Here is a 458,622-nt window from a genome sequence, read left to right on the forward strand (position 1 = left end):
GAGCTGCCGCCCAACGACTGGGAGTCCGTCTTCGGCGGCCCCGCCTGGACCCGCACCGAGCGCGGCGACTGGTACCTCCACCTCTTCGCGCCCGAACAGCCCGACCTGGACTGGGACCGCCCCGAGGTGCGCGCCGAGTTCGACGCGATCCTGCAGTTCTGGCTGGACCGCGGCGTCGACGGCTTCCGCATCGATGTCGCGCACGGCATGGTCAAGGCGCCGGGACTGCCCGATGTCGGCCGCCGGCAGCAGGCCCGCCTCATCGGCACCGACGTGCTGCCCTTCTTCGACCAGGACGGCGTGCACGACATCCACCGCCACTGGCGCCGGCTGCTCGACTCCTACGAAGGCGAGCGCATCGGCGTCGCCGAGGCCTGGGCCCCCGACGCCCGCCGCCTCGCCCGCTACGTACGCCCCGACGAGCTGCACCAGGCGTTCAACTTCCACTTTCTGCAAGCGGATTGGGACGCCGCCGCGCTCCGCACGGTCATCGACGAGTCGCTGGCCGCCACCTCCCTGGTCGGCGCGCCCACCACCTGGGTGCTCTCCAACCACGACGTGGTCCGGCACACCACCCGGCTCGGCAGCCTCGCGCGCGCCCGCGCCGCCACCCTCCTCATGCTCGCCCTCCCCGGCTCCGCCTACCTCTACCAAGGGGAGGAGCTGGGGCTGCCGGAGGTCACCGAGCTGCCCGACGCGGTCCGCCAGGACCCCGCGTTCTTCCGCGGCGACGGCCAGGACGGCTTCCGCGACGGCTGCCGGGTGCCGCTGCCCTGGTCCGGTACGCAGGCGCCGTACGGCTTCGGGCCCGGCGGGAGCTGGCTGCCGCAGCCGGCGGGCTGGGCCGAGCTGACCGTCGAAGCACAGACCGGCACCCCCGGCTCCACCCTGGAGCTGTACCGCTCCGCGCTCGCCTGGCGCCGCGCGCTGCCCGGCCTCGGCGACGGGCGGATGAGCTGGCTGGACGCGCCGGAGGGGGTACTGGCGCTGCGCCGGCACGGCTTCGTGTGCGTACTGAACACCCGCACCCGGCCGGTCGAGGTGTCGGGCGCGGGCCGGGTGCTGCTCGCGAGCGCGCCGCTGCGCACCGAGGACGGCCGGGTGTGCCTGCCCGGGGAATCCTGCGCGTGGTGGGCAAGCCGGATCCCGACCGGTAAGGTCGGCTTCCATGACCGCGCGCCTGGCTGACATCGCAGTACAGGCGGGTGTCAGCGAAGCCACCGTCAGCCGGGTGCTCAACGGCAAGCCCGGCGTCTCCGCCACCACCCGCCAGTCCGTACTCGCCGCACTGGACGTCCTGGGCTATGAGCGCCCGGTACGCCTGCGGCAGCGCAGCGCCGGGCTGGTCGGGCTCATCACGCCCGAGCTGGAGAACCCGATCTTCCCGGCGTTCGCGCAGGTCATCGGCCAGGCGCTGACCCGCCAGGGGTACACCCCGGTGCTCGCCACGCAGACGCCCGGCGGCTCGACCGAGGACGAGCTGACCGAGATGCTGGTGGACCGCGGCGTGGCCGGCATCATCTTCGTCTCCGGGCTGCACGCCGACACCACCGCGGACATGGGCCGGTACGAGGCGCTGCGCGGGCAGGGCGTGCCGTTCGTCCTGATCAACGGTTACTCGGACAAGGTGCAGGCGCCCTTCATCTCGCCGGACGACGGCGTGGCGATCTCCCTCGCGGTCACCCATCTCGCGGCCCTCGGCCACGAACGCATCGGCCTCGCGCTCGGCCCGCGCCGCTTCGTACCGGTACAGCGGAAGATCGAGGGCTTTCTGCGCGCCATGCGCGAGCAGCTCGGGATGTCGGAGGACGAGGCCGGGGAGCTGGTGCAGCACTCCCTCTACACGCTCGAAGGCGGGCAGGCCGCGGCCGGTGCGCTGCTGGAGCGCGGCTGCACGGCGGTGATCTGCGCGAGCGACATGATGGCGCTCGGCGCGATCCGGGCGGCCCGGCAGCGCGGCCTGGAGGTGCCCGACGACGTGTCGGTGGTGGGGTACGACGACTCCCCGCTGATCGCGTTCACCGATCCCCCGCTGACCACCATCCGGCAGCCGGTGCAGGCCATGGGCCAGGCGGCGGTGCGCGCGCTGCTGGAGGAGGTCGGCGCCGAGCTGCCGGAGAGCCCGTCCGAGAGCTCGCGGGCCCCGCTGCGCAGCGAGTTCGTCTTCCATCCGGAGCTCGTGGTGCGCGGTTCGACGGCCTCGGCGCGGCGCACGGACCCGGACAGGAGTGCGGGTGTACCGTCCCCCTCTGGGGCGAGAAAGGCTGTCCAGGACCCGACTCCAGGATGATCGGGTCTACCCCGATTTCTGGCAGACTGTCGGGCTATGGGTGATGCCAACGCGAGGATTCTGGATGGCCGGGCGAGCGCACCAACACCCCCACCGCAGCGTTCCGGCCCGCCTCGCGGACGGGCGTCCGCCGCCCGGGTGCGCGGCGCGACGAGACCTCGCCTGTGGTTCGAGATCCTGCTGATCGCGGTCAGCTACTGGACGTACTCCCTGATCCGCAACGCCGTGCCGGAGCAGAAGGCGCAGGCGCTGAGAAACGCCGACTGGGTCTGGCGGGCCGAGCACAGCATCGGCATCGCCGTCGAACACACCGTCAATCACGCGATGAACGCCGTGACCTGGCTGATCGTCGCGATGAACTACTACTACGCCACGCTGCACTTCATCGTCACCGTCGGCGTCCTGGTCTGGCTCTACCGCCGGCACCCCGGCCGCTACGCCGCCTCCCGGCTGGTCCTCTTCCTGACCACCGCGGTCGCCCTGCTGGGCTACTACTTCTTCCCCCTCGCGCCGCCCCGCCTGATGCCGGGCGGCCTTTTCATCGACACGGTCATGGTGCACGACACCTGGGGCTCGATGGCCTCGGGCAACCTGGCGAGCATGTCGAACCAGTACGCGGCGATGCCCTCGATGCACATCGGCTGGTCGCTGTGGTGCGGTCTCACCCTCGCGCTGCTGGCGCGGCACACGTGGGTACGCGTACTGGGCGTCCTGTATCCGGTGCTGACCCTGCTGGTCATCGTCTCCACCGCCAACCACTTCTGGCTGGACGCGGTGGGCGGCGTACTCTGCCTGGCGCTGGCCTTCGCGGTGGCGCGCCTCTGGTACGGCACCTCCCTCTCGCGCCTCCCCCGCCTGCCCCGACCGGGCCCGGCCCGTCCATCGAAACCGAGCCCGTCCGGGGCATGAGAGCAGCCAAATCAAGCCCGTCCGGCGATTGAGGACAGCCCGGCGGCAGCCGGGCTCAGCGCCTCAGCCCACACCGCGGTGCACAACGACACCACCGGTCATGGTGAGAGCGACGGGCGCCTGCCCCACCTCGTCGGCCGGGGCCTCGACCGGATCCACCCCGAGCGCGGTCAGGTCGGCCCGAAAACCGGGCGCAACGCGCCCCCCGTACGACGACTCGCCAACGGCGAGCGCCGCATGCGACGTCATGCCCTCCAGCGCCATCTCCCCCGTCAGCGCCTGCTCGACGGTGACCGGCGCGGTCTCCGGTGACCCCGCCGGGCGGCGCAGCCGGGCGGTCGCGAGCACGCCGCGCGGGTCGTAGTGCGCGATCGGCCAGTCCGAGCCGAGGACCAGTACGGCACCCGCGTCGCGTATGTCGCGGCAGCGCCACGCCCGCCCGGCCCGCTCCTCGCCGACCCGCTTGGACCACTCGTCGGTGTGGTCGGCGCGGGTGTAGGCGGTGTGGGTGGGCTGCATCGAGGCGGCCACCCCGAGCGCGGCGAACCGCGGCAGCTGCTCGCTCGGCACGGTCTCGATGTGCTCGATGCGATGCATCCCGCGCTGCGCGGAATCGCCCAGCGCCTCGACGGTGTCCAGGACGTGCCGGACGGCCGCGTCCCCGATGGCGTGCGTGGCGGTGCGTACCCCGGCCCGCGCGAGGTGGTGCACGGCGCGGGTGTACGCGGCGGGATCCGGCCAGAACGCCTCGGTGCCCTGACCGTGGCAGTCGGCGTGCTCCAGCCACGCCGTGCCGCCCTCGACCGTGCCGTCCATGAAGAACTTCACGCCACCCACCTGCCAGTGCCGCCCGGCCCGCTGCTGCAGCTCGATCAGGTGGTCCAGGCCCGCCGTGTCGGCGCCCGGCATGCACCAGGGCGCGATCCGCAGCCGTACCGGCAGTTCGCCGTCGGCCTCGATGCCGGTCAGTACGTCCAGTACGTCCTGGCCCTCCAGGTCCATGACGTGCGCGCCGGTCAGGCCGGTCGCGGCCATCTCGCCCAGCAGGGTGAGCAGCCGGGCGCGCCGCTCGGCGGCGCCGGGGCGGGGCACCACCGCCAGCATGAGGTCCATCGCGGCGTGCTCGACGAGGTGCCCGGTGGGCCGTCCGTCGGCGTCGCACACGATCTCGGCCCGCTGGTCGAAGGCGCGCGGCCCGTCGATCCCGGCGGCGGCCAGCGCGGGGCCGGTGGCCAGCGCGGAGTGCCCGTCGTAGAGCCGGATGAAGGCGGGCACGCCGCCGAGGGCCGGTTCGATCAGCTCGCGGTGGACGGGCCGGCCGCCGAAGGTGTTGTGGTCCAGGCCGTACCCCATGACCCATGCGCCGCGGTCGGCCGCGCGCGCCGCGCCGGCGAGCGCCTCCCGCAGCGCGTCCAGGTCCCGGCAGCCGGAGAGGTCCAGCCCGGTGGCCATCTCGCCGCCCCAGATCGGGTGGCTGTGGCCGTCGACCAGCCCGGGGGTGAGGGTGGCCCCGGCCAGGTCGATCACCTCGGTGTCCGGGCCGCGCCAGTCCCGTACCTCGTGCTCCTCGCCGACGGCGGCGATCCGGCCGTCCTTGACGGCGACGGCGCTCGCCCAGGGCCGGGCGGGGTCGAGGGTGCGGACGCGGGCGCCGGTCAGGACGGTGTCGGCGGCGGTACTGCGGGGCTGGGACACGGCTTCGGATCTCCTTGCTGAGCAGGTGGTGCGAGGGGGGTGGCAGTGCGCGTGGTCAGTCGGCGGGCTCGGCGGCGAACTCCGCGTACACCGCGGGGCGGCCGCGCCGGAAGCGCACGGCGATCAGCACGCCGACGGCGAAGGCGGCGGGGACGGTGAGGACCAGGACGGTGTTGGTCGCGAGAGGCGCCGCGGTCATCAGCCCGATCTTGGCGATGACCAGCCAGAGCGCGCCCGCCGTCAGCACGGTCGCGGCGATCGGCGCGACGAGCGTGCGCCAGCGGCCCTCCTGGTGCCGGATGCGGCGGAAGAAGAACGGGATGGCGACCGCGGTGATCCCCTGGAGGGTCAACAGGCCGATCATTCCTGGGGTGTTCATCCACAGCAGCAGCTGCTGGTACGGGTCGGCATCCGCCAGCGCGAAGCCCGCGACGATCAGCAGCGCGAGGATGCTCTGCAGGATCCCGGCGACGTACGGGGAGCGGTGCTTGGGGTGCACCTTGCCGAGCGCCTTGGGCAGCACGCCCTCCTGCGCGAGCGACAGCCCGTAACGGTTGATCGCGTTGTGGAAGGCCAGCTGCGAGGCGAGGATGCTGGTGACGATGAAGATGTGCATCAGGTCGGCGGCCCAGCCCCCGACGTACTGCGTGGTGGCGGTGAAGAAGAGCCCGGCCGGGTCGGTGGCGACCGCCTTCAGGACCTGCGTACTGCCGAACGCCTGGATCACGATCCAGACGCTGAAGGCGTAGAAGAGGCCGAGGAAGCCGACGGCGATGTAGGTGGCGCGCGGGATGGTGCGGCCCGGGTCGCGGGCCTCGCGGCGGTAGATGGCGGTGGACTCGAAGCCGGTGAAGGCGGCGAAGGCGAAGGCCAGGACCGCGCCGGTGCCGGGGACGAGGACGTTGCCGGGGGTGAAGGAGTCCAGTGCCAGGCCTTCCGCGCCGCCGTCCAGCAGCACTCCGCCGGCCAGCAGTACGAGGATGCCGGTCTCGGCGACCAGCAGGACGCCGAGGACCTTGGCGCCGAAGTCGATGGAGCGGTAGCCCAGGTACCAGATGACGAAGACGCCGCCGAGCGCGATCACCGGCCAGGGGACGTGGATGCCCCACAGGGCCTTGAGCGCGTCCTGGGTGCCGGTGGCGAGCAGTCCGTACACGCCGATCTGCATGCCGTTGTACGCGAGCAGGGCCAGCGTGGCGGCGCCGAAGCCGGCCGGGCGGCCCAGGCCCCGGGTGATGAACGCGTAGAAGCCGCCGCCGTGCTTCACGTGCCGGGTCATGGCGGTGAAGCCGACCGCGAAGAGGGCGAGGGTGGCGCCGGCGAGGAGGTAGCCGACGGGGGCGCCGATGCCGCCGACGCCGATGGCGAGCGGTGCGACGCCCGCCATGACGGTGAGCGGCGCCGCGGCGGAGACCACGAAGAAGGCGATGTCGGCGACGCCGAGGGTGCCCTTGCGCAGGGCGGGGGCGGGGGCGCCCTCGCCGGGTGGTGGTGCGGTGTGCTGTGGCGACCCGTTGCGGGCCCCGGACTCTACGGCCATGCGCTCTTGCCCTTCTGCTGCGGAAGAGGGGGTGGGGCGGCCTGAGACGTACACGGGTGGAACGGCAGCATGACCGCGGCGAAAACCTAAAGCCTTTCGGTTTTCGGCAATGTAGTCGCCGCCGTACGATTCGGGAAGACCTCACGGGCAGGAGAAACACACATGGGGCGGCCGCGGAAGGCCCTGCTGGACCGGGAGCGCATCGGCGCGACGGCACTCGAACTCGTCGACGAGAAAGGCGACTTCAGCGTGCCGGAGGTGGCCCGCAGGCTCGGCGTGCAGACCGCCTCGGTGTATCACCATGTGGACGGCCGGGCCGGCGTGATCGAGCTGTTGCGGGAGCGGGTCACCGAGGCGATAGACCCGGGCACGCTGAGCGACATGCCCTGGGACACCGCCCTGGAGCGCTGGGCGCGCTCCTACCGGGCGGCGTTCGCCGCGCACCCCCGGACCATCCCGATGCTCATGACCGCACCGGTGCGCGCGCCGCGGGTGCTCGCGCAGTACGAGCAGGTGGCCGGGCTGCTGCTGGAGGCGGGCTTCGCCCCGTCCCTCGTACTGCCGGTCATCACCGGCATCGACAACATCGTCCTGGGCTCGGCGCTGGACATGTCGGCACCGGACACGATGTGGGACGTCGAAGCGGGCACCGCCGTGCCCCACCTGGCAGCGGCCCAGGCCGCCATCGGCCCGGCCCGCGCCGACCGCGCCTTCGACCTGACCTTGGCCGGATTCCTGGACTACTGTAGAAACCTGCTGAAACACAGCCCGTCCGGCGTTTGAGGACCGGGGGTCCGGGGGCAGAGCCCCCGCGCAACCGGCCCGCAGCCGGCCAACCGGGCCCCCTAACGGGCTCACCCTCCGTAGAACAGCTCCTCGACGACCCCCCGCGCCCGCCGCGTGATCCGCCGGTAGTCGTCCAGCATCTCCCCCACGTGCCCCTCCTCGTACCCGAGGTAGCGCCCGACCGCCGCCAGCTCCCGCGCGTCGCCCGGGAAGGTATCTCCCGGGCGACCCCGCACCAGCATCACCGCATTGCGCACCCGCGTGGCCAGCACCCACGCCTCGTCCAGCGTCCGCGCGTCCTCCGCGCCGATCAGCCCGGCGTCCCGCGCCGCGGCCAGCGCCGCGCGGGTCCGGGTCGTGCGCAGCGCCGGCTCTGCGTGGCCGTGCCGCATCTGGAGCAGCTGTACGGTCCACTCCACGTCGCTGAGGCCGCCGCGCCCCAGCTTCGTGTGCATCGTCGGGTCGGCGCCGCGCGGCAGCCGCTCGGACTCCATCCGCGCCTTGAGCCGCCGGATCTCGCGTACCGCGTTGTCGCCCAGCCCCTCGTGCGGATACCGCAGCGGGTCCACCAGCTCGATGAACCGCCGCCCGACCTCCTCGTCGCCCGCGACCGGCTCGGCACGCAGCAGCGCCTGCGCCTCCCAGGTCAGCGACCAGCGGCGGTAGTACGCGGCGTAGGAGGCGAGCGAGCGCACCAGCGGGCCGGTCTTCCCCTCGGGGCGCAGATCCGCGTCGATCATCAGCGGCGGGTCGGAGGACGGCAGCTGGAGCAGCCGGCGCATCTCGTTGGCCACCGCGAACGCGGCCTTCGCGGCCTCCTGCTCGTCGGCGCCCTCGCGCGGCTCGTGCACGAACAGCACGTCCGCGTCCGAGCCGTAGTTCAGCTCGTGGCCGCCGAAGCGGCCCATGCCGATCACCGTGAAGCGGGTCGGCAGGGTGTCGCCCCACTGCTCGCGCACCGCGGCCCGCAGCGCGCCCGCGACCGTCGCCGCGTTCAGGTCGGACAGCGCCGAGCCGACCGCGTCCACGGCCTGCCCGTGGTCCTCCGCCGCGGGGCTGGCCTCCGTGCCGTACGCGCCGATCAGGTCGGCGGCCGCGGTGCGGAACAGCTCGCGGCGGCGCACCCCGCGGGCCGCCGCCACCGCCTGCTCCGCGCCCTCCGCGCGGCCGACCGCGGCCAGCACCTCCTGCTCCAGCGCGGCCCGCGCACGCGGCTTCAGCCCGTCGGGCGCGCCGAGCAGCGCGACCGCCTCGGGGGCGCGCAGCAGCAGGTCGGGGGCGAGCCGGCCGGCCGACAGCACCCGGGCGAGGTTCTCGGCGGCCGCGCCCTCGTCGCGCAGCAGCCTGAGGTACCAGGGCGTCTTGCCGAGCGCGTCGGAGACCTTGCGGAAGCCCAGCAGTCCGGCGTCCGGGTCGGCGGAGTCCGCGAACCAGCCCAGCAGCACCGGCAGCAGGGTCCGCTGGATGGCGGCCTTGCGGGAGACGCCGGAGGCCAGCGCCTCCAGGTGGCGCAGCGCGCCGACCGGGTCCTCGTACCCCAGTGCCTCCAGCCGCTGCCCGGCGGCCTTGGCGGAGAGCCGGATCTCGCCCGGTTCCAGGACGGCGACGGCGTCCAGCAGCGGCCGGTAGAACAGCTTCTCGTGGATCCGGCGCACCTCGCGCGCGTGCCACTTCCACTCCTTGCGGAGGGTGTCGACCGGCTCGGTGCGCATGCCGAGCGAGCGGGCGAGCCGGCGCAGGTCCTGCTCGTCCTCGGGCATCAGATGCGTACGGCGCAGCTTGTACAGCTGGATGCGGTGCTCAAGGCTGCGCAGGAAGCGGTACGCGGCGTCCAGCGCGGTGGCGTCCTGGCGGCCGACGTACCCGCCGGCGGCGAGCGCTTTGAGCGCGTCCAGCGTGGTAGCGCTGCGCAGCGTGGCGTCGCTGCGGCCGTGCACCAACTGCAGGAGCTGGACGGCGAATTCGACGTCCCGCAGCCCGCCGGGCCCGAGCTTGAGCTCCCGGTCGACCTGCCCTGCCGGAATATTGGCGACGACCCGGCGGCGCATCTGGCGGACATCGACGATGAAGTTCTCGCGCTCGGCGGCCTGCCAGACCAGCGGGGTGACGGCGTCGACGTACTCCTGCCCGAGCGCGGGATCGCCCGCCACCGTCCTGGCCTTCAGCAGCGCCTGGAACTCCCAGGTCTTGGCCCAGCGCTGGTAGTACGCGAGGTGGCTGCTCAGCGTCCGTACGAGGGGGCCGTTGCGGCCCTCGGGGCGGAGGTTGGCGTCGACGGGCCAGATCGTGCCCTCGGGGGTGACCTCGGAGCAGACGCGCATCATGCGCGCGGCGAGCCGGGTCGCGGCCTGCAGCGCCCCGGCCTCCTCGACGCCGTCCTTGGGCTCGGCGACGAAGATGACGTCCACGTCGGAGACGTAGTTCAGCTCGTGGCCGCCGCACTTGCCCATACCGATGACGGCGAGCCGGCTGACGGCCGCGTCCCCGGGCTGCTCCTCGGAGGCGATCTCCAGCGCGGCGCGCAGCGTGGCGGTGGCCAGGTCCGCCAGCTCCGCTGCGGTCTGCGCCACGTCGATCGTGCCGCACACGTCCCGCGCCGCGATGCCCAGCAGCGCACGCCGGTACGCGGCCCGCAGCGCGTCCTCGCGGGACAGCTTCGCGCCCCGCTCGCCCCAGATGCCCTCGGCGAGCGCCTGCTCGAACTCGGGGGTGGTGGGGTGCAGGTCGACCGACTCGTAGGTGGCCAGCGACTCCCAGTCCTTGGGATGCCGTACGAGGTGGTCGCCGAGCGCCTCCGAGGCACCCAGCACGCCCAGCAGCCGGTCCCGCAGCGGCTTGGCGGTGACCAGCGTGGACAGCAGCCGCTGCCGGTCCTCCTCCGCCGGCTGCGCCTCGGCCAGCCGGACCAGGCCCACGAGCGCCTGATCGGGATCGGCGGTGCCCCCGAGCGCTTCGAGGAGCACCGAGTCGGACCGTACGGAGGAGAGTGCGGGGGCGTCCAGCAGCTTCCCGGACGCGTGCGGATCGGTGAAACCGTGCCGCAGCATCCGGGTGAACGTGCTGCTCCGCCGTCCCTGCGGAGCGGGAAGTGCCATCGGGCGGGGGCCTCTCGGAGAACCTGCCGGATCGTTTTTCGGAGTTGTCGAGTGGGCGGTGCCGCTAGAGCACGGGGAGCATCTTGCGCAGCTCGAAGGCGGTGACCTCGGAGCGGTACTCCTCCCACTCCTGCTTCTTGTTGCGCAGGAAGAAGTCGAAGACGTGCTCGCCGAGCGTCTCCGCGAGCAGTTCGCTGCGCTCCATGAGGGAGATGGCCTCGCCGAGGTTCTGCGGGAGCGGCTCGATGCCCATCGCGCGCCGCTCGGCATCCGACAGGGCCCACACGTCGTCGTCGGCGCCCGCGGGGAGCTCGTACCCCTCCTCGATGCCCTTGAGCCCGGCGGCCAGCAGGACCGCGTACGTCAGATACGGGTTGGCGCCGGAGTCGATGGAGCGCACCTCGACCCGCGTGGAGCCCATCTTGCCGGGCTTGTACATGGGGACCCGGATCAGCGCGGAGCGGTTGTTGTGACCCCAGCAGATGTACGAGGGGGCCTCGCCGCCGGCGCCCGCCGGGCGGTTGGCGCCGCCCCAGATCCGCTTGTAGGAATTCACCCACTGGTTGGTGATCGCGGAGGTCTCCGCGGCGTGCCGCAGCAGGCCCGCGATGAAGGACCGGCCGACCTTGGAGAGCTGGTACTCGGCGCCCGACTCGTGGAAGGCGTTGCGGTCGCCCTCGAAGAGCGAGAGGTGGGTGTGCATGCCGGAGCCGGGGAACTCCGAGAACGGCTTCGGCATGAAGGTCGCCTGCACGCCCTGCTCCAGCGCGACCTGCTTCATGACCAGCCGGAAGGTCATGATGTTGTCGGCCGTGGACAGCGCGTCGGCGTACCGGAGGTCGATCTCCTGCTGGCCCGGTGCGCCCTCGTGGTGGCTGAACTCCACCGAGATGCCCATCGACTCCAGCATCGTGATCGCCTGGCGCCGGAAGTCCATGCCCACGTTCTGCGGGGTGTGGTCGAAGTAGCCGGAGGAGTCGGCGGGGGTGGGCCGGCCGCCGTCCACCGGCTTGTCCTTCAGCAGGAAGAACTCGATCTCGGGGTGGGTGTAGAAGGTGAACCCGAGGTCGGAGGTCTTGGCCAGAATGCGCTTGAGGACATAGCGCGGGTCGGCGTAGGACGGGGAGCCGTCCGGCATCAGGATGTCGCAGAACATCCGGGCCGTGCCGGGGGCCTCGGCGCGCCACGGCAGGATCTGGAAGGTGCCGGGGTCGGGCTTGGCGATCATGTCGGACTCGTAGACCCGCGCGAAGCCCTCGATGGCCGAACCGTCGAAGCCGATGCCCTCGTCGAAGGCCTGCTCCAGCTCGGCGGGGGCCACCGCGACCGACTTCAGGAAACCGAGCACATCGGTGAACCACAGCCGTACGAAGCGGATGTCGCGCTCCTCCAGCGTGCGGAGCACGAACTCCTGCTGCTTGTCCATGTTCACCAATCCTTGCAGGTCGAACGGCCTGTCCACGCCCATCGCCCGGGACGGGGCGCGGCACGCCAGTATCGCGTGCGGGGGTTACCGTCACATTACGTTGTCACGGCCCCTTCGGGCAGGCCCGGGGGCCGTACGGGGTTTCGCGTTCCCCGGCGGTTCCGGCCAAACCCTTGACGCGCCCCTGACAGTGGCACCGGGGCGGTGGGACGCTGCCTCTGCACATCGCTGTACATCCACTCCGCTCCGGGCCGCTGGCCGGCGGTCCGTACGTCGTGGCCCGCGCACCCGCGGGGCCACTGCATCAAGGGGTACGCGTGAGAGACACCGTCCAGGGCTCCGGCACCGTCCGGCGCCACCGCTTCCACCCGTCCGGCTCCGCGATATCCGGGTTATCCGGCCGGACGTCCGCCCGCATGACCGCCGCGGCGCTGCTCGCCGCCGGCACCCTCTGCGCCACGGCGCTGCAGGCCCCCGCGGCCGCGGCCGCCGAGCCGCCCGGGGCCCCTGCCGTACAGGACCCGAAGAAGGCGGCCGCCTTCTGGACGCCGCAGCGCATGCGCGCGGCAAAGCCGCTCGACCTGCTGTCCGTCGCCCGCAAGAAACTCACCGCCGCGGCCGCCCGCGCGGCGTCGGCGCCGGCCCCGCACGCCGTGCCGCGCGGCAAGGAAACAACCGTCCTGCCGTCCCTGCCCTCACCCGGCGTGAAGGCCTTCCCCCAGGGCGGCGGCCCATGGACCGGCGGCGGCAAGGTCACCAAGACCACCGGCCGGGTCTTCTTCACCTACCAGAATCGCATGGCGTCCTGCTCCGGTGACGCGGTGACCAGCCAGAACGGCAGTACGGTCCTCACCGCGGGGCACTGCGTGAAGATGGACGGCAAGTGGCACACCAACTGGGTCTTCGTGCCCGGCTACCACGACGGCAAGGCCCCGGACGGCAAGTGGGGCGCGAGCAAGACCCTCGCCACCCCGCAGTGGACCAAGAGCGAGGACCTCAATTACGACGTCGGCGCGGCCGTCGTCCCCCCGCTGAACGGCAAGCGCCTGACCGACGCGGTCGGCGGCCAGGGCGTCGCCTTCAACACCGGCTACCACCAGAAGATGTACGCCTTCGGCTATCCGGCGGCGTCCCCGTACGACGGCAGCAAGCTCATCTACTGCAGCGGCGTCACCTTCAAGGACGCGCTGCTCTCCAAGGACCACGGGATGCCCTGCAACATGACCGGCGGCTCCAGCGGCGGGCCCTGGTTCACCAAGTTCGACGAGGCCACCGGCACCGGGCTGCAGGCCTCGGTGAACAGCTTCGGCTACACCTTCCTGCCCAACACGATGTTCGGCCCGTACTTCGGCCAGGACGCGAAGAACCTGTACAACAAGGCGCAGAGCAGCTGAGCCCTCCGCGGCGAGTTGCGGTGGCGGGCCCTGGGGCCCGGGCCTGGGGCCCGGGCCTGGGGCCCGGGCCTGGGTCCGCCTCCCGCAACACCCCCGAAATCCGACGCCGCCCACATAACGTCAGTACGACGATTACACTCGCTCGCGTGCCTCAACTTCGCCTGGCTCTGCATCAGACCGATTTCTGTGTGGGCGACACCGCCCGGAACGCCGAGACGATCGTGCGCCGCACCCGGGAGGCGGCCGGGCAGGGCGCGCACCTGGCGGCGTTCCCCGAGATGGCGCTGACCGGCTACCCCGTCGAGGACCTCGCGCTGCGCCCGTCCTTCGTGGAGGCGAGTCGCGCCGCGCTCCGTACGCTCGCCGCCCGGCTGGCCGACGAGGGCCTCGGCGAGACCGCCGTCGTCGTGGGTTACCTGGACCGCTGCGAACGGGCCCAGCCGCGATACGGGCGCCCCGCCGGCGCCCCGCAGAACGCCGCCGCCGTACTCCACCGCGGCAGGGTGGCGCTCACCTTCGCCAAACACCATCTCCCCAACTACGGCGTCTTCGACGAGTACCGCTACTTCGTACCCGGCGACACGCTCCCCGTCGTACGGGTGCACGGCGTCGACATCGCCCTCGCCATCTGCGAGGACCTGTGGCAGGACGGCGGCCGGGTACCCGCCACCCGTACGGCCGGCGCCGGGCTGCTGCTGTCCGTCAACGCCTCCCCGTACGAGCGGGACAAGGACGACACCCGGCTGGAGCTGGTCCGCAAGCGCGCCCAGGAGGCCGGCTGCACGACGGCGTATCTGGCGATGACCGGCGGCCAGGACGACCTGGTCTTCGACGGCGACTCGATCGTGGTGGACGCGGCCGGCGAGGTACTCACCCGCGCCCCGCAGTTCACCGAGCAGTGCCTCCTCCTCGACCTGGACCTACCGGCCGCCGCGCCGGAGCCGCCGTCCGGCGTGGTCGACGACGGCCTCCGCATCGACCACGTCCCCCTCTCCGACGCCCCCCTCCCGGCCTACGCCCCACTGTCGCTGCCCGCGGTCGCCCCCCGCCTGGACGCCTCCGAGGAAATCTACGGCGCCCTGGTAATGGGCCTACGGGCCTACATCACCAAGAACAACTTCACCAGCGTCGTGATCGGCCTCTCCGGCGGCATCGACTCGGCCCTGGTCGCCGCCCTCGCCGTAGACGCGCTGGGCCCTGCGAACGTGCACGGCGTCTCCATGCCCTCCCGCTACTCCTCCGAGCACTCCAAGGACGACGCCGCCGAACTGGCCCGCCGTACCGGCCTGCACTACCGCACGGTCCCCATCGGCCCGATGTTCGACGCGTACATGGGAGCCCTCCCCCTCACCGGCCTGGCGGAGGAAAACCTCCAGTCCCGCATCCGCGGCACCACCCTGATGGCGATCTCCAACCAGGAGGGCCACCTGGTCCTCGCCCCCGGCAACAAGTCCGAACTGGCCTGCGGCTACTCAACCCTCTACGGCGACTCCGTAGGCGCCTACGGCCCGATCAAGGACGTCTACAAAACAGTCGTCTTCCAACTCGCCAACTGGCGCAACCAGTCAGCGACAGCCCGCGGCGAAACCCCACCCATCCCCGAGAACTCCATCACCAAGCCCCCCAGCGCGGAGCTCCGCCCCGGCCAGGTCGACACCGACTCCCTCCCCGACTACCCCACCCTCGACGCGATCCTCGATCTCTACGTCGACCGCGACCTCGGCCACGCCGAAATCCTCGCCCGCGGCTACGACCCCGACCTGGTAACCCGCGTCCTCCGCCTGGTCGACACCGCCGAATACAAACGCCGCCAATACCCCCCAGGCACCAAGATCTCCGCCAAGGGCTTCGGCAAGGACCGCCGCCTCCCAACCACGAACCGGTGGCGGGAGGGGGACTGAGCGGGCGGTGCGGGCGGCCTCGTTGTCAGTGCCGCCCACTACCGTGTTGAGAAGGGGACCTTTTTGCTCCCCCATGGGGGAGCAGGGGGGCGAAACGGTACGGCTGAGTCGGCTGATACAGCTCAGCCGACTCAGCCGACGTACGACTCGTACGGCTCAGCCCGCGTGCGTCCGTTCCTGAGCCGTCGCACCCGCCTCGCTGCTTGCGATGATGCGGGAGTGGCCGGGGGTGCGGTCCAGGAGGCCGGCCGTTACGGCGATCGCCAGGCCGACTACTGCCAGGACCGCGCCGACCAGGGTCGGGGAGGTCCAGCCCCAGTTCGCGGCGATTGCTACGCCGCCGAGCCAGGCGCCGCCCGCGTTGGCGAGGTTGAACGCGGAGTGGTTCGAGGCCGAGGCGAGCGTCGGGGCGTGTTCGGCCTTGCGCATGACCAGCATCTGGAGCGGGGTGGTCGTCATGAAGCCGACCGCGCCGAGGACTACGACCGTGGCCAGGGCCGCCCACTTCACGTGGACCGTGAAGTCGAAGACGAGGAGGGTGACGGCGAGGGCCCCGAGCGAGCCGTACAGGGTGGGGCGCAGTGCTCGGTCGGTCAGCGGGCCCGCGGCGAGCGCGCCGAGGGTCATGCCGATGCCGAAGAGGGCGAGTACCAGCGGGACGGTCGACTCGGTGAAGCCGGTGACCTCGGTCATCATCGACGCGAGGTAGCTGTAGACGGCGAAGACGCCCGCGAAACCGAAGACCGCCGTGAGCAGGCCGAGCAGTACCTGACGGTTGCCCAGCGCCCGGATCTCCTGCTTGACGCCGTTCTGCGCGTCGCGCGGCATGTGCGGGACGAGCTTGGCCAGCGAGGCCATGGCGAGCAGGCCGATGGCGGCGACGACCAGGAAGGTCGCGCGCCAGCCGAGGTGCTGGCCGAGCAGGGTCGCGGCGGGCACGCCGACGATGTTGGCGACGGTCAGGCCGAGGAACATCGTGGCGACCGCGCGGGCCTGCCGGCCTTCCTTGACCAGCCGGGCGGCGACGACCGCGCCGACGCCGAAGAACGCGCCGTGCGGCAGGCCGGCCAGCAGTCGGCCCGCGATGAGCAGGCCGAAGTTCGGGGCGAGCGCGGACGCGAGGTTGCCGGCCGTGAAGACCGCCATCATCAGCAGCAGCATCCGCTTGCGGGGGATGCGCGAGCCGAGCGCGGTCAGCAGCGGGGCGCCGATGACGACGCCGAGAGCGTAGGCGGAGACGAGGTAGCCGGCGGTGGGCACGCTGGTGCCCAGGTCGTTCGCGACGTTGGGCAGCAGGCCCATCATCACGAACTCAGTGGTGCCGATACCGAAGGCCGAGATCGCGAGCGCGAGCAGAGCCAAGGGCATGAAGTGACCTTTCAGGATCAAAGGGGCGCGCGCCCGTAGCGGCGCGCGGAGACAGGACAGCCTTAAGTTCTCTACGGGAACAAAGTCTCTCAGGTAATTCATTCCGCCGCGCGAACTGCGCGTTACGGACAGAAGTCGTCGCCCCGTTGAGGGGAAAATGACGGAAACGGCGGTGGCCCGGGTCACAGAAAATGACCCGGGCCACCGCCGTGTACAGCTGCCGTACGCCCTGGAGCGTGGCGTACGCGCTAGAGCTTGAAGGTCCTAGATCTTGAAGGACGCCGCCAGCGGGAGATGATCGCTGCCGGTCGACGGCAGGCTCCACGCCGAGGTCGGGTCCACGCCCTTGACCATGATCTGGTCGATCCGGGCCATCGGGAACGCGGCCGGCCAGCTGAAGCCGAACCCGTCACCGGCCGCGCCCTGCGCCGACCGCATCTGCGCGGTGACCGGCGCCAGCGACCGGTCGTTCATCGTGCCGTTCAGATCGCCGAGCAGTACGACCCTGGACAGCGGCTCGTCCGCGATGGCCTCGCCCAGCGCCTCGGCGCTGTTGTCCCGCTGGTTCGCGGTGAACCCGGCCTTGACCTTCACCCGTACCGAGGGCAGATGCGCCGCGTAGACCGCGACCCGCTGCCCGTCGGGGGCGGTCACCGTGGCGCGCAGCGCCCGCGTCCAGCCCATCTTGATGTCCACCGGGCGGGCGTCGGAGAGGGGGTACTTGCTCCACACGCCGACCGTGCCCTCGACCGCGCGGTACGGGTACTTCGCGGCGAGCGCCTCGCGGTACTCGGGCAGCGCCTGGGCGGTCAGCTCCTCCAGCGCGACCACGTCCGCACCCGAGTCGGCGACCTTCTTCGCGGTGCCGGCCGGGTCGGGGTTCTCGGCGTTGACGTTGTGCGTGGCGACGGTGAGGTCGCCGCGGTCACCGGACTTGTCCGTGAGCTGCCCGCCGAAGAGGTTGGCCCAGACGACCGCCGGCAGCACCAGCGCGGCCAGCGCGATCGCGGACCTGCGCAGCAGCGCGGCGATGAGCAGCAGCGGGATGCCGATGATGCCCAGCCATGGCAGGAACGTTTCCAGCAGGCTGCCGAGGTTGCCGATGGAGTTCGGTACGTCGGCGTGCAGGACCATCAGCAGGCCCAGCGCCACGGCCAGTACGGCGAGCACGAGGCCGCGCCGCCACATGCCCTCGCGCCGCCACCGCCCGGTCAGGCGGCCCGTCCGGCGGCCGGTCCCGCCGGGGCCCGCGCCCCGCCCCGCCTCCGACATGTACGCCTGCGTCATCCCGATGCCCTCACTGCCGTACTTTGCGCCCCGCCTGGCCCCCGACCCTAGGGCCTTGACCATAGGCGATGCTCAGCCTGTGCTGTCCCCTCAGGGGACGAAGCGCGGTTGGCCAGGGTTCCGCCGGTGCCCACGCCGACAGTTGCTGTGACAGAACGGGCATGAATCGCTCATCGAGCGGTCGGATTCGGGCGGCGGGAAGATCATTCTGCCCGTCGCCGCGGGCGGCCCGCAACGTCGGGTGTACGCGGCCGGACGCCGTCCAGGACCGTGTCCACGATCTGCTCGGCGAGCCCCTCGGGGAGCTCCTTCCACTCGTGCAGCAGCGCCCGGGAGAGCATCGGCGCCACGAAGAGGTCGGCGAGGACGTCGATGTCGCAGTCCCCGCGTATCTCGCCGCTCTCGATGCCGCGCCGCAGGACGGCCAGCAGCGCGTCGCGGCGCGCCTGGACGACCGTGTCGTGGTACTCGCGCCAGAGCTCGGGCTGCGCCTTGACCTGGGTGATCACCGTCCGCAGCAGGGCGGAGTTGCGCTTGGCCAGGCCGCGCCGGCGCAGGAACTCCAGCAGCAGTACGAGGTCGTCGCGGACCGACTCCCCGGGCAGCTCGGGGGTCTCCTCCTCCAGGGAGCGCATCACGTCGAGCATCAGGCCGGCCTTGCCGGACCAGCGCCGGTACACCGTGGCCTTGCCGACGCCCGCCTCTCTGGCTATGCGCTCCATCGACAGATCGGCCAGCGGGACATCGCGCTCCAGGAGGTCCAGCACGCTCTCGATGATCGTGGACTCCAGCGCTTCGTTGCGCGGCCGCCCGGGCCTTCGAGGAGCAGCGGCACAGGGGACCTCGGGCGCGACGGACGGCTTCACTTCGGTCCGCTCGGGCACTGCGGACGGCTGTACTGCGGTCCGCTCCGCCTCATCGGCCCCTGCCCCGCCCCGTTTCGCGCTCGTCACGCCTGGTCCGCCTCTCGTTCCGTACGCCGTGGGGCACCGTTACGGTTTCCCCGCGGGAGCAGTCTCTCGCGGCGTCTCCCGGCCCTGATCGGCAGCCCGGTCGGCCGCCTTCCCGGGCAGGAAGAACCCGACGACCAGTGCGCCGACGACCGCGACCGCGGCGGAGCCGAGCGCGGTGACATGCATGGCGTGCACGAACGCGTCATTGGCCGCGGCGGCCAGCTGCCGCCCGGCCGGCCCCAGCTTCTCCGCGACGCCGAGCGTGGCCTCGATGGACTCGCCCGCCGCGTGCCGCGCGCCCGCCGGCAGCCCCGGTACGGAGTTCAGCGTGCCCTGGATGCCGTCGCGGTAGCTCGCGGACAGCAGGGAGCCCAGTACGGCGACCCCGAGCGTGCCGCCGACCTGCCGGAACGTGTTGTTCAGCGCCGAGCCGGAGCCGGCCTTCTCGCGCGGCAGGGACTGCATGATCGAGACCGTGACCGGCGGCATGATGTGCGCCATGCCCGTGCCCTGGAGGAAGAAGAGCACCTCCAGCACGAAGATCGGGGTGTCGGTGTCCATGAGCAGGAAGCCGGACATCGTGCCGGCGACCAGCAGCATGCCGACTGTACAGACGGCCTTCGCGCCGAAGCGGTCGACGACGAGCCGGGCCCGCGGCGCGAAGATCATCTGGGCGGCGGCCAGCGGCAGGATCAGCAGGCCCGCCTGGAGCGGGGTGTAGCCGCGCACGCTCTGGATGTAGAACACCATGAAGAACGTGACGCCCATCAGCGCAAAGAAGACCAGCGCGATCGCCGCCACGGCCGCCGAGAAGGCGGGCTTGCGGAAGTAGCTGATGTCGATCGACGGGTGATCGATGCGCTTCTCGTACAGCACGAATCCGACCAGTACGAGCAGCCCGCCGAGAACCGTGCCGAGCACCTGCGGGTCGGTGAAGTCGGCGAGCTGGCCGCCCTTGATGATGCCGTACACCAGGAGCACGAGGCCGACGACGGACAGCAGCACGCCCACCGGGTCCAGCCTGCCGGGCCGGGGATCCTTGCTGTCCGGGACCAGGAGCACCATCGCGGCCAGCGCGATCAGCACGATCGGAACGTTGACCAGGAAGACCGAACCCCACCAGAAGTGGTCCAGCAGCAGCCCGCCCGCGATCGGGCCGATGGCGATGGCCAGACCGACGCCACCGGCCCAGATACCGATGGCCTTCGGCTGCTCGTCGCGCTCGAAGACGTTCATGAGGATGGCGAGCGTGGCCGGCATGACCAGCGCGCCGCCCAGACCCATCACGGCGCGGAAGGCGATCAGCTGGCCGGGCGAGCCGGAGACCGCGGCCAGTACGGACCCGAGACCGAAGATCACCAGACCGGTCAGCAGGATCTTCTTCCGGCCCAGCCGGTCCCCGAGGAGCCCCGCGGTGAACAGCAGGCCCGCGAAGACCAGCGTGTACGAGTTGATCGCCCACTCCAGCTGGCTCTGACTGGCGCCGAGGCCGGTGGGGGCCGGGGTGGCGATCGTCTTCATCGCCACGTTCAGGATGCTGTTGTCCAGGACGACGATCAGCAGGCTGAGCATCAGCACACCGAGGATCGCCCACCGGCGGCGGTGGATGTGCTCGGGGACCTGCCGGGCGGCGGCCCGTGCCGCGGCTATGTCGCCGGCGCCGGGCGAGGAATCGGAAGAACGTGCCATACGGACCAGCGTACGCCCTTTTCGATACGGAACCGTTCCGTATTTTAGTTGCAGGGGCCAGCCATCCCTGCCCGCTGCTCTTCCGCCGCCGCGCGCGGGCGTGTCAGCATGGGTGGTGAGTCCGGGGACGCCGTCAGGGCGCCTCGAGATGACCTGAACAGGAGCCGTCGTGATGACGCAGATTTCGCCTGCCCAGACGCAGGACCCGAAGGCCGGCACCGCACCCGAGAAGTCACCGGCCGACAAGTCCGCAGCCGACAAGTCGCTGTACGGCGGCAAGCGGTCCCGCCGCGTCACCGTCCGCGACATCGCCGCCGCCAAGGCCCGCAGCGACAAGTGGCCCATGCTCACCGCGTACGACGCGATGACCGCCTCCGTATTCGACGACGCGGGCATCCCTGTACTGCTCGTCGGCGACTCGATGGGCAACTGCCACCTCGGGTACGACTCGACCGTCCCGGTCACGATGGACGAGATGACGCTGCTGTCCGCCGCCGTCGTACGCGGCACGGAGCGCGCCCTCGTCGTCGCCGACCTGCCCTTCGGCTCGTACCAGGAAGGTCCCGTCCAGGCTCTCCGGAACGCCACTCGGCTGGTCAAGGAGGCCGGCGTGGGCGCGGTGAAGCTGGAGGGCGGCGAGCGCTCGGCGGAGCAGATCAAGCTGCTGGTCGACGCCGGTATCCCGGTCATGGCCCACATCGGGCTGACCCCGCAGTCCGTCAACGCCTTCGGCGGCTACCCCGTCCAGGGGCGCGGCGAGGAGGCGGCCCAGCAGCTGCTGCGGGACGCCAAGGCGGTGCAGGACGCGGGCGCGTTCTCGGTGGTCCTGGAGGCGGTACCGGCCGGGCTGGCCGCCGAGGTCACCCGCTCGCTGCACATCCCCACCATCGGTATCGGCGCGGGCCTGGAGTGCGACGCGCAGGTCCTGGTCTGGACGGACATGGCCGGGATGACGAAGGGCCGGGTGCCGCGCTTCGTGAAGCAGTACGCGCAGCTGCGCGAGGCGCTGGGCGGCGCGGCGAAGGCGTTCGCCGAGGACGTGGTGGGCGGCACGTTCCCGGCTGAGGAGCACACCTTCCACTGAGGATTTCCGATTCCCGCGGGGCGCTGCCGGTGATCCGGCAGCGCCCCGCGCATGTCTTCCGGCGGTCCGCGTTGCGCGCGAGTCGGCGGTCCGCGTCGGCGGCCGACCGGCGGTCCTCGTCGGTGGCCTGTCGGCGTTCTGTCGGTGGCCCATCGGCGTCCGACCTGCGCTGTAGGCGCTCTGTCGGGGCATTGTCAGTGGTGCCTGTCACTGTGGACCCATGACGCAGAACACACACTCCGCCGACGGCCGCGCGGCCGTCCAAGTCCGTGGCCTGGTCAAGCACTTCGGCGATGTCAAGGCCGTCGACGGAGTGGACCTGGACGTGCGGGAAGGCACGGTCATGGGCGTGCTCGGGCCGAACGGCGCGGGCAAGACCACGCTCGTGCGCTGTCTGTCCACGCTCCTCGTCCCCGACGCCGGCACGGCGATCGTGGCCGGGTACGACGTCGTGCGCCAGCCGCGCGCCCTGCGCCGCACGATAGGCCTGACGGGGCAGTACGCCTCCGTCGACGAGAAGCTCTCCGGCCGGGAGAATCTGTACATGATCGGGCGGCTGCTCGATCTCTCCCGCAAGGACGCCCGGGCGCGCGCGGACGAGCTGCTGGAGCGGTTCTCGCTCACCGAAGCCGCCAAGCGCCCCGCGGGCAAGTACTCCGGCGGCATGCGCCGCCGCCTCGACCTCGCGGCGTCGATGATCGGCAAGCCCGCCGTGCTGTATCTGGACGAGCCGACCACCGGCCTCGACCCGCGCACGCGGAACGAAGTCTGGGACGAGGTCAACCACATGGTCCGCGACGGCGCGACGGTGCTGCTGACCACGCAGTACATGGAAGAGGCCGAGCGGCTGGCCGACGAGCTGACCGTCGTCGACCGCGGCCGGGTGATCGCCGAGGGCCGGGTGGAAGAGCTGAAGGCCAAGGTCGGCGGGCGCACGCTGCAGATCCGCCCGGCGGTCCGCGCGGAGCTGGACCGGATGGTCGGCGCGATCGCGCAGGCGGGTCTGGACGGCATAGCAGGCGCCACGGCGGACCCCGAGGAGGGCGTGGTGAACGTCCCGATCATCAGCGACGAGCAGCTGACCGCGGTGGTCAACGTCCTCGGCGAGCGCGGCTTCGCGCTCGCCGGCATCAACACCCATCTGCCCAGCCTGGACGAGGTCTTCCTGGCCATCACCGGCCAGAAGACGTCCGAGGCCGACGCGGCCGCCGAGCCGGCGTCCGCCCAGTACGAGGAGGTCGCGGCATGAGCGCCGCAACGATCACGGTGCCGGCCGCGAAGCCCGGGGCCGCCGAGGGCCGGATCGGCCTGCGGGCCAATGTCCGCCACATCGGCGCACTGGTCCGGCGGAATGCCCTGCAGATCAAGCAGGACCCGGAGTCGATGTTCGACGCCCTGCTGATGCCCATCGTCTTCATCCTGCTGTTCGTGTACGTCTTCGGCGGCGCCATCGCCGGCAAGGGCAATCAGCAGCAGTACGTCCAGTACTTGGTCCCCGGCATGATGGCGATGATGGGCATGAACATCGCCATGGCGGTCGGCACGGGCGTCAACGAGGACTTCCGCAAGGGCGTGATGGACCGGTTCCGCACGATGCCCATCGCGCGCTCCTCGGTCCTGATAGCCAAGATCGTCGTGGAGGTCGGCCGGATGCTGGTCGCCACCGCGATCCTGCTCGGCATGGGCTTCCTGCTCGGCCTGGAGATCAAGGGCTCGCCGCTGGAGTTCATCGGTGCCATCGCGCTGTCGACCGTCTTCGGCGCCGCCGTGATGTGGATCTTCATCCTGCTGGGGCTGGCCCTGAAGACGCCGCAGGCGGTGCAGGGCATGGCGTTCCTGGTGCTGATGCCGCTGCAGTTCGGCTCGTCGATCTTCGCGCCGACCGCGTCGATGCCGGGCTGGCTGGAGGGGTTCACCAAGGTCAACCCACTGTCGAACCTCGCCGACGCGGCCCGCAACCTCCTCGCAGGCGAGGGCCCGATAGCCCATCCGGCCCTGATCACGCTGGCCTGGGCGATAGCCATCACAGCCGTCGCGATGCCGCTGGCGGTCAGAAAGTTCCGGTCGAAGACCTGAGCCCGTGCGGGGCTTGGGGGAGCTGGGAGGTCATTTGAGCCCCGCGGCGCTTTGGAGAGCAGGGAGGTCAGATGAGGTCGAGGGCCTCGTCGAGGGGGAGGGCGGCGCCCTCGGCGTGGGCGGACGCGTAGTCCGCCGCGCCGAGGACGGCGCGTACGGCCGCTTCGGCCGCCTCGCGGGAGAGGCGGAGGATGCGTGACGCATGCTGCCGGGGCGCGCGCAGCGCGTCGAAGGCACCGAGCAGCCGGGCGCCGTCCGCCGCGCCGTCCGGGCCGCCGGTCAGGGCCAGTACGCGGGCGGCGACGGGCAGTTGGGACAGCGGCAGGTCGGGGGTGACGGCATGGGTGAGCGGGGAGCGCATCTTCGCGACGGCGCCGCGCACGGTCGCCAGTACGCCGTCGTACCGCCCCTCGTCCACGTCCAGCGCGGCCAGCGCTCCCTCGACCATGCCGAGGAACATCTCCGGTGCCGAGCGTTCGAGGAACTCCTCCCGTACGAGCAGGAGGTGGTGCCGGGACTCCTCGGTCCGGCCGGCCGTTGCCAGCCAAGTGGCCAGCTGGATGCGGGCGTAGGGCACGGCGTCGCGGCTGTGCCGGCCTTCTTCCAGCACCTCGTGCAGCAGCCGCTCGCCCTGCTCGACGTCGCCCGACTCGATCAGTGCGCCGCCCAGCCGGGTCTTGAGCAGCGGGAGCTGGCCGTGGGCGCCGAGGTCCGCGGCGTACCGCATGGCGGCGCGGTAGTCGTCGGCGGCGGGGCCGTACTCGCCGTGCCCCTCGCGGGACTCGCCGCGGCCGGCCAGCGCCTCGGCGACTCCCCAGGCGTCGCCGATCCGGCGGAAGATCTCCAGCGACTCGCCGGCGTCGCGGGTCGCCTGGGGCAGGCCGCCGGGCCGGTCGTTCTGGATCTTCGCCCGCAGCTGGAGGATGAACGCCAGCTCCCAGTCGTAGCCGTATTCGCGACAGCCGCGCACGGTGTCGTCGACCAGCTCGACCAGGTCCGCGAAGCGGCCGGTCAGCATGACGGCGTAGAACCACATCACGCCCGGCACCCGGCAGGTCTGCGGCAGCCCGCCGCGGTAGGCGCTGATGATGCCCCGCAGCTCCTCCTGCTGCTCGAAACGCTGCAGCGCCTCCATGTCGCTGTCCACGCTGGCCAGCGCGACCAGCCGGACCTGTCGGCGGGCTTCGAGGAGCTGCTCGGGCGGCATCGGGGGCGGCGCGTCGATCGGGCGGTCGGACAGCGGCGGGGCCGGGGTGACCGGCGGCAGGAAGGGGCTCGGGCCGAGCGCGGCGGCCGCGGTCGACCAGGTACGGGCGTCGCCGCGGTGGTCGCGCAGCGTCCAGAACCACTGCAGGGACAGTACGAGACAGAGCGCCTCGTGCTCGTCGCGCGCGGCGACGGCGCGGCGCAGGGCGGTGCGGAGGTTGTCGTGCTCCCGCTCCAGCCGGTCCAGCCAGTGGCGCTGCTCGGGGCCGCGGAGCAGGGGGTCGGCGGCGCGGGCGAGCTCGCGGTACGCGACGAGGTGGCGGCGCTCGACAACGGCCCGCTCCCCCGCCTCGTCCAACCGCTCCCCGGCGTACTCCCCCACGGTCTCCAGCAGCCGATACCGCATCTCGCCCCCGGCCGACGGCACGGCCACAACAAGCGACTTGTCGACAAGCGACCCGAGCAGCGGGGCGATGTCGTTGGGGGCGACGGGGGTGGGGGTGGTGGGGGTGGTGGGGTTGGAGGCGACCGGGCCGGAGGCGGCGGCTCCCGAGGTGGCGGGGCCGGAGGCGACCGGGCCGGAGGCGGACAGGCCGGGTTCGGCGAGGCCGGGGGCGGCAGGTCCGGCGGTCCCAACGGTCCCGACCGTGGTCCCGGCTCCGCCCTCGGGGGCATAGGTGTCCTCCGGGGCGTCCGCGCAGACGGATTCTGCTGCGGCGAGGTCCGTGCCGCCGGAGAAGACGGAGAGGCGGCGGAGGACCGCGCGTTCGGGCGCGTCGAGCAGGTCCCAGGACCAGTCGACGACCGCACGGAGGGTCTGCTGGCGCGGCAGTACCGTACGGCTGCCGCTGGTCAGCAGCCGGAAGCGGTCGTCCAGGCGGTCCGCGAGCTGGCGCGGCGCGAGCGACCGCAGCCGGGCGGCGGCCAGTTCGACGGCCAGCGGCAGGCCGTCCAGGCGGCGGCAGATCTCGGCGCACGCCTCCGGGTCGTCCTCGATGCGGAAGCCGGGCCGGGCCGCGGCGCCCCGGTCGGCGAGCAGCCGCAGCGCGACGGGGTCGGGCAGCGGCTCCACCGGGCGGACCAGCTCGCCCGGTACGGCGAGCGGCTCCCGGCTGGTGGCCAGCACGCTCACGCCCGGGCACTCGGCGAGCAGCCGTTCCGCGAGCCGGGCCGCCGCGTCGACGACGTGCTCGCAGTTGTCCAGTACGAGCAGCATCCGGCGGCCCGCGCAGTGCTCGGCGAGCTGCGCGAGCGGGTCGAAGGCGAGCGGGTCGGCGGCGGCGCGCAGCCCCTCGGCGGCGCTGCCGCGGACCACGGTCTCACGGGCGCCGAGCGCGGTGAGCACGGCTTCCGGCACGGTGCCGGGGTCGGCGACGGGGGCCAGCTCCGCGAACCACACGCCGTCCGGCCAGGCCCCGGGCGCGCCGGCCGCGGCGGCCTCCGCGCCCTCCTGCGACAGCCGCGTCTTCCCGGCGCCACCGGGCCCGAGCAGCGTCACCAGGCGGTGCCCCGCCAAATCCGCACGGAGCGCGCCCAGCTCCGCCTCCCGCCCGACGAACGAGGTCAACCGCGCCCGCAGATTCCCTGCAGGGCGCGGGGCCGGGGCGGATGTCGGAGCCGGGGCGGACGTCGGAGCCGGGCCGGGCGCCGAAGACGAAGCGGACGCCGCAGCCGGACTGGGCGTCGGGCCGGATGCCGAAGCCGGACCGGACGCCGGGCCAGATGCGGCCGCCGGGCCAGGCGCGGCAACCGGACCGGACGCCGAAGCCGGACTGGACGCCGGTCCAGCCGCGCTCCCCGCCCCCAAAAGCTCCGCGTGCAACGCGCGCAGCGGTGGGGACGGGTCCGTGCCCAGGCGGTCGGCGAGGTCGGCGCTCAGGGACGCGTACGCGGCCAGTGCCTCGGCTGTGCGGTTCGTGGCGTGCAGGGCGCGCAGGCGCAGGAGGTGGAGCGGCTCGTCGAGGGGGTGGCTGCGGCACAGCGCGGTGAGGGCCGGCAGCGCCTCGTCGGCGCGGCCGAGGGCCAGATCGGCGGCCAGGCGGGTGCGCCGCGCGTCCAGGTGCAGCCGTTCGATCCCGGCCGCCTCCGCGAGCGCGTCGGGGAGGTCGGCGAGGGCGGGCCCGCGCCACAACGCGAGCGCGTCGTCCAGCAGCGCGGCGGCCTTCGCCGGGTCGCCGTCCGCCAGCGCCCGTTCGCCCTCGCCCGCCAGCCGCTCGAAGCGGTGCAGGTCGACGTCGTCGGGGTCGGCGGCCAGGTAGTAACCGCCGGTCACGGAGACGACCGCGGCATGGCCGAGGGCCCGCCGCAGCCGCCCGACGAGCGCCTGCAGCGCGGCTCCCGCGTCCCGCGGCTCCGAGTCCGGCCCCCAGACCTCCGCGATCAGCGTGTCCGGCGTACGGGGGCGCCCCGGCGTGCGCGCCAAGGCGGCGAGGAGTGCGCGCAGGCGGGCGCCGCCGAGGGCGACGGCGGTCCCGTCGTCCCGGCATGCCTGGGTCGTCCCGAGGATTCCGTAACGCACCGGCCCATTGTCGTCCACGCCGCGTACGCCTCGCCCGTCCCCCACCACTGCCCGCACCCCGTCGCCCCCCCGCTCCCTCACGTCGCTGTCTCTCCCGAACGGCCCGGCCCCCGCCGAACCCCGTATCTCCCGAACGGCCCGGCCCCGCCGGACCCGTCCCCGCCGAACCGGGCCCCCGCGAAGTCGAGCCCCCGCGGAGTCGAGCTCCCCGCCGAACCCGGCCCCCACCGATTCCAGCCTCGCCGAACCCGATCCCCACCGATTCCAGCCCCGCCGAACCCCGATCCCCGCCGAGTCCTGCCCCCGACGGCCACCCGCCGGGCCACCCGTCAGCCACCCGGCTCCCGCTACGGATCCGCCACCGTGGCCGCCACGGATTCACCACCAAGGATCCAGACTGCCTGGAACCACCGGCATACCGCTCCTCGTTTTCCGTTGTACGATCCGCCGCCCGCCCACCACACGACCGGCCCCGCCCGCGCACGACCCGCCCGCTCACCACACCACCGGCCCCGCCGCGCACGACCGTCCGCCCACCACACGACCGGCCCCCGCCGCGAACGACCCGCCCGTACGACTCACCCCACCCCTCAGGAGCACCGCACGATGACCACCGCAGTACGGCGCGCGGACCGGCGCGTCAGTCCCGTCTTTCTCGCGCTCGTCGCCGCCATGGCGGCGTCGGGCTGGTACGTGTGGACGGACAAGCTCGCCGCGAACACGGGCCTCGCCGTGTTCCTGTTCGTGGTCTCGGGGTGGATCGTCTCGCTCTGCCTGCACGAGTACGCACACGCCCGTACGGCACTGCACAGCGGCGACATCTCGATCGGCGCGAAGGGCTATCTGACGCTCAACCCGCTGAAGTACACCCACGCGCTGCTCAGCATCGTGCTGCCGGTAATCTTCGTGATCATGGGCGGGATCGGGCTGCCGGGCGGCGCGGTGTTCATCGAGCGCGGCCGGATCAGGGGCCGCTGGCGGCACAGCCTGATCTCGGCGGCGGGCCCGCTGACGAACATCCTGTTCGCCGCGGTGGTCACCGCGCCGTTCTGGCTGGGCGCGATGGACGGCGTGCCGCAGCCGTTCCGGTACGCGCTCGCGTTCCTGGCATTGCTGCAGGTCACGGCCGCGATCCTGAACTTCGTACCGGTGCCGGGGCTGGACGGGTACGGCGTGCTGGAGCCGTGGCTGCCGTACAAGCTGCGGCGGCAGGTGGAGCCGTTCGCGCCGTTCGGGCTGCTCGCGGTCTTCGCGCTGCTGTGGGCGCCGGGTGTGAACCAGGCGTTCTTCGAGGCGGTGGACGCCATCCTGCGGGTGCTGGGCGTCTCCCAGATCGACACCTACCTCGGGCAGGAGTTCTTCCGCTTCTGGCAGGGCGAGCCGCAGACGTTCTAGCGGGGCGCGCCCTCCGGGGCCTGCGCCGCCGCTTGCGCGGCCTCCCGCTCCAGCTTGGCGCGGCGGAGGTAGAACCACGCCATGTTGCTGGAGACGCCGGCCACCAGGACCCACGCGATGCCGATCAGGTTGCCCGCCGCGAAGGAGACGACGGCCGCGACGACCGCCAGTACGCAGATGACGAGGGCGAAGACGGCGAGGCGCCGGGCCGGGCCGGACGAGGGCAGGGCGGGCATGGGGCGGGGCTCCTGTCGGGGTACTGCGTACGCGGTCCCCTCCAGTGTCCCCCATGCCCGGCCCCACCCGACCCCGGCCCGCCGCTCCCGCGGGCCGGGCCACCAGCCGACCCTGGCCCGTCGCTCACACGTCCGTGACCCGCAACCCCGCATGTGCCTTGTATCGCCGATTGGTGGAGATCAGGTTGGCGACCAGGGACTCGACCTGGTGGGCGTTGCGCAGTCGGCCGGCGAAGACGCCGCGCATGCCGGAGATGCGGCCGGCCAGCGCCTGGACCACGTCCGTGTCGGCCCGCTTCTCGCCCAGCACCATCACGTCCGTGTCGATCTTCTCGACGGCCGGGTCCTGGAGGAGCACCGCCGAGAGGTGGTGGAAGGCGGCCGTGACGCGCGACTCCGGGAGCAGCGCGGCGGCCTGCTCGGCCGCGCTGCCCTCCTCGGGCTTGAGCGCGTACGCGCCCTTCTTGTCGAAGCCGAGCGGGTTGACGCAGTCGATGACGAGCTTGCCGGCCAGCTCCGTACGGAGCGACTCCAGCGTCTTGGCGTGCCCCTCCCAGGGGACCGCCACGATCACCACGTCGGAGCGGCGCGCGCACTCCGCGTTGTCCGCGCCCTCCACACCGTGCCCGAGCTCGTCCGCCGCGGCCTGCGCCCGCTCGGCCGCGCGCGAGCCGATGATCACCTTCTGGCCCGCCCGGGCGAACCGGTAGGCGAGCCCGCGCCCCTGGTCACCCGTGCCGCCGAGCACGCCGATGACCAGTTCGGACACATCAGGGAGGTCCCAAGGATCCCTCTTGAGCGCCTTCTTGGCCTCGGTCGCGACATTCACCGGAGTCGTGGAGTTCACGGGCTGCGCATCGTCAGGAGTAGTCATGCCAGCGATACTGGCACGCCGCGCCCCTGCCGGGCAGTCAGCCGCAACGTGCCAGTGATCACGATGAAACCCCCTCCCCGCCGGTCACGCCTTCACGCTCCCCTCCGTCAGCCCCGTCCGCCAGTACCGCTGCAGCACCGTCATCAGGATCATCAGCGGCAGGACGGAGAGGAACGCGCCGCCGACGGTGTACTGGTACAGCTCCGGCTGCCGGTCGGCGTAGCCGGTCCAGGACGTCAGGCCCAGCTGGATCGGGTACAGGTCGGAGTCGGAGAGCATCACCAGCGGCAGGAAATAGTTGTTCCAGATGTGCACGAACTGGAAGAGGAAGACGGTGACCAGCGCGGGGATCATCAGCCGCAGCCCGAGCCCGGAGAAGATCCGCCACTCCCCCGCGCCGTCGATCCGGGCCGCCTCCAGCAGCGAGTCGGGCACGGCGGCGGCCGCGTAGATCCGGCACAGGTAGACGCCGAAGGGGCTGACCACGCTGGGGATCAGCACGGACCAGTAGGTGTTGGACATCCCGAAGCCGCTGAAGAGGAAGTAGAGCGGGAGGGCCAGGGCGGTGCCGGGGATCAGGACGCCGGCCAGGATGACGTTGAAGATTCCTTCTCGGCCCGGGAAGGGGAACTTCGCGAGCGCGTAGCCGGCCGCCGCGGACAGCAGCGTCGCGGCGAGCGCGCCGACGCCCGCGTACAGCGTGGAGTTGGCGAACCAGCGGGCGTAGATGCCGTTGTCGTAGGTGAGGACGTCGGTCAGGTACTGGACCGGGCGCGGGTTCGCGAACCAGAAGCCGAAGCTGCCGAAGAGGTCGCCGCTGCTCTTCGTGGCGGAGACCACGAGCCAGTACACCGGTACGAGGAAGTAGACGGCGGCGAGGGTCAGCAGGGTGCAGGTGATGATGCGGTAGCGGAGCGCGGCGGGTGTCATCGGCCGGCGGGTCATCGGCCGTCCTCCTTTCCGCGCTGTCCGACCAGCCGCAGGAAGCCGAACGACAGGACGCAGGCGACCAGCGCCAGCAGGACCGCCTCGGCGGCCGCGAGGTGCTGGTTGTTGCCGACGAACGCCTCGCTGTAGGCGTGCAGGTTGGGCGTGTAACCGGAGTCGATGGAGGAGGCCAGCGGCCGCAGCACCATCGGCTCGGCGAACAGCTGGAGCGTGCCGATGATGGAGAAGACGCAGGTCAGGACGAGGGCTGGACGGATGAGCGGGATCTTGATGTGGAGGGCTACCTGGCGGGCGTTGGCGCCGTCGATGCGCGCCGCCTCGTACAGCTCCTGCGGTACCGCCTTGAGCTGGGAGATCAGGACGAGCATGTTGTAGCCGGTGAACTGCCAGGTGACGATGTTGGCGATGGACCACAGGACCGTGCCGCGGGAGAGGAAGTCCACGTCCCAGCCGACCTCCTGGGCCATCTTCACCAGCGGGCTGATCCCGGGGACGTAGAGGAAGCCCCAGAGGATCGAGGCGATGACGCCGGGGACGCCGTATGGGAGGAAGAACGCGCTGCGGAAGAAGGTGACCCAGCGGGCGCTCGCGCTTTCGAGGAGCAGCGCCAGGACGGTCGCCAGGATGATCATGAGTGGGATCTGTACGGCGCCGAAGAGCAGCACCCGGCCGAAGCCGGAGAGGAAACGGTCGTCCGCGAGCGCCTGCGCGTAGTTGGCCAGCCCGGCGAAGACCTCGCGCTCCGCGCCGCCGAGGCCGAGCGGACCGGTGCGCTCGGTCTTGTGCAGGCTCTGCCAGATCGCGTACACGATGGGCGCGATGAAGGTGAGGAGGAAGAGCGCGAGGAAGGGGAGCAGGAAGCCCGCCGCGGCGCGGGCGTTACGGGCTTCCGTACGGGTCGGCCGTCTCACCCGCCGCTCTCCACCTTCAGGCCCTTGCCCTTGAGGTCGCTCACGGTCTGCGCCTGGACCTTCTTCAGTACCGAGCGGAAGGAGTCGCCGCTGCTCAGCGCCTCGGTGAAGGCGTCGCCCAGGCGCTGGTAGAGGGTGTCGACGCCGGGTCCCCACTGCCAGCTGGTGTCCACGTGGTCACCGGCCTCCCGGAAGACCTGGCTGTACGCCTGCCCGCCGAAGAACTCCTTGTGGACGTCCAGGTCGCTGGTCTCGTAGCCGGTCTTCGCGCTGGGGAAGCCGTAACCGCCCTCGATGAGCAGCTTGATCGCTTCGGGGTCGGTGTTGAGCCAGACGGCGAAGTCGAGGGCGTCCTTGGGGTAGCCGGCGCCCGCGAAGACGGCGGTGGTGGAGCCGCCCCAGTTGGCCTGCGCGTTCGCGCCCTTGGTCCACTGCGGCAGCGGTACGGCGCGCCACTTGCCCTTGGTGTCCGGCGCGTTGCCGACCAGCAGTGCGTCGCCCCAGCTGGCGCCGAGCCAGGCGGGGATGGCGCCGGTCTGGATGTCCTTGTACCAGGCGTTCTGCCGGTCCGGGATGGTCTTGACGAGCTTCTGCTTGACCAGTGCCTCCCAGTAGTCGGCGACCTTGCGGGTGGGTTCGTCGTCGACGGCGACGGTCCAGTTGTCGCCCTCGGCGGTGTACCACTTGGCGCCCGCCTGCCAGGCGTAGCCCGCGAAGCGGTTGCCGTTGGTGGGCGCGAAGGTCTCGATCCAGGCGCCCTTCTTGCGGATCTTCTTGGCCGCGGCCTCGTACTCGTCCCAGGTGGCGGGCGGCTCGATGTCCCACTTGTCGAAGAGGTCCCGGCGGATGAACAGGCCCATCGGGCCGGACGCCTGCGGGATGGCGTAGACGCCCTTGCCGAAGACGGACTGCTGCCACTGCCAGCCCACGAACTTGCTCTTGTACCGTTCGCCGCCGACGGTGGTCAGGTCCAGCAGCCCGTTGTCCAGCAGGAAGCTGGGCACGACGGGGAACTCGATCTGGGCGAGGTCGGGCGGATTGCCCGCCTTGATCGCGGCGTGCATCTTGGCGTACTGGGCGCCGTTGACCGCCGAGACCTTCTCGACCTTGACCTGGACCTCGGGATTCTTGCTGTTCCACAGGTCGACGGGCTTGTCGATGCCGGGCACCCAGGACCAGAAGGTGAGGGTGATCTTCTGGCCCTTCTTGCGCTCCTTGGGCGCGGCCTTCTTGTCCTCGCCGCCGTCGCCGCAGCCGGCGAGCGCGAAGCCGGCGGCCACTGCCGCGGCCCCGCCCAGTACGGATCTGCGGCGCGCGCCGCCCGGAAAACTCGTGTCGTACGTCCTCATGCCAGCTCCTCCACGGGGATGCGGCGGAAGGTGATCGTCGAGTAGGCGCTGAAGTCGCCGGTTTCGTAGAGCAGTCCGACGGTGTCGGGGTCGATCCGTACGAGGTCGGAGTAGGCGGCCGGGAGGCCGTTGACGGTGTGCGTGTCGTGCCAGGTCAGGCCGTGGTCGCGGCTGGCGCGTACGGTCATCAGGGCGCGGGACTCACGGTCGGCGGGGGCGGAGAAGAGCAGTACGTCCGGGGTGCCGAGGTGGAGCACGCTGCCCTGGACGACGGGCGCGGCGAGACCGACCTGGGCTCTGAAAGGTTTCTCCAGACGCTCCCCGCCGTCGGCGGAGTAGGCGTCGACGCGGGTGCCGGGCGCGCCGGAGTCGTTGCGGGCGTTGAAGTAGAGGCGGCCGCCGGGGAGTTCGGCGGCGGTGGTCTCGTTGGTGTTGATGTAGCCGTTGGGGTTGGAGTCGGTGTAGCCGATGCGCCAGGTCGCGCCGGAGTCGTCGCTGAGGAGGCTGTGCCCGCCGTCGTAACGGCCCTCGCTCCCGGTGTCGCCGGGGACGGTGGGGGCGATCGAGTGGTTGGCGGGGACGACGAGCCGGCCGGCGTACGGTCCGTCGCGGAGCTGGAGGGCGTGGCCGGGGGTGGTGGCGTACCACCGCCAGTTCGCCCGTTTGGTCTGCGCGGTGATCTCGCGCGGGGTACTCCAGGTGCCGCCGTCGTCGTCGCTGTGCTGGATCCAGACGCGGCGGCCGTCGGCGGTGGAGACCTCGCCGCGCCGGATGGCGCTTTCGGTGGCGCTGCCCGCGTTGCGTACGTGGACGACCACCGTGCGGCCGGAGTGCGGGCCGGTGTGCAGGACGACGGGGGCCGGGTTGCCGGCCGTGCCGGTGCCGTTGCGGTCGACGACGGTCAGCGGGCCCCAGGTACGGCCGCCGTCGGTGGAGCGCCGCAGTACGAGGTCGATGTCGCCGGTGTCGGACGCCGAGGCGACGCGGCCCTCGGCGAAGGCGAGCAAGGTGCCGGTCCGCGTCACGACCGCGGCCGGGATGCGGTAACTGGCGTAACCGCCGGTCCCGGCGCGGAAGGGTTGAGAGGTCTCGTACGCCACGGGCAGCCCCTAACGACCAGACGTAGGACGTCCCTTGTCCTGCGGTGACCATAGGGAGCGCCCAACGGGGCGTCAAGGCACCCGACATGACCCGTGTCGCCCGCCTCGCGCGTATGCCACAGGCGGCGGAACTGCGGGTGAACTGCGGCTGTACGCAAGGGGTACGGGCGCGGCGGACCTTCGGGAGCCGAGCGGGTCCCGGCCCGTTACACCGCGTCCTTCAGCCGCTCCCGGATGCCGTCGAAGTGCCGGTGCATCGCCTCGACCGCGCGGTCGCCGTCGCCCGCCTCCAGCGCGGTGACGATCTCCGCGTGCTGACGCCAGGTCACCTCCGGTTCCTGGCTGCTGTCGTCCAGGTCCTTGCGGACCCGGCGCAGCGCATCCCAGAAGGCGTCCAGCACCTCGCTGAGCAGGTGGTTGCCGAGCGAGCGGTACAGCGCGAGGTGGAAGGCGCGGTCGGTGCCGCTCTCCACCCGGCCGGCCGCCGCCTCCTTCTCCATCCGGTCGACCAGGCCGCGCAGTACGGTCAGGTCCTCCGGCGGCAGGCTGCGCGCGACCGCCCCGACGAGCCCGGCCTCCAGCGCCTCGCGGACCTCCATCAGCTCGTACAGGCTGGCCTCGCCCTGGTGGTGGCGGACCGCGGCCCGGAACGCGACGCCCTCCACGAAGGGGTCCAGGGTCAGCGTCCCGACGTACGTACCGAAGCCGTGCCGGATCTCGACGATGCGCATGGCCTGCAGCGCCTTGAGCGCCTCGCGGACGGAGTTCCGGCTGACGTCGAGCAGCTCGACCAGCTCGGCCTCGGTGGGCAGCGGGTCGCCGGGCACCAGCTTCCGCCGCAGGATGAGCTGCTTGATCTGCGCCTGGACGTCCTCGGACATCGTGCCGCGCGCCATGTGTCTGCCTCTCCGTCTCGCCGGGGTGGATCCGGATGACCGGGCCGGCGACCTCTTGACCGACCGCTCCGGGCCGGGTCTATTGTGACCCAGACATAGGACATCCCATGTCCTACATCCAACCTCCCCAGCCCCTGCATCCACCTCTGGCCGCTCTGGAGCCCGTCATGGCACTGCCCACCCCGCTGACCGGCGTCGTACCGCCGGTCTGCACTCCCCTCGACCCGCGCGGCGAGGTCGACACCGGCTCGCTCGGGCGGCTGGTGGAACACCTGGTCACCGGCGGGGTGCACGGCCTCTTCGCGCTCGGCTCCACCAGCGAGGTCGCCTACCTCACCGACGCGCAGCGGGCCACAGCGCTGGAGGCCGTGATCAAGGCGGCGGACGGCCGGGTGCCGGTGCTGGCGGGCGTCATCGACACCACCACCGCCCGGGTGCTCGACCACGCCCGCACCGCGCAGAAGCTGGGCGCCGACGCGCTCGTGGCCACCGCGCCCTTCTACACCCGTACGCACCCGAAGGAGATCGCCGGGCACTTCCGCGCGCTCCGGGCCGCCGTGGACCTGCCGCTCTTCGCGTACGACATCCCGGTCTCCGTGCACAGCAAGCTCTCCGGCGCGCTGGTGCGGGAGCTCGCCGAGGACGGCACGCTGGCCGGGCTCAAGGACAGCAGCGGCGACGAGGCCGGGCTGCGCCGCCTGATCGTCGAGTTGGGCGGCAGGGACGGCCGCCGCACCGGCCCCGCGCCCGATTTCGCGGTCCTCACCGGCTCCGAGCTGACCGTGGACGCCGCGCTGCTCGCCGGAGCGGACGGCGTGGTCCCGGGCATCGGCAATGTCGACCCGGCCGCCTATGTCCGCCTGTACGACGCCTGCCGCGCGGGCGACTGGGCGGGCGCCGCGGCCGAGCAGGAGCGGCTGGTCGCGCTCTTCGGCATGGTCGACGTGGGCCCGGAGGCGGAGATGGGCCGCAGCTCCTCGGCGCTGGGCTCCTTCAAGGCCGCGCTGCACCTGCTCGGCGTCATCGCCCACCCGGCCACCGCGGCGCCGCAGCTGCCGCTGGGCCCGGAGTCCGTGACCGCGGTCGCCCGGCATCTGACCGCCGCGGGCCTGGAGCCGGTCCGTTGACCGGCGCCGCGCGCCCGGCGCGCAAGGCCGCCCTCCCCTGGTACCGGGAGGTGAGCCCGAGACAGTGGAAGTCGTTCTTCGCCGCCTGGATCGGCTATGTCCTGGACGGCTTCGACTTCGTACTGATCACCCTGGTGCTGACCGAGATCAGCGCCGAGTTCGAGCTGAGCACGGTGCAGGCCGCGAGCCTGGTCTCCGGCGCGTTCATCACCCGCTGGCTCGGCGGCGCGGTCCTCGGCGCGCTCGGCGACCGCTTCGGCCGCAAGGCGTCGATGGTGGCGAGCATCCTGCTCTACTCCCTCGGCACCTTCGCCTGCGGCTTCGCCTGGGACTTCACCAGCCTCTTCGCGGCCCGGCTGCTGATCGGCATGGGCATGGCCGGCGAGTACAGCGCCAGCGCCACGTACGTACTGGAGAGCTGGCCGGCCCGGGTCCGCGGCCGGGCCAGCGGCTTCCTGATCTCCGGCTTCTCGATGGGCTCGGTGCTGGCCGCCGAGTGCTACAAGTGGGTCGTGCCCGCGCTCGGCTGGCGCTGGATGTTCTACATCGGCCTGCTGCCGATCGTGGTCGCGCTGTGGGTGCGGCGGGCGCTGCCGGAGGCCGAGGAGTGGTCCGCGACGGTCGCCGAGCGGGAGACCAGGCCGAACCCCTTCCGGCCGCTGTTCGGCACACCACTCCGCGCGAGCGTCAACACCGTACTGACCGTCGTGGCCACCCTGTCCCTCTTCGGCGTCTTCACGCCGGTCGGCGCGGGCGCCGTCCCGCTGCTCTCCGTCCTCTCCGGCGTCACCCTGGCCGCGCTCGCCGTCCAGCTCGGCGGCCGCCGCGGCTGGCTGCTGTACCTCGCGCTGATCGTGACGGTCTTCGTCGCCTTCCTGTACACCTGGCCGATCCAGGCGCTGCTGCCGACGTATCTGAAGACCGAGCTGCACTACTCCCCGGGGCAGGTCACCAACGTGCTGTTCTTCGCCGGCTTCGGCACCATGGCCGGCTGCTGGCTGGCGGGGTTCGTCGGCGACTGGATCGGCGCGCAGAAGGCGTACGCGTTCACCCTGCTCGCCTCGCTGGTCTTCGTCTTCCCGGTCTTCGCCGCGCGCGACAACCTGCTGGTCCTCGGCGTCCTGCTGTTCGTCCTCCAGGCCCTCAGCTTCGGCATCTCCGGGCTGCTGCCGCGCTACATCGGCGGCCACTTCCCCACCGAGAGCCGGGCCGCGAGCCTGGGCTTCACGTACAACGTGGGGGCGCTGGGCGGCGCGGTGGCGCCGGTACTGGGCGCGAGCCTGGCCGAGGGCCGGTCGCTGGGCAGCTCGCTGGCGCTGCTGACCTTCGCCGGTACGGTCCTGGTCGTGCTGCTGGTCGGCTTCGACGTGCCGGCCCGGCTGAACCGGCTGCTCGACCCGGACGCGCCCCGCGACCACCTGGCCGCCGAGGAGTCGGCCGTGGCGGGCGCGGGGCCGGAGGCGCGCGTGCAGCAGGAGGCGTAGGCCCCGCGGGCGCGCGTCGAACTCTGTCACTCGTACGGGTGGCCGCGTTCGACGTGCGCCCCCGTCGGCCGCCGGCGGCGGCAAGGTGCGGGCCATGGATGCCGTACGCGTCGCGCTGCTGCGCGAAGTCCTCGCCGGTACCGAATGGATCCAGGCCACCCGCCGCTTCGCCGGATCGCTGCGCGCGTCTGTCGCGCCGCACGGCGGCGGGCTGCTGCTGGTCGGCAGCGCGGAGTACGAGCCCTGGCACCTGGCGGCGCACCTCGACGACGAGGCCGCGTGGTCGGGGCTGCCGGAGCTCTCCCCGACGCTGGTGCGGCACCGCGTCCCGCTGGGCGTCCCGGCACACCTCTCGGTGGGCCTCGGGCGGCTGGAGACGGCACGGCGGGGCGAGACGCTGCTGGTCGTGGCGCCGGACGCGCCGGGGGCAGGGCTGCTGGAGCGGGTGCACGACGCCCGGCGGAACGGCGCGACGGTGCTGGCGCTGGACGCGGGCGACCGGGATCTGGGGGCGCTGGCGCACGATGCGCTGACGGTGCCGGGGCCGGCGGAGATCACGGCCGAGCCGGCCGCCTCCGATCTGGACCTGGACACCGTGCAGCACCTGGTCAGCGCGGCCGCGGGCGAGAACAGCCTGCCCGCGCCGCGCCGCCACCGGCGCTTCCGCGACCGGCTGTCCCGGCTGGCCGACCAGCTGACGGCGCCCCCGCCGCCCCGCTGGTGACGCCGGCCGGGCTCCCGGCACCGGCCCGTAGAATTGCTCGAATGCACGAAGAACTGCGCGGGGCCCTGGCCGGGGTCCTCGACGGGCTGCCGCCCAAGCAGGCCGCGGCCGCCGTCGAGCGGCTGATCGCCAATTACCGCGGGCGCACGCCGACGGACGCTCCGGTGCTCAGGGACCGCGCCGACGTCGCCGCGTACGCCGCGTACAGGATGCCCGCGACGTTCGAAGCCGTACGGTCCGCGCTGGCCGCGGCCGGCGAGCGGCTGCCGGACTGGGCGCCCGCCTCGCACCTCGACATCGGCGGCGGCACGGGCGCGGCCGCCTGGGCGGCGGCCGACGTCTGGCCGAAGCTGCACACGACCGTGCTGGACTGGGCCGAGCCGGCCCTCGCGCTCGGCCGCGAGCTGGCCGCCGGGACGCTCCCCGACATCCGCTGGCAGCGCCAGGTGATCGGCGAGGGGCTTTCCGTCCCCGAGGACACCGACCTGGTCACCGTCTCGTACGTGCTCGGCGAGCTCACCGGCGCCGACCGGGAGGCCGTCGTCACGGCGGCGGCCCGGTCGCGGACGGCCGTACTGATCGAGCCGGGTACCCCGGACGGGTACGCACGCATCCGTGCGGCCCGCGACCAGCTGGTGGCGGCGGGGCTGCGGGTGATCGCGCCCTGCCCGCACAGCGCGGAGTGCCCGATCGTCCCGGGCGAGGACTGGTGCCATTTCGCGGCGCGGGTGAACCGCTCCTCGCTGCACCGCCAGGTGAAGGGCGGCTCGCTGCCGTACGAGGACGAGAAGTACGCATATGTCGCGGCGACCCGCGTCGAGGCCCGCCCGGCCCCGGCCCGCATCGTGCGCAAGCCGCTGCTGCGCAAGGGCCAGGTGCTGCTGGACGTGTGCACGGCGGAGGACGGCCTGCAGCGCCGTACGGTCACCAAGCGGCAGGGGGCCGTCTACCGGGCCGCGCGGGACGCCTCCTGGGGCGGCACGGTGCCGGGCGAGGAGTAGCCGGTGGCGCGGGGCGCTCGCCGGGCCGCGTCCGCGCCCCTTCTGAGCGCCCGATGCGCCCCCCGTACAACGCGTCCCGTACACCCCGAATCTCCGCTCCGGTCACCCAAGGAGGAGGATGGTGGCAGCATTGATCCCAGACCACCGCTCGAAGTGAGGGGATAGATGGAACGCAAGAGCAGGTTCTCCCAGTGGCTGCGCCGGCCGAGGAGCGGTTCGGACGGCGTCGATACGGACACGGGATCATCCGCGGCCCAGGGCGGCCGCGAGGACCTGCTGCTGGCAGCGGCCGACGCGGGTTTCCCGCTGGCCCCGGCGGCGCATCCCTCCGGCTACGGCTGTTCCTGTGAGCGCATCGGCTGTCCGACGCCCGGCCGCCATCCGGTCTCGTTCGGCTGGCAGACCGTCGCCACGACCGACCGCGAGAAGGTCACGCAGTGGCTGCGCAAACATCCGCAGGCCAATTTCGTCACCGCCACCGGCATCGCCCACGACGTGCTGGACGTGCCCCCCGAAGCGGGCCGCAGCGCGCTGGCGCGGCTGGAGTCCGAGGGCGTGGAGGTCGGCCCGGTCGTACTGAGCGGCGCCGGGCCCCGGGAGGGCCGCATGCTGTTCTTCACGGCCACCCGCGGCACCCCGGACGACGAGGACGAGTGGTGGCCCTGCGAGCTGGACTGCCACCCCGAGACCATGGACGAGCACCCGGGCCTGCGCTGGCACTGCCGCGGGAGCTATGTCCTGCTGCCGCCGTCCCGGCTGCCCGGCGAGCAGCCCCCGGTGCGCTGGCTGCGTGGCCCGGAGCGCCCGCTGCCGGACCCGCTCTCCCTCCTGGAGGCGCTGACCGACGCCTGCGCCGCGTACGCCCGCGAGGACCACGAGCACGAGTCGGCGGCCTGGCCGATCGGCCGCTGAGCTGGCTGATCCGGCAGGCTCGGCCTAGCCGGCCTTCGCCTCGGTCGTCCGGCCCTGCCGGTCGAGGAAGACCACGCTGCCGCCGTCGTCCTTGGCCGGCACCTTCACGACCTGCTCGGACACGGTCGTGAAGGTCATCTTGTTGGTCTTCTTCAGCGGGCCCTTGCGCACCGCCTGCAGGGCCGGCTTGAGCGAGAAGGTGTGGCCGGCGGGCAGCGTGCGGTGCTGGAAGTGGTACGTCGCGAAGAAGGCCAGCGCGCCGCCGTCCTTGGTGCGCAGCGCCATCGCCGGGGCCTTGTACGGCTCGTCCACGGTCTCGGTGTGCTGGCCCGGCCGGTTGGCCGCGGCCGTCCGCTGCTCGCGCCAGCCGTCGGTGTCCGGGCCCGGCGCGAAGTCGCCCTCGCCGGTCTTGAGGTACTTGGCGTACGTCTTCGCCAGCTGCCCCGGGTCGACCGTCAGCCCTGACCCCTTGGCCGGCACCGGCTCGGCGTAGCCGTCCGCGTCGGTGGCGAACTCCGGCACCTCCTCCTTGTCCAGCAGCAGGAGGTAGGCGGCCTTCCACTTCTCGCTGGGCCCGTTGCGGGTGAAGGCGACGAGCCAGTGGCCGTTGTTGCGGTTGCTGACCGTGTCGGCGACGAAGAACTTCGGCCAGCCCGCCTGCTTGGGTATCGCGAACCGCGCGTCCTTCAGTTCCAGCGGGTCCCAGTCCGGGTTGCCGTTCGGGCTGACCTGGCGGCCGCCCTTGGTGATGGCCTCGTCGATGTCGTGCAGCGCGCCGGTCTCGTACGTGGCGTTCACCGCCGGGTCCAAGGTCGTGTTGGCCTTGTTGTACCCGGCGACGAACTGCTTCAGGGCCTTGGCGGCCTCAGCCTTGGAGGTTGCCGGGATCTTCTCCCGTTCGCCGTGCACCGTCATGCACCCGCTCAGGGTCAGCAGTGCCGCGCTCGCGGTCATCATCGCGACGGGCACCCGGAACGGTGACCTGCGTGTCATGGGGCTCGGGCTCCTTCTGGGCGACCGGGGCGGACTCTGCGGCCGCCGGGGTGGCTCGATTCTGCGCCACCCTACCGGGGGCGAAGAAGAAGAGGAGCGTGGGGATCAGGTAGAGGCACCAGACCACCACCTGGACAACTGTGGGATCGGGCTGGAAGTTGAAGACACCCTTCAGCAGCGTGCCGTACCAGCTGTCCGCCGGGACCTGCTCGCTGATGTCGAACGCCTTACTGGCCAGGCCCGGCAGGAAACGGGCCTCCTGCAGGTCGTGAACGCCGTACGCGAGGACCCCGGCGGCGACCACGACGAGCATCCCGCCGGTCCAGGTGAAGAACTTCGCGAGGTTGATCTTCAGCGCACCGCGGTAGAACAGCCAGCCCAGCAGCACGGCGGTGAGCAGGCCGAGCAGCACGCCGATGAGCGGCCGGGGCGTACCGTCCGAACTCGCCTGTACGGCAGCCCAGACGAACAGCGCGGTCTCCAGGCCCTCGCGGCCCACCGCGAGGAAGGCGGTGAGGACGAGCGCGGTGGTGCCCATCGCGAGCGCCGCGTCCAGCTTGCCGTGCAGCTCGGCCTTCAAGTGCCGCGCGGTGCGCCGCATCCAGAAGACCATCCAGGTCACCAGGCCCACGGCGATGATCGACAGGGTGCCGCCGAGCGCCTCCTGCGCCTCGAACGTCAGGGTCTGCGAGCCGAATTGGAGGACGCAGCCGAAGCCGAGCGCGAGCAGCACGGCGACGGAGATGCCGAGCCAGATGGGCTTGAGCGCGTCCCGGCGGCCGGTCTTGACCAGGTAGGCGATGAGGATGCAGACGACGAGACTGGCTTCGAGCCCTTCGCGCAGGCCGATCAGATAGTTACCGAACAAGTCGGTTCCCTCTCATTTCCGAGCATTTCCGGCGGAAGTCAGGCGAACAGCGCCCGGCCCCACCAGTCGTCCTCGTCCCGGACGCCCGGCGGGACGGCGAACACGGCCGAACCCACGTGCTGGATGTATTCGTTGAGCGCGTCGTTGCGCGCCAGGTTCTTCTGCAGCGGCACGAAGCCGTCCCGGATGTCCCGCTGGTACGCGAGGAAGAACAGCCCCGCGTCCAGCCGGCCCAGGCCGTCCGTGCCGTCGGTGAAGGAGTAGCCGCGGCGGAGGATGCGGATGCCGCCGTTGGTGTCGGGGTGCGCGAGCCGCACGTGGGCGGTGGGCAGCATCGACTTCAGGTGCGGCGCGTCGAACTCCTTCTTGCGGCCGACCGCGGCGCCCTCGCCCTTGCTGCGCCCGAAGACGTCCTCCTGCTCCTTGAGCGAGGTGCGGTCCCAGGTCTCGATGTGCATCCGGATGCGGCGCGCGACGAGGTACGAGCCGCCGGCCATCCAGCCCCCGGCCCCCTTCTCGTCCCGCTCCCCCACCCATACGTGCTTGTCGAGCGCCGCGGCGTCGCTGCCGGCGATGTTCCGGGTGCCGTCCTTGAAGCCGAACATGTTGCGCGGGGTGTGCGCGTCCGGCGTCGTGGAGGAGGTCTTCCCGAAGCCCAGCTGCGACCAGCGCACGGCGACCTTGCCGAAGCCGATGCGGGCGAGGTTGCGAATCGCGTGCACGGCGACCTGCGGGTCGTCGGCGCACGCCTGGACGCACAGGTCGCCGCCGCTGCGCGCGGCATCGAGGTTGTCGCCGGGGAACTTCGGCAGGTCGATCAGCGCGTCCGGCCGCCGGTCCCGGATTCCGAACCGGTCCTTGCCCTTCTTCTCGAAGAGGGTGGGACCGACGCCGAAGGTCAGTGTGAGCCGGGAGGGCTTGAGGTCCAGCGCCTCGCCGGTGTCGTCCGGCGGCGCCTCGGCGATCCCGCCGACCGCCCCCTCGCCGACCGGCCGCCCCGCCGTCATCTTCGCGGCGGCGGCCGTCCACTCCTTCAGCAGGCCGATCAGCTCTTCGCGGTCCTCCGTCGTGACGTCGAACGCGGCGAAGTGCAGGCGGTCCTGGACCGCGGTGGCGATGCCGGCCTGGTGCGCGCCGTGGAAGGGGACGGCGGCACCGGAGTCGGCGGCCGGCGCGGCCTCGCCGCCGGAGTTCATCGCGACGGCCGTGCCGCCGGCCGCGACGGCGCCGAGCGCGAGCCCGGCACCGCCCCAGCCGATCAGCGCGCGGCGGGAGGGAGCGTTGCCTTCGGTTTCGTCGACTGCCATGGGGCCCTCCTACTCGGCGACGGCGGCGGCGAGCTTCGACAGCGGCTCGGCCAGCGCGCTGACGCCGTCCGACAGGGTCTTGCGGTCGCTCTTGGAAACGGTGTCGTACGCGACGAAGCCGTCCCCCTCGCGGTACTCGTCCAGCTGCTTCCCGATCGCCGCGAACTGCTTGTCCAGCTCCTCGACCAGCGCCGGGTCGTTCTTCTTCGCGACCGGCTTCAGCAGCTCGTACGCCTTCTCCGCGCCCTCGACGTTGGCCTGGAAGTCGACCAGGTCGGTGTGGCTGTAGCGCTCCTCCTCACCGGTGACCTTGCCGGTGTAGACCTCGTCCAGCAGCTCCTTGGCGCCGTTGGCCATGCTGGTGGGGGTGATCTCGGCCTTGCCGACCCGCTGCTGCCAGTCCTTGAGGTCCTTGATCAGCTGATCGGCCAGCTTCTTGTCGTCCCCGGAGATCTTCTTCTTCTCCCACAGGGACTGCTCCAGCTTGTGCCAGCCGGTCCACTTCTGGCCGTCCTCCAGGCCGTCCTCGCGCACGTCGACCTTGGGGTCGATGTCACCGAAGGACTCCGCGACCGGCTCGGTGCGCTCCCAGCCGATGCGCGAGGGCGCGTACGCCTTCTTCGCGGCCGCCAGATCGCCGTCCTTGACCGCGTCGGCGAACTTCTGGGCGGCGGGCAGGGTTTCGTCGGCCTGCTGCTGCACGTACTTGCGGTACTCGGCCACCGCCGCGTCCAGCTTCGGGTTCCGCTGCACGGCGGCGCCCTTGCCGGTCGCGGTGACCTTCTGCCGGATGCCGTCGCCCTTCATGCCGGGCTTGCAGGCGATCTCGTACGAACCGGCCTTCACCTCGGCGGTGATGGCGGCCTTGGTGCCCGGGCCGATGTTCTCCCGCTCGGTGACGATGCGGTCGCCGGGCGCGTAGACGTACACCTCGGTGACCTTGCTGCCCTTGTTCTCGACCGCGAGCTGCACGTGCCCGGCCGGGAACTCCTTCTTCGACACCTCGCACGCGTCGTCGGACGCGGTCACCTGCACGGCGCCCGATTTCCCGGCGTCACCCGCCAACTCGCTCTTGGCCGTGCAGGCGGTTGCGGTCAGTGCGGCGGCCACGGTGATCGCGGCGGCGGTGGCGGAGCGGAGGGCTCGCATACGGGGCTCCAGGCTTCTTCGGACAACGGCAAACTAAGGCGGGCCTAACTTATCCGAGGCTTACCTGATTCCCTTCCGCCCGAACAGTGATCCCTCTCTCACCAGCTACGAACCCATAACGGACCGCCAAATACCCGGCAATGACACGGCAATGCACCGGCCAAGGTAAGACCCCACAACCCTGTTGATCTGTCACCGGTGTTCAATGCCGTCATGACGGAACTTCACGTACTGCGGGTGTTCTGCGGCCCGGCGGGCGACGGCGGAAACCCTCTCGGTGTCGTACTGGACGGGTCCGCGTTCTCCGGGCGTGACGAACGGCAGGCGCTCGCCCGCGAACTGGGCTTCAGCGAGACGGTGTTCGTCGACGACGCGGGGCGCGGCGCGGTCGACATCTACACACCCACAGCGCGCCTGGCGTTCGCCGGGCACCCGCTGGTCGGCACGGCCTGGCTGCTGCGACACCTCGGGGCGCCGGTGGACGTGCTGCGGCCGCCGGCCGGGGACGTGGCGGTGCGGTACGACGAGGAGCTCACGTGGGTACGCGGGCGCGCCGAGTGGGCGACGGGCCGCACGCCGCATCAGTACGCCTCGGTCGCCGAGGTGGACGCGCTGCCCGCGCCGCCACCGGGCGAGGGCTGGCTGTACGCGTGGGCCTGGGCGGACGAGGCGGCGGGACGAGTGCGGACCCGCGGCTTTCCGCGGCGCGGCGACAACATCGTCGAGGACGAGGCGACGGGGGCCGCGGCCCTGCAGCTCACGCACACCCTCGGCCGGGCGCTGGACGTACGGCAGGGGCGCGGCTCACAGATCCTCACCCGGCCACGGGACGGGGGCGCGATCGATGTCGGGGGTCGTGTCGTACTCAGTGACGTGCGGCGACTGAGTTAGGCGCTCAGCGGGCTCGCGCCGTCTCCGCCGAACTCCGCGCTCAGCTCCTCGAAGACGTCGGTGTTCAGCGCGTACGCGCGCTTGCACTCCTCGACCATGCGCTGCTTCTCCAGGTCGTCGACCGGCAGCGCGTCCAGCAGCGCGCGGTACTCGCGCTTGAAGGCGGCGGGATTGCCGATGTCCTCGAAGACGTAGAACCGGACGCCGTCGCCCTTGCGCGCGAAGCCCCAGGCCTTCTCGGCCGTGTCGCGGACTATCTGGCCGCCGGAGAGGTCGCCGAGATAGCGGGTGTAGTGATGCGCGACGTACCCGGCGGGCCAGTCGCGGGCGCAGTCGGCGATCCGCGCCACGTACGCCTCCGTGGCGGGCAGCGGCCGGATCGCGGCGCGCCATCCCCGCCCGCCCAGATGCGCGAGGTCGCGCTCCAGCTCGGGCGTGCGGACCAGCTCGGGGCGGAGGAAGGGGCCGGCGATCGGGTCGGCGGTGAGGGTGTCCGCGGCTCCCTCCAGGGCGCGGTACACGAACCACAGCTGCTCGGTGTAGCGGCGGTAGGCGGCGACGCCGAGGCGGCCGCCGAGCATGTCCTCCATGAAGGAGGAGCCCCGCACCTCCGAGTGCGCTTCGCGGGACGCCGTGCGGATCAGTGCGGAGAACGGCGTACGGGCGGAAGTGTGCGCGTCCAAGGCGGGCCTCCAGGGACCGAGCGGTAGCGGCCGGGAACCGATTGTGGCAACTTAGGCTTACCTAAGTCAACCAGTTCCCGACAGCCTGTCGGCAAAAGCCTACCCGCGCACGCGCTCGGGAACCGCTCAGGGAAGCGTCAGGATCTCCGCACCGGTCTCCGTGACGACGAGGGTGTGCTCGAACTGCGCGGTGCGCTTGCGGTCCTTCGTCACCACCGTCCAGCCGTCCTCCCACATGTCGTACTCGTACGTCCCCAGCGTCAGCATCGGCTCGATCGTGAAGGTCATACCGGGCTTGATCTCGGTCGTGTGGTGCGGGCTGTCGTAGTGCGGCACGATCAGGCCGGAGTGGAAGGACGTGTTCACGCCGTGCCCGGTGAAGTCGCGGACGACGCCGTAACCGAAGCGCTTGGCGTAGGACTCGATGACCCGGCCGATGATGTTGATCTGCCGGCCCGGCTTCACGGCCTTGATGGCGCGGTTCAGCGACTCACGGGTCCGCTCGACCAGGAGCTTGGACTCCTCGTCGACGTTGCCGCAGAGGTAGGTGGCGTTGTTGTCGCCGTGCACGCCGTGGATGAACGCGGTGACATCGAGGTTCACGATGTCGCCGTCCTGCAGGACGGTGGAGTCCGGGATCCCGTGGCAGATGACCTCGTTGAGCGAGGAGCACAGCGACTTGGGGAAGCCGCGGTAGCCGAGCGTGGAGGGGTAGGCACCGTGGTCGCACATGTACTCGTGCGCGACGCGGTCCAGCTCATCGGTGGTGACGCCCGGCTCGATGAGCTTGGCCGCCTCCTCCATCGCCTGGGCCGCGATCCGGCCCGCGATGCGCATCCGCTCGATGGTGTCGGCGTCCTGCACCTCGGGGCCCGTATACGGGGTCGGCGCGTCCTTGCCGACGTATTCGGGGCGCGGGATGGAGGCGGGGACGGGGCGCTGCGGGGAGATGGTCCCCGGGACAAGGAGAGACTGGCCAGACATGCCAGCGAGTGTATCCGCGAGCCATCGGGCAGGATGGCGTCAGGCAAGGCGCCCACAGGCGGAGGAGGCCGGGATGGCACTGTTCAAGCGGGGCACGGCAGGAAAGCCCGGCGAGTGGTACTACTGCCTCAAGCACGCCAAGGTCGAGGAGGGCCCGGAGTGCCGGGCCGCCGACCGGATGGGGCCGTACGGGAGCCGTGAAGAGGCGTCGCACGCGATGGAGACCGCGCGTGACCGCAACGCGGAGTGGGAGAACGACGCCCGCTGGACCGACAAGGGGAGCAGCAGCTCCTAGGGCGCGAACCTCCGCCCCGGACCCAGGTCCTCAAGCGCCGGACAGGCCTGATCTTGCCGCCCGCGCCAGATACGTCGCCAGCCGCGCCCGCGGCACCGGCTCGCCGCCCCGGCGCGGGTGCACGGCATTCGTGAGCAGCACGAAGAACGTATCCGTACGGGGGTCGAGCACCAGGCTCGTCCCCGTGAAGCCGGTGTGCCCGGCGGCGCCGTTTGCGGCCAGTTCGCCCATGAAGCCGGGCTGCGCGACGCGGAAGCCCAGGCCGGGCGGGGTGAGCATCAGCGCGACGGTCTCCGGGCGCAGCACCGGCCCGCCCCCGGTGAGCAGCGCCCGGCACAGCACCGCGAGGTCCTGCGCCGTGGCGAAGAGCCCGGCCTGCCCGGCGACTCCGCCCAGCGCGTAGGCGTTCTCGTCGTGCACCTCGCCGCGGACCACGCCGCCCGCGCAGGACCGCCGCCGGGCCTTGAGCAGTACCTCGGCCTCGGTGGCGGCGACCCCGGCCGGGGCCAGCGGCCCGTACGAGGTGCTGATCATGCCGAGCGGGCCGGTGATGCCGTCCCGGACGAGGACGTCGAGCGGCTCGCCCTCGATCTCCTCCAGCAGCAGCTGGAGCGCGATGAAACCGAGGTCGGAGTAGCGGAACGGGCCCGGCACGACGGCCGCGGCCGCCGCCCACAGCGGCCCGAGCAGGCCGCTCCCCGCACCGGCTGCGAGGCCGTCGTACAGCGGCAGCTCGGCGGCCAGCCCCGAGGTGTGCGTGAGCAGATGGCGAATCGTTACGGCGGGCGCGAAGTCCGGCAGGTGGCGGGCCACCGGGTCATCCAGCCCGAGCGTCCCGCGCTCCACCCGCTGCAGCACCGCGATGGCCGTGAACAGCTTCGACAGCGACGCCAGGTCGAAGACCGTACCGGCGCGCACCGGCTCCCAGCGCTCCCGGGCCAGCGGTATCCCCCGCCCGCGGGCCACGTCGTACGACCCGTACCGCAGCGCCCACCCCGCGGCCTCCTCGACCGCGACGACCGGCCCGCGCCCCGCCACCGCCACGACGCCCGCGCAGCAGGCAGCGGGCCCCTCGGGCAGCGCGCGGAGCTCCGCGACGAGCCGCCGGGTCCAGGTGGGATCGAGCCCCGCCTGGGCGGGGGTGCCGTGGCGCAGTGGTGCGGGTGCGTTCAGAGCCGGTTCCCTTCGCCGGTACCGCCGTCCTCCGTGGACTCCTCCCTACGCTGCCACGGACGGCACAGTCCCAGGAAGCACGCGAGCGCCAGAAGTGCACAGGAACCCTGTACGACGGCCATCGGCACGGCCGTCCGCTCGCCCGCGATACCGACCAGCGGCGAGGCCACGGCGCCCATCAGGAACGTGGAGGTGCCGAGCAGCGCCGAGGCGGAGCCCGCCGCGTGCGAGGTGCGCAGCAGCGCCTGGGTGTTCGTGGTCGGCATGACCAGGCCCATCGAGGCCATCAGGACGAACAGCCCGGCGGCCATCGGCACGAGCCCGACGTGCCCGAAGACGCCGGTGGACATCAGCAGCAGCGCGGCGGCCGCGAGCGTGATCAGGCCCAGCCCGACCGCCAGTACCTTGTCCAGCGAGACCCGTCCGACCAGCACCTTTCCATTGAGCTGGCCGAGCAGGACCAGCCCGACGGAGTTCACGCCGAAGAGCAGGCTGTAGGTCTGCGCCGAGGCCCCGTAGATCTCCTGGATCACGAACGGCGAGGCGCTGATGTACGCGAAGAGCGCGGCGAAGGCGAAGGCGGAAACCAGCAGATAGCCGGAGAAGACCCGGTCGCCGACCAGTCCGCGCATGGTGCGCAGCGCGGCGCCGAGGCCGCCCGCATGCCGCCGCTCCGGCGGCAGGGTCTCCTGCAGCTTCCGCCAGACCACAAGGGTGAGCAGCACGCCGATGACCGTGAGCACGACGAAGACGCCGCGCCAGTCGGTGATCCGGAGGATCTGCCCGCCGATCAGCGGGGCGACGACCGGCGCGACGCCGGATATCAGCATCAGGGTGGAGAAGAAGCGGGCCATCGCCACGCCGTCGTACATGTCGCGGACCACGGCCCGCGCGATGACGATGCCGGCGGCTCCGGCCAGACCCTGGACGAGCCGGGCGCCGATCAGAAACTCGACGTTGGTGGCGACCGCGCACAGGGCGGTGGCCAGTACGTAGATGACCATTCCGATGAGCAGCGGGCGGCGGCGCCCCCACTTGTCGCTCATCGGCCCGACGACCATCTGGCCGAGGGCCATGCCGGCGAGGCAGGTGGTGAGGGTCAGCTGGACGGTGGCGGCGGGGCTGTTCAGGGACCGGGTGACCGCCGGCAGGGCCGGGAGGTACATGTCCATGGAGAGCGGCGGGACCGCGGTCAGGCCGCCCAGGATGAGGGTGACGAGGAGGCTCGTGCGGCGCGTGGCGGCGGGGACGGAGCCGCTGGTCACGGCGGGTATTCGGGGAGTGGGGCGGCTCTGATGGCTCTCGGCCGTGGCGGGGCCGGGGTCCGACATGAGTGTCTCCATGGTTTGTAGATGTACGCACCATGGTGTCATGTCCTGGCGGACCCCGGCCGGTTTTTGTCCCCCCGGACGGCTGGATCAGACGGGCTTCAGACCCGGGTCGCCCGCCTCGGACACGAAGGAGGCGACGGTGGAGATCGGCGCGCCCTGCGTGGTCACCGCGGACACGTTCCGGTAGTCGGCGCGCGCCTTCTCCTGGTCCAGCTCGACCGTCACGTAGCCGCGGCGGCCGTTGTAGAACTTCATGTGGGGGTTGGCCGCCATGTAGGCGTCCCAGTTCGGCGGCTTGTCCGCACCGTCCTTGCCGCTGGCGATCGAGCTCGTCACAAACTCCACGCCCTGCGTCCGCGAGTCCTGATCACCAAAGTCCTTCTTGATGTCGAAGGCATAGTGCACATGCACATCACCGGTCAGAACCACGAGGTTCTCCACACCGGCCGCCTCGGCCCCGGCCAGCACCCGCTCCCTCGAAGCGCTGTAACCGTCCCAGGAGTCCATGCTCACCTTGTAGTCCGCGGCGGTCGTGCTGCGCCGCTCGGAGAAGGTGACCTGCTGCGGTACGACGTTCCACAGCGCGTTGGAGCCGCGCCAGCCGTCGATCAGCCAGCGCTCCTGGGTCGCGCCGGTCAGCGTCCGGCTCGTGTCCCGCGACTCCGGGCCCGGCACGTCCCAGCCGTCGCCGTACGCCTGGTCGGAGCGGTACTGGCGGGTGTCGAGGATGTCGAACTGGGCGAGCGTGCCGTACTGCACCCGGCGGTAGAGCTGCATGTCGGAGCCGCTGGGCTGCTGCGGGCGGCGCAGCGGCTGGTTCTCCCAGTACGCGCGGTAGCCGGCGGCGCGGCGGGCCAGGAACTCGGCCGGCGGCAGATTGTTCTCGCTGATCTCGGAGGCGTAGTTGTTCTCCACCTCGTGGTCGTCCCAGGTGACGACGAAGGGGTGCGCCGCGTGGGCGGCCTGCAGGTCCGGGTCGGACTTGTACAGCGCGTACCGCAGCCGGTAGTCCTCCAGCGTGACCGTCTCCTTGTTGAAGAGCGCGGGCAGCGTGCGGTCGGTGTAGTTGCGGGCGCCGCCGACGGCGTTCACCGGGTACTCGTACAGGTAGTCCCCGAGGTGGAAAACGACGTCCAGGTCCTCTTCCGCCAAGTGCCGGTGGGCGGTGAAGTAACCGTCGTGGTACGCCTGGCAGGACACGGCCGCCAGCCGCAGGCTCTGGAGGCTCGCGCCACGGGCCGGGGCGGTGCGGGTCCGGCCGACCGGGCTGATCCAGTCACCGGCACGGAACCGGTAATAATACACCCGGTCCGGCCCGAGCCCGGTCGCCTCGATGTGTATCGAATGATTGAACTCCGGATGCGCCTCGGCCTTGCCCTGCCCGGCAATGCGGGCGAACTTCTCGTCGTGCGCGACCTCCCAGCGCACGGAGACCCGCGCGTCGGGCATACCGTTGCCCGGCTCGTACGGGCGGGGCGCCAGCCGGGTCCACAGCACGACCGAGCCCGGGAGCGGATCACCGGACGCGACGCCCAGCGTGAACGGATTCTCGGAGAGCTGCTTCGCATCCACCTCGGCAGCGTAGGCCGCCCCGGTGCCCGGCAGATTGGTCGCGAAGGCGAGCGTCGCGGCGGCCCCGGCGACGGTGAGGAAGCGGCGACGCCCGAGGTGCTCGGCGGCGGCCCGCAACTGCTGATCGTGCTGGGAATGCTGAGTCATCTGCCCCTGCCCTGGCTGAAGTGGTCCCAGAGTTCTGGTCGTCGCTTGTGATTGCAGAGGGCAGGGGCGGCGGCACGCTGTCAGATGTACGACGCAACGATGACGGCGGGATGAGGACTGGGCCCGGAACGGGCACAGGGGGCAAACCCACACGGGGTGGCCTCGGGCAGGGCCCGGCATGTGACGTGAGGAACCTCGGCGAGGCGCGGGATGTGACGGATGTGTCTCGGCGGGGCGCGGTGCGTGACGTGACCTACCTCCGGCGGAGCGCTTCGTGTGACGTGACTTACGCTGCCGCCATGACTGACACGAACAATCCGAAGGTGGCCGTAGTAACCGGCGCGGGCTCGGGCATCGGCCGCGCGGTCGCCCTGGAACTGGCCGCCGCGGGGTGGTCGGTGACGCTGGCTGGGCGGCGCGCGGGGGCGTTGGAGGAGACGGCGGGGCTGGCGGGACGGGGCGGGGAGGCCCTGGAGGGGACGGCCGCGCGGACGGGTGACGGCACGCGGGCCGGTGGCGGCACCGAGCTTCTCGCCGTCCCCACCGACGTCACCGACCCCGGTCAGGTGGCTGCGCTCTTCTCCGCGGCCCGCGACCACTTCGGCCGCGTCGACCTGCTCTTCAACAACGCGGGTACGTTCGGCGCTGCAGGGCCGCTGGAGGACCTCGCTTACGACGACTGGCGCACGGTCGTCGACGTCAACCTCAACGGCGCCTTCCTCTGCGCCCAAGCAGCCTTCCGCACAATGAAGGACCAGCCACCGCAGGGCGGCCGCATCATCAACAACGGCTCGATCTCCGCACACGTGCCGCGCCCGCACTCCATCGCGTACACCGCGACCAAGCACGCCATGACCGGCCTCACCAAGTCCCTCTCCCTGGACGGCCGTCCGTACAACATCGCCTGCGGCCAGCTCGACATCGGCAACGCGGCAACGGAGATGACCAACCGCATGCAGACCGGCATCCTCCAGGCCAACGGCGAACTCGCGGTGGAGCCGGTAATGGACGCAGCAGACGTAGCCCGCACGGTCCTCCACATGGCCGCCCTCCCCCTGGAGGCAAACATCCAGTTCGCCACGGTGATGGCTACGGGGATGCCTTATATCGGGAGGGGGTGACGGGGATTCGGGGTGGGTCCCATGCCGGGGTCTCACACCCCCGTCACACCTCCCCCACACCCCACCCCGACAACCTCCACCAGCCCTTTCGCGCACCGTCCCACATCCCCACCACCCTCGATACGATCCCGCGCATGCCTCCCCACAACGACCTGGATGACCAGGGCATCGCACTCCTCATGGAGTCCGCCACGCCGCGGGAGCGCCGCGCGGTACTGCGCCGCCGGCGCCACCGCCCGTCGAGCCCCCGCGACGCCCGCCTCACCCAGCTCGTCGTCTCCCTGCTCTTCCTGGCCGGCGGCATCGGCGCCCTCCTCGAACACCTCGACGCGCACACCTCGACCAGCACGGTCGCCGCGTACCTGGCCCTGATAGCCCTCTGCGCCGTCTCCGCCGAACTGAGCCGCCGAGGCCGCACCCGCATCAGCTTCTGGCTCCTCTGCACCGGCATGATCGCCCTCGGCCTCACCACCCCCTTCCTCCTCTGAGCCCTCCCCCACCCCACACTTTTCGTGCAGTTCTAGAGGCGGCTTTGTGCAGGAGATCGGGCGGGGCTGTGGGGCGACCGTGCACCGAGGCCGTCCACGGCCGTACGACACCCGCGCCCGCCGACCCCCGTCCTCCCGTACGGTCAGCCGACGGGTCCCCACCGGCGCGTACGCGGCCGCTCTCCCTTTCTCGCGTCCTTCGGCTGCGAAGTGGGGCGACCGTGCTCCGTACAGCGCACGGGCATGACGGCACCGTCGGCACGCAGCGACACCATGCCCTCGCCATAAATGTCGCCCACGTACCAGACCTGGGCTCGCCCGGCCGGTGGCCGGCGAAGAGCGAGCTGCGTGCGCAGGGCCTCGTTACCGGTGACCAACACGAGAGCACGCCCACGGTGCCGAATCTCGACATCCATCTTTCGCCAGGGCGTAGCTTTGCTGCGCAATTTCCGATACAGGGCGAAGCGGCTCCGAAAACGCAGAAACGCCACCACAATGGCGCCCAGCAAAAAGGCAAGCGACTTACCGGAAAGGACCCCATTGGTCCCGTGAGTGATGAGCCCGCCGAGGTACCAGAAGAAGGGAATCAACGCGAGAACCGGAACGACTGCGGCTCGTAGCAACATCAGCCACATCGAACGCCGCGTCGCCGGAAAGGACCAGGCCGGCCCGAGCGGCGGCGCGGGAGCCGGCACCACCGGGGTACGAGTCATGGCCGGGAGCGCGAGTTCCGGCAGGCGAACTCCCGCCTTGACGGCCCGAATAAGTGCTTCGGGCGACGCATCGGAAAAATGCTCGGAGCGGGAGCCGCCTGCCGGGAGCTCCACCATGCGGCGCGGCCCGCGCTTGCCCGGCACCGCGAGGACGGCCCGAAAACGCGGATCCCCGACGACCCACATCGTGCCAATCTCCGCCTTGGCCGCGGGACCGGCCTGCGGCGACATTCGCTCCGCCCACCAGCGGGTGCGCCGGTTCACGTCCAGATGGACCGTGACCGAAGACTTCGGATTCTCCGGATCCGGAACCGCGAGCCAGGGCCGCTCACCATGGGCGGAATAGCGCTGACCGAACGAGTACGGAAGACCGCCCTCATATACCTGCCAAGGATAGGCACGCAGGATGCGCCGCAGCCGCAACATCCGTTTCACCAGGCCCACTTGGAGGTATACGCCGTAACCCAAGGCGACAAGGGACCCCAATACCAGGAAGGGAGTCAACCACACCCAGATGACGTGAACAGCGACGAAAACCGCGCCAGCATACGCCAGCCCGAGCGGAATTCCGAGCAGGCGTACCAGGAGCGCCACCGTCCAGACACGCCGGGTGCCCATGTGCCGCCAGGCGACGTCACCACTGGCGTCGGATCGCCAAGCGTTGGATTGCCGGAGCACGGCACGATCGGTGGGGTGTTTCATCTGTCTCTCTACTGTTATGGGGTAGCACCGCCCCGATCAATCGTGTCGATACCCGCGAACTTCACGAGTCTCGCGGGCATTGTCATGCGTCGGCTACTCGCGGCCCTGCCGGGACATCCGCATACAGCCCCACGTGCCAAAGCCCACAAACAGCGCCGCCAGAACGGCGATCATGCCGACAGAGGACCCCGGCTCCCAAGACTCATCTTCCGGGCCGACCACCCCTTCAGGGTCGTACCGAACCCGCAAGGTGTCACCTCGCTCAACTCCGTCCTCGCATCCGTGAGTCTCCTCGAGCTCCGGCTCTATCGCCTGCCCGTTCGTCTTCTGCAAGGTGCACTGAGCGGTCTTGGTGGAATTCTCATTCTCTACTGCCACGACCTTCGCGCTGACCCAACGACCGCGCTCCTCCAACGCTGAATCCCCGCCCGCTCCTTGTGACACAAATGCCAGCACGATGCCGGTGACAAGTGGAATAAGGAGTTGCCACGCCAACGTCCGCTGCATGATGGGGACTCGACGAATACAAAAGACCGGTACCAGAAACGAGGCGAGCGGCATGAGGGCCCAGCCCACCGGAGGAACCACAGCCCTGATCCACGGATCCAGCGGGACCGCAGGTGCCAACCACGTGAGCCCGATAATCCCGGCCAACCACACGAGGTAGAACAACAGCCATCGCAGAAAGGCTGATCGTCCTTCCTGAGCTTTCCTCTCAGCAGCCCCCCTCACTCCGACGGCGAACTCGCCCTCTTGCCGAGCCATTTACTAACCCCACTCCCAGATTGCCGCGGTCCTGCTGGACACGCCTGGACAGATCGATTCTTAAGAGTCGACGCGCCACCCGTAGTTGACCGAGACGGCGAGAGCTTCACCGCAGCTCGGCGCGAAGCAGCAGATGGCCGGAAGCCCCTGCCGAGATTGTCGGTACTGAAATCCACGATCTGGGGCCTCTGGACAGCGGCGGGCTGACTGCGTTGCACCAATGTGTCCAGGACCTGCCACAAGGACCACCGTTGTGAAGCTCCCAGTGCAACTCGGTGCAGCGGAATGGTGATGCTGCGCTCCGACGGGAAGCGGTCATGACAGCTTCCAGGAGTTCGGCATTCCGCGCCGACAGCGACCTTGGGCGCCTCGCGTGCCATGTGCTCTCCCTGGCAAACCGGGCGGGCCAGTCCCTACCTGACCGATGTGTGACACAGGGAAAGCGTCGATCACCTTTGAGCGGCCTCCTGGATCGCGTTCATTCCCGCGCCCGAGGTCTCGTGCTCATCCTCATCCACGAACTCGATCTCCGGCTCCTCGAAACACACCGTCTGGAGGATCGTCGTCATGACGTCGCAGAACTCGGCCCAGTAGTCCGTGGATGCGGTGTGGAGGGTGAACACCGCGGTGAAGGGGCCCGTGGGGAACGGGATATGGACTTGAATCTGCCCGGTGAGCAGCTTTGTCGCCTCGCCGGTCGCCGTGATTTCCGGATTGAGTTGGTACTCGGTCAGCGTGACGCAGGAAACTGCGGGACCGCACGGCAGATCGAGCGGACGGGCGTCGTTGTACTGGTCGCCGGAGAGGGCCTCGAGGATCCTCCCAGCGGCCTTGCCCGGATCGTTCGGGTGCCGCTCCGTCGGGACGACGGCCAGGGTGAAGGCGCATTGGACGACGCCGAGGGAGGGTTCGTGCCCGCCCTCAGTCGTTGCGCCCTCCAGCGCACCGTCCTCCTCCGCAATGGAAAAGAGGCCCATCCCGGCGTACGAAGCTCCGGTCCCTGCCATGGTCTCGGCTATCGCGGCGTAATACTCCGCGGCGGGTTCCCAGATGCTCTCGTCGCCGCCTGAGTAGAGCCCGCGGACGAACTCCTGGGCCCGTTCGGCACGTCCCTCGGCAGTGCCGGCGAGGGGCAGCGCGTAGAAGCCGTCGGGAGTGACGAACCAGATGGGTGGGGGCTCCAGCGCGTTGGCCGGGCCAGGCGCAGGTGGGTCGGCGGGGGCGGCGGGGACTGTCATGGGGACGCAACCATCCTTGGCGGATCAAAGGCGGGGTGCCGCGCGTGGGTGAGGGTCAGCTGGTGAAGTCTTCGGGGTGGTACCCCGTCAGCTCCAATTCCGTGCCGTCGGCGGCCACGATCGTGTACTCGTCCGTGATGCCGAAGAACGAGTCGGTCCTGTTCGCCGCTACCACAGCAATCCGGTAACACCCACATGTGTGTCGAGTGATGATCGGAGGTCCGGCGTCCGGCGAGTTCGCCACCGCGAAAGCCCGAGCCGTCTGCTGATGCGTCGGCGGAAGCGATTCCGGCGGAATCAGTTCGAGGGGGCCGATGAGGTATTCGGTGAGCTGAGAACGCGAGCGGACTTGAAGGCGGCACCAGGAGCCGTCCGTGAAGACCACCTTGATGTCCCAGCCATCCTTGAAGTTCCTGCGCTCGACCGTCGCGATCGCGGAGCGCGGAATCTCCCAGAGCACCTCGTCCTCAATGGCCTTTGTGTCCTTGTGGACGGGCAGTCCCACGATCACGAAGCGGCGGTCGGTGACGATGGCGTGCGTGGTGTACTTCTTCTCATCCACGCGGCCGGGGTCCAGTTGCCAGGGCAGGGTACGGGCGACAGTGCCGGGGGCCGCCCACATCACGGGGAAGTCCTCGGTCTCGTCAGGCCGGTCGTGGCTGATGTCCGAGCCGGCATCCGGGCCGATATCCCGCCCGCTACCAGGGCTTCCTCCCTGTGAAGTGAGGACCCCGGCCACGGCCACTCCCAGCCCCATGAGCATGCCCTTGACAGTGCTGCGGCCGGCTGCGTTCGCGCGGGTGTGGGCCGTATAGCTCGGACCCGCGGGCCAGCCCTGCAGTTCGCTCTGGATGTCGCGGCGTTCGGTGTCGCGGAACCAGCGCATGCCCTTGACGGCCGACGCGGCCCCCGTGGCGAACCAGACGGGCTTTCGGGCGAGAAGGATCTCACCCGGTTCGGGCTGCCAGATACTCATGTGTGTATGCGTCTTCCTACGTGGGGACTCTGAGCCTGAATCCATTGCTTCTAGTGGGACGCTCAGTGAGCGGCTGCCGACTGCTGGAACTGATCACCCGGGAAAAGGGCATCGCCCACGTGCTGGGGGATGCTCAAGATCTTGGGGGCGATCTTGAATCCGGCGTCGATGGCAATTCCCGCACCCGTGGGGTTGATGTTCACCCCCGGGATCATGTTGAACCCCTTGGACCCTAGGAGCTGACCTTCGAGATATCCGGCGTTGGCGACACCACCCATGCGGGACATCAGACCACTGCCCTTGTTCACGACCTCGAACATATCGCTGGAGTGGCCTCCGATCTTTATCAGACCTGCCTTGCCGAGGCCGCCCGTGAGACCTTGCGAAGCCTTTCCAAAGGCGAACAGCTGCTTTGCGCCGCCCTCGATCCGCGTCGCTGTGAACCCCGGACCGAGCTTGGAGGCAACGGCTCCCGCCTTGGCGGCACCGGCCACCTTCATACCCTTACCGAACAACCCGATCCCCGGCAGGAGCCCCACCGCGTCCAGCCCGATCGACATCCAGCTCACATCCGCACCACCGGCCTTGGCCAGCCCGTGTGCCGCCAGTGCAGCCGCGCCCGTGATGAGGGCGGCGGTGCCGAAAATCGCCGCGAGGGGCGGGAAGGGGAGCGTGATGATCGCCAGCATTCCCAGGACACCGGTCAGGTCGCTCAGCAGGTCGCCGATCAGCTTGAGGTCGTCGGCGTGCTCCTCCACGAAGCCGGCCACGTCGTCGAACAGGCTGTCCTCGACCGCGTCGTCGAGCGCATCCCTGATTTGTCCGGCGATTCTGAAGCCTTCGCCGGAATAGTGGGCCACGGCATCGTTCATCCGAGTCCTGGCGTCCCTTAGCGCATCCTCGTCCTTCTCGTCCGCCATGGCCTGGGCTCGAGCTTTACTCGTCTCGCTTTGGGCATATTCCAGCTCATTTGCCCATTGACGGAGCAGGCCGCCCACCTTGTCGTATCTGCCCTCGGCCTTGGCAAGCTTTCCCGCAAGGTCATCCGCGCCTTCTTTGAGCTTCTCGGCGTACTGCCCCTTGAGGTTTTCCCCCTTCCCGACTTCACGGAGTTTCCGCGATTGCTCTCTGATGGTCTCCCCGATACCCTCAAGCCGGCGGGCCTCAGCCCTGATTTCGTCGGGGTCACCTGGAGTCGGATCCTGCGGAGCGAGCGGAGACCAATCCACCGGACGCTTAGCCATGAGAGCCTCCATCCTTTTCTCCGTCGGCTTCCTTGAATGACTTGATGGCGGTTTTTACCCGCTTCTCCACGTCCCCCATCTGCTTCATGAGATCTTTGCGGTACTCGTCCCAGCTGTCCGCGAATTCTTCCATCGCGGATTTGATCGAATGATCTCCGTACGCTTCCGCCATCGAATCCTGGTTGGACGCACAGGAATCGAATTCCCTTTGGAGGGTGCCGAAGTTCTTCTTGATTGCTTGCAGCTCGTCGTAGTCGACTATCAGGTCGCTCAATTCGCCCGACCTCCCCGTTGATTGTTCATGTTTGAGACCTCCTGCCGGCCCGTACCCCCGCGGGCCGGCAGGCGTAATGCCTAATCGAGAGCCTTATTCCGCAGCGCCGTCGGGCGCACGGCTTCGCCGGGCCCGCAATCAGCGAAGCCCGGCGAGCCCTGCGCCAGGTCCCGAAAGCCAGCAGGTCGTCGCGCGCCGACACCCACCAGCCCCCACAGCCGCCCAGCGGATTGCTATGCCGCGATGTACTCGCGATCCCGGCGGGCCATTCGGCCGCTGCCCCAGGTGCCGAGCGCCACGAATACCGCTGCCAGGGCGGCGATCGGGGCTCCGTAGGAGGTCGGCTTCCAGGAGTCGTTTACCGGGTTGACCGCGCCCTCAGGGTCGTAGCGGACGCGCACGGTGTCGCCTCGCTTGATCCCGGTGTCGCAGCCGTCGCCTTCCTTGAGGTCCAGCGGGATTTCCTGGCCGTTCGGCTGCTGCAGGGTGCACCGATCGGTCTTCCCCTGCTCTACCGCCACGACCTTGGCCTCGGTCACCCGGCCGCGCTCCTGCAGCGCCGCGTCCTGCCCCGCGAAAAGCGACAGAACTCCCAGCCCCGCGGCCGCAAAAACCATCGGAAGGAGCTGCCACGCCCCTTTCCGCTCTTTTCGGGGGGCACGTCGAAGCCAGAAGAACGGCGTCAGCACGGAGGCGAGCGGCAGGAGGAGCACTCCCAGCACAAAGCCCACGCCCCGGAGCAACGGGCTCAGCGGGACCGTCGCCCCCAACCACGGGAGCCCGGCAATCCCGGCCCCGCACACGAGGTAGAACAACAGCCAGCGCAGAAAGGCTGATCGGTCTTCATGTGCTTGCTTCTCAGCGGCACCCCGCACGCCGACGGCGGACTCGCCTTCTTCCTGAGCCATTTACTGATCCCACTCCTGGATTGCCGCAGTCCTGTTGGACTCGTGCCCCTTGCCGTCAGGCATTGCCGTCAGTCAACGACAATGTCGCTCGGGTTGACCACCTTCAGGTGGCGAGCGAATTCGTCGAACGCTTCGATATTCGCCGACACCCAGCCGAGGTCGTCGCTGATGGTGCGCATCGACAGGTCGATGCCGTACGAATCGACGCGCCATCCGTAGTTGACCGACATGCAGAGAGCTTCGCCGCCCTTCGGCACGAAGTGGCGGATGGACCGCAGCCCCTTGCCGAGGTTGTCGGTGGTGAAATCCACGATCTGCGGGTCCTGCGCGGCGCCGGGCTCGTTGCGTTGCACCAACGTGTCCAGGACCTGCTCCACCGGCCCTTCCGACGGAACCGCGTAGAAGAAGAACGGCACGAGGTCCCTGCGGAGATCCGGAGCGTACGCGAACAGGTGCTGCATGGGGATCCGCTGCGGAAACTGCTCGGAGAAGCCCTCGAGCACGCGCGCAAGCTCCTTCACCTGCGCCTTGTTACCAGTGCCCTCTTCCGCGACGAGGGCACAGTGCAACTCGGCGCTCTTTTTCGCCCACTTCCGCCGCTGCCGGTCGGCTCCCCTCCCCTCGAGGATGGGGACGGCGATCCACCCGTCCGCCGGGTCTTCGGTGAAGTCGAGTGCGTACGGAATGCTCATGCTGCGCTCCAGCGGAAGGTGGTCATGACGGCGTCGAAGAGTTCGGTAAGGATCTCGAGAAACTCCTGCGGAGTACCTTCGGGCGTGAGGGTGGTGAACGAGACGATGAGCCATTCGTCCACCTCCCCGGGAGCCGGCACCGGTACCACGTAATTGACTTGCCGGCTCGGTACCGAGTCTTCGTTCTTCGGGTTCGCGGGGACGGAACGCTGGCAACGAACGCCGGGCACGTCGTCCAGCGTGATGTCCTCCGACGGCCCGAAGTCCTTGGTCAGGTGACTCATGATCGCGCTCGGCGACGACTGCGCGGCGAGACCTGGGGAGACCTTGGAGACGAGGAAGGAGGCGGGCGCGACGAATCCGTGGATCGGTTCCACGGGGAGGTAAATGTCGACGCCATTGCGGCGCCTGGCGTCGGCGACGGCCCGGTTGAGCCGATTGTGCAGCTCGAGCCGGGCCTGCGTCACCTTGTCCTTGGGGGTCGCCGGGTCCAGGTAGGTGACAGCGTGATTCACGATCCCCTTGATCGCGTCCTGGGTCTCGGACTTCGATCTCAGAGGGATGCGGTCCCATCCCGGCGGCATCAGGATCGTGTAGCCGCCAACCGCCATTTTAGGGGTTTCCACGGTGCTCATTCCTCGCGTTCAAAGGGAGCCGGTTACCAGGCCGACGAGGCAGGTACCTTCCAGGTATTGCCCTTGAAATCGTTGTAGGCGTCCCAGCTGTCCTTCTTCCAGCCGCCCGTTGCGTCGCCGAGGGCATTCAGCGTGTCGTTGTCGCCGAGCGCCTTGTCGCCGATGTCCGCTGCGAAACCGGTCCACTGCATGCCGACCGCGCCGGCGTATGCCGCGTGTCCACCGGCGACGGTCGCTCCGGACACGGCGTCCGGGTGCGCGGCGGCGTTCGACTTGATCCCCTGGAGGATGCCGATCGCTTCGTCGTCACCCTGGTTCAGGACCTTGCCCAGCTTGCCGATATCGGCGGTGTCGCCCGCGACCTTTCCGGCGTCCCTGGAGATCAGCTTCCGCAGGGTGTTCATCTCCGACCTGATGGCCGCCTTCGAGGCGTCGTCCGTGGCGTTGGCGAGTGCGCGGGAGAGCTGATTGCGCATTCCCTTGGTGACCGCAAGGCCTTCCTTGAGACGCGCGGTGCGACTCGTGGTGGCGGCGGCACGCGCGCTCGTACCCGCTGCCTTCAGCCCCTTAACCGCAAGCCCACCCGCGGCGAAAGTGACCAGGCCGATGCAGTCGAATGCCACGTCCATCCAGCTGGCCTTTCCGGCGGCCACCAGCATCATTCGGCCGGCGACCACCGCAAGGCCGATGGCGAGGCCGGCGATGACCAGGAGGTTCACGCCGGGGATGAACATCGCCACAATGGCCAGTGCCGTTCCGATCCAGCCGAGGATGTCGAGGAACAGCTTGAATCCCTCGGCATGTTCCGCCACCCAGCCGACGGCGTCGTCCCAGAGGCTGTCCTCGATGTCGTCATCGAGCGCGTCCTCGATTTCGCCGGCGATTTTGTTGCCGAGGCGCAGGTAATGGCTGACCGCATCAGCCATGCGGCCCTTGGCGTCGTCGACCTTGTCCTCGTCCTTTTCGTCGACCTTGGCCTGGCTGAGCGCCTTGCGGGTCTCCTCCTGCGCGTATTCCAGTTCCTTGGCCCACTCGCGCAGCAGGCCGCTCACCTTGGTGTACCGGCCTTCGACCTTGCTGAGCTTGTCAGCGAGGTCGCCGGCGCCCTCCTTGAGCTTGTCGGCGTACTTGCCCTTGAGGTTCTGGTTCTGTCCGGCCTGGCGGAGCAGTCGCGCCTGGTCCTTGATGGTGGCAGCGATGTTCTCGAGGCGGCGTGCTTCCTCGCGAATGTCGTAGGGGTCGCCCGGCGTCGGGTCGCCCTCGGAGATGGGAGTCCAGTCGACTGGTCTGTTGCCCATGTGTCTCTAGCCCCCTACTCGCTGTCGATCTTCTCGAAGCCCCGGATGACCTTTTTTACGTGGTCCTCCGTGCCCTTCATCTGCTCCATGAGCTCTTTGCGGTGGTCGTCCCAGTTGTCGGAGAACTCCTCCATGGCGCTGATGATCCTGGTGTGGCCATAGGCGTCCGACATCGCACCCTGGTTCGCTCCGCAGTTGTTGAACTCTTTGCTGAGCTTGCTGAAGTGGCTCTTCATTGTGTTGAGCTCGTCGTAATCGACTATCAGGTCGCTGCCGCTCAATTCGACCGATCTCCCCGTTGTTTGATTCTGTTTGAGACGTTTGATCCTGTATGAGACCGCCTGTCGGCCCGCGCATCCGCGGACCGACAGGCGTAACGCTATTCGAAAGCCTTAGCCCACCGGCACCGTCACCGTAAATGCCTCCCCGTTCCCCAGATGCAGCAGCCCCTTGCCCGGGGTCACCGGGCCGCCTACCGCGCTGCGGCTCAGGCGGACGCCGATGAGTTCGCCGCTGGAGGTGTCCTGGGGGGAGAGGAGCAGGCCGCGCTTGGACTTCTTGAGGTCGACCTGCCAGCCGCTGAAGCCCGAGCAGACGTCGTCCTCGTCGCCGGCGATGACGATGCCGATGCCGCGGTCGGCGCCGGTCGAGATCAGGCGCTTGAACTCGTCCTCGGCGTCGCAGTCCTCGAGGAGTTCGCCGTCGTCGATCAGGACGACGATCGGGTGCTCCGGGGATGCCGTTGCCATGGCCTCCTGCAGTTCGTCCTCTTCGATGTCGCTGCCGGTGAAGACCGCCACGACGCCCTGAAGGCCCTTCAGTTCGCGCAGGGGGGAGGTCCGCGGGGCGCAGACGACGAGGCGGGCGCCGCGGCCCACGAAAGTACGCGCCAGGTTCATCAGTACCGTCGAGCGGCCCGACTTCGCCGGACCCGCGATCACGAAGGCCGGGATGCCCTGTGCCAGGTCCGGGCCGAAGGCCATCAGGTCGTCGCCGCCGACGCCCACGAGGCCCCACAGCCGGGAGGCGGACGCCGCCGGGTCGATGTGCTGCCACGCCTGATCGAAGCTGATGCGGCTGGGCAGCGAGTCCACGCGGAAGGGCCGCAGGGACCGCGGTACGGCCGCGTCGCGGCGGGTCGCACCCTCGCCGATGGCGGCGAGCGCCGCGTTCTGGCCCTGACCGGTGGCGTCCTCGGCCAGCAGCGCGAACTGGATCTCCGTACCCGCCTCGTTGCGGAACGCGCGGCCCGGCGGGATCTCCTCCGGCACCTTGCGGCTGTTGAGGCCCAGCATCGAGAAGTCGGTACGGTCGGCGAGGCGCAGGCCGAGCTTGTCTTCGGTGAGCGAGGAGATCCGGCCCGTGAGGAGCGTCCGGTCGCCCGTGATCACCAAGTGGATGCCGACGCTGGCACCCTCGCGCATCAGGGTCAGCAGCTCATCGGTCAGCTCGCCGTGTTCCAGCTCGCCCAGGGAGGTCGTCCAGCCCTCCCAGCGGTCGAGGAGCAGCACGATGTGCGGCAGCCGCCGGTCCTCCGGCGTCCCGGCGCGCTGCTCGCCGATGTCCGCGAAGCCGTACTCCGCGAGCAGCTCCTGCCGCCGGCTCGCCTCCGCCGACAGCCGGCGGACCAGGCGGATGGCCCGCTCGGTCTGGTTGCGGCCCACCACGGCGCCGCAGTGCGGCAGCTTGGTCAGCGCGTTCAGCGCACCGTTGCCGCAGTCGATGCCGTACAGGTGGACGTCGGCGCAGGAGAGGCTGCGGGCCAGGGAGCCCGCGATCGTACGCAGCGCCTGGGAGCGGCCGCTGCGCGGCGCGCCCGCGATGAGCAGGTGGCCGAAGGTCGCGAAGTCGACCGCGACCGCGCGGCGGGACTGGCTCGACGGCAGGTCCTCGATGCCGTACGGAGCCGGGGGCAGCGCGCCCATCCCCTGGGCCGGCGGCAGGTCCTCCGGCAGCAGAGTCTCTGCGAGGGCCGGCAGCCACGGGCTGTGCTGCTGCGGGATCTGCAGGTGCGCGTTGGCCTCGCGGACGGCGTCGACCAGCACCTTCAGGTCGGTGATCTCCTCTTCCTCGCTCTTGGCGGCGGCGGGCTTCGCCAGCGCCGCGCGGCCCAGGTCGGCCCAGTCCAGCTCCCCGGTCCACGGCGCGATGGCCATCGGGTCCACGGTGCCGGGGCGGCGGCCGCCGACGCGGCCGGACTGGAAGGGGATGAGGGAGGCGGCGCCGGTGCGCACGTAGGCGCGGCCCGGGTTGTTCTTGGAGATGTTGCCGGCCTCGGGCGAGTCGATGACGTCCGTCGACTCGCCGCCGTCGGTGACGCGCAGGGCGATACGGAGGTTGGTGTTGGCCCGGATCTCCGGCGAGACCACGCCGGACGGCCGCTGGGTCGCCAGCATCAGGTGAATGCCGAGGGAGCGGCCACGCTGGGCGATGTTGACCAGGCCGGTGACGAAGTCCGGCATGTCGCGGACCATGGACGCGAACTCGTCGATGACGATCAGCAGTCGGGGCAGCGGCGTCATCCCCGGATTACGGCGCACCAGGTCCTGGTAGTCCTCGATGTCCTTCGCCCCGACCTGGGCCAGGATGTGCTCGCGGCGGTGCAGTTCGGCGCTGAGCGACTCCAGGGCGCGCTCGACGAGGTGGGCGTCGAGGTCGGTGACCATGCCGACGGTGTGCGGCAGGTGGACACAGTCCTTGAACGCGCTGCCGCCCTTGTAGTCGACGAGCACGAAGGTCATGTTCTCCGGCGTGTTCGCCACCGCCAGCGCGGCGACGATCGTCTGCAGCAGCTCGGACTTACCGGAGCCCGTCGTACCCGCGATGAGGCCGTGCGGGCCGTCCTTGCGGATGTCGATGCCGAACGGTCCGTCGTAGGACTCACCGACCATCGCCAGCGTGGACTGGCCGCCGCTCTGCCAGCGGGCGACCACGGCGCCGGCCGACGGCGGCTCCATCCCGATGACGTCGAGGAGCCGGCTGGAGTCCGGCAGCGCGCTGTCCGTCGCCTCGCCGCTGATGTCGCGCAGCGGGGCGAGCGCCCGGGCCACCCGGGAGCACCAGGCCGGCGAGACGAAGTCGGGCCGTACGCCCAGGACCTTGGCCTGGCCCTCCTGCTGCACGCGCAGCCGCAGCACATTGGGGTCGAAGTGCTCCACGGCCGCGGGCGCCGCCGGGGCGGGGGCGCCGCTCTGGTTGTCGAGGGAGAGCATCACGGCGGCGGTGTTGGTCAGCGCCGGGTTGGCGGGCGCGGCCTTCTTCTTCCGCTTGCCCTTGCGGCGCTTGCCGCCTTCGGCCGCCGCCTTCTTGCGCTGCTCCTCCTCGTGGGCCCGCTGCAGTACCTGGAGCGCGTCGCTCGCGCCGCCGCCGGCCTGCTTCTCGTGCCGGGCGTGCCGGGCGTTGCGCGGCTCCGCGATCACGATGCCCTTGCACTCGCCCGGCAGGAAGCGCTCCTCGGCGTCCAGGCAGATCGCGTACATCGATACGGCCGGGCCTTCCTGCAGCAGCCGTACGACGCCGGGCATCGAGCGCAGCCGGCGCGAGCCGTCCCAGACGACGACGATGTCGGGGTCGGCGAAGCCCGCCTGCTTGTTCTCCCTGACGGCCTTCTGCCTGGCCTCGAGGATCTGGGTGAGTTCGCCGATGCGGGCGGCGACGGTCTCGGCGTCGTTGCCGATGAGGAGGTTGGCGTCCTGCGCCGTCGGACGGGCGTGCGGCAGCCAGCGGAGCCAGTCCCAGCCGGCCTGCGCGTGCGCCTCGGTGAGTACGTAGAACTGCACGTCCAGCGGGCTGTGCAGGGCGGCCGCCTGCGTCACGGACCACCGGGCCAGGCTGCGCGCGGTGTCGTCGGGACCCGCGTAGCCGATCACGCCGAGCTTGCCCAGGTGCAGGGTGACGGGGGTGTCGGCGATGTCCCAGGTGACCTGGCGGCGGTGGTCGTCCTGCTCGGGGTCGTCGAGGACGACGGCGGAGGGCAGCCGGCCGGTGCCGACCCGCAGCAGCAGGTGGTCGGCGTCGCTGCGGCGGCGCTCCCACAGCCGGGTGCGGGGGCCGGTGGCGTGGGACCAGATGGTGCCGGGGTCGGGGTGGTCGAGGTTGCGGTCGCCGCGCTCCAGGACCAGCGCCTCCTGCGCGTCGCGCTCGATGCGGGCCTTGTGCTCCTCGTACTCCTCCACCTCCTTGGCGTGCGACTTGCGGCCGTGCTTCTTGTCCCAGAAGTAGTTGGCGATCATGATGATCGGGCTGAAGACCGCCATGATCAGGTACGTCGCGCGCCCCATCACCATCGCCATGGTGACGGCCATGACGAGCGGGGACAGCGCCATCAGCCAGGGCAGCGGCCGGGCCTGGTGCTCCTTGGGGGGCGCCGGCAGGCGGAACTTGGTGGTGCGCTCCGGGGGACGCAGCCGCGGCGGGCGGTTGTAGTCGTGCGCGGAGCCGTCGTCGGACCACTTCAGGGCCGCGTCCGGCGGCGTGTAAGCGGCCACGTCGAGCAGGGTGTTGCCGATGGCGAGCTGGGAGCCGACGTGCAGCTGCTGCCCGTCGTACGGCTTGCCGTCGATGCGCAGCTCGCCGGACTTGGACTCCTCGCCTGCGGGCTGTCCGACCAGCTGCTGGCCCGGCGCCTCGCCGCCCTGTCCGGTACCGTGCACGGTCAGGCGGAGGTCGTCGACGGCGACCACGTAGAGCGTCAGCGCACGCTGCGGCAACTCCGGGTCGTTGACGAATACTTGACAGTTCGGGCCGGAGCCTATGTCGTACCGGCCGATGCCCAGCCGGTACACGGCGCCCGCGTCGGGTCCGCCGGCCACTCTGAGCTCGATGACACCGGGTTGCTCGCCGGGCAGGGTGCCGGAGGGGTCGTCCAGGCTCACCACCGCGCCGTCGCGCAGCGGGGAGGTGGTGACGGTGTGGGCGGGGTCCACGTGCTGGGCGTCGACGTAGAGCACCGGACCGGGCTGCCCCGCGAACGAGCCGACGCCGCCGCGCATCCGGGCCGCCAACTCCCGGGCAACGGCGTCGATACGGGTCTCGGGGTCGGCATCGAGGACGAGGTCTTTGCTGGCGTTCGCATAGGGGTCGACGACAGTCAGCTTCAAACGCACTTAGCTCCTCCTCGAAATGCCTTCTAGGAGAGAGACAATATCGTCCCGCAAGCTCCGTCGCGCACCCGCGGCATACCTCAAGAATGTCCCGATTTTAGGGGAGTTAATGGACGCCTCGACTGCCCTTATGTGCGCCTGTGAGAGCGAGCGGCTAAGGTGCCCAACGGCGCGCACCTGCTAACCGGTTCGCGCCACGCGTATGCCGGGAGGGGGACCTCGCGGTCGTCAAACGGAGGGAATGGGGAGCGTCATGGCTAAAGACCTTGATGTCACATATGAGGACATGCGGGCCGCCGCGAAGAAGATGAACCGCGAGAAGGAGCGCATCGAAGAGAAGCTCCAGGACCTGAAGTCCTACATCGACGGCCTGCTCGAGAACGGCTTCGTCACCCGGTCCGCGTCGAAGAAGTTCGGCCAGGACTTCGAGGAGTTCAAGCAGGGCATGTCGAAGACCAACGAGGGTCTCGACGGCCTGGCGCAGTACCTGGAGAAGGCTGCGGACTCCTTCGAGAACCTCGACCAGCAGCTCGGCAAGTAAGTCGCGACTGCCACGGCAGAGCCTGCTTGCGCACAGCGCCCGGGGGTGAGGGCGGTTCGGTCAGTATTGGCCGACACCGCCCTCACCCCCTTTTCGCTTCCTGCGGCATGGTGAGAAGAACTCAATGGGCGCCCGGACCACCACCCCGACACCCCACCCAAAACTCCCCCCATTCCTCTCCAATTCCTTTACATCCAGAAGACCATGAGGCGCCACAGCGCGCCGCGAGTCATAGGCCGCGGGGCTGCGGATCATGGATTGAAGAGGAAAGGCGGACGAGTCGGCCTCTACGCCGGGTTCTGTCTCCCGGGGCCCTTGCGGGCCGCGGGGAGGCGGCCATCCATCTAGGACTGCCGTTGCCGGCAGCCTCCAGCGGTCTACCCGCGGACTCGGGCGGGCAGCCCTCGATCATCCGCGCAGGGCCGTCAGCCGACGGCCCCTCTTGACCTTGCTCCAGGTGGGGTTTACCTAGCCCTCCGAGTCACCTCGGAGGCTGGTGGTCTCTTACACCACCGTTTCACCCTTACCGACGCCTTGCGGCACCGGCGGTCTGCTTTCTGTGGCACTGTCCCGCGGGTCACCCCGGGTGGGCGTTACCCACCACCCTGCCCTGTGGAGCCCGGACGTTCCTCGGGAGGACCCTGCTGGATCCCCACGCGACCGCCCGGCCGGCTCGTCCGCCGTACCGACCATGGTACCCGTAGGCCGCGGCGGCTCGTCCTCGCGCAGGCGGGCACGCGTATCACGCCGGTACGAAGTGGACCGAGGCGCGGCCCGGGTGGGCGGCGGTGAGGCGGACGCGGAGAGGGGCGCCGAGAGTCAGGGGTGGGGCCTCGGGGGTGGTTTCTACGCGGCCGATGACGGCCGGATCGCAGAGGTGGATGGTGCCCTGGTGGGGGCGCTCGTCGTGGACGTCGATGACGTAGCCGTCGAAGAGGTCGCCGATTCGGTTGTGCAGGACGGCTGCCTCGACCAGGTCCACGCACTCCCGCTCGACCCGGTTGGCGCGCCGTCCGCCCTCCGCCATCTCCTCCGGCAGCGCGGGCAGCGCCGCGCGCACCCACTCCGGTACCGGCTTCCCCGCCGCCGCTGCCAGGCACAGCTCGCCGACGTAACGGTCCGCCAGGCGCCGCAGCGGCGCGGTGGCGTGCGCGTAGGGCGCGGCGACCGCGGAGTGCAGGGCGTGCGCGGAGTCGGGCGGGGTGCCGTCGAAGACCGTGTAGCCCGCGCCGCGCAGCAGGGCGGTGCACTCCTGGAGGAACGCGGCGTGCGTGCTGCGGTGCGGGTCGAGGCCGCGGATCAGCTCCGCGTACGAGGTGTGGTGCGGCCAGTCGACGCCCAGCGCGCGGGCGGTACGCCGCAGCCGGCCGACCGCGCCGTCCGGTGCGGCGGGCAGCGTGCGCAGGATGCCGGTGCCGGAGTGGAGCATCAGGTCGGCCGCGGCCATGCCGGTGAGCAGCGAGAGCTGTGCGTTCCAGCCGTCGGCGGGCAGCGGGGCGCGGTAGGCGAGGCGGTACTGGCCGTCGCGCAGCACGATCTCCTGTTCGGGGACGTTCAGCGAGATGCCGCCGCGGGCCCGCTCGCGCTCCTCGCGCAGCTGGCCGATGTCGCGGAGGAGGGAGAGCGGCTCCTCGGCGGTGCCGCTCTCGATGGCGCGCTGCACGCCTTCGTAGTCGAGCCGGGCGCGGGAGCGGACGACGGCCCGGCGGACGTCGGTGGCGGCCAGCGCTCCGTACTCGTCGAGGTCCAGCCGCCAGAGGACGGCGGGCCGGTCCTGGTCCGGGAGGAGGCTGGCGGCGCCCTCGCTGAGGACGGGCGGGTGCAGGGGGACGCGTCCGTCGGGGAAGTACAGGGTCTGTACGCGGCGGTGCGCCTCCTTGTCCAGCGCGCTCCCCGGGGTGACGAACGCGGCCACGTCGGCGATGGCGTAGTACACCCGGAAGCCGCCGGGCGCGCGGCGCGCGAGGTACATCGCCTGGTCCAGGTCGGTCGAGCCGGGCGGGTCGATCGTGAAGAGCGGCAGGTCGGTGGCGTCCTCGGCCGGCATACGGGGGCCGCGCGCCACACGCGCCGCCTCCTCCCGCGCCTCGGCCGGGAAGTCGACCGGGATGTCCAGCCGCGTCCGCAGCTCCTGCAGCGCACCGCACAGCAGGGCCTCGTCCTTGTCGGTCACTCGCATCGGGCGACGGGGCATGGTTCGAGGTTAGGACGGCGCGGCGGGGCGGGCCCGGTGGAGCGGGCGACGTGGCGGCCGTCCGCAGGAAGCCGGTCAGTCCATGTACGCGGCCTCAGCCCTTGTACGCGGCCTCCAGGCGGCGGATGTCGATCTTCTTCATGTCCATCAGGGCCCGGATGACCCGCTGCGCGCCCTCCGCGTCGGGCCCGCCCAGCAGCTCGGGGAGCGCCCGCGGCACGATCTGCCAGGACAGGCCGTACTTGTCCTTGAGCCAGCCGCACTGGCCCTCCTCGCCGCCCTCGGTCAGCCGGGCCCAGAGCTCGTCGACCTCTTCCTGCGTCGCGCAGTCGACCGAGAGCGAGACCGCTTCGGAGAAGGTGAACGCCGGTCCGCCGTTGAGCGCGAGCAGTTCCTGGCCCGCGATCTCGAAGCGGATGACCATGACCGAGCCCTCGGGGCCCGGGCCGCTCGCTCCGTACCGCTGCAGGTCCAGGATGCTGCCGCCCCCGAAGACGGCATCGAAGACGGAGAGGTAGTGGTTCACGGCCTCCTCGGCCTGGTTGTCGAACCACAGACACGTCGTGATCTTCTGCATGGTGCGCTCTCCCGGTCTCAGGAACGGCGTCGTGGGCCGACGCTACTCCCGGCGGGGCGGCCGGGCACGGACGCGCGGCGGATAGGGTTCACCAGGGCCGCACCCGTACCGCTACCACCATTGAGGAGACCGCCGTGCTCGTTCTGCTGCCGCCGTCCGAAGGGAAGGCCGCAGGCCAGGCCGGGGACCCGCTGGACGTGGCCGCGCTGTCGCTGCCGGGCCTCACCGCCGCGCGCGAGACCGTACTGACGGAGCTCGTCGAGCTGTGCACGGCCGATGCGGGCAAGGCGCAGGAGGTACTGGGACTGAGCGAGGGCCTGAAGGGCGAGATCGCGAAGAACGCCGCGCTGCGGACGGCCGGTGCGCGCCCGGCCGGGGAGATCTACACCGGCGTCCTGTACGACGCGCTGGACCTCGCGACGCTGGACCCGAAGGCGCGTGCGCTCGCCGAGCGGTCGCTGCTCGTCTTCTCCGGGCTGTGGGGCGCGGTGGGCATCGCCGACCGGATCCCTTCGTACCGCTGCTCCATGGGTGTGAAGCTGCCGGCCCTGGGCGCGCTCGGCGCCTACTGGCGCGCGCCGATGGCCGAGGCGCTGCCGGAGGCGGCCGGGGACGGGCTCGTACTGGACCTGCGGTCGGCGGCGTACGCGACGGCGTGGAAGCCGAAGGACGAGGTCGCCGAGCGGACGGCGACGGTGCGGGTGCTGCAGTCGAAGATCGTGAACGGGGTCGAGAAGCGGTCCGTGGTCAGCCACTTCAACAAGGCGACGAAGGGGCGGATGGTCCGCGATCTGCTCACGGCGGGGCTTGAGCCGGCGGGTCCCGCGGAGCTCGTGGACGCGCTCGGCGAGCTGGGGTACGCGGTCGAGGCGCAGGCCCCGGCCAAGAGCGGCAAGCCGTGGGCGCTGGACGTGATCGTCACCGAGCTCTGACCGGTCTTCCGAGAGACCGGTGAAGAGACCGGTCCTCTCGAAAACCGAATACAGATATTCGAGATATTGCAGCATGCGCAACGCTCGTTGCGAAGAATGCGGCCGAGGCGCACTATGAACGCGTGACTAGTGCTGCCTCTGCTTCCGCTGCCGCTTCCCCTGAAGGCTCCGTCCTCGGGCTCGCCCCCGTGATCCCCGTCGTCGTCCTGGAGGACGCCGCCGACGCCGTACCGCTCGCCCGCGCGCTCGTCGCGGGCGGCCTGCCCGCGATCGAGGTGACGCTGCGCACCCCGGCGGCGCTGGACTCGATCCGGGCGATCGCCGCCGAGGTCCCGGACGCGGTGGTCGGCGCGGGCACGGTGATCACGCCCGCGCAGGTCCACGAGACGGTCGCCGCGGGCGCCCGCTTCCTGGTGAGCCCGGGGTGGTCGGCGCCGCTGCTGAGCGCGATGAAGGACTCCGGCGTACCGTTCCTGCCCGGCGTCTCGACGACGTCGGAGGTCGTGACGCTGCTGGGCGAGGGCGTCACGGAGATGAAGTTCTTCCCCGCGGAGGCGGCCGGCGGCACGGCCTATCTGAAGTCCCTCGCCTCGCCCCTCCCCCAGGCGCGGTTCTGCCCGACGGGCGGCATCACGGAGGAGAAGGCACCGTCGTACTTGGCGCTGCCGAACGTGGCCTGCGTGGGCGGCACGTGGATGCTCCCGGCGGACGCGGTGCGCGCCAAGGACTGGGCACGCGTCGAGCGGCTGGCGCGGGGCGCGGCGGCGCTGCGCCCGTAAGGGGCGCGGGGAACTGCGCGACCGGCCACGGCGGTGGCGCGGCCGGGTGACGGGCCCCCCGCGGGGGCCCGTGTCGATGGCCGGGCGCGCCACCGTTGCGCCTGCGGCGGGCGTCCTCAAACGCCGGACGGGCTTGATTCAGCGCAGGTGCGACGTGTCGTTCAGCAGCCGCACCGACGCGTTCCCGTCCGCGTAGTACGCGATCGCCGACAGGGACGCCGCCGAGAGTTCCATGCGGAACAGGGACTCCGGCGGTGCGCCGAGGGCCAGGCGGACCAGGGTCTTGACCGGGGTCACGTGCGTGACGAGCAGGACCGTTTTCCCGGCGTACCGTGCCTGCAGCCGGTCCCGGGTCTGCGCGACCCGTCGCGCCACCGCCGCGAACGACTCGCCACCGCCGGTCGGTTCGGCCTTGGCGGAGCCGAGCCAGGCGTTCAGGTCGTCGGGGTAGCGCTCGCGCACCTCGGAGAAGGTCAGGCCCTCCCACGCACCGAAGTCCGTCTCACGCAGGCCGTCCTCGATGCGGACGTCCAGGCCGAGCCGGTCCGCGATCGCCCCGGCGGTCTCCCGGCAGCGGCGCAGCGGGGAGCTGACGATCGCCTGGACCGTGCCCCGTACGGCGAGCGCCGCGGCGGCCTCACGGGCCTGCAGCCGCCCCGCTTCGGAGAGTTCGGGGTCCGAGCCGCCACTGCCGGAGAACCGCTTCTCCGGGGTCAGCGCGGTCTCGCCGTGCCGCAGCAGTACGAAGGTGGTCGGCGCGCCGAGGTCGGCGGGCGCGGCCCAGCCGGACGGCGGCGTGGCGGTAGCGGTACCGGCGGTAGTGGCAGCGGCGGCGGACAGCTCCGCGTCCGTCACCGCGGTGTCCGAGGCCGTCGCACCCGAAGGGCCCCGCACCCCCGCCGCCAGCGCCGCGCGGGACGCGCCCGGCTCCCACTGGCGGCCCGCCGCACCCGCGTCCATCGCTTCGTTGGCGAGCCGGTCGGCGTGCTTGTTCTCCTTGCGCGGGATCCACTCGTACGTGACCCGGTCCGGCGGGAAGACCGCCTTGGCGGTGGCCGCGAGCGGCTGCATGTCCGGGTGCTTGATCTTCCAGCGCCCGGACATCTGCTCGACGACGAGCTTGGAGTCCATCCGGACTCTGATCTCCGCCTCCGGGTCGAGCGCGTGGGCGGCCCGCAGCCCGGCCACCAGACCCCGGTACTCGGCGACGTTGTTCGTGGCCGTACCGAGGAACTCGGCGGCCTCGGCCAGCGTCTCGCCGGTCTCGGAGTCGATGACGACGGCGCCGTAACCGGCGGGCCCGGGATTGCCCCGCGACCCGCCGTCCGCCTCGACGATGAACGTCCGCGGCATCGGGCTTACAGGCCCGAGTCCGGCGTACGGACCAGGATGCGGCTGCAGTTCTCGCAGCGCACGACCTGGTCGGGCGCGGCGGCCCGCACGTCGTTCAGCTCGGTGATGTCCAGCTCCAGGCGGCAGCCCTCGCAGCGGCGCTGGAAGAGTCGGGCCGCACCGACGCCGCCCTGCTTCTCGCGCAGCCGGTCGTACAGCTTGAGCAGGTCGGCCGGGATGTCGGCGGCGGTCAGCTCGCGCTCCTTGGTGACCGTCGCGGCCTCGTCGTCGATCTCGGCGAAGGCGGCGTCCCGGCGGCTCACCGCGTCGGCGACCTTGGCCTGGATGGCCTCCACCCGCTCGGTCAGCTCGGTGACGCGCTCCTGCGCGGCCTCGCGGCGCTCCATGACCTCCAGGACGATCTCCTCCAGGTCGCCCTGGCGCTTGGCGAGCGAGGCGATCTCGCGCTGGAGGTTCTCCAGGTCCTTGGGTGAGGTGATCGCGCCGGAGTCCAGCCGCTGCTGGTCGCGGGCGGCGCGCTGGCGCACCTGGTCCACGTCCTGCTCGGCCTTGGTCTGCTCGCGGGCGGTGTCGCTCTCCTCGGTCTGCGCGGCGACCAGCAGGTCGCGCTGCTGGGTGAGGTCGCCCTCCAGGGTCTGGAGCTCGGCCAGCTCGGGGAGGTTGTTGCGCTTGTGCGCCAGCTGGGTGAGCCGGAGGTCCAGGGACTGGACGTTCAGAAGGCGGATCTGGTCTGCGGGCGCGGCGTTCAGTTGGGGGCTCCAGGTGATGAGTCGGGGGTCGGGGAGGACGCCGCGTGGGCGGTCCAGGGGTCGGTGACCGTACGGGAGACGTGCGTGCGCAGGCCCCAGCCGTGCCGGTCGGAGATCTCGTCGAGCTGCGCGGCCGCCTGCTCGCACCACGGCCACTCGGTGGCCCAGTGCGCGGCGTCCAGCAGCCCGAGCGGGCTCTTCTGGGTGGCCTCGGAGGCCGGGTGGTGGCGCAGGTCGGCGGTGAGGAAGGCGTCCACGCCCGCCGCGCGCACCTCGTCGAAGAGGCTGTCGCCGGAGCCGCCGGACACCGCGACCGTACGGACGAGACGGTCCGGGTCGCCGGCGGCGCGGATGCCCTGCGCGGTGGCCGGCAGCCGCTCGGCGGCGTACTGAGCGAACTCGGCGAGGGTCATCGGGTGGGTCAGCTCGCACACCCGGCCGAGGCCGCGGCGGCCCGCCGGGTCGCTCGCGTCCGGCACCAGGGGGCGCAGCACGCGGAGGTCAAGGGCGCCGGCGAGGGCGTCGGAGACGCCGGGATCGGCGGTGTCGGCATTGGTGTGCGCGACGTGCAGGGCGATGTCGTTCTTGATCAGCGTGTGGACGACCTTGCCCTTGAAGGTGGACGCCGCGACCGTCGTCGTCCCGCGCAGATAGAGCGGGTGGTGGGTGACGAGCAGATCGGCGCCGATCTTCACGGCTTCGTCGACGATCTCCTGTACCGGGTCGACGGCGAAGAGCACGCGCTGCACGGGCGCTTCGGGGTCGCCGCAGACGGTACCGACGGCGTCCCACGCCTCCGCCCGCTCGGCGGGCCACAGGGCGTCGAGGGCAGAGAGGACTTCAGACAGTGCGGGCACGGGTGGAAGGTTACCTCCCAGCCCCGGTGGAACGCCCGGCCCCGGTACCGGGCGACCCGGCTGGCACATCCGTCGCACCGCTCGCAGGCGAATCGGACAACGGCCACTCATACGCGTGAAGTGACCCATCACTCGTTGATCGACACGAAGTGCGAAAACTAGCTTCGGTCGTGACTGGAGGTGACCATTCCATGACTGCCTGTGCAATTGAGGGTGTCAGGACCGACGGGAACACCGAGGACGTACTCACCGGAGGGCCCCACCGCCCCGCCGCGCTGACGCTCGCCGCCGACGGGTCGTACGCCGCGCGGCTCACCCAGGGGCCGGGCGGCGGCTGGTACCCGGAGCGCTGGACGCTGGACGGCTGCGAGCCGTACGCCGTACCGCTCCCCGGCCGCCTCCCCGAGCAGCCGGACAGCGCACTGCTGCCGCTCACCGACGGCCGGGTACTGATCCTGCGCCGCGCGGAAGGCCACTGCACGGTCGCCCTCCTGTATCCCACGGGCCCGGGCACCGGCGAACTGCCGCTGGGCGCCGTGGAGACCGAGGAGCTGACGCTGCTGCCGCCCGCCCCCTGCGGCACGACGGCCCACGCCCTCGCCCCCGTGGGCGGCGACGGCGCACACCGGGCCACCGCGGTCTGGCTGCTGCACGGCGGTAGCGACGGTCCGCGGCGGATCGCCCTGGTGCCGGGCCGCTGCACCGGCGGCGCCTGGCTCGACAAGGAGGGCCGACTGCTGGCCCTGGACCGCGAGCTGGACGGCCGCACCAAGACCGTCGTGGTCGACCTCGGCCGGGGCGGCGAGGTCAGCCCGCTGCTGCAGATCACCGAGCACAGCAACGACCGGCTGCTGCTGGCCGACCCCGACAGCGGGCTGATCCTGCTGCGGTCGGACGCTCCCGGGTACGACCGGATGGGCTGGGGCGTACTGGGCAGCACGCTGCCGGTGCGCTTCCCCGAAGCGCTGCGCTCGGCGGACGCCGCGCTGACCCCCTTCGCCGTGCAGCCGGGACAGGCGCTGGCCCCGGAGAGCTGCGCGGTGGCCTTCCGGGTGGACGCGGCGGCCGGCACCTGGCTCGCCACCTGGCGGCCCGCGGCGAAGCGACTGCACCGGCAGTCCGCGCCTCCGGGCTGGCTCCCCGGTACGGGCCGCTGGACACCGGACGGCGAGCTGCGGCTGCCGTACGTGACGCCGGCCACCCCGTGCGGCGTGGCGCGAGTGACCGTCCCCAAGGACGCCGCGCCCCCCTCGCCCGCCCTCCCCGCACCGGTACCGGCGCCAGTCCCCGCATCGCACTTGCAACGCCTCACGCGCCTCCCCTGGAACACCGCGTCCGCTTTGCCGCCGACTTCCGGAATCCGCACGACCCCCTCCGGGTATCCGAACGACTGCACAGAATCCGCACATCCGAACCCGGTCGCGCGGGAACCGTTCGAGAGCCCGGCGCATCCCCAACCGTGCAGGCCAGTACCGCTGCAGCAGGCGCCACTGGCGGCCCGGGAGGCCCGGTAGAGCGACAAAGTACGCCCCGTTAGAATTCTTGTGGGGGCTACGCAGCCGGTTGACCCGGCCACCGACGGTGATGTCTGGGGGTACCCCCGGCGCAGCTGGGGGAGGTCCCGATGCGTATACCTGTAAGCGATCTGACGGAGTGACACTTTCCATGTCCGAAGCCCGAACCGACACGACCGAGGCGCGCCCGCAAGGGTCCTCCGCCCAGGCCGCCACGGCCGCAGGCTCCGGCAAGCACCGTGGCCCGGCAGCGAGCGAGGACGCGGCCACGTCCAGCGCCGGGCGGCACCGCCGGCCCAAGAACTCCCGGGAAGCCTGAGCACAACCGGCCATCCCGAGTCGGCCGTGGCCGCCACGAGAGACCTCTCTCGTGGCGGCCACGGCCGTCGTGTGTCCGGAGTATTCGAAGCGTCCGGAGTGGCTCAGCCCTTCTTGAGGCCCAGCACCTCCGTCGCCGCGAAGTTCTCCACCGGGGCGCGGTCCGCGAAGTACGGAGTCAGGATCGCGTCCAGCTCCTCGTACGTGAAGACCTCCTTGGCGGTGTCGAACTGTGCGGCGACCCGTGGCCTTTCGAGGAGCGCGGCCATGCCGCCGTGCACGACGAAGACCTGCCCGTTGATACGGTCCGCCGCGGGCCCGGCGAGGTAGCCGACCAGCGGCGAGACATGCTCGGGCGCCAGCGGGTCCAGGCCCCCGACCGGCTCACCGAAGCCCGCGAAGACGTCCTCGGTCATCCGGGTGCGGGCCCGCGGGCAGATCGCGTTGGCGGTCACGCCGTACTTGGCCAGCGCCGCCGCCGTGGAGGTCGTCAGGCCAACGATGCCGCCCTTGGCCGCCGCGTAGTTGGGCTGGCCCGCGGAACCGGCGAGGAACGCCTCGGACGAGGTGTTCACGATCCTGCCGTACACCGGGGCGCCGGCCGCCTTGGACCGCTCGCGCCAGTACGCGGCGGCGAAGCGGGTCGTGTTGAAGTGCCCCTTGAGGTGGACGCGGAGCACCGAGTCCCACTCGTCCTCGGTCATCGAGAAGACCATCCGGTCCCGCAGGATGCCCGCGTTGTTGACCAGGATGTCCAGCGCTCCGTACGTGTCCACGGCCAGCTCCACCAGGCCGCGCGCCGTCTCGAAGTCGGCGACGTCCCCGAGGTGCGCCGTGGCCTGCCCGCCGGCCGCCCGGATCTCGGCGACGACCTGCTCGGCCGGGGCCGCGGACGCCTCGCCCGAGCCGTCCCTGCCCGGCTGCCCGTAGTCGTTGACGATCACGTTCGCGCCGAGGCGGGCCAGTTCGAGCGCCTCGGCCCGGCCCAGGCCGCGGCCCGCCCCGGTGACCACGGCCGTCCTCCCGTGCAGTGTCATCCGTACGCCTCCTGATGCGTCGTGGCTTCAGAGCTCGATACAGGTACGCAGCGAGGTGCCGGTCCGCATCTGGTCCAGTGCGTCGTTGATGCCCGCGAGCGGCACGCGGTGGGTGATGAGGTTCTCCAGGTCGATGCGGCCGGCCCGCCACAGGGCGATGGCGCGCTCGTACGAACGGACCACGTCCCCGCCCCCGTACAGCGACGGCAGGATCTTCTTCTCGTCGAAGAACAGCTCGAACATGTTGACCTGGAAGAAGTCGTCCATCGCGCCCGCGCCGACGATGCACAGGGTGCCGCCGCGCCGGGTCGTCTCGTACGCGGTGCGGGCGGTGGCGGACTTCCCGACGACCTCGAAGACGTAGTCGAAGCCCTCGCCCCCGGTGATCCGCTGCTTGGCGTCGGCCAGTTCGTCGGGGGCCACCGCCTCCGTCGCCCCGAAGCGCAGCGCGGCCTCGCGCCGCGACGCCACGGGGTCCACGGCGACGATCTGCGCGGCGCCGCTCGCCCGCGCGCCCTGGATCGTGGAGATGCCCACGCCGCCGCATCCGATGACCGCGACCGACGAACCGGCCTCGACCTTCGCGGTGTTCAGGGCCGCGCCGAGCCCGGTGGTCACGCCGCATCCGATGAGCGCGGCGATGTCGTACGGCACGTCGTCCGGGATCGGCACCGCGCAGTGGGCGGCGACCACGACCTCCTCGGCGAAGGTGCCGGTGCCGGCGAAGCCGAAGACGTCCCCGTCCGGGCGCTTGAAGTTGGGGGTGCCGGCGTTCATGAACCCGGCCAGGCAGAGGTGGGTCTGGCCGCGCTTGCAGGACGGGCAGCCGCCGCATGCGGGCAGCCAGCACATCAGTACCCGGTCGCCCGGGCTCAGCCCCGTGACGCCGTCCCCGACGTCGAGGATCTCGCCCGCGCCCTCGTGCCCGGGGACGAACGGCGCGGGCTGCGGCAGCACGCCGTTCATCGCGGAGAGGTCGGAGTGGCACAGTCCGGCGGCCCTGAGCCGTATCCGCACCGTTCCCGGCCCGAACCCCACGGCCTCCACGTCGTCGAGGACGTCGAGCTTGTCCTGCCCTGTCTCGTGCTGTACGGCTGCGCGCATCTGCGGCTCCTCTCGTACGTACGACGACTAGTTGTGCTCGACCACCGTGTCCGCCAGGACCGGCGCGTCCTTCCGGTCGGCGGCCGTGACCACGACCTGGATGCGGTCCTGCGCGATCTCCCACATCCGGATCCGCAGTGCCTCGCCGGGGAACACCACCCCCGCGAACCGCGCCGCGTACGACCGGACGCGCGTCACGTCGCCGCCCAGCAGCGTGTCGACGACCGCCTTGAGCGTCACGCCGTACGAGCAGAGCCCGTGCAGGATCGGCTTGTCGAAGCCCGCGAGCTTGGCGAACTCGGGGTCGGCGTGCAGTGGGTTCCAGTCCCCCGAGAGCCGGTACAGCAGCGCCTGGTCGGCCCGGATCAGGCGGGTCACCGTGCGGTCCGGCGCGCGCTCCGGCACGTCCAGGCGGCCGGCCGGGCCGCGGTCGCCGCCCCAGCCGCCCTCGCCGCGTACAAAGATCTGCGTGTCGCTGGTCCACAGCGGCCCGTCCTCGTCCGCGGTCTCCGAACGCAGCACGATGACCGCGGCCTTGCCCTTGTCGTACACGGCGGGGACGGTCGCGGTCTGCCGGGCGGTGCCCCGCAGCGGGATCGGCCGGTGCAGGGTGATCTTCTGGGCGCCGTGCAGGACGGCCGCGAGGTCCACGTCGATGCCGGGGGCCGAGAGCCCGCCGACGACGGCCATGCCCGCGCCCGCGACGGTGGCGAAGCTGGGCAGCACGTGCAGCCGGCTCTCCAGGGTGTAGTGCAGCTCGTCGGGGTCGGTGGCGGCACCGGGCCGTTCCTCGGTGGCCGCGCCCGCGCCGACACCGAGGTGGTAGAGCTGGATGTCCTTGTGGTCCCAGGCGATGTCGGAGATGCGCGGCTCGGCGGCGATGGCCTTGGCGGCGTCGATGGGCATAGGGGCGGGGCTCCTTCGCCGTGCGGTGCGGGGACGGCGGGTCGGGACTCGGCAAGACCCCGGCCGTCCGTCCGCACCGTCGGCCGGCCGGGGTCGTCAGCGATCGGCGACGCGGCGGTGTGCGGCACGACCGGCACGGCCGTCGCCGCGCACTAGAACGCGTTCTACCGATGGGGCATGTATAGCCCATCCCGTGCCGACCCGGAAGACCCCTGACGGCCCGTCAGCTCCATAAGACCCGGACGCCACCGGCGGGCTCAAGTACGCAAGTACGACGCGCCGTTGACATCCAGTACCGTGCCCGAGCTCCACTGCGCCTCCGGGGAGGCCAGCCAGCGGACCGCCGCCGCGACCTCGGCCGGCTCGGCCACCCGGCCGAACGGGCTCTGCGCGCGGATCGCGGCGCCCTGCTCCCCGGCCAGCCGGTGGCCGACCCGTTCGGTGTCGATGAAGCCGGGCGCCACGGACGCCACCGCGATGCCGTACGGCGCGAGCGCGACCGCGAGGGACTGGCCGAGCGCGTGCACCGCGGCCTTCGTCGCGCCGTACGCGGGGTGGTCCGGCTCGCCGCGGAAGGCGCCGCGCGAGCCGACGTTGACGATCCGCCCGCCGCCGCCCTGCGCGATCATGCGCTGGGCCGCGCCGTGGCTGAGGTGCGCGGTGCCGAGCAGGTTGACCGCGACGTGCTGCTGCCAGGCGGCGGTCCAGTCGGCGTAGGCGGTGGTGGCGGGCGGATGCGGGGTGTTGACCGCGGCGTTGTTGACCAGTACGTCGATGCCGCCGAGCGCCGCATCGGCGTCGGCGATCAGACCGGCGGCGCCGTCCGGGTCGGCGATGTCCGCGTGGAGCAGTACGTGGCCGTCGCCGGGCAGCGTGGCGAGGGTGTCCTCGGCGTCCGCCCGGCGCGTGCCGTAGTGCACGGCGACCCGGTCGCCGTTCTCCGCGAACGCGTGCGCCAGGGCCCGGCCCAGGCCGCGCGAGGCGCCGCTGACCAGGACGCGGCGGCCGCGCGCGGGAAACGGCGGGGGGACGGGGGCGGGAGCGGTGTCAGCCATGCCCGCATCCTGTCAGCCACGCCCGCGCGCTCCCCCGGCGGTTCACGCGGCGTGCGCCGCCTCCTTCTCCCGCCCCGGCAGGGAGAACAGCATCAGTACGACGCCGGACAGCAGGACCGCGGCGGCGACCCGGAAGGCGAGCGCGTAGCCGTCGGCGAGCGCCACCGGGCCGCTGCCCACGACCCCGGCCGCGACGGTGGAGAGGACCGACAGGCCGAGCGCGCCGCCCATCTGCCGCGCGGTGTTGATCAGGCCGGAGACCAGCCCGGCGTCGCCCGCCGCCGCGCCCGACGTGCAGATCGCGGCGATCGGGGTGGCCGACAGGCCCGCGCCGAGCGCCATCATGACGCCCGGGCCGAGGATCGTGCCGAGGTACGTGCCGTGCGCGTCCATCGTGGACTGCCAGGCCATGCCGACGGCCGCGAGCAGCACACCCGCCACGGCCACGGTCTTCGCGCCGAGCCGGGGCAGCGCCATCAGCCGGGGCGCGGCCTTGGAGCCGATCACGATCGAGAAGGAGTGCGGGAGGAAGGACAGGCCCGCCTGGAGCGCGGTGTAGCCGAGGACGTTCTGCGTGTAGAGCGAGAGGAAGTACCACATGGAGAACATCCCGGCGCCGACCACCACCATCGCCGTGGTCGTCGCCCACACCGACCGCGGCCGGAAGACGCCCAGCGGCATCAGCGGCGCCGCGGAGCGGGCCTCGACCGCCACGAACGCGCCCAGCACGAGGAGCCCGGCGAGCAACGGCAGCAGGGCCCCGGCCGCCGTCCAGCCGCGCTCGCCGGTCTCCACGATGCCGTACGCGACGAGCGCGAGCCCGCCGGTGACCAGCAGCGCACCGGGTATGTCCAGCCGCCGGCGGCCGTCCTGCCGGCTCTCGCTCAGACAGAGCGCGGCGCCGACCAGTACGAGCGCGCCGATCGGCACATTGATCAGCAGCACCCAGCGCCAGGACAGGAACTGCGTGAGCAGCCCGCCGACCAGGCCGCCCGCGGCGCCGCCGCCCGCGCCCACCGCGGTCCAGGTGGCGACGGCCCGGGTGCGGGCCGGGCCCTGCGGGAAGGAGGTGGTGAGGATGGTGAGGGTGGCCGGGGCGAGCACGGCGGCGCCGACGCCCTGGACCGTGCGCGCCGCGATCAGCTGCCAGGGCTCCTGGGCGAGCCCGCCGCCCAGGCTGGCGGCGGTGAACAGCCCGAGCCCGACGAGGAAGACCCGCTTGCGTCCGAAGAGGTCGGCGGCGCGCCCGCCGAACATCAGGAATCCGGCGAAGGTGATCACGTACGCATTGACCACCCACTGCAGTCCCAGCTCGCTCAGGCCGAGCGACGCCCGCATCGAGGGCATGGCGACGTTCACCACGGAGACGTCGAGCACCACGAGGAACTGCCCCGCGCAGACCGCGAGCATCACCGCCCAGGCGGGCGGGGCCTTGCGGGCGGTCGTTCCGGACGGCTGCTGCTCGGTGGACGTGGGCGGGGGCATGAGAGCCATCGTGTCATCCGACCGGTGCCTCGGGCATCGGTTTAACGGCCCGGCGGGCCCGGGCCGGAAGACCTAAGACCACCCGGCCACAGGTCCCCGGTCCTGCTCACCGACGCGCTCTCAGATGAGGGGGCGCGGCTCGGGGTCCCTGGGCAGGCCGAGGAGCCGCTCCGCGACGACGTTGAGCTGCACCTGGGTGGTGCCGCCCGCGATGGTCAGGCAGCGGGACATCAGGAAGCCGTGCAGCGCCCGCTCCCCCGCGCCCTCGCGCAGCGCGCCAGCCGGGCCGAGGAGTTCGAGCGCCAGCTCGGCGACGGCCTGCTGGTGGCGGGTCTGGACGAGCTTGCGGACACTGGCGCCCGCGCCCGGCTCCAGCCCGGACACCTGCTGGAGGGTGGTGCGCAGCCCGATGCAGCCGAGCGCGTGCGCCTCGGCGGCCAGCGCGCCCACCCGGTCGCGGAGTGCGTCGTCCGTATCGGCCGCGCCCGCCCGTCCGATCAGCGCTTCGAGGCCCGTATCGAAGGTCATCTGGTCGGCCATGTGGACGCGTTCGTTGCCGAGCGTGTGCCGGGCGACCCGCCAGCCGTCCCCGACCGCCCCCACGACCGCGTCGGCGGGCAGCAGCACGTCGTCGAAGTACACCTCGTTGAAGAGCGCGTCGCCGGTGATCTCCCGCAGCGGCCGGACCTCGATGCCGGGCGTCGCCATGTCGACGAGGAAGTAGGTGAGCCCCTTGTGCTTGGGCGCGTCCGGGTCGGTACGGGCCAGCAGGATGCCGTACCGCGCCCACTGCGCCGCCGACGTCCACACCTTCTGCCCGTTGACCCGCCAGCCGCCGTCCTCGGTCCGCTCGGCGCGGGTCCGCAGCGACGCCAGGTCGGATCCGGCCTCCGGCTCGGAGAACAGCTGGCACCACAGCTGCTCGCCCCGGAGCGTGGGCAGCAGGTGGCGGTCCTGCTGCTCCGGCGTGCCGTAGGTGATCAGCGACGGCACCACCCAGGTCGCGATGGCGAGGTCGCTCACTTTCACCCCGGCCGCCCGCAGCTCTTCCTGCACGGCGAGCTGCTGCAGCGGCCCGGCGCCGAGGCCGTACGGCTCGGGGAGGTGCGGCGCGGCGTACCCGGTGGGCGCCAGCTCGCGGCGGGCGGCCGCCGGATCGAGCCCCGCGGCCTTCGCGATCGCCTCGCGGGCCGCGGTGCGGTAGCCGTCCGCCGCGGCCGGCAGCCGCAGGCGCAGTTCGCGCCGGGCACCCGCCGCCGCGTACCGGGCCGCGCGCTGCCGGTGCCCGGCCGGGCCGCCCAGCAGCTGCCGGGCCACGGTCGCCCGGCGCAGGTACAGGTGCGCGTCGTGCTCCCAGGTGAAGCCGATGCCGCCCAGTACCTGGATGCATTCCTTGGCAGAGGTGAACGCGGCCTCCAGGGCGGTCGCGGTGGCCAGCGCGGACACCAGGCCGCGCACCTCCGGCGCCTCGTCCATGGACCGGGCCGCGTCCCAGGTGAGCGCCCGCGCCTGTTCGAGCCGGACGAGCATCTCGGCGCACAGGTGCTTGACCGCCTGGAACTGCCCGATGGGCCGCCCGAACTGCTCGCGCACGGCGGCGTACTCGGCCGCGGTGCGCAGCGCCCAGGCCGCGGTACCGCACGCCTCGGCGGCGAACAGCGTCCCGGCCAGGTCCCGTACGAGCGCCGCGTCGACGGCGACCAGGCGGTCGGCGGGGACGCGTACGCCGTCGGCGGTGATCTCGGCGGCGAGGCGCGTCGGGTCGGCGCCGGGCGGCACCCGGACGGTGAGCCCGGCCGCCCCGGTGTCGACGGCCAGCCAGACCGTACCGCTGGCGGTCCCGGCGGCCAGCAGCAGCAGATCGGCGTCCCCGCCGCCGAGCACGGGCGGGGCCGTGCCGTCCAGGACGTACCCCTCGGCGCCCTCGACCGCCGTCATCGCGCCCGCGTCCAGCGCGACGGCGGCGATGCGCTCGCCCGCGACCACGGCCCGTACCAGGTCCGGCCGCCCGCCGCGGTGCAGCAGTTCGGCGGCCAGGGCGCTGGGGAGGTACGGGCCCGGCAGCCCGGCCCGGCCCGTCTCCTCCAGCACGACGGCCAGGTCCAGCAGCTCGCCGCCGCCCCCGCCGCTCGCCTCGGGCAGCTGCGGCCCGAGGAGGCCCAGGGCGGTCAGCCCGTCCCAGTGGGCGGGCCGCCCGCCGGAACCGTCCCCCTCGTCGACCTCGTCGGCCTCGTCGACGAGCTTGCGTCGCGCCTCCGTGGGCACGGCGCGCGTCGCCCAGCCCCGTACCGCGTCCGCCAACTCCCGCTGTTCCCGCGTGATCCCGATCCCCATGCGGGGCAGGCTAGAACACGTTTCAATCTGACGGAAGGTCAGATGCGTCAGATACGGAGTTACGGAAGGTCAGAAGTGGTGCCCGGCGCCACGGACCACGCCGGGCGGGGCGTACCCTCCAGTAACCCCGACCCTCAGGAGGCACCCACCATGGCCGCGACCGCCACCCCCCGCCCCCGGCCGGAGATCCTCGCCGCCTTCGAGGCCGCCAAGGGATTCATGCCCGCGGACGAGGGGCTCGCGCTGTACGCGGCGGCCGTCGAGGCGGGCGCGCTCGGGCTGCCGCTGATCGAGATCGGGACGTACTGCGGGCGCTCCACGCTGCTACTGGCCGACGCGGCGCGGGCCGCCGGGGTCACGGCCGTCACCGTGGACCACCACCGCGGCAGCGAGGAGCAGCAGCCGGGCTGGGAGTATCACGACACCGAGGTCGTCGACCCCGAGGTCGGGCGGATGGACACGCTGCCCGCCTTCCGCCGCACGCTGCACGCGGCCGGGCTGGAGGAGCACGTCCTCACGCTCGTCGGCCGCTCCCCGCAGGCCGCGGCCCTGTGGCGGGCCCCCGCCGGCCTGGTCTTCATCGACGGCGGGCACACCGACGAGCACGCCACGGCGGACTACGAGGGCTGGGCCCCGCACGTCGCGCCGGGCGGCCTGCTGGTGATCCACGACGTCTTCCCCGACCCGGTGGACGAGTGGACGGGCCAGGCCCCGTACCGCATCTACCTGCGCGCCCTGGCGTCCGGCGCGTTCACGGAGGTCTCGGACCACGGGTCGCTGCGCGTCCTGCGGCGCACGGGCGAGGGGATCTGAGCGTCGCCCCGGAGACGCCTGGGAGTCGCCCGGGAGACGCGCCCCCGCGGGAACACCGGCTTCCGGCCACCGGACGTTACGATCGCGCTGTGTCGAACGGCAGTACTCCCCCCGCCTCCCGCCGCCCCGCCCGTACGCCGCTGGTCGTGACAGCCGTACTGGCAGCCCTCTGCTGCGCCGGCTGCGGCGCGGTCGGAGACGCGGCGTCCCCGGCCAGGCCCGGCCCGGAGCGGCCCGCGGCAGGCGGCTCGCACACGCCCGCCGGTCAGCAGACCGGCCGGGGCGAGGACGACGGTAAGCAGAGCGACGGGAAGCAGGACGACGGGACCCGGAGCCACGGGGACAAGGGCGACCGGGACAAGGGGGACGGAGGCCGCCGGGGTGGCCCGCTCCAGGGCAAGGTCGTGGTGATCGACCCCGGCCACAATCCGGGCAATGGCGACCACACGGCGGAGATCGCGCGCCAGGTCGACGTCGGCAACGCCCGCAAGGAATGCGACACCACCGGCACCTCCACCAACGCCGGGTACGCCGAGGCGGCCTTCACGCTCGACGTGGCGCGCCGCGCCCGCGCGCTGCTCCAGAAGGAAGGCGTGAAGGTCGTCTTCACCCAGGACGGCGACCGCCCGTACGGCCCGTGCGTGGACGAGCGCGCCGAGATCGGCAACGCCGCGCACGCGGACGCCGCGCTCTCCATCCACGCGGACGGCGCCGGGGCCGGCAACCGCGGCTTCCATGTGATCCGCCCCGGCGTGGTGCACAGCGGCGGCGCGGACACCCGGAAGATCACCGGTCCGTCGCGGGACCTCGCCGACCACGTCGTGGGCCGCTTCGTCGCGGCGACCGGCAGCGCGCCGGCCAACTACATCGGCTCCGGCAAGGGCCTGGACACCCGTACCGACCTGGGCGGACTCAACCTCTCCCGGGTGCCGAAGGTCTTCCTGGAGTGCGGCAACATGCGCGACGCACAGGACGCCGCGCACCTCACCGACCCCGCCTGGCGCCAGAAGGCGGCCGTCGGCATCGCCGAGGGCATCACGGGCTTCCTGCGGCGCTGACAGCGCGCAGCCGGCGACGGGACGACCCGGCGGATGGGCCGGTAGGTTCCCCCTTACGATGGGGCCACCCCCGCGCCTCGCACCGTGCGCAATCGGCGACTGCACGACCCATGACGAAACACGGCAAAGGACTTCTTACGTGAACATCCGATCCCTCACACGAGGCGACGGCGTGGTGATCGGAGCAGCGGTGTTGCTGTTCATCGCCTCGTTCCTCGATTACTCCGGCGGCTTGGAGAGCTTCAACGCCTGGGACATGCTTCCGGTCGTCATGAGCATCTATCTGGCCGGTGTCATCGGTGCGGCGCTGATCGTCGTCCACCGGATGATGCCGCAGCCTCGCAAGATCGCCGGCCTCGAGCTGGGACAGTTCGGTGTCGCGATCACCATCTTCGCCGCGTGGACCGCGTTCTGGACGATCATCGGCGTCGGCAGCGCGGGCCCCGGCGTCATCATCGGCTTCATCGCCACGCTGATCCTCGCGGGCGCGGCCGTCGCCTCGCCGCTCGTCCCGGCGCTGAAGGGCCAGCTCATCACCGCCCCCACCACGACGCCGGGCGCGTACCCCACGGGCGCCAACGCCGGTTACGGCTACCCGGGCGCGCAGCAGCAGGTGCCGGGTCAGGGCTATGGCTACCCGGGCGCACAGCAGCAGGGCGGCCAGCCCTCGTACGGCGGCCAGCCGCAGCCCGTGCAGGGCGGTCACACCGGCCAGGCCGGGCAGCCGCAGGCGGCCGACCAGCAGACCGCCGCGCCGGCCGACGCGTTCGCGCCGTTCTGGTTCGCGGTTCCGGTCGCCCGTCCGCTGTACGGCGAGGACGGCGGCCAGACGCCGATCGCCGAACTGGCGCCCGGCACCTGGTACCTCGCGGTGGAGCAGCGCGGTCAGGCGCTGATCGCGCAGACCCAGGACGGCCGCCGCGGCGTCCTGCAGGACACCACCGGCATCCAGCGCGGCTGACACCACCCGCGCTCCCGGCCCCTCGCCCTCTTGGGCGGGGGGCCGTTGCCTTCCCGCGCCGCGCCCCGTACAGTCACCGCCGCACCGAACTGACGGTACGTCAGGTGTAGGTCAGGAGGCATCGGCATGCGGCTCGGACTGGCGCTCGGCTACTGGGGCCGCGGCCCCGACCCCCGCCACCTCGAACTCGCCCGCGAGGCGGAGGCGTTGGGGTACGACTCGGTGTGGACGGCGGAGTCCTGGGGCTCGGACGCGTTCACCGCGCTCGCCTGGATCGCCGCGCACACCTCGCGGATCGGGCTGGGCACGGGCATCGCGCAGATGGCGGCCCGCACGCCCACCGCCACCGCGATGCACGCGCTCACCCTGGACCACCTCAGCGGCGGCCGGATGATGCTGGGGCTGGGCCTGTCCGGCCCGCAAGTCGTGGAGGGCTGGTACGGCAGGCCGTTCCCCAAGAGCCCGCTGACCGCGACCCGCGAGTACGTCGACATCGTCCGCCAAGTGCTGCGCCGCGAAGGGCCGGTGACACTGGACGGCCGCTTCCACGCCCACCCGTACCGCGGCCCGGACGGCACCGGCCTCGGCCGCCCGCTCAAGCCGATCACCCATCCCCTCCGCGCCGACCTGCCCGTGTTCCTCGCGGCGGAGGGCCCGAAGAACATCGCCCAGACCGCCCGCATCGCCGACGGCTGGCTGCCGCTGTACTGGTCGCCGACGCGTACCTCTGTCTACCGGGCGGCGCTGGCCGACGCCCCGGAAGGCTTCCGCGTCGCGCCCATGGTCCGCGCGGCGGTCTGCGACGACGTCGCGGCGGGGCTGCTGCCGGTGAAGGCGATGCTCGGCTTCTACATCGGCGGCATGGGGCACGCGACCAGGAACTTCCACGCGGATCTGATGGCGCGGATGGGATACGAGGAGGCGGCGCGCCGCATCCAGCGCCTCTTCCTGGAGGGGCGCAGGGACGAGGCCGTACGCGCCGTCCCCGACGCCTTCGCCGACGAGATCTCCCTCGTCGGCCCGCGCGAACGCATCGCCGAACGCCTGAAGTTGTGGCGCGCGGGCCCGATCACCGACCTCCTGGTGACGGCCCCCGACCCGCACACCCTGCGCGCACTCGCCGAGCTCAACTCCTAGGGAGCTGCTGGCTGTCAGCCGAAGCTGACCAGCTCCAGCCACTCGTCCATCAGCGCGCGGTCGCCGATGACCGCCACGTCCCCGTCCTCGACGGACAGTCGCCGGTAGAACACCAGCAGCAGGTCCCGCATCGGTCCGCGCAGCGCCACCGCGGCCTTCTCGTGTCCCCGGCGCCAGGTGATGGCCTCGCCCGTGAGGTCGATCAGCCACTCGCCGCCGCCCTGGTCCAGGTCGGTGTCGGTGGCGTGCAGATGGATCGTCCGGCCCGGCCCGAGAAGCCGCGCCAGCTCCGGCCGCCGCTCCATCGTCTGCGGCAGGCTCCCGATCTCCAGCCACTCCTCCAGGGTGTCGGCGGCGACCTCCGGAGCGAGTGCATAGGGCACGTTGGCCGCGATCGCGGCGTCCGCGCGGTGGATCACGGTCTCGTGCACGGCCCGCCGCGCCCAGAAGTCCGTGCTCTGCTCGTCCGCCCAGGTCCACACCGCGGTATCCGGTCCGGCCGCCCGCAGCTCGGCGGCCACCAGCGCCGCGCTCTCGCCCAGCCAGGCGTCCAGCGCCGCCGGGTCGCCGTCCCCGGGCCCGGCCGCGTCCGGGATCGCGTCCTCGGCCACGGGCTCCTGGGCCCGGCTCCGGACGTTCGCCGCCATCCAGCGCAGCGCGCCACCCACATGCCGGGCCAGGTCCCCGATGCTCCAATCCGGGCAGGTGGGGACCGTCGCCTTCAGGTCCGCGCCCCGCAGCGCCGCACGGAACAGCCCGGCCTGCACCACGATCTCGTCGCAGTACCTCTCATACCCAAGACGCGTCATACCCGCACACTAGTGCGCATCCCGCACCCCGGCCCTCGAATCGCGGGAGCGGATCAGTCGCAGCAGTCCGGGTCCAGGCCCCTCGGAAGCGCCTCGCCACCGAAGACGGCCGTGGTGGCCTCGTCGCCGCCGAGCGCGGCCACCGCCAGCAGCAGCGAGCCCGCCGTCCACGACGTCAGCTCGCGCGGCCAGATCGCGTCGTCGTCGAAGACATAGCCGGTCCAGTACATGCCGTCCTCTGCGCGCAGGTGCCGGATCGAGCGGAGGATGTCCACCGCGCGGTCGGACTCGCCCATCGCCCAGAGCGCCAGCGCCAGTTCGGCGCTCTCGCCGCCGGTGACCCAGGGGTTCGGCAGTACACAGCGGACACCGAGGCCGGGCACGACGAAGTCGTCCCACTGCGCCTCGATGCGCTCCTTGGCGGCCTGGCCGCGCACCGCGCCGCCGAGCACCGGGTAGTACCAGTCCATCGAATACCGGGACTTGTCCAGGAAGCGTTCGGGGTGGTGCCGGATGGCGTGGCCCAGCCGGCCGACCGCCAGCTCCCAGTCCGGCTGCGGCGCGCCGCACTGGTCGGCGACGGCCAGGGCGCAGCGCAGCGCCTGGTAGACGGAGGAGGAGCCGGTGAGCAGCGCGTCGTTGACGGGCGTGCCGTCGTCCTCGCGCTTCCAGCCGATCTCGCCGCCGGGCTGCTGGAGTTCCAGTACGAACTCCACGGCGGCGTACACCGCGGGCCACATCCGGTCGAGGAAGGTGTCGTCGCCGGTGGAGAGGTAGTGGTGCCAGACGCCGACGGCCAGGTACGCGCAGAAGTTGGTCTCGCGGCCGCGGTCGGTGGGCCGGTCCGCGTCCCCGTCGGCGTACGCGGCGTACCAGGAGCCGTCGGACAGCTGGTGGTCGGCGAGCCACTGGTACGCGGCCTCGGCGCGCGCGTGCTCGCCGGCCGCGTCCAGCGCCATCGCGGCCTCGGTGTGGTCCCAGGGGTCGAGGTGGTGGCCCCGGAACCACGGGATGGCGCCGTCCGCGCGCTGGGTCGCGAGGATGCCGGCGACGGTGCGGGCGGCCTGCTCCGCGGTGAGTACTCCGGGCAGGACGAGTCGTTCGGTGCGCCCGGGGCTCGTCACAGGGCGGCTCGCGCGGGCTCGTCGTGCGCCTCAGTGGCGAGGGACTTGGGCTCGTGCGGCTTGGTGGCGTACGCGACGAAGCTCTTGCCGATGAGCGGGTTGAGCGCGTTCTCCGCGACTCTCGTGGCCAGCGGCTTCTTCATGATGTCCCAGACCAGGAGCTTGTGGTACGCCTTGACCGGCAGCGCCTTGTCGTTGTCCACGCCGAACGCGCACTTGAGCCACCAGTACGGGGAGTGCAGCGCGTGCGCGTGGTGGGTGCCGTAGGGGCGCAGGCCCGCCTCGCGCATCTTGCCGAGCAGTTCGTCGGCCTTGTAGATGCGGATGTGGCCGCCCTCGACCTCGTGGTATGCGTCGCTCAGCGCCCAGCAGACCTTCTCCGGGCCGTAGCGCGGCACGGTCACCGCGATCCGGCCGCCGGGCTTGAGGACCCGGACCATTTCGGCGAGCACGCCCTTGTCGTCGGGGATGTGCTCCATGACCTCGGAGATGATCACGACGTCGAAGGAGCCGTCGGGGAAGGGGAGGTTGAGCGCGTCGCCCTCCATGGCGGTGGCGGTGGCGCCGGCCGGGGCCTCACCGGCCTCCTCCATGGCGGCGAACCACTTGGCGACCTCGCGGATCTCCTCGGCGTTCTGGTCGAGGGCCACGACGTGCGCGCCGCGCCGGTAGCACTCGAAGGCGTGCCGGCCCGCGCCGCACCCCAGATCGAGTACGCGGTCACCCGGTGCGAGCGGGAATCGGGAAAAGTCGACGGTCAGCACGGCCTCTCAGCTTTCGTCCTGGGGTGTCCCCGGCCGCGGAGGCCGGCCGGGAGCGGTGTTCGTCAGGTCAGGGTGCGGCCGCGGGGGCGGCCGCCGGCGTGGTGGGGGCCGCGGCGGGCCGGTGCGCGGCGCGGGCCGCGATGGCCTCGCGGTAGCGCTCGGCGGTGCCGATGGCCGCCTGCCGCCAGGTGAAGCGGGCGAGGACCCGGGCGCGGCCCGCCGCGCCGAGCCGGCGGCGCAGCCCCGCGTCGCCGAGCAGCCGGTTCAGGCCCGCGGCGAGCGCGCCCGCGTCGCCGGGCGGCACCGCGAGACAGGTCTCGCCGTCGGGCCCGGCGACCTCGGGGATGGCGCCGCCGGTGGTGGCGAGCAGCGGCGTACCGGTGGCCATGGCCTCGGCGGCGGGCAGCGAGAAGCCTTCGTAGAGGGACGGCACGCAGGCCACTTGGGCGCCGCGGACCAGGTCGACCAGCTCGGCGTCGCTGATGCCCTTGACGAACTCGATGGCGTTGCCGAGCCCGTACTTCTCGATGGCGGCGGCCACCGGCCCGTCGTCGGCGCGCTTGCCGACCACGACGAGGTGCGCCTCCGGGTTCTCCGTACGGACCTTGGCGAGCGCCTCGACGAGGTGGATCAGGCCCTTGAGCGGCACGTCCGCGCTGGAGGTCGTGACGATGCGGCCGGGGATCTCGGGGACCGCGGGATCCGGCGAGAAGAGGTCGGTGTCGGCGCCGATGTGCACGACGTGGATGCGGTCCTGACGGACGCCCAGGTGGTCGGTGATCTCCTGGGCCGAGGAGCCGGAGACGGTGAGCACGGACGGCAGTCGGCGGGCGACCCGCTTCTGCATGCGGGTGAAGCCGTACCAGCGGCGGACCGAGGCGCGCCGCTTCCAGCCCTCGGCGGCGGCCAGGTCCAGCTGCCGGTCGACGGTGATGGGGTGGTGGATCGTGGTGACCAGCGGCGCGCCGAGGTCGCCGAGCAGGCCGTAGCCGAGCGTCTGGTTGTCGTGGACGACGTCGAAGTCGCCGCGTCTGGCGGCCAGATGGCGGCGCGCCCGCAGGGAGAAGGTGAGCGGCTCGGGGAAGCCGCCGGTCCACATCGCGCCGACCTCAAGGGCGTCGATCCAGTCGCGGTACTCGCCGCGCTTGGGCGTACGGAACGGGTCCGGCTGTCGGTACAGGTCCAGGCTGGGCAGCTCGGTCAGCGGGACGCCGCCGTCGAGTACGGGGTAGGGCTGGGCGCCGATGACCTCCACGGAGTGGCCGAGCCCGGCCAGTTCGCGCGAGAGGTGGCGTACGTAGACGCCCTGGCCGCCGCAGAACGGATTCCCTTTGTACGTGAGCAGGGCGATCCGCAGGGGGCGGTCGCCGGTGACCTCGGCGGAGCGAGCGGCGGCTGCCCGGACGGCCTCAGCGGACACTCTCGGCCCCTCTCTCACTGGACTTTCGCCGGAGCGTAACCGCTGGCGCTAATCTAGAACAAGTTACAGAACCGATCGGTTACCGACGAGTTCACCAGGCTTGAATCTACCGGTCGGGGCACTGGCGAAAAGAGCCGCACCAGGTGATTCGCGCCACGACCCACCCCCTGCCATGCTGAGCCGATCAGCAGATCGACAGCCCCCGCAGCACGGACGGACCGCCACGGAATGGGACACATGACTTCCGAACACCGGCCGGCGCTTCCCGCCACCCCTCCCTTGACCGAGCGCCAGGAAGCGCGCCGCCGCCGCATCCTGCACGCCAGCGCGCAGCTGGCCGGGCGCGGCGGCTTCGACGCCGTGCAGATGCGCGAGGTCGCGGAGCTGTCGAACGTCGCCCTGGGCACGCTGTACCGCTACTTCCCCTCCAAGATCCATCTGCTGGTGGCGACCATGCAGGACCAGCTGCAGCACATGCACGCGACGCTGCGCAAAAGGCCGCCGACGGAGAGCGATCCCGGGGCGCGGGTGGCCCAGACGCTGATGCGGGCGTTCCGCGCGATGCAGCGCGAACCGCACCTGGCGGATGCGATGGTGCGCGCGCTCACCTTCGCCGACCGGTCGGTGAGCCCCGAGGTGGACACCGTCTCCCGGCTGACGACGGCGATCATCCTGGACGCCATGGGGCTGGAATCCGCCGCCACTCCGGAGCAGCTCTCGGCCGTACGGGTCATCGAGCACACCTGGCACTCGGCGCTCATCACGTGGCTCTCGGGACGGGCCTCAATTGCGCAAGTGAAGATCGACATCGAGACCGTCTGCCGGCTCATCGAGCTGACCGGCCCGCAGCGCCCGGAATAGCCCGCTTTCCCCTCGCAATCCCCTTTCGCGGCCCCGGTGCGGCCCCGGTTTGATGCCGGTTTGGCGCCGTCACAGAGTGCATACATGCATCTCGCCGTGCATCCGTGCGCCCCCTTGCCCCCTCTTGGCCTGATCTGCGGCCCCACGGCGCGCCCTTTACAGGTATGAATTCGGGGTGGTTGCCAAATAAGGCCGGTACACGGGGGTCTGGAGGGGGACTGCAGTGATCCGGGTGCTGCTGGTGCACGACGTCTGCCTGTTTCGATGGGCGTTGGCCGAGGTGCTCAGCAGGGAAAACGACATAGAGGTGGCGGTGTCCACGCCGGAAGGCGCGGCGGGCCGGGTGCGCGCGCTGCAGCCGGACGTCTGTGTGGTGGATGTGGACTCCGCGATGCCGATCGGAGCGAATGCGTTGCGAAAGCTATCGGACAGCGGTGCCGCGCCAATGGCACATGCCGACGGTAGTTCCGCGAGAGAGGAAGCGGGATGGAGTGACGGTGCGTATCGGAGCACCGACGAGTACCGGAGTGCCGACGGGTACCGGAGCGGCTGGGCGCCGAGAGCGGCGGCCGGGGGGCACGGTGCCGTGGTGAGCGGTGTCGGCGCCGCCGCGAGAGGTGCCCACGCGGGTGGTACGCAGATGGGCGGTACGCAGACGAGGACGGAGGCGCACAGCAGTGCCGCGCACACCGTCCCGGTCCGCGCCACGCCCGCGCGCGGCCCCATCGCGCACATCCCGCAGCAGGTCAACAGATGCCGGGAGCACCCGGTGAGCGGCGCGGCGGAGGCCGCGCACTGCGGTGGGGAGCCCGGGGCCGGCGGGCCCAACGGGGCCTGCGGCGGCCGGGAGGGCGCGGCCGGGCCCGCCAAGGGGCCTGCCCTGCTGGTCCTCGGCTCGGCCCACCGGCCGGGCCCGCTGCGCAGAGCCTTCGAGGCCGACGCGCTCGGGTTCGTCGACAAGGAGGGCTCGCCCGGGCAGCTGGCCGTCGGCATACGGCAGGTCGCCGCGGGCCGGCGCTTCGTCGACGGCTCGCTGGGCTTCGGCTTCCTGCAGGCCGCCGAAATGCCGCTCACCCAGCGGGAACTGAGCGTCCTCACGCTCGCCGCCGAGGGCGCCTCGGTCGCCGAGATCGCCGGCACGCTGCACCTGTCCAACGGAACGGTGCGCAACTACATGTCGGCGATCACCCGCAAGACCGGCGCCCGCAACAGGGTCGACGCCATCCGCATCTCCCAGGGCGAGGGCTGGCTGTGACCCGGACCCGCGCACCGGGAGGGCGTCCCGGGCGCGGTCCGGGCCGCGCCCCGCTCACGGGGCGAGGGCCGGCTCCGCTTCGGCGTCCGCCCACTCCCCCACGAGGTCGCGGTAGAGCGCGGAGCGCCGCAGCAGGTCGCGATGGCGTCCGCACAGGGCGTACGTACCGTCCATCACCAGGACGCGGTCCGCACGGAGCGCCGAACTGATGCGGTGCGCGACGACGATCAGCGAGCCGCCCGGCCGGGCCGCGAAGGCCCGCTCCGCGCGGGCTTCCGCCGTCGCGTCCAGATGGCAGCCGGCCTCGTCGAGGAGGGCGAGCGGCGCGGGCGCGAGATGGGCGCGGGCGAGGGCGATCAGCTGGCGCTCGCCGGCGGAGAGCGTGCCGGGCGTGACCCGTGCGCCGAAGCCGCCCAGCCGCTGCACCAGGCCCGCGGCGCCCACGGCCACGGCCGAGGCACGCAGGGCCGTGTCCGGCACCTCCTCGGGGCGCGGGCAGAGGTACAGCATGTTCTCCCGGAGCGTCCCGGAGAACACATAGGCCTGCTGCGGTACGAGAACGCGCCTGGACCCCGCGCCGTTCCCGCCCAGCCGGATCTCTCCCCGATCGGGGACCAGTACCCCCGCGAGCAGCGCCACGAGCGTCGACTTGCCGATGCCGCTCGGCCCGACGACGGCCAGGTGCCCGCCGACCGGCAGGGTCAGCTCCAGCCCCTGCACCACGGGCGTCGCATGCTCGCCGTACGCGAAGGACACTCCCCGCGCCTCCAGGGCCAGCCCGCTGCCGGCGGGCGGCGTCGCCCACGCGGGCAGCGGTACGGGCGCCTCGACCGGCGCGTTGTCGGCGTTGCCCCCGGCGTACCCGCCCGCGCCCCGCGCCGACCGGCCGCCCGGCGCACGCCCCGGCACCGGGATCCCGCCGGGAAGCGTCAGCCGCTTCGGGGGCAGCGCGTGCCGCGGCCGCTTGGCGTGCCGCGCCCCACCGCCACGACTCGCGGGCACGGACGCCGACGCGGACGCCGGTGCCGACGCGGACGCCGGTGCCGATGCGGCAGAGGTGGCCGAGGCGGCCGGAGTGCCCGCAGGCAGCGCCGGCAGTTCGGGCACGGCGGGCAGCGCAGGCAGCGCGGGCCTGCCGGAAGCACTCTCGGGGCCGGGGAGCGCCGGCCTTCCGGTCGCTCCGGCCGCTCCCGACGCTCCGTCGCGGCGGGGCAGCGCCGGCCTCCCCGGCACTCCGGCCGGACCGGGGAGGGCGGGCCCGGCGGACACGGTGGGCTCGGGCGCCGTCCCGGCGCCTGCCGCTTCCGTGTCCGCCGGGCTCGTCGCATCCGTCGCGGAGACCGCGGTGTCCGCGGCGCTCCCGACGCCCCGCCCGGCCCCCGTCAGCCGGCGCAGGACGACGCCCAGCCGGGTGCCGGACGTGCCCAGGCCGTGCATCAGGGCCTGCAGCGCGGGCAGCATCGACTGCGTGAGGTAGGCCAGCGCGCCGACCAGCGCGCCCGGCGTCACCCCGTTCCCCAGCAGCCACGGCGCGGTGACCAGCAGCAGGACCACCGGCAGCCGTCCGCCCACGCCGAGCGCCACGTCCCGGCACACGCCCCAGCGCGCGAGCGTGCGCGACGCACGCCATTCGGCGTCGAAGCGCTCCCCCACCTCGCGCGCCACCCGCTCCTCGGCGCCGCCGGCCGTCACATCACGCAGACCGCCGACCGCCACGCTCACACCGCGCGCGATGGCCTCGTCGGCCGCCAGGTACGTCTCCTGACTGCGCGCCACCGGACGCAGCGTCACCGCGAAGAGGGCGAGGCCCAGTACGAGCGGCGGCAGGACGACGAGCAGCAGTACGGGAGCGAGCGCGCAGAGGCCGACCAGCGCACCGGCGGCGGTGAAGACGAAGCCCCGCACCACCATCACCAGCCCGCCGAAGGTGTCGCGGGCCATCTCCACCTGGTGCGCGGCGCGGGAGACCGCGCTGTCGTCGGCCTCCCGCAGCGCGCGGGTGACGACCCGCCGGAGCAGCTCGTCGCGGAGCGGCTCCACCAGGTCGGCGACGGAGCGGTAGACCCGGCCCGTGCCGTACGCGCCGGCCGCGACGGCCAGCGCGGCCGCGGCCAGCCAGCCCAGGCCCACGGCGACCCGGTCCGCGAGGAACCCGTCGTCGATCGCCCGAGCCAGCGCGAAGCCGAGCAGGAACGTCTGGGCGGCCTCGGCCACGGACCAGGCGGCCAGCCGCGCCACGACGACGCGCCGCCGGTCCAGGAACCGCCGGGCCCCGTCCCGCAGCCGCTCCTCGGGAGCGACGGCCGGGCGGCCGTCCAGCAGCGCGGTCCCCGTGCCCGCCCCGTACTCCGCGCGCGTCGGCGCCCCGTTCACTCTGCCCTCGCTCCCGCTCATGCCGTTTCCGCTCCCGCTTCCGTTCCCGTTCTCGTTCCCGCCGGTCACCGTCGTCCGTTCCGCTGCCCCGGCGGGCCGCTCCCCCTGAGCGGCCCGCGTCCCCTCCGGCCTCACTCGGCACCCCGCCGTACCCCGGCGGTCCCCTCGGAGGGGGCCCCGGCCGTCGGCCCGCCCTCCGCACGGGCCGACGGCTCACCCCGTACCAGCAGGTCGGCCAGCGCGCGCCGACGGCGCTGCGTCATGGGCATCCCCTGCGGCACCGGTATCCCCTCCGGCACGCCCCCGCGCTCCCCCGGCGCGAACCCGTCCTGCGCGGCGCCGTCGGTCTGCTCCGCGCTCCGGCCGTACGCCCAGCTGGGGACGCCCCCGGCGGCGGAGGGCGACGCCGGCCGCGGCGCCGCCACAGGCGTCAGCCCCTCCGGCCGCCCCGCGGGACGTTCCCCCTCGGCCCGCGCCCGCTCCGGCCGCGTCCCCTCCTGGCGCGTCCCCTCCTGGCGCGCCCCCTCCTGGCGCGCCCCCTCCGGCCGCGTCCCCTCCTGGCGCGGCCCGTGGCCGATCGCCCGCCGCGGCCGCGCGGCCCCCGCTCCGGCCGGCGGTTCCCCGGCCGCCGACGCCCCCGCCGACGCCCCCGTCGGCAGCTCACCCGCCACGGCCCGCTTCCGTACCGGCAGTTCCCCCGCCGCCGGCTTCCCCAGCGGCCGCCGCCGGACCTTCAGCCGGGCCGTCGGAACGTCCTGCACCCCCTGGCGCCGCGCCCGGTCCGCCGCCCGGTCCTCCGTGTCCGGCGCCTCCTGGTCGTCCGTGGCGAAGTCGTCCGGACCGAAGTCCTCCGGGCCGGAGTCGTCCGGGCCGAAGAGGGCCCGGTAGCGCGGGTCCTCCCAGAGCGTGTCGTGCGGCGCCAGCGCCCGGATGAAGCCCGCGTCGAGCCAGGCGACCAGATCGGCGCGGGCCGCGGTGGCGGCCCGGTGCGCGATGATCAGACGGGTGCCGGCGCGCACATCGCGCAGCAGCGCGCGGCCGACGCGGAGTTCGGTGACCGTATCGAGGCTGGACGTCGCGTCGTCGAGGATCAGCAGCCGCTCGGCGTGCGCGAACGCGCGGGCCAGGCCCAGGCGTTGCACCTCCCCGCCGGACAGCGGCACATCGGCGCAGGGCGTGGCGTACCCCTCGGGCAGCCGCCGGATGAAGGAGGCCGCGCCCGCCGCGTGGGCCGCCGCCTCCACGTCGCCAGGGCCCGGCTCGTACACCCCGTACGCCACGGTGTCGTGGACCGTGTCGCCCAGCAGCGCGGGCCGTTCGAAGGCGTACCCGATCGAGCGACGCAGCGCGTAGTGACTGAGGCGGCGCAGCGGCTCGCCGTCCAGCAGGACTTCGCCCGCGTCCGGTTCGATCAGCCGCCCGGCGACCGCGGCGAGCATGGACTTGCCGGTCCCGGAGCGGCCGACGACGGCCAACGTGCAGCCGCCGGGCACGCTGAGGCTGAGATCGTCCAGGACGGTGTGCCCGGCCTTCCGTACGGTGATGCCGCGGAGTTCGAGCGCCCCCGCGCACGTCCCGGCGCCCGCCTCCGCACGCGCGCCCGTCTCCTCCGGTACCGCCTCCTGGTCGCCGTACTCGATGGCGGGCAGGTCCTGGAGTTCGGTGAGGCGGCGGGCCGCGGCGCGGCTGTGCACCAGGCCGTTGAGGTGGCCGACGAGCATGCCGACGCCGGCCGCGAGCACGGCGTACCGGGAGGCGGCGAGCAGGTCGCCGACGCTGAGGGCGCCGTTGAGCAGCCGCAGCCCGCCGACGGCGAGCACCGCGATCTGCAGGAGCGGGATCAGCGCGGCGGCCTGTGCGGTGGACCGGCCCTGCACCCGCCACATGCGGTGGCCCTGGCGGGAGAGGGCGGGCAGCGGCGCGAGGATGCGGGCGGCCTCGCGCTCGTGGCTGCCGGCGGCGGCAATGGTGCGGGCGCCGCCGATCGCCTCCAGCAGCCGGCCCGCGATGTCGCCCTGTATCCGCTGGTACTGCGCCACGCAGTCCCCGGTGTCGCGGACGAAGGCGCGCATGAGCAGCGCCAGCAGCGGCAGTCCGATGACGAAGGCGGCCGCGGTCCACAGATCGAGCAGGGCCAGCGCCACCAGCGCGCCGACCGGGGTGAGCGCCGTCGCGGCGGTGGCGGCGAGCGCGGTGGGCGCGGTGCCGGCCGTGCCCGCGTTGCCGACGATGCGCGACACCAGGTCGCCGGGCTCGTGCCGTTCGGTCGCCGTGGGCCCTGTGGCCAGTACGCCGCGCAGCGCCCGGCGGCGCAGCCAGGCGGTGGCGCGGGCGTCCGTCGTGCCGGTGAGCAGCCCGTCCAGCGCGCCGATGAGGACGAGCAGGGCGGTGAGCCCGGCGACGGCGAACAGCCAGGGCCACGGCGCGGGGCCGCCGTCGAGCAGCAGGTCGAGGGTGTGGCCGAGGGTGGCCGGGAGGGCGAGACCGACCGCGGCGCCGCCGGTCGTGAGCAGCAGGACTGCCGAGGCCCGGGGGGCGCTGTGGCGCAGCGCGCCGAGCAGCAGCCGGTCGGCGGGTTTGGCGGTCACGGTTCTTCCTCCCGGACGAACTGGAAAGCTGTGAGCTGTACCTGACAGGCGGAAAGGCGAAGTGGTGGGGATGGTGTGCGTGCGGCTCCCCCAGGAGCCGCACGCACACCGGTTCGTCCCGGCGTCGGCCACCGGAGCAGGCCGGGCGGTGCGGGCGGCGTGCCGTGCCGGACCGGATCGGACCTCACGATCCGGGCCGGGCACGGACACCTCCCGTACCGCGGTCGGCCTGTATCACCTCCCGGTCCGCGGACGACGCGTACTGGGACGAACCTGATCAGGGGGGCGCTAGCAGAGGAGGAGGCTGACGGTGCTTGGCTCACACCCCGCCAACAGGCTGAGGTTGCTCTCCTGGCCCCCGCCGCCCTCACGCTCCGGGCCCGCCATCATCTGCAGATCGAGCAGTGCCACGAGGCACATCCTTCCGTTGACCGGTTTCACGTCGGTCGGTTTCAGATCCGCAGCCCGTTCGGCTCCGGCAGCGGCGGCAGGAACGGCAGTTGTACGGGTTCCTCGTGCAGCGCCGAGCCCAGCGCGAGCAGGCAGCCGGCCGTGCCCGTGGACAGGTCCATGGAGAGCCGCATCATCTGATCGCCGGGGAACGCCAGTTCCCCGCGGTACGGCATGGCGTACCAGCTCAGATCGGCGATCTGCGCGGCGAGCGCGGCCTCGACGTCGGGGTCGGGCGTCGTCGTGCGGGCCAGGTGCAGCACCATGCCCGCGCGCCCCCGGAAGAGGCCGGGCTGTGCGTAGAAGCGGGCCTGGGTGGCCGGCAGGATCGCGGCGCGCGCCTCCTCGAACTCCGCGTCGGCGCGGTGCGTCAGGTAGTCGTCGAGCACCATCGCGATGCCCGCCGAGCCCCCGCCGAGGTACGGCATCGTGCGCCAGCCCTCGTCGACCAGCAGCGTGCCGCGTTCGTTGCGTACGCACCGGGCGAGGTCGCTGCGCAGCGCCTGCGCGGCGAGATCGAGCAGCCCGGGGTCGCCGGTGCCTTCGTACAGCCGCAGGAAGAGCAGCGCGGGGCCGCTCGCGCCGCGCAGCAGCCCGGCCCGGTTCGCGCAGCTCTCCAGCCGGTCGGCGGCGTGTCCCGCCGCCTCCAGCGCCCGGTCGCGCAGCTCGCGTTCGCCGCGCTGTCGCGCCAGGTGGTCCAGGGTGAGGCCGATGCCGGCCAGCCCGCCGTACAGGTCGGGCGCGAGCCGGTACCACTTCTCGGCGAGCACCCGCTCGATCAGCTCGTCGGCCCGTTCGCGGTGGCCGAGCCGGTCCAGTACGTAGGCGACGCCGGCGAGTCCGTCGTAGCACCCGAGGGGGGTGCCGAGGGGAGGCGGAGCGGTCTGCCGCAGTAACCACTCCTCGCCCTCCTCGAACCCCTCGGCACCCGTCTCGTGGAGCGCGTACAGGACTCCGGCCGCCCCGTGGGCGATGCCGAGTCCGCCGCCGTCGGCGAACTGGGCGATGTCGCCGGGGAACAGGCGGTCCGTGCGCTCGGGCGTGGCCGAGGCGAGGATGCCCCGGACCATGGACTCGCGGCTGCGCGGCCAGTCGGCCGGGTCGCAGACGTACGGTTCGCGGGTGTCGACCGCGACGAGGTGGCGGGCCTGTGCGGGGCGCCGGATGCGCGGCCTGGCGGGCCGGTGCGCGCAGATCGTCCGCACGGCCTCCTCCAGGAACCCGGCCGGTACGCCCGGGAATTCGCGGACGACGATCTCGGCCAGGTCCGCCGCCTTGTCCCGCTCGATGGCCAGCAGCGTGGTCATCGGCAGGAAGAGCGCGAGGCGCAGGCAGGCCAGCGCGTACCGGTCGACGTCGTAGCCGGTGCGGTCGCGCGGGGCGACGAAGCCGGGGTGCGCGAGGGACGGGCGGCTGCCGTCGCCGGCGTCGGTGGCGGCCTCGAAGTCCAGCAGGGTGACGCTCATTTCGTCGGGCGCGACCATGACGTTGAACATGTGCAGGTCGTTGTGGACCAGCCCGCGGCGGTGCACCGCGGCGACGGCCTGTTCGACGGCGTTGTACATGCCCAGGGCCCACTCGGTGTACGAGGTGAGCGCCGCCGGGTCGGGGTCGGGGGTGAGCAGCGGGTGGCGCTCGGCGAAGAAGGAGTTCAGCGGCTTGCCGGGAATGTGCTCCAGGACGAGGAAGCGGTGGTCGCCGGCGGTGAAGAAGTCGCGCACCTCGGGGGCCACGCCGAGGCCCGACAGCCGCTCCAGCGCGGCGCGTTCGCGCTCCAGCCGGGTGACCGCGTCGGCGCGGTCGGCGGCGAGGCCGGCGTACGGCCTCGCCTCCTTGAGGACCACCCGCTCCCCGGTGCTCCGGTCCCGGCCGACGTAGACGCCGCCCCCGTTGGAGAAGTGCAGCGCCGACTCGATGGCGTACGGCAGGTCGGCGACGGTCGTGGCGTTGCGGGCCGCGAGCTGCGGGACCAGGAAGCCGGGCAGCGGCACCCACTCCGGCGTGCGGAAGGCGGGCTCGCGCCGGTCGGGCACCAGCCGCCCGTCGGCGTTCTCGATGGCGGGCACGAGCGCCCCGGTGCCGTCGACGCAGTACCGCCGGGCGAAGCCGCCGTACCGCACGTACAGCGGCCCGTCGTTCCACCGCAGGTCGCTCAGGATGTACGGGCCCGGCTCGCCGTCCAGCAGCGAGCCCAGCTCCTCCAGAATGCGGTGGCATTCCGCTTCGTCCAGCGGGTAAATGGTGGCGAATTTGCCGCTGGCGGCCCGGTCCGCGTACTTGGAATTCCGCAGGTGCAGCGGGCGCGGACCCGGCACGAATTTGAACGGAATGGCCCGGGCCACGCAGTAGTCCCAGACCTTGGACGCTATCTTCTCCGCATTGTCCGGGCAGGCCGACACATGTATCTTCCACCCCTGCTTCGGCCTGCCCGGACGCGGGTTCCCCTCGCTGTCCACGGGATTTACGTGGAGCCAGTCCCCGGAGAGGAAACAACGCCACCCTTCGGGGACTGCGCGCTGCGCCGCTTCGTACACCGCACTGTCGTCAGCCGCGGCACTCTCCCCGACGGACAAACGGTCCGGGGTTTCATAGAAATACCTGTCAGCCAGGCAGTACACCTCGTACCGCTTGTCCATCGTCTCCCCCCTCGGCGGCGTGGAATAGAGATTTCCACGCAAGGGGAGGGACGGACAGTCACAGACGTCATGAGGTCACCGTGAGGAACGCACAAGTAACTCTAAGTACGAACCAGCAGGTCGCACGGGTGTTCGCCTGACGTCACTCCTCCGGCGGGAAGACTGCTTCCCCGGAGTTGGCCTCCGTAATCACGATCGCCTCGACCGGACAGCCCTCGGCGGCCGCCAACACCGCTTCCTGGGCGTCCACTTCGTCCGTCACGGGGTGGGACTGGCGCGCGGTGTCCAGCCGAAACCCGCCCGGCGCCGCGCTCGCGCACAGCCCCGAGCCGATGCAGACCCCGCGGTCCACCTCCACCTGCCAGCGGTCACCCATGCGCTCACGCCCCCGCCGGCAGGTGGATCATCTTGTGCTCCAGGTACTCGCCGTACCCCTCGGGCCCGAACTCCCGCCCGATGCCGCTGTTCTTGTAGCCGCCGAACGGCCCGAGCATGTCCAGGCTGAAGGTGTTCACGGAGTACGTGCCGGTGCGCACCCGGCGCGCCACCTCGATGCCGCGCTCGGTGTCGGCGGTCCACACGGAGCCCGACAGCCCGTAGTCGGAGTCGTTCGCGATCCGTACGGCCTCGGCCTCGTCCTCGTACGGCAGCAGGCAGATCACCGGGCCGAAGATCTCCTCGCGGGCGATCCGCATACCGGGGGTGACCTCGCCGAAGAGGGTCGGCTCGACGTACCAGCCGGTGTCCAGGCCCGCCGGACGGCCGCCGCCGGCCAGCACCTTGGCGCCCTCCTGCTGCCCTGACGCGATGTACTCCAGCGACCGGCGCCGCTGCCGCTCGGCGACCAGCGGGCCGACCTCGGTGGCGGCGTCCATCGGGTCGCCGACCTTCAGGGCGGAGGCCGCGGCGGCGAACCGTTCGGCGATCTCGTCGTAGTGCGAGCGCGGTGCGAGGATGCGCGTCTGCGCCACGCACGCCTGCCCGTTGAGCATCCACGCGAAAGGCGTGATCCCCGCGACCGCCGCGTCCAGGTCGGCGTCCGGCAGAATCACCGCGGCCGACTTGCCGCCCAACTCCAGTGTCACACGGGTGAGATGGCGCGCCGCCACCTCCATGACGCGCTTGCCGGCCGCGACCGACCCGGTGAAGGACACCTTGTCCACGCCCGGGTGCCCGACCAGATACTCACTGACTTCGCGATCCGCCGGGAGAATGGACAACACCCCCTCCGGCAGCCCCGCCTCCGTGGCAATCTCCGCCAGCAGATAGGCATCCAGCGGCGTCTCCGGCGACACCTTCAGCACCGCCGAGCACCCGGCCAGCAGCGCGGGGGCGAGCTTGGCGGCGGCGGTGAACTGCGGGACGTTCCACGGCACCACGGCCGCGACCACCCCGACCGGCTCGCGACGGATCAGCAGCGGCCCGAGGACGCCCTGCCGCCGCTCCTCGTAGACGAAGTCACGGGCGACGGTGATCGCCGCGTCCCACGCCATCATCGCGGCCAGCGACTGCACCATGACGCCCGCGGTGTACGGGGTGCCGTTCTGCGCGCTGATGAGCCGCGCGAACTCCTCGCTCCGCACGGCGAACGCGTCCTTGATCCGCGTGATGACCGCGATCCGCTCTTCGAGCGGGGTGTCGGCCCACACCCCGGAGTCGAAGGACGTGCGCGCCGCCGTGACGGCGCGGTCCACGTCGGCCCGCGAGGCGTGCGGCACCCGGCCGATGACCTGCTCGGTGTGCGGGGAGACGACCTCGATGGTGTCCCGGCCGGCCGGATCGACCAGCCCACCGCCTATGTAGAGCTGTCCGTGCTCGATCAGATCGGCCATCGACTCCGCCTCCCAGGGCATCACTACGTGACGTACATCTGACGCTGCATCAGAACTGATACCAGTTCTAGTTATGCTGGACAATGCACGCGACGGCGTGCGGTTGGTTCGAGAGGGGCATGGCATGCCGCACGTGATCGACCACCGGGGCGGGGTGTGGAGCATCGCCGTTCCCATACCGGACAACCCGCTGGGGCACACGCTCGTGCACGTACTGGAGACGGACCGCGGGCCGGTGCTGATCGACACCGGCTGGGGCGATCCGGACTCCTGGGACGCGCTCGCCGCCGGGCTCACCGCGTGCGGCACCGACGTCACCGAGCTCCACGGCGTCCTGGTCACCCATCACCACCCCGACCACCACGGCCTGTCGGCCCGGGTCCGGGAGGCGTCCGGCGCGTGGATCGCGATGCACGCCGCGGATACGGAGGTCGTGCGCCGCACCCGTGAGGCCGAGCCGGGCACCTGGTTGACGTACCTCATCGGGAAACTGGGCGCGGCGGGTGCGCCCGAGGAGCACCTCGCGCCGCTGTACGCGGCCCGTGCCGAGGGGCGCACGCGCGGGCTCCCCGACGAGCGCCCCGCGCTCCCGGACCGCGAGATCGTCCCCGGCGAGCTGCTGGATCTAGCGGGTCGGCGGCTGCGCGCGATCTGGACGCCGGGCCACACACCGGGCCACGTCTGCCTGCACTTGGAGGAGGCGCACCCGGCGGCGCACCCCGGCAACGGGCGCCTCTTCTCCGGCGACCATCTGCTGCCGGGCATCAGCCCGCACGTGGGGCTGTACGAGGACCCGGACGACGCGACGGTCACCGATCCCCTCGGCGACTACCTCGACTCCCTGGAGCGGATCGCGCGGCTGGGCGTGGCGGAGGTACTACCTGCCCACCAGCACGCCTTCACCAGCGCCGCCGAGCGGGCGGCGGAGCTCGTCGCGCACCACGAGGAACGGCTCGGCGGGCTGCGCGCCCTGCTCGCCGCCCCGCTCACGCCCTGGCAGCTCGCCGAGACCATGACGTGGAACCGCCCGTGGGCGGAGATCCCGTACGGCTCGCGCACCATCGCCGTCTCCGAGGCCGAGGCGCATCTGCGGCGCCTGGTGAAGACGGGGCTGGCGGAACCGGTGCCGGGCTCGGACCCGGTGGCGTACGTGGCGGTGTGACGCAGGCGCCGGAGGCCGGGAGCTACCCGCCGGTTAAAGTATTGCGGACACGTTCATTCGTGCCCGACCGGGGGAAGCCGGTGGAAAACCGGCGCTGACCCGCAGTCCTGCGCCCCCGGCGCGGCACCGTCGAGGTATCGCGCACCCCGCGAACCGACCGAGAGGCACCGACCCCATGGCCATCACGGCCCGCTCCCTCGCCGCCCCGGCGCGCCGCTGCGCCGCGGCCCTGGCCGCCGCCGTGCTGTGCGCGGCCGCTGCCCCCGCCGCGTTCGCCGCCGACCCCGCGCCCGCCGCGTCCCCGAAGCTCCCGAAGGGCCTGTACGGCAGCACGGACCCGAAGTACGACGGCGTCTGGCGGCAGTCGCTGGCGCTGCTGGCGCAGGACACCACGGGCGTGCGCCCGGCGGACTCGGCGGTGGACTGGCTCGCCGGACAGCAGTGCGCCGACGGCGCGTTCACCGCGTACCGCGCCGACCCGAAGCGGCCCTGCGACGCGAAGACGCTGCGGGACACCAACCAGACGGCCGCCGCCGTGCAGGCGCTGGCCGCGGTCGGCGGGCACGCGGACGCGGTGCGCAAGGGCGTGTCCTGGCTGAAGTCCGCGCAGAACGACGACGGCGGCTGGGGCTCCGCGTCCGGCGCCCCCAGCGACGCCAACTCCACCTCCGTGGTGATCGGCGCGCTGGCCGCCACGGGCACGAAGCCGGAGTCGGTGACCGCCAAGAAGGGCGGCAAGACGCCGTACGAGGGGCTGCTCGCCTTCCGGCTCGGCTGCGACGTGGAGAAGAAGGACCGCGGCGCGTTCGCCTTCCAGGCCAAGGACGGGAAGCTCGCCGCCAATGAGGACGCGACGGCCGCCGCCGTACTGGGCGCGCTCGGCAAGGGCTTCGTCGTCGAGCAGGGCGCGGGCGCCGCGAAGTCCGCGTCCTGCGAGGCCGCCGCGAAGGACGCGCACGCTGCCGCCGGTGGTGCCGCGGACCAGCTCGGCTCGGTACTGGACGCGCACGACCACCATCTGATGTCCGCGATGCCCGGTGCCGAGTCGCAGCCGGACGTCGGCAACACCGCCGACGCCGTCGTCGCGCTGGCCGCCGCGGGGCGTGCCGACGCGGCGAAGCAGTCGCTGGGCTGGCTGCGCGAGCACTCGGCGGCCTGGGCGAAGCAGAGTGGCCCGGCCGCGTACGCACAGCTGATCCTCGCCACGCACGCCACCGGCGGCGACCCGCGCGACTTCGGCGGCACGGACCTGGTGACGAAGCTGAACGCGACCGGCCCGAAGCCCGCGTCCGCCGCCTCGGACCAGCAGGCCGAGAAGGACCAGAAGGAGGACGAGGGCGGCGGCTCCGTGTGGTGGGTCGTGCTCGTCGGCCTGGCGGCGGGCGCCGGCATCGGCTTCCTGCTGAGCGGCCGCAGGAAGCAGAACCAGCTGTGAGCAGCGCTGTTCGTCTCGCGCGCGGCCTCGGCGCGCTGGCCCTGGCCGGTACGGTCACGGGGCTGGCCGCCGCGCCCGCGCACGCCGAGGAGTACCGCTACTGGTCCTTCTGGACGGCAGACGCGGCGGACCACGGGGGCGGCGGCTGGACGTACGCCACCGAGGGGCCCGCGACGGCGCGCCCCGCCGACGGCGGCGCGGCCGGCTTCCGCTTCACCGTCAGCGCCGATTCCGCGCGCGCCGCGAAGCCGCGCGCGGCCGCCGACTTCGACGCGGTCTGCGGCGGTACGAAGGCGGCGGACGGCCGCAAGCGGGTCGCCGTCGTCCTCGACTTCGGCACGGCGGCCGACGCTCCGAAGGGCGAGACGCCGCCGACGGCCCGTACGGAGTGCGCGCGGGTGCCCGAGGACGCGAGTGCGGGCGACGCCCTGGCCGCGGTCGCGGCGCCGCTGCGGTACGACTCCAGTGCGCTGCTGTGCGCGATATCGGGCTATCCGAAGACGGGGTGCGCGGAGCAGGCGGGCGGGTCCTCGAAGCCGTCCGACGGTGCCACTGAGTCCGCGGCGCCTGATGGCGGCGCGTCCGACTCCGGTGCCGGTGGGCCTTCCGCCGGACTGATCGGCGGTCTCGCCGCGGTCGCCGTGCTCGGCGCCGCCGCGGTGTGGCAGGCTCGGCGCCGGCGCGGATGACCGGGGGCCGGGGAACCGTGACGGACGATGTGACGGGCGCGCGGCCGGGGCGTCGCGTCCCAGTCCGGTTGCGCGCCCCAGCCCGGCTCCGCGCGCCATCCCGGCTCCGCGCGCCCCTCGGCACGCGGGGGCGCGCGCTGCACGCCGGCGCGTGGTGGCTGTGGGCGCTGGGCCTGGCAACGGCCGCGTCCCGCACCACCAACCCGCTCCTCCTCGGCCTGCTCATCGGCGTCGCCGGATACGTGGTCGCGGCCCGTCGCTCGGACGCCCCCTGGGCCCGGTCCTACGGTGCGTTCGTCAAGCTCGGCCTGGTCGTGCTCGCCATCCGGCTGGTCTTCGCCTTCGTACTCGGCTCGCCCGTCCCCGGTACGCACGTCCTGGTCACGCTCCCCGAAGTACCGCTGCCCGACTGGGCGCGCGGCGTGCGGATCGGCGGCCGGGTCACCGCCGAGGGCATGCTCTTCGCGCTGTACGACGGGCTGAAGCTGGCCACGCTGCTGATCTGCGTGGGCGCCGCCAACGCGCTCGCCAACCCGGCCCGGCTGCTGAAGTCCCTGCCCGGCGCGCTCTACGAGGCGGGCGTGGCCGTCGTCGTGGCGATGACGTTCGCCCCGAACCTGGTCGCGGACGTCCAGCGGCTGCGCGCCGCACGCCGACTGCGCGGCCGCCCCGACCGCGGCGTCAAGGCACTGCTCCAGGTCGGACTGCCGGTACTGGAGGGCGCGTTGGAGCGTTCGGTGGCGCTCGCGGCGGCGATGGACGCCCGCGGGTACGGACGTACCGCGCAAGTCCCGCGCGCCGTCCGCCACACCACCACGGCCCTCACGCTCGGCGGCCTCCTCGGCATCTGCGCCGGTACGTACGGACTGCTCGCGGCCCAGGGCGCCGGGTACGGGCTGCCGGTGCTGGCCGCCGGGCTCGCCGCCGCCCTCGCCGGGCTGTGGCTGGGCGGCCGCCGCTCGGTCCGCACCCGCTACCGGCCCGACCGCTGGGGCCCGCGCGCCTGGCTGGTCGCGGGCTCCGGCGTGGCGGTGGCCGCGCTGATGATCCGCGCGGGCTCGTACGCACCCGCGGCCCTGCACCCGCCCGCCGTTCCACTGACGGCGCCGGAACTCCCGCTCTGGCCCGCGCTGTCGGTGCTGGTGGGGCTGGTACCGGCGTTCGTCGCTCCGGTACCGCCTGTGGAGCGGCGTACGCAGAACGCGAAGCAGCACCCGCAGAACCCGAAGGAGAGGACGACGTGATCCGGTTCGAGCAGGTGTCGGTCACCTACGGGGACGCCGCCGCGCCCGCCGTCCAAGGGATCGACCTGACCGTCCCCGAGGGCGAACTCTGCCTGCTGGTCGGCCCGTCCGGCGTCGGCAAGTCGACCGTACTGAACGCCGTCTCCGGCCTCGTACCGCACTTCACCGGCGGCACCCTGCACGGCCGGGTCACCGTCGACGGCCGCGACACCCGCACCCACCGGCCGCGCGAACTGGCCGACGTGGTCGGCACGGTGGGCCAGGATCCGCTCGCCCACTTCGTCACCGACACCGTCGAGGACGAGCTGGCGTACGGCATGGAGTCGCTCGGGCTCGCCCCCGACGTGATGCGCCGCCGCGTCGAGGAGACCCTCGACCTGCTCGGCCTCGCAGGGCTGCGCGACCGGCCCATCGCCACCCTCTCCGGCGGCCAGCAGCAGCGCGTCGCCATCGGCTCCGTCCTCACCACGCACCCCAAGGTGCTCGTCCTGGACGAGCCGACCTCGGCGCTGGACCCGGCCGCGGCGGAGGAGGTACTGGCCGTACTGCAGCGCCTCGTCCACGACCTCGGTACGACGGTCCTGCTCGCCGAGCACCGGCTGGAACGCGTCGTCCAGTACGCGGACCAGGTCATCCTGCTGCCCGCGCCCGGCGCCGCGCCCGTCATCGGCGAACCCGCCGAGATCATGGCGGTCTCCCCGGTCCACCCGCCGGTCGTCGCCCTCGGCCGGGCGGCGGGCTGGTCGCCACTGCCGCTGACCGTACGGGACGCCCGCCGCAGGGCCGGTGGGCTGCGGGAGCGGTTGGCGGGGCGGAGCCCGGCGGCTTCGGCGTCTCCGGCGGGCGCGGCGGGCGCGGCGGGGGTGGCCGGCGCGCAGCCCCAGCCGCCCGTGCCGCCCGCACCGTCCGCGCCGTCCGACGCCCCGGTCGCCGAAGCCAACGCCCTCTCGGTACGCCGCGGCCGCATCGACGCGCTGCACCGCGTCGACCTGTCCGTGAGCCCCGGCGAGACCGTCGCCCTGATGGGCCGCAACGGCGCGGGCAAGTCCACGCTCCTCAACACCCTGGTCGGCATGCACGAGCCGGCCGCCGGCTCGGTACGGGTGGGCGGCGCCGTGCCGCACCGCACCGGGCCGCGCGACCTGCTGCGCCGCGTCGGCCTCGTACCGCAGGAGCCGCGCGACCTGCTGTACGCGGACACCGTCGGCGCCGAGTGCGCGGCGGCGGACGCCGACGCGGGCGCCGCGCCGGGCAGTTGCCGGGCGCTGGTCACCCGGCTGCTGCCGGACGTTCCGGACGGCACCCACCCGCGCGACCTCTCCGAGGGCCAGCGCCTCGCCCTCGCGCTCGCCGTGGTACTCACCGCACGGCCGCCGCTGCTCCTCCTCGACGAGCCGACCCGTGGCCTGGACTACGCGGCCAAGGCCCGCCTGGTGGAGGTCCTGCGCGGCCTCGCCGCCGAGGGCCACGCGATCGTCCTCGCCACCCACGACGTCGAACTGGCCGCCGAACTCGCCCACCGCGTCGTCATCCTCGCCGACGGCGAAATCGTCGCGGACGGCCCGACCGCCGAGGTCGTGACCGCCTCCCCGGCCTTCGCCCCGCAGGTCGCCAAGGTCCTCGCGCCGCTCCCCTGGCTCACCGTCCCCCAGGTCACCCGCGCGCTGGCCGAACTGGAGCACACGGCATGAGTCCGCGGACGGGCAGGAGGGTGCGGGCGGTGCGGCTCGGGCCGCGGTCGGTGGCCGCGCTCGTACTGGTCTCGGCGCTCGGCGTGATGGCCTTCGGCTGGCCGCTGCTGGCGGACTCCGCGTCCGGCCTCGCGCACTCCAAGGACGCCCCCTGGCTCTTCGCCGCGCTGCTCCCCCTCCTCCTCGCCGTGGTCGTGGCGACCATCGCCGATGTCGGCCTGGACGCCAAGGCGATCGCGATGCTCGGCGTACTCGCCGCGGCCGGCGCCGCGCTGCGCCCCCTCGGCGCGGGCACGGCCGGTATCGAGCCGATGTTCTTCCTGATGGTCCTGTCGGGCCGGGTCCTGGGCCCCGGCTTCGGCTTTGTGCTCGGCGCGGTCTCGATGTTCGCCTCCGCCCTCCTCACCGGCGGTGTCGGCCCCTGGATGCCGTTCCAGATGCTCTCGATGGGCTGGGTGTCGATGGGCGCGGGGCTGCTCCCGGGGCCCGACCGGCTCCGCGGTCGCCGCGAGATGCTGCTGCTCGCGGTCTACGGCACGCTCGCCTCCCTCCTCTACGGCCTGGTCATGAACCTCCAGGGCTGGCCGTACATCGCGGGCCTCGCCTCCGGGGTCTCCTTCGTCCCCGGCGACCCGCTCCCCGACAACCTCGCCCGCTTCGTCGCGTACTGCCTGGCCACCTCCCTCGGCTGGGACCTCCCCCGCGCCCTGATCACGATCGTCCTCACCCTCACCGTCGGCCCCACCGTCCTGAAGGCCCTCCGCCGCGCCACCCGCCGCGCGGCCTTCGACGCCCCGGTGGCATTCACGGCGGCGGACGACGGCCGGGGCGGGCGTTCCTTGTGAAGCCACGCACAAGGACCTTGGTCACTTACGAGGCCCGGTAGCAGGAGCCGGCGCGGGCCCCGCCCCGGTTTCCGGCCCGGGTCCCGCGGCCGGGTACGAAGCGGCTACGTACCCCGTACACGCCGGTGGCTCTTGCACGCACCCCGAGCCACCTCCCACGGTGAAGTGGTCGCCGGGTCCGCAAACCTCACCGCGCCCGGCGACTCAGCTCGCCCCGCGACCCGTCTCGCCCCCGCGACTCAGCTCGCCCCCGTGACTCGTCGCGCCATCGGCGACTCCCCCTGTTCCCGTCGGAAGGTCCCTCCCCCGTGCTGTCCCCCGTGTCCTCGGCCGCCGGCCGCGTCGCCGGCCGTACCGCTCCCCGTTTCGTCACCCGCCGCCGGGCCGCAGGCGCCGCCGCCGTCGGTGCCGTGGCTCTTGGCACCGCCGCGGCCGCCTTCTCCGCGACCCCGGCGCACGCCGCCGAGCGGGCCGGTGCGAGCCAGGCCCAGGCCGCGGCGCACCAGCAGATCCCGGACGCGCGGCAGTTCCAGTGCTTCAGCAACATCGTGGAGCGCGAGAGCGGCTGGAACCCGCAGGCCACCAACGCCTCCTCCGGCGCGTACGGCCTGGTCCAGGCGCTGCCCGGCTCGAAGATGGCCTCGGCCGGCGCGGACTGGAAGACCAACCCCGCCACCCAGGTCAAGTGGGGCCTGAACTACATGAACGAGCGCTACGGCAGCCCCTGCGGCGCCTGGTCCTTCTGGCAGTCCCACAACTGGTACTGAGCAACTGGTACTGGGAACTGGTATTGGGCACGAGCGGCTCCCCTGACGCCGCTCCCCCTCCCCTTTCCCCCTCGCCCGACGGCGTGCCCGGGTCCTAGAGCCCGGTCGCGCCGTCGATGCGTTCGCGGAGCAGGTCCGCGTGGCCGTTGTGCCGGGCGTACTCGGCTATGACGTGGACCAGGATGCGGCGGAGGGACACCGGCTGACCGCTCGCCGCATGGGTGCCGGTGACGTCCAGCGACGGCGCGGCGGCGACGAGCTTGCGGGAGTGCGCGCACTCGGCGCGCCAGAACGCGAGCTCTTCCTCGACGTCCCCCTCCAGCATCTCGAAGTCCTGGTCGGGGTGGTCGTCCGAGTAGTACGGGAAGTCGTCCCGCTCACCGGCGAACTGCACGCGGAACCACCAGTGCTCGACACCGGCGAGGTGGCGGATGAGGCCGTGCAGGCTCAGGCCGGACGGCGGGACGCTCTTGTCGGAGAGGCGCTCGGGCGGCACCCCGGCGCACTTCAGCTCGAAGGTTCTGCGGTGCCAGTCCAGGAACGAGGTGAGGATCTCGCGCTCGTCGCCGACCAGCGGCGGGGCGGGGCGCTCGTCCGGCCCCGCCCAGACCGGCGGCAGGTTCTCCGGAGGGATCTTCGGGCGGTCCGCCGAGCCCGCCGGTTCTGTCGATTCTGTCGTCATGGCAGGAGTGTGACACGCACCACTGACAACGGCCGTCGACCAGCGCTGCGGCCGGTCCGTCACAGCCGCTGGATGATCGTCCCCGTCGCCAGCGCCCCGCCCGCGCACATCGTGATCAGAGCGAATTCCTTGTCGGCGCGCTCCAGTTCGTGCAGCGCCGTGGTGATGAGGCGGGCCCCGGTCGCGCCCACCGGATGGCCGAGGGCGATGGCTCCGCCGTTGACGTTCACCTTCTCCAGGTCCTGCTCGAAGACCTGCGCCCAGGACAGGACGACGGACGCGAACGCCTCGTTGATCTCGACGAGGTCGATGTCCTTGAGGGACATGCCGGCCTTGCCCAGCACGGCCCGGGTCGCGTCGACCGGACCGTCCAGGTGGAAGTGCGGGTCGGCGCCGACCAGCGCCTGGGCGACGATGCGCGCCCGCGGCTTCAGCTTGAGCGCCCGCGCCATCCGCTTGGACGCCCACATCACGGCGGCGGCCCCGTCGCTGATCTGCGAGGAGTTGCCCGCCGTGTGGACGGCGGTCGGCATGACCGCCTTGAGCGAGCCGAGCGCCTCCATGCTCGTATCGCGCAGCCCTTCGTCGTGGTCGACCAGCCGCCACATGCCCTGCCCGGCCGCCTGCTCCTCCTCCGTGGTGGGCACCTGGACCGCGTACGTCTCGCGTTTGAAGCGCTCCTCGGCCCAGGCCTGGGCGGCCCGTTCCTGGGAGATCAGCCCGAGCGCGTCGACGTTTTCCCGGGTCAGGCCGCGCTTACGGGCGATGCGTTCGGCCGCCTCGAACTGATTGGGCAGGTCGACGTTCCACTCATCAGGGAAGGGCTTGCCGGGGCCGTGCTTGGAGCCGCTGCCGAGCGGTACGCGGGACATCGCCTCGACGCCGCAGCCGATGCCCACGTCGATGACGCCGGCCGCGATCATGTTGGCGACCATGTGGTTGGCCTGCTGGGAGGAGCCGCACTGGCAGTCCACGGTGGTCGCGGCGGTCTCGTACGGCAGGCCCACGGCCAGCCAGCCGTTCCGGGCCGGGTTCATGGACTGCTCGCCGGCGTGGGTGACCGTCCCGCCGACGATCTGCTCGACGCAGTCCGGCTGTATCGCCGTCCTCGCCAGGAGTTCGCGGTATGTCTCGCCCAGCAGGTAGGCGGGGTGGAGATTGGCGAGCGCGCCCCCGCGCTTGCCGATCGGCGTGCGGACGGCTTCGACGATGACGGGTTCAGCGGCCATGACTCGTCCTCTCCTGGCTGTCCGGGCGGCCCGGCACCCGGGCAGAACTAGTACGCGTTCTAGTTCCGCGCCCAGTCTCACGAGCCTCACGCGCCCGCGCAAGGGTGCCGCGTCACCCGTACTCGCAAGCATTTCCCGCGTGAGCCTTGCCACTTGTAGAACTCGTTACTACCTTCGCGGCAGATTCTGATGGCTCGTCAGGAGGAAATTCAGGACGAGTTCGTCGGAACGAGCAGGCAAGCCGGACACAACCGGACCTGGAGTCGCCGATGCCTTGTCCCGCGCTGCCCGACGGGTTCGACTTCACCGATCCCGACGTCTACCAGGAACGCGTACCCCTCCCCGAATTCGCCCGGCTGCGGCGGACCGCGCCCGTGTGGTGGAACGCCCAGCCGCACAACATCGCGGGCTTCGAGGACGACGGCTACTGGGTGGTGACCCGGCACGCGGACGTCAAGGAGGTCTCCACCCGGCCGGACGTCTTCTCGGCGAACCGCAACACCTCGATCATCCGCTTCAACGAGTCGATGACCCGGGACCAGATCGACGTCCAGAAGCTGATCATGCTGAACATGGACCCGCCCGAGCACACCCGGGTCCGCCAGATCGTCCAGCGCGGCTTCACGCCCCGGTCCATCCGCGCTCTGGAGGACGCGCTGCGCGAGCGCGCCACCCGGATCGTCGCGGAGGCGAAGAAGAACGGCCGCGGCGACTTCGTCACCGACATCGCCTGTGAGCTGCCACTTCAGGCCATCGCCGAGCTGATCGGCATCCCCCAGGAGGACCGTTCCCGCATCTTCGACTGGTCGAACAAGATGATCGCGTACGACGATCCCGAGCTGGCGATCACCGAAGAGGTCGGCACCAACGCGGCGATGGAGCTCATCTCGTACGCCATGAACCTCGCGGCGGCGCGCAAGGAGTGCCCGGCGCAGGACATCGTCAGCCGGCTGGTGGCCGCGGAGGACGAGGGCAATCTCGGCAGCGACGAGTTCGGCTTCTTCGTGCTGCTGCTGGCCGTGGCCGGCAACGAGACCACCCGTAACGCGATCACCCATGGCATGCACGCGTTCCTCACCCACCCCGAGCAGTGGGAGCTGTACAAGAGGGAGCGCCCGGCCACCGCCGCAGAGGAGATCGTGCGCTGGGCGACCCCGGTGGTCTCCTTCCAGCGCACCGCCACCTGCGACACCGAGCTGGGCGGCGCGCACATCAAGGAGGGCCAGCGGGTCGGCATCTTCTACGCGTCGGCCAACAACGACCCCGAGGTGTTCGACCGGCCCGAGATCTTCGACATCACCCGTGACCCCAATCCGCACCTGGGCTTCGGGGGCGGCGGCCCGCACTTCTGCCTCGGCAAGTCCCTCGCGGTACTGGAGATCGACCTGATCTTCCGGGCCATCGCCGACACCCTGCCGGACATCGCGCTGACCGGCGACCCGCGGCGGTTGCGCTCGGCATGGCTGAACGGCGTCAAGGAGCTGCGGGTCAGTTACGGGTAACTCCCGTTTCCTGTAAGGGTGGTGGGCGTCGGACTCCGGCGCCCACCACCCTTCCCTTTTGGCGGAAAACCGTCTGCCGCGCAACCTTGCCAACGCCTACTGGCGCACTTACATTCAACTCAACTCGCCAGTAACACCGGCGGTAACACCAGGCTCGCGGCTCGACCCGCCGCGCTCTCCTCCCCACGCGCCTCGCTCTTCTCTCGCTCCCCCCACTCATCGATCCCGCACGCATCGAAGGGGATATATGCTATGAAAGACGCACACGGCAGACCGGTCACGGGACGTGTCAGCGCGCGGAAGTTCGCCGTGCTCGCCGTCCCGGCCTTCGCGGGCACGGCGGCCCTGGCCATCGCCCTGGCCAACGGGGCGCTGGCGGCGTCCTTCGCCGTATCGGGCCAGCAGTTCAAGGTCTCGGCGAGCAGCCTCGACGGGGACGGCTTCGCGCAGTACGGGGGCGTGGACACGAACGCCCGCGGCGAGTTGCTGCCGGTCGCGGTGACCGCCATCAAGAAGGCGGAACTGAACAACCTCTGCCAGTCGGTGGTCACCAAGCTGCCCGTACTGGGCAACATCTCGCTCAACCTGACCGCGGGCAAGGGCGGCAAGCCCGTCGAGGCCGAGAACCTCTATGTGGACGCCACCCAGCTCTCCGGAAACGCCTCGTTCAACAACATCGAGATCGGCCGGGACGCCTCCACGCTGGACAAGGGGCCGGCCGACGCGCAGGGCATGCAGGACGCGTTCGCGCAGCAGGCCGATGACGTGCACATCACCGATCTGAAGCAGACCGCGTGGGCGACCAACGCGGGCACCTTCAAGCTCTCCGGCCTGAGCATGAAGATCAGCAAGGGCAAGAAGGAATGCTTCTGACCCGGCGCCCGGCACGCCCGCGGTCCGCCTGGTGGCGCTGGCGCAAGGGCCGCCCCTTCTGGGGCGGGCTGGCCACGATCCTGGCGGGCGCCGAGATCTGCGTGCTCCCGCTCGCCCCGCTGAAGATCATGCTGCAGCAGGGCATCGCCGGCATCCCGTCCGTACTGCTGGGGCTGGTACTGATCGTGCTCGGCCTGGCCGCCTGGATCGCGCCGCAGTACCGCGGGCTGGCAGGCGTACTGACCGTCCTGCTGGCGGCCGCCGCGCTGGTCATGTCCAACCTCGGCGGCTTCCTGATCGGCACCCTGCTCGGCATCCTCGGCGGCGCGCTGATGTTCGCGTGGCAACCCCTGCCCGCCGCAGAGGACCCTGCTCCGGCCCCGTCGGCCCCCCTCGACCCACCCCCCGCACCTCCGCACCGGTAACCGCACGTTCCCCCGCAACAACGGCAACCGTGAAGGAGTTCCCCCATGAGACACCACCTCAGACCCGGCACGCCCCGCCGCGCCTCGGCCCGTACCCTGCTCGCCGCCGGCACCGGCATCGCGGCCACGGGCGCACTGTGCCTGGCCGTCACCGCCCCCGCCACCGCGGCGGCACCCGCCGCCGAGGTCGCGGCCGGGTCCACCACCGTCACCCCCGCCGGCCACGCCTTCGCCGCGAAGCTCAGCGGCAAGGCCACCTTCAAGGCCGGTTCCGTGACCGTGACCTGTACGGTCTCCAACGCCACCGGCAAGGTCCCGGACGCGCCCGCGAACCACAACGACGCGGGCGCGGTGGCCAGTACGATCACCGCTCCGACGTACAGCTCCTGCACGACGAGCATGGCGGGCGTCAGCGCCACCGTCACCACCAGCGGCAGCTGGGGCGTGGCCATGCAGAACGGCGCGCCCAGCACGGCCGCCATGAACATCCCGCAGGGCGGCGTCGTCGTGAAGACCAGCGGCCTCGCCAGCTGTACGGTCACCGCGGCGCCCAGTGGGCCCGCCACCGTCAACGGCACGTGGGCCAATGGCGCGCCGTCCACGCTCACCTTCTCGGGCGCCACGGTCCCGGTGACCGTCACCGGCGGTTTCGGCTGCCCGACCAGCGCGACCACCTCGACGTTCGGTGCCACCTATACGGTGTCGGACACGACCGACCCGGCCGCACAGATCACCGTCACCAGCTGACGCCCGTCACCGGCTGACCGACCGGCCCGGCTCCGCCCGAGTGGCGCGACACCGCCGCCGGGCGGATGCTGGACGGGCGACGATCCGACGGCGCGGCACTCCCCGGAGTACCGCGCCGTCCACGCGCGCCGGGCCACAGGACCACGTGCGCCAGGCCACAGAACGGGCCCCAGTTCCGCCGGATCGCAGCGACAAGGATCACAGGCATACTTTCGCGATGTCCGGTTTGGCACCGACGTCGCCCCTGCAATGCAGCGGTTTTCGTCGATTTCCTTATGCAACCGTGCACACTCCGTGACGATCCGTTCTGCCCCTATGGTCGTTGTTCGCCCGTCGGAGGCCCGGCGGGCGAATGTTTTGCAGTCGTCCCAGAGAGCGCAGGCGAGCGAACACGTGCCGACGCACACTTCCGTCGCACCCGGCCCGGATACCCGCACGAAAAGTCGGTCCAGCACTTCGGTGCACGGGGCCACGGTCGTCGACCCGGCCATGGCGAAACGGGCCGTTTCGGCGGCCGCGCTCGGTAACGCGATGGAGTGGTTCGACTTCGGCGTCTACAGCTACATCGCGGTCACCCTCGGGCAGGTGTTCTTCCCTTCCGGGAACCCGACCGCGCAGTTGCTGTCGACGTTCGGAGCGTTCGCGGCGGCCTTCCTCGTGCGGCCCATCGGCGGCATGATCTTCGGTCCGCTCGGCGACCGTATCGGACGCCAGAAGGTCCTCGCGATCACCATGATCATGATGGCGATCGGCACCTTCGCGATCGGCCTGATCCCCTCGTACGCCGCCATCGGCGTCTGGGCCCCGGTACTGCTGCTGATCGCCCGCCTGGTGCAGGGCTTCTCCACCGGCGGTGAGTACGGCGGCGCCTCGACCTTCATCGCCGAGTACTCGCCCGACAAGAAGCGCGGCTTCTTCGGCAGCTGGCTCGAGTTCGGCACGCTGGCCGGCTACATCGGCGGCGCCGGCCTGGTCACCCTGATGACCGCGCTGCTCAGCCACGACGACCTGCTCTCCTGGGGCTGGCGGATCCCGTTCCTGATCGCGGGCCCGATGGGCATCATCGGCCTGTACCTGCGGATGCGCCTGGAGGAGACCCCGGCCTTCGCGGAGATGGAGAAGGAGGCGGCGGAGCAGGAGAAGGAGCGCCGCGCCGCCGAGAAGAAGACCGGCCTGCGCGAGATGATCTTCGGTCAGTGGCGCGCGATGCTGCTCTGCGTCGGCCTGGTCCTGGTCTTCAACGTCACGGACTACATGCTGCTGTCGTACATGCCCAGCTACCTGACCTCGGAGCTGAAGTACGACGAGACGCACGGTCTGCTGGTCGTGCTGGCCGTGATGGCGCTGATGATGTGCGTCCAGCCGTTCGCCGGCCGGGCCTGCGACCGCTTCGGCCGCCGCCCCGTGATCGCGACGGGCTGCATCGGCTTCTTCGTCCTCTCCATCCCGGCGCTGCTGCTGATCCGCCAGGGCTCGCTGGCCGCGATCGGCCTGGGCATGGCCGCGCTCGGCCTGCTGCTGGTCTGCTTCACCTCGTCGATGCCGTCCACGCTGCCCGCGCTCTTCCCGACGAAGGTCCGCTACGGCTCCCTCTCGATCGCCTTCAACGTCTCCGTCTCGATCTTCGGCGGCACGACCCCGCTGATCGTGACGGCCCTGATCAGCGCGACCGGCGACAAGATGATGCCCGCGTACTACATGATGGCCGCCGGCGTCATCGGCGGAATCGCGGTTTGGAAGATGACCGAAAGCGCCGGCCGCCCCCTCCCGGGCTCCAAGCCCGCGGTAGCCAGCGAGGCCGAGGCCCGCGAACTGAGCAAGGCGGCCTGACCCGCGGCTTCCCGCGCCGACTGCACGAGAGAGCCCCCTGCCCCCGCGGCAGGGGGCTCTCTCGTGCGCGCGGGCCGATGCGGCAGGATGACCGCATGAGTATCGTGAAGATCAATGTGCTGACCGTTCCCGAGGAGCAGCGGGAGGTGCTGGAGAAGCGCTTCGCCTCGCGTGCCGGTGCCGTGGAGTCCTCGGACGGCTTCGAGTGGTTCGAGCTGCTGCGGCCGGTGGAGGGCACCGACCAGTACCTGGTGTACACCCGCTGGCGCGACGAGGAGTCCTTCCAGGCGTGGATGGAGGGGCCGATGAAGGCCGCGCACCAGGGCGGCGGCGAGGGTGCCGAGCGTCCGAAGCCGGCCGCTTCCGGCTCGACCGTGTGGTCCTTCGAGGTCGTCCAGCAGGCCGCGCCGAAGCAGGGCTGAGCCACGTGACGGGGGAATGCGCGACATGACGGGGGAATGCGCGACCGGTCGCCGGGTGTGGACGGTCGGAGAGACGCTGGTCGCCTCGCCCGAGGCGGCCGGCGTGCTGCGGGACTACCTCGCCGAGGTGGCCTCCCGCTGGTACGGCCGCCCGGCCACCGACGAGGAGCTGGACCGGGCCGTCGCCGAGGATCCGGTCGACGACCTGATGCCGCCCCTCGGGGTGTTCCTGCTGGCGCGGTACGGCGACGCGCCGGGCGGCTGCGCGGGCGTACGGCTGCTGGCTCCGGGCACGGCCGAGCTCAAGCGCATGTACGTCCGGCCCGAGCTGCGCGGCAGCGGGGGCAGCGGGGCGCTGCTGGCCGCCGTGGAGGCCGCCGCGCGCGGCATGGGCGCCCGGCGCGTCCGGCTCGACACCCGGCTCGACCTGGTAGAGGCGATCGGCTTCTACCGGCGGTCGGGGTTCGTGGAGATACCGGCGTACAACGAGGGTCCGTACGCGCAGATCTGGTTCGAGAAACGGCTGGACTGAGGGCCTGTGTCCCAGCCCTGGTCGGACGGACACAGGCGCTGAGCCGCGGGCTCTGGGGGCGGGCCGGGGTCAGGGCGCCGGGTAGGCCCCCGTATGGCGGTGTACGGGCCTGGCGTCGCCGTTGCGTGGGCGTTCGGCGTGCGAGCCGCCCATTTCGGCGGTCAGTTGGCGGACGAGTTCGGTCAGGTCGGTGGGGCGGTCCTTGGTCCACCAGTCGCCCAGGAGGTCGGCCAGGGCCTCCTGGCGGGCGGCCGCGAGGCGGTGGGCGGCCCGCCGGCCGGCCTCGGTGAGGACCATCGGCATCCCCTCTCGCTCCGCGAGGCCGCGCTCCTCCAGCTGCCGGGTGGCCTCGGAGATCACACCGAGCGGTACGGCGCTGCGCTCGGCGAGCACCGCGGGCTCGACCGAGCCGTAGCGGTTCATCCGCAGCACCATCCAGCTCGCCGCCGGTTTCAGATCGAGACCGGCGCGCGCGGTGATCGACTCGTACAGCTTCTTGCGGCCCTCCAGGGAGCCGAGTTTGCTGAGCGCGCGGGCGCACTCGTCGTGCGAGGAGCGTTCGACGGGGTTGGAGGAGAGGACTTCCGTGGTGTCCGGGGCGGTGACCGAGCCCCGTAGCGGCTCTTCCTTGAGCAGCCAGGCCAGCGCGAAGGCGAGCAGGACGACGGGCACCGCGTACAGGAAGACGTTGGTGATCGACGTCGAGTAGGCGTCCAGCACGCCGGTCGCCTCGCCGGGCGGCAGCTTCGCCACCGCGCGCGGGTCCTCGGCGAGCGTGCCCGGGTCCACGCCGGGCGGCAGCCGGCGGCCGGCGAGCGCGTCGGCGATCCGCGGGCCCAGCATGTTGGCGAAGATCGTGCCGAAGATCGAGACGCCGAAGGACGCGCCGATCGAGCGGAAGAAGGTCGCCCCCGAGGTGGCCACGCCCAGGTCGGCGTACGGGACGGCGTTCTGCACGATGAGCACGAGGACCTGCATGACCAGGCCGAGACCGAGGCCGAAGACGAAGAAGTACCCGCTCATCTCCGCGACGCTGCTGCCGCGGTCGAGGTTGTGCAGGAGGAGCAGGCCCACGGCGGTGACCGCGGTGCCGGCGATCGGGAAGACCTTGTAGCGCCCGGTACGGCTGACCAGCTGGCCCGAGAGCGTGGAGGAGAGCAGCATGCCGACCACCATCGGCAGCATGTGCACGCCGGACATGGTCGGTGAGACACCGTGCACGACCTGGAGGAACGTCGGCAGGTACGTCATCGCGCCGAACATCGCGAAGCCGATGACGAAGCCGATGGCGGAGGTGACCGCGAAGGCGCGGAGCCGGAAGAGGCGCAGCGGCAGGACCGGCTCCGCGGCCCGCCGTTCGACCAGTACGAAGGCACCGAGGAGCAGCACGCCGAGCACGCCGAGGCCGATGATCTGCCAGGAGCCCCACGGGTAGCTGACCCCGCCGAGCGAGGTCATCAGTACGAAGCAGGCGGCGACCGCGGCGATCAGGGCGGTGCCTGGGTAGTCGATGCGGTGCGGGGTGCGGCTGGACGGGATGTGCAGCACGGCGGCGATGACGATCAGCGCGACCGCGCCGATGGGCAGGTTGATGTAGAAGACCCAGCGCCAGCTGAGGTGGTCGACGAAGAGCCCGCCGAGCAGCGGCCCGAGGACGCTCGTCCCGCCGAAGACCGCGCCGAACAGGCCCTGGTACTTGCCGCGCTCGCGGGGCGGCACGATGTCGCCGACGATCGCCATCGACAGCACCATGAGACCGCCGCCGCCCAGGCCCTGGATCGCGCGGAAGGCGATGAGCTCCGGCATGTTCTGCGCGATGCCGCACAGCACGGAGCCGATCAGGAAGATGCAGATCGCGGCCTGGAAGAGTTTTTTGCGGCCGTACTGGTCGCCGAGCTTGCCCCACAGCGGGGTGGCCGCCGTGGAGGCCAGGAGGTAGGCGGTGACCACCCAGGAGAGGTGGTCCAGGCCGCCGAGCTCGCTGACGATCGTGGGCAGCGCAGTGGCGACGATGGTCTGGTCGAGCGCCGCGATCAGCATGCCGAGCAGCAGCGCGCCGATCGCCACCAGGACGGTCCGCTGCGGCCGGTCCTCGGCGGGGGCGGCGGGAGCGCTGGTGTCCTGCGCCATGGACGTCTCCTTAGGTCGGAACCGCGGCGGGGAGCGCGTTCGGGCCCCGGGCAGCGGCCGAGGAGCGGAGCCGCACTCCCCGTCCGATCATTTTGCCCCGCTATGGCCGGTCGGGCGACGTGTCGGTCTCCGGTTGTTCACGTCCGGGGGCCCTGTGCAGGAGGCGGCGGCGACTGGATAATCGCAGCCGACGACGAGGGAGGGGACCCGCACGTGGAGGCCAGGAACTGCCCGACCTGCTTAGCCCCCGCTCGTACCGACGGCCGACCGGGCTGCCGGTGCGAGCAGGCGGCAGCGCCGGATTTTGACCCCTTGCACATCCGCCCGTACATCTCGCTGCCGGACGCGCCCGACCCGGACGATCCGCCGGACCCGCCCCGCAAACCCCGTGCATTCACGGTGCGGGCCCACTGTCCGCCGGCGTTCCCGCCGCCTTCGTACGTCCGGGTGGAGCGGCCGCCGTACGCGCCGCCGCCGTACACCCCGCCACCGGCCCCCGAGCCGTACGCCGCGCGGACCGACGAGCCGGTCCCGGAGCCGTACGCCGGGGAAGCCCCCGCGCCGTACTCCGTCGAGTTACCCGGCCGCCGGGCCGGGCTCCCGCTCGCGGGGCCGGTCGCCTTCATGGACTCGCCGCCGGAGGCCGCTCCCACGGCCGCGACACCCACGCCCGCGTCCCGGCGGCGCGGCCGCCCCGCGCTGCTGGCCGGGCTCATGGTCACCGCGGCGGCCGGTTCGGTCTGTGCCGCGCTCTTCGGCGGTGAGCTGCGGCCCGCGGACGGTACCGGTCAGGCGCTGCCCGACCTCGGCGGGCGTTCCAGCGCCGACCTGCCCACCGAGGAGGCCGGGGAAGCGGGGGAAGCGGGGGAAGCCGCGCAGGTCGGGGAGGCCGCGCAGCCCCGGCCCACCGCCTCCGCGCCGGCCTCCCGCTCGGCGGCCCGGCTGCCCGGCCCGCGGGCCGTGGGTACGGGACTGCTGGCCGAGGGCACGAGCGGCCCGGAGGTCGTGGAGCTGCAGCGGCGGCTCGCACAGCTGGACCTGTACGGCGGCGCGGCGGACGGCCGGTACGACGCCGGGGTGACCGCCTCGGTGGCCCGTTACCAGCGGTTGTACGGCGAGACGGCCGACCCGTACGGCGTCTACGGGCCCGCCACCCGCGAATCCCTGGAGTTCCTCACCCAGCCCTGACCGGGCCTTTCGCAAGCCCCTTTTCCACTCCGTACCACTACGCCCCCTTGGTCCTGTGACCAGGGGGGCTTGGCGTGTGGCGCCCGCTCTTTGTATCGTGGATGAACAAAGTGGTTCCGCCCGTTTCCCCTGACCGGCGGGCGGAGCCGCTCTGTTCCGCACCACTCAGCCCGCCAGCCGAGGAGCCCGCCGATGACGGCATCCCGCACGCTCACCGCCCGCGCGCTGCTGCTGGACATGGACAGCACCATCGTCAACTCCGAGGCCGTCGTCGAGCGCTGCTGGCGCCGCTGGGCCGCCGAGCAGGGCATGGACGCCGAGGAAGTGCTGAAGGTCGTGCACGGCCGCCAGGGCTGGGCCACCATGGCCGCGCTCCTCCCCGACCGCCCCATGGAGCTGAACCACGAGGACAACCGGCGGATGCTGGCGCAGGAGACCGCGGACACCGACGGCGTCGTACCGGTACCGGGCGCGCCCGCGTTCATGGCCGCGCTCGACGGCGTGCCGCACGCCCTGGTCACCTCCGCTGACGTCCCGCTGGCCACGGCCCGGATGAACGCCGCCGGACTGGCGATGCCGGCCGTACGGATCACCGCCGAGTCGGTGAGCGCCAGCAAGCCGGACCCGGAGGGCTTCCTCAAGGGCGCCGCCGAGCTGGGCTTCGCTCCCGAGGACTGCCTCGTCTTCGAGGACTCCGAGGCCGGCATCCGGGCCGGCCAGGCCGCCGGGATGCGCGTCGTGGGCGTGGGCGAGCGGGCCGCGGCCTTCGCGCCGACGGTGCAGGTGGAGGACCTGACGCAGGTACGCGTCGAGGTGCTCCCCGAGGGCGGCGTACGGCTGCACTTCACCGCCTGAGCACGGCAAGTACTGACGAGGGGCGCCACCCGCACGGGTGGCGCCCCTCAGCGCTGTCACGGACGCCTCAGCCCACGATCGCCTCGTACAGGCTGAAGCCCGCGAGCACGATCATCACGCAGGCCGCGATCTTCGTGATGAGCTTCAGGGGGACGAACCGCATCAGCGTGCGCCCGCCCAGAATGCCGAGCGCGGCCACCGCCCACAGGGCGAGCACGGCGCCGATGCCGACGGAGACGGGGTCGCCGTAACGGGCCGCGAGGTTCGCCGTCATGATCTGCGTCAGGTCGCCGAACTCCGCGACCAGGATCATCATGAAGCCCGCCCCGGAGACCTTCCAGAAGCTCTGGTCGGCGGGCTTCTTGATCTCTTCCTCGTCGTCGTCCTTCTTGAAGAGCAGCACGGCGGCGCCCGCCAGGAAGAGCACGCCGACGATCGCCTGGACCAGCCGGTGCGGCAGCAGCGTGAGCACGCTGCCCGCGGCGATGGCGAGCGCGACATGCACCAGGAACGCCGCCGCGACGCCGACGAACACGTACGACGCGCGGTAGCGGGTGCCGAGCATCAGCCCGGCCAGTGCGGTCTTGTCGGGCAGCTCGGCAAGGAAGACGACGCCGAAGACGACGGCTGCGACGGTAATGCTGAACACGGGGTGGAATACCTCGTTCGATAGGGCCGCGCCGAAAGGGGCCCGGGAAAGGGGTCGCTTCGGCACGGCAGCGTCGGACACTGCGGCCGAAGGTCTCGCTGACGTACGGACAGGATCTGTCCCTACGCTCCGGGCGCCGGCGCGCCACGAGGGCGCGCAGTATGTCGACGGTCCGGCGGAGAGCTACTCCCCTTCTGCTGGGCTCAAGGGTACGCGGTGCAGTCGGCCGCACGCGACCAGCTCCAGTACCACCGATACCGCGACCGCCTGCACGGCCAGCAGCGCCACCAGGACGAACAGCTGCACCGCACCGGCCTGAACGGGTGAAGCGCCGCCCAGCAGCATGCCGACGAACGCGCCCGGCAGTGTGACCAGTCCCACCGTCCGGGTCTGGTCCAGCCCCGGCAGCAGCGCCTCGGAGGCGACCGGCCGGGCCACCTCCAGCCGCGCCTCCCGGTCCAGCAGCCCGAGGGCCAGCCCCGCCTCGACCTCCCCGCGCCGGGTCTCCAGCTCGTCCAGCGCGCGCCGCCCGCTCAGTACCGTCGCGGTGAGCGCACCGCCCATGAGGATGCCGGTCACGGGGATGAGGGTGATCCCGCGCGGCGGCACCAGGCCGGTCAGCAGCAGCGCGGCGACCACCGGCAGCACCCCGGCGGCGATCGGCGCGGCCGCCCACCACCAGGTGCGATTGCGGGTGATGCGGCGGCCCGCCGTCCGCACCGCCACCGCGAACATCAGCAGCAGGAAGCAGACCAGCAGCGGGACCGCGCGCACCACCCAGCCGATGAGGAAGGAGACGGCGGCGAGCTGGGCGGCGGCGCGCAGGCCCGCGACGGCGATGCCCCGGGCGTGATCCAGCCGGCACAGCGCGGCGACCGTCACGGCGGCGACGAGCAGCAGCGCGAGCACGACCGCGAGAGTGGTGTTGACCGGCAGCAGCACACGATCACCTTAAGGAGTCGGGGTCGGCCTACGGGGCCAACGGACGTACGTTCGGCGCGTGCTGGCGGCGCGTCACCTCTTGATCTGACGTGAGCATGTCGTCACTCTGTTACCTGGAGACCGCACGGCGGAAACCCCCACTCGCCATCGTGTGGCCCGACCGATCGCACCATCGACCGATCGACCGATCGCTCGCGACTTCCCTTCCCCCCACAGCAACGGGAGTTCCGATGTCCAAGGTCATGTCCAGGGTCTACGCGCGTCGTGCGTCCCTCGCAGCCGGCTCGGCCGCCGCGCTCGTCGCCACGCTGCTGCTCGGCGGCCAGTCCGCGCAGGCCGCGCCGCCCACGCCGCCCGATGCCGCCACCGCCCGTACGTATCTCGCCGAGATCAAGGAAGCGGCCGAGGGCCCGCAGGACGGCTACAGCCGCGACAAGTTCCCGCACTGGAGCGACCAGGGCGACAGCTGCAACACCCGCGAGGTCGTCCTCAAGCGCGACGGCAAGGACGTCGAGACCGACGGGAGCTGCGCCGCGACCAGCGGTTCCTGGACCTCCCCGTACGACGGCGCGACCTGGACGCAGTCCTCCGATGTCGACATCGACCACATGGTGCCGCTCTCCGAGGCGTGGAAGTCCGGCGCCGCCGACTGGACCACCGACCGCCGCGAGCAGCTCGCCAACGACCTCACGCACGCCCAGCTCCTCGCGGTCACCGACAACGTGAACCAGGAGAAGGGCGACCAGGACCCCGCCGAGTGGCTGCCGCCGACGGCCTCGTACCACTGCGAGTACGCGCGCATGTGGGTATGGGTCAAGCACGAGTACGGCATGACCGCCGACTCCGCCGAGAAGGGCGCGCTGAAGAAGATCCTCGACGGCTGCTGACCGGCATCCGCCGACCGGCTGCCGATGGGCAGCCCCACCTACCGGGCGGCTCCGCCTTCCATCCCCATGCCCCGCGGAGCCGCCCGACCTCCCGCCGGCCGCCCGGCCACCGCCGCACCGCGCGGAGTACTCCTATCCTCGGACCGAGGCGCGGGCAGCCGCCCGTACGAGGGCGGGCGCACGGGCCCGCGCGAGGGAGGACCGCGATGACCGGACTGCGGCTCGGACCGCTGCTGCGCTATGTGGACGAGGACAGCGCGACGGTGTGGGTGGAGACCGAGGCGCCCTGCGAGGTGACCGTGGCATGCGGCAGCGGCGTCACCGGCGCCGACCGCACCTGGCAGGTCGCCGGGCACCACTACGCGCTGGTCCCCGTCGAGGGCCTGGCGCCCGGCGCGGAGACGCCGTACCGGGTCCTGCTGGACGGGGAGCAGGTCTGGCCGCTGCCGGACAGTCCGTACCCGCCCTCCGTCATCCGCACCCTGCCGCCCGAGGGGCACGGCCCGCTCTCGGTGGCGTTCGGCTCCTGCCGCTGGGCCGCGCCGCCCTCGGGGAGCAGGAGCCACCTGGCGGCGGTGCCGGGCGTGCCGGGCGAGCACCACGACCCGGCGGGCCCGGACGCGCTGGACACCCTCGCCGCCACGCTGGCCGCCGATCCGGCCCGGCCCCGCCCCGACGTGCTGCTGCTCCTCGGCGACCAGGTCTACGCCGACCAGACCTCCGAGGCGACCGCGGCCCTGCTGGCCCGCCGCCGCGACACCTCACGGCCGCCGTGGACGCAGGTCGCGGACTACGAGGAGTACACCCACCTCTATGAGGAGTCCTGGCTGGACCCGGAGGTGCGCTGGCTGCTCTCCACGGTCCCCAGCTGCATGATCTTCGACGACCACGATGTGATCGACGACTGGAACACCTCGGCCGCCTGGCTGACCCGGATGCGCGCGACCCCGTGGTGGCACGACCGCATCCTCGGCGGCCTGATGTCGTACTGGGTCCACCAGCACCTGGGGAACCTCTCCCCCGCCGACCTGGCGCGCGACGAGCTGTACGCCCGGGTGCGCGCGACGGCGGACGGCACGGACCTCGTACGGGACTTCGCCGTGGCGGCGGACGCCGATCCGACGTGCGCGCGCTGGAGCTACCGGCGCGACTTCGGCCGGGTACGCCTGGTCATGATCGACACGCGCGCCACCCGCGTCCTGGAGGAAGGCAGCCGGGCGATGCTCGACGCGGCGGAGGCGAAGTGGCTGCGGCAGGAGGTGCTGGACGGTCCCGGCGGCTACGACCACCTGCTGATCGGGAGTTCACTGCCGTGGCTGCTGCCCCATCTGGTGCACGACGCGGAGGTCTGGAACGCGGCGCTGTGCCGCGGCGTGCGCGGCCCGGGGTGGGCCCGCCGCGGTGAAGCGCTGCGCCAGCGGGCCGATCTGGAGCACTGGGCCGCCTTCCCGGAGTCCTTCGCGGCGCTGGCCGACCTGATCTCGGAGGCCGCCGACGGGCCGGGCGCGCCCGCGACCGTGTGCGTCCTGTCCGGCGACGTGCACCACGCGTACGTGGCCGAGCCGCACTGGCCCGAGGGCGCGGAGCCGGCGGGCCGCGTCCTGCAGCTGACCTGCTCGCCGGTGCACAACAGCATCCCGGCGGCCCTGCGCGCCGGCTTCCGCTTCGGCTGGAGCCGGGTGGGCCGGTGGCTGGGGCGCGCGCTGTCCCGGCACGTGCGGGCCGGCCGGCCACCGGTGTCCTGGCGCCGCACCGGCGGCCCGTGGTTCGGCAACCAGCTGATGACCCTCACCCTGACCGGCCGCGAGGCCCGGCTGAGCCTGGACCAGGCGCGCGAGGTGAGGGACGGGCGCGCGGGGAGCGGACGGCGGTCGGCGCGCCTGGAGCGCGTACTGGAGCGTTCATTGACGTGATCGCGCGTGCGGCAATCGGGGCGTGCGCTTCCTCTTGACGAGTCCATTGGTCTGGACCATGGTGACGGCACGGCAAAGGTTCAGACCAATCTCAAGCGAACGCTTGAACTTGCAAGTACCAATAAGGCACGCCTAACCTTCAGCTCTCTCGGTTACGTCCCCAACCGCAGGAGTCCTGTCATGCCCACGCCCCTCCCCCCGTTCACGGAACGCGCCCGCCCCCACGTGACGGCCCTCTTCCGCATCGTCATCAGCCTGCTCTTCGCCTGCCACGGCGCCTCCTCGCTCTTCGGCGTCCTCGGCGGCGCAATGGGTCAGGGCGGCACCGTCCCGGCCGGCACCTGGCCCGGCTGGTACGCCGCGGTCATCCAGCTCGTCGGCGGCCTCCTGGTGCTGCTCGGCCTCGGCACCCGCATCGCCGCCCTGATCAGCTCCGGCTCCATGGCGTACGCGTACTTCGCCGTCCACCAGGGCGAGGCGCTATGGCCGATCCAGAACGGCGGCGAGCCCTCCGCGCTGTTCTGCTGGGCCTTCCTCCTGCTGGCCTTCACCGGCCCCGGCGCCTGGGCGCTGGACCGGGTCTTCTTCGGCTCCGGCGACCGGGACGGGAGCGCCGCTCCGGCCGCGCCCCGGCGGGAGCCCAGCGCCGTCTGAGCCGCCGCTCTCCGCTCAGCCCTTGAGGGCCGCCCGTCCCGGCGGCCCTCAAGGTCGTTTCCGCCGCTACTTCACCGCGTGCTTGAACGGCACCGAGAGGCAGCCCAGCCGGTCGCCCGCCATGCCGGCATGGCCCTGCCCGGTGTGCGTCTTGTGGTCGTGGATCACCACGGACCGGGCCTCGCCCTGGCGGAACCACCACCAGTGCTTCGACGACACCGAGGCGTCACCGTCGGAGTCCGTGGTGAAGTCCAGCCACACCTCGTTCTCCGGGTTGGCGTACTTGGGGTCGGTGGACGGCTGCCGCGGGTCCTTCCGGTTCTGGTAGTGCGGCCCGGAGGAGTCCGGCTGCACACCGCACGGCTTGGTGTGGACGTGCGAGCCGTAGGTGCGGTGCGGCTGGAGCCCCTTCACCTTCAGCCGGATGGTCATGCCCTGATCGTTCTTCCACTGCGCGACCACGATCCGCGCCTTGGCGGGCACCTTCTTCGTGTCGTACGTGACCGCGTCGGACGGGTCGAACCGCGACACCGGAGTGAACCGGCCTTCCTTGCCCACCGCCAGGTCCCCGCCCCCGGGCGTGCCGCCGGGCGCGGGGGCCGCCACCGCCGGCGCCGCCAGCAGCAGCGCCGCCACCGCACCCGTCACCATTCCTGCCGCCATCCCACTTCCTCCTCGTCGCTCCCCGTACCGGAGGCGCGCGGGCGCGCGCCGGATCCACGGTGTAGCCCAGCAGGCGATCTCACCGGCAGGAAACGCGTGATTCGGACAACACCTGCCGCCCCGGGCTCCGATCTCCGGACATCCCAGGCGTACGCTGTACAGCTGTACGAGCGACAAGCCGCCCCTGCCGCTGCCATGCGACGTCGCGGCCGGGGACGACTTGGAGTGACGAGGTGCTGGACAGTCTGGGGGCATTGGCCGATCCCCCCTGGATTTATCTGATCGTCGGGCTGTGCGTACTGCTCGACGTCTTCGTGCCCTTCCTGCCGAGCGGCGTGCTGCTGATCGCCGCCGCGACGGCCGCCGGCACCCGGTCGGCCGCCGTCGGCGTCTCGCCGGTGCACGGCGACTCCGGCCTGCCGGACCTGCTCGCGCTCGCCCTGTGCGCCGCGACCGCTTCGGTACTGGGCGACCTGGCCGCCTATCGGGTGGCCTGGCGCGGCGGCGACCGCTTCGACCGCGCCATCGCCCGCTCGCGCCGCCTGACCGCCGCGCAGGAACGTCTCGGCACCGCGCTCACCCGAGGCGGCGGGACCATCGTGGTACTGGCCCGCTTCGCGCCCGCCGGGCGCTCCGTGGTCAGCCTCGGCGCGGGCGTCGCGCACCGTACGGTCCGCGAGTTCCTGCCCTGGTCGATGGTGGCCGGGGTGGCCTGGGCGGCGTACAGCGTGGCCCTGGGCTACTTCGGGGGCCATCTGCTGGGCGCCACGTGGTTCAGCACCGCGGTCTCGTTCCTCGCCCTCGTCGCCGCCGGCTCCGCCGCGGTGTACGTGATGCGCCGCCCGGAGCGCGAGCCCGCGCACTCGGGCTGACGGCCGCCGCTTCGTACGCCTTCGTACGCCTAGTCGCTCTCCTCCCCCGCCTCCTCCGGCACCACCGCGATCGGGCACAGCGCGTGCAGCAGTACGGCGTGCGCGACCGAGCCCAGGCGGCGGCCGATCCGCAGCCTCCGGCGGTGCCGCCCGACCACCACCAGATCGCTCTGCTCGGACGCCTCGACCAGCTGCCCGGCCGCGTCCGCGGGGCGCAGCGCGGCCTCCACCGCGACCTCCGGATACCGCTCCCGGTACCCGGCGAGCGCCTCCGTCACCTGCCTGACCAGCGCTTGCTCGTACTCCCGCTGCGTCGTGTCGTACGCGACCACATAGTCGAAGGCGGTCGGCACGACCATCGGCCACATGTACGCGGCGATCACCTGGAGGGCCGCTCCGCGCCGGGCCGCCTCCTGGAAGGCGAAGCCGATCGCGGCACTGTCCCGCGCCTCCTCCGCCGTCGGGTCGATGCCCAGGGTGACGCGGCCGTGTGCCGGTCCCGGCCGGTGGCCGACGCCGGGCCGGGCGGCGCCGCCGTCCGCCGCCGCCGTCCGCGCGCCGCCCCGGTCCGGGCGCGGCACGACCACGACGGGGCAGGCGGCGTGCGCGGCGCAGGCCATGCCGTTGGAGCCCAGCAGCAGGCTGGCGAAGCCGCCCCGGCCGCGCGAGCCGAGCACCAGCAGCTGCGCCTCGTCGCCGAGCGCGGGGAGGATGGTGTCGGTGAGGCCGTTGAGGCTCTGGAACTCGACCTCCTGCAGCCCGGCCTCTCCGGCGAATCGCTGCCGCAGCTCTTCCAGTACGGGATCGCCGGTGCCCGCCTCGGCGTCGGCGGCGCGCTCCGCGGTGAGGTAGGGCCAGACGTGCACGACCTGCAGTGGCGCGGAGCGGAGCCGGGCCGCCTCCGCCGCCCAGTGCACCGCGCGCTCGCTGTCCGGGGACCCGTCCGCCCCGACGATGACCGGCCTGCTGTCCATGTCTGCCTCCCTGCGTTCCGCCGGCGGGCCGTGGCCGCTCCACTGCGATCGTTACACTCCCGGAGAGGATGCGGCAGTACGGATTACCGGCGATACAGCCCTGCATTCCACTCATTCCGTACAGTCGTCGGCACGATCAGCAGAAGGCCGGGTGTCCCGGAGCCGGTAAAGTCGAACGTCCTCGCACCGCCCCGCTCCTGGGGCGTGCCCCTCACTCCGGGACGCGCCCTCAGCCGGCCGTGCCGCCTGATCCGGGACGTCATGAACGCACCCCAGCTGAACGCCGCCGCCGCTGACCCCTCGTACCCCGTCCTCACCTGGGAGGAGTCCGGAGTACGCCGCTCCGCCCGCTGGCGTTCGGAGAACGGCGCGGCGCCGCCGCGGCGGGTCGAGATCGCCGACGACCGGACGAAGGCCGACGCGGCGTACAAGCTGGTCTGCGAGGGCACCGCACTGCTCTGGCGCGGCGACTTCCACAACGCCCGCCAGCTGCTGGCCGCGCTGGCCCGGCGGATCGACCGCCGCCCCCGCAAGCCGGCCCCCGCCGACGACCCGGCCCGCGCCTTCCACCTGCACCGCGCCGCGCAGAGCCAGCGCGCCCGCATCCTCGGCATGCTGCTGGTCCCGCTCGACGCCCAGTACGGCGTCCCGCTGCACCGCGCCCCCGACGTCCGCGCGGCCTGCGAGCTGGCGTACGGCCCCGCGCCGGAGGACGGCGGTGCACCGGACGGTACGGATTCGGTCGTCTCCCTGCGCGAGCTCCTCGGGCTCGTCGGCGCGTACGAATGGCACCGCAAGGGCGTCGAGATCCCCGCCCTCGGCGGCGAGCGCGTCCACCCGGACTACGGCGTCTTCTCGCCCCAGCGCGGCGAGTACGTCGACCTGGTCGCCCGGGCGCCGCTGCCCGGAGAGCCGCCTGCGCTGGCGTTCGACATCGGCACGGGCACCGGCGTACTCGCAGCCGTACTGGCCCGGCGCGGCATCCCGCGCGTCATCGGCACCGACCAGGACCCGCGCGCGCTGGCGTGCGCGCGGCGGAACGCCGAGCGGCTGGGCGTCGCCGACCGCGTGGAGATCGTCGAGGCCGACCTCTTCCCCGCCGGGCGCGCCCCGCTGATCGTCTGCAATCCGCCCTGGGTACCGGCCAAGCCGACCTCCTCCGTGGAGTACGCCGTCTACGACCCCAACAGCCGGATGCTGCGCGGCTTCCTCGCCGGGCTCCCGGCACACCTGACACCGGGCGGCGAGGGCTGGCTGATCCTCTCCGACCTCGCCGAACACCTCGGCCTGCGCACCCGCGCCGACCTGCTCGCCCTCTTCGAAGCAGCCGGCCTGACGGTCCTCGACCGGCTGGACATCGCTCCCCGGCACCCGCGCGCCCGCGACACCACGGACCCGCTCCACGCGGCTCGCGCGGCGGAAGTCACGTCCCTGTGGCGACTGGGCGTGGCGGCGCAGCCGTAAAAGTGACCGACTCCGCCCGATTCCCCCTCCCTTCCACCATCCATGGCAAAAGTGTGATCATGGCACCATGAGCAGCGATATGAGCGTGCCCGCAGGCATCGAGCCGGGCGTCGAGTCGGGCACCGCCCCCGTGGCGGGCGGTGAGCTGTACTACGAGGCGGCGGGGGCCGGGCCTGCGGTGGTGCTGCTGCACGAGGGCATGCTCGATCTGAGCATGTGGGACGAGCAGTTCGGGTGGCTGGCGCGGTCCGGGTACCGGGTGATCCGGTACGACGCGCGGGGGCACGGCCGCTCCTCCGGTGTCGACGGGGACTACGCGCACCACGAGGATCTCCGGGCGCTGCTCGACCGTCTCGGCATCGCCCGCGCGACGTTGGTCGGGCATTCGCACGGCGCGCGCGTCGCGCTGGACAGCGCGCTGGCGTACCCGGACACCGTCGCCGCTCTCGTACTGGCCGCGCCCGGCATCAGCGGCCGCGCGTTCGCCGACCCGTTCCTGCTGCACCACATCAGGGAGCAGGTGACGGCGGTGAGCGCACCGGGCGGCGTGAAGCTCTTCATCGAGCACTTCCTGCGGATGTGGGTGGACGGCCCGCACCGCGAACCGGCGTCGGTCGACCCCGGCTTGCGCGAGCGGATACGCGCGACGGCCGATGCCACCGTGCGGGCGCACGCCGAGGGGATGGGGCGCGGCATGGCCCTGGAGGTCGGCGCGGCGGACCGGTTGGCGGAGATCAGGGTGCCGACCCTCGTCATGGACGGCGACCTCGACAGCACCGACATTTCGGCCAACGCCCATGCGGTCGCCCTCGCGGTACCGGGTGCCCGACGCGCCCGTATCCCGGCCGCCGGCCACATGGTGAACCTCGAGAACGCCGCACAGTTCGACCGCGAACTGGCCGAATTCCTACGGGGCGCCGCGTACTGACCGCGTACTGGGCGCGCATTGACCGCGTACTAGTGGGGCGCGTCGTCGTCCGCCTGCTCGATCAGCTCGAAGGGCTCGCGCAGGGCGGCCAGTTTGAGCAGGCGGAGCACGATGGGCCGGAGATTCATCAGCGCCAGCCGGCCGCCCCGGGCCGTCACCTGGTCCCGCAGCCGGCAGAGCAGGTCCAGTCCGCTGCAGTCCATGAACGTGACGTGCCGCAGGTCGACCACCATGGCCTTCTCGCCGGGCCTGGCGCTCCGCCCGCCGGCCTCGCGGCAGGCCGCGAACACGCCGGGCACCCCGTCGAACCGTACTTCGGGAAGAAATCCGGGAAGGGAAACCGGAAGGCCGCTCGACAACGGAATCATTTCCGCGGGCGCTCCGGGCCGGACTTCGGGATGCACGTCCGGATGGTCGGGATGGCCTTCGGTCCGGACTTCCGACTGAACTTCCGAACAGGCCTCCGGAAGAGTCTTCACGCGCGGCAGTATCCGCGGAATCACCCTCGGCTGCCTCGGCATCGTCCGGGCCCGCGGAGCGGGAAATATCGCCGGCCGCCGCAGCGCGTACAGCGCGTGGAGTGCCAGCAGGACGTCGGCTTCGATGCGCAGTGCCATGGCCAGGTCGAGTTCGCCATGAAGTGCGAGAACGACCATGTCGCCACCACGGCGGACGGTCACCTGCACATCGGCGTCGCTTCCCCCCACGTCACCCCCAGTTGTGCTTCAGGCCGTATCACGAACACGGCGATGGGCCGGTACGCACCAGGGTCTGGGATGCACAGGCACCGTAACCGCGCCCTGCAACGCAGAATCGATCAGGCATGACAGAACGCCACTGACGGGTGAATTTTATCCATATCGCTTGACGGCAGGCCAGGCTCAGAAGGTGGCCGAATGGCGCCGTAAAACACCGCGAGAGGAGCAGAGCTCTGCATTTATGCAGGAAATCTCCGGCCATCGGAAAGCATAAAGCAGAACGGTGAACGGTCAACCCTCGGCGGCCATATCCGTGGTGACGGCCCCGGGCCTGCCGCAGCCCCCGGACGCGCGCGGCACGACCGGCAGCGGAACGACGTCCGCCGGACCCGCCGACTCCGGTCCGCTCGGCGCGAGTTCCGCGACCACCGGGAACGGCCGGCGGAAGGACACCGTGAGCGAGCCGTCCGTACGGTGGTGCACGCACAGCCGCCCCGCGTCCCCGGCGCCCGGCAGTTGCCCGCTCCCCTCGTCCCCGGCGTCCTCGTCGACCCGTACCGCGCACTGTCCGCCGTCGATCTCGATCGTGAGGCGGTACGCGTCCGCGCTCCCGTGGGTCAGCACGTACGCCGTGGCCCGGGCCAGGTCCGAGACCAGGGACGCGCTGCCCTCCCCCGGCACGCCGAGCGCGTCCAGCACCGCGCAAGCCAGCACGGTGGCCTCCTTGTCGCTACCGGGCCGTCGTCGTGCGCTGAGCGCCCAGCGGAACGCGGGGGCTCGGCCGGCGGCCGGGGACATACGGGAGGCGGCCGTACTCTGCTCCATGGCCGGACCCTGCTCTCCTTCGGAAGTGGACTCGGGGCCTGCTGCCGGGGAATCCCACCGGCACTCCGCCACTGAAAGGGCGCGCTGAACAGGCGCGACCGGGGTCCGGGGCCACTCCGCTTCACCATAGAACTCACGATCGACGCGGAACCCGCCAATTCCGGCCACTTCGCCCCTCGGCAACCTCACGCGGGCACTGCTTCCGCCGCCCGTCACACACCCCCCTTCCGCACCGTTTCCGGCGCGGTAAGTCACCACGCCTGCATAACCGACAGAAAGGACACCGGTGTCAGAGCTTGTGTCCGTTCGGGCCGGCCGGCGGGAAGGCGGCATCGGTGGCCTCCCGCAGGACCCGGTAGCAGCTGCAGGCCGTGGCTTCCAGGCGCTCGCGGTCGAGGATGGTGATGACGCCGCGGCTATAGCCGATGCAGCCCTCCTCGGCCAGCGCGCCGGCGACCTCGCTCACGGAGGACCTGCGTACCGCGAGCATCTGGGCGAGGAATTTCTGGGTGAGCTTGAACTCGTTGCTGTGCACCCGGTCGGCGGTCATCAGCAGCCAGCGGGCGCACCGTTGCCGGATGCGGTGGCTGCGGTTGCAGGCCGCGTTCCGCGCGATCTGGGTGAACATGGCCTGGGCGTACCGCTGCATCACCTGCTGGAACACGCCGTCCATGACGGCGATCTCGTGGCGGAACCGGTCGGCGTCCATCCGCAGCCCCCACCCGGCGACCTGGACCGAAGCCCGCTCGGTCGGGGTGCTGACACCGAGGAACACCGGGAGCCCGACCAGGCCTTCGTCGCCGACGGTGGCGACCTCCACGCTCGTCCCGTCCAGATCGGCGACGAGCGAGCACACGCAGCGCAGCGGGAACCACAGGGAGTCGATCCGTTCGCCGGGCTTGTACAGCTCTTTCGCGATGTCCATCTCGACCAGTTCGAGCCCGCCGCGGATGCGTTCTCGTTCCGGCTCGGGCAGGGCGGCGAGGACTCGGTTGCCGCGGAGATCGTCGCGACCGGCCGGGCTGCCTGCCATGAGGCTCGCCTTTCATCCAGTGGTCAGGTGGCGACCGCCGGCGGAATCACCGCCGCCCAGGGCGGCAGCGAGACCCGCATCAGGCCCGCGGCACCCGGCACCATGACCAGGCTGACCAGCGCGTGCGCCAGTACTGGAAGGGGAAGTACGAAGTCTACGCAGCCGGTGGCGATGGCCGCGCTGGGCATGCCGAAGGCTTCCGCCGTTCCGGCGTCCTGGGCGAGCACCCGGCCCCCGGCGCCCCGGATGTGCCGCACCCCCAGCGCCCCGTCCTCCATCCGCCCCGTCAGCACCGCGGCCAGCACCCGCGGCCCGAACGCGGCGGCGGCCGCGGTGAAGGTCGGGTCCGCCGTCCGGTGCCCGTCGGCGGCGGACAGCGACACGCCGCCCGAGGGTGTGAAGGTGGCCATGCGCCCCGCCGGCACCACATGCACGACGCCGGGCGAGAGCCGGTCCGTGTCGCTCAGCAGCCGCACCGGTAGTGCCGACCGGTAGGCCAGCACCTTGACCAGGGAGTCCTCCGACCGCACCGGCCGGTGCTGCACCAGCACCACCGCGGCGGGGAAGGTCTCGGGCAGCGACGCGAGGACCTTGCGATAGGCGCTCACGCCACCCAGCGACGCGGCCAGACAGACCACGTCGAAGGCGGCGACGCTCCTCTGCGCAGTACCGAACACAGCATCAGCGTAATGCCCGCTACCGAACACAAGCACGCGAACGCCGCCTGTTCGCACGCCGATCATGGAAGCCCCGGAACGCCGAAGACCCCCCGTCAAGATCGACGAGGGGTCTTCGCGCTGGTGGGCACAACAGGATTTGAACCTGTGACATCTGCTTTGTAAGAGCAGCGCTCTACCGCTGAGCTATGCGCCCGGATGAACCGACAGACTACCTTGCCTGCGGGGATGGTTCGCAAACCGGTGGGGCTCTCGGTCCGGATGCTGAACCTACCGGCCGGTGTGTTCGTCCGTACTGGGTGGGAGAATGGCTTCGGGCCTGGGGCGACGCGAGCGGGAGAGGGTTGTGACGGCGACACACACGCGGCCGTACGAGCAGCGAGCACGTCGTCGGTGCCCGCGCCGGCCGCGACGGCAGTCGGTGGGGGGATGATGGCGTTCGCCGGTGGCGGTACGAGACGGTGGTTCGGGCGCGGGGAGAGTCAGCGGGCGGAGGCGCAGGCGGCGAAGGACGCCGCGGCGGCCGCGTTCTACGAGCTGGACACCGCGCAGCGGGACCTGCGGATCTCGATCGAGACGATCACGGCGGTGGACGATTCGCCGGGCGCGCGGCGGGCCGCCGAGGGGTACGCGCAGCTGGGGCGGCGGATCGACGAGGTCAGTCACACCTACATCGCGGCCGTGGACGCCCATGATCTGGACCGGGACGATCTCGACGGTGCCACGGCCTCCCGGGCGCGCGCCGATCTGGCCCGGGCGAAGGACGAGCTGACGGCGGTCGGCAAGGAGCTGGAGCGGTTCGCGCAGAGCCTCGGGCCGCTGCTGCAGACCGCGGAGACGCAGCTCGCGCGGCTGGCGCCGGCGGTGGAGCGGGCCCGGCAGGCGCTGCTGGCGGCGACCCGGGCGCTGGACGCGGTGCGCGCGGACGGCCTGAAGGCCGATGATCTCGCGGCCCGGCTGGCGGCGCTCTCACCCGAGCTGACCAAGCTGAACCAAGGGGCCGGGCAGCACGGCGTACAGGAGACGATCCAGCGCGCCGATGACGTGCTGCGCCGGGCCGAGGCCATCCGTACGGAGGCGGAGCGGCTGCCGGAGAAGGCCGCCGACATCGGCAAACGGCTGGTGTCGCTGCGGACCCGGGCGCAGGCGATCACGACGCGCGCGGGGAACGTCGATCCGGTACTGAGCGAGCTGCGGCGGCGGTACAGCGCGGCGTGCTGGCAGGACCTGCAGCAGGTGCCGCAGCAGGCGGCGGACGCCGTACGGCAGGCGGAGGACAGGCTGCGGGAGGCGCAGCGCGCGCGGGACGAGCAGCGGTGGGCGGACGCGACGGCTCTGCTCGCCACCGTACGGGCGCTGCTGAACACGACGGACGAGGCGGTGTCGGCGGCCGGGGACCGGCTGCGGCGGCTGGACGAGGTGTCCTTCGACCGGAAGCGGGAGGTCGAGCGGACGCGGTTCGCGATCCGGGACGCGCAGCGGCTGGCGATGGCCGGCCGCAGCACGCCCGATCCGCGGCACGCACGTCCGCTGGACGAGGCGGTGGCCCGGCTGGAGCGCGCCGAGGCCGGGCTGGAAGGCAGCCGACACCCGGACTGGTGGCACTTCCTGACCGAGACGGACGCGGTACGGGAGACGGCGGCGCGGGTGGTCCAGGCGATCCGCGAGGAGCGGGGCGGCGGGAGCTAGGACACACCCACGCCCTGGGCCGTTCCCTTCACTGGGGTTCCGGGGCGGTGCTGCACGGGGCCGAGGGGCTGGGCGGCGGTGTGTGGGCCTTGGCGACCGCGACCCTGAGCTGATGGTGCACCGCGTCGGACAGCGTGCTGCCCTGGGTGGTGCCCACCAGGTCCCCGGCCAGGCGGTGCAGCTTGGTGTTGGTGTTCTGCGAGGCCGCCACCAGGACGTCCCAGGCCGCCTCGGGGCTCAGCCCGAAGGAGGCCATGAGGATGCCGCGGGCCAGGTCGATGGTCGGCCGGGTCTGCATCGCCCGCCGCAGCTGCGCGACCAGAGTGCGCAGCTCCTGCTCGGTGTCCTCGGGCGGGCTCACCTGGTGGGCTTCGGGCCCCTCACCGGGAAGGGGCTGCCCACTGTGCCCAGGCTCCGGCATGGCCTCTCCCTCTCCCTCGTGTGTCTGCTGTCCGTCTGCGGTCCCAGGCTGCCTTCCCCGCTCATACACGTCAACTAATACATGAAATGCAGTGCGTGTTTTTGAATACACGCATGTTTGGTCGCTACGGTTGGGGGATGGATGGAGTGCCCGAGCCACACGCCGGATGGACGTTTGTCACCAACCATGCGCGGGTGCTGGCAGCCATCGCCGACAACCGCAGCGCCCGCATCCGTGACATCGCCGCCCACTGCCGACTGACCGAACGAGCCGTACAGAAGATCATTGCCGACCTGGAGCAGGACGGTTACCTCTCCCACACCCGGGAGGGACGCTCCAACACCTACCGGATCGATCCCAGCAAAGTACTGCGGCACCCGGCCGAATCCGGGCTGACCGTGGCCGCACTGCTCTCCCTGCTCGTCCAGGACGAAGCCCACCGCTCCCCGTCCCCCGACGAGGGCAGCCGGCGCCGCGCACCGGCCTGATCCGCACCGCCTGCTTGCTGTCGTGGGATGGCGTCCGGCCGCGCCGGGGCGGAAGCTGGAGGGAGGTACGGCGGTACGGCCCCTGGCGGTCACTCTGTGCAAAGGAGGCCGGACATGACTGCTGGCCACGCCCTTCACGGGTCCTCCCACACCCCGCGGCGGCACGCTCCCCGGCGGCACACCAAGCTCGACGAGCACCTCCCCGTCGACCACCGGCTCAGTACGGTCTACCGGGTCGGCGCCGGGCTGATGGGACTGGTGCTCCTCGCCTTCGGCATCCTCGGCCTGATCGACCGGATCGGCTTCTTCGACACCGGCGGCGACACGGTCGCGGGCCTGAACACCAACGGCGCGCTCAGCGTGCTGTCCATCCTCATCGGCCTGCTGCTCTTCGTGGGGATGGTGATCGGCGGAAACTTCGCCTCCACCCTCAACACCGTGCTCGGCCTCGCCTTCCTGCTGAGCGGCTTCGTCAACCTGGCGATCCTGGAGACCGGCTTCAACTACCTCGCCTTCCGCCTCCAGAACGTCCTGTTCAGCTTTGTGGTCGGGCTGATGCTGCTGGTCTTCGGCATGTACGGCCGGGTCAGCGGCGGCCTGCCGCACAACAACCCGTACTGGCTCGCCCGGCACCCGGAGGCGATGCGCCGTACCTCCCGGCTCAACCCGCAGCAGGCCGCGCTGCTGCGCAAGGCGTCGCACGACGACGCGCTGCACCGTGGCGGAGCGCGGCGCGGAAAGGGAGCATGACGGGGTCGTAGCGGGCCGGCCGGAGGAGGACATCGTTGGGTGCGGGGCGGATTGCGCGGGTCGAGACGTTTCTGGCGCCACCCCGGTGGCTCTTCGTGCGCGTCGAGACCGAGGACGGCGTCGTCGGGTGGGGCGAGCCGGTGGTCGAGGGGCGCGCGGAGCCGGTGCGCGCGGCGGTCGGCGTGCTCGCCGAGTACCTGGTCGGGCGGGAGGCCTCCCGCATCGAGGACCACTGGCAGGTGCTGACCAAGGGCGGCTTCTACCGGGGCGGCCCGGTGCTGTCCTCGGCCGTCGCCGGGCTGGACCAGGCACTGTGGGACATCAAGGGGAAGACGTACGGCGTGCCCGTTTACGAGCTGCTGGGCGGCGCGGTACGGGAGCGGGTACGGGCGTACGCGTGGGTCGGCGGGGACGAGCCGGCCGAGGTGCGGGACGCGGTATCGGCGCAGGTGGCGGCCGGTTTCACGGCCGTGAAGATGAACGGCTGCGGGCGGCTGACGCCGGTCGCGACCCGGGCCGAGGTACGGGAGTGCCTGCGGCGGGCCGAGGCCGCGCGCGAGGTGCTGGGGGACGAGCGGGACTTCGGGCTGGACTTCCACGGCCGGGTCTCGCCCGCGAACGCGCGCCGGCTGCTGCCGCTGCTCGCCGAGTACGCGCCGATGTTCGTGGAGGAGCCGGTGCTCGCCGAGTACGCCAATGAGGGGACGCTCGCCGGGCTGGTGAACGCGGCCGGGTCCGGCATCCCGATCGCGCTCGGCGAGCGGCTGTACGCGCGGCGGGAGTTCCTGGAGCCGCTGCGGGCCGGGGTGGCGATCGTGCAGCCGGACGTGTCGCACGCGGGCGGGATCTCGGAGCTGCGGCGGATCGCGGCGCTGGCGGAGACGTACGGGGCGCAGCTCGCGCCGCACTGCCCGCTGGGCCCGGTCGCGCTGGCGGCCAGCCTGCAGCTCGCGTTCACCACCCCGAACTTCCTCATCCAGGAGCAGAGCATCGGCATCCACTACCACCGGGCGGCGGACGGGCGGCGCGGCACCGAGCTGCTGGACTACGTCGTCGACCCGGAGCCGTTCCGCTTCGAGGACGGCTGCCTGCTGCGTACGGAGCGGCCGGGGCTGGGCGTGGACGTCGACGAGGCGGCCGTCCGGGCCGCGGACCGCAGCGGGCACGCCTGGCGGAACCCTGTGTGGCGGTACGCGGACGGGTCGTTCGCGGAGTGGTGAGACAGGCTGTCGGGCCAGGTCAGGGGCCCGCGTCCGTCGGCGAGGCACCGGGTGATCCAGAATGGGCGGCAGTACCGCCCACGCCGCACCCACCGGGAGAACCATGGACTTCAGCGCAGCGCTCCGGGCCGGACGGCTCGTCGCCATCATCCGCGGCAAGGACCCCGAGGCCTCCTTCCGTACGGTCATGACGCTCGCCGAGGAGGGCGTGCGGCTCGTCGAGGTCTCGCTCAGCGGTACGGACGCGCTCGGCGTCATCCGGCGGGCCCGGCAGGAGCTGGGGCCGGACGCGTGGCTGGGCGCGGGCACGGTCACCACCGCTGAGGACGTCGAGCGGGCCGTCGAGGCCGGCGCGAACCTGGCGGTCACGCCGGGCCTGGGCGCCGGCGTGGACGAGTGCGTGCGCCGCGGGCTGCCGGTGGCGGCCGGGGTGCTGACGCCGACCGAGGTGATCGCGGCCGAGGCGGCGGGCGCGACGGCGCTGAAGCTCTTCCCCGCATCGTTCGGCGGCCCGGCGTACCTCAAGGCGCTGCGGGCGCCCTTCCCGGAGCTGCCGTTCGTGCCGGTGGGCGGCGTGGACGCGGCGGCGGCCCGCGCGTACCTGGCCGCGGGCGCGGTGGCGGTGGGCGTCGGCTCGCCGCTCATCGGGGACGCGGCGGACGGCGGCGACCTGGACGGTCTGCGCCGCCGCGCCGCCGACTTCCTGGAGGTCTGCGCCGAGGGCGCGGAGGGGCTGGCGTGAGCGGTACGGACGCGGCCGGGCCGCAGGTGCTGACCCTCGGCGAGACCATGGTCGCGCTGCGCGGCAGCGGGCCGCTGAAGCTGGGCGGCACGATGCAGGTGTCCGTCGCGGGCGCCGAGAGCAACGTGGCCATCGGGCTGGCCCGGCTCGGGCACCGGGTGCGCTGGGCGGGCGCGGTCGGCGACGACGAGGCGGGGCAGCTCGTGCTGCGGACGCTGCGGGCCGAGGGCGTGGACGTTTCGGGCGCGTCGACGGACGACAGCGGTGCGCCGACCGGGCTGCTCATGTTCGAGCCGCGGCTGCCCGAGGTGACGCGGGTGCACTACTACCGGGCGGGCTCGGCCGGTTCGCGGCTGCGCGCGGACGCCGTGGAGCGGGCGTTCGCAGCCGCGCCGCCGCGCGTACTGCACCTCACCGGCATCACCCCCGCGCTGGGCCCCGAGGCGCGTGGTGCGGCTGAACGGGCCCTGCGGCTGGCCCGCGCGCACGGCAGCACGGTCTGCCTCGACGTGAACTTCCGGTCCCGGCTGTGGAGCGCGGAGGCGGCGGCCGAGGTGCTGAGCGCCTGGGTGCCGTCCGTGGACGTACTGATCGCCTCGGAGGACGAGCTGCCGCTGTGCCTGCCGGACAGCGCGGCGTCTCTGGAGGCGCAGGCCGCGCTGCTTCTGAAGGCCGGCGTCGGAGAGGTGGTGGTCAAGCTCGGCGCCGCAGGAGCCACGGCATACACCGCCGACGGGCCGCTGCACGCGCCCGCGAAGGCCGTACGGGCGGTGGACGCGGTCGGCGCGGGCGACGCCTTCGTGGCCGGGTACCTCTCGGCCCTGCTGGACGGCGAGCCGGTGGCCGGGCGGCTGGAGCGCGCGGTCACCACGGGCGCGTTCGCGGTCGCCTCGCCCGGTGACTGGGAGGGCGCCCCGACCCGCGCCGAGCTGGGCATGCTGGGCGCGGCGCCGGGCACGGTCGTGCGCTGAGCGCCTGTGCGCGGGCGGGCCGCCGCCCGGCCGCGCGTCGTATTCTTTGGGCCATGCCCCGATACGAGTACCGCTGCCGCTCCTGCGAGACGACCTTCGAGGTCAGCCGCCCGATGGCCGAGTCCGCCGCGCCCGCGCCCTGCCCCGAGGGCCACGCCGACACGGTGAAGCTGCTGTCGGCCGTCGCGGTCGGCGGTACGGCGGCGGCGCCCGCCCCGAGCGGGGGCGGGGGCGGCGGCTGCTGCGGGGGCGGCTGCTGCGGCTGACCCGCCGGCGGCTCCCCACGTCCGCTTTACGGCTGAGCGCCCACGTCCGCCGTCTCCGCCAGGAACGCCCGTACGATCTCCTCCCCCGCCGCCGCGCCACGCTCCTCCAGCGCCGTGACGTGCGGGGCCGTCCACCCCGCGTCCGCCAGTTCGCCGTGGCCCGGGCGCCAGCCGCGGTCCGCCGCGAGCAGCAGGTCCGCGTCGAGGAGCGAGTCGCCGGCCGCGAGGATCCGGTCGGCGCCCGCACGGCGGGCGGCCTCGCGGACCGCCGCGCTCTTCGTGAGCGGCTTCGGCACGGCGTAGACCTTGCGGCCCTGGAGGGAGACGGTCCAGCCGCGCCCCTCCGCCCAGCCCGCGAGGTCCTTCACCCAGGTCTCCGGCAGCTGTGCCCGGTCGACGACCAGGTACGCGAAGAGGTCCTCGGCGGTACGTTCCTTCAGCAGCCAGGACGGGTCCGCGGTGCGCAGGAGGTGCGCCCGTACCTCGTCGAGCGGGGCGCACTCGGCGGCCAGCCGGGCGGCCACCGTCCGCTGCCAGTCCCGGTCGGACTCCCCGTTGACCAGCAGATGGCCGCCGTTCGCGCAGACCGCGAACTCCGGGACGGGGCCCGGGAGATGGATACGGGCGTACTGCTCGCGGGTGCGGGTGGTGGCCGGGACGAAGCGGGCGCCGCGCGCTGTCGCCAGGGTGGCGAGCAGCGCGGCCGCGGTCTCGGTCAGGTACGACAGCGGCTTGTGGTCGTACACCTCGACGCAGAGCAGGCGCGGCGCCTGCGCGTCGGGCATCGTCAGGCCGAGCGCGGCGGCGGAGTAGATGAGCGTGCGGTCGAGATCGCTGGCGATCAGCGTGGGCATCGGCGATCCGGTCACTTGGCCGCCACCGCCCTGCCGTCGGCGCCGGTCGCCCCGCGGGTGTAGCGCGGGTGGATCAGCCCGACGCAGCTGTACGGCAGGCCGTCGGTCTCCTCCACCGGCACCCCGCGCTGCTCCGCCAGCAGCCGGATGTGTTCGAGGTCCGCGCCCGCGCCCTTGCGCGCGAGGATCTTCCAGGGCACGCGGCGCAGCAGGACGCGAGTGGTCTCGCCGACGCCCGGCTTCACGAGGTTCACGTCGTGGATGCCGTACTCCTCGCTGATCCGCTCCACCGCTGCCCAGCCCTCCCAGGTGGGCGCGCGGTCGGCGGCGAGCAGCGCGGCGGCGTCGGCGCGCGCTTCCGCCGCGACCTCGTCGAAGCGGGCCGCGACGGTGTCGAGGAAGTGCCGCGAGACATCCGTGTCCGCCAGCTCGCGGTAGAACTTCGCGCCGTGGAAGTCGTCCGGGCCCACCAGGTCGGCGCGGAGCACCGTACGGGATATCAGGCCGGACACCGTGGAGTTCAGGCAGGCGGAGGGGATGAGGAAGTCGTCGCGGGTGCCGTAGGTGTCCACGCAGCCGCCGGGGTCGGCGAGCACCGCGATGCGCGGGTCGAAGGCCGCGCCGGGGAAGTCCCGGAGCGCCTGCGCCAGTTCGCGGGTGATCGCGCCCTTGCCGGTCCAGCCGTCGACGAAGACCACGTCGGCCGGGTCGTGGTGCGCTGCGAGCCAGCGCAGTGCGGTGGCGTCGATGCCGCGGCCGCGGACGATCGATACGGCGTAGTGCGGCAGGTCCAGGCCGTGTGCGTGCTGTGCCCAACGGCGCATCAGGATGCCGACGGGGGTGCCGGCGCGGGCGAGGGAGACCAGCACCGGGCGGGGTGACCGCTCGGCGAGGACCGTTTCGGTGACGGCGCCGACGGCCCGCGCGATGCGCGCCGCCGAGCTCTCCAGCGCGGCCCGGAAGAGCGCCTGGTACTCCTCGCTGGGCTGGTACTCCACCGGCAGCGATTCGGCGTAGTGCGCGCCGCCGCGCTGGATCGCCTCCTCGCGCTCCTCGGTGGGGGCTTCGAGGGTGACGTCGGAGAGGTCCTGCAGCAGCCAGCCGACGTCCTCGGGGGCGTAGGAGCCGAAGGCGGGGCCGCGCAGCGGTCCGGCGCCCGGTCTGTACGCGGGGACGACGCCGAGCAGAACCTGGTCCGTGTGCGCGGCGAGGGACGTCAACAGGCCGCCCGGCGCGTGCAGTTCGGGGGTGTCGCCGGCCGAGTCGACCAGCGCGACGACCGCGTCGAAGCGGCGGCCGGGGTCCGTGCCGGGCGCGACGTTGTACGCGTACCGCTCCCCCGGGCCGTCCGCCGGGCGGTCGTGCGCCGGGAAGGCGAGCTTCGTACGGATCGCGTAGCCGGGATCGTCCACGGCGAGCACCGGGGAGCGCGTCGTGGTGGAGAACCGGACCTCCGCGGGCAGCGCCTCGTCGAGCGCGCAGGCCAGCCGCAGCGGCGCGTACATCAGCTCTTCGGTGCCGAGGACGAGGACGCGGGCGTCCTTACGGAGCCCGCGCTCGCCCAGTGCGGACGCGATGCGGGCCGCCATGGCCGGCAACGCGGCCTCCAGCCGGGCGCGGTGCTCCGGGGTGAAGCCGTGCCGGCCGCCGTCCGGCAGCCCCGCGGGCCAGCCGAGGTCGACCCGCACGGTCTCCGCGCCCGGGGCGTGCCGGGGCGCGGGCACCGTCTCGTACGCCGTCTCATGCTGGGCCACCAGCTCCTGGCCCCGCTCCAGTACGCCGTCCGGGAGCCCGACCGTGCCCGCGGCGAGCGCGACGAGGTCCACCCGCGCGCCCAGCTCGGCCGCGAACTTCTCCAGCCGGGCCCGGTCCGCCGGTGACCGCATGTCGACCAGCGCGACGATCACATAGCGCTCGCGCGGGTAGCGCGCGTGCAGGGCGGCGATGGTGTTGAGGACCGTACGGCCGGTGGAGAACTCGTCGTCGACGAGGACCAGCGGCCCCGCACCGGCCAGCAGGTCCCGGTCCTCGGGCAGCAGCAGGTGCGAGGTGGCGTGGCTGTGCTCCTCCTCGAAGCCGCCCGCCTGCTCGACGCCGGCCACCGGGCGCCGGGTGGAGTGCACATACGGGGCGAGCCCCACGCCGTCTGCCACGCTGTGCCCGAGCCCGGTCGCGGTCTCGGCGTATCCGAGGACCACGGCCCGCGCGGCGGCCGCGTCGCCGAGCAGCTCCCGCACCCGCCGGCCGAGGCCGTGCCCCGCGTCGTACACCACCGCGGGGCGCTGCGGGACATGCTTGCCCAGCACGTTCGACACCAGCAGATGGGCCCGCTTGGGGTTGCGCCGCAGCGCGAGCCCCAGCAGGCCGGGCAGCTCGGCCGCGCCGTTCAGTTCGACTCCGAGCCGCTCCGCGACCCACTCTCCGGTCCACACCACGCCGTTGATCCCTTTCTCACGCATGCGGCACGCTCGCCGCCAGCAGTTCCACGAAGCTGACGCCCTCGCGCGCGACGCCGAAGACCTCGGCGCGCAGCAGCGTGCGCTCCGCCCAGGCGCGGTGCGGCTTCACCTCGTTCATCTTGTTCGTGTACGCGGAGCGCAGCACGCCGCCGCCGTCGCGCTCGGGGCGCAGGATGTCGGCCGCGTCGCTGAACTCCTCGTGGCTGACGACCGACAGGGCGTGCACCGGGGGGACGTGCGAGGGGTGGATGCAGGTCTTGCCCTGCAGGCCGTTCGCCCGGTCCAGCTCGATCTCGCGCAGCAGGCCGTCCATGGCGTGCTCGATGAGGGAGGTGCGCAGCTCCTCGGCGCGGCCCCGGAAGGGGCTCTGCCGCAGCTGCGGCTTGAACATCCGCTCGTGCAGCCGGAAGTACTCCCAGACCGGCCCCGTGACGGTGAAGCCGCTGCCGTCGGCGCGGCCCAGGACGTTGACCACATCGGCGATCACGGATGCGACGATCCGTACGTCGTACGCGGTCATGTCCGGCGCGCGGCGCAGCCCGTACGCGGAGCAGAAGTCCGTGACGCCGAGGCGCAGCGCGAGGACGCGGTCGCGGTAGGCGTCGACGGTGCGGGCGATGCCCTGCAGGGTCTCCGTGCGGCTCTCCAGGTGGAGCAGCTCGGGCGACTCCAGCACCGGCATCGCGAACAGCCGCCGCCCGCAGGCCGCTTCGGCAGTGGTGAGGGCCTCCAGGAACGGCACGCCGCGCAGCGCCGTGAACTTCGGCAGCACGAATCCGGAGAGCAGCCGGACGGCCGGGCCGAGCCGCCGGGTCAGGTCCGGTATCTGGTCGGGGGTGCGGACGCGGACGAAGAGAAGAGGAAGCGGACTTTCCGGGTCCTTGGCGGTCATTTCGGCCAGCTCGCTGAACTGCCGTACGAGATTCTCCTCGCCGGCCGCCACATCGCCGTCACCGATGGAGTCCTCCAGGCACAGCACCATCGACACGACGCCGCGCGCGGCCTGCTTGAGCACGTCGGCGGCCAGCTGTGGCCTGGTCGCGGGGCTGTAGAGGGTGGCGCCGAGCGCGACGGCGAGCAGCCGCTGCGGGGAGTCGGCACTGAACTCCGCGGGCTCCTGGTGGAACAGCGTCGCACGGAGGCCGGGCGGCAGGTGTCCGAAATGACGCATACAACTCCCCGAGTGCGGGCGGGATTCGGCCACCCCTGCGGTGATTTCCCCGGCTTCCGGTGTCTGGATCCGGTCGGTAATCGTACGTGTGGACCCCTAGGGAAAGTTCCCGCGCAGGTGAAATTCACGTGTCGCGCGCCCGGCCGGAGGGGGCCACGCACGCGGTCGGAGACCGGCCGTGCGCGCCCCCGCGTTGTCCGGCACCCCGCTCAGCAGGCAGGATGACGTCATGACGCACGCCATGCAGAAGGGGTCGAACGTACCCCTGGACGCCACTGCCGTACGCGCCGTCCTCCGCTGGACGCCGGGCACGGGAGTGCCCGACGTGGACGCCTCCGCACTGCTGCTGGGCGCCGACGGACGGGTGCGCTCGGACGCGGACTTCGTGTTCTACAACCAGCCGCGGCACCCCAGCGGAGCGGTGCGTCATCTCCCCAAGAAGCGGCTGTCCGACGCGCTGACCGACACCGTCGAGGCGGATCTCGCGGCGCTGGACCCGTCGGTGGACCGGGTCGTGGTGGCCGCTTCGGCGGACGACGGCCCCTTCGGGCAGGTGCCGGATCTACGAGTGGTGCTGTACGACGCGACCGGGAGCGACGGGGAACCACTGGCGGTGTTCGAGGTGGAGCCGGAGACCGGCGACGAGACCGCACTGATCTGCGGAGAGCTGTACCGGCGGGCGGACGCCTGGAAGTTCCGCGCGCTGGGCCAGGGGTACGACAGCGGCCTGGTGGGGCTGGCGACGGAGTTCGGGATCTCGGTGGACGACGGCGAGGACGCGGCGGACGACGCCGCGCAGCCGTTGGGCGCCGCACAGGGGGCCGACGGGGCGACGGTGGCGCACGGCGCCGTGCCGGGCCCCGACGCGGCGACCCAGGCGGTGCCCGGGCCGCCGCCGGCCGGCTCCGAGGACGTCACGCGTGCCGTGCCGGACCCGGTGCCGTTCCCCGAACCGGCCGCCGGGGTCACCGAGCCCGTCGCCGCGGCGTTCGCGCCGCCGACGCAGCCCACCGGCGCTCCGGCGCCCGGCCCGGGCGGCTACGGCTACCCGGAGAACGTGCCCCCGCTGCCGCCCATGCCGCCCGGCCCGCCCGCGTACGGATATCCGGGACCGCCGCCCGAGCAGTCCCCCGGGCCCGCCTACGGCTACCCGGGCCCGCAGCCGGGCCCCGGCCAACCGCAGCCCGCGTACGGCTATCCGCAGCCGCAGACCGCGGCCACCGGCTACGGCTACCCGCCGCCCGCGCCCGACGGAGCGCCCACCGGGCCGGTGCCGCCGGACAACGGGCCGCTGGTACTGCCGCCGCAGGGGCCCCAGTTCCAGCGCCGCTGAGCATCCAGGAGGGCCGGGCTCTTGCAGCCACGCCCGGCCCTCACACCTGGCTCTTGTAGCCGCGCCCCCACTGCAGGCCCCAGCCGTACAGCCGGTCCAGCTCGGCCTGGAAGCCGTAGACGTACTTCACCTCGCGGCGCACGGTCAGCTCGCCCTTGACGTTCTCCAGCATGAAGACCGCGCACGAACGGGCCTGTGGCGCCCGCTCGTCGAGCCCGATCTCCACGCGCGGCCCGCTGCTCGGGTAGAGCGTGATGATGGCGTGCGTGCGGTCGAAGGCGGGCGTGCCGTCGTAGATGTAGACGAAGATCAGCAGGCGCTTGAACTCGTCCTGGTGGTCGAGGTTGATGTAGAGCGTCTCGCCCGACCCCGAGCCGAACCGGTCGTCGCCGCTGAGCTGGACGTACGGCGGGCTGTTGATCTCACCGAGGAAGTTCCCCAGCGGCTGCACGACGCCCTTCGTGCCGTCCTTGAGCTCGTACATGCACGCCAGGTCGAGGTCGATCTTCACGACCGCCGGCCCCTGCGCCTGCACCACTTCGGGCTTGAAGATCCGGCCCGGGTGCCGCCACAGGCTCTGCCGCTTGTTCGCGTACTCCGCGAAGTCCGTGGTGCGCATCTGCCAGGAGAGGTTGACCCGGAGGTTACCGCTGGCCGCGCCCTGTTTGGTCAGCGAGACCACGGGATCGCGTTTGGTCAGTTTGACGACGTACGACGCCCCGCCGTTGTCGAACTGCGGCGCTCCGCCGCGACGCCAGTTCCCCAAGAACGACACTTCGCCCCACCCCATAGATCAGCACTCAGATACAGCCGCGGGGCGGCCGGAGGCATTCTGCCTCGTGGCCGCCCCGCAGAGAGCGTTCCTCAATCAGCCCGGGGTCACACCCCCGAGCTGACCTCGGGTTTCGAGGAAGATCCCGCGCTCGGCCTTCCTTCGGCCTTGTTCTTGCGCAACGAGGACCAGAAGGAGAGTGCGATGAGGAGGACGCCGATCCCGCCGGTGATGACCTCGTTGATCTCGTACTTGATGGTGACGAGGAGGAGCACCGCCAGCGCGCCGATGGCGTAGTGCGCGCCGTGCTCCAGGTAGACGTACTCGTCCAGGGTGCCCCTGTTGACGAGGAAGACGGTCAGCGACCGGATGTACATCGCGCCGATGCCCAGACCCAGCGCCATCTCGAAGATGTCGTTGGTGATGGCGAAGGCGCCGATGACGCCGTCGAAGGAGAAGGACGCGTCGATGACCTCAAGGTAGAGGAACATGAAGAACGCGGCCTTGCCGGCCAGGCCGACGGCCGAACCGTTTCCGTTCTTCTTGGCGGGCGCGCTCTCCTCGCCCTCCGCCGCCTCGTCTTCGGCGTCCTCCAGCTTGTCCTCGAAGTAGCCGGAGATGCCGCCGACGAGGAGGTACGTGAGCAGGCCCGCGACACCGGAGAGCAGCACCGTGGCGCTCTTGTCACCGGCGCCGTGCGCCGCGTTGGTGGCCACGGTCATGGCGGTGACCAGCAGCACGACCAGCGCGATGATGATCGAGAGGGTCTCCAGCTTGCCGAGCTTGGCCAGCGGCTTCTCCAGCCAGGTCAGCCACTTGTGCTCCCGCTCCTCGAAGATGAAGTCGAGGAAGATCATGAGCAGGAACATGCCGCCGAAGGACGCGATGGCCGGGTGAGCGGCCGTGACGAGATGCTCGTACTGCGCCTTGTCGTTGATGGCGAGGTTGACGGCCTCGATCGGGCCCAGCTTGGCCGTGACGGCCACGATGACGACCGGGAAGACCAGCCGCATGCCGAACACGGCGATCAGGATGCCGATGGTCAGGAAGATCTTCTGCCAGAAGGCATTCATCTTCCGCAGGATGCCCGCATTGATGACGGCGTTGTCGAACGAGAGCGAGATCTCCAGGATCGAGAGGATCCCGACAATCGCGAGCCCCCGCCACCCCCAGAGGACGCCGGCCAAGGCCAAGCCCGCCACCGTGACGGCGAATGACCAGCCAAAGGTTTTCAGGAGCACTTCCTACCCAATCCCTTGTTGTTGGGGTCCCCCGCGCACGGGCGGACGGCGCTTTACGAAACGTTGACCCCGAAGTCTAGAGCGATGCCGCGCAGGCCCGACGCGTACCCCTGCCCGACTGCCCTGAACTTCCACTCCCCGCCGTATCGGTAAACCTCACCGAAGATCATTGCGGTCTCCGTGGAGGCGTCCTCGCTGAGGTCGTAGCGCGCCAGCTCGGTGCCGTCGGCCTGGTTCACCACCCGGATGAAGGCGTTGCTGACCTGCCCGAAGCTCTGGCCGCGCGCATCGGCGTCGTGGATGGAGACCGGGAAGACGATCTTTTCCACTTGGGCCGGGACCTTGGAGAGATCCACGAGCAGCGACTCGTCGTCGCCCTCGCCCTCACCGGTGAGGTTGTCCCCGGTGTGCTCGACGGAGCCCTCCGGGCTCTTGAGGTTGTTGTAGAAGATGAAGTACTCGTCCCCGAGCACCCGGCCGCTCGTGCACAGCAGGGCGCTGGCGTCCAGGTCGAACGGCGCGCCGGTCGTGGACCGCGCGTCCCAGCCGAGGCCGACCATGATCTGCGTGAGATTGGGAGCGGCCTTCGAGAGGGAGACGTTGCCCCCCTTGGCGAGTGTGACGCTCATGTTCTTCGCTTCCTCCCCGGTGTCGGTGCTCTGCTCTCAAGCGCGCCCGGCGCCGCACTCCCCAGGGGGCGTACGGCGCCGGGCAGGTGCGTCCTCGGTCAGACGTTCACGCCGAAGTCCTGCGCGATGCCGCGCAGGCCGGAGGCGTAACCCTGGCCGATGGCCCGGAACTTCCACTCCGCGCCGTTGCGGTACAGCTCGCCGAAGACCATGGCGGTCTCCGTCGAGGCGTCCTCGCTCAGGTCGTAGCGCGCCAGCTCCGTGCCGTCGGCCTGGTTCACCACGCGGATGAAGGCGTTGCGCACCTGGCCGAAGCTCTGCTGCCGGGTCTCGGCGTCGTAGATCGACACCGGGAACACGATCTTGGCGACGTCGGCCGGCACACCGGCCAGATTCACCTTGATCTGCTCGTCGTCGCCCTCGCCCTCACCGGTGATGTTGTCCCCGGTGTGCTCGACCGACCCGTCCGGGCTCTTCAGGTTGTTGAAGAACACGAAGTTCCCGTCATTCCCGACCTTGCCCTGGTCGTTGGCCAGCAGCGCGCTGGCGTCGAGGTCGAAGTCGGTACCGGTGGTGGTACGCGCGTCCCAGCCCAGACCGACGATGACCGCGGTCAGATTGGGGGCTTCCTTCGTCAGCGAGACGTTGCCGCCCTTGCTGAGGCTGACTCCCACGAGTCCTCCCATAGTTCGAGGGGTACGCATTCGCCCCCGTCGTGCATGGCATCAGAACAACGAATTGATCCTAGTGACCGGTTCCCGCCGATGACGTGTTGTCGACTCGGAGGGGTGTCGAATCAGCAGCTGCCGGTGCGGAGCGGGCCGCCTCAGAGGGCGCCGAGCGCCTTGGCGTACTCGTTCAGGTCACGCGCGTCGGGCAGGCCGTTGACGACCGTCCAGCGGACCACGCCCTCCTTGTCGATGATGAAGGTGCCGCGCACGGCGCAGCCCTTCTCCTCGTCGAAGACGCCGTAGGCGCGGGACACCTCGCCGTGCGGCCAGAAGTCCGACAGCAGCGGGTACTCCAGGCCCTCCTGCTCGGCGAAGACGCGCAGCGAGAACGGGGAGTCATTCGAAACGGCGAGCAGCTGCACGTCGTCGTTGACGAACGTGGGCAGCTCGTCGCGCAGGGCGCACAGCTCGCCGGTGCACACGCCGGTGAAGGCAAAGGGGTAGAAGAGCAGCACGACGTTCTTCTCGCCGCGGAAGTCGGAGAGCTTGACGGTCTCCCCGTGCTGGTTCTTCAGCTCGAACTCCGGAGCCTTCGCGCCGACCTCGATCGCCATGGGTCTGTTTCCCTTCGCAGATGCTGGACAGATACCCGCCAACCCTACGGGCGGCCCGCCGGCCGGTACGCATCGAGCCCCCGCGGGCCAGTGGCCCGCGGGGGCTCGAAGGGTTTGTCCGGACCGCCTCTCAGGGCGGGCCGCGTCGGGGACGGAGGCTCAGCGCTTGCCGGCCTTCGCGGCCTTCGGCGTGGCCAGGCGGCTGCCCGACCAGTCCTTGCCCGCATTGACGCTCTTGCTCGCGGTCAGGCCCGCGGTGGAAGCGGCGTCGCTGATCTCACTCGGCTCGACATAGCCGTCGCGGCCGGTCTTCGGAGTCAGCAGCAGGATCGGGGCGCCTTCCTCGATGTACGCGATCGCGTCCACCAGTGCATCGGTCAGGTCCCCGTCGTCCTCGCGGAACCAGAGCACCACGGCGTCGGCCACGTCGTCGTAGTCCTCGTCGACGAGCTCGCCATCGTCACCGATGGCCTTCTCGATGTGCTCGCGGAGCTCCATGTCGACGTCATCGTCGTAGCCGATCTCCTGGACCACCTGCCCGGGCCGGAAACCCAGCCTCTCGGCCAGGCTTGTCCGCTCCTCCGCGTGGTCCGCGGTCGCGCTCACGGATTGCCTCCTGTCATGTCTTGTGGATATGCCTTACACCTCGCGCGTGCGCGGGGCATTGGGCGTAGTCCACACGGGCGGGGCGAATCGCGCAAGTACCCGGCCCTCCAGACCGCCAAAACGGTGACGGATACGGCCGTCTCGCCGCAACTACGACCCCTTCTACCCCGCGCCGCGGTGATTCACGCCACAGCGTCGGGCTGGTCTTGTGGGGTACACGCGCGCGACCGGCCCCGGCGAGGGGCACGGACAGCCCGCATGCGGGTGTTCGATAACCGTACGGCCGGCCGCCGGGGGCGCGCGACATGGGCGTATGGTTGCGATTTGGTCTCCCCGGGGGCGCGCCTACCGGCGGCCGTCCACCAGGGACGGTTACCAGCAGGTAGAGATGACGTATCCGCGTGCCTCGGTACACGATGGAAGACGGCGCGACACCAGCAGAGACAGAAATCTGACCTCGTACTCGGCATTGCATGGACCTCACATGCGTGCAAAGTACGACACGACCAGAACAGTGAAGGAACAGCGTGGCTTCCGGATCCGATCGCAACCCGATCATCATTGGCGGCCTTCCCAGCCAGGTCCCGGACTTCGATCCTGAAGAGACCCAGGAATGGCTCGACTCGCTCGACGCAGCCGTCGATGAGCGAGGCCGGGAACGTGCCCGCTACCTCATGCTCCGCCTCATCGAGCGGGCCCGCGAGAAGCGCGTGGCCGTGCCGGAGATGCGCAGCACGGACTACGTCAACACCATCGCCACCAAGGACGAGCCGTTCTTCCCCGGCAACGAGGAGATCGAGCGCAAGGTCCTGAACGCGACCCGGTGGAACGCGGCCGTCATGGTCTCCCGGGCCCAGCGCCCCGGTATCGGTGTCGGCGGCCACATCGCCACCTTCGCCTCCTCCGCCTCCCTGTACGACGTGGGCTTCAACCACTTCTTCCGGGGCAAGGACGACGGCAAGGGCGGCGACCAGATCTTCTTCCAGGGCCACGCCTCCCCCGGCGTGTACGCCCGCGCGTACCTCCTGGACCGGCTCTCCTCCGACCAGCTGGACGCCTTCCGCCAGGAGAAGTCCAAGGCCCCCAACGGCCTCTCCAGCTACCCGCACCCGCGGCTGATGCCGGACTTCTGGGAGTTCCCGACCGTCTCGATGGGCCTCGGCCCGCTCGGCGCGATCTACCAGGCCCGGATGAACCGCTACATGGAGGCGCGCGGCATCGCCGACACCTCCGACAGCCACGTGTGGGCGTTCCTCGGCGACGGCGAGATGGACGAGCCGGAGTCGCTCGGCCAGCTGTCCATCGCCGCGCGCGAGGGCCTGGACAACCTCACCTTCGTCGTCAACTGCAACCTGCAGCGCCTGGACGGCCCGGTCCGCGGCAACGGCAAGATCATGCAGGAGCTGGAGTCGCAGTTCCGCGGCGCCGGCTGGAACGTGATCAAGCTGGTCTGGGACCGCTCCTGGGACCCGCTGCTCGCGCAGGACCGGGACGGCGTGCTGGTCAACAAGCTGAACACCACGCCGGACGGCCAGTTCCAGACGTACGCCACCGAGACCGGTGCGTACATCCGCGAGCACTTCTTCGGCAGCGACCACCGGCTGCGCAAGATGGTCGAGAACATGACCGACGACCAGATCCTGCACCTGGGCCGCGGCGGTCACGACCACAAGAAGATCTTCGCGGCCTACGCGGCGGCCAAGGCGCACAAGGGCCAGCCGACCGTGATCCTCGCGCAGACCGTCAAGGGCTGGACGCTCGGCCCGAACTTCGAGGGCCGCAACGCGACCCACCAGATGAAGAAGCTGACGGTCGACGACCTGAAGATGTTCCGCGACCGGCTGCGCCTGCCGATCCCGGACAAGGACCTGGAGGACGGCGTCCCGCCGTACTACCACCCCGGCCGGGACTCCGAAGAGATCCAGTACATGCACGACCGCCGCAAGGAGAACGGCGGGTACGTCCCGACCCGTGTCGTGCGCGCGAAGCCGCTGCAGCTGCCGGGCGACAAGGCCTACGCGACCGCCAAGAAGGGCTCGGGGCAGCAGAAGATCGCCACGACCATGGCGTTCGTCCGCGTCCTGAAGGACCTGATGCGGGACAAGGAGATCGGCAAGCGCTTCGTGCCGATCGCGCCGGACGAGTACCGCACCTTCGGCATGGACGCGTTCTTCCCGACCTCCAAGATCTACAACCCGCTGGGCCAGATCTACGAGTCGGTCGACCGCGAGCTGCTGCTGGCGTACAAGGAGTCGCCGACCGGCCAGATGCTGCACGACGGCATCACCGAGGCCGGCTGCACGGCGTCGCTGATCGCGGCGGGCTCGGCCTACGCCACGCACGGCGAGCCGCTGATCCCGGTGTACGTCTTCTACTCGATGTTCGGTTTCCAGCGGACCGGCGACCAGTTCTGGCAGATGGCCGACCAGCTGGCGCGCGGTTTCGTCCTGGGTGCGACCGCGGGCCGTACGACCCTGACCGGTGAGGGTCTGCAGCACGCCGACGGCCACTCCCAGCTGCTGGCCTCGACCAACCCGGCGTGTGTCGCCTACGACCCGGCCTTCGGGTACGAGATCGCGCACATCGTCAAGGACGGTCTGCGCCGCATGTACGGCGAGAACAGCGAGGACATCTTCTACTACCTCACGGTCTACAACGAGCCGATCGTGCACCCGGCCGAGCCGGAGGACGTGGACGTCGAGGGCATCCTCGCCGGTATCCACAAGGTCGCGAACGGCTCCGCTGGCTCCATCCCGGCGCAGATCATGGCGTCCGGCGTGGCCGTGCCGTGGGCGCTCGAGGCCCAGCAGATCCTCGCCGAGGAGTGGAACGTCAAGGCGGACGTCTGGTCGGCGACCTCCTGGAACGAGCTGCGCCGCGAAGCCGTCGAGGCGGAGGAGCACAACCTCCTGCATCCCGAGGAGGAGCAGCGCGTTCCGTACGTGACGCGGAAGCTCTCCGGCGCCGAGGGTCCGTTCGTGGCCGTCTCCGACTGGATGCGTTCGGTTCCCGACCAGATCGCCCGCTGGGTCCCGGGGACGTACCAGTCCCTCGGCGCGGACGGCTTCGGCTTCGCCGACACCCGTGGCGCGGCGCGCCGCTTCTTCCACATCGACGCGCAGTCGATCGTCCTGGGCGTGCTCACCGAGCTCGCCAAGGAGGGCAAGATCGACCGCTCGGCCCTGAAGCAGGCCATCGACCGCTACCAGCTGCTGGACGTCACGGCAGCGGAGGCCGGCGAGGCCGGCGGCGACGCGTAACCGCTCCGCGGTGGTGATTCCGGGATGAAGGGCCCGGGCAGCATGGCTGCCCGGGCCCTTCGCCCTTCCGGGCGGCGCGTTTCACCGCTCCGCGATCCGGAACGCCCGCACCGCGTACGGCGCGTCCGGCACGTACGTCCCGCCGCCCGGATACGTATCGAACTCGCCGGTCTCGGCGCACTCGGCACTCTGGAACGTGGTCACGGGCCGCCCCGTGCGGTTCGCGAAGGACCGCGCGGGGCGACCGTCCGGCAGCGGCACACAGCTCTCGATATCGGTATCGGAGAGCTCATGGGTGTTGCGCGGGCCTTCATAACCGGCCTTCGGCCAGAGACAGAGCTGCCCGGCGGCACACCCGCCAGAGGCCGCGTCCGCGGCAAAGGTCGTGCTGAGCAGTGCGGCGGTGCCGAGGGTGGCGGCAAGGATGTACGTACGCATGGGCGCCACGCTGACGCCCCCGGCGGTACGTGGATAAGACAATCGGCCCCCGTCCACCCCGACGGGGTAAACGAGAGCCGAAAGGTTGCCGCGGCCAAGGCACGACCTAGATGTGCCCGACCCCCGCGCCGGCCTCCGCATTCGCCCCACGCTTGGTGAGGACCGCAACCGCCGCCGCCACGATGGCGACACCACAGGCAACCGTGAACGCGAGCCCCATCCCAGAGATGAAGGTCTCGTGGGCGACCGCCGTGATCTTCTCCGCGAAGGGAGCCGGCGTGCCCTTCGGCACCGGCGCCATACCGACGGCAACCGCATCCGCGGCCTTGTCCAGCTGCGCCGCCGGAATGGGCGGCAAGTGCGCACCATTCCAGTTCCCGGGCAGCTCATTGCTCACCCGAGAGGCCATCACCGCACCCAGTACGGCCGTACCAAGGCTCCCGCCGACCTGCATCGCGGCCTGCTGCAGCCCACCGGCGACGCCGGACAGCTCCATCGGCGCGTTGCCGACGATGACCTCCGTCGCGCCGACCATGACCGGCGCCAGGCCGAGGCCCAGGAGGGCGAACCAGAGGGACATCGCGCCGGTACCGGTGCCGGTGTCCAGCGTGGACATCCCGTACATCGCGACGGCGGTGAGGACCATGCCGCCGACCAACGGCACCCGCGGCCCGAACTTGGTGATCATCGCGCCCGCGAGCGGCGAGCCGACGATCATCATGCCGGTGAGCGGGAGCAGGTGCAGACCGCTGTCCACCGGGCTCATCCCGTGCACGTTCTGCAAGTAGAAGGTGACGAAGAACAGGCCGCCCATGAAGGCGAAGGCCATCAGCACCATCAGGACCGTGCCCGCGGTGAGCGGTACGGAGCGGAACATGCGCAGCGGGATGAGCGGCTCGCGGACCTTGCTCTCCAGCACCGCGAAGAGCGCGAAGAGCACGATCGAGCCGATCAGGAAGCCCCAGGTCTTCCCGTCGCCCCAGCCCCACTCGCCGGCCTTGATGAGCGCCCAGATGAGGCAGAACATCGCGCCGGACAGCAGCACGATGCCGGGGATGTCGAACGAGCGCGGCGCGTTCTTCGCGCGGTGGTCCTTGAGGATCACCAGGCCCAGTGCGAGGGCGAGGACGCCGACGGGCACGTTGATGAAGAAGACGGACTGCCAGTTGACGTGCTCGACGAGCAGGCCGCCGACGATCGGGCCGCCCGCGGTGGACGCGCCGATGACCATGCCCCAGATGCCGATGGCCATGTTGAGCTTCTCGGCCGGGAAGGTCGCGCGCAGCAGGCCGAGCGCGGCCGGCATCAGCAGCGCGCCGAAGAGGCCCTGCAGAACGCGGAAGACGATGACCAGCGACACCTCGCTGGAGAGGCCGATCGCCCCGGAGGCGAGGGCGAAGCCGACCACGCCGATGAGGAAGGTCTGCCGGTGGCCGAAGCGGTCACCGAGCTTGCCGGCCGTGATCAGCGCGACGGCGAGCGCGAGGAGGTATCCGTTGGTGATCCATTGGACGTCGGCGAGCGTGGCACCGAGGTCCTGCTGGATGGCGGGGTTGGCGATGGCGACGATGGTGCCGTCGAGGGCCACCATCATCACGCCGATCGCGACGGAGAAAAGGGTCAGCCAGGGATGGCCACGCAGCCCCCTGCGCGGCTCCGGGGTCGGTATGTCCGGTATCGCCTCGGCTACCGGGGTCTGTGAGCTCATACGGCGACAATAATGTCAGCCACTGACAGTTGACAAAGAGATTCGTTCGTCAGTAACTGTCAGTTAGCTCACAGGTATCGTGAGCAGCAGTGATCCACCAAGGAGGGCGGCGCATGAGGGCCGAGATGACGCCGCGTGAGGGGCTGCGGTGCGGACTGCGCGAGCGGAAGAAGCGGCGTACGCACGACGCGCTGATCCGCGCGGCGCTGGAACTGTGCACTCAGCAGGGGTACGACCGCACCACGATCGACGAGATCGCCGAGGCGGTCGACGTCTCCCAGCGGACGTTCTTCCGGTACTTCACCACCAAGGAAGACGTGGTCTTCGCCGTCCAGGAGATAGTGGAGGCGCGCTTCCTGGAGGCGCTGCGGGCCCGCCCGGCCGCCGAGGCCCCGCTGGAGGCGCTGCGTAACGCCGTCCTGCTGGCCTGGGACGACCTCGGCCAGGTGATCGAGTCGATCATCCCGGTCGAGCTGCACATGCGGACGTACCAGATGATCGAGTCGACGCCCGCGTTGGTCGCCGCGCATCTGCGGCGCAGCTCCGAACTGGAGGAGCTGATCGCCACGGTGATCGCCCGGCGCGAGGGCCTGGACGTGGAGACCGATCCGCGGCCGCGGATCGTGGTGGCGGCGTTCAGCGGCGTGATGCGGCTGGCCGGGCGGTTGTGGGGCGAGGCCGGGGAGTGCAGCGTGGAGTCCATCCGCGCGACCACCGAGCAGCATCTGGACGGCATCGTTCCGGCGATCGCCGGTGAGTGGCGGAAAACCGCCCCTTAGCGCGAGCACCTGAGCATGCCACCGCACGCGTGAGCAGGACAAATGGGCGTGAAGTGTCCGGTCTGACCCTAATGACCCACACTGAAACGTGAGTTGTCTCACCCAATCCACGGCCGCTGCATACCGTCTCCTAGGCTGTCCCGCGGTGACTTCTTTCTCCGAGCTCGGCGCTCCTCCCGGTTTTCTGCAGTCCTCCGCCTGGCGTGCGGCACTCGCCCTGGCGGTGGTGTTCGTAATGCTCGCAGTGACCGGCTGGACGGGCATCAGAGGTACGAAGGGCGACACCAACCCCCTGGCCAGCTCCCGGGCCGCCTGGGCGGGCGGCACCTTCCACGGCCACCGGCTGCCCGACCCGGCCGCGGGACCGCACCGCATCGCCAAGTTCTTCGCCAAGCTGCGCAAGGCCGACCGGCTGCGGCTGGCCGACCGCTATCCGCTCGCCGTCGGCAACATGGCCGGCGCCCCCGCCACGCTGCGCTACCAGGCCAACCGCAAGGCCATGGACCAGGCACGCGACGTGGCCGCGCGGCGCTCGCACGACGCGCGGCTGACGCCGGAGGGGCGCCAGGAGGCCGGCCGGCTGATGCACCGCCTGGACTCGATGATGCGGCCCGGGCGGCAGATCCTCTCCTTCGACCCGGCCGCCGGCGGCCGCGCCGCCGAGGTCTTCGGTGATCTCACGCACGCCCGCCGGGTGTCGGTCGTGGTGCCCGGCGTGGACACCAATCTCGTGAACTTCGAGCGCACCAAGCAGGCCGTCCGGGCCCCGGTGGGCATGGCGTCCTCGCTGTACGACGCGGAGCGCGCGGTGCGTCCCGACGCCCGTACGGCCGTGATCGCCTGGGCCGACTACACCGCGCCCGCCGGCGTCGGCGTGGACGCGGCGGCCGGTCAGATGGCGCAGGCGGGCGCGCAGCGCCTGGAGTCGATGATCGGCGCGCTGCCGACGAGCGCCGATGTCTCGCTGTTCTGCCACAGCTACGGCTCCGTGGTGTGCGGCGTGGCCGCCCGCGAGCTGCCCTCCCGGGTCGGCGACATCGTGGTGGCGGGCAGCCCCGGCATGCGCGCCCAGAACGCCGCCGCGCTGCACACCACCGCCCGGGTGTGGGCGATGCGGGACTCCGGCGACTGGATCCAGGACATCCCGAACCTGGAGTTCGGCGGGCTGGGGCACGGTGCCGACCCGGTGGACCCGGCGTTCGGCTCCCGGGTGCTGTCCGCGGCGGGCGCGGACGGGCACGCGGGGTACTTCGCCCGCGGGACGCAGAGCCTGACCAACTTCGCGCTCGTCGGGGTCGGCGCGGTCGCGGGCGTCAGCTGCGCCACCGACGACGGGGACTGCGCGGCCGACCTGGCGTGAGGGCCGGCCCGGCGCCGTACGGGGCCGGCGGCCGCCCGTAGCCGCCAACGGGGCCGGGGAACGGCGTGACGCGCGTAGCACAGTGCTGTACGGAAGGGGGACGGGCGGGCTGCCCGCCGCTTACGATGAACCGCATGGGTGATGTGCTGGCCGGTTTTCATGCCGTCTGGGAGTTCGACACGGACTCCGTGCTCATCCGCTTCGAACGGGGGATCCGCAAGCCCAAGCTCTTCCAGGCGCTCGGCGAGCGCCGCATCCCCTACGAAGCGCTGAGCTCGGTGCGGCTCTCGCGGGGCAGGCGCGGGACGGTGGTCCTGCATGCCCGGCCCCGGCCGGGCGCCGATCCGCTGATGGACGCCGCCGACGGACAGCTCAAGGACGACGCCGACCCGTACCGCCTGGTGCTCCCCGCCGACCGGGCCGACAGTGCCGAGTACTACCACGAGCAGCTGACCGGCTTCCTCGGCCCGGACGCGGCGAGCCCCGCGGAGCAGCACCTCGTGGCGGCCCCGGAGCCGCCGCTGACTTTCAAGGCGTACGACGGCAAGGCGTCCTTCGACGGCAGCTCGGTGGCGTTCCGCTGGTTCTGGACCGGCGCCTCGTCCGCGAAGTGGAAGTCCGGCGACCAGAGCTTCGCGATCGACGGGCTGTCCGGCGTGGTGTGGCGCTCCCCGGAGAACGGCAGCTCCGCGACCACCCCGTCCGGCACGTGGCACAACGGCTATCTGCGGCTGCTGGCGCACGGCGCCGAGGAGGAGAGCCGGGACGGCGCCGAACAGGACCCGGCCTCGGTGATCTTCGGCCTCGGCTACGGCCCGGTCCACGAGTCGCTGCCGTTCGCCGCGGCCGTCCTGCAGGCCGTACGGTCCGCGGGCCCGGCCCCCGCGCCCGCGCCGCAGTGCCGTCCCCTGGAGCCGCACCGCGGCCCCGCCGACATCGCCGACCGCATACGCCAGCTCGGCGAGCTGCACGATGCAGGACTGCTGACGGACGCCGAGTTCAGCGCGAAGAAGGCCGAACTGCTGGCGGAGCTGTAGGGGTTCGTACGGTGCGGCGCCGGGTCCCGTACCGCAGCGGGCCGATCCCTCGTACGGCGAACGCGCGAGTCCTGCTGCCGCGGAGTGCCGGGCTCGCGTACGGCCGCGCCTCATACCCCGGTATGACCCCGGACCGACGACTCCGGTATGACGCCCCGGCGGACCCGGTCCGCATACGCTGATCCGGCGATGTCCACGTCCTCCTCCCCTTCCCCCGAGCCCCTCTTCGGCGCCGGCCGGCCGCGCCGGCTGCGATGGCTGCCGCACGTCGTCGCCTTCGGGTTCACCGTCTCGCTGCTGCCCAGCACCATCGTGGTGCTGAGCAACGACTACGGCATGAACGGCGGGCTGGCCGGTGCGCTCGGCGTCGCCCAGACCGCCCCGCTGCTGCTGGCGGTGGCCCGCCCGCTGCAGGCGTGGTGGGTGATCTTCACGGCCGACCTGGCCGCCGCGCTGGTCCTGGCGGTCGTCCCCGCCGCCCAGGGCACCAGCTGGCCCTGGCCGCCGCCCACCATCGTGGGGTACCTCGCCCTGGCGCTCGCCCTCGGACTGCGCGAGCGTCGCCGCGTGCTGCTCGCCGTGTGGCTCGCCACCGGCGGGGCCGGCATCCTCTTCAGCCTCCTCCGGCCCGCCCGCGCCGACACCAGCTGGCTGCTGCTCTTCGTACTCACCGGCGTGGTGCTGCTGCTGGCGGGCGCGCTGCGGGAGCGGGGCGACGCACGGCGGCAGTTGGCGGCGCAGGAAACGATCAGCGAGGCGGAACGCGCCCGGCGCACGCTGCTGGAGGAGCGCACCCGTATCGCGCGCGAGCTGCACGACGTGGTCGCGCACCACATGTCGGTGATCACGGTGCAGGCGGACAGCGCGCCGTACCGCCTCCAGGGGCTCCCGCCGGAAGCCGCCGAGGAGTTCGGGACGATCGCCGCGACGGCGCGCGAGTCGCTGGGCGAGATGCGCCGGCTGCTGGGCGTGCTGCGCAGCGAGGAGAGCGAGCAGCACGGCGGCCCCGAGAAGGCGCCGCAGCCGGGCCTGGATCAGCTGGAGCGGCTGGTGGAGGGAACCGTACGCGCCGGTGTGCCGGTGGAATTGTCGCTCTCCCGGGCGCTCGGCGAACTCCCGCCCGCCGTCGGCCTGTCGGGGTACCGGATCGTGCAGGAGGCGCTGTCGAACGTCGTACGGCACGCGCCCGGCGCGCGCACCCGGGTCTCGGTCGCGCCGGACCGCACCGGCCTGACGGTCCTGGTCGTCAACGGCCCGCCGCCGCGCGCCGCCGAGCCGCTGGAGACGACCGGGACCGGCCACGGGCTGATCGGGATGCGCGAGCGCGTACGCCTGTTGAACGGCACCCTGGACACCGGCCCGCTGCCGGACGGGGGTTACCGTGTCGCCGCCCGGCTCCCGCTCACGGAGCCCCCGACGGGGAAGGACCCGACACGCGCATGACCACCCGCGTGATCATCGTTGACGACCAGGCCATGGTGCGGGCGGGCTTCGCCGCGCTGCTCGCCGCGCAGAGCGACATCGACGTCGTCGGCGACGCGGCGGACGGGGCGCAGGGCGTCGAACTGAGCCGCCGCACCCACCCCGACGTGGTGCTGATGGACGTCCGGATGCCGGAGATGGACGGCCTGGAGGCGGCCCGGCAGCTGCTCTCCCCGCCCCCGGGCGTCACGCACCGCCCGAAGGTGCTGATGCTCACCACCTTCGACGTCGACGACTACGTATACGAAGCGCTGCGCGCCGGCGCGTCCGGCTTCCTGCTGAAGGACGCGCCACCGGCCGACCTGATCTCCGCGGTACGGGTCGTGGCGGCGGGCGAGGCGCTGCTCGCCCCCTCGGTGACCCGCCGCCTGATCGCCGACTTCGCGCGGCAGCGCCCCGCGTCCCGTAAGGACCGCGCCGCGCTGCGCCTGAACGGCCTCACCGCGCGCGAGACCGAGGTACTGGAGCTGATCGCACGCGGCCTGTCCAACCAGGAGATCGCGGCCGAACTGGTGCTGGCCGAGCAGACGGTGAAGACCCACATCGGACGGGTGCTGGCCAAACTGGCCCTGCGCGACCGCGCCCAGGCCGTGATCTTCGCGTACGAGTCGGGCTTGGTGACACCGGGCGCGCCTTAAGGGGGGGCTGCGCCCTTAAGGGGCGCGGGGAACTGCGCGCCCAGCCACAACGGCGCCGCACCCGGCCACCGACCACGTCCCCCACCCCCTACCCCGGTATCACCGACCAGTTGCCCCCGTGGTGTGACGCCGCACCACCCACCCCCTTCCTAGGTTTCCCTCCGCCAGATCACCTGGAGAGGGAGACCATCGATGCCGCCGCGCACACCGCTGCGTACCGCCGAGCCACGTACCACCGACGCCGCCGACACCACCGACGCCGCCGTCGAGTCGCGCAACGGCGCGCGGACCGGTCTCGCTCCGGCCCGGACCCGGCGTCGCCGCCGCCGCGGCCTGGCCGCCCTCGCCGCCGTCATCGCCCTGGCCACCGCCACCGGCGGCTGGGCAGCCGGTGCCGAGCAGCCCGCCGTCACCGGCCCCGCCCCCGGCGCCGCCGCCTGGCGCGCCGACCACACGCTCGGCCGGCCGCTGCCCGACCCCGCGACCGCCTCGCCCGCCGCGGTGGCCCGCTTCTTCGCCGGTCTGCCCGAGGCAGACCGGCAACGGCTCGCCGACCGGCACCCGATGACCGTGGGCACCTTGGACGGCGCGCCCATACAGCTGCGCTACCGCGCGAACGCCCGCGCCCTGCGGGCCGAACGCGCCCGCCAGTACGCCCGCGCGGACGACCCCTCCCGTACTGCGGAGGAGCGCAGCCGGGCCCGCGCGCGGGCCGCCCGCTGCACCGAACTCCTCGCGCCCGGACGGCAGATCCTCTTCTTCGACCCGCGCGGCCGCGGCCAGGTCGCCGAGGTGTACGGAGACCTCGGCGCGGCCCGGCGCACGGCGGTGGTCGTGCCCGGCTCGGACATCGACCTCGGGTCGTTCGACCGTGAGCGGGACCGGTACGGCACGCCGACCGCCATGGCAGCCTCGCTACGCGCCCGGATGTCCGCCGAGGAGCCGGCGACGCCCACCGCGGTGATCGCCTGGGCCGGTTACACCACGCCGGTCGGGCTCGGCCCGGACGCCGCGACGGGGCGGCTCGCGGAGGCCGGCGCGCCGCGGCTGGCCCGGCTGCTGACGGGACTCGCCGCGACCGGCGCCCCGGCGCCCGCCCTGCTCTGCCACAGCTACGGCTCCGTCGTCTGCGGCCTGGCGTCGCCGCGCGCCGGACGGAGCGCGGTCGGCGACGTGGTCCTCTTCGGCTCGCCGGGGGCTCGTACGGAGCGCGCGGCCGACCTGCACGCCGGCGGGCGGGTGTGGGCGGCCCGGGACGCCTCGGACTGGATCGGCAACATCCCGAACGTCGAGGTGCTGGGCCTGGGCCACGGCACCGACCCGACCGACCCCGCGTTCGGCGCGCGCCGCGTCGCCGCCGACCGCGCCGAGGGCCACACCGGCTACCTCGTGCCCGGCACCGACTCCCTGGACGGCTTCGCCGACATCGTGCTCGGCCGCCCCTCCCGCGTGCGCTGACCGCGCCCTCACCCAAGGACACCGCCATGACCCTCGCGCTACCGAACCCCGGTGCCGAACCGGCCACCGGTGCCGCCGACGGCGGACTCCGGACCGGACGGACCGACCTGACCGACCGGACCGAACGAACCGAGCAACAGGGCCCGCTCCGCAGGGCCGTGGCCGCCATCGAGGCCCGCACCCCCGCGCATCGCGACCGCGGGATCGACGGGCTGCGGGCGCTCGCGCTGCTCGCCGTGCCGACCGGGCACTGGCTGGCCGGCGGCTTCACGCGGGACGCCGACGGCGCGCTGCACAACGCCAGCGCGCTGTCCGCGCTCGGCTACCTCGCGCCGGTGAGCTGGGTGCTCCAACTGCTGGGGATCTTCTTCCTGGTAGGTGGATACTCGTCCGTCCTCTCCTACCGGCGCGCGAGCGGGCGCGGGGAGTCCACCGCGCGCTGGCTGGGCGGCCGACTGACCCGCCTGGGCCGCCCGGCGCTCGCCGTGACGGCCATATGGGCGCTGCTGATCGGGGTGCTGTCCGCCGCCGGGGTGCCCGAGGCGACGCTGCGGACGGGGGCGACGCTGGTCGTGCAGCCGTTGTGGTTCGTGGGCGTGTACGCCGGGGTCACGGCGCTCACGCCGTACTGCGTACGCGCCGCGCGTCGGCTCGGGCCGTGGGCCGCCGCTCCGCTGTTCGCGGCCGTCGCGGTGGTCGACTTCCTGCGGTACGGCCCGTACGCCACCGCCGTACCGTCCTGGCTCGCCCTGCTCAACCTGCTCCCCGGCTGGCTCTTCGCGTACCAACTCGGCGTCTGCTGGGGCGAGGGAGACGCCCCGACGCGGTACGGGCAGCGGGCGGGGCTCGGCCGACGCGCCGCATGGACGCTGCTGACCGGCGGCGCGGCCGTATTCGCCGCCCTCCTCCTGCTCTTCCACTACCCCGCAAGCATGGTCGGTGTCCCCGGCACCGCCCGGACGAACTCCCACCCGCCGTCGCTGCTGGTCCCGGCGCTGGCTGCGGCGCAGTGCGGAGCCGCCGTCCTGCTGCGCGACCGGATCGCCGCACTGCTGCGCCGGCCGGCGCTGTGGGCGCCGGTCGTGGTCGTCAACCTCTGCGCGATGACCATCTTCTGCTGGCACCAGACCGCGATGCTGGCAGTGGCCGTCCCGTCCTCGTACTTCGGCCCAGTCCCCGGCCTGACCACAGCCCCCGACTCAACGACCTGGCTCCTGACCCGCCTGACCTGGCTGCCGGTCTTCGCTCTGCTGCTGGTGGGCATCGGGCTGCTCACCCGGCGCTTCGAAGCGCCGTGGGGCGCGGGGCGCGCGCTTCGCGGCGGCGCCGCGGTCCTCTCCACCGGCTTCACCCTCTTCGCCCTGGGTATGGGATGAGTGGGGCCCTCCCCCACCGCACAAGTAGGCCCCCACCCCCGCCCCCAAACCCCAGCCCCCGTCCCTCAATCCCCGTCCCTCAGCCCCCGCTCCCCAGCCCCCGCTCCTCACCCCTTCCCCCTCACTCCCGCCCCGCCGAAGTGAACGCCATGTCGGCGTAGCGGTCGCCCGCTACTCGGGACGCGATGGGGTCCAGGCGGGAGAGTTCTTCGGGGGTGAGGCGGAGGAAGGTCGCGGCGGTGTTCTCCGTGACGCGGGCGGCGCGGCGGGTGCCCGGGATCGGGACCACGGCGAGGCCGCGGACTTCGGCCTGCTGCTGCACCCATGCCAGCGCGACCTGACCCGGCGTCACTCCACGTGCCTCGGCGATCTCCCGTACGGGTACGAGCAGTTCGGCGTTGGCGGCCGCGTTGTCACCGGTGAAGCGCGGCTGCGTGCGGCGGAAGTCGTCCTCGGTCAGTTCCTTGTCGGCGCTGACGAACGAGCCGGTCAGGAAGCCGCGGCCGAGCGGCGAGTACGGCACGAAGCCGACGCCCAGCTCGGCGGCGGCCGGCACCACGCCCGCTTCGACGTCCCGGCTGAACAGCGACCACTCCGACTGCACGGCCGCGATCGGGTGCACGGCGTGCGCGGCGCGCAGTTCCTCGCCCGTGACCTCGCTCAGGCCCAGGTGCTTGACCTTGCCCTCGGTGATCAGCTCGGCCATCGCGCCGACCGTCTCCTCGATGGGGACATTCACGTCGCGGCGGTGCATGTAGTAGAGGTCGATGGTCTCGACGCCGAGACGGGCGAGGCTCGCCTCGATGGCCTGGCGGATGTACGGGCGGTCGTTGCGGATGCCGCGCTTGTACGGGTCGGACGGGTCCATGATGATCGAGAACTTGGTGGCCAGCACGACCTCGTCGCGGTGGGCCCGGATGAAGGGGGCGATGAGTTTCTCGTTCTCACCGGCGCCGTAGGCGTCGGCGGTGTCGTACAGCGTGACGCCCAGTTCGAGCGCGCGCTCCAGCGTCCCGCGCGTCTGGGCGGCGTCGGAGCCGGGGCCGTACGCCCAGCTCATGCCCATGCAGCCGAGGCCCTGGACGCCGACGCGCGGTCCCCCGTTGCCCAGCTCGACGGATGCGATCTGCTCAGCCATGTTCCAGCTCCCTCTCCGACGCCAGGCGGGCGTCGGCGTACAGGTCGATCTTGTAGTCGAGGACGTCCAGCGTGTCGCGCAGTTCGGCGATCCGCTGCCGGACGTCCTCGCGGTGTGCCGTGAGGAGCCGTTCCCGGGCGGCGAACGTCGCGGGGCCTTCGCGGACCATTTCGGCGTACCGGACCATGTCGGCGACCGGCATTCCGGTCAGCCGCAGCTTGCCCACCAGGTCCAGCCAGTCCAGGTCGCGGTTGGTGAAGCGGCGCTGCCCGGTGTGGGTGCGGTCGACGTGCGGCATCAGGCCGATGCGTTCGTACCAGCGCAGGGTGTGGGCGCTGAGTCCGGTGAGGCCGACGACCTCGCTGATCGTGTACCGGTCCTGGCCGTCCGGCCGCCGCGGTCCGGACCGCAGGCCGGCGCAGTTGCGCGGCTTCGTCGGCGCCGTGACCGGAGCGCTCTCGATGACCGTCATGCCGTCTCTCCCGTTCGCCGTACCGCTCGCCGTGCCGTTCGCTGTTCCGCTCGCCGCTTTGCTCGCCGTTTCGCTCACGACGCTGACAACGCTAGAGAGCTGGAGTGCACTCCAAGCAAGCGAAGACTTGGCGGAATCTTGAGGAAGTTACGCTGGGCGCCATGGAGAGCCTGCGGATGATCGAGAACTGGCCGGTGCCCACTGCTGCGGCGGTCGTCGTACGAGCCGACGGCACGGTGGCCGGTGCGCACGGGCCGCAGGAGCACCGCTTCGCATTGGCCTCCGTGACCAAGCTGCTGGCCGCGTACGCGGCGCTGCTCGCGGTGGAGGAGGGCGCGGTGGAGCTGGACGAGCCGGCGGGCCCGGACGGCGCCACGGTACGGCATCTGCTCGCGCACACGTCGGGGCTGGCGTTCGACGAGGACCGGGTGATGGCCGCGCCCGGTACGCGGCGGATCTACTCCAACGCCGGTTTCGAGGCGCTGGGCGAGCACCTCACGAAGGCCACGGACATCCCCTTCCCGCAGTACTTGAAGGAGGCCGTGCTCGATCCGCTGGGCATGACGGCCACCGAGCTGCCGGCCGACGGCTCACCGGCGAAGGACGGCGTGTCGACCGCCGCCGACCTGGCCCGGTTCGGCGCCGAGCTGCTGGCGCCGCGGCTGCTGGCGCGCGCGACGCTGGACGCGGCGACCTCGGTGGTCTTCCCCGGGCTGTCGGGTGTGCTGCCGGGGTACGGCAACCAGAAGCCGAACGACTGGGGGCTGGGCTTCGAGATCCGGGACGGGAAGGCGCCGCACTGGACGGGTGCCGGATCGTCGCCGCGTACGTTCGGGCACTTCGGGCAGGCCGGAACGTTCCTGTGGGTGGACCCGGACGCGGGCGCCGCCTGCGCCGCGCTCGCGGACCGCGCGTTCGGGCCGTGGGCGATCGAGGCGTGGCCGCCCTTCACGGACGCGGTACTGGCGGATCTGCGGGCGGCCTGAGACCGGGCCGCGAACCGGGCGTCAGCCCGTACATGGGCGTAAGCCGTGCACACCCCGGCATAAGCCGCACACAGGGCATCAGCCGTACGTGGGTTCCTCGCGCATCTCCCACATCAGGAGCTCCGCCGGGGACTCGGCGGTCAGCTCCAGCTCCTTGGCGTCGGTGACGCGCGCCGCGTCGCCCGCCTCCAGCAGCGCCGGGCCGCCGTCGGTGAGCGCGTCGCCGAGGCGTACCGCGCCGCGTACGACGTGCACGTAGATCCGCGCGCCGTCCGGTACGGCCGTACGGTCGCCCGCCGCGAGCCGCCGTACGTGCAGCATCGCATCGGCGCGCGGCACGGCGTACGGGGTGCCGTCGGCGATGCCGCGCACCACTTCGTAGTCGGGCTCGCCGCCGAAGGCGGTGGGGGCCAGCCACATCTGCACGAAGCACAGCGGCCCGTCGGAGTCGTTGCGTTCGACGTGCCGTACCCCGGCGGCGGAGCTGAGCCGCTGCACGTCGCCGGCCCGTACGAGCGTCTCGTGCCCTGCGGTGTCGCGGTGGGTCAGTTCGCCCTCGACGACCCAGGTGACGATCTCGGTGTTGCTGTGCGGGTGTTCGTCGAAGCCGGCGCCCGGGGCCAGCCGCTCCTCGTTGCAGGCGATCATCGCGCCGAAGCGGATGTTGTCGGGGTCGTAGTGGTGGCCGAAGGAGAAGGCGTGCCGCGTGTCGATGCCGGCTTCCGCGTCCCCGCCCCGGTACCGCTCCTCGCCTCTGCGTACCTCGATCACCCGTGTCCACCTCTCCTGATCCAAGCCGGCCGGCCCCGGCAGAGGCCTCGGCTGGGGGCCCGAGGGTCACCCCCCGGATCAACACAGCATTCAGCCACCGTAGCCCCACCGCGCCACCACCCCGCCCCGATGAGGCAGGCTTGTCCCCGTGTCTGAACCCGCATCGCACGACGCCCACCCGCACTCCGCGACCCTGCGCCGCCTGGAGAAGTCCTCCGGCAAGCTCGCGGCCCATGCCATCGCCCGCATGGACGAGACACTGCCGTGGTACCGGGCGATGCCGCCGGAGAACCGGTCCTGGATCGGCCTGGTGGCGCAGGCGGGCATCGCGGCCTTCACCGAGTGGTTCCGGCATCCGGAGACCCCGCAGGCGATCTCCACGGATGTTTTCGGTACGGCGCCGCGCGAGCTGACGCGGGCGATCACGCTGCGGCAGACCGTGGAGATGGTCCGCACCACGATCGAGGTCATGGAGACGGCGATCGACGATGTCGCCGCTCCGGGTGACGAATCGGTGCTGCGCGAGGCGCTGCTGGTGTACGCGCGGGAGATCGCCTTCGCGACCGCACAGGTCTACGCGCAGGCCGCGGAGGCCCGGGGCGCCTGGGACGCGCGGCTGGAGTCGCTGGTCGTCAACGCCGTGCTGTCCGGTGAGGCGGACGAGGGCGCGGTGTCCCGGGCCGCGGCGCTGGGCTGGAACTCCCCGGAGCATGTCGCGGTGGTGCTCGGTACGGCGCCGGACGGCGACAGCGAGCTGACGGTCGAGGCGATCCGGCGGGCCGCGCGGCACGCGAAGCTGCAGGTGCTGACGGGTGTGCTCGGGACCCGGCTGGTGGTGATCGCGGGCGGTTCGGACGAGCCGCTGAAGGCGGCGAAGGCGCTGATCGGGCCGTTCGCGGCGGGTCCCGTGGTCGCGGGTCCGGTGGTCTCGGACCTGCTGGCGGCGACGCGGTCGGCGCAGGCAGCGGCGGCGGGCCTGAAGGCGTGCGCGGCGTGGCCGGACGCGCCGCGGCCGGTACTGGCGGACGATCTGCTGCCGGAGCGCGCGATGGCCGGAGACCCCGCAGCGCGCGATCAGCTGGTGGAGGAGATCTACAGACCACTGGAGGAAGCAGGCAGTGCCCTCCTCGAAACGCTGAGCGTCTATCTGGAGCAGGCGAGCAGCCTGGAGGGGGCGGCGCGGATGCTCTTCGTGCACCCCAACACCGTGCGCTACCGGCTCCGACGTGTGACCGACGTCACCGGGTGGTCGCCGTCCGATGTCCGCTCGGCGTTCACCTTGCGTATCGCCCTCATCCTGGGGCGCCTGGCCGACGGTGAGGCGCAACCCTAAGCTTTTGTTGGACACCCACAATTACCCCGATGGTTCTTCGTCCCTGTCCCCACGGGCGGGCGGGACCTCCCACAAGAGAGAGTGTGAGAGTGCTCGTACTCGTCGCTCCCGGCCAAGGCGCTCAGACGCCCGGCTTCCTGACTCCCTGGCTCGACCTTCCCGGTGTCGAGGACCGGCTGCGTGCCTGGTCCGACGCCATCGACCTCGACCTGGTGCACTACGGCACGAAGGCGGACGCGGACGAAATCCGTGACACCGCCGTCGCCCAGCCGCTGCTGGTCGCCTCCGCCCTGGTCTCCGCGCGGCAGCTCTTCGCCACGCCGGAGGACTTCGCGTCGCTCGTCGGCGCCGCGGCCGGGCACAGCGTCGGTGAGCTGGCCGCCGCCGCGCTGACCGGTGTGCTGCCGGACGAGGCCGCCATGGGTCTCGTACGCAAGCGTGGTCTGGCCATGGCCGAGGCCGCGGCCGTCACCGAGACCGGCATGTCGGCCCTGCTGGGCGGCGAGCCGGAGACGGTCCTGCCGCACCTGGAGAAGCTGGGCCTGACCCCGGCGAACGTGAACGGCGCGGGCCAGATCGTGGCCGCCGGCACCGCCGAGCAGCTGGCGGCGCTCGCCGAGGACAAGCCGGAGGGCACCCGCCGGGTCGTCCCGCTGAAGGTGGCCGGCGCGTTCCACACGGTGCACATGGCCCCGGCGGTCGCCACGCTGGAGTCCGCGGTGGCCGAGCTGTCCCCCGCCGCTCCGCACACCCGGTACGTCTCGAACAAGGACGGCCAGGTCGTCACCGGCGGCCAGGAGGTCGTGCAGCGGCTGGTGGGCCAGGTGGCCAACCCGGTCCGCTGGGACCTGTGCATGGAGACCTTCAAGGAACTGGGCGTCACCGCGATGATCGAGGCGGCCCCCGGCGGGACCCTGGTGGGCCTCGCCAAGCGCGCGCTGCCCGGTGTGAAGACCCTCGCGCTGAAGACGCCGGAGGACCTCGACGCGGCCCGCGAGCTGATCGCCGAGCACGCTTCTCCCGCTGCCGAGAACTCGGCCGGATAAGGAGACCGACAAGCATGACCTCGAAGATCAAGCCTGCGCAGGGCGCCCCGTACGCGCGGATCATGGGCGTGGGCGGCTACCGCCCCGTCAATGTCGTGCCGAACGAGGAGATCCTCAAGTACATCGACTCGTCCGACGAGTGGATCCGGTCGCGCTCGGGCATCGCCACGCGTCACTGGGCCGGTCCCGAGGAGACCGTCGCGGCGATGTCGGTGGAGGCGGCGGGCAAGGCGATCGCCGATGCCGGTCTCACGCCGGAGCAGATCGGCGGCGTGATCGTCTCCACGGTCTCGCACTTCAAGCAGACCCCGGCGGTCGCGACGGAGATCGCGCACCGGATAGGGGCGGGCAAGCCGGCCGCGTTCGACATCTCGGCGGGCTGCGCGGGCTTCGGTTACGGCCTGACCCTGGCCAAGGGCATGATCACCGACGGCTCGGCCGAGTACGTGCTGGTCATCGGCGTGGAGCGGCTCTCGGACCTGACCGACCTGGAGGACCGCGCGACGGCCTTCCTCTTCGGTGACGGCGCGGGCGCCGTGGTCGTGGGCCCGTCGCAGGAGCCGGCCATCGGCCCGACGGTCTGGGGCTCGGAGGGCGACAAGTCCGAGACCATCAAGCAGACCCTGAGCTGGGACGTCTACCGCCGCACCCCGGTGCCCGGCGGCAACGGCCCCGCCGACCAGCTTGCCTTGGACGAGATCCGCTACCCGGCGATCACCCAGGAGGGCCAGGCGGTCTTCCGCTGGGCGGTCTTCGAGATGGCCAAGGTCGCCCAGGAAGCCCTGGACGTGGCCGGCGTCAAGCCCGAGGATCTGGACGTCTTCATCCCGCATCAGGCCAACATGCGGATCATCGACTCGATGGTGAAGACGCTCAAGCTCCCCGAGTCCGTCACGGTCGCCCGTGACGTGGAGACCACCGGCAACACCTCGGCCGCCTCGATTCCGCTCGCGATGGAGCGGCTGCTGGCGACCGGTCAGGCCAAGAGCGGCGACACCGCACTCGTCATCGGGTTCGGGGCGGGTCTCGTGTACGCCGCCACGGTCGTTACTCTCCCCTAGGCAAGATCTACGCAGCGCCGACGTCTCCGGACGATCCAGCGGCTGTACGGAACTTCACCGCAACGCACAGTTTCACTCGAAAAACACCGAAGGAGCGCCAACATGGCCGCCACTCAGGAAGAGATCGTCGAAGGTCTCGCCGAGATCGTGAACGAGATCGCCGGGATCCCCACCGAGGACGTCAAGCTGGACAAGTCCTTCACCGATGACCTGGACGTCGACTCGCTGTCCATGGTCGAGGTCGTCGTCGCCGCCGAGGAGCGCTTCGACGTCAAGATCCCCGACGACGACGTCAAGAACCTCAAGACGGTCGGCGACGCCACCAAGTACATCCTCGAGCACCAGGCCTGATCCAGGCCGGCATGTCGCCACCCCGCGGTGGCGCCGTCGATTCTCGACCCCTCTACCTGTGGAGACAAGAATTTCCGTGAACGCGACCAATCGCACCGTGGTCGTCACCGGTATCGGCGCAACCACACCGCTGGGTGGCGACTCCGCTTCGACCTGGGAAGGTCTGATGGCGGGCCGCTCCGGCGTGCGACCCCTGGAAGACGAGCGCTTTGCCGACCTGCCCGTCCGGATGGCCGCCACCGCAGCCGTCGAGCCGGACCAGGTCCTGCCGCGCCCCGTCGCCCGCAAGCTCGACCGCTCGGCGCAGTTCGCGCTGATCGCCGCGCGTGAGGCGTGGGCCGACGCCGGTTACACCGGCCCGGCCGGCGAGGACACCGCCGAGGACGGCTCGGCGCTGATCGACCCGGACCGTCTGGGCACCGTGATCGCCTCCGGCATCGGCGGCGTGACCACCCTGCTCGACCAGTACGACGTGCTGAAGGAGAAGGGCGTACGCCGCGTCTCCCCGCACACCGTGCCCATGCTCATGCCCAACGGCCCGTCCGCCAACGTCGGCCTGGAGGTCGGCGCGCAGGCGGGCGTGCACACCCCCGTGAGCGCCTGCGCCTCCGGCGCCGAGGCCATCGGGTACGCCGTCGAGATGATCCGCACCGGCCGTGCCGATGTGGTCGTCGCGGGCGGCACCGAGGCGGCGATCCACCCGCTTCCCATCGTCGCCTTCGCGAACATGATGGCGATGTCGAAGAACAACGACGAGCCGCAGAAGGCGTCCCGTCCGTACGACACCGCCCGGGACGGCTTCGTCCTCGGTGAGGGTGCGGGCGTAGTGATCCTGGAGTCGGCGGAGCACGCGGCCAAGCGCGGCGCCAAGGTGTACTGCGAGGTGCTGGGCCAGGGCCTGTCCGCGGACAGCCACCACATCGCGCAGCCCGAGCCGACCGGCCGGGGCATCGCGGCGGCCGTGCAGAACCTGCTGGACGCCACCGACCTCAAGCCGGCCGAGCTGGCGCACCTCAACGCGCACGCCACGTCCACCCCGCAGGGTGACATCGCCGAGATCAAGGCGCTGCGCCGGGTGCTGGGCGACGACGTGGACCACATCGCGATCTCCGGTACCAAGTCGATGACCGGCCACCTGCTGGGCGGCGCGGGCGGCGTCGAGACCGTCGCGACGGTCCTCGCGCTCCACCACCGCCAGGCCCCGCCGACCATCAACGTCGAGAACCTCGACGACGAGGTCGACGCGGACATCGTCCGTAACGAGCCCCGCCGGCTGCCGGAGGGCACGATCGCCGCGATCAACAACTCGTTCGGCTTCGGCGGCCACAACGTGGTTCTGGCGTTCCGTACGGTCTGACGCCGGCCGTCGTACGTGGTGAGGGCCCGCCCGGCTGAACCGGGCGGGCCCTCGTCTTGCCCGTCGAACGCCGCAACCATTAATTGAGAAACCCAGGCGGCGAGCAATTGGGTCCGCGAGAGCGGCGGCGGTTCAGCCGCAAAAAGAGGCGAAGTACGCGGCGGCGCCGTCCTTGTCGCCGTGGCCCGCCGCCTCCGCCCTGCGGAAGCGTTCGGCGGCGGCCGCCGCCAGGTCCATCCGTACGCCGGCGCCCTCCGCGGCCGTCGCGATCAGGGCCGCGTCCTTGCGGCCCGCGGAGACCGTGAAGCTCGCCGGGTAGTCGCCGGAGAGGATCAGCTCGGACTTCATCCGGAGGTACGGCACGTCGAGGGGGCCGCCGGCCACCGCGTCCAGGAAGTCGCGCGGGTCCACACCCAGGCCCTCGGCGAGCGCCAGCGCCTCGCCCGCGCCGTTGATGATGGTCAGTACCCAGCTGTTGGCGACGAGCTTGAGGCGGCTGCCGGCGCCGCTCGCGCCGTCCTCACCGGCCCACAGCGTGCGCTGCCCGACGATTCCGAAGACCTCCTCGGCGGCCTTCCGTACGTCCTGCGGTCCGGCCGCGAGGACGGTCAGGGCCCCGTTCTCGGCGGGCTGCTTGGTACCGAGGACCGGGGCGTCGACGAAGGTCAGACCATGTGCGGTCGCGAACTGGGCGAGCGGCGCCAGCGCCTGGGGGCCGACCGTGCTCATCTGCAGCCACAGCTGCCCGGGGCGCAGCGCGGGCTCGGCCTGCCGTACGGCGTCCAGTGCGGCGGGCCCGTCGTGCACCATCGTGAGCAGGATGTCCGCGCCGTCCACCGCGGCGGCGGCGGTGTCGGCCACTCGCGCGCCGTCGGCGGCCAGCGGTTCGGCCTTGGCGCGGGTGCGGTTCCATACGCGGACGTCGAGGCCGGCGCGCGCGAGGTTGCGGGCCATGGCGGCCCCCATGATTCCGGTGCCCAGTACGGCCACTGAGGTCTTGTCAGCCATGAACGGCACGCTACGTCTTCGAGCGAGCTCGAAGACAAACGCGCCGCGCCCTCACACGACCTGGTGCAGCCACCGCACCGGCGCGCCCTCGCCCGCGTACCGGAAGGGCTCCAACTCGTCGTCCCAGGGCTTTCCGAGGAGCCGGGCGACCTCGGCGGCCAGGTCGGTCTCGCCGCGCGCGGAGCGGGCCACCGCGGCCCGCAGCCGGTCCTCGGGGATCAGGATGTCGCCGTGGATGCCCGTGACGGCGTGGAAGATGCCCAGGTCGGGCGTGGAGCTGTAGCGCTCGCCCTCGGCGGCCGCGCACGGCTCGGCGGTCACCTCGAAGCGCAGGAGGTGCCAGCCGCGCAGCGCGGAGGCGAGTTTGGAGGCGGTGCCGGACTCGCCCTGCCAGGAGAACTCCGCGCGCCACGTGCCGGGCGAGGCGGGCTGGCGGATCCAGTCGAGATTGACGCGCACGCCGAGGACGCCCGCGACGGCCCATTCGACGTGCGGGCACAGCGCGCGCGGAGCGGAGTGGACGTACAGAACTCCACGTGTCGTCACCGGGACCTCCAGTACGGTTCGAGGTTCGCCTTCCCCAGCGGCCTCGTGCCCGTTCCGGTCGCGGCCGGGACAGCTGCTGACATTCTGCCCCAATGATCACTTCGGCACCAGCACGCGAGGTTACCTACAGTAAACACCATGGGGCTCAATTCGCCACAAAAGGGACAGGAAATGACGTGTTGTAATTTGTTCGTACGGGAGTGCGCTACTCCTCCAGGTCGCCGCCCGACGGCCACGGGGCAAAGCTATCGCGCTGTGACCGCCGAGGAGTGACGTACCGTCGCTCACGGAAGAGATATCACTCGCACGTCGGAGGGGGACAGAGGATGGCAAAGATCAACTGGGCCACCGGACGCCCCCGCCGGCGACCGGTCACCGTGCCCGCGATGCTCGCCGCCGCCCTGCTCCTCGCCGTCCCGGCCTGCGGTTCCGGCGACGCCGGCGACAACTCCCCGGCCTCGCGCGGCCGCACGGAATCCGCCCGTCCGCACCCGGCGCCCCCACCGGTTTGGGACACCCGTCCGGATTCGGTGGCCGCGCTGGGTGACTCGATAACGGCCGGCTTCGACGCCTGCGGACTGCTGGCCGACTGCTCCGCCGCCTCCTGGGCCACGGGCACGGATCCGGCCGTCCGCAGCCTGGCCGAACGCCTCCTGACGGACCCGTCCGGGCACGCCTGGAACTACGCCCGCACCGGAGCGCTCATGGCCGATCTGCCTCGCCAGATCGACCGAGCGATTCCGCACAAACCCCAACTTGTCACGATCCTGATCGGCGCCAACGACGCCTGCCGGAACAACGCCTCCGCCATGACACCGACGGCTGAATTCCGCGCCGGTTTCCGGACGTCCCTGAAGAAGCTGCGCCGCGCGCTGCCCCGTACGCAGGTCTACGTCGCCGCGGTGCCCGACCTGATGCGACTGTGGTCGCAGGGCCGCCGGAATCCGGTGGGCAAGCAGGTGTGGAAGCTCGGGATCTGCCAGTCGATGCTGCACGGCGCGGACGACGTCTCGCGCGCCGCCAGTGACCGCAGGGAGGGCGTGCGGGACCGGGTGGTGGCCTACAACACGGCGCTGCGCGAGGTGTGCGAGCAGGACCGCCGTTGCCGCTTCGACCAGGCGGTTTTCGACTACCGCTTCACCGGCCGGGAGTTGAGCGAGTGGGACTGGTTCCACCCGAGCAAGCGCGGCCAGCGGGAACTGGCCGGGATGGCCTACCGCACCGTCACCCGCCCCGAAGGCCGCGGCTGACCGCGCACCGTCTTCGGGACGCGCGGGCATAGGCTCGCCGCCATGAGCGCGACCCACGTCGCCGAAGAGCCCTTCGGCACCTTGAAAAACGGCAGTATCGTCCACCGCTGGACACTCGAAGCAGGCGCAGTCCGGGTACGGATCCTGACGTACGGCGGCATCGTGCAGAGCATCGAGACACCCGACCGGCACGGCGCCCGCGGCGAGATCGCGCTCGGCCTCCCGGACGCGGCCGGGTACGAGGCGCACGGCGAGTCGTACTTCGGGGCGCTGGTCGGCCGGTACGCGGGCCGTATCGGGGGCGCCGCGTTCACCCTTGAGGGCCGGCGGTACGCGCTGCCCGCCAATGACGGCCCGAACTGCCTGCACGGTGGCGTCGCGAACTTCTCCACGGCCCTGTGGGACGCCGCGCCGTGCCCAGGAGGGGTGGAGCTGCGGCGCACCAGTAGGGACGGCGAGGAGGGCTTCCCCGGGGCGCTGGACGTCCGCGTCCGGTACACCCTCTCCCCGGCCGGCGAGCTGGCCTGCGACTACCTCGCCACCACGGACGCGCCGACCGTCCTCAACCTCACCAACCACACGTACTTCGACCTCAGCGGCGACGGCAGCGGCAGCGCGGAGACCCACCGGCTGCGGATGGCCGCCGACCACTACCTCCCGGTCGACGTGACCGGCATCCCGGCCGGTGCCCCGGCCCCCGTCGCCGGCACCCGCTTCGACTTCCGGGCGCGCCGCACCGTAGGGCGCGGGTACGACCACACCTTCGTGATCGGCGACGGCTCCGGGACGCTCGGCGGCCCCGAGGACCGGGCCCCGGAGCCGCGCCCGGTGGCCGAGCTGAGCGACCCCGCCTCGGGCCGCGTCCTGCGCCTGTCGACCACCGAACCGGGCGTACAGCTCTACACGGCCGAGCACTTGGACGGCTCGCTTACGGGCAGCACGGGCCGCCCCCTCCTGGCGGGCGGCGGAATCGCCCTGGAGACCCAGCACTTCCCCGACTCCCCGAACCGGCCGGACTTCCCCTCTACGGTGCTGCGGCCGGGGCGGGTGTTCCGGTCGCGGACGGTGTGGGGATTCGGGGTGGAGTAGGCGGCGCCTACGGGGGCGGCCACCCGCTTCGGGGGCGCCACCCGCTTCGGGTGCGGCCGGCCGTGCCCGGAGGGCCGGCGGTTGCCCTCTACCGACACCTGCGCCCCTCCCGCTTTACTCGCCCCATGAGACGCATACGTACCAGGCTCATCGCCCTGGGGACCGCGCTGACGGCCGCGCTTCCCCTCGCCCTGACCGCACCGGCGGCCGCCCAGGAGGGGACCGACGCCCCGTCACCCGTCGCGGTCGAGGAGGGACGCCTTGGGCTCGCCGCGCCGCGGGAGATCCTGCGGCGCAGCGGTTTCGACGAGGTAGGGCCCGAATTCGCCCGGGGGCTTGCCGCGACGCGCTCGGAGGGGTCGGCGAAACGGTACGTCGTACGGGCCGGGCGGGCGCTGTGGGACCGCGCCGTGGACCGTGTCCAGGGGCGCGGCCCCATGGGCGGCGAGCTCAGCCGGGACGACGACCGGCCGCTGTACTGGGCGCGGCTGGAGATGACCCGGGCGCTGCGGGAATGGCAGCCGTCCTTCGAGTTGTCGGCCGAGCGGCGCGCGGTGCTGTACGGGGCGCTGGAACGCGCGTCCCGGGGCGAGGACTCGATCGAGCTGCCTCCGGGGCGGGGCGTCACGCGCGTCCTGGTGACGGGCTTCGACCCGTTCCAACTGGACGCCGATCCCCGGCGCAGCAACCCGTCGGGCGCGTCGGCGCTCGCGCTGGACGGGACGACGCTGCGTACCTCTTCGGGGCGGGCCGTACGGATCGAGACGGCGGTCTTCCCGGTCCGCTGGTCGGACTTCGCCGCGGGAACCGTGGAACGCACCCTGCTGCCGCACTTCCGCCCGGGACCGCGCCAGGTCGACCTCTTCACCACCGTCAGCCAGGGCCGCCCCGGCCGCTTCGATGTGGAGCGCACCAACGGGGCCTGGCGCGGCGGCTACCCGGACAATGCGCGGGAGTCGCGTACGGAGACGGTGCCGATCCCGGACGACGTGCCGACGGTCCGGCCGCAGCCCCAGTGGACGCGCACGACGCTGCCGTACGAGGCGCTCGCCGGCGGCGCGACCGGACCGTACCCGGTGCATGACAACACCGAGGTCACCGAGATCCCGGCTGGCGGCACCGAGCCGGTGAAGCGCCCGGACGGCCCGACCCCGGGCTCCACGGCCCGCGCGGGCGGTGGCGGCGACTACCTCTCCAATGAGATCGCCTACCGGGCGACGCTGCTGCGGGACGCGGTGGCCCCGTCGCTGCCGGGCGGCCATCTGCACACCCCGGTACTGGAATTCGGCTCCGGCAACACCGACCCGAAGACCGGCACGGTCACCGACCCGGCCTTCGTCCGCAACCGGCTGGCCATCGTCGGCCAGCTGCGAGAGCTGGTGCGGACGGCGGTGACGGCCGGTTGTCAGTGGCCGGGTGCATGATGGGCAAATGATCCTCGCAGCAGCGCAGTTCATCCCCGTCCCGCTGGACGCGGCCGCCAACGCGGCGCGGATGGCCGGGCTGGTCACCGAGGCCGCGGAGCGCGGCGCCGGGCTCGTCGTCTTCGCCGAACTGGCCCTGACGGGGTACGAGCTGGACGCGATAGCCGCAGCGCCGGAGCGGTATGCGTATGCACCGGACGCCCCGGTCCTCGCGCCCGTCGTCGCGGCCTGCCGGGCGACGGGCACGGCCGCGGTGGTCAACTGCCCGGCCCCGGCGCCGGACGGCGGCCTGGCCCTCACGTCGTACGTCTACGGCCCGGACGGCGCGCTGCTGACCCGCTACGACAAGCGGCATCTGCACGGCCAGGAGAAGGCGGTCTTCACACCCGGCCGCACGGACGGCAGGTGCACGCTCGGCGGCCTCCGCATCGCGCTGGCCACGTGCTACGACACCGCGCGCCCGGAGGTGTGGGAGCGGGCCGCGGCGGACGGCTGCGGGGTGCTGCTGGCGAGCGCGTTCCACGACTCGGCGGAGCGGACGGAGGGGTACGCCGCAGCCGCCCGGGAGCACGGCCTGCATGTGGTGCTGGCCAACTGTCTCGGCCCGGGCAGCCCGGGCATCGGCTGTGGGCTGAGCGGCGCGTGGTCGCCGGAGGCCGGCCGGATCGCCGACGCGGGAGCCGAGGCCGGGCTCGTGCTCGCCGACCTCCGGGAGCGGATCACGCTGATGTCGAACCCGGCGGTGGCTGCCGTGCCGGTCATGGAGTGCGGGGAGCCGCTGCTCGACGTGCGAACGGCGGCGCCGGAGCTGCGGATCTCCGGGACACGGCAGGACGCGCCGGGCGCCTTCGCGCAGCTGCGTACGGGCGTGGTGGAGCGGCTGCTGCGCGCCCAGAAGGCACTGCCCGACGGCCTACGGCTGCAGCTGGTGGAGGGGTACCGCCCGCCGGCCCTGCAGCGCCGGTACTTCGAGGAGTACGCCGCCGAGCTGCGGACCGCGCATCCGGAGTGGCCGCCCGCGCGCATACGGGACGCCGCCAGCCGGTATGTCTCGCCGCCGGAGATCGCCCCGCACAGCGCGGGCGGCGCGGTGGACGTACAACTCGTCACGGCCGACGGCGCGGAGGTCGACATGGGCTCGCCGGTCAACGCGAGCCCCGAGGAGAGCGCCGGCGCCTGCTACACGCACGCGCCGGGGCTCACCGCCGAGGCCCGCGCCCACCGCCGCGTCCTGAGCGCGGCCCTGGAGGGAGCCGGCCTGGTCAACTACCCCACGGAGTGGTGGCACTGGTCGTACGGCGACCGGTACTGGGCCCTGATGACCGGCGCGGAGCACTGCCGGTACGGCCCGAAGGAGGTCAGCCCTCCGGCAGCTCCTCCTCCGTCGGATACGACGGCTGCGCACCAGCCTTGGTGACGGCGGCGGCACCAACCCGCACCGCATACCGCGCGGCCACCGCCAACGACTCCCCCCGCGCCAGCCGAACCGCAAGCGCGCCGGTGAAGGCGTCGCCCGCCCCCGTGGTGTCCACGGCCTTCACCTTCACGCCCGGTACGGCCGCTTCCCCGTCCGCGTCCAGGACGTACGCGCCGTCGCCGCCGAGCGTGACGACGACCGAGCGGGCGCCCAGGTCGCGCAGCGCGCGGGCCCAGTCCGCCGGGCCTCCGTCCGCCGCGCCGGAGAGCCGCCGTGCCTCGTGCTCGTTGACGACCAGCGGGTCGGCGGCAGCGAGCAGTTCGGAGGCGAGGCTCTCGGGCGCCGGGGAGGGGTTGAGGACGACGCGGGTGCCGGCCTCGCGCGCCGTGGCGGCCGCGGCCGCCACGGACTCCATCGGGATCTCCAGCTGGAGGGAGAGCACGGCGGCGCCCGCGATCACCGCGTGCGCCGCGGCGACGTCCTTCGGGGTGAGCGCCGCGTTGGCGCCGGGCGAGACGACGATGCTGTTGTCACCGTCCGTGCCGACGATGATCATCGCGGTGCCGGTGCGGGCCTCCGGATCGGCGATGACATGCCGTACATCGGTACCGGCCGCGCGCTGGGCGTTCAGCAGCAGCTCGCCGTACGCGTCCCCGCCGATCCGCGCCAGCAGCGCCACCCGGCCGCCGAGCCGGGCGGCGGCGGCCGCCTGGTTGGCGCCCTTGCCGCCCGCCGACTCGACCAGGTCCGTACCGAGCACGGTCTCGCCCGCGTCCGGCCGCCGGTCCACCCGGACCGTCAGGTCGGCATTGGCCGAGCCCACCACCAGCACGTCGTAGTCGTAGCCGTGGCCGGTGTCTTCGCTGTGGTCGTCGTTGTGTGCGTGCACGTCCGCCGTTTCCATTCTTCGTTCACTGCCGGGCGGCGGTGTGCCACCGCCCGGGTCCTGCTGCCGCACCGCGGTCATCCCTCGTACCGCACCGCGGTCATCCGTCGTACCGCACCGCGGTCATCCGTCGTACCGCGCCGCGTTCTTCTCCGTCACCAGTACCACCGGCACCTTCACCTGCTTCGGCAGCGGCTGGTGCCGGGCGGCCTTCAGGGCCCAGTCCACGGCCTGCTTGCCGAGCAGCTTCGGCTGCTGCGCGACGGTCGCCGTCAGCGTGCCATTGCGTACCGCCTTGATCCCGTCCGGCGTGCCGTCGAAGGCCACGACCTTCACGGCCCTGCCCGACTTCGCGCCCAGCGCCTTCGACGCGCCGAGCGCCATCTCGTCGTTGGCGGCGAAGACGCCGGCGATGTCGCGGTGCGCCTGGAGCATATTGGACATCACGTCCATGCCCTTGGTGCGGTCGAAGTCGGCGGGCTGCCGCGCGACGACCTGGATACCGGGGTACTTCTTGATGCCCTCCTCGAAGCCCTGGCCGCGCTCACGCGCCGCCGAGGTGCCCGGCTGGCCTTCGAGGAACGCCACCTTGCCCTTGCCGCCGAGCGATTCGGCGAGCGTCTTCGCGGCGAGCCGGCCGCCCGCGACATTGTCGGAGGCGATGGTCGAGCCGACCTTCCCGCCGTTGACCCCGCGGTCCAGGGAGATGACGGGGACATCGGCGCGGTTGGCGACGCCGACGGCCGGTACCGCGGCATCGGAGTCGACCGGGTTGATGATCGCGGCCTTGACGTTCTGGCTGGTGAACGTCTCCAGCTGATTGATCTGCTGAGTGGGGTCGTTCTGCGCATCGGTGATGTTGATCTTCAGTCCGCGGGCTTCCGCCTCGGCCTGCGCGCCTTCCTTGATGCCCACGAAGAACGGGTTGTTCATGGTGGACAGGGCGAGGCCGAGGTCGGTGTTCCCGCCGCGGTCGCAGCCACTGAGGGCGACGGCGGCCAGTACCGAAGCCGCCACCGTGAGGGCACTCGTACGCATCCGCCGCGCCCTCACCGCGCGCTCCGCCGCCGCAGCGTGTCCAGCAGGACCGCGAGGGCGATGACCAGACCGGTGGCGACCTGCTGCCAGAACGCCGAGACGCTCAGCAGGTTCAGGCCGTTGCGCAGCACCGCGAGGATCAGCGCGCCGATGAGCGTGCCGGACGCCTTGCCGGAGCCGCCGGAGAGGCTGGCGCCGCCGATGACCACGGCCGCGATGGCGTCCAGTTCGTAACCGGTGGCGGCCTGCGGCTGCGCGGAGGTGAGCCGGGCCGCAAGGACGATGCCCGCGACGGCGGCGAACAGCCCGGACAGCGCGTAGATGACGAGCTTGCGCTGCTTGACGTTGATACCGGAGAGCCGGGCGGCCTCTTCGTTGCCGCCGATGGCGAACATCGCGCGCCCGGTGTACGTACGGGCCAATATCAGCGCCGCGATCAGCCCCATCACGATCATGACGAGCACGGGCACCGGCAGCCAGCCGCCGAGCGTGTCGCCGAGCTTGCTGATCGAGGCGGGGAACGCGATCGGCGAGCCGCCGGAGATCACCAGCGCGAGGCCGCGGCCGACGGACAGCATCGCGAGCGTGGCGATGAAGGCGGGCAGCTTGCCGTACGCGACGAGCGCGCCGGACAGCAGGCCCGCCGCGGCGCCGACCACGAGGCCGAGCAGTACGGCGACGATCACCGGCAGCCCCTCGGTGGTGGCCGCCCAGGCCACCACCGTCGCCGAGAGGGCCGCGACCGAGCCGACGGACAGGTCGATGCCGGCCGAGACGATCACGAAGGTGACGCCGAAGGCCAGGATCGCGGTGACCGACGCCTGGACACCGACGTTGAGGAGGTTCTGCCCGTTCAGGAAGTCCTTGGACAGCACCGCCATCACCACGACCAGCGCGATCAGGCCGCCCAGCGGCCCGTTGCGCAGCACCGCGCGGGAGAACCACGGCCCGAAGCCGTCCCGGTCCGGTGCCTCACCCACCGCCTCGGCGGCGGCTCCCGTCTTCACCTCAGCGGACATCGGAGCCCTCCATCGCGCTCTCGTCATTGTTCGTCGTGTGGGCCGTGGGGTCGGTGGCCGGCTGGAGTGCCAGTTCCATCACCGCGTCCTGGGTGGCCTCGGCCGCCGGCAGCTCGCCGGCCAGCCGGCCCTGGGACATCACCAGCACCCGGTCGCTCATGCCGAGCACCTCGGGCAGATCGCTGGAGATCATCAGGACGGCCCGGCCGGACGCCGTCAGTTCGTTGATCAGCTGGTAGATCTCGACCTTCGCGCCGACATCGATGCCGCGCGTCGGCTCGTCGAGAATCAGCAGCCGAGTGTCGGTCAGCAGCCACTTGCCGATGACGATCTTCTGCTGGTTGCCGCCGGAGAGGGTGCGGGCGCTCTGCCCGAGCCCGCTCATCCGTACCTTCAACTGCCCCGCCACCCGGGCCGCTTCGCGCCGCTGCGCACCGCGGTCCACCAGGCCGCCGCGGGTGTCGCGGTCCAGCCGGGCAAGGGTGAGGTTGTCCTGCAGGGTCGCGTCCAGGACCAGGCCCTGGCCCTTGCGGTCCTCGGGTACGAGGCCGAGCCCGGCACGCATGGCGGCGCGGACGTCGCCGCGGGCCAGCTCCTTGCCGTCGATCTCGACCGTGCCCGCGTCGTACGCGTCCACGCCGAAGATCGCCCGGGCGACCTCGGTACGGCCCGCGCCCACCAGCCCCGCGAGGCCGACGACCTCCCCGGCCCGCACCTCGAAGCCGACGTCCTGGAACACCGGCAGGCCCTTGGGCCCGTTACGGGTCAGCCCGCGCACCCGCAGCAGGGGCGCGCCCGGCTCCTCGGGGCGCTGCCGCGGGTACTGCTCGGCGATGTCCCGGCCGACCATGAGACGGATCAGCTCGTCCTCGTCGGTGGACGCGGGCACCTCGTCGACGGACCGGCCGTCGCGCAGCACGGTGACCCGGTCGCCGAGCGCGCCGATCTCCTCCAGGTGGTGGGTGATGAAGATGATGCCGACGCCGGACTCGCGCAGCTCGCGGACGAGCCCGAAGAGCGTTTCCACCTCCTCGGAGGTGAGAACGGCGGTCGGCTCATCCATGATCAGAACACGCGCTTTCAGGCTCAGCGCCTTGGCGATTTCGACCATCTGTAGGCGGGCGATGCCCAGTTCGGCGACAGGAGTGTTCGGGGAGACATCCAGCCGTACGCGCTTGAGCAGCTCGGCGGCGCGCGCCCGCATGGCCTTCTTGTCGACCAGGCCGAGCGCGGTGCGCGGCTGCCGGCCGAGGAAGATGTTCTCGGCGACGGTGAGGCCGGGGACGAGGTTGAACTCCTGGTAGATGGTGGCGATGCCGAGCCGTTCGGCGTCCTGGGCGGACCGGATGTGCACCTCGTGGAGGCCGTCGTGCGAGCCGTCCTGCCCGCCGTCGGCCAGGAGGCGGCCTTCGTCGGGGCGGTGCGCGCCGGAGAGCATCTTGATCAGGGTGCTCTTGCCCGCGCCGTTCTCGCCGAGGAGTACGTGCACCTCGCCGGCGCGCAGGCTCATGTCCACGCCGTCCAGGGCGCGCACACCGGGGAACGACTTCGTCACCCCCTCCACGCGCAGCAGTTCGCGGCCGCCCGGCAGGTCGCCCGGCACGTCGTCGTTGACGCCGGTCATGCGCTGCCCCTCTCGTTGTGGGTGTCGTCCTCGGTGTGGGTGTGGGTGTGGGTGTGGGCGTGGGTGTCTTCGGTGTTGCTGTCGTGGGTGGTGCGGGGGTCGTCGGTGGCGCGCGGGGCGTCCGCCGGTTCGGGCGCGCGGGGTGCGTGCGCCGGTGCCGACTCGTGGGGTGCGTGCGCCGGTGCCGGCTCGTGGGGCGCGCGGGCCGGTACCGGCTCGTGGGACGCCTGCTCCGGTGCCGGTTCGCCGCAGGAGCGGCGCGGTACGAGGCGGGCCGGGAGCAGTACGGACTCCGCCGGCCTGCCCTCGATCCGCTCCAGCAGCGTGTGCACGGCGGCCCGGCCCAGCTCGCGGGTGGGCTGCGCGATGGCGGTCAGCGGCGGGTCGGTGTGCCGGAACCACGGCACGTCGTCGTAGACCACCAGCGCCACGTCGTCCGGTACGCGCAGGCCGCGCGCCCGGATTTCGTCCATCGCGCCGAGCGCCATCAGGTTGTCCGTGGCGAGCACCGCGTCCGGCGGCTCGGGGAGGTCCAGGAAGCCGCGCATGACCCGGCGGCCGCCGGTGGGCTGGAGGTCGGGCGTGGAGCCGACCCGCTCGTCGGGCAGCTCGATGCCGTACGGGCGCAGCGCCTCCCGGAAGAACCGCAGCCGGTCCGCGCCGGTACGGGTGCCGGCCGGCGCGACGATGATCGCGGGGCGGCGGCGGCCGAGCGCGGCGAAGTGCGCGGCGAGGTCGGCCAGCGCCGCCCGGCCGTCGGCCCGTACGCAGGGCACGTCGAGCCCGTCGACGGCGCGGTCCAGCAGGACCAGCGGGGTGCCGGCCGCGGCGATCTCGCGCAGTACGGGCGAACCGGTGCCGGCCGAGCTGACCAGCAGGCCGTCGATCCGCCGGTCGATCAGCGTGCGGATGTGGTCGTCCTGCTGCTGCGGGCTCTCGCCGGCGTTGCCGATGACCAGGCTGTAGCCGAGGCTGCGGGCCTCGTCCTCGACGGCGTCGGCGAGTTCGGTGAAGAACGGGTTGGTGAGGTCGCCGATGAGCAGCCCGAGCGCCCCGGTACGGGCGGTGCGCAGGGCGCGGGCGACGTTGTTGGGCCGGTAGCCGAGCTCGTCCACGGCCGCGAGCACGCGGTCGCGGGTGGCCGCGACGGGCGAGTGCCCGTTGAGCACGCGGGAAACGGTGGCCACGGAGACGCCGGCCCGCTCGGCCACGTCCTTGATGTTCGCCATGGCGCCCTCGCCCTCACGCTGTCGTCCGGTGGTCGCGGGTAATGCGTGTAATCGATTACTCGCGCTGCAGTGGGGCTACGTAATCGATTACACGGGCGCGGCGTCAAGGTGTCGTAAGTGTCGGCTGCGTCACATGCGGCTGGGGTGAGGCGGGACCGAGGGCCGGGACGATGGCCGCCGTGGGCGGTGGACGCGGCTGACGGTGCAGGTGAGAGGCGGGAGCGGGACCGCCGCAGACGGCGAAGGGCCGCACCCCCACCGGGGTGCGGCCCTTCTTACGGCGCGCGGCGCTTCTTGCCGCGTGCGCCGCGCGTCACGGGTCAGGCGACGGTCAGCGTGACCTCGATGTTGCCGCGGGTGGCGTTCGAGTACGGGCAGACCTGGTGCGCCTTCTCGACCAGCGCCTTCGCGGTGTCCGCGTCGACGTTCGGGATCGAGGCCGCTATCTCGACCTTGAGGCCGAAGCCGCCGGCCGGGGTCTTGCCTATGCCGACCTTGGCGGTCACCTGCGAGCCGGAGACGTCCGCCTTCTCCTGGCGGGCCACGACGCTCAGCGCGCCCTGGAAGCAGGCGCTGTACCCGGCGGCGAAGAGCTGCTCGGGGTTGGTGCCGGCGCCGCTGCCGCCCTGCTCCTTGGGCGGGTTGACGACGACATCGAGCTTGCCGTCGTCGGAGGCGACACGGCCGTCACGGCCGTTCTCCGCCGTGGCGACAGCGGTGTAGACGACGTCGACGGGCTGGATGGACATACGGATTCCTCCTGTACGTACGCCGCGACTCGCGCCCACGATCGCGACGGCTTGCCCCGAGCCTAACGGGCGGCCACAAGGGGGCCACGAGCAAGGGGGCTTGACGAATTTCTCGGCTGCCGGTAGGGCGACGGCGCTCTCCCGCGGCTGCGGCGCGCCGCCGTGACGCGTCAGGCGGGCAGGCTGACGACCATCTTGCCGGTGTTCTCACCGCGGAGCAGGCCCAGGAACGCCTCGACGCCGTTCTCGATGCCCTCCACGAACGTCTCGCGGTACTTGAGCTCGCCCGACCGCACCCAGGCCGAGACCTCCTCGACGAACTGCGGCTGCAGGTCGTAGTGATCGCCGACGAGCAGGCCCTCCATGCGGAAGCGCTTGGCGATGATCTGGGCCAGATTGCGCGGGGCCGGGGTCGGCTCGGTCGCGTTGTACTGGGAGATCATGCCGCAGACGGCGATGCGGCCGTGCAGATTCAGCGTCGCGATGGCCGCCTCCAGGTGGTCCCCGCCGACATTGTCGAAGTAGACGTCGATGCCGTCGGGCGCGGCCTCCTTGAGCTGGTCCTTCACCGGGCCGTTCTTGTAGTTGAACGCCGCGTCGAAGCCGTACTCCTCCAGGAGGACCTTGACCTTCTCGTCCGAACCGGCCGAGCCGATCACCCGGGACGCGCCCTTGAGCTTGGCGATCTGGCCGACCTGGCCGCCGACCGCGCCCGCCGCGCCGGAGACGAAGACGGCGTCTCCCTCCTTGAAGTCGGCGACCCGCAGCAGACCGGCGTAGGCGGTCAGGCCCGGCATGCCGAGCACGCCGAGGTAGGTGCTCAGCGGGGCGGTTTCGGCGTCCACCTTCACCGCGGACTTGGCGTTGACCGTCGCGTACTCGCGCCAGCCGAGGAAGTGCAGGACGTGGTCGCCCGCCTCGAAGCCCTCGGCGTTGGAGGCGATGACCTCGCCGACCGCGCCGCCCTGCATGGGCTTGTCCAGCTCGAACGGCTCGACGTAGGACTTCGCCGTGCTCATGCGGCCGCGCATGTACGGGTCGACGGAGAAGTGGATGTTGCGGACCAGGACCTGGCCCTCGCCGGGCTCGGCGACCGGCGCCTCGCGCAGGGCGAAGTCGGCCGGGGTCGGCCAGCCCTGCGGGCGGGCGACGAGGTGCCATTCGCGGCCGGTCGTGGGGAGTGCAGACATGCCCGGAGCCTCCTGATGCGGCAGATGTTTCATGTACTGAAACAACCATGCTCCTCAATATTTCAGGTTGTCAAGCAACGCGGTATCCTCTTCTGTATGACGCCTCGCACCGACCCGTTGACCCTCGAGGTCGTGGAACTGATCGGCACCGTCGTCGCCCGTTACCACGAGGAGTACGAGCACGCGGCCGCCGAGCACGCACTCACGGGTGCCCAGGCCCGGGTGCTGGGCCTCCTCGCGAGCGAGCCGCTGCCCATGCGCCGCATCGCGCAGCGCCTGAAGTGCGAGCCGTCGAACGTCACGGGGATCGTGGACCGCCTGGAGTCCCGCGGCCTGGTCGAGCGCCGCCCCGACCCGGCCGACCGCCGCGTGAAGCTCGCCGCGCCGACCGAAGAGGGCCGGAGCACGGCGGAGGAGCTGCGGGCCGCGCTCGGCTTCGCGCGCGAGCCGCTGGGCGGGCTGACGTTCGCCGAGCGGACGGTGCTCAAGGAGCTGCTGCGGCGGATGCTGGGGATGGACGCCGACGACGGCACGGAGGACCCGGCCGGTGCCGCTGACACCGACCCCGGAGGCCGCTGATACCGGCCCCGTAGAGGGCGCCGCGCCTCTACGGTGAGGCCATGAGTACCGAAAACAGCCGCCCCGCCGTCGATTTCTACTTCGACCCGCTCTGCCCCTTCGCCTGGATCTCCTCCCGCTGGATCCTCGAAGTGGAGCGCCACCGCGACCTGGACCTGCGCTTCCGGGTCATGAGCCTGTCCGTCCTGAACGAAGACCGCGAGGACCTCCCCGAGCAGTACAAAGAGCTGCTCGAACGGGGCTGGGGCCCGGTCCGCGTCTGCATCGCCGCGGCCCAGCAGCGCGGCGAGGAGATACTGCGCGACCTTTACACCGCGCTCGGCACGCGCATCCACAACGAGGGCCGCGGCGAGGAGATAGACGCCGTGATCGCGGAGGCGCTGGCCGAGGTGGGGCTCCCCGCCGAGCTGGCCGAGGCGGCCCGCAGCACGGCGTACGACAAGGCGCTGCGCGCGAGCCACCACGAAGGCATGGACCCGGTCGGCTACGAGGTCGGCACGCCCACGATCCACATCGACGGCGTGGCCTTCTTCGGCCCCGTACTGTCCGCGATCCCGCGCGGCGAGGAGGCGGTACGGGTCTTCGACGGCGCCCGCCTGCTCGCCGGTTACGACAAGTTCTTCGAGCTGAAGCGCACCCGTACCGGGGAGCTGGACTTCAGCTGACCGTACGGCGCGAGGCCGGCCCCGTAGGCGCGACGGCCGGCCCCGTAGGCGCGGCGCCCCGCACCGGGCGGTGGCGCCCGCCTACCCGCCGGTCCGTTCGAAGGTGACCAGCGGAACGTTCGGCTGCTCCGGGGTGGCGTCCAGCGCCGCGACGGCGCCCAGGCCCGCGCCGACGGCCAGCGCGGCGGCGGCCAGGCAGGTCAGGGCGGCGGCGAGCAGTCGTGGCATGGCGCGGCGAACCCTTCGTCGTGGTACCTCGCCGCCAGGTGCGGCGCCCAGAGTCTCGGCGGGCGCTGACGGGGTGTCAAGGCGCGTCTACTGCGCTCGGCCCAGGGCCGAGTACGGCCGCCGGTGCGGTTTCGGCCCGCTTCCGTGCCCGTTCGGCCCACCTCCGGGCACCGGCGCCCGGCCCGGCGGGCCCGCCGCTACGGTGTGCCGCTCGGAGCCCGACACGGGCTCCCAGGGAGTGCCCCGTGCCCGCGCCACAGGAGTGCCCGTATGCGGAAGACTGCCTCACCCCTGTCCCTGGCCCTGCTCGGCAGCGGCGTGTTCCTGCTGGTCCTGGCGGCAATGCTGACCTGGTACGTCGAACCGCGGGCGAAGCGGACCCCCGTGGACGTCGACGTCACCACGGTGCTCACCGGCACCGGGCGCTACTTCGAGACCGAGGACCTGGAGACCAGAAAGGGCCGTCTCACGATCACCCGGCACGTGCTCGGTGACGTGGTGGACAGCGAGCGCACCGGGCGGGCCGTCTGGGACGTGTCCACGACCATCGATACGCCGCGGACGCTGCGCCTGAAGGACCCGCGCAAGGCGCTCCTGTGGACCACCGGACGCTGGGTGACCGACCGGCGGACGAACGCGCCGGTGCACTGCTGTGCCGAGTCCCCGACGCGCTACGAGGGCGAGGCGTACCTGAAGTTCCCCTTCGATGTGCAGCGGCGCACCTACCGGTGGTGGGACGACACGCTCCGGGAGGCGGTGCCGCTCCGGTACACCGGAACGCGGCGGGTGGCGGGGTACCGGGGCTATGTCTTCACCGGCTCGGTGCCGGCGGCCAGGACCGGTACCCGCCAGGTGCCGGGCAGGTTCGTGGACCGGCCGCGGCAGCCGCAGATCCAGGCCGAGGAGTGGTACGCCAACGCCGGGATCCAGCTGGTCGTCGACCCGTTGAGCGGCCGGATCATCGACGCGGTGACCTCGCCGCGCAGGACGCTGCGGCCGCCCGGCGGGCAGCGGGACGTGGTCACGCTGCTGGACGGCCACCGGCTGCGCTACACGCCCGCCACCCGCCGGGCCCAGGCGGCCCTGGCGGAAGCGGACGCCACGAAGCGGGAGCTGGCCGGTGAGACGGTTCCTCTGTGGGCGGCACGAGCGGGCGGCGTACTGGCCCTGGCGGGCGCGGTACTGGTCGCCATCGGGCGACGGCCGCGGCCGGAGGCCGCCCCTCGTGCCGGCGAACCCGAAGGCACGGAGCCGGAGTTCGTCGCTCCGGCGTCCGGCCCCGATGAGGGACGCGGCGCACACTGACCGCGCTCGGGCCACCGGCGCTTTCCGGTCGGCTCGTTCCGCGCGGCTCAGTACGCGGTGCGTCCCCCACCCTGGGTACCGCACCCCGAGACGAGTGGGAGCGCAGATGCCCCAGCACGTGCCACCGCTGCCGCACGCCCCGGCTCTGGAGCCCGTACGCCCCTGGCACGAGCCGCTGCGCCCGCACGCCCGCAGAACGCCTCAGACAGCGCCACAGCCCTTTCCACGCCGCATCGTCTTCCTCGCCCGCCGGGACCTCGGCAACCCCGCGGCGGGCGGCTCCGAACTGCTCGTCGACCGCCTCGCCGACGGGCTCACCGCCCTGGGCCACCAGGTCACCCTGCTGTGCGGCGGACCGGCCGCGCATCGCAGCTACCGGGTGGTCTCGGCGGGCGGCGACGCGAGCCACTTCCTGCGTGCCCGCGGCCGGTTCGCCCGCCGAATCGGCGGCTGCGACCTGCTGGTGGAGGTCTGCAACGGAATGCCGTACCTGGCGCCCCTGTGGCACAGCGGCCCAACCCTCTGTCTGGTCAACCACGTCCACACCGACCTGTGGGGGCTGCGCTGCCCGGCCCCCGCCGCCTTCCTGGGCCGCCGCCTGGAGCGTTGGGCGCTGGCCGGCACCCACCGCGGCAACCTGATGGTCGCGGTGTCCGGGTCGACCGCCGAGGCGCTGCACGGTCTCGGTGTGCCGCGGGACCGCGTCCGGCTGGTCCACAACGGCGTCGAGCAGCCGGATCCGCTGCTCCCGAAGTCCCCCGAACCGCTGTTCCTGGCCATGGGCAGACTCGTCGAGTACAAGCGGATCGGCCTGCTCCTGCGGCTGTGGGAGCGGGTACGGCCGGTCACCGGCGGCCGCCTGGTCATCGTCGGGGACGGGCCCGAGCGGCGCCGCCTGGAGGCCCTGGCGGGCCCCGACGTCCGCTTCACGGGCCGCGTCAGCGAGCGGGAGAAGCACGAGCTGCTCTGCCGCTCCTGGCTGCTGCTGCACCCCTCACTGGTCGAGGGGTGGGGCCTGGTGGTCATGGAGGCCGCGGCCCGGCGCACTCCGGCCGTCGGCTTCGACATACCGGGCCTGCGCGACTCCGTACAGGACGGGGTGACGGGGCTGCTCGCACAGGGGGAGAGCGCGTTCGCCGCCCACTGGTGCGCGCTCGCCTTCAGCCCGGAGCGCCGCCACGCGCTGGGCCGCGCGGCCGAGTTGCGCGCCGCGCGCTTCCGGTGGAGCGCCACGGTCAGCAGCTTCCGCGCGGTGGCCGCGGAGGCCGCGTACACGGCACGGGGGCGGTGAAGCGGCGGTGCGCGATCCTTCGCTGCGCAGGTCCCTCGCCCTCCTCCGCGCCTTCCGGCACGAGCAGACCGACCCCGAGGGCTGTTACGGGCTGCTCGCCCGGGACGCGGCCGACCAGCTCGAACGGTACGTTCCGCTGGCCGGGGCCGTGGTGGCCGATGTGGGCGGTGGCGCGGGGCACTTCACCGAGGAGTTCCGCCGCCGCGGCGCGCTCGCGGTGCTCCTCGAACCGGACCCGGCCGAACTGTATGCGCGCGGCGCCCCGCCAGAAGGCGCGGTGCGCGCCGACGGCTACCTGCTGCCGCTCGCGGACGGCGCCGTGGACATCTGCTTCTCCTCCAACGTCCTCGAACACGTCGCCGACCCGCGTACGTTCCTCAGCGAGATGGTGCGGGTGACACGCGCCAATGGGCTGATCTACGTCGCCTTCACCAACTGGCTGTCCCCCTGGGGCGGCCACGAGACGGCGCCCTGGCACTACCTGGGCGCGCGCCGGGCCCGCGACCGCTACCGGCGGCGCACCGGGCGCAGCCCCAAGCACGTCCTCGGCGAGAACCTCTTCGCTCTCCATGTCGGGCCCACGCTGCGCCAGGTACGGGCCCGTCGGGACATCGAGGTGCTCGCCGCGCGGTCCCGATATGCGCCGTTCCTGGCCGGCGCCGTCGCCCGCCTGCCCGGCGTGCGCGAGGTCGCCACCTGGAACCTCCTTCTCATACTCCGGCGGTTGCCATGACCCAGACGCATCCCACCTCGCGCTCTCCGGGCTCCCCCGACCCGGGGAGCACCCCGACGACCGCGCCCGAGGGGCCACCACCGGAGCGGCCACGGCGGCGGAGCTGGCTGCTCGCCTTCTGGGCGGCCGCCTTCGTCGCCTTCCTGGCACCGTCGCCGGGCCGGATGACCTTCGAGACCAAGCTCGGCGTGGCGCTGGCCCCGTGGCGGTTCCTCGTCGACCTCGGGGACCTGTGGCACGACCGGGCCGGGTTCGGCGGCCTCGCCGACCAGTACATCGGCTACGCCTTCCCGATGCTCCCGTACTACGCGCTGGCCGACCTGGCGCATCTGCCGGTCTGGATAGCCGAACGGCTGTGGCTGTCCCTGGTGGTGACCACCGCCTTCTGGGGCGCGCTGCGGCTGGCCGAGCGCCTGAAGGTGGGCAGCCCGCCGTCCCGGTTGCTGGGCGCCGCCACGTATGCGCTGTGGCCCGCCTTCACCATCGTCATCGGCTCCACGTCCGCGGCCGCGCTGCCGGGCGCGGTCCTCCCGTGGATCCTGCTGCCGCTGGCGGACCCGCGCCGCACCGCGCGGCTGTCCGCGGCCCGTTCGGCGCTGCTGATCCCCTTCATGGGCGGCGTCAACGCCGCCTGCACGCTCGCCGCGCTGATGCCCGCGCTGCTGTACGTGCTCACCCGTACCGGCGCCCGGAGGTGGCGGCTCCTGGCCTGGTGGCTGCCGGGCGTGGTGCTGGCCACCGCATGGTGGTCGATACCGCTGCTCCTCCTGGGCCTGCACGGCGAGAACTTCATGCCGTACATCGAGCAGGCCGACACCACCACCGCCACCATGTCGGCCACCGAACTGCTGCGCGGCGCCGGCAACTGGGTCGCGTACCTGAACTTCGGCGAGCCCTGGCTGCCCGCCGGCTGGACGCTGGTCGCCGGGGCCTTCACGGTGCTCGGCACCGCGCTCGCCGCCGCGCTGGGCCTGGCCGGACTAGCCCGCCGGGACCTGCCCGAGCGGCGCTGGCTGCTGCTGACCGTGCTGGCCGTCGTGGCGGTCGCGCTGGCCGGGTACGGGGGCGCGCTGGGCGGCCCGCTGCACGAGCAGGTGCGCGGCTGGCTGGACGGGCCGCTGCAGCCGTTCCGCAACGTCTACAAGTTCGCGCCGGGCCTCGCCCTCGCGCTGGCGTACGGGCTGGCGCACCTCACGGGCGCGGCATACGGGCCGCGCGAGCGCCGTCCGGTACGCGGCGGCCGGTGGTACGTACCCCTGATCGTCGCGTTCCTGCTGCTCCCGGCCCTCGCCCTGCCCTACCTGAACGGCACGGTCCTGCAGTCCGGCGCCTTCACGCGGCTGCCCGCCCACTGGCAGCGCACCGCCGACTGGCTGAAGGAGCACAGCCCCGACGACCGCGCGCTGGTCGTCCCCGCCACCGCGCACGGCCTGTACACCTGGGGCTCCCCCATCGACCAGCCGCTGGACGTGCTCGCCGAATCCCGCTGGGCGCAGCGCGACTTCGTCCCCTTCGGCACGAAGGGCTCACGGCGCGCTCTGGACGCCGTGGAGCAGGCACTGATGACCGGGACCCAAGTGCCCGGCCTCCGCGACTTCCTGGCCCGCTCAGGGCTCTACAACGTCGTGGTACGCAACGACCTGGACCCCGACCAGATCGGTTACGTCCCCCCGCAGACCGTCCGGCGCACCCTCGTGGCGTCCGGCTACCGCAAGGTCGCCTCCTTCGGGCCACTGACCACCAGTGGCCGGATCGCGGACGACACCCCGGTCCAGGTGCAGGGGCTGTACCCGAGGCAGCGCGCGGTGGAGATCTACGAGCCGGTGGACACCCCGCGGCCCGGGCCCGTCACCGTGAAGGCCGCGGCCGATACCGCGCAGCTCAGCGGCGGCCCCGAAGGGCTGCTGCAGTTCGCCGCCGACCCCGGGCTGCGCGACCGGCCGGCCGTACTGACCGGCGACGCGCACCCCGGTGTCGACACCCCGGCGCTCCAGCTCACCGGGGACGGCCTGCGCCGCGCCGATACCCGCTTCGGCCTGGTCAACACCAACACGTCCTACACGTACACCCGTCGCGAGCGGAACGGCCCGGACAGCGTGCAGGACCCCGGCCGCCCGCCGCGCCAGATCCTGCCCACCCATGGCATCGAGCACCAGACCACCGCCGTGCTGCGCGGCGCCCGCGCGGTCACCACGTCCTCCAGCGGCAGCTGGCTCTTCCACCTCCCCCAGTACGACCCGGTGCACGCCTTCGACGGCGACCCGGACACCGCCTGGGCGGAGGGCAGCGCGGGCGACCCGGTGGGCCAGTGGCTGCGGATCGCCTTCAGCCGCCCCGTGGACGTCCCCGCGACGCTCTCGCTGACTCCGCTGCCGGGAGACGGGCTGCGCGCCGCTCCGACGGCCGTACGCGTCACCACGGACCGCGGCAGCGCGGTCAGCCAGTTGCGCACCGACGGGCGGCGGCAGTCGGTCAAGGCACCGGCGGGGCGGGCGAAGTGGCTGAAGGTCACCCTCGTGGGGGCGGAACAGCCGCGCCCCGGGGTCTCCGGCGCGGGCATCTCCGAGGTGACCATTCCCGGCGTCCGGGTCACCCGGTTCCTCCGGCTCCCGGCGGATTCCACGTACCCCGACGCGCCCGCCACCACGTACGCGCTGCACCGGGGCAGCGACCCCGGCGGGCTCTCCCCGGGCTCGGCCGAGACCGGGCTGCACCGCCAGTTCCGTACCGGGGCCGACGGCTCGTACCGGATCTCCGCCGAGGCGCTGGCGGTCCCCGGCCGCGCCCTGGACGCACTGCTCACGAAGGCCGCGCCCGAACAGCGCCGCCGGATCACCGCCACCGCCGACTCCACCAGCAGTACGGGGCAGTCGCTCAGCCCGCGCAACCTCGTGGACGGCGATCTGACCACCGCCTGGATCGCCGGGGACGCACCCACGGTCCATCTCCGCTGGCCCGGCAAGAAGAAAATCGACACCATCGTGCTGGCCGCCGCCGGCGGCATCTCGGCGCGCCCCGAAAAGATCCGGATCAACTCGCCCTACGGGGCGGCCACCGCCGGGGTCGACGAGAACGGCGCGGCCCACTTCGACCCGATCACCACCGACCGCCTCGACATCACCGTCTCCCGGGTCGCGCCGCTGACCCTGCACAACCCCGTCGCCGGACAACCGCTCCAACTGCCCGTCGGACTCAGCGAGATCTACATACCGGCGCTCAAGAAGTACCGCACCCCGCCGCCCCCACGGGACGCGCGCTTCTCGCTGCCGTGTGGCCGGGGCCCGGACCTCACCATTGACGGCGTCCCGTACGCCACCAAGTCCAGCGGCCTGGTCCGCGACCTGGTGCAGCGCCGCCCCGTCAAGGTCGAGCTGTGCCGTGCGGAGGGCGGCCGGGTCGCGCTGTCCGCCGGGCGGCACCGCGTCGAGGCCGACGACCGCGGGCCGCTCGCGCTGACCGACGCGACGCTCCGCCGCGGCACCGCGACGCCGACGGCCGTTGCGCCGCGCCGGGTCATCGCGGGCGCGGACTGGTCGGGCGACAGCCGGGACGCCTACGTCGGCCCCGGGCGCGCCGTCTACCTCCAGACGTACGAGAACGCCAACGACGGCTGGCGCGCCACCCTGGACGGCCGCCCGCTCACCCCGCTGCGAGTGGACGGCTGGCAGCAGGCGTTCCTGATCCCGGCCGGCGGGGGCGGCACGGTCCACCTGTACTACGCGCCGGCCGCGCAGTACCGAATGGGGCTGATCCTCGGGGGCGTTGGCGTGCTCCTGGTGGCGGCGTGCGCGCTGATACGGCAGCGCAAGGAGGCAGGCGAGGTACCGGTACCGGTGGCACCGCCCGCGCCCTCCTGGGTGCTCGGCGTCATCATCCTCACCGCCGTACTGGCACTCGCCACCGGACCGTACGCCGCGGCCGTACCGGTGCTCGCACTGCTCGCCCGCATTCGCCCGGGCCTCCTCGCGCCGCTCGCCTTCCTCTCGATGGCGGCAGCCGGCATCCTCGCGTCCTTCGGGGCGGGCTCCCCTGCCGCGCTCGGCCGCGGCCCGTTCAGCGCCCCGGCCCAGGCCCTCGCCCTGCTCGCCCTGGCGGCGGCGCTCGTAACGGTGCCACCGGGACGGCTGTGGCCGGCGTCGTGGCGACTCCGACGGAAGCGGAGGGCGCCGGCACCGGAGCCGGAGGAAGCTGCGGCTGAGGAGGGAGCCGCTGAGGAGGGCGCGGCTGAGGCGGGCCCGCCCGCCCAGGAGCCCGCCCCCACCCGGCCGCTCCCGGCCGACGGCGGCGCCCCGCCCGGCTCCGAGGACGACACGGCGGTCCTGCCCCCCGTACCCGCGGAGGAACGGCCTCCGGAGACGAAGACACCGCCTCCCGAGAAGCGGGCGCCCTCTCCGAAGGAGGAGACGCCCCCACCCGAGGAGCAGCCGCCGCCCCGCCAGGAGGAGACGCGGCCTCCGCTGCCGCGCCGGAAGAAGCGCGACAGCGAGCCGCGCAACAACGAGCCGCGCGAGGAGAAGGACGGGGAGGAGCCCGGCCCATGACCCCCAGGACCCTCATGACCTCCAACACGCCTCTGCACCAGCCCAGGGCGCCGCACACCGCCGTGCCACCACCCCACCCGGCCCCCTTCTCCCTCGTGGACGAGATCGCCCGGCACTGCGCCCAGGAGGCCGAGCCGGAGACCGTACACGTGGAGGTGCACCTGCCGGGAGTCGTGGACCACCCGCGGCTGCGCGCCGCCTTCGGGCGGGCGCTGGCGCGGCACCCGAGGGCGCTGCTGCGGCAGGCCCCCATGCGCTGGTGGCACCGGCGCTACCTATGGGAGCCGGCCGGCACACCGGACCTCGCACCGGTGTCCTTCGCCGGACCGGACCCGGGGGCGCTGCGCCGCGCCCGGGACCGGGCACTTGCCGAGTGCCCGCCCCCGGACGCCGGGCCGCCCGTACGCCTGGAGGTGATCGAACAGGCCACCGGAACGGGCACCGGCAGCGTGCTGCTCCTCACCGCCCACCACACCGCACTGGATGCCCCGTCCTGCCTGCGCCTGCTGGCCACCACCGCCGAGCTGTACGGCGGCGCGGCCAACTCCCCCGCACCGCCTCCCGTACGCGCCCCGAAACCGGCCACCCGGCGCACCCGAAGGAACAGCGCGGCACCCGTAAGCACCGCGCTGCGCCGACCGGCCCGCATCGCCGCCGCCCGCGACAACACCGCCCCCGGCAACGGCGACGGCAACGGCATGCTCCTGACCGAACTCCCCGTACCGGCCCGGCCGCCCCGCGCCCCCGGGGCGGCCAGGCCCGCGCACACGGTCAACGACCAACTCCTCGTGGCCGCCTTCCTGATGGCGACCCGCTGGAACCGCCTGCACCGCACTCGCGCCGCTCCCGTGGTGCTCACCATGCCGGTCGACGACCGGCCGCGCGGTACCGAGATGCCGCTCGGCAACGGGACCCGGCTGGTCCCGGTGCGCTTCGGACCGGCAGACCTCCGGGACGCGGCGCAGACCGCCGCCTCCGGGACGCCGGACCCGGCGGCGGTCACCCGGCTGCTGCGCCGCACCGCGGCCCGCACGCACGCCCTCAAGGCCGCACCGGGCCGCCCCCTGGGCCTCGCGGGCGCCGTCCTGACCACGCCGGTGCTGCCGGTCGGCGTACGGGCCGCCGTCACCCGCCGCGCGCGAGCCGCCGCCGCGCCCTGGACGTCCACCGCCCTGCTCTCCAACATCGGCCGGGTGCCGTACCCGTTCGACTTCGGCGAGGCGGGCCGGGCCACCGGGGTGTGGTTCTCCGCGCCGGCCCGTATGCCGCGCGGGCTGTCGCTCGCCACCGTCTCGACCGACGGCCGGATCCAGCTCACCCTGCGCTGGTCCCGGGCGCTGCTGGACGACGCGGCGGGCGCCACCCTGTGCGCGCTCTTCGAGGAGTCGTTGGCGGCGACCTCCTGGAGCGGCGCATGACCACGACAGGCGCACGGCACGGCCACGGGGGCCTGCGGTCCTTCTACGAGAACCCGTCGGTGCCCGTCGCCTCCGGGGCCGAACGGGCGCGGCGGCAGGCGCTGATGCTCGCGCGAGCGCTCGGCCCGGCCGATGACGGGCGGGCCCCGGCCACCGTCCTCGATGTCGGCTGCGGTGACGGTTCGGCGGCGGCCACCGCCGCGCCGTACCTGTCCGGTCACCGTCTCGTGGGCGTCGACTGGTCACAGGACGCGCTGCGCCGCGCGGCGATGCGCCTCCCGTATGCCGTGCGTGGCGAACTCACCGGAGCTGGGCTGCCCTTCGGGGACGGCGTGGCCGACGCGGTGCTCTTCAGCGAGGTCGTCGAGCATCTCGTGGACCCGGACACGGCCCTCGACGAGCTGCGCCGCGTCCTGCGTCCGGGCGGCCATCTGCTGCTCTCCACGCCCAATCTCGCCGCCTGGTACAACCGCGGCCTGCTGCTGGCCGGCGTGCAGCCGATGTTCTCGGAGGTGAGCCTGCGCGGCATTCACGGCCGCCCGGGCAGCCAGGTCGTCGGCCATCTGCGGCTGTACACCGCCCGTGCGCTGCGCGGTTTCCTGACGGCTGCCGGGTTCGAGGTCGTACGGATGGCGGGGGCGCCGTACCACGATGTGCCGCGCCCGCTGCGGCCGTTGGACCGGGCGCTCTGCCGGTTTCCGTCGCTGGCGTCCATCCTGCTGGTGCACGCCCGTCGGGCGGGGCGGTAGCCGCCATGGACCGGAGGACGACGGCCGCCCCTGTTCCGCGACCGCACTCGTACGAGGAGCTGATACATGAAGCCGGACGACCCGCTGCTGCGCTTACTCGCCTGTCCGCTCGACAAGGGGCCGCTGGCCCTGATCGCCGAGGAGGGCGTGCTCTACAACCCCCGGCTGCGCCGCCGCTATCCGATCCTGGACGGCGTGCCGCAGCTGCTGCCCACTTCGGGGGAGCAGGTCTCCCCCGAAGAGCACGAGCGGCTGCTGTCCCGTATGCAGGCGGCGGGCGGGGCACACGGTGCGGCGGACGCCCCCGAAGGCGGGGCCCGGCCGTGACGCTCGCCGCGCGGCTCACCCCGCACCTGCCCCCGCGGCTGGTCTCCGCCGCCGCGACGCTGCTCTACCCGCGCTTCGAGCCCGAGCTGCGCCGGCTCGCCGACTTCTGCCGGCCCGGCGGCACCGCCGTGGACGTGGGCGGCTGGTACGGGCCCTGGGCGCGCCATCTGGCACGCCGCGCCGACCGGGTCGTCACCCTGGAGCCGGTGCCGCATCTGGCGCGGCTCCTGGCGGCCGCGACGCCCGACAACGTCGAGGTGGTGCGGGCCGCGGCCGGCGACCGCTCGGGGACCGCGACGCTGTGGCTGCCCTCCGGGGGACGCGGCGACCGCGGCGTCTCCTCACTGGTGCGCCGCCGGCTGCACCACAGTGCCCTGGAGGTGCGCTGCCTGGCCCTGGACGATCTGGAGCTGTCCGATGTGACGCTCATCAAGGTCGACGTGGACGGCGCCGAGCCGGCAGTGCTGCGTGGCGCCGAACGCACCGTCGAGCAGTACCGGCCCGCCCTGTTCGTCGAACTGGAGACCCGTATCCAGCCGCTCGGCCCGGTCCTGGAGTGGATCGCGGCGCGCGACTACAGAGGCTGGGTGCTGCCCGGCGACCGCTGGCTCCCCTTGGCCGCCTTCGACCTCCCGGGGCATCAGGCCCGCACGTCCTATGTGGCCGAGCACGGGCTGCTGCGCCGCACACTGGTGCCGCACCGCCGCTACGTCAACTCCGTGCTCTTCCTGCCACGCGGCCGCGGCCCCGGTGATCCCGCGTACCGTACGAACCCGGCCGCCACCCGCCCCGTACTGCGCGACGATATGCGGCATGAGCCCTACGGATGAGCCCGGAACCCCACGCGCACCGCGGAGCCGGCTGCAGGGGCCCGCAGAAGGGCCGCAGGGGCCGCTCGGCGTGCCGGGCCGGCTCGGCTTCCAGCTGGTCCTGCTGCGCCGGATGGCGGACCACCAGCCGGGCCTGGTGGAGGACGCGCTGCGCACTCTGGGCGTGACCCGCCCGGAGATGCGCGAGGCCAACCGGCGGTGGCAGGCGATGAGCCGCTCACCCCGGTCGCGCGGCGCCCTGCAGCGGTACCGCTCGGTCCTGGGCCCTCCGGAGACCGACACCGCCCGCCGGGTGGGCGACCTGACGTGCCGGGCGCTGACCTGGCCGGTACCCCTCTGGCCGGATCTGCGCTTCGAGGTGCTGGCCGCACCCGGGGGCGCGGTGTGGAACGAGTGGCTGATCCGCGCCCCGGGCGCGCCCGGTCCCGTACTCCGAACGGCCGACGATCTGGTGCCGTGGTCCTGCACCGTCGACGAGGTCGCACGCGCGTTCCCTCCGGCCCGCCCGATGGAGGGCTCGGCGCCCACCCGCTGGCGGCTGGGTTTCACCGCTCCGGACGCCCCCTCCGGCCGCCCCGAGCCACGGGTCGCGGAGTTCACCTGGGGCCTGCTGCAACGGCTGCTGGACTGACCGGGAGCACGGCGCGCCGCCACTCGCACGGCCCCGTTCAGCGGGCAGCCGAGGGCGTACGGCAGAAGGATGACGGTCGAGAGGTGTGCTGCCGCTCCTGCCCCTATCGGCCCACCCGCGGAGGAATCCCATGACCACCAGCGTTGGGCAGCTGCGTCGTTGCTCGGTCGCCGTCGACCTCGGCGCGGCGCGCACCCGGGTGTACGTGAAGAACCACGGCCTGATCGTGGACGAACCGACCGTTACAGCCGTCAACAGCCGTACCGGCGCGCTCATAGCCGTCGGCGCCCGCGCCGAGTACATGGCGGGCCGGACCCCCGACCACATCCGGGTGGTCCGCCCGGTCTGCCACGGCACCATCGTGGACATCGAGATGGCCCAACGGCTGCTGCGACAGCTCGTGGGCGACAAACTGCGCCGCGCGTGGCGGCGCAAACCCACCATGCGGGCGGCGGTCTGCCTGCCCGCCGGAAGTGAGCCGCTGACCCAGCGGGCCGCCGTGGAGACGCTCACCGGGCTCGGCGCCCGGCGGGTGGAGCTGGTCGACACGATGGTGGCCGCCGCCGTCGGCTGCGGAATGCCGGTCGAACAGCCGGAAGCGACGATGATCGTGGTCTGCGGGGCCGGCACGACACAGGTCGCCGTGTTGTCCCTCGGGGCCATCGTGGCCTCCACGACCGTCCCCGTAGGCGGCGAGGCCGTCGACCACGCCGTCGTACAGCATCTGCGGCTGCACCACGAGCTGATGGTGGCCAGCCAGAACATCCGTCCGCTGCATCTGGCGCTCGCCGGAGACGACGGCCACGAGCCGGCCCCGGTGGAGGTGCACGGCCGGGACGTGGTCAGCGGCGAGGCCCGCTGCGTCCTGGTGGAGCCCGAACGTGTACGCCGCGCCATCGCCGCCCGGCTCACCGGCGTCCTGGACGGCATCAGTGAGGTGCTGCGGCGCTGCCCGCCCGACCTGGTCGCCGATCTCGCCGAGCGCGGCATCATGCTGGCCGGCGGCAGCGCGCTGATCCCGGGCCTGGAGCCGATGATCCGGCAGGGCACGATGATGCCCGTCCAGGTGGCCGAGCGCCCGGACACCTGCGCCGTACAGGGGCTGGCCGCGATGATCGAGGGCCATGTCTCCCCTCTGGAGCTGGCGCCGCTGACCCCCTGAAGCGCGCACGGCCCCCTACAGCTGCACGGCCCCCATACAGACGGCGGAGCCCGCGCGCCAGAAGGCGCGCGGGCTCCGTACGTATGCGGGAAGGGCCGGCCCCCTTCAGGGCGTCCGGGTGTTCCAGGCCACCACCGCGGGGCGGTCGTGCTCCGTACCGAGCACGCCGATCGCCCCCGTCTCGAAGGTGAACAGCGCGCCCGCGGACGCGGGCAGCCCCAGCTCTCGGGCCGCCAGCACGCGCAGGAAGTGCGCGTGCCCGACCAGTGCGACGTCCCCGTCGGCCGCCGCCCGCCGGGGCGCCAGCCGGGCCAGTACGCGGTCGGCGCGCGCACCCACCTGTTCGGGCGTCTCGCCCGGATGCCCCTCGGGGCCAGGGGTGACGCCGTCGGTGAACAGGAACCACTCGGGGCGGGTCCGGTGGATGTCCGCCGTGCGCACGCCTTCGTAGCCGCCGTAGTCCCACTCCACCAGGTCGCTGTCGACCTCGGCGTCGGCGAGACCGGCCAGCTCGGCGGTCCTGCGGGCCCGGATCATGGGGCTGACCAGCGTCAGCGCCACTTTCCGGCCGGCCAGCAGCGGGCCCAGTTCACGGGCCTGCTCGACGCCGCGCTCGGTGAGGGGGAGGTCGGTCCAGCTGGTGTGCTGACCCGAGCGGCTCCACTCCGTCTCACCGTGCCGGATCAGCAGGAGTTCACTCACCGCCGCCCTGCTGCTCCTTCTGGGCCTCCGCGACGGACGCGCGGACCTCGTCCATGTCCAGGTTGCGGGCCTGGCCGATGACGTCCTCCAGGGCCGCCTCGGGCAGCGCGCCCGGCTGCGAGAAGACCGCGATGTTGTCCCGGACGATCATCACCGTGGGGATCGACTGGATCTGGAAGGCCGCGGCCAGCTCCGGCTCCGCCTCGGTGTCGACCTTGGCGAAGATCAGGTCCTCGTGCTTCTCGGAGGACTTCTCGAAGACCGGCGAGAACTGCTTGCACGGACCGCACCACTCGGCCCAGAAGTCGATGAGGACGAAGTCGTTCCCGGAGACGATCTCGTCGAAGTTTTCCTTGGTGAGCTCTACCGTGCTCATGTGCTTTCCCTGCTTCCGGTCCGGTCGTCGGTGTTCAGCCGCGTCAACGGGAGACGCGGAGAGGCGTATTCCACCAGGGTGTCCCACATACCGTGCTCCGATCCCGCGCCACGCGGCCGTCGGGCACCCCTGCCCACGTTGCGCCGTCCTAGACATACGCATTCGACCTGATCGGGAATGGGCCGTTGCCCGGGCGTGTCGCGGCCGCGGCACCAGGTGGCCGGCGCCGCACCCCGGGGCGGTCAGCCCCGCTGCACCCGTAGGCCGTCGAAGACCATGGTGGCCAGCGCGTCGGCCAGTACCGGGACGGAGAGCCCGCCGTCCGGGCGGTACCACTCGATCAGGGAATTGACCGTACCGAACAGCAGCCGGCTGATCAGTCCCGGGTCGATGTCACCGCGTACCCCGCCCTCGGCCGCCGCCTGCCGCACCAGCTCCGCGACCCGGTGATCGAAGTCACGCCGCCGCTCCAGGGCCCGCTTCTCCGCCTCGCTGTTCCCGTGCACGCGGAGCAGCAGCGTCACGTAGGGCAGCTCTGCGGCCAGGGTCTCCACGCTGCGCCGTACGGTGTGCTCCAAACGGGCGGTGGCGTCCGCGTGCGCGCCGCACGGCTCGTCGAGTACGGCGAAGAGCGCGTCCAGGGCCCGGCCGACCGCCAGGTCGAGCAGCTCTTCCTTGCCGGACACGTGGTGGTAGATGGAGGACTTGCTGATGCCCAGCCTGCGGGCCAGCTCCTCCATGCCTGTGCCGTCGTAACCGCGCTCATTGAACACCGCGACCGCGACCTCCACGAGGGAGTCGCGGTCGTAGGTGGTCCGGCCCTGCCGTGCCCCCGGGTTCCGGTCGGGTCGTCTGATCATGCCCTCACTGTGACACGGGGCGCGCCCGCTATAGGTGGCGGGCGCCCGTAACGGGGCGCGCGGGCCTCAGTCCCGTTCGCGCACGTCCACGATGCGCTTGAGCTTGCCGACCGAGCGCTCCAGCGTCTCCGGGTCGACGATGTCGACGCTCACGGTCACGCCGACGCCGTCCTTGACGTCCTTGGCGATCGACGCCGCGGCCGCCGCACGGGCCTCCGTACCGGCGTCGGCGCGCGCCTCGACCCGTACGGTCAGGTGGTCCATCCGGCCGCGCCGGGAGAGCTCCAGCTGGAAGTGCGGGGCGACCGCAGGGGTGCGCAGCACGATCTCCTCGATCTGGGACGGGAAGAGGTTCACCCCGCGCAGGATGATCATGTCGTCGCAGCGACCGGTGACCTTCTTGATGCGGCGGAAGTTCGGCCGGGCCGTGCCGGGCAGCAGCCGGGTGAGGTCACGGGTGCGGTACCGGACGACCGGCAGCGCCTCCTTGGTCAGCGAGGTGAACGTCAGCTCGCCCTCCTCGCCGTCGGGCAGCGCCTCTCCGGTGACCGGGTCGACGATCTCGGGGAAGAAGTGGTCCTCCCAGACGTGCAGCCCGTCCTTGGTCTCCACGCACTCCTGTGCCACGCCCGGGCCGATGACCTCGGACAGGCCGTAGATGTCCACCGCGTGGATGTCCATCCGCTCCTCGATCTCGCGGCGCATCTCCTCGGTCCACGGCTCGGCACCGAAGATGCCGATTTCCAGGGAGGTCGTCCGGGGATCGACGCCCTGCCGCTCGAACTCGTCGAGGAGGGTGAGCATGTACGAAGGCGTGACGAGAATGATCTCGGGCCGGAAGTCCTGGATGAGCTGGACCTGACGGGCGGTCATGCCTCCGGAGGCGGGGATGACCGTGCAGCCGGCCCGCTCGGCACCGTAGTGCGCGCCGAGCCCGCCGGTGAACAGGCCGTACCCGTAGGAGTTGTGGACCTTGTGGCCCGGGCGGCCGCCGGCCGCGCGGATCGAGCGGGCGAACACATCGGCCCACATGTCCAGGTCGGCCTCGGTGTACCCGACGACGGTGGGGCGGCCCGTCGTACCGCTGGAGGCGTGCAGCCGCCGGACGTCCGCCATGGGCACGGCGAACATCCCGAAGGGGTACGTGTCGCGCAGGTCGGCCTTGGTGGTGAAGGGGAAGCGCACCAGGTCCGCCAGGCTGCGGCAGTCCTCGGGACGGACGCCGGCCGCGTCGAACTTCTTGCGGTACAGCTCCACGTTGTCGTATGCGTGCCGTAGCGTGGCCTGAAGGTTCTTGAGCTGCTGCGCCCGCAGCTCGTCGCGGCTCAGCCGTTCGCCCGCGTCCAGGAGCTCGTCGGGGAGCGGGGTACCGGTCTTCCGGCGCTCGGCCGCCGTGGCCGTCGGGTTGCTGACCATGCTGCTCATTCCTCCACACCTCGGATCACGCGGCTTCGCCCCCGGAACTCCGCGATGACTTCCCCGCCCCGCTGGACGCTCACGTCGTATATGCCGCTCCGCCCGTACCGCGTGCGTTCCTCGGCCCGCGCCAGGAGGACGTCGCCCTGCTTGGCCGGGGCCACGAAGGTCACGTCGGCGCCGGCGGCCACGGTCACCGGGCCGTGGCTGTTGCAGGCGCAGGCAAAGGCCGTGTCGGCGAGCAGGAAGAGATAGCCGCCGTGGGCGATGCCGTGCCCGTTGACCATGGTTTCGCACACGGTCATACGCAGCAGGGCCGACCCCTCGCCGGCCTCCAGCAGCTCGATGCCGAGCCGCTGTGACGCCTGGTCCGCGGCGAACATCCGCTGAGCGGAACCGGAGTTATCCACAGGCCATCAACCACCCTTGCTGCCCGACCGAACATTCGGTTAGCGTTACGACGCGGTTAAACAATCAGCATCTGAAGTGCCTGTCAAGAGGTGGACTGCCTTGTCCGAGAGCGTCACTGACCGAGCCACCGACCGATCCTCCGGTCGCGCCACTGATCGAACCGACTTCTTCCTCCGCCACAAGGACCTGCTGGAGCGCGCCGTCACCGCGGCCGGTGACCGCGACCACTGGTCACCGCACCCCGAGTCGCCGAGCCCGAAGGTGTACGGCCCGGAGGCGGCGCCCGCCGGCGAGGCCGCCTTCCGCGCCCACCTGGGCTCCGCCTTCAAGCTCCCCGGCCATCCGCAGAGCGGCACGGTCGCCGTCGGCGAGCGCTCTCCGTACGGCCTGCCGCTGGACGTCGAGTACCCGCAGGTCACGCCCGAGGAGGCGGTGGCCGCGGCGAAGGCGGCGGCGCCTGCCTGGCGCGCGGCCACGCCGGACGTCCGCGCGGGCGTCGCCACCGAGATCCTCGCCCGGCTGAATGCCACGAGTTTCGAGATCGCGCACGCCGTGCACCACACGACGGGCCAGCCCTTCGTGATGGCGTTCCAGGCGGGCGGGCCGCACGCGCAGGACCGCGGCCTGGAGGCGGTGGCGTACGCCTGGGCCGAGCAGAAGAAGCTCCCGGCGGTCACGCGCTGGACTAAGCCGCAGCGCAAGGGCGAGCCGCTCGTCATGGAGAAGACCTTCACGCCCGTGGGCCGCGGGGTGAACCTGCTCATCGCGTGCAACACCTTCCCCACGTGGAACGGCTATCCGGGCCTCTTCGCCGGCCTGGTCACGGGCAATCCCGTGATCGTCAAGCCGCACGCGGGCGCCGTGCTCCCGCTGGCCATCACCGTGCGGATCGCCCGCGAGGTGCTGGCCGAGGCCGGCTTCGACCCGGACGTGGTCCTCCTCGCCGCCGAGACCGCCGACCAGCGCACCGCCGCCGAGCTGGCGCTCCACCCGGACGTCCGGGTCGTGGACTTCACCGGCTCCAAGGAATTCGGCAACTGGCTGGAGGAGCACGCCCGCCAGGCCGTCGTCTACACCGAGAAGGCCGGCCTGAACACCGTCGTGCTGGACTCCACCGACGACTACAAGGGCCTGCTGCGCAACCTCGCCTTCGCCCTGTCCCTGTACAGCGGCCAAATGTGCACCACCCCGCAGAACCTGCTGGTGCCGCGCGACGGCTTCCGTACGGACCAGGGCACTCGTACTGCCGCGGAGTTCGGCGAGGACCTGGCGGCCGCGCTGGACAAGCTGCTGGGCGACCCGGAGCGGGCGGCGGGCACGCTCGGCGCGCTCGTCAACGACGGGGTGCGCGCACGCCTGTCGGAGGCGGCGGGCCTGGGCCAGGCCGTGCACCCCTCGGGGACCGTCGACCACCCCGAGTACGACGGCGCCACGCTGAGCACGCCGCACGTGGCGCTGCTGGACGCGGCCGCCGACGCCGAGACGTACACCCGCGAGTGGTTCGGCCCGGTCTCATTCGTGATCGCCACCGACTCCACCGAGCACAGCCTGCGGCTCTTCACCGAGACGGTGCGGGCGCACGGCGCGCTCACCGCCACCGTGCACGCCACCGGCGAGGACGTACTGGAGGCCACTCGGGCCGCCGCCCTGGAGGCCGGCGCCCACCTCTCGGAGAACCTCACCGGCGCGGTCTTCCCCAACCAGACCGCCGCGTTCAGCGACTTCCACGGCAGCGCGGCGAATCCGGCCGCCTCCGCCACGCTCACCGACTCGGCCTTCATCACCGGCCGGTTCGACGTGCTCCAGTCCCGCCGCCACGTGGCCCCCGAAGCGGCCACCGCCACCGAGGGGAACTGACGTGTCCGACGAGGTCTATCTGGTCGACGGCGCCCGTACGCCGCAGGGCCGGTACGGCGGCGCGCTGGCCTCCGTACGCCCCGACGATCTGGCCGCCCTGGTGGTCGGCGAGGCGGTGCGCCGCGCCGGCGCCCCGGCCGAGGCGGTCGACGAGGTCATACTCGGCGCGGCCAACCAGGCCGGCGAGGACAACCGCGACGTGGCGCGGATGGCCGTACTGCTGGCCGGCCTGCCGCACACCGTCCCCGGTTACACCGTCAACCGCCTGTGCGCGTCCGGTCTGACCGCCGTCGCCTCGGCCGCGCAGGCCATCAGGGCGGGCGAGGCGGACCTGGTCGTGGCGGGCGGCGTGGAGTCGATGACCCGCGCGCCCTGGGTGATGGCCAAGCCCGGCACCCCCTGGGCGAAGCCGGGCGAGGTGCACGACACGTCACTGGGCTGGCGGTTCACCAACCCCAGGTTCGCGGCTGCCGACCGCGAGGTGGCCGGGTCCGGCCCCGATACGGCCAAGACGACGCTCTCCATGGGCGAGACCGCCGAGGAGGTCGCGGCGCTCGACGGCATCACGCGGGCCGAGTGCGACGCCTTCGCGCTCCGCAGCCACCAGCGGGCGGTCGCCGCGCAGGAGGCCGGCCACTTCGACCGGGAGATCGTTCCGGTACCGGTCAAGGGCGGCCGGCAGGGCCCGGACGGCGAGGTGACCCGCGACGAGGGCCCGCGCCCCGGCACGACCCTCGACAAGCTCGGCACGCTGCGGACGATCTTCCGCGAGGGCGGCGTCGTGACCGCCGGCTCCTCCTCGCCGCTCTCCGACGGCGCGGCCGCGCTGCTGGTGGCGAGCGCCGAGGCGGTGCGGCAGCACGGCCTGACGCCCCGGGCCCGCATCGTCACCTCCGCCTCGGCGGGCCTCCAGCCGAACCTCATGGGCCTGGGCCCGGTGCCGGCCACGGAGAAGGCGCTGGCCCGCGCGGACTGGAAGATCTCCGACCTGGACGCGATCGAGCTGAACGAAGCCTTCGCCGCCCAGTCCCTGGCCGTCACCCGGCGGCTCGGCCTGGACGAGGACAAGGTCAACGCCGACGGCGGCGCCATCGCGCTCGGCCACCCCCTCGGCTGCTCCGGCGCCCGCATCCTGCTGACGCTGCTGGGCCGCCTGGAGCGCGAGGACGCCCACAAGGGCCTGGCCACGCTCTGCGTGGGCGTCGGACAGGGGGTCGCGATGCTGGTGGAGCGGATATGAGCGAGACGACAGCGACGACTCCGGGCCACCCGCCGGTAGGCACCAGCCGCACCGCGGCGGACGGGCCGTACGAGACGCTGCGCGTCGAGGAGCGGGACGACCGGGTCGTGGTGACCCTGTGCCGACCCGAGGCGCGCAACGCCCTCAGCGGCCTGATGATCTCCGAGCTGCACGCCGTCTGCGACCTGCTGGAGCGCGACCCGAGGCTGCTGCTGCTCACCGGGCACGGCGGCGTCTTCGCGGGCGGCGCGGACATCGCCGAGCTGCTGCGCCGCGGCCGGGACGACGCGCTGCGCGGCATCAACAGCCGGCTGTTCGAGCGGGTGCGCCGGCTGCCGATGCCGACGCTGGCCGCGGTGGACGGCTGGGCGCTGGGCGGCGGCGCGGAGCTGAGTTACGCCTGCGACCTCCGGATCGCCGGGCCGGACGCGGTGTTCGGGAACCCGGAGCCGGGGCTGGGCATCCTGGCCGCGGCCGGCGCGTCCTGGCGGCTGCCGGAGCTGGTCGGCGAGTCGATCGCCAAGCAAGTACTGCTCGCCGGGCGGAACTTGGACGCACCGGCGGCGCTCGCCGCGGGCCTGGTCATGGAGGTCGTACCGGCCGACGAGCTGCTGGACCGGGCACACGCCGTACTGGACCGCATGGCGCGCTCCTCGGCGACGGCACTGCGCCTGACGAAGCTCGTGGTGGACGCACCCGGCGCGCATCCGGTCGCCGACGACCTCGCACAGGCGGTGCTCTTCGAGGGGCAGGACAAGCAGGACCGGATGACGCGGTTCTTGGAGAAGAGGGGCCCGGCGAAGAAGGGCTCGGAGATGAAGGGGGAGCGGTCATGAGCGCGGGAGTGGAGGGTACGGCGGCGGGCGCCGCCGCACCGGAGACGAACGCCGTCGTGCCGGAGGCCGTGGCCGTCATCGGGGGCGGCCGGATGGGCGCCGGCATAGCCCAGTCGTTCGCGGCCATCGGGTCGCGGGTCACGGTCGTCGAGAGCGGCGCCGAGGCCGCGGCCGCCGCGCTGGACCGGGTGGCCACCGGGCTCGCGCGCGCCGCCGAGCGCGGCAAGCTCGCCGAGCCGGCGGAGACGGTACTGGCCCGGGTCGCCACGGCCGCGTCCCCCGAGGAGCTGCCCGCCGGCATCGAGCTGGTCGTCGAGGCCGTACCGGAGGACGCCGCGCTCAAGGCGAAGCTGCTGGCCGCGGCCGAGCAGGCGGTCTCCGACGACACCGTACTGGCGACGAACACCAGCTCCCTGTCGGTCACCGAGCTCGGTGCCGCGCTCCGGCGCCCCGCCCGCTTCCTCGGTATGCACTTCTTCAACCCTGTACCCGCCTCGGCGCTGATCGAGCTGGTCGTCGCCCCGGAGACCGCGGACGCCACGCTGCAGTCGGCGCTCGCCTGGACGCACGCGCTCGGCAAGACCGACGTCGTGGTCAAGGACTCCCCCGGCTTCGCCAGCAGCCGGCTGGGGCTGGCGCTCGGCCTGGAGGCGGTGCGGATGGTCGAGGAGGGCGTGGCGGAGCCCGCCGCGATCGACGCCGCGATGAGCCTGGGGTACAAGCACCCCATGGGCCCGCTGAGGCTGACGGACCTGGTCGGCCTGGACGTCCGCCTCGCGATAGCCGAGTACTTGCAGGCCACGCTGGGCGAGCGGTTCGCGCCGCCGGCGCTGCTCCGCGAGAAGGTCGCCCGCGGCAAGCTGGGCCGCAAGACCGGCCAGGGGTTCTGCACCTGGGACTGAGCCCGGCGAGGAGCCCGGCGGAGCCACCCGCCCACCGCCGGCCCCGGCCCGCCTTCGAATACCGCCGAACGATTCATGGCCGCCTCTTGCCATACACGCCGCAATACACGAGACTAAGTAACCGAACGAACGGTCGGTTGGGAAGGATGGACATGCCAAGCTCTGCATCCTCGTCACCGGGCGACACCGCGGCGCCGCCCCAGGAGCCCGCGCTTCGGGAGAACGATCTCCAGGAGCCCGAGCTCCAGGCGCACTTCGACCGCACGATCGCCCGTGACCAGCGCGTCGAGCCGCGGGACTGGATGCCGGAGGGGTACCGCAGGACGCTGATCCGGCAGATCGCCCAGCACGCCCACTCCGAGATCATCGGCATGCAGCCGGAAGGCGCGTGGATCACTCGCGCCCCCTCGCTGCGCCGCAAGGCGATCCTCTTCGCGAAGGTCCAGGACGAGGCAGGGCACGGCCTGTACCTGTACTCCGCGGCCGAGACCCTGGGCGCGGACCGCGACGACCTGACCGACCGGCTGATCGAGGGCCGGCAGAAGTACTCCTCGATCTTCAACTACCCCACCCCGACCTTCGCCGACGTCGGCGTGATCGGCTGGTTCGTGGACGGCGCCGCGATCTGCAATCAGGTCCCGCTGTGCCGCAGTTCGTACGGCCCGTACGCACGAGCCATGGTGCGGGTCTGCAAGGAGGAGTCGTTCCACCAGCGGCAGGGCTATGAGCTGCTGCGGACGATGATGGCGGGCACGCAGGCGCAGCGCGACATGGTGCAGGACGCCGTGAACCGCTGGTGGTGGCCGTCCCTGATGATGTTCGGCCCGCCGGACGACGACTCGCCGAACTCCGCGCAGTCGATGGCCTGGCGCATCAAGCGCCACTCCAACGACGAGCTGCGCCAGAAGTTCGTCGACATGACCGTTCCGCAGGCCGAGCTGCTCGGCGTCACCCTCCCCGACCCCGAGCTGAAGTGGAACGAGGAGCGCGGCCACCACGACTTCGGCACCCCCGACTTCAGCGAGCTGATGCGGGTCATCAAGGGCGACGGGCCGTGCAACGCCGAGCGGATGACCCGGCGCCGCACGGCCCACGAGGAAGGCGCCTGGGTGCGCGAAGCAGCGGCGGCACACGCCGCCAAGCAGGCCGAGCGGGCCCGCGAGGACGAGAAGGAGCGCGCGGCATGAGCGAGACGCAGGGCCACCCGGAGGCGGCACAGCACCACCCCAAGGGCCAGTGGCCGCTGTACGAGATCTTCGTACGCAGCAAGCGCGGCCTGAACCACGTGCATGTCGGGTCGCTGCGCGCCGCCGACGACCGGATGGCGCTCACGCACGCCCGCGACCTCTACACCCGGCGGAACGAAGGCGTCTCCCTCTGGGCCGTGCGCAGCGACCACATCGTGGCGTCCACGCCCGACGAGAAGGACCCGTTCTTCGAGCCCAGCGGCGACAAGGTCTACCGCCACCCGACCTTCTACGACATCCCGGCGGACGTCCCGCACATCTAGGGGGCACGCGAACCGGCCGAGCCCGCGAACAGGATCGATCAGGAGCAGCTAGGACATGGCAGCCGACATGAGTGAAGCCCGCGAAGCGGCCGACGAGCACGTGTACCTCTCGCTGGCCGACGGCGACGAGGGCGACGCCCGCTGGGCCTTCGGCACGGGCTTCGCCGACCCGCTGCACGGCGTGCCGACGGCGCTTCCCGAGGGCGTGGACGCGGCCGCGCTGGCGGCGGTCTGCGTGGCCCTCGGGGACGACGCGCTGATCACCGCGCAGCGGCTGGCCGAGTGGTGCACCCGCGCCCCCGAGCTGGAGGAGGAGATGGCGCTCGCCAACATCGGCCTCGACCTGCTCGGCCAGGCCCGGCTGCTGTACGCCCGCGCCGGGCAGGCCGACGGCACGGGGCGCGGCGAGGACGCGTACGCCTACTTCCGCGACGCGGCGGACTTCCGCAACGTACGCCTGGCGGAGCTGCCCCGCGGCGACTTCGCGTGCTGCGTCGGGCGGCTGCTGGCCCAGTCCGCGTGGCGGCTGGCCCTGTTCGAGCGGCTGGCCGGCTGTGCCGATCCGGTGCTGGCGGCGGTGGCCGCGAAGGGCGTCAAGGAGCTGACGTACCACCGGCAGTACGCGGCGGAGTGGGTCGTCCGGCTCGGTGACGGTACGGACGAGTCGCACCGCCGGATGCAGGCCGCCTGGACGGAGCTCGCCCCCTGGCTGGACGAGCTGTACGCGGACCGGACCGCCGAGGGCTTCGGCGCGCCCGCCGAGGAGGTCGCCGAGGCCACCCGCGCGGTGCTCGCGCAGGTCGCCGAGGCCGCCGGACTGACGACTCCCGCGCAGGTCATGGCCATACCGGGCGCGGGCCGGGACGGTGACCGCACGGAGCATCTGGCGCCGCTCCTCGCCGAGCTTCAGGTCCTCGCCCGCGCGCACCCGGAAGCCGCGTGGTGACGATGGCCGCGACCCTGCACGTTCTCCACGGCGACCGCGACGGCGGCGCGCCGGAGACCGCCGCGGCCCACGCCCGGCGAATAGCCGCCGAGGTCGTCGACCCCGAGCTGCCCATGGTCACCCTCGCCGAGCTGGGCGTCCTGCGCGCCGTCGAGGTGGCGCCGGACGGCTCGGTCACCGCGACCATGACCCCGACCTACTCGGGCTGCCCGGCCATGGCCGAAATGCGGGCCACGCTCGCGGCCCGGCTGCGCGCCGCCGGGTATGCGGACGTACGTATCGAAACGGTGCTGGACCCGCCGTGGACGACGGACTGGATCTCCGAGGAGGGCCGCCGCAAGCTCGCCGAGCACGGCATCGCGCCGCCCGGCCCGGCCCCGCGCCGCACCGGCGGCCCGGTCCTGCTGGACCTGTCGCCGACCCGCCGGGCCGTGCCCTGCCCGCGCTGCGGCTCCGCCGACACCGAGGAGCTCTCCCGCTTCGGCGCCACCTCCTGCCGGGCGCTGCGCCGCTGCCGCAGCTGCCGGGAACCGTACGAGCACGTCAAGGAGATCTGATGACCGCCCCCACCGCGCCCGCCTCGCCCGCCCCGGCGGCGGCCCCGGCCCGCCGGCGTCCGGCGTTCCACTCCCTCCGCGTCGCCGCGGTCGAGCGGCTGACCGACGACTCCGCCGCCGTGAGCTTCGAGGTACCGGAGGAGCTGGCCGAGGAGTTCGCGTTCGCGCCCGGCCAGTCGCTCACCCTCCGCCGGGAGATCGAGGGCCGCGACGAGCGCCGCTCGTACAGCATCTGCGCGCCCGTCGGCGACACCCCGCGCATCGGCGTCCGCGTCGTGCCCGGCGGCCTGTTCTCGTCCTGGCTGGTGGACGAGGTGCGCCCGGGGGACACCGTCGAGGTGATGGCGCCCACCGGCTTCTTCACGCCCGACCTCACCGTCCCCGGCCATCACGTCCTGATCGCGGCCGGCTCCGGGATCACCCCGATGCTCTCCATCGCCGCGTCCGTGCTGGCCGCCGACGACAGCTCGCGCGTGACGCTCTTCTACGGCAATCGCCGCACGGCGACGGTGATGTTCGCGGACGAGCTGGCCGACCTGAAGGATCGTTACCCCACCCGCTTCCAGCTCGGTCACGTCCTCTCCCGGGAGCCGCGCGAGGCCGAACTGCTCTCCGGGCGGCTGGACGCCGACCGCCTGTCCGCGCTCATCGGCTCGCTGGTCGACGTGGCGGACGCCGACCACTGGTGGCTGTGCGGTCCGCACGGCATGGTCCGCGACGCGCAGCAGGTACTGGCCGACCTGGGCGTGCCCGAGGACCGCGTGCACCAGGAGCTGTTCTACGCCGACGACGAGCCGGTGCGCGAGGCGCGGCATGAAGAGGCCGCGGCCGACGGCCCGGTCAGCGAGGTCACGATCACCCTCGACGGCCGGACGACGACCCAGCCGCTCCCCCGCGACCGCGCCATACTGGACGGCGCCCAGCAGGCCCGCCCGGACGTCCCGTTCGCCTGCAAGGGCGGCGTCTGCGGCACGTGCCGCGCGCTGATCCGCGGCGGCGAGGCCGACATGCGCCGCAACTTCGCCCTGGAGACCTCCGAGGTCGAGGCCGGCTACGTCCTCACCTGCCAGACCTTCCCGGCCTCCGAGACCCTGATAGTCGACTTCGACAGCTGACGTCCCTCCGCTGGGCGGCTCTCAGGTCCGGCCCCGCAGTTCCAGCCACGCCGCCAGTCGTACGTCCGGGTCGTCGAGGTCCAGCGGGAACAGCTCGCGGATGCGGCGCAGGCGATGGCGCAGGGTGTTCGGGTGCACCGTGAGGCGGGCCGCGGCCGAGGCCACGTCGCCGACCGCGGCCAGCCACGCCGTGAGCGTGCCCGCGTAGTCCGTGCCCTGCTCGCGGTCGTGCGCCAGCAGCGCGGTGACGCCCGGCAGCCGCAGCCAGGGGTCGCGGTCCAGCTCGTCCCCGAGGCGGTCCAGCAGGATGCGGTGGCGGACGTCGCCGGCCGTGGCCGCCGGGCGCGCGTGCCCGTCGCGCGCCGTCGCACGCAACACGTCGTCCGCCTCGCGGCGCAACGCCGCGGGCTGCAGCAGGTCGGTGTGCGCGCGGGTGACCGCAGCGCGTACGCCGTCACCGACCGCCGCACGAACGGCCGCCAACGCCGCGTCGGCAAACCGCCGGGCCGCCGCCTCCCCAGTACCCGGCAGCAGTACGTGTACGGCGTCGACCGTGGCGGCCACGGTGGCCGTGTCCCGGTGCGCGGCACAGTGCCGCACCAGCACCGACTCGAGGTGCCCCAGCAGGGCGGCCTCGGTAGCCGTACCAGTACCGGTACGGGTACGGGTACCGGCCGAAGCTGACCCGCCGAGCGGAGCGGCACCGGCGCCCGCGGTGCCGGACCCACCGAGCCCGGCGGTCCGTCCGCCGGCCGAGCCCGACCCGGACCCGGCGCCCGGCCCGAACCCCGAGCCCGGCGCGAAGGCCACGCCCGGCGCGAAAGCCGCCACGCAGAACTCAGTACCGGGGCGCAGCCCCAGCCGCGCCGCTGCCTCCTCCGGGGGCGGGCCCGCGTCGTGCAGTACGGCGCGGAAGGCGTCCCGGCGCAGGCGGCGCTCCGTTTCCGGTGAGTGCAGTGCGCGCAGCAGGTGCGGTGCGGCGAGCCGGGCGGCGTCCTGGAGGGCCGCCGCGGCGTCGTCGGGCAGCCCGCCGGCCGGTTCGATCGCCCAGAGCGTGCCGAGCGGCAGCGCCCCGGCCCGTACGGCGACGGCGGCCCGTGCCAGCTCGTCGCCGTCGGCGGGGAAGCGGACGACGCCGGGTGCGCCGAGCACCTCGCGGTACTGGCGGCGCTGTTCGGGGATGTCGGGGACACGGCGCTGGAGGATGCCGCGCTCGCGCAGCGCGTCGATCCGCTGGCCGGGAACCTTGGAGTACGCGACGACGTTCTGGTCCAGGTCCTCGATGGCCACCGAGCCGCCGGTCACGGCCGCGAGGGTGTCGGCGAGCGCGAACAGCTCCTCCCCGCCGGCCGGTGCCGCGCCGACCGCGCCGCCGATCCCGTACGCCGCGAGTGCGCAGCTCAGCTCCGCGTCCACCTGCCGCCACGGCACCGCGTCCGCGGCCGCCAGTACCGCGATCCCGCAGCCCGCCGCCGCCTCGGCCAGCCGCGCCGGGTCCTGGCCGCGCTGCTTGACCACGACGGCGGTGAACCCCTGCGCGGCCGCCCGCCGCAGCACCGCGCACGCCTCCGGGTCCGCCACCTCGGTGCCGACGAGCAGCAGGAGCGCGGCGGGCGAGGGCGGCAGCGGGTCGCCCGGATCATGGATCACCGTGCCGCGTACGGGGGCGCCCAGGCCCGCCGGCGCAGCCAGCACCCGCACGAGAACGCCGGGCGCCCCCTCGACGAGCAGCCGCAACGTGCCGGCGGCCCGCTCACCCAGCGGCCTACCCGGCGCGACGACGGGCGCGGGCGTAGACGCGGGCGCGAAGTCCGGCGTGGACGCAGGCGCGAAAGCGGGCGTGAAGACCGGCGCAGACGCAGGCGGAGGCGCGGGCGTGGAGGCCGTCGGAGGCGCAGACACGGAAGCGGAGCCCGACCCCGCCCCGGACGCGAAGCCCGACCCCGTCCCGGGAGCAGACCCCGTCCCGATCCCAGACCCCGCCCCCGTCCCGGAAGCGGCACCCGCCCCCACCCCCGACCCCGTTGTGGAATCCGACAACGCCCCCCTCATTTCCTGCGTCGATCGGCCGGAGCGCCGGCCCCTGTGGGCTGCCACGATAGCCCGCGCAGTCCGCCGGAAAACGCCCCCTCCAGTGACAGGAGCCGCACCCGTGACCGTGTCAGCGCGCCCCGCCCCGGCCCCCGCAACCGACCTCGTAGGGCTCTTCCCGCCCGGCTCCCACCTGGACCGGGACGGCGAGCTGGTGGTCGGCGGCTGCCGGCTGACGGACCTCGCCGCACGCTTCGGTACGCCCGCCGTGATCGTCGACGAGGCCGCCCTGCGCGACCGCGCCCGGCAGTACGTACGGGCCCTCGCCGCCCATTGGCCGGACAGCCAAGCCGTCTTCGCCTCCAAGGCGTTCCCCTGCACCGCGGTGATCCGCGTGCTCACCGAGGAGGGCCTGGGCGTCGATGTCGCCGGAGGCGGCGAGCTGGCCGCCGCGCTCGCCGCCGGCGCCGACCCGGCCCGCATCGTCGTGCACGGCAACGCCAAGACCGACGAGGAACTGGCCATGGCCGTCGAGGCGGGCGCCGGGACGGTCGTGGTGGACAACGAGGACGACATCGACCGCCTGGAGCGCCTCGTCCCGAGCGGCTCCGAGCAGCGCGTCCTGCTCCGCGTCATACCGGAGGTCGAGGCGGACACGCACGAGGCGATGGCCACCGGGCACCGCGGCTCCAAGTTCGGCCTCGCGGTCCCGGACGCGGTCCGTGCCGCCGCCCGGCTCCGGACGAGCGACCGGCTCCGCCTGGACGGCCTGCACGTCCACGTCGGCTCGCAGCTGCTGGACACCGCGCCGTTCGCCCGCGCCGTGGAGGCGCTGGGCGCGCTCGGCGAGCTGGGCGCGCACGCGGTGTACGACCTGGGCGGCGGCCTCGGCGTGCGCTACACCTACGACGACGCCCCGCCGAGCATCGAGGAGTACGTCCGCACCCTCACCGACGCGGCCCGCGACCGGCTCCCGGCGTCGGCCCGCCTGCTCATCGAGCCCGGCCGCTCCCTGGTCGCCGGCGCCGCGCTCACCCTCTACCGCGCGGTGACCGTGAAGCCGGGGCCGCGCACGCTGGTCGCGGTCGACGGCGGCATGGGCGACAACCTGGAGCCGATGCTCTACGGGCAGCGCTTCGAAGCCACGGTCGCCGCGCGCGTGGGCGGCGGCGAGCCCTGCGACCTGGTGGGCCGGCACTGCGAGTCCGGCGACACCCTGATCCGCGACGTCCCACTGCGCGCGCCCCGCGTCGGCGACACCATCGCCGTCCCGGTCACCGGCGCGTACTGCTACTCCCTGGCCAACAACTACAACGGCGCCCGCCGCCCACCCGTCGTCTTCTGCCACCACGGCACGGCCCGCGAGGTCGTCCGCCGCGAAACGTACGAGGACCTACTGCGACGGGACGTAAGCGAGCCCGCACAGCAGCCTTGAGAGCCCCCGCCCCGAACACGCAAACGGGCCGCCACACGTCTCGTGTGACGGCCCTGCAGCGGTGCGCTCCCCGGTCAGATCGTTTCTGCTCAGGTACGGGCGGTGGGGCGGGTGGGACTCGAACCCACGGCCGACGGATTATGAGTCCGCTGCTCTAACCGGCTGAGCTACCGCCCCCGTAACGGCGCGCCGCGCACATTTGTGCGCGCCGTCTGCCGCAGCATAGCCGCTCATACGATCTGCTGCCCGTGAGGGTGGGTGTCGAGCGCGGAGCGGCCCGCTGCGTGCGGTCGTGAAGACTGCGATCACCCACCGTTCGGTTCCGCCCAGAGGATCACTCTTTGGAGTGGTCCGGGTGTTCGATTCCCGACGCCGCCCCAACTCCGCTCCCGGCGCCGCCCCGGACGGTTCCGGACACGAAAAAGGACCCCTCGCGGGGTCCTCTTCCTCCTGCTCCCCCGACTGGACTCGAACCAGTAACCCTCCGGTTAACAGCCGAATGCTCTGCCAATTGAGCTACAGGGGACTGCGCTCCCCCGACTGGACTCGAACCAGTAACCTGCCGGTTAACAGCCGGCTGCTCTGCCAATTGAGCTACAGGGGATTGATCTGTGTGCCTCGAATGCACTCCGGTCCGGGCTTCCGGGCGGCGTGCGCTCGCTGCGACACATACATTAGCGCAAGCAGGGGGGTGCTTTGCCAATCGGTATGCCCATGGGTGATCACCCGGGCCCCGGGTACCGGTGAGAGCAGTACAGCCAGCGGCTCGCCGCTCCGACGGGAGCACCCCGGAGCGGGACCGACAGACAGAGAGGTGGAGCGATGCGCTACCGGCTCACGTTCATCGCGGGACTGGCCATCGGATACGTGCTCGGCACCCGGGCCGGGCGGGAGCGGTACGAACAGCTGCGCAAGAGTGCGCAGCGGGTCGCGCAGAACCCCGCCGTCCGCAACACCGCCGAGTCCGCCGCGCAGACCGGCCGGCAGGCCGCGAACAAGGCGTACGACGCGGTATCGGCCAAGGTCGGCGACAAGATGCCGAACTCCGTGACAGACCGCGTGCGTTCGCTGCGCGAGCAGCGTTCCGGCGCGGACGACGACTGGGGCACCAGCAATACCTGACCCACACAGCCGGTCGCACGGCCGGACCCGCCGGTCTCGCCGGGCCGCCGCCGCGCGACCCGGGGAGACCGGCTTTCCGTACCTCCCGTCTCATACGGCATCATCAGGCGCATGGGGATAGTCGCCGGGTTGGACAGCTCGTCCGCAAGTACACGCATCGTCGTCTGCGACACCGAAACGGGTGCCGTCGTCAGGCAGGGGTACGCCCCGCATCCTGACGGGAAGGGGCCCGATGTCGATCCGCAGACGTGGCTGATGTCACTCGGTGAGGCGGCCGCCGACGGGCTCCTGGAGGGCGTACAGGCGATCGGCGTCTCGGCGCAGCAGCACGGCCTGCTCCCGCTGGACGCCGACGGTGCGCTGGTCCGGCCGGCCCTCATGGGCAACGACAAGCGGGCGCAGAGCGCGGCGGCCGACCTGATCGACGCGCTCGGGGGGCGCTCGGCGTGGGCGGAGGGCGTGGGTTCCGTACCGCACGCCGCGCAGCCGGTGGCGAAGTTGCGCTGGCTGGCGCGTACGGAGCCCGAGCACGCCGCCCGCGTCGCCGAGATCCTGCAGCCGCACGACTGGCTGGTCTGGCAGCTGCTGGGACGGCCCGCGCGGCGCACGACGGACCGGGGCGGGGCGTCCGGGACCGGCTTCTGGTCGGCGGCGAGCGGCGCCTACCGGCCCGATCTGGTCGAGCTGGCGCTCGGGCACCAGGTGCGGCTTCCCGAGGTGCTGGGCCCCGCCGACGCGGCCGGGGTGACGCCGGAGGGGCTGCTGATCTCCGCCGGTACGGGCGAGACGATGGCCGCCGCCTTCGGGCTGGGCGTGGGCACCGGGGACGCCGTGGTGTCGCTGGGCGCCTCCGGGTCGGTCTTCGGGATCCACCACGAGGCGCTGGCGGACTCGACGGGAACGATCACCTCCTTCGCGGACGCGACCGGCATGCATCTGCCGGTCGTCCACACCAGCAACGCCGTACGGGTGCTGCGCGGCATGGCCGAGGCGCTCGGGACGGACCTGGAGGGCCTGTCGGACCTGGCGCTGAAGTCGACGCCGGGCTCGTACGGAATGGTGATGCTGCCCTATCTGGAGGGCGAGCGGACGCCTCATCTGCCGCACACCGCGGGCTCGCTGCACGGGCTGCGGCGGGAGAGCATGAAGCCCGAGCACATGGCGCGCGCCGCCGTCGAGGGCATGCTGTGCGGCCTCGCGGACGCCCTGGACGTGCTGCGCGGGCGGGGCGTACCGGTGCGCAGGGTGTTCCTGCTGGGTGCCGCGGCCGAGCTGGGTGCCGTACAGGCCGCCGCGCCCGCGCTGCTGGGCGCGCAGGTCGTGGTGCCGCAGCCGGCGGACTACGCGGCGGTGGGCGCGGCCCGGCAGGCGGCGTGGGCGCTGGGCCTCGCGCACGGCACGCACACGGCGCAGGAGCCGCCGCGCTGGCCGGCCGCGGCCTGCCAGGTCTTCGAGCCGGGCGAGGAGCTGGCCGTGGGGCAGGCGGTGCGGCAGCAGTACGCGTCGGTACGGGACGAGACGCACCCGGGCGCGTTCGCGGCGGCGACGGGCGGCCAGGAGGCGGCCGCGAGCCCTGCCGGAAGCCCGGAGGCAGCCGAGGCCTGAGGGGGGCCGCAGCGGACGCCCTCAGTCCAGGTAACCGCTCAGTCGAGGTAGCCGCGCAGCTGATCGGCGAAGGCGTGATCGCGGAGCTTGTTCAGGGTCTTGGACTCGATCTGGCGGATGCGTTCGCGGGTGACGCCGAAGATGCGGCCTATCTCCTCCAGCGTCCGCGGCCGGCCGTCGGCCAGGCCGTAACGGAGCTGGACGACCTTGCGCTCGCGCTCGCCGAGCGTGGAGAGCACCGCTTCGAGGTGCTCGCGCAGCAGCAGGAAGGCGGCGGACTCGACGGGGGACGCGGCGTCGCCGTCCTCGATGAGGTCGCCGAGCGCGACGTCGTCCTCCTCGCCGACCGGGGCGTGCAGCGAGACCGGCTCCTGGGCGAGGCGCAGCACCTCGCTGACGCGCTCCTCGGGCAGGTCGAGCTGGGCGGCGACCTCTTCGGGGGTCGGTTCGTAGCCGCGCTCCTGGAGCATCCGGCGCTGGACCCGTACGACGCGGTTGATCAGCTCGACGACGTGCACCGGGACCCGGATCGTACGGGCCTGGTCGGCGAGCGCGCGGGACATGGCCTGGCGGATCCACCACGTCGCGTACGTGGAGAACTTGTACCCGCGGGCGTAGTCGAACTTCTCGACCGCGCGGATCAGTCCGAGGTTGCCCTCCTGTACGAGGTCGAGCATGGTCAGGCCGCGGCCGACGTACCGCTTGGCGACCGAGACGACCAGGCGGAGGTTGGCCTCGATCAGGCGGCGCTTGGCCATGCGGCCCAGTACCACCAGCTTGTCTAGGTCCAGCGCCAGCTGGGAGTCCAGGTCGGGGGTGCCTGCGAGCTTCGCCTCGGCGAACAGGCCGGCTTCCACGCGGCGGGCCAGCTCGACCTCCTCGGCGGCGCTGAGCAGCGGGATGCGGCCGATCTCGCGGAGGTACTGCCGGAAGAGGTCGGAGGACGGGCCGCCCGCCTCGGGCCTCTGCCGCTCCGGTGGCGGCTCCGGTGCCGGGTCCGGCTCTTCGGACAGCATCTCGGGGGCGGGCGGCTCGGCCTGCTGGGGCACGGTGGCGGCCGCGGCGGGCGGCGCGTCGGCGAGGCTCCGTGTCTGCACGGGGGCGACCTCCAGGGTGATCGCTGCTGAGGCGGCACAAAGGTCGGGTACGGCTGCGGCCGAGCCGCCGTCCGTCCCGTACATAAGAAGCGGGTTGGCGTCGGGCTCCGGCTCTGTACGTCCGGATCCGTCGCGCTCCGAGGACTCAGGCACCGTTCCTCAGTGTGGAGTACGACACACTCCCGCCACGAGGGGCGTGCGGCGACTTTTTGCCTTCAGCGGGTGACCGGGCGGTTACACAGAACGAGCCGGTCCGGTTTCCGAGGACCCGGTCCGTGCCCTCAGAGGGCCGCGGCGCCGCGCTCGCGGAGGGACTGGGCGTACTGCTCCAGCACCCACAGCTCCTGCTGCAGGGCGGTGTACTGCTCGCCGCCCGTGCGCGGGTCGTGGCGCTGCAGCGCGCCGTGGATCTCGGCGCAGCGCTGCCGGACGGCGGCCAGCCGGACGGCGACGAGCTGCACGCCCGCGTACAGCTCGTCCGGGTCGCGGCGGGTGTGCAGCGGCTCGACGGCCAGCTCCGTGACCATCGAGCGGACCGTGTCGTCGGGGGCGGCCTCGCGGACGCGGGTGAGGAAGCCGGCGTCCGCCGCGGCCGTGCCGCCGGCGTCCTCGATGCAGCGGCGGACCACGGCATACGGGGGCGCGGTGAACTCGTCGGTGCCGTACGCGTCGAACGTCGGGGCGACCAGGTCGGGGCGCTGCAGGGCGAGCTTGAGCAGCTCGCGCTCGACGCGATGGGCCGGGCTGCGGAGGTTCAGCGCGGGGCCCCGAGGGGTCTCGGAGGCCGCGGGCTGCGCGGGCTCGGCGCCGCGCCGCTGCGGCCTGCTCTGGGCCTCCCTCGGGTCCCGGCCGCGCTCACGGGCCCAGCGGGCCAGCTGGGAGACGCGGCGGACCACGAACTGGGTGTCCAGGATGCCGAGCAGGCCGGCCAGCTGGACGGCCGTCTCGTGCTGGATGGAGCTGTTCTTGATGTTGGCGACGATGGGCGCGGCCTCGTCCAGCGCGGCGGCGCGGCCGACCGGGGTGGCCAGATTGTGCCGCGCGACGAGCTGGCGCAGCGCGAACTCGAAGAGCGGTGTACGGGACTCCACCAGGTCGGCGACGGCCTCGTCCCCCTTGGCGAGGCGCAGCTCACAGGGGTCCATGCCGCCGGGCGTGATCGCGATGGAGGTCTCGGCGGCGAACTTCTGGTCATCCTCGAAGGCGCGCAGCGCCGCCTTCTGGCCCGCCGCGTCGCCGTCGAAGGTGAAGACGACCTCGGAGCCGCTGTTGTCCATCAGGAGCCGACGGAGGATCTTGATGTGGCCCTCGCCGAAGGACGTGCCGCAGGTCGCGATGGCGCTGCGCACACCGGCGAGGTGGCAGGCCATGACGTCGGTGTAGCCCTCGACGACCACCGCGCGGTTCCCCTTGGCGATCTCCTTCTTCGCGAGGTCGATGCCGTACAGGACATGGGACTTGCGGTAGATCGGGGTTTCGGGGGTGTTGAGGTACTTGGGGCCGTTGTCGTCGTCGCGGAGCTTGCGGGCGCCGAAGCCGACGACCTCGCCCGCGATGTCGCGGATGGGCCACATCAGGCGGCCGCGGAAGCGGTCGATGGGGCCGCGGCGGCCGTCCTGGGAGAGGCCGGAGAGGATCAGCTCCTTGTCCGTGAAGCCGCGGCCGCGCAGGAAGCGGGTGAGGTGGTCCCAGCCCGCGGGGCTGTACCCCACGCCGAAGTGCTGGGCCGCGGCCTGGTCGAAGCCGCGCTCGGCGAGGAACTTCCGGCCGATCTCGGCCTCGGGGCTGTCGAGCTGGTCGATGTAGAACTGCGCGGCCACCTTGTGCGCCTCGACGAGGCGGGTGCGCTCGCCCTGCTGGCGCCCGGGGGCGTATCCGCCCTCTTCGTACCGCAGCGTGATGCCCGCCTGGGAGGCGAGCCGCTCGATGGTCTCGGCGAAGGAGAGGTGGTCGACCTTCATGATGAAGTCGACGGTGTCGCCGCCCTCCTGGCAGCCGAAGCAGTGGTACAGCCCCTTGCTGGGGCTGACGTGGAAGGAGGGGGACTTCTCGTCGTGGAAGGGGCAGAGGCCCTTCAGATTGCCGCCGCCGGCGTTCCTGAGCTGGAGGTACTCGGACACGACGGCGTCGATCGGGACCGCGTCCCGCACCGCCCGCACGTCGTCATCGTTGATCCTGCCTGCCACGCGAGAATTCTACGGGGGACCACCGACATCGGCGGGATCGGCCGAGATCTTGAAGACGAAGCGGTGATGCGCGCCACTCGGCACGATCTCGAAGGTCGCGCCGTCCGTGGTGAAGCCCATCCGCTCGTAGAAGCCGCGCGCGGAGACCCGCCCGTTGCACCACACCAGCTCCGCACCGCGGCGGGCCGCCTCCTGGATGCCCGCGCGCAGCACGGCGGCCCCGAAGCCCCGCCCGCGTGCCTCGGGCGAGCTGGCCATGCCGCGGAAGCGGTACGCGGGGACGGCCTCCTCGCCCGGCACCGGGTCGGGGAAGAAGGTCGCGCAGGCGGCCAGGGTGTCCCCGTCGTACGCCGCCATGTGGAAGACGCCCGGGTCCGCGTCCTCCGGATACACCGCGGCGTCGGCGGGCAGCCCGGGGCGGAGCACCGACCGGCGCAGGTCGAAGATCTCCGCCCGCGGGACCGCTTTCGTACGGATCGCCATGGGGCGCACGCTACGCGAGGAACGACTCCAGCGGCACCGTCGGATCGGCCAGCGCCTCCGCGTCCAGGGCGCGCCCCGAACGGATCATGGCCTGCAGCGGCTCGGTGACGTCCCACACGTTGACGTTCATCGCGGCCAGCAGCCGGCCGCCGGCGTCCAGCCAGCAGGCGATGAACTCGCGCTTGCCGACGTCGCCGCGGAGCACGACCTGCTCGTAGGAGCCCGGTGGCGCGTATCCCGAGTACTCCAGGCCGACGTCGTACTGGTCGGAGAAGAAGTACGGGATGCGGTCGTAGCTGACTTCCTGGCCGAGCATGGCGCGGGCCGCGGCGGGGCCGCCGTTGAGCGCGTTGGCCCAGTGCTCCACGCGCAACCGGGTGTCCAGGACCGGGTGCGCGGCCGCGGCCACGTCGCCGGCCGCGAAGATGTGCGGGTCGGACGTGCGCAGCGAGGCGTCCACGACGATGCCGCCGCCCTGGGCGCGGTCCGCGAGGGCCAGCCCGGCCTGCTCGGCGAGGGCGGTGCGGGGCGCGGCGCCGATCGCGGCGAGCACGTCGTGCGCCGGGTGCTCCTCGCCGGTGTCGGTCTGCGCGGCCAGGACGACGCCGCCCTGGCCGGTGATCTCGGTGAGCGTGGCGCCGAAGTGGAAGCGGACGCCGTGCTCGCGGTGCAGCTCGGTGAAGAGCCCGCCGATCTCGGGGCCGAGGACGTGGTGCAGCGGGGTCGGCGCGGGCTCGACGATGGTGACCTCGGCGCCGTAGGAGCGGGCGGCCGCGGCGACCTCCAGGCCGATCCAGCCGGCGCCGGCGATCACGAGGTGGCCGTTGTCCCGGCCGAGGGAGGCCAGCACGCCGCGCAGCCGTTCGGCGTGCGCGAGGCGGCGCAGGTGGTGGACGCCGGCCAGGTCGGTGCCGGGGATGTCCAGGCGGCGCGGCTCGGCTCCGGTGGCCAGCAGCAGCTTGTCGTACGCGATCAGGGTGCCGTCGCCGAGCCGTACCGTACGGGCCACCGGGTCCAGGGCCACGGCGGGCTGGCCGAGATGCAGCTCGATGTCGCTGCGCGCGTACCACGCCGGCTCGTGCACGAAGACGCTGTCCCGTTCGGCCTTGCCGATCAGGAAGTCCTTGGAGAGCGGCGGCCGTTCGTACGGGTGGTCGCGCTCGTCACAGATGAGGATCACCCGGCCGCTGAACCCCTCCGACCGGAGGGTCTCGGCTGCCTTTGCCCCGGCCAGGCCACCGCCGACGATGACGAACGTCTGGTGTGCGTCGACCACTTGCTTCCTCCTCGCTGCGGCGCAGTGCGTCTGCGCCTTGAACGCCCCCCGTTCGGCCCCCGTTTGCGCCCCCGTTCGAAAAAGCCATACCCCGTTCGAAGCTCTCAGCACCGGCGGGGGTTCGAGCGTCCCGCACAGAGCGTGATGGGGGAAGAGGGTAGGCCCTTGCTACGTCACCCTTAGTTGTCACGCGCGGGCGGACGACGTGGTTCTGTGAGGCCCATGGGGCGGGTGAGGCGGGCGTGCAGGGTGCGCGCCGAGGCGTCCGTGAGGGCGGCGATCTGGTCGATGACGGCGCGCATTCGTGCGGTGTCGTCCCCGGCGCCGTCGAAGAGCGAACGGAACTGCGGGTCGAGGCCGTCCGGGGCGCGCGCGAGCAGCGCCTCGGCCAGCTCCGCGATGATGACCCGCTGTTCGGCCCGCAGCGCCTCTTGGTCGGGGCGCTGCATCACGTACCGGTCGGCGACCGCCTTCAGTACGGCGCATTCGAGGCGGGCCTCTTCGGGGACAACCAGTTCGGCGCGGTACCGGGTGAGCCGCCCGGTGCCGTACGCGGCGCGGGTGGCGGCTTCCGCGGCGAGGCAGAACCGGCCGATCAGCTGGCTGGTGGCGTCCTTCAGCCGCGCCTGGGCGACCGCGGAGCCGTCGTAGCCGTGCGGCCACCACTCCTGCTCCAGCAGCCGGTCCAGGGCCGCTCCCAGCTCCGCGTCGCCGGCGCCGGGCGCGTACCGGTCGGCGGCCACCGCGAAGATCTCGGCGCGCTCGGGGTCCGCGTACAGCACGGCCGGGTCCAGGTGCCCGGCGTGCAGCCCGTCCTCCACGTCGTGCACCGAGTACGCCACGTCGTCGGACCAGTCCATGACCTGTGCTTCGAAGCTGCGCGCGCCTTCGGGGGCGCCCTGCCGCAGCCACCGGAAGACGGGCAGGTCGTCCGCGTACACCCCGAACTTGCGCGAGCGCGGGTCCTGGGGGTGGCCGCCGCGCCCCCAGGGGTACTTGGTCGCCGCGTCCAGGGCGGCGCGCGTGAGGTTGAGGCCGACGCTGACGACGCGGCCGTCGGCGGCGGTGATGAACCGTTTCGGCTCCAGCCGGGCCAGCAGCCGCAGGGACTGCGCGTTGCCCTCGAAGCCGCCGCAGGGCGCGGCGACTTCGTTCAGGGCCTCCTCGCCGTTGTGCCCGAAGGGCGGGTGGCCCAGGTCGTGCGCCAGGCAGGCGGTCTCGACCAGGTCCGGGTCGCAGCCGAGCGCCGCGCCCAGCTCCCGCCCCACCTGCGCGCACTCCAGGGAGTGCGTGAGCCGGGTGCGCGGGGTCGCGTCCCAGGCGTGCGCGCCGGTGCCGGACGCGGCGACGCCGGGCGTGACGACCTGGGTCTTGCCGGCCAGTCTGCGCAGCGCGGCGGAGTGCAGCACCCGCGCGCGGTCCCGCTGGAACGCCGTACGGCCGGGGCGCTTGTCCGGCTCGGCGCCCCAGCGCTCGATGTCGGCGTCGTCGTACGCGGCGCCGTACCGGTCGCCGTTGTACAGATCGTTGTCGTACGAGGTGCCCACGGGCCGCCCGGCACGGTGCGCCGCGCGGCCTGCCCGTGGTTCTGGTGAGTTGGGGGTCGTACCCGTCATACCGCGACGGTAGCCGCCCCGGCCCCCTCTCGGTCGGAAGCGGTACGCGAGCGGAGCGACTGGTCGTAGCGGTGCAGGACGAGCCGGGCGAGGGCCGGGTGGTCGCCGAGGGGCGCGGCGGCGGGCCCGAGGACGGCGGCGGCGGAGGCGGTGGCGAAGCGGCCGGGCGCGGTGAAGTACGAGGCGAGGACGGGCCGCAGGCCGCGCGCCCGCAGGGTCGCGGCGGCCTCCTCCACGGTGGCGCCGGCGCCCGCCGCGTAGCCCGGTACGACGGGCACGCCGTCCAGCCGTACGGAGAGCAGCCGGGCGGTGCGTTCGGTGTCGGTGGCCGAGTCGGGATCCCGCGAGCCGGCCGCGGCCAGGACTATCCCCGTGCCGGGCTCCTCGGGCCGCGTCCCGGCCTCCGTCAGCCGTTCGTGGAGGGCCTCGGCGAGCAGCGAGTGCGGCCCGAGCGGCGCCGCGATACGGGTGCTGACCTGCGGCGCGGCGGCGGCCATCGCAGGTATGTCGCACTTGGTGTGGTAGCCGCGGCTCAGCAGCAGCGGTACGAGGACGGCGTCGCCCGCCAGCCCGGCCAGGGTGTCGGGCAGCAGCGGCTCGTTCAGTTCGATGTGCCCCAGGCGCACCGGGAGGCCGGGGCGCAGGGTGCGTATCCGGTCCAGCAGCGCGGTGACGGTCTCCAGGGCGCGCGGATCGCGGCTTCCGTGGGCGACCGCGACGAGCGTCGGCGGCATCGGTGTGCCGGCGGGGCCGCCCGGAAGGGTGCGGCGGCTGTGGAGTCTGACCCGGCTGAGCTGGACGCTGAGCTGTGTGGTGATCTCTGTCATGAGGTGCGCCGTACTGTCGAAGGGAACCGCTGCGGGAAGGTGCGCGTTCGACGCCGTCATGGAGGGAGCCTGGCAGCGGAGAGTTGCCGGAGCGTTGCGCAGGGGTGACGAGTCGTTTCTCCGCCCTCACGGGTTCGGCCGCGCCCCGGGGAGGGACCCGTGCCGGGCACGTAACACCAGGGGGCGGCGGCGGAAACGCGCGCGTTGCACCGTGACCGTATGAACGCCGACGTCACGACCCGCACGGTCGACACGCACTGTCCGTACTGCTCCTTGCAGTGCGGAATGTCGCTGCGCCCGGAGCAGGGCACGGTACAGGTGGTCGAGCGCCCGGACTTCCCCGTGAACCGCGGGGCGCTGTGCGGCAAGGGCCGCACCGCCGCCGAGGTGCTGGACCAGCGGGTACGGCTGACGGAACCGCTGGTCAGGGACGGTGGGACGCTGCGGCCCGCCACCTGGGACGAGGCCCTGGACCGGATCGCCGCGGGTTTGCACGACGCCCGGACCGTATACGGGAACGATGCGGTGGGCGTCTTCGGGGGCGGCGGCCTGACCAATGAGAAGGCGTACGCGCTGGGCAAGTTCGCGCGGGTCGCGCTCGGCACCTCGCAGATCGACTACAACGGCCGGTTCTGCATGTCCTCGGCGGCCGCGGCACACGGGCGCGCGTTCGGCCTGGACCGCGGCATGCCCTTCCCGCTGGCGGACGTGGCCCGTACGGGGTGCGTGATCCTGGTGGGCTCCAACCTCGCCGAGACCATGCCGCCCGCGCTGCGCTACCTGACCGAACTGCGCGAGAACGGCGGCAAGCTGATCGTCGTCGATCCGCGCCGCACGAAGACCGCCGAGGCGGCCGATCTGCATCTCGCGCCGCGCCCCGGAACCGACCTCGCGCTGGCCCTCGGGCTGCTGCACCTCGTCGTCGCCCAGGGCCGTACGGACGAGGCGTTCATCGCGGAGCGCACCACCGGCTGGCCCGAGGCGCGGGCCGCCGCGATGGCGCACTGGCCGGAGCTGGTGGAGCGGATCACGGGCGTGCCGGTGCCGGAACTGCGCGAGGCCGTCGCCCTGTTCTGCGACGCCGACTCCTCGATGGTGCTCACCGCGCGCGGCCCCGAACAGCAGGCCAAGGGCACCGACACGGTCGGCGCGTGGATCAACCTGTGCCTGGCCACGGGCCGGGCCGGCCGGGAGCTGTCCGGGTACGGCTGCCTCACCGGCCAGGGCAACGGCCAGGGCGGCCGCGAGCACGGCCAGAAGGCCGACCAGCTGCCCGGCTACCGCAAGCTGGACGATCCGGCCGCCAGGGAGCACGTGGCGGCCGTCTGGGGCGTCTCCCCGGACAGCCTGCCCGGCCCCGGCCGCAGCGCGTACGAGCTGCTGGACTCGCTCGGCACGGACGTACGCGCGCTGCTCCTGATGGGCTCCAACCCGGTCGTCTCCGCGCCGCGCGCCGCGCACGTGGAGGAGCGCATCCGCTCGCTGGACTTCCTGGCCGTCGCGGACGTGGTCCTCTCGGAGACGGCGGCGCTGGCGGATGTGGTGCTGCCGGTGACGCAGTGGGCGGAGGAGACCGGTACGACGACGAACCTGGAGGGCCGTGTACTGCTTCGCCGCCGCGCCGTGGACCCGCCGCCCGGTGTCCGCACGGACCTGGCGGTGCTGAACGGACTGGCGGCGCGGCTGGGCCACGAGAAGGGCTTCCCCGCCGATCCGGAAGAGGTCTTCGAGGAGCTGCGCCGCGCCTCGGAGGGCGGCGCGGCGGACTACTCCGGGATCAGCTACCGGCGCATCGCCTCGGAGGACGGCGTCTTCTGGCCGTGCCCCGAGGAGACGCACCCGGGAACCCCTCGCCTCTTCCTGGACCGGTTCGCCACCCCGGACGGCCGGGCCCGCTTCGTACCGGTCTCGCACCGCGCGTCCTCGGAGGAGGCCGACGCCGAGTACCCGGTACTGCTGACCACCGGGCGGGTGCTCGCGCAGTACCAGTCGGGCGCGCAGACCCGGCGCGTGGCGGAGCTGAACGCGGCGGCTCCCGGCCCGTTCGTGCAGATCCACCCGCTGCTCGCGGAGCGGTACGGCATCGGCGAGGGGGACCGGGTCGCGGTGGAGTCCCGGCGCGGCCGGGCGGTGGCGCCCGCCCGGCTGACCGGCACCATCCGCTCCGACACGGTCTTCATGCCGTTCCACTGGCCGGGCGAGGGCCGCGCCAACACCCTCACCAATCCGGCCCTGGACCCGACCTCCCGGATGCCGGAATTCAAGGTCTGCGCGGTCCGGCTGTCGAGGGCCGCCGATTGACCCGCACTTCACCGCTTACCGGCCGTGCGCGTCGACGCACGTCACCGCTTACCGGCCGTGCGCGTCGACCTCCTTCAAGTACGCGGCGCGCGTCCCCTCATCCAGGAACGACGCCGTGAAGGAGTTACGGGCCAGCGTGCGCAGCGTCTCCTGGTCCAGCCGCAGCGCGTCCCGTACGGCCGTGAAGTTGTCGTGCGCGTACCCGCCGAAGTAGGCCGGATCGTCGGAGTTCACGGTCACCAGCAGGCCCGCGTCCAGCATGGCGGGCAGCGGGTGGTCGGCCAGGTCGTCGATCACCCGCAGCCGGACGTTGGACAGCGGGCAGACGGTGAGCGGCACCTGCTCGGCGGCCAGCCGCGCCACCAGGTCCGCGTCCTCCATGCACCGCACCCCGTGGTCGACCCGGTCCACCCCGAGCACGTCCAGCGCCTCCCACACGTATGCGGGCGGCCCCTCCTCACCGGCGTGCGCCACGCACTTCAGCCCGGCCTCCCGCGCCCGCGCGTACACCTCGCGGAACTTCGACGGCGGGTTGCCGACCTCGGCGGAGTCCAGCCCGACCGCGGTGATCCGGTCCAGGTACGGGCGCGCCGTCTCGAAGGTCTCCAGCGCCGACTCCGCGCTCTCGTCCCGCAGGAAGCACATGATGAGCCGGGTCGTGATGCCGTACGTCTCCTGGGCGGCGTCCAGCGCCCGCCCCAGGCCCTCGATGACGGTGCCGATCGGCACGCCACGCGCCGTGTGCGCCTGCGGATCGAAGAAGATCTCCGCGTGCCGCACGCCCTGCTCCTTCGCCCGGGCGAGATAGGCGTTCGCGAGATCGGCGAAGTCCTCCTCGGTGCGCAGCACGGCCATCAGCGCGTAGTACAGATCCAGGAAGGACTGCAGGTCGCTGAACGAGTAGGCGCGGCGCAGCTCCTCCTCGGAGGCGTACGGCAGCGCGACACCGTTGCGCTCGGCAAGCCGGAACGCCAGCTCGGGTTCGAGCGTTCCCTCGATGTGCAGGTGCAGTTCGGCCTTGGGGATCGGGGGATGGGGATGGGCGGTGGTCATGGCGGCTCACGCACCTTCCTGGGTGGTGGCCGCGAAGGCGCGGCCCTCGTTGGCGGCGACGCCGGGGCCCACCGGGCCCGCGGCACGAAGACCGGTGGCGAGCCAGTCGCCACCGGGGACCGCGGTGCCGGTGGCACGGAGGCGGCCGGCCAGGGGCTCGGCGGCGAGGTAGACCCAGGCGCGGACGGTCGCGCCGTCCGGGAGGACCGCCTCGCAGACCACCCGGTCGTAGTCGTTGTCCGGCGCGCCCGGGGTGTAGCCCTCCAGCCGGTCCAGGACCGCCAGGACCTCGTCGTACGCGCCTTCGGCGGGCGTGATGACGTGGCCGTGCACCACCGCGTCGGCGGGCCCCTGGATCGCATACGGATAGCCGGGCCCGTCGTACAGCAGCGCCCCATGGATCAGCGCCGGCTGCTCCGCCGCGGTACGGCCGCGCAGCGCCCAGGCGTGATTGGCCTCTCCTGGGCGCAGCGTCCCGTAGACGAAGAAGGGCAGCCGCTCGGCGGGCCGGTCACTCATGGGTCGTTCTCCTCGTGTTCGTTCTTCCCACTCGCAACCATGCCAGGCCGCCGCGCATCACTGGCGGGGAGGTCCACCGGGACGGCTGCCCGGCCGCTACCGGATCTCCCCTACCGGGTCTCCTCCTCGATCCACGCCAGGTAATCCGCGGCGCCGTGGATGATCGGGGTGGCGATGATCTCCGGGGTGTCGTAGTCGTGGGCGCCGCGGAGGTACTCCTCCAGTTCCTGGTAGCGGTTGCCGGTCGTTTTGAGGAGTACCTGCCACTCCTCGCTGGTCTCGATCGCGCCGCCCCAGCGGTACACCGAGGTGACCGGCGCGCTGACCTGGGCGCACGCCGCCAGGCGCGCTTCGATCGCGCCGCGGGCCAGGGCCTCGGCCTTGTCCGCCGCGTCGGTCGTCGTCAGCACGGTCAGGAATGCGGGCGGTGCGGTCTGCTCGGGCAGGTCGGTCACGGAAACGGTCCTTTTGGGTCGCGGACGGGCGGGTACCTGATCCTTCCGCATCCACGGGTACCACGGCGCGCCGATGACTTGCGGCGCCCCGTGCACCCGCGAGGATGGGGACAGGACCACGCCACCGGACCGCCGCACGTCCGCGACCGAAGGGCCCCCTCATGGACGACCTCACCGCCCTCGCCCGCCAGCAGCTCGACGACGCCAAGGCCGACCCGCACGGCCGCAGCGCGCGGCTCTTCCTGCACGACGGGCCGCTGCGGCAGACCGTGATCGCGCTGATCGGCGGCGCCTCGCTGGACGAACACGTCTCGCCGCCGGCCGGCAGCATGCAGATCCTGCACGGGCACGTGCAGATCACGACGGACCGCGGCAAGCAGGACATGATCGCCGGGCAGGTCGCGCAGATCCCGCGCGAGAAGCACGGCGTGACGGCGGTGGAGAACTCCGCCGTACTGCTGACTTCGGTGACGCACGTCGACGGGATGTGAGCGCGGCGGGCGGCGCAACCTTCACCCCGCTCCGGCGGTCTGACTCGACGAGAGTCCGTTGGGTACCGCCACGGGGGAAAGGTCCCGCCCATGCGTATCCGTTCCGTACGTATCCGTTCCGTACGCCGCCGTACCGCGCTCGCCGCCGCTGCCGTGCTGGCCGCCACCGCCGTCGGCACGACCGCGGCCGTCGCCGCCCCGGCCGCCGCCAAACCGCCGCGCTTCCTCGCGCCCGGCGAGCTCCCGCCGCACCCGTCCTCGCCCTGGTACGCCTCGAAGGTCACTCCCGGGCTGCCGGACCCGGAGCCGTTCTGCCTGGACGGGGGCGTGGTGCCCGCCGGGGACCGCGCCTACCACCGCAGCCACTGGACCGAGTACGACACGGGCGCGGTGCAGGTCAGCGTGGTGACGGCCAATGAGGACAGGGCGCAACGGCTGGCCGCGAAGCTGCGCCAGAAGGTCGCGCGCTGCGCCGGCGACTGGCTGCACGACAAGCCCGGCGGCACCGCGTCCTGGAAGGACTACGGCACGGTCACCGCGGCGGACGGCGGCCGGGTGTACGGCATCCACACCTCGATGCCCGAGTCCGAGCCGGGCATCCACCTCTTCGGCGTGGGCCGCTCGGGCCGTACCGTCACGGTCGTGCAGTGGGGCGAGATGGGAACGTTCGAGCACGCGCCAGTACCGGCCTTCAAGGCCACCCTCCGCCAGGCCCTCAACAAGCTCTGAGCCACCGAGCTCCGGGCAAACGAGCTCTGAGCACCCCGGCCGGAATCACGCCAGCCACTGGTCGTACGCCATCGAGCACAGCAGCCCCGCCACGACCACGACCAGTACGCCGCGCACGAATCCGGCGCCCTTCTTCAGCGCCATCCGGGCGCCGGCCGTGCTGCCCGCGAGGTTGAACGCCGCGAGCAGCGCACCCAGCACCCACAGCACGGTGCCCTGGTACGCGAACATCGCCAGGGCACCGATGTTGGTGCAGACGTTGACGACCTTCGCCGTCGCCGACGCGGTCACCAGGTCCATGTGCAGGATCGCCGCCAGCGCGATGACCAGGAACGCGCCGGTACCGGGCCCGACCAGCCCGTCGTAGAAGCCGATGCCGAGCCCGGCGATCAGCACGGCGGCGATCACCCGCTGCCGGGTGACCGGGCCCGACGGCGCGGGCGCGGTCCCGAAGGACGGGCGGAGGAGGACGAAGACGAGGACGCCGACCAGGATGATCATGATGAGCGGGCGCAGTACCGCGCTGTCCAGCCCGGCCGCGAGGAACGCGCCGCCCAGCGAACCGCCCGCCGCGGCCAGCCCGATGCGCACCGCGGACGGCACGTCCAGCGGCGTCTTGCGTACGTAGGTGATCGCCGCGCCCGTAGTGCCGACCACCGCCGCCGACTTGTTGGTACCGAGCACAAAGGCGACCGGCACGTGGGGAAGGCCGACGAGCAGCGCGGGCAGCAGGATCAGCCCGCCCCCGCCCACCACGGCGTCGATCCAGCCGGCCGCCAGCGCGGCCAGGCAGAGCAGGAGCAGGGTCGTCATGGATATGTCAGGCACCAGGTGATCTTATGGATCATCCGCCGTTCTAGGGTGGCGAGTTATGGACTCCGAGACGAACCTCCGGCACACGACCGTTGCCCCGCACGAGATCTTCTCCCTGGGCGGCGGGCTGCCGGTGCGGCGGCTCGGGTACGGCACGGCGCAGCTGACGGGGCCGGGGTACTGGGGTCCGCGGCACGCCGACCCGCGGGACGCGGTGGCGGTGCTGCGGCGCGCGGTCGAGCGCGGCGTGCAGCTCATCGACACCGCCGACAACTACGGCCCCGCAGTGGCCGAGGAGTTGATCGCCGAGGCGCTGCATCCGTATCCCGAGGGCCTGGTGATCGCCACCAAGGGCGGCGTGGTCCGTACGAGCGCGGACGCCTGGCACATCGACGGGCGGCCCGAGTCGCTGCGCGCGATGTGCGACGCGAGCCTGCGGCGGCTGCGCCGGGAGACCATCGACCTGTACCAGCTGCACCGGCTGGACCCGAAGGTGCCGCTCGCCGACCAGCTGGGCACGCTGCTGGAGCTGCGGGCGGAGGGGAAGATCCGGTACCTCGGCCTGGACACGATCGGCCCGGAGGAGCTGGCCGCCGCGTGGGAGCTCGCCCCCATCGCCTCCGTGCAGAACCGGTACAACCTCCTCGACCGCGGGTCGGAGGAGCTGCTGGGGCTGTGCGAGCGGCACGGGATCGCGTTCCTGCCGTGGTTCCCGCTCGGCAACGGCGGGCTGGCCGGCGGCGCCGCGCGCGCCCTGGACCTGGTCGCGGAGCGGCACGGCGCCGGCCACGGCCAGATCGCGCTGGCCTGGCTGCTGCACCGCTCCCCCGTCCTGCTGCCCACACCCGGTACGGGGTCGCTCGCGCACCTGGAGGAGAACCTCGCCGCCGCGGACCTCGCCCTCAGCCCGGCCGACATGAAGCTGCTGGAGTCCGCGGCGGACCGATAGCCGGCGACGGGGCGGCGGTCCGGAGTGGCTGGGGGTTCCGCACGGGCTACGAGGCTCCACGGCCGCGTCGGGGCGGCGCGGCGGCGGGATGGAGGGCGTGCGCGATGCCGGTGTCCAGGTCGGTGGCGTAGCCGGTGTCGAAGGCGCGCTGGTAGACGTCGTCGCCGAGGGCCGTACGGGTCTGCTGTTCGCAGGCCTGGCGGGCGGCCACCCGTGAGGGGACGGCCGCCTGCGGCCTGCCGAGCGTCTCCCACAGCTGCGTGGTCAGGCCGAGCAACCAGGCGGCGTCCTTGTGCCGGCCCGTGGCGGTGGCGGACTGGGCCAGTGATTCGAGGGCCAGGCCGGTGCCCACGTCGTCGCGCAGCCGGTGGTTGACGAGCAGGGCGGCCCGGGCGTGTTCCTGCGCGGCCCGGTAGCGGCCACGGGTCAGCTCGGCCATGGCATGGACGGTGTCGCTCCAGGCGTGCATGAAGCGCTCGCCGTTCCGCGCGCAGACGCTGCTCATCTCGTCCAGCCAGGCGATGGCCTCCTCGGTGCGGCCTGTGGAGACGTGTGCGTGGGCGCCGATCACCAGGGCGGCCAGGGGGAGGAAGGTGAGCGGTTTCTCGCGCCAGTCCGTGGCGAGCAGGGCCTCGGCCAGGGACACCGTCTGTACCGGGTCGCCGCGCATGGCTGCCACTCGGAGGTCGGTGGCCGTCGCGTATTCCCGCTCCGTGTCGCCGAAGTGTGCGGCCAGGGCGGTGCTCTCGGCGGCGCATTTTTCGAGGGCGGGCAGATCGCCCAGAAGGAGCAGCAGCACACCGCAGGCGTACAGCGCCTTCGCCCGCTCCCGGGAGGGTGCGGTGTCGGCGGCCAGGGCCCGGTCCAGGTAGAGCCGGCCCTCCTTGAGGAACCCGCAGGCGTACCAGAAGAACCACAGCGATCCGGCCAGCTCCAGCGCGATGTGGCCCTCGGGTTTGGCCAGGCTGTACTCCATCGCGGCGCGGATGTTGCCGTGCTCGGCGGTCGTCCGGTCGTACCAGGCGAACTGGTCGGGCCCGATCCAGGCGGCGTCGCCCCGGCGAGCCAGATCCAGGTAGTGATCCCGGTGGCGGCGGCGCAGCGTGTCCTCCTCGCCGAGTTCGCGCAGCCAGTGGGCTCCGTACTCGCGGATGGTGTCCAGCATCCGGTAGCGCTCCCCGCCCCCGGTCGGTTCCCAGATCAGGAGGGATTTCTCCGCCAGGGCGCCCAGTACGGCGGGGATCTGCCCCGTGGGGAGGTGGTCGTCGGCGCAGACCCGGCGGGCCGTCTCCGTGTCGAAGGTGCCGGCGAAGACCGACAGTCGGGCCCACAGGAGCCGTTCGGCGGGGGTGCACAGTTCGTGGCTCCAGCCGATGGCGGTGCGCAGGGCCTGGTGCCAGGGAGGTTCGGCATCGCTCGCGACGTCGTCGGTGTCGCCCAGGACGGCGAAGCGGTCCTCCAGCCGTGCGGTCAGCTCCCGTACCGGCAGCTCGCGCAGGCGGGCCGCGGCCAGTTCGATGGCCAGCGGCAGCCCGTCCAGCCGCCGGCACAGCCGTGCCAGCTCCGCGTGGTCGGCGTCGGTCACGGTGAAATCGGGGACCGCCTCCCGGGCGCGCAGGGTCAGCAGGGCAACCGCGTCCGATGTGCCCGCCCGCGCATCGCCGGCCTCGGGCACGGGCAGCGGCTCGATCGTGAGGACCCGTTCGTCCGACACGCCCACGGTGCGGCGGCTGGTGGCCAGGATCCGCAGGCCCGGCGCGGCCCGCAGCAATACTTCGGCGGCCAGCGCGCAGGCACCGGTGAGGTGCTCGCAGGTGTCCAGCACCAGCAGCAGGTCCCGGTCGGCCAGGTAGTCCGCCACCACGTCGATCATCGGCCGGGTGGTCTGGTCGGCCAGCGGCAGCGTCTCGGCGATGACGTGCGGCAGCAGCTCTCCCTGGCGCAGCGGTGAGAGCTCCACGAACCATGCTCCGTCGCGGAAGCGGGGCTGGAGCGCGGCGGCGGCATTCAGCGCCACCCGGGTCTTGCCCACCCCGCCGACCCCGGTCAGCGTCACCAGCCGGGCCGGCCGCTCACCCGAGGCACCTTCGAACAGCCCCAGCACCTCCGCCAGCTCCGCCGAGCGGTCGACCGTCCCCGTCCGCGGCTCGGTCAGATTCCCCACCCGCCGCTCCTCTGCCGCCATGACGGCTGCCCTCCCCGGCCCGGCCACGCCCACCACGTGTGCTGGGACGCCAGCCTGCAGCAGCACGCCACACTCCGTAACCATTGACAACAAATGCTCGGAAGCGCCACACGGCGGAGCACAACAGACCGCCGTGGATCGGAGGATGGCGCCGTGTGCACAGGTTCTCAGCCCGCCCACGGGTCGACCGGCACCACATCCACCCCCCGCCCCCGCACATCCAGCGCCCGTCCCATCAGCTTGGACTGCTTCAGGACGATCGCGCGGTCGTGCAGCTGGAGGTGCGGCAGGCGTTCGCCGAGCTGGATCTCCAGCCGCTGCACGTCCTGGGTGGACTGCAGCCAGAGCGTGAACAGCAGGTTCTGCCGGCCGGTGACGGCCGCGCAGAGCCGCACCTCGGGCAGGCCCAGCAGGACCCGCGCGGTCTCCGACAGGTGGGTGGCCGGCACGCTCGCCCACAGGGTCGCCGAGACCGGCCACTCGGTCAGCTCGCGGGCCACCTCGCAGCGCACCGCGATGTCCCGGTCCGCGAGCAGCCGGCCCAGCCGGCGCCGCACCGTGGGCGCGCTCAGCCCGACCGCGCGCCCGAGCTCCACGGCGCTGCCCCGGCCGTCCCGCGACAGCTCGGTGATCAGCGCCCTGTCCTGCGCGTCCAGCGGCCCGGCGGCGCCCGGCGGCGGCGCCTCGGCGGTGCGCAGCGCCTCGCGCTGCCGGGCGTCCAGGGCCCGCAGCCGCCAGCGGCTGCCCTCGCCGTAGACGCGGGTGGCGATGGCGGCGCGGGTGGCGGTGACGCCCGGCAGCTCGGCGATGCGCCGCAGCAGCAGGCCGGAGAGGGCGGCGAGGCCCGGTACGAAGACGGTGATGACCAGGTCCCGGCCGCCGGCCATCTGCTCGACGGTGACCACCTGCGGCAGCCGTACGAGCGTCTCGGTGACCGTCTCGACGCTGCCGGCCACGCAGTCGATCTCGACGAACGCCACGCACATCCGGTCCAGCCGGCGCGCCCCCGGATAGGCGGTGACCCAGGCGAGCCCGGCCTGCTCCAGGCGGCTCCAGCGGCGGGCCGCGGTGACCGGGTCGATGCCCAGTACCGGGGCGAGCGTCTGCCACGAGGCGCGCGGCGCGATCTGGAGGGCGTGGACCAGCTGGGCGTCGAGCCCGCTCACGTGCGCAGGCACGTTTTCCTGCATGATCAGCGCCTCCTCGAAGCTTTCCTGCGTTCTGAGGGTAATCCGTTTCTCTCCGTTCGGTCGCTGGCCAGCATGGCGATTCATTCGAGCCATTCGGCACCGCTTATAACCGGACGTTCGGTCGTCCGGGCCCCATGAGACCCCATGAGACGAGGTCGGCGATGACATCAGCGGTCACGGCGAGAGCCGCGGACACCCCACGCACGACGCACGGCAACGGACGCAAGGCGCTGCTCGCCGCCACCGTCGGCGGGGTCGTGGAGTCCTTCGACTGGGCCATCTACGCCGTACTGGCCCCGTATTTCGCCGCGGCGATGTTCCCCGGCGACGACCCGGTGACCAAGCTGCTCGCCGCGTACGTGGGCTTCGCGGTCGGCTTCGTCGTACGGCCCTTCGGCTCCTACGTGGTGGGCCGGTTCGCCGACTCGCGCGGCCGCCGGTTCGCCCTCACCCTCAGCATGACGATCATCTCCGGCGCCAGCGTGCTGATCGCGGTGCTGCCGACGGCCGCGCTGATCGGCGTCGCCGCTCCCGTACTGCTGATCGTGCTGCGGCTGGTCCAGGGCCTGTCGATGGGCGGCGAGAACCCCAGCGCCGCCGCGTATGTCACCGAGACCGCACCCCGCCACCTGCGCTTCCTGTACAGCTCGATCTCGTACTCGGGCGTGGTGATCGGCAACATCCTCTCCTTCGGTGTGCTGACGCTGCTGCTGGTCACGTTCGGCGAGGACGGCGTGCGCGACGGCGGCTGGCGGATCGGCTTCCTGGTCGCGGCGGCGCTCGGCCTGCTGGCGCTGTGGATCCGGCGCGGCGTCGAGGAGAGCGCCGAGTTCGCCGAGGCCGACGCCGCGGGCCCGACGGCCGCCGAGCGGCGTGCCCTGTACCGGTCGAACCTGCGCGGCATGGCGGCCGTCTTCCTGATCTCGATCGGCGCCACCGTCGGGTACTACTACGGCACCACCTACCTCCCCCAGTACGCGCAGCAGCTCGGCGTCGTCTCCGGCACCGAGTCGGCCGCCTCGATGCTGGCCCCGCTGGTGCTGCTGGTCGCGGCGATGGTCGTGGTCGGCCGGCTCGCCGACCGGCTGGGCGCACTGCGCACCCTGCGGATCGGGCTGTCGCTGCTGGCCCTGGCCACCGTGCCGCTGATGCTGGCGCTGGCGCACGGCGCCGTGCCGATGTGGCTGGTGACGGTGGTCTACCTGGCCCTGATCGCGGCGCCCATCGGCCTCACCAACGTGCTGTTCGCGCAGCTCTTCCCGGTCGCGGTGCGGGTGGTCGCGATGGGCGTGCCGTACACGATCGCGATCGGGCTGTTCGGCGGCACGTTCCCACTGCTGGCCCAGGCCATGGCGAAGGCCGGGCACCTGACGCTGGTGCCCTGGTGGGCCGCCGGTGCCGCCGCCGTCTCGCTCGCCGGCACCTTCCTGATCCGCCCGCCGCGCACCACCGGCTGAGCCTCCCGAACCCCCCACCGGAACCCCTTCTGCGAAGGAGCACAAATGAATCTGCGGGACGATGCCCGCGCCCTCTCCGGCGATCTCGTACAGCTGCGCCGCACGCTGCACCGCATCCCCGAGGTCGGCCTCGACCTGCCGCGCACCCAGGAGACGGTGCTGGCGGCGCTGGACGGCCTCCCGCTGGAGATCAGCACCGGCGAGCGCCTCAGCTCGGTGACGGCGGTGCTGCGCGGCGCGCAGCCGGGGCCGACCGTGCTGCTGCGCGGTGACATGGACGCGCTGCCGGTCGCCGAGAAGACCGGCCTGGACTTCGCTGCCGACACCGGCCGGATGCACGCCTGCGGTCACGACCTGCACACCACCATGCTCACCGGCGCCGCGAAGCTGCTCTCGGCGCACCGCGACCGCCTCGCGGGCGACGTGGTCTTCATGTTCCAGCCCGGCGAGGAGGGCTTCGACGGCGCCGGGCAGATGCTGGCCGAAGGCGTACTGGACGCCTCCGGCACGCGCCCGGACGCCGCCTACGCGATCCACGTGATGTCGGCGGGCCTGCGGAGCGGCGTCTTCGGGACCCGCGGCGGCCCGGCGCTCGCCGCGTCCAACGTCCTGAAGGTGCAGGTCAACGGCGCGGGCGGGCACGGCTCGATGCCGCACCGCGCCAAAGACCCGGTCCAGGCCGCCTGCGCCATGGTCACCGCGCTCCAGGCGTGGATCACCCGTACGTTCGACATCTTCGACCCGGTCGTGCTGACGGTGGGCACCTTCCACGCCGGCACCCAGCAGAACGTCATCCCGGACACCGCCACCTTCCACGCGACCGTCCGCAGCTTCTCGCCCGAGGCGCAGCGCAAGGTCAGGGAGGGCTCGCCGGAGGTCTGCCGGGGCATCGCGCAGGCGTACGGCGTCGAGGTGGACGCGGAATTCGTCGAGCAGTACCCGGTCACCGTCAACGATCACGCCGAGGCGGACTTCGTCGCGCACACCGTGCGGGAAGCGCTCGGCGAGGAGCACTACGCGCCGCTGCCGCAGCCGCTGCACGGCTCGGAGGACTTCTCCCGGGTGATCGCCGAGGTGCCCGGCGCGATGCTGACGCTGGGCTCCCCGCCCCCCGGCGCCGACCCCGAAACCGCCCCGAACAACCACTCCCCGCTCGCCGTCTTCGACGACGCGGTACTGGCGGACGGCGCCGCGGTCTACGCCGAGCTGGCGTCCCGCCGCCTCACGAAGGCCGCGTAAGCCCCTCTCAAAGCTGCGCTCTCCTCACACGGCACCCCACCGTGTGAGGAGAGCAGCGTTCCCTGGGAGAAACGACCGGGATGCGGACGGGTAACAGCCGCGTCGCACGCTGCTGTGCATGACCTCGAAACAGCGCGTGGTGGTGATCGGCGGTGGCATGGCTGCCGCCCGGCTCGCGCGGCAGCTCGGCACCGGCGAGAGCCAGGACGCCCGGTACACGGTGACCGTGATCGGCGAGGAGCCGCACGCGCCGTACAACCGCGTGCTGCTCGCCGAGGTACTGGCGGGCCGCTACACCCCCGAGGTGATCGCGCTGCCGGCGGCGTCCGGCGCGCGGTGGCTGAGCGGGGTGCGCGCGGTCCGGGTGGACCGGGACACCCGGCAGGTACTGTGCGACGACGGCCGTTCGGTGCCGTACGACACGCTGGTCTTCGCCACCGGCTCCAATCCCGTACTCCCGCCGCTGCGCGGCCTGTTCACGCCCGGCGCCCGTGAACTGCCCGACGGCGTCCACCCGTTCCGCACGATGGACGACTGCCGGGCCCTGAGCTCGGCGGCCGCGGGCACCCGCGCCGTGGTCATCGGCGGCGGGCTGCTCGGCGTCTCGGCCGCCCGGGCGCTCGCCGAGCGCGGCGCCCAGGTCGTCCTCGCCCACCAGGGCGAGCACTTGATGGAGCGTCAGCTCGACGCGGAGGCCGGCGCGCTGCTCCTCGCCCACCTCAAGGACCTGGGCGTCGAGGTGCACACCGAATGCCGGGTGCGCGATCTGCACACCGAGGGCGGCGCGGTCCGCGCGGTGGAACTGGCCGACGGTTACGAGCTGAGCGCCGACCTCGTCGTCCTGGCCTGCGGCGTACGCCCCCGTACGGGCCTGGCGAGCGCCGCCGGACTGACCGTCCGCCGCGGCATCGTCGTGGACGACGCGCTGCGCACCGACGACCCCCGCATCCACGCGATCGGCGACTGCGCCGAACACGACGGTGTGTCGTACGGCCTGGCCGGTCCCGCCCTGGAACAGGCCGACGCGCTGGCCGCCCGGCTGCTGGACGACGCGGGCGCCTACCGCGGCACCCGCGCCCTCACCCGCCTCACCCTGAGCAGCCCCTCCCCCACCTCACAAGCCCCCGCCTTCGACCTCGCCTCCTTCGGCGAGACCACCCCGGCCCCCGGCGACGACGTCATCCGGCTCAGCGACGCCACGCGCAGCGCGTACCGCCGGGTCGTGGTCCGCGGGGACCGGCTGGTCGGCGGCATTCTCCTCGGCGATCTCGGCACCGTCGGCGCGCTCGCCCGTACCTGGGAGGGCGACGAACCGCTGCCCGCCGCTCCCGTGCTCCACCTGCTCACCAACGATGGAGGCCACTGACCATGACTGCCGCACCCACGACCGGCGCACCTACGATCGTGCTCATCGGCCACGGAATGGTCGGCCAGCGTTTCCTGGAGGCTCTCGCGGACCGCGGGCTGACCGGTGACGCCGCGCGCGTGGTCGTCCTCTGCGAGGAGCCGCGCCCCGCGTACGACCGCGTCCAGCTCACCTCGTACTTCTCCGGTCGCACCCCCGAGGACCTTTCGCTCGTCGAGACCGGCTTCATGGAGAAGCACGGCATCGAGCTGCGGCTCGGCGACCCTGCCGAGACCGTCGACCGCGCCACCCGCACGGTGACCGCCCGCTCCGGCTTCACCGTCCAGTACGACCAGCTCGTCCTGGCCACCGGCTCGTACCCCTTCGTCCCGCCGGTCCCCGGCAAGGACAGCGCGGGCTGCTTCGTCTACCGGACGATCGAGGACCTGCTGGAGATCGAGGAGTACGCCAAGAACGTGACCTCCGGCTCGGTCGTCGGCGGTGGCCTGCTCGGCCTGGAGGCCGCGGGCGCGCTCAAGGGCCTGGGCCTGGACACGCACGTCGTGGAGTTCGCGCCCCGGCTGATGCCCGTCCAGGTCGACGAGGGCGGCGGCGAGGCGCTGCGCCGCACCATCGAGGACATGGGCGTCACCGTGCACACCGGCGTCGGCGGCAAGGAGATCACCGCGGGCGAGGACGGCGCGGTGACCGGCATGGAGCTGTCCGACGGCTCGCGCATCGACACCGACATGGTGATCTTCTCCGCCGGTGTCCGGCCGCGCGACCAGCTGGCCCGCGACTGCGGCCTGGAGGTCGGCGAGCGCGGCGGCATCAAGGTCGACGAGCACTGCCGTACGGCGACCGATCCCGCGGTCTTCGCGATCGGCGAGTGCGCGCTGGCCGTCGACGGCCGGGTGTACGGCCTGGTCGCGCCCGGTTACGAGATGGCCGAGACGGCCGCGTCCGCGATCGCGGCGCAGGAGACCGCCGGCTTCACCGGCGCCGACACCTCCACCAAGCTCAAGCTGCTCGGCGTGGACGTGGCGTCCTTCGGCGACGCGCACGGCGCGGCCGACGGTTGTCTGGATGTCGTATACGCCGACTCCCGCTCCGGCGTCTACAAGAAGCTGGTCATCGGCCAGGACGGCACGCTGCTGGGCGGCGTCCTGGTCGGCGACGCCGAGGCGTACGGCACGCTCCGCCCGCTCACCGGCTCCGTCCCGCCCGTCTCCCCCGAACAGCTGGTGCTGCCCGCCGGGACCGGCGGCCCGGTCTCGATCGGCCCCTCCGCCCTCCCCGACGAGGCAGTCATCTGCAACTGCCACAACGTCACCAAGGGCACCATCCGCGCCGCCGTCACCGAGCACTCCTGCGGCACGGTCCCCGAGGTCAAGAAGTGCACCAAGGCCGGCACCGGCTGCGGCTCCTGCGTCAAGGCGCTGACCACCCTGGTCAACGACGAGCTGGAGCTCAACGGCGTCACGGTCGACAAGGGCCTGTGCGGCTGCTTCCCGCACACCCGCGCCGAGCTGTACGAGGTCGTCCGCACGCTGCGCCTCACCTCGTACGAGGAGCTGCTCGCCTCGCACGGCCGCCCCGAGGCCCGCGACGGCGACGGCTGCGAGATCTGCAAGCCCGCCGTCGGCTCGATCATCGCCTCGCTCGCGCCCACCCTCGGGGCCAGCGGCTACGTCCTGGACGGCGAGCAGGCAGCGCTGCAGGACACCAACGACCACTTCCTCGCCAACCTCCAGCGCAACGGCTCGTACTCGATCGTGCCGCGCATCCCCGGCGGCGAGATCACCCCCGAGAAACTGATCGTCATCGGCGAGGTGGCCCGCGACTTCGGCCTCTACACGAAGATCACCGGCGGCCAGCGGATCGACATGTTCGGCGCGCGCGTCGACCAACTGCCGCGTATTTGGGCCCGGTTGGTGGACGCCGGCTTCGAGTCCGGCCACGCCTACGGCAAGGCCCTCCGCACCGTGAAGTCCTGCGTCGGCCAGACCTGGTGCCGCTACGGCGTCCAGGACTCCGTCCGCATGGCCATCGACCTGGAGCTGCGCTACCGGGGCCTGCGCTCGCCGCACAAGCTCAAGTCCGCGGTCTCCGGCTGCGCCCGCGAGTGCGCCGAGGCCCGTGGCAAGGACTTCGGCGTCATCGCTACCTCGAACGGCTGGAACCTGTACGTGGGCGGCAACGGTGGTGCGGATCCGAGGCACGCCGACCTGCTGGCGCAGGATCTGAGCGACGCCGAGCTGATCCGCCTGATCGACCGCTTCCTGATGTTCTACATCCGCACCGCCGACCGCCTGGAGCGCACCTCCGCCTGGCTGGAGCGCATCGAAGGCGGCCTGGACCACGTCCGCGACGTCGTCGTCCACGACTCCCTCGGGCTCTGCGCCGAGCTGGAGTCCCTGATGGCCGACCACGTCGCCCACTACCGCGACGAATGGGCCGAGACCCTCGACGACCCCGAGCGCCTCGCCCGCTTCGTCTCCTTCGTCAACGCGCCGGACGCGCCCGACCCGTCCGTCCGCTTCGTCCCCGAGCGGGACCAGATGAAGCCGGACCTGGACCTGCTGGCCGGCCCCACGCTCCCCGTACGCACTCTGGAAGGGACTGTCGCCCGATGACCGAGACCCTCGAACGTCCGCTGACGACCGGCACGATCGAACTGCGCACCGACCGCGGCTGGCTCGCTGTCTGCGCCCCCTCCGGGCTCGTCCCCGGGCGCGGCGTGGCCGTACTGCTGCCGGACGGCGGCCAGGCCGCGGTCTTCCTGGACCGCGCGGGCCGTCCGTACGCGATCGGCAACCGCGACCCGTTCACCGGCGCCTGCGTCCTCTCCCGCGGCCTCACCGGCTCCGCCGACGGCCGTCCGTACGTGGCCTCCCCGCTCCTGAAGCAGCGCTTCGACCTGGAGACGGGCGCCTGCCTGGACGATGCGGCGGTCTCGGTACCGGTGTACGAGACCCGCGTGGTCCCGGAGGCCGCAGCGGCCGCCTGATCCCCGGCTACCGGCCGGGCCCGTGACCGACCGCCCCGCCCCGCGCCGCCCTGCCCTGCCAGGTGCGAGGCGGGGTGGTCGCATGCGCGGCGGGCGTGGCGGGGAGGCCCTTCATCCGGCCCACGGGACGTACGTCGTACCCTGGCCCCGGCCGAGGAGCACCGTCGCAACGCGCACCGAGGAGTCCAGACATGGCCCGCCGCTGGAACACGTCCCACATTCCCGACCTGACCGACAAGCTGGCCGTCGTCACCGGAGCCAACAGCGGCCTCGGCTATGTCACGGCCCGGGAACTCGCCCGCCGCGGGGCCAGGGTGATCCTCGCCTGCCGCGACAAGGACCGCGGCGCCTCGGCCGTCGCCCAGCTGCACTCCGAGGTCCCCGGCTGCGACGCCGAGCTGCGCACCCTCGACCTCGCCGACCTGGCCTCCGTCCGCGCCTTCGCCGCCGACCTGGCCCCCTCCCGCCTCGACCTGCTCATCAACAACGCCGGCGTGATGGCCCTCCCCCACCGCCGCACCGCCGACGGTTTCGAGATGCAGTTCGGCACCAACCACCTCGGCCACTTCGCGCTGACCGGCCTGCTCCTCCCCGCGCTGCTCGCCACCCCCGGCGCCCGCGTCGTCACGGTCTCCAGCGGCTTCCACGCCCTCGCCGACGTCAATCTCGCCGACCTCAACTACGAGCACGGCCGCTACCGCCGCTGGATCGCCTACGCCCGCTCCAAGTCGGCCAACCTGCTCTTCACGCACGAGCTGGCCCTCCGCCTCGCCCGCGCCGGCTCCGACGTACTGGCCGTGGCGGCGCACCCCGGCTACGCCGCCACCAACCTCCAGACGGCGGGCGTCCGTATGGAGGGCCGCAGCCGCGCCGAGCGCCTCGCCCTCCTCGGCAACCGCATCATCGCCCAGCCCGCCGAGACCGGCGCGCTCCCGGCCCTGTGCGCGGCCACGGCCCCGCACATGAAGCCCGACGCGTTCATCGGCCCGCAGGGCGGCCTCCGCGGTACCCCCGCACCGTCCTTCCGCGCCCCGTGGACGCAGGACGGCACCACGTCGGACGCCCTGTGGACCGCCTCCGAACAACTGACGGGCGTGACCTACGACTTCACGTCGTCTGTGGCTCGGGCCTGACGTTCTGGTTCGTGTGGAAGAGGTTGTCCGGGTCGTACGCGCGCTTGATCCGCGCCAGCCGCGCGTAATTCTCCCCGTACGTGGCCCGGACCCGGTCCTCCCCTTCCCCCTCGCCGAGGAAGTTCACATACCCGCCGCCCATCGAGTACGGGCGCAGCGCCTCCCAGTACCCGACGGACCACTCCTTGATCGCCTCGGCGTTGGCCGGGTCGGGATCGATCCCGGCGAACACCCCGGACCACACCGCATCTCGGTAGTTCCACGCGGTCTCGTCACGCCCGACCCGGTGCGCGGCCCCGTCGACCGGATACAAGTGCATGGTCGACAGTCCGTCCGGCACCCTTTGCGCGTGCGTGAGGTGCGCGTCCAGCGCGGCGTCCGGTATCCGGTCGAAGAAGTGCCCGCGCCAGTACCACTGCAGCCCGGCGGGCAGCAGCTCGTCGAACATGCCCTGCAACGCCGGATACGGCATGGGCTCCGCGAAATGGAAAGCGGGCTTTCCGGGCTCCTGTACGGCGGTGAACACCTCGCCCAGCCGCTCCATCTCACCGGTCCAGCACCACACCACCCCGCACATCTTCCGACCGTGAATTTCCTCGGGGAACGGCGCCCGCGGCGGCACGTTCAGCACCGCGAAGAATCCGTACAGGTCCTCTTCGGCCCGCGGCAGGAATTCCCGGTACCATCCCAGCACTTCACGCGTCCGCTCCGCCGGCCACACAGTGATCCCGACCCCCACCGTGCTCACCGGATGCAGCCGGTAGGTGAATGATGTCACCACTCCGAAATTCCCGCCGCCGCCCCGCAGCGCCCAGAACAATTCCGGATGCTCGTTCTCGTCCGCGGTCACGAATGTCCCGTCCGCCAGCACGACATCCGCGGCCAGCAGACTGTCCACGGTCAGCCCGTACTTCCGGGTGAGGTAGCCGTGCCCCCCGCCGAGCGTCAGCCCGCCGAGGCCCGTGCAGGACACGGTGCCGGAGGTCACGCCGAGGCCGAAGGCATGGGTGGCGTGGTCGAGGTCGGACTGCAGGCTCCCACCCCCGACCTGCGCGGTCCGCGCGCCTGGGTCGACCCGCACCCAGCGCATCGGCGCGAGGTCGACGGTGACGCCGCCGTCCACGATCCCGAGCCCCGGTCCGCTGTGGCCCCCGCCCCGCACGGCGAGTTCGAGCCCCTTCTCGCATACGACCCGCACCGTGCTCATGACGTCGGCGGCGTCCGAGCACCGCACGACCGCACCGGGACGCTTGTCAATCATCCCGTTGTACACCTTGCGGGCCTCGTCGTATCCGGAATCCTCCGGCCCGATAACAGGCCCGCGCACCGCATTTCGCAACGCTTGCAGAGTTTCCGCGTTCATGGCCTCAGAGTACCGGCCGAACCGCCAATTCCAGCTCGGCGAACAATGTTTTACCGAGGGGGCTGCGGGGGCGAATGTGCCAATGCGTGGCGAGGGCCGTCACGAGATGCAACCCGCGGCCGGATTCCGAGTACGGGGAAGGGGCGGGAAGTTCGTCCGGGGACGGTGGTTGGGATTCGGTGCGGGTGTCACTCACTTCAATGCGGAGGGTCGCGGGAGCGGTCCGGCGTTCCGGGAAAAGGAGGGTGAGCGAGAGTTCGAAGTCACGGCCGGGAATGCGGCCATGCGTGGCGGCATTGGCCGCGAGTTCGGCGACGATCAGCGTGGCGGAGAAGGCCGCATCACTGCCGTCAGGAATACCCCATTCGACGAGCCGCCGCTCCGCAAGGAGACGGGCCAGCCGGGCGCCGCGGGGCGTGGAGCTGAAACGCTGCGTGAACGTACGTACGGTGACGGGCGACCGGGGCAGCCGATGGACCGGCGAGATGACCATGGGCCAACGATTGCGCCTGGTCGGGGCGTTGGCGAGACTTCCGACTCGTACGCCGGGTCAGCGTACGAGTCCGGAGTATGGACAGTACGCGTTACGCGGCGTAACCATTTTCGCGTCGGGGCGACCAATACCGGAGGTGACCGGGCATGGTGATGACGTATGACGGGGAACCAGAGCCGTCGGACAGTTTGAAGGGATTCGGCGCGGTGGCAAAGGCGTTCCGCGAACGCGCCGGGCTGACACAGGAGGAGCTGGCCCCGTTGGTGCGGTACGCCCCGCACACGGTGGCATCGATCGAGCAGGGAAGGCGGTTCCCTCCGGATGATTTCGTGGAGAGGGCGGAGGAAGTACTCGACGGCTTCGGGGCATTGAGAGCCGCGTCGCGCTATCTGTCGCGACAGCCGGGCCTCGCCGCGTGGTTCCGCCAGTGGGCAAAACTGGAGGAGCAGGCTGTAAGCCTGTGCACGTACGAGTGCCGGGTGATCCCGGGACTTCTGCAGACGAAGGCGTATGCGCGAGCGGTGACCGTGAGCGTGCCACCACTGAAGGACGAGGAGCAGGTCGAGCGCCAAGTGTCGGCCCGGCTCGCACGCCAGGAGCTCCTGCGGCGCAAGCAGCCGATCGCCCTCAGCTTCATCATCGAGCAGGCCGTCATCGAGCGCGGCACCGGCGGTGTGGAGGTGACGCGCGAGCTGATCGACCACCTGCTGCGCGTCAGCGAGATGCCCCACGTCGAGCTGCAGATCATGCCGCCCCACCAGCCGGAGCACGCCGGCCTCGACGGCCCCATGCGACTGCTGGAAGGCCCGGACAACAAGTGGCTGGGCTATGCCGAAGGCCAGCGCGGCGGGATGCTGGTCTCGGAGCCCAAGGAGGTCAGCATCCTGTATCAGCGGTATGCCAGTATGCGCTCACAGGCTCTCACCCCCGAGGACTCGGCAAGCCTGTTGAGGCGAATGCGAGGAGCGCTATGAGCACCACTGAACTGGCGTGGTTCAAGAGCAGCTACAGCGGCTCCGACGGCGATGACTGCATCGAAGTGGCGCTGTCCTGGCGGAAGTCCACCCACAGCGGCTCTGACGGCGACAGCTGCGTCGAGGTCGCCCTCCCCTGGACGAAGTCCACCTACAGCGGAGGCGACGGCGACAGCTGCGTCGAGGTCGCGGCCTGCCCCGGCACCGTCCACGTCCGGGACTCCAAGGACGTGGACGGCCCGCAGCTAAAGGTCACCGCGCGCGCGTGGTCGGAATTCGTCGCGTACGCGACTACCCGCTGAGGGAGTCGCGGGGCAGGCCCAGTTCCTGGGCCAGCGCATCCTCCGCCCACTGGAGCATCGACGTACGCGACAGCGGGCCTTCGTAAGACGTCATCTGGACGGCGAGGCCGTCGAGCAGCGCCGTGAGACGCCACGCCGACCCCTCGGGGTCAGCGCAGTCGAATTCGCCGGCTGCCGCGCCCTCGGCCATGACGTCCGCGAGGGCCCGCTTCCACTGCTGGTCCAGGCCGCCGGCCGTCTCCCGGAGGACGGGATCGCGCAGGGCCGCCGCCCAGCCCTCGATCCACAGCCGCCACCCCTTCGCCTGCCCGGTAGGCGCATACCACCGCACCGCCGCGCGCAGCCGCCGCACCGCCGTCGTGCGGCGCCCGAGGAGCCGTCGCAGATGCGCGAGATCCGCCTCCGCGGCGTGCGCGAACGCCGCCGCGACGAGCTTCTCCTTGGTCGAGAAGTGGTACAGCACGAGCGCGTTGGAGACGCCCAGCGCCGACGCCACGTCGGAGACCCGGACCGCCGCGACACCACGGGCCTCGATCTGCTCAATCGCGGCCCGCAGCAGCTCTTCGCGCCGCTCCGCCACGTTCAACCGGACTCTTGCCACGCCGTCAGCCTACAAGGCGGCGGCGTGCGAGAACCCTTGACACCGCCCGGCTACGGGGCCACAGTCCCTTCCCATTACTGACTGCGCGTTCAGTTAGTTGGAGCGTTCCGTTTCGTTGTCCCGCCCGCGTCGTCGCAGGGAGTCCGCCGTGAGAGACACAGAGACGCCATCGTTGTCCGCTCCACCGGGCCGCAAAGGCCCGGACTCGCCCGACCTCTCCAAGGGCTGGGGCGAGCAGCGCGGTCGGCTGCGAAAGGACCTGCGACGCCTGGACGTGCTCTTCTTCCTGATCTGCACGCTGGTCGGGCTGGACACGATCGGTTCGGTCGCGGCGCAGGGGCCGCAGGGCCTGACCTGGATGGCGATCCTCGCCGTCGCCTTCTTCCTGCCGTACGGGCTACTGGTCGCGGAACTGGGCTCCGCATTCCCCGTACAGGGCGGCCCGTACGTCTGGACGCGGCTGGCATTCGGCCGCCTGGTCGCCGGGCTCAACCAAATCCTCTACTGGATTTCCAATCCGGTATGGGTCGGCGGCAGCCTGTGCATCATCGCGCTGACGACGTGGGAGGAATTCTTCACGCCGCTGCCGGGGCTGTGGAAGTACGCGGCCGGGCTGGTCTTCATCTGGGGCGGAGCGCTCGCCGTCGTACAGGCCGTACGGTTCGGCAAGTGGGTGCCGATCGCGGGTGCCGTCGCGCGGATCGTACTGCTGGGCTTCTTCCTCGTATCCGTCGTCGTCTTCGCGTTCCAGAACGGCGTGCACGCGCTGCCCGCAGGCGAATTCACGCCGACGTACGCCGGATTCATCGCCCTCGTGCCCGTCCTCATCTTCAATTACGTGGGCTTCGAGCTGCCGAGTTCGGCGGCCGAGGAGATGACCAATCCGCGCCGGGACATTCCCCTGTCGATCCTGCGCTCGGGACTGGCCTCACTCGTCCTGTACGGCGGCCCCATCCTGGGAATCCTCTTCGTCCTCCCGTCGAAGGAGATCGGCAGCCTCGGCGGATTCATCGACGCCTGCAAGGCCGTATTCACGGTGTACGGCGGGAACATCGCGGCCGACGGCACGGTCACGCTGAGCGGCGCGGGCTCGGTATTCGGCGGGATCGCGGCGGCCGGACTCATCATCGGCCTGCTCACCAGCGGCGTCACCTGGGCAATGGGCGCGCACCGGGCACAGGCGGTGGCCTGCGCGGACGGCGTGGGTCCGGCCTGGCTCGGCAAAATCGACGAAAAGCGCGGCACCCCGGCCCGGGTGAATCTCCTGTCGGCGGTCCTCGCGTCGGTACTTTTCGTGCTCGCGCTGAATCTGACCGAGGGCGACGGGGAGAAGTATTTCGCGGCGGGGCTGGGCCTGACGATTTCGACGACATTCATCTCGTACGTCATCACCTTCCCGAGCCTCCTGGTACTCCGCCGCAAGTACCCGGACACGCCACGCCCGTACGCCGTGCCGGGCGGGCGCGTCGGGGCGTGGCTGGTGACCGCGCCGGCGACGGGCCTCGTCGCGTTCACGGTGGTCGTGCTGATCTGGCCCGGCTTCGGGGTCGGGTGGTTCGGTTCGGCCGGCTCCGCGGCGGACTCGCTGCCGGAGTCCTTCGCGGGCCAGCGGCTGGCCTACACGCTCAGCCAAGTCGTGCCGCTGGCCCTTTTCCTGGTCATCGGGCTGGTCTTCTACGCGCTGGGCGCGAAGACGCGCCGGGCCAAGGGTTAGTCGGCGAAGGACTGGAGCCGGGCCGGGAGGATTACTTCACAGTGAAGTAGTCCTCCCAGGCCCTGACGAGCAGTTCGCGGACCTCCTGGCTCGCCGCCTGGGCGGCCGGGCTGAACGTGCCGGTGAAGCCGAAGTAATACTGATTTCCGCCGTCCATCGCCATGTGGGACTTGGCGTTGTCGTCGACGCTCCGACTGAAATGGACGTTGGCGAAGGCCGCGCACACGTAGTACACCCAGTCGTTGGGGGATGAGTTGCTGATCCGCCAATCGTTCATGGCCATGCCGTCAGACCGCCTTGAGGGAGATGTCTCCCGTGACGCTGACCGTCATCTGGTAGTCCTGCGGACTGCTGTCGACGTCGGCGAGCTTGAACTCGTCCTTGCCGTCGTCCCACTGCCCCATGACCTTCCAGTCGCTGTCCCAGATGATGCAGCGACCGCGCCCCGTCTGGACGCTTAACGGCTTCTCCTTGTGCTGCGAGATCCAGGCGTAGGCGCCACTGAACGTCCTCGGGTCGACGGTCTCGCTGTCGCCGGGGTGCTCCTCATTGAGGAAGGACACATGGGCGTTGGACTGGTTGTCGCATCCCCGGATTCCGGTGGTCATGTCGGTCTCCCTTTTCGGTGGGCCCTCGGGGGCCGTCGGTTTTGCTGACATGAACGAATCTAGGGACCGTTGATCAACGTCCGATAAATCTCCGTGTTTATAGCACCTAACAGTCGGTTTTACGTTCTGACCTCGCTTGATAAAGGAAACGCTATATATCCGTATCGAAGAGCTGAGCGGCATGTTGCAGTGAGGCGTTACTGCCGGCAGGCCGCGGCAGTCCATAGTGCTCGCGGAGCGTGCTGCCCTCGTACGCGGTGCGGAACAGGCCGCGCTCGCGCAGGATCGGCACCACCTGGTCGGCGAAGAGGTCGAAGCCGCCGGGCAGCCAGGGCGGCATGACGTTGAAGCCGTCGGCCGCGCCGTGCTCGAACCACTCCTGGAGCTGGTCGGCGACCTGCTCCGGCGTGCCCGCGATGACGCGGTGGCCGCGGGCGCCCGCGAGGCGGTGCAGCAGTTGGCGGACGGTGGGCTGCTCGCGGTCGACGATGTCGAGGACGAGCCGGAAGCGGCTGCCGTTGCCGCGCTCGCCCCGGGTCTCGATGAGCTCGCGCGGTACGGGGCCGTCGAGCTGCTCTTCGGTGAGCCGGATACCGAGGAGGCGGTGCAGCAGCTGGAGCGAGTACGCGGGCTGGGTCAGCTCGTTGAACTCCTCGTGCAGCCTGCGCGCCGCGGTCTCCGTATCGGCGATGAAGGGGCTGATGCCGGGCAGGACGAGTACCTTGTCCGGGTCACGGCCGAGCGCCGCAGCGCGGGCCTTGATGTCGGCGTAGAACTCCTGGCCGCTCGCGAGCGTCTGGTGCGCGGTGAACACCGCCTCCGCGTACGTGGCGGCGAAGGAGCGGCCGTCCTGCGAGGAACCGGCCTGGACGTAGACCGGGCGGCCCTGCGGGGTGCGGGGCGTGTTCAGCGGTCCGCGCACCTTCAGGTGGCGGCCCTCGTGATCGATGGTGTGGATCCGGTCGGTGTCGGCGAAGACGCCCGTCTTCTGGTCCGCGACCAGCGCCTCGTCCTCCCAGCTGTCCCACAGCCTCGTCGCGACGTCGACGAATTCGCGGGCCCGGTCGTAGCGCTCCGCGTGTACGGGGTGCTCGTCGAGGCCGAAGTTCTGCGCGGCCTGCGGGGCGCCGGTGGTGACGATGTTCCAGCCGGCGCGGCCCCCGCTCAGGTGGTCGAGCGAGGCGAAGAGGCGGGCCAGGTTGTACGGCTCGGAGTAGGTGGTGGAGGCCGTGGCGATCAGGCCGATGTGTGTCGTGGCCGCGGCGATGGCGGACAGCCAGGTGAACGGCTCCAGGCGGAAGCGGCTCGCGTAGCGGACGTTGTCGGGGAGCGACGGGCCGTCCGCGAAGAAGACGGCGTCGAAGGTGGCCTGCTCGGCCCTGCGGGCCAGCTCCTGGTAGAAGCGGATGTCCAGGATGCGGTCCGGGTCGGAGCCGTGGTAGCGCCAGGCGGCCTCGTGGTGGCCGCCCGGGTAGACGAACAGGTTCAGATGCAGCTGCCGGGCGGTCATGCCACCCTCTCTTCCGCAGTGAGTTCCACACCCAGCCGCTCCAGCAGGCGGTCGCGGAGCGCCGCGTACTCGGTACTGCCGGGGCGGCGCGGTGCCGGGAGCTCCACGGGGAGGTCGGCCGCGATCCGGCCCTCCTCCAGTACGACCACCCGGTCGGCGAGGGCGATCGCCTCGTCCACGTCGTGCGTGACCAGCAGCACGGCGGGCCGGTGCCGCTCGCACAGCCGCCGCAGCAGCGCGTGCATCCTGATCCGGGTGAGGGCGTCCAGCGCGCCGAACGGTTCGTCCGCAAGCAGGAGTTGTGGCTCCCGTACGAGGGAGCGCGCGAGGGATACGCGCTGCTGCTCCCCGCCGGACAGTTCGACGGGCCAGGCCCGCTCGCGCCCTTCGAGCCCGACCTCGGCGAGGGCGGCCCGGCCGCGAGGCTCCGTGTCCGGCCCGGACAGGCCCAGTACGACATTGTCGAGCAGCCGCTTCCAGGGCAGCAGGCGGGCGTCCTGGAAGACCACGGAGACGTGGTCGGGGGCGGCGAGTTCGCCGCTCCCCGCCACTTCGTGGTCCAGCCGGGCCAGCGCCCGCAGGAGCGTGCTCTTGCCGGAGCCGCTGCGCCCGAGCAGGGCCACGAATTCGCCGGGCGCGATGCTCAGTTCGAGCCCGTCCAAGATGCGGCGCTCGCCGAAGGAGCGCACCAGGTTCTCAATCCGGACCGTCTTCTCGCGCTGGGCCGTCTTCTCGCGCTGGGCCGTCTTCTCGCGCCGGTCCGTCTTCTCGCGCCGGTCCGTCTTCTCGGTCCCGACCGTCGGGCGGTCCTCGGCCGTCGCGCGGTCCTCGACCGTCGTCGTCCTCAGCCCGCCAGTGTGCGTCGCCATGCCAGCGTTCTCCTCTCCACGAGCCGTACCAGGGCGTCCGAGACGAGCCCGAGGAGTCCGTACACGACGAGGCCGACGATGATGACGTCGGTCTGTCCGTAGGTCCGCGCGAGCTCCATCATGTAGCCGATGCCGCTGGTGGCGTTGACCTGCTCGACGACGACCAGCGACAGCCAGGCGGCGGTGACCGCGAACCGCATCCCGAGCAGGAAGCCGGGGAGGGCGCCCGGCAGCACGACGTGCCGGACGAACTGGAGCCGGGTGAGGCGCACGGTCTCGGCCAGTTCGGCGTACCGGTTGTCGATGGTCCGCAGTCCGTTGTGCGTGTGGATGTACACGGGGACGAGGACCCCGAGCGCGATCGTGATGACCTTCATCGTCTCGCCGATGCCGAACCACAGGATCAGCAGCGGGATCAGCGCGAGCGAGGGGATCGCCCGCTTGATCTGCACCGGCCCGTCGACGATCCCCTCACCGAGCCGGCTGAGGCCGGAGACGACCGCCAGGAGCAGCCCGGCGACGACTCCGAAGACCAGGCCGAGCACGGCCCTTTGGGCGGAGGTCGCGAGGTTGGACTGCAGCCTGCCGTCGGCGATGAGGTCGCCCGCCGTGCCCGCGATGGTCCACGGTGCGGGCAGGGTGCGGGCGTCGATGAGGCCGACGCCGGAGCCGACCACCCAGAGGGCGATCAGCAGCAGCGGGCCGAGCGCCCAGCCGTACGGTACGGGGCGGCCCGGACCGAGCCGCCGTTTGCTGAGGACCGCGGTGCTCATGACTTCTTCCCCGCGACTGACTTCTCCCCCGCGTCTGGCTTCTTCCCCGCACCGGAAATCGCGTCGGCGCCCACCGACTCGTAGCGGCGGTCGAAGAGAATGCCCGCCTTGAAGGGCTCCCGGTTCTGCTCCTTCGCCAGCAGGTCGACGGTCCGCTGCTGACGCGCGATGGCGCCGGCCCAGTCGGCCGGAATATCCGGGTGACCGGACCGCTTGACGAGGTATTCGCCGTCCTCGCGGCTCAGCCCCTGATCCTTGACGTAATAGCCGTCGATCCATTCCTTGGGATGCTTGTCGATCCAAATCTGGGCCCGCGCCCAGGATTTGATGAGCTCCCGCACGGCGGCGGACTTCTGCGGGTCGTCGACGGAATCGGTGAGTGCCCAGAGATGCGCCGGGTCGTCGCGCAGACCGTGCTTGATGGTCTTCCCGCCGGCCTTGCCGTACTTCGTCAGATAACGCTTGACGTTGACGTCGGCGATGGGCGCGGCGTCGACCTGGCGATTACCGAGCGCGGTGGGGTAAACGTCACCGGTGCTGGCCAGTTCGACGAGTTCGACATCGTCCTGGGTGAGCCCGGCCGCCTTCAGAATCCGCAGCACCAGCGCGCCCTGCGCCTGGCCCGGGCTGTAGGCGATCTTCTTCCCGCGCAGGTCGGCGAGGGTCTTGATGCCCGCGCCCGGGGCGATGCCCAGCTCGTAGATCGGGTACCGGAGCGGATCATTGCGGAACTTCGCCGCCACGAGCTTGGTGTCCAGGCCCGTCCAGTGGGCGTGGATCGACGGGATCTCCGCGGAGGAGCAGATGTCCAGTGCGTTCGCCCGGAATACCTCGGAGCACTGCGGGCCGCCGCTGATATTGGCCCACTTGACCTTGAACGGAAGCTTGTCGATCTGACCCGAGAGCTCCAGTGCGACCTTGAGGTCGGGCGCCCCGACGGTGAGGGAGGTATTTGCGGAAACCTTGGCCGGGATCTTCTCGGCGGAGACGTTTTTACCGGTGGCCGTGGACTGGGTGGCGGGCGCGCACGAGGTCAGGAGAACAATCGGAGCGGCGATTGCGGCCGCGATGGCAATGCCTCGATATCTGGACATGGGTGTGCGAGGGAGCATGGGCATGCGTTTCACGCGTACCTTAAAAGAGGGGGAGAGGGGAAGCGAACGGGAGAAAGAAAGCGCAACAGGAAGAGCGCAAGACGCAGTGGAGCTGGGGAGTCAGCTACACACTGCGGTGGCGATGCGCATCAGATCGATCGCCCGTCGCTTCCGAAACCGCTGGCAGATCCGCATGCCGACGAAACTATCCGCGGGTCAAAAACCGGTCAATGCGCGGAGGGACGCAGACCGGTACTGCAATGACACCTTCGCAGCTGTGCCATACGCGCGTTACATGTGCCCGCTCACGGGGGCCCGAGGACCGCGTGGGCGTCCAGGGCGAGGGCGCCGCCCGGGTGGACGAGAAGGGGGTTGACCTCGATGTCGGTGAGTTCGGGGTGTTCGGCGGCGGCTCGGGCGAGGGCGCAGAGAGCGGTCGACGCGGCGTCGAGGTCGACGGCGGGGGCGCCGCGCCAGCCGGTGAGCAGGGGGGCGTGGCGCAGGGAGAGCAGCAGGTCGCGGGCGTGGTCGGGGGTGAGGGGAGCCAGGGCGAGTGCGGTGTCGGCGAGGAGTTCGGCGCGTACGCCGCCGATGCCGGCCATGAGGACCGGGCCGAAGGCGGGGTCGCGCCGTACGCCGGCGATCAGTTCGACCGCGTACGGGGGTGTGGCCATGGCCTCGACGGCGTAACGGTGTGCTTTTGTCGCGGCGGTCATCCGGGCGAAGGCGGTGCGCAGCGCGGGCTCGTCGGCGAGGCCGAGAGCCACTCCCCCGGCCTCCGTCTTGTGGGCCAGGCCCATCGCCTTCAGGACGAGCGGAAAGCCGACGCGGTGCGCGGCCGCCGCTGCCTCGTCGGCGGTGCGGACGAACTCGGCGGCGGGGAACGTCAGTCCGTACGAGCAGAGCAGGTCGCGGGTGGTCTCGTAGCCGCCGTCGGGCGCGCGGTGCGGGGGCGGGGGCGGGGTGGGCAGGGGCGGCCTGAGGCGTGCCGTACGGAGGCGGGCGAGGCCGGACAGGGCTGTCGCCGCCTGCTCGATGCGTTCGTGGACCGGGATGCCGTGCCGGCGGAGGACGGCGAGGGCGGGGGTGTCGCGGGCCATGGTGTGGACGAGGAGGGGACGGCCGGCGTGCGCGGCGGCGTCGGCGAGGTCCCGCGCGACCTCTGTCTCGCGCGCGGCCTGCGCGGGGTTGTCGGTCGCGTAGTCGCCGAAGTAGCCGGTGAGGACTACGGCATCGGCTTCGCCGCGGGTGAGGAGGGTGCGGGCCAGGCGTGCGTACGTGTTGAGGTCGGCCTCACCTGCGCCTGCGAGGTCGACGGGATTGCCGCAACCCGCACCGGGGGGTAGGTCCGCGGCGACGGCGGCAGTGGTCTCCGGAGAGAGGGGCGGCACGTCCAGGCCGCGGCCGGCGAATGCGTCTGCGGCCAGGGCGCCCTGGCCGCCGCTGTCGCCAACGATGGCGATACGCAGCGCTTGCGGGTGGCTGGGGGGCGTGGATGAGGAGCGCCCCGTAAGGGGCGCGGGGAACTGCGCGAGCGGCCACGACGGCGCAGCAGTCGCCAACGGTGGGACAGGGGCTGCCCCTTCGGCGCGACCGCGCGCACCACGCGCACCACGCGCACCACGCGCAGCCAACACGCACACCGCCGTGTCCACCACCTCCCCCGCCGTATCGAGCAGCAGCGCGCCGGCGTCTCGTGAGACGGCGGCGACCGTCGCGCGGGCGCTGACCAGCGCGCCCGTGTGAGAGGCCGCGGCGCGGCCGGACGCGGCGCTGCGGCCCACGGTCAGCAGCAGGACCGGTTTCCCGGCCGCGTGCGCCGCGGCCAGCGCTCGGGCCAGCCGCCGCCCGTCGCGGAAGTCCTCCACATACGCGGCGATGACGCGCGTCGGCTCATGGCGCACCAGCGCCAACAGCGCGTCCGTGGCATCGATGTCCCGCTGGTTGCCGAGCGAGACGAAGCGGGAGAAGCCCTGCCCGGCGCGGGCCAGCAGGCGGCCGATCTCCAGCGCGAGGTTACCGCTCTGGGAGACCAGGCCGACCTGCCCGGCCGGGAAGTCGCCCCAGCTCAGCCGGAGATCGCTGGTGGTGTCGACGACACCCATGCAGTTCGGGCCGAGCAGGCGGGCCCCGTGCGCGGTGACCTCGGCCGCCAGCGCACGTTCCTCGGCGGCACCCGCACCGCCCGACGTGATGACCGTGAAGCAGCGGGCACCGGCCGCCAGACCCTCGGCGACCACCGCCCGCACCTGGGACGGCGGTACTGCCACCACCACCTGCTCCGGCGCCTCCGGCAGCGCGCCGAGGTCCGGCAGGAACGGCACACCATCCAGCGAGCCACCGCGCCGGTTGACCAGATGCACCGCACGGCGCCCGCGCCCCGCAAGCGCCCCGGCCGCAAGCCAGTACCCCCACTTCTCAGGATTGGCCGAGGCCCCGACGACGGCCACGGACCGCGGATCGAAGAGCGAGGCCAGGGCACACGCCTCGGACTCGCGCCGGTCCCGGTCGAAGGGCGAGGCCGACGGCCCGGGCTCCGGACAGCCCGCACCCGCACCGCGCCCCGGCTCGGCGCCCGGACGCGCTCGCCGCATCACCGGTACCACCCGAACCGCTCCGCGATCACCGGCAGCCGGTCCGCCACGATGCCGTGCGCGGCGGCGCGTGGCGTGCAGCCGACCGTCTCGGCGCGCGCCAGCATCTGGTCGATCAGGGCCCGCATCGACCGTCGCGTGTACGCGAACGCCTCGTCCGCGTCGGCGCCGATGTCCCCGAAGAGCGTCCACCACCACCAGGCGTTCGTACCGGAGTTGACCACCACATCGGGCAGAACCGTCACCCCGCGGGCGGTGAGCAGCGCCTCGGCCTCCTCCCGTACCGGCATGTTCGCCGCCTCGACCACCCAACGCGCGGTGATGTCCGCCTGGTTCCCGGCGTCGATCGCGTACGAGACCGCCGCCGGTACGAGTACCTCCGCGTCCGCCGACAGCCAGGCCGCACCCGGCAGTTCGCGGTCCGCGGGGCGCAGCGCCGCGCGGTCCACCGTGCCGTGCGGGTCGCGCGCGGCGAGCAGCGCCTCGACGTCCAGCCCGTCCGGGTTGGCCATCGTCCCCTTGATGTCGGCGACCGCGACGACCCGCAGCCCGGCGCGCGCCAGGAAGCGCGCCGTCGCGCCGCCCATGGTGCCCAGCCCCTGCACGGCGACCCGGGTGCCCGCGTACGGCACGCCCGCGCGGTCCAGCGCGGCGAGCGCGGCCTCCGCGACGCCGCAGCCGCCCACCAGTTCGTCCAGCCCGATGCCGTCCACATCGATGGCGAAGGCGTCGGCGAGCCGCTGCCGGGCGGCCGTCTCGTCGTCGAGCAGCGGATACACCGCCTGGATGGAGGAGACCAGCCCGGCCTCGTCCGCCGCCTTGTCGACCAGGTCCTGGGTCAGCCCCAGGTCCTCGCCGGTCGTCCAGAAGTGCTCGATGTACGGGCGCATGGCGCGCAGATAGCGCACGAGCACGCCGTACGCCTCCGGCGCGCGCGGGTCGCAGTCGATGCCACCCTTCGCGCCGCCGAGCGGGATGTAGCGGCCCTCGGGGTTGTAGTGCAGCGCCTCCTTCATGGTCATGCCGCGGGCCAGCCCGGTGACCTCGTCGAGCGTGCAGCCGGCCCGCATCCGCAGGCCGCCGCTGGAGACGCCGCGCACGAGCCGGTCGATGACCAGGTAACCCTGGTGACCGGTCTCGTGATCGGTCCAGGTGAGGGACGTCAGGGGGGCAGCGGGACGGCTCATCGGGCGGGCTCCTCGGGGACGGTGATGACGGTGGGGCCGGGGGTGGCGAGCGCCCGGCGGAGGGCGTCGGCGAGCGCCTCGGGGGTGGTCGCCCGTACGCCGTGGCCGCCGTACGCACGGGCCAGCGCGGCCAGGTCGACGGGCGGTACCCCGCTCGGCGGCAGATCGACGGCGACCGGCCGGTCGCCACGCGCGACCATCTCGTCGCGGATCTCGCCGTACCCCCCGTTGTCGAACACGACGACAGGGAGCGGCAGTCGGGTCTGTACGGCGGTGGCCAGCTCCTGTACGGAGAACTGCAGCCCGCCGTCGCCGCTCAGCGCGACGACCTGCCGCCCGGGGGCCGCGGTCTTGGCCCCGATGGCGGCGGGCAGCGCGTACCCGAGGGTGCCGAATCCGGTCGGGTGCAGATAGCCGCCCTCGGGGCCGAGCGGGAGGTGTGGGAGGGCGCCGTAGTAGCAGCACTGGGCGCTGTCGGAGGTGAGCACGGCGTCCGGTTCCAGTACTTCGCGGAGCACCCGGAGGTACGGCAGCCAGCGCGCGTCCCGCTCGGCCGTCTCCGCGTCCCGCTCGGCACGAAGGGCGGCGGCCGTACGCGGGACCGCATCCGTGTCCCGCTCGGCCCCCGCCTCCTTGAGCAGCGCCCGTACCGTCTCCCGCGCCTCCCCCACCAGCGCGATGTCGGCCGGGAGCACCCCGTACATCTGCGCCGGATCGATGTCCGCGCGGATCAGCGGGCCGCCCAGGGCGAGCGGCTCGGCGGTCCACACGTCCGACTCGGCGAGCTCCGTGCCGACCGCGAGCACCGCGTCGCAGTCCTCGGCCAGCCAGCGCTGCACGGCAGGGCTGTGCAGCGAGACGCCCAGGGAGAGGGGGTGGGTCTCGGGGACGATGCCCTTGCCGTTGGCGGTGGTCACCACGAGGGCACCCAACTGCTCGGCCAGCGCCCGGCATTCGGGCGCTGCCGCCCGTGCGCCGCCGCCGAGGACGAGCGCGGGACGGCGGGCCGTACGCAGTGTCTCCGCGGCTTCGGCCACCATGGCCGGATCGGCGACCGCCGTCGAGGCGGGCGGCGCGAGCCGTACGGGCCCCGCCTCCGCAGCCTCCGTCAGCAGATCGAGCGGCACCTCGATGTGCACCGGGCGCGGCCGCCCCGTACGGAAGAGCGTGAACGCGCGGGCGACCGCCGCGCCGATCTCCGCCACCGTCGACACCCGGTGGCTGACCGCCGCGACCGCCCGCAGCGCGTCCGTCTGGCTGCGCATCTCGTGCAGCAGCCCGGTGGACTGCCGCGGGTGGCGCAGCGGCATCCCGGGCGAGACGACGAGCAGCGGGACGCTGTCGGAGTACGCCTGGCCGACCGCGGCCGCGATGTTGAGGAGCGCGGGGCCGGTGGTGGTGAGCGCGACGCCGGGGCGGCCGGTGACGCGCGCGTACGCGTCGGCCGCGTAGCCCGCGCCCTGCTCGTGGCGGGGGTTGAGGTGCGCGATGCCGTACGCGTCGAGGTGGCGGTAGATCTCCAGGTTGTGCGTGCCGGGGATGCCGAACGCCTGCGTGACGCCGTGCGCGGCCAGCGCCCGTACGAGGGCCCGGCCGCCCGTCATGACCGTCCCCGGCTCCGGGGCCGGGGCCGCGTCCCTCGTCGTCCCGTCCGCCGTCATCACATCCCCCGCGCGATGACGAGCCGCATGATGTCCGAGGTGCCTTCCTCGATCTCCTCCAGCTTGGCGTCGCGCATCCACTGCTCGACCGGGTACTCGCGCGAGTAACCCCAGCCGCCGAGCGTCTGGACCGCGGCCCACGTGCAGTACGCGGCGGTCTCCGAGGCGGTGAGCTTGGCCATCGCGGCCTCGGAGGTCGCGTCCAGCCCGGCGTCCAGCCGCTTGGCCGCGCGCCAGGTCATCAGCCGGGCCTGCTCGACCCGAGTCCGCATGTCCGCGAGGCGGAAGGCGACGGCCTGGTGCTCGATGATCGGCTTGCCGAACTGCTGCCGGGTGGTGGCGTAGTCGCGGGCGTACTCGTACGCGGCGCGCGCGATGCCGGTCGCGGCCGCGCCGAGGATCGCACGCGAGATGTCGAACGTCCGCATGAGGCCGTGGAAGCCCTGCCCCTCGTCGCCGAGCCGGTTCTCCTCCGGTACGAACGCGTCGCGGAAGAAGATCTCGCGGCAGACGATCGCGCGCTGCCCCATCTTCCGCATGGGCGCGCCGAATTCGACGCCCTCGGTGTCCTTGCGCAGCAGGAACGCGGTGACGCCGCGGGCGCGCAGGCCAGGGTCGGTCTTGGCGAAGACGACGTACTGCTCCGCCTCGCCGGCATTCGAAATCCACGCCTTCTGGCCGTTCAGCCGGTAACCGCCGGGCGCGCGGGTCGCGGTGGTGGTGATCGAGGCGGCGTCGGAGCCGGCGCCGGGCTCGGTGGTGGCCAGGGCGGTCATGGGGGTGTCGGGGCCGGTGAGCGGGGTGAGCCAGAGCCGCTGCTGCTCCTTGGTGCCGAGCTCCAGCACGGGGTCGGCGAAGAAGCCGTTGGAGCAGAGGAGGTTGCCGATGCCGAGATCGCCCGCGCACAGCTCCTCCTGCACGAGCGCCTGCGTGAAGACGTCGGTGAAGCCGCCGCCCCCGTACTCGGCGGGGAGCATGAAGCCGGTGATGCCGACCTCGGCGGCCTTGCGCCACAGGTCCCAGGGGGTCCTGGTGTCGGCCTCGTCCACGTCGCGGGCGCGCGGCCGGATCTCGTCGCGGGCGAACGCGCGGGTGAGGTCGACGATGTCCCGCTGCTCGGGACTCAGCGGGACCAGCTCGGTGGGCAGCTCTGACATGGGCTCTCCCTCTGCGGGCAACGGCGCGCTTACTGAATCGTGAGTCAGTATTTGGAGCGGGAGCCGGGCATGTCAATGAGCCCGCCGACTGAATCGTCGGTCAGCGGGCTCGGGTGGGAGAGCGGTGCTGCGGGTGGTGTCAGCCGTGGCGGCCGAGGTACCGGTTCTCAGCCGTGGTGGCCGAGGCGCTGGTCCAGGGCGCGGTCGGCGTGCGACAGGGCGTCCGCGGTGTCCCGGCGGGCGGTGGCCGCGTCGGGCAGACCGAGCGCGGCGGCGATCTCGTCCCAGTCGTGCCCGGAGGACAGCAGCGCGCGCACGGCGGCGCCGAGCGCGGAATCGGCGGCGGCCCGCACCCGGCCGATCTCGGCGAGGGTGGCCAGCAGATCGGGAGCCGTACGCGCGGCGGCGCTGTGCTGCTGGGCGAGGCCCAGCGACTGGTCGGTGGTGACCCACCAGTCGCCGGCGGTGGCGGCGGGGAGTTCCGGTGTCAGGGTCATGGGACCAGACTAGCGAGAGCGGACCACGGAACGGGCCGCTTGGTCCGCTGAGCGGACCAACGGGGTGCCACCCTTCAGAACGTTCCCGAGTCCGCCATATTCTTCAGCGTTTGCTCCAACGTCCCACCGAGGGACGACTTCGTGACTCGGGCCTGAGGGGTGTCCACGTAAATGGAATTCATGTGGAGGCCGGTGTCGTTGCGGTGGAACCAGAAGCAGATGCCGTTGCTGCGCGAGGCCCACAGGTGCTTTCTGGCGTTGCGGGCGGCGTGCTGCTCCGCGCCCGGCGCCTTGCGGAAATCCAGGTACGAGAAGAAGTTCACGGCATACGGCCAGTAACGGAGCGCGGTGTACTCGCGCGGCGCGAGCAGCCGCCAGGCCTGTACGAACGGCACATCCGCATGGCGCTGCATTTCGGCGAAGGCGCTCCGTACACCGGCCATCACATCCGCGAATTCCGCACCCTCAGGCACCGGGAATTCCATCGGCATCGTATTGATGAACCAGCCCATGGTGTTCGCGTAGACGCCCCGGCCGCGTTCGTTTACCGGCATGAGGCCCCGGTAGACCGATGGCCCGCCTTCCTTCCGGAGCGATACCCCGACCGCGGCCAGCAGCCCCATGAAGAGCCGCCCGTCGACCGCCCTGCACTGGTCGTCCAGCGCCGCCGCCCCGTCCGCCGACAGCAGCGTTTCCGTTTCGTTGACCGTGGGATACAGACAGCCCGGCTCGACACCGAGGTCGAGCGGGAACGGCGGGAAGAAGTTCCCGCCCCGCGCCATGAACCCCTTCCAGTGGTCCAGCCGGGCATCCTCGACGACCATGTCCCCGCTGCGGCTGCGCTGCTCGCGGCTGAAGTCGACATAGCTGCCGACCTCGGAGAAGTCGGGCTCCTCCCCGCGGGCGTACGCCGCATAGGCGCTGGCGATGTCGTGCACCGCGATCGGCGTCGACAGCCCGTCGGTCACCAGGTGGTCGCACGCGAAGTACACCGTGGTGGAGTCGTCGCGGACCACCGCGCCCATGTTGATCAGCGGCCAGGACAGCGTGTCGACCCGCTGGAAGAACTCGTGCAGATACGCGCGGATTCCGGCGGCGGAGCCGACCGGCCCCACGTCCACCGTTTTGAGCTCGATGTCCTCCGGCGCCAGCGCGTCGCAGGACAGATCCCCCGCGAGCTGCTGGAATGTGCAGCGCAACACCTCGTGCCGGCGCACGAAATGGAGCAGCGCGGATTCCAGCGCGCCCTGGTCCAGTGGCCCGGAAATCTCGAACGACCCGGCCACATAAGCGGCTACGGAATCGTTCGTGCTGTGCGCGTCGTGCGCCACCGCGAAATGTTTCGCCTGGTTGTACGTGGTGGCCTCGCGCGGTGGGGCGGGTTCGGGGGAGCCGTGCATTTTCGTTTCCACCACCGACCACTCAAAGACGTGTCCCGGGGCGATCTCCACATCTTCGATGGGTACCTGAAGCACTAGGGCTCTTTTCGTCGCCTGTCAGTTGCCGTGTCGCTCGCGCGGCCGGGGCGGCCGTGCCCGGAAACGCGCTTCTACGCCCAACGAGCCGGACTGCTGACAGAAACGGGCCCGGACGAGCTGAGAGTCACCGGTGCCTTGCGGGCAAACGTACGAGTGAAACGGCCGGAGTTCAGCATCCGGTCGGACCACGCGCCGCCCGCCGGCAGGACCCGCAGGTCGGACCAGACGCTGGTGTCCAGCACCGCCGCCTGCTCCTTGGCCGCCGCGATCTCCTCGGCGGACTCGCGACCCGGGTCCGCTGTACGGACCGCTCGGTCCGGGCTGCGGCGACGATAGAACGTGTGCTGACTATCTACAAGAGGTTGCCGGCGAGTAACCGGAGGATTGCACGCGCCCTGGTCCGCGCAGCGGACCGGGACCCATACTGGGCGCCATGAGCGAGAGCGAGCGCGGCGGCATGCGGACGGTTCAGCGGGCCATCGACATCCTGGGGCTCTTCGGCGAGGACCGTCCCGCACTGACCCTCCGGGAGATCGTCGCGGGCAGCGGGCTGCCCAAGACCACCGCGCTCCGCCTGCTGCAGACGCTCCGCATGAACGGCCTGCTGTGGCTGGACGAACACGGCCGGTACACGGCGGGCCCGACCTTCCTGCGCTGGGTCCGGCTGGCGGACCAGGGCTGGCGGCTGCCGGCCACCGCCCGGCGCGCGCTGCGCGAGCTGGCCGCCGAGCACCGGGAGACGGTGCACCTGTACGTACGGCGTGATGTGCACCGGATCTGCATCGCGCAGGAGGAGGGCCCGCAGGCGCTGCGGCACGTCGTACGGGTCGGTGACGAGCTGCCGCTGTGGGCCGGCGGGCCGTCGAAGGTCCTGCTGATCGACGCGGAGGCGGCGCTGGTCGAGCGGGTCGCGCGGCGCTCCCCGCACGGCACGAAGCACGCCCGCACACTGACCGAATGGGCGGCCGAGGCGGAGCGCGCCGGGTACGCGGTCAGCCACGGCGAGCACGAGGAGGGGCTGTCGTCGGTGGCCGTGCCGGTGCGCTCGCGCGGCGGCGAGGTGGTCGCCACGCTGTCCTTCGGCGGCCCGTCGGCGCGCTTCACCGCCGAGCGGGTACCGCTCTTCGTCGCCTCCCTGACGGCCGCGGCCCGCACGGTGGCCGGCGGCCTGCCCGTCACGGGCTGAGCGCCGGGTCCGCTGCACGGACCGGGCCGGGACTGCCGTACGGCCCGGGTCGGGACTGCCGTACGGACCGGGGGCTGCCGTACGGCCCGGGGGCTGCCGTACGGACCGGTCCGCTACCCCCGCAGCTCCTCCGCCGCGTCCGCGACCCGGCCGATCAGGCGCAGCAGCGTCTCCTGCTCGTCCTCGTCCAGCGGGGCGAGGAAGACCCGGTTCATGCGCCCGGTGCGAGTGACGAGCTTGCGGTGCAGGCGGGCGCCCTCGTCGGAGAGCTTCAGTACGTTGCGACGGCCGTCGTGCGGGTCGCGCACCCGCTCCACCAGGCCGCGCCGCACCAGTCGGGCGACCACGTCGGCGATGGTCGAGCGGTCCAGGTGGACGTGCTCGCTCAGCGTGCGCTGGTCTATGTCCGGCTTCTCGACCAGCGCGTTGAGCACGGCGAACTGCGGCGAGGTGATCTCCTCGGACACCATCGCGCCCCACAGCAGCGAGTGCGCCTGCTGGAGGCGGCGGGCCAGATGCCCGGGATGGGTGTTCAGATCGACCGCAGCCATCGAGCCCTCCGTAAGCGAACCACTGATCAAGCGAACCATTGACGGTTCAAGCGAACCATTGACGAATCGGAACCTTGATGGAAGTCTACGGCCCACTGACGGATTAGTCAGTGCACTGAGCATTTTCCACTAGCGGAGTGATGATGGCCGAGATTCGCAGCCTCCACGACGCCGTGGCGGACCTCATCCACGACGGGGACACCGTCGCCATGGAGGGCTTCACCCACCTGATCCCGTTCGCAGCGGCGCACGAGATCATCCGCCAGGGCATCACCGACCTGACCCTCGCCCGGATGACGCCGGACGTCATCTACGACCAGCTGATCGGCGCGGGGCTGGTGAAGAAGCTGATCTTCTCGTGGGGCGGCAACCCCGGCGTCGGCTCGCTGCACCGCTTCCGCGACGCCGTCGAGAACGGCTGGCCGCGCCCCCTGGAGCTGGACGAGCACAGCCACGCCGGCATGGCGAACCGTTACGTCGCGGGCGCGTCCAAGCTCCCCTTCGCCGTCCTGCGCGGCTACCGCGGCAGCGACATCCCCAGCCGTACGGACACCGTCTCCACCGTGACCTGCCCGTTCACCGGCGAGAAGCTGGCGGCCGTCGCGGCGCTCAACCCCGACGTCACCGTCATCCACGCCCAGCAGGCCGACCGCGCGGGCAATGTGCAGATGTGGGGCCTGACCGGCGTGCAGAAGGAGGCCGCGCTCGCCGCGAGCCGAGTGCTGGTCACCGTCGAGGAGGTCGTGGACACCCTGGAGCCGCGCCCCGGCGGCGTCGTCCTGCCGACCTGGGTGATCGACGCCGTTTCGGTCGTACCCGGCGGCGCCCACCCCTCGTACGCCACCGGCTACTCCGTCCGCGACAACGCCTTCTACCAGGCCTGGGACCCCATCGCACGGGACCGCGAGGCCTTCGGGAAGTGGATCGACACCAACGTACGCAGCGTCGCGGCCGAAGGAGCGAGCGCCTGATGTCCGAATCCCCCGCCAACCGGCCGGAGTTCACCCGCGACGAGCTGATGGAGGTCAACGCGGCCCGCGCGCTGGCCGGCGCGAAGACCTGCTTCGTCGGCATCGGCCTGCCCAGCACCGCCGCCAACCTGGCCCGCGCCACCGTCAATCCGGACCTGGTCCTCATCTACGAGTCCGGCACCATCGGCTCCAAGCCGACCGCGCTCCCGCTGTCCATCGGCGACGGCGAACTGGCCGAGACCGCCGACGCGGTGGTGCCGGTACCGGAGATGTTCAACTACTGGCTGCAGGGCGGCCGGATCGACGTCGGCTTCCTCGGCGCCGCCCAGGTCGACCGGTACGCCAACATCAACACCACCGTGGTCAACCGCGGCCCGGACAAGCCCGAGGGCCGGCTGCCCGGCGCGGGCGGCGCCCCGGAGATCGCCTCCAACTGCGGCAAGGTCCTGATGGTGCTGCGCCACTCCACCCGTAACTTCGTGCGGGCACTGGACTTCGTCACCACCCTCGGGCACGGCTCCGGGCCCAAGGACCGCGCCGCGCTCGGCATGCCCGGCGCCGGACCCACCGCCGTCATCACCGACCTCGGCGTACTGCGCCCGGACCCGGAGACCGCCGAACTGGTCCTCACCGAGCTGCACCCCGGCGTCACCGTCGAGCAGGTACGGGAAGCCACCGGCTGGGAGCTGCGGGTCGCAGGCGGCATCGGTACGACCGCCCCGCCCACCACCGAGGAGCTGGCCGCACTGCGGTCGCTCAAGGCCGCGAAGTAGGCAGGACAACCACCATGGCACTGACACAGGCCGACATCGACCGCGAAGTCACCGAGCTCCAGGACGCGTACGACAAGGCGCGGGCCGGCGGCGCGCCCGCCGCGCACCACCCGCCGCGCGACTACGCGCCGTACCGCTCCAGCGCGCTGCGCCACCCCAAGCAGCCGCTGGTCGCGGTGCACGGCGACCCGGAGACCGTCGAACTGTCCGGGCCCGCGTTCGGGCACACCGACGTCACCGCGCTGGACAACGACCTCACCAAGCAGCACACGGGCGAGCCGCTCGGCGAGCGGATCACCGTCTCCGGGCGGCTGCTGGACGGCCGCGGCCGTCCCGTGCGCGGCCAGCTCGTCGAGGTGTGGCAGGCCAACGCCTCGGGCCGATACGCCCACCAGCGCGACGACCACCCCGCGCCGCTGGATCCCAACTTCACCGGTGTGGGGCGGGTGCTGACCGGCGACGACGGCAGTTACTCCTTCACCACCATCAAGCCCGGGGCCTACCCCTGGCGCAATCACACCAACGCCTGGCGTCCGGCGCACATCCACTTCTCGCTGTTCGGTGACGCGTTCACCCAGCGGCTGGTGACGCAGATGTACTTCCCGAACGACCCGCTGTTCCCGTACGACCCGATCCTGCGCTCGGTGACCGACGAGTCGGCCCGGCAGCGGCTGATCGCCGCCTACGACCACGACCTGTCGCAGCCGGAGTTCTCGCTGGGCTACCGCTGGGACATCGTCCTGGACGGTCCGTCCGCCACCTGGATCGAGGAGGGCCGCTGATGTCCGAGGAGAGCCTGATGACGACCGCCGGGACGCTTCCCCCGACCCCCTCGCACACGGTCGGCCCCTTCTACGGGTACGCGCTACCCTTCCCCGACGGCGGCGAGATCGCCCCCGCCGGGCACCCGGACACGATCACCGTGCACGGATATGTGTACGACGGCGCGGGCGAGCCGATCCCGGACGCGCTGCTGGAGTTCTGGCAGGCGGCGCCCGACGGTTCGCTCACCGGGGCCCCGGGCTCGCTCCGCCGCGACCCGGTGACCGGCGGCCATCTCGGCCGCAACGGCGTGGACTTCACCGGCTTCGGGCGGGTGCCCACCGACGCCGACGGGCACTACGCGGTCCGCACCCTGCCGCCCGGCGGCGCGCCGTACCTCTCCGTCTGCGTCTTCGCGCGCGGCCTGCTGCACCACCTCTTCACCCGCGCCTACCTGGAGGAGCCCGCGGGCGACACGCTGCTGTCGGGTCTGGAGCCCGCGCGGCGGGAGACTCTTCTCGCCAGGGCCGAGGCGGACAAGCACCGCACGTACCGCTTCGACATCCACCTCCAGGGCGACAAGGAGACGGTCTTCCTTGCCTTCGACTGAACCCGAGGGACCCGCGGCCGCCGGGCCCGCCGACGTGGGGCTGCTGGCCCCCGTCCGGGCGGGCTCGGCGGCCGAGGCCGCGACCGGCGACACCGCGTTCCTCCAGGGCATGCTGGACGCCGAGGCCGCGCTCACCCGGGCGCAGGCCGCGCTCGGCGAGGCCCCGGCGGCCGCGGCCGAGGCCGTGACGGCGGCGGCCCGCGCGCACCGCTTCGACGTCCGTGACCTGGCGCTGCGCGCCCGCTCCGGCGGCAACCCGGTGATTCCGCTGGTCGCGGACCTCACCGCGGCGGTCAAGGACAGCGCGCCGGACGCCGCCGCGTACGTCCACCGGGGCGCCACCAGCCAGGACATCTGGGACACCGCCGCGATGCTGGTCGCGCGGCGGACGGTGGCGTCCGTACTGGGTGACCTGGACCGTACGGCCACGGCGCTGTACGGGCTGGCGGACGCGCACCGCGAGACGGTCATGCCGGGCCGCACCCTCACCCAGCACGCCGTGCCGACCACCTTCGGGCTGAAGGCGGCGGGCTGGCGGGCGCTGGTCCTGGACGCGTACGAGCGGCTGGCCGCGGTCCGGCTGCCGGCCCAGCTGGGCGGCGCGGCCGGGACGCTGGCCGCGTTCGGCGCGCTGTCGGAGAGCTTCGCGCCCGAGGACGGGCCGCGGCTGATCGAGGCGTACGCGGCGGAGGCCGGGCTCGACGAGCCGCTGCTCCCCTGGCACACGCTCCGGACTCCCGTCGCCGACCTCGCCGCCGCGCTCGCCTTCGCCGTCGGCGCGCTCGGCAAGATCGCCGCGGATGTGCTGGTGCTCTCCCGTACCGAGTGCGGCGAGGTCGCCGAGGGCAGCGGCGGCGGCTCCTCCGCGATGCCGCACAAGGCCAACCCGGTACGCGCCACGCTGCTCGCCGCGGCCGCCCGGCAGGCGCCCGGGCTGGCCGCGACCGTACTGGGCTCCCTGGCCGCCGAGGACGAGCGCCCGGCCGGCGCCTGGCACGCGGAGTGGCAGCCGCTGCGCGAACTGCTGCGGCTGGCCGGCGGCGCCGCCGAGCACGCCGCCGGGCTGGCGGAGGGCCTGCGCGTCTTCCCCGACCGGATGCGCGCGAATCTGATGCGGACCAAGGGGCTGATGGCCGCCGAGCGGCTGTCCGCCGCGCTCGCGCCGGTACTCGGGCGGCAGGCCGCCAAGGCCGCGCTGACCCGCGCCTCCCGCACCGCCGTCGAGGAGGACCGCACGCTGGCCGACGTGCTGCGCGCCGACCCGGAGGTGGCCGGTGCGCTGCCCCCGGACGAGCTGACCGCACTGGCCGACCCGGCCGCGTACACCGGCTCCGCCGCCGTCCTCACCGACCGGGCACTGCGCCGACCGGGCCCGCGCTCGACGGCGCTCGACGGCCTCAAAGGCCCGGCCGCCTGACGCAGCGGCACAGCCGCCCGGGCCGAGCCGCCACCCGGCATCCGCGACCCGCGCCTGACAGCCGCCCCGCCGGGCACCCGCTCCCCATCCGTACCCGTACTCGCAACTCCCCCGAGGAGGCCCCCACATGACCGAGCTCCCCCACCACCGGCTCGACGGACCGCAGGACGCCCCGCCGCTGATCCTCGGCCCGTCCATCGGCACCTCGCTCGACGTCTGGGAGCCGCAGCTCGCGGCGCTGACCCGGACACACCGCGTGCTGCGCTGGGACCTGCCCGGGCACGGCGGTTCGGCGGCCGGGCTGGTGCCCGCCGAGGCCACCATGGCCGACCTGGCCCGGCTCGTGCTGGGGCTGGCCGACGCGCAGGGCTGGGACACCTTCGCGTACGCCGGAATCTCCATCGGCGGCGCGGTCGGCCTGACGCTCGCCGCCGACCACCCCGAGCGGCTGACCCGGCTCGCCGTGGTGTGCTCCTCGGCGCACTTCGGCGGCTCGGACACCTGGCGGGAGCGGGCCGCGCTGGTCCGCAAGGACGGTACGGAGGCCATGGCGGCCAGCCGCCCCGGCACCTGGTTCGCGCCCGAATTCGCCGCGGCACACCGCGGCCAGGCGCTGATCAAGGACCTGCTGGACACCGACCCGGCCGGTTACGCGGCCTGTTGCGAGGCGCTCGCCTCGTACGACGTCAGCGACCGGCTCGCCGGGATCACCGTGCCCACGCTGGTCGTCGCAGGCCGCGAGGACCCGGCGACGCCGCCCGCGCACGCCCGCGAGATCGCCGACGGCATCCCCGGCGCAAGCCTCACCGAGGTCGCGGACGCCTACCACCTCGCGGGCGTGGACCGCCCCGGCCCGGTGACCGCCGCGCTCGCCGCCCACTTCGCGTACGCGCCGGACGCCACGGCCGACACGACCGAAGCACCCACCGACGACGCGGGCCGCCACGCCGCCGGGACGGCCGTACGCCGCGCCGTCCTGGGCGACGACCATGTAGACCGCGCCGAGGCGAAGAAAACCGCCTTCACCAGCCGCTTCCAGGACTTCATCACCCGCTACGCCTGGGGCGAGATCTGGACCGGCGACACCCTCGACCGCCGCACCCGCAGCTGCATCACCCTCACCGCCCTGATCGCCCACGGCCACCACGCCGAACTGGCCATGCACGTAAGGGCCGCCATCCGCAACGGCCTCACCCCCGAGGAAATCGGCGAGGTGGTGATGCAGAGCGCCATCTACTGCGGCGTCCCGTCCGCCAACGCCGCCTTCGGCATCGCCCAGGAGGTGCTGGCCGAGCTGGAGTGACCTGCGCGGCGGGGGATGCGACGCCCCCGCGATGCCCCCGTCCGGAATGATCTGTTGCGCGTTTCACGTTGTTGCCATGCGTGCATCACACCGGTGCGGCAGAGTGGTCGCCGCACCGGTCGATCATCGACGAGCGCTGGGGGACGGCAGGCATGACGGACATCGGCAGACGGCGGCTGTTGGCGGCCGGCGGCGGGATCGCGCTCACCGGCGCGCTGGCGGCCTGTGGCTCCAACACCGGCCGCAGCGGCGGAGGTTCGGGCCCGGCGCTGAGCCAGTGGTACCACCAGTACGGCGAGGCCGGCACCGAGCAGGCGGTGAAACGGTACGCCGATGCGTACGACAAGGCGCAGATCACCGTCCAGTGGCGGCCCGGCGACTACGACCGGCAGACCGCCGCCGCCCTGCTGACCGACTCGGGCCCCGACATCTTCGAGGTCAACGGGCCGACGCTGGACCAGATCCGCGGCGGCCAGGTCGTCGATCTGACCTCCGCCGTCGAGCCCGTCCAGGACGACTTCAACCGGGCCGTCCTCGCGCCGAAGATCTGGCAGGACAAGATCTGGGCCGTCCCGCAGGTCATCGACATGCAGCTGCTCTACTACCGCAAGAGCATGCTGGCGGACGCCGGGGTGCAGCCGCCCCGCACGCTCGACGAACTGGTCGACGCCGCCCGGGAGTTGACCGCCAAGGGCAAGAAGGACAAGGTCAAGGGGCTGTTCCTGGGGAACGACGGCGGCGCGGGCGCGCTCGGCGGCACCCCGCTGTACGCCGCCGGGCTCTCCATCGTCACCGACGACGGCAAGGTCGGCTTCGACGACCCGGCCGCCGCCCGCACGCTCGGGAAGATCCACGAGCTGTACGCCGACAAGTCCCTCCTCCTCGGCGCGCCCACCGACTGGTCCGACCCGGACGCGCTCACCCAGGGCCTGACCGCGATGCAGTGGTCGGGGCTGTGGGCGCTGCCGGAGGTGAAGAAGGCGCTGGGGGACGACTTCGGGGTGCTGCCCTTCCCGAAGGACGGCTCCGGCGGCAAGAACGCGGTGCCGGTCGGCGCGTACGGCTCGGCGGTCAGCGCGCGCAGCAAGCACAAGAAGGAGGCGGCGGCCTTCGCGAAGTGGCTGTGGATCGACCGCACGGACTACCAGCGCGACTTCGCACTCTCGTACGGCTTCCACATCCCGGCCCGGATCTCCCTCGCCGAGAAGGCGAAGGAGCTGCAGTCGGGGGCCGCGGCCGACGCCGTCTCGTACGCCACCGACCTCGGCCACGCCGAGCCGCTGCTGTGGACCACCGCCTCGAAGACCGCCTACCAGGACGCGCTCAGCCGCATCATCAAGGACGGCGCGAACCCGGAGACCGAGCTGAAGACGGTCGTCCGGAAGACCAGGGCCGAGCTGGACCGGGTCAAGAAGAAGTGATCCGCACGCTCCTGGGACCCCAGAACCGCAACCTGTGGTTCTGGGTGTTCGTCGGTCCGTTCGCGGTCGGGCTGGCCCTGTTCACGTACGTACCGCTGCTGTGGAGCGTCTGGCTCAGCTTCTTCGACGCGCACAACACGGTGACGCCGACGAAGTTCGTCGGGCTGGACAATTACGCCTCGATGCTGGGCGACGGGGCGTTTCTCAGCAGCCTGGGGACGTTCCTGCTGTTCTCGGCGTTCATCGTGCCGGCGACGTATGTGCTGTCGCTCGGGCTGGCGCTGATGGTGAACCGGGTGCGGTTCGCGCAGGCGTTCTTCCGGTCGGTCTTCTTCCTGCCGACCGCGTGCAGCTATGTCGTCGCCTCGCTGGTGTGGAAGCTGTCGATCTTCAACGGGGTGCGGTTCGGGCTGGCCAACACCGTGCTGGGGTGGTTCGGCGCGGACCAGACGGCGTGGCTGTCGACGACGGATCCGCCCTGGTACTGGCTGGTGATCGTCACCGTACGGCTGTGGCTGCAGGCCGGGTTCTACATGATCCTCTTCCTGGCGGGGCTGCAGCGGATCTCCCCGCGGCTGTACGAGGCCGCCGCGGTGGACGGCGCGAAGCCCGGCTGGCAGACCTTCCGGCACATCACCTTCCCGCAGCTGCGGGCGACGTCGGTGGCCGTCGTCCTGCTCCTGGTCATCAACGCCTTCCAGGCGTTCGACGAGTTCTACAACCTGCTCTCCGACGCCCGCGGTTATCCGCCGTACGCCCGGCCGCCGCTGGTCTACCTGTACTACATCGCGCTCGGCAGCGAGCAGAACCTCGGGCTCGGCAGCGCGGGCGCGGTGATCCTCGCGCTGATCATCGCGGTGGCGACCATCGTCCAGGCCCGCTGGTTCGGGCTGGGCCGCAAGGAGGACTGAGCCTCGTGGAGAACGCGCTGGTACGGGCCGGGCGGGCGGTGCGCCTGACCCTGCTGATCGCCCTGGCCCTCCTCTTCCTGATCCCGTTCTACCTGCTGCTGCGCAACGGGCTGGCGACCGAGGCGGACATCACCGCGCCGGACTGGACGTTCTTCCCGCGCTCGCTGCAGTGGGGCAACATCGCCGAGCTGTTCGCGGACCCGAATCTGCCGATGGCGCGGGCGCTGCTGAACTCCACGGTGATCGCGGTGGCCACGACGCTGGGCACGCTGCTGCTGGCCTCGCTGGCCGGGTACGGGCTGGCCCGTATCCCCTACCGGCACGCGAACGCGGTGTTCTACGCGATCCTCGGCACGCTGATGGTCCCGGCCGCAGTGACCTTCGTGCCCAGCTTCGTCCTGGTTTCCTCGCTCGGCTGGATCTCGACGCTGCGCGGGCTGATCATCCCGACCCTTTTCTCCGCTTTCGCGTGCTTCATCTTCCGGCAGTACTTCCTCGGCTTCCCGCGCGAGCTGGAGGACGCGGCGCGGGTGGACGGGCTGGGGTACTGGCGGACGTACTGGCGGGTGGTCGTGCCGAACTCCCGGCCGGTGTTCGCCGCGGTCGGCACGATCGTCTTCATCGGGGCGTGGAACGCCTTCCTGTGGCCGCTGGTGATCGGCCAGGACCGGGAAGCATGGACGGTGCAGGTGGCGCTGTCGACGTTCACCACCGCGCAGAACGTCAATCTGCACGAGCTGTTCCTGGCGGCCGCGGTCTCGATCCTGCCGCTGATCCTGGTGTTCTTCCTGCTGCAGCGGTACATCGTCGCGGGGGTGGAGCGGACAGGAATCGACGATTGATGTACGGTGCCCACATGATGGCGCGACCGACCTCCCGTGAGCAGGAGCCGCAGTTCTGCGGCCCCCGCGGTGAGTGCGCGCCCCGCGGTCTCAGCTTCCTGAGCCGCCGCGGCCGGGTGGGTTCGCCCCCGGTTGCCTGTTCCACGCGCCGCTGAGCCCTTCCGCTCCCGGCGCTGTCTCCCTCCCCCCTTTGCACCCTTTTCCCGTGCTTGCGCGCGTTTCGCCGCATTTCGCGGCGCTTCGCAGCCCTTGGTTTCCCCAGGAGGATCAGATGACGGCTCTCGCCGACACCCCCACCGCCCCTGCCCTGCGCGACCACCGCATCCCCGCCGACGGCCTCTACGAAGGCGTACGCGTCCTGAACCGGCTGCCCGACGGCTGGGAGGACCGGCCGTACGAGCGTTTCGAGGTCGTGCCGCAGGGCCGCACCATCGGCGCCGAGATCCGCGGCCTGGACCTGTCCCGGCCGCTGGGCGACGCGCTGCGCGCCGAGCTGAACCGCGCGCTGCTGGAGTGGAAGGTGCTGTTCTTCCGCGGTGCGCACCTGCCCTCCGGCGCGCAGGCCGCGTTCGCCCGCAACTGGGGCGAGCTGGAGACCAACCCGCTGCTGGCGCGCGGGGACAGCGAGGAGGTGGTGCGCTTCGACAAGAAGGACCCCACAGCCCCCACCTTCGAGAACGTCTGGCACACGGACGTGACCTTCCGGGAGCGGCCGGCGATGGGCGCGGTGCTCCAGCTGCGCGAGGTGCCGCCGTTCGGCGGGGACACGATGTGGGCCGACATGGCGGCCGCGTACGACAACCTGCCGCAGGAGGTGAAGGACCGGATCGACGGCGCCAGGGCCGTGCACGACTTCATCCCCGGCTTCATGCGTTTCTACCCGGCCGAGCGGCTCGCCCCGCTCCAGGAGCAGTTCCCGCCGGTCGAGCACCCCGTGGTGCGGCGCCACCCGGAGACCGGCCGGAAGATGCTCTTCGTGAACACCTCCTTCACCACCCGCATCGTGGGCTGGGACCGGGAGGAGAGCGACCGGATGCTGCGGCTGCTGTTCCAGCAGGCCCATGTGCCGGAGTACCAGGTGCGGTTCCGCTGGCAGCCGGGCGACATCGCGTTCTGGGACAACCGGGCGACCCAGCACTACGCGGTGTACGACTACGCGCCGCACCCCCGGGTGGCCGAGCGGGTCGCCATCGCGGGCGACCGGCCGCAGTAGGACTGTCCGGCCTCCCGTCACCGCTTGTTGGGGCCACGTCAACTCGGCCCTTCTACGGTGCACTTCGCGTCTCCCCGGCCGCCGCCCGGCGGCCGGGGCTCTCACGACACACGTGGAGTGACCGTGGAACGTCGTACCTTCCTGCGCGGAGCCGTCATCGGTGCCTCGGCGGCCGCCTTCGGCGGGACCCTGATATCCGGTGCCGCGTACGCGGCTCCCGCCCAGCCGGGCACCGGCCCGTACGGCGCGCTCGGCGCCGCGGACGCCAACGGCATCCAGCTGCCCACCGGTTTCACCAGCCGGGTCATCGCCCGGTCCGGTCAGCAGGTGGGCAGCACCGGCTACACCTGGCACAACGCCCCCGACGGCGGTGCCTGTTTCGCCGACGGCACCGGCTGGATCTACGTCTCCAACTCGGAGATCAATCCGGGCGGCGGCGTCAGCGCGGTGAAGTTCGGCGCGACCGGCGCGATCACCGGCGCGTACCGCATCCTCTCCAACACCCGGCAGAACTGCGCGGGCGGCCGGACACCGTGGAACACCTGGCTCTCCTGCGAGGAGGTCTCGCTCGGCGCGGTGTACGAGACCGATCCGTTCGGGGCGAAGCCGGCCGTCCGCCGGGACGCGCTGGGGAAGTTCAAGCACGAGGCGGCCGCGGCCGACCCGGTCCGCAAGGCGATCTATCTGACCGAGGACGAGTCGGACGGCTGCCTGTACCGCTTCGTCCCGACGACGTGGGGCGATCTGTCGGCCGGCCAACTCCAGGTGCTGGTCGCCGGGTCCGCCACCTCCGGCTCCTTCACCTGGGCGAACGTCCCCGACCCGGACGGCTCGCCGACCACGACCCGCACCCAGGTGTCCGGCGCCAAGCACTTCAACGGCGGCGAGGGCTGCCACTACGCCAACGACACGGTGTGGTTCACCACCAAGGGCGACAACCGCCTCTGGCAGCTGAACCTGGCGAACAACACGTACGAGCTGGCCTACGACGACTCCCTCGTCAGCGGCGGGAACGCGCCGCTGACCGGGGTCGACAACGTCACCGGCGCGTCCTCGGGCGACCTCTACGTCGCCGAGGACGGCGGCAACATGGAGATCTGCGTCATCACGCCGGACGACGTCGTGGCGCCGTTCCTGCGGATCAACGGCCACTCGGGCTCGGAGATCACCGGCCCGGCGTTCTCGCCGGACGGCAAGCGGCTGTACTTCTCCAGCCAGCGCGGCACGACCGGCAGTTCGGCCGACGGCGTCACCTACGAGGTCACGGGACCCTTCCGGGCGTAGCCGCCGGTACCGGCTCCGCGGGCGCGCCGCCCCGTATGAGGGCCGCGCCCAGCGGGGTGAGGGTGTGCAGGACCGCGTTGCCCTGGCGCAGCGTGACCAGCAGCCCGGCCTCCCGCAGTACCGTCGCGTGCTGGCTGGCGGAGGCCAGCGACACCTCGGCGCGCCGGGCCAGTTCGCTGGTGGTGCAGCCGCCGCCGATGCCCCGCAGGATCGCGGAGCGGGTGCGGCCGACGAGCTTGCCGAGCGAACGGCCCGGCGCCGCGGGGGCCGTGGGCCGCGGCGCCTGGTGCTCGACGGGGTAGACCAGGACGGGCGTGAGCTCCGGGTCGAGCAGGGTGACCGGGGTGCGGCGGCAGAAGAACGACGGGACCAGCAGCAGCCCGCGCCCGTCCAGGTACAGGTCGCGGTCGACGGGATAGTCGGCCTCCAGGACGGGCGGCCGCCAGCGCATCATCGGCGGCAGCGAGCCGAGCAGCCGGTCGGCGCCGCCGTCCAGCAGGGCCCGGCCGCGGGTCGCCCGGTCCGCCTCGATGCGTGCCTGGAGGTGCGGCCAGTACGGCGCGATGGCCGCGTCGTGGTAGTGCCGCAGGACGCCGGCCAGCCGGTGCAGCGGCCGGGTGTCGCCCTGGGCGAGATCGCGCAGCCACGGCTGGGGCGGGCGGCTCTCGGTCAGCCGGGTGAGGTCCCGGTGCAATCGCGGGGCCGGTGTCGCCTTCAGCGCGGCGAGTGCGTCATCGATTCCGAGCAGTCCCTCGGGGGGCGTCAGGAAATCTGGAAAATATCCCTTGGTCGGTATCAGCGGGGCGAGATAACGTGTTTCACCATTCAACCGGGAGCGGGTTTCCGTACGCCATTCGTTCAGCGTCGTACCACCCTGCCGGTCGCGAAGCCGGTGAAAACTTAAAACGGTCTCCCAGAGCACATCAGGGCGTGCGGCGATCCGCACGCGGGCCAGATCCGGTCCACTGAAATGGACGCGCAGCACCGAAACCCCACCATCGCCATCCGTCGTCGGCCCCCGAGCACCCGAGTATGCACACGGACACGTGGGGTTACCACGCCCTTTTGGCCAGTCTTGAAAAGGGTCGCGTCGGAGCCGAACTCCCGGAATGCTGTTGCTCAATTCGGTGGCGATACGGATGGCACGGATTGCTCGGACCCGTGGGGGGTGACGAGTCATCACCGGCCCTCCCGCTACGCCCCGAAGGCCGCCGCCCGGGCCGAGCTGGCGGCGGCAGCTCCCGAGGGGGGAGTCCGGAAAAGACGAGGGCGGCACCTCCGCACAGGTGCCGCCCTCGTTTCGCGGAACCGGAGCCACCTACCAGGGTGAGGGTCGGGTACACCAGCTAGTGGCTCCGGTCGTACTGCGGGCCGCCGGGGCGGCCGTTGGGACGCCTGTCTGCCGGCGCCCGACGCCGGCAGACAGGCGGGTTCGCGGGGTCAGCGGCTGTCGCTGCCCTTGGACTCCGCCGCCGCGCGGCCCGCCTCCAGGCGCGCCACGGGGATGCGGAACGGCGAGCAGGACACGTAGTCCAGGCCCACCTCGTGGAAGAAGTGCACCGACTCGGGGTCGCCGCCGTGCTCGCCGCAGACGCCGAGCTTGAGGTCGGGGCGGGTGGCCCGGCCGGCCTCGGCGGCGTTGCGTACGAGCGAGCCCACGCCGTCCTTGTCGATCGTCTCGAACGGGCTGACGCCGAAGATGCCCTTCTCCAGGTAGGCGGTGAAGAAAGAGGCCTCGACGTCGTCGCGGGAGAAGCCCCAGACGGTCTGCGTGAGGTCGTTCGTGCCGAAGGAGAAGAAGTCGGCGGACTCGGCGATCTGCCCGGCGGTGAGGGCCGCACGGGGCAGCTCGATCATCGTGCCGAGGGTGAGCCCCAGGTCCACACCGCGGGCGCGCTCGACCTCGGCGATGATCTGCTCGGCCTCCTCGCGGACGATCTCCAGCTCCTGGACGGTGCCGACCAGCGGGATCATGATCTCCGCACGCGGGTCGCCGTTGGCGGCCCGGCGCTCGGCCGCGGCCTCCGCGATCGCCCGTACCTGCATGGCGAACAGGCCGGGGATGACCAGGCCGAGGCGGACACCGCGCAGACCCAGCATCGGGTTCTGCTCGTGCAGCCGGTGCACGGCCTGGAGGAGGCGCAGGTCGTTCTCGTTGGAGTCCTTGCGGGACTCGGCGAGCGCGACGCGCACCGACAGCTCGGTGATGTCGGGCAGGAACTCGTGCAGCGGCGGGTCGAGGAGACGCACCGTGACGGGCAGCCCGTCCATCGACTCGAAGAGCTCGACGAAGTCGCCCTTCTGCAGCGGCAGCAGCTCCGACAGGGCCGCCTCGCGCTCCTCACCGGTGTCGGCGAGGATCAGCCGCTCGACCATCTCGCGCCGCTCACCGAGGAACATGTGCTCGGTGCGGCACAGGCCGATGCCCTGCGCGCCGAAGCGACGGGCGCGCGCCGCGTCCTCGGCGTTGTCGGCGTTGGCGCGTACCCGCAGCCGGCGCACCCGGTCCGCGTACGCCATGACCCGGTGCACGGCCTTGACCAGCTCATCGGCGTCATCGGCACCGGCGTGCATCCGGCCCTCGAAGTACTCCACGACCGGGGACGGCACGACGGGTACCTCACCGAGGTACACCTTGCCGGTCGAGCCGTCGATGGAGACGACGTCGCCCTCCTCGATGACCACGCCGCCGGGCGCGGTCAGGCAGCGCCGCTTGGTGTCGACCTCCAGCTCCTCGGCGCCGCAGACACAGGTCTTGCCCATGCCGCGGGCGACGACGGCGGCGTGCGAGGTCTTGCCGCCGCGCGAGGTGAGGATGCCCTCGGCGGCGATCATGCCGTTGAGGTCGTCGGGGTTGGTCTCGCGGCGGATGAGGATGACCTTCTCGCCCGAACGCGACCACTTCACGGCGGTGTACGAGTCGAAGACGGCCTTGCCGACGGCCGCGCCCGGCGAGGCGGCGATGCCCCGGCCCAGCAGCTCGGTCTTCGCCTTCTCGTCGAAGCGGGGGAACATCAGCTGCGCGAGCTGCGCGCCGTTGACCCGCTGCAGCGCCTCGGCCTCGTCGATCAGGCCCTGGTCGACGAGCTGCGTGGCGATACGGAAGGCCGCACCCGCGGTCCGCTTGCCGACGCGGGTCTGCAGCATCCACAGCTTGCCGCGCTCGATGGTGAACTCGATGTCGCACAGGTCCTTGTAGTGCGTTTCGAGCGTCTCCATGATCTGCATCAGCTCGTCGTACGACTTCTTGTCGAGCTGCTCCAGCTCCGCGAGCGGAACGGTGTTGCGGATACCGGCGACGACGTCCTCGCCCTGCGCGTTCTGCAGGTAGTCGCCGTACACGCCCTGGTGGCCGCTGGCCGGGTCGCGGGTGAAGGCGACGCCGGTACCGGAGTCCGGGCCGAGGTTGCCGAAGACCATCGAGCAGACGTTGACGGCCGTGCCCAGGTCGCCCGGGATGCGCTCCTGGCGCCGGTACAGCTTGGCCCGGTCGGTGTTCCACGAGTCGAAGACCGCGCGCACCGCGAGGTCCATCTGCTCGCGCGGGTCCTGCGGGAAGTCGCGCTCCGTCTCCTTGGCGACGATCTCCTTGAACTGCCCGACCAGCTTCTTCATGTCGGCCGCGTCCAGCTCGACATCGACCTTGACGCCCTTGGCCTTCTTGGCCTCGTCCAGCGCCTCTTCGAAGAGGTCACCGTCCACGCCGAGCACGGTCTTGCCGAACATCTGGATGAGGCGGCGGTACGAGTCCCACGCGAAGCGCTCGGAACCAGCCTGCTGCGCGAGGCCGTTCACCGACTCGTCCGAGAGGCCGATGTTCAGCACGGTGTCCATCATGCCGGGCATCGAGAACTTCGCCCCGGAACGGACCGATACGAGCAGCGGGTTGTCCGCCTGCCCGAGCTTCTTGCCCATCTGACGCTCCAGCGCGTCCAGGTGGGCGGTGACCTCGGCACGCAGTGCCGCTGGCTCCGCGCCCTTCTCCAGGTACTCCTTGCACGCCTCGGTGGTGATGGTGAAACCGGGCGGGACGGGAAGTCCCAGATTGGTCATCTCGGCGAGGTTCGCACCTTTCCCGCCGAGCAGATCCTTCAGGTCCTTGTTGCCCTCGGTGAAGTCGTAGACGAACTTCACCGCGCCGGCGGACGGGGATACGTGGGGATCTTGTGTTTCCGACACGGGACTGACTCCTCGCGGACGGGCTGCCCTGACGGCGAGGAACATACCCAGATCGAAGGCGCCTGGGTACGTCCACTCGGTCGACATGCGCCCGTAACCCGGCGTCAGCCAACAGATCGAAAGTCGGCTGTCCTGGCACTGTGCATTCACCTTTTGAAGCAATGACTCCGGAGTGTGCGAGCGATCACGGCTTGATCCGCACGGAGCGCGACAGTTTTCTTGATCAGTTGAACTCAAGACCGATGGCACCCAGTGCCAGCCTTGGAGACATAGAACCCCGATGAAACGCTCATCTGAGCGCGACCCCTATCAGGGGTGGCGAGAATCACGCGTTCCGAGGCCCGCCGATCCCACGATTCGGACCCGTCGACGGACACGTAACGCCGCCGTCATCCCGCCACCGCCACCCGCTCCAGGAAGGCGTCCACGAGCGCGTACGCCCGCTCCCGCGCCTCGGGAAGCACCGCCCGCACCTCCTTGACCAGCGCGTCGGGATCGGCGCCGAGCGCCTCCGCGACACCCGTGTCATCGCCGTCGAACCAGGCCCGCAGCACCTCCGGCGTCAGCTCCGGATGGAACTGCACCCCCAGCGCCCGCCCGCAGACGAACGCCTGCGACGCGACCTCATTGCGCGCGAGCTCACGGAGCGGCAGGCCGGCGCCGCCCGCGTCCGATACGGCCTCCGGGAGCAGCCATCGGTCCCCGTGGAACTGGAACCACGGCCCCGGCCCGACCAGCCCCGGCTCGTCCGCCTCGACCTCCGTCCAGCCGAGCTCGAAGCGCGGGGAGCGCTCAATCGATCCCCCCAGCGAGGCGGCCAGCAGCTGCCCGCCGAAGCAGATGCCGAGTACCGGTATGCCCAGCCGCCGCGCCTCCCGCAGCAGGTCGAGCTCGTCCCGTATCCACGCGTTCATGCGGTACACCGACCAGGGCGCGCCGAGCGACAGGATCAGGTCATATTCGGCGGCCGCCGGAAATCGGGGCTCGACGTCCGGAGTCGCGTACCGCTCGGCGGGGACCACGAGCAGTTCGTCGAGCGCATATCCGCGCTGCGTCAGCCGGTCGCCGACGTGGCCGGAGGTGGAGAGATGGTCGTGGGCGATGACCAGGGCGCGCTGTGTCACGGGGACCTCGTTCGTTGCGTAATTCGATGCGGCGGACTCTTGTATCGTTTGACATCAAACAATAACGTCGGACGGCATCGGAGAGCTCCCATGCCCACTCTGGAGGCCGCATGACGTCCCCTGGTACGCCGTCCCCCCGCATGCTGCTCGTCCTCAGCGAGAACTGGACGATGACCGGCGGCCGCTGCGACCTCGAAGCGCTGGTCCGCTGGGCCCGCGAGGCGGAGGACGCGGGCTTTGACTCGGTCATGCTGAGCGAGCACCTCGTGCTCGGCCCCGACTCCGGCGCGCAGGGCGTCATGCCCAACCCGCGCGAGTACGCGCTCCCGGGCAACCAGGACCCGCACACCCCCTGGCCCAACTCGGTCGTCCTGCTCAGCGCCATCGCCGCGGTCACCGAGCGGCTGCGGCTGGTCGCCGGCGCGATCCTGGCGCCGCTGCGCCACCCGCTCGTACTCGCCAAGGAGCTGGCCACCCTGGACCTGCTCAGCAAGGGGCGGCTGGTCGTCCTGCCGACGGTGAGCTGGAGCCGGGACGAGTACGCGGCGCTGGACGTCCCCTTCGGGAAGCGGGGCAAGCTGCTGGACGAGCATCTGGAGGCGTGGGAAACCCTCTGGCGCCCCTCCCCCGCGACCTTCAAGGGCGAGCACTACGCCTTCTCGGACGTCTACCTGGAGCCCAAGCCGTACCGGCCCGGCGGCCCGGAACTGTGGTTCGGGGGCGGCTCGCTGCACGGCCCGCTGCTGCGCCGTCTGGTCCGTTACGGTCACGGCTTCAATCCGCTGGGCCGGCCGGCCCCCGAGGAGCTGGAGAAGCTGCGCGCGGCGATGGCGGAGGCCGGCCGCTCGATGGACGAGCTGGAGATGATCGGCGGTACGCGGGCGGTCTTCCCCGGCCCGGACGCGGTCGCGGACCTGGGCCGCGCGCTGGAGAGCGTGCCGGAGCAGCTGGCGCAGGGCTTCGGCACGTTCTGCATCAAGCCGTCGCAGTTCACCGACGACCCGCAGGACGTCGGCCGCTTCTGCCGCGAGGTGATGCGGCGGGTGGAGCGGCTGACGTCCTGAGGGCGATACGTATTACGTGCACGTCCTGAGGGCGATACGTATACGTGCTGCGGGGCCGTGCAGGTGGTGCGGCGGCTCAGTGGCCGCGGGCGATCCACTCCTCCAGGTGCGGGGCCTCGTCGCCGATGGTGGTGCTGTCACCGTGGCCGGTATACACCTTCGTCTGCGGCGGCAGGCCGAGCAGCCGTTCCTTGATCGACTCAACGATGGTCGGGAAGTCCGAGAACGACCGGCCGGTCGCGCCGGGGCCGCCCGCGAACAGGGTGTCCCCGGTGAACACGGCCTCCAGCGCCGGCGCGTACAGGCACACCGCGCCGGGCGCGTGCCCCGGCGTGTGCAGCACGGTGAGCTCCGTACCGGCGACCGTGAAGACCTGCCCGTCCTCCAGCTCGCCGTCCGGCAGCCGCTCGGGATGGGTCAGCTTCCACAGCGGCCAGTCGTCCGGGTGCAGCAGGACCGGGGAAGCGGCCTTGTCCGCGAGTTCCGGAGCGGCGTCGATGTGGTCGTTGTGCGCGTGCGTGGAGATGATCGCCAGCAGCCGGCGGTCCCCGACGGCCCGCAGGATGGCCTCGGCGTCGTGCGCGGCATCGATGACGACTGCTTCGTTGTCGTCCCCGATGATCCACACGTTGTTGTCGACGTCCCAGGTACCGCCGTCGAGGGAGAACGTCCCGGAGGTGACCAGGTGCTCGATACGTGCCGCCATCACAGCACCACCACCGAGCGAAGAACGTCGCCTTCGTGCATCCGCGCGAACGCCTTCTCCACGTCGCCGATGCCGATCGTCTCGGTCACGAACGCCCCGAGGTCGATCCGGCCCTGCTGGTGCAGGTCGACCAGCATCGGGAAGTCGCGGGAGGGCAGGCAGTCGCCGTACCAGGAGGACTTGAGCGCCCCGCCGCGCCCGAAGACGTCCAGCAGCGGCAGCTCCAGGTTCATCTCCGGGGTCGGGACGCCCACGAGGACCACCGTGCCGGCCAGGTCGCGGGCGTAGAACGCCTGCTTGTACGTCTCGGGGCGGCCGACCGCCTCGATGACGACATCCGCGCCGAAGCCGCCGGTCAGCTCCCGGATCGCCTCGACCGCGTCCGCGGACTTGGAGTTCACCGTGTGCGTGGCGCCGATCGTCTCGGCGGTCGCCAGCTTCCGGTCGTCGATGTCCACCGCGATGATCTTCGCGGCACCCGCCAGCCGGGCTCCCGCGATGGCCGCGTCACCGACGCCACCGCAACCGATCACGGCAACCGAGTCGCCCCGCCCGACGTTCCCGGTGTTGATCGCCGCACCGATACCGGCCATCACGCCGCAGCCCAGCAGCCCCGCCACCGCGGGCGAGACGCTCGGGTCGACCTTGGTGCACTGCCCGGCCGCCACCAGCGTCTTCTCCGCGAACGCGCCGATGCCGAGGGCGGGCGACAGCTCCGTGCCGTCCGTCAGCGTCATCTTCTGCTTGGCGTTGTGCGTGTCGAAGCAGTACTGCGGACGACCCCGCAAACACGCCCGGCACTGTCCGCACACCGCACGCCAGTTGAGGATGACGAAGTCGCCGGGTACTACGTCCGTAACGCCCTCGCCGACCGACTCCACGACACCCGCGGCCTCGTGCCCCAGCAGGAACGGGAACTCGTCGTTGATCCCGCCCTGCTTGTAATGCAGGTCCGTATGGCACACACCGCACGCCTGGATCTGGACCACGGCCTCGCCGGGGCCGGGATCCGGGATCACGATGGTCTCCACCCGTACCGGCTCGTTCTTCCCCGGTGCGATGACTCCGCGTACTTCCTGCGCCATGGGAGCAGCCTTTCGCCACGTCAGATCATGGGACGGGATCTCCTGTCCGGCCCGTCCCCGGGACCACCCTCGCGCTCGCGCGGGTACCGCGTCCAACATCCAGTTCTGATCACATTCATCGCTGACCGTGCTCAATGGACGCCAGCAGTGCCTCGGCCGCGGGTGAGAGCCGGCCGCTGCGGGGCACGGCGATGCCCACGTTCCACACCGTGTCGGCGGCGAGCGGCACCGCGGCGAGCCCGCGCGCCTGGTCCTTGTGCGTGACCGGGCGGGGCACCACCGCCACGCCCATGCCCCGCGCGACCAGGTCGAGGAGCGTGTAGACGTCATTGACCTCCATCGCGACCGTGCGGCGCGTGCCCGCGGCGGCGAACAGCGCGTCGGCCGCCCGCCGGGCGCCCCAGTCGCGGTGCAGGTCCACGAAGACCTCACCGGCGAGCGCCTGGGGGGCGAGCGGCTCGCCACCGTACGGCGCGAGCGGTTCGCCACTGGAGCCGAGCGGACCGGAGCCGAGCGGGCCGGAAGCGAGCGGACTGGCGGCGAGCGGATGGTCCGGGCGGCACAGCAGCATCATCGGCTCGGTCGCCACGGGCCGGATGCGCACACCCTCCTCGTGCCCTTCGTACACGACGAACGCCAGGTCCAGGGCGCCGCGGCGGACCTCCCCCAGCAGGTGCGCCGAGCCGGACTGGACCATGTGGACCTCGACGCCGGGGTGACGGCCGCGCAGGTCGGCCAGGAGCGAGACCGGGTCGACGATGCCCATGCACTGCTCGGTGCCGACGGCGAGGGTGCCGGTGAACAGCCCGCGTACGGCCGCGACCGCCTCCCGCGCCGCCGCGGCACCCGCCAGCGTGCGGCGCGCCTCCACGAGGAAGGCCCGGCCGGCGGCGGTGAGCTGGACGCGGCGGGTGGTGCGGGCGAAGAGATCGGCGCCCAGTTCGCGTTCCAGGGCGCGTACGGAGGCGGACAGGCCGGACTGGGCGATGTGCAGCCGTTCGGCGGCGCGCGTGAAGTGCTGCTCCTCGGAGACCGCGACGAAGTGTTCCAGGTGCCTGAGTTCCACGATTAAGCACTGTAGATGCTGGGACCTCAGAGCGGAACGGGTTGCGCATGGCGCAGCGTACGGCACTCTTGGCGCAGCGTACGACACTCGGCGCCCCACCGAAATCCCCTCGCCCGCCCTCTTGCGCCGCCCCCACACCTCCACTTTAAGTTTGACCCCAAACGATTATGGAAGGGGCTCCCGTGGCATTGGCATCCACGCCCAGACCCGCCGATCTCGTCCTGCTCAACGGCCAGGTCCTCACCCTCGACGCCGCGTTCCGTACGGCCGAGGCGGTCGCCGTGCGCGACGGCGTCATCGTCGCCACCGGGACCACCGCCGAACTGCGCCCGCTCATCGGCCCGCGCACGGAGATCGTCGACCTCGCCGGCGGCACCGTCCTCCCCGGCATCAACGACTCGCACCTCCACGGCTGCGCGTTCGGCGCCACCCGCCCGCCGCTCGCCGTCGACGTCTCGGCCCCGGCCGTCTCCTCGATCGCGGACATCCGCGCTGCCGTACGCGCCCAGGCGGACCGGCAGCCGCCCGGCACCTGGATCTTCGGCAACGGCTGGGACATCGGCTATCTCGACGAGTGCCGCAAGGACGGCGCCCGCACGCCCACCCGCTGGGACCTGGACGAGGTCTCCCCCGACCACCCGGTCCTCCTGTACGAGTTCTCCGGGCACACCGCCTGGCTCAACTCCCGCGCCCTGGAGGCGGCGGGCATCACGCCGGACACCCCGGTACCCCCCGGCGGTGTCATCGAGCGCCGCGCCGACGGCGCCGTGACCGGCATCCTCCGCGAGAGCGCCCAGGAGCTGGTCAACACCGTCATCCCGCCCATGACGGAGGCGGCCCGCGAAGCCGCGATCCGGGCCGCGATCGACGTCTGCCACGCCGAGGGCATCACCAGCTTCACCGAGCCGGGGCTCGGGCCCGGCGGCAAGAGCCTCTTCCTCGGCTCCGCCGACACCGCCACGCTGAAGGTGTACGCACGGATGGCACGCGAGGGCGAACTCCGCGCCCGCGTCAGCGTCCTGCTCCTCCCCCTCGAAATGGGCGGCGCGGCCGCCGACCTCCCCGACCGCCTGACCGCCCTCGAAGGCCTCTGCGACGGCGCCGACCCCCGCCTCCTCTCCGTCCTCGGCGTCAAGCTCTTCGCCGACGGGGTACCGCCCAGCCGTACGGCGTGGATGTCCGAGGAGTACGCGAACGGCGGCGGCCGCGGCAGCCTCTGCCTGCACGGCCACACCGACACCCAACGCGTCGAGGAACTCTCGGCCATCGTCCGGCAGGCCCACGCACGGGGCCACCAACTCGGCGTCCACATCACCGGCGACGCGGGCATCGACGCCGTCGTGGACGCCTTCGTGTCCGCCCAGCTCGACCACCCGCGCCCGGACGCCCGCCACTACATCATCCACGGCGACTTCGCGTCCCCCCGCGCCCTGGCCACTCTGGCCGAGCACGGCTGGGGCGCGAACATGAACCCCGGCGTCAAGGACGCCATAGCCGACCTGATGGACGACGTCGTCGGCCCCGAACGCTCGGCGTACCAATGGCCCGTACGCAGCGCGGTGGACGCGGGCATACCGGTCACCGCCAGCTCCGACGCCCCCATCACCTACCCGAACTGGCGCGCCGGCGTCTCCTCCATGCTCCTCCGCCGCTCCAAGGCCACCGGCCGCCCCAGCGGCCCCGACCAGTGCGTAGACCTCCGCACGGCCCTCCGCGCCTACACCACCCACCCCGCCCACCAGGACTTCGCCGAATCCTGGAAGGGCTCCCTGACCCCCGGCAAAGCCGCCGACCTGTGCGTCCTCGGCGGCAACCTCCTCGACACACCTCCGGAGGACATCCCCTCTCTCCCGATCAGCATGACCGTCTTCAACGGCGAAATCGTCCACGACATCCGCTGACCGGGGCGCGGGCGGGGACCCGGTCAGTGGGGACCCGGTCAGTCCGGCGTGAACTCGTAACGCAGCTCGTACAGATGCCCGGCCTTGACCATGACGGTGACCTCGATCGGGAGGTCACCGTCGCTGTACACAGTGCGGAGCGTACGGAGGACCGGCAGACTGCCGGGCAACTGCAGGAGTGCGTACTGCTCCTGCGTCGGCACCCGCGCGGAGACGTTGTCCACGCTGAGGCGCGGCGGATGCCCCTCATGGGCAAGGAGGGCGGGCGTACCGCCCTTGATCTTGTGGCGCTCCATGAGGGCCGTGCCCCGCGCGAGCACGAGCGGGTAGTACGAGGCGACCAGTTCAACGGGTTCGTCGTCCACCGTGAGCAGCTGACGACGCAGGAGCGCGCGGTCGTTCGCGGCGATGTTGAGGGCGGCGCGAACGTCGGCCGGCGGCACGGCCTCCGAGACGTCGAGCAGCTCGCTCCGCGCCCGTACCCCTGGCTTCGGCGCCGCGGCCACCCAGGGGTACGGCTCGCCGGGCGCCGCCGGTGCCATGTAAGCGGAAGGTCGTACGGTGTGCTGCCGATGCGCACGCACGGAGACGGCCGCACCGGCCCGGCCGACGACCAGCCCCTCGTCCTTCAGCAGCCCGACGGCCTTCTGCACGGTGGCATTCGAGGCGCCGAATCGCTCCTTGAGCTGCGCTGTCGAGGGGAGGCGGGCGCCCGGCGCCAGATCACCGCTCATGATCTCGTCCCGCAGATCGGCGGCGATGCGTTCGTGGAGCGAGCGATGGTCCGCACTTTCCTGTCGCTTGCCTGGCACGGTCATCCGAGTCCGATCTCGTATCGCAGCCGAGCGCTTCGCGCGCGCATCACCATGACATCGGCCTGGATCGGACGGTCGGCAGCATCCACCGTCAGCCTGACGAGCTGCAGTACGGGCTCGTCGGGCGGCAGTTGCAGTGCCCCGCGCTCTTCCGAGGCCGGCATCCGGGCCAGGACGTCCTCACGGACCCGGGCGCCGGTGTGCCCGAGTTCGGCGAGCAGCTTGACCGCACCCCCACGGATCTTCGCGGTACCGGCGAGTCCGGTGCCCCGGGCGATCTCGGCCGGGTAGTAGGTGTCGGTCAACTCGCACGGTACGTCGTCGAGATACATCATGCGACGGCGCACGACGACCGGGGTCCCGATGGGCACTCCGAACACCTCCGCAACCTCGGACGGTGCAGGTACCTCCCCCGCGTGGACGATGCGTTGCGTACCCCGGCCTCCCTTGGCCGCCGCCTCGGCATCCCACGCTTCCGCCGCACCCTTCACCCCCGGCGCCACGTACGGCATCGATGTACTGACCCAATCGCCGGTGCCCATGGTGCCCTCCCGCGTACTCGACTGGCCTGCCAGTGGCGCTGCTGCACGACTGAACAAGCTTGCTGCTTTACACGGTAAGCGACCAGCCCTTCGGTGAGCTTGCCGCTTTTCGCGAATAGCAGTATGTTCCGCATCGAGCGTACGACCTCCGAGTAGGCGGTGATGCGCCGTGCACCAGTCACGGCAACAGCGATTCCCCCGATCCCGTAACTCCGCCCGAGCGGCGCGCGACTTCGCGGTGAGCACCCTCACGGACTGGAGCGTCACCGACCGCCTGGAGGACATACGCCTGTGCGTGTCAGAACTCGCCACCAACGCGCTACTCCACGGCGTGCCACCCGGTAGGGAGTTCTGCGTGCGCCTCGTCAGCGGCAGCGGCCTCGTACGCATCGAGGTGCGGGACAGCGGCGACGGCCGGGTCGAGGCGCAGCCACCGGACACCGATCCATGCAGCGGCCGAGGGCTGCATTTGACCCAGTCGCTCGCGGATGAGTTCGGGGTGACCGCGCACGTCGTCGGCAAGACGGTGTGGGTGAGCTTCAAGGTGTCGACGGCTTAGCGCAGGCAAGCAGCAGCCCGCGAACTCGCGGACCCTTCCGCGTGGGACTTTACAGATGTTGTTTGATCCCAAACAATGGCGTCGCCACCACCAGACAAGGAGGCCGCGATGGGGCCCACGCTCGACAGCGGGCACGAGGAATGGGTACGTGCCGCGGGGAAGCTCGTACTTCCGGGGCGGCATCGGATCGGGGGGCGGGAGGAGGACGGGGCGGGGGCTGCGTTCCGCGTGGTCTCGCCGCGGGACGGTGCGGCGCTCAGCACCGTCGCCGACGCGGGGGAGAAGGAAGTCGATTTTGCGGTCGGTGCGGCGCGGTGGGCGTTCGACTCCGGGCCCTGGCCGCGGCTCGCCCCGGCGGACCGGGGGCGCGTTCTGTTGCGGATCGCCGAGCTCGTTGAAGAGCACCGCTCTGAGATCGCGGCGGTGATCTCGTTGGAGAACGGTAAGCCGATAGCGGAGTCGTACGGGATTGAACTGCGGGCCGTGGCAGGGACGTTCCGGTGGTACGGGCAGCTTGCGGACAAGATGTGCGATGAAGTGCCGCATACCGATCCTGGCGCGCTGGCGCTCGTTACGCGGGAGCCGGCGGGCGTGGTCGGGGCTGTCGTGCCCTGGAATTTTCCGCTGACGCTCGCGGCCTGGAAGATTGCCCCGGCGCTGGCTGCCGGGTGCACCGTCGTGCTCAAGCCCTCCGAGCTGACCCCGCTCTCCGCGCTCGTGCTGGGGCGGCTGGTCGATCAGGCGCTTGAGGAGGCGGGCGTACCGGGTGGCGTGCTGAACGTCGTCGCGGGCGACGGGCCGACCGCGGGCCGTGCGCTCGGCCTGCACCCGGACGTCGACGTGCTCGCCTTCACCGGCTCCACCGCCGTCGGCCGTCACTACCTGCGGTACGCCGCCGACTCCAATCTCAAGCGGGTCTGGCTGGAGCTGGGCGGCAAGTCGCCCAACATCGTGCTGCCCGACGCGCCGGACCTGGACGCCGCTGCCGCCACCGCCGCCTGGGGGATCTTCTTCAACCAGGGCGAGATGTGCACCGCGCCGTCCCGGCTGCTCGTGCACTCCTCGGTCGCGGAGCGGGTGACGGACGCGGTGGTCGAGCGCGCCGAAGCGCTGCGGGTCGGCGATCCGTTGGATCCGGCGACCGAGATGGGTGCGCTGGCGGGGGCCGCCCGACTGGACGCCGTACGCGGGCACATCGACGCGGCCCGCGCGGCCGGGGCCCGTCTCCGTACCGGTGGCGCACCGCTCGACCCGGCGCCCGTGCCCGGCGGTACTTATCTCCGGCCCACCGTCTTCGACCGGGTCACCCCGGACATGGCGGTGGCCCGTGAGGAGATCTTCGGGCCGGTGCTGTCCGTGCTGACCTTCGACACCGTCGAGGAGGCGGTGGCGCTGGCGAACGACACCGAGTACGGCCTCGCGGCGGGGCTGTGGACCGGCGATCTCAGCACCGCGCACACCGTCTCGCGCGCCCTGCGCGCCGGCACGGTCTGGGTCAACTGCTACGAGGAGGGCGACCTGACCGTCCCCTTCGGCGGTTACAAGCAGTCCGGCAACGGCCGCGACAAGTCCGCGCACGCGCTGGAGAAGTACACCGAACTCAAGACCACCTGGATTCAGTTGTGAACGCCGCACTTCCTCTCGGTACACGGCCGTTGATCGCGCTGCCGCAACGGTTCTCCGCCACCACTTCCGCGCTACGGTACGAGGCCGTGGTCACCGCGCGGGCGCTCGCCGATGCCGTACTGCGGGCCGGTGGTGAGCCGTTCATGATGCATCCCTACGCGCCCGAGGGGCGGGTGGACGAGGCGGAGGTCGCCGACCGGCTGGCGCGCTGCGACGGGGTGCTGCTGCCGGGTGGCGGGGATCTGACGCCGCGGCTGTACGCCGCGGCGGATTCCGCCGTGCACGAGAGCGTGTACGACGTGGACGAGGAGCAGGACGCGTTCGACCTGGCGGTCGCCCGGCACGCGCTGGGGGCCGGGCTGCCCACGCTCGCCGTCTGCCGCGGGCTGCAGGCCGTGAACGTCGCGCTGGGCGGCACGCTGCGGCAGGACATGGGCGGCCCGGACCGGGAACACCGGCACGTCGTGCATCCCGTACGGCTGGAGAGCGGATCGGCCGTGGCTCGCGCGGCCGGTACGGAACGGGTGGACGCGTCCTGCTACCACCACCAGTGCGTGGACCGGCTCGGGGCCGGGCTCACGGTGACCGGCCGGGCCGCCGACGGCACGGTCGAGGCGCTGGAACTGCCGGACGGGAAGGGCTGGTTCGCCGCCGTGCAGTGGCATCCGGAGGACACGGCGGCTAAGGACCCGGCACAGCAGGGGCTGTTCGACGCGCTGGTGCGGCAGTCGAGTTGTCCACAGCGAGTTATCCACAGGCCGAGCGAGGGTGAGACACCATGCCCTAATCTCGAAACGTAGTCACGCAGAGTCGTTACGGGGCCGCTGCAGGGCCCTTTCGATACACACCGAAGTGACTACTCCGGGGGGAGGGGGGAGGGCCCCGCAGGGGTTGTGTGCGGGGCCCTCCCCGCGCCCCCGCGCCCCTCACCGCGCCCCCTACCCCCGCGCCCGCCGCCCGCTCCGCCGCGGCCGCGGGTCCGCCCCGCCCAGCAGATCCAACCGCCGCTGTTCGCCGTCCGTTTCGACGCGGATGACGATGCGGCGGAGGAGGTCGGCCAGTTGGCGGGCCTCGGTGTCGGTGAGGTCGTCGGTGACGAAGGCCTCCTCGGCGTTGAACTGCGGGAAGACCTCCGCCATCAGCTCCTCGCCCGCCGGGGTGAGGGAGAGCAGTGCGAGCCGGCCGTCGGTCGGGTGGCCACTGCGTTCCATGAGGCCGCGGCTCTGGAGGGTGCGGGCGACGCCGGTGAGGGTGCCCTTGGAGATGCCGGCCTCCTCGGCGACCCGCCGGGTCTCCATCTCGCCCCAGATCCACACCACCCACAGCACCACGAACGAGGTCCAGGTCAGCTCGGCGCCGCGCAGCACCGAGTTCTCGAAGTGCTGCCGGACCGCGGCCGCGGCTCGGTAGATGTTGCCCACCGCGGCCATCTGCGCGTGCCGGATGGGCGTCTCGCCGAGCTTGGCCTGTACCGCCTTCTCCGTGTCCCCGATGGAACGGTGGCCGGTCACCACAGCTTCTCCCGCATCTCCCCACACCTTCCTGCGAACCCGCCCGGACCCTTGCCGGGTGTCGTTTGTGGTCGTACGATCGCCCGCAGCTGAACCCGTACGGGCTCAAACGATATCGCGGGCTCCCCCATACTGCGGCCTCCCCGCCCGCCCGTACGCCCGCGCCGCGCGCTCGTGCCCCATCATCCCCGCCCCAGGAGCCTGGCATGGCCATCGACCCACGCGCTCCCGCCGCCCGCCCGTCGGGCGCGGCACCACCCGCCACCCCCGCGCCCCGCATCGGCGTCCCCGGCATCGTCTTCTTCATCATCGCCGCCTCGGCGCCGCTCACCGTCGCGGCCGGCGGCATCCCGCAGTCCCTCGGCGTCACCGGCGTCCTCGGCATCCCGCTGCTCTACCTGCTGATCGCGGCCCTGCTGGCGGTCTTCAGCGTGGGCTACGCGGCGATGAGCCGGCACATCACCGGCGCCGGCGCCTTCTACGCGTACGCAGCGCACGGCATCGGCCGCACCGCGGGCGTCGCCGCCGCCTTCGTCGCGCTGGTCTCCTACAACGCCATGCAGGTCGGCATCGCCGGGCTCTTCGGCGCCACCACCGCCGACTTCCTGAAGGCCCGCACCGGTCTGGACGTGCCGTGGTGGGCGCTCGTACTGGCCGCTGCGGCGCTGGTCGGGGCGCTCGGCTACCGGCGGATCGATGTGGGCGTGAAGGTACTCGCCGTACTGATTGTCATCGAGTCGGGGACCGTACTGGTCTTTGACATCGCGCAGTTCGGGCACGCCCCGCAGGGCGTCTCGCTCGCCCCGCTCACCTGGCACGCGGCCACCGACGGCGCGCTCGGCGTCGCCCTGTGCTGCATCTTCGCCGCCTTCATGGGCTTCGAGTCGGCGGCGCTGTACGGCGAGGAGTGCAAGGATCCGCGGCGCACGATCGGCCGCGCGACCTACACCGCGGTCGCGCTCATCGGCGTCTTCTACGCCGTCACGGCCTGGGCGATGATCAGCGGCGCCGGGGACGGACGCGCGGTGCGCTACGCCGCCGCGCACGGCCCGGAAATGATGTTCGCGCTCGGCGCGGACAGCCTCGGCCCGCTCTTCTCCGACCTGGCCCAACTCTTCCTGATCACCTCCCTGGTCGCCGCGCTGCTCTCCTTCCACAACGCGGTGGCCCGGTACGTGCGTTCCCTCGGCCGCGAAGGTGTACTGCCGCGCGGCCTGGGCGCGCTGCACCCCCGGTACGGCTCCCCGGCGCGCGGCTCGCTCGCGCAGACCGCGGTGACCGTGGCCGTGACCGCCCTCTTCGCACTCGCCGGGCGCGACCCGGTGGACGACGTCTTCACCTGGCTCACCAACCTCGGCGCGCTGGGCGTCATCCTGCTGCTGCTCGTCACGTCGGTGGCGGTGATCGGTTACTTCGCGCGGCGGGGCGGGAGTCGTACGGACGAGGGGGTCTGGCAGCGGCTGATCGCGCCCGCGCTCTCGGCCGTCGCGCTCGCCGTGATCTTCTACCTCGCGCTCACCACCTTCAGCGTCCAGCTCGGCGTCGGCCCCGGCAATCCGCTGCGCTGGATCCTGCCCTGCCTGGTCCTGGTGGCTGCCGTGCTGGGCATCGCCTGGGCCCGTTACCTGCGCGCCGCGCGCCCCACCGCGTACGCCGCGATCGGCACCTGCGCCACGGACGACACCCCCTGATCACCGCCCCGCATCTCCCCTTCGAGGAGCCGCCATGCCCGACACGCCCCGGAAGCCCGTCTCCCGCCGCCACCTCCTCGCCGCCACCGGCGCCGCCACGCTCGCCGGCGGAACCGCGGCGCTGGGAGCGTCGGCTCCCGCGTCCGCCGCGTCCGCCGCGCCCCGCGTCCGCCCGCTCGACGGCCCCCGCCTGATCCTGCTCGGTACGGCAGCGGGCCCGCCCCCGGAGAGAGCGCGGCGCGGCATCGCCAGCGCGCTCGTGGTGGACGGTCGAACGTATGTAATCGACTGCGGACGGTCGGCCGTGACCCAGTACCAACTGGCGGGCCTGAAGTTCGCCGACCTGAAGTCGATCTTCCTGACCCATCTGCACGCCGACCACATCGCCGACTACTACAACTTCTTCCTGCTCGGCGCGCAGCTCTCCAACGACGAGAACGACCTGATCACCAAGCCGGTGGACGTGTACGGGCCGGGCCCGGCCGGTGCGCTGCCGCCCGCCTTCGACAACGACGACCCGCCGGTCGTCGCGCCGCACCACCCCACCCCGGGCCTGAAGCGGCTGACGGAGAAGCAGATCGAGGCGTTCGCGTACAGCACCAACGTCTTCATCCGGGACTCCGACATCGCCGACCCCCGCACCCTGATCCGTACGCATGAAATCGAGCTGCCGGAGGGGACGGGCGCGCACCCGCTCGGCCCGACCGCGCCGCCCATGGAGCCGTTCGAGGTGATGGACGACGGGACGGTCCGGGTGACGGCGATCCTGGTGGACCACGGGCCGGTGTTCCCGTCGTACGCCTTCCGGTTCGACACCGCGTACGGGTCGGTGGTCTTCTCCGGCGACACGGTCAAGCACGAGAACGTCGTACGGATCTCCCGGGGCGCCGAGCTCCTCGTGCACGAGGTGATGGACGCGGAGTTCTATCGGCAGGCCGGGCTGCCGCCCGCCTATCTGGACCACATGCTCCAGTCGCACACCGACGTCACCGAGGTCGGCCCGGTCGCCGAGGCCGCGGGCGTCGACACGCTCGTACTGAGCCACATCTGCCCGGCGGACCCGAGGGCCGTCTCCCCGGCGGAGTGGCGCCGCCGCGCGGGCGAGGGCTTCTCGGGCCGGGTCATCGCGGGCGAGGACCTCCAGCAGATACCGCTGCGGAGGAAGTAGCCGGCAGGACCCCGAGCCGGTCAGCCGCCCGACGTGTCCAGCTCCGCGTCCGCGCTGACGCCCGCGCAGTCGTACGGGTCGTCCAGCCAGCCGTCCGGGAGGACGACCTTGTTGCGGCCCGAGGTGCGGCCGCGCGGGCCGTCGGCGCCGGCCGGCCAGGGCTGGTCGAGGTCCAGCTCGGCGAGGTGGTCGGCGAGCTCGGCGAGAGAGGAGGAGACGGCGAGCTTGCGGCGCATCTCCGAGCCGACGGCGAAGCCCTTGGTGTACCAGGCGACGTGCTTGCGGAAGTCGATCACGCCGCGCGCCTCGTCGCCCAGCCACTCGCCGAGCAGCGTCGCGTGCCGGACCATGACCTCGGCGACCTCCTTCATGGTCGGCCGGGCGTAGTCCTCGGGCCGGTCCTCGAAGGCGGCGACCAGGTCGCCGAAGAGCCAGGGGCGGCCGAGGCAGCCGCGGCCGACGACCACGCCGTCGCAGCCGGTCTCGCGCATCATCCGGACCGCGTCGTCGGCGGACCAGATGTCGCCGTTGCCGAGCACGGGGATGTCGCTGACGGCGCCGACGTGCTCCTTCAGGCGCGCGATGGCGTCCCAGTCGGCGGTGCCGCCGTAGTGCTGGGCGGCGGTGCGGCCGTGCAGGGCCATCGCCGTGACACCCTCCTCGACGGCGATCCGCCCGGCGTCGAGGTACGTGATGTGGTCGTCGTCGATGCCCTTGCGCATCTTGATCGTGACGGGCAGCGAGCCGGCGTTGCCGACCGCCTCGCGCAGGATCGAGCGCAGCAGGTTGCGCTTGTACGGGAGGGCCGAGCCGCCGCCCTTGCGGGTCACCTTCGGGACCGGGCAGCCGAAGTTCAGGTCGATGTGGTCGGCGAGGTCCTCTTCCGCGATCATGCGGACGGCCTTGCCGACGGTGTCCGGGTCGACGCCGTACAGCTGGATCGAGCGCGGCTTCTCGGTCGCGTCGAAGTGGATCAGCTGCATGGTCTTCTCGTTGCGCTCGACCAGCGCCCGCGTGGTGATCATCTCGCTGACGAAGAGACCCTTGCCGCCCGAGAACTCCCGGCACAGGGTCCGGAAGGGCGCATTGGTGATCCCGGCCATCGGTGCGAGGACCACCGGGGGCTGCACGCTGTGCGGGCCGATCTGCAGCGAGGACATCTGAAGCGGGTTCCTTCGACGGGTACGGATTCGACTTACGGGAAACGTACGGGACGGGTGCGGCCTCCCATTGTCCCGCACTCGACGGGACACCCGGACCGGGACCGGTCGGCCCTCCACCGCAGGCCCACCCACAGGAAGTCGTTGTAGCGTTCAAGTATGCCCGAGCTCACCCACCGGCGGCGCATGCTGGTGCTGGCGATCTGCTGCATGAGCTTGCTGATCGTCAGCCTGGACAACACTGTCCTCAACGTCGCCCTGCCGTCCCTCCGCCGCGATCTGCACGCCTCCGTATCCGGTATGCAGTGGACCATCGACGCCTACACCCTCGTCCTGGCGTCGCTGCTGATGCTGGCCGGGTCCACGGCGGACCGGCTCGGCCGCCGCCGGGTCTTCCAGACCGGTCTGGTCGTCTTCACCCTCGGCTCGCTGCTCTGCAGCCTCGCGCCGAGCCTGCCGTGGCTGGTGGCGTTCCGGATGGTGCAGGCGGTGGGCGGCTCGATGCTCAACCCCGTCGCGATGTCGATCATCACCAACACCTTCACCGAGCCGCGCGAACGGGCCCGCGCGATCGGCGTCTGGGGCGGCGTGGTCGGCCTGAGCATGGCCGCGGGGCCGGTGGTCGGCGGGCTGCTCGTGGAGGCCGTCGACTGGCGGGCGATCTTCTGGATCAACGTACCCATCGGGCTGCTCGCGCTCTTCCTGACCATCCGCTACGTCCCGCACTCCCGCGCGCCCCACCCGCGCCGCCCCGACCCCGTGGGCCAGCTGCTGGTCGTCCTGCTGCTCGGCTCGCTGACGTACGCGATCATCGAGGCGCCCGAGGCGGGCTGGACCTCGCCGCTGATCATGGGCTGCGTCGCCCTCGCCGTACTGTCCCTCGCCGGACTCATCGGTTACGAGCGGCGGCGCACCGAGCCGCTGATCGAGCTGCGCTTCTTCCGCAGCGCGCCCTTCAGCGGCGCGACGGTCATCGCCGTGAGCGCGTTCGCCGCGCTCGGCGGCTTCCTCTTCGTCAACACGCTCTACCTCCAGGACATCCGCGGCCTCTCGGCGCTCGGAGCGGGCCTGTACATGCTGCCGATGGCGGCCATGACGCTGGTCTTCGCGCCGCTGTCCGGGCGGCTGGTCGGCGCCCGCGGGCCACGGCTGCCGCTGCTGCTCGCCGGTACCGGCATGGTGCTCAGCGGCGTCCTCTTCGCGGGCTTCGAGGCGGAGACCAGTACGCCGCTGCTCTTCACCGGTTACGTGCTCTTCGGTATCGGCTTCGGCCTGGTCAACGCGCCGATCACCAACACCGCGGTGTCCGGGATGCCGCGCGCGCAGGCCGGGGTCGCCGCCGCGGTGGCCTCCACCAGCCGCCAGGTGGGCCAGTCGCTGGGCGTGGCCGTGATCGGCGCGGTGCTGGCGAGCGGCGCGGGCGCCGCCGCGACCGACGACCGGTTCGCCGCCGCCGGCCGCCCCGCCTGGTGGATCATCACCGGCTGCGGCCTGGCCGTCCTCCTCGTCGGCGCCCTCACCAGCGGCCGCTGGGCCCGGGAGACGGCCCGCCGGGCGGCCCATCAACTGGAGACCGCCCCGGCCCCGACGGACGGCCGACCGGCCGCCGGCCACCGGCAGCCCTAGGGAGTTATGGCCCATGGAAGACGGTCTATGAGCGATTCCGCCGCTGGTCGGCGGATGGCACGTGGGACCGCCTCCTGGCCCACGTCCGGCAGCACCCGGACACGATCGGAGGAGTCGACTGGTCCCTGGTCCGTATCGACTCCACGATGGTGCGGGCACACCAGCATGCGGCCGGCGCCGGAAAAGGGGGCTCTGGAACGGTGAGGCACTCGGCCGGCCCCGCGGCGGGCCGACCACGAAGATCCAACTGGCCTGCGACGGCGACGGGCGACCGCCGCCCTTCACTGTGACGGGCGGCAATACCAATGACTGCACCCAGTTCGAGCCCGTCATGGCCCGTATCCGCGCAGTCAGACCGGCCGCGACGGGCACTAGGGGGTGCGGCCGCCGTCGAGCGCGGTGGCGATTTCCCAGCGGGAGGAGCAGCCGAGTTTGCCGAGGATGTGTTCCAGGTGGGCGTCGGCGGTGCGTTTGGAGATGACGAGCCGCTCGGCGATCTCGCGGTTGGACAGTCCCTCCCGCACGAGGGCCGCGACCTCGCGCTCGCGCCGGGTCAGCCCGTCGGCCGGGCGTGGCTCGGCAACGTAGGCCGCCCCCGCCTCCATGCAGTCGGCGTCCGCCACGGCGAGGTCGACGGCCTCCCGTACGGGCAGCTCGGCGCCGCGGCGGCGCAGCCGCTCGAAACGCGTGGTGCCCAGTACCTGGTTGGCCTCGGCCCGCGCGTGCTCGTAGGCTCCGGTCAGGTTCGGCGCCCTGATCAAGCAGCCCGCCAGGTCTTCCCCCAATTCCTCGGCAGCGCCTGCCAGCCAGGCCGTGCGGCCATGCCGCCCCTGGCCGGCGGCGAGCCAGGCCAGGATGGCCAGGCAGGCGATCACCCCGTCCTTGTCGGCCATCCGGTACTTCAGCCCGGCCGCCGCCCGCATGATGGGAGAGGCCGCCGCGAGGTCTTCGCCACGCCAGTACGCGATGCCCTGAGCGACGAACACGTAGCCGCGGAGCCAGCACTCGCCCGGTTGCTCGGCGAGCAGGTCCAGCACCTCGTCGGCGAGTGCCAGCGCCCGGTGGCGATCTCCGCCGATGGAGTGCAGGATGCAGTACTCCGTCAGGGCCATGGTCAGGCCAGGACGGTCACCGAGGCGCTGGTACCGCTCGCGGGACTCCTCGTAAGCGTCGATGGCGGTGGCCACTTCACCCCCGATCAGGTTGATCCATCCCTTGTACTGGGCGGCGCGGGCCAGCAGGCGTTCGTCGCCGAGCCGCTCGGCGACGGCGCGGGACTCCTGGATCGCGGCCAGCGCCGGTCCCGTGTCACCCTGCCGGACGGCGTAATAGCAGAGCAGACTCAGCCCGTCAGCCCGCTCCGCCACCAGCTCCGGTACCTGCTCCAGGCACCGCACCAGCCAGCGGCGTCCCTCGCTGAAATACGCTCCGAAAGCCCAGTAGTGTCCGAGCGTGACCGCGAAGGCCAGTGCCTCCCGTCCGGCCTTCGGCCATCCGCAGGCGCATTCGAGCGCGGCCCGGATGTTGGCACGCTCGCGGTCCACCCTCCGGAACAGCTCGACCTGCTCGCTCGTACACCAGCGGTCCTCCAGGTACTGGGCCAGTGCGCGGTAGTGGTCCAGGTGCCGTTCCCGGCAGCGGGTTTCCTCGCCCCGTTCGGCGAGCCAGTCGGCCCCGTACTCACGGATCGTGTCGAGCAGCCGGTAACGGGGGTCCTCCTGGTCGGAGCCATCGATCCGGATCACCACGGACTTGTCGACCAGACCGATGAGCGTCTCGACCACCTCGTTGACGGGCAGCGCACCGCCCCCGCACACATTCCGTACCGCACCCAGATCGAAGGAGCCGGCGAAGACCGACAGCCGTGCCCACAGCAGCCGTTCGGCCTCCGTACACAGGTCGTGGCTCCAGTCGATGGCCGTGCGGAGCGTCTGGTGGCGGGGCAGGGCGGTGCGCCGGCCGCCCGTCAGCACCCGGAAGCGGTCTTCCAGCAGGGCGACCAGCTGGCCCAGGCTGATCGCGCGCAGCCGTACGGTCGCCAGCTCGATCGCCAGCGGGATCCCGTCCAGGCGACGGCACAGCGCGTCGACCTGGGAGCGGTTGCCGTCGGTGACGGCGAAGCCGGGACAGACCACGGCGGCGCGCTGCGCGAACAGCTCGACGGCCGTGCCGAGGGGGAGCGCCGGTACGGGAAAGGCATGCTCGCCGGGCACGTCCAGCGGCTGCCGGCTGGTGGCGAGCACGGTCACATCGCGCGCCTGGCCGAGCACCACGTCCGCGAACGTCGCGCAGGCGTCGATCAGGTGCTCGCACGTGTCGAGGATGAGCAGCAGTCGCCGGTCCTGGAGATGGCCGATAAGGAGGTCCATCGGCGGTTCGGCCGTCTGGCTCGGCAGACCCAGGAGCGAACACAGAGTGTGCGGCAGCAACTCCGGGTCGCGCAGGGAGGTCAGCTCGGCCAGACGTACGCCGTCGGGAAAGCCCTCCTTGGCAGCGGCCGCAGCACGCAGCGCGATCCGCGTCTTACCGACGCCACCGGGACCGATGAGCGTCACCAGCCGCGCATCATCCAACATCTTCCTTACACAGGCGAGTTCCTCTTCCCGCCCGACGAAACTGGTCACCTCAACGGGGAGTTCACCTCTGCGCCGCCCCAGAACATGTGCCATGCCGCCCGCCTGGTCTCGTGCCATGACCGTTCCACCCGCCGCCGGGCCGTCTCACGGTATGCCGATCACCGTGGCCCGCGCTCACTTAGTTGCCGTCTGTCGATTCCTTGTCTGCTGGTGTCGGTTTTGCTCGGGAAGAGTCGGAGTTCCCACATGAAACTGTCGGCGTTTGAAACGTCGGGTCCTGGCGCGAAGGGGCCTCGATGGCTGGTCGAGGCGTGGATCAGAGCGGTGTCTCGGCGGTGATGGGCAGGAGGTTCGGTAGGTCAGCGTCCAGGCGCCGCTTGCTGAGCCGGCTGACGATCTCCGAGTCGCGGTGGTCGAAGAACAACGAGGCACCGGTCCAGGGCAGCGATGGACGCCATCTGGACGTCGGTCGACTCAAAGTCGAAGACGTCGATGTCCATCCGCCGACCAGCGGCGGAATCGCTCATAGACCGTCTTCCATGGGCCATAACGCTCCGGAAGGTCCCTCCGGGCCGCACCGGTCGACAGCTTCCGCACGGTCCCGTTGACCATCTGCCGCCGGTCACGGACGGGACGCCCCATCCGCGAACGGGGCAGCAACGGCTCTACCACAGCCCATGGCTCATCAGTCAACTCATGACGACGCACCACGACTTACCAACGAGCACACCGACTTTGCGGACACTCCCTAGCCCGCGACGGCCCCCTCCACTGCCTTCGCTTCCTCCGCCGCCACCGCCAGCTCCCACAGCCGTTCCAGCCGCTCCCGCGACGCCTCGTCCTGCGGCGAGTACACCGTTACCCGGATGCCCTCCCGCGCACCGACGTACAGCGGGGTGTTGGCCACCCGCACCAGCCCGACCTCCGGGCTGTCGAAGGTCTTGGTCTTCGCCCGGGCGCAGAGCACCTCGTGCCGGTCCCAGAGCTCCCGGAACTCCGGCGAGGCCTGCTGCAGCCGCTTGAGCAGCGCCTTCCAGGCGGGCTCCGCGATGTGCTCGGCCATCGCGGCACGGAAGCGGGCCGTCATCTGGCCCAGCGTCTTCTCCAGGTCGGGCACGGCGGCCCGCCACTCGGGGTGCGTGAAGGTGAGCCACAGGCAGTTGCGGTCCTGTGGTTCCAGCGCGTCGAGGTCGGTCAGCAGCCGCCCGTACGTGCGGTTGTACGCGAGGATGTCGTACCGCCGGTTCTGCACGCACGCCGGGAACGGCTCCAGCTGCGCCAGCACCTGCCGCAGCTCCGGCGAGACCACCGCGCACTCGCCGCCGGGCGCCGGATCGACCGCGTCGGCGAGCGCGAAGAGGTGCGCGCGCTCGCTGGCGTCGAAGAGCAGCGCCCGCGCGACCGCGTCCAGCACCTGCGCCGAGACATGGATGTCCCGGGCCTGTTCGAGCCAGGTGTACCAAGTGACCCCGACCGCGGCGAGCTGGGCGACCTCCTCGCGGCGCAGCCCGGGGGTGCGCCGCCGCGGGCCGCGCGGCAGGCCGACCCGCTCGGGCGTGATGCGTTCGCGGCGGCTGCGCAGGAACGCGGCCAGCTCGTGCCGGCGGACCTCGGCGGCGTCGCGGGCGGGCGCGGGGAGTTCCGTGACGGTCATGCTTCCAGGGTGGCGCACCGCCGAGCCGGTTGCCAGGTAGTGCCGGTACCAGGATGAGCACACTCTGGTACCCGGCTGGGCGCTGCCGGATCGTCGCGGTGTGAGCACCACGACGACACCTCAATCGACTCCCACGACGACACCGGAGGCGCCGGCTCCGGACGCCGCCCCCGCCGCCCGCCTCACCGCGCTCGGCCTGGCCACCCTCCTCCTGGGCGCCGCGCTGCCCACGACCGACTTCTTCATCGTGAACGTCGCGCTGCCCTCCATCGAACGCGATCTGCGGGCCGGGCCCGCCGTCCTGGAGATGGTCGCGGCCGCCTACGCCATGGCGTACGCCGTACTGCTCGTCCTCGGCGGCCGACTCGGCGACACGTACGGCAGGCGGCGGCTCTTCCTGTGGGGCGCGGCCGCCTTCGGCCTGACCTCGCTGGCCTGCGGCCTGGCGCCGGACGCCTGGACGCTGGTCGCGGCGCGGGCCGCACAGGGCGCGGCGTCCGCGGCGATGCTGCCGCAGGTGCTGGCCACCCTCCACGCGACCACGTCCGGCGAACGGCGCGGCCGGGCGCTCGGCCTGTACGGCGCGATGGGCGGCATCGCCGGGGTGGCCGGGCAGCTGCTCGGCGGGCTGCTGGTCTCCGCCGACCTGCTGGGCACCGGCTGGCGCGCGATCTTCCTGGTGAACGTGCCGGTGGTGGCGGCCGTCCTGCTGCTGGGCCGGTTCACGGTGCCGGACAGCCGGGCGGCGCGGCCGACCCGCAGCGACCGGGCCGGCACCGCGCTCTTCGCGCTCGCCCTGGTCGCGCTGCTGCTGCCACTGACCGAGGGCCGGGCGGCCGGCGGCCCGCTGTGGTCCTGGCTGCTGCTGGCCGCCGCGCCCCTGCTGGCCTGGGCGTTCTACGTGGTCGAGCGGCGGGCCGAGCGCAGCGGCGGGGCCCCGCTGCTGCCGCCGTCCCTGCTGCGCGAGCCTGGTGTGCGGCGCGGGCTGGCGGTCGCCGTGCCGCTGTTCGCCGGGTTCGGCGGCTTCATGTTCGTGATCGCGGTCTCCCTGCAGCAGGGGCTGGGGCTGTCGCCCATGGTGGCGGGCGCGGCGATCGTGCCGATGAGCGTGACGTACCTGCTCACGTCCATATGGGGCCCCCGGCTGGCACCTCGGCTGGGCAGCCGGGTCCTCACGGCCGGCGCGCTGCTCCACGCGGTGGGGCTGGCCCTGCTCGCCGGTACCGTCCTCACCCGCTGGCCGGACCTGGACCCGCTCTCCCTCGCCCCCGCCATGGCCGTCATCGGCGCGGGCCAGGGCTTCCAGCTCCCCACGTACTTCCGGGTCATGCTGGCGTCCGTACCGCCGGAGCGGGCGGGCGCGGGCAGCGGCCTCTCGGTCACGGCCCAGCAGACCTGCCTGGCGCTCGGCGTCGCGGTGATCGGCTCGGTGTACCTGGGCCTGGTCCCGTCGGCCGGCGTACGAAACGCCCTCCTCATCGCGCTCACCGTCCAGTTCGCCGGCCTCCTGGCCATGACGGCCCTGTCCCTGCGCCTGCCGCGCTCCTTGAGCTGAGGAGTCTCCCCGCCCACACCCATGACAGGTGACAACTAACAGATATTGAATCCTGTCATCTGTCATGGCACGGTGGAGGACATGCAGACTCGCACCCTTGGCACCACCGGCCCGCACACCTCCGCCCTCGGCCTCGGCTGCATGGGCATGTCCGCGCTCTACGGGGACACCGACCGCGCCGAGTCCCTCGCCACGATCCACGCCGCGCTGGACGCCGGGATCACGCTCCTGGACACCGGCGACTTCTACGGCATGGGCCACAACGAACTGCTCATCGACGAAGCCCTCCGCACCGCCCCGGCGGCCGCCCGCGAAAAGGCCCTGACCAGCGTGAAGTTCGGCGCGCTGCGCTCGATCGAGGGCGCGTTCCTCGGCTACGACGGACGGCCGGCAGCGGTGAAGAACTTCGCCGCGTACTCCCTCCAGCGCCTCGGCACCGACCACATCGACATCTACCGCCTCTCCCGCCTCGACCCCGACGTACCGATCGAGGAGACCGTCGGCGCGATCGCCGAGCTGGTCGAGGCCGGGCACGTGCGCCACATCGGCCTCTCCGAGGTGGGCGCGGAGACGCTGCGCCGGGCGGCGGCCACGGCGCCGATCTCCGACCTGCAGATCGAGTACTCGCTCATCTCGCGCGGCATCGAGGCGGACGTGCTGCCCACCGCGCGCGAGCTGGGCATCGGGATCACCGCGTACGGGGTGCTCTCCCGCGGCCTGATCAGCGGGCACTTCAGCCGCGACCGGGAGCTGGCCGCGAACGACTTCCGCAGCTTCAGCCCGCGCTTCCAGGGCGCCAACCTCGACCACAACCTGGGCCTGGTCGACGCCCTGCGGAAGATCGCCGAGGCGAAGGGCGTCTCGGTCGCGCAGACCGCGATCGCCTGGGTGCTGGACCGGGGCGAGGACATCGTCCCGCTGATCGGCGCCCGCACCCGCGAGCGGCTGACCGAGGCGCTCGGCGCGCTCGACATCACGCTGACCGCCGCGGACCTGGCGGCGATCGAGGAGGCGGTGCCGCCCGGCGCCGCGGCGGGCGACCGCTACCCCGCGGCGGCCATGGCCGACCTGGACAGCGAGCGCTGATTACGCCCGGCGGCGGGTGGGGCGTCGGATACGGTCCGTAGTACGGCACCCCACCCGCCGCCCCGCTCCCGAAAGGCCCGAACTCCCCATGCCGCCTGAGCCGCTGACCCGCGAACGCATCCTTGAGGCGACCGAGGAGGTGCTCCGCCGGCACGGTCAGGCCAAGGCCACCGTCGTGGACGTGGCGCGGGCGCTGGGCGTCAGCCACGGCAGCGTCTACCGCCACTTCCCGACGAAGGCGGCGCTGCGCGAGGCGGTCACGGGGCGCTGGCTGGAGCGTACGACCGGGGTGCTCGCGGACATCGCGGCGGACACCGAAGGTCCCGCAGCGGACCGGCTGACGCGGTGGCTCGACACCCTCTTCGCGGCGAAGCGCCGCAAGGCGGGCGACGACCCCGAACTCTTCGGCACGTACATGGTCCTGACGTCCGAAACGGCGAAGGTCGTCGACGCCCACGTCGCCGAACTGGTGGGCCAGCTCACCCGAATCATCACGGACGGCATCACCCAGGGCGCCTTCGCCCCCACCGCCCCGGAACCAACGGCCCGCGCCGTCTTCGACGCCACGGCCCGCTTCCACAACCCGGCCCACGCCGCCGAATGGCGCCACCCGGAAATCGAAGAACAGTTCTCGGTGGTACGGGAGCTACTGCTCCGCGGATTGTGCGCCCCGGCGCAGAATGGGGCGCCCTGGCCGAATCCGGCGGCGGAATAGTTCATTCGGTAAAACAGGCCAAACATTTACCCCTCGCGTTCTCCCCTGGTCGGGCGGCAGAAATCTCCACTACCGTCGCACGGCACTTCGCTCGCGTTCGAATTCGTATCCCGCCTTTCCGGATCCGTGCCCGCTGCATCCTTGTTAACTGCGAAGCGGACCACTTAAGTTGATCCCACCGCAGCCGAAATCCCGCATCCGGGCGGGAAAAGCATCCCAGTCCGGAGATACACGCATGACCGGATTTCACGCTGCCGGCGCACGTTTCCATGCCCCAACTCCGAGAAAAGGTGGTGTGCGATGCCGACTCCGCAGGACATACCGGCGAAGGACTTCCTCAACCGCAAGATCGACGTGTGCTTCAAGCACGGCGACCAGGACGGCGACGGCAAGATGACCGTGCGCGACATCTACTTCCTCGCCGTCCGGATCATCGCCGAACTGGCCGAGCCCATCGACTCGCCGAAGTCGCAGGCGCTGCTCAAGTCGTTCGAGAACTTCTGGCACGGCGTGTCCGAGGTCATGGACATCAACCGCGACGGCGTCATCACCCCGCTGGAGTGGCGCCGTGCCCTGACCGAAGGTTTCGCCAAGGAGCCGAAGAAGTTCGAGGACGGCTTCCGTCCGCTGGCCCAGGCGCTGTTCGACCTGTGCGACAAGGACGGCAGCGGCAAGGTCACCCAGCAGGAATTCGCGCGCTTCCACAAGGCGTTCGGGACCACGTCGGAGAACAGCGCGATCGCGTTCGACAAGCTCGACCGCGACGGCTCGGGCCACCTCTCCGTCGACGAACTCGCGGAGGCGTGGCGGGAGTACTACACGAGCACCGACCCGAATGCCCGGGGCAACTGGCTCTACGGTGACATCTTCCAGCCGAGCATCTGGGACGACGGCAAGGTGAAGGTCTGACCCAGCCGGGAAGGCCCCTTGGCGCGGGCTTCCACCCCGCGCCGGGGGCCTTTTCTCACCCACGTTTTCCTTCGGCCGGACAGGGAGACACCACGTGGCCACGCCCCTCGATCCCATTGCCGTCATCGGAATGGGGTGCCGTTTCGCCGCCGGGATCGACTCCCCCGCTGCGCTGTGGGAATTCCTCATGGCACACCGGGACGCGGTGCGGGACATTCCCCCGGAACGCTGGATGCCCTATACGACGCGGAGCAGAGAAGATGCCGCCGTGGTCAGGAATACGACGGCCCGCGGCGCCTACCTGGCCGACATCGCCGGTTTTGACGCCGAATTCTTCGGCATCTCGCCGCGCGAGGCCCAGCTCATGGATCCGCAGCAGCGGCTGTGCCTGGAGGTGGCCTGGGAGGCCCTGGAACGTGCCGGCCTGCCGCCGGACGCCCTGGCGGGCTCCGACACCGGGGTCTTCATCGGTATCGGCAACGACGACTACGGCCGCCGCCTCCTGGAGGACCTGCCGGGCATCGAAGCCTGGACGGGCATCGGCGCGGCCCTGTGCGGCACGCCCAACAGGGTGTCGCACGCACTCGACCTGCGCGGCCCCAGCATCGCCGTCGACACGGCCTGCTCCTCCTCGCTGGTCGCGGTCCACCAGGCGTGCCAGGCGCTGCGCACGGACCGGATCCCGCTCGCGCTGGCGGGCGGCGTCAGCCTGATCGCCGCGCCCGGGCTCGCCGTCGTACTGGACGCCGCGGGCGCGGTGGCCAGGGACGGCCGGTCGAAGGCGTTCGACGCCGCCGCCGACGGCTACGGGCGCGGCGAGGGCTGCGCCGTGGTCGTGCTCAAGCGGCTGGCCGACGCGGAGCGGGACGGCGACCACGTCCACGCGGTGATCGTGGGCAGCGCGGTGCACCAGGACGGCCGTACCGAAGGCATCATGGCCCCGAGCCGCACCGCCCAGGAACACCTGCTCCGCAGCGCGTACCGCGCCGCCGGCGTGCCCCCGGAAACCGTCGACTACGTGGAGGCCCACGGGACGGGCACCCCGGTCGGTGACCCGGCCGAGGCGGGGGCGCTCGCCGCGGTGCTCGGCGCGGGCCGCCCGCCGCACCGCCGCTGCCTGATCGGCTCGCTCAAGCCGCACATCGGGCACCTGGAGGCCGCGGCGGGCATCGCCGGCCTTATGAAGGCCGTACTCGCCGTCGAGCGCGGCATCGTCCCGCCCACCCTGACCACCGCGGGCCCCAACCCGGCCATTCCCTGGGCCGATTCCGGTCTGGCGCTGGTCACCGAGCCGGCCGGCTGGCCGGCCACGGGCGGCCGCCCGCGCCGCGCGGGCGTCGCCGGCTACGGTTACGGCGGCACGCTCGCGCACGCGGTACTCCAGTCGGCCCCGCGCCGCGCGACGCTGCCGGGTGACCGGCGGGAGACGGTCCGCGGCACAACCGGCCCCGGGCCCCGTCCACTCATGCTCTTCCCGCTGTCCGGCGCCACCGAGGCCGGCCTGCGGGCCAACGCGGATCGCCTCGCCACGTGGCTGAACGCCCACCCGGATGCCGACCTCGCCGCCGTCGGGCGGACGCTCGCGCACCACAGGGCCCACCTGCCCGTACGCGCCGTCGTCCGCGCCACGAGCCCGGCCGAGTTGGGCGGCCGGCTGCGTGCCCTCGCCGGGGGACGGGCCGACGGCGACACCGTGACGGGCCGGTCCGCGCGCCCGTCCGCCGACCCCGCCGATCCGGTGTGGATCTTCTCCGGGCACGGTGCGCAGTGGGCCGGCATGGGCCGCGGCCTGCTCGCGGACGAGCCCGCGTTCGCCGACGTACTGGACCGGCTGGATCCGGTGTTCCGCGAGGAGGCCGGCTACTCGCCCCGCGAGCTGCTGCTGGCCGGCGAGGTCACCGCCGCCGACCGCGTGCAGACGCTGACGTACGCCGTGCAGACCGGCCTCGCCGCCGTGTGGCGCTCCTACGGGGTGCGTCCCGCGGCGGTCATCGGCCACTCGGTCGGCGAGTTCGCCGCCGCGGCCGCCGCGGGGGTGGTCGGCATCGAGGAGGGCGCCCGGCTGGTCTGCCGCCGCTCGCTGCTGCTGCGCCCGCTCGCCGGTACCGGCGCGATGGCACTGGCGGGCCTGGACTTCGCGGCGGCGGCGGCCCGGCTCGCGGGCCACCCGCTGCTGGCCGCGGCGGTGCACGCCGCGCCGGGCTCGACCGTGGTGTCCGGTGCGGCCGCGGCCGTACGGGAGGTCACGGAGCGCTGGGCGGCGGAGGGCATCCCCGTCCGCGCGGTCGCCTCCGACCTCCCCTTCCACAGTCCGCTCATGGAGCCGCTGCGCGCCGAACTCGTCGCGGCGCTCAAGGACATCGACCCGGCCGGCCCGGCCGTGCCGCTCTACACCACCGCGCTGCCCGACCCCCGGGACCGTGCGCCGCGCGACGCCGAGTACTGGGCGACGAACCTGTGCGGCCCGGTGCGGTTCGCACAGGCGGTGGCGGCCGCCGTGGCGGACGGACACCGCGCCTTCCTGGAACTGTCCGCGCACCCGATCGTGACCCACTCGGTCGAGGAGACCCTCGCGGACGCGGGCGTACGGGACACCTGCGTCGCCCACTCCGTGCGCCGCCGGTCCGAGGAGCGGGCCACCGTGCGGGAGAACCTCGCCACGCTGCACTGCCACGGCGTACGCGTCGACTGGTCCGCCCTGCACCGGCCCGCGGGACCGCGCGCCCCGCTGCCGGTCAACGCCTGGCAGCACCGCCGCCACTGGGCGGAGCCCAGCCCCGCGCCGTCCGGGGCGGGGCCGGGCCACGACCCCGGTACGCACACCCTGCTGGGCGACCGGCTGACCGTGGACGGCACCTCGCGGGCCCATCTGTGGCGGACCCGCCTGGACCATGCGAACCGGCCCTACCCGGGCGGCCACGCGGTGGGTGGTACCGAGATCGTTCCGGCGGCGGTGCTCCTGCACACGCTCCTGACCGCCGCGTCGCTCACCGGTCCGCGGCCCGCGCTGCGGGACGTGGTCCTGCGGGTACCGGTCTCCACCGGCGTCGCACGGGACGTGCAGGTCGTCTGCCAGGACGGGGCGCTGCGCCTCTCCTCCCGTACGGCCGACCCCGCCACCGAAGGCATGCGCCCGGAGGCCGGCTGGCTCACGCACACCACCGCGTTCGTCGCCACCGATGAGCCGGGCGAGGAGCCGACCGGCCGGAACGCGCTCCCCGGCACGCCCGGCGAGCCCTGCGATCCCGCCTTCGTCGTCGACACGCTCGCCTCCCTCGGCGTGGCCTCCATGGGGTTCCCCTGGCAGGTGAGCGAACTGCGGCGGTCGGCAGCCGGGTTGACAGCCACCGTCACGGCCGGTGCGGAGGGGGCGGGGACCTGGGCCCCCGTCCTGGACGCCGCACTGTCCACGGCCTCGCTGTGCTTCCCGGGCCCCGCCACCCTGCGCATGCCCGCCCGCATCGGCTCCGCGGTCCTCCTCTCCGGTCTCACGGCCCCGCCCGCCGAGGCGCTGATCCGCATCCGCCTGGACCCGGCGGAGCGCGAGAGCGTGGACGTGGACATCGCCGACGCGCACGGCTCCTTGGCCGCGTGCCTGCGCGGCGTCCGCTTCGGCAGCCCCGAGCCCGACCCCGGGACCGCCGGGAGCCCCGCGGCCCTGCTCCACGACGTGGTGTGGCGGCCGTACGAGCCGACCGCCGCCCGGGACGTCCCCCTGCGCCGCGTCGTCCTCGTCGGCGGTGACGGGGCGCTGGCGACGGCCCTGGCCCCGCACCTCAGCCGCATGGGTGTCCGACTGGCAGCCGTCCCCGACGCGGCCGGCCTCGCCGCCCGGCGGGAGGGCCTCACCCATAGCGACGCGGTACTGGTGGCCCCCGCGCCGCTGTCCCCGCCGGCCACCGTCGCCGAGGCCGCGGCGCACCACACCGCTCTGGCGGCCCGCGTGGCCCGCCTCCTCGCCACGACGGGGGCGGGCCGGCCGCCGGTCCTGTGGTGTCTCACCCGGGGGGCCGGCGCGGCGCGCACCGCCGCCGGGCTGGCCCAGGCGCCCCTGTGGGGGCTGGGCCCGGTCGTCGCGGGCGAGCATCCGGAGCTGATGGCGGCCACCGTCGAGCTGCCCGAGGAGCCGTCCGGAGCGGACCTCGCCGCCCTGGCCGGTCTGTTGCGGTCCCGCTGCGACGAGGACGTCATCGCCGTGCACGACGGTGTGCCGGCCACCGCGCGGCTGGCCCGCGCGACCGGGCTGCGGCCCGGTTCGGGACCCGCGTGCCGGGCGGACGGCACCTACCTGGTGACCGGCGGGCTCGGCGCGCTCGGCCTGCACGTCGCCCAGTGGCTCGCCGACCGCGGAGCGCGCCGCCTCGTCCTCACCGGCCGCCGTCCGCTCCCGCCCCGCACGGCCTGGGACTCCGCCCACGACCCCGCCACGGCCCACCGCATCGAGGTGGTCCGCGCCCTGGAGGCCACCGGGGTCACCGTGCGCACCCTCGCCGCCGACATCGCCGACCACGACCGCACCGCGCGCCTGCTCGCACCCGAAGCGCTCGGCCTGCCGCCGGTACGCGGTGTGGTGCACGCGGCGGGTGTCGCGGACAACGCTCCGCTGCACGCGCTGGACGAGGAGACGGTACGGGCCGTCCTGCGTCCCAAGGTGGACGGCGCCCTCGTGCTCCACCGGCTGTTCCCGCCCGGCAGCGTGGACTTCTTCGTGCTCTTCTCCTCGGCGGGACAGCTGCTGCGCATGCCCGGCCAGGCCGCGTACGCCGCCGCCAACGCATTCCTCGACGCGCTGGCCCGGCACCGGCGCGCGGACGGCCACCGCGACACACTCGCCCTGGCCTGGACGAGCTGGCACGGCCTCGGCCTCTCCGTGTCCTCGGACGCCATCGACGCCGAGCTGCACGCACGCGGCACCGCGGACATCACCGCGGCCCAGGCCCTGCGCGCCTGGGACAGCGCCGGATCCCCGGAGGACGGCCGGCGCGCCGTCCTGCGCGTACTGCCATCCGGTCCCGGCATGGAACGTCCGCCGTACTTACGGGAGTTGACGCCGGACGTCGCTGTCCCCGAGACGCCGGAGGACAACAGCGCCTGGCGGCAGCTGGCCGGGGCCGACCTCCGGGCCCACCTGCTCGCGGAGGTGGGCAGAGCCGCCGCCGACACCCTGCGGACCGAACCCGGGACGGTGGATCCGCACCGGCCGCTCGCGGAGCTGGGCCTGGACTCGCTGCTGTCGGTCACGCTCCGCCGCACCCTCCAGGAGCGGCTGGGCACCGCCCTCCCCGCGGCCCTCCTCTGGAACCGGCCCACGGTCACCGAGATCGCCGGCCACCTCGCCGAGCTGTCCCGCCCCGCCCCGGCCCCCGCTTCCCCCTCCACCGGCACCAGCAAGAAGTGAGCGAAGGAGCACGTCATGCCCACCGACGCAGACATCCACGGCTTCGCGAGCGACCCGATCACCTACTTCTCGTACTCACGGCACGCCATGCACACGCTTCCGCCGCAGGAGCTGGCGGAGCTCCAGCTCGCGGCCCTGCGGATGCGGTTCGCGCAGCTGCGCGACCGGCTCCCGGTGGTGCGGACCATGGCGGACGAACAGGACGTGCACGAGATCCGCGGGCTCGACGACGCGGCCCCGCTGCTCTTCCCGCACACGGTCTACAAGTCCTACCCGCCCTCACTCCTCCTGGAGGCCCGCTTCGACCAGCTCACCACCTGGCTCTCCCGGCTGACGACGGTGGACCTCTCGGGCGTGGACGCCTCCGGCTGCGAGTCGATCGACAGCTGGCTGGAGCTGCTGGACACGCACACGGAGCTGCGCCCCGCCCACTCCACCGGCACCTCGGGCACGATGTCCTTCGCCCCGCACTCGTACGACGACTTCGACAAGCTGTACGCGATCATGCGCCTGGACGTCTTTCCCGATCCCGCGCAGCGCGAGGAGCCCATCGACTTCGTCTACCCGTACTTCCGTACCGGGCGCAGCGGCATCGCCCGGCACGGCGCCGCCATCATGGAGCGCATCGCCCGCGACCCCGACCGCGTCCACACCCTCCACCCGGGCCTGGCCAGCGCGGACGTGATGTTCCTCGCCGGACGGCTGCGGGCGGCCGCGGCCCGCGGCGAGCGGGACCGGGTGGTCATCCCGGAGTCGATGCGCAAGCGCCGCGAGGAGTTCGAGGAGGCGCAGCGCGCGGCGCGGACCGGCATGGGGGCCTTCGTCGAGCGGCTCGCGGACCGGCTGCGCGGCCGGCGGATCGTCAGCCTGGGCACCTGGGACGTCAACTACCGCATGGCGAAGGCCGGTCTGGAGCGCGGCATCGAGGGGCTGTTCGCACCGGACTCGGTGTACTGCTGGGGCGGCGGCTCCAAGGACGGCTCGATGCCGGACGACTGGGAGGACGCGGCGCGGCGCTTCGCGGGCGTGCCGCGGCTGCACCATGTGTACGCGATGGCCGAGGTGACGGCGCTCAACCTCTTCTGCACGCACGGCCGTTACCACATCGAGCCGTGGACGGTGCTGTACGTGCTGGACGCCGACACCGGCCGGCCGCTGCCGCGCGACGGCGTGCGCACCGGCCGGGCCGCGTTCTTCGACCTGCTCGCGGACACCCACTGGGGCGGCTTCGTCTCCGGGGATCAGGTCACCGTCGACTGGTCACCGTGCGCCTGCGGCCGCACATCGCCGGGCCTGGAGCAGTCCATCGGCCGCTTCAGCGAGCGGCAGGGCGGCGACGACAAGATCACCTGCGCGGCGAGCGACGAGGCACTGGGCGAGGCCCTGGAGTTCCTCAACGAGGAGCTGGTATGACCACCACGTCCCCCGGCCGGTCCGCCGTCACGGCCCTGACCGTGCCCGCGTACCTCCGCGGCGAGACCGTCGGCGACCACCTGATCACCTTCTCCGGGCGCGGCCAGGACGCGGGCTTCCGCGCCCCCGACCCGGCCACTGTCCTGGACCGGCTGCCGCTGGGCGACCCGTCCCGCATGCGCGACCTGTACGAGCTGACGACCGAGGACGTCGTCGGCTACCTCGCCGCGCTCGGGCCCCGGCTGGCCCTGTCCGAGAATCCCCTGCTCCAGGAGGCGCTGGCGCACGCCGCCGACTGGTCCGACCTCTCCCCCGGCGTGCTGCGCGGCTGCTACGAACGGCTGCCGGAGTTCTTCACCGCCGAGGCCGTCCGCGAGATCGCCGAACGGGCCGTCGGCACCGCCTGCCTGGACGGCTGGACCCGGGTCCGTACGACGGACGGGTGGCGCGCTTCGGTCCGTGCCATCGGCTCCCGCGCCGTCCACATCATCGCCGGCAACAGCCCGGAGATCGCCGCTCTCACCCTCATCCGCAATGCCGTCACCCGCGGCGACGCGATCATCAAGAGCCCGTCCAACGACCCGCTCACCGCACTCGCCATCGCCCGCACCATGGCCGCCACGGCACCGGACCACCCGCTCACCCGGCACGTGGCCGTGGCGTACTGGAAGGGCGGGGACGAGCGGATCGAGCGGGCCCTGTACCGGCCCGAGAACGTCGAGAAGATCGTCGCCTGGGGCGGGTTCGCCTCCGTCCGGCACGTGACCCGCTACATCCAGCCGGGCCTGGAGCTCATCTCGCTCGACCCCAAGCTCAGTGCCACCGTCATCGGCCCCGAGGCGTTCACGGACTCCGATGCCATGGCCCGTACGGCACGCCTGGCCGCCGTCGACGTCGGCGCGCTCAACCAGCTCGGCTGCTTCAACGCCCGGGTGATCTACGCGGTGACCGGCCGCGACGAGAAGGGCGTCGAGCGCGCGGCCGAGTGGGCCGAACTGCTGCACCAAGAGGTCCAGCGGCTGCCCGGACACCTCAGCAGCCGCGCCAAGCGCTTCGACCCCGACCTGCGCGCCGGGCTGCTCGCACTGCGCACTGCGCCCGACTGGTACCGGGTGATCGGCGGCCGGCAGGACGAGGGCGCGGTGATCGTCTCACGGACCGGCGAGCCGGTGGCCTTCCACACCGCGCTCTCCGGCCGGGTGGCCAATGTCGTCCCCGTCGACGCTCCCGAGGACGCGGTACGGGCCATGAACTCCGCCACCCAGACCGTCGGCGTCCACCCCGAGTCCCTCAAGGAGCGGCTGCGCGACCTCGTACCGCTCTACGGCGTCCAGCGCCTGGTCTCCCTCGGCCACGCCACCCGTTTCCGTGCGGAGCTCCCCCAGGACGCGATGGAGCCGCTGCGCCGGATGGTCAAGTGGATCGTGGACGAGACGTACGACGAGCCCGGGGAGGAGGGGGCGGCCGCCTCCGCGTGCCCGGTCGCCCGCCTCACCGCCGCCTTCGACCACCACGACCCGGAGTTCACGCCCGAGGTCGCGCGCCGGGTCCAGCAGGCGTTACGGGAACAGGGCCGGGTCGCCCGTACCGAAGCGCACGGCGGGGCGTGGCTGCTGTCCCGCCACGAGGACGTGCTGCGGGCGCTGTCGGACGACGAGACGTTCAGCTCCGGCTCGGGCATCTTCTTCCCGCGCGCGGAGGGCACGCCGCGCTTCGCGCCACTGGAGTACGACCCGCCGGAGCACACGTTCTTCCGCGCGCTGATGCGGCCGGCCTTCGTGCGGGCCCAGGTGGCGCGGCTGGCGCCCCAGGTCCGCGAGGTGGTGTCGGGGCTCGTCGCCCCGCTCGTCGCCCGCGGCGGCGGGGACCTGATCCGGGAGCTGTGCACCCCGCTCCCCCTCGTCGTCCTCGGCCTCGCGGTCGGCTTCACGGAGGGAGCCCAGCGGCGCCTCCGCGACCTGACCCGGAACATGTGGGCCCGGATGCCGAAGGACGGCTCCGCCGCGGGGTTCTGGCCGCAGATGGAGGAGCTGCTGCAGAGCGAGATCCAGCAGGCCCGGGAGCGCGCCGGTGACGACTTCCTCGCCCGGCTGGTACGGGCCGAGCGGGCCGGCCGGCCGCTCACCGACGCCGAGCTGCGGGTCATGCTCGTCGGCTTCGCGGTCGGCGGTCACCAGACGACCCTGAACGCGCTCGCCCACCTGCTGTGGACGCTGGCCCGCGCCCCGGAGTGGCAGCACCGGCTGCGGGAGCGCCCCGAGCTGATGCCCGCGGCAGCGGAGGAGGCACTGCGGCTGTGGACCCCCGCGGACCACAGCACGCGCGTGACGACGAGGGACGTGGAGATCGGCGGCGTGACGATCCCGGCCGGGGACCGGGTCATCCTGCTGACCGGTGCCGCGAACCGCGATCCGGCGGTCTTCCCCGACCCGGAGGCGTTCCGCCTCGACCGGCCGCCGAACCTGCACCTGACCTTCGGCCGCGGCATCCACTTCTGCATCGGCGCGCCGCTCGCCCGCCTGGAATTCCGCATCGTCCTGGAGGAACTGGCCCGCCACGCGCCGTACGCCCTGACGGCCGAACCCACCCGCTTCTACGAAAATGGCCGCCACTTGGCCTTGGACGGCCTGGAGGTCCGCTTCGGCTGAGCTCGGTGGTCGACCGCGGCGCCGTCGTGGCCGTTCGCGCCGTTCCCCGCGCCCCTGAAGGGGCGCGGGGAAGGCCGGGTCAGCAGCCGAGGAGGCGCCCACCCAGGTAGGACTGGATCTGATCCAGCGACACCCGCTCCTGCTTCATCGTGTCGCGCTCGCGCACGGTCACGGCGTTGTCGTCGAGGGTGTCGAAGTCGACCGTGACGCAGAACGGCGTGCCGATCTCGTCCTGGCGGCGGTAGCGGCGGCCGATCGCGCCCGCGTCGTCGAAGTCGATGTTCCAGTTCTTGCGCAGGTCCGCCGCGAGGCCCTTGGCCTTCGGGGACAGCTGCGGGTTCCGGGACAGCGGCAGGACGGCGACCTTGACCGGCGACAGGCGCGGGTCGAGGCGCAGGACGGCGCGCTTCTCCATCTTGCCCTTGGCGTTGGGCGCCTCGTCCTCGGTGAACGCGTCGAGCATGAAGGCGAGCATCGCGCGGCCGACACCGGCCGCGGGCTCGATGACGTACGGGACGTACCGCTCGCCGGCCTCCTGGTCGAAGTACGACAGGTCCTGGCCGGACGCCTTGGAGTGCGAGGAGAGGTCGTAGTCCGTGCGGTTCGCGACGCCCTCCAGCTCGCCCCACTCCGAGCCGCCGAACTGGAAGCGGTACTCGATGTCAGCGGTGCGCTTGGAGTAGTGCGAGAGCTTCTCGGCGGGGTGCTCGTACCAGCGGATGTTCTCCTCGCGGATGCCGAGGTCGCGGTACCAGTTCCAGCGCTGCTCCATCCAGTACTCGTGCCACTGCTCGTCCTCGCCCGGCTTGACGAAGAACTCCATCTCCATCTGCTCGAACTCGCGGGTGCGGAAGATGAAGTTGCCCGGCGTGATCTCGTTACGGAACGACTTGCCCATCTGGGCGATGCCGAACGGGGGCTTCTTGCGCGAAGTCTGCTGGACCTGGGCGAAGTTGGTGAAGATGCCCTGGGCGGTCTCGGGGCGGAGGTACGCGACCGAGCCGGAGTCCTGGGTCGGGCCGAGGTGCGTGGAGAGCAGGCCGGAGAACTGCTTGGGCTCGGTGAAGCCGCCCTTGTTGCCGCAGTGCGGGCAGTTGATGTCGGCCATGCCGTTGGCGGGCAGGTGGCCGTGCTTGGCCTCGTACGCCTCTTCCAGGTGGTCCGCGCGGAACCGCTTGTGGCAGGAGGTGCACTCGGTCAGCGGGTCGGTGAAGGTGGCGACGTGGCCGGAGGCCACCCAGACCTCCGAGGCCAGGATGACCGACGAGTCGAGACCGACCACGTCGTCGCGCGAGGTGACCATGTTGCGCCACCACTGACGCTTGATGTTCTCCTTGAGCTCCACACCGAGCGGACCGTAGTCCCAGGCGGCGCGCTGGCCGCCGTAGATCTCACTGCACGGATATACGAAGCCACGGCGCTTGCTCAGGCTGACGATGGTGTCGATCTTGTCGGCGGCCACGGTGCTCTCTTCATTGCGACGACGAACAGCGAATGGTTCAGGGTACCGGCGGCCGTACCCCCGGGATCAAATCGGTTCCGGGCCCTGTCCCCCTCTCACCTGGTTTGTTGACAATCGTTTCCAGCCCAGTTGAAAATGACTGTCATGAACGTACGCCGTCAGATATCCACCGCCGCCCTCGCCGGCTCCGCCGTCCTGGGCCTCCTCGCCGTTTCCGCCTGCTCCACCTCCGGTGCGACGGGCAAGGAGGACGGCAAGCTCGCCGTGACGGCGTCCTTCTACCCGATGCAGTTCCTCGCCGAGAAGATCGGCGGCAAGCACGTCTCGGTGACCAGCCTCACCGCCCCCGGCACCGAGCCGCACGACCTGGAGCTCAGCCCCAAGCAGACCGCCCAGCTCGGCGAGTCCGACGCGATCGTCTACCTCAAGGGCGTCCAGCCCGCCGTGGACGAGGCGATCAAGCAGTCCGGCGTGAAGAACGTCGCCGAGGCGAGCTCCTTCACCGAGCTGGAGAACCACGGCACGGAGGTCGGCGAGCACGGCGGCCACGAAGAGCACGCGGAGCACGCGGGCGAGAGCAAGGAAGAGCACGCGGAGCACGCCGGCGAGAGCAAGGAAGAGCACGCGGAGCACGCGGGCGAGGAGTCCGCCCTCGACCCGCACATCTGGCTCGACCCCGTGAAGTACGCCGAGGCCGCCAAGGGCGTCGAGAAGACCCTGGCCGCCGCCGACCCCAAGCACAAGGCCGACTACAAGAAGAACGCCGACGCCCTGGTCGAGGAGCTGCACACGCTCGACAAGGACTTCAAGGACGGCCTGAAGAACCGGAAGAGCGACACCTTCATCACCTCCCACTCGGCCTTCGGCTACCTGGCCGAGCGCTACGGCCTCAAGCAGGAGGCCATCGGCGGCCTGGACCCGGAGAGCGGCGACGTCAGCGGCAGCCGCATCAAGGAGCTGCAGGCCCTCGCCAAGAAGAACGACGTCAACACCGTCTTCTTCGAGACGCTCGCGAGCCCGGACGTGGCCAAGACCCTGGCCAAGGACGTCGGCGCCAAGACCGATGTGCTCGACCCGATCGAGGGCATCACCAAGAAGTCCCGCGGCGACGACTACATCGCGGTCATGGAGTCCAACCTCAAGGCGCTGCAGAAGGCCCTGGGCGCGAAGTGACGGAAGGAACGGTCGGCATGAGCAGTACGGAAGGCGGCGGCCCGGTAGTGGCGCTGCGCGGCGCGAGCGCGGCGCTCGGCGCCCGCCCCGTGCTGCGCGGCATCGACCTGACCGTGCGGCGCGGCGAGGTCGTCGCGCTGCTCGGCGCGAACGGCTCCGGCAAGTCCACGGCCGTCCGCGCCGTGGTCGGCCAGGTGCCGCTCAGCTCCGGCGAGCTGGAGCTGTTCGGCACGCCCGCGCGCCGCTTCAAGGACTGGGCGCGCATCGGCTACGTACCGCAGCGCACCACGGCGGCGGGCGGCGTGCCCGCCACGGTCCGCGAGGTCGTGGCGGCGGGCCGGCTGGCCCGTACGAAGCTGAAGTGGCCCGGCAGGGCGGACCGGGCGGCCGTGACGGCGGCCCTGGAGAAGGTCGGCATGGCCGACCGCGCCAAGGACTCGGTCGGCGCGCTCTCCGGCGGCCAGCACCAGCGCGTACTGATAGCCCGCGCGCTGGTCGCCGAGCCCGAGCTGCTGATCATGGACGAGCCGATGGCCGGCGTGGACCTCGCCAGCCAGGAGGTACTGGCGCAGACGCTGCGCACCCAGGTCGAGGCCGGGGCCACGGTCCTGCTCGTACTGCACGAGCTGGGCCCCCTGGAGCCGCTGATCGACCGGGCCGTGGTGCTGCGGGACGGCTGCGTCGTCCACGACGGGCCGCCCCCGGAGGCCGTGGGCCAGCACGCGCTCCCCGGCCACGATCACGTACACCCGCACGCGGACCCGGCCCACGAGCCGGTCCGGACAGGACTGCTGACCTGAGATGGACATCCTCACCTACGCCTTCATGCAGCGGGCGCTGATCGCCGCGGCCCTGGTCGGCATCACCGCGCCCGCCGTCGGCATCTATCTCGTGCAGCGCCGCCAGGCGATCATGGGCGACGGCATCGGGCACGTGGCGCTGACCGGCGTCGCGCTCGGCGTCCTGCTCAACACCTCGCCGGTGTGGATGGCCGTCCTGGTCGCCACGATCGGCGCGGTGGTCATGGAGCTGGTCCGGTCGTACGGCAAGACGCGCGGCGACATCGCGCTCGCCATGCTCTTCTACGGCGGCATGGCCGGCGGCGTCATGATCATCAACCTCGCGCCCGGCGGCTCCACCGCCAACCTGACGAGCTACCTCTTCGGCTCCATCACCAGCGTCTCCCCCGAGGACGTCACGGTCACCGCGATCCTGGCCGCCTTCGTGCTGGTGATCACGTTCGGGCTGCGCCGCCAGCTCTTCGCGATCTGCCAGGACGAGGAGTTCGCCCGCGTCACCGGCCTGCCCGTACGCGTACTGAATCTCCTGCTCGCGGTCACCGCCGCGGTCACGGTCACGGTCGCCATGCGCGCCGTCGGTCTGCTGCTGGTCAGCGCGCTGCTGGTGGTGCCGGTCGCGGCCGCCCAGCAGGCCACCCGCGGCTTCGCCGCGACCCTCGCCATCGCGGTGGCGATCGGCGTGATCGTCACCCTCTCCGGTACGGCCGTGTCGTTCTACGTGGACGTGCCGCCGGGCGCGAGCATCGTGCTGCTGGCCATCGCGGTCTTCGCCGTCTTCTCGCTGATCGCCGCGCCACTGGCGAAAAAACGCGCGCGGGCGGCCGCGCGCGCCGAGGAGAGGTGCACCCTGGAGATGCCGGGAGCACGTCCTCCCGCTGACGATGTCGGCGTGCGGGCGTAAGAGTCCCAGCCGGGCGCCGGTCATCACCTGGCACAATGGCCGGACGCTCCGCAGGGGGATGTTCTACGCCTAAGGGAGGCAACGGTGGCGACGAGCGCGGGATCTCCGGTGCGCGGCCGGTCGACGCGGCAGCGAGCCGCCGTGGCCGCGGCTCTCGACGAGGTCGACGAGTTCCGCAGCGCGCAGGAACTGCACGACATGCTCAAGCACCGGGGCGACTCGGTGGGGCTCACCACGGTCTACCGCACGCTCCAGTCGCTGGCCGACGCCGGCGAGGTGGACGTGCTGCGCACCAGCGAGGGCGAGGCCGTCTACCGCCGGTGCAGCACCGACGACCACCATCACCACCTGGTCTGCCGCTCCTGCGGCAAGGCCGTGGAGGTCGAGGGTCCGGCGGTGGAGAAGTGGGCCGATCAGATCGCGGCGGAGCACGGCTTCCGTGACGTCGCGCACACGATCGAGATCTTCGGCACGTGCGGGGACTGCGTGAAGGCCGCACAGGCGTCCTAGGGACGCCGTAAGAACAACGAAGGGCCCGGGGGCCGCACAGGCGGCCACCGGGCCCTTCTGCGTCCGCTCAGGCCTGCTGGGCGGGCGCTTCCTTGACCTCGTTCGGCCGGGCGCCGCCGAAGCGCCGGTCGCGCTTGGCGTACGCCATGCACGCGTCCCACAGGTTCCGCCGGTCGAAGTCCGGCCACAGCACGTCCTGGAAGACCATCTCGGCGTACGCGCTCTGCCAGATCAGGTAGTTCGACGTGCGCTGCTCACCGGAGGGCCGCAGGAACATGTCCACGTCCGGCATGTCCGGGTAGTACAGGTACTTCGCGAAGGTCTTCTCGCTCACCTTCGACGGGTCGAGACGGCCCGCCTTCACGTCCTCGGCCAGCGCCTGCGCCGCGTCCGCGATCTCCGCGCGGCCGCCGTAGTTCATGCAGAAGTACAGCGTCAGCTTGTCGTTGTCCTTCGTCTGCTCCTGCGCGATCTGGAGCTCCTTGGCCACCGACTTCCACAGCTTGGGCATCCGCCCCACCCAGCGCACCCGGATGCCGAGCGCGTCCAGCTGGTCACGGGTCTTGCGGATGAAGTCCCGGTTGAAGTTCATCAGGAAGCGCACCTCGTCGGGCGACCGCTTCCAGTTCTCGGTGGAGAAGGCGTACAGCGAGATGGCCTGCACGCCCATCTCGATCGCGCCCTGCAGCACGTCCAGCACCTGTTCGGCGCCGACCTTGTGCCCCTCGGTGCGCGGCAGCCCGCGCTCCTTCGCCCAGCGCCCGTTGCCGTCCATCACGATGGCCACGTGCTCGGGGACCAGCTCACCGGGGATCTTCGGCGGCCGCGCACCGGACGGGTGCGGCTCCGGCGCCTGGTACTCCCGCCGCGAACGGCCCAGAATCCCACGTCGTGCCATGCGTGCCACGTCTCCTAGCTCTTGCTTTGGGATGGTTACTTCTCTACGTACCGGAGCGAGCGCAGTCCCCGCTCCAGGTGCCACTGCAGATACGCCGCGACCAGCCCGCTGCCCTCCCGGACGTGCCGGGCCTCGGCCGCGTCCGCCGTCCGCCAGTCCCCCGTCAGCAACGCGCTGAGCAGCGCGATCGACTCAGAGGAGGGTACGACGCTGCCGGGCACACGGCACTCCCCGCATATCACTCCGCCCGCGCCGACCGAGAAGAACCGGTTCGGACCGGGCATTCCGCACCGCGCGCAGTCGTCAAAACTCGGCGCGTAGCCGTTCACGGCGAGCGAGCGCAGCAGAAAGGCGTCCAGGACGAGATGCGCGGCGTGCTCCCCGGAGGCGAGCGTCCGCAGCCCGCCCACCAGCAGCAGATACTGCTGCACCGCCGGCTCGCCCTCGTGGTCGGTGAACCGCTCCGCCGTCTCCAGCATCGCGGTCCCCGCGGTGTACCGGTCGTAGTCGCGGACGATGCCGCCACCGTACGCGGCGATCGTCTCGCTCTGTGTGCACAGCGGCAGCCCGCGTCCGACCAGCTCGTTGCCGCGCGCGAAGAACTGCACGTCCACGTGCGAGAACGGCTCCAGCCGGGCGCCGAACTTCGACTTCGTGCGCCGGACGCCGCGGGCCACGGCCCTTACCCGGCCGTGGCCGCGGGTCAGCAGCGTGATGATCCGGTCCGCCTCACCCAGCTTCTGGGTGCGCAGCACGACGCCGTCATCACGGAACAGACTCATGCAGCCATTGTCCCGTACGGCAGTACCGCACGGGGACGGTCCCCCGTTGCTCCCCGTCGGCCGGCGTCAGCCCACCTCGCCGCGGCTGCGGGCGTTCACATACGCCGTGGCCGCGCTCAGCCGCTCACTCGCCGTCGCGATCCGTACGGCGTCGGGCACGCAGTCCCACTCCCGCCCGCCGCCCACCGGCCGCAGCTGCAGATACGGCCCCTCGCTCCCCATCACCCTTCCGACCTTGCCCGTCCGCGTGTCCACGACGTACGAACCCACCGCGGCGCTCATCGTTCCTCGCTCGCCTTCCTCGCTCGAAAACGGCATTGGCTCGCGGTCTTTCGCGCATACTGCATTTCGCCGCCGACCGCATGGCCCACCTTCCCGAAACGGACTTTTCCGCCGGGAGATTTTCGCCGTTCACATCCTTGACACGGGCCCGCCGTCCTAAAATCGACAGCGACGTACGCGCGTCAAGTGGGCTGCGCAGCAAGGGTGTTGAGCGCGGGAACGGGTGGTTCTAAGAGGGCGTGCGCGCGGCCGCGGCGAGGAGCCGGTCGGTGTCCGTCGCGTCCAGCGACAGCGCCGTGCCGACCGTCGTGAGGACCTCGCGCTCGGGGCCCGTGTACGGACCGTCCGCCAGCGCGATGCGGGCGCCCTGCAGCAGCAGGGATTCGCGCCCCGCCGACGCAAGGTGGGGCGCGAGCGGTTCCAGCGCTTCGTGGAGCTCTATGGCGAGCGCCGTGCCGCACGGGTCGAGGCCGTCGCGGCCGTCGTGGTACGTGCCGGGGAGCCGGCCCGTGTCCGCGGCGAGCGCGGCCAGCAGGGAGAGCAGCTGGTCCTCCGTGCACTCGGTGAAGCCGGAGGCGCGTACCGCCGTGACCGCCTGCTCGCGGACCGTGCGGGAGGACGTGCCGCCCGCCGCCAGCAGCGCGAGCGTCACCGTGTGCACGGCGTCGCGGAGCATGGCCGAGAAGCGGGTCGTGGTGGGGTGATCCAGGGCGTCGAGGCCGAAGTGGCCCGTACAGGAAGAGCATTCCAGGACGGGGCCCGCCGAGCCGCGCGGGAGGACGGGGACGCCGAGCAGGGTCAGCCGGCGCTTGCCCGTACGGCGGCGGTAGTTACGGTCGCCACCGCACTCGGGGCAGAAGAACTCGCCGTCGGCGAGGGTGCGCCAAGACGTACGCACGCCCACCATGCCCAGCTTGTGCATCACGTCCAGACCTCCACAGTGCCTCGGCAACGCTGCCGCGCTGACGTGATGTTAGCCACATCCACGACGCCGCGTCAGCATGTCGTACCGGACAATGCGGAAGGCCCCGCCCCTCTTTCGAGAGAGGAGCGGGGCCTTGTCCGAGCCTCACGCGAGGGCGGGAAACCGGCCCGCGAGTACGTTCCCGTACCCGGCCAGCAGGTTTACCGACCCCCTCCGTTCGGGTGTCAGCGGCTCGCGCGGTTGACGGCGGAGACGACGGCCTTCAGCGAGGCGCGGGTCGTGTTCGCGTCGATGCCGATGCCCCACAGGACCTTGTCGCCGATCGCGCACTCGATGTACGAGGCGGCCTGCGCGGAGGCGCCCTCGCTCATGGTGTGCTCCTGGTAGTCCAGCAGGCGTACGTCCACGCCGATGCCCTGCAGCGCGTCGAAGAACGCGGAGATCGGGCCGTTGCCGGAGCCCGTCAGGACGGTGTCCTGACCGTCGACGACCGCCTCGACCGTGAGCGCGTCGATGCCGTCCCGGTCCGTCGTGGTCTGGCCGTTCTTGACCTGGATGCGTCCCCACGGGTTGTCGGGGTTGGGCAGGTACTCGTCCTGGAAGGTGGACCAGATGGCCGCCGGGGTGACCTCGCCGCCCTCGGAGTCGGTCTTCTCCTGGATGGTCCGGGAGAACTCGATCTGCATCCGGCGCGGCAGTTCCAGCTTGTGGTCGTTCTTCAGGACGTACGCGATGCCGCCCTTGCCGGACTGGGAGTTGACCCGGATGACGGCCTCGTAGGAGCGGCCGACGTCCTTCGGGTCGATGGGCAGGTACGGGACCGCCCACTCGATGTCGTCCACGGTCTTGCCCGCGGCGGCCGCGTCGGCCTCCATCGCGTCGAAGCCCTTCTTGATGGCGTCCTGGTGGGAGCCGGAGAAGGCGGTGTAGACCAGGTCGCCCGCGTAGGGGTGGCGCGGGTGGATCTCCATCTGGTTGCAGTACTCGGAGGTCCGGCGGATCTCGTCGATCTGGGAGAAGTCGATCATCGGGTCGACGCCCTGCGAGAACAGGTTCATGCCCAGGGTCACCAGGTCGACGTTGCCGGTGCGCTCACCCTGGCCGAACAGGCAGCCCTCGACGCGGTCCGCGCCGGCCATGACGGCCAGCTCGGCGGCGGCGACGGCGGTGCCGCGGTCGTTGTGCGGGTGGGTCGACAGGCAGACGTGCTCGCGGCGGGACAGCTTGCGCGACATCCACTCGAAGCGGTCCGCGTGGGTGGAGGGCGTGGAGCGCTCGACCGTGGCGGGCAGGTTCAGGATGATCTCGCGGCCCTCCTCGGGCTGCCAGACGTCCATGACCGCCTCGCAGACCTCCAGGGCGAAGTCCAGCTCGGTGTCGGTGAAGATCTCGGGGCTGTACTGGTAGCCGAAGATCGTCTCGTCGCCCAGGATCTTCTCGGCGTACTCCATGACCAGCCGCGTGCCGTCCACGGCGATCTGCTTGACCTCTTCCTTGGAGCCGCGGAAGACGACCCGGCGGAAGGTGGGTGCCGTGGCGTTGTACAGGTGCACCGTCGCGCGGTGCGCGCCGCGCAGCGACTCGATGGTGCGCTCGATCAGCTCTTCGCGGGCCTGCGTCAGGACGGAGATCGTCACGTCCTCGGGGATCGCGCCCTCTTCGATGATGGAGCGTACGAAGTTGAAGTCGGTCTCGCCGGAGGAGGGGAAGCCGACCTCGATCTCCTTGTAGCCCATCTTGACCAGCAGGTCGAACATCTCGCGCTTGCGGGCGGGCGACATCGGGTCGATCAGCGCCTGATTGCCGTCGCGCAGGTCGGTCGACAGCCAGCGCGGGGCCTTCGTGATGCGGTTGTCCGGCCACGTGCGGTCAGGGATGTCCACCGCTTCGTACGGGCCGTACTTGTGGACCGGCATTCCGGAGGGCTTCTGCTGGACAGAGGCGGCGGTGATGGGGGTCGGACGGCCGATGGCGTTCTCGGACTTCGACATGATGCGTAGGGCTCCTCGTAGGTCCATAAGGGGGGCCGACGGGCGAATCACCGCAACACCGAACTCCGCGGGGAGGGGGTCGGCCTACGACTACAGGCCCTCGCCGCGGCAGCTAAGGAGAAGCAGCCCGAAACGCATGATGCTCTGCACCCTAGCGGAGACCTGTGTCAGTTGGATGTCCCGTATCAGTATGCGGGACCGGAGATCCCTTGTGGCCGTTTAGCGAGCAAGCACACATTCGCGGGAATCTCCGCAGCGGGGAGTGACACGGCACACACGCGGTGCCACGCTCGCCGCATGGACGCCACTTCCTCGAATCAGAGTCATGCTGTCCGCCCGGTCTTCTGCGGGATCGTCCCCCCGCACATCCTCGACCACCTCGCGCAGGCCGAAGACAGCGCCCGGGCCGGCCGGGCGCGCCGCACCCTGGAACACGACGCCCTGCAGCGCACCCGCCGCCGCCTCACCATCCGCAGCCTCGCCGCGCCGGCCGAAGCCCGGGCCGGCAGCGACAAGCCGCAGCGCACGATCTATGACGCGGAGCACACCGAGACCCTGCCCGGCACGAAGGTCCGCGGCGAGTCCGACCCGGCGGGCCAGGACTCCTCCGTCAACCGCGCCTTCGGCGGCCTCGGCCACACCTTCGACCTGTTTTCCAAGATCTACAGCCGGCACTCCATCGACGGCAAGGGCCTGCCGCTGGACGCCACGGTCCACTACGGCAGGGAGTACAACAACGCCTTCTGGGACGGCGAGCGGATGGTCTTCGGGGACGGCGACGGCGAGCTGTTCCTGGACTTCACCACCGCCCTGGACGTCATCGGGCACGAGCTGACGCACGGCGTCACCCAGTACACCGCCAACCTGGAGTACCTCGGCCAGTCCGGCGCGCTGAACGAGTCCGTCTCGGACGTCTTCGGCTCGCTGATCAAGCAGTACTCCCTCCAGCAGAGCGCCGACCAGGCGGACTGGCTGATCGGTGACGGGCTGCTCGGCCCGGACGTCGACAAGGGGACCGCGCTGCGCTCGATGAAGGCGCCCGGCACGGCGTACGACGACGATGTGCTGGGCAAGGACCCGCAGCCCGCCACGATGGACGGGTATGTGGAGACCTCGCAGGACAACGGCGGGGTGCACATCAACTCCGGCATCCCCAACCACGCCTTCTACCTCGCGGCGGTCTCCCTGGGCGGCAACGCCTGGGAGCGGGCCGGGCAGATCTGGTACGACGTGCTGACCGGCGGCAAGCTCGCCAAGGACGCCCAGTTCGCGGACTTCGCCAGGCTGACGATCGACGCGGCCAAGGCCCGCTACGGCGAACAGGGCGAGGAACACCAGGCGCTGCTGAAAGCCTGGTCCCAGGTGGGCGTCACCAACAACGTGCGTCACTGACCGGCCTCGGTCATTGACCCGCGGCGGTCATTGACCGGGGTCGTCCCGAGGAGAAGGCTGCGGCCATGCGGATTCAGGTGAGGCGTACCGGCGGATTCGCCGGCATCGAGAAGCACGCCGAGATCGACACCGCTGACCGGGCCGATGCCGCCCAATGGGACGACCTGGTCGAGCGGGCGCTGGCCGACGGGCGGAGCGAACCGCCCGTCGGGGTGCCGGACGGGTTCACGTACCAGATCACCGTCGGCGACCGGACCGTGTACTGCGCGGACCCCCGGCTGACCGACCACCAGCGCAAGCTGATCACCCGGGTGCTGAAGGAAGGCTCATAGCGCGTGTCAAGGGCGCGGGTGGGCGGCTCCGCCCGCGCCCTTGACACGTTTCCGATGGGGCGGCGGCCACTCGGATGAGCCGCCCGGCCGCGCTGCTCCCGGGCGGGCAGGCCCCGGTGGCGGAGGATCTGAGGGTGACCTCCCAGCACCTGGACCGGTACGGCGTCGAGGACGCGCTGGCCGAGCCCGTCGTGCCGGTCGGGCGCGGCTGGACGGCGGCGCTCGTGCTGGCCAGTGGGGCGATCTGGGTCGGGTGGTTCGGGCCGCTGCAGATCCTGCTGGCCCTGCAGGCCGCCGAGCTGGCCCCGGCCGGCACCTCGAAGGAGACCGTACTGGCCTGGGTGACCGGCTGCGGCGCGGCCGTCGCGCTGGTCGCCACGCCGCTCTTCGGCGCCGCCTCGGACCGTACGGCCTCCCGCTTCGGCCGCCGTACGCCGTGGATCGCGGGCGGTGTGCCGGCCGGCGCCGGCGCGCTCGCGCTGCTGGCCACGGCGGACGGCGTGCTGTCCCTGCTGCTGGGCTGGTGCCTGGTCCAGCTGGCGCTGAGCGCCGCGTACGCCGCGCTCACCGCCGCGGTGCCGGACCGGGTGCCGCGGCGGCAGCGCGGGGCGGTCGGCGGCTGGCTGGGCGCGGCCCAGATCCTGGGCGTACTGGCGGGCACGGGGCTGGCGACCGCGGCCGGCGGCATCGCGGCGGGCTATCTGGCCTGCGCCGCCTTCACGGTCCTCGCGACGCTCCCGTACGTCCTGCTCCACCGCGACCTGGTGCTGCCCGCCGGCCGGCGCCCGCCGTTCGCCTGGCGCGCGTTCCTGACCGGCTTCTGGATCAGCCCGCGCCGCCACCCGGACCTGGCCTGGGCCTGGCTGACCCGCTTCCTGGTCAACCTCGGGAACTCGATCGCGCTGCTGTACTTGCTGTACTACCTGCGCGACGCGCTGCACCACCCCGATCCGCCGACCGGGGTGCTGATCCTCACCGCGGTCAACACGGCGCTGCTGCTGGCGACCGTCGTGACCGCCGGCTTCTGGTCGGACCGCATCGGCCGCCGCAAGCCGTTCGTCCTGTGGGCGGGCGTGCTGATGGCGGCGGCCACCGCGGTGCTCGCCTGCTGGCAGAGCTGGCCCGGGGCGCTGGTGGCGGCCGGCACGCTGGGCATCGGTTTCGGCGTCTTCATGTCCGTGGACTTCGCGCTGATGACGGATGTCCTGCCGACCGCGGCGGACCGCGGCAAGGACCTCGGCGTCATCAACATCGCCAACTCCCTGCCCCAGGTCGCAGCCCCGGCCCTGGCGGCACCGGTGGTCCGCCACCTGGGCGGCTACCCGGTGCTGTACCTCCTGGCCGCGGCCATCGCCCTCACGGGCGCGCTCTTCGTACGCCGCATCCGGGGCGTGGACTAGCGGAACACCGGGGCTAGAAGCCCAGCTTGCGGAGCTGCTTCGGGTCGCGCTGCCAGTCCTTGGCGACCTTGACGTGCAGGTCGAGGTAGACGGGGGTGCCGAGCAACGCCTCGATGTGCTTGCGGGACTTCATCCCGACCTCCTTCAGGCGCTTGCCCTTGGGGCCGATGATGATGCCCTTCTGGCTGGGCCGCTCGATGTAGACGATCGCGTGCACGTCCAGCAGCGGCTTCTCGGCGGGCCGGTCCTCGCGCGGCAGCATCTCCTCCACCACGACCGCGATGGAGTGCGGCAGCTCGTCCCGCACGCCCTCCAGCGCCGCCTCCCGGATCAGCTCGGCGACCATGACCTGCTCGGGCTCGTCGGTGAGGTCGCCCTCCGGGTACAGCGGCGGGCTCTCGGGCAGCATCGGCACGAGCAGATCGGCGAGCAGCCCCACCTGGCTGTCGCCCACCGCCGACACCGGAATGATCTCGGCCCACTCGATCCCGAGCTCCTGGCCCAGCTTGTCGATGGCGAGCAGCTGCTCGGCGAGCGCCTTGGAGTCGACCAGGTCGCTCTTGGTCACGATGGCGACCTTCGGGGTCTTCTTGATACCGGCCAGCTCACCGGCGATGAAACGGTCCCCCGGGCCGAGCTTCTGGTCGGCCGGCAGGCAGAAGCCGATCACGTCGACCTCGGCCCAGGTGGTCCGCACGACGTCGTTCAGCCGCTCGCCCAGCAGCGTGCGCGGCTTGTGCAGGCCGGGGGTGTCGACGAGGACCAGCTGCGCGTCCGGGCGGTGCACGATGCCGCGGACGGTGTGCCGGGTGGTCTGCGGCCGGTTGGAGGTGATGGCCACCTTCGTACCGACGAGAGCGTTCGTCAGGGTGGACTTGCCCGCGTTCGGGCGGCCGACGAAGCACGCGAAGCCGGCGCGGTGCGGGGCGGAGGAGTCTGTACGAACGCTCATGGCGCCCATTCTCCCCGATCGCGGGCATGACACCGACCACCGGCCCGGCCGGACCGGTGGGTCAGCGGTACATCAGTGGCGCCGAGGCGCTGTGGCGCTCAGCCCGCCTTGACGGTCTCGCGGAGGACACCGTCGGGGCCGGCGACCAGTACGGGGGTCTCCGCGCCGCCCAGGTCGCGGACGGCCGCGCGGTCCGCGTCGGCCGCGGTCGCCGCGTCGGTGACCACCGCGGCGGCCTCCAGGGACTGCGCGCCGCTCGCGACGGCCATCGCCACGGCAGTCTGCAGGGCGCTCAGCTTGAGGGAGTCGAGGGACACGGTGCCCGCGACGTACGTCCGTCCGGTCTCGTCCCGTACGGCGGCGCCCTCGGCGACACCGTTGCGGGCGCGCGCCGAACGGGCGAGCGTGATGATCTTGCGGTCTTCCGGGTCCATCGCTGCGGCTTCGCTCATACGGCCGAGGATATGCGTTCGCTGACCAGCGGCGCACCGGCCCCCGCGCGCCTACGCTGGGAGCTGAGAGCGGAATACGGAGGCGGTCCGCATGGGCATCTACTCAGAACGCGTCCTCCCGCGCATCATCGACGTCGCCTGCGGGATGAAACCCACCAAACCCCTGCGGCGCCAGGTCTGCGCGCCCCTCAAGGGCGAGATCATCGAGATCGGCTTCGGTACGGGGCACAACGTGCCCTTCTATCCGCCCGCCGTCACCAGCGTGGCCGCCATCGAGCCCTCCGACCTCGGCTGGCAGCTCGCCGGGGCCCGCCTGCGCGCCTCCCGTACGCCGGTCCACCGGGCCGGTCTGGACGGCCAGTCCCTCCCCTTCGAGGACAACACCTTCGACGCCGCCCTTTCCACCTGGACGCTGTGCACCATCCCCGACGCCGGGGCCGCCCTCCGCGAGGTCCGGCGGGTCCTCAAGCCGGGCGGCACCCTGCGTTTCCTCGAACACGGCCTGGCCCCGGAGGAGGACCGGTCCGTACGCCAGTGGCAGCGCCGCCTGGACCCGCTCAACGCACGTCTCCTCGGCGGCTGTCACCTCACCCGGCCGGTGGCCGACATGCTGACATCGGCAGGCTTCACGGTCACGGAGATCGAGACGTTCTACGAGAAGGGCGCCCCCAAGCCGATGGGTGCCGACTCCTTGGGTACGGCGGTGGCCCGCTAGTCGTCGGGGGTGCTCCCGGCGCCTTCGGTGCCGACCGGCTCCACCAGTACCGTGACGATCTTGTTCCGGCGTCCCGCCGGCGACTCGGCCGTGAGCCGCAGCGCCTTGAGGGCCGGGTCCACGGCGTCCTCGGAGAGGTCGACCTCCGCCTGCGCGCCCGCGATCGGCACCCGCCCCAGCCGCTTGGCCAGCAGCCCGCCGACCGTCTCCACGTCCTCGTCGTCCAGCTCCAGGCCGTACAGCTCGCCGAGGTCGCCGATGTCGAGGCGGGCCGTGACCCGGTACCGCCCCTCGCCCAGCTCCTGCACGGGCGGCAGCTCGCGGTCGTACTCGTCGGTGATCTCGCCGACGATCTCTTCGAGGATGTCCTCGATGGTGACGATGCCGGCCGTGCCGCCGTACTCGTCGATCACGACGGCGACGTGGTTGCGATCCCGCTGCATCTCCCGCAGCAGATCACCGGCGTTCTTCGTGTCCGGCACGAACGCCGCGGGCCGCATCGCCGTCGAGACCAGCTCCGTCTCCGCGTCCCGGCTGATGTGCACCTTCCGGGCGAGATCCTTCACGTACACCACACCCACCACATCGTCCTCGCTCTCCCCCGTCACGGGGATGCGCGAGAACCCGGAGCGCAGCGCGAGCGTGAGCGCCTGGCGGATGGTCTTGAAGCGCTCGACCGAGACCAGGTCGGTGCGCGGCACCATCACCTCGCGCACGAGGGTGTCGCCGAGCTGGAAGACCGAGTGCACCATGCGGCGCTCCTCGTCCTCGATCAGCGACTCCTGCTCCGCGAGGTCGACCATCGCGCGCAGCTCGGCCTCGGAGGCGAACGGCCCCTTGCGGAAGCCCTTGCCGGGGGTGAGGGCATTACCGATCAGGATCAGCAGCTGCGGGATCGGGCCCATGATGCGGGCCAGCGGCAGCAGGACGTACGCCGCTGCCGTGGCCGTGTTCAGCGGGTGCTGGCGGCCGATCGTACGAGGGGAGACCCCGACCGCGACGTACGAGACGAGCACCATCACCGCGATGGCGACGGTCAGCGCCTCCCACGTCTCCTCGAACCGCCGCACGCACGCGTACGTGACGACGACGGCCGCGGCCATCTCGCAGCCGACCCGCACCAGCAGGGCGACGTTCAGATAGCGGGTGGGGTCGGCGGCGACCGCGGCGAGCTTCGTACTGCCGCGGCGCCCCGACCGTACGGCCTCCTCGGCGCGGAAGCTGGTCGTGCGGGCGAGGCCCGTCTCCGCGCAGGCGGCGAGCCAGGCGACCACGACGAGGAGGACCGCGACGGCGATCAGCTGGACGGACACCGCGTCACCGGGTGGTGGGCGCGGGGGACGGGCCCTCGATGCCGCGCTCGGCCCGCCAGCCGTCGATGATCGCGGCCTGCAGCCCGAACATCTCGGCCTTCTCGTCCGGCTCCTCGTGGTCGTACCCGAGGAGGTGGAGGACGCCGTGGACGGTGAGCAGCTGCAGCTCCTCGTCCATGGAGTGCCCGGTCGGCGCCTCCTCGCCCTGCTTCGTGGCGACCTCGGGGCAGAGCACGATGTCGCCGAGCAGCCCCTGCGGGGGCTCCTCCTCGTCCTTGGCCGGCGGCCGCAGCTCGTCCATCGGGAAGGACATCACGTCGGTCGGGCCCGGGAGGTCCATCCACTGGATGTGGAGCTGCTCCATGGCGTCGGCGTCGACGACGATGACCGAGAGCTCGGACAGCGGGTGGATGCGCATCCGGGCGAGCGCGTAGCGGGCGACATCCAGGATCGCCTGCTCGTCGATGTCCGTGCCGGACTCGTTGTTGACGTCGATTGCCATCGTTGTTCTGCTCAGTGCTTTCCGTTGCGGCTGCGGCTGTCGTGCTGGCCGGAGCGACCGTCGTTCTGGCCATTGCGGCTGTCGTACTTCTCGTACGCGTCGACGATACGGCCCACGAGCTTGTGCCGGACGACATCGGTGCTGGTGAGGCGCGAGAAATGGACGTCGTCCACGCCCTCCAGGATCTCCTGCACCTGGCGCAGACCGCTCTTCGTGCCGCCGGGCAGGTCGATCTGCGTCACATCGCCCGTGATCACGATCTTCGAGTCGAAGCCGAGGCGGGTGAGGAACATCTTCATCTGCTCGGGGCTGGTGTTCTGCGCCTCGTCGAGGATGATGAACGCGTCGTTCAGCGTCCGGCCTCGCATGTACGCCAGCGGCGCGACCTCGATCGTCCCCGCGGCCATCAGGCGCGGGATGGAGTCGGGGTCGAGCATGTCGTGCAGCGCGTCGTAGAGCGGGCGCAGATACGGGTCGATCTTCTCGTAGAGCGTGCCGGGCAGGAAGCCCAGACGCTCGCCCGCCTCGACCGCGGGCCGGGTCAGGATGATGCGGTTGACCTGCTTGGACTGCAGGGCCTGCACCGCCTTGGCCATGGCGAGGTAGGTCTTGCCCGTACCGGCGGGGCCGATGCCGAAGACGACGGTGTGCTTGTCGATGGCGTCGACGTACCGCTTCTGGTTCAGCGTCTTGGGACGGATCGTGCGGCCCCGGTTGGAGAGGATGTTCTGAGTGAGCACCTCTGCGGGGGTCTCGCTCGTCCCGCCGTCGCCGTTCTCCGCCGAGCGCAGCATGGCGATCGAGCGTTCCACTGCGTCCTCCGTCATCGGCTGTCCGGTGCGGAGCACCAGCATCATCTCGTCGAACAGGCGCTGGATCAGCGCGACGTCCGCGGGATCTCCGACGGCGCTGACCTCATTGCCACGGACGTGGATGTCGGCTGCCGGAAAGGCGTTCTCGATCACGCGCAGCAACGCGTCGCCCGACCCCAGGACCGTGACCATGGGGTGCTTGGGCGGGACGGTGAACTGGGCGCGCGCCTGCTGATTAGTGGGTGTCTGCGTCATGGGCCGGCTCTGTGGCCTGCTGATCCCCATTTCTACGTAGCGATGCCTGCGGCTCTCCTGAGCACGTCCAGGGTACGACGCACCACCGACATCGACGGAGAACTTTTCGGGGAGGGGAGGTGGAGGGGGCGGAGGCCCTGCGGGGGAACCGCTAGCCGGACCGGCGGAAGCCGATTGTGGGGAGGGCGCGGGCCAGGGGCCACTGGCGGTAGGCGGCCGGGAGTACGCCCTCCAGGAAGGCGTACCGCTCCCGCAGCGGGAGTGCGTCGCCCGGTGCCGCGGCCTCCGTGTGGTGATCGCGTACCCGCTGCCACCACGCGGCGATCTCCGACCAGCCGGGCGCGGACAGCGAGCCGCCGAACTCCTGCACCGACAGCGCCGCCGTCAGGCCCGCGAACGCCAGCCGGTCGGCCAGCGGCCAGCCCGCGAGCGTGCCCGTGACGAAGCCCGCCACGAAGACGTCGCCCGCGCCCGTGGGGTCCAGCGCCTCCACCGCGATCGCCGGGACCTCGGCGCACTCGCCGGTACGCGCGTCCACCGCGCACGCGCCCCGCGCGCCCATGGTGACCACGGCGACCGGCACCAGGTCGGCGAGCTTGCGCGCGGCGGCCTGCGGCGAGTCCGTACGCGTGTACCGCATCGCCTCCTCCGCGTTCGGCAGGAACGCCTCGCAGTGTTCGAGGTCGGCGAGGTCGGCCGGGTCCCAGCGCCCGGTGTCGTCCCAGCCCACGTCCGCGAAGATCCGGGCGCCGCGGCCGGCCGCGCAGCCCAGCCAGCCCTCCCGCCGCCCCGGCACCAGCGAGGCGACGCAGGCGCGTGAGGCGGGCGGGCACCCCGGCGCGTGCGCCCCGTCGAAGGCGGACTCCGGCGGCGGCGCCTCGTGCCCGTGCGACACCATCGTGCGCTCGCCCTCGTACGCCATGGAGACGGTCACCGGCGAGTGCCACCCGGGCACCTTCCGCGACATCGACAGGTCGATGCCCTCCCCTTGGCGCAGCGCGTCCCAGCAGTACTCGCCGTACATGTCGTCCCCGAAGGCCGCCGCCAGCGAGGTGTGCAGCCCGAGCCGGGCCAGCGCGGTGGCCATGTTCGCGACCCCGCCGGGGCTCGACCCCATGCCGCGCGCCCAGGACTCGGTGCCGCGGACCGGCGCCGAGTCCAGCCCGGTGAAGATGATGTCGAGGAAGACCGTGCCGGTGAGATAGACGTCCGTGGCCGGGTCCCGCGGTCCCCGAAGGGCGGCGAGCGGGTCGAGCACCGCCGGCGTGGGACTCGTGGGGGCGAACTGTTCTCCGCTGTGAGCGCTCACCTTGCCTGCCCCTTTCGTCCGTGCACGTCACGCCAGTGTGCCGGATCAGGGGTGGCCATGGCTGCGAGCGGGGCGGCTTCCGGCGCATCTTTGTGCGGTGCGTTCCGGCCCGCCTTCGTGCGGTACGTTCCGGCCCATGAGGCTGACGATTCTCGGTGGTGGTGGGTTTCGGGTGCCGCTGGTGCACCGCGCGCTGCTCGACGATCCCGCGCGGGCCGTGACGGAGGTGACGCTGTACGACACCGACGCGGACCGGCTGCGGGTCATCGCGGCCGTACTGGAGCGGCAGGCGGCGGGGCGGGAGCGGCCGGTACGGGTGCGGCTCGCGACGGACCTCGACGACGCCCTGCGCGGCGCGGACTTCGTGTTCTCCGCGATCCGGGTCGGCGGCACCGCGGGGCGCGTCGTGGACGAACGGATCCCGCTCGCCGAGGGCGTGCTCGGCCAGGAGACGGTGGGCGCGGGCGGCGTGCTCTACGGGCTGCGCACCATCCCCGTGGCGCTGCACATCGCCGAGCGGGCCGCGGCGCTGGCCCCGGACGCCTGGGTCATCAACTTCACCAATCCGGCCGGAATGGTCACCGAGGCGATGGCGGAGGTGCTGGGCGAGCGGGTGATCGGCATCTGTGACTCGCCGGTGGGCCTGGTGCGCCGGGCCGCGCGCGCTGCGGGCGCCGATCCGGATGCGGTGGACTACGACTACGTGGGGCTGAACCACCTCGGGTGGCTGCGGTCGCTGTCCTACGAGGGCCGCGACCTGCTCCCCGGGCTGCTCGCCGACCCCGAAGCGCTCGGGTCGTTCGAGGAGGGCCGGCTCTTCGGGGCCGAGTGGCTGCACGCCCTCGGGGCGCTCCCCAACGAGTACCTGCATTACTACTACTTCCGCCGCGAGACGCTCGCCTCCGTACGGGCGGCGGACGAGACCCGCGGCGCCTTCCTCGACCGGCAGCAGGGCGGCTTCTTCGAGGCGGCGGGCCGGCGCCCGGAGGACGCGTACGCGCTGTGGGAGCGCACGCGCCTGGAGCGCGAGGAGACGTACATGGCGGAGAGCCGGGAGGCGAGCGGCGGCTGGCAGCGCGACAGCTGTGACCTGGAGGGCGGCGGGTACGACCGGGTGGCGCTGGCCCTGATGCACGCGATCGCGGGCGACCGGCGGGCCCGGCTGATCCTGAATGTGCGCAACGGTACGACGGTTCCGGCGCTCGCCCCCGAGGCCATCATCGAGACGGTGTGCGAGGTGGGCGCGGACGGCGCCCGGCCGCTGCCGTGCGCCCCGCTCCGCAATGACCAACTGGGGCTGATGCTCCAGCTGAAGGCGGTGGAACGGGCGACGGTGGAGGCCGCCGTCTTCAAGGAGCGCGACGCGGCCCTACGGGCGCTCGCGCTGCACCCTCTGGTGGACTCACCGGCGGTGGCCGCCCGCATCCTGGAGCGGGCGGCGGACTGAACGTTCCGCCAGGGGGGCGCGGTTCGCGGTTCGGCGGCCGAGCTCGGCCGGCGCGGTTCGGCGCCCCGGGCGCTCAGCGGCTGACGGACTCCGCCAGGGCGGCGAGGCGGCGCTGTACGTCGTCGCGGGCGCCGCTCCTGCCGGGCACCCGGCTGCGGAGGTTCGCCAGCTCCTCGCCCAGCTTCCGGGCCTCTTCGCCGTTGCTGATCTGGTGCCAGCAGTGGTGGGCACGGTCGACGGCGGCGGTGACCTCGGGGTGCGTCTCGCCCTGCCCACCGGCCAGCCGGACGTGCGCGGACCGCATCCACAGCCCGCTCGCCCGCACCGGCTCGTCGGCCTGCCGGGCCAGCTCCGCCTGTACCTCGATCCAGTGCACCGCCTCGGGCGACACCGGCCCGTGGCTCCGCAGCGCGGCCTGCTCCCAGGCCGCGGCCATCGCGGCGGCCTCCCCGTGCCGCCCGGCCGCGGCCGCGGCGAACACGGCGTGATGCGGATCGACGGCAGGCGCCGCATCGGGCACGGGGGGTATGGCGGCCACTACGGGGATGGGGGGCCGGCCGGGGGGTGTGGGCTGCGTGGAGTGTGTGGGCTGAGTGGGCTGCGCCGGTGCTGGAGCGGGCGCGGAAGCCGGAGTGGGCGCGGGTGCCGGAGTGGGCGCGGGAGCGGGAGCCGGGGCGGACTCGGGCGCGGGAGCCGGGGCAGGCGCGGGCGCAGGAGCTGAACCGGGCACAGGCGCCGGGGTAGGCGCGGGCGCCGGGGTAGGCGCGGGCGCCGGGGCGAACTCGGGCGTGGGAGCCGGAGCGGGTGCAGGCGCAGGCCCAGGCGCAGGCGCCGGAGTCGGCGCGGACTCGGGCGCGGGAGCCGGTACAGACGCCGGCGCGGGAGCGGACTCGCGCGCGGGAGCAGCCCCAGGCGCCGGAGCCGGTGCAGGCGTCGGAGCCGACGCGGCCGCGGGCGCAGGAGCCGGACTCGGCACCGGCGCCTGACCCCATGCCCCCGCCTGCTCCGGCGTCTGCCGCCACGCCGGCGCCCGCTCCGGTGCCAGCCACAGCGTCACCCCGCCGTCCAGCCCCGCCTCACGCAGCGCCCAGTCGTGCAACTCCTCCGTACCGGGCCGCTCCGCCGCGGCCCCCGTCTCCCCCACCGCCCGCAACACCCGCGTCAGGGCGTGCGTGTACGCCGGCGCGAGCTGATGCCGCTTGTCGCTCCGCTGCACCGTGCCGTACAGCAGGAACGGTCCGCCCAGCGACAGCTTCCCCCTGCCCAGGTCGTGCCAGATCTCCGGCTCCGCCGCCAGATCGGCCAGTACCGTCGTGCTGCCCGGCGGACGGTGCTGCAGCTCCGCGGCGAGCCAGTGCCACGGCAGCGCCGTGTACCGGACCGTGCGGTGCACGGTCCGGGCCAGCGCCAGATGCAGCTTGCCCTGCCGCCCGTCGACCTGGAGGTGCCCCGCGACGTAGATCAGCAGCGGCCCGTCGACGGCGGCCGCGGTGCGGATGTGGGTCAGCACCGTATTCGGGTCGTCCGGGTTCGCCAGCTGTACCGCGCTGGCGTACGGAGCGCCCACGAGCCGCGCCGGCGGAACGGCCGCCAGCTGCGGCAGCGCGGCGGTCGCCGACAGCGGCCGACGGGTCGGCGGATCGGCAGCAATCAGCAGGGCGTAGCCAGGAGCGGTCGGTGCGGTGCTGATTGCCATACGGAGCACGTTAACCGGCCGCACTCCTGGTGCGCATGGGATAGCGGCGCAAAGGTTCGAAAACCGGCAGCAAGTGCCGCCGTCCCGGCCCCACTCAGTGGCCGCGCGCGATCCATTCTTCCAGGTGCGGTGCCTCGTCCCCGATGGTCGTCGGGTCGCCGTGCCCGGTGAGCACCTTCGTCTCGGGCGGCAGACCGAGCAGCCGCTCCTTGATCGACTCGACGATGGTCGGAAAGTCCGAGAACGACCGCCCCGTCGCGCCGGGCCCGCCCTTGAAGAGCGTGTCCCCGCTGAACACGACCCCGAGGTCGGGCGCGTGGAAGCAGACCGCGCCGGGTGCGTGCCCCGGCGTGTGCAGCACGGTCAGATCCGTACCGGCGATGGTCAGCACCTGCCCGTCCGTCAACTCCCGGTCCGGGGAGCTGCCCGGATAGGTCAGCTTCCACAGCGGCAGGTCGTCGGGGTGGAGATGGATCATGGCACCGGTACGGGACGCCAGCGCGGGCGCCGCGTCGATGTGGTCGTCGTGCGCGTGCGTACAGAGCACGGCACGCAGCCGCCGCCCGCCGAGCGCCGCGAGAATGGCATCGGCGTCGTGCGCGGCATCGATGACCACCGCTTCCTCGTCGTCCCCGACGATCCACACATTGTTGTCCACCTCCCACGTGCCCCCGTCCAGGGAGAACGTGCCCGAGGTGACCAAGTGCTCGATACGTGCCGCCATCACAGCACCACCACCGAACGCAGCACATCGCCCTCATGCATCCGCCCGAACGCCTTCTCCACGTCCCCGATGCCGATCGTCTCCGTCACGAACGCCCCCAGATCCAGCCGCCCCTGCTGGTGCAGATCGACCAGCATCGGGAAGTCACGGGACGGCAGACAGTCCCCGTACCAGGACGACTTGAGCGCCCCGCCCCGCCCGAAGACATCCAGCAGCGGCAGCTCCAACTTCATCTCCGGCGTCGGCACCCCCACCAGGACGACCGTGCCGGCCAGATCACGGGCGTAGAACGCCTGCTTGTACGTCTCCGGACGCCCGACCGCCTCGATGACGACATCCGCACCGAAGCCGCCCGTCAGCTCGCGAATCGCCGCCACCGGATCGGCGACCTTGGAATTCACCGAGTGCGTGGCGCCGATGGACAACGCCTTCTCCAGCTTCCGGTCGTCGATGTCCACCGCGATGATCTTCGCAGCGCCCGCCAACCGGGCCCCGGCAATCGCCGCGTCACCGACCCCACCGCAGCCGATCACAGCGACCGAATCGCCCCGCCCGACATTGCCCGTATTGATCGCCGCACCGATACCGGCCATCACCCCGCACCCCAGCAGACCCGCCACCGCAGGCGACACCGCCGGATCCACCTTCGTGCACTGCCCGGCCGCCACCAGCGTCTTCTCCGCGAACGCACCAATACCGAGGGCGGGCGACAGCTCCGTACCGTCCGTCAGTGTCATCTTCTGCCGCGCGTTGTGCGTGTCGAAGCAGTACTGCGGACGACCCCGCAGACACGCCCGGCACTGCCCGCACACCGCACGCCAATTCAGAATCACGAAGTCGCCGGGCACCACGTCAGTAACGCCCTCGCCGACCGACTCCACCACCCCCGCCGCCTCATGCCCCAGTAGGAACGGAAACTCATCGTTGATCCCGCCCTGCTTGTAATGCAGGTCCGTATGGCACACACCGCACGCCTGGACCTGGACCACCGCCTCCCCGGGGCCCGGGTCCGGCACGACGATCGTCTCGACACGCACCGGCTGGTCCTTGCCGGGTGCGATGACTCCGCGTACTTGCTGTGCCATGGGGGCGGCCCCTCTCGATGATCACGTACGGGACGGACCCATACCGTACGCGTTCCCCGCATTCCCGCCCAGAGGGCGACACCCCGTCTGGGGAGCTACCAGCGCGGCACGGCCGGCGGCGTCCACTCCGGGTCGGCGATCCGCATCGCCGCCGCGTCGTCCCGGTCGCGCTGACTGCCGTCGTCGTCCAGCCAGCGCCGGTGCAGCGCGGCGAGGCGGTCGCGGTCGAGTTCGATGCCCAGCCCCGGGGTGTCGGTGACCGCGACGGCGCCGCCGTCGAAGGTGAGCCGCTCGGTGAGGACGTCCTCGGTCTGCCAGGGGTAGTGGCTGTCGCAGGCGTACCGCAGCTCCGGGACGGTCGCCGCGACCTGCGTCATCGCGGCGAGGCTGATGCCGAGGTGGGTGTTGGAGTGCATGGACACGCCGACGCCGAACGTGCGGCAGATCGCGGCCAGTTCGCGGGTGTTGCGCAGGCCGCCCCAGTAGTGGTGGTCGGAGAGCACGACCTGGACGGCGCCGCGGGTGAACGCCTCGGCGATCTCGTCGAAGGTCGTCACGCACATGTTGGTGGCGAGCGGGATGTCCGTACGGGCTGCGACCTCCGCCATGCGATCCGTGCCGCTCGTCGGGTCCTCCAAGTACTCCAGTACGTCCTTCAGCTCGTCGGCGACCATCAGGGACGTCTCCACCGACCAGGCGCCGTTGGGGTCCAGCCGGAGCGGCTTGCCGGGGAACTCATCGGCCAGTGCCCGGATGGCGGCGATCTCCTCCTTCGGCGGAAAGACACCGCCCTTCAGCTTGAACGAGCCGAAGCCGTAGGTGTCGGCGAACTTCCGCGCCTGCGCGACCACGCCCGCCGGGTCGACGGCGGCACCCCAGTCGTCGGCGATGCCGCGGCCGCCCGGGTGCTCGGCCCAGCGGTAGAAGAGGTACGCGCTGTAGTCGACGCGGTCGCGGACCTTGCCGCCGAGCAGGGCGTGCACGGGGAGTCCGGCGGCCCGGCCCCAGGCGTCCAGGCAGCCGACCTCGAAGCCGGAGAGGACGGAGAGGCGCAGCTTGTCGGCGGTCTGAACACCGCGCTGCCCGCCGACGTCGAGCGCGCCCGCGGCGGTGGCTTCCGGCGAATCGCCGCAGACCTCGGCGGCAAGTCCGGGCAGCGCGTTCAGATCCGTGACCGAGCGGCCGATGAGTGCTCCTGCCAACGGCCGGGCGATATCGAGGTACTTGGTGTCGCCGTAGGTCTCGCCGAGGCCGGTCACGCCGCTTTCTGTGACCACCTCGATGATCAGCCGGGGCGTGTAGGGCTGGTGCACGCCCTGGGTGTTCAGCAGCGGCGGGTCGGCCACAAGGATCGGGGTGAGCCGGACTTCGGCGATGCGCAGGTCGGCGGTGGTCGTCATCGAGTGGCTCCTACCAGGTCGAGGCCGCGCTCCAGGAGCGCCGCGAGGTCGGTGAGGTCGGCGGGGGACGGATCGGTGAGCGGGGCGCGTACGGGACCGACGGGCAGCCCGCGCAGCCGGGCCGCCGCCTTGACCAGCGACACCGCGTATCCGGGCACCCGGTCGCGCAGCTCCACGAAGGGGATGTAGAAACCGGTCAGCAGCTTCTCGACGGTGGTGTCGTCGTGCGCGCCGAGCGCCGTGAAGAAGGCGCGGGCGATCTCGGGCGCGAAGGCGTGCACGGCGGAGGAGTACGCGGTGACGCCCAGGCTCGCGTAGGCGCGGGCCTGCAGTTCGGCGGTGGCGGCGCCGTTGAAGAACAGGAAGCCGTCGGGCGCGGCGAGCTTGCCGCGCTGCAGCCGGTCCAGGTCGCCGTGGCCGTCCTTGAGGCCGATGACGCCGGGGATCTCGGCGATCCGGCGGACGCTGTCGGCGGTGAAGGTGACCTGGTCGCGCTGGTACGCGATCAGCGGCAGGCGGGTGCGGGACGCGACCTCCCGCACCTGGGCGACCAGGCCGTCCTGCGGGGCCTTGACCAGGTAGTGCGGCATCAGCAGGGCCGCGTCGGCCCCGGCGTCCTCGGCGATCCTGGCGAACCGCGCGGCCTGCGCCCAGCCGTAGCCCACGCCGGCGACGACCGGCAGCCGCCCGTCCGCCACCTCGACGGCGGCCCGGATCACCCGGCCGTACTCGTCCTCGTCCAGCGAGAAGAACTCGCCCGTGCCGCAGGCCGGGAAGAGCGCGCCGGGCCCGGCGGCGATCCGGCTCGCGAGGTAGTCGCGGTACGCGGGCAGGTCCAGCGCGCCGTCGTCGGCGAAGGAGGTGAGCGGGAAGGACAGTACGCCGCGCGCCATGCCCGCGCGCAGCCGTTCGATGACGCGCAGCCGTTCGGTGACCGTCATGAGCCTGTCTCCATATGTAGATGGCGTCCACGAATGAGAATCGAAGATGTGAAGGGAGGCTAGAGACGGGCATGTGGGCCGTCAATAGCGCAGACAGTCCGAATGGGTACGGACAGTCACTCCGGGCACCCGGCAATGCTTTGCCAACGATTTAATCTCCGCGCGTAGATACGCAGAAGCAACGCCTGCTAGATCTACCGGAGTCGCTTTTTCCGTCCCTACTCCGCAGGAGATCCACATGCGTTTCCGTGCGCGCCTGGGCGCCGTCGCCGCCGCGGCTGCCGTCGCCGCCACCACCGCGTTCGGCGTCGGCCAGGCCACCGCCGAACACTCCGTCCCGCGCTCGGACAAGGAGATACCGAACCTCACGCAGGTCCAGGACAAGATCAAGGCGTACTACGGCGACACCGTCACCGCCGACGGCGAGCACTACGCCTCGCCGAAGAGCAACTACGCCCGCCAGGTGCACGGCATCGAGAAGAAGGCGCAGCAGTACCTGGACAGCGCCGTCCGCCACCACGACGGCCCCGGCAAGCCCGCCATCGTCCTCGACATGGACGACACCACCCTGCTCACCTACAACTTCGAGCTGCAGGTGGGCTTCGCCTTCAGCGACAAGGCCCAGGACGCCTACCTGAAGAGCCACGACATGGAGCCGGTCTTCGGGATGGACGCGCTGGTGAACCACGCCCGCGCCAAGGGCTACGAGGTCTTCTTCGTGACCGGCCGCAAGGAGGCCCAGCGCGACTGGAGCGTCCGCAACCTGAAGAACGTCGGCTACGACGTCCCGCTCGACCGCGGGCACGTCTACCTCAAGAACAAGGAGAACCCGCCGTCGTACCTGTCCTGCGGCGCCGGCTGCTCGACCATCGAGTACAAGTCCGGCACCCGTAAGCACATCGAGTCCCAGGGGTACGACATCGTCGCCAACTTCGGCGACCAGCACTCCGACCTGCGGGGCGGCTACGCGGACCGCACCTTCAAGCTGCCGAACCCGATGTACTACCTGCCGTAACGCGCACCCGGTATCCCTTGTAGGTGCTCACCGCCGCTTCGGCAGCGGTACCCGCAACAGGTCCCGGGCCACCGTCAGTTCGCCGTCGTAGCCCGCCTCCCGGGCCTCCCGCTCGAACTCCGACGGGTCGGTGTACCGCTGCGAGAAGTGCGTGAGCACCAGATGCCGGACGCCGGCATCGCGCGCGACCATGGCCGCCTGGCCCGCCGTCAGGTGGCCGTGCTCGGCGGCCAGCTGCCGGTCGCCGTCCAGGAACGTGGACTCGATGACGAGCATGTCGCAGCCCGCCGCGAGCTCGTGCGCGCCGGCGCACAGCCGGGTGTCCATCACGAACGCGAACGACTGGCCCGGCCGTACCTCGCTGACCTCCTCCAGGGTGACCGTCCGGCCGTCCGCCCGGACGACCGCACCCTCCCGGCTCAGCCGGCCCACCTCGGGGCCGGAAATGCCGTGCTCGGCCAGCCGCTCGGGCAGCATCCGGCGCCCGTCCGGCTCCTGGAGGCGGTAGCCGTAGGACTCGACGGGGTGCGAGAGACGGCGCGCGGTGAGCGTGTACGCGGGCGTCTCGGCGAGGGTGCCGCCGTCGCCGCTGACCGGCTCCTGGCCCAGCCGCACGGTCTCCCGGTACGCCGTCGAATAGCGCAGCCGCTCGAAGAAGTGCGCCCCGCTCGCGGGGTAGTGGGCGGTGACCGGATGCGGCACCCGGTCGAGGTTGATCCGCTGGATCACCCCGGCCAGGCCCAGGCTGTGGTCGCCGTGGAAGTGCGTGACGCACAGCCGGTTGATGTCGTGCGCGGCCACCCCGGCGCGCAGCATCTGGCGCTGCGTCCCCTCGCCGGGGTCGAAGAGCAGGCCCTCGCCGTCCCAGCGCAGCAGGTAGCCGTTGTGGTTGCGGTGCCGGGTGGGCACCTGGCTGGCGGTGCCGAGGACGACCAGTTCGCGTACGGACAAGGTGCTTACCCGGGGGGCCAGTTGAGGCCGCGGCCGCCGAGCACGTGGGCGTGCGTGTGGAAGACGGTCTGACCTGCGCCGGAGCCGGTGTTGAAGACGATGCGGAAGCCGGTGCCGTCGACCTTGTCCTCGGCGGCGACCTCGGCGGCCTCACGCAGTATGTCGGCCGCGACCTGCGGCTCCGCGACGGCCAGCGTCCCGGCGTCCGGGTAGTGCACCTTGGGGATCACCAGGACGTGGGTGGGCGCCTGAGGGTTGATGTCGCGGAAGGCGACGGTCGTCTCGGTCTCTCGGACGATCGTCGCGGGCACCTCGCCCGCCACGATCTTGCAGAACAGGCAGTCGGCCTGCGGTTCTCCCGCCACCGGGTGCGCTCCTCACGGGTCGTCGGCTCGTACGAACCTGATCGTACCGATCGGGGGCGCGACGGCGGCTACTGGCGTGCCGCGGTGGCGCCGTGGGCGCCGTTCCGGTCGCCGTCCGGGCAGTCGTCGTGGTTGCCGTCGTCGTGCCATTTGCCGTCGTCGTGGTTGCCCTCGTCGTGGCTGCCGTCGTCGTGACTGCCGTCGTCCTGCCACTTGCCGTCGTCCTGCCACTTGCCGTCGTCCTGCCACTTGCCGTCGTCATGGTGACCGTCGTCGTGGCTGCCGTCGTCCTGCCACTTACCGGAGTCCTCGGAGTCGCCAGAGTTCCCGGGGTTACCGGAGTCATCGGAGTTACCGGGATTGCCGGAGTCGCCGGAATCCTCAGAGTTACCGGGGTTATCAGGGTTCCCGGGGTTATCGGGGTTCCCGGGGTTATCGGGGTTCCCGGGGTTATCCGGATTACCGGCGTCCGGCGACGCCCCCGGCGCGTCGCAGTTGCCGATCGTGTCCGTGCGGAAGATCTGCCGGTCGCCGACCCGCGCGACCAGGCCCCTGCCCTCCACGCAGCGGCCGCTGACCTCCCTGGTCACCGGCCCCCGGATCGTGATCCGCTCGCCGCTCGCCGTCTCGCCCTGGCAGTCGACCCGGGCGCTGCCACCGCCCGCGCCGGGCGTGGCGGCCGGTGCGCCGCCGTTCGGTGCCGACGCCGTACAGCTCAGCCACCGCACGTCGACGCTCTCCCACTCCAGCGCCCGGGTCCCCTGGCGATCCGTGGTCACCGCTATCGCCGAGGTGTTGGAGTAACCCGTTGGCTCACATGCCGCTGTTCCGACGGCCACCGCACCCGCGGCACCCGCCGCTGCCAACGCCCGTAACCAACGGCCCCGCACGCGTCCCTTCATGCCCCGCAGCGTGCCATCGCCGCCGTACGGCCCGACAGGCCCGCTCCGGCCAACTCCGCGCGGCGCTCCCCCGCCCGTCCCGATCCTCACTAACCTGGGCCCCGCACAACCAGGTATCGCCACACCGCCACATACGGGAGCGACGCACATGGCAACGACGCGCACGGCCAGGACCCACTGGGAAGGCAACCTGATGGAGGGCAAGGGCCAGGTGGCCCTGGAGTCCTCCAAGATCGGTACGTACGACGTGAGCTGGCCGGCCCGCGCTGAGGAGCCCGGCGGCAAGACCAGCCCCGAGGAGCTGATCGCGGCGGCCCACTCCTCCTGCTACTCCATGGCGTTCTCGAACGGCCTGGCGGGCAAGGGCTACACGGTCGAGACGCTCGACACCCAGGCCGACGTCACGTTCCAGCCGGGCGAGGGCATCACCGCCATCGCGCTGACCGTCAAGGCCCGGGTACCCGGCCTCTCGGAGGCGGACTTCCAGGTCGCGGCCGAGGACGCCAAGAAGAACTGCCCGGTCAGCCAGGCCCTGGCGGGCGTCAAGAACATCACGCTCGACGCGACCCTGATCTGACCCCCGCACCGGCCGGGCGCTCAGTCCCAGCGGCCGGTACGCCCCAGCAGCAGCGCGGCCGCGGCCGTGCCGGCGGTGGAGGTGCGCAGCACGCTCGCCCCCAGCCGGTACGGCTTCGCGCCCGCCGCCGCGAACAGCTCCAGCTCCTCCGGCGAGACGCCGCCCTCGGGGCCGACGACGAGCACGATGCCGCCGTCGGCGGGGAGTTCGGCGCGGGCCAGCGGCTCGCTGCCTTCTTCGTGCAGTACGGCGGCGAAGGCGGCGCCGGTCAGCAGCGCCGCCACGTCCTTCGTGGTGGCCGCGTCCGCGACCTCCGGGAACGTCAGCCTGCGGGCCTGCTTACCGGCCTCGCGCGCCGTATTGCGCCACTTCGTCAGCGACTTGGCGCCCCGCTCGCCCTTCCACTGCGTCACACAGCGGGCCGCCTGCCACGGCACGATCGCGTCCACGCCGGTCTCGGTCATGGTCTCCACGGCCAGTTCACCGCGGTCGCCCTTGGGCAGCGCCTGTACGACGGTGATGCGCGGCCGCGGCGCCGCCTCGGTCCGTACCTCCGTCACCGCGACCTCGAGGCGGTCCTTGCCCTCGACCGCGGCGACCGTCCCGTACGCGCCGGTGCCCGCGCCGTCCGTCAGCACGATCTCCTCGCCGGCGCGCAGCCGCCGTACGGACACCGCGTGCCGCCCTTCCGGGCCGTCCAGGGTGAGCGTCGCCCCCGGTGCGGCGGCGGCCAGCGTGTCCGGTTCGACGAGGAAGACCGGTGCGGTCATGAGGTGGCTCCTTGCTGCAACGTGCCGCGTGCGGCGGCCAGTTCGGCCACCAGTACCTCCATCAGCTCGCCCGCGGGCAGCTGCCGGGCCAGCCGGTGGCCCTGGCCCGCCCACAGGTTCATGGCCTGCGGGTCGCCGGCCTTGGCGGCGGCCTTGCGGACCGGGGAGGTGAGGTAGTGGACGGCCGGATAGGCGGCCGGGGCGTACGGGCCGTGCTCGCGCAGGAAACGGTTCGCCAGGCCGCGCGCCGGACGGCCGGAGAACGCCCGGGTCAGCTCCGTACGAGTGAAGAGGTGGTCGGTCAGGGCCTGCTTGTGCAGCGGGTGGGCGCCGGACTCGGGGCAGGGCAGGAAGGCCGTGCCGAGCTGGGCCGCGGCCGCGCCCGCCGTCAGTACGGCGGCGATCTGCGCGCCGCGCATCAGCCCGCCCGCGGCGATCACCGGCAGCCGGACGGCCGCGCGGACCTCGGCGATCAGCGTGAGCAGGCCGACGCCCGCGCCGGTGCCGTCGCTCTGCGGGTCGTCGCGGTGCGTGCCCTGGTGGCCGCCCGCCTCTATGCCCTGGACGCACACGGCGTCGGCGCCCGCCTCCTGCGCGGCGCGTGCCTCGGCGGCCGTGGTGGCGGTGACAACGGTGTACGTACCGGCCCTGTCGAGGGCCTGCAGGGTCTTGCGGTCGGGGCAGCCGAAGGTGAAGGAGACCACCGGCACGGGGTCCTCGAGCAGGATCGCGAGCTTGGCGTCGTACCCGTCGTCGGCGGAGCCCGCGGTGTCGCCGAGCTCGGTCTCGTACCAGGTGGCCTCGCCCGCGAGCTGTTCGCGGTAGACCTCGACGGCGGCGGCGTCGGCGAGCTCCGGCTGCGGCATGAAGAGGTTCACGCCGAAGGGGCGGTCGGTCAGCCCGCGTACCTGCTTGATCTCCTGGTACATGCCGTCGGCCGTCTTGTATCCGGCCGCGAGAAAGCCCAGACCGCCGGCCGCGCTGACGGCGGCGGTCAGCTCGGGACACGAGGCGCCGCCCGCCATGGGGGCCTGCACGATCGGGTGGCGGCACAGATCGGTCAGCGCGGTGGACATGCCCACATCGTGTCACGCGTCACGGCCGTCCCTGGAATCGGGGCGACCGTGACGCGTACACACAGTTCTACGGTTTCTACCGTCCGTTGAAGGCGTCCTTCAGGCGCGAGAACAGCCCCTGCTGCCCCGGCTGGAACTGTCCCGTCGGGCGTTCCTCGCCGCGGAGCTTGGCCAGGCGGCGCAGCAGCTCTTCCTGCTCCGGGTCGAGCTTGCCGGGGGTCTGAACCTCGACGTGTACGACGAGGTCACCGCGGCCGCCGCCGCGCAGGTGCGTGATGCCGCAGCCGTGCAGCGGGATCGACTGGCCGGACTGGGTGCCGGGCCGGATGTCGACGTCCCGGACCCCGTCCAGCGTCTCCAGCGGGCACTTCGTGCCCAGCGCCGCCGCGGTCATCGGGATCGTGACCGTGCAGTGCAGGTCGTCGCCGCGGCGCTGGAAGACCGGGTGCGCGACCTCGTGGATCTCGACGTACAGGTCGCCGGCGGGGCCGCCGCCGGGGCCGACCTCGCCCTCGCCCGCGAGCTGGATCCGGGTGCCGTTGTCGACACCGGCCGGGATCTTGACCGTGAGCGTACGGCGGGACCGGATGCGGCCGTCGCCCGCGCACTCGGGGCACGGGGTCGGCACGACCGTGCCGAAGCCCTGGCACTGCGGGCAGGGCCGCGAGGTCATGACCTGGCCCAGGAAGGACCGGGTGACCTGCGAGACCTCACCGCGGCCTCGGCACATGTCACAGGTCTGCGCGGAGGTGCCGGGCGCGGCGCCCTCGCCCGTACAGGTCGTGCACACGATCGCGGTGTCGACCTGGATGTCCTTGGTCGTACCGAACGCGGCCTCGTGCAGCTCCACGTCCAGCCGGATCATCGCGTCCTGGCCGCGGCGGGTGCGCGAGCGCGGCCCGCGCTGCGACGCCGTGCCGAAGAACGCGTCCATGATGTCGGAGAAATTGCCGAAGCCCGCGCCGAAGCCGGCGCCGCCCGCGCCGCCGCCCTGGGACATCGGGTCGCCGCCGAGGTCGTAGACCTGCTTCTTCTGCGGGTCCGACAGCACCTCGTAAGCGGCGTTGATCTCCTTGAACCGCTCCTGGGTCTTGGGATCCGGGTTCACGTCCGGGTGCAGCTCGCGCGCCAGCCGCCGGAAAGCCTTCTTGATCTGGTCCTGCGAGGCGTCGCGGCTGACACCGAGGACCGCGTAATAGTCCGTGGCCACTTACGACTCCGCCAGGATCTGTCCGACGTAACGTGCCACTGCGCGTACCGCTCCCATCGTTCCGGGGTAGTCCATGCGGGTCGGTCCGACCACGCCGAGTTTGGCGACTGCCTCGTCGCCCGAACCGTAGCCGACGGCGACGACCGATGTGGAAGTGAGGCCCTCGTGAGCGTTCTCGTGCCCGATGCGCACGGTCATGCTCGAATCCTTGGCCTCTCCCAGCAGCTTGAGGAGCACGACCTGCTCCTCGAGTGCCTCCAGCACCGGCCGGATCGTCAGCGGGAAATCATGTCCGAAGCGCGTGAGATTGGCGGTACCGCCGATCATCAGCCGCTCTTCGGTCTCCTCCACCAGAGTCTCCAGCAACACCGACAGCACTGTCGAGACCGTGCCGCGGTCCTCCGCCTCGAAGGACTCGGGGAGGTCCTGCACCAGCTGCGGCACATCGGTGAACCGGCGCCCCACGACCCTGCTGTTCAGCCGGGCCCGCAGGTCCGCCAGGGACGTTTCGCCGAACGGCGCGGGGCAGTCGATCATGCGCTGCTCGACCCGCCCGGTGTCCGTGATCAGGACGAGCATCAGCCGGGCCGGGGCCAGCGACAGCAGCTCGACGTGCCGGACGGTGGACCGGGTCAGCGAGGGGTACTGGACCACCGCGACCTGCCGGGTCAGCTGCGCGAGCAGCCGTACCGTACGCGCCACGACGTCGTCGAGGTCCACCGCGCTGTCGAGGAAGCTGTGGATCGCCCGGCGCTCGGGGCCGGAGAGCGGCTTGACGGCCGCCAGCTTGTCGACGAAGAGGCGGTAGCCCTTGTCGGTGGGGATGCGTCCGGCGCTCGTGTGAGGCTGGGCGATGAAGCCCTCCTCCTCCAGCACCGCCATGTCGTTGCGGACCGTGGCCGGCGAGACGCCGAGCCGGTGGCGCTCCGTGAGGGCCTTGGAGCCGACCGGCTCCTCGGTGCCCACGTAGTCCTGGACGATGGCACGCAGCACTTCGAGTCTGCGTTCGCTGAGCATCGCGCACACCTCCAGTCCCGCGCTCTCCCCTGGGCCGCTGCGGCCGCCTGTCCGGCCGGGGTCCGGCCGGCTGTCCCTGGCACTCGACCGGTCCGAGTGCCAAACCCTGAACCAGTGTACGGCCGGGTAGCACGGGCAGGGCAAGGCCGGGCACCGCGGCGCGCGGCCCGGCGGGCCACCGTATCGTGCCGCGGCCGGTCCGTGTCCCCGGGATACGCCCAGGTCAGCCGGTCGGCCGCGCGCGATTTCGGCGTATCCGGGCTAGCGTCGCGGTATGCGCACGAGTTGGGAAGAGGCAGGGTGGGAGCGGCTCGCCGACGGGGTCGCCCGACGCCGGCTGCCGCACTGGGACGCCACGGTCGGCGTCGTGGCCGGTGCCACCGGCGTCCTCCTGGTCGACACCGGGTCCGGGCTGGCCGAGGGCGCCGAGCTGCGCCGCCAGGTGCGTGGCGTGCTGGGCCGTGAGGTGTCCCACATCGCCCTCACCCACCCGCACTTCGATCATGTACTGGGCACGGCGGCGTTCGCGGGTGTGACGGTCTTCGGGGCGACCGGGATGGCCGAGCTGCTGCGCCGCGAGCCGGAGGCGCTGCTCGGCGACGCGGTACGGAACGGGGCCGATCCGGACGCGGCGGCCGAGGCGGTGGACACCCTGGTGGTCCCGCAGCACGCGGTCTGCGGCGAACGCACGCTCGATCTTGGCGACCGGCACGTCCTACTGGCGAACGTCGGTCCCGGGCACAGCGCGCACGACCTGGCGGTGTGCGTGCGGGGCGGCGCGGGCGAACCCGAGGTGGTGTTCTGCGGCGACCTCGTCGAGGAGTCGGGCGAGCCGCAGGCCGGCCCGGACGCGCTGCCCGCCTGCTGGCCGGCCGCGCTGGACCGGCTCCTCTCCCTCGGCGGCGAGGACGCCCGCTACGTCCCCGGCCACGGCGCCGTCGTGGATGCCCGCTTCGTCCGCACCCAGCGCGACGAGCTGGCCCGCCGCTTCGGCGTGTCGCCCGAATAGCCCGCACGGGCGCCCCGCTCCCCGCATATCGTCTGTCGAATGCGCAGCAGAGAATACGGCCCCGACCTCACTCCCCCTTGGAAGAAGCAGCGCCCCGCGCCCGAGGTCCCCGCCGAGCCGGACCTCGTCGTCGAGGAGGTCACCACCGGCTACTGCGGTGCCGTCGTCCGCTGCGAGAAGACGGCCGAGGGCCTGACCGTCACCCTGGAGGACCGCTTCGGCAAACACCGCGTCTTCCCGATGACCCCGCGCGGCTTCCTCCTCGAAGGCAAGGTCGTCACTCTCGTACGCCCCTCCGCCGCGCCCGCACGCCCCCGGGGCCCGCAGCGCACGGCCTCCGGCTCCCTCGCCGTCCCGGGCGCCCGCGCCCGCGTCGCCCGCGCCGGCCGCATCTACGTGGAGGGCCGCCACGACGCGGAGCTGGTCGAACGCGTCTGGGGCGACGACCTGCGCATCGAGGGCGTGGTGGTGGAGTACCTGGAGGGCATCGACGACCTCCCGGCGATCGTCCGCTCCTTCTCCCCCGGCCCGGACGCCCGCCTCGGCGTCCTCGTCGACCACCTCGTCCCCGGCTCCAAGGAATCCCGCATCGCGGCCTCGGTCACGGACGCGAACGTCCTGATCGTCGGCCACCCGTACATCGACATCTGGGAGGCCGTGAAGCCCGCCTCGGTAGGCATCCCGGGGTGGCCCTCGATCCCCCACGGCCAGGACTGGAAAACGGGCGTCTGCCGGTCCCTCGGCTGGCCGGAGAACACGGGCGCCGCCTGGCAACGCATCCTCGGCTCGGTCCACTCGTACAAGGATCTTGAGCCGGCACTGCTGGGGCGGGTGGAGGAGCTGATCGATTTTGTTACGGCGCCGGCCGGCTAATCGACCAGGTCGCGCACCACGGCGTCGGCCAGCAAGCGGCCCCGCAGCGTCAGCACCGCCCGGCCCTCCTCGTACGGGCCCGGCTCCAGCAGGCCGTCCGACAGCGCGCGCTCTGCTGCCTTTGCGCCCGCAGGGGCGAGCAGGTCCAGGGGGCAGCCCGCCGCCAGTCTCAGCTCCAGGAGGATGCGCTCCACGCGGCGGTCCTCGGGCGCGAGGAGCTCGCGGCCGGCCCCCGGGGAGCGGCCCTCGCTCAGCGCCTGCGCATATGCGCCGGGGTGCTTCGCGTTCCACCAGCGGACGCCGCCGACGTGGCTGTGGGCGCCGGGGCCCGCGCCCCACCAGTCGGCGCCGGTCCAGTACAGCTCGTTGTGGCGGCAGCGGGCCGGCTCCGACGTGGCCCAGTTGGAGACCTCGTACCAGGTGAAGCCCGCGGCGGTGAGGGCTTCCTCGGCGATGAGGTAGCGGTCGGCGTGCTCGTCGTCGTCGGTCATCGGGACCTCGCCGCGGCGGATGCGGCGGGCGAGCTGGGTGCCCTCCTCGACGATCAGCGCGTACGCGGAGACGTGGTCGGGGCCGGCGCCGATCGCGGCGTCGAGGGAGGCCTTCCAGTCGTCGTCCGTCTCGCCGGGCGTGCCGTAGATCAGGTCGAGGTTGACGTGGTCGAAGCCGGCGGCGCGGGCCTCGGCGACGCACGCCTCGGGGCGCCCGGGCGTGTGCGTACGGTCGAGGATCTTCAGGACGTGCTGGCGGGCGCTCTGCATGCCGAAGGAGACGCGGTTGAAGCCCCCGGCTCGCAGCTCCGCCAGGTACCTCGGGTCCACCGACTCCGGGTTCGCCTCCGTGGTGATCTCCGCGTCCGGCGCGAGGCCGAATTCGTCGCGGATCGCGGCGAGCATGCGGGAGAGGTCGACGGCCGGGAGGAGGGTCGGCGTGCCGCCGCCGACGAAGACCGTCTCGACGGGGCGGGGGTCGGCGCCGAGCACCTTGCGGGCGAGGCGGATCTCCTCGACGACCGTGTCGGCGTAGTTCTCGCGGGAGGCGAGCGCGCCGCCGGAGCCGCGCAGCTCGCTCGCGGTGTAGGTGTTGAAGTCGCAGTATCCGCAGCGGGTCGCGCAGTACGGCACGTGCAGATAGAACCCGAGGGGCCGCTCGCCCGCTCCGGCCAGGGCGGCGGCGGGCAGCGCCCCGTCCTCGGGCATGGGCTCACCGTCGGGGAGTGCAGAAGGCATACCGCCATTGTCCGGCACTCGGGGAGTGATCCCTTCCGCCGGCCGCCGACGAAGCCCGGCCACGGGCCCGCCGCCCGGCTACGGCCCCGGTACCGCCTGCAGCACCAGCAGTGCCAGGTCGTCGTCCGGCGGGGTCGGACCGAAGGCGTGCACGCGGCACCGGAGGTGCTCGGCGACGCCGTCGGCGCCCAGCCCCGCGCACTCGGCGAGGGCCTGCGCGAGGCCGTCCTCGTCGTCGAAGAGCCGGCTGCCCGAGCGGCGCTCGGTCACCCCGTCGGTGACGCACAGCAGCGTCTCGCCGGGCGCCAGGTCGAAGGACTCGCTCTCGTACTCGGTCTCCTCCAGCACACCGAGCAGCATCTGCGGCGCGGCGACCGCCCGCACCGTGCCGTCCGTGCCGAGGACCAGCGGCAGCGGGTGTCCGGCGCTGGCGAGCGTGCAGCGGGCGCCGCCGGTGCCGTCCTCGTACGGGACGATCTCGCCGTACAGGAGGGAGAGGAAGCGGGTCTGCTCGCTCTCCTCGCGGTAGCCGGGCTGCAGCTCCGCCTCGGAGCCGGCCTCCACCACCGCGGCGGCCACCGCGGCCACGGAGTCGGCGGACTCCCGCGCGACCGTGCGGTTCAGCCGGTCCAGTACGTCGCCGACGCCGTACCCCTCGCGGGCCAGCAGCCGCAGCACCGGGCGGGCCAGGCCCGTGACGGCGGCGGCCTCCGGGCCGCTGCCGCAGACGTCGCCGAGCATGAAGCACCAGCGGCCCTCGCCCGCCTGGAAGAGGTCCCAGAAGTCGCCGCCCGCCCAGGCGCCCTCGCGCGGTTCGTACACCACGGCCGAGGCCACGCCCGGCACGTCGGGGCGGCGGCCGGGCAGCAGCCGGCGCTGCAGCACCCGGCTGATGCGCTCCTGACGGCTGTAGGCGTCCGCGGTGGCGAGGGCCCGGGCCACCCGCCCCGCCAGGTCCTCGATGAGCGAGACGACCTCGTCGGGGAAGCGGAGCAGTCCGGACCGGCCTATCAGGAGCGTGCCGTGCCGGCGCACGCCGGAGATCAGCGGGCAGGCCAGGGCCGCGCCGCCGGGGCCGAATCCGCTGGGCTCGCCGGGCCACGGCCAAGGGCCCGCGCCGGTGGGGTGGCCGTCGCCGCGCCCGGTCAGTACCGGCGGGTCCTTCTCCAGCAGCTCGCGCAGCCCGTCGATGCGGGACTCCGTGGCGTGCCAGACGCGGGCCAGCCGGGGCGCGCCGAACTCCCCGCCGTCGTCCAGCCACACCGCGCACCAGTCGGCCATCCGCGGCACGATCAGCTGCGCGACCAGCGCGGCCACCTGGTCCGCGTCCAGCTGCCCGCTGAGCAGGTCGGACGCCTCGGCGAGGAAGGACAGCGCGCCGTGGTGGAGCCGCTCGACCTCGCAGCGGCGCAGGGCGGCCCGCTGCGGCCCGGGCGCCATCAGCTCGGTGGCCGGCGGCCCGCCCGGCGTCCTGCGGTCCGCGTGGAAGATCTCCACCGGCGGTTCGTACACGGCCTCCGGCGCGTCCGCCGTCACCCGGAACCACACGGTCTTCAGGGTGCGCCGGTACGTGATGCCCCAGGAGTCGGCGATCGCGCCGACCAGTTGCAGGCCGCGGCCCGCGCCCTCGGCCGTCACGGCGTCGTGGCGGCCGCGCACCGGGCGGGCCGGGTGGTGGTCGGAGACCTCCACGGTCACGGAGGTGTGCGGGCCGTCCTCGTCCAGCCGGCACAGCAGCTCGACGGCGGTGCCGGCGTGCACGACGGCGTTGGTGACCAGCTCACTGACGAGCAGCTCGGCCTCGTCGGTGACGCGCGCGGTGAGGTACTCGGTGCCGGGCAGCCCGCGGGTGACCCAGTCGGCGAACGTCGTACGGACGAACTGCCGGGCGGCGCCGGCGGCGATGGGCGCGCCGGGCAGTCCGACGGCGCGGAAACCGTCGGTTCCGTATGCATCGTCGGCGGGTTGTGATCCCCGGTCCGGGCGGTCGGCGACGGGCGGGCCGCTGTCCTGTGCGGGGACGGCGTCGGGCCGGGCCGTGGTCGGCCTGCGCACCACGTCGGTTTCCGACGGAGTTGTCGTCCTCATTGAGCACTCCCGAGCAGTTCCGCAATCGCGCCAAATGCGCCATCGCCAGAGTGACAGACTGAGCCCACCCATTCGCACCGAGTTACTGAAGTGGGTCACTATGTCGGTGGATTCCGCAGTGCCCCGCGATACGCGGGAGACGGAGAAGGGGACCGGCTGGGTGCGGGCGGCCGATCTCAAGCCGCTGCTGACCGCACTCGCCTCGATGTCCGCCGGCGACTTCCGCACGCGGCTCCCCGTGGCGTACGACGGCGTCCTCGCCGATCTGCACGGGGCCTTCAACGACATCGTCCTGCGGGCGCGGCACCACTCCGACGAGCTGGTACGGCTGCGCTCCGAGCTGATCCGGCAGGGCCGGCTGGACGAGCGGATGACGGCCAGCCCCGGCCAGGGCACGTGGACCTCCTCGGTGCTCGCGGCCAACGACATCATCGAGGCGCTGGTGGTCCCGGCGGCCCAGGCGACGCAGGTGCTGAACGCGGTGGCGGGCGGCGACCTGACCCAGCGCGTGGAGCTGCACGACGGGCACCGGAAGCTGCGCGGCGACCGCTGCGGGCTGGGCCGCGCGGTGAATTCGATGGTCGACCAGCTTTCGCTGTTCACGGGCGAGGTCACGCGGGTGGCCCGCGAGTCGGGCACCGAAGGGCGGCTCGGCGGCCGGGCCAAGGTGGCGGGGCTGTCCGGGAGTTGGCGGGACGTGACGGAGGCGGTCAATACGATGGCCGCCCGGCTGACCGCGCAGGTGCGGGACATCGCGGCGGTGACGACGGCGGTGGCGCGCGGCGACCTGACGCGTCAGGTGACGGTGGAGGCGACCGGCGAGCTGCTGGAGCTGAAGCTGACGGTCAACACGATGGTCGACCAGCTCTCGGCGTTCGCCGACGAGGTCACCCGCGTCGCGCGCGAAGTCGGTACGGAGGGACGGCTCGGCGGCCGGGCGCAGGTGCCGGGCGTCTCCGGGGTGTGGAAGGACCTCACCGACAACGTCAACTTCATGGCTTCGAACCTGACTTCGCAGGTACGGAACATCGCCCAGGTCACCACGGCGGTGGCCAACGGCGACCTCAGCCAGAAGATCACGGTCGACGCGCGCGGCGAGATCCTGGAGCTGAAGGAGACCGTGAACACGATGGTCGACCAGCTCTCGGCGTTCGCCGACGAGGTCACCCGGGTCGCGCGCGAGGTCGGTACGGACGGGCGGCTGGGCGGCCGGGCGCAGGTGCGCGGGGTGTCGGGGATGTGGAAGGACCTCACCGACAGCGTCAACTTCATGGCGGACAACCTCACCGCGCAGGTGCGCAACATCGCCCTCGTGGCGACCGCGGTGAAGGAGGGCGACCTCGGCAAGAAGATCACGGTCCAGGCCAAGGGCGAGATCCTGGAGCTGAAGACGACGATCAACACGATGGTCGACCAGCTCTCCGCGTTCGCCGACGAGGTCACCCGGGTCGCCCGCGAGGTCGGTACGGAGGGCAACCTCGGTGGTCAGGCCCAGGTCCGCGGCGTCTCCGGGGTCTGGAAGGACCTCACCGACAACGTCAACTTCATGGCCTCCAACCTCACCTCACAGGTCCGCAACATCGCCCAGGTCACCACCGCGGTCGCCGACGGCGACCTGTCGAAGAAGATCTCGGTGAACGCGCAGGGCGAGATCCTGGAGGTCAAGGAGACCGTCAACGGGATGGTCGACCAGCTGCGGGCGTTCGCCGACGAGGTGACCCGGGTGGCCCGTGAGGTCGGTACGGAGGGCGACCTGGGCGGCCGGGCCCAGGTGCGCGGCGCGTCGGGCGTCTGGAAGGACCTCACCGACAACGTCAACTTCATGGCGTCGAACCTCACGACGCAGGTGCGGAACATCGCCCTCGTCGCCACCGCCGTCGCCCAGGGCGACCTGTCGAAGAAGATCGACGTGGACGCGCGCGGCGAGATCCTGGAGCTGAAGACCACCCTCAACACCATGGTGGACACCCTCTCCTCGTTCGCCTCCGAGGTGACCCGGGTGGCCCGCGAGGTGGGCAGCGAGGGCCAGCTGGGCGGCCAGGCCCGCGTCGAGGGCGTCTACGGTACGTGGAAGTCCCTGACGACCAGCGTGAACGAGCTCGCGTCGAACCTCACCACACAGGTCCGGGCGATCGCCGAGGTGACCAGCGCGGTGGCCTCCGGCGACATGACGCGCAACGTCACGGTCGAGGCCCGCGGCGAGGTCGACGAGCTGAAGAACAACATCAACATGATGGTCTCCAACCTCCGCGAGACCACCCGCGCCAAGGACTGGCTGGACGCCAACCTCGCCCGGCTGGCGGGCCTGATGCAGGGCCACCGCGACCTGGTGGAGGTCGCCGACCTGATCCTGCGCGAGCTGACGCCGCTGGTGAACGCGCAGTACGGCGCGTTCTTCCTGGCCAGCGCCGAGACCGACGAGCTGCGCCTGGACTTCATCGCGGGGTACGGCTCCGCGCACGACGCCAGCATCGCCACCCCCGGCTCGCACGGCCATGGCCTGGTCCGCCAGTCGGCCGTGGAGAAGAAGCGCATCCTGGTGGAGGAGGTGCCGCCCGACTACATCAAGGTCGACTCCGGGCTCGGCGAGGCCGCCCCGAACACCGTCGTGATCATCCCCGTGCTCTTCGAGGACCGGATCCTCGGCGTGATCGAGCTGGCGTCCTTCTCCCGCTTCTCCGACGTCCACCTCGCCTTCTTCGACCAGTTCGTGAACACCATCGGCGTCGCCATCAACACCATCGTCGCCAACTCCCGTACGGAGTCACTGCTGAGCGAGTCCCAGCGGCTGGCCGGCCAGCTCCAGGAGCGCACGGGCGAGCTGCAGCGCCGCCAGGCCGAGCTGCAGCGCTCCAACGCCGCGCTGGAGGAGAAGGCCGCGCTGCTGGCCAGCTCCTCGCGGTACAAGACGGAGTTCCTCGCGAACATGTCGCACGAGCTGCGCAATCCGCTGAACTCCCTGCTGATCCTCGCCCAGATGCTCATCGACAACGAGCACGGCCACCTCAGCCGGCACGAGGTGGAGAGCGCGGCGATGATCCACCGCTCCGGCTCCGAACTCCTCCAGCTGATCAACGACATCCTCGACCTGTCCAAGATCGAAGCCGGCCGGATGGACGTCTTCCCGTCCCGGGTGCCGTTGATCAAGCTGCTCAACTACGTCCACGACACCTTCCGCCCGCTGACCCTGGACCGCGGCCTGGCCTTCGAGGTCTCGGTGAGCGACACGGTGCCCAAGGACCTGTACAGCGACGAGAAGCGGATCAAACAGGTGCTGCGGAATCTCCTCTCCAACGCCCTGAAGTTCACCCCCAAGGGCAAGATCGACCTGCGGGTGGACCGGGCGGACGACGAGACCGTCACCTTCACCGTCACCGACACCGGCATCGGCATCGCGGCCGAGAAACTGCCGGTCATCTTCGAGGCGTTCCAGCAGGCGGACGGCACGACCAACCGGAAGTACGGCGGTACGGGCCTCGGCCTGTCCATCAGCCGGGAGATCGCGGGCCTGCTCGGCGGCGCGCTCACGGCACAGAGCGAGCCCGGCAAGGGCTCCACCTTCGCCTTCCGCATCCCCGTCAGCTGTCACAGTACGGCGGAGCCCGCCGAGCAGCCGACCGACGACGACGCGGACACCGACGAGGACGCCGCCGCGGAGCTCACCCGCCCGGCGGTCCCCGCGCCCGCCGCCGCCCCCGAGGAGACCGCCTGGCCCGCCGTGTCCAATGTGGAGCGGTGGGCCAAGGGCGCCACCGGCGAACTGCTCTCGGGCGCCCAGGCCCTGGTCGTCGACGACGACATCCGCAACGCCTTCGCGCTGACGAACGTCCTCAGCCGGGTCGGTATGCGGGTGATCTACGCCGAGCACGGCCGGGAGGCCATCGAGATGCTCGGCAAGAACCCGGGCATCGACTTCGTCCTGATGGACATCATGATGCCGGAGATGGACGGGTACGAAACGATCCGTGCCATCCGCCGCACCCCCCGGTACGCCGATCTGCCGGTCGTCGTCCTGACGGCCAAGGCCATGCCGGGCGACCGCGAGAAATCCCTGGAGACCGGCGCCAACGAGTACCTTCCCAAACCACTGGACGTGGACCGGCTGTTGAACGTCGCCGTCGATCTGCTCTCCCAGTACCGCGCCTCCGCCCCCGCACCCGACGGCGGCGCCCCGGCCGGCCATGGACACGCGGACGACGCGGACGACGCGGATCACGGCGAGTCCGGCCGGGCCGGCAATTCGTAGGGCACACCAGTTCAGAGGCCACTCATGACCCACCTCACCAGCACCGACCGCGACGACCGGGCAGGAATTCTCCTCGTCGACGACATGGAGGAGAACCTCGCCGCGCTGGAAGCCGTCCTGCGCTCACTCGGTGAACCGCTCGTCCGCGCGCGGTCGGGCGAGGAAGCGATGAAGGCGCTGCTCCGCCAGGAATTCGCGGTCGTCCTGCTGGACATCCTGATGCCCGGCATGGACGGCTTCGAGACCGCGAGCAACATCAAACGGCTCGACCAGGCGAAACACATCCCGATCATCTTCCTGACCGGCACGGACGCCGACTCCGGCTATGCCTTCCGCGGCTATTCCACGGGCGCCGCGGACTATCTCACCAAGCCCTTCGACCCCTGGGTGCTGCGCGCCAAGGTCAAGGTCTTCCTGGAACTGCACCAGAAGAACCGCCAGTTGCGCCGGCTGCGGCAGCAGGACCGGGACCGCATCGACGAGCTGGCGGACCGTATCGCCCGCATGGAGCAGACGCTGGCGGCCGGCAACCACGCCGAGGCGGACGAACTGCGCGCCAGAATGGCCGCACTGGAAGAGACGGTACGAGCGCTGCGCCACGGCCGCGCCTGAAAGCCTGCCGGGCCGGGTCCGTACGGAGCACGTACGGCGGACGTACGGACCCGGCAGCGGCGTCAGGACTCGCGCGCCCCCGCGTACATGTCGTCCAGCAGGTCCTTGAAGGTCCGCTCGACGACCGGGCGCTTGACCTTCAGGCTGGGCGTGACCTCGCCGTGCTCGATGTCCAGGTCACGGGGCAGGATGCGGAACTTGCGGATCTGCTGCCAGCGCTGCAGGCCCTCGTTGACCCGCTCGACGTAGCCGTCGATCAGCGCGCGGACCTGCTCCGTGGCAACCACCGCGGCGTAGTCCTTGCCCGCCAGGCCGTGCTCCTTGGCCCAGGTCAGGATGGTCGGCTCGTCCAGCGCGATCAGCGCCGTGCAGAAGTTCCGGTTGGCACCGTGCACCAGGACGTTGGAGACGAACGGGCAGACCGCCTTGAACTGGCCCTCGACCTCGGCGGGCGCGATGTACTTGCCGCCCGAGGTCTTGATCAGGTCCTTCTTGCGGTCGGTGATCCGCAGATAGCCGTCCGCGGACAGCTCGCCGATGTCGCCGGTGTGGAACCAGCCGTCGGACTCCAGCACCTCGGCCGTCTTCTCCGGCAGCCCGTGGTAGCCCTGCATGATGCCGGGGCCGCGCAGCAGGATCTCGCCGTCCTCGGCGATGCGGACCTCCGTGCCGGGCAGCGGCTTGCCGACCGTGCCGGTGCGGTACGCCTCGCCGGGGTTCACGAAGCTGGCCGCACTGGACTCGGTCAGGCCGTAGCCCTCCAGGATGTGAATGCCGGCGCCGGCGAAGAAGTACCCGATCTCGGGGGCGAGCGCCGCCGAGCCGGAGACCGCGGCGCGCAGCCGCCCGCCGAACGCCTCGCGCAGCTTGGCGTACACCAGCTTGTCGGCGACCTGGTGCTTGGCGCCGAGCGCGAAGGGCACCGAGGCCGTGCCGGTCCGCCGGAAGTTGTCCTGGGAGACCTTGGCGTACTCCCGTGCCACCCCGGCCGCCCACTGGAAGATCTTGTACTTCGCCGCGCCGCCCTCGCGGGCCTTGGCCGCGACGCCGTTGTAGACCTTCTCGAAGATCCGCGGCACGGCGGCCATGTACGTCGGCCGCACGACCGGCAGATTCTCGATGATCTTGTCGACCCGGCCGTCCACGGCGATGACATGGCCCTGGGCGATCTGGCCGGCGGTGAGCACCTTGCCGAAGACATGCGCCAGCGGCAGCCAGAGGTACTGCACGTCGTCCTCGTTCACCAGCCCGGTGGCCTGGATCGCGCGGGCCATGTACGCCCAGCAGTCGTGCGGCAGCCGCACACCCTTGGGCCGGCCCGTGGTGCCGGAGGTGTAGATCAGCGTGGCCAGCTGGTCGGCGCGGAGCGCCGCGACCCGCTCCTTCACACAGCTGGGGTGCTTCTCCAGGTACGCGGCGCCGCGCTTCTCCAGCTCGGCGAGCGAGAGCACCCAGTCCTCGGGGTCGCCCTCGGCCGGTACGGCGTCCGCCTCCTCGATCACGATGACGTGCGCGAGGTCCGGCAGGTCGGCGCGGCACTCGCGCGCCTTGGCCAGCTGCCCGGCGTCCTCGGCGATCATGATGCGGCTGCCGGAGTCGGCGAGGATGTACGCCGTCTCGTCCGCGTTCGTGCTGGGGTACACGGTCGTGGTGGCCGCGCCCGAGCACAGCACGCCGAGGTCGGCGAGGATCCACTCCACCCGCGTACTGGAGGCCAGCGCCACCCGCTCCTCGGGGGCCACGCCCAGCTCGATGAGGCCCGCCGCGGTGGCGTACACCCGCTGTGCCGACTCCGCCCAGCTCAGCGACTTCCAGTCGTCCGGGCCCTGGCCCGAGGCGGGCGGCACTGGATAGCGGTACGCCTCCCCCTCAGGGGTTGCCGCAACCCGCTCCAGGAAGAGCGTCGCCACGGAAGGTGGCCGGTTCTCGATCAACGACTGGCTGTCCGTCACGTGTTCCTCCGGGGCCCGCTTCATTGCTGGTGACTCGCGAGTAACCTTCGAGCAGGGATCAGACTAGAGCGCGCCGCGCTCCCACGTAAGGGCCTGCAGCACACTCATTCACCTTGTGACCGATCGGTGTACGCGGGGCTCCGCCGCGTGTCCGCGCAAGGTCCTCACGCATGTCCTCAGAAGCCCGTCTTCCCCTGCGCGGGGCGCCCGAACCGCGGTACCGCGGCGCTCGTCCCGATATGCGAAGGGCGCCCGTCCCTCGCCGGGAACGGGCGCCCTTCACTGCTCAGCGGTGCGCCGACGGTGCGCGACGGTCACCGTCCGGCGTCACTTCTTGCCCTTGGAGTCACCATCGGAGTCCGAGGACAGGACCGCGATGAAGGCTTCCTGCGGAACCTCCACACTTCCCACCATCTTCATCCGCTTCTTGCCTTCCTTCTGCTTCTCCAGCAGCTTCCGCTTACGGGAGATGTCACCGCCGTAGCACTTGGCGAGGACGTCCTTGCGGATGGCGCGAATGGTCTCGCGGGCGATCACCCGGCTGCCGATGGCCGCCTGGACCGGCACCTCGAACGCCTGCCGCGGGATCAGCTCGCGCAGCTTGGAGACCAGCCGGACGCCGTACGCGTACGCCTTGTCCTTGTGGCAGATCGCGGAGAACGCGTCGACCTGGTCACCGTGCAGCAGGATGTCGACCTTCACCAGGTCGGCGATCTGCTCACCCGTGGGCTCGTAGTCCAGCGAGGCGTAACCCCGCGTCTTGGACTTCAGCTGGTCGAAGAAGTCGAAGACGACCTCGGCGAGCGGCAGCGTGTACCGGATCTCCACCCGGTCCTCGGAGAGGTAGTCCATGCCGAGCAGATTGCCGCGGCGGTTCTGGCACAGCTCCATGACCGCGCCGATGAAGTCGCTCGGCGTGAGGATCGTGGCCCGCACGACCGGCTCGCGCACCTCGGCGATCTTGCCGGTGGGGAATTCGCTGGGGTTGGTCACCTCGTGCTCGGTGCCGTCCTCCATGGTCACGCCGTAGATCACGTTAGGCGCGGTGGCAATCAGTTCCAGCCCGAATTCGCGCTCCAGCCGCTCCCGGATGACCTCCAGGTGCAGCAGGCCGAGGAAGCCCACACGGAAGCCGAATCCCAGCGCGGCCGAGGTCTCCGGCTCGTACACCAGCGCCGCGTCGTTCAGCTGCAGCTTGTCCAGCGCCTCGCGCAGCTCCGGGTAGTCCGAGCCGTCCAGCGGGTACAGGCCCGAGAAGACCATCGGCTTCGGGTCCTTGTAGCCGCCGAGCGGCTGGTCGGCGCCCTTGTTGAGCTGGGTGATCGTGTCACCCACCTTGGACTGCCGGACGTCCTTCACACCGGTGATCAGGTAACCCACCTCACCGACGGACAGGCCGTCGGCCGGGGTCATCTCCGGCGAGTTCGTCCCGATCTCCAGCAGCTCGTGCGCGGCGCCGGTGGACATCATCCGGATGCGCTCGCGCTTGCCGAGTGTGCCGTCGACGACCTTCACATACGTGACGACACCGCGGTACGCGTCGTACACCGAGTCGAAGATCATCGCGCGGGCCGGCGCGTCCTTCACGCCGACCGGCGGCGGCACGTCCCGTACGACCTTGTCCAGTAGCTCGTCCACGCCCACGCCGGTCTTCGCGGAGACCTTCAGCACGTCCTCGGGCTCGCAGCCGACAAGGTTCGCCAGCTCGGCGGCGAACTTCTCCGGCTGCGCGGCCGGCAGGTCGATCTTGTTGAGCACCGGGATGATCTGCAGATCGTGCTCCATCGCCAGGTAAAGATTGGCGAGCGTCTGCGCCTCGATGCCCTGAGCAGCATCAACAAGCAGAATGCAGCCCTCGCACGCCGCGAGCGACCGGGACACCTCATACGTGAAGTCGACGTGTCCCGGCGTGTCGATCATGTTCAGGATGTGGGTGTTGCCCGGCTCGCCGGTGGGGGCCCAGGGCAGGCGGACCGCCTGCGACTTGATCGTGATGCCCCGCTCGCGCTCGATGTCCATGCGGTCGAGGTACTGCGCGCGCATCTGCCTCTGCTCCACGACTCCCGTCAGCTGGAGCATCCGGTCGGCAAGCGTCGACTTGCCGTGGTCGATGTGCGCGATGATGCAAAAGTTACGGAGGAGAGCCGGGTCGGTACGGCTCGGCTCCGGCACGTTCGTAGGGGTCGCGGGCACGCAGAGGTCCATTCAGAGAACGCGGGTCGACGGGACTGGGGTATTCGTTCTCCCCATCGTCCCATGAGCCGCGGGTCCGGTCCGTACGGGAGGGGCCGGGGTGGGGGCGCCGACAGCTCCGGAGGGCCCGGCCGTGGGGCCGGTGCGGTCCGGTTTTGGGTGGCCGTTCCCCCTGCTGGTAGCCTGGTCCACCGTGTTTCGTGCGCTCTGGTGTACGCGACACGCAGAAAGCCCGGGACGGACGAGCTGCGGCTCGGCCCCCCGGAATCCAACGAACCTGAAAAGGCTCTTTCGTGGCGAACATCAAGTCCCAGATGAAGCGGATCAAGACCAACGAGAAGGCTCGTCAGCGCAACAAGGCTGTCAAGTCGACTCTGAAGACCGCGATCCGTCGCACCCGCGAGGCCGTGGAGGCCGGTGACCTGCAGAAGGCCGCCACCGCCCAGGCCGAGGCGGCCAAGAAGCTCGACAAGGCCGTCAGCAAGGGCGTCATCCACAAGAACGCCGCCGCCAACAAGAAGTCGGCGCTGGCGAAGAAGGTCGCGTCCCTCAAGGGCTGACCTTCTGACGCTCTGCGGAGCCTCTGACGCTTCGCGGAGAGTCTGACGCTTCGCTGAGACCTCGTGACTGAGGCCTCCGTGTCGACTGAGACCTCCGTGAAAGTCTCGCGGCCGCCGTCACGGGTCGTGATCGGTACGGACCTGATCCGTACGGTCGTGACGTGTACGGCAGTCATCACGCTTCACCGCCGGTGAGGGCCCAGCGGCCCCTCTCTCCGCTCCTCCCCGGCCCCCGCGCCGCACGCGGCCTGCGTTCGCCACGCGGGTGCGGCGCACCCAGCTCGATCCGAGGACCCCGCTTCCGCCCTTCCCCAGGGCGGGGGTGGGGTTTTTGGGTTGGTTGGGGGGTGGCTTGCTGGGGGTCTTCTGTTTGCTGCGGGGCTTTGGCTTGCTGCGGGGCTTTGGCTTGCTGCGGGCCCGGCTGAGCCTGGCCGAGTGGCGGTGGCTGTCCGCTTGAGCTGGGCGGTCGTGGCTGATTCCGGTCGGCTACGCTGCCGCTCATGTCCAACTCGGGGGAACAGCCCAATCCGTATGCACAGCAGCCACACCAGCCTCCGCAGGGGCCACCTCAGGGGCCACCGCCTCCGGGGCAGGTGCCGCAGGGCGGCATCCAGCCTCCGCCGCCGGCTCCGGCGGGGCCGCAACAGGGGAGCCCGTACGGGCAGGTGCCCCAGCAGAACACGTACGCCCAGCCCCAGCCACCGACCGGTTATGGCTACCCGGCGGCCGCGCCGCACGGCGCACCGCACGGCGCACCGGGGCCGACCATGCCGGGCACCGGCCCCGCCGGCTACGGCGGCGGTCCGGGCGGCCCCGGCGGAACCGGTGGCGGCAAGGGCGTGCCCTCCTGGCTGTGGGCCCTCGGCGGAGCCGTGATCGCCTCGGCCGTCTGGGCCGGCGTACTCGCCGCGACCGGCGGCCTCGGCGAACCCAGCCCCGACCTGCGCGGCTACCGCTACCAGTCCGACCTCTGCCGGTCGGTCTCGTGGGCCCCGTTCGAGGACGCGCGCTTCAAGATGGAGGACAGCAGCACCTCGGACAGCGCCGGCGAGAACCCCGAGTCCAGCGGCCACGAGGACCCCGCCCTGGACTCCATGTGGTGCAACGCCGACCTCGTCTCGGAGGACGCGGGCGACAACGACTACTCCTCCACCCTCGTCTACTCCAAGGCGTTCCTGCACAAGAAGACCGACCCGGCACCGGAGTTCGCGGCGCAGTACCGCTCGTACGAACAGCAGCAGTCCTCGACCGACTACAAGGTCGAGCCCGTACAGGGCCTCGGTGACGAGGCATACCTGGTGACCCGCCAGGAAACCGCCGACAGCAAGGGCTCGTACGTGGTCCTCGGCGTCCGCGACGGCTGGCTGACATACGAGACCACCTGGTCCAGCTACTCCAGCACCAACACCACCACCCACCCCGACGCCACCGAGATAGCCGACATGCTCCGCACCAGCGCAGAGGAAACACTGGGGCGGATGAAGGGCTGAGGCTGGCGGCTCACGGCGGAGCGGCTGACGGAGGAGCGGCTGGCAGCTCGCGGCGGAGCGGTTGGCGGAAGAGCGACTGGCGGCAGAGCGGTTGGCGGGCGCGCCGGCGCACCGGGGAGCCGGGCCGATGCCTCGGGCCCGGCGGACGCCACGGGTGACGGGCCGACGCGGCGGGGAGACCCGGCCGACGCTCCCGATGGCTCCTCGCTCCGAATGGCCCCGCCGACGCTGCGAGGTGGCCGGGGCGGCACGTCGAACAGCCGGGGACGCTTCGGGGACCCGGCTGGCGTCACGGGGTCGGGCCGGCACCTGGGAGACCCGGCCGACACCCCGGATGGCCCAGCCGACGCCACGGGTGGCCCCGCCTTCGGACCGCCCTGCCGACGCTCCGGGCAGCCCGGCCCTTCGGGCGCCCGCCCGAAGGGTCAGCCGCGGCGGGAGCGGGCCGCGCGGGCGATCGTGACGACCGCCTTCTCCAGCGCGTACTCCGGGTCGTCGCCGCCGCCCTTCACACCCGCGTCCGCCTCGGCGACCGCGCGCAGGGCCACCGCCACGCCATCCGCCGACCAGCCCCGCATCTGCTGCCGTACCCGGTCGATCTTCCACGGCGGCATTCCCAGCTCCCGCGCGAGATCGCCCGGCCGGGCCCCCCGCGGCGCGGAGGCGAGCTTGCCGATCGCGCGCACGCCCTGCGCCAGCGCACTCGTGATCATGACGGGCGCGACCCCGGTCGAGACCGCCCACCGCAGCGCCTCCAGCGCCTCGGCCGCGCGCCCCTCGACCGCCCGGTCGGCCACCGTGAAACTGGAAGCCTCCGCGCGACCGGTGTAGTACCGCGCGACCACCGCGTCATCGATCGTGCCCTCGACATCCGCCGCGAGCTGCGCGCACGCCGAGGCCAGCTCGCGCAGGTCGCTGCCGATGGCGTCCACCAGCGCCTGGCACGCCTCGGGCGTCGCCGACCGCCCCGCCGTCCGGAACTCCCCCCGCACGAACGACAGCCGGTCGGCCGGCTTGGTCATCTTCGGGCAGGCAACCTCCCGCGCCCCGACCTTTCGCGCGGCGTCCAGCAGCCCCTTGCCCTTCGCGCCGCCCGCGTGCAGCAGCACCAGCGTGATCTCCTCGGCCGGCGCCCCGAGATACGCCTTGACGTCCTTGACCGTGTCGGCCGACAGATCCTGCGCATTGCGCACGACCACGACCTTCCGCTCCGCGAACAGCGAAGGACTCGTCAGCTCCGCCAACGTCCCCGGCTGCAACTGATCGGGGGTGAGGTCACGCACGTCGGTGTCCGCGTCGGCGGCCCGCGCCGCCGCCACCACCTGCTGCACCGCACGGTCGAGCAACAGCTCTTCCTGCCCCACGGCGATCGTGACGGGGGCAAGCGGGTCGTCGTTTGCTGTCTTCCTGGCCATCGCGAACAGCATCCCACGCCCCACTGACACACCGGCCGCCACCTGCGGACGACCACTGTCGGAGAATGGCCGGGTGAGCGATGTTCGACATGTACTGGTACTGCCCGACCGGGACGCGGCCGAGGAAGTGGCCGAGGTGCTGACCGAGGAGTACGGCGTGACCCAGCAGCCGCAACTCGTACGGGACGCCCTGGCCGGCGAGGACGACGCCGAGGACGCCCAGTGGCTCGTCGTCCTGGAAGACCCGGACGCCACGTACGACCCGGCCACCCTCGACACCCTGGCCGCCGAACACGAAGGCTGGCTGGAACCGGCCCGCCCCTGAACCACCCCACAGCAGCCCCCGCCCCGGCCGGGCCTCAGCCGACCCCCGACTTCGGCCCCAGCCGGCCTCAGCCGACGGGCGGCGGCCCCGTCGGCGGTACCGGCGGTACCGGCGGTACCGGCGGTATCGGCCGTATCGGCGATGTCGGGACGCGGTCGAGGGTTATCCCGAAGTGCGCGCGGTAGGCAGCGCGTACCTCCGCCTCGGGTATCTCGCGCTCCGTCCGGCTCCCGTCGGGTGCGGTGATCACGAACGTCCGGCCGGAGAGCGTGATCCGGCCACCGTCATCGGTGAGCCGCGAGCAGACCAGCGACTGCGTGAAGTGCGACTTCGGCGACGTGGTCTGCCACCAGCAGCCCACCTCGAAGTCGGCGAGCGCCCGCGGCCGCAGTTCGAGGCGGTACTGCGGAGCCCCGTCCCGCAGTACGTCGAGATCGCCCTCGGCCGTCTCCACGACCCGGAAGACCCCGCCCGGCTCGGCCTGCTCCTCCGCCGTGTCCAGCCGCAGCGGATAGTGGCTGTGCCGCCCGAACCCGACATCGGCCAGCAGCGGCCCGCCGGGCATACGGACACGCACGGCCGCGTGGTCGTACGGGATGCCCAGCCGCCCGTCCTCTCCGTAGACCCGCCCGGACAGCAGCTCGGCGTCGTACCCGAGCGCGGTCAGCAGGAACGCGAACGCGCCGTTGAGTTCGTAGCAGAACCCACCACGACGGTCCCGTACGACCTTGTCCAGCAGTGCCTGCTCGGTGAGGACGATCTCCTCGCCGAGGTGCACGGAAAGGTTCTCGAACGGGACCGCACGCAGATGCTGAAGGTGCAGCCGCCGCAACGCCTCGGCATCGGGCACAGCGGGCCGCTCACCCCCGATCCGCCGTAGATAGGCGTCAACGACCTCGGCACCGACAACGCCCTCGGTCCCCGGCACCGCCCCGACAGCGGCCTCGGTGTCTGTAACGCCCTCGGCCCCAGCGGCGCCCCGTCGCTGTACACGGGGCCCAGCGACGGCCTCGGCGTCCCTGACGCCCTCCGTGTCCATCAGCCGCCCGTCCTCTCCGTCGCGAACCACCGACGCGTACGCTCCGCCGCTATCGCCGGGGCCGCGGCGAGTACGTCGGCGAGGGTCTGCGCGGCCAGCTCGCGGCGCCAGGCCAGTTCGGCGCGGCGCATGGCCGTGGCAATGCCGCACGGTCCCCGGAAGTCGCGCCCCGGCCCCTCGGCACCCGCGCCCTGCTGCCGGATCTCCGTACAGCGAAACGCCTCCTCCGGCCCCTCGATCGCGGCGACCACATCCATGAGCGTGATCGCCTCCGGTGGCCGGGCGAGCCGGAAACCACCGCGGGCGCCCGGCGTCGAGCTGAGGATTCCGGCCCGTACGAGCGCCTGGAGCCGCTTATTGAGGTACGCCGCCGGCAGGTCGAAGGAGGCGGCCAGCTTCGCCGTGGACACCGGCCGGTCGTCCCCGAGCCAGGCCAGCGTCACGCAGCAGTGCAGCCCCCACTCGACGCCTTCACCCATCCGCATAATCTGGAGTTTACAGATCCGGGTTCTCCCGGCCCTGACGGCTGTCCGCTGAACCTCTGGTGAAGGCTTGCCGAAGCGTGCTCGGCCACGGCGACGGCTCCCTAGATTGCGGGCATCCCCGTACTTGCCCTCAGCCCCACAGAGCGCAGCCCTCCCCTCTCCGATCTCCCCTGCGAGGTTGCCGTGGCCATGCCGGAAACCGAGACCATCCTGGCCCTGGCCGGACTCGCGGCCACCGCCGTGATCTGGGCCGTGGAGCGCTTCCTGCCCGGCCGCAAGCGCATCGGCTACCGCGTCCAGATGGACACCCCGATCGGCATGAACCCCCAGGACGCCCACAGCCTCGTGCAGTTGCGGCTCCTGAGACAGGAACAGGAGATCTCCGACGCCACGCTGGCCCTGCTGCGGATCGAGAACGACGGCAGCAAGGACATCGTGCGGCAGGACTACCAGGAACCGCTGACGGTGGAGTTCACCGGCCGTACGGTCATCGGCGTCGAGGTACCGGACGCCAACCCGACCGACCTGATCAGCATGCTCACCCGGCCCGGCGCCGGCCTGCGCTACAGCGGCAACCGCCTGCACATACCGAAGGTCCCGCTCAACACCCGCAACCACTTCAAGCTGCTGGTGCTGCTCACCGGAACGGACGAGGACACCGCGGGCCGCGGCCGGGCGCGGGCCGGTGGCGAGGTGCTCGTCGGCGGCTTCCTCAGCGGCGGCCGGATCCGCCGCAACACCCAGCGCTGGGGCCCGCGCAAGCCGAGCCTCGCCCTCGGCGGTCTCTTCATCGTCCTGGTCGGGCTGCTGGGCGGACTGCTGCTCAGTACCCCGTCGGCGCCCGCCCGCGCCGAGTGCGCCACCGGGCGGCTGACCATCGACGGATCCACCGCGTTCGCTCCCCCGATGCAGGAGATCGCCCGCCAGTATCAGGCGCGCTGCCCGGGTGCCGTGATCGACGTCGCCCGGAGCGGCAGCCTCTCCGGCCTCGCCAACCTGAACCGGGCCGGGCGCGCCACCCGCTCCGGCAGCCCGTCCTTCCTCGCCATGTCCGACGTCCCCGCCCCCTCGATCTACGGGCGGCTGCAGGGCGAGCGGGTCGGCGTCATCCTGCTCAGCCTGGTCGTCAACGAGCGCACCGGCGTCGACAACCTCACCCTCGACCAGGTGCGGAAGATCTATGACGGCACGTACACCAACTGGCAGGACGTGGGCGGCAACGACCTCGCCATCCACGTCGTAGGCCGCGACGCCGGCTCCGGGACCCGGCGGGCCTTCGAGACGACCGTGCTGCGCCGTTCGGAGCCGGGCGTGGTGTCTTCGTACGACTGCACCGGCAAGGACCGGGACGAGCGGGCCCGCGTCACCCGCTGCGAGGTGAGCAGCACCACCGCCCTGCTGGACGCGGTCGATCGCGTGGCGGGCGCGGTCGGTTACGCCGAGACCTACGCGGCGGCCAAGCGGCCGCACATCATCGCCATCCGGCTGAACGGGCACGAGCCCGACATCGAGTGGGGACAGCAACATGAATACCCCTTCTGGACCGTTGAGTTCCTGTACTCCTACGGGCATCCGGCGGGCGGTTCCCTCGCCGCGAAGTTCCTGACCTACCTGAACTCCGACACCGCGAAGAACGTCATGCGGATGTACAAACACGTGCCCTGCGCCGACGACCGGAGCCTGTCGGCCTCGGTATGCCGTCCCTGACACCCACCCGCCTGCGGCCCTTGCTGGTGGCGGCTGCGAGGCCGGTGGTGGCGCTGCCCGTCACGGCGATCGCGCCGTCGGTGTCCGTACGCAGCACCTTGGCGCCCTGTATGCGCAGCGCGGCGACGGTACTGGGGGCGGGATGTCCGTACGGGTTCCCGGCGCCTGTGCTGATCACGGCGAGCCGGGGCGCCAGCGCCCCCATGAGCGCCGGGTCCTGGTAGGCGGAGCCATGGTGGGCGACCTTGAGCACGTCGATCGCGCGCACGCCCGGATGTGCTGCCAGCAGGGCTTGCTGGGCGGGCGGTTCCAGATCCCCGAGGAGGAGGACGGTCAGCCCCGCGGTGCGTACGAGGAGAGTGACGCTGGCGTTGTTGGGCCCTTCGGGCATGAAGCCGACCGGGGGCCAGAGGACTTCCCAGGACACCGGCCCCGTTCGGCGTCGCTCACCCGGTGTCGCCCGGACCACCGGTACTTTGTGTCCGGCCGCCACCTTGCGTACGAACACCGCCTGGTCCGGCGGGTCCTCGCGAGTCGTGGTCTCCAGCGCGCCGACACTGCGGCCCCGGAGCGCGCCGGGAAGGCCGTCCACGTGATCGGCGTGAAAGTGCGTCAGGACGAGGAGCGGGATGCTGCGTACGCCCAGTTCCTGCAGGCAGCGGTCCATGGCACGCGGGTCGGGGCCGGTGTCCACGACCAGCGCGCTGCCCGGTCCGGTGGCTACGACGAGGCCGTCCCCCTGGCCGACGTCGCACACCGCCAGCCGCCAGCCGGGCGGCGGCCAGCCGGTCACGATCCGGGCCAGGGGCACGGGCCGGACGACGAGCACGACCAGGAGCAGCGCGCAGACGACGCACAACCAGCGGTACCGCAGCAGGACCCGGGCGACCGGCACCAGGGCGGCGATGGCCGCGGCCAGCAGCAGGCCCCCTTCCCAGCCACCGGGCCAGCCGAACTCGGCGCCGGGCAGCGCCGCTCCCGTGCGCGCGATGGCCGCGATCCACTCGGCCGGCCATCCCCCGCACCAGGCCAACGCGGCGGCGAGCGGCGGGAAAAGAGGCGCGGTGGCCAGGGCCGCGAACCCGAGCACCGTCGCGGGCGCCACGGCCAGCTCCGCGAGCAGGTTGCAGGGGATGGCCACCAGGCCGACACGGGCGGCGAGCACCGCGATGACCGGCGCACACACCGCCTGCGCGGCAGCGGCCGCGGCGATCACCTCGGCGAGCCGGGGCGGAACCCGCCGCCGCTGCAGGGCGGCGCTCCAGCGCGGTGCAAGAAGGAGCAGCGCGCCGGTGGCCAGTACGGAGAGCAGGAAGCCGTAACTCCGGGCCAGCCAGGGGTCGTAGAGGACCAGCAGCAGAACGGCGGCGGCGAGTGCGGGGAGCAGCGTACGGCGGCGCCCCGAACCGATGGCCAGCAGCGTGATCAGCCCGCAGGCGGCGGCGCGCAGCACGCTGGGGTCGGGGCGGCACACGACGACGAAGGCGATCGCCACCGCGCCCCCGATCACCGCCGTGGTCCGCAGCGACAGGCCCAGGCGCGGCGCAATGCCCCGGCGTTCGGCACGTACGGCGAGGTGCGGTGGGCCGATGAGCAGGACCAGCACGATGGTGAGGTTGCTGCCGGAGACGGCGAGCAGATGCGTCAGGTCGGTGGCCCGGAAGGCGTCGTCGAGCTCCGGCGTCAGGCGGGAGGTGTCACCGACGACGAGCCCGGGCAGCAGGGCGCGTGCGTCGGGCCGTAGGCCGTCGGACGCCTCGCGCAGCCCTCCCCGGAGGGAGCCCGCGAGCCGCTGGAGAGACGTGGGGCCACCGATGCGCTGCGGCGGCGAGTCGGCCACATCGGCCGCTACGCGCAGTACGGCGGCCACGCGGTCGGTGGGCGGCAGCGGGGGCGCGAGCCGCGCCTCGACTCGGATGCGCGTGGAAGGGAGCAGCGCCCGCCAGGGGCCGGTGGCGGCGCTGTCCGGGGCTTGCTCGGTCGACTGGCCGCGCTCTCGCCCATCGTGCCCGTCTTCCGACGGCGCCCCGAGGCCACCGGGCGGCCGGTCCTGCTGAGACCGGTGCTGGGGAACGATGACCAGGACGGGGGTGCGGAGGGTGGTCACCGTACCGTCCGGTGCGGTGATGCGGCGTACCTCCGCGGCGAACACGACGGCGGCCGGCATACGTTGCGCGCCACGCACCCGCTGCCGGGCGAGGTGCGGGTCCTCCGTCACCTCCAACTCGACGGTGGCCTGCGCGTACTGATGCGCCAGCCGCGGCACCGGGCCGCGCCGCAGATCCGCTCCCTGGAGCGCTGCCGAGACCGCACCGCCCACCGCGCAGAGCAGCACCGCGGCCGCCGCGACGAGGCTCCCCGCCTCCCATGCCGTACGCCGTCGACGCCACCCGCGGAGCAGACCGGTACGGCGATGCGGGCCAGGATCCGGGGAGGTGGCCGGCCCGGCCGCGTGGCGGCGTACGGCCCGGAGGACGGCGAGCCCGGCCAGTACGAGGGCAGCGGCGCAGAGCAGGAGCAGCGGGCCGACGGGGGCGTCCAGCGCCGGCGCCGCGGCTCCCCAGGCGGCGAGCGCCGGCGCAACCAACCGCAGATCGGCCGGTCCCTCCCCTTGCTGGGTCTGCGCCTGCGGGGCGCCAGCCCCTGCCGGCGGCGGCGAGGCGACCGGTGTCGGCTGTGCATCAGTCCGTTCTCCCCCGGCATCGTTCGTCGACTGCACGACAGCCGCGCCGTACGAGGAGGCCGGAGCGCTGGGGGTGGTCATGGCTGCACCAAGGGGCGCAGATCGGCGAAGCGTCGATCACCGATTCCGTTCACTTCCTGCAACTGGTCGACCGAGGCGAAGCCGCCGTGCTGGGTGCGGAAGTCGATGATGTGCTGGGCGAGGACGGGCCCCACGCCCGGGAGGGTGTCGAGCTGGTCGGCAGTGGCGGAGTTCAGGCTGACCGGACCGGCCGGGGCACCACCGGCCACGGCGGAGCCGCCCGAGACGCCTCCAGCAGCGCTACCCGATGCCGGGGGCGCGGCGGCCGGTGCGCCGACGACGACCTGCTCGCCGTCCGCCAGGAGGCGGGCCCGGTTCAGCGTGCGGGTGTTCGTCCCGGGCAGCGCCCCGCCCGCGGCACGCAGCGCGTCGGCGACGCGGGCACCCGGCGGAAGGCGATGGATGCCGGGGCGGCGCACCTTGCCCGCCACGTCCACGACGATGCGGCGGTCCGCGGCGCCGGACACCGCACCGGCCGCCGCGCCTGCCGTGTTTCCACCGGCCGCGGCACCGCTCGGACCGGCGAGCCCGGCCGGCCCCGCCTGCTCGGCCGCGGTCGGGTCGCTGCCCGGTGCGGCTGCCGAGGCGTGCTGTGCGGTCGGCGCCCGTACGGTCTGGGGCCGCGCGTTCCAGAAATGGTGGGCCGCGAAGGCCACGGCGATCAGCAGCACGACGGCGAGCGCGCCGAGCGCCTTCGGGTCCGTGCCGCACCGCAACTGGATCCAGAGCGGCAGTCGTTCCTGCAGCGCCACTCGCCAGCGCGCCGGCGGCAACGGGCCAGGGCGGCCCCATGCATCAGGTGGAGCAGGCGGAACGGGTGGGTCGGGCGGATCGGTCGGATCACGTGGGTGCGGGGAGTTGCGAGTTCGCGGAGTCATGTCGACGACGCTAGAGCGATTTCGCGAATCCCGTCGATCACCGTCAAATTCCGTGGATAACTGGCGAGTTGTGGATAACTCGGTCACCCGGACGAGGGAATCAGGGCGCCCCTACCGCGGCGACAGCACAACCCCCAGCAACCCGGGCCCCGTATGCGCGCCGATCACCGCGCCCACCTCGCTGACGTGCAGGTCCATCAGGCCCGGCACGCGGGCGCGGAGGCGGTCGGCCAGGGCGTCGGCGCGCTCGGTCGCCGCCAGGTGGTGCACCGCGACATCGACCGGGTCCGTGCCTGCCCGGTCCGCCACGATCTCTTCGAGGCGCGCGATGGCCTTGGACGCCGTACGAACCTTCTCCCGCAGTTCGATGCGTCCGTTGGCGAGTTGGAGCAGTGGCTTGACCGCGAGCGCGGAGCCCAGCAGGGCCTGTGCCGCGCCGATGCGGCCGCCGCGGCGCAGGTACTCCAGGGTGTCGACGTAGAAGTACGCGGAGGTGCCCTCGGCGCGCTTCTCGGCCGCGGCCACCGCCTCGTCGACGTCCCCGCCGGCCTGTGCGACCTCCGCGGCCGCGAGGGCGCAGAAGCCCAGTGCCATCGCGACCATGCCGGTGTCCACCACCCGCACGGGGACCGGCGCTTCCTTGGCGGCCAGTACGGCCGCGTCGTACGTCCCGGAGAACTCCGAGGAGAGATGGAGCGAGACGATGCCGTCGGCGCCCGCGGCCGCGACCTCGCGGTAGGTCTCGGCGAAGGTCTCGGGAGCGGGCCGTGAGGTGGTGACGTACTTGCGTTTCTGCAGCGCCTGGGCGACCGACCTGGCCGAGATCTCCGTTCCCTCTTCCAGGGCCTCGTCGCCGAGGACCACGGTCAGCGGCACCGCCGTGATGCCGTGGCGTTCCAGCGCCGCCCGCGGCAGGTAGGCCGTTGAATCGGTGACGATCGCGACATGGCGGGACATGACTGGGAGGTTATCCAGAGAACCCGGTGCCCGACAGTGCGGGCCCCGCCTCAAGATCTTCCCCGATCACCCGACGACGCGCCACAGTCGACTTTGCGCCGCCTGCGAGACCGGCCGCCGGCGATCCGGCAGGTCTCCGGCCCGCGGCCGACCGTATCGAGCATCCCACTACGGCCACGTCAGGTCGTGCTTTCCGGACGGGCCGCCTTCTGCCACGGGTACGGCGTCCGTATGCGCGGGTCCGGGGCGTCGATGGCCTGCGGGCCCTCGGGCGCAGCGGCGGTACCGGGCTGCTCGGACTCGGGCTGCTCCGACGGCGGCGGCCATGCGGCGAGCGGGTCCGGCACGGCTTCCGTACCCTGCCCGGACGTGGTCTCGCGCGCGCCCGGCGCCGATGTCCAGTGCCGCAGCGCGCCCGCCTCCACGTCGATCTGTCCGGCCAGCGCCGCCAGGTCGTCATCGGCGAACTTCTGGGCGCGGTCCTGGGCCGCCCAGCGCAGCGAGTCCGAGGAGTGCGTGATCCGCTCCAGGCGCTCTCGCAGCTCGGGGAGACGCTCGGTGATCCGCGTCCGGTCCGGCTCGCGCTCCAGGCGCTTCAGGTCGGCGTCCAGCTCGTGGCCGTGCGCGCTGAGCCGTGCGAACAAGTTCAGCGCTTCGCTCAGCGACTGGTCCTCGGGGGCGGCCGCACGCAGCGCTTCCTGGGTGGCGCGCATCGAGGTGCGCAGGGAGAGCCGCATCTGGGCCAGCTGTCCGGCCGGGCCGGTCTGGGTGTACTGCCGGGCGCGCAGGGTGGTGTCCTCGACCGTGCGGCGGGCCTGGGCGACCGTACGGTCCACGCCGCGCTTGGTCGCCGAGACGGCCTTGACCGTCACGAACACGCCGGCCGCGACGAACAGCACGAACAGCAGGGCGAGGATCGCGAGCACGGCGGTCATGGGCTTACCTCATGTGGGCTCGGTCGGGCCGACGGACGGACTGCTTCCTTCTCCCACCGTAAACGCCTCGGGCAGGCCGCGGGTTCCCACGAGAACCCGCAACCTGCCCGTAGTGGTCATCCCCCACGCGCGCCCGCCGGGCAGGCGCGCGTGGAAACCGGATCACGCCGGAACGATGTTGACCAGCTTCGGAGCCCGCACGATCACCTTGCGGATGCCCGCGCCGCCCAGCGCCGTCACGACCGCCGGCTCGGCCAGCGCCGCCGCTTCCAGGTCCGCGTCCGAGATGGCCGGCGAGACCTCCAGGCGGGCCTTGACCTTGCCCTTGATCTGCACGACGCAGGTCACGGTCTCGTCGACGACGTACGCCGGGTCGGCCACCGGGAAGTCCGCGTGCACCACGGAGTCGGTGTGGCCCAGCTTGCGCCACAGCTCCTCACCGATGTGCGGGGCCAGCGGCGCGACCAGCAGGACCAGCTGCTCGGCGACCGTGCGCGGCACGCTGCCGCCGGCCTTCGTCAGGTGGTTGTTCAGCTCCGTGACCTTGGCGATCGCGGTGTTGAAGCGCAGCCCGGCCATGTCCTGGCCGACGCCGTCGATGGCCTTGTGCAGGGCACGCAGGGTGTCCTCGTCCGGCTCGGCGTCCGTGACGGTGACCTCGCCGGTGGCCTCGTCCACGATGTTGCGCCACAGGCGCTGCAGCAGGCGGTACTGGCCGACGACGGCGCGGGTGTCCCAGGGGCGCGAGACGTCCAGCGGGCCCATCGCCATCTCGTACAGGCGCAGCGTGTCCGCGCCGTACTCCTGGCAGATCTCGTCCGGGGTGACGGCGTTCTTCAGGGACTTGCCCATCTTGCCCAGGACGCGGCTGACCTTCTCGCCCTGGTAGTAGTACCCGCCGTCGCGCTCCTCGACCTCGGCCGCCGGGACGGCGATGCCGCGCTTGTCCCGGTAGACGAACGCCTGGATCATGCCCTGGTTGTACAGCTTGTGGAACGGCTCGGCCGAGGAGATGTGTCCCAGGTCGAACAGCACCTTGGACCAGAAGCGGGCGTACAGCAGGTGCAGCACGGCGTGCTCGGCGCCGCCCACGTACAGGTCGACACCGCCGTGCGGCTGGCCCTCACGCGGGCCCATCCAGTACTGCTCGACGGCCGGGTCGACCAGCTTCTCGTCGTTGTTCGGGTCCAGGTAGCGCAGCTCGTACCAGCAGGAGCCGGCCCAGTTGGGCATGGTGTTGGTCTCGCGGCGGTAGCGCCGCACGCCCCGGCCGTCGCCCAGGTCCAGCTCGACGTTGACCCAGTCCTCGTTGCGGGACAGCGGGGTCTCCGGGGAGGTGTCCGCGTCGTCCGCGTCGAAGGTGCGCGGCGAGTAGTCGTCGACCTCGGGCAGCTCCAGGGGCAGCATCGACTCGGGCAGCGCGTGCGCCACGCCGTCCTCGTCGTACACGATCGGGAAGGGCTCGCCCCAGTAGCGCTGCCGGCTGAACAGCCAGTCGCGCAGCCGGAAGTTGACGGTGCCCTCGCCGATGCCCTGCTGGGCCAGCCACTCGGTCATCTTCGCCTTGGCCTCGGTGACGCCCAGGCCGTCCAGCGAGATGGTGTCGTCCGAGGAGTTGACGATCTTCGCGTCGTACGAGCCGAAGGCGTCGTCCCAGGTCGACGGGTCGGTGCCGCGGTCGTCCGAGGGCTCGACCACGCAGCGCATGGGCAGCTCGAAGGCGCGCGCGAAGGCGAAGTCGCGGCTGTCGTGCGCCGGAACCGCCATGATCGCGCCGGTGCCGTAGCCCATCAGGACGTAGTCGGCGATGAAGACCGGGACGCGGTCGCCGCTGACCGGGTTGATCGCGTACGCGCCGGTGAAGACGCCGGTCTTGTCCTTGGCCTCGGCCTGGCGCTCGACGTCCGACTTCGAAGCGGCCTGCTTGCGGTACGCGGCGACGGCCTCGGCCGGGGTGTCGTAGCCACCGGTCCACACGTCGTGCGTGCCCTCGGGCCAGGCGTCCGGGACGATCGAGTCCTCACCGGAGACCAGCTCGTGCTCCGGGGCCAGCACCATGTAGGTCGCGCCGAACAGGGTGTCCTGTCGCGTGGTGAACACCGTGATGCGCTTGTCGCCCACGGGGAAGTCGACCCGCGCGCCCTCGGAGCGGCCGATCCAGTTGCGCTGCTGCAGCTTGATCGCCTCGGGCCAGTCCAGCCCGTCCAGGTCCTCCAGCAGGCGGTCCGCGTAGGCCGTGATGCGCATGTTCCACTGGCGCAGCTTGGCCTTGAAGACGGGGAAGTTCCCGCGCTCGGAGCGGCCCTCGGCGGTGACCTCTTCGTTGGCCAGTACGGTGCCCAGGCCCGGGCACCAGTTGACGGGCGCGTCCGAGGCGTACGCCAGGCGGTACTCGCCCAGGATGTTGGCGCGCTCCAGGGCGCTCAGGTCGGCCCACGCGCGGCCGTCGGGGGTCTCCCGCTCGCCCGCCTCGAACTGGGCCACCAGCTCGTCGATCGGGCGCGCCTTCTTCGCCTCGGTGTCGTACCAGGAGTTGAAGATCTGCAGGAAGATCCACTGGGTCCACTTGTAGTACGCCGGGTCGATCGTCTCGACCGAACGGCGCTGGTCGTGGCCCAGGCCCAGGCGGCGCAGCTGCGCCTTCATGTTGACGATGTTGGCCTCGGTGGAGACCCGCGGGTGGGTGCCCGTCTGGACGGCGTACTGCTCGGCCGGCAGACCGAAGGCGTCGAAGCCCAGGGTGTGCAGGACGTTGTGGCCCGTCATGCGCTGGAAGCGGGCGTAGACGTCGGTGGCGATGTAGCCCAGGGGGTGGCCGACATGCAGACCCGCACCCGAGGGGTACGGGAACATGTCCATGATGAACTTCTTGGGCTTCGCCGCCTGCTCCGGGTCGCCGGCCAGGTCACCACTGGGGTTCGGCGCCTCGTAGGTGCCGTTTTCATCCCAGAAGTCCTGCCAGCGTGCCTCGATGTCCGCGGCCAGCGCGGCCGTATAGCGGTGCGGGGCCGCCGCCTCGGCGGCCGTGGTCGTCTCGCTCATCGTCCTCAAAGCTCCATCGATCGTCTCTGCCTGCGGAAACACACCCCTTGCGGGCACCTTCTTGCCGGCTGGTACCTGAAACAAAAAGGCCCCTCGCACAGGAGGGGACGCCGCGCCGATGCCGACCTGGACCCGCAGTCCGTGATCCGGTCGGTACTGATCAGCGCGGCCCGCTAAGCAGAAGGCGTACGGCACGCATGGCGCCAGGGTACCGCAGGGCACCAGGGGCCCGCGCCGAGGATTCCCCCGCACGGCCCCTGTCCCACATACCGGGACGAGCGGGCGCCCTGGTATGCGCAGCGCTCAGCTCCGGTGCGAGCGGTCTCTGCCGTCAAGAAGAGCGACCGAGCGGGTGTACGGGGCGCGAACGGACCGACGTTAGCAGCGGGGTCCGCCGTGCGGGCGGGATACGCGAAGGCCGCCGCAGGCCCCCGTGACGGCCCCTAGCTTGCCGGGCATGCCACTCCCCACTGGCCAGTCGGCGCGCCGGGCGGCCCGCGCCCGCCGCCCGCGCCGCTTACGCCTCCCCCACCGCCTCCAGAAGCCACGCCCCGCGCTGACCACCGGGGCCGGCGCCGTACTGGTCCTCCCCCTCCTCGCCGCGGCCCCCGCCTTCCGCGCGTTCTTCGACCACACCGCCGGGGTGCTCACCCTCGTCTCGCTCACCGCCGCCGTCATCTGGGGCCTGCTCGCGGCCGGCCGCACCGTACTGGCGCCGCGCAGCAGGCTCCTGGCGCAGGGCGTCCACCGGGCGCTCGCCACCGCCTCGCTCGGCTTCCTGGTGCTGCACATCGCGGTCAAGGTGGCCGAGAGCCACGCCCTGTTCTCGGACGCGTTCCTGCCCTTCGCCTCCGTAGTGCTCGGCGGGCCCGTCGCGCCCGGCACCGCACCGCTCATCGGGTTCGGCACGCTGGCCGGGCTGCTGATGGTGCTGGCCGCCGCGACCGGCGCACTGCGCAGCTCCTTCGCCGGGCGCGGGCGCGTCTCCGGGCGCTGGCGCGCCTTGCACACCAGCGCGTACGCCGCGTGGTGCCTGGCCCTCCTGCACGGCCTCAAGTCCGGCCGTGCGCCTTCAGGGTGGGTCACCACCGGATACGTACTCGCCCTCGCGGCGGTCATGGCCGCACTACTGGCCCGCCTGTTGCTCACCCCGTGCGCGGAGTTCCCGTACTTCGCGCTACGCCGGGAACTGCCGTTCTCACTGCCCTTCCGGTCACGAAAGCGAGACCGGCAGCAGGCGCTGCACAGGGCAGCCGGCCGTACGGACACCCGCTCCGCTTCCGAGGCACCCGGGCCGACCGCCTCTGATGGCCCTTCCGCGGGCCGGCCTACGGGGGCGCAGCCCGTCCCGGACGTCCCTACAGAGGCGGCGGCCGGCCTCCCTGCAAGGGACGCGCGGGACACGTCACCTTCTTGGGCTCTGCCCGACGCCCCTACAGAGACGCTCCCCCACGTCACCGCCGCGCCTCCCCTGGCCCTCGGAGCGGACGGGGCACCCACGGAACGCATCCCCTTCGCCGGCTTCGACGCCGCCCCCGAGTGGAGCGGTCCGCCCACTCTGGTGCAGCCCCGGCCCTCCGGCGCTCGCCCCGAAGGCGCGCCGCTCCCCCACGCCCCGCACGGCCGGACACCATGACCGGTGCCGCGCTGGTCCCGTATACGGGCGGTGGACCGCTGCCCGACGTGCCCGGCGTACGCGTACTCGGGCTGCCGCGGCTGTGCGCCGGATTCGACGAGGCGGAACGGCTGGACCGCAAGCGCCACCTGCTCCTCCACGGCTCGCTCCCCGCGCTCTCCGGAGAGCAGCTGACCGCCGTCTCCGAGGCCGTGGCGCTGCGGGGCCGGGGCGGCGCCGGATTCCCGCTCGCGCGCAAGCTGACGGCCGTCGCGGAGGCCGCCGCCCGCCGCGGAGTGCGCCCCGTCGTCGTGGTCAACGGCTGCGAGGGCGAACCGGCCTGCCGCAAGGACACCGTCCTGCTGTGCCGTGCGCCACACCTCGTACTGGACGGCGCGCTGCTGGCCGCCACGGCGCTCGGCGCACGCCTCCTGGTCATCGGCGTGACGAAGGCCACGACGGACAACTCCGTACGGGAAGCCCTCGCCGAGCGCGGGCTGGGGCGCAGACGGCGTGGGCGTGCGCTGCGCGCACAGGTCGTGCGCTCGCCCGAGCGCCTGGTGTCCGGGGAGGCGTCCGCGCTGATCCGGGCCGCCGAGGGCGGGCCTCCGATACCGCCGGGCCGCCGGGCACGAGCCGCCGAATCGGGCCTGGGCGGCGCGCCCACGCTGCTCTCCAACGCGGAGACCTTCGCCCAACTCGCCGTCGCCGCCCGCCTCGGCCCCGACCGCTACGCCTCCACGGGTCTCCCCGGCGAACCGGGCACGCTCCTGCTGACGGTCTCCGGCGCGGTCCCCGCCCCCGCGGTCGTCGAAGCCCCCTCCGGAGTGCCGCTGCCGTACGTACTGCAGGCGTGCGGCGCGGAACCGGCACCGTCCGGCGTACTGGTCGGCGGCTACCACGGCGCCTGGCTGGACCCGGCCACCGCATACGGGACGCCGCTCTCCCGCGAGGCACTGGCGGCCCGCGGCGGAGCGCTGGGCGCCGGGGCTGTACTGCCGCTGTCCACGCGGACGTGTCCGCTGGGCGAGGCGCTGCGGATCGCGCGGTGGCTGGCGGCGGAGTCGGCGGGGCAGTGCGGCCCCTGCCGACTGGGGCTGCCGTCGCTCGCGGAGATGCTCGCGGAAGCGCTGGGCGGCGGCGGGCAGCCGGCCTTGGAGGCGGTACGGGAAAGCGCGCGCGGCGTACGGGGGCGGGGCGCGTGCAAACACCCGGACGGCGCGGCGCGGTTCGTGCTGTCCGCGCTCGCCGCGTTCCCCGACGACCTGGCCGCGCACGTCCTGGGCGACGGCTGCGGGCGGCCCACGGTCGAGCTGCTGCCTCTGCCGCCCGAGGAAGCCGCCGGTGCGGCGAACGGCGCCGCAGAGGGCGCCGGGGCCGTCGGTGCCGCCGGGGAGCGGCTGGCGGTGGACTGGACGCTGTGCGAGGGGCACGGACTGTGCGCGGGGCTCCTGCCCGAGGCCGTACGGCTCGACCGGGACGGCTTCCCCGTACTGTCCGACGACGTACTGCCGGGCGCGCTGCGGGCCCGCGCACAACGCGCCGTACGCCGCTGCCCGGCCCTAGCCCTCCGACTCGAGAAGCCCTGACCGCCGACGGCGCCCCTCCGCACACGACAGGGCGGCCCGTCCTTGAAGGACGGGCCGCTCCGATCACTGTGGAGCTAAGGAGAATTGAACTCCTGACCTCCTGCATGCCATGCAGGCGCTCTACCAACTGAGCTATAGCCCCGTGTTCTTTTGTCGTCTCCGGAAGTTTTCCTCGGGGGTTTCCCTCGCGGCGACATTGACTACATTACACGGCTGCCCCGGGCTTCTGCCAAATCGCTTTCCCGATGCCCACCGGCGGCAGCCTGCCGGAGACCTCCGAGGAGCTTGAGCGGCAGCCGCGACGCACCCGGCAACGCCCCCGGCGAGGCAGTCGGCAGCGGTACTGTCGACAATCCGTGCTCGAAGGAAACCGGGGGCCTGGACGTGACCGCGCTGAAGCTCGACCAGCCCGTCGGACGCCGCGGCCCGTTCTCCCACGAGGGCGTCCACCGCCGCCGCGTCCTGGCGGCCGCACTGGCCTGTGCGGTGTCCTTCGCGGCCTTCTGGATCGCCCAGCGACTGGCCGGTGTGACCATGCTCGACCTGATGGTCTACCGCGCCGAGGGCTGGACCGCCCGCACCGGCGGCGACCTCTACGACATGCTGGCCACCTCCGCGCGGCTGCCCAACACCTATCCGCCCTTCGCCTCCCTGCTGTTCGTGCCGCTGACCTTCCTCGGCGTACCGGAGCTGCGGACGCTCGCGACACTCGGCAACCTGCTGCTCCTGGTCGCCGTGGTGCACCTCACTCTGCGCCTGACCGGCCTGCCCTCGCTCGCGCGCGGGCAGCGCGCACCGCGGGCACGGCAGGCCACCGCGACGCTCGCCCTCTCCGCGCTGCTGGTCTGGTGCGAGCCCGTGTGGACCACGCTGCGCTACGGGCAGATCAACCTCCTTCTCGCCGTCCTCGTGCTCTGGGACCTCACCCGCCGGGACAGCAACCGCTGGGCCGGCATCGGTATCGGCATCGCCGCCGGAATCAAGCTCACGCCCGCCCTCTTCGCCGTATGGCTCGCGCTGGCCGGGTTGCTGCGCGCCCGCCAGCTGTACGAGCCCGGGCAGGGACTGCGCGGCACCTGGAACCCCTGGCTGCGCCAGGCCTGCGTCGCGGTCCTGTCCTTCCTCGGCACCGTCCTCCTCTCCGCCCTGGTCCTGCCGCGTGACTCGGCCCGCTTCTGGACCGAGATCGTCTTCGCCTCCGACCGGCCGGGCGACGTGGAGATCACCGCCAACCAGTCGCTGCGCGGCGTCCTCGCCCGGCTGCTGCACACCCCCGACACCGGACTGTGGTGGCCCGCCGCCGCAGCCCTGGCGGCGATCGCGGGGCTGGCCCTCGCCACCACCGCCCTGCTGCGCGGTGAGCGCGCCTGGGCGGCCGTGGTCTGCGCCACCACCGCGCTGCTGGTCAGCCCGATCTCCTGGTCGCACCACTGGGTGTGGGCCGTACCGATGCTGGTCCTGCTCGGCACCGAGGCGGTGCGCAGCGGCGGCCGGGCCACCCGGGCGGGCCGCCGGCTGTGGTCCGCCACCGGAGCCCTCGGACTGCTCTTCGCCTCCTTCGCCCTGTGGTGGGTGCCGCACCGCCCGCACAGCCACGCGGAACTGCACCAGAACGGCGGCCAGATGCTGCTCTCGGGCGTCTACCCGATCGCCGGTGTCGCGCTCCTGCTGCTGGCCGCCGCCCACCTGTGCCGGGCCGGTGCGCCCGGTATCGGCGCGCCCGGTATCGGTGAGTCCGGTGTCAGTGCTTCCCCTGGTCGTGACCACCGCCCGGATGGCCGTGACCACCACCGGGGTGATGGTGATGGAACGCCAGCACCTCCCGAGGCATCACCACGAACGGACGCATCATCCCCATGTCCTCGTGTTCCAGCAGATGGCAGTGGTACATGAAACGGCCCTTGGCGCCGTGGAACCGACCCATCACCTTCACCATCTGCCCCGGCGGCACCTGTATGACGTCCTTCCAGCCCTGATCACCGGGGGCTATCGGCGCCTGGCCGCCGTACTCCAATGGGCTGCGAGTGCCCCCGAGCGCGTTGTCGTACGGGCTGTCCGGCACCGCCGGGTACCGGTCGCGGCTGAGCACCTGGAAGTCGATCAGGTGGATGTGCATCGGATGCATGCCGGCGCCGCCGAGGTTCAGGAAGCTCCACTGCTCCCAGTCGTCGTGCCGGACCATGAAGCCCAGGGCGTCGTCGAACATCCGGGCTCCGCGCTGGTACGTACGCGTCGTACCGTTGGCCCCCTTGACCTGGATGATCCCCTCGGACGGGATGGTGACATCCGCCGGGTCGACCTCGTGCAGCTCCCACATCTCCGGGTGGCCGTTGCCGATCGGGCCCGGCGGGGTGAGCGCTATCAGGCGGTGCTCGTGCTTCGGCGCGGTGTCGTGGGTGATCCGCTCGAACGTCGACGAGATCACCGCGGGCAGCACGAAGGAATCGGTCACCTTCTTCGAGCCGACCCGGAACTGCATCACCTGCGGATACGCCACGCCCGCCGCGGCGTTCACCAGGCGCAGCCGCCGCCCGCGCAGCCGGCCGAAGTCGATCAGCAGATCCATCCGCTCGGCCGAGGCCACCGACAGGGTCCCGTCGACGGGCAGCGGCCGCGGCAGCAGGCCGCCGTCCGTCCCGATCTGGTGCACCGCGCCCGTGACGGGGCGGCCGGTCTCCTCGTCCACCAGCTGCAGGGCGTACGTCCGGGCATTGGAGGCGTTGAGCAGACGGAAGCGGTACCACCTGGCGTCGACGTCCAAGTGGGGCCAGATCGTGCCGTTCACGAGCGTGTAGGGGCCCGAGAACGGGATGGTGAGGTTCTTGCCGTCGTTGTCCTTGCCGACGATCAGGGTCTTGTGGAGCAGCCGGCCGGTCAGCCGTCCTTCGGCGTCCGTGTCGAGGTTGCGGTCCTGGATGATGAGCGGGATCTCCCGCCCGCCCGAGGGGAGCCGGAGCGCGTCCTCCTCGTCGTCCCGCAGCAGATACATGCCGGCCAGGCCCGAGAAGACGTTCCACCGGGTGATGTCCATGGCGTGGTCGTGATACCACCACGTCGTCGCGCGGTGGTCGTTCGGATACTCCGAGAGCTGCGCGTCACCGGGCGAGACCGCGTTCTCCGACCAGCCGTCGTTGCCGCCGCCGGTCACCGCGCCGTGCAAGTGGGTGACCAGCCAGGGCGGGAGGTCGGCCACGCCGGCGAGGGGCTCGGCCCCGCCGCGGCCCGGTTCGTTCAGCGGCGCGGGCACCTCGGGCGTCGCCGCCACTTCCACGGCGGTCACCGGGAAGGTGCCCGTGATGCGGTTCGTCCAGGACACCCGGAGGCGCCGGCCGCGGCGCACCTCGATGGTCGGGCCCGGGAAGTGCCCTTCGTACGCCCACACTTTGGTGGGCGGCAGCTGGGAGTGCAGCCGCACCCAGCTGGTCTTCTGCTCGATGGTGATGCCGCGCAGGGCTTCCGCGCGGCCCGGCTTGATGACGGGCGGCACGCGCAACGCGTCGACGAACGGCGTGAGTCCGGCCGCCGTGGCCTGTCCGTCCCGCTCCGCGATGGTCTCGATCTGCGGCGCGTCCCCCACAACTGTGTCTGTCACTTGCGACCCCCGTCGCTTCCCCCATGCCGCCGACCGTTTCGCGGCGGCAGCTCTGAGTCCTACAACGCCTCACGGTACGACCGGAGTTCCACCTCTCCCGTGAATTTTCCGGCCAATCATCCGCAGTCCGCACATAGAGGAGCGGACCGGTCCGGTCCGGGGCGTCAGAACTGAAAGTAGCTCAGGAAGCGGAAAATGCGCCGAGGTTGTGGAGAAACGGTTATTCAGAGATCGGAGGACGTTTTCGGGCGCGGTGGTGCGCCCCTCTCGACGTGGAGTGACGGCCTCTCACGAGCCCGGCGAACAGGGCCGGTTCTCAGGCGGTGGCGAAGGAGTAGAAACGCTTCAGCGTGCAGTGTTCATCGAGCAGGCGGCCGTAGATGGGCTCGCCGTCCAGCTCACGGTAGGTCTCGATGGGGTCGCCTTTTATGATCAGCGCCCGGGCGCATTCCTCGCACCAGTACTGGAATTCGGGGTTCAGCGGCTCCATGTCGCGCACGACAGGCGTACCGCTGCCGCACCAGTCGCACTTCCGGCTGTGTGCCCCCATCAGTCAGCTCCAGCTGTGGCCGCAGGCCGTGCAGACGAACGAGACGCCGCCGTTGTCACCCAGCATCTGCGCCACATGAGGCGAGCCGCAGGAAGGGCATTGCAGTGCGGAGGTGGCCACGCCGAGCAGGTCGCGGACCTCCTCGATGATGCTCGTGGGCATCGCGTTCTCTCCTCCCCTGCCGGCGCCGTCCGATTCTGCCACGGACCACCGACCAGGTCAGGCCCGCAGCCCTGCGTACACAGACGCGCTGCCCGCTACCGCCTCGCAGCCGAGCACGAGACGTTGCGCGGGCGCTCACCCCGGCGCGCACAGTGACGCACGCGCCCCGAAAGCCCCGAAACAGCAGCGATCCCGCCTCCTGGTGAGGCGGAGAACATTCTCTCCGTCTCCGCCAGAGGGCGGGATCATCCGGGTTGTGGAGCTAAGGAGAATTGAACTCCTGACCTCCTGCATGCCATGCAGGCGCTCTACCAACTGAGCTATAGCCCCGGGTCTTGTTCCGCTCCTCCGGGTTTCCCCCGGCGGCGCCGCGAACAAGAAGAACTTTAGCCTGCGACCTGCCCAGATGTGAAATCCGGGTCCGGCCGGCCGCCGGACGGCCCCCGGAGAGCCGCCGCGGACCGGCCCGCGGCGTCAGTCGTCGTCGCCCAGCACCGGCTCGGGAAGCGTGCCGGCGTTGTGCTCCAGCAGGCGCCAGCCACGGGCGCCCTCCCCCAGGACGGACCAGCAGCAGTTCGACAGGCCGCCCAGGCCCTCCCAGTGGTGCGGCTCCAGGCCCAGCAGCCGCCCGATTGTCGTACGGATCGTGCCGCCGTGGCTGACCACGACCAGGGTGCCGTCGTCGGGCAGCTTGTCGGCGGCCAGCCGCACAACCGGCGCCGCACGGTCCGCGACCTCGGTCTCCAGCTCACCACCGCCGCGCCGCACCGGCTCGCCGCGCTTCCAGGCGGCGTACTGCTCGGCGTACTGCGCCACGATCTCCTCGTGGGTCAGGCCCTGCCAGGCACCCGCGTACGTCTCGCGCAGCGCCTCGTCGTGCGTCACGTCCAGGCGTGTCACGGCCGACAGCTCGGCGGCCGTCCGCGCCGCCCGCCGGAGATCCGAAGCGATGATCGCGTCCGGCTGCAGGGCGGCGAGCAGCCGCGCGGCGCGGCGGGCCTGCTCGACGCCCGCCTCGGTCAGCTCGATGTCCGTGGAGCCCTGGAAGCGGCGCTCCAGATTCCAGGCGGTCTGGCCGTGCCGCCACAGGACGATCCTGCGGCCACGGCCCCCCTTCGTGCCGTTCAGTGCAGCTCTCCGTCCTGCTCGGCGGCGGTTTCCTCGGCGTGCGCAGCCGCCTTGCCGCGGGTCGCCTTGGCGTCCTCGGGGAGCTCCATCTCGGGGCAGTCCTTCCACAGGCGCTCCAGGGCGTAGAAGACGCGCTCCTCGCTGTGCTGGACGTGGACGACGATGTCGACGTAGTCCAGGAGCACCCAGCGGGCCTCGCGGTCGCCTTCGCGGCGCACCGGCTTGGCGCCCAGCTCCTTGCTCAGCCGCTCTTCGATCTCGTCGACGATCGACTTGACCTGGCGGTCGTTGGGCGCCGACGCCAGCAGGAAGGCGTCGGTGATCGAGAGGACGTCGCTGACGTCGTACGCGATGATGTCGTGCGCGAGCTTGTCGGCGGCCGCCTGCGCGGCGGCGTTGATGAGCTCGGTGGAGCGGTCCGTGGCGGTCACAAGCCAAACTTCCGGGTCGGTGGCGGCGCTGCCCGGGCCGTCCGCGGGAAGCCCCGCCGGCCGCGGCCGAGTCAGCGGTCAAGTACCCCTCAAGGGTCTCACGGACCGCTGACACCCCGGCGGGCTTGTGGACAAGGGGGTATCCGGGCTGGTCAGGGCGGGTGGCGGACCGGCGGCGGAGGCAGCGGGACGCGAGCGGCGGGCGGATCCTTGGCCAAAGCTCCGCCTGCCGCCCGCACCCTCAAAGCCGGTCACCCCTTGTAGTCGTGCCCCAGCATCACTGTGATGTCCGCGTTCGAGGCGACCTTGCCCTTCCGCACGGCACTCGACGGCAGGCCCAGCGTCTTCGCGACCTCCGCGGCACGCGCCCGCTGGGCCTCGTCCCCGTACGTCACCTGCGACGCCGACAGCGAGCCCGCGGCGGTGCCACCGTCCACGAACGAGTACCCGCCGTTGACCAACGCGGCCTGCGCCTGCCCGACCGCCTTCTGGCTGCCCGAGGCATTCCGGACGCTGACCCGCGCGGTCGCGCTCGGGTCGGTCTTCTTGACCTTGCCGCCCAGGACGTCCTTGACCACCTCGGAGGCGGTCTGCGCACTGAGCGTGCCGTCCGCCTGAACGGGCAGCACCGTCGTACGGTACGCACCGGTCTTGGCGAGCTCCGCGCGCTCCGCGAGCGAGCTGCCCAGCTGGCCCTCGGTAAGCGGCGGGTCCAGGACCTGGAACAGGGACTTCACCGTCGCGGTCGCGCCGCCCGCGTCACTGGACACCCGCTTCAGCGTCGCCTGCATGACCTGCCCGAAGCGCGCCAGCTGCTTGGTCTGCAGCTCGCCCGGGCCCCGGTAGGTGGCGTACGCGACGGCCGCCTGGCCGTTCAGTACGCGCCCCTTCCCCGCCTTGACCAGCGGACCGTCGCCCTTCTTCGCGCCCGGCACGGTGGTGTCGGCGTCGACGGTGACGCCGCCGACCGTCTCGACGAGGTTCTCCAGATACGGCGTGTCCAACCGCCAGCTCGCCTTGATGTCGGCGCCGAGCAGCGTATTGAGGGAGTCGCGGGTCGGCTCCGCGCCGGCGTCCTTCACGGACTTGCCCAACGTGGTGGCCTGGCCGTCGTCCCCGGTGATGGCGAGGTTGTTGGGGAGGAGGACGGTGGTGCCCTTGTGGGTGGTCTCGTTGTCCACAAGCAGCGCCGTCGAGCTCTCGTCCGTACCGGTCCTGCGGAGGTGGACCAGCAGTACGTCGCGCTTCTGGCCGGCGGCGGCCGCCGCGTCCCCGGAGGCCGCCCCGCCCAGCCCCGGCAGCTTCCCGGCCCACCAGAGGTAGCCGACACCGCCCACGACCAGGAGGACGAGCACCACGATCAGCGCGATGATGCGGCTGCGGCCGCGGCGCTTGGCCTCCTCGCGCCGCTCGGTGCGGCTCTCGGTGAACTTCAGCCAGTCGATGACGTCTTCGGAGTCCTCGTCCTGCTCCTCGATGAACGAGAACTGTTCGGTGCGGTACTCCTCACCGGAGGGGCGGTCGTCCTCGCCGGCGGCCCCGTGAGGCGGCGCGGAGTCGTAGGAGGGCGCGGATCCGTGCGGGGGCTGCCGCTTCTCGTACTGGGGCTGCTGCGGCTCCTCGTACGGGGGCTGCGGCGGCGCGTACTCCTGCTGCCCGTACTGCGCCTGCTGCGGAATCCATCCCTGCTGCTGGGTCTGCTGCGCAGCCTGGTGCTGCGACGGCCGGCCGTACGGGTCATGGCCCGGGGCATAGCCCTGCTGCCCGTACTGCTGGCCGTAGCCCTGTTCGGGTGCCTGTCCGCCGTAGCCCTGGCCGTATCCCTGGGGCTGCTGCGTGCCGTACGGGTCGTACTGCTGGTGCGGCGCTTCCTGGTACACCGGCTGCCCGTAGGCGTCGTAGACGTACCCCGGTCCACCGTGCTGCCCCTGGGCCCCCTCGTAGGGGTCCTGGGCATACGGGTCCCGCGGCGGGTACGAATCCTGTCGGTCGTTCACCGGTGCCCTCTTTCCGTCGGCCCCGTCGGCGGTCGTCGTCAGCGGTCGTCGTCGTGGTCGTGGCGGTGGCTGTGGCGCTCGTCCCGGTAGAGGCGGCGCTTGTCGATGTAGCGCACCACGCCGTCGGGCACCAGGTACCAGACCGGCTCCCCCTGGGCGACGCGCGACCGGCAGTCGGTCGAGGAGATGGCCAGCGCCGGCACCTCCACCAGGGAGACCCCGCCCTCGGGAAGACCGGGATCGGCCAGTACGTGACCGGGCCTGGTCGCCCCGATGAAGTGGGCGAGCGAGAACAGCTCCTCGGCGTCGCGCCAGGTCAGGATCTGGCCCAGCGCGTCGGCGCCGGTGATGAAGAAGAGATCCGCATCCGTGTGCTCGGCGCGCAGATCCCGAAGGGTGTCGATGGTGTACGTCTTGCCGCCGCGGTCGATGTCGATGCGGCTGACGGAGAACTGGGGGTTGGACGCGGTCGCGATGACCGTCATCAGGTACCGGTCCTCGGCCGGGGACACCACCTTGTGGCTCTTCTGCCACGGCTGTCCCGTGGGTACGAAGATGACCTCATCGAGGTGGAACTGGCTGGCCACCTCGCTGGCGGCGACCAGGTGACCATGATGGATCGGGTCGAACGTCCCGCCCATCACTCCGAGCCGCCGCTTCACAGGCCCTGTCTGCTCTCCCATGCGTGCAGACCCTACTGGGCGCCGCGCATCGAGGGGACAGGGGTGCCCGGCCTCAGCGGTCCCGGTTGAAGCGCGTGGTGATCCACAGCAGGAGCAGCAGCACGATCAGGGCGCCGCCGCCCGTCACGTAAGGGCTGAGGCTTTCGTGGTTGCCGCCGTGCTCGCCGCCCTCGGCGAGGGCGACCAGGGACTGTGCGGTGGTGTGCAGGCTCATCGTCGGCAGAACCAATCCGGGCTGATGCGGGCAGGGACTTCGCCCACATCGTAAGCGCGGGCCTGTCCGGAGCTCACCCCGACTCCGCCGGAACGGTCCGTCAGCGGACCTTTCCGGTGGATTCCACCACCGTCCGCAGGGCCGCCGACGAGTGTCCGAGGCCACCGGGTGGGAGCCCCGCAGCGCCTCCTGTACCGCCCGAGCGGTCGCCTCAGTCCTGGTCGCCGCCGTAGCCGCGCAGCAGGAACCACGCCATGAAGATCGCGCCGAGCACACCGACGATGATCACGGTCCGCAGGATCCAGCCCGGGCCGTCGGCGTTGGAGGTCTGCAGGGCGAGCAGCATGCTCGGATCCACCATGAGAAGTCGGCTCCTTTGTGGGGGGCTGTGCGGCCCGTACGCACCACGGGCCTCGGGCGTCCGGCCGCGGCCGGCGCCCCGCCGCGAGCGGCTGCCCCTGCGGGGCATCTGCGGCGATTCGTTCCTTCGCCAGCGTACGCCGAGCATCCAAAGCACTGTCAGTGGCGTCCTCTACTCTGAATTCACGCAGTCGAATCAGGGGGAGGCTCACATGACGGACGGCCCGAGCGGCAGCGAGCGCGTACCGAGCAGGGACCGCAGGCGGTTCCCGGGGATCTCCTCCCGGGCGTACGAGCACCCCGCGGACCGGTCCGCTCTGGTTGCCCTGCGCAAGCTGAGCGGGTTCGACACCGTCTTCAAGGCACTGAGCGGCCTGCTCCCCGAGCGCAGCCTGCGGCTGATGTACCTCTCGGACTCGGTGCGCGTCAGCGACCAGCAGTTCTCGCACCTCAACGACATGCTGCGGGACGCCTGTTACATCCTGGACCTGGAGAAGGTCCCCCCGATGTACGTCAATCAGGACCCGCAGCCCAACGCCATGTGCATCGGCCTGGACGAGCCGGTGATCGTGCTGACCACGGGCCTCGTCGAGCTGCTCGACGAGGAGGAGATGCGCGCGGTCGTCGGCCACGAGGTCGGGCACGCGCTCTCCGGGCACGCGGTGTACCGGACGATACTGCTGTTCCTGACGAACCTCGCCCTGAAGGTCGCGTGGATCCCGCTGGGCAATGTGGCGATCATGGCCATAGTGACCGGGCTGCGCGAGTGGTTCCGCAAGTCCGAACTGTCCGCGGACCGCGCGGGCCTGCTGACCGGCCAGGACCTGCAGGCTTCGATGCGCGGCCTCATGAAGCTCGCGGGCGGCAACCACCTCCACGAGATGAATGTCGACGCGTTCCTCGCCCAGGCGGACGAGTACGAGCGCGGCGGCGACCTGCGCGACTCCGTCCTGAAGATCCTGAACGTGCTGCCCCGCAGCCACCCGTTCACGACCGTGCGCGCCGCCGAGCTCAAGAAGTGGGCCGCCTCGCGCGACTACCAGCGCATCATGGACGGCCACTACCCGCGCCGCGGCGAGGACAAGGACACCTCCGTGTCCGACTCCTTCAAGGAGTCCGCGACCCACTACGCCGACTCGGTGCGCAACAGCAAGGACCCGCTGATGGGCCTGGTGCGCGACATAGCGGGCGGCGCCGGTGACCTGGGGGGCAAGCTGCGCGACACGGTGTTCGGCAGCGGCCGCGCCGGCGGTACGGGTCGGCAGGACCCGGGACAGCCGGACGCCGACGGCCCGGAGTCGTCACCGGGCCGGTAAGCCGCCGGGCCGGTGATCGGGGAGCGGGTCAGCGACGAGCTCGCGGTGTTCGTGACGGCCGGATGTCCGGTCGGCCTGATGTCCGGTCGGCCTCAGGGCAGCGGGCTCGGTTCCGCCGACCGGGCCATGACGCCACAGAGCGAGGCGTTCGTACTGCCGTGGGCGTACGGGTCGGTGCCCTGCGGGCGGCCGTTACCGGCCCGCTCGCCCGCCAGCAGCGGCCGCAGCGCACGCTCCGGCCCCGAGCTGCACGACATCGGGCCCGCCTGAAGGTAGCTCGACTGCAGCTCCAGGCGGCGGTCGCGCAGATCGTCCCGGTCGAAGCGGAAGTGCAGTTCACGGCGCACGGTGAACAGTGACGCGCCGTCGGCACGCTGCTGCGCCGCCGACCGCACCTTGCCGTCGGCCCCAGAGGCGGTACTGACTGCCGTGCTGACCGCCGTACTGGCAGCGTCGGCCGTGCCGCCGGCCGTACTGCCGGTCGCGCTCCCCGACGGCCTCTCTGCGGCGGCCGGAGCGGTGTTCCCGGGGCCACCGGCAGCAGACCGGTCGTCGGGCGGCCGCATCGCGTACACGAAGGTGTAGTCCGCGGTGACCTCCAGGGCGTTGCCGGCCGCGGCCGACTCCACCGCCAGCGTGCCGTCGACCCGTACGCGCGGATCGGCGAGCCGGGCCTGCGAGGGATCGAAGCGGACGAGCCAACCGGTGGCGGCGTGCCGCCCGTCGTCGGAAGGCCGCCGCAGGCTCCGGTCGAACTGGTCGAGCTGCGAGGTGTCCAGCAGCAGCCGCACCCCCCGCGCGGGCCCGCCGGACAGCGTGTCCGGATCCAGCGAGGAGCGCACGACGTACTCCTTCGCCGTGGTCAGGGCGGTCATGACCTGACTGTCGGAGAACTCGCCGGTGCGCCGTACCACGGGGAGATTGACGCCCGCCGCGCCGATCCGGAAACCGGCCGCCGGACTGCGGTCGAAGAGGTCACTCGGGCGCCCGCCGGGCACCGTGCCCACCGGAGCGAGCGGAATGACCGTACTGCGCAACGGTGGCGCGGGGGTGGGCTCCGGGGCGCGGTAGGGATGGCGGACACCCATGTAGATCGCGGTACCGAAAGCCAGCGCAATCAGGAGGACCAGGATCAGCGCCTGGCGGGAGCCGCCGAAACGGGACCAGGCATGCCGACTGCGCACGGCGCGTGCGTGGTCCCCCATGCGCTCCTGGGCGGAGAACTCCTGCAAACGCGCAGCGCGTACAAACGATTCGTCGAACACGACGGATCGGTATTCGTCCTCCCCTCCACCCGGGGCGCCCTCGGGGGTCCCTTCGGGAGGGTCACCTGGCCCGGTCATACAACAAGAGTAGGTCGGCAGCGGCCGAGGTAAACGCCCAGGTGTGCGCCAACTTCCCTGTGCAGGTCAGGCACGGCGCACAGATGGCTCAAGCGGGAGCGGAGCGCTCCGGCGCGCGCGGGTGGATCAGCGCGTGGATCAGCTTGTGCCTCACGGCGTGCGCGGCACGGCGGGGGCCGAGGGCGGGCCGGAATCGGCGGACGCCGAGGGCTGCACGACGGGCGGCGCCGGATTGCCGCGCTCGGCACTGGAGGCGGGCGCCTGCCCGATGTGCGCGGTGGGCGGCCTGCCGTCGACGCCCGTTGTGGCGGGCGGCGGGGCCGGGCTCTGCGTACGGCCCGAAGCACCTCGGTAGACGGCTGTGAAGGCCAGCACGACCATGCCGATGCCCATGAGGACGGCGAGCACCCAGGCGATGGGGCGGTGCCAGCGGGCCGTGCCGCGGTACGGGCGCAGAGCGCCGCCGTAGGGCCCGTACGGGCCGTAGGTCGAGATGTCCGAGACATCGTCCAGGTAACGGCTGTTCGGCGCTCCTGCGGCCTCTCCAGGCCCTTCTCGGCCGTCCCGGCCGCGCCGGCCGTCGCCCGGTCGGTCACCGTCGAGGCTTCCGTCCCGGTCCGTGGCCGGCAGCGAGTGGCCGCGCCCGGCTTCCGACTCGGCGCGGGCCTGCGCGGCGGCGACCATCCGCTCGACGGCGGTCGGCTCGTGAACGAGCGCTGACCGGACGAATTCCTCGTCGAAGACCACGGCGGCGAACTCATCGCCCTCGCCCTCATAGGGCGAGCGCGCGTCCGCCTCTCCGTGGTTCCCGTTGTGGTGCTCGTCGGGCTCGCCGCCGTCCGGGAACGGCCCGGCCCCCACGTCGTCCGGCACGTGTCCAGATTAGCCGGAAGCGGCCAATCTGGGCAGTGTGAAAGGGAATTCGGCCATGGGGGCCGCGGGTGGCTCAAGTGACGCCGCCCGCCCCGCTTCCCAAGGGCCGCGCCACAAGGCCCACTTCGTCAGCCCCGTACGCGCCCCTCGCCGCACTCGTACGCGCCCTTCGCCGCCCCCCGTACGCGCCCTCGTTGGCCCCGTACGTGTCTGCCGTCAGCCCCGTACGTGTCCGTCGCCCGTGACGATGTACTTCGTGGAGGTCAGCTCCGGCAGGCCCATCGGGCCGCGCGCGTGCAGCTTCTGAGTGGAGATGCCGATCTCGGCGCCGAAACCGAACTGGCTGCCGTCCGTGAAGCGGGTCGAGGCGTTGACCGCGACCGTGGTGGAGTCCACCAGCTGGGTGAAGCGGCGCGCCGCGGCCTGCGAAGTGGTGACGATGGCCTCGGTGTGACCGGAGGACCAGCGCCGGATGTGCGCGACAGCGGCATCCAGGTCGGGCACCACGGCGGCGGCGATGTCGTACGAGAGGTACTCCGTCGCCCAGTCCTCGTCCGCGGCGGGCGCGACCATCCCGGGCCCGGCCTTCTGCCAGGCCTCGTCGCCGTGCACCATCACGCCCGCCTCCGTAAGGGCGGCCAGCGCGCGCGGCAGGAAGGTGTCCGCGATGCCGGCGTGCACGAGGACGGTCTCGGCGGCGTTGCACACACTGGGGCGCTGCGCCTTGGAGTTGATGAGGATCTTGAGCGCCGTATCGATGTCGGCGTCCTTGTCGACGTACACGTGGCAGTTGCCGGTGCCGGTCTCGATGACCGGGACGGTGGACTCCTCCACGACCGTACGGATGAGCGAGGCACCGCCGCGCGGGATCAGCACGTCGACCAGGCCGCGGGCGCGCATCAGCTCCTTCACCGACTCCCGGCTCTGGCCCGGCACCAGCTGGACGGCGTCGGCGGGCAGCCCGGCCTCCGCCACCGCGTCGCGCAGGACGGCGACCAGCGCGGTGTTCGAGGCGTACGCGGAGGACGAGCCGCGCAGCAGGACGGCGTTGCCGGACTTCAGGCAGAGCGCGGCGGCGTCGACCGTGACGTTCGGGCGGGCCTCGTAGATGATCCCGACGACGCCGAGCGGGACCCGGACCTGACGCAGGTCCAGGCCGTTGGGGAGGGTCGAGCCGCGGACGACCTCGCCGACCGGGTCGGGCAGCGCCACGACGTACCGCACGTCGGCGGCGATGGCGGCGATGCGCTCGGGGGTCAGGGTGAGCCGGTCCACGATGGCGTCGCTCGTGCCGGCTTCGCGCGCCTTGGCGATGTCCTCGGCGTTGGCGGCGACGATCTCGTCGGTCCTGGCCACCAACGCGTCGGCGACGGCCAGCAGCGCGCCGTCCCGGGCCGTGCGCGGCAGCGGGGCGAGCGTGGCGGCCGCCTCCCTGGCGCGACGGGCGGTGTCGAGGACGGGCGAGCTCTGGGCAGTCTGCGTGGCGTCGGATGCGCTGGTCATGGCCCGCAGCCTAGCCGGGCCGGGCTCGGCGCCCGGCCCGCATTCCACACTGCGGGACACGGCGGGGGCGGGGGTGGACACTCGGCGGGGCGGGCGGGACGGTCGGGGCGTGCGGGGCGGGCAGCGGGGACGGCGCGAGCAGCGGGGACGGCGCGGGCGGGGCGGCCGCCACCGCGGGGGGCACCCGCCCGGGTCCCTTCGAGGCCCCCTCGCCGCCGCCTCCTTGCTCATCACTTCGGCAACGATTACTGAGCGTAGTTCGTTTCTTGTTTTTGTTGCCTGATGTGATGAGTTTCGTGGAGGGGGGCGGGGCTAATAGGGGCGGGGGGTCAGTACGGGTGGACGCCTACGGGGGAGGCTGGGGGTGGGCCGTAGCCTTCGGCGATGCGTTGGTGGTAGGTCTCGCGGTCGATGACTTCCAGGCCGACGATCTCCCAGGGGGGCAGCTTCGCCGAGGAGCGGTGTTCGCCCCACAGGCGCAGGGCCACTGCCGCCGCGTCGTGCAGGTCCCTGGCCTCCTCCCAGTAACGGATCTCCGCGTGATCGTTGGCGTACCTGCTGGTCAGCAGAAAGGGATGGTCGTGGGCCAGCTGTTCCAGGGCCCGCCGGACCTCCTTCAGCGGGGCCTCCTTGCCGGAGACGCTGAGGGTGACGTGCCAGAGCCGGGACACCTCCCGCTCGTGCGGGAGCGATGCCTCTTTGAGCCGCCCGCCCGTCTGTGCACGTTCGCCCGGCTGCGCCCGGCCGCCTGCCTGCTGTGTCCGTTCGTCGTGCTCCGCCCCGGCGGTCTCCTCACCGGGACCGGGCTGGATGCTGGTCCCCACGCTGGTCAGCGTCCGCTCCGCCGTCCCTCGGGGCAGCGCCCCTCGGCGCCCTCGTCTCACCGGCGGCCTCCTGTTATGCGTATCGCTCCGCTCGCGCGTGGCGGAGCCGATCGGTGCTGTCTCACATCGGCGTAGCGCGCTCGTACTGCGCCGGGAACGCCGCTCCCCTACAGCGCCCCTGCAACAAAGTTGACCAGCCCGCGGGCCTTCGCGGGGGCGTTTTCGAGAAGGTCTCCGTTGAAAGGCTGGTCTTGAGGATGGTCTTTCGGCCGTGCTGCCGGGTCCCGCACGGATGCCGTAGGGATGACGCAGGGACGATGCAGGGATGATGCAGGGGCCCGCGCGGATGCCGTAGGAACGACGCAGGGGCCCGCGCGGATCCCGTACGGAAGCCACGCAGAGCCGTACGAAGCCATACGGATTCCCCCTCGGCCGCCTCTCGGCTGCCTGCCGGGTTCCGGCTGACTGCCGGGTTCCACCGGTCCCGGCAGTCGCCCGCCCGGGGTGGCCGGCAGTCGCCGCACCGAGTTCCCGCCCTACGCCTCCCCAAGCCCCCAGCGGCCCGCCCCCTCGCCCCGCCGCCGACGGCCGCCTCAGCGCCCCGCGCCAGGCTCCTCAGCGCCCCGTCAAGACCACCAAGTCGTCCCGGTGGACCACCTCGCGCTCGTACGCCGGGCCCAGTTCGCGGGCGAGGTCGTATGTGGAGCGGCCGATCAGGTGGGGGATTTCTCGGGCGTCGAAGTTGACGAGGCCGCGGGCGATGGGGTCGCCGGCCGTGTTGCGGAGTTCGACCGGTTCGCCGGCGCTGAAGGAGCCCTCGACCGCGGCGATGCCGGCCGGGAGGAGCGAGGAGTGGCGTTCGACGATGGCTTCGACCGCGCCGTCGTCGAGGATGAGCGCGCCGCGCGGGGTGGAGGCGTGTGCGAGCCAGAGGAGCCGGTCGGCGGAGCGGCGTCCGGTGCGATGGAAGTGGGTGCCGGTGGGGCCGCCGGCGAGCGCTTCGGAGGCGTGTACGGCGGAGGTGAGGACGACCGGGATGCCGGCGGCCGCGGCGATGCGGGCGGCCTCGACCTTGGTGACCATGCCGCCGGTGCCGACGCCGGCCTTGCCCGCGCTGCCGATGGAGATGCCCTCCAGGTCGGCGGGGCCGCGGACTTCCGCTATGCGCGATGTTCCGGGGGTCGAGGGGTCGCCGTCGTACAGGCCGTCCACGTCCGAGAGCAGCACCAGCAGGTCGGCGCGGACCAGGTGGGCGACGAGGGCGGCCAGGCGGTCGTTGTCGCCGAAGCGGATCTCGTCGGTGGCGACCGTGTCGTTCTCGTTGACGATCGGTACGGCGCCCATGGCGAGCAGCTGGTCGAGGGTGCGGTAGGCGTTGCGGTAGTGGGTGCGGCGGCTGGTGTCGTCGGAGGTGAGGAGGACCTGGCCGACGCGGCGGCCGTAGCGCGCGAAGGAGGCGGTGTAGCGGGCGACGAGGAGGCCCTGGCCGACGCTGGCGGCCGCCTGCTGGCGGGCCAGGTCGCGGGGGCGCTTCTCCAGGCCGAGGGGGGCGAGGCCGGCGGCGATGGCGCCGGAGGAGACCAGCACTATTTCCTTGTCCTGGTGCTTGGCCAGGACGTCGACGAGGGCGTCCACGCGGTCGGCGTCCAGCCCGCCGGCCGCGGTGGTCAGCGAGGACGAGCCGACCTTCACCACGATCCGTCGGGCGTCCGTCACGTCCTTGCGGGCGTCCGACACGCTCGGCCGCGGGCCCCTCACGCCCTGGGGGGCGCCTGTCACGTCCCGCGCCTCCGCGCCGTCCCGTCGCCCGTCTGCCGCCTGCCCTGCGCTTGTCACCATTACCCCTGTACTCGCTACTCGCCCGTGGGCGTACTCGCTGCTCGCCCGTGGTCGCCCATTGTCGCCGTACCGCTCGTGCTCGCCGTGCGCCGCCATACCCGCGCAGCGTCCGTCGCCGCCCGCCACCGTGCCCGCCACCGTGCCCGTCGCCGTGCCCACCGCCGTGCTCGCCGCGCCCGTTGCCGTACTCGCCGTCCCCGTCGCCGTATGGCCCAGTGGATGCTGCCGTACGGCCTACGGAGAGGGATGCCGTACGGCGTACTGACATGAACGCCCGTACGGGGGAAATCTACGGCAGACGGACCATCGGGCGCCTGTGCATATCGGCTGCCGGACAGGTGGCGCGTACGCCTGCGGTCCCTGTGATCATGCTTGCGGGCAACCTACGCAAGACGGAAAAGGGCAGCATTTGGTTCCGAGCGAATCGTCCCGGTTCGCGGTGATCCGAGCCACAGCAGATTGTCACCGGGGCAGCCAAAGTCATACGGTCGGTTGTCGACCTGTCCCTTCCTGCCGCCCGGACGGCCCGCAGGGAGTGTGCAGGGAGTGTCGCCCGGGTCACACCTGCCCCGGGTCTCGGCCGCCCCACCGGCCCCCCACCTGACCGACTTGCCGCCAGGAGCCCCGCCCGTGCCTTCCGCCGGATTCGCCAACCGACGAGCTCTCAAGCTCGTGGCCTTGCTCGCGATGCTCATCGCGTTCGTGGCCCAGCTCGTCGGTGCCCTGCTGCCCGTGGTCCCGTTGTTCATCGCCGCGTCCGTGGTGAACCTCGGCCTCGACCTCTATCTGCAGCACAAGCAGCCCGGGCTGCTCTCCCTGCTGGGAAAGATCCGGCTGGACATCACCGTCCGCCAGCTCATCCGCGACATGCTGATCCTGGTCGGACTGCTGCACATCCCGGGCATCAACCCGCTCAAGGAGCAGGCCCCCCTCACGATCGGGCTGCTCGTCTTCTATGTGGCGCACTTCGCGTGCCAGGCGGCGGCCGTACTGGTCCGCCGCACCCGTACGCTGCCCTTCCTCACCCGTAACATCGACGCCTCCGCGCTGCGTCTGACCAACGCCCCGCCGCGGCTGCTGGCCCGTCAGACCGGCCGCCGCCTGCTGCGTTTCTCCGTGCCGACCACGCTCGGCATGATGGCCACCGCGATCACCCGGGACGCCCTGTGGGGCGGGATCGGCCTGGCCGTCTCCCTGGTGCTCGCCATCGGCGGCACCGTCTACCTCGCGACCTGGCTGCTCCCCAAGAAGCGCGCGGTCAGCAACGAGCAGGCCCTGGAGTGGCTGGACGAGTGGCTGCAGGAGTACAAGCCCACCGTCGGCATGTACTTCTCCGGCGGCACGACCTCCGCGTACCAGGCCAACATGTGGCTGAGCACGCTCGCCGAGCTGGACGGCAAGCCGATCATCGTGCTGCGTGAGCGCTTCATGGTGCAGAAGATCGACGCGACGGACATCCCGATCGTCTGCATCCCCAAGGTCGCGAACCTGATGCGCCTGGAGCACTCGGCGCTGAAGGTGCTGCTGCACCCCGCGAACTCCGGCAAGACCTCGCAGATCCTGCGCATCCCCTCCATCAAGCACGCGTTCATCAACCACGGTGAGAGCGACAAGCTGTCGTCCTGCAACCCGTACGCGAAGGCGTACGACGAGGTGTGGGTGGCCGGTCCCGCGGCGCGCGACCGCTACCAGCTCGCCGACATCGGCGTGGAGGACAAGGACGTCGTCGAGGTGGGCCGCCCGCAGCTGTCGCCCATCAAGGCGTACGAGGGCGCGCCCAAGGGCGAGTACACGACCGTGCTGTACGCGCCGACGTGGGAGGGCTGGGACGGCAACCCCGGCAACACGTCGGTGATCCTGGCCGGCGAGAACATCGTGCGTGAGCTGCTGGCCGACCCGAAGGTGCGGCTGCTGTACAAGCCGCACCCGATGACCGGTTCGGTCGACCCCGAGGCCGGCGCTGCGAACGCCCGTATCAAGGCGATGATCCAGGAGGCGATTGCGCAGCGCGCCGCCGAGCGGGAGGGCCAGGGCGTGGGCCCGGAGGCCGCCGCCGAGCTGGAGGCCCGTACCGAGGAGCTGCGCGCCCTCACCACCTCCGACTTCGGGAGGAGCGCGGACGAGCTGGAGAAGATGCTGATCCAGAGCGCTCCCGAGGCGGGCCGCGCCGCCGCCGTGGCGGAGGCGACCGCCGCGTGGGAGGCCGCGTACTGGGCCTCGTTCCCCGAGTGGGAGCACCGGATCATCACCTCGGCCCGCCCCGCGATCTTCGCCTGCTTCAACCAGGCGGACGTCCTCATCAGCGATGTCTCCAGCGTGGTCTCGGACTACCTGAGCAGCGAGAAGCCGTACGCGGTCGCGAATACGTCCGGGATGACCGAGGAGGAGTTCCGTACGAACTTCCCGACGGTGCGGGCGGCGACGATCCTCACGCCGGAGGCGGACGGTGTCGCCGGGCTGCTGGAGACGGTGCGGAATCCGGAGCGGGACACGCTCGTTCAGGCCCGTAAGGAGCTGAAGGAGCACCTGCTGGGACCGTCGGACCCGCCGTCGCTGGCCCGCTTCAACGCGGCCGCGCTGGCGCTGCACGCGGCGGCCGAGGAGCGGCAGGTCCGGATGGAGGCCCGGCTCGCGGGCGTCCCGGGCCAGCGCGACGAGGGCACGGAAGCGCACGAGGCGCAGGAGGCCGCCGAGGAGATGGAGCTGGACCCCTCGGAGTCCCCGAAGTCGGCCGAGCCGGCGGAAGCCGCTGACGCGGCGGAGAGCGGCGACGAGTCGGCCGAGGGCTCGGAGACCCGCGCGGTCGTCTGACGACGCGACGTAGCGATACGACTGAGGGCCCGTGTTTACACGGGCCCTCAGTCGTGCGTGCGGCCCACGTAGCCGATGAACTCGGCGAAGGTTCCGGGGTCGACGGTGACGACGGGCCCGTCGGGGTTCTTGGAGTCCCGGATGGCGATGAGGGCAGGGAGCGAGGCCACCTCGACACACTCGCCGCCTTCGTTGGTGCTGTAGCTGGACTTACGCCACCGGGCGCGGTCCAGGTTCGCGGGCGTGGCCATAGCGCTCCTCCATCACACGGGCAATCAGCTCTGCCGAGACATTCGGCGCCAGGGCTGCAGATTGCAGATGATCGTAGCGGAGCGAGCAATCCTCGGCGGATTCAGGATTGGCGGTCGGCTCGGCACCGCCGTAGCCCTCGGCGTAGACGATATCTGCCTGGTCTCGGTAGGAGAACAGCGTGAACGCACCGACCAGACCGGCGTGTGCACCGGCCGAGTACGGCAGGACCTGGATATGCACATGGCGGGAGTCGCGGTAACTCAACAGGTGTGCCAGTTGCTTTCGCATCACCTCTTGGCCGCCGACTTCCTGGTAGAGAACGGCCTCGCCCATGACGACCCAGAGCAATGGCGGCTGCGCGCCCTCCAGAATGCGCTGCCGCGCCAGCCATGCTTCCACGCGGTCGTCGAGACCTTCCTTGTCGAGTACGCCGAGCACGGCCCGCGCGTACTCCGGAGTCTGCAGAAGTCCGTAGACCACCTGGGGCTGAAAGGCGAGGATGCGCCGGGCGGAGGACTGGAGTTCGGCTACGCGCCGATGCTTGTAGGGCAGCTTGCTCCGGCGTACCAGATCCCAAAGACGCACCAACGCGCCCTTCGCGCCCAGCGTCTCGTCGAACCGCGGGATGTGCTCGTCCTTGGGCATCTTCGTGGCTGTTTCGATCTGGCCGATCATTGAGCCGGTCAAGTACACCAGCTTGCCCAGCTGTTCGAGCGTCAGGCCGGCTTCCTCGCGCAGCCTTCGCAGTTCCGCTCCGAAGTAGTCGAGCGGAGATGCCCCCGGATCGAGCGACTTGCAATTGGCCATGGGAGCTCCCTCGCTCAACCCGCGCAACCAGACGTCCAGTTGCATTCACGGCGTAGCAGAGGGTAATCGAGCCAGCGCACGATTGGGCTGTGAATGAGACTTCCGATACCGATAGCTACATCTTTCCGACGCGGGAGTACCGGATCTCGCTTCGCGTCGGTACGCACAGTGCGCGGCATGTGCGGCGCGTCGTGCGGGCGCTCGTGCGGTTGTGGGGGCTGGGGCAGCTGGCCGATGCTGCCGAGCTCGCCGTTACGGAGCTGCTGGTCAATGTGTACCGGCATGTGCCGGACCGGCGGTGCACCGTCGCGGTGCGGCGGCATGAGGACGGGATGGTGATCGCCGTACACGACCGCCACCCCGTACTGCCCGAGGCACGGGACACAGGCCCGTGGGAGGAGAGCGGACGGGGACTCGCGCTCGTCGCGGCGGCCACCGACAAGTGGGGCGTGGCCCCGGACGACGAAGGCCCGCAGCGCACCACCGGGAAAACCGTGTGGTGCGAGCTGCGGGCCTGACGGCACAACAGGCGGCCAAGCCGCCCCCGGATCAACCCAGCGGGTTGAAGCCGTCGTACGCCTCTTCCGCCTCGTCCCGCTCCGCCTGGCGGTCGCGGCGGCGCTGCGTGGCCGGGCGGGGTGCCTCCAGGCGGTGGTCCTCGCCGCGGCGGCCGAGCATCTCCGCGCCGGCCATCATCGTCGGCTCCCAGTCGAAGACGACCGCGTTGTCCTCGGGGCCGATGGCGACACCGTCACCCGCGCGGGCACCGGCCTTGAGCAGCTCGTCCTCGACGCCGAGGCGGTTGAGGCGGTCGGCGAGGTAGCCCACGGCCTCGTCGTTGTTGAAGTCGGTCTGGCGCACCCAGCGCTCCGGCTTGTCGCCGCGGACGCGGAAGAGGTTCTCTCCCTCGGGGGTGACGGTGAAGCCGGTGTCGTTGACGGCCTGGGGGCGGATGACGACGCGGGTCGCCTCCTGGGCGGGCCGGGCCGCGCGGGCCTGCGCGACGGTCTCGGCGAGGGCATAGGAGAGCTCCTTGAGGCCCATGTGCGCCACCGCGGAGACCTCGAAGACGCGGTAGCCGCGGGCCTCCAGGTCGGGGCGGATCATGTCCGCGAGGTCCTTGCCGTCCGGGATGTCGATCTTGTTGAGGACGACCACGCGGGGCCGGTTCTCCAGGCCGCCGTACTGCGCGAGCTCCTCCTCGATGATGTCGAGGTCGGAGAGCGGGTCGCGGTCGGACTCCAGGGTGGCGGTGTCCAGGACGTGGACCAGTACCTCGCAGCGCTCCACGTGGCGCAGGAACTCCAGGCCGAGGCCCTTGCCCTGGCTGGCACCGGGGATGAGGCCGGGGACGTCCGCGATCGTGTACACCGTCGAACCGGCCGTCACCACACCGAGGTTGGGGACGAGCGTGGTGAAGGGGTAGTCGGCGATCTTCGGCTTGGCGGCGGAGAGTACCGAGATCAGCGAGGACTTGCCGGCGCTGGGGTAGCCGACGAGGGCCACGTCCGCGACGGTCTTGAGCTCCAGGACGATGTCCCGCTCCTCGCCCGGCTCGCCGAGCAGCGCGAAGCCGGGGGCCTTGCGGCGGGCGGAGGCCAGCGCCGCGTTGCCGAGGCCGCCGCGGCCGCCCTGGCCCGCGACGAAGGTGGTGCCCTGGCCGACCAGGTCGGCGAGGACGTTGCCCTTCTTGTCGAGGATGACCGTGCCGTCCGGGACCGGCAGGACGAGGTCCTGGCCGTTCTTGCCGGAGCGGTGGTCGCCCGCGCCGGGCGCGCCGTTGGTGGCCTTGCGGTGCGGGTGGTGGTGGTAGTCCAGGAGGGTGGTGACGTCCTGGTCGACGACCAGGATCACATCGCCGCCACGGCCGCCGTTGCCGCCGTCGGGGCCGCCGAGCGGCTTGAACTTCTCCCGGAAGACGGAGGCACAGCCGTGGCCTCCGTTACCCGCGGCGACGTGCAGCTCGACGCGGTCCACGAAGGTGGTCATGGGGGTGCCTCCAGTAACTACGGGGACGTACGCGGGATGTACGGGAGCGCGTACGGAATTGTCTCTTCAGTAACACGCGAAAGGCGGACCCGCTTCCCGTACGGGAAGGGGATCCGCCTTTGCGAGGAACCGTTCTACGGTGCCGAAGCCCCTAGGGGATTCAGACGCCAGGAACGATGTTCACGACCTTGCGGCCGCGGTGGGTACCGAACTCCACCGCACCGGCCTGCAGCGCGAACAGCGTGTCGTCGCCGCCGCGGCCGACGCCGGTGCCCGGGTGGAAGTGGGTGCCGCGCTGGCGGACGATGATCTCACCGGCGAGGACGGCCTGGCCGCCGAAGCGCTTGACGCCGAGCCGCTGAGCGTTGGAATCGCGACCGTTCCGAGTGGACGATGCGCCCTTCTTGTGTGCCATGTCTCCTCAGTCCCTTACTTCGCCGGAGCGTCGATGCCGGTGATCTTCAGCGCGGTGTGCAGCTGACGGTGGCCGATCCGCTTCTTGTAACCGGTCTTGTTCTTGTACTTCTGGATGCGGATCTTGTCGCCCTTGTGGTGGTCCACGACCTCGGCCTGGACCTTCACGCCGGCGAGCACCCACGGGTCGCTCGTGACGGACTCGCCGTCGACGACCAGCAGCGTGGAGAGCTCGACGGTCTCGCCGACCTTGCTGGTGGAAATGCGGTCAACCTCGATGACGTCGCCGACAGCAACCTTCTGCTGGCGGCCGCCGGTGCGCACGATCGCGTACACGCGGAACTCTCTCTCGCTAGAAACGGGGACCACTGATGCCAGCCGCCCGGGGGCCCTGCGGGCCCGGCTATCCGACGCGCTGCGCCCGTGAGGGCGCGATCCGCATTGGACGAGCGGCCTCCCCCGGCGGAACCGGGAGGTGTTTGCTCAGGTGGTTGGCGTACATAGACGCCGACGGTCAAGGTTACGGGGCCTTGACCAGGGGGTCAAACCGGGGCTCCGCCGGTGATGCCGGGTCCGGCCGCCGGGGTGGGCGGTCCGGCCGTCTGCCGACTGCGGCCACGTTGTGGCTGGTCGCGCAGTTCCCCGCGCCCCTGCCTGGGCTGCGCCCTCTCGGGCGCAGCCCAGGCCCGGTGCGTCCGGGGCCTACTCCTCCGTGGAAGCGGTCACCTCGGCCGAAGAGGACTGCTCGGCGGCCGCGGTCTTCTTTGCCGCCGTCTTCTTCGCAGTCGCCTTCTTGGCGGTGGCCTTCTTCGCCGTGGCCTTCTTGGCCGCCGTCTTCTTGGCGGGGGCCTTTTCGGCCGGGGCCTCGTCGGCGGCGTCCTTGTCGGCGGTGGTCTTCTTCGCCGCCGACTTGGTCGCCTTCTTGGCCGGGGCCTTCTTCGCGGCGGCCTTCTTGGTCGTCGCCTTCTTGGCCGCGGCCTTCTTCGCCGTCTTCTTGGCCGCCGTCTTCTTGGCGGGGGCCGCCTCCTCGGCGGGCTGCTCCCCGGCCTCGGCCTCGGGGGCCTCGTGCGGGGCGCCGGTGGCCACCTCGGGGGTGGCCTCCGCCGCCGCCTCGGCAGCGGCCTCGGGGGCCGCCTCGCCGCCGGCCTCGGTGGGCGCGGCGGGCTCGGCACCGGCCGGGGCCGACACCGCGCGGGTCACCCGGCGGCGGGCACGGGCCGGACGGGCCGCGGGCTGCGGCTCGGGCTCCGGCTCGGCGGCGGGCTGCTCCACGGCGGGCTGCTCGGCGGCCACGGGCTCCGCGGCCTGCGCCGGAGCGGCCGTCGCGGGCTCGGCGGCCTGCACCGGCTCCTGCTCCGCCGCGGCGGGCTCAGTGGCGGCCTCCGACGCGGTCACCACGATCGCCGCGCCGTCGTCCGCGGCCTTCGGGGAGCCCGCCGGGGCGGACACCTTCCGGCTCGCGCGGCGGCGGCCGCGGCCACGGCCCTGGGCGGCGGCCGCCGCCTCGGCCTCGGCCGGGCTGGAGAACCACTCGTCCGTGGCGCCGATCGCGGGGGTCAGCTCCGCCTCGGTGACGGCTGCGGGCTCCAGCTCGGGCGCGGTCGACGGCTCGGGCGCCGGGGCGACCGGCTCCGCGGCCTTCTCGGGCTGGTGGTCGTGCTTCTCGCCGTTGCCGCCCTTGCCCTTCTTCTTGCGCTTGCCGCCACCGCCGGTGCTCGTGGCCTGGTCCATGTGGACGATCACGCCACGGCCGTTGCAGTGCACGCACGGCTCGGAGAAGGACTCCAGGAGGCCCTGGCCGACCCGCTTACGGGTCATCTGGACCAGGCCCAGCGAGGTCACCTCGGCGACCTGGTGCTTCGTACGGTCCCGGCCCAGGCACTCCAGCATCCGCCGCAGCACGAGGTCCCGGTTGGACTCCAGCACCATGTCGATGAAGTCGATGACGACGATGCCGCCGAGGTCGCGCAGGCGCAGCTGGCGGACGATCTCCTCGGCCGCCTCCAGGTTGTTTCTGGTGACGGTCTCTTCGAGGTTGCCGCCCTGGCCGGTGAACTTGCCGGTGTTGACATCGATCACGACCATGGCCTCGGTCTTGTCGATCACCAGCGAGCCGCCGGACGGCAGCCAGACCTTGCGGTCCAGCGCCTTCATGAGCTGCTCGTCGATGCGGTACGTCGCGAAGACGTCGACGTCCGAGGTCCACTTCTGAAGCCGGTCGCCGAGGTCCGGGGCGACGTGCGAGACGTAACCGGAGATGGTCGACCAGGCGTCCTCGCCGCTGACGATGACCTTGGAGAAGTCCTCGTTGAAGATGTCGCGCACGACGCGGACGGTCATGTCCGGCTCGCCGTACAGCAGGGTCGGGGCGTTGCCGCTCTTCGCCTTCTTCTGGATCTCCTCCCACTGCCCCTGGAGGCGCTCCACGTCGCGGCGCAGCTCGTCCTCGCTCGCGCCCTCGGCGGCGGTGCGCACGATGACGCCCGCGTCCTCGGGGACGATCTTCTTGAGGATCTGCTTCAGGCGCGCCCGCTCGGTGTCGGGGAGCTTGCGGCTGATGCCGGTCATCGAGCCCTCGGGCACGTAGACCAGGTACCGGCCGGGGAGCGAGACCTGGCTGGTGAGGCGGGCGCCCTTGTGGCCGATCGGGTCCTTGGTGACCTGGACCAGGACCGACTGGCCGGACTTCAGGGCGGTCTCGATGCGGCGCGGGCCGTGGCCCATGCCGAGCGCCTCGAAGTTGACCTCACCGGCGTACAGGACGGCGTTGCGGCCCTTGCCGATGTCGACGAAGGCGGCCTCCATGGAGGGGAGGACGTTCTGGACCTTGCCCAGGTAGACGTTGCCGACGTACGAGGTCGACTGCTCCTTGTTGACGTAGTGCTCGACGAGCACGTCGTCTTCCAGGACGCCGATCTGGGTGCGCTCGCCGCTCTGGCGGACGACCATCACGCGCTCGACGGCCTCGCGGCGCGCCAGGAACTCCGCCTCGGTGATGATCGGCACCCGGCGGCGGCCCTGCTCGCGGCCCTCGCGGCGGCGCTGCTTCTTGGCCTCCATACGGGTCGAGCCCTTGATGGACTGGACCTCGTCGAAGCCCGTACCGGGCTCGCGCTCTTCCTTCTTGCGCGGCTCGCGGACCTTGACGACCGTACGCTCCGGGTCGTCGCCGTTCGTGCCGGGCTCGGCACCGTCACCGCTGCGACGGCGGCGACGGCGGCGGCGACGGCTGCTGCTGGAGCCGCCGGACGGCTGCTCGTCGGCCTCCGCGGCCTCCGGCTCCTCCGCCTCGGCGGGCTCCTCGGCGGGCTGCTCCTCGGCGCCCTCGGCACCTTCGGCGGACTCGGCCTCGTCCGTGCCCTCGGTCTCCGCGGCGTCGCCACGGCGACGGCGGCGGCCACCGCGACGGCGACGGCGCGAGGGACGGTCGCCCTGCTCCTCGTCGCCCTGCGCGGCCTCGGCCTCGGGCTCCTCCTCGGTCTCGGCGGGCTCCTCCGCGGCGGGCGCGGCCTGCTGCGGCTCGGCCTCGGCGGCGCCACCGCGGCGACGGCGGCGGCGCGCCGGGCGCTCCTCGGCCTCCGCGGGCTCCTCCTCGGGGGCAGGGGCGGCGGCCGCAGCGGCGGCGGCAGTCTCCGGGGTCTGGAACATCGGCTCGGTGAAGACCGGGGCCTGGAAGACGGCGCTCGGCGGCTGGGCGGAGCGGCGGCGGCCACGCGCCGGGGCCTCGGCGGCTTCCTCGGTGGCGGCCTGCTCCTGCGCGGCCCGGCCCTGCTCGGGCTGGGCGAACGCGGGCGCGGCGGGACGCTCGGCGCGGCGGCGGGTACGGCGGCGCGGGCCCTCGGACTCCTCCGCCTGCTCGGCGGGAGCGGCGGCGGGCGCTTCCTGCTGTACGGGCTGTACGGGCTGCTCGGCGGCCTCCGCCGTCTCGCCCTGCGGGCTCTCGGCGGGGCGCTCCGCGCGGCGGCGGGTGCGGCGGCGCGGGGCCTGCTCGGCGACCGGGGCCGGCGGGGCCTGCTCGGCGGCGACCGCCTGCGCGGCGGCGGCGACCGGCTGTTCGTCCTCGTCCGTGGCGACCGGAGCCTGGGTGGCGGGCGTCTCAGCGGGCGTCCCGGCGGGCGTCCCGGCGGGCGTGCCCTCCGGGGACGTCGCCTTACGGGTGGCGCGGCGGCGGGTACGGGCGGGCTTGGCGGGCTGCGGCTCGGCCTCGGCGGACACCGCAGCGGCCTCCTCAGCCTGCGCCTCCTCCGCGGCAGCCTCGGCGGCGGCCTCGATCTGGTCCTCGTCCTCGTCCTCGGCGGCGACCGCCGCGACGGCGAGGGCCGGCTCCGGGGTCACCGGCGCGGGGGCCTCGGCGGGCTGCGGCGAGCCGGCGGGCGCGGACGCCCGGCGGGTGGCCCGGCGACGCGTACGGGCGGGCTTGGCCTCCTCGGCGGGGGCCTCGGCGGCGGGCTGCTCCTCGGCGACCTGCGGCTGGTCAGCGGCGGGCTGCGGCTCTTCGACAGCGGCCTGCGGCTGGTCGGCGGCGGCCTGCTCCTCGGCCGCGGCCGGCGTACCGGCCGGAGCGGTGACCTTGCGGGTCACCCGGCGGCGCGAACGGGCCGGGCGGGACTCGGCGGCGGCGGTGGCGGCCCGCGCGGCGGGGGCCTCGGCGGCCGCGGCCTCCGCGGCGGCCGTCTCGGCAGCGGCGGCGGACTCGGCCCGCTCCTCGTCGTCGGCGCCCACAGCGGTCGGCGCCGGCTCCGCGACGACGGCCTGCTGGGCCACCGGGGCTGCGGTCTCGTCGGGCTGCGGCGCGCCGGCCGGGGCCGAGACGCGGCGGGTGGCGCGGCGGCGGGGACGGGCCGGGGCGGCCTCGTCACCGGTCACGACGGCGGACTGCTCGGCGGCGGCCTGCGGGGCGCTCTCGGCCGACGCGGCGAGCGCGGCGGCGTCCTCGACGGCGGGGGCCTCGGCGGCCTCGGCCTCGGTGGCGCGCGGCGCGCCGGCGGGGGCCGACGTACGGCGGGTGGCGCGGCGGCGCGGGCGCGCCGGGGCGGCTTCGTCACCGGTCACGACGGTGCCGGCAGCGGGCTCCTGGGGAGCGGCAGCGGCGCCGGGCGCGTCGGCCGGCTGTACGGCCGACGCCTCGGGCGCTGTGCCGCCCACCGGCGGCCCCGCGGGCCGGGACGCCGCACGGCGCCTGCGGCGCGGCGGCAGGGTGTCGCTCGGTGTGCTGTTCTCGGAGCGGCTGTTCGCCGGCTCCGCGGATTCCGTGGGCTCAATGGGTTCGAGCATGCGGGCGGTTCTCCCGTCACGCTCCCGGGCGCCGCGTCCGGTTCCGGCCGCGGCCCGCGTAGAGAGCGGTGCCGCGGTCCGGGGCGCGGGCGCCACACGGGAGCTTTAGTCTCGCTCGCCGGGCCCTTGTGTCCGGGACCGGCGAAAGTCTCCTGGTCAGTTCGTTCGCCGGACCGGGGTGGCTCCCTGGCTGATCGGCGACGCGACGACGGCTCCTACGCTGCGCCGTCCGCCGCTCCACCGCCTGCGGGCGGTGCCTGCGTCGCGGCGGTCAGCCCGGCGGCCGTGGGTGGGGCGGCCGTGGCTGCTGCGTCGCGGTCGGGCGCGAGCGGGTCGGTCACCGCGCCGGTCTCCTCATCGAGCAGCCCCTGCGCCAGCCTGGTCACCGCTGCGGGGACCGGCGGCGCCAGGTCGGCCGTAGCTCGGAGGCCGGACAGGACGTCGTCGGGTCGTACGGCAGGTGTCAGATGCCGAACAACCAGCCGCAGTATCGCACAGGCACCAGCGCCGGGCCTATCGGCCTCGCACGCACCTGCCTGCAGATCCGCGACGGCCGCACGCGCGTCGAAGGTACGGATGCCCTTCTTCGTCTGCCGCTCGACCGGTACTTCCTCCGCCGCGAGGAACGCCGCGACGGCCCGCTCCGCGTCCGCGACGGCCACGCCGTCCAGGCGCAGCTCCCACACCGATGCCTGCAGCCGGTCGGCGAGCCCGGAGGTGTGCGCCTCCACGGCGTCGATCACATCGAGATCGTCCGGCAGCGACTCGTCCAGCAGCGCGCGCAGCGCTTCCGGGTCCCGTCGCTCGGTGAGGGCGATCTCCAGGTACTCGGCCTCGCTGCCGGTGCCCGTGGGCGCGGCATTGGCGTACGACACCTTGGGGTGCGGGGTGAATCCCGCGGAGTACGCCATGGGCACCTCGGCACGGCGCAGCGCCCGCTCGAAAGCGCGCTGGAAGTCACGGTGGCTGGTGAACCGGAGGCGGCCGCGCTTGGTGTAGCGCAGTCGGATGCGCTGCACCGCCGGTGCGGGCGGCGGGCCTTCGGGCTGTCGCTTGCCCAGTGTCGTCAGTCCTTCGTGAGTGGGGTCGTACTGCTACCTAGAGTACGTGCCTGCCGGGCCGCCGGTTCCCGCCGGGGTGCGCCCCGTCACCCGAAGAGCGCGAGCCGCACCTCCCGGGCGGCGGTGCGCGCGGCGGACAGCGCGGCCTTCACGGGCCGCCAGAGGACCGCCCGGATCGCGTGCCCCACGGGGGTGAGGATCCAGCGGTACACCCAGCGCAGCGGCGCGACGACCAGCCACCGCCACAGGGCGGCGATGCCCCGGCCGACCGCCCGGGAAACGTACCCGGCGATCCGCCAGGCCCACACGACGGCGGCGCCGATTGCCCGCAGGACGGGCCACAGCAGGTACTTCCACACGGCCAGGGCCGGGACGACGAGCAGGTAGTGCGCGAGCCGGGCGAGCGCCCGCCCGAGCGGCGCGAGCACCCACCGGTGGAGCCACTTCGCCGGGACGACGAGCAGGTAGTACGCCAGCCAGGCCAGCGCGCGCCCGATCGGCGTGAGGATCCAGCGGTAAACCCAGATCGCCGGCACCACCATCAGATACTTGATCAAAAAGGCCAGCGGCACGACGACGAGGTAATTGACCAGCCAGTCAATCGCCCGCCCGACCGGCGCGAGGACCCACCGGTACACCCGACGCCCGATCCAGCACAGCGCGTCCCAGAGCAGCCGCAACGGAACCACGACGATCAGTACCGGGATCTTGATGACCTGAGCGAGGCAGCAACCCCCGCCCGGCTCCCGCTCCGGCTCCCGCGTGTCCCGTGCCTTGTACGTGCTGCTGTGCGCCATGCCGCGCTGCTCCCCCGGTACCGCTCTACGTCCTGTCGCTCGCCTGCCCGGCGTTCGTCGGCACCCAGTAGCGCAGCTTTCCGCCGCGCTCGTCCTCGAAGATCCCGCCGCAGGCCTCGATGACCTTACGTGACGCGGTGTTGGTGGTGTCACACGTGACCAGCGCGGACTGAATACCGAGCGCACGGGCCACCGGCAGCGCGGCGCGCAGCATGGCGGTGGCGTGGCCGCGGCGGCGGGCGGTGGGGCGTACGTAGTAGCCGATGTGGCCGCCGAGCTCCAGCAGATAGTCGTTCAGCTCGTGGCGCAGGCCGATGCGGCCCAGGAAGGTGTCGCCCTCGACGTACCAGAGGTGGGTGCACGGCACCCAGCCCATGGGGCGGGTGACGTCCGGGCTGGTCATGGAGCGCAGCCAGTCGGTGTACCGGGAGAAGGCGACCGGGTCGTCCCACTCCCCGGAGAACTGGCGGATCTCCCGCCCGACGACCGTGTCGTCGCCGTCCTCGCCCACCCCCTCCGCCCGGAGCTCCTTCATCGCCTCCAGGAACGACGCCTGGACACGCAGCGTGGGTGCGATCAGCTGTGGCATCGCAACAGTGTGCGGGCAACACACCGGCCCGGCCACCGAATTGCGGCGACCGGGCCGGACTGTCATATGTGTGCTGCGCGGCTACTTCACGACCGTGAGCGGCAGCAGCTTCTTCCCCGTCGGGCCGATCTGGATCTCGGTGTCCATCTGAGGACACACGCCGCAGTCGAAGCACGGGGTCCAGCGGCAGTCGTCGACCTCGGTTTCGTCGAGGGCGTCCTGCCAGTCCTCCCAGAGCCAGTCCTTGTCCAGGCCGGAGTCCAGGTGGTCCCAGGGGAGGACCTCTTCGTAGGTGCGCTCGCGGGTGGTGTACCAGGCGACGTCGACGCCGAAGTCGGGGAGGGTCTTCTCGGCGGCCTGCATCCAGCGGTCGTAGGAGAAGTGCTCGCGCCAGCCGTCGAAGCGGCCGCCGTCCTCGTAGACCGCGCGGATCACGGCGCCGATGCGGCGGTCGCCGCGGGAGAGCAGGCCCTCGACGATGCCGGGCTTGCCGTCGTGGTAGCGGAAGCCGATGGAGCGGCCGTACTTCTTGTCGCCGCGGATCTTGTCGCGGAGCTTCTCCAGGCGGGCGTCGGTCTCCTCGGCGGAGAGCTGCGGGGCCCACTGGAAGGGGGTGTGCGGCTTGGGGACGAAGCCGCCGATGGAGACCGTGCAGCGGATGTCGTTCTGGCCGGAGACGCGGCGGCCCTCGGCGATGACGTTGACCGCCATGTCGCCGATCTGCAGGACGTCCTCGTCGGTCTCGGTCGGCAGACCGCACATGAAGTACAGCTTCACCTGGCGCCAGCCGTTGCCGTAGGCCGTGGAGACCGTACGGATCAGGTCCTCCTCCGAGACCATCTTGTTGATGACCTTGCGGATGCGCTCGCTGCCGCCCTCGGGCGCGAACGTCAGGCCCGAGCGGCGGCCGTTGCGGGTCAGCTCGTTGGCCAGGTCGATGTTGAACGCGTCGACGCGGGTGGAGGGGAGGGAGAGGCCGATCTTGTCCTCTTCGTACCGGTCGGCGAGGCCCTTGGCGATGTCGCCGATCTCGGTGTGGTCCGCGGAGGACAGCGACAGCAGGCCGACCTCCTCGAATCCCGTGGCCTTCAGGCCCTTGTCCACCATGTCGCCGATGCCGGTGATGCTTCGCTCCCGTACGGGGCGCGTGATCATGCCGGCCTGGCAGAAACGGCAGCCGCGGGTGCAGCCACGGAAGATCTCGACCGACATCCGTTCGTGGACGGTCTCGGCCAGGGGGACGAGCGGCTGCTTCGGGTAGGGCCACTCGTCGAGGTCCATGACGGTGTGCTTGGACACGCGCCACGGGACGCCGGAGCGGTTCGGCACGACGCGGCTGATGCGGCCGTCGGCGAGGTACTCCACGTCGTAGAACTTGGGGACGTAGACGCTGCCGGTCTTCGCGAGGCGGAAGAGCAGCTCGTCGCGGCCGCCGGGGCGGCCCTCGTTCTTCCACGCCCGGATGATCTCGGTGATCTCCAGGACGGCCTGCTCGCCGTCGCCGACCACCGCGCAGTCCAGGAAGTCCGCGATCGGCTCGGGATTGAAGGCGGCGTGGCCGCCCGCGAGGATCAGCGGGTGGTCCTCCGTGCGGTCCTTGGCGTACATCGGGATGTTCGCCAGGTCCAGCGCGGTGAGCAGATTCGTGTAGCCCAGCTCGGTGGAGAAGGAGACGCCGAGCACGTCGAACGCGTCGATCGGGCGGTGCGCGTCGACCGTGAACTGCGGCACACCGTGCTCGCGCATCAGCGCTTCGAGGTCGGGCCAGACGCTGTAGGTGCGCTCGGCGAGCACGCCGTCACGCTCGTTCAGGACCTCGTACAGGATCTGGACGCCCTGGTTGGGCAGCCCGACCTCGTACGCGTCGGGGTACATGAGCGCCCAGCGCACGTCGCACGCGTCCCAGTCCTTGACGGTGGAGTTCAGCTCTCCACCGACGTACTGGATGGGCTTCTGGACATGCGGGAGAAGCGCTTCCAGGCGCGGGAAGACCGTCTCGACAGGCATCGCGGCGTTCTCTCTTAGATCGGCACAGCACAGCATGAGCTGGGAAGGGTGACCCTCAAGACTAACGCGCTCCCCCGGCCGTCCCCGAATCGATCGTGGCCCACAGGGTCGGCAGCTCGGCTTCGCGGGCTGCGGCGCGGGATTCTTCGCGGGCGTACAGGACGCCGTACGCGAAGGCGTTCTCGCCCGCCGCGTGGGCCTGGGCGGCCAGGTCGCGCAGGGCCTCGCGGGCCATGACGCTGTCCTGGTGGTCGCCGAGGAGTTCCTGCAGCTCCGTCATGCGGGCGGCCAGCTCCTTCGCGGGGCGGCCCAGCTCGGGGCGGGCCGCCTCCGCCGCGTACCGGGTGCGCTTGGCGGCCTTGCGGGCTTCGTGGAGGGCCAGGTCACGGTCGCGGCCGGGCGGCGCGGCCAGCGCGGTCGCGACGTGCCCGGCCAGCCGCCGGAAGTCCCGTTCGACCGCCTTGGGCAGCACCCGGTCGGCCGGGCGGCGCGCGGCGCGGGCCCGGGGCGGGTCGGTGATCAGCGCGTCCAGGGCGTTCAGGAGGGTGAGGTAGCGCTCGCCGTCGAGGACGGCGATGAGGTGTTTCCGGGAGCCTTTGCGGTGTGCCTGGGTCCAGGTGCGCAGCCGGGTGCGTACGGGGCCGGGGCGCAGCTCCTTGGGGAGCGCGGTCAGGGCTTCCTGGATGCGGGCTGCGAGCACTTCGGCGTCGCGGCCGACGCCCAGCTCGGCGGCGAGCCATTTCAGCTCGGCGCCGAGGGGGTCGGTGGCGGCCCGGTCCAGGACGGTGGCGTACGAGCGGAGGGCGCTGCGCAGGCGGCGGGTGGCGACGCGCATCTGGTGGACGGAGTCGGGGAGGTCGCGGCGGACGGCGGGGTCCAGCTCGGTGAGGGCGCGGATCTGGCGGGTGAGGTAGCGGAGGACGATCTCTTCGGCGGTGGGCGCCTCTGCCGTGGGCGGCTCGCCGCACTGGTCCGCCGCGGTGGGCTCGGCGGCCGTCTTCCGCTCGCCCTCGGCGGCCGTCTTCCGTCCACCCTCGGTGGCCGCCTCACGCTCGCTCTTGGCGGCCGTCTTCCGCTCGCCCTTCGGGGCCGTGTCGCGCAGTGCGCGGGCCGCCTTGGAGGCCGTGGACGCGGGGCGCAGCCCGGCGCGCAGGAGCCGGTCCTCGACCGCGTCCAGGAGGGCCGTGTCCCCGCCCGCCGTCAGCTCGACCTCTATCTCGGCCCATTCGGCGGTCCGGCCGGGGCCGGACGGGCGGTCGGCGCGCACCTGATCGGCGGCGATCTCCGCGAGGACCGTGCCGTCGGCGGCGAGCAGCTGCCGGGTCTCACGGCGGGTCGCGATCCGTACGAGGGGGATCAGCTCGGCGTCGCGGACGCGGGAGCGGAGCAGGCCGCGCAGGGCGCGGGGGACGGTGTCGGAGAGCGGGGCGCGGATCTCGTCGCGTACGTGGGCGGCGACGGGCAGTTTCAGGTGCCAGCCGGCGTCGTCGCCGCCGGTGCGGCGGCGCAGGGTGATGCCGTCGCGGGCCAGCCGCCGGTCTGCGGTGTCGTAGTAGGTGGCGTCCAGGGTGGCCGTGCCACGGTCCGCGACGGACGCGACCCGGTCGACGCCGGTCAGGTCGGGGAGGCCTTCGGGCGGCAGGCCCGCGCCGTTGGCCTCGTACTTCCGCTCGATCTCCCGCACGGTGTCCGCCATGGGGCGAACGTACTGTCGTGTCCCGCTTTTGGGGAGCCCCCCAGCGGCCCGGTGCGCGACAAGCCGGGAAGCCTGCCGCGCACCGGGCCGGTGCTCACTCCACGAAGGCGCTCACTCCACCACGATGAGCAGGTCGCCGCCCTCGACCTGGGCGATCGGGGAGATGGCGATGCGGGTGACCGTGCCGCCGGTGGGTGCGGTGATCGCCGCCTCCATCTTCATGGCCTCGATGGTGCCGATGGTGGCGCCCGCCTCGACCTGCTGGCCCTCCTCGACGGCGAGGGTGACCACGCCGGCGAACGGGGCCGGCAGGTGGCCGGGGTTGTTCCGGTCGGCCTTCTCGGCGGCCGGCACCTCGGTGGCCACCGACCGGTCGCGGACCTGGATGGGCCGCAGCTGGCCGTTGAGGATGCACATCACGGTGCGCATGCCGCGCTCGTCGGCCTCGGAGATCGCCTCCAGGCCGATGAGCAGCTGGACGCCGGGGGCGAGCCGTACGACGTTCTCCTCGCCGTGGTGCAGCCCGTAGAAGAACAGGTCGCTGGAGAGCGGGGAGGTGTCGCCGTAGCGCTCGCGGTGGGTGGTGAAGTCCCTGGTCGGGCCGGGGAAGAGCAGCTCGTTCAGTACGGCCTGGCGCTCGGCGGAGGTGGCCGAGAGGCGCTTGGACTCGTCGGCCGTCAGCTCGGTGATGCCGGGGGCCTCGGCGCGGCCTTCGAGGGCGCGGCTGCGCAGCGGCTCGGGCCAGCCGCCGGCCGGTTCGCCCAGCTCGCCGCGGAGGAAGCCGATGACGGAGCCGGGGATGTCGAAGCGGGCCGGGTCGGCGGCGAACTCCTCGGTGGAGACCCCGGCGCCGACCAGCGCGAGCGCGAGGTCGCCGACGACCTTGGAGCTGGGGGTGACCTTGACGAGGCGGCCGAGGAGCCGGTCGGCGCCCGCGTAGGCGTTCTCGATCTGCTCGAAGCGGTCGCCGAGGCCGAGCGCGATGGCCTGCTGGCGGAGGTTGGAGAGCTGGCCGCCGGGGATCTCGTGCGCGTAGACGCGTCCGGTGGGCGCCGGAAGCCCGGCCTCGAAGGGTGCGTAGACCTTGCGTACGGCTTCCCAGTACGGCTCCAGGGCGCAGACCGCGTCGAGGTCGATGCCGGTGTCGCGGTCGGTGTGCGCGGCGGCGGCGACGATCGCGGAGAGGGCGGGCTGGCTGGTGGTACCGGCCAGGGCGGCGGAGGCGCCGTCGACCGCGTCCGCGCCGGCCTCCCAGCCCGCGAGGTACGTGGCGAGCTGGCCGCCGGGGGTGTCGTGGGTGTGGATGTGGACGGGCAGGTCGAAGTTCTGGCGCAGGGCCGTGACCAGCTTCTTCGCGGCGGGCGCGCGGAGCAGGCCGGCCATGTCCTTGATGGCGAGGACGTGGGCGCCCGCGTCGACCATCTGCTCGGCGAGGCGGAGGTAGTAGTCGAGGGTGTAGAGCTTCTCGCCGGGGTCGGCGAGGTCGCCGGTGTAGCTCATGGCGACCTCGGCGATGGCGGTGCCGGTCTCGCGGACGGCGTCGATCGCGGGGCGCATCTGGTCGACGTTGTTGAGCGCATCGAAGATGCGGAAGATGTCGATGCCGGTGTCGGCGGCCTCCTGCACGAAGGAGCGGGTGACCTGCTCGGGGTAGGGGGTGTAGCCGACGGTGTTGCGGCCGCGCAGCAGCATCTGGAGGCAGATGTTGGGGACGGCCTCGCGCAGCGCCGCGAGCCGCTCCCACGGGTCCTCGTACAGGAAGCGCAGCGCCACGTCGTACGTCGCGCCGCCCCACGCTTCGAGGGACAGCAGCTCGGGCGTCGTACGGGCGACGTGCCCGGCGACCTCCAGCAGGTCCTTGGTACGGACGCGGGTGGCCAGCAGGGACTGGTGGGCGTCGCGGAAGGTGGTGTCGGTGACGCCGAGCGCGGGCCGGGCGCGCAGGTCGGCGGCGAAGCCCTCGGGGCCGAGCTGCCGGAGCCGCTGCCGGGAGCCGTCGGGGATCGGCGCGGAGGTGTCGATCGCGGGCAGTTTCTCGTGCGGCGCGACGGTGGCGGGGCGCTCGCCGTGCGGCTTGTTGACCGTGACGTCCGCGAGGTACTCCAGGATGCGGGTGCCGCGGTCGGCGGAGCCGCGCTGGGTCAGCAGTTCGGGGCGCTGCTCGATGAAGGAGGTGGTGACCCTCCCCTCGCGGAAGTCCGGGGTGTCCAGCACCGCCTGCAGGAACGGGATGTTGGTGGCCACGCCGCGGATGCGGAACTCGGTGACGGCGCGCCGGGCACGGCCGACGGCGGTGGCGAAGTCGCGGCCCCGGCAGGTGAGCTTGACCAGCATCGAGTCGAAGTGGGCGCCGACCTCGGCGCCGAGGTTGGTGCCGCCGTCCAGGCGGACGCCCGCGCCGCCCGGGGAGCGGTAGGCGGTGATCCGGCCGGTGTCGGGCCGGAAGCCGTTGGCGGGGTCCTCGGTGGTGATGCGGCACTGCAGCGCCGAGCCGCGCAGCACGATCTTCTCCTGGCTGAGCCCGAGGTCGGCCAGCGATTCACCGGATGCGATGCGCAGCTGCGACTGTACGAGGTCGACGTCCGTGACCTCTTCGGTGACGGTGTGCTCGACCTGGATGCGCGGGTTCATCTCGATGAAGACGTGGTTGCCGCGCGCGTCGACGAGGAATTCGACGGTACCGGCGCAGGTGTAGCCGATCTGCTTGGCGAAGGCGACGGCGTCGGCGCAGATCTTCTCGCGCAGCTCGGCGGGGAGGTTCGGGGCCGGGGCCAGCTCGATGACCTTCTGGTGGCGGCGCTGCACGCTGCAGTCCCGCTCGTACAGGTGGATCACGTTGCCGTGGGTGTCGGCGAGGATCTGCACCTCGATGTGGCGCGGGTCGACGACGGCCTGCTCCAGGAAGACCGTGGGGTCGCCGAAGGCCGACTCGGCCTCGCGGGCCGCCGCCTCGACGGCCTCGCGCAGCTGGGTGCGCTCGGCGACCCGGCGCATGCCGCGCCCGCCGCCGCCCGCGACCGCCTTCACGAAGACCGGGAACTCCATGTCCTCGGCGGCCGCCAGCAGCTCCTCGACGTCGGAGGAGGGCGCGGAGGAGGCGAGGACGGGCAGCCCGGCGGCCTTGGCGGCGGCGATGGCCCGCGCCTTGTTGCCGGTGAGCTCCAGTACTTCGGTGGAGGGGCCGACGAAGGTGATGCCGTGCTCGGCGCAGGCGGCGGCCAGGTCGGGGTTCTCGGAGAGGAAGCCGTAGCCGGGGTAGACGGCGTCGGCGCCGGCCTGCCGTGCCGCGCGGACGATCTCCTCGACCGAGAGGTACGCGCGCACGGGGTGGCCGGGCTCGCCGATCTGGTAGGCCTCGTCCGCCTTGAGGCGGTGGCCGGAGTTGCGATCCTCGTGGGGGAAGACGGCGACGGTCTGCGCGCCCAGCTCATAGGCGGCGCGGAAGGCGCGGATGGCGATTTCGCCACGGTTGGCGACCAGGACCTTCGAGAACATGGGAGCGTTTTCTCCTGACGGGGCGGCATGCGGGGCGCCTGCGTGCGGATACGGAACTCTGTCTCGGGATGCGGACGACTGTCTCGCTGAAGCTGTTCCGCGACAGCATGCCGTCCGGAAGGCTCTACCGCCACGTAAGACCCGTCACAGTACGTGTCCGCGCGGAATGGGTACGTGTACCGGAACGCATGTGGTCCGGCCCCCTTCGGCAGGGAACCGGACCACAACGGACCGAGCGGCGGATCAGGCGGAGACGGGCCGCTGCACTCTGATCGACTGCAGCAGTCCGATGGCGATCCACACGGCGAACATCGAGGTGCCGCCGTAGGAGACAAAGGGCAGCGGCAGGCCGGTGACCGGCATGATCCCCAGCGTCATCCCGATGTTCTCGAACGACTGGAAGGCGAACCAGGCGATGATGCCGGACGCGACGACCGTGCTGTACAGCTCGGAGGACTCCCGGGCGATCCGGCAGGCGCGCCAGAGCACCACGCCCAGCAGGAAGATGATCAGGCCCGCGCCGAGGAAGCCCAGCTCCTCACCGGCGACCGTGAAGATGAAGTCGGTCTGCTGCTCGGGCACGAACTGGCCGGTGGTCTGGCTGCCCTGGAACAGGCCCGCGCCGAAGAGCCCGCCGGAACCGATCGCGATGCGCGCCTGGTTGGTGTTGTAGCCGACGCCCGCCGGGTCCAGGCTCGGGTTGGCGAAGGCCGCGAAGCGGGCGATCTGGTAGTCGTCGAGGAGGTGCAGCTGCCAGACGCTCAAGCAGCCCACCACGCCCAGCGTCACCAGGCCGATGACCCAGCGGTTGGACGCGCCCGAGGCGAGCAGCACGGCCAGCACGATCGTGCCGAGCACCATGACCGAGCCGAGGTCCGGCATCAGCATGATGACCACTATCGGGACCAGCGCGATGGCGAGCGCTTGGAGGACGGCGCGGTGGCCGGGGTGTTCCCGGTCGCCCGCGTCGACCCGGGCGGCGAGGACCATCGCCATGCCCAGCGTGATGGTGATCTTCGCGAACTCGGCGGGCTGCAGGGAGAGTCCGCCGGGGATCGCGAGCCAGGACCGCGAGCCGTTGATGGTCGCGCCGAGCGGGGTGAGCACCAGCGCGGACAGCACCAGCGAGAGCCCGTACAGGATGGGTACGGCGCCGCGCAGCGTGCGGTGGCCCAGCCACACCGTGCCGGCCGCGAGCGCGAGGCCGATGCCGGTGTTGAGCAGGTGCTTGAGGACGTAGGAGTACTGGTCGCCGTGGTTCAGCTCGATGCGGTTGCGGGTGGCCGAGAAGACCAGGACCGCGCCGATGAGCGAGAGGGCCAGGCAGGAGAAGAGCAGTATCCAGTCCAGCCGCCGGACGACGGAGTCCCGGGCGGTGAGCTTGGACCAGACGCCGCGGTCGGGGGCGTAGCGCCGGATGGCGTAGCTGCTGCTGGTCACTGGACCGCCCCTTCCGGCTTCTTCTCGTTGACGATCGGCTTGGTCAGCTTGCCGGCGGTGATGTTGCCGTCCCGGTCGATCTTCGGGAGGCTCGCCTCCGGCTTCGGCAGCAGCGCCTTGTCCTTGTGGATCTTGCCCTTGGCGTCCACGCCGTAGATCGCGTCGTAGATCTTGCGGACGGCCGGACCCGAGGCGCCGGAGCCCGTACCACCCTGGGCGATCGTCATGACGATCGTGAAGTCCTTGGTGTACGTGGCGAACCACGACGTCGTCTGCTTGCCGTAGACCTCCGCGGTACCGGTCTTGGCGTGCATCGGGATCTGCTTCTGCGGCCAGCCCTCGAACCGCCAGGCGGCGGTACCCCGAGTGGCCACGCCCTCCAGCGCCTTGTCGATCTGCTTCAGCGTCTTCGGCGTGTCGGGCAGCTTGCCGTGCGCCTTCGGCGCGATGTCCCGGACCTTCTTGCCGTTGGCGCTGATGATCGCCTTGCCGATGGTCGGGTCGTACATCGTCCCGCCGTTGGCGATGGCCGCGTAGATCGTCGCCATCTGGATCGGCGTCACGAGGGTGTCGCCCTGGCCGATGGAGTAGTTCACCGAGTCACCGGCGCGCATCTTCATGCCTTCGAGACAGCTCTCGTAGGCGAGGCGCTGGACGTAGCTGCCGCCCTTCTTGCCGGTCTTGCACCAGGAGTCCTTGTTGGCCTTCCAGAAGTCCTTCTTCCACTGGCGGTCCGGGACCCGGCCCTTGACCTCGTTGGGCAGGTCGATGCCGGTCTCCTTGCCGAGGCCGAACTCGTGCGCGGTCTTGTAGAACCAGTCCTTGGGGTCCTTGGGCTTGTTGCCGCCGTCCTTGACCCACTGCTTGTACGCCAGGTCGTAGAAGACGGTGTCGCAGGAGACCTCCAGCGCCCGGCCCAGGGTGATCGCGCCATGGCTCTGGGACTCGAAGTTCTTGAAGACCTGTCCGCCGACGTTGTACGAACTGGAGCAGTTGTACCGGCCGTTGAAGGGGTACCCGGCGTTGACCGCGGCCGAGGTCGAGATGACCTTGAAGATCGAGCCGGGGGCCGCCTGGCCCTGGATCGCCCGGTTCAGCAGCGGGTAGTTGGACTTCTTGCCGGTCAGCTTGGCGTAGTCCTTCGCCGAGATGCCGCCGACCCAGGCGTTCGGGTCGTACTCCGGCTGGGAGGCCATCGAGACCACCCGGCCGGTCTTGTTCTCCATGACGACCACGGCGCCCGCGTCGGCCTTGTAGTTCGTGCCGGTGTTGCGGTCATGCTGCTTGCGGGCCTCCACCATCGCCTGGTGGAGCTCCTTCTCGGCAACGGCCTGCACGCGTGCGTCTATCGAGGTGACGACGTTGTCCCCGGGCCGGGCCGGGTCGCTCTTGGCCTTGCCCATGACCCGGCCGAGGTTGTCGACCTGGTAGCGGGTGACGCCGGCCTTGCCGCGCAGCGCGCTGTCGTACGTCCGCTCAAGACCCGAGCGGCCCACCATGTCCGAGCGCAGGAACGGCGAGTTCGTGTGCTCCGCCTTCTTGATCTCCTCGTCGGTGACCGGCGAGAGGTAGCCGAGCACCTGGGAGGTCGCGGCCTTGGCGGGGGCCGGGTAGCGGCGTACCGCGGTGGGCTCGGCGGAGATGCCGGGGAAGTCCTCGGCGCTCTCCCGGATCTTCAGGGCCTGCTGGGTGGTGGCCTCGTCCGTGATCGGGATGGGCTGGAAGGGCGAGCCGTTCCAGCAGGGCTGCGGGGTCTTGGCGTCGCACAGCCGGACCTTGTTCTTCACGTCGGTGTACGACATGTCCAGGACGTGCGCGAGGCGGGTCAGTACGGCCTTGCCCTCGTCGTCCATCTTCATCAGCGCGGTACGGCTGGCGGAGACGACGAGGCGGGTCTCGTTGTCGGCGAGCGGCACGCCGCGCGCGTCGAGGATCGAGCCGCGCACGGCCGGGTCGACGACCTGCTGGACGTGGTTGCCGCTGGCCTCGGCGGCGTACTCGTCGCCGTTGCGGACCTGGAGGTACCACAGCCGGCCGCCGAGGGTGAGCAGCAGCGAGAAGACCAGTATCTGAATGGCTACGAGGCGGACGGTGACGCGGGTCGTCCGGCCGGTCTCAGGAATGTTACTCACGGCGCGCAGCGCCTCCTTGAGGGGCGGTGGTCGGGCGACGGGCGGGCGCTCACCTGTGCCCCCTCGTGGTCCCCCGGAACGGTGTACGGCTCACAGGCGCTTGACCCCCTTGATGCGGGCCGGCTTGTTGGACTTGCCGCCGAGCAGGCCGCCGCGCTGGCTGCCGATCCGCGGCGTCCGGCCACCCCGCCCGGGGCGGCTCATGCGCAGCCCGCTGCCGGTGGAGAGCCAGCCGTACGCGGCCTCGCCGAGCATCGGACCGGACTGCGTGCCGCCGGAACTCTCCCCGGCCACCGGATCGTTGTCCGCGCGCCGGGCCAGGGCCATCACGAGCGGGACGCTGAAGGGGGCGAGCACGAGGTCGTAGACGGTGGCGGTGAAGAGCAGCAGGGGGATGCCGACGGTGTTGCCCGCGTTGTCGCCGGCCAGTGAGCCGACGCCGGCGTAGAGCAGCGTCGAGCCGATGGCGGCGCAGACCACCACGGTCAGCGGCAGCGAGGCGGAGCGGTGCCGGCTCTTGTCGGGCTTGGTGAGCCCGGCGGCGTAGCCGATGACGCAGAGCACGAGGGCGTAGCGGCCGATCGCGTGGTCGGAGGGGGGCGCGAGGTCCGCGAGGAGTCCCGCACCGAAGCCGATGAAGGCCCCGGCGACATGCCCGTACACCATGGCCAGGCCGAGGACGACGAGGAGAAGCAGGTCCGGTACGGCTCCGGGGAGGTGCAGTCTGGCGAGCACACCCACCTGGACGACGAGGGCCACGGCCACGAGGGCGGTGGAGAGGAGGATCCGGTTGATGCGCATCGGGCTCAGCTCCTGGTGGCGCCGCTCGGGGAAGGCTTGGGCTTGGCGGTCACGGTGACCGTGGGGGTGGGCTTGGGCTTGGCGGGCTTGGGCGGCAGGACCGTGTCCCGGGGGTTCTCGCGCGGCGGCTGGACGACGACGCCGACGACGTCCAGGCGGGAGAAGCCGGCGAAGGGCTCGACCTGGACCGTGCGGGTGAGGTCGCCGTTGGCGCTGCCGACGTGGGTGATGGTGCCGACCGGCACGCCGGGCACGAAGGGCTTGCCCTCACTGGAGCCGAAGGTGACCATCCGGTCGCCCTTCTTCACGTTCGCCTTGCCGTTGAGGAGCTGGACGCGCAGCGGCCCGCCGCCCTGCCCGTTGGCGAAGCCGATCTCGTTGGTCTTCTCCATGCGGGTGCCGACGGTGAAGTCGGGGTCGATGGCGAGCAGGACGGTGGCGGTGTCCTTGCCGACGGTGGTGACCCGGCCGACCAGCCCGTCCCCGTTCAGTACGGTCATGTCGCGGGCGATGCCGTCCTTGGCGCCCGCGTCGATGGTGACGGTCCAGGAGAAGCCCTGGGCGGCTCCTATGGCGATGACCTGGGCGCCCTTGATGCCGTACTGGCCGGCGCCCGCGGTCTTGAGCATCTTGTCCAGCTCCCCGGCGCGCACATGGTCGCGGTCGGAGGAGCCGAGCTTGGCCTTCAGGGCGGCGTTCTCGCGTTCCAGCTGGGCGATACGGCTGTGCCGGCCGTCGGAGTCACGGACGGCGTCGACGGCGTTGCCGACGGGGTCCACGACCGAGGCGACACCGGTCTCGACCGGCCCGAAGGCGGAGGCCGCGACCTGCCGGGCACCCTGCAGCGGGGACTGCTCGCCGCCGCGGATGTCCACCGTGATCAGTGCGAACGCGATCGCGACCAGCAGCACCAGCAGGAGCCGGCTCTCTCGTGTGTCCCTCACGTGCGGCGGCCGTGTCCTTCCTCGTAGGACCGGCCGGCTGCGGGCCCGCGCCGGTCTCGCTGGGGAATCTGGGGGGTGTCCGTACCGGAGTGGTGGGGGGTGGTACGGGCGGGAAGCCTGCGTACAGGTATACGGAAAAGCGGTGTTGTGCAGTTGTACGTAGAGGGTCTGTATATCAGCGATCTGCCGTACGGGCTGGCAGGCGGCCGTACGGCAGATCGCCGACGGAGGTCATCTGCGCGGCTGCGAGTCGAGGACCTGCTGCAGGGCCTCGAACTCCTCCACGCACTTGCCGGAACCGAGCGCGACGGAGTCGAGCGGGTCCTCGGCGATGTGGATCGGCATACCGGTCTCGCGGCGCAGCCGCTCGTCCAGGCCGCGGAGCAGGGCGCCGCCGCCGGTGAGCACGATGCCCCGGTCCATGACATCGCCGGAGAGCTCCGGCGGGCACTTGTCGAGGGTCGTCTTCACGGCGTCGACGATGGAGTTGACCGGCTCCTCGATGGCCTTGCGGACCTCGGCAGCGGAGATGACCACGGTCTTGGGCAGGCCCGAGACGAGGTCGCGGCCGCGGATCTCGGTGTGCTCGTCCTGGTCGAGGTCGTACGCCGAACCGATCGTGATCTTGATGCTCTCGGCCGTGCGCTCGCCCAGCAGAAGGCTGTACTCCTTCTTGATGTGCTGGATGATCGCGTTGTCCAGCTCGTCGCCGGCCACCCGGATGGACTGTGCCGTGACGATTCCGCCGAGCGAGATGACCGCGACCTCGGTCGTGCCGCCGCCGATGTCCACCACCATGTTGCCGGTGGCCTCGTGGACCGGCAGCCCGGAACCGATGGCCGCGGCCATGGGCTCCTCGATGATGTGCACCTGACGGGCACCGGCCTGCGTCGACGCCTCGATGACCGCGCGGCGCTCGACGCCGGTGATGCCGGAGGGCACACAGACGACGACCCGCGGCCGGGCGAGGTACCGGCGCTTGTGGATCTTCAGGATGAAGTAGCGGAGCATCCGCTCGGTGATCTCGAAGTCGGCGATCACGCCGTCCTTGAGCGGGCGGACGGCCACGATGTTGCCAGGGGTCCGGCCGATCATCTTCTTGGCCTCTGCGCCCACGGCGAGGATGCCGCCGGTGTTGGTGTTGATGGCCACGACCGACGGTTCGTTCAGAACGATCCCTCGACCCCTGACGTACACCAGCGTGTTGGCGGTGCCGAGGTCGACAGCCATGTCACGGCCGATGAACGACATGTTGTTCCCCATGAGGATACGTCTGGCCTTCCCAACTGGAGCGAATGCTTACTGGAGGTCGGCAGGAGGAAGTGGTGCGCTGATTGCGATGCGCGGAGAGCCTTCATGGTAGTCCGGGAAGGGCCGCCGCTCGAACGCGGTGCGGGGTTCCTCCGCCATTGTCAGCGGAACACGTATCCGCCCCCCTTAATGGTGACGTCGTGTCGGGGTGATGCGTTCCCCAGTTGGCCGTACGTATGCCAAAGGGCGACCGAATTTCTTCGGTCGCCCCAGGTGGCGAGCGGTTTGTGCCTGATGCCCCGTCAGGACAGGCCGGGGAAGAAAATCTTGATCTCGCGCTCCGCGGACTCCTCGGAGTCGGACGCGTGAATGAGGTTCTCCCGGGTGATTGTGCCGAAGTCACCCCGAATGGACCCGCTCGGCGCCTTGATCGGGTCGGTAGGACCAGCCAACTGGCGTACGCCCTCGATCACCCGCTCGCCCTCGACGACGAGCGAGACGATCGGGCCGGAGGACATGAAGTTCACCAGCGGCTCGTAGAAGTCCCGGCCGACGTGCTCGGCGTAGTGCTGCTCCAGGACCGCACGGTCGAGGGTGCGCAGCTCCAGCGCGCTGATCGTCCAGCCGGCCTTGCGCTCGATGCGGCCGAGGATCTCGCCGACCAGGCCGCGCCGCACGGCATCGGGCTTGAGAAGGACGAGGGTGCGCTGGCTCATCGGTGGGGCTCCTTGCAATACAGACAGTTGGGGGTGTGCCGAGGCTACATGGGGGGCGCGGGACGGTGAGGGGCCGGGCCCGCGGCGGCCGTACTGGTCACCCTGGTCAGGCCGTGCCCGGGTCCGCGGCGTCCGCCTGGGCGGACTGGGCCGCCCAGCGGGCCTTCGCCTCGTCGATCTTGCGGCCGAAGTGCACCGAGGCCCACCACAGGGCCGCGAACACCGCGCCGAGGAAGTACATCGTCGGCACGATCACCCCGCTCGCGATCAGTGCGATCTGCAGCACCCAGCCGAGCGCCACCCCGCCGGGCCGCGAGATCATCCCGCACAGCAGCAGCGACAGCAGCATCGCGATGCCACTGACCGTCCAGACCGTGGCCGTGGACAGGTCCGAGGTCTGCATCGCCACCAGCCCGGCGAAGCCGATCACGAAGAACTCGCCGATCAGCGTGCTCGCACACAGGGTGCGCATGTCAGTTCCTCCCCATGAGGAGCCGAGCCTCGCCCACCGTGATCACGGAGCCGGTGACCAGCACACCCGCGCCGCTGTACTCGCCCTCCTCCTCGGCCAGCGTGATCGCCGCCTCCAGGGCGTCGTCCAGCCGCGGCTCGACCTGCACCCGCTCGGCACCGAAGACCTCGACGGCCAGCGCCGCCAGCTCGTCCGGATCCATCGAACGAGGCGTGGAGTTCCGCGTCACCACGACCTCGGCGAAGATCGGCTCGAACGCCTCCAGCAGCCCGCGCACATCCTTGTCCCCACTCGCACCGACCACGCCCACAAGTCGGCTGAAACCGAACGCCTCGGTGACCGCTTCGGCGGTCGCGCGGGCGCCCGCGGGGTTGTGCGCGGCGTCCAGTACCACCGTGGGGCTCCGGCGCACGACCTCCATCCGGCCCGGCGAGGACACCGAGGCGAACGCCGAACGGATCGTGTCGATGTCCAGCGTGCGGGCGTGCTCCGTACCGACCCCGAAGAACGCCTCCACCGCGGCGAGCGCGACGGCCGCGTTGTGCGCCTGGTGCGCGCCGTACAGCGGCAGGAAGACATCGGGGTACTCGCCGCCCAGCCCGCGCAGCGTCAGCAGCTGCCCGCCGACCGCGACCTCCCGGGCGAGCACCCCGAACTCCATGCCCTCGCGCGCGACCGTGGCATCCACCTCGACGGCCCGCTTGAGCATCACCGCAGCGGCTTCGACCGGCTGCTGCGCGAGCACAACCGTGGCGTCCTTCTTGATGATCCCGGACTTCTCGTTCGCGATCGCCTCCGGCGTGTCCCCGAGCCGGTCGGTGTGGTCGAGCGAAATGGGCGTCACGACGGCGACATCACCGTCGATCACGTTCGTAGCGTCCCACTTGCCACCCATCCCGACCTCGACGACCGCGATGTCGACGGGCGCGTCCGCGAAGGCCGCGTACGCCATCCCGGTCATCACCTCGAAGAAGGACAGCCGGTAGTCCTCCCGCTCGTCCACCATCTCCACGTACGGCTTGATGTCCTCGTACGTCTCGATGAACTTCTCGGCGGAGATCGGCGCGCCGTCCAGACTGATCCGCTCGGTGATCGACTGAACGTGCGGGCTGGTGTAACGCCCGGTCCGCAGATCAAAGGCGGCCAGCAGCGCCTCGATCATCCGCGCCGTACTGGTCTTGCCGTTCGTACCGGTGATGTGGATCGAACGGTACGAGCGCTGCGGCTCCCCGAGGATGTCCATCAGCGCCGCGATGCGCTGCACCGACGGGTCGAGCTTGGTCTCGCCCCACCGGGTCGCCAGCTCGGCCTCCACGGCACGCAGCGCGCGGTCCACCTCGGGGTCCTCGGGGCGCGCCGGCACGTCGCTCGTCGGCGGTCCGGCCTGGGCCCGCAGCGTGCGGCTGCCGGCCTCGATCACCGCGAGGTCGGGGTCTCGGTCGGTCTCGGCCTCGATCATCTCGTCGAAGGCGTCGACCTCCGGACCGGGGATCAGGTCCGGGTCGATCGGATCGGGGTCGTCGTTCTCGGGGCGCTCGCTCACAGCACCAGTCTAGGAGAACGACCGCATTTCCCTCACAGGGCGTACAATTACAATATGTAATTGACCGAGGGCACTTTCTCACCCTCCGCAATCGTTGCCGGAACAAGAGGAGGGAGGCGCCCCCGGCGGACACGTGCCCCTCCGGGGGTACGCATCGACTGCCCTCTCCGGTGTCGCCTCCGGGGCACGCACGGTTCTGGGGTTGCTGCGCAGGGGCGCCCACGGCCCCCGTCACTGCGCCGGCGAGCGCACGGGCCTCCTGCAGCGTTCAGCGTTACTGCGTTGGGAGCGCACGGGCCTCGTTTTGCCGTTCTTGGGTGTCGTTACTGTGATCCCGTGACCGCTGCCGATACGGGCCAAGGGCCCGACGCCCTGGACCGCCGGATCATCGCCGCGCTGCAGATCGACGGCCGGGCCTCCTGGCGCCGCATCGCCGCCGCGCTCGGCGAGCCGGAGCGCACCGTCGCGCGCCGCGGCCTGCACCTGCTGGGCAGCGGCCAGGTGACGGTCACCGGGCTGGTCGCCCGCGGCGAGACGGCGATCGTGCGGCTGAGCTGTCCGCCCGGTACGGCGCGGGACGCGGCGCTGGCGTGGGCGGACCGTGCCGGCACGGTCTTCAGTTACGTGCTGTCCGGGCCGCCGGACTGCGTGGCGGAGGTGCAGTGTCCGCCGGGCCGGCTGGCCGCGCTGATGCTCGACGAGGCCCCGGCCGTGCCGGGCCTGACCGCCCAGCACGTCTCCCCCGTCCTGCGGTACTTCCGTACGGTCCACGACTGGCGCCCCGGCATTCTGGACGAGGCCGAGGCGGCCGCGCTGTCCCGCTACCCGGCCCGCCCCGAGCAGGCGAGCGCGCCGGCCGAGGAGCTGAGCCCGGAGGAGCGGCGCATCGTGGAGGCGCTGGCCGAGGACGGGCGGCGCACGCACGAGGAGCTGGCCTCGCTTGCCGGGGTGTCCGAGGCGACGGCGCGGCGCCGGGTGGAGGCGCTGACGCGGTCGGGTGCGGTGTCGATACGGGCCGCGGTGGAGCCCGCGCTGCTGGGGCTGCCGGTCGAGGCGCTGCTGTGGATCAGGACGCGTCCGGACGCGGTGGAGGCCGTCGGGCGGCTGCTGACGGAGTCGCCGCTGGTGCGGTACGCGGCGGTGGTGATGGGCGAGCACCAGCTGCTGGTGGACGTCACCCAGCCGTCGATGACCGCGCTGCACGCCTTCCTTACGGAGGGGGCATGGGTACGGCACGTGGAGGCGGTCAGCTCGCACCTGGTGGTGGCGGCCCTGAAGCGCAGCGCCACACCGACACCGCTGATGCGGGCGCTGCGCGCGGCGGGCTGACGCTCGGCCGGGGGTCCGGGGCCGGGGGCGCTGCGCGCGGCGGGCTGACACCGGGCTGGCCCGGTCAGCGGGTGCTGCGGGCGGCGGGCCGTCCCCTCACCCGGGCGAGCACCCCAGAGCGTCAGCCGGGCGATCACTCAGGCCATCAGCACGGTGCGGCCGTAAGCGTCACCTAGTAAATCCACGCGTCTAAAAGATTCATTAGTGCATGGCTATTGACCACTTCCGGCAGGTGGTCGCAGGATGAGCGGTCATCCAGCCCAGTTCAGGACGGATGGTCATGCATGACTGACGAGATCACGTACGCGTCCGCCACCGAGCTTGCCGCTCGGGTTCGGAAGCGGGAGTTGTCGGCGCGGGAGGTCGTGCGGGCTCATCTGGAGCGGATCGAGCGCGTCAATTCGCAGGTCAATGCGATCGTCACGCTCGACGGCGAAGGGGCGATGGCCGCTGCCCGGGTCGCCGACGAGCGGCTCGCTCAGGGGCATGAGCCCGGTCCGCTGCACGGGCTGCCGATCGCCTTCAAGGACACGCACCTCACCCGCGGGATGCGCACCACGCACGGTTCGCCGCTCTTCGCCGATCATGTGCCGGACGAGGACGAGCTGCTGGTGGAGCGGGTCCAGGCGGCGGGGGCCATTCGGATCGGGAAGACCAATGTGCCGGAGTTCGCGGCGGGTTCGCATACGTTCAACCCGGTTTTCGGGGTCACTCGCAACCCGTACGACCTGACGCGGTCGGCCGGTGGGAGCAGTGGGGGCGCGGCCGCCGCGCTCGCCGCCGGGCTGCAGCCGATCGCCGACGGGAGCGATATGGGTGGGTCGCTGCGGAATCCCGCCTCGTTCTGCAATGTGGTGGGGCTGCGGCCCACCCCCGGCCGGGTTCCGTGTCACCCCGCGGCCGACCCGTGGGACACCCTGGCCGTCGCCGGGCCGATGGGGCGCACCGTCGCCGACGCCGCGTTGCTGCTGTCGGTCATGGCCGGGCCCGACCCGCGTTGCCCGATCTCCCTGGACACCCCGGGCGCAGCGTTCCGCGTCCCGCTGGAGGCGGAGCTGCGCGGGCTGCGGGTCGCGTGGACGCCGGATCTGGGCGGGCGGGTACCGGTCGACCCGGAGGTCACGGCGGTACTGGAGCCGCAGCTGCGGGTCTTCGAGGAGCTGGGCTGCCGGGTCAGCGAGGACTGCCCGGACCTGGACGGTGCCGAGGATGTCTTCCGGACGCGGCGGGCGCAGTTGTTCGCTCAGGGGCTCGGTGAGGTCCTCGACGCGCACCCGGGCGCCCTCAAGCCGAGCCTGGTGTGGAACATCGAGGAGGGGCGCAAGCTGACCGGCGCCGATCTCCGCCGGGCCACCGCCGCGCACGCCCGTATCCAGCTGGCCGCGACGGACTTCTTTTCGCGTTACGACGTGCTGCTCGCGCCCGTCAGTCAGGTGGTGCCCTTCGATGTGGAGGCGGAGTACCCGGCGGTGGTCGCGGGGCGGGAGCAGCACACGTATCTGGACTGGATGCGGTCGGCGTACTTCGTGACCGTGCTGGGGACGCCTGCGCTCTCCGTGCCGGCCGGGTTCACGCCCGGTGGGCTGCCGGTCGGTCTGCAGGTGGTCGCCGCGCCCCGCGCCGAGCTGACCGCTCTGCGCGCCGCGTACGCCTATGAGGCCGCCACCGGCCACGGCCTGCGCCGCCCGCCCCTCCCCCACAGCTGACGCACCCCCGCACCCCCGCACCCCCACAACTGACGCACCCTCACGGCTGCCCACCAGCTGACCGGCACCCGTACGGCTGCCCCTCCCCCACAGCTGACCCCAGCTGGCCCCCGCTGGGCCCAACTGCCCCCACACCGCTGTCCTGTTCCCCTCCCCTCCTCCCCCGGGATTCGACATGAGCCAGCGTCATCTGGCGTACCTCGCCGTGCCCACGGCCGGGTTCTTCGCCACCCCGTATCTGCCGTTCGTCAACACCACCACGCTGTGGCTGGGTCTGCCGGCCGTCCTGGTGTGGAGCGTGCTGTGGACGGTGGGCACCACCGTCGCGCTCGCGCTGTACGAGGCGCGCGCCCCGCACCCCGAGGACGCCGAAGAGGAGGCCTCGGTATGAGCACCACCATGGCGGTCACTCTGGCCGGGATTCTCGCGATCGCCGCCGTGGGCCTGTCCGGTCGCCGCAATACCGGGCACGACCTGGGCGAATGGGCCGTCGGCGGGCGCCGTTTCGGTGCCGTGACGATGTGGTTCCTGCAGGCCGGCGAGTCGTTCACGACGTTCAGCTTTCTGGGGCTGGCCGGGCTCGCGTTCAGTGACGGGGTCGCGGCCACGTACGCGCTGGGGTATCTGTCGCTCTGTCTGATCGGGCAGTACTTGACCGGGCCGCGGCTGTGGCGGCTCGGCAAGGAGAACGGGTACCTCACCCAGGCGGACTTCTTCGCCGACCGGTTCGACAGCCCGCTGCTGGGCAAGGTCGTCGCGGTGGTGGGGGCCGTCTTCCTGCTGCCGTACCTCCAGTTGCAGATCACCGGGCTGGGGCTGATCGTGCAGCTGGCCACGGGGAGTGAGACGGGCGCGACCGGGTCGATGATCCTGGCGACCGTGCTCACCGTCGGCTTCGTCCTGTGGTCCGGTATTCGGGGCATCGCGCGCGCCGCGTACTTCAAGGACGTACTGATGGTGCTGGCGCTGCTGATCCTGCTGGTCGCCGTGCCGCTCGCCCTCGACGGCGGGCTCGGCGGGCTGTTCACCGCCGTACGGGAGAGCCGTCCGGATCTGCTCACCCTGGACGGCGGCGCCACCGACGCGACGTGGTTCACCACCGCGATGCTGATCAGCGCCATTGGTGCGGGGCTGAACACGATGCCGCATCTGTGGTCCGCGATTCTCTCGGCCAACAGCTCGCGGGCGCTGCGCCGCAATTACATCTGGCTGCCGCTGTACCAGGTCGCGATCGCGGTGCCGGTGGTGGTCGGCTTCGCCGGGGTGCTGACGCTGGAGCCCGGGACGGACAGCAAGGCCGCGCTGCTGACGGTGGCCGGGGGTACGTTGCCGGGCTGGCTGGTGGGGGTGGTTGCGGTGGCCGCGGCGGCTACGGCGATGGTGCCGTCGGCGGCGCTGCTGCTCGGGATCTCCACGTTGGTGTCGCGCAATTTGCTGCCTGCGCGGAGTGAGCGGGCGACGATGCGGGTCAATCATGTGTGCGTGGTGCTTGCGTCCGGGTTGGCGTTGGTACTGGGGATTGCGCGGCCCGCGTTGCTGGCGAATCTGCTGCTGCTTACGTATGGGGGGCTGGCGCAGCTTGCCCCCGCGACGGTGGCCGCGTTGGCGCGGCGGAATCGGCTGCGGGCGGTGCCGGCGTTGCTCGGCATCGTCGCCGGGGTCGGGACGTTGGTCTGGCTGACGTTTGGCGGGGTGGACATCGGCACCGTCGACGCCGGGTTGCTCTCGCTCGTCCCGAACATCGTGGTGACGGTCGGGGCCCAGTTGCTGTGGCGCGGGCGTGCGGGTGGGGGCGCGGGGCGGCTTCCCGCCGCGGAGGGTGCCGCTGCGCCCACCCGTGCCGCCCCTGGCGGCACAACTGCCCGCAGCTAGGTAGCACGGCGCTGCCCGCAGCTAGGTGGCACGGCGCTGACCGCAGCTAGGAGTTGCGGCGCTGACCGCAGCTGAGGGTTACTTCAACGCCGCCTTCATCATCGCCTTGGCTACCGGGCCCGCCAGGCCGCCCCCGGAGATGTCGCTGCGCGCCGCGTCGCTGTCTTCGACGACGGAGGCCACGGCGACCTGGTTGCCCTCGGTGTCCTCGGCGTAGGAGACGAACCAGGCGTAGGGCATGCCGCTGTTGTCGACGCCGTGTTGGGCGGTGCCGGTCTTGCCGCCGACGGTCAGGCCGTCGATTTTGGCGCCGGAGCCGGTGCCCTTTTCGACGACGGTCTGCATGGCCGACTGGAGTTGCTCGGCGTTCTGCTTCGACATCGCGGTCTTGTACGTCTTCGGTGCGTACTCCTGGACGGTGTTGCCGCCGCCGTCGGTGATCTTGTCGACCTCGTACGGGGTCTTCAGGTCGCCGTCGCCCGCGATCGCCGAGACGACCATGGCCATCTGCAGCGGGGTGGCCTGGTCGTCGAACTGGCCGATGCCGGAGAGGGCGGTCTGCGCGGAGTCCATGCCGGAGGGGTAGATGCTCTTGGCGGCGCGGACCGGGACGTCGATCTTCGCGTCGTTGAAGCCGAACTTCTCCGCCTGCTCCTTGACCTTCTTCTCGCCCAGGTCGGCGGCGAGCTTGCCGAAGACGTTGTTGCAGGAGTACTGGAGCGCGGTGCGGATGGTGGCGTCCTCGCAGGGTGCCGCGGCGTTCTCGTTGGTCAGGTCGGTGCGGGTGTGGGGGAGGCGGTACGGGTTCGGGCTGTCGGTCGGCTCGTCGACGGAGGAGTACAGGCCGTTCTCCAGGGCGGCGGCGGCGACCACCAGCTTGAACGTGGAGCCGGGCGGATAGGTCTGGCGCAGGGCGCGGTTCAGGTGCGGCTGGTCCTTGTCGCCGGTCATGTCCGCCCATGCCTTTTGGTCGGCGGCGGACTGGCCGGCGAACTTGCCCGGGTCGTACGAGGGTGTGGAGACCATGCCGAGGATGCGGCCGGTGGCGGGGTCGAGGGCGACGGCGGCGCCGGTCTTGTTGCCGAGCGCTTCGTAGCCGGCCTTCTGGACCTTGGCGTCGAGGGTGGTCGAGACGTCGCCGCCCTCGGCGCGTTCCCGGGAGACCAGGTTCACCGGGGACTGGAGGCGGCTGTCGGAGCCGTCCAGTACGTCGCCGTAGAGGCTCTCCAGCTGGGTGGAGCCGTAGATCTGGGAGGAGTAGCCGGTGAGCGGGGCGTACAGCGGGCCGTTGGTGTAGGTCCGCTTGTAGGCGAGGGCGCCGTCGGTCTCGGTGGAGCCGGTCACCGGGTGGCCGTCGACGAGGATGTTGCCGAGCGGGCGGGAGTACTTCTCGATGTTGACCCGCGGATTGTGGTCGTCGTCCGCGAGGGAGTCCGCCTTCGCGCCCTGGATCCAGGTGGCCCAGCCCATCAGGGCGAGGACCAGGGCGAGGCAGAAGACGGAGACGCGTCGCAGGGGTTTGTTCATGGCTTCGAGCGTCGCGCGGCTCGATGAGAGCGGGATGAGAATTCGGTACGCGTATATCGACAATCCGCACGTTATGTACCGGGCACGCGCGGGCCCGTCCGTACGCGCGGGGCCCCCGTCCGCAGCGGACGGGGGCCCCGGCGACAGGCGGTGCGGTTACGCCTTCGGCAGCCGCTCCAGCTGCGCGGTGATGCGGACGATGTCCGCCTCGGCGGTCTCCAGTCGGGTGCGGATCTTGTCCACGACCTTCTCGGGCGCCTTGGCGAGGAACGCTTCGTTGCCGAGCTTGCCGGTGGCCTGCGCCTTCTCCTTCTCGGCGGCGGCGAGGTCCTTGGCCAGGCGCTTGCGCTCGGCCTCGATGTCGATCGCGCCGGAGAGGTCGAGGGCGACGGTCGCGCCGGCCACGGGCAGCGAGGCGGTGGCGGCGAAGTCGTCGCCGGCGGGCTGCAGGCGGAGCAGCGAGCGCATCGCTGCCTCGTGCGCGGCGAGCGCGGTGCCGTCGAGGTCGAGCCGGGCCGGGACCCGCTGGCCGGGCTGGAGGCCCTGGTCGGAGCGGAAGCGGCGGACCTCGGTGACGACCTGCTGGACCGTCTCGATCTCCTTCTCGGCCGCCTGGTCGCGAAAGCCGCTGTCGGTCGGCCAGTCGGCGATGACCACGGACTCCTTGCCGGTGAGCGTGGTCCACAGCGCTTCGGTGACGAAGGGCACGATCGGGTGGAGCAGGCGGAGGGTGACGTCCAGGACCTCGCCGAGGACGCGGGCCGAGACCTCGGCGGCACGCCCGCCGCCCATGAAGGTGGTCTTGGAGAGCTCGACGTACCAGTCGAAGACCTCGTCCCACGCGAAGTGGTACAGCGCGTCGGAGAGCTTCGCGAACTGGAAGTCGTCGTAGTACGCGTCGACCTCGGCGACCGTGGCGTTCAGCCGGGAGAGGATCCAGCGGTCCGTCGCCGACATCTCGGCCGGGTCGGGGAGCGGGCCCTCGACGGTCGCGCCGTTCATCAGCGCGAAGCGGGTGGCGTTCCAGATCTTGTTGGCGAAGTTCCGGGACGCCTGGACCCAGTCCTCGCCGATCGGCACGTCCGTACCGGGGTTGGCACCGCGGGCGAGGGTGAAGCGGACGGCGTCGGAGCCGTAGGCGTCCATCCAGTCCAGCGGGTCGACGACGTTGCCGAAGGACTTCGACATCTTCTTGCCGCGCTCGTCGCGGACCAGGCCGGTCAGCGCGATGGTCTTGAAGGGGACCTCGCCGTCCATCGCGTACAGGCCGAACATCATCATCCGGGCGACCCAGAAGAAGATGATGTCGTGGCCGGTGAGCAGCACGTCGGTGGAGTAGAACTTCTCCAGGTCCGGGGTCTTCTCGGGCCAGCCGAGCGTGGAGAACGGCCACAGGCCGGAGGAGAACCAGGTGTCCAGGACGTCGGTGTCCTGGGTCCAGCCCTCGGCCTCGGTGCCGGGCGGCTGCTCGTCGGGGCCGACGCAGACGACCTCGCCGTTCGGGCCGTACCAGACGGGGATGCGGTGGCCCCACCACAGCTGGCGCGAGATGCACCAGTCGTGCATGTTGTCGACCCAGTCGAAGTAGCGCTTCGACATGTCCTCGGGGTGGATCTTGACGCGGCCGTCGCGGACCGCGTCACCGGCGGCCTGCGCGAGCGGGCCGGCCTTGACCCACCACTGCATCGACAGCCGCGGCTCGATCGTGGTGCGGCAGCGGGAGCAGTGGCCGACGGAGTGGGTGTACGGGCGCTTTTCGGCGACGATGCGGCCCTGCTCGCGCAGCGCGGCGACGATGGTGGAGCGCGCCTCGAAGCGGTCCAGGCCCTCGAAGGGGCCGTGCACGGTGATCACGCCGCGCTCGTCCATGACGGTCAGCGACTCCAGGCCGTGGCGCTGGCCGATGGCGAAGTCGTTGGGGTCGTGGGCGGGGGTGACCTTGACGGCGCCGGTGCCGAACTCCGGGTCGACGTGGGTGTCGGCGACGACGGGGATGGTGCGGTCGGTCAGCGGCAGCTTGATGCGCTTGCCGACGAGGTGGGCGTACCGCTCGTCCTCGGGGTGGACCGCAACGGCGGTGTCGCCGAGCATCGTCTCGGCGCGGGTGGTGGCCACGACGAGGGTCTCGTCGCCCTCGCCGTACTTGATGGAGACGAGCTCGCCGTCGTCGTCCTGGTACTCCACCTCGATGTCGGAGATGGCGGTCAGGCAGCGCGGGCACCAGTTGATGATGCGCTCGGCGCGGTAGATCAGTCCGTCGTCGAAGAGCCGCTTGAAGATGGTCTGGACGGCCTTGGAGAGGCCCTCGTCCATCGTGAAGCGCTCGCGGGACCAGTCGACGCCGTCGCCGAGGCGGCGCATCTGGCCGAGGATCTTGCCGCCGTACTCTTCCTTCCACTGCCAGACGCGGTCCACGAACTCCTCGCGGCCCAGGTCGTGGCGGGACTTGCCCTCCTCGGCGAGCTGCTGCTCGACCTTGTTCTGGGTGGCGATGCCGGCGTGGTCCATGCCGGGCAGCCACAGCGCCTCGAAGCCCTGCATGCGCTTGCGGCGGGTGAGGGCGTCCATCAGCGTGTGCTGGAAGGCGTGGCCGAGGTGGAGTGAACCCGTGACGTTCGGCGGCGGGATCACGATCGTGTGAGCCGGCTTGTCGCTCTCGGCGTGCGCCTCGAAGTAGCCGCGCTCTACCCAGCGCTCGTACAGCGGCCCCTCTACATCGGCCGGCGCGTACTGGGTCGGCAGTTCTGCGGGGGTGCTGTTCGGCCCGGAAGCAGGGCTCTTCTGAGGTGTCTCGGTCACGCCGCTCAGTGTACGGGCGCGCATGTAGCAGTCTCGAATCGGTTTGGCCCCCGGGGCATCAGTGGCGGCTGGTGTCGTACAGGATGTGAGCAACGCATAAAGCTGTCCGTTGTTCTGTTGTCACGAGGGGAAACCGCTCCATGAGCTACAACCAGCCGCCACCCGGCCCTTACGGGCAGCCGCAGCAGCCGGGGCCGTACGGTCAGCCGCAGCAGCCGCAGGGCCCGCAGCCGGGGTACGGCTACCCGCAGCAGGGTGCCCCGGTGCCCCCGCAGCAGGGTTACGGCGGTCAGCCCCAGGCACCGTACGGACAGCCCCCGCAGCAGGTCCCGCCGCAGGTTCCGCCGCAGGTCCCCCCGCAGCCTTACGGGCAGCAGCAGCCGTACGGTCAGCCGCAGGCGTACGGTCAGCAGCAGCCCGGCCAGTTCCCGCAGCAGGCCCCCTACGGCCAGCAGCAGCCGCAGTACGGTCAGGTCCCGCCGCCGGCCGACGGCCAGGGCGGGGGCGGCAACGGCAAGAAGATCGCCCTGATCGCCGGCGCGGTCGTGGTCGTGGCCGCGATCGCGGGCGGCGCGATCGCCGTCTTCGGCGGGGGCGGCGGCCTGGAGAACGACGGCCCGCACAAGCTCACGACGCCGGGCACGGCGGCCGGGTACAAGCTGGTGCCGGGCTCGGGGCGGACCTCCACCGGCGCGGACGGCATGTCGAAGAACCTGCCGATGAAGGACCCGACCTCGGTACAGGGCGTCTACGCGCCCGGTCTGGAGCCGAAGAACGGCCTGGTGCTGCAGGGCTCCTACGGCACGATGGACGACCCGGGCACGGGCCTGGACGCCTTCTTCCTGTACATGCAGAAGCAGGCCACCAAGGACGGCAGCGACGCCGAGCTGGTGGGCACGCCCGAGGAGTTCACTCCCGAGGGCGGCGAGGGCGCGCTGGTGAAGTGCCAGACGGCCAAGGCCAAGGACCCGAAGCCGGGCGAGGTCTCGGAGGTGCCGATCTGCGCCTGGGCCGACTACAGCACCTTCGGCGTCGTCATGCCGGGCGAGAAGAACACGGCGCGCGACCTGGAGTCCGCCGCCGACCTGCTCGGCAAGGTCCGCAAGGACGTCCGCGTGAAGAAGTGACCCCGGAGCGGTGACACGAGAAGGGGGCTCCCGGCCGGTGCCGGGAGCCCCCTTTCCGTCTGCCTGAGGGCGGGCTACGCGCTCTTCTCGTGGTGCTCGCCCGACTCGCCGCCGCGGTTGCGCGGCACCAGCGTCGGGTTCACGTTCGAGTGAACGGCCTCCTCGGTGATCACGACGCGGGCGACGTCCTTGCGGGACGGCACCTCGTACATCACCGACTGGAGCACCTCCTCCATGATCGCGCGCAGACCGCGGGCGCCCGTGCCGCGCAGGATCGCCTGGTCGGCGATGGCCTCCAGGGCCGGGCGGTCGAAGTCGAGCTCGACCCCGTCCAGTTCGAAGAGCCGCTGATACTGCTTGACCAGGGCGTTCTTCGGCTCCATCAGGATCTGCAGGAGCGCCTCGCGGTCGAGGTTGTGCACCGAGGTGATCACGGGGAGGCGGCCGATGAACTCGGGGATCATCCCGAACTTCACCAGGTCCTCCGGCATGACCTCCTGGAACTGGTCCTTGGACTCGATCTCGCGCTTGGAGCGGATCTGCGCGCCGAAGCCGATGCCCTTGGCGCCGGCCCGGGCCTCGATGATCTTCTCCAGGCCCGCGAACGCGCCGCCCACGATGAACAGCACGTTCGTCGTGTCGATCTGGATGAATTCCTGGTGCGGGTGCTTGCGGCCGCCCTGCGGCGGGACCGAGGCGGTGGTGCCCTCCAGGATCTTCAGCAGGGCCTGCTGGACGCCTTCGCCGGAGACATCGCGGGTGATCGAGGGGTTCTCGCTCTTGCGGGCGACCTTGTCGATCTCGTCGATGTAGATGATGCCCGTCTCGGCCTTCTTGACGTCGTAGTCGGCGGCCTGGATGAGCTTGAGGAGGATGTTCTCCACGTCCTCGCCGACGTACCCGGCCTCCGTCAGCGCCGTCGCGTCGGCGATGGCGAACGGGACGTTCAGCATCCGGGCGAGCGTCTGCGCGAGCAGCGTCTTGCCGGAGCCGGTCGGGCCGAGCAGCAGGATGTTGGACTTGGACAGCTCGATGCCCTCGTCGTTGCCGCGCGCGCCGCCGTTCTCGCCCGCCTGCACCCGCTTGTAGTGGTTGTAGACGGCGACCGAGAGCGCCTTCTTCGCGGCCTCCTGGCCTACGACGTAGCCCTCCAGGAACTCGTAAATCTCCCGGGGCTTGGGCAGTTCCTCCCAACGCACCTCGGAGGTCTCGGCGAGCTCCTCCTCGATGATTTCGTTGCAGAGGTCGATGCACTCGTCGCAGATGTACACACCAGGACCCGCGATGAGCTTCTTCACCTGCTTCTGGCTCTTCCCGCAGAACGAGCACTTGAGCAGGTCGCCGCCGTCACCGATGCGTGCCACGAGGTGCTTCCCCTTCGCCTGGGATCCGCATTGCTCCTACGGACCCGGGTGCTTGCCTATCGACGGTACCTTGCCGGGCCCCCGCTGTGGGCCCCCCTTGAACCGACTCGGCCGACTCGGTACAAGGGGAGCCACTCCGGCTCAAGTCGCGACCAGCGCGATCAATCGAACGGTCAGACCGAGACGGAACTCTTCCGGGTCGACACGATCTGGTCCACAAGACCGTACGCGAGGGACTCCTCGGCCGTAAGAATCTTGTCGCGCTCGATGTCGTCGCGGATCTTCTCGATCGGCGTGGTGGAGTGCTTGGCCAGCATCTCCTCGAGCTGGGTGCGCATGCGCAGGATCTCGTTGGCGGCGATCTCCAGGTCGGAGACCTGACCGCGGCCCGTCTCGCTGTACGGCTGGTGGATCAGGATGCGGGCGTTGGGCAGCGCCATCCGCTTGCCCGGGGTGCCGGCCGCGAGCAGCACGGCGGCGGCGGAGGCCGCCTGGCCCATGCACACGGTCTGGATGTCCGGCTTCACGAACTGCATCGTGTCGTAGATCGCGGTGAGCGCCGTGAAGGAGCCGCCGGGCGAGTTGATGTAGATGGAGATGTCGCGGTCGGGGTCCATCGACTCCAGGCACAGCAGCTGCGCCATGACGTCGTTGGCGGACGCGTCGTCGATCTGCACGCCGAGGAAGATCACGCGCTCCTCGAAGAGCTTCGCGTACGGGTCGTACTCCCGGACGCCCTGCGAGGTGCGCTCCACGAAGCGCGGAACGATGTAGCGCGACTCGGCCTGAGGGCCCTCGTACAGGCCGCTGCCGGAGAAGTTGTTCATCTGGGTGTTCACCGTCCTGGTGGCGATCAAGTGGGCTGGGGTCGGCTGCGGGGTGGGTGGACCGGGCCGTCAGGCGCCGGTGCCGCCCCCGCCCGGGACGCCGGCGGCGGAGCCCATGACCTCGTCGATGAGGCCGTACTCCTTGGCCTCGTCGGCCGAGAACCAGCGGTCGCGGTCGGAGTCGCGGGTGATCTGCTCGACGGTCTGGCCGGTGTGGAAGGCGGTCAGCTCCGCCATCCGCTTCTTGGTGTGCAGCAGCCGCTCGGCGTGGATCTTGATGTCCGACGCGGAGCCCGCCAGGCCCGCGGAGGGCTGGTGGATGAGGATCTCGGCGTTCGGCAGCGCGAAGCGCTTGCCCGGGGTGCCGGCCGACAGCAGGAACTGGCCCATCGAGGCCGCCAGGCCCATGGCGATGGTGACCACGTCGTTCTTGATGTACTGCATGGTGTCGTAGATCGCCATGCCGGCCGTGATCGAGCCGCCGGGGGAGTTGATGTAGAGGTAGATGTCCTTGTCCGGCTCCGCGGCCAGGAGGAGCAGCTGCGCGGTGATCTTGTTGGCGATGTCGTCGTCGACCGGCTGGCCGAGAAAGATGATCCGCTCGCCGAGCAGCCGGTTGTAGACCTGGTCGCCGAGGCCACCGAAGGTCGGCTCAGCGGCGGCGGAAGGCATCGGGATCGTCACGTGTCCACCTGCTCGTTGTCGGACGGCTTTTCAGGACCGTCTCAGCGTCGTCGTCTGGGGCGCGGGACCCGGCGCCGCGTTGGTAGCCCCGGCGCGGTGTCGGAAAGTCCCCTGCCCACGTATCTACGGACCCTAACGCGCTGGTCGGCGGGCGCCATCCCGCATCGAGAACTGTTCGCTCTGAGCGCAGGTGCGCGGGGGCTGCCGGGGCCCGGGGGACACGCCGGTACACGACGGGCCCGGACCACGCGCGAGTGCGTGGTCCGGGCCCGTACGCCGACGTGCTGTGGCGGCCGCGGGAGCCGCCTCGGCCGGTCGGAACCGGCCGGGGGACTTACTTGGCCTCGTCCTCGGCCTGCTCGTCCTTGGCCTCGGCGGCCTCGGCGGTGGCGTTCTCCACGGCCTCGACGGTCTCGGCGGTCTCGTCCTCGTCGTCCAGGTCGACGACCTCACCGTTGGTGTCCTTGACCGTGGCGGCCTCGACGACGACCGCGAGGGCCTTGCCGCGGGCGACCTCGCCGACGAGCATCGGCACCTGGCCGCCCTCGACGACGGCCTGCGCGAACTGGTCGGGGGACATGCCGGAGGACTGCGCGCGGCGCATGAGGTGCTCGGTGAGCTCCTCCTGGCTGACGTTCAGCTTCTCCTTGTTGACCAGCTCGTCGAGGACGAACTGGGTCTTGATGCCCTTCTCGGCCTGCTCCTTGGTCTCGGCGTCGAACTCGTCCTCGGTCTTGCCCTGGATCTCCAGGTACTTGGCGAGGTCGAGGCCCATCTGGCCGAGCTGGTGGTTCACGAGGTTGTGCTTGCGGGTCTCGATCTCGTCCGCGAGCAGCTTCTCGGGGATCGGGACCTCGACGAGCTTGAGCAGCTCCTCCAGGACCTTCTCCTGGGCCTGGGTGGCCTGGTCGTACTTCTTCATCTGCGCGAGGCGCTTGCGGCTGTCGTCCTTGAGCTCGTCAAGGGTGTCGAACTCGCTGGCCAGCTGCGCGAAGTCGTCGTCCAGCGCGGGCAGTTCCTTGGCCTTGACCTCGGTCACCTTGACCGTGACCTCGGACTCCTTGCCCGCGGCGGAGCCGCCCTTGAGCTCGGAGGTGAAGGTGGCCTCGCCGCCGGCCTCCAGGCCCGTGACGGCGTCGTCGATGCCGTCGAGGAGCTCGCCGGAGCCGATGGTGTAGCTGACGCCCTCGGCGACGCCGTCCTCCAGGACCTCGCCGTCGACCTTGGCCTGCAGGTCGATCGTCACGACGTCGCCCTCGGCGGCGGCGCGCTCGACGACGGAGGTGGAGGCGAAGCGCTCACGGAGCTGCTCGACCGACTTCTCGACGTCCTCGTCCGACACCTCGATGGCGTCGACCTCGACCTCGATGCCGGAGTAGTCCGGGATCTCCAGGGCCGGGCGGATGTCGACCTCGGCGGTGAAGGCCAGCAGCTCGCCGTCCTTCAGCTCGGTGATGTCCACCTCGGGCTGGCCGAGGACGTTGAGCTCACCCTCGTTGACCGCCTCGGTGTAGAACTTCGGGAGCGCGTCGTTGACGGCCTCCTCCAGCACCGCACCGCGGCCGAACCGCTGGTCGATCACGCGGGCCGGGATCTTGCCCTGGCGGAAGCCCTTCACCGTGACCTGCTGGTTGATCTTCTTGTACGCCGCGTCGAGGCTGGGCTTGAGCTCCTCGAAGGGCACCTCGACAGTGAGCCGAACCCGGGTCGGGTTCAGGGTCTCCACGGCGCTCTTCACGGTTCGGTCTCCTTGGGGCTGACTTCTGGGGTTCTGCTGGAAGATCCCCCGGCCTTCGGACGCGCGCGGCGTACCGGGCCCGGCGGATCGCGTCCGGGAGACCTGGAAACGAGGCACACGGACGCGCAGCTTGCATAGTAACCGCAAGCACGACGCGCCCCACAACGCGATCTTGAGAACGCCCGTCCGGGCAGGTCAGGAAAGGGCTGGTGAAGCGATCATGAGGATGGCCGGAAAGCCGCATGATGGTCGGGGTGGCCGGATTCGAACCGACGACCTTCCGCTCCCAAAGCGGACGCGCTACCAAGCTGCGCCACACCCCGTCGGTGCGACACGTAGGGTACATGCCCGCAGGCCATGCGGCTGCCAGTTATCCGAGGGACGAGTGGGGTGTGCGGCGGACCGCCCCGACCCGCTACGATGCTCACCGTGCCGGAGGCCGCTCGACGGTCCACGGCGCATGCGGGCGTAGCTCAATGGTAGAGCCCTAGTCTTCCAAACTAGCTACGCGGGTTCGATTCCCGTCGCCCGCTCCATGACGAAAGGCCCGGCCGCGCGCAGGACAGCGCGGCCGGGCCTTCGGCGTATCCGGGGGCACGCGGCGGGCGGGCCGCCGGAGGGCGTGCGCGGGTGGACCGACTGGCTAGGGTGCGCGCATGGAGATCTGGGTCAACCCCGCGTGTTCGAAGTGCCGGTCCGCCGTGGAGCTGCTGGACGAGGAGGGCGCGCAGTACACCGTGCGCCGCTATCTGGAGGACCCGCCGAGCGCGGCGGAGCTGCGGGCCGTACTGGAACGGCTCGGGCTGGAGCCGTGGGACATCACGCGTACGCAGGAGGCCGCGGCCAAGGAGCTGGGCCTGAAGGACTGGGAGCGGACCGCGGACGCGCGGGAGCGCTGGATCGAGGCGCTGGCCGCGCACCCGAAGCTGATCCAGCGGCCGATCATCACCGCGGACGACGGCAGTGCCGTGGTGGGCCGCAGTGAGGATGCCGTACGGGACGCGCTGGGCCGCGGCGGGCGCTGAGCGCTGCGCGTACGAGCCGGGCGCGTACAGAGCGGGCGGCGCCGGGCCGCGGGGAGCCGGTCCGGTGCCCGTTCGCGGTGCTCAGAAGGTGATGTTGTTGATCGTGTCCGCGACGGAGTTGAAGAACCTGTTGACGGACGGCGCTATGCCGGTGGACGCGAGGAAGAAGCCGAAGAGGGCGGCGACGAGCGCGGGTCCCCACTTCAAGGTCTTGTTGCGGAGCAACACGATCAGGATGATCGCCAACAGCAGCACCACAGACAGCGAAAGTTCCACAACTGATCACACCCTTGGTCGGAATGCCACACCGGCCCTGGAAGCATGCAGCCGCGCACACCCCCGCCGGCACCCATCGTGCCACCAACTGTCTTCCCGGTGGAGACGAGTGACGAATCATCGGCCAAGGCTTTACGCACTTCCCGTGCCCCTATGCCTTCAGGTCAGCTCTCCGCCACCGGCCCGCGCACGGCGGGGAAACGGCACCGCGGCGACTCCCGATTCGGCCTGATCATTTCCTCGGGGCGGGATTCCGCTGCCGCGCGTATACCCACCTCACGCCCGCGAATTCGAATTCCGCGACCGTGTTTTCGTGAGGCGCGCCACTCGAACGGACCACCGCAGAGTGGGACATTCCTTCCGGGCCGTTCGCGCCGCCTATGCCCCGATTAGTCGGGATGATTCCGTACAGAACGGGCGCTCGGCGGCCCGTGACCGGCCGGGACAAGAACGGCCGGATCTTCTCGTCTACCCGTCATCTCCGCGGGTAGCTGCAGAAATAGCCGAGAAATAAGAAGACGGTTTTACGCAATCTCCGGTTCACCACTAAGGTGCCTCAGATGTTCCACGGCGATCAGCGAAGCCCGCTCCCCCCGGCCAAGGAATCGACCGCCACGGCCGCACCCCCGGCCGAGAAGCCGTCCACTCCCGAGGCACCGGCCGGGAAGCCGGCCAGACCTGCCGCAGCGCAGAAGAAGGCCCGTGATCCTTTCTTCGACAACGCCAAGTACCTGGCGATCGTGCTGGTCGCGATGGGGCACGCCTGGGAGCCGCTGACCGACGGCAGCCGCGCCGCCGAAGCGCTGTACATGGTCGTCTACACGTTCCACATGCCGGCGTTCATCATCATCTCCGGCTACTTCTCGCGCAGTTTCGACATGCGCAAGGACCGGCTGCAGCGGCTGATCACCGGCGTCGCCGTGCCCTACATCCTCTTCGAGGTCGCCTACAGCTTCTTCAAGCGCTGGGCCGACGACGATCCGGGGCACCCGATCAGCCTGCTCGACCCGTGGTTCCTGACCTGGTTCCTGGTCGCGCTGTTCGTCTGGCGGCTCACCACGCCGCTGTGGAAGATCGTGCGCTGGCCCGTCCCGCTGGCCCTGGTCATCGCGATGCTGGCGTCCGTCTCGCCGGACATCGGCGACGACCTGGACCTCCAGCGCGTCCTGCAGTTCCTGCCCTTCTTCGTCATCGGCCTCTTCATGAAGCCCGAGCACTTCCAGTGGGCGCAGCGCCGCGCGGTGAAGTGGGCCTCGCTGCCGATCTTCGCCTCGGCGCTGGTGCTGGCGTACTGGGCCGGGCCCCGGATGACCTCGGCGTGGTTCTACCACCGCGACAGCGCGCAGGAGCTGGGTGCGCCCTGGTGGTCGGGCCTGGTGATGACGCTGGCCCTCTTCGGCTGCTCGGCGGTGCTGGTGACCTGCTTCTTCGCGTGGGTGCCGAAGCGGCAGACGTGGTTCACGGTGCTGGGCGCGGGCACCCTGTACGGCTACCTCCTGCACGGCTTCCTGGCCAAGGGCTCGCGCTTCTGGGGCTGGTTCGACGACTACCAGTGGCTGCACACGCCGCTGGGTGAGATCGCGGTGACGGTCATCGCGGGGGCCGTGGTCACCGCGCTGTGCACGCCGCCGGTGCAGCGGGCCTTCCGGTGGGCGATGGAGCCGCGGATGGCCTGGGCGTTCAAGAAGGACCCGGCGGAGACGGCGCGGGCGCGCAGCTCGGCGTAGCGCCTCAGTCCCGGCAGATCAGCAGCAGGGCGCGGTCGTCGTGGACGTCCTTGGCGACCGCCTCGATCAGGTGCCAGGCGGCGCCGGCGAAGCCGGAGGTCACATAGCGGTCGGCCTCGCCGGTGAGCCGGTCGATGCCCTCGGCGATGTCCCGGTCGGACGCCTCGACCAGCCCGTCGGTGAAGAGCATCAGCACATCGCCCGGGCGCAGCGTGCCCTTCGTCGGGTCGAAGTGGGCGCCGTCCATGATGCCGAGCAGCGGGCCCTCGGCCGCCTTCTCCTCCCAGCGGCCGCTGCCCGCGCTCAGCTGGAGGGCGGGCGGATGCCCGGCGGAGAACAGCTCGTAGTCCCCGGACTCCAGGTCCAGTACGAGGTGGATGGCGGTCGCGAAGCCCTCGCTCCAGTCCTGGCGGAGCAGGTAGCCGTTGGCCGCGGGGAGGAAGGCGTGCGGCGGGAGGGAGCCGAGGAGGCCGCCGAAGGCGCCCGAGAGCAGGAGGGCGCGGGAGGCGGCGTCCATGCCCTTGCCGGAGACGTCCGTGAGGACGACCTCCAGGATGTGGCCGCCGTGAGTGCGCGAGGCGACGACGAAGTCGCCGGAGAAGGACTGGCCGCCGGCCGGGCGCAATGACATCTCGCGGTGCCAGCCGGGCGGCAGCTGCGGCAGGGCGCTCTGTACGCGGATGCGTTCGCGCAGGTCGAAGAGCATGGTGCCGCCGCGCCGCCACGGCACCCCCACCCGGCTGCGGAACTGTGCGATCAGCAGCCCGAAGAGGCCCACGGCGGCGACCACCAGGACCGTGCCGGGCGTGATCCGGTGCGGTCCCTGCTCGTACGGGCCGAGGACCGCGGCCTCCACGATCAGCGCCACCGCGGCCGTGCCGTACAGGGCCAGCAGGCTGGAGGGGCGCAGCAGCAGGCCGCCCGCGACGATGGGCAGGACGAGGGCGGCCGGGGCGATCCAGTCGGGGTGCCAGACGGTGCCGCCCGTGATGGCCGGTACGGAGATCAGCAGGGCGGCCAGCGCGACCCAGTCGGAGCCGTCGCCGCGGAAGTAGTCGACCATGGCCTTGCGCACGCCGATGCGGGCCCGGTGCATCGCCTTGCGCACCCGGGCCGTCAGGGTCTCCGCTGCCGCGCCGCTCGCCATTGCCCCGAGACCATATCCACCCCTTTGGCGGCGCGTCGATTCGCGGCACACCGCCGAGGGCATTTGCCAGGCAAATGTGTTCGAAAACCAGTCGCGTCCGCGAGTCGCCGACTGCTACGCATGGCGTATGACGACAACGGTACGGACGCTGCGCGCGAGCGAATGGGACGGCTGGTACGGCAAGTTGGAGCGCGCCTTCGGGGGCCCGGCCGAGGCTCCGGAGGAGCGCGCGCTGTACCGGGACCTCACCGAGGTGGACCGGTCGATCGGGGTGTGGGACGGGCCCGAAGTGGTGGGCACGGCGGGCGCGTTCTCCTTCCGGCTGAACGTGCCGGGCGGGGCGCTGCTGCCCGCGGCCGGCGTCACGATGGTCAGCGTGCAGCCGACGCACCGACGGCGGGGGCTGCTGACGGAGATGATGCGGCAGCAGCTCGCCGACGTACGCCGCCGGGAGGAGCCGCTCGCCGTACTGACCGCGTCCGAACCGGAGATCTACGGCCGGTTCGGATACGGCGTGGCCACCCGCCAGGCCCAGCTGCGGGTGGAGACGAAACGGGTCGCGCTGACGCTGCCGGACGGCACGGACGGCGTACGGCTGCGGCTCGTACCGCCCGGCGAGGCGGTGGCCGACTGCGAGCGGATGTACGCGGCGGTGGCCGCGGAGCGCCCCGGGATGCTCGCCCGGCAGCCCGGCTGGGAGCGGCTGCCGCTGCTGGACCCGCCGGGCAACCGGGAGGGCTCGGGGGAGCTGCTGTGCGTGCTGGCGGAGGTGGCCGGTGAGGTGCGGGGGTATGCGCGGTACGCGGTCAAGGCGGAGT

390 protein-coding genes, 8 tRNA genes, 1 other RNA gene and 4 pseudogenes (2 of these 403 running past the window's edge) are annotated in these 458,622 nt (G+C 72.0%); 177 read left to right on the plus strand and 226 right to left on the minus strand.

Annotated features, from left to right (window positions below):
• The 3 genes in view from AB0I82_RS09035 to AB0I82_RS09045 are tightly spaced (at most 36 nt apart) and all read left to right on the plus strand, a layout consistent with a single transcriptional unit that may run on beyond the window.
• On the plus strand, nt 1-1,188 hold the 3' portion of the coding sequence (locus AB0I82_RS09035) for a glycoside hydrolase family 13 protein (RefSeq protein ID WP_363256468.1). The gene continues 447 nt to the left of window position 1, outside the view; 1,188 of the gene's 1,635 nt are visible here — the last part of the coding sequence; its start codon lies beyond the left edge, outside the window; its stop codon occupies nt 1,186-1,188.
• Nucleotides 1,169-2,290, plus strand: coding sequence for a LacI family DNA-binding transcriptional regulator (locus AB0I82_RS09040; RefSeq protein WP_363256469.1), 1,122 nt, complete (start codon nt 1,169-1,171; stop codon nt 2,288-2,290). The genes AB0I82_RS09035 and AB0I82_RS09040 overlap by 20 nt, the downstream gene beginning before the upstream one ends.
• Nucleotides 2,291-2,326: 36 nt before the next feature.
• Nucleotides 2,327-3,199: a phosphatase PAP2 family protein gene (locus AB0I82_RS09045; protein WP_363256470.1), complete on the plus strand. Its 873-nt coding sequence runs from the start codon at nt 2,327-2,329 to the stop codon at nt 3,197-3,199.
• Between the two features lie 63 nt (nt 3,200-3,262).
• Here AB0I82_RS09045 and AB0I82_RS09050 read toward each other — a convergent pair whose 3' ends face one another.
• Nucleotides 3,263-4,894, minus strand: a complete 1,632-nt coding sequence (locus AB0I82_RS09050; protein WP_363256471.1) for an amidohydrolase — start codon at nt 4,892-4,894, stop codon at nt 3,263-3,265.
• 55 nt (nt 4,895-4,949) lie between these two features.
• On the minus strand, nt 4,950-6,434 hold the full coding sequence (locus AB0I82_RS09055) for an APC family permease (protein ID WP_363256472.1): 1,485 nt from the start codon (nt 6,432-6,434) through the stop codon (nt 4,950-4,952).
• A 162-nt stretch (nt 6,435-6,596) separates the two neighbouring features.
• Between AB0I82_RS09055 and AB0I82_RS09060 the strand changes: the two genes are divergently transcribed.
• A complete protein-coding gene (locus AB0I82_RS09060; RefSeq protein ID WP_363256473.1) occupies nt 6,597-7,217 on the plus strand; it encodes a TetR/AcrR family transcriptional regulator in 621 nt (206 codons plus the stop codon).
• Nucleotides 7,218-7,288: 71 nt separating this feature from the next.
• Here AB0I82_RS09060 and AB0I82_RS09065 read toward each other — a convergent pair whose 3' ends face one another.
• On the minus strand, nt 7,289-10,315 hold the full coding sequence (locus AB0I82_RS09065) for a bifunctional [glutamine synthetase] adenylyltransferase/[glutamine synthetase]-adenylyl-L-tyrosine phosphorylase (RefSeq protein ID WP_363256474.1): 3,027 nt from the start codon (nt 10,313-10,315) through the stop codon (nt 7,289-7,291).
• A 64-nt stretch (nt 10,316-10,379) separates the two neighbouring features.
• Nucleotides 10,380-11,741 carry a type I glutamate--ammonia ligase gene (gene glnA, locus AB0I82_RS09070; protein WP_030256929.1) on the minus strand — a complete coding sequence of 454 codons (1,362 nt, stop codon included), beginning with the start codon at nt 11,739-11,741 and terminating at the stop codon, nt 10,380-10,382.
• 317 nt (nt 11,742-12,058) lie between these two features.
• On the opposite strand from glnA, the gene AB0I82_RS09075 reads away from it, so the two are divergent.
• Nucleotides 12,059-13,135, plus strand: a complete 1,077-nt coding sequence (locus AB0I82_RS09075) for a peptidase (RefSeq protein ID WP_363256475.1) — start codon at nt 12,059-12,061, stop codon at nt 13,133-13,135.
• A gap of 146 nt (nt 13,136-13,281) precedes the next feature.
• The gene (locus AB0I82_RS09080; RefSeq protein WP_363256476.1) at nt 13,282-15,036 is read left to right on the plus strand and encodes an NAD+ synthase; all 1,755 of its coding nucleotides are present in this window, start codon (nt 13,282-13,284) and stop codon (nt 15,034-15,036) included.
• Nucleotides 15,037-15,192: 156 nt separating this feature from the next.
• Here the strand turns inward: AB0I82_RS09080 and AB0I82_RS09085 are convergent, their stop codons facing one another.
• The 4 genes from AB0I82_RS09085 to AB0I82_RS09100 form a co-directional block, all read right to left on the minus strand.
• Nucleotides 15,193-16,404 carry an MFS transporter gene (locus AB0I82_RS09085; protein ID WP_363256477.1) on the minus strand — a complete coding sequence of 404 codons (1,212 nt, stop codon included), beginning with the start codon at nt 16,402-16,404 and terminating at the stop codon, nt 15,193-15,195.
• Nucleotides 16,405-16,668: 264 nt separating this feature from the next.
• Nucleotides 16,669-17,691, minus strand: coding sequence for an endonuclease/exonuclease/phosphatase family protein (locus tag AB0I82_RS09090; protein ID WP_363256478.1), 1,023 nt, complete (start codon nt 17,689-17,691; stop codon nt 16,669-16,671).
• 203 nt (nt 17,692-17,894) lie between these two features.
• Complete coding sequence (locus AB0I82_RS09095; protein WP_363256479.1) at nt 17,895-18,575, minus strand: TetR/AcrR family transcriptional regulator; 681 nt, start codon at nt 18,573-18,575, stop codon at nt 17,895-17,897.
• Between the two features lie 108 nt (nt 18,576-18,683).
• Entirely contained in the window at nt 18,684-20,216 is a 1,533-nt protein-coding gene (locus AB0I82_RS09100) for an MFS transporter (RefSeq protein ID WP_363256915.1), read from the minus strand.
• Between the two features lie 289 nt (nt 20,217-20,505).
• On the opposite strand from AB0I82_RS09100, the gene panB reads away from it, so the two are divergent.
• The 3 genes from panB (at nt 20,506) to AB0I82_RS09115 (ending at nt 23,493) form a co-directional block, all read left to right on the plus strand.
• A complete protein-coding gene (gene panB, locus AB0I82_RS09105; RefSeq protein WP_363256480.1) occupies nt 20,506-21,417 on the plus strand; it encodes a 3-methyl-2-oxobutanoate hydroxymethyltransferase in 912 nt (303 codons plus the stop codon).
• A gap of 220 nt (nt 21,418-21,637) precedes the next feature.
• Nucleotides 21,638-22,666 (plus strand): ATP-binding cassette domain-containing protein, encoded by a 1,029-nt coding sequence (locus tag AB0I82_RS09110; RefSeq protein WP_363256481.1) that lies wholly within the window; start codon nt 21,638-21,640, stop codon nt 22,664-22,666.
• Nucleotides 22,663-23,493 (plus strand): ABC transporter permease, encoded by an 831-nt coding sequence (locus tag AB0I82_RS09115; protein ID WP_363256482.1) that lies wholly within the window; start codon nt 22,663-22,665, stop codon nt 23,491-23,493. Before AB0I82_RS09110 ends, AB0I82_RS09115 begins: the two co-directional genes overlap by 4 nt.
• A 67-nt stretch (nt 23,494-23,560) precedes the next feature.
• Here the strand turns inward: AB0I82_RS09115 and AB0I82_RS09120 are convergent, their stop codons facing one another.
• The gene (locus AB0I82_RS09120; RefSeq protein WP_363256483.1) at nt 23,561-27,217 is read right to left on the minus strand and encodes a BTAD domain-containing putative transcriptional regulator; all 3,657 of its coding nucleotides are present in this window, start codon (nt 27,215-27,217) and stop codon (nt 23,561-23,563) included.
• 606 nt (nt 27,218-27,823) lie between these two features.
• Here AB0I82_RS09120 and AB0I82_RS09125 point away from each other — a divergent pair.
• On the plus strand, nt 27,824-28,612 hold the full coding sequence (locus tag AB0I82_RS09125; RefSeq protein ID WP_363256484.1) for a site-2 protease family protein: 789 nt from the start codon (nt 27,824-27,826) through the stop codon (nt 28,610-28,612).
• On the opposite strand, the gene AB0I82_RS09130 is transcribed toward AB0I82_RS09125, so the two are convergent.
• The 7 genes from AB0I82_RS09130 to AB0I82_RS09160 form a co-directional block, all read right to left on the minus strand.
• On the minus strand, nt 28,609-28,848 hold the full coding sequence (locus AB0I82_RS09130) for a hypothetical protein (RefSeq protein WP_363256485.1): 240 nt from the start codon (nt 28,846-28,848) through the stop codon (nt 28,609-28,611). The two genes, AB0I82_RS09125 and AB0I82_RS09130, sit on opposite strands and share 4 nt — an antisense overlap.
• A gap of 124 nt (nt 28,849-28,972) precedes the next feature.
• A complete protein-coding gene (npdG, locus tag AB0I82_RS09135; protein ID WP_363256486.1) occupies nt 28,973-29,722 on the minus strand; it encodes an NADPH-dependent F420 reductase in 750 nt (249 codons plus the stop codon).
• An 84-nt stretch (nt 29,723-29,806) separates the two neighbouring features.
• A complete protein-coding gene (locus AB0I82_RS09140) occupies nt 29,807-30,652 on the minus strand; it encodes a carbohydrate ABC transporter permease (RefSeq protein WP_363256916.1) in 846 nt (281 codons plus the stop codon).
• Nucleotides 30,653-30,663: 11 nt separating this feature from the next.
• Entirely contained in the window at nt 30,664-31,581 is a 918-nt protein-coding gene (locus AB0I82_RS09145; RefSeq protein WP_363256487.1) for a sugar ABC transporter permease, read from the minus strand.
• Nucleotides 31,578-32,930, minus strand: coding sequence for an extracellular solute-binding protein (locus AB0I82_RS09150; RefSeq protein WP_363256488.1), 1,353 nt, complete (start codon nt 32,928-32,930; stop codon nt 31,578-31,580). Before AB0I82_RS09150 ends, AB0I82_RS09145 begins: the two co-directional genes overlap by 4 nt.
• The gene (locus tag AB0I82_RS09155; protein ID WP_363256489.1) at nt 32,927-34,030 is read right to left on the minus strand and encodes a sialidase family protein; all 1,104 of its coding nucleotides are present in this window, start codon (nt 34,028-34,030) and stop codon (nt 32,927-32,929) included. The genes AB0I82_RS09150 and AB0I82_RS09155 overlap by 4 nt, the downstream gene beginning before the upstream one ends.
• 206 nt (nt 34,031-34,236) lie before the next feature.
• Entirely contained in the window at nt 34,237-34,926 is a 690-nt protein-coding gene (locus AB0I82_RS09160) for a FadR/GntR family transcriptional regulator (RefSeq protein ID WP_363256490.1), read from the minus strand.
• Between the two features lie 167 nt (nt 34,927-35,093).
• Between AB0I82_RS09160 and AB0I82_RS09165 the strand changes: the two genes are divergently transcribed.
• The 5 genes from AB0I82_RS09165 to AB0I82_RS09185 all read left to right on the plus strand — a co-directional run bounded on the left by AB0I82_RS09165 (nt 35,094) and on the right by AB0I82_RS09185 (nt 40,174).
• Nucleotides 35,094-36,053, plus strand: coding sequence for a dihydrodipicolinate synthase family protein (locus AB0I82_RS09165; RefSeq protein WP_363256491.1), 960 nt, complete (start codon nt 35,094-35,096; stop codon nt 36,051-36,053).
• Nucleotides 36,050-37,537 (plus strand): sialate:H+ symport family MFS transporter, encoded by a 1,488-nt coding sequence (locus tag AB0I82_RS09170; RefSeq protein ID WP_363256492.1) that lies wholly within the window; start codon nt 36,050-36,052, stop codon nt 37,535-37,537. The genes AB0I82_RS09165 and AB0I82_RS09170 overlap by 4 nt, the downstream gene beginning before the upstream one ends.
• Before the next feature lie 94 nt (nt 37,538-37,631).
• Nucleotides 37,632-38,261, plus strand: a complete 630-nt coding sequence (locus AB0I82_RS09175) for a hypothetical protein (RefSeq protein ID WP_363256493.1) — start codon at nt 37,632-37,634, stop codon at nt 38,259-38,261.
• Between the two features lie 41 nt (nt 38,262-38,302).
• Entirely contained in the window at nt 38,303-39,262 is a 960-nt protein-coding gene (locus tag AB0I82_RS09180; protein WP_363256494.1) for a small ribosomal subunit Rsm22 family protein, read from the plus strand.
• A gap of 165 nt (nt 39,263-39,427) precedes the next feature.
• A complete protein-coding gene (locus AB0I82_RS09185) occupies nt 39,428-40,174 on the plus strand; it encodes a bifunctional DNA primase/polymerase (protein WP_363256495.1) in 747 nt (248 codons plus the stop codon).
• A gap of 24 nt (nt 40,175-40,198) precedes the next feature.
• Here AB0I82_RS09185 and AB0I82_RS09190 read toward each other — a convergent pair whose 3' ends face one another.
• Genes AB0I82_RS09190 through efeO form a run of 4 tightly spaced genes read right to left on the minus strand, consistent with a single transcriptional unit; the run spans nt 40,199 to nt 44,491 of the window.
• Nucleotides 40,199-41,089, minus strand: a complete 891-nt coding sequence (locus AB0I82_RS09190; RefSeq protein WP_363256496.1) for a hypothetical protein — start codon at nt 41,087-41,089, stop codon at nt 40,199-40,201.
• Nucleotides 41,040-42,035 carry an iron uptake transporter permease EfeU gene (gene efeU / locus AB0I82_RS09195; RefSeq protein WP_363256497.1) on the minus strand — a complete coding sequence of 332 codons (996 nt, stop codon included), beginning with the start codon at nt 42,033-42,035 and terminating at the stop codon, nt 41,040-41,042. Before efeU ends, AB0I82_RS09190 begins: the two co-directional genes overlap by 50 nt.
• Before the next feature lie 38 nt (nt 42,036-42,073).
• Nucleotides 42,074-43,342, minus strand: a complete 1,269-nt coding sequence (gene efeB, locus AB0I82_RS09200; protein WP_363256498.1) for an iron uptake transporter deferrochelatase/peroxidase subunit — start codon at nt 43,340-43,342, stop codon at nt 42,074-42,076.
• A gap of 9 nt (nt 43,343-43,351) precedes the next feature.
• Complete coding sequence (gene efeO, locus AB0I82_RS09205) at nt 43,352-44,491, minus strand: iron uptake system protein EfeO (RefSeq protein WP_363256499.1); 1,140 nt, start codon at nt 44,489-44,491, stop codon at nt 43,352-43,354.
• Nucleotides 44,492-44,704: 213 nt separating this feature from the next.
• Here efeO and AB0I82_RS09210 point away from each other — a divergent pair, with 213 nt between their 5' ends.
• Entirely contained in the window at nt 44,705-45,382 is a 678-nt protein-coding gene (locus AB0I82_RS09210) for a PhzF family phenazine biosynthesis protein (protein WP_363256500.1), read from the plus strand.
• Here the strand turns inward: AB0I82_RS09210 and AB0I82_RS09215 are convergent.
• On the minus strand, nt 45,379-46,065 hold the full coding sequence (locus tag AB0I82_RS09215; protein WP_363256501.1) for a biliverdin-producing heme oxygenase: 687 nt from the start codon (nt 46,063-46,065) through the stop codon (nt 45,379-45,381). The genes AB0I82_RS09210 and AB0I82_RS09215 overlap by 4 nt on opposite strands.
• A gap of 126 nt (nt 46,066-46,191) precedes the next feature.
• Nucleotides 46,192-47,049, minus strand: coding sequence for a type I methionyl aminopeptidase (gene map / locus AB0I82_RS09220; RefSeq protein WP_031055390.1), 858 nt, complete (start codon nt 47,047-47,049; stop codon nt 46,192-46,194).
• 73 nt (nt 47,050-47,122) lie between these two features.
• Between map and AB0I82_RS09225 the strand changes: the two genes are divergently transcribed.
• The gene (locus AB0I82_RS09225; RefSeq protein ID WP_363256502.1) at nt 47,123-47,344 is read left to right on the plus strand and encodes a hypothetical protein; all 222 of its coding nucleotides are present in this window, start codon (nt 47,123-47,125) and stop codon (nt 47,342-47,344) included.
• A gap of 30 nt (nt 47,345-47,374) precedes the next feature.
• On the opposite strand, the gene AB0I82_RS09230 is transcribed toward AB0I82_RS09225, so the two are convergent.
• From AB0I82_RS09230 to AB0I82_RS09240, 3 genes are all read right to left on the minus strand, one after another.
• Nucleotides 47,375-48,388 carry a serine hydrolase domain-containing protein gene (locus AB0I82_RS09230; protein ID WP_363256503.1) on the minus strand — a complete coding sequence of 338 codons (1,014 nt, stop codon included), beginning with the start codon at nt 48,386-48,388 and terminating at the stop codon, nt 47,375-47,377.
• Nucleotides 48,389-48,513: 125 nt separating this feature from the next.
• Entirely contained in the window at nt 48,514-49,848 is a 1,335-nt protein-coding gene (locus tag AB0I82_RS09235) for a multidrug effflux MFS transporter (protein ID WP_363256504.1), read from the minus strand.
• 87 nt (nt 49,849-49,935) lie between these two features.
• On the minus strand, nt 49,936-51,567 hold the full coding sequence (locus AB0I82_RS09240) for an alkaline phosphatase D family protein (RefSeq protein ID WP_363256505.1): 1,632 nt from the start codon (nt 51,565-51,567) through the stop codon (nt 49,936-49,938).
• Nucleotides 51,568-51,866: 299 nt separating this feature from the next.
• Between AB0I82_RS09240 and AB0I82_RS09245 the strand changes: the two genes are divergently transcribed.
• Both AB0I82_RS09245 and AB0I82_RS09250 read left to right on the plus strand, forming a co-directional pair.
• A complete protein-coding gene (locus AB0I82_RS09245; protein WP_363256506.1) occupies nt 51,867-52,688 on the plus strand; it encodes an SDR family oxidoreductase in 822 nt (273 codons plus the stop codon).
• Between the two features lie 134 nt (nt 52,689-52,822).
• Nucleotides 52,823-53,176, plus strand: a complete 354-nt coding sequence (locus AB0I82_RS09250) for a hypothetical protein (RefSeq protein ID WP_363256507.1) — start codon at nt 52,823-52,825, stop codon at nt 53,174-53,176.
• Between the two features lie 143 nt (nt 53,177-53,319).
• Here AB0I82_RS09250 and AB0I82_RS09255 read toward each other — a convergent pair whose 3' ends face one another.
• From AB0I82_RS09255 to AB0I82_RS09310, 12 genes are all read right to left on the minus strand, one after another.
• Nucleotides 53,320-54,591 carry a hypothetical protein gene (locus tag AB0I82_RS09255; RefSeq protein WP_363256508.1) on the minus strand — a complete coding sequence of 424 codons (1,272 nt, stop codon included), beginning with the start codon at nt 54,589-54,591 and terminating at the stop codon, nt 53,320-53,322.
• 93 nt (nt 54,592-54,684) lie between these two features.
• Nucleotides 54,685-55,098, minus strand: a complete 414-nt coding sequence (locus AB0I82_RS09260) for a hypothetical protein (RefSeq protein ID WP_363256509.1) — start codon at nt 55,096-55,098, stop codon at nt 54,685-54,687.
• Between the two features lie 707 nt (nt 55,099-55,805).
• On the minus strand, nt 55,806-56,594 hold the full coding sequence (locus AB0I82_RS09265; protein ID WP_363256510.1) for a hypothetical protein: 789 nt from the start codon (nt 56,592-56,594) through the stop codon (nt 55,806-55,808).
• Between the two features lie 55 nt (nt 56,595-56,649).
• Nucleotides 56,650-57,480 carry a hypothetical protein gene (locus AB0I82_RS09270; RefSeq protein WP_363256511.1) on the minus strand — a complete coding sequence of 277 codons (831 nt, stop codon included), beginning with the start codon at nt 57,478-57,480 and terminating at the stop codon, nt 56,650-56,652.
• Between the two features lie 152 nt (nt 57,481-57,632).
• Complete coding sequence (locus tag AB0I82_RS09275; RefSeq protein ID WP_363256512.1) at nt 57,633-58,814, minus strand: enoyl-CoA hydratase/isomerase family protein; 1,182 nt, start codon at nt 58,812-58,814, stop codon at nt 57,633-57,635.
• Entirely contained in the window at nt 58,807-59,088 is a 282-nt protein-coding gene (locus AB0I82_RS09280; protein ID WP_363256513.1) for a hypothetical protein, read from the minus strand. The genes AB0I82_RS09275 and AB0I82_RS09280 overlap by 8 nt, the downstream gene beginning before the upstream one ends.
• A gap of 233 nt (nt 59,089-59,321) precedes the next feature.
• Nucleotides 59,322-59,996, minus strand: a complete 675-nt coding sequence (locus AB0I82_RS09285; protein WP_363256514.1) for a hypothetical protein — start codon at nt 59,994-59,996, stop codon at nt 59,322-59,324.
• A 68-nt stretch (nt 59,997-60,064) separates the two neighbouring features.
• Nucleotides 60,065-60,688: a hypothetical protein gene (locus tag AB0I82_RS09290; RefSeq protein WP_363256515.1), complete on the minus strand. Its 624-nt coding sequence runs from the start codon at nt 60,686-60,688 to the stop codon at nt 60,065-60,067.
• Nucleotides 60,685-61,323 (minus strand): hypothetical protein, encoded by a 639-nt coding sequence (locus tag AB0I82_RS09295; protein WP_363256516.1) that lies wholly within the window; start codon nt 61,321-61,323, stop codon nt 60,685-60,687. The genes AB0I82_RS09290 and AB0I82_RS09295 overlap by 4 nt, the downstream gene beginning before the upstream one ends.
• Before the next feature lie 23 nt (nt 61,324-61,346).
• Nucleotides 61,347-62,621 (minus strand): hypothetical protein, encoded by a 1,275-nt coding sequence (locus tag AB0I82_RS09300; RefSeq protein WP_363256517.1) that lies wholly within the window; start codon nt 62,619-62,621, stop codon nt 61,347-61,349.
• Between the two features lie 14 nt (nt 62,622-62,635).
• Entirely contained in the window at nt 62,636-62,857 is a 222-nt protein-coding gene (locus tag AB0I82_RS09305) for a hypothetical protein (RefSeq protein ID WP_363256518.1), read from the minus strand.
• A gap of 156 nt (nt 62,858-63,013) precedes the next feature.
• Nucleotides 63,014-67,726 (minus strand): FtsK/SpoIIIE domain-containing protein, encoded by a 4,713-nt coding sequence (locus AB0I82_RS09310; protein ID WP_363256519.1) that lies wholly within the window; start codon nt 67,724-67,726, stop codon nt 63,014-63,016.
• Between the two features lie 250 nt (nt 67,727-67,976).
• Between AB0I82_RS09310 and AB0I82_RS09315 the strand changes: the two genes are divergently transcribed.
• A complete protein-coding gene (locus AB0I82_RS09315; RefSeq protein WP_363256520.1) occupies nt 67,977-68,264 on the plus strand; it encodes a WXG100 family type VII secretion target in 288 nt (95 codons plus the stop codon).
• A 272-nt stretch (nt 68,265-68,536) separates the two neighbouring features.
• Here the strand turns inward: AB0I82_RS09315 and rnpB are convergent.
• The 3 genes from rnpB to AB0I82_RS09330 all read right to left on the minus strand — a co-directional run bounded on the left by rnpB (nt 68,537) and on the right by AB0I82_RS09330 (nt 71,035).
• Nucleotides 68,537-68,940, minus strand: an RNA gene (gene rnpB / locus AB0I82_RS09320) — RNase P RNA component class A.
• A 66-nt stretch (nt 68,941-69,006) separates the two neighbouring features.
• A complete protein-coding gene (locus tag AB0I82_RS09325; protein WP_363256521.1) occupies nt 69,007-70,458 on the minus strand; it encodes an RNB domain-containing ribonuclease in 1,452 nt (483 codons plus the stop codon).
• A 94-nt stretch (nt 70,459-70,552) separates the two neighbouring features.
• Nucleotides 70,553-71,035 carry a VOC family protein gene (locus AB0I82_RS09330; RefSeq protein ID WP_363256522.1) on the minus strand — a complete coding sequence of 161 codons (483 nt, stop codon included), beginning with the start codon at nt 71,033-71,035 and terminating at the stop codon, nt 70,553-70,555.
• Nucleotides 71,036-71,169: 134 nt separating this feature from the next.
• Between AB0I82_RS09330 and yaaA the strand changes: the two genes are divergently transcribed.
• Entirely contained in the window at nt 71,170-71,967 is a 798-nt protein-coding gene (gene yaaA / locus AB0I82_RS09335; protein ID WP_363256523.1) for a peroxide stress protein YaaA, read from the plus strand.
• Between the two features lie 122 nt (nt 71,968-72,089).
• On the plus strand, nt 72,090-72,746 hold the full coding sequence (gene eda, locus AB0I82_RS09340) for a bifunctional 4-hydroxy-2-oxoglutarate aldolase/2-dehydro-3-deoxy-phosphogluconate aldolase (RefSeq protein ID WP_363256524.1): 657 nt from the start codon (nt 72,090-72,092) through the stop codon (nt 72,744-72,746).
• Nucleotides 72,747-72,884: 138 nt separating this feature from the next.
• On the opposite strand, the gene AB0I82_RS09345 is transcribed toward eda, so the two are convergent.
• Genes AB0I82_RS09345 through AB0I82_RS09355 form a run of 3 tightly spaced genes read right to left on the minus strand, consistent with a single transcriptional unit; the run spans nt 72,885 to nt 75,705 of the window.
• Nucleotides 72,885-74,099 carry a bifunctional RNase H/acid phosphatase gene (locus AB0I82_RS09345; protein WP_363256525.1) on the minus strand — a complete coding sequence of 405 codons (1,215 nt, stop codon included), beginning with the start codon at nt 74,097-74,099 and terminating at the stop codon, nt 72,885-72,887.
• Between the two features lie 5 nt (nt 74,100-74,104).
• Nucleotides 74,105-74,848: a C4-type zinc ribbon domain-containing protein gene (locus AB0I82_RS09350; protein ID WP_363256917.1), complete on the minus strand. Its 744-nt coding sequence runs from the start codon at nt 74,846-74,848 to the stop codon at nt 74,105-74,107.
• Nucleotides 74,845-75,705, minus strand: a complete 861-nt coding sequence (locus AB0I82_RS09355) for a Nif3-like dinuclear metal center hexameric protein (RefSeq protein WP_363256526.1) — start codon at nt 75,703-75,705, stop codon at nt 74,845-74,847. Before AB0I82_RS09355 ends, AB0I82_RS09350 begins: the two co-directional genes overlap by 4 nt.
• A 191-nt stretch (nt 75,706-75,896) precedes the next feature.
• Here AB0I82_RS09355 and AB0I82_RS09360 point away from each other — a divergent pair, with 191 nt between their 5' ends.
• Together AB0I82_RS09360 and AB0I82_RS09365 are read left to right on the plus strand one after the other, a co-directional pair.
• On the plus strand, nt 75,897-77,219 hold the full coding sequence (locus AB0I82_RS09360; protein WP_363256527.1) for a hypothetical protein: 1,323 nt from the start codon (nt 75,897-75,899) through the stop codon (nt 77,217-77,219).
• 151 nt (nt 77,220-77,370) lie between these two features.
• Nucleotides 77,371-77,538 carry a hypothetical protein gene (locus AB0I82_RS09365; protein WP_363256528.1) on the plus strand — a complete coding sequence of 56 codons (168 nt, stop codon included), beginning with the start codon at nt 77,371-77,373 and terminating at the stop codon, nt 77,536-77,538.
• A 103-nt stretch (nt 77,539-77,641) separates the two neighbouring features.
• Here the strand turns inward: AB0I82_RS09365 and AB0I82_RS09370 are convergent, their stop codons facing one another.
• The 6 genes from AB0I82_RS09370 to AB0I82_RS09395 form a co-directional block, all read right to left on the minus strand.
• A complete protein-coding gene (locus AB0I82_RS09370; protein ID WP_363256530.1) occupies nt 77,642-78,574 on the minus strand; it encodes a 3-oxoacyl-ACP reductase in 933 nt (310 codons plus the stop codon).
• A 27-nt stretch (nt 78,575-78,601) separates the two neighbouring features.
• Nucleotides 78,602-79,678 (minus strand): Zn-dependent alcohol dehydrogenase, encoded by a 1,077-nt coding sequence (locus tag AB0I82_RS09375; RefSeq protein ID WP_363256531.1) that lies wholly within the window; start codon nt 79,676-79,678, stop codon nt 78,602-78,604.
• A gap of 27 nt (nt 79,679-79,705) precedes the next feature.
• Nucleotides 79,706-80,584, minus strand: a complete 879-nt coding sequence (locus tag AB0I82_RS09380) for a MaoC/PaaZ C-terminal domain-containing protein (RefSeq protein WP_363256532.1) — start codon at nt 80,582-80,584, stop codon at nt 79,706-79,708.
• Between the two features lie 257 nt (nt 80,585-80,841).
• Nucleotides 80,842-81,639 carry an SDR family oxidoreductase gene (locus AB0I82_RS09385; protein WP_363256533.1) on the minus strand — a complete coding sequence of 266 codons (798 nt, stop codon included), beginning with the start codon at nt 81,637-81,639 and terminating at the stop codon, nt 80,842-80,844.
• Between the two features lie 42 nt (nt 81,640-81,681).
• The gene (locus AB0I82_RS09390) at nt 81,682-83,124 is read right to left on the minus strand and encodes an MFS transporter (RefSeq protein WP_363256534.1); all 1,443 of its coding nucleotides are present in this window, start codon (nt 83,122-83,124) and stop codon (nt 81,682-81,684) included.
• Between the two features lie 120 nt (nt 83,125-83,244).
• Nucleotides 83,245-85,458: an acyl-CoA dehydrogenase family protein gene (locus AB0I82_RS09395; RefSeq protein WP_363256535.1), complete on the minus strand. Its 2,214-nt coding sequence runs from the start codon at nt 85,456-85,458 to the stop codon at nt 83,245-83,247.
• A 150-nt stretch (nt 85,459-85,608) separates the two neighbouring features.
• Between AB0I82_RS09395 and AB0I82_RS09400 the strand changes: the two genes are divergently transcribed.
• The 4 genes from AB0I82_RS09400 to AB0I82_RS09415 all read left to right on the plus strand — a co-directional run bounded on the left by AB0I82_RS09400 (nt 85,609) and on the right by AB0I82_RS09415 (nt 89,427).
• Nucleotides 85,609-86,271 (plus strand): class I SAM-dependent methyltransferase, encoded by a 663-nt coding sequence (locus AB0I82_RS09400; protein WP_363256536.1) that lies wholly within the window; start codon nt 85,609-85,611, stop codon nt 86,269-86,271.
• Between the two features lie 89 nt (nt 86,272-86,360).
• Entirely contained in the window at nt 86,361-87,329 is a 969-nt protein-coding gene (locus tag AB0I82_RS09405; RefSeq protein ID WP_363256537.1) for an N-acetylmuramoyl-L-alanine amidase, read from the plus strand.
• 139 nt (nt 87,330-87,468) lie between these two features.
• Nucleotides 87,469-88,290, plus strand: coding sequence for a hypothetical protein (locus AB0I82_RS09410; protein ID WP_363256538.1), 822 nt, complete (start codon nt 87,469-87,471; stop codon nt 88,288-88,290).
• A 126-nt stretch (nt 88,291-88,416) separates the two neighbouring features.
• The gene (locus AB0I82_RS09415) at nt 88,417-89,427 is read left to right on the plus strand and encodes an LLM class F420-dependent oxidoreductase (protein WP_363256539.1); all 1,011 of its coding nucleotides are present in this window, start codon (nt 88,417-88,419) and stop codon (nt 89,425-89,427) included.
• Between the two features lie 14 nt (nt 89,428-89,441).
• Here the strand turns inward: AB0I82_RS09415 and AB0I82_RS09420 are convergent, their stop codons facing one another.
• The 4 genes from AB0I82_RS09420 to AB0I82_RS09435 form a co-directional block, all read right to left on the minus strand.
• Entirely contained in the window at nt 89,442-90,236 is a 795-nt protein-coding gene (locus AB0I82_RS09420; RefSeq protein WP_363256540.1) for a maleylpyruvate isomerase family mycothiol-dependent enzyme, read from the minus strand.
• Between the two features lie 53 nt (nt 90,237-90,289).
• On the minus strand, nt 90,290-91,360 hold the full coding sequence (locus AB0I82_RS09425) for a prenyltransferase (protein ID WP_363256541.1): 1,071 nt from the start codon (nt 91,358-91,360) through the stop codon (nt 90,290-90,292).
• Entirely contained in the window at nt 91,357-92,124 is a 768-nt protein-coding gene (locus AB0I82_RS09430) for a class I SAM-dependent methyltransferase (RefSeq protein WP_363256542.1), read from the minus strand. The genes AB0I82_RS09425 and AB0I82_RS09430 overlap by 4 nt, the downstream gene beginning before the upstream one ends.
• Nucleotides 92,125-92,191: 67 nt before the next feature.
• Nucleotides 92,192-93,544 carry a glycosyltransferase family 4 protein gene (locus tag AB0I82_RS09435; protein ID WP_363256543.1) on the minus strand — a complete coding sequence of 451 codons (1,353 nt, stop codon included), beginning with the start codon at nt 93,542-93,544 and terminating at the stop codon, nt 92,192-92,194.
• Between the two features lie 237 nt (nt 93,545-93,781).
• Between AB0I82_RS09435 and AB0I82_RS09440 the strand changes: the two genes are divergently transcribed.
• Complete coding sequence (locus tag AB0I82_RS09440; RefSeq protein WP_223733319.1) at nt 93,782-94,405, plus strand: TetR family transcriptional regulator; 624 nt, start codon at nt 93,782-93,784, stop codon at nt 94,403-94,405.
• A 589-nt stretch (nt 94,406-94,994) separates the two neighbouring features.
• Nucleotides 94,995-95,660 (plus strand): response regulator transcription factor, encoded by a 666-nt coding sequence (locus tag AB0I82_RS09445; RefSeq protein WP_363256544.1) that lies wholly within the window; start codon nt 94,995-94,997, stop codon nt 95,658-95,660.
• Between the two features lie 54 nt (nt 95,661-95,714).
• Here the strand turns inward: AB0I82_RS09445 and AB0I82_RS09450 are convergent, their stop codons facing one another.
• From AB0I82_RS09450 to AB0I82_RS09475, 6 genes are all read right to left on the minus strand, one after another.
• Nucleotides 95,715-98,054: an ATP-binding cassette domain-containing protein gene (locus AB0I82_RS09450; protein ID WP_363256545.1), complete on the minus strand. Its 2,340-nt coding sequence runs from the start codon at nt 98,052-98,054 to the stop codon at nt 95,715-95,717.
• Nucleotides 98,055-98,164: 110 nt separating this feature from the next.
• Nucleotides 98,165-100,621, minus strand: a complete 2,457-nt coding sequence (locus AB0I82_RS09455; protein ID WP_363256546.1) for an ATP-binding cassette domain-containing protein — start codon at nt 100,619-100,621, stop codon at nt 98,165-98,167.
• Between the two features lie 288 nt (nt 100,622-100,909).
• The gene (locus tag AB0I82_RS09460) at nt 100,910-101,041 is read right to left on the minus strand and encodes a SapB/AmfS family lanthipeptide (protein ID WP_363256547.1); all 132 of its coding nucleotides are present in this window, start codon (nt 101,039-101,041) and stop codon (nt 100,910-100,912) included.
• Between the two features lie 32 nt (nt 101,042-101,073).
• Complete coding sequence (gene lanKC, locus AB0I82_RS09465) at nt 101,074-103,707, minus strand: class III lanthionine synthetase LanKC (RefSeq protein ID WP_363256548.1); 2,634 nt, start codon at nt 103,705-103,707, stop codon at nt 101,074-101,076.
• Nucleotides 103,708-103,849: 142 nt separating this feature from the next.
• Nucleotides 103,850-104,083, minus strand: coding sequence for a ferredoxin (locus tag AB0I82_RS09470; RefSeq protein ID WP_363256549.1), 234 nt, complete (start codon nt 104,081-104,083; stop codon nt 103,850-103,852).
• 4 nt (nt 104,084-104,087) lie between these two features.
• Nucleotides 104,088-105,539: an aldehyde dehydrogenase gene (locus AB0I82_RS09475; RefSeq protein WP_363256550.1), complete on the minus strand. Its 1,452-nt coding sequence runs from the start codon at nt 105,537-105,539 to the stop codon at nt 104,088-104,090.
• Nucleotides 105,540-105,663: 124 nt separating this feature from the next.
• Between AB0I82_RS09475 and AB0I82_RS09480 the strand changes: the two genes are divergently transcribed.
• From AB0I82_RS09480 to AB0I82_RS09510, 7 genes are all read left to right on the plus strand, one after another.
• Nucleotides 105,664-106,701 carry an MBL fold metallo-hydrolase gene (locus AB0I82_RS09480; protein ID WP_363256551.1) on the plus strand — a complete coding sequence of 346 codons (1,038 nt, stop codon included), beginning with the start codon at nt 105,664-105,666 and terminating at the stop codon, nt 106,699-106,701.
• Between the two features lie 175 nt (nt 106,702-106,876).
• Nucleotides 106,877-108,136 carry a prenyltransferase/squalene oxidase repeat-containing protein gene (locus AB0I82_RS09485; RefSeq protein WP_363256552.1) on the plus strand — a complete coding sequence of 420 codons (1,260 nt, stop codon included), beginning with the start codon at nt 106,877-106,879 and terminating at the stop codon, nt 108,134-108,136.
• A gap of 35 nt (nt 108,137-108,171) precedes the next feature.
• The gene (locus AB0I82_RS09490) at nt 108,172-108,825 is read left to right on the plus strand and encodes an SCO2322 family protein (RefSeq protein WP_363256918.1); all 654 of its coding nucleotides are present in this window, start codon (nt 108,172-108,174) and stop codon (nt 108,823-108,825) included.
• A 137-nt stretch (nt 108,826-108,962) separates the two neighbouring features.
• Nucleotides 108,963-110,069 carry a CbiQ family ECF transporter T component gene (locus AB0I82_RS09495; protein ID WP_363256919.1) on the plus strand — a complete coding sequence of 369 codons (1,107 nt, stop codon included), beginning with the start codon at nt 108,963-108,965 and terminating at the stop codon, nt 110,067-110,069.
• Complete coding sequence (locus AB0I82_RS09500) at nt 110,066-111,760, plus strand: ATP-binding cassette domain-containing protein (RefSeq protein ID WP_363256553.1); 1,695 nt, start codon at nt 110,066-110,068, stop codon at nt 111,758-111,760. The genes AB0I82_RS09495 and AB0I82_RS09500 overlap by 4 nt, the downstream gene beginning before the upstream one ends.
• Nucleotides 111,757-112,605 (plus strand): ECF transporter S component, encoded by an 849-nt coding sequence (locus AB0I82_RS09505; RefSeq protein ID WP_363256555.1) that lies wholly within the window; start codon nt 111,757-111,759, stop codon nt 112,603-112,605. Before AB0I82_RS09500 ends, AB0I82_RS09505 begins: the two co-directional genes overlap by 4 nt.
• A 410-nt stretch (nt 112,606-113,015) precedes the next feature.
• Nucleotides 113,016-113,372 (plus strand): transglycosylase SLT domain-containing protein, encoded by a 357-nt coding sequence (locus tag AB0I82_RS09510; RefSeq protein ID WP_363256920.1) that lies wholly within the window; start codon nt 113,016-113,018, stop codon nt 113,370-113,372.
• Between the two features lie 94 nt (nt 113,373-113,466).
• Here the strand turns inward: AB0I82_RS09510 and AB0I82_RS09515 are convergent, their stop codons facing one another.
• Nucleotides 113,467-114,054, minus strand: coding sequence for a DinB family protein (locus tag AB0I82_RS09515; protein WP_363256556.1), 588 nt, complete (start codon nt 114,052-114,054; stop codon nt 113,467-113,469).
• Nucleotides 114,055-114,113: 59 nt separating this feature from the next.
• Nucleotides 114,114-115,283 carry a steroid 3-ketoacyl-CoA thiolase gene (locus tag AB0I82_RS09520; protein WP_363256557.1) on the minus strand — a complete coding sequence of 390 codons (1,170 nt, stop codon included), beginning with the start codon at nt 115,281-115,283 and terminating at the stop codon, nt 114,114-114,116.
• 269 nt (nt 115,284-115,552) lie between these two features.
• Here AB0I82_RS09520 and AB0I82_RS09525 point away from each other — a divergent pair, with 269 nt between their 5' ends.
• From AB0I82_RS09525 to AB0I82_RS09555, 7 genes are all read left to right on the plus strand, one after another.
• Complete coding sequence (locus AB0I82_RS09525; protein WP_363256558.1) at nt 115,553-116,785, plus strand: cytochrome P450; 1,233 nt, start codon at nt 115,553-115,555, stop codon at nt 116,783-116,785.
• Nucleotides 116,786-117,037: 252 nt separating this feature from the next.
• A complete protein-coding gene (locus AB0I82_RS09530; RefSeq protein WP_363256559.1) occupies nt 117,038-117,658 on the plus strand; it encodes a DUF6230 family protein in 621 nt (206 codons plus the stop codon).
• Nucleotides 117,649-118,083: a DUF6114 domain-containing protein gene (locus AB0I82_RS09535; protein WP_363256560.1), complete on the plus strand. Its 435-nt coding sequence runs from the start codon at nt 117,649-117,651 to the stop codon at nt 118,081-118,083. The genes AB0I82_RS09530 and AB0I82_RS09535 overlap by 10 nt, the downstream gene beginning before the upstream one ends.
• 45 nt (nt 118,084-118,128) lie before the next feature.
• Nucleotides 118,129-118,830 (plus strand): hypothetical protein, encoded by a 702-nt coding sequence (locus AB0I82_RS09540; RefSeq protein ID WP_363256561.1) that lies wholly within the window; start codon nt 118,129-118,131, stop codon nt 118,828-118,830.
• Nucleotides 118,831-119,223: 393 nt separating this feature from the next.
• Complete coding sequence (gene proP, locus AB0I82_RS09545; RefSeq protein ID WP_363256562.1) at nt 119,224-120,660, plus strand: glycine betaine/L-proline transporter ProP; 1,437 nt, start codon at nt 119,224-119,226, stop codon at nt 120,658-120,660.
• A 95-nt stretch (nt 120,661-120,755) separates the two neighbouring features.
• A complete protein-coding gene (locus AB0I82_RS09550; protein ID WP_363256563.1) occupies nt 120,756-121,082 on the plus strand; it encodes an antibiotic biosynthesis monooxygenase in 327 nt (108 codons plus the stop codon).
• Between the two features lie 25 nt (nt 121,083-121,107).
• Complete coding sequence (locus tag AB0I82_RS09555; RefSeq protein WP_363256564.1) at nt 121,108-121,614, plus strand: GNAT family N-acetyltransferase; 507 nt, start codon at nt 121,108-121,110, stop codon at nt 121,612-121,614.
• A gap of 69 nt (nt 121,615-121,683) precedes the next feature.
• Here the strand turns inward: AB0I82_RS09555 and AB0I82_RS09560 are convergent, their stop codons facing one another.
• Entirely contained in the window at nt 121,684-123,744 is a 2,061-nt protein-coding gene (locus tag AB0I82_RS09560) for an MDR family MFS transporter (protein ID WP_363256565.1), read from the minus strand.
• A gap of 312 nt (nt 123,745-124,056) precedes the next feature.
• On the opposite strand from AB0I82_RS09560, the gene AB0I82_RS09565 reads away from it, so the two are divergent.
• Together AB0I82_RS09565 and AB0I82_RS09570 are read left to right on the plus strand one after the other, a co-directional pair.
• Entirely contained in the window at nt 124,057-124,932 is an 876-nt protein-coding gene (locus AB0I82_RS09565; protein WP_363256566.1) for a peptidoglycan-binding domain-containing protein, read from the plus strand.
• A gap of 192 nt (nt 124,933-125,124) precedes the next feature.
• On the plus strand, nt 125,125-125,787 hold the full coding sequence (locus AB0I82_RS09570) for an HAD-IA family hydrolase (RefSeq protein WP_363256567.1): 663 nt from the start codon (nt 125,125-125,127) through the stop codon (nt 125,785-125,787).
• Nucleotides 125,788-125,854: 67 nt separating this feature from the next.
• On the opposite strand, the gene AB0I82_RS09575 is transcribed toward AB0I82_RS09570, so the two are convergent.
• On the minus strand, nt 125,855-126,436 hold the full coding sequence (locus AB0I82_RS09575; RefSeq protein WP_363256569.1) for a TMEM165/GDT1 family protein: 582 nt from the start codon (nt 126,434-126,436) through the stop codon (nt 125,855-125,857).
• Nucleotides 126,437-126,619: 183 nt separating this feature from the next.
• The gene (locus tag AB0I82_RS09580) at nt 126,620-127,378 is read right to left on the minus strand and encodes an ABC transporter permease (RefSeq protein ID WP_363256570.1); all 759 of its coding nucleotides are present in this window, start codon (nt 127,376-127,378) and stop codon (nt 126,620-126,622) included.
• Nucleotides 127,379-127,620: 242 nt separating this feature from the next.
• Here AB0I82_RS09580 and AB0I82_RS09585 point away from each other — a divergent pair, with 242 nt between their 5' ends.
• From AB0I82_RS09585 to AB0I82_RS09595, 3 genes are all read left to right on the plus strand, one after another.
• Nucleotides 127,621-128,265, plus strand: a complete 645-nt coding sequence (locus tag AB0I82_RS09585; RefSeq protein WP_363256921.1) for an HNH endonuclease family protein — start codon at nt 127,621-127,623, stop codon at nt 128,263-128,265.
• Nucleotides 128,266-128,471: 206 nt separating this feature from the next.
• The gene (locus AB0I82_RS09590) at nt 128,472-130,178 is read left to right on the plus strand and encodes an alkaline phosphatase D family protein (RefSeq protein ID WP_363256571.1); all 1,707 of its coding nucleotides are present in this window, start codon (nt 128,472-128,474) and stop codon (nt 130,176-130,178) included.
• Nucleotides 130,179-130,358: 180 nt separating this feature from the next.
• A complete protein-coding gene (locus tag AB0I82_RS09595; RefSeq protein WP_363256572.1) occupies nt 130,359-130,832 on the plus strand; it encodes a DoxX family protein in 474 nt (157 codons plus the stop codon).
• 66 nt (nt 130,833-130,898) lie between these two features.
• On the opposite strand, the gene AB0I82_RS09600 is transcribed toward AB0I82_RS09595, so the two are convergent.
• Nucleotides 130,899-131,495, minus strand: a complete 597-nt coding sequence (locus AB0I82_RS09600; protein WP_363256573.1) for a superoxide dismutase family protein — start codon at nt 131,493-131,495, stop codon at nt 130,899-130,901.
• A 233-nt stretch (nt 131,496-131,728) separates the two neighbouring features.
• Here AB0I82_RS09600 and AB0I82_RS09605 point away from each other — a divergent pair, with 233 nt between their 5' ends.
• Entirely contained in the window at nt 131,729-132,367 is a 639-nt protein-coding gene (locus AB0I82_RS09605) for a VTT domain-containing protein (protein WP_363256574.1), read from the plus strand.
• Nucleotides 132,368-132,396: 29 nt separating this feature from the next.
• Here the strand turns inward: AB0I82_RS09605 and AB0I82_RS09610 are convergent, their stop codons facing one another.
• The gene (locus AB0I82_RS09610) at nt 132,397-133,341 is read right to left on the minus strand and encodes a universal stress protein (protein ID WP_363256575.1); all 945 of its coding nucleotides are present in this window, start codon (nt 133,339-133,341) and stop codon (nt 132,397-132,399) included.
• A 261-nt stretch (nt 133,342-133,602) separates the two neighbouring features.
• Here AB0I82_RS09610 and AB0I82_RS09615 point away from each other — a divergent pair, with 261 nt between their 5' ends.
• Both AB0I82_RS09615 and AB0I82_RS09620 read left to right on the plus strand, forming a co-directional pair.
• Nucleotides 133,603-134,805, plus strand: a complete 1,203-nt coding sequence (locus AB0I82_RS09615) for a class I SAM-dependent methyltransferase (protein ID WP_363256576.1) — start codon at nt 133,603-133,605, stop codon at nt 134,803-134,805.
• A 67-nt stretch (nt 134,806-134,872) separates the two neighbouring features.
• On the plus strand, nt 134,873-135,733 hold the full coding sequence (locus AB0I82_RS09620; RefSeq protein ID WP_363256577.1) for an alpha/beta fold hydrolase: 861 nt from the start codon (nt 134,873-134,875) through the stop codon (nt 135,731-135,733).
• A 29-nt stretch (nt 135,734-135,762) separates the two neighbouring features.
• Here AB0I82_RS09620 and AB0I82_RS09625 read toward each other — a convergent pair whose 3' ends face one another.
• The 5 genes from AB0I82_RS09625 to AB0I82_RS09645 form a co-directional block, all read right to left on the minus strand.
• Nucleotides 135,763-136,389 (minus strand): STAS domain-containing protein, encoded by a 627-nt coding sequence (locus tag AB0I82_RS09625; RefSeq protein WP_363256578.1) that lies wholly within the window; start codon nt 136,387-136,389, stop codon nt 135,763-135,765.
• A 333-nt stretch (nt 136,390-136,722) separates the two neighbouring features.
• The gene (locus AB0I82_RS09630; protein ID WP_363256579.1) at nt 136,723-137,256 is read right to left on the minus strand and encodes a hypothetical protein; all 534 of its coding nucleotides are present in this window, start codon (nt 137,254-137,256) and stop codon (nt 136,723-136,725) included.
• 289 nt (nt 137,257-137,545) lie between these two features.
• Nucleotides 137,546-138,289, minus strand: a complete 744-nt coding sequence (locus AB0I82_RS09635) for a Crp/Fnr family transcriptional regulator (RefSeq protein ID WP_363256580.1) — start codon at nt 138,287-138,289, stop codon at nt 137,546-137,548.
• Between the two features lie 23 nt (nt 138,290-138,312).
• Nucleotides 138,313-138,966 carry a chemotaxis protein CheB gene (locus AB0I82_RS09640; protein ID WP_363256581.1) on the minus strand — a complete coding sequence of 218 codons (654 nt, stop codon included), beginning with the start codon at nt 138,964-138,966 and terminating at the stop codon, nt 138,313-138,315.
• Nucleotides 138,967-139,087: 121 nt separating this feature from the next.
• Nucleotides 139,088-139,162, minus strand: a tRNA-Val gene (locus tag AB0I82_RS09645).
• A 233-nt stretch (nt 139,163-139,395) separates the two neighbouring features.
• Here AB0I82_RS09645 and AB0I82_RS09650 point away from each other — a divergent pair.
• Nucleotides 139,396-140,655 (plus strand): hypothetical protein, encoded by a 1,260-nt coding sequence (locus AB0I82_RS09650; RefSeq protein WP_363256582.1) that lies wholly within the window; start codon nt 139,396-139,398, stop codon nt 140,653-140,655.
• 28 nt (nt 140,656-140,683) lie between these two features.
• Here the strand turns inward: AB0I82_RS09650 and AB0I82_RS09655 are convergent, their stop codons facing one another.
• A complete protein-coding gene (locus AB0I82_RS09655; RefSeq protein WP_363256584.1) occupies nt 140,684-141,076 on the minus strand; it encodes an ANTAR domain-containing protein in 393 nt (130 codons plus the stop codon).
• 137 nt (nt 141,077-141,213) lie between these two features.
• Here AB0I82_RS09655 and AB0I82_RS09660 point away from each other — a divergent pair, with 137 nt between their 5' ends.
• The 6 genes from AB0I82_RS09660 (at nt 141,214) to AB0I82_RS09685 (ending at nt 145,513) form a co-directional block, all read left to right on the plus strand.
• The gene (locus AB0I82_RS09660) at nt 141,214-141,564 is read left to right on the plus strand and encodes a helix-turn-helix domain-containing protein (RefSeq protein ID WP_363256585.1); all 351 of its coding nucleotides are present in this window, start codon (nt 141,214-141,216) and stop codon (nt 141,562-141,564) included.
• Nucleotides 141,565-141,678: 114 nt separating this feature from the next.
• The gene (locus tag AB0I82_RS09665; RefSeq protein WP_363256586.1) at nt 141,679-142,314 is read left to right on the plus strand and encodes a DUF4383 domain-containing protein; all 636 of its coding nucleotides are present in this window, start codon (nt 141,679-141,681) and stop codon (nt 142,312-142,314) included.
• 35 nt (nt 142,315-142,349) lie between these two features.
• Nucleotides 142,350-143,534 carry a galactonate dehydratase gene (gene dgoD, locus AB0I82_RS09670; RefSeq protein WP_363256587.1) on the plus strand — a complete coding sequence of 395 codons (1,185 nt, stop codon included), beginning with the start codon at nt 142,350-142,352 and terminating at the stop codon, nt 143,532-143,534.
• A 103-nt stretch (nt 143,535-143,637) separates the two neighbouring features.
• Nucleotides 143,638-144,276, plus strand: a complete 639-nt coding sequence (locus AB0I82_RS09675; RefSeq protein ID WP_363256588.1) for a bifunctional 4-hydroxy-2-oxoglutarate aldolase/2-dehydro-3-deoxy-phosphogluconate aldolase — start codon at nt 143,638-143,640, stop codon at nt 144,274-144,276.
• Nucleotides 144,273-145,247: a sugar kinase gene (locus tag AB0I82_RS09680; protein WP_363256589.1), complete on the plus strand. Its 975-nt coding sequence runs from the start codon at nt 144,273-144,275 to the stop codon at nt 145,245-145,247. Before AB0I82_RS09675 ends, AB0I82_RS09680 begins: the two co-directional genes overlap by 4 nt.
• A 53-nt stretch (nt 145,248-145,300) precedes the next feature.
• Nucleotides 145,301-145,513, plus strand: coding sequence for a zinc ribbon domain-containing protein (locus AB0I82_RS09685; RefSeq protein ID WP_030618155.1), 213 nt, complete (start codon nt 145,301-145,303; stop codon nt 145,511-145,513).
• A gap of 26 nt (nt 145,514-145,539) precedes the next feature.
• Here the strand turns inward: AB0I82_RS09685 and AB0I82_RS09690 are convergent, their stop codons facing one another.
• From AB0I82_RS09690 to AB0I82_RS09700, 3 genes are read right to left on the minus strand one after another with little or no spacing between them, the layout of a single operon-like run.
• Complete coding sequence (locus AB0I82_RS09690) at nt 145,540-146,367, minus strand: HAD family hydrolase (RefSeq protein WP_363256590.1); 828 nt, start codon at nt 146,365-146,367, stop codon at nt 145,540-145,542.
• An 11-nt stretch (nt 146,368-146,378) separates the two neighbouring features.
• Entirely contained in the window at nt 146,379-148,826 is a 2,448-nt protein-coding gene (locus AB0I82_RS09695) for a phosphoribosyltransferase (RefSeq protein ID WP_363256591.1), read from the minus strand.
• Complete coding sequence (locus tag AB0I82_RS09700; RefSeq protein ID WP_363256592.1) at nt 148,819-149,997, minus strand: HpcH/HpaI aldolase/citrate lyase family protein; 1,179 nt, start codon at nt 149,995-149,997, stop codon at nt 148,819-148,821. Before AB0I82_RS09700 ends, AB0I82_RS09695 begins: the two co-directional genes overlap by 8 nt.
• Before the next feature lie 229 nt (nt 149,998-150,226).
• On the opposite strand from AB0I82_RS09700, the gene AB0I82_RS09705 reads away from it, so the two are divergent.
• On the plus strand, nt 150,227-151,330 hold the full coding sequence (locus AB0I82_RS09705) for a TerD family protein (protein WP_363256593.1): 1,104 nt from the start codon (nt 150,227-150,229) through the stop codon (nt 151,328-151,330).
• A gap of 40 nt (nt 151,331-151,370) precedes the next feature.
• On the opposite strand, the gene AB0I82_RS09710 is transcribed toward AB0I82_RS09705, so the two are convergent.
• From AB0I82_RS09710 to AB0I82_RS09735, 6 genes are all read right to left on the minus strand, one after another.
• A complete protein-coding gene (locus AB0I82_RS09710; protein WP_363256594.1) occupies nt 151,371-152,105 on the minus strand; it encodes a Tellurium resistance in 735 nt (244 codons plus the stop codon).
• A gap of 104 nt (nt 152,106-152,209) precedes the next feature.
• Entirely contained in the window at nt 152,210-153,343 is a 1,134-nt protein-coding gene (locus tag AB0I82_RS09715) for a DUF475 domain-containing protein (RefSeq protein ID WP_363256595.1), read from the minus strand.
• Nucleotides 153,344-153,396: 53 nt separating this feature from the next.
• Nucleotides 153,397-153,972, minus strand: a complete 576-nt coding sequence (locus AB0I82_RS09720) for a TerD family protein (RefSeq protein WP_363256596.1) — start codon at nt 153,970-153,972, stop codon at nt 153,397-153,399.
• A gap of 98 nt (nt 153,973-154,070) precedes the next feature.
• Complete coding sequence (locus AB0I82_RS09725; RefSeq protein ID WP_363256597.1) at nt 154,071-154,646, minus strand: TerD family protein; 576 nt, start codon at nt 154,644-154,646, stop codon at nt 154,071-154,073.
• Nucleotides 154,647-154,798: 152 nt separating this feature from the next.
• Nucleotides 154,799-155,257 carry a peroxiredoxin gene (locus AB0I82_RS09730; protein ID WP_030249107.1) on the minus strand — a complete coding sequence of 153 codons (459 nt, stop codon included), beginning with the start codon at nt 155,255-155,257 and terminating at the stop codon, nt 154,799-154,801.
• Nucleotides 155,258-155,416: 159 nt separating this feature from the next.
• Nucleotides 155,417-155,863, minus strand: a complete 447-nt coding sequence (locus AB0I82_RS09735) for a DUF3052 domain-containing protein (protein WP_363256599.1) — start codon at nt 155,861-155,863, stop codon at nt 155,417-155,419.
• Between the two features lie 527 nt (nt 155,864-156,390).
• On the opposite strand from AB0I82_RS09735, the gene aceE reads away from it, so the two are divergent.
• Nucleotides 156,391-159,123, plus strand: a complete 2,733-nt coding sequence (aceE, locus tag AB0I82_RS09740; protein ID WP_363256600.1) for a pyruvate dehydrogenase (acetyl-transferring), homodimeric type — start codon at nt 156,391-156,393, stop codon at nt 159,121-159,123.
• 81 nt (nt 159,124-159,204) lie between these two features.
• Here the strand turns inward: aceE and AB0I82_RS09745 are convergent, their stop codons facing one another.
• Both AB0I82_RS09745 and AB0I82_RS09750 read right to left on the minus strand, forming a co-directional pair.
• Nucleotides 159,205-159,561, minus strand: coding sequence for a peptidase inhibitor family I36 protein (locus tag AB0I82_RS09745; RefSeq protein WP_363256601.1), 357 nt, complete (start codon nt 159,559-159,561; stop codon nt 159,205-159,207).
• A gap of 106 nt (nt 159,562-159,667) precedes the next feature.
• Nucleotides 159,668-161,269: an MFS transporter gene (locus AB0I82_RS09750; RefSeq protein WP_363256602.1), complete on the minus strand. Its 1,602-nt coding sequence runs from the start codon at nt 161,267-161,269 to the stop codon at nt 159,668-159,670.
• 113 nt (nt 161,270-161,382) lie between these two features.
• Between AB0I82_RS09750 and AB0I82_RS09755 the strand changes: the two genes are divergently transcribed.
• From AB0I82_RS09755 to AB0I82_RS09785, 7 genes are all read left to right on the plus strand, one after another.
• Complete coding sequence (locus AB0I82_RS09755) at nt 161,383-162,048, plus strand: TetR family transcriptional regulator (RefSeq protein ID WP_363256603.1); 666 nt, start codon at nt 161,383-161,385, stop codon at nt 162,046-162,048.
• A 145-nt stretch (nt 162,049-162,193) separates the two neighbouring features.
• Entirely contained in the window at nt 162,194-163,408 is a 1,215-nt protein-coding gene (locus AB0I82_RS09760; RefSeq protein ID WP_363256604.1) for an alpha/beta hydrolase, read from the plus strand.
• Nucleotides 163,409-163,542: 134 nt separating this feature from the next.
• Complete coding sequence (locus AB0I82_RS09765) at nt 163,543-164,445, plus strand: DUF4429 domain-containing protein (protein WP_363256605.1); 903 nt, start codon at nt 163,543-163,545, stop codon at nt 164,443-164,445.
• Between the two features lie 189 nt (nt 164,446-164,634).
• Nucleotides 164,635-165,888, plus strand: a complete 1,254-nt coding sequence (locus tag AB0I82_RS09770) for a sensor histidine kinase (protein WP_363256606.1) — start codon at nt 164,635-164,637, stop codon at nt 165,886-165,888.
• Nucleotides 165,885-166,565 carry a response regulator transcription factor gene (locus AB0I82_RS09775; protein ID WP_363256607.1) on the plus strand — a complete coding sequence of 227 codons (681 nt, stop codon included), beginning with the start codon at nt 165,885-165,887 and terminating at the stop codon, nt 166,563-166,565. Before AB0I82_RS09770 ends, AB0I82_RS09775 begins: the two co-directional genes overlap by 4 nt.
• Nucleotides 166,566-166,757: 192 nt before the next feature.
• A complete protein-coding gene (locus AB0I82_RS09780) occupies nt 166,758-168,023 on the plus strand; it encodes an alpha/beta hydrolase (RefSeq protein WP_363256608.1) in 1,266 nt (421 codons plus the stop codon).
• Between the two features lie 26 nt (nt 168,024-168,049).
• Nucleotides 168,050-169,399, plus strand: a complete 1,350-nt coding sequence (locus AB0I82_RS09785) for an acyltransferase (RefSeq protein WP_363256609.1) — start codon at nt 168,050-168,052, stop codon at nt 169,397-169,399.
• A gap of 121 nt (nt 169,400-169,520) precedes the next feature.
• Here AB0I82_RS09785 and AB0I82_RS09790 read toward each other — a convergent pair whose 3' ends face one another.
• Nucleotides 169,521-170,537: an aldo/keto reductase gene (locus AB0I82_RS09790; protein WP_363256610.1), complete on the minus strand. Its 1,017-nt coding sequence runs from the start codon at nt 170,535-170,537 to the stop codon at nt 169,521-169,523.
• A complete protein-coding gene (locus AB0I82_RS09795; RefSeq protein WP_363256612.1) occupies nt 170,530-171,009 on the minus strand; it encodes a MerR family transcriptional regulator in 480 nt (159 codons plus the stop codon). The genes AB0I82_RS09790 and AB0I82_RS09795 overlap by 8 nt, the downstream gene beginning before the upstream one ends.
• A 161-nt stretch (nt 171,010-171,170) precedes the next feature.
• On the opposite strand from AB0I82_RS09795, the gene AB0I82_RS09800 reads away from it, so the two are divergent.
• Nucleotides 171,171-171,995: a serine hydrolase domain-containing protein gene (locus tag AB0I82_RS09800; protein WP_363256613.1), complete on the plus strand. Its 825-nt coding sequence runs from the start codon at nt 171,171-171,173 to the stop codon at nt 171,993-171,995.
• Nucleotides 171,996-172,073: 78 nt separating this feature from the next.
• Here AB0I82_RS09800 and AB0I82_RS09805 read toward each other — a convergent pair whose 3' ends face one another.
• A complete protein-coding gene (locus AB0I82_RS09805) occupies nt 172,074-172,766 on the minus strand; it encodes a pirin family protein (protein ID WP_363256614.1) in 693 nt (230 codons plus the stop codon).
• A gap of 148 nt (nt 172,767-172,914) precedes the next feature.
• On the opposite strand from AB0I82_RS09805, the gene AB0I82_RS09810 reads away from it, so the two are divergent.
• From AB0I82_RS09810 to AB0I82_RS09830, 5 genes are all read left to right on the plus strand, one after another.
• The gene (locus tag AB0I82_RS09810; RefSeq protein WP_030249149.1) at nt 172,915-174,099 is read left to right on the plus strand and encodes a helix-turn-helix domain-containing protein; all 1,185 of its coding nucleotides are present in this window, start codon (nt 172,915-172,917) and stop codon (nt 174,097-174,099) included.
• 89 nt (nt 174,100-174,188) lie between these two features.
• Complete coding sequence (locus AB0I82_RS09815; protein ID WP_363256615.1) at nt 174,189-175,145, plus strand: ACP S-malonyltransferase; 957 nt, start codon at nt 174,189-174,191, stop codon at nt 175,143-175,145.
• A gap of 14 nt (nt 175,146-175,159) precedes the next feature.
• Nucleotides 175,160-176,206: a ketoacyl-ACP synthase III gene (locus AB0I82_RS09820; protein ID WP_363256616.1), complete on the plus strand. Its 1,047-nt coding sequence runs from the start codon at nt 175,160-175,162 to the stop codon at nt 176,204-176,206.
• A 102-nt stretch (nt 176,207-176,308) separates the two neighbouring features.
• Complete coding sequence (locus AB0I82_RS09825) at nt 176,309-176,557, plus strand: acyl carrier protein (protein WP_363256618.1); 249 nt, start codon at nt 176,309-176,311, stop codon at nt 176,555-176,557.
• 76 nt (nt 176,558-176,633) lie between these two features.
• The gene (locus tag AB0I82_RS09830; RefSeq protein ID WP_363256620.1) at nt 176,634-177,914 is read left to right on the plus strand and encodes a beta-ketoacyl-[acyl-carrier-protein] synthase family protein; all 1,281 of its coding nucleotides are present in this window, start codon (nt 176,634-176,636) and stop codon (nt 177,912-177,914) included.
• A 132-nt stretch (nt 177,915-178,046) separates the two neighbouring features.
• On the opposite strand, the gene AB0I82_RS09835 is transcribed toward AB0I82_RS09830, so the two are convergent.
• Nucleotides 178,047-178,922, minus strand: a complete 876-nt coding sequence (locus AB0I82_RS09835; RefSeq protein ID WP_363256621.1) for an NAD(P)-dependent oxidoreductase — start codon at nt 178,920-178,922, stop codon at nt 178,047-178,049.
• 51 nt (nt 178,923-178,973) lie between these two features.
• A complete protein-coding gene (locus AB0I82_RS09840) occupies nt 178,974-179,468 on the minus strand; it encodes a DUF3145 domain-containing protein (RefSeq protein WP_031055108.1) in 495 nt (164 codons plus the stop codon).
• Between the two features lie 326 nt (nt 179,469-179,794).
• Here AB0I82_RS09840 and AB0I82_RS09845 point away from each other — a divergent pair, with 326 nt between their 5' ends.
• The 4 genes from AB0I82_RS09845 (at nt 179,795) to AB0I82_RS09860 (ending at nt 184,648) form a co-directional block, all read left to right on the plus strand.
• Nucleotides 179,795-180,718 carry an SGNH/GDSL hydrolase family protein gene (locus AB0I82_RS09845; RefSeq protein ID WP_363256622.1) on the plus strand — a complete coding sequence of 308 codons (924 nt, stop codon included), beginning with the start codon at nt 179,795-179,797 and terminating at the stop codon, nt 180,716-180,718.
• Nucleotides 180,719-180,760: 42 nt separating this feature from the next.
• Nucleotides 180,761-181,807 (plus strand): aldose epimerase family protein, encoded by a 1,047-nt coding sequence (locus tag AB0I82_RS09850; RefSeq protein WP_363256623.1) that lies wholly within the window; start codon nt 180,761-180,763, stop codon nt 181,805-181,807.
• A 125-nt stretch (nt 181,808-181,932) separates the two neighbouring features.
• Entirely contained in the window at nt 181,933-183,231 is a 1,299-nt protein-coding gene (locus tag AB0I82_RS09855) for a pyroglutamyl peptidase (RefSeq protein ID WP_363256625.1), read from the plus strand.
• Nucleotides 183,232-183,238: 7 nt separating this feature from the next.
• Complete coding sequence (locus AB0I82_RS09860; RefSeq protein ID WP_363256626.1) at nt 183,239-184,648, plus strand: nitrilase-related carbon-nitrogen hydrolase; 1,410 nt, start codon at nt 183,239-183,241, stop codon at nt 184,646-184,648.
• Here the strand turns inward: AB0I82_RS09860 and rbsK are convergent.
• The 6 genes and pseudogenes from rbsK to AB0I82_RS09890 all read right to left on the minus strand — a co-directional run bounded on the left by rbsK (nt 184,590) and on the right by AB0I82_RS09890 (nt 192,383).
• The gene (rbsK, locus tag AB0I82_RS09865) at nt 184,590-185,537 is read right to left on the minus strand and encodes a ribokinase (RefSeq protein ID WP_363256627.1); all 948 of its coding nucleotides are present in this window, start codon (nt 185,535-185,537) and stop codon (nt 184,590-184,592) included. The two genes, AB0I82_RS09860 and rbsK, sit on opposite strands and share 59 nt — an antisense overlap.
• 120 nt (nt 185,538-185,657) lie before the next feature.
• Nucleotides 185,658-187,552: pseudogene (locus tag AB0I82_RS09870) on the minus strand (substrate-binding domain-containing protein).
• Between the two features lie 28 nt (nt 187,553-187,580).
• Nucleotides 187,581-189,215, minus strand: coding sequence for a sugar ABC transporter ATP-binding protein (locus AB0I82_RS09875; protein ID WP_363256628.1), 1,635 nt, complete (start codon nt 189,213-189,215; stop codon nt 187,581-187,583).
• Entirely contained in the window at nt 189,212-190,444 is a 1,233-nt protein-coding gene (locus tag AB0I82_RS09880; RefSeq protein WP_363256629.1) for a substrate-binding domain-containing protein, read from the minus strand. The genes AB0I82_RS09875 and AB0I82_RS09880 overlap by 4 nt, the downstream gene beginning before the upstream one ends.
• Nucleotides 190,445-190,764: 320 nt before the next feature.
• Nucleotides 190,765-191,193, minus strand: a complete 429-nt coding sequence (locus tag AB0I82_RS09885) for an organic hydroperoxide resistance protein (protein WP_363256630.1) — start codon at nt 191,191-191,193, stop codon at nt 190,765-190,767.
• Nucleotides 191,194-191,363: 170 nt separating this feature from the next.
• Nucleotides 191,364-192,383: an NADP-dependent oxidoreductase gene (locus AB0I82_RS09890; RefSeq protein ID WP_363256631.1), complete on the minus strand. Its 1,020-nt coding sequence runs from the start codon at nt 192,381-192,383 to the stop codon at nt 191,364-191,366.
• Nucleotides 192,384-192,479: 96 nt separating this feature from the next.
• Between AB0I82_RS09890 and AB0I82_RS09895 the strand changes: the two genes are divergently transcribed.
• Nucleotides 192,480-192,962: a MarR family transcriptional regulator gene (locus tag AB0I82_RS09895; protein ID WP_363256632.1), complete on the plus strand. Its 483-nt coding sequence runs from the start codon at nt 192,480-192,482 to the stop codon at nt 192,960-192,962.
• 41 nt (nt 192,963-193,003) lie between these two features.
• Nucleotides 193,004-193,627: a disulfide bond formation protein DsbA gene (locus AB0I82_RS09900; RefSeq protein WP_363256633.1), complete on the plus strand. Its 624-nt coding sequence runs from the start codon at nt 193,004-193,006 to the stop codon at nt 193,625-193,627.
• Between the two features lie 81 nt (nt 193,628-193,708).
• Here the strand turns inward: AB0I82_RS09900 and AB0I82_RS09905 are convergent, their stop codons facing one another.
• Nucleotides 193,709-193,855, minus strand: coding sequence for a hypothetical protein (locus AB0I82_RS09905; protein WP_363256634.1), 147 nt, complete (start codon nt 193,853-193,855; stop codon nt 193,709-193,711).
• Nucleotides 193,856-194,125: 270 nt separating this feature from the next.
• Here AB0I82_RS09905 and AB0I82_RS09910 point away from each other — a divergent pair, with 270 nt between their 5' ends.
• The 10 genes from AB0I82_RS09910 (at nt 194,126) to AB0I82_RS09955 (ending at nt 206,842) form a co-directional block, all read left to right on the plus strand.
• Nucleotides 194,126-195,160 (plus strand): DUF3068 domain-containing protein, encoded by a 1,035-nt coding sequence (locus AB0I82_RS09910; RefSeq protein ID WP_363256635.1) that lies wholly within the window; start codon nt 194,126-194,128, stop codon nt 195,158-195,160.
• Nucleotides 195,161-195,266: 106 nt separating this feature from the next.
• Nucleotides 195,267-196,451, plus strand: coding sequence for a glycosyltransferase family 4 protein (locus AB0I82_RS09915; protein ID WP_363256637.1), 1,185 nt, complete (start codon nt 195,267-195,269; stop codon nt 196,449-196,451).
• A 7-nt stretch (nt 196,452-196,458) separates the two neighbouring features.
• Nucleotides 196,459-197,184 carry a class I SAM-dependent methyltransferase gene (locus AB0I82_RS09920; RefSeq protein WP_363256638.1) on the plus strand — a complete coding sequence of 242 codons (726 nt, stop codon included), beginning with the start codon at nt 196,459-196,461 and terminating at the stop codon, nt 197,182-197,184.
• Complete coding sequence (locus AB0I82_RS09925; RefSeq protein WP_363256639.1) at nt 197,181-201,725, plus strand: alpha-(1->3)-arabinofuranosyltransferase family protein; 4,545 nt, start codon at nt 197,181-197,183, stop codon at nt 201,723-201,725. The genes AB0I82_RS09920 and AB0I82_RS09925 overlap by 4 nt, the downstream gene beginning before the upstream one ends.
• Nucleotides 201,722-203,143, plus strand: coding sequence for a condensation protein (locus tag AB0I82_RS09930; protein ID WP_363256640.1), 1,422 nt, complete (start codon nt 201,722-201,724; stop codon nt 203,141-203,143). Before AB0I82_RS09925 ends, AB0I82_RS09930 begins: the two co-directional genes overlap by 4 nt.
• Nucleotides 203,140-203,892, plus strand: a complete 753-nt coding sequence (locus AB0I82_RS09935) for a methyltransferase domain-containing protein (RefSeq protein WP_363256641.1) — start codon at nt 203,140-203,142, stop codon at nt 203,890-203,892. Before AB0I82_RS09930 ends, AB0I82_RS09935 begins: the two co-directional genes overlap by 4 nt.
• 66 nt (nt 203,893-203,958) lie before the next feature.
• A complete protein-coding gene (locus AB0I82_RS09940; RefSeq protein WP_363256642.1) occupies nt 203,959-204,219 on the plus strand; it encodes a Trm112 family protein in 261 nt (86 codons plus the stop codon).
• Nucleotides 204,216-205,049 carry an FkbM family methyltransferase gene (locus AB0I82_RS09945; protein WP_363256643.1) on the plus strand — a complete coding sequence of 278 codons (834 nt, stop codon included), beginning with the start codon at nt 204,216-204,218 and terminating at the stop codon, nt 205,047-205,049. Before AB0I82_RS09940 ends, AB0I82_RS09945 begins: the two co-directional genes overlap by 4 nt.
• A complete protein-coding gene (locus AB0I82_RS09950) occupies nt 205,033-205,680 on the plus strand; it encodes a hypothetical protein (RefSeq protein ID WP_363256644.1) in 648 nt (215 codons plus the stop codon). Before AB0I82_RS09945 ends, AB0I82_RS09950 begins: the two co-directional genes overlap by 17 nt.
• A 130-nt stretch (nt 205,681-205,810) precedes the next feature.
• Nucleotides 205,811-206,842 (plus strand): rod shape-determining protein, encoded by a 1,032-nt coding sequence (locus AB0I82_RS09955; protein WP_363256645.1) that lies wholly within the window; start codon nt 205,811-205,813, stop codon nt 206,840-206,842.
• Between the two features lie 105 nt (nt 206,843-206,947).
• On the opposite strand, the gene AB0I82_RS09960 is transcribed toward AB0I82_RS09955, so the two are convergent.
• From AB0I82_RS09960 to paaI, 5 genes are all read right to left on the minus strand, one after another.
• Nucleotides 206,948-207,544, minus strand: coding sequence for a histidine phosphatase family protein (locus AB0I82_RS09960; RefSeq protein ID WP_363256646.1), 597 nt, complete (start codon nt 207,542-207,544; stop codon nt 206,948-206,950).
• Nucleotides 207,537-208,082, minus strand: a complete 546-nt coding sequence (trxA, locus tag AB0I82_RS09965; RefSeq protein ID WP_363256647.1) for a thioredoxin — start codon at nt 208,080-208,082, stop codon at nt 207,537-207,539. Before trxA ends, AB0I82_RS09960 begins: the two co-directional genes overlap by 8 nt.
• A gap of 80 nt (nt 208,083-208,162) precedes the next feature.
• Nucleotides 208,163-208,780, minus strand: a complete 618-nt coding sequence (locus tag AB0I82_RS09970) for a TetR/AcrR family transcriptional regulator (protein ID WP_363256648.1) — start codon at nt 208,778-208,780, stop codon at nt 208,163-208,165.
• A gap of 66 nt (nt 208,781-208,846) precedes the next feature.
• A complete protein-coding gene (paaK, locus tag AB0I82_RS09975; protein WP_363256922.1) occupies nt 208,847-210,196 on the minus strand; it encodes a phenylacetate--CoA ligase PaaK in 1,350 nt (449 codons plus the stop codon).
• 5 nt (nt 210,197-210,201) lie between these two features.
• Nucleotides 210,202-210,579: a hydroxyphenylacetyl-CoA thioesterase PaaI gene (paaI, locus tag AB0I82_RS09980; RefSeq protein WP_363256649.1), complete on the minus strand. Its 378-nt coding sequence runs from the start codon at nt 210,577-210,579 to the stop codon at nt 210,202-210,204.
• 127 nt (nt 210,580-210,706) lie between these two features.
• Between paaI and paaN the strand changes: the two genes are divergently transcribed.
• From paaN to paaE, 9 genes are all read left to right on the plus strand, one after another.
• Nucleotides 210,707-212,464 (plus strand): phenylacetic acid degradation protein PaaN, encoded by a 1,758-nt coding sequence (gene paaN, locus AB0I82_RS09985; protein WP_363256650.1) that lies wholly within the window; start codon nt 210,707-210,709, stop codon nt 212,462-212,464.
• 1 nt (nt 212,465) lies between these two features.
• Complete coding sequence (locus tag AB0I82_RS09990; RefSeq protein WP_363256651.1) at nt 212,466-213,704, plus strand: thiolase family protein; 1,239 nt, start codon at nt 212,466-212,468, stop codon at nt 213,702-213,704.
• A complete protein-coding gene (locus AB0I82_RS09995; RefSeq protein WP_363256652.1) occupies nt 213,701-214,540 on the plus strand; it encodes an enoyl-CoA hydratase/isomerase family protein in 840 nt (279 codons plus the stop codon). The genes AB0I82_RS09990 and AB0I82_RS09995 overlap by 4 nt, the downstream gene beginning before the upstream one ends.
• Complete coding sequence (locus AB0I82_RS10000; protein ID WP_363256653.1) at nt 214,537-215,442, plus strand: 3-hydroxyacyl-CoA dehydrogenase family protein; 906 nt, start codon at nt 214,537-214,539, stop codon at nt 215,440-215,442. Before AB0I82_RS09995 ends, AB0I82_RS10000 begins: the two co-directional genes overlap by 4 nt.
• Nucleotides 215,443-215,588: 146 nt before the next feature.
• Nucleotides 215,589-216,629, plus strand: coding sequence for a 1,2-phenylacetyl-CoA epoxidase subunit PaaA (paaA, locus tag AB0I82_RS10005; RefSeq protein ID WP_363256654.1), 1,041 nt, complete (start codon nt 215,589-215,591; stop codon nt 216,627-216,629).
• Complete coding sequence (gene paaB, locus AB0I82_RS10010; protein ID WP_363256655.1) at nt 216,626-216,952, plus strand: 1,2-phenylacetyl-CoA epoxidase subunit PaaB; 327 nt, start codon at nt 216,626-216,628, stop codon at nt 216,950-216,952. Before paaA ends, paaB begins: the two co-directional genes overlap by 4 nt.
• A 55-nt stretch (nt 216,953-217,007) precedes the next feature.
• A complete protein-coding gene (paaC, locus tag AB0I82_RS10015; RefSeq protein WP_363256656.1) occupies nt 217,008-217,898 on the plus strand; it encodes a 1,2-phenylacetyl-CoA epoxidase subunit PaaC in 891 nt (296 codons plus the stop codon).
• Between the two features lie 2 nt (nt 217,899-217,900).
• Complete coding sequence (gene paaD, locus AB0I82_RS10020) at nt 217,901-218,455, plus strand: 1,2-phenylacetyl-CoA epoxidase subunit PaaD (protein WP_363256923.1); 555 nt, start codon at nt 217,901-217,903, stop codon at nt 218,453-218,455.
• Nucleotides 218,455-219,570 carry a 1,2-phenylacetyl-CoA epoxidase subunit PaaE gene (paaE, locus tag AB0I82_RS10025; RefSeq protein ID WP_363256657.1) on the plus strand — a complete coding sequence of 372 codons (1,116 nt, stop codon included), beginning with the start codon at nt 218,455-218,457 and terminating at the stop codon, nt 219,568-219,570. Before paaD ends, paaE begins: the two co-directional genes overlap by 1 nt.
• Nucleotides 219,571-219,591: 21 nt before the next feature.
• Here the strand turns inward: paaE and AB0I82_RS10030 are convergent, their stop codons facing one another.
• Nucleotides 219,592-221,472 (minus strand): helix-turn-helix domain-containing protein, encoded by a 1,881-nt coding sequence (locus AB0I82_RS10030; RefSeq protein ID WP_363256658.1) that lies wholly within the window; start codon nt 221,470-221,472, stop codon nt 219,592-219,594.
• A gap of 250 nt (nt 221,473-221,722) precedes the next feature.
• On the opposite strand from AB0I82_RS10030, the gene lysA reads away from it, so the two are divergent.
• Nucleotides 221,723-223,036 (plus strand): diaminopimelate decarboxylase, encoded by a 1,314-nt coding sequence (gene lysA / locus AB0I82_RS10035; protein WP_363256659.1) that lies wholly within the window; start codon nt 221,723-221,725, stop codon nt 223,034-223,036.
• A gap of 103 nt (nt 223,037-223,139) precedes the next feature.
• Here the strand turns inward: lysA and AB0I82_RS10040 are convergent.
• From AB0I82_RS10040 to AB0I82_RS10050, 3 genes are all read right to left on the minus strand, one after another.
• Nucleotides 223,140-223,213, minus strand: a tRNA-Ile gene (locus AB0I82_RS10040).
• Nucleotides 223,214-223,489: 276 nt separating this feature from the next.
• Nucleotides 223,490-223,562: transfer RNA gene (locus tag AB0I82_RS10045), tRNA-Asn, on the minus strand.
• Between the two features lie 5 nt (nt 223,563-223,567).
• Nucleotides 223,568-223,640: transfer RNA gene (locus AB0I82_RS10050), tRNA-Asn, on the minus strand.
• Between the two features lie 218 nt (nt 223,641-223,858).
• Here AB0I82_RS10050 and AB0I82_RS10055 point away from each other — a divergent pair.
• Together AB0I82_RS10055 and AB0I82_RS10060 are read left to right on the plus strand one after the other, a co-directional pair.
• Nucleotides 223,859-224,158: a YtxH domain-containing protein gene (locus tag AB0I82_RS10055; RefSeq protein WP_363256660.1), complete on the plus strand. Its 300-nt coding sequence runs from the start codon at nt 223,859-223,861 to the stop codon at nt 224,156-224,158.
• Nucleotides 224,159-224,269: 111 nt separating this feature from the next.
• Entirely contained in the window at nt 224,270-225,763 is a 1,494-nt protein-coding gene (locus tag AB0I82_RS10060) for an FGGY family carbohydrate kinase (protein ID WP_363256661.1), read from the plus strand.
• Nucleotides 225,764-225,801: 38 nt separating this feature from the next.
• Here the strand turns inward: AB0I82_RS10060 and AB0I82_RS10065 are convergent, their stop codons facing one another.
• The 6 genes from AB0I82_RS10065 to AB0I82_RS10090 form a co-directional block, all read right to left on the minus strand.
• On the minus strand, nt 225,802-226,944 hold the full coding sequence (locus tag AB0I82_RS10065; protein ID WP_363256924.1) for an RNA polymerase sigma factor: 1,143 nt from the start codon (nt 226,942-226,944) through the stop codon (nt 225,802-225,804).
• Nucleotides 226,945-227,141: 197 nt separating this feature from the next.
• Nucleotides 227,142-229,046, minus strand: coding sequence for a DNA primase (dnaG, locus tag AB0I82_RS10070; protein WP_363256662.1), 1,905 nt, complete (start codon nt 229,044-229,046; stop codon nt 227,142-227,144).
• Nucleotides 229,047-229,055: 9 nt separating this feature from the next.
• Complete coding sequence (locus AB0I82_RS10075; RefSeq protein WP_363256663.1) at nt 229,056-229,529, minus strand: GNAT family N-acetyltransferase; 474 nt, start codon at nt 229,527-229,529, stop codon at nt 229,056-229,058.
• Between the two features lie 10 nt (nt 229,530-229,539).
• The gene (locus AB0I82_RS10080; protein ID WP_363256664.1) at nt 229,540-230,805 is read right to left on the minus strand and encodes an FAD-dependent oxidoreductase; all 1,266 of its coding nucleotides are present in this window, start codon (nt 230,803-230,805) and stop codon (nt 229,540-229,542) included.
• A 179-nt stretch (nt 230,806-230,984) separates the two neighbouring features.
• Nucleotides 230,985-232,421: a deoxyguanosinetriphosphate triphosphohydrolase gene (locus AB0I82_RS10085; RefSeq protein ID WP_363256665.1), complete on the minus strand. Its 1,437-nt coding sequence runs from the start codon at nt 232,419-232,421 to the stop codon at nt 230,985-230,987.
• Entirely contained in the window at nt 232,418-233,248 is an 831-nt protein-coding gene (locus AB0I82_RS10090; RefSeq protein WP_363256666.1) for a sirohydrochlorin chelatase, read from the minus strand. Before AB0I82_RS10090 ends, AB0I82_RS10085 begins: the two co-directional genes overlap by 4 nt.
• A 219-nt stretch (nt 233,249-233,467) precedes the next feature.
• Between AB0I82_RS10090 and AB0I82_RS10095 the strand changes: the two genes are divergently transcribed.
• Nucleotides 233,468-235,549 (plus strand): molybdopterin oxidoreductase family protein, encoded by a 2,082-nt coding sequence (locus tag AB0I82_RS10095; protein ID WP_363256667.1) that lies wholly within the window; start codon nt 233,468-233,470, stop codon nt 235,547-235,549.
• A 48-nt stretch (nt 235,550-235,597) separates the two neighbouring features.
• Here AB0I82_RS10095 and AB0I82_RS10100 read toward each other — a convergent pair whose 3' ends face one another.
• The 3 genes from AB0I82_RS10100 to cutA form a co-directional block, all read right to left on the minus strand.
• Nucleotides 235,598-236,602, minus strand: a complete 1,005-nt coding sequence (locus tag AB0I82_RS10100; protein WP_363256668.1) for an adenosine deaminase — start codon at nt 236,600-236,602, stop codon at nt 235,598-235,600.
• Nucleotides 236,603-236,608: 6 nt separating this feature from the next.
• Nucleotides 236,609-237,121 (minus strand): gamma-glutamylcyclotransferase family protein, encoded by a 513-nt coding sequence (locus AB0I82_RS10105; protein ID WP_363256669.1) that lies wholly within the window; start codon nt 237,119-237,121, stop codon nt 236,609-236,611.
• Between the two features lie 110 nt (nt 237,122-237,231).
• Entirely contained in the window at nt 237,232-237,576 is a 345-nt protein-coding gene (gene cutA / locus AB0I82_RS10110; RefSeq protein WP_363256670.1) for a divalent-cation tolerance protein CutA, read from the minus strand.
• Between the two features lie 161 nt (nt 237,577-237,737).
• Between cutA and AB0I82_RS10115 the strand changes: the two genes are divergently transcribed.
• Together AB0I82_RS10115 and AB0I82_RS10120 are read left to right on the plus strand one after the other, a co-directional pair.
• On the plus strand, nt 237,738-238,067 hold the full coding sequence (locus tag AB0I82_RS10115) for a cupin (RefSeq protein WP_363256671.1): 330 nt from the start codon (nt 237,738-237,740) through the stop codon (nt 238,065-238,067).
• Nucleotides 238,068-238,157: 90 nt separating this feature from the next.
• On the plus strand, nt 238,158-238,796 hold the full coding sequence (locus AB0I82_RS10120; protein WP_363256672.1) for a hypothetical protein: 639 nt from the start codon (nt 238,158-238,160) through the stop codon (nt 238,794-238,796).
• Between the two features lie 45 nt (nt 238,797-238,841).
• Here AB0I82_RS10120 and AB0I82_RS10125 read toward each other — a convergent pair whose 3' ends face one another.
• The gene (locus tag AB0I82_RS10125; RefSeq protein WP_363256925.1) at nt 238,842-239,627 is read right to left on the minus strand and encodes a TSUP family transporter; all 786 of its coding nucleotides are present in this window, start codon (nt 239,625-239,627) and stop codon (nt 238,842-238,844) included.
• Nucleotides 239,628-239,667: 40 nt separating this feature from the next.
• Between AB0I82_RS10125 and AB0I82_RS10130 the strand changes: the two genes are divergently transcribed.
• The gene (locus tag AB0I82_RS10130) at nt 239,668-240,558 is read left to right on the plus strand and encodes an aldo/keto reductase (protein WP_363256673.1); all 891 of its coding nucleotides are present in this window, start codon (nt 239,668-239,670) and stop codon (nt 240,556-240,558) included.
• 46 nt (nt 240,559-240,604) lie between these two features.
• Here the strand turns inward: AB0I82_RS10130 and AB0I82_RS10135 are convergent, their stop codons facing one another.
• Together AB0I82_RS10135 and AB0I82_RS10140 are read right to left on the minus strand one after the other, a co-directional pair.
• Nucleotides 240,605-242,809 (minus strand): hypothetical protein, encoded by a 2,205-nt coding sequence (locus tag AB0I82_RS10135; RefSeq protein WP_363256674.1) that lies wholly within the window; start codon nt 242,807-242,809, stop codon nt 240,605-240,607.
• A 101-nt stretch (nt 242,810-242,910) separates the two neighbouring features.
• A complete protein-coding gene (locus AB0I82_RS10140) occupies nt 242,911-243,933 on the minus strand; it encodes an Lrp/AsnC family transcriptional regulator (protein ID WP_363256675.1) in 1,023 nt (340 codons plus the stop codon).
• 161 nt (nt 243,934-244,094) lie between these two features.
• Between AB0I82_RS10140 and AB0I82_RS10145 the strand changes: the two genes are divergently transcribed.
• From AB0I82_RS10145 to AB0I82_RS10170, 6 genes are all read left to right on the plus strand, one after another.
• Nucleotides 244,095-245,390 carry an MFS transporter gene (locus tag AB0I82_RS10145; protein WP_363256677.1) on the plus strand — a complete coding sequence of 432 codons (1,296 nt, stop codon included), beginning with the start codon at nt 244,095-244,097 and terminating at the stop codon, nt 245,388-245,390.
• 45 nt (nt 245,391-245,435) lie between these two features.
• A complete protein-coding gene (locus AB0I82_RS10150) occupies nt 245,436-246,629 on the plus strand; it encodes a M20 family metallopeptidase (RefSeq protein WP_363256678.1) in 1,194 nt (397 codons plus the stop codon).
• A 118-nt stretch (nt 246,630-246,747) separates the two neighbouring features.
• Nucleotides 246,748-247,995 carry an FAD-dependent oxidoreductase gene (locus AB0I82_RS10155; protein WP_363256679.1) on the plus strand — a complete coding sequence of 416 codons (1,248 nt, stop codon included), beginning with the start codon at nt 246,748-246,750 and terminating at the stop codon, nt 247,993-247,995.
• 2 nt (nt 247,996-247,997) lie between these two features.
• A complete protein-coding gene (gene nirB, locus AB0I82_RS10160; RefSeq protein WP_363256680.1) occupies nt 247,998-250,610 on the plus strand; it encodes a nitrite reductase large subunit NirB in 2,613 nt (870 codons plus the stop codon).
• Nucleotides 250,607-250,984, plus strand: coding sequence for a nitrite reductase small subunit NirD (gene nirD / locus AB0I82_RS10165; protein WP_363256681.1), 378 nt, complete (start codon nt 250,607-250,609; stop codon nt 250,982-250,984). The genes nirB and nirD overlap by 4 nt, the downstream gene beginning before the upstream one ends.
• A gap of 191 nt (nt 250,985-251,175) precedes the next feature.
• Nucleotides 251,176-252,117: an oxidoreductase gene (locus AB0I82_RS10170; RefSeq protein ID WP_363256682.1), complete on the plus strand. Its 942-nt coding sequence runs from the start codon at nt 251,176-251,178 to the stop codon at nt 252,115-252,117.
• Here AB0I82_RS10170 and AB0I82_RS10175 read toward each other — a convergent pair.
• Both AB0I82_RS10175 and AB0I82_RS10180 read right to left on the minus strand, forming a co-directional pair.
• Nucleotides 252,092-253,480, minus strand: a complete 1,389-nt coding sequence (locus AB0I82_RS10175; protein WP_363256683.1) for an FAD-binding oxidoreductase — start codon at nt 253,478-253,480, stop codon at nt 252,092-252,094. The two genes, AB0I82_RS10170 and AB0I82_RS10175, sit on opposite strands and share 26 nt — an antisense overlap.
• 4 nt (nt 253,481-253,484) lie before the next feature.
• The gene (locus tag AB0I82_RS10180) at nt 253,485-253,973 is read right to left on the minus strand and encodes an ATP-binding protein (protein WP_363256684.1); all 489 of its coding nucleotides are present in this window, start codon (nt 253,971-253,973) and stop codon (nt 253,485-253,487) included.
• Nucleotides 253,974-254,119: 146 nt separating this feature from the next.
• Between AB0I82_RS10180 and AB0I82_RS10185 the strand changes: the two genes are divergently transcribed.
• Together AB0I82_RS10185 and AB0I82_RS10190 are read left to right on the plus strand one after the other, a co-directional pair.
• Nucleotides 254,120-254,947, plus strand: coding sequence for a helix-turn-helix transcriptional regulator (locus AB0I82_RS10185; protein WP_363256685.1), 828 nt, complete (start codon nt 254,120-254,122; stop codon nt 254,945-254,947).
• The gene (locus tag AB0I82_RS10190; RefSeq protein ID WP_363256686.1) at nt 254,944-255,249 is read left to right on the plus strand and encodes a DUF397 domain-containing protein; all 306 of its coding nucleotides are present in this window, start codon (nt 254,944-254,946) and stop codon (nt 255,247-255,249) included. The genes AB0I82_RS10185 and AB0I82_RS10190 overlap by 4 nt, the downstream gene beginning before the upstream one ends.
• Here AB0I82_RS10190 and AB0I82_RS10195 read toward each other — a convergent pair.
• Nucleotides 255,239-255,850 carry a TetR/AcrR family transcriptional regulator gene (locus AB0I82_RS10195; RefSeq protein WP_363256688.1) on the minus strand — a complete coding sequence of 204 codons (612 nt, stop codon included), beginning with the start codon at nt 255,848-255,850 and terminating at the stop codon, nt 255,239-255,241. The two genes, AB0I82_RS10190 and AB0I82_RS10195, sit on opposite strands and share 11 nt — an antisense overlap.
• Before the next feature lie 148 nt (nt 255,851-255,998).
• Here AB0I82_RS10195 and AB0I82_RS10200 point away from each other — a divergent pair, with 148 nt between their 5' ends.
• The gene (locus tag AB0I82_RS10200; RefSeq protein ID WP_363256689.1) at nt 255,999-257,564 is read left to right on the plus strand and encodes an APC family permease; all 1,566 of its coding nucleotides are present in this window, start codon (nt 255,999-256,001) and stop codon (nt 257,562-257,564) included.
• Between the two features lie 31 nt (nt 257,565-257,595).
• Here the strand turns inward: AB0I82_RS10200 and AB0I82_RS10205 are convergent, their stop codons facing one another.
• From AB0I82_RS10205 to AB0I82_RS10260, 12 genes are all read right to left on the minus strand, one after another.
• Nucleotides 257,596-257,847 (minus strand): hypothetical protein, encoded by a 252-nt coding sequence (locus AB0I82_RS10205; protein ID WP_363256690.1) that lies wholly within the window; start codon nt 257,845-257,847, stop codon nt 257,596-257,598.
• 4 nt (nt 257,848-257,851) lie between these two features.
• Nucleotides 257,852-258,172, minus strand: coding sequence for a hypothetical protein (locus AB0I82_RS10210; protein WP_363256691.1), 321 nt, complete (start codon nt 258,170-258,172; stop codon nt 257,852-257,854).
• 151 nt (nt 258,173-258,323) lie between these two features.
• Nucleotides 258,324-259,682, minus strand: a complete 1,359-nt coding sequence (locus AB0I82_RS10215; protein ID WP_363256692.1) for an LLM class flavin-dependent oxidoreductase — start codon at nt 259,680-259,682, stop codon at nt 258,324-258,326.
• Nucleotides 259,679-260,551: an ABC transporter ATP-binding protein gene (locus AB0I82_RS10220; protein ID WP_363256693.1), complete on the minus strand. Its 873-nt coding sequence runs from the start codon at nt 260,549-260,551 to the stop codon at nt 259,679-259,681. The genes AB0I82_RS10215 and AB0I82_RS10220 overlap by 4 nt, the downstream gene beginning before the upstream one ends.
• A complete protein-coding gene (locus AB0I82_RS10225; protein WP_363256694.1) occupies nt 260,527-261,324 on the minus strand; it encodes an ABC transporter permease in 798 nt (265 codons plus the stop codon). The genes AB0I82_RS10220 and AB0I82_RS10225 overlap by 25 nt, the downstream gene beginning before the upstream one ends.
• A complete protein-coding gene (locus AB0I82_RS10230; protein ID WP_363256695.1) occupies nt 261,321-262,418 on the minus strand; it encodes an ABC transporter substrate-binding protein in 1,098 nt (365 codons plus the stop codon). The genes AB0I82_RS10225 and AB0I82_RS10230 overlap by 4 nt, the downstream gene beginning before the upstream one ends.
• 305 nt (nt 262,419-262,723) lie before the next feature.
• A complete protein-coding gene (locus tag AB0I82_RS10235) occupies nt 262,724-265,012 on the minus strand; it encodes an acetate--CoA ligase family protein (protein ID WP_363256696.1) in 2,289 nt (762 codons plus the stop codon).
• Nucleotides 265,012-266,199 (minus strand): Glu/Leu/Phe/Val dehydrogenase dimerization domain-containing protein, encoded by a 1,188-nt coding sequence (locus tag AB0I82_RS10240; protein ID WP_363256697.1) that lies wholly within the window; start codon nt 266,197-266,199, stop codon nt 265,012-265,014. The genes AB0I82_RS10235 and AB0I82_RS10240 overlap by 1 nt, the downstream gene beginning before the upstream one ends.
• Nucleotides 266,196-267,860: a 5-guanidino-2-oxopentanoate decarboxylase gene (locus AB0I82_RS10245; RefSeq protein ID WP_363256698.1), complete on the minus strand. Its 1,665-nt coding sequence runs from the start codon at nt 267,858-267,860 to the stop codon at nt 266,196-266,198. Before AB0I82_RS10245 ends, AB0I82_RS10240 begins: the two co-directional genes overlap by 4 nt.
• Nucleotides 267,860-269,017, minus strand: coding sequence for an acyl-CoA dehydrogenase family protein (locus tag AB0I82_RS10250; protein ID WP_363256699.1), 1,158 nt, complete (start codon nt 269,015-269,017; stop codon nt 267,860-267,862). The genes AB0I82_RS10245 and AB0I82_RS10250 overlap by 1 nt, the downstream gene beginning before the upstream one ends.
• Before the next feature lie 167 nt (nt 269,018-269,184).
• Nucleotides 269,185-269,514, minus strand: a complete 330-nt coding sequence (locus tag AB0I82_RS10255; RefSeq protein WP_363256700.1) for a hypothetical protein — start codon at nt 269,512-269,514, stop codon at nt 269,185-269,187.
• Between the two features lie 74 nt (nt 269,515-269,588).
• Nucleotides 269,589-270,965 (minus strand): condensation domain-containing protein, encoded by a 1,377-nt coding sequence (locus AB0I82_RS10260; RefSeq protein WP_363256701.1) that lies wholly within the window; start codon nt 270,963-270,965, stop codon nt 269,589-269,591.
• Between the two features lie 460 nt (nt 270,966-271,425).
• On the opposite strand from AB0I82_RS10260, the gene AB0I82_RS10265 reads away from it, so the two are divergent.
• Entirely contained in the window at nt 271,426-272,178 is a 753-nt protein-coding gene (locus AB0I82_RS10265; protein ID WP_363256702.1) for an IclR family transcriptional regulator, read from the plus strand.
• 113 nt (nt 272,179-272,291) lie between these two features.
• On the opposite strand, the gene AB0I82_RS10270 is transcribed toward AB0I82_RS10265, so the two are convergent.
• Nucleotides 272,292-272,729 (minus strand): MarR family transcriptional regulator, encoded by a 438-nt coding sequence (locus AB0I82_RS10270; RefSeq protein WP_363256703.1) that lies wholly within the window; start codon nt 272,727-272,729, stop codon nt 272,292-272,294.
• A gap of 143 nt (nt 272,730-272,872) precedes the next feature.
• Here AB0I82_RS10270 and AB0I82_RS10275 point away from each other — a divergent pair, with 143 nt between their 5' ends.
• From AB0I82_RS10275 to AB0I82_RS10325, 11 genes are all read left to right on the plus strand, one after another.
• Nucleotides 272,873-273,700: a CoA-transferase gene (locus tag AB0I82_RS10275; protein ID WP_363256704.1), complete on the plus strand. Its 828-nt coding sequence runs from the start codon at nt 272,873-272,875 to the stop codon at nt 273,698-273,700.
• On the plus strand, nt 273,700-274,473 hold the full coding sequence (locus AB0I82_RS10280) for a CoA-transferase subunit beta (RefSeq protein WP_363256705.1): 774 nt from the start codon (nt 273,700-273,702) through the stop codon (nt 274,471-274,473). Before AB0I82_RS10275 ends, AB0I82_RS10280 begins: the two co-directional genes overlap by 1 nt.
• 14 nt (nt 274,474-274,487) lie before the next feature.
• Nucleotides 274,488-275,255 carry a protocatechuate 3,4-dioxygenase subunit beta gene (gene pcaH / locus AB0I82_RS10285; protein WP_363256706.1) on the plus strand — a complete coding sequence of 256 codons (768 nt, stop codon included), beginning with the start codon at nt 274,488-274,490 and terminating at the stop codon, nt 275,253-275,255.
• Nucleotides 275,255-275,845, plus strand: coding sequence for a protocatechuate 3,4-dioxygenase subunit alpha (pcaG, locus tag AB0I82_RS10290; RefSeq protein WP_363256707.1), 591 nt, complete (start codon nt 275,255-275,257; stop codon nt 275,843-275,845). The genes pcaH and pcaG overlap by 1 nt, the downstream gene beginning before the upstream one ends.
• Entirely contained in the window at nt 275,832-277,262 is a 1,431-nt protein-coding gene (gene pcaB, locus AB0I82_RS10295; protein ID WP_363256708.1) for a 3-carboxy-cis,cis-muconate cycloisomerase, read from the plus strand. The genes pcaG and pcaB overlap by 14 nt, the downstream gene beginning before the upstream one ends.
• Before the next feature lie 127 nt (nt 277,263-277,389).
• A complete protein-coding gene (pcaD, locus tag AB0I82_RS10300) occupies nt 277,390-278,565 on the plus strand; it encodes a 3-oxoadipate enol-lactonase (protein ID WP_363256710.1) in 1,176 nt (391 codons plus the stop codon).
• 152 nt (nt 278,566-278,717) lie between these two features.
• Nucleotides 278,718-279,986, plus strand: coding sequence for a sugar ABC transporter substrate-binding protein (locus tag AB0I82_RS10305; RefSeq protein ID WP_363256926.1), 1,269 nt, complete (start codon nt 278,718-278,720; stop codon nt 279,984-279,986).
• Complete coding sequence (locus AB0I82_RS10310; RefSeq protein ID WP_363256711.1) at nt 279,983-280,897, plus strand: sugar ABC transporter permease; 915 nt, start codon at nt 279,983-279,985, stop codon at nt 280,895-280,897. Before AB0I82_RS10305 ends, AB0I82_RS10310 begins: the two co-directional genes overlap by 4 nt.
• Nucleotides 280,898-280,902: 5 nt before the next feature.
• The gene (locus AB0I82_RS10315; RefSeq protein ID WP_363256712.1) at nt 280,903-281,739 is read left to right on the plus strand and encodes a carbohydrate ABC transporter permease; all 837 of its coding nucleotides are present in this window, start codon (nt 280,903-280,905) and stop codon (nt 281,737-281,739) included.
• 271 nt (nt 281,740-282,010) lie between these two features.
• Nucleotides 282,011-282,952: a TauD/TfdA family dioxygenase gene (locus AB0I82_RS10320; RefSeq protein ID WP_363256713.1), complete on the plus strand. Its 942-nt coding sequence runs from the start codon at nt 282,011-282,013 to the stop codon at nt 282,950-282,952.
• 123 nt (nt 282,953-283,075) lie between these two features.
• A complete protein-coding gene (locus tag AB0I82_RS10325; protein ID WP_363256714.1) occupies nt 283,076-284,236 on the plus strand; it encodes an alkaline phosphatase PhoX in 1,161 nt (386 codons plus the stop codon).
• On the opposite strand, the gene AB0I82_RS10330 is transcribed toward AB0I82_RS10325, so the two are convergent.
• From AB0I82_RS10330 to AB0I82_RS10340, 3 genes are all read right to left on the minus strand, one after another.
• Nucleotides 284,214-285,221: a winged helix-turn-helix domain-containing protein gene (locus AB0I82_RS10330; protein ID WP_363256715.1), complete on the minus strand. Its 1,008-nt coding sequence runs from the start codon at nt 285,219-285,221 to the stop codon at nt 284,214-284,216. The genes AB0I82_RS10325 and AB0I82_RS10330 overlap by 23 nt on opposite strands.
• A gap of 455 nt (nt 285,222-285,676) precedes the next feature.
• Nucleotides 285,677-288,370 (minus strand): pyruvate, phosphate dikinase, encoded by a 2,694-nt coding sequence (gene ppdK / locus AB0I82_RS10335; RefSeq protein WP_363256927.1) that lies wholly within the window; start codon nt 288,368-288,370, stop codon nt 285,677-285,679.
• A gap of 434 nt (nt 288,371-288,804) precedes the next feature.
• The gene (locus tag AB0I82_RS10340; protein ID WP_363256716.1) at nt 288,805-289,539 is read right to left on the minus strand and encodes a type 1 glutamine amidotransferase; all 735 of its coding nucleotides are present in this window, start codon (nt 289,537-289,539) and stop codon (nt 288,805-288,807) included.
• A 110-nt stretch (nt 289,540-289,649) separates the two neighbouring features.
• Between AB0I82_RS10340 and AB0I82_RS10345 the strand changes: the two genes are divergently transcribed.
• Complete coding sequence (locus AB0I82_RS10345; RefSeq protein ID WP_363256717.1) at nt 289,650-290,603, plus strand: TIGR03619 family F420-dependent LLM class oxidoreductase; 954 nt, start codon at nt 289,650-289,652, stop codon at nt 290,601-290,603.
• A gap of 76 nt (nt 290,604-290,679) precedes the next feature.
• Here the strand turns inward: AB0I82_RS10345 and AB0I82_RS10350 are convergent, their stop codons facing one another.
• The 3 genes from AB0I82_RS10350 to AB0I82_RS10360 all read right to left on the minus strand — a co-directional run bounded on the left by AB0I82_RS10350 (nt 290,680) and on the right by AB0I82_RS10360 (nt 293,460).
• The gene (locus AB0I82_RS10350) at nt 290,680-291,309 is read right to left on the minus strand and encodes an MBL fold metallo-hydrolase (RefSeq protein ID WP_363256718.1); all 630 of its coding nucleotides are present in this window, start codon (nt 291,307-291,309) and stop codon (nt 290,680-290,682) included.
• A complete protein-coding gene (locus AB0I82_RS10355) occupies nt 291,309-292,394 on the minus strand; it encodes an S-(hydroxymethyl)mycothiol dehydrogenase (RefSeq protein WP_363256720.1) in 1,086 nt (361 codons plus the stop codon). The genes AB0I82_RS10350 and AB0I82_RS10355 overlap by 1 nt, the downstream gene beginning before the upstream one ends.
• 115 nt (nt 292,395-292,509) lie before the next feature.
• Entirely contained in the window at nt 292,510-293,460 is a 951-nt protein-coding gene (locus AB0I82_RS10360) for a LysR substrate-binding domain-containing protein (RefSeq protein ID WP_363256721.1), read from the minus strand.
• Nucleotides 293,461-293,642: 182 nt separating this feature from the next.
• Here AB0I82_RS10360 and AB0I82_RS10365 point away from each other — a divergent pair, with 182 nt between their 5' ends.
• Nucleotides 293,643-295,361 carry an amidohydrolase gene (locus AB0I82_RS10365; RefSeq protein ID WP_363256723.1) on the plus strand — a complete coding sequence of 573 codons (1,719 nt, stop codon included), beginning with the start codon at nt 293,643-293,645 and terminating at the stop codon, nt 295,359-295,361.
• Between the two features lie 38 nt (nt 295,362-295,399).
• Here the strand turns inward: AB0I82_RS10365 and AB0I82_RS10370 are convergent, their stop codons facing one another.
• Both AB0I82_RS10370 and AB0I82_RS10375 read right to left on the minus strand, forming a co-directional pair.
• Complete coding sequence (locus AB0I82_RS10370) at nt 295,400-296,179, minus strand: GntR family transcriptional regulator (RefSeq protein ID WP_363256724.1); 780 nt, start codon at nt 296,177-296,179, stop codon at nt 295,400-295,402.
• The gene (locus tag AB0I82_RS10375; RefSeq protein ID WP_363256726.1) at nt 296,176-296,718 is read right to left on the minus strand and encodes a UTRA domain-containing protein; all 543 of its coding nucleotides are present in this window, start codon (nt 296,716-296,718) and stop codon (nt 296,176-296,178) included. The genes AB0I82_RS10370 and AB0I82_RS10375 overlap by 4 nt, the downstream gene beginning before the upstream one ends.
• 169 nt (nt 296,719-296,887) lie before the next feature.
• Between AB0I82_RS10375 and AB0I82_RS10380 the strand changes: the two genes are divergently transcribed.
• The 3 genes from AB0I82_RS10380 (at nt 296,888) to AB0I82_RS10390 (ending at nt 299,703) form a co-directional block, all read left to right on the plus strand.
• Nucleotides 296,888-297,277 (plus strand): ATP-binding protein, encoded by a 390-nt coding sequence (locus AB0I82_RS10380; protein ID WP_363256727.1) that lies wholly within the window; start codon nt 296,888-296,890, stop codon nt 297,275-297,277.
• Nucleotides 297,278-297,385: 108 nt separating this feature from the next.
• Entirely contained in the window at nt 297,386-298,903 is a 1,518-nt protein-coding gene (locus tag AB0I82_RS10385; RefSeq protein WP_363256728.1) for an aldehyde dehydrogenase, read from the plus strand.
• Nucleotides 298,900-299,703 (plus strand): gamma-glutamyl-gamma-aminobutyrate hydrolase family protein, encoded by an 804-nt coding sequence (locus AB0I82_RS10390; protein WP_363256729.1) that lies wholly within the window; start codon nt 298,900-298,902, stop codon nt 299,701-299,703. Before AB0I82_RS10385 ends, AB0I82_RS10390 begins: the two co-directional genes overlap by 4 nt.
• A 138-nt stretch (nt 299,704-299,841) precedes the next feature.
• On the opposite strand, the gene AB0I82_RS10395 is transcribed toward AB0I82_RS10390, so the two are convergent.
• Nucleotides 299,842-300,414 (minus strand): MarR family winged helix-turn-helix transcriptional regulator, encoded by a 573-nt coding sequence (locus tag AB0I82_RS10395; RefSeq protein ID WP_363256730.1) that lies wholly within the window; start codon nt 300,412-300,414, stop codon nt 299,842-299,844.
• 206 nt (nt 300,415-300,620) lie between these two features.
• Between AB0I82_RS10395 and AB0I82_RS10400 the strand changes: the two genes are divergently transcribed.
• Together AB0I82_RS10400 and AB0I82_RS10405 are read left to right on the plus strand one after the other, a co-directional pair.
• Nucleotides 300,621-302,105 (plus strand): APC family permease, encoded by a 1,485-nt coding sequence (locus AB0I82_RS10400; RefSeq protein WP_363256731.1) that lies wholly within the window; start codon nt 300,621-300,623, stop codon nt 302,103-302,105.
• Nucleotides 302,106-302,139: 34 nt separating this feature from the next.
• The gene (locus AB0I82_RS10405) at nt 302,140-303,273 is read left to right on the plus strand and encodes an MBL fold metallo-hydrolase (protein ID WP_363256732.1); all 1,134 of its coding nucleotides are present in this window, start codon (nt 302,140-302,142) and stop codon (nt 303,271-303,273) included.
• A 20-nt stretch (nt 303,274-303,293) separates the two neighbouring features.
• Here AB0I82_RS10405 and dusB read toward each other — a convergent pair whose 3' ends face one another.
• Nucleotides 303,294-304,433: a tRNA dihydrouridine synthase DusB gene (dusB, locus tag AB0I82_RS10410; RefSeq protein WP_363256733.1), complete on the minus strand. Its 1,140-nt coding sequence runs from the start codon at nt 304,431-304,433 to the stop codon at nt 303,294-303,296.
• 159 nt (nt 304,434-304,592) lie between these two features.
• Between dusB and AB0I82_RS10415 the strand changes: the two genes are divergently transcribed.
• Together AB0I82_RS10415 and AB0I82_RS10420 are read left to right on the plus strand one after the other, a co-directional pair.
• Entirely contained in the window at nt 304,593-306,059 is a 1,467-nt protein-coding gene (locus AB0I82_RS10415; protein WP_363256734.1) for an MFS transporter, read from the plus strand.
• Nucleotides 306,060-306,064: 5 nt separating this feature from the next.
• Nucleotides 306,065-306,405: pseudogene (locus AB0I82_RS10420) on the plus strand (IS5 family transposase); the annotation flags it as partial.
• A gap of 25 nt (nt 306,406-306,430) precedes the next feature.
• Here AB0I82_RS10420 and AB0I82_RS10425 read toward each other — a convergent pair.
• The 3 genes and pseudogenes from AB0I82_RS10425 to AB0I82_RS10435 form a co-directional block, all read right to left on the minus strand.
• A complete protein-coding gene (locus AB0I82_RS10425; protein ID WP_363256736.1) occupies nt 306,431-308,635 on the minus strand; it encodes a LuxR C-terminal-related transcriptional regulator in 2,205 nt (734 codons plus the stop codon).
• A 495-nt stretch (nt 308,636-309,130) separates the two neighbouring features.
• A pseudogene (locus AB0I82_RS10430) lies at nt 309,131-309,346 on the minus strand (transposase); the annotation flags it as partial.
• A 37-nt stretch (nt 309,347-309,383) separates the two neighbouring features.
• Nucleotides 309,384-310,289 carry a helix-turn-helix transcriptional regulator gene (locus AB0I82_RS10435; RefSeq protein ID WP_363256737.1) on the minus strand — a complete coding sequence of 302 codons (906 nt, stop codon included), beginning with the start codon at nt 310,287-310,289 and terminating at the stop codon, nt 309,384-309,386.
• 100 nt (nt 310,290-310,389) lie between these two features.
• On the opposite strand from AB0I82_RS10435, the gene AB0I82_RS10440 reads away from it, so the two are divergent.
• The 7 genes from AB0I82_RS10440 to AB0I82_RS10470 all read left to right on the plus strand — a co-directional run bounded on the left by AB0I82_RS10440 (nt 310,390) and on the right by AB0I82_RS10470 (nt 324,013).
• Nucleotides 310,390-311,844 (plus strand): MFS transporter, encoded by a 1,455-nt coding sequence (locus tag AB0I82_RS10440; protein ID WP_363256738.1) that lies wholly within the window; start codon nt 310,390-310,392, stop codon nt 311,842-311,844.
• Nucleotides 311,845-311,925: 81 nt separating this feature from the next.
• Nucleotides 311,926-312,930, plus strand: a complete 1,005-nt coding sequence (locus AB0I82_RS10445; protein ID WP_363256739.1) for an aldo/keto reductase — start codon at nt 311,926-311,928, stop codon at nt 312,928-312,930.
• A gap of 88 nt (nt 312,931-313,018) precedes the next feature.
• On the plus strand, nt 313,019-313,645 hold the full coding sequence (locus tag AB0I82_RS10450; protein ID WP_363256740.1) for a TetR family transcriptional regulator: 627 nt from the start codon (nt 313,019-313,021) through the stop codon (nt 313,643-313,645).
• A gap of 300 nt (nt 313,646-313,945) precedes the next feature.
• Entirely contained in the window at nt 313,946-314,554 is a 609-nt protein-coding gene (locus AB0I82_RS10455; RefSeq protein ID WP_363256741.1) for an EF-hand domain-containing protein, read from the plus strand.
• A gap of 94 nt (nt 314,555-314,648) precedes the next feature.
• The gene (locus AB0I82_RS10460) at nt 314,649-319,952 is read left to right on the plus strand and encodes an SDR family NAD(P)-dependent oxidoreductase (protein ID WP_363256742.1); all 5,304 of its coding nucleotides are present in this window, start codon (nt 314,649-314,651) and stop codon (nt 319,950-319,952) included.
• Nucleotides 319,953-319,967: 15 nt separating this feature from the next.
• The gene (locus tag AB0I82_RS10465; RefSeq protein ID WP_363256743.1) at nt 319,968-321,365 is read left to right on the plus strand and encodes a hypothetical protein; all 1,398 of its coding nucleotides are present in this window, start codon (nt 319,968-319,970) and stop codon (nt 321,363-321,365) included.
• On the plus strand, nt 321,362-324,013 hold the full coding sequence (locus AB0I82_RS10470; RefSeq protein WP_363256744.1) for a cytochrome P450: 2,652 nt from the start codon (nt 321,362-321,364) through the stop codon (nt 324,011-324,013). Before AB0I82_RS10465 ends, AB0I82_RS10470 begins: the two co-directional genes overlap by 4 nt.
• A gap of 79 nt (nt 324,014-324,092) precedes the next feature.
• On the opposite strand, the gene AB0I82_RS10475 is transcribed toward AB0I82_RS10470, so the two are convergent.
• A complete protein-coding gene (locus AB0I82_RS10475) occupies nt 324,093-325,475 on the minus strand; it encodes a glycine--tRNA ligase (RefSeq protein ID WP_363256745.1) in 1,383 nt (460 codons plus the stop codon).
• Nucleotides 325,476-325,619: 144 nt separating this feature from the next.
• Between AB0I82_RS10475 and AB0I82_RS10480 the strand changes: the two genes are divergently transcribed.
• The 4 genes from AB0I82_RS10480 (at nt 325,620) to AB0I82_RS10495 (ending at nt 328,859) form a co-directional block, all read left to right on the plus strand.
• Nucleotides 325,620-326,648, plus strand: a complete 1,029-nt coding sequence (locus AB0I82_RS10480; protein WP_363256746.1) for a zinc ABC transporter substrate-binding protein — start codon at nt 325,620-325,622, stop codon at nt 326,646-326,648.
• Between the two features lie 17 nt (nt 326,649-326,665).
• A complete protein-coding gene (locus AB0I82_RS10485) occupies nt 326,666-327,448 on the plus strand; it encodes a metal ABC transporter ATP-binding protein (protein WP_363256748.1) in 783 nt (260 codons plus the stop codon).
• 1 nt (nt 327,449) lies between these two features.
• Complete coding sequence (locus tag AB0I82_RS10490; RefSeq protein WP_363256749.1) at nt 327,450-328,349, plus strand: iron chelate uptake ABC transporter family permease subunit; 900 nt, start codon at nt 327,450-327,452, stop codon at nt 328,347-328,349.
• A gap of 84 nt (nt 328,350-328,433) precedes the next feature.
• Nucleotides 328,434-328,859 carry a transcriptional repressor gene (locus AB0I82_RS10495; protein ID WP_363256750.1) on the plus strand — a complete coding sequence of 142 codons (426 nt, stop codon included), beginning with the start codon at nt 328,434-328,436 and terminating at the stop codon, nt 328,857-328,859.
• 67 nt (nt 328,860-328,926) lie between these two features.
• Here the strand turns inward: AB0I82_RS10495 and AB0I82_RS10500 are convergent, their stop codons facing one another.
• From AB0I82_RS10500 to leuA, 5 genes are all read right to left on the minus strand, one after another.
• The gene (locus AB0I82_RS10500) at nt 328,927-329,757 is read right to left on the minus strand and encodes an isoprenyl transferase (RefSeq protein WP_363256751.1); all 831 of its coding nucleotides are present in this window, start codon (nt 329,755-329,757) and stop codon (nt 328,927-328,929) included.
• A 35-nt stretch (nt 329,758-329,792) separates the two neighbouring features.
• Complete coding sequence (gene recO, locus AB0I82_RS10505; protein WP_363256752.1) at nt 329,793-330,539, minus strand: DNA repair protein RecO; 747 nt, start codon at nt 330,537-330,539, stop codon at nt 329,793-329,795.
• Nucleotides 330,540-330,605: 66 nt separating this feature from the next.
• Nucleotides 330,606-330,821, minus strand: a complete 216-nt coding sequence (locus tag AB0I82_RS10510; protein ID WP_363256753.1) for a hypothetical protein — start codon at nt 330,819-330,821, stop codon at nt 330,606-330,608.
• Between the two features lie 229 nt (nt 330,822-331,050).
• Nucleotides 331,051-331,743, minus strand: coding sequence for a TerB family tellurite resistance protein (locus AB0I82_RS10515; RefSeq protein ID WP_363256928.1), 693 nt, complete (start codon nt 331,741-331,743; stop codon nt 331,051-331,053).
• Between the two features lie 227 nt (nt 331,744-331,970).
• A complete protein-coding gene (gene leuA, locus AB0I82_RS10520) occupies nt 331,971-333,737 on the minus strand; it encodes a 2-isopropylmalate synthase (RefSeq protein WP_363256754.1) in 1,767 nt (588 codons plus the stop codon).
• Nucleotides 333,738-334,034: 297 nt separating this feature from the next.
• Here leuA and AB0I82_RS10525 point away from each other — a divergent pair, with 297 nt between their 5' ends.
• The 3 genes from AB0I82_RS10525 (at nt 334,035) to AB0I82_RS10535 (ending at nt 336,861) form a co-directional block, all read left to right on the plus strand.
• Nucleotides 334,035-335,129, plus strand: coding sequence for a M4 family metallopeptidase (locus tag AB0I82_RS10525; RefSeq protein WP_363256755.1), 1,095 nt, complete (start codon nt 334,035-334,037; stop codon nt 335,127-335,129).
• Between the two features lie 65 nt (nt 335,130-335,194).
• Nucleotides 335,195-335,461, plus strand: coding sequence for a protealysin inhibitor emfourin (locus tag AB0I82_RS10530; protein ID WP_363256756.1), 267 nt, complete (start codon nt 335,195-335,197; stop codon nt 335,459-335,461).
• 134 nt (nt 335,462-335,595) lie between these two features.
• On the plus strand, nt 335,596-336,861 hold the full coding sequence (locus tag AB0I82_RS10535) for an MFS transporter (protein ID WP_363256757.1): 1,266 nt from the start codon (nt 335,596-335,598) through the stop codon (nt 336,859-336,861).
• A 13-nt stretch (nt 336,862-336,874) separates the two neighbouring features.
• On the opposite strand, the gene era is transcribed toward AB0I82_RS10535, so the two are convergent.
• Nucleotides 336,875-337,813, minus strand: coding sequence for a GTPase Era (gene era / locus AB0I82_RS10540; protein ID WP_363256758.1), 939 nt, complete (start codon nt 337,811-337,813; stop codon nt 336,875-336,877).
• A 98-nt stretch (nt 337,814-337,911) separates the two neighbouring features.
• Nucleotides 337,912-338,265: a cytidine deaminase gene (locus AB0I82_RS10545; RefSeq protein WP_363256759.1), complete on the minus strand. Its 354-nt coding sequence runs from the start codon at nt 338,263-338,265 to the stop codon at nt 337,912-337,914.
• Nucleotides 338,266-338,356: 91 nt separating this feature from the next.
• Between AB0I82_RS10545 and AB0I82_RS10550 the strand changes: the two genes are divergently transcribed.
• A complete protein-coding gene (locus AB0I82_RS10550) occupies nt 338,357-338,980 on the plus strand; it encodes a class I SAM-dependent methyltransferase (RefSeq protein WP_363256760.1) in 624 nt (207 codons plus the stop codon).
• On the opposite strand, the gene AB0I82_RS10555 is transcribed toward AB0I82_RS10550, so the two are convergent.
• From AB0I82_RS10555 to AB0I82_RS10570, 4 genes are all read right to left on the minus strand, one after another.
• Nucleotides 338,977-340,293, minus strand: a complete 1,317-nt coding sequence (locus tag AB0I82_RS10555; protein ID WP_363256761.1) for a hemolysin family protein — start codon at nt 340,291-340,293, stop codon at nt 338,977-338,979. The two genes, AB0I82_RS10550 and AB0I82_RS10555, sit on opposite strands and share 4 nt — an antisense overlap.
• 4 nt (nt 340,294-340,297) lie before the next feature.
• Nucleotides 340,298-340,795: an rRNA maturation RNase YbeY gene (ybeY, locus tag AB0I82_RS10560; RefSeq protein WP_030249473.1), complete on the minus strand. Its 498-nt coding sequence runs from the start codon at nt 340,793-340,795 to the stop codon at nt 340,298-340,300.
• An 11-nt stretch (nt 340,796-340,806) separates the two neighbouring features.
• Nucleotides 340,807-341,862, minus strand: coding sequence for a PhoH family protein (locus AB0I82_RS10565; RefSeq protein WP_363256762.1), 1,056 nt, complete (start codon nt 341,860-341,862; stop codon nt 340,807-340,809).
• 151 nt (nt 341,863-342,013) lie between these two features.
• Nucleotides 342,014-343,171, minus strand: a complete 1,158-nt coding sequence (locus tag AB0I82_RS10570) for a PfkB family carbohydrate kinase (RefSeq protein WP_363256763.1) — start codon at nt 343,169-343,171, stop codon at nt 342,014-342,016.
• A gap of 136 nt (nt 343,172-343,307) precedes the next feature.
• Here AB0I82_RS10570 and AB0I82_RS10575 point away from each other — a divergent pair, with 136 nt between their 5' ends.
• Nucleotides 343,308-344,618: a 6-phospho-beta-glucosidase gene (locus tag AB0I82_RS10575; RefSeq protein ID WP_363256764.1), complete on the plus strand. Its 1,311-nt coding sequence runs from the start codon at nt 343,308-343,310 to the stop codon at nt 344,616-344,618.
• Nucleotides 344,619-344,691: 73 nt separating this feature from the next.
• Here AB0I82_RS10575 and AB0I82_RS10580 read toward each other — a convergent pair whose 3' ends face one another.
• The 5 genes from AB0I82_RS10580 to AB0I82_RS10600 form a co-directional block, all read right to left on the minus strand.
• Nucleotides 344,692-346,314: a hypothetical protein gene (locus AB0I82_RS10580; protein ID WP_363256765.1), complete on the minus strand. Its 1,623-nt coding sequence runs from the start codon at nt 346,312-346,314 to the stop codon at nt 344,692-344,694.
• A gap of 94 nt (nt 346,315-346,408) precedes the next feature.
• The gene (locus AB0I82_RS10585; RefSeq protein ID WP_363256766.1) at nt 346,409-347,038 is read right to left on the minus strand and encodes an MBL fold metallo-hydrolase; all 630 of its coding nucleotides are present in this window, start codon (nt 347,036-347,038) and stop codon (nt 346,409-346,411) included.
• Nucleotides 347,038-348,123, minus strand: a complete 1,086-nt coding sequence (locus tag AB0I82_RS10590) for an S-(hydroxymethyl)mycothiol dehydrogenase (protein ID WP_363256767.1) — start codon at nt 348,121-348,123, stop codon at nt 347,038-347,040. The genes AB0I82_RS10585 and AB0I82_RS10590 overlap by 1 nt, the downstream gene beginning before the upstream one ends.
• Nucleotides 348,124-348,218: 95 nt before the next feature.
• Nucleotides 348,219-349,523, minus strand: coding sequence for a glucarate dehydratase family protein (locus AB0I82_RS10595; protein WP_363256768.1), 1,305 nt, complete (start codon nt 349,521-349,523; stop codon nt 348,219-348,221).
• Nucleotides 349,520-350,464: a 5-dehydro-4-deoxyglucarate dehydratase gene (locus tag AB0I82_RS10600; protein WP_363256769.1), complete on the minus strand. Its 945-nt coding sequence runs from the start codon at nt 350,462-350,464 to the stop codon at nt 349,520-349,522. The genes AB0I82_RS10595 and AB0I82_RS10600 overlap by 4 nt, the downstream gene beginning before the upstream one ends.
• A 238-nt stretch (nt 350,465-350,702) precedes the next feature.
• Here AB0I82_RS10600 and AB0I82_RS10605 point away from each other — a divergent pair, with 238 nt between their 5' ends.
• A complete protein-coding gene (locus tag AB0I82_RS10605) occupies nt 350,703-351,479 on the plus strand; it encodes an HAD family acid phosphatase (protein WP_363256770.1) in 777 nt (258 codons plus the stop codon).
• A 27-nt stretch (nt 351,480-351,506) separates the two neighbouring features.
• Here the strand turns inward: AB0I82_RS10605 and AB0I82_RS10610 are convergent, their stop codons facing one another.
• From AB0I82_RS10610 to AB0I82_RS10620, 3 genes are all read right to left on the minus strand, one after another.
• Nucleotides 351,507-352,430 carry a ribonuclease Z gene (locus AB0I82_RS10610; RefSeq protein WP_363256771.1) on the minus strand — a complete coding sequence of 308 codons (924 nt, stop codon included), beginning with the start codon at nt 352,428-352,430 and terminating at the stop codon, nt 351,507-351,509.
• A 5-nt stretch (nt 352,431-352,435) separates the two neighbouring features.
• Complete coding sequence (locus AB0I82_RS10615) at nt 352,436-352,795, minus strand: histidine triad nucleotide-binding protein (RefSeq protein ID WP_363256773.1); 360 nt, start codon at nt 352,793-352,795, stop codon at nt 352,436-352,438.
• A gap of 68 nt (nt 352,796-352,863) precedes the next feature.
• Entirely contained in the window at nt 352,864-353,574 is a 711-nt protein-coding gene (locus tag AB0I82_RS10620; RefSeq protein WP_363256774.1) for a hypothetical protein, read from the minus strand.
• Nucleotides 353,575-353,845: 271 nt separating this feature from the next.
• Here AB0I82_RS10620 and AB0I82_RS10625 point away from each other — a divergent pair, with 271 nt between their 5' ends.
• Nucleotides 353,846-354,274 carry an OsmC family protein gene (locus tag AB0I82_RS10625; protein WP_363256775.1) on the plus strand — a complete coding sequence of 143 codons (429 nt, stop codon included), beginning with the start codon at nt 353,846-353,848 and terminating at the stop codon, nt 354,272-354,274.
• Between the two features lie 20 nt (nt 354,275-354,294).
• On the opposite strand, the gene AB0I82_RS10630 is transcribed toward AB0I82_RS10625, so the two are convergent.
• From AB0I82_RS10630 to hrcA, 4 genes are all read right to left on the minus strand, one after another.
• On the minus strand, nt 354,295-355,044 hold the full coding sequence (locus tag AB0I82_RS10630) for a 16S rRNA (uracil(1498)-N(3))-methyltransferase (protein ID WP_363256776.1): 750 nt from the start codon (nt 355,042-355,044) through the stop codon (nt 354,295-354,297).
• Entirely contained in the window at nt 355,041-356,120 is a 1,080-nt protein-coding gene (locus AB0I82_RS10635; protein ID WP_363256777.1) for a nitronate monooxygenase, read from the minus strand. The genes AB0I82_RS10630 and AB0I82_RS10635 overlap by 4 nt, the downstream gene beginning before the upstream one ends.
• Before the next feature lie 76 nt (nt 356,121-356,196).
• Nucleotides 356,197-357,330, minus strand: a complete 1,134-nt coding sequence (dnaJ, locus tag AB0I82_RS10640) for a molecular chaperone DnaJ (protein WP_030249511.1) — start codon at nt 357,328-357,330, stop codon at nt 356,197-356,199.
• A complete protein-coding gene (hrcA, locus tag AB0I82_RS10645) occupies nt 357,331-358,347 on the minus strand; it encodes a heat-inducible transcriptional repressor HrcA (protein ID WP_030249513.1) in 1,017 nt (338 codons plus the stop codon).
• A gap of 274 nt (nt 358,348-358,621) precedes the next feature.
• Between hrcA and AB0I82_RS10650 the strand changes: the two genes are divergently transcribed.
• Both AB0I82_RS10650 and AB0I82_RS10655 read left to right on the plus strand, forming a co-directional pair.
• Entirely contained in the window at nt 358,622-359,356 is a 735-nt protein-coding gene (locus AB0I82_RS10650) for an MBL fold metallo-hydrolase (RefSeq protein ID WP_363256778.1), read from the plus strand.
• A 39-nt stretch (nt 359,357-359,395) separates the two neighbouring features.
• The gene (locus tag AB0I82_RS10655; RefSeq protein ID WP_363256779.1) at nt 359,396-360,229 is read left to right on the plus strand and encodes a DUF3097 domain-containing protein; all 834 of its coding nucleotides are present in this window, start codon (nt 359,396-359,398) and stop codon (nt 360,227-360,229) included.
• On the opposite strand, the gene hemW is transcribed toward AB0I82_RS10655, so the two are convergent.
• Nucleotides 360,226-361,458 (minus strand): radical SAM family heme chaperone HemW, encoded by a 1,233-nt coding sequence (gene hemW, locus AB0I82_RS10660; RefSeq protein ID WP_363256780.1) that lies wholly within the window; start codon nt 361,456-361,458, stop codon nt 360,226-360,228. The genes AB0I82_RS10655 and hemW overlap by 4 nt on opposite strands.
• 78 nt (nt 361,459-361,536) lie before the next feature.
• Entirely contained in the window at nt 361,537-363,546 is a 2,010-nt protein-coding gene (locus tag AB0I82_RS10665; protein WP_363256781.1) for a SpoIIE family protein phosphatase, read from the minus strand.
• Between the two features lie 205 nt (nt 363,547-363,751).
• Here AB0I82_RS10665 and AB0I82_RS10670 point away from each other — a divergent pair, with 205 nt between their 5' ends.
• Nucleotides 363,752-367,792 (plus strand): HAMP domain-containing protein, encoded by a 4,041-nt coding sequence (locus tag AB0I82_RS10670; protein ID WP_363256929.1) that lies wholly within the window; start codon nt 363,752-363,754, stop codon nt 367,790-367,792.
• Nucleotides 367,793-367,816: 24 nt separating this feature from the next.
• A complete protein-coding gene (locus AB0I82_RS10675) occupies nt 367,817-368,404 on the plus strand; it encodes a response regulator (RefSeq protein ID WP_363256783.1) in 588 nt (195 codons plus the stop codon).
• Nucleotides 368,405-368,466: 62 nt separating this feature from the next.
• On the opposite strand, the gene AB0I82_RS10680 is transcribed toward AB0I82_RS10675, so the two are convergent.
• Together AB0I82_RS10680 and lepA are read right to left on the minus strand one after the other, a co-directional pair.
• Entirely contained in the window at nt 368,467-370,356 is a 1,890-nt protein-coding gene (locus tag AB0I82_RS10680) for an AMP-binding protein (protein WP_363256784.1), read from the minus strand.
• A 327-nt stretch (nt 370,357-370,683) separates the two neighbouring features.
• Nucleotides 370,684-372,549, minus strand: a complete 1,866-nt coding sequence (gene lepA / locus AB0I82_RS10685; RefSeq protein WP_363256785.1) for a translation elongation factor 4 — start codon at nt 372,547-372,549, stop codon at nt 370,684-370,686.
• Between the two features lie 293 nt (nt 372,550-372,842).
• On the opposite strand from lepA, the gene rpsT reads away from it, so the two are divergent.
• Together rpsT and AB0I82_RS10695 are read left to right on the plus strand one after the other, a co-directional pair.
• Complete coding sequence (gene rpsT / locus AB0I82_RS10690; RefSeq protein ID WP_085925657.1) at nt 372,843-373,109, plus strand: 30S ribosomal protein S20; 267 nt, start codon at nt 372,843-372,845, stop codon at nt 373,107-373,109.
• Between the two features lie 665 nt (nt 373,110-373,774).
• Entirely contained in the window at nt 373,775-374,599 is an 825-nt protein-coding gene (locus AB0I82_RS10695; protein WP_363256786.1) for a hypothetical protein, read from the plus strand.
• Between the two features lie 425 nt (nt 374,600-375,024).
• Here the strand turns inward: AB0I82_RS10695 and holA are convergent, their stop codons facing one another.
• Nucleotides 375,025-376,014, minus strand: coding sequence for a DNA polymerase III subunit delta (holA, locus tag AB0I82_RS10700; protein WP_363256787.1), 990 nt, complete (start codon nt 376,012-376,014; stop codon nt 375,025-375,027).
• Between the two features lie 73 nt (nt 376,015-376,087).
• On the opposite strand from holA, the gene AB0I82_RS10705 reads away from it, so the two are divergent.
• The gene (locus tag AB0I82_RS10705; protein ID WP_363256788.1) at nt 376,088-376,339 is read left to right on the plus strand and encodes a hypothetical protein; all 252 of its coding nucleotides are present in this window, start codon (nt 376,088-376,090) and stop codon (nt 376,337-376,339) included.
• A gap of 67 nt (nt 376,340-376,406) precedes the next feature.
• Here the strand turns inward: AB0I82_RS10705 and AB0I82_RS10710 are convergent, their stop codons facing one another.
• Together AB0I82_RS10710 and AB0I82_RS10715 are read right to left on the minus strand one after the other, a co-directional pair.
• Complete coding sequence (locus AB0I82_RS10710) at nt 376,407-377,189, minus strand: arylamine N-acetyltransferase (RefSeq protein ID WP_363256789.1); 783 nt, start codon at nt 377,187-377,189, stop codon at nt 376,407-376,409.
• 188 nt (nt 377,190-377,377) lie between these two features.
• Nucleotides 377,378-377,863, minus strand: coding sequence for an Rrf2 family transcriptional regulator (locus tag AB0I82_RS10715; RefSeq protein ID WP_363256791.1), 486 nt, complete (start codon nt 377,861-377,863; stop codon nt 377,378-377,380).
• Nucleotides 377,864-378,052: 189 nt separating this feature from the next.
• Here AB0I82_RS10715 and AB0I82_RS10720 point away from each other — a divergent pair, with 189 nt between their 5' ends.
• Nucleotides 378,053-379,570: a substrate-binding domain-containing protein gene (locus AB0I82_RS10720; protein WP_363256793.1), complete on the plus strand. Its 1,518-nt coding sequence runs from the start codon at nt 378,053-378,055 to the stop codon at nt 379,568-379,570.
• Here AB0I82_RS10720 and AB0I82_RS10725 read toward each other — a convergent pair.
• From AB0I82_RS10725 to leuS, 5 genes are all read right to left on the minus strand, one after another.
• Complete coding sequence (locus tag AB0I82_RS10725; RefSeq protein ID WP_363256795.1) at nt 379,500-382,334, minus strand: ComEC/Rec2 family competence protein; 2,835 nt, start codon at nt 382,332-382,334, stop codon at nt 379,500-379,502. The genes AB0I82_RS10720 and AB0I82_RS10725 overlap by 71 nt on opposite strands.
• Complete coding sequence (locus AB0I82_RS10730; protein ID WP_363256796.1) at nt 382,331-383,212, minus strand: ComEA family DNA-binding protein; 882 nt, start codon at nt 383,210-383,212, stop codon at nt 382,331-382,333. The genes AB0I82_RS10725 and AB0I82_RS10730 overlap by 4 nt, the downstream gene beginning before the upstream one ends.
• Nucleotides 383,213-383,323: 111 nt before the next feature.
• Nucleotides 383,324-384,169, minus strand: coding sequence for a DegV family protein (locus AB0I82_RS10735; RefSeq protein ID WP_363256797.1), 846 nt, complete (start codon nt 384,167-384,169; stop codon nt 383,324-383,326).
• Between the two features lie 179 nt (nt 384,170-384,348).
• On the minus strand, nt 384,349-385,104 hold the full coding sequence (locus AB0I82_RS10740; protein ID WP_363256798.1) for a hypothetical protein: 756 nt from the start codon (nt 385,102-385,104) through the stop codon (nt 384,349-384,351).
• A gap of 162 nt (nt 385,105-385,266) precedes the next feature.
• Nucleotides 385,267-388,146, minus strand: coding sequence for a leucine--tRNA ligase (gene leuS / locus AB0I82_RS10745; RefSeq protein ID WP_363256799.1), 2,880 nt, complete (start codon nt 388,144-388,146; stop codon nt 385,267-385,269).
• 457 nt (nt 388,147-388,603) lie between these two features.
• Here leuS and AB0I82_RS10750 point away from each other — a divergent pair, with 457 nt between their 5' ends.
• Entirely contained in the window at nt 388,604-389,782 is a 1,179-nt protein-coding gene (locus AB0I82_RS10750) for a hypothetical protein (RefSeq protein ID WP_363256801.1), read from the plus strand.
• Nucleotides 389,779-391,350 carry an NADH-ubiquinone oxidoreductase-F iron-sulfur binding region domain-containing protein gene (locus AB0I82_RS10755; protein WP_363256802.1) on the plus strand — a complete coding sequence of 524 codons (1,572 nt, stop codon included), beginning with the start codon at nt 389,779-389,781 and terminating at the stop codon, nt 391,348-391,350. The genes AB0I82_RS10750 and AB0I82_RS10755 overlap by 4 nt, the downstream gene beginning before the upstream one ends.
• Nucleotides 391,351-391,419: 69 nt before the next feature.
• Here the strand turns inward: AB0I82_RS10755 and AB0I82_RS10760 are convergent.
• Nucleotides 391,420-391,492, minus strand: a tRNA-Ala gene (locus AB0I82_RS10760).
• A 242-nt stretch (nt 391,493-391,734) separates the two neighbouring features.
• Between AB0I82_RS10760 and AB0I82_RS10765 the strand changes: the two genes are divergently transcribed.
• Nucleotides 391,735-393,243, plus strand: coding sequence for a glycosyltransferase 87 family protein (locus tag AB0I82_RS10765; RefSeq protein WP_363256930.1), 1,509 nt, complete (start codon nt 391,735-391,737; stop codon nt 393,241-393,243).
• Here the strand turns inward: AB0I82_RS10765 and phsA are convergent.
• The 10 genes and pseudogenes from phsA to AB0I82_RS10815 form a co-directional block, all read right to left on the minus strand.
• Nucleotides 393,209-394,942, minus strand: a pseudogene (phsA, locus tag AB0I82_RS10770) (O-aminophenol oxidase PhsA); the annotation flags it as partial. The gene AB0I82_RS10765 and the pseudogene phsA overlap by 35 nt on opposite strands.
• Before the next feature lie 316 nt (nt 394,943-395,258).
• Nucleotides 395,259-395,492 (minus strand): hypothetical protein, encoded by a 234-nt coding sequence (locus tag AB0I82_RS10775; protein WP_030249581.1) that lies wholly within the window; start codon nt 395,490-395,492, stop codon nt 395,259-395,261.
• Between the two features lie 3 nt (nt 395,493-395,495).
• A complete protein-coding gene (locus AB0I82_RS10780) occupies nt 395,496-395,654 on the minus strand; it encodes a hypothetical protein (protein ID WP_107053965.1) in 159 nt (52 codons plus the stop codon).
• Between the two features lie 257 nt (nt 395,655-395,911).
• A tRNA-Ala gene (locus tag AB0I82_RS10785) sits at nt 395,912-395,984 on the minus strand.
• A 144-nt stretch (nt 395,985-396,128) separates the two neighbouring features.
• A complete protein-coding gene (locus AB0I82_RS10790; protein ID WP_363256931.1) occupies nt 396,129-396,782 on the minus strand; it encodes a histidine phosphatase family protein in 654 nt (217 codons plus the stop codon).
• Complete coding sequence (gene rsfS, locus AB0I82_RS10795) at nt 396,779-397,213, minus strand: ribosome silencing factor (protein ID WP_030249584.1); 435 nt, start codon at nt 397,211-397,213, stop codon at nt 396,779-396,781. Before rsfS ends, AB0I82_RS10790 begins: the two co-directional genes overlap by 4 nt.
• A gap of 251 nt (nt 397,214-397,464) precedes the next feature.
• Nucleotides 397,465-399,210 (minus strand): LCP family protein, encoded by a 1,746-nt coding sequence (locus AB0I82_RS10800; protein ID WP_363256804.1) that lies wholly within the window; start codon nt 399,208-399,210, stop codon nt 397,465-397,467.
• A gap of 38 nt (nt 399,211-399,248) precedes the next feature.
• A complete protein-coding gene (gene nadD, locus AB0I82_RS10805) occupies nt 399,249-399,893 on the minus strand; it encodes a nicotinate-nucleotide adenylyltransferase (protein WP_363256805.1) in 645 nt (214 codons plus the stop codon).
• 52 nt (nt 399,894-399,945) lie between these two features.
• The gene (locus AB0I82_RS10810; RefSeq protein ID WP_030249591.1) at nt 399,946-400,107 is read right to left on the minus strand and encodes a hypothetical protein; all 162 of its coding nucleotides are present in this window, start codon (nt 400,105-400,107) and stop codon (nt 399,946-399,948) included.
• A 211-nt stretch (nt 400,108-400,318) separates the two neighbouring features.
• Nucleotides 400,319-400,468 carry a hypothetical protein gene (locus tag AB0I82_RS10815; protein ID WP_363256806.1) on the minus strand — a complete coding sequence of 50 codons (150 nt, stop codon included), beginning with the start codon at nt 400,466-400,468 and terminating at the stop codon, nt 400,319-400,321.
• 211 nt (nt 400,469-400,679) lie between these two features.
• Here AB0I82_RS10815 and AB0I82_RS10820 point away from each other — a divergent pair, with 211 nt between their 5' ends.
• Nucleotides 400,680-401,783 carry a M48 family metallopeptidase gene (locus AB0I82_RS10820; protein ID WP_363256807.1) on the plus strand — a complete coding sequence of 368 codons (1,104 nt, stop codon included), beginning with the start codon at nt 400,680-400,682 and terminating at the stop codon, nt 401,781-401,783.
• Between the two features lie 92 nt (nt 401,784-401,875).
• Here the strand turns inward: AB0I82_RS10820 and AB0I82_RS10825 are convergent, their stop codons facing one another.
• The 5 genes from AB0I82_RS10825 to proB all read right to left on the minus strand — a co-directional run bounded on the left by AB0I82_RS10825 (nt 401,876) and on the right by proB (nt 408,042).
• Entirely contained in the window at nt 401,876-403,126 is a 1,251-nt protein-coding gene (locus AB0I82_RS10825) for a hypothetical protein (RefSeq protein ID WP_363256808.1), read from the minus strand.
• Between the two features lie 150 nt (nt 403,127-403,276).
• A complete protein-coding gene (locus AB0I82_RS10830; RefSeq protein WP_363256809.1) occupies nt 403,277-403,999 on the minus strand; it encodes a hypothetical protein in 723 nt (240 codons plus the stop codon).
• A gap of 216 nt (nt 404,000-404,215) precedes the next feature.
• Entirely contained in the window at nt 404,216-405,502 is a 1,287-nt protein-coding gene (locus tag AB0I82_RS10835; RefSeq protein ID WP_363256811.1) for a glutamate-5-semialdehyde dehydrogenase, read from the minus strand.
• A 329-nt stretch (nt 405,503-405,831) separates the two neighbouring features.
• Nucleotides 405,832-406,386: a hypothetical protein gene (locus tag AB0I82_RS10840; protein WP_363256812.1), complete on the minus strand. Its 555-nt coding sequence runs from the start codon at nt 406,384-406,386 to the stop codon at nt 405,832-405,834.
• Between the two features lie 555 nt (nt 406,387-406,941).
• Nucleotides 406,942-408,042, minus strand: a complete 1,101-nt coding sequence (gene proB / locus AB0I82_RS10845) for a glutamate 5-kinase (RefSeq protein ID WP_363256932.1) — start codon at nt 408,040-408,042, stop codon at nt 406,942-406,944.
• 753 nt (nt 408,043-408,795) lie between these two features.
• On the opposite strand from proB, the gene AB0I82_RS10850 reads away from it, so the two are divergent.
• On the plus strand, nt 408,796-410,976 hold the full coding sequence (locus AB0I82_RS10850; protein ID WP_363256813.1) for a hypothetical protein: 2,181 nt from the start codon (nt 408,796-408,798) through the stop codon (nt 410,974-410,976).
• A 47-nt stretch (nt 410,977-411,023) separates the two neighbouring features.
• Here AB0I82_RS10850 and AB0I82_RS10855 read toward each other — a convergent pair whose 3' ends face one another.
• Nucleotides 411,024-411,227, minus strand: a complete 204-nt coding sequence (locus AB0I82_RS10855) for a DUF397 domain-containing protein (protein WP_363256814.1) — start codon at nt 411,225-411,227, stop codon at nt 411,024-411,026.
• The gene (locus tag AB0I82_RS10860; RefSeq protein WP_363256815.1) at nt 411,187-412,035 is read right to left on the minus strand and encodes a helix-turn-helix transcriptional regulator; all 849 of its coding nucleotides are present in this window, start codon (nt 412,033-412,035) and stop codon (nt 411,187-411,189) included. The genes AB0I82_RS10855 and AB0I82_RS10860 overlap by 41 nt, the downstream gene beginning before the upstream one ends.
• Before the next feature lie 179 nt (nt 412,036-412,214).
• Between AB0I82_RS10860 and AB0I82_RS10865 the strand changes: the two genes are divergently transcribed.
• Nucleotides 412,215-412,553 (plus strand): ATP-binding protein, encoded by a 339-nt coding sequence (locus AB0I82_RS10865; RefSeq protein ID WP_363256816.1) that lies wholly within the window; start codon nt 412,215-412,217, stop codon nt 412,551-412,553.
• 31 nt (nt 412,554-412,584) lie between these two features.
• Here the strand turns inward: AB0I82_RS10865 and obgE are convergent, their stop codons facing one another.
• From obgE to AB0I82_RS10955, 18 genes are all read right to left on the minus strand, one after another.
• Complete coding sequence (obgE, locus tag AB0I82_RS10870) at nt 412,585-414,024, minus strand: GTPase ObgE (protein WP_363256817.1); 1,440 nt, start codon at nt 414,022-414,024, stop codon at nt 412,585-412,587.
• A gap of 160 nt (nt 414,025-414,184) precedes the next feature.
• On the minus strand, nt 414,185-414,439 hold the full coding sequence (rpmA, locus tag AB0I82_RS10875; protein WP_030249625.1) for a 50S ribosomal protein L27: 255 nt from the start codon (nt 414,437-414,439) through the stop codon (nt 414,185-414,187).
• A 14-nt stretch (nt 414,440-414,453) separates the two neighbouring features.
• The gene (gene rplU, locus AB0I82_RS10880) at nt 414,454-414,774 is read right to left on the minus strand and encodes a 50S ribosomal protein L21 (RefSeq protein ID WP_031062249.1); all 321 of its coding nucleotides are present in this window, start codon (nt 414,772-414,774) and stop codon (nt 414,454-414,456) included.
• Between the two features lie 366 nt (nt 414,775-415,140).
• Nucleotides 415,141-419,712, minus strand: coding sequence for an Rne/Rng family ribonuclease (locus AB0I82_RS10885; RefSeq protein ID WP_363256818.1), 4,572 nt, complete (start codon nt 419,710-419,712; stop codon nt 415,141-415,143).
• A gap of 215 nt (nt 419,713-419,927) precedes the next feature.
• Nucleotides 419,928-420,731: a TIGR03936 family radical SAM-associated protein gene (locus AB0I82_RS10890; protein WP_363256819.1), complete on the minus strand. Its 804-nt coding sequence runs from the start codon at nt 420,729-420,731 to the stop codon at nt 419,928-419,930.
• A 128-nt stretch (nt 420,732-420,859) separates the two neighbouring features.
• Nucleotides 420,860-421,570, minus strand: coding sequence for a hypothetical protein (locus AB0I82_RS10895; RefSeq protein ID WP_363256820.1), 711 nt, complete (start codon nt 421,568-421,570; stop codon nt 420,860-420,862).
• 25 nt (nt 421,571-421,595) lie between these two features.
• Complete coding sequence (locus AB0I82_RS10900) at nt 421,596-422,159, minus strand: GNAT family N-acetyltransferase (RefSeq protein WP_363256821.1); 564 nt, start codon at nt 422,157-422,159, stop codon at nt 421,596-421,598.
• An 81-nt stretch (nt 422,160-422,240) separates the two neighbouring features.
• Entirely contained in the window at nt 422,241-424,166 is a 1,926-nt protein-coding gene (locus AB0I82_RS10905) for a TIGR03960 family B12-binding radical SAM protein (RefSeq protein ID WP_363256823.1), read from the minus strand.
• Nucleotides 424,167-424,227: 61 nt separating this feature from the next.
• Entirely contained in the window at nt 424,228-425,862 is a 1,635-nt protein-coding gene (locus tag AB0I82_RS10910) for a CYTH and CHAD domain-containing protein (protein WP_363256824.1), read from the minus strand.
• A gap of 111 nt (nt 425,863-425,973) precedes the next feature.
• Nucleotides 425,974-429,357 carry a pyruvate carboxylase gene (locus AB0I82_RS10915; RefSeq protein ID WP_363256825.1) on the minus strand — a complete coding sequence of 1,128 codons (3,384 nt, stop codon included), beginning with the start codon at nt 429,355-429,357 and terminating at the stop codon, nt 425,974-425,976.
• A 243-nt stretch (nt 429,358-429,600) separates the two neighbouring features.
• Nucleotides 429,601-430,797: a rod shape-determining protein RodA gene (rodA, locus tag AB0I82_RS10920; RefSeq protein ID WP_363256826.1), complete on the minus strand. Its 1,197-nt coding sequence runs from the start codon at nt 430,795-430,797 to the stop codon at nt 429,601-429,603.
• A complete protein-coding gene (gene mrdA, locus AB0I82_RS10925) occupies nt 430,794-432,929 on the minus strand; it encodes a penicillin-binding protein 2 (protein WP_363256828.1) in 2,136 nt (711 codons plus the stop codon). The genes rodA and mrdA overlap by 4 nt, the downstream gene beginning before the upstream one ends.
• Before the next feature lie 90 nt (nt 432,930-433,019).
• Nucleotides 433,020-433,730 (minus strand): rod shape-determining protein MreD, encoded by a 711-nt coding sequence (gene mreD / locus AB0I82_RS10930; protein WP_363256829.1) that lies wholly within the window; start codon nt 433,728-433,730, stop codon nt 433,020-433,022.
• A gap of 5 nt (nt 433,731-433,735) precedes the next feature.
• A complete protein-coding gene (gene mreC, locus AB0I82_RS10935; RefSeq protein ID WP_363256830.1) occupies nt 433,736-434,674 on the minus strand; it encodes a rod shape-determining protein MreC in 939 nt (312 codons plus the stop codon).
• A gap of 231 nt (nt 434,675-434,905) precedes the next feature.
• Complete coding sequence (locus AB0I82_RS10940; RefSeq protein WP_030249658.1) at nt 434,906-435,925, minus strand: rod shape-determining protein; 1,020 nt, start codon at nt 435,923-435,925, stop codon at nt 434,906-434,908.
• Between the two features lie 302 nt (nt 435,926-436,227).
• Complete coding sequence (gene ndk / locus AB0I82_RS10945; protein WP_363256831.1) at nt 436,228-436,641, minus strand: nucleoside-diphosphate kinase; 414 nt, start codon at nt 436,639-436,641, stop codon at nt 436,228-436,230.
• A gap of 106 nt (nt 436,642-436,747) precedes the next feature.
• Nucleotides 436,748-437,113, minus strand: coding sequence for a DUF4233 domain-containing protein (locus AB0I82_RS10950; RefSeq protein WP_363256832.1), 366 nt, complete (start codon nt 437,111-437,113; stop codon nt 436,748-436,750).
• A 1-nt stretch (nt 437,114) separates the two neighbouring features.
• Nucleotides 437,115-438,656 carry a folylpolyglutamate synthase/dihydrofolate synthase family protein gene (locus AB0I82_RS10955; RefSeq protein WP_363256833.1) on the minus strand — a complete coding sequence of 514 codons (1,542 nt, stop codon included), beginning with the start codon at nt 438,654-438,656 and terminating at the stop codon, nt 437,115-437,117.
• 336 nt (nt 438,657-438,992) lie between these two features.
• Between AB0I82_RS10955 and AB0I82_RS10960 the strand changes: the two genes are divergently transcribed.
• The 4 genes from AB0I82_RS10960 (at nt 438,993) to AB0I82_RS10975 (ending at nt 443,563) form a co-directional block, all read left to right on the plus strand.
• The gene (locus AB0I82_RS10960; RefSeq protein ID WP_363256834.1) at nt 438,993-439,985 is read left to right on the plus strand and encodes an AsnC family transcriptional regulator; all 993 of its coding nucleotides are present in this window, start codon (nt 438,993-438,995) and stop codon (nt 439,983-439,985) included.
• 284 nt (nt 439,986-440,269) lie between these two features.
• Nucleotides 440,270-441,691, plus strand: coding sequence for an amidase (locus tag AB0I82_RS10965; RefSeq protein WP_363256835.1), 1,422 nt, complete (start codon nt 440,270-440,272; stop codon nt 441,689-441,691).
• A 175-nt stretch (nt 441,692-441,866) separates the two neighbouring features.
• Complete coding sequence (locus tag AB0I82_RS10970) at nt 441,867-442,082, plus strand: hypothetical protein (RefSeq protein ID WP_363256837.1); 216 nt, start codon at nt 441,867-441,869, stop codon at nt 442,080-442,082.
• Entirely contained in the window at nt 442,079-443,563 is a 1,485-nt protein-coding gene (locus AB0I82_RS10975) for a sodium:solute symporter family protein (protein ID WP_363256838.1), read from the plus strand. The genes AB0I82_RS10970 and AB0I82_RS10975 overlap by 4 nt, the downstream gene beginning before the upstream one ends.
• 78 nt (nt 443,564-443,641) lie before the next feature.
• On the opposite strand, the gene AB0I82_RS10980 is transcribed toward AB0I82_RS10975, so the two are convergent.
• Nucleotides 443,642-445,090 carry a penicillin-binding protein 2 gene (locus AB0I82_RS10980; RefSeq protein ID WP_363256839.1) on the minus strand — a complete coding sequence of 483 codons (1,449 nt, stop codon included), beginning with the start codon at nt 445,088-445,090 and terminating at the stop codon, nt 443,642-443,644.
• 156 nt (nt 445,091-445,246) lie between these two features.
• Nucleotides 445,247-447,889 (minus strand): valine--tRNA ligase, encoded by a 2,643-nt coding sequence (locus AB0I82_RS10985; RefSeq protein WP_363256840.1) that lies wholly within the window; start codon nt 447,887-447,889, stop codon nt 445,247-445,249.
• Between the two features lie 140 nt (nt 447,890-448,029).
• Between AB0I82_RS10985 and AB0I82_RS10990 the strand changes: the two genes are divergently transcribed.
• Complete coding sequence (locus tag AB0I82_RS10990; protein WP_363256841.1) at nt 448,030-449,016, plus strand: hypothetical protein; 987 nt, start codon at nt 448,030-448,032, stop codon at nt 449,014-449,016.
• Between the two features lie 74 nt (nt 449,017-449,090).
• Here AB0I82_RS10990 and clpX read toward each other — a convergent pair whose 3' ends face one another.
• The 5 genes from clpX to AB0I82_RS11015 form a co-directional block, all read right to left on the minus strand.
• Nucleotides 449,091-450,380: an ATP-dependent Clp protease ATP-binding subunit ClpX gene (clpX, locus tag AB0I82_RS10995; RefSeq protein ID WP_363256842.1), complete on the minus strand. Its 1,290-nt coding sequence runs from the start codon at nt 450,378-450,380 to the stop codon at nt 449,091-449,093.
• A 173-nt stretch (nt 450,381-450,553) separates the two neighbouring features.
• Nucleotides 450,554-451,219 carry an ATP-dependent Clp protease proteolytic subunit gene (locus AB0I82_RS11000; protein ID WP_037800896.1) on the minus strand — a complete coding sequence of 222 codons (666 nt, stop codon included), beginning with the start codon at nt 451,217-451,219 and terminating at the stop codon, nt 450,554-450,556.
• Nucleotides 451,220-451,276: 57 nt separating this feature from the next.
• Nucleotides 451,277-451,879 (minus strand): ATP-dependent Clp protease proteolytic subunit, encoded by a 603-nt coding sequence (locus AB0I82_RS11005; RefSeq protein WP_103834975.1) that lies wholly within the window; start codon nt 451,877-451,879, stop codon nt 451,277-451,279.
• Between the two features lie 346 nt (nt 451,880-452,225).
• Nucleotides 452,226-453,629 carry a trigger factor gene (tig, locus tag AB0I82_RS11010; RefSeq protein WP_363256843.1) on the minus strand — a complete coding sequence of 468 codons (1,404 nt, stop codon included), beginning with the start codon at nt 453,627-453,629 and terminating at the stop codon, nt 452,226-452,228.
• A 246-nt stretch (nt 453,630-453,875) separates the two neighbouring features.
• Nucleotides 453,876-453,952: transfer RNA gene (locus AB0I82_RS11015), tRNA-Pro, on the minus strand.
• A 139-nt stretch (nt 453,953-454,091) separates the two neighbouring features.
• Between AB0I82_RS11015 and AB0I82_RS11020 the strand changes: the two genes are divergently transcribed.
• A tRNA-Gly gene (locus tag AB0I82_RS11020) sits at nt 454,092-454,165 on the plus strand.
• Nucleotides 454,166-454,285: 120 nt separating this feature from the next.
• The gene (locus tag AB0I82_RS11025) at nt 454,286-454,654 is read left to right on the plus strand and encodes an arsenate reductase family protein (RefSeq protein WP_363256844.1); all 369 of its coding nucleotides are present in this window, start codon (nt 454,286-454,288) and stop codon (nt 454,652-454,654) included.
• A gap of 81 nt (nt 454,655-454,735) precedes the next feature.
• On the opposite strand, the gene AB0I82_RS11030 is transcribed toward AB0I82_RS11025, so the two are convergent.
• Nucleotides 454,736-454,930 (minus strand): hypothetical protein, encoded by a 195-nt coding sequence (locus AB0I82_RS11030; protein ID WP_363256845.1) that lies wholly within the window; start codon nt 454,928-454,930, stop codon nt 454,736-454,738.
• Nucleotides 454,931-455,490: 560 nt separating this feature from the next.
• Here AB0I82_RS11030 and AB0I82_RS11035 point away from each other — a divergent pair.
• On the plus strand, nt 455,491-456,657 hold the full coding sequence (locus AB0I82_RS11035; protein WP_363256846.1) for an acyltransferase family protein: 1,167 nt from the start codon (nt 455,491-455,493) through the stop codon (nt 456,655-456,657).
• Nucleotides 456,658-456,661: 4 nt separating this feature from the next.
• On the opposite strand, the gene AB0I82_RS11040 is transcribed toward AB0I82_RS11035, so the two are convergent.
• Complete coding sequence (locus AB0I82_RS11040) at nt 456,662-457,804, minus strand: PP2C family protein-serine/threonine phosphatase (protein ID WP_363256847.1); 1,143 nt, start codon at nt 457,802-457,804, stop codon at nt 456,662-456,664.
• A 127-nt stretch (nt 457,805-457,931) separates the two neighbouring features.
• Between AB0I82_RS11040 and AB0I82_RS11045 the strand changes: the two genes are divergently transcribed.
• Nucleotides 457,932-458,622, plus strand: the 5' portion of a protein-coding gene (locus tag AB0I82_RS11045) for a GNAT family N-acetyltransferase (RefSeq protein ID WP_363256849.1). 539 nt of this gene lie beyond the right edge of the window; 691 of the gene's 1,230 nt are visible here — the first part of the coding sequence; it begins with the start codon at nt 457,932-457,934; its stop codon lies beyond the right edge, outside the window.

The sequence above is a fragment of the Streptomyces sp. NPDC050315 genome, assembly GCF_040655775.1.
Taxonomy (GTDB): Bacteria; Actinomycetota; Actinomycetes; order Streptomycetales; family Streptomycetaceae; genus Streptomyces.

Excerpts from the sequence above, each read along its gene's own strand:
- AB0I82_RS10170 (WP_363256682.1), top strand. The coding sequence starts at position 251,176 with ATGGCCCGCCGCTGGAACACGTCCCACATTCCCGACCTGACCGACAAG.
- AB0I82_RS11035 (WP_363256846.1), top strand. The coding sequence starts at position 455,491 with ATGTTCCACGGCGATCAGCGAAGCCCGCTCCCCCCGGCCAAGGAATCG.
- paaK (WP_363256922.1), bottom strand. The coding sequence starts at position 210,196 with ATGGTCAGCAACCCGACGGCCACGGCGGCCGAGCGCCGGAAGACCGGT.
- AB0I82_RS09325 (WP_363256521.1), bottom strand. The coding sequence starts at position 70,458 with ATGCCCCGTCGCCCGATGCGAGTGACCGACAAGGACGAGGCCCTGCTG.
- AB0I82_RS09930 (WP_363256640.1), top strand. The coding sequence starts at position 201,722 with ATGACCCCCAGGACCCTCATGACCTCCAACACGCCTCTGCACCAGCCC.
- AB0I82_RS11040 (WP_363256847.1), bottom strand. The coding sequence starts at position 457,804 with ATGGCGAGCGGCGCGGCAGCGGAGACCCTGACGGCCCGGGTGCGCAAG.
- AB0I82_RS09210 (WP_363256500.1), top strand. The coding sequence starts at position 44,705 with ATGACGGAACTTCACGTACTGCGGGTGTTCTGCGGCCCGGCGGGCGAC.
- AB0I82_RS09825 (WP_363256618.1), top strand. The coding sequence starts at position 176,309 with ATGGCCGCCACTCAGGAAGAGATCGTCGAAGGTCTCGCCGAGATCGTG.
- AB0I82_RS09535 (WP_363256560.1), top strand. The coding sequence starts at position 117,649 with ATGCTTCTGACCCGGCGCCCGGCACGCCCGCGGTCCGCCTGGTGGCGC.
- AB0I82_RS10895 (WP_363256820.1), bottom strand. The coding sequence starts at position 421,570 with ATGGCGCACAGCAGCACGTACAAGGCACGGGACACGCGGGAGCCGGAG.
- AB0I82_RS09090 (WP_363256478.1), bottom strand. The coding sequence starts at position 17,691 with ATGACGCAGGCGTACATGTCGGAGGCGGGGCGGGGCGCGGGCCCCGGC.
- AB0I82_RS10385 (WP_363256728.1), top strand. The coding sequence starts at position 297,386 with ATGGGGCCCACGCTCGACAGCGGGCACGAGGAATGGGTACGTGCCGCG.
- AB0I82_RS10650 (WP_363256778.1), top strand. The coding sequence starts at position 358,622 with ATGCGCACGAGTTGGGAAGAGGCAGGGTGGGAGCGGCTCGCCGACGGG.
- AB0I82_RS10490 (WP_363256749.1), top strand. The coding sequence starts at position 327,450 with ATGGACATCCTCACCTACGCCTTCATGCAGCGGGCGCTGATCGCCGCG.
- nadD (WP_363256805.1), bottom strand. The coding sequence starts at position 399,893 with ATGGGAGAGCAGACAGGGCCTGTGAAGCGGCGGCTCGGAGTGATGGGC.
- AB0I82_RS10480 (WP_363256746.1), top strand. The coding sequence starts at position 325,620 with ATGAACGTACGCCGTCAGATATCCACCGCCGCCCTCGCCGGCTCCGCC.
- AB0I82_RS10625 (WP_363256775.1), top strand. The coding sequence starts at position 353,846 with ATGGCAACGACGCGCACGGCCAGGACCCACTGGGAAGGCAACCTGATG.
- AB0I82_RS10585 (WP_363256766.1), bottom strand. The coding sequence starts at position 347,038 with ATGGCGGCACGTATCGAGCACTTGGTCACCTCGGGCACGTTCTCCCTG.
- AB0I82_RS10900 (WP_363256821.1), bottom strand. The coding sequence starts at position 422,159 with ATGCCACAGCTGATCGCACCCACGCTGCGTGTCCAGGCGTCGTTCCTG.
- AB0I82_RS09045 (WP_363256470.1), top strand. The coding sequence starts at position 2,327 with ATGGGTGATGCCAACGCGAGGATTCTGGATGGCCGGGCGAGCGCACCA.
- AB0I82_RS10055 (WP_363256660.1), top strand. The coding sequence starts at position 223,859 with ATGCGCTACCGGCTCACGTTCATCGCGGGACTGGCCATCGGATACGTG.
- AB0I82_RS10530 (WP_363256756.1), top strand. The coding sequence starts at position 335,195 with ATGCGGATTCAGGTGAGGCGTACCGGCGGATTCGCCGGCATCGAGAAG.
- AB0I82_RS09695 (WP_363256591.1), bottom strand. The coding sequence starts at position 148,826 with ATGCGTGAGAAAGGGATCAACGGCGTGGTGTGGACCGGAGAGTGGGTC.
- AB0I82_RS09190 (WP_363256496.1), bottom strand. The coding sequence starts at position 41,089 with ATGACGGTGCACGGCGAACGGGAGAAGATCCCGGCAACCTCCAAGGCT.
- AB0I82_RS09850 (WP_363256623.1), top strand. The coding sequence starts at position 180,761 with ATGAGCGCGACCCACGTCGCCGAAGAGCCCTTCGGCACCTTGAAAAAC.
- AB0I82_RS09245 (WP_363256506.1), top strand. The coding sequence starts at position 51,867 with ATGACTGACACGAACAATCCGAAGGTGGCCGTAGTAACCGGCGCGGGC.
- AB0I82_RS10400 (WP_363256731.1), top strand. The coding sequence starts at position 300,621 with ATGGCCATCGACCCACGCGCTCCCGCCGCCCGCCCGTCGGGCGCGGCA.
- AB0I82_RS09950 (WP_363256644.1), top strand. The coding sequence starts at position 205,033 with ATGAGCCCTACGGATGAGCCCGGAACCCCACGCGCACCGCGGAGCCGG.
- AB0I82_RS09690 (WP_363256590.1), bottom strand. The coding sequence starts at position 146,367 with ATGCCCACGCTGATCGCCAGCGATCTCGACCGCACGCTCATCTACTCC.
- mreD (WP_363256829.1), bottom strand. The coding sequence starts at position 433,730 with ATGCGCATCAACCGGATCCTCCTCTCCACCGCCCTCGTGGCCGTGGCC.
- AB0I82_RS10630 (WP_363256776.1), bottom strand. The coding sequence starts at position 355,044 with ATGACCGCACCGGTCTTCCTCGTCGAACCGGACACGCTGGCCGCCGCC.
- paaC (WP_363256656.1), top strand. The coding sequence starts at position 217,008 with ATGGCAGCCGACATGAGTGAAGCCCGCGAAGCGGCCGACGAGCACGTG.
- AB0I82_RS10155 (WP_363256679.1), top strand. The coding sequence starts at position 246,748 with ATGACCTCGAAACAGCGCGTGGTGGTGATCGGCGGTGGCATGGCTGCC.
- AB0I82_RS09460 (WP_363256547.1), bottom strand. The coding sequence starts at position 101,041 with ATGTGCCTCGTGGCACTGCTCGATCTGCAGATGATGGCGGGCCCGGAG.
- AB0I82_RS09935 (WP_363256641.1), top strand. The coding sequence starts at position 203,140 with ATGACCACGACAGGCGCACGGCACGGCCACGGGGGCCTGCGGTCCTTC.
- paaE (WP_363256657.1), top strand. The coding sequence starts at position 218,455 with ATGACCGCCCCCACCGCGCCCGCCTCGCCCGCCCCGGCGGCGGCCCCG.
- AB0I82_RS10000 (WP_363256653.1), top strand. The coding sequence starts at position 214,537 with ATGAGCGCGGGAGTGGAGGGTACGGCGGCGGGCGCCGCCGCACCGGAG.
- AB0I82_RS09345 (WP_363256525.1), bottom strand. The coding sequence starts at position 74,099 with ATGCCGCGGACGTTCATCGTCGAGGCGGACGGCGGGTCGCGGGGCAAT.
- AB0I82_RS10075 (WP_363256663.1), bottom strand. The coding sequence starts at position 229,529 with ATGGCGATCCGTACGAAAGCGGTCCCGCGGGCGGAGATCTTCGACCTG.
- AB0I82_RS09970 (WP_363256648.1), bottom strand. The coding sequence starts at position 208,780 with ATGATCAGACGACCCGACCGGAACCCGGGGGCACGGCAGGGCCGGACC.
- AB0I82_RS09260 (WP_363256509.1), bottom strand. The coding sequence starts at position 55,098 with ATGCAGCGGACGTTGGCGTGGCAACTCCTTATTCCACTTGTCACCGGC.
- hemW (WP_363256780.1), bottom strand. The coding sequence starts at position 361,458 with ATGCCTTCTGCACTCCCCGACGGTGAGCCCATGCCCGAGGACGGGGCG.
- AB0I82_RS09550 (WP_363256563.1), top strand. The coding sequence starts at position 120,756 with ATGAGTATCGTGAAGATCAATGTGCTGACCGTTCCCGAGGAGCAGCGG.
- AB0I82_RS10655 (WP_363256779.1), top strand. The coding sequence starts at position 359,396 with ATGCGCAGCAGAGAATACGGCCCCGACCTCACTCCCCCTTGGAAGAAG.
- AB0I82_RS10885 (WP_363256818.1), bottom strand. The coding sequence starts at position 419,712 with ATGCTCGAACCCATTGAGCCCACGGAATCCGCGGAGCCGGCGAACAGC.
- AB0I82_RS09685 (WP_030618155.1), top strand. The coding sequence starts at position 145,301 with ATGCCCCGATACGAGTACCGCTGCCGCTCCTGCGAGACGACCTTCGAG.
- AB0I82_RS09255 (WP_363256508.1), bottom strand. The coding sequence starts at position 54,591 with ATGAAACACCCCACCGATCGTGCCGTGCTCCGGCAATCCAACGCTTGG.
- AB0I82_RS10355 (WP_363256720.1), bottom strand. The coding sequence starts at position 292,394 with ATGGCGCAGGAAGTACGCGGAGTCATCGCACCGGGGAAGAACGAGCCG.
- AB0I82_RS09915 (WP_363256637.1), top strand. The coding sequence starts at position 195,267 with ATGCCCCAGCACGTGCCACCGCTGCCGCACGCCCCGGCTCTGGAGCCC.
- recO (WP_363256752.1), bottom strand. The coding sequence starts at position 330,539 with ATGAGTCTGTTCCGTGATGACGGCGTCGTGCTGCGCACCCAGAAGCTG.
- AB0I82_RS10090 (WP_363256666.1), bottom strand. The coding sequence starts at position 233,248 with ATGACAGAGATCACCACACAGCTCAGCGTCCAGCTCAGCCGGGTCAGA.
- AB0I82_RS09505 (WP_363256555.1), top strand. The coding sequence starts at position 111,757 with ATGAGTCCGCGGACGGGCAGGAGGGTGCGGGCGGTGCGGCTCGGGCCG.
- paaB (WP_363256655.1), top strand. The coding sequence starts at position 216,626 with ATGAGCGAGACGCAGGGCCACCCGGAGGCGGCACAGCACCACCCCAAG.
- AB0I82_RS10065 (WP_363256924.1), bottom strand. The coding sequence starts at position 226,944 with ATGTACGGGACGGACGGCGGCTCGGCCGCAGCCGTACCCGACCTTTGT.
- AB0I82_RS10810 (WP_030249591.1), bottom strand. The coding sequence starts at position 400,107 with ATGAGCCTGCACACCACCGCACAGTCCCTGGTCGCCCTCGCCGAGGGC.
- AB0I82_RS09235 (WP_363256504.1), bottom strand. The coding sequence starts at position 49,848 with ATGTCGGACCCCGGCCCCGCCACGGCCGAGAGCCATCAGAGCCGCCCC.
- AB0I82_RS10855 (WP_363256814.1), bottom strand. The coding sequence starts at position 411,227 with ATGGCCACGCCCGCGAACCTGGACCGCGCCCGGTGGCGTAAGTCCAGC.
- dusB (WP_363256733.1), bottom strand. The coding sequence starts at position 304,433 with ATGTCCTCGCTGCAGATCGGCCCGCACAGCGTGCAGCCCCCGGTGGTC.
- AB0I82_RS09560 (WP_363256565.1), bottom strand. The coding sequence starts at position 123,744 with ATGGCGCAGGACACCAGCGCTCCCGCCGCCCCCGCCGAGGACCGGCCG.
- AB0I82_RS10725 (WP_363256795.1), bottom strand. The coding sequence starts at position 382,334 with ATGACCACCCCCAGCGCTCCGGCCTCCTCGTACGGCGCGGCTGTCGTG.
- AB0I82_RS10190 (WP_363256686.1), top strand. The coding sequence starts at position 254,944 with ATGAGCACCACTGAACTGGCGTGGTTCAAGAGCAGCTACAGCGGCTCC.
- AB0I82_RS09295 (WP_363256516.1), bottom strand. The coding sequence starts at position 61,323 with ATGAGCACCGTGGAAACCCCTAAAATGGCGGTTGGCGGCTACACGATC.
- AB0I82_RS09330 (WP_363256522.1), bottom strand. The coding sequence starts at position 71,035 with ATGCAGAAGATCACGACGTGTCTGTGGTTCGACAACCAGGCCGAGGAG.
- AB0I82_RS09555 (WP_363256564.1), top strand. The coding sequence starts at position 121,108 with ATGACGGGGGAATGCGCGACCGGTCGCCGGGTGTGGACGGTCGGAGAG.
- AB0I82_RS10265 (WP_363256702.1), top strand. The coding sequence starts at position 271,426 with ATGAGCGAGAGCGAGCGCGGCGGCATGCGGACGGTTCAGCGGGCCATC.
- AB0I82_RS09180 (WP_363256494.1), top strand. The coding sequence starts at position 38,303 with ATGCACGAAGAACTGCGCGGGGCCCTGGCCGGGGTCCTCGACGGGCTG.
- AB0I82_RS10465 (WP_363256743.1), top strand. The coding sequence starts at position 319,968 with ATGCCCACCGACGCAGACATCCACGGCTTCGCGAGCGACCCGATCACC.
- AB0I82_RS09270 (WP_363256511.1), bottom strand. The coding sequence starts at position 57,480 with ATGCGCTGGTTCCGCGACACCGAACGCCGCGACATCCAGAGCGAACTG.
- AB0I82_RS09655 (WP_363256584.1), bottom strand. The coding sequence starts at position 141,076 with ATGCCGGAGCCTGGGCACAGTGGGCAGCCCCTTCCCGGTGAGGGGCCC.
- AB0I82_RS09890 (WP_363256631.1), bottom strand. The coding sequence starts at position 192,383 with ATGTCTGCACTCCCCACGACCGGCCGCGAATGGCACCTCGTCGCCCGC.
- AB0I82_RS09420 (WP_363256540.1), bottom strand. The coding sequence starts at position 90,236 with ATGACGCGTCTTGGGTATGAGAGGTACTGCGACGAGATCGTGGTGCAG.
- AB0I82_RS09745 (WP_363256601.1), bottom strand. The coding sequence starts at position 159,561 with ATGCGTACGTACATCCTTGCCGCCACCCTCGGCACCGCCGCACTGCTC.
- efeO (WP_363256499.1), bottom strand. The coding sequence starts at position 44,491 with ATGCGAGCCCTCCGCTCCGCCACCGCCGCCGCGATCACCGTGGCCGCC.
- AB0I82_RS10235 (WP_363256696.1), bottom strand. The coding sequence starts at position 265,012 with ATGCGGCGAGCGCGTCCGGGCGCCGAGCCGGGGCGCGGTGCGGGTGCG.
- AB0I82_RS09900 (WP_363256633.1), top strand. The coding sequence starts at position 193,004 with ATGAGTACCGAAAACAGCCGCCCCGCCGTCGATTTCTACTTCGACCCG.
- AB0I82_RS10280 (WP_363256705.1), top strand. The coding sequence starts at position 273,700 with ATGTCCGAATCCCCCGCCAACCGGCCGGAGTTCACCCGCGACGAGCTG.
- AB0I82_RS10670 (WP_363256929.1), top strand. The coding sequence starts at position 363,752 with ATGTCCGCCGGCGACTTCCGCACGCGGCTCCCCGTGGCGTACGACGGC.
- AB0I82_RS09525 (WP_363256558.1), top strand. The coding sequence starts at position 115,553 with ATGCCTTGTCCCGCGCTGCCCGACGGGTTCGACTTCACCGATCCCGAC.
- AB0I82_RS09115 (WP_363256482.1), top strand. The coding sequence starts at position 22,663 with ATGAGCGCCGCAACGATCACGGTGCCGGCCGCGAAGCCCGGGGCCGCC.
- AB0I82_RS10215 (WP_363256692.1), bottom strand. The coding sequence starts at position 259,682 with ATGACCGCCCGGCAGCTGCATCTGAACCTGTTCGTCTACCCGGGCGGC.
- AB0I82_RS10435 (WP_363256737.1), bottom strand. The coding sequence starts at position 310,289 with ATGACCGTCACGGAACTCCCCGCGCCCGCCCGCGACGCCGCCGAGGTC.
- AB0I82_RS10715 (WP_363256791.1), bottom strand. The coding sequence starts at position 377,863 with ATGCGGATGGGTGAAGGCGTCGAGTGGGGGCTGCACTGCTGCGTGACG.
- AB0I82_RS09100 (WP_363256915.1), bottom strand. The coding sequence starts at position 20,216 with ATGCTCAGCCTGCTGATCGTCGTCCTGGACAACAGCATCCTGAACGTG.
- AB0I82_RS09390 (WP_363256534.1), bottom strand. The coding sequence starts at position 83,124 with ATGCCCCCGCCCACGTCCACCGAGCAGCAGCCGTCCGGAACGACCGCC.
- AB0I82_RS10320 (WP_363256713.1), top strand. The coding sequence starts at position 282,011 with ATGACGGCTCTCGCCGACACCCCCACCGCCCCTGCCCTGCGCGACCAC.
- AB0I82_RS10145 (WP_363256677.1), top strand. The coding sequence starts at position 244,095 with ATGACATCAGCGGTCACGGCGAGAGCCGCGGACACCCCACGCACGACG.
- AB0I82_RS09140 (WP_363256916.1), bottom strand. The coding sequence starts at position 30,652 with ATGACACCCGCCGCGCTCCGCTACCGCATCATCACCTGCACCCTGCTG.
- AB0I82_RS10970 (WP_363256837.1), top strand. The coding sequence starts at position 441,867 with ATGAGCCAGCGTCATCTGGCGTACCTCGCCGTGCCCACGGCCGGGTTC.
- AB0I82_RS10860 (WP_363256815.1), bottom strand. The coding sequence starts at position 412,035 with ATGGCCAATTGCAAGTCGCTCGATCCGGGGGCATCTCCGCTCGACTAC.
- AB0I82_RS09400 (WP_363256536.1), top strand. The coding sequence starts at position 85,609 with ATGGCCGCGACCGCCACCCCCCGCCCCCGGCCGGAGATCCTCGCCGCC.
- AB0I82_RS10740 (WP_363256798.1), bottom strand. The coding sequence starts at position 385,104 with ATGACCGCCGTGCTCGCGATCCTCGCCCTGCTGTTCGTGCTGTTCGTC.
- AB0I82_RS10120 (WP_363256672.1), top strand. The coding sequence starts at position 238,158 with ATGCGTATCCGTTCCGTACGTATCCGTTCCGTACGCCGCCGTACCGCG.
- AB0I82_RS09660 (WP_363256585.1), top strand. The coding sequence starts at position 141,214 with ATGGATGGAGTGCCCGAGCCACACGCCGGATGGACGTTTGTCACCAAC.
- AB0I82_RS10470 (WP_363256744.1), top strand. The coding sequence starts at position 321,362 with ATGACCACCACGTCCCCCGGCCGGTCCGCCGTCACGGCCCTGACCGTG.
- AB0I82_RS10415 (WP_363256734.1), top strand. The coding sequence starts at position 304,593 with ATGCCCGAGCTCACCCACCGGCGGCGCATGCTGGTGCTGGCGATCTGC.
- AB0I82_RS09995 (WP_363256652.1), top strand. The coding sequence starts at position 213,701 with ATGAGCGAGACGACAGCGACGACTCCGGGCCACCCGCCGGTAGGCACC.
- leuS (WP_363256799.1), bottom strand. The coding sequence starts at position 388,146 with ATGAGCGAGACGACCACGGCCGCCGAGGCGGCGGCCCCGCACCGCTAT.
- AB0I82_RS09625 (WP_363256578.1), bottom strand. The coding sequence starts at position 136,389 with ATGGTCGTTCTCGCACTTCATGGCGAACTCGACCTGGCCATGGCACTG.
- glnA (WP_030256929.1), bottom strand. The coding sequence starts at position 11,741 with ATGGACAAGCAGCAGGAGTTCGTGCTCCGCACGCTGGAGGAGCGCGAC.
- AB0I82_RS09885 (WP_363256630.1), bottom strand. The coding sequence starts at position 191,193 with ATGTCCATCCAGCCCGTCGACGTCGTCTACACCGCTGTCGCCACGGCG.
- AB0I82_RS09615 (WP_363256576.1), top strand. The coding sequence starts at position 133,603 with ATGAACGCACCCCAGCTGAACGCCGCCGCCGCTGACCCCTCGTACCCC.
- AB0I82_RS09750 (WP_363256602.1), bottom strand. The coding sequence starts at position 161,269 with ATGAGCTCACAGACCCCGGTAGCCGAGGCGATACCGGACATACCGACC.
- AB0I82_RS09880 (WP_363256629.1), bottom strand. The coding sequence starts at position 190,444 with ATGGCGAACATCAAGGACGTGGCCGAGCGGGCCGGCGTCTCCGTGGCC.
- AB0I82_RS09800 (WP_363256613.1), top strand. The coding sequence starts at position 171,171 with ATGGAGAGCCTGCGGATGATCGAGAACTGGCCGGTGCCCACTGCTGCG.
- AB0I82_RS09540 (WP_363256561.1), top strand. The coding sequence starts at position 118,129 with ATGAGACACCACCTCAGACCCGGCACGCCCCGCCGCGCCTCGGCCCGT.
- AB0I82_RS10545 (WP_363256759.1), bottom strand. The coding sequence starts at position 338,265 with ATGAGCGAAGCCGCAGCGATGGACCCGGAAGACCGCAAGATCATCACG.
- AB0I82_RS09365 (WP_363256528.1), top strand. The coding sequence starts at position 77,371 with ATGTCCGAAGCCCGAACCGACACGACCGAGGCGCGCCCGCAAGGGTCC.
- AB0I82_RS09955 (WP_363256645.1), top strand. The coding sequence starts at position 205,811 with ATGACCACCAGCGTTGGGCAGCTGCGTCGTTGCTCGGTCGCCGTCGAC.
- AB0I82_RS10105 (WP_363256669.1), bottom strand. The coding sequence starts at position 237,121 with ATGAGTGACCGGCCCGCCGAGCGGCTGCCCTTCTTCGTCTACGGGACG.
- holA (WP_363256787.1), bottom strand. The coding sequence starts at position 376,014 with ATGGCCAGGAAGACAGCAAACGACGACCCGCTTGCCCCCGTCACGATC.
- AB0I82_RS10990 (WP_363256841.1), top strand. The coding sequence starts at position 448,030 with ATGAGCTACAACCAGCCGCCACCCGGCCCTTACGGGCAGCCGCAGCAG.
- AB0I82_RS10940 (WP_030249658.1), bottom strand. The coding sequence starts at position 435,925 with ATGTCGTTCATCGGCCGTGACATGGCTGTCGACCTCGGCACCGCCAAC.
- AB0I82_RS10980 (WP_363256839.1), bottom strand. The coding sequence starts at position 445,090 with ATGAACAAACCCCTGCGACGCGTCTCCGTCTTCTGCCTCGCCCTGGTC.
- AB0I82_RS09785 (WP_363256609.1), top strand. The coding sequence starts at position 168,050 with ATGACCCTCGCGCTACCGAACCCCGGTGCCGAACCGGCCACCGGTGCC.
- AB0I82_RS09040 (WP_363256469.1), top strand. The coding sequence starts at position 1,169 with ATGACCGCGCGCCTGGCTGACATCGCAGTACAGGCGGGTGTCAGCGAA.
- AB0I82_RS09780 (WP_363256608.1), top strand. The coding sequence starts at position 166,758 with ATGCCGCCGCGCACACCGCTGCGTACCGCCGAGCCACGTACCACCGAC.
- AB0I82_RS11025 (WP_363256844.1), top strand. The coding sequence starts at position 454,286 with ATGGAGATCTGGGTCAACCCCGCGTGTTCGAAGTGCCGGTCCGCCGTG.
- AB0I82_RS10230 (WP_363256695.1), bottom strand. The coding sequence starts at position 262,418 with ATGTCCAGATATCGAGGCATTGCCATCGCGGCCGCAATCGCCGCTCCG.
- AB0I82_RS09620 (WP_363256577.1), top strand. The coding sequence starts at position 134,873 with ATGAGCAGCGATATGAGCGTGCCCGCAGGCATCGAGCCGGGCGTCGAG.
- AB0I82_RS10515 (WP_363256928.1), bottom strand. The coding sequence starts at position 331,743 with ATGCACAAGCTGGGCATGGTGGGCGTGCGTACGTCTTGGCGCACCCTC.
- AB0I82_RS10915 (WP_363256825.1), bottom strand. The coding sequence starts at position 429,357 with ATGTTCTCGAAGGTCCTGGTCGCCAACCGTGGCGAAATCGCCATCCGC.
- AB0I82_RS09305 (WP_363256518.1), bottom strand. The coding sequence starts at position 62,857 with ATGAAGAGCCACTTCAGCAAGCTCAGCAAAGAGTTCAACAACTGCGGA.
- AB0I82_RS09275 (WP_363256512.1), bottom strand. The coding sequence starts at position 58,814 with ATGGCTAAGCGTCCGGTGGATTGGTCTCCGCTCGCTCCGCAGGATCCG.
- AB0I82_RS09820 (WP_363256616.1), top strand. The coding sequence starts at position 175,160 with ATGACCTCGAAGATCAAGCCTGCGCAGGGCGCCCCGTACGCGCGGATC.
- ndk (WP_363256831.1), bottom strand. The coding sequence starts at position 436,641 with ATGAGCCAGCGCACCCTCGTCCTTCTCAAGCCCGATGCCGTGCGGCGC.
- AB0I82_RS09475 (WP_363256550.1), bottom strand. The coding sequence starts at position 105,539 with ATGGCCGATCTGATCGAGCACGGACAGCTCTACATAGGCGGTGGGCTG.
- AB0I82_RS09480 (WP_363256551.1), top strand. The coding sequence starts at position 105,664 with ATGCCGCACGTGATCGACCACCGGGGCGGGGTGTGGAGCATCGCCGTT.
- AB0I82_RS10950 (WP_363256832.1), bottom strand. The coding sequence starts at position 437,113 with ATGCGCACCCTGTGTGCGAGCACGCTGATCGGCGAGTTCTTCGTGATC.
- AB0I82_RS09265 (WP_363256510.1), bottom strand. The coding sequence starts at position 56,594 with ATGACAGTCCCCGCCGCCCCCGCCGACCCACCTGCGCCTGGCCCGGCC.
- AB0I82_RS09835 (WP_363256621.1), bottom strand. The coding sequence starts at position 178,922 with ATGGCTGACAAGACCTCAGTGGCCGTACTGGGCACCGGAATCATGGGG.
- AB0I82_RS09055 (WP_363256472.1), bottom strand. The coding sequence starts at position 6,434 with ATGGCCGTAGAGTCCGGGGCCCGCAACGGGTCGCCACAGCACACCGCA.
- AB0I82_RS09240 (WP_363256505.1), bottom strand. The coding sequence starts at position 51,567 with ATGACTCAGCATTCCCAGCACGATCAGCAGTTGCGGGCCGCCGCCGAG.
- AB0I82_RS09860 (WP_363256626.1), top strand. The coding sequence starts at position 183,239 with ATGATCCTCGCAGCAGCGCAGTTCATCCCCGTCCCGCTGGACGCGGCC.
- AB0I82_RS09300 (WP_363256517.1), bottom strand. The coding sequence starts at position 62,621 with ATGGGCAACAGACCAGTCGACTGGACTCCCATCTCCGAGGGCGACCCG.
- AB0I82_RS10565 (WP_363256762.1), bottom strand. The coding sequence starts at position 341,862 with ATGACGCAGACACCCACTAATCAGCAGGCGCGCGCCCAGTTCACCGTC.
- AB0I82_RS09380 (WP_363256532.1), bottom strand. The coding sequence starts at position 80,584 with ATGCCCATCGACGCCGCCAAGGCCATCGCCGCCGAGCCGCGCATCTCC.
- AB0I82_RS10580 (WP_363256765.1), bottom strand. The coding sequence starts at position 346,314 with ATGGCAATCAGCACCGCACCGACCGCTCCTGGCTACGCCCTGCTGATT.
- AB0I82_RS10210 (WP_363256691.1), bottom strand. The coding sequence starts at position 258,172 with ATGACCACCGGAATCCGGGGATGCGACAACCAGTCCAACGCCCATGTG.
- pcaD (WP_363256710.1), top strand. The coding sequence starts at position 277,390 with ATGACCGAGCTCCCCCACCACCGGCTCGACGGACCGCAGGACGCCCCG.
- AB0I82_RS09775 (WP_363256607.1), top strand. The coding sequence starts at position 165,885 with ATGACCACCCGCGTGATCATCGTTGACGACCAGGCCATGGTGCGGGCG.
- AB0I82_RS09795 (WP_363256612.1), bottom strand. The coding sequence starts at position 171,009 with ATGACGGTCATCGAGAGCGCTCCGGTCACGGCGCCGACGAAGCCGCGC.
- AB0I82_RS10730 (WP_363256796.1), bottom strand. The coding sequence starts at position 383,212 with ATGACTCCGCGAACTCGCAACTCCCCGCACCCACGTGATCCGACCGAT.
- AB0I82_RS10060 (WP_363256661.1), top strand. The coding sequence starts at position 224,270 with ATGGGGATAGTCGCCGGGTTGGACAGCTCGTCCGCAAGTACACGCATC.
- AB0I82_RS10250 (WP_363256699.1), bottom strand. The coding sequence starts at position 269,017 with ATGTCAGAGCTGCCCACCGAGCTGGTCCCGCTGAGTCCCGAGCAGCGG.
- AB0I82_RS10450 (WP_363256740.1), top strand. The coding sequence starts at position 313,019 with ATGCCGCCTGAGCCGCTGACCCGCGAACGCATCCTTGAGGCGACCGAG.
- AB0I82_RS09905 (WP_363256634.1), bottom strand. The coding sequence starts at position 193,855 with ATGCCACGACTGCTCGCCGCCGCCCTGACCTGCCTGGCCGCCGCCGCG.
- AB0I82_RS09635 (WP_363256580.1), bottom strand. The coding sequence starts at position 138,289 with ATGGCAGGCAGCCCGGCCGGTCGCGACGATCTCCGCGGCAACCGAGTC.
- AB0I82_RS10255 (WP_363256700.1), bottom strand. The coding sequence starts at position 269,514 with ATGACCCTGACACCGGAACTCCCCGCCGCCACCGCCGGCGACTGGTGG.
- AB0I82_RS10370 (WP_363256724.1), bottom strand. The coding sequence starts at position 296,179 with ATGACCGTGCCAGGCAAGCGACAGGAAAGTGCGGACCATCGCTCGCTC.
- AB0I82_RS10085 (WP_363256665.1), bottom strand. The coding sequence starts at position 232,421 with ATGACGGGTACGACCCCCAACTCACCAGAACCACGGGCAGGCCGCGCG.
- AB0I82_RS11005 (WP_103834975.1), bottom strand. The coding sequence starts at position 451,879 with ATGCCTTCCGCCGCCGCTGAGCCGACCTTCGGTGGCCTCGGCGACCAG.
- paaI (WP_363256649.1), bottom strand. The coding sequence starts at position 210,579 with ATGTTCGCCGCGGACCAGGCGTCACAGCGGCTCGGCATCGAGCTGCTG.
- AB0I82_RS09705 (WP_363256593.1), top strand. The coding sequence starts at position 150,227 with ATGACGCACGCCATGCAGAAGGGGTCGAACGTACCCCTGGACGCCACT.
- AB0I82_RS10275 (WP_363256704.1), top strand. The coding sequence starts at position 272,873 with ATGGCCGAGATTCGCAGCCTCCACGACGCCGTGGCGGACCTCATCCAC.
- paaD (WP_363256923.1), top strand. The coding sequence starts at position 217,901 with ATGGCCGCGACCCTGCACGTTCTCCACGGCGACCGCGACGGCGGCGCG.
- AB0I82_RS09845 (WP_363256622.1), top strand. The coding sequence starts at position 179,795 with ATGGCAAAGATCAACTGGGCCACCGGACGCCCCCGCCGGCGACCGGTC.
- AB0I82_RS10965 (WP_363256835.1), top strand. The coding sequence starts at position 440,270 with ATGACTGACGAGATCACGTACGCGTCCGCCACCGAGCTTGCCGCTCGG.
- AB0I82_RS09485 (WP_363256552.1), top strand. The coding sequence starts at position 106,877 with ATGGCCATCACGGCCCGCTCCCTCGCCGCCCCGGCGCGCCGCTGCGCC.
- AB0I82_RS10455 (WP_363256741.1), top strand. The coding sequence starts at position 313,946 with ATGCCGACTCCGCAGGACATACCGGCGAAGGACTTCCTCAACCGCAAG.
- AB0I82_RS09440 (WP_223733319.1), top strand. The coding sequence starts at position 93,782 with ATGACTTCCGAACACCGGCCGGCGCTTCCCGCCACCCCTCCCTTGACC.
- AB0I82_RS10910 (WP_363256824.1), bottom strand. The coding sequence starts at position 425,862 with ATGGCGGACACCGTGCGGGAGATCGAGCGGAAGTACGAGGCCAACGGC.
- AB0I82_RS09595 (WP_363256572.1), top strand. The coding sequence starts at position 130,359 with ATGCCCACGCCCCTCCCCCCGTTCACGGAACGCGCCCGCCCCCACGTG.
- AB0I82_RS09185 (WP_363256495.1), top strand. The coding sequence starts at position 39,428 with ATGGAACGCAAGAGCAGGTTCTCCCAGTGGCTGCGCCGGCCGAGGAGC.
- AB0I82_RS09060 (WP_363256473.1), top strand. The coding sequence starts at position 6,597 with ATGGGGCGGCCGCGGAAGGCCCTGCTGGACCGGGAGCGCATCGGCGCG.
- npdG (WP_363256486.1), bottom strand. The coding sequence starts at position 29,722 with ATGACTACTCCTGACGATGCGCAGCCCGTGAACTCCACGACTCCGGTG.
- AB0I82_RS09895 (WP_363256632.1), top strand. The coding sequence starts at position 192,480 with ATGACGCCTCGCACCGACCCGTTGACCCTCGAGGTCGTGGAACTGATC.
- AB0I82_RS09225 (WP_363256502.1), top strand. The coding sequence starts at position 47,123 with ATGGCACTGTTCAAGCGGGGCACGGCAGGAAAGCCCGGCGAGTGGTAC.
- AB0I82_RS09585 (WP_363256921.1), top strand. The coding sequence starts at position 127,621 with ATGTCCAGGGTCTACGCGCGTCGTGCGTCCCTCGCAGCCGGCTCGGCC.
- AB0I82_RS09470 (WP_363256549.1), bottom strand. The coding sequence starts at position 104,083 with ATGGGTGACCGCTGGCAGGTGGAGGTGGACCGCGGGGTCTGCATCGGC.
- AB0I82_RS10820 (WP_363256807.1), top strand. The coding sequence starts at position 400,680 with ATGACGGACGGCCCGAGCGGCAGCGAGCGCGTACCGAGCAGGGACCGC.
- AB0I82_RS10225 (WP_363256694.1), bottom strand. The coding sequence starts at position 261,324 with ATGAGCACCGCGGTCCTCAGCAAACGGCGGCTCGGTCCGGGCCGCCCC.
- AB0I82_RS09910 (WP_363256635.1), top strand. The coding sequence starts at position 194,126 with ATGCGGAAGACTGCCTCACCCCTGTCCCTGGCCCTGCTCGGCAGCGGC.
- AB0I82_RS09315 (WP_363256520.1), top strand. The coding sequence starts at position 67,977 with ATGGCTAAAGACCTTGATGTCACATATGAGGACATGCGGGCCGCCGCG.
- AB0I82_RS10405 (WP_363256732.1), top strand. The coding sequence starts at position 302,140 with ATGCCCGACACGCCCCGGAAGCCCGTCTCCCGCCGCCACCTCCTCGCC.
- AB0I82_RS10510 (WP_363256753.1), bottom strand. The coding sequence starts at position 330,821 with ATGAGCGCCGCGGTGGGTTCGTACGTCGTGGACACGCGGACGGGCAAG.
- AB0I82_RS10595 (WP_363256768.1), bottom strand. The coding sequence starts at position 349,523 with ATGACGACCACCGCCGACCTGCGCATCGCCGAAGTCCGGCTCACCCCG.
- AB0I82_RS09730 (WP_030249107.1), bottom strand. The coding sequence starts at position 155,257 with ATGGCGATCGAGGTCGGCGCGAAGGCTCCGGAGTTCGAGCTGAAGAAC.
- AB0I82_RS10590 (WP_363256767.1), bottom strand. The coding sequence starts at position 348,123 with ATGGCACAGCAAGTACGCGGAGTCATCGCACCCGGCAAGGACCAGCCG.
- AB0I82_RS09110 (WP_363256481.1), top strand. The coding sequence starts at position 21,638 with ATGACGCAGAACACACACTCCGCCGACGGCCGCGCGGCCGTCCAAGTC.
- AB0I82_RS10815 (WP_363256806.1), bottom strand. The coding sequence starts at position 400,468 with ATGGTGGATCCGAGCATGCTGCTCGCCCTGCAGACCTCCAACGCCGAC.
- pcaH (WP_363256706.1), top strand. The coding sequence starts at position 274,488 with ATGGCACTGACACAGGCCGACATCGACCGCGAAGTCACCGAGCTCCAG.
- AB0I82_RS10245 (WP_363256698.1), bottom strand. The coding sequence starts at position 267,860 with ATGACGGCGGACGGGACGACGAGGGACGCGGCCCCGGCCCCGGAGCCG.
- map (WP_031055390.1), bottom strand. The coding sequence starts at position 47,049 with ATGTCTGGCCAGTCTCTCCTTGTCCCGGGGACCATCTCCCCGCAGCGC.
- AB0I82_RS10775 (WP_030249581.1), bottom strand. The coding sequence starts at position 395,492 with ATGGGGGCACACAGCCGGAAGTGCGACTGGTGCGGCAGCGGTACGCCT.
- AB0I82_RS10755 (WP_363256802.1), top strand. The coding sequence starts at position 389,779 with ATGACCGGTGCCGCGCTGGTCCCGTATACGGGCGGTGGACCGCTGCCC.
- hrcA (WP_030249513.1), bottom strand. The coding sequence starts at position 358,347 with ATGCTCAGCGAACGCAGACTCGAAGTGCTGCGTGCCATCGTCCAGGAC.
- AB0I82_RS10205 (WP_363256690.1), bottom strand. The coding sequence starts at position 257,847 with ATGGCCATGAACGATTGGCGGATCAGCAACTCATCCCCCAACGACTGG.
- AB0I82_RS09755 (WP_363256603.1), top strand. The coding sequence starts at position 161,383 with ATGAGGGCCGAGATGACGCCGCGTGAGGGGCTGCGGTGCGGACTGCGC.
- obgE (WP_363256817.1), bottom strand. The coding sequence starts at position 414,024 with ATGACCACCTTCGTGGACCGCGTCGAGCTGCACGTCGCCGCGGGTAAC.
- AB0I82_RS09395 (WP_363256535.1), bottom strand. The coding sequence starts at position 85,458 with ATGGGGATCGGGATCACGCGGGAACAGCGGGAGTTGGCGGACGCGGTA.
- AB0I82_RS09065 (WP_363256474.1), bottom strand. The coding sequence starts at position 10,315 with ATGGCACTTCCCGCTCCGCAGGGACGGCGGAGCAGCACGTTCACCCGG.
- AB0I82_RS10525 (WP_363256755.1), top strand. The coding sequence starts at position 334,035 with ATGGACGCCACTTCCTCGAATCAGAGTCATGCTGTCCGCCCGGTCTTC.
- AB0I82_RS09130 (WP_363256485.1), bottom strand. The coding sequence starts at position 28,848 with ATGCCCGCCCTGCCCTCGTCCGGCCCGGCCCGGCGCCTCGCCGTCTTC.
- AB0I82_RS10425 (WP_363256736.1), bottom strand. The coding sequence starts at position 308,635 with ATGTTGGATGATGCGCGGCTGGTGACGCTCATCGGTCCCGGTGGCGTC.
- ybeY (WP_030249473.1), bottom strand. The coding sequence starts at position 340,795 with ATGGCAATCGACGTCAACAACGAGTCCGGCACGGACATCGACGAGCAG.
- AB0I82_RS09630 (WP_363256579.1), bottom strand. The coding sequence starts at position 137,256 with ATGGAGCAGAGTACGGCCGCCTCCCGTATGTCCCCGGCCGCCGGCCGA.
- AB0I82_RS09570 (WP_363256567.1), top strand. The coding sequence starts at position 125,125 with ATGACGGCATCCCGCACGCTCACCGCCCGCGCGCTGCTGCTGGACATG.
- AB0I82_RS10825 (WP_363256808.1), bottom strand. The coding sequence starts at position 403,126 with ATGACCGGGCCAGGTGACCCTCCCGAAGGGACCCCCGAGGGCGCCCCG.
- AB0I82_RS10100 (WP_363256668.1), bottom strand. The coding sequence starts at position 236,602 with ATGACCACCGCCCATCCCCATCCCCCGATCCCCAAGGCCGAACTGCAC.
- AB0I82_RS09650 (WP_363256582.1), top strand. The coding sequence starts at position 139,396 with ATGATGGCGTTCGCCGGTGGCGGTACGAGACGGTGGTTCGGGCGCGGG.
- AB0I82_RS10780 (WP_107053965.1), bottom strand. The coding sequence starts at position 395,654 with ATGCCCACGAGCATCATCGAGGAGGTCCGCGACCTGCTCGGCGTGGCC.
- AB0I82_RS10130 (WP_363256673.1), top strand. The coding sequence starts at position 239,668 with ATGGACTCCGAGACGAACCTCCGGCACACGACCGTTGCCCCGCACGAG.
- AB0I82_RS09150 (WP_363256488.1), bottom strand. The coding sequence starts at position 32,930 with ATGAGGACGTACGACACGAGTTTTCCGGGCGGCGCGCGCCGCAGATCC.
- AB0I82_RS10305 (WP_363256926.1), top strand. The coding sequence starts at position 278,718 with ATGACGGACATCGGCAGACGGCGGCTGTTGGCGGCCGGCGGCGGGATC.
- AB0I82_RS09160 (WP_363256490.1), bottom strand. The coding sequence starts at position 34,926 with ATGGCGCGCGGCACGATGTCCGAGGACGTCCAGGCGCAGATCAAGCAG.
- AB0I82_RS09600 (WP_363256573.1), bottom strand. The coding sequence starts at position 131,495 with ATGGCGGCAGGAATGGTGACGGGTGCGGTGGCGGCGCTGCTGCTGGCG.
- AB0I82_RS09940 (WP_363256642.1), top strand. The coding sequence starts at position 203,959 with ATGAAGCCGGACGACCCGCTGCTGCGCTTACTCGCCTGTCCGCTCGAC.
- AB0I82_RS09415 (WP_363256539.1), top strand. The coding sequence starts at position 88,417 with ATGCGGCTCGGACTGGCGCTCGGCTACTGGGGCCGCGGCCCCGACCCC.
- AB0I82_RS09385 (WP_363256533.1), bottom strand. The coding sequence starts at position 81,639 with ATGGCTGACACCGCTCCCGCCCCCGTCCCCCCGCCGTTTCCCGCGCGC.
- AB0I82_RS10175 (WP_363256683.1), bottom strand. The coding sequence starts at position 253,480 with ATGAACGCGGAAACTCTGCAAGCGTTGCGAAATGCGGTGCGCGGGCCT.
- AB0I82_RS10975 (WP_363256838.1), top strand. The coding sequence starts at position 442,079 with ATGAGCACCACCATGGCGGTCACTCTGGCCGGGATTCTCGCGATCGCC.
- AB0I82_RS10140 (WP_363256675.1), bottom strand. The coding sequence starts at position 243,933 with ATGCAGGAAAACGTGCCTGCGCACGTGAGCGGGCTCGACGCCCAGCTG.
- efeB (WP_363256498.1), bottom strand. The coding sequence starts at position 43,342 with ATGGCAGTCGACGAAACCGAAGGCAACGCTCCCTCCCGCCGCGCGCTG.
- AB0I82_RS10150 (WP_363256678.1), top strand. The coding sequence starts at position 245,436 with ATGAATCTGCGGGACGATGCCCGCGCCCTCTCCGGCGATCTCGTACAG.
- AB0I82_RS10485 (WP_363256748.1), top strand. The coding sequence starts at position 326,666 with ATGAGCAGTACGGAAGGCGGCGGCCCGGTAGTGGCGCTGCGCGGCGCG.
- AB0I82_RS09765 (WP_363256605.1), top strand. The coding sequence starts at position 163,543 with ATGGGTGATGTGCTGGCCGGTTTTCATGCCGTCTGGGAGTTCGACACG.
- trxA (WP_363256647.1), bottom strand. The coding sequence starts at position 208,082 with ATGCGTATGTCTAGGACGGCGCAACGTGGGCAGGGGTGCCCGACGGCC.
- AB0I82_RS10345 (WP_363256717.1), top strand. The coding sequence starts at position 289,650 with ATGACGTCCCCTGGTACGCCGTCCCCCCGCATGCTGCTCGTCCTCAGC.
- era (WP_363256758.1), bottom strand. The coding sequence starts at position 337,813 with ATGAGCGTTCGTACAGACTCCTCCGCCCCGCACCGCGCCGGCTTCGCG.
- AB0I82_RS09770 (WP_363256606.1), top strand. The coding sequence starts at position 164,635 with ATGTCCACGTCCTCCTCCCCTTCCCCCGAGCCCCTCTTCGGCGCCGGC.
- AB0I82_RS09790 (WP_363256610.1), bottom strand. The coding sequence starts at position 170,537 with ATGGCTGAGCAGATCGCATCCGTCGAGCTGGGCAACGGGGGACCGCGC.
- AB0I82_RS10605 (WP_363256770.1), top strand. The coding sequence starts at position 350,703 with ATGCGTTTCCGTGCGCGCCTGGGCGCCGTCGCCGCCGCGGCTGCCGTC.
- AB0I82_RS09520 (WP_363256557.1), bottom strand. The coding sequence starts at position 115,283 with ATGGCCGCTGAACCCGTCATCGTCGAAGCCGTCCGCACGCCGATCGGC.
- AB0I82_RS09285 (WP_363256514.1), bottom strand. The coding sequence starts at position 59,996 with ATGGCTCAGGAAGAAGGCGAGTCCGCCGTCGGCGTGCGGGGTGCCGCT.
- AB0I82_RS09250 (WP_363256507.1), top strand. The coding sequence starts at position 52,823 with ATGCCTCCCCACAACGACCTGGATGACCAGGGCATCGCACTCCTCATG.
- leuA (WP_363256754.1), bottom strand. The coding sequence starts at position 333,737 with ATGTCGAAGTCCGAGAACGCCATCGGCCGTCCGACCCCCATCACCGCC.
- AB0I82_RS10095 (WP_363256667.1), top strand. The coding sequence starts at position 233,468 with ATGAACGCCGACGTCACGACCCGCACGGTCGACACGCACTGTCCGTAC.
- AB0I82_RS10635 (WP_363256777.1), bottom strand. The coding sequence starts at position 356,120 with ATGTCCACCGCGCTGACCGATCTGTGCCGCCACCCGATCGTGCAGGCC.
- AB0I82_RS09165 (WP_363256491.1), top strand. The coding sequence starts at position 35,094 with ATGGCACTGCCCACCCCGCTGACCGGCGTCGTACCGCCGGTCTGCACT.
- AB0I82_RS09855 (WP_363256625.1), top strand. The coding sequence starts at position 181,933 with ATGAGACGCATACGTACCAGGCTCATCGCCCTGGGGACCGCGCTGACG.
- AB0I82_RS10240 (WP_363256697.1), bottom strand. The coding sequence starts at position 266,199 with ATGAGCCGTCCCGCTGCCCCCCTGACGTCCCTCACCTGGACCGATCAC.
- AB0I82_RS09370 (WP_363256530.1), bottom strand. The coding sequence starts at position 78,574 with ATGACACTGCACGGGAGGACGGCCGTGGTCACCGGGGCGGGCCGCGGC.
- AB0I82_RS10905 (WP_363256823.1), bottom strand. The coding sequence starts at position 424,166 with ATGCCTGTCGAGACGGTCTTCCCGCGCCTGGAAGCGCTTCTCCCGCAT.
- AB0I82_RS09720 (WP_363256596.1), bottom strand. The coding sequence starts at position 153,972 with ATGAGCGTCACACTCGCCAAGGGGGGCAACGTCTCCCTCTCGAAGGCC.
- AB0I82_RS10220 (WP_363256693.1), bottom strand. The coding sequence starts at position 260,551 with ATGGCGACGCACACTGGCGGGCTGAGGACGACGACGGTCGAGGACCGC.
- AB0I82_RS09515 (WP_363256556.1), bottom strand. The coding sequence starts at position 114,054 with ATGACGACAGAATCGACAGAACCGGCGGGCTCGGCGGACCGCCCGAAG.
- AB0I82_RS10750 (WP_363256801.1), top strand. The coding sequence starts at position 388,604 with ATGCCACTCCCCACTGGCCAGTCGGCGCGCCGGGCGGCCCGCGCCCGC.
- lanKC (WP_363256548.1), bottom strand. The coding sequence starts at position 103,707 with ATGGACAAGCGGTACGAGGTGTACTGCCTGGCTGACAGGTATTTCTAT.
- nirB (WP_363256680.1), top strand. The coding sequence starts at position 247,998 with ATGACTGCCGCACCCACGACCGGCGCACCTACGATCGTGCTCATCGGC.
- AB0I82_RS10375 (WP_363256726.1), bottom strand. The coding sequence starts at position 296,718 with ATGGGCACCGGCGATTGGGTCAGTACATCGATGCCGTACGTGGCGCCG.
- AB0I82_RS09085 (WP_363256477.1), bottom strand. The coding sequence starts at position 16,404 with ATGCCCTTGGCTCTGCTCGCGCTCGCGATCTCGGCCTTCGGTATCGGC.
- paaA (WP_363256654.1), top strand. The coding sequence starts at position 215,589 with ATGGACATGCCAAGCTCTGCATCCTCGTCACCGGGCGACACCGCGGCG.
- AB0I82_RS10270 (WP_363256703.1), bottom strand. The coding sequence starts at position 272,729 with ATGGCTGCGGTCGATCTGAACACCCATCCCGGGCATCTGGCCCGCCGC.
- panB (WP_363256480.1), top strand. The coding sequence starts at position 20,506 with ATGACGCAGATTTCGCCTGCCCAGACGCAGGACCCGAAGGCCGGCACC.
- AB0I82_RS09610 (WP_363256575.1), bottom strand. The coding sequence starts at position 133,341 with ATGGACAGCAGGCCGGTCATCGTCGGGGCGGACGGGTCCCCGGACAGC.
- AB0I82_RS09125 (WP_363256484.1), top strand. The coding sequence starts at position 27,824 with ATGACCACCGCAGTACGGCGCGCGGACCGGCGCGTCAGTCCCGTCTTT.
- AB0I82_RS09675 (WP_363256588.1), top strand. The coding sequence starts at position 143,638 with ATGGACTTCAGCGCAGCGCTCCGGGCCGGACGGCTCGTCGCCATCATC.
- AB0I82_RS09360 (WP_363256527.1), top strand. The coding sequence starts at position 75,897 with ATGACTGCCTGTGCAATTGAGGGTGTCAGGACCGACGGGAACACCGAG.
- AB0I82_RS10720 (WP_363256793.1), top strand. The coding sequence starts at position 378,053 with ATGCCGGAAACCGAGACCATCCTGGCCCTGGCCGGACTCGCGGCCACC.
- AB0I82_RS09875 (WP_363256628.1), bottom strand. The coding sequence starts at position 189,215 with ATGACCGGCGTCAACGACGACGTGCCGGGCGACCTGCCGGGCGGCCGC.
- AB0I82_RS10600 (WP_363256769.1), bottom strand. The coding sequence starts at position 350,464 with ATGACGGTCACCGAACGGCTGCGCGTCATCGAACGGCTGCGCGCGGGC.
- AB0I82_RS10180 (WP_363256684.1), bottom strand. The coding sequence starts at position 253,973 with ATGGTCATCTCGCCGGTCCATCGGCTGCCCCGGTCGCCCGTCACCGTA.
- AB0I82_RS10575 (WP_363256764.1), top strand. The coding sequence starts at position 343,308 with ATGAGGCTGACGATTCTCGGTGGTGGTGGGTTTCGGGTGCCGCTGGTG.
- AB0I82_RS10665 (WP_363256781.1), bottom strand. The coding sequence starts at position 363,546 with ATGAGGACGACAACTCCGTCGGAAACCGACGTGGTGCGCAGGCCGACC.
- AB0I82_RS10550 (WP_363256760.1), top strand. The coding sequence starts at position 338,357 with ATGGGCATCTACTCAGAACGCGTCCTCCCGCGCATCATCGACGTCGCC.
- AB0I82_RS09665 (WP_363256586.1), top strand. The coding sequence starts at position 141,679 with ATGACTGCTGGCCACGCCCTTCACGGGTCCTCCCACACCCCGCGGCGG.
- AB0I82_RS10500 (WP_363256751.1), bottom strand. The coding sequence starts at position 329,757 with ATGGCACGACGTGGGATTCTGGGCCGTTCGCGGCGGGAGTACCAGGCG.
- AB0I82_RS09290 (WP_363256515.1), bottom strand. The coding sequence starts at position 60,688 with ATGAGCATTCCGTACGCACTCGACTTCACCGAAGACCCGGCGGACGGG.
- AB0I82_RS09530 (WP_363256559.1), top strand. The coding sequence starts at position 117,038 with ATGAAAGACGCACACGGCAGACCGGTCACGGGACGTGTCAGCGCGCGG.
- nirD (WP_363256681.1), top strand. The coding sequence starts at position 250,607 with ATGACCGAGACCCTCGAACGTCCGCTGACGACCGGCACGATCGAACTG.
- AB0I82_RS09375 (WP_363256531.1), bottom strand. The coding sequence starts at position 79,678 with ATGCGCGCAGCCGTACAGCACGAGACAGGGCAGGACAAGCTCGACGTC.
- AB0I82_RS09450 (WP_363256545.1), bottom strand. The coding sequence starts at position 98,054 with ATGAGCGGGAGCGAGGGCAGAGTGAACGGGGCGCCGACGCGCGCGGAG.
- AB0I82_RS10835 (WP_363256811.1), bottom strand. The coding sequence starts at position 405,502 with ATGACCAGCGCATCCGACGCCACGCAGACTGCCCAGAGCTCGCCCGTC.
- AB0I82_RS10185 (WP_363256685.1), top strand. The coding sequence starts at position 254,120 with ATGGTGATGACGTATGACGGGGAACCAGAGCCGTCGGACAGTTTGAAG.
- rpmA (WP_030249625.1), bottom strand. The coding sequence starts at position 414,439 with ATGGCACACAAGAAGGGCGCATCGTCCACTCGGAACGGTCGCGATTCC.
- AB0I82_RS10675 (WP_363256783.1), top strand. The coding sequence starts at position 367,817 with ATGACCCACCTCACCAGCACCGACCGCGACGACCGGGCAGGAATTCTC.
- AB0I82_RS10115 (WP_363256671.1), top strand. The coding sequence starts at position 237,738 with ATGGACGACCTCACCGCCCTCGCCCGCCAGCAGCTCGACGACGCCAAG.
- AB0I82_RS09925 (WP_363256639.1), top strand. The coding sequence starts at position 197,181 with ATGACCCAGACGCATCCCACCTCGCGCTCTCCGGGCTCCCCCGACCCG.
- AB0I82_RS09700 (WP_363256592.1), bottom strand. The coding sequence starts at position 149,997 with ATGCGTCATTTCGGACACCTGCCGCCCGGCCTCCGTGCGACGCTGTTC.
- AB0I82_RS10735 (WP_363256797.1), bottom strand. The coding sequence starts at position 384,169 with ATGTCCCGCCATGTCGCGATCGTCACCGATTCAACGGCCTACCTGCCG.
- AB0I82_RS10445 (WP_363256739.1), top strand. The coding sequence starts at position 311,926 with ATGCAGACTCGCACCCTTGGCACCACCGGCCCGCACACCTCCGCCCTC.
- AB0I82_RS10350 (WP_363256718.1), bottom strand. The coding sequence starts at position 291,309 with ATGGCGGCACGTATCGAGCACCTGGTCACCTCCGGGACGTTCTCCCTC.
- AB0I82_RS09175 (WP_363256493.1), top strand. The coding sequence starts at position 37,632 with ATGGATGCCGTACGCGTCGCGCTGCTGCGCGAAGTCCTCGCCGGTACC.
- pcaG (WP_363256707.1), top strand. The coding sequence starts at position 275,255 with ATGTCCGAGGAGAGCCTGATGACGACCGCCGGGACGCTTCCCCCGACC.
- AB0I82_RS09590 (WP_363256571.1), top strand. The coding sequence starts at position 128,472 with ATGACCGGACTGCGGCTCGGACCGCTGCTGCGCTATGTGGACGAGGAC.